This is a genomic window from Litorimonas taeanensis (assembly GCF_003634015.1).
GTDB lineage: Bacteria > Pseudomonadota > Alphaproteobacteria > Caulobacterales > Maricaulaceae > Litorimonas > Litorimonas taeanensis.
In genome coordinates this window covers 692058-1153430 of sequence record NZ_RBII01000001.1, presented here as the reverse complement: position 1 = coordinate 1153430, position 461373 = coordinate 692058, and the positions used below count along the sequence as shown (strand labels likewise).

Genomic DNA, 461373 nt, shown 5'->3' with positions numbered 1-461373 from the left:
AACATCGTTGATAATCTGACCTTCGATTACTTGGGGCAATATAATAAAAATACTATTTCAGAGCCTTATTCATATTGGGAATGGCGTTCTGGAACGGACTTTGGTCCAAATAGTTTTGAAATTAATGCCGATGGTGTTGTTTCTATCACGCCAGATGCAGGTACACCTGACCGCCAGGATGCTTCACTATTACCTTTCCGCCGGGCTCGTTTTCAAGATTCAGATATGACTGAGGATGGCCTTATGGGGCAGTTTGATGTGTCATGGGAGAAGGGTGCCGATACAATTATAAAGGCTGGGGTAAAGGCACGTCAAACGGATCGAGATTGGGATTACCAACTTACACGTTATGACGGAGGTGCATTAGATTTAAATCTCGCGACCTCTTCAGATTTCACAAGTGGAGCCTTTCAAAATTGTTCGGCGCAAGGCTGCCCACCCAATATCTTTATGAATATTGACGCGATGGATGCTTTCTTGGCAGAGCCATCAAATTCTGATTACTTTGTACTGAACACCAGTGAAAACTTTATCGCTAATTTTGCCTCTGATTACAGAATTAAAGAAACTGTTCTCGCAGGTTACGTCATGGGTACGAAAACTTATGGGCCAGCCCAAATTATTACAGGCGTAAGAATTGAAGCTACAGACGTCAATTCATCTGGCTTTTTGCTGGAAGGGGAGGATGCTGTAGAGGTGGAAGATGGCGGTGACTACATCAATGTGCTGCCTGCGCTTTTAATCAATTATGATGTGTCTGAAACGCTAAAAGCTCGAGGCGCAATAACGCGGGCCTTAGGACGTCCAGACTTTACAGACATCGCCCCGCGTTCGTCTTTCTCTGAAGAGTTGACGATTGGTGATTTGTCTATTGGTAATCCTGATCTGAAACCGCGCTTGTCTTGGAACTTTGATGCAAGTTTGGAATGGTATGCAAACTCACTGACACTTTTATCGGCCTCAGTGTTTTATAAAGACATCTCTGATGACCTAGTTGGATTATCAGAACGGTATACGACACAAGCCGACATCGAAGCTCAATTAGAGGCTCGCGGCCTTAATGGTGCGATTGATGCATCAGATTTGACAGAGCTTAACATTGATACAACTGTGAACAGTGGAAGCTCGACTTTGAAAGGTCTGGAGCTTGTCGCGCAAACTCAGCTTGATCCATTCCTTCCTGAAGCTTTGTCAGGTATCGGTGTTTCGGCAACGGCGACATTCCTAGATGGAGAAACAGAGGTCAATGGCGTGACTCTGCCACTCTTGAATCAAGCGGAGATGACTTACGCTCTAACGCTATTCTATCAAAACCACGGCTTTGATGCGTCTGTAAGCTATGCTTATAATGACGACTTCCTAACGGGCGTGAATTTGGACAACCCTGGATTAAATCTCAGCCAAGGTAAATTTGGTCGGTTCGATGCAAAAGTAAGTTATGATGTTATGGATCAGCTGAAAGTATTTGCCGAAGCCGTGAATATTAATGATGAGCCAACAACTGAATTCCAAGGTGGCATTGAAACGCAAAACACCGAACATGAATATGTAGGCCGTACTATTTATGTAGGATTTTCTTATGGGTTTTAAATCTCATAGTCTTTTTGCAATATGCTGTGTGCAGGCTCTATTATTAGGGGCCTGCAACCAGAGCTCTGCTGCGAAACCGAATGTTGAACCAGAAACTCCTGCTTTGCAAAATACAGGCCCTTTAACGGTACCTGATTATACTCCACCTCAGGTCTCGCGGTACAAAGCCAAGACACTTCGCAGCTATACCGCCCCTGAAGCCGATCAGGGGGCGGCCATAGATGAGGCGCATCTCTATGCGGTGGATAATACGGTTATTGCCAAATACAGGCGCAGTGATGGGGCCTTCTTGGGGCGTTTTATCGGGCCAAAGAACGGCCTGATACGTCACATGAATTCCTGTTATGCGAAGAATGAAAAGCTTTGGTGCGCCAATTCAAACTATTCCCAAGTCCCTATGGCGTCATCGATAGAAATCTTTGATACGCAGACACTTCAGCACATAGAGAGTCATAGCCTTGGCCTCAGAGATGAAGGGTCATTGACATGGTTTGATGAAGTCGATGGCGGATATATCGCTGGTTTTGCTCATTATGATAATAAAGGCAGCGCAGGTTTCAAAGACAGCCGATATGCAAGCGTGGTCGCTTTTGATGCGGCGTGGCGCCGTACAGGCGGTTGGTTGTTTCCAGGCAGCGCCATAGAGCGGATGAAACCTTATGCGGCCTCAGGCGGCGCCTTAGGGCCCGATGGGCTGCTTTATATTTTGGGGCACGATAGACCTGAAATGTATGTTTTGGCAAAACCTGTAATGGGGCCGACTCTCATCCACATCGCGACAATAGATCTTGAGGTCGAAGGTCAAGCCTTTAGCTGGGGCGTGAATGGCTCTCGTAATATAGTGGCTGTCGAGCGGCGAGATGGGTTGATTCGAGAAATCGAAATCCCTGCCATCACATTTGATGAGCCAACGGCGCGCCGTTTCAGATAAAATGTAGCTTCACTTATACTTTGCCCCATTTTGTTGGGGCAGGCTCTATTGGGGCAGGGTCTAAATGTGCATAAAAAAACCGCCCAAAAGAGCGGCTTTTCAATAAATAAAGTCAGGAAAGATTACTTAATCTTGCCTTCTTTGAAATCCACATGCTTACGCACAACAGGGTCATATTTACGTTTGACCATTTTTTCTGTCATTGTACGTGAGTTTTTCTTTGTCACGTAGAAGTAACCAGTGTCAGCTGTCGAGTTAAGACGGATTTTAATAGTTGTTGGCTTCGCCATGACGCACGCGCCTTTCTTCTGTAATTCGAAGCGCGGCAATTAAGCGGGATTCGCCCTAATGTCAACTCCGAGATTGCAGAGATTTGGGCGGCAAGGCTTTAATTTATCTCTGGAAACCGCGAGGCCCGCATTTCGCCGCGTATGGCCTTTGATTGGAATATATCTTTGGGCGGGCGATTATGGGACAGATAGTCTTTTAAAACGCCGAGCATCATCGTTGTGGCGCGTTGCCGTTCTAAATTCTCTATATCATCAAAAGTGAACCAGCCCACATTGAGAAGTTCCGCGCTGTCTTCAATTTTGGGCGGTTGAATGTCGCCCAGATGTTTATGAAAAAACCACGCGTCAAAGCGTTTATGACGGTGAGGCGGAGTAATAGCGCGGCCAAAGACCTCTATGCCTGAAATATCCGGGTGTAGGCCAGCCTTTCGAAAGGCGTCATAGCTTGGATGATTCAGATTACGAACACCCTCATTTACAGACTTCCCAAGTAGCAAGCGCGTTTCTTCCCAAGTCTCACGTACAGCGGCGAGAACAATGGCGCGAGATTTACGGGGCGTATAGGCAGCTTCTAATATGCGTTCAGTGCGGGGGCTAAGATCCCCGGCGTATTTGGCGTAGCTATCGGCGCGGTCCACACGGCCGCCAGGAAACACGTAAACACTGGGCATGAAATCATGTCGTTTAGAGCGCTGTCCCATCAAAATTTTGGGGTTTGTTTTGTCCCCAATAGTCAAGACGATGGTCGAAGCGATTCGAGGGCGCGGCGCGCGGGATAATTGCGCGCGGCGATCGACCTCTTGTTCAGTCATTTTTATCTTTCCCAGAGGGAAATTTTGCTCGCTATCGCGTTTCATCGTCTACGTCTTTGATGTTTTCTGCCGCGTGAAGCGTTGCCGCGGTCTCTTGAGTTTCGTCTTGGGGCTTTACCGGCTTCGCCTTTACTCAGCATCTCAAAGACGAGGCCGCCAGTGACTGGTGTGGCTTCTTGGAGGCGCACGCGAACTTGGCGACCAAATTTATAGGTGTTCCCACTTTCAACGCCGGTTAGTGCCTTTTTCTTTTCATCGAAAGCGTAATATTCTTGGCCAAGACTGCGCGCGGGAATAAGGCCGTCTGCGCCGGTTTCATCAAGGGTGATAAACAGACCAAACTTGGTCACACCGGTAATGCGGGCATCAAATTCTGCTCCAATATGTTTTTCCAGATAGGCCGCAATATAGCGGTCCTTGGCGTCGCGCTCTGCAACCATAGCGCGGCGCTCTGTTGAAGAAATATATTCCGCGATTTCTTTCAGGCGAGAGGCTTCTTCTTTGCTTGTACCGTCCTCCCCAAGGTCAAAGGTTTTAATGAGCGCTCGGTGGACAACCAAATCTGCATATCGCCGAATAGGGGATGTGAAATGTGCATAATGATAAAGGTTTAATCCAAAATGCCCTGAACCATCGGCTGAATATACGGCTTGCGATTGCGAGCGCAAAACTGCCATGCCAACTGTTTCGGCGAGGTCTTTGTCTTCGGCTTGTTTCAAGAGACGATTGAACCGTTTTGGCGTCACGCGTTCTGATAATGTGAATTTAAGGTCGAGCGCTGGCAGGAAATCCATAAGGCCTTGAAGCTTGGTTCTGTCTGGCGCTTCGTGCAGTCGGATGATGGTTTGGACGTTTTTCTTTGAAAGCGCCTCAGCGGCGGCAACATTGGCCTGTACCATAAATTCTTCGATGAGCTTATGAGCATCAAAGCGCTCTCGAACCGTCACCCCCGTCACTTCGCCTTTGTCATTTACGTGAACGCGGCGTTCTGGGAGGTCTATGGCCAAGGGTTCACGCTCAGCCCGGGCCTGTTTTAATACGCCATAGGCCGCATAGAGGTTTTGTAGGACATCTAGGACAGGTTCTGCTTCTTTTTCTGGGCTCCCTAAAAAGCCATTTTGGGCCTGTTCATAGGTTAATCGAGCATGAGACTTCATCAGGCCGCGATGGAACTTATGGGATATTTTATGACCCTTTTTATCAAATACCATCCGCACCGCCATACAGGCGCGGTCTTCATTTGGGCGCAGCGAGCAAAGGTCCGAAGACAGCTCGTGAGGTAGCATCGGTTCAACGCGATCAGGCAGGTATACTGAATTTCCTTTGTCTCGTGCGGCTTTATCGAGTTCTGACCCAGGTGTCACAAATGCGGCGACATCCGCAATCGCAACCCAAATAATCCAGCCCCCTTTGTTTTTTGAGTTTTCGTCGGGGTGCGCCAAGACGGCGTCATCGAAATCTTTCGCATCAACAGGGTCAATTGTGATGAGGGGGAGGTGGCGTAAATCTTCCCTTGGGCCGTCGATTTTGGGAAGTTTAAGAGATTTAGCTTCTTTGATAACTGCGTCGCTAAATCCTTGTGGAATTTCGTTTTCATAGAGAGAGATTAGCGAAGCAGACTTGCCTCCATCAGCGGAGCCGATTGTACGCGTAATCTCTGCTAGGCGTAGGTCGCCCTTATTACGACGTGTAGAGCGAAAAAAGACAAGATCGTTATTCTGCGCGCCTTCTGGCAGGCGAACAGGCTTATATTCGTCGCGTGCTTTTTTACTCACGGGTTTAATACGCCAGCCGCGCCCACCCTCATATAATACACCTAAATGTTCAGATGGCCCTGTCCCAAGTTTTTTCATGACTTGGGCAATGATTGTGCCGTCATCGCGTTTTTTGATACGGCAGAGCGCTCGGCCCCCCACGCTCATTTCAGCAGATTTATGCCCTTTAGACTTCTTCGAGATCGGGCCTTCGCGTATGATGACTTGGGGGGCGTTACCTTCGCCCTTAAAGCTCTCTGGGACGCCAATCATATCGCCATGTTCGTCAATCTTCATGACTTGGATAACCATCACGCCGGGGAGGGCATCAGCTTCGCGAAATGTCTTTTTAGAGGACTTTAAGATAAGGCCATCTTCTTCTAATTCACGCAAAATTGCCCGAAGGTCACGGCGCGCATCACCTTTGACACTCAGCTTTCGTGCAAGCCCTTTATTGTCAAACCGATCTGGCTCCGCCGCAATGGTTTCTAAAACAGATTTACGGGATAGTGTCATTGCAGCGGATATAGCAGGGACAAATGCGGATGTCATTGACGGATTGTAATGTCTAACACCTCATGAGTGTATGCTGTTTTGGCGAGCCCAGAGCATGAGAGCCGTGACATAGGGCGCAAAATTAACACCCTATATCAAAAGAGGTTATGTTTCTGTAGCTGGTTTTTTAGCCGTAGTTTTCTTTGCTGTGGTTTTCTTTGCCGCTGGTTTTTTCGCGGCTGGTTTCTTTTTAGCTGCAGGCTTCTTTTTGGCTGTCGTTTTTTTCTTTGCAGGTGCCTTTCGCTTCTTGGCTGGGGCTTTGGCTTCTTTCTCCGCGATATATTGCAAGGCCATTTCCATAGTCACCTCTTGGGGGTCTTGCCCTTTAGGTATGGTGGCGTTGACTTTTTCAAACTTCACATAGGGGCCATAACGGCCTTCCATAATGTGAACAGGGCTCTCAGAGCTTGGGTGTTTGCCTAAATCTTTTACAACTTTACCCCCGCGGCCACGCCCAGGGTTTGCGCGTTTTTCGGCAATCATTTCCACAGCGTGGTTCATGCCAATCTCGAACATGTCTTCGGGATCTTTAAGGCTGGCATAGGTTGTATTGTGTTTAATATAGGGCCCGAACCGACCGAGGGCGGCAATAATTTGATTTCCGTCTTCAGGATGTGAGCCGATTTTGCGCGGAAGGTTTATTAAGCGGAGGCCTTTTTCAAGGTCCATGGTGTCATAATCCCATGTCTTTGGCAGACTGGTCCGTTTTGGTTTTTTCTCAGTTTCCATTTCGACATAAGGGCCAAAACGTCCTGTTTTCAAGACGATGTCTTTGTCTGTTTCTGGGTGCTTACCAAGGACTTTATCCTCGGTTTGTTCGTTCATACCTGCGCTTTGCCCAAAGGGCCGTGTCATTTTACAATCTGGATAATTCGAACAGCCCACAAAGGCGCCAAACTTGCCGAGTTTAAGAGAGAGTTGCCCGTCGTCACAGCTTGGGCATTTACGTGGATCTGTGCCGTCTTCATTGTCTGGGAAAACAAGTGGGCGTAGAGCGTCGTTAAGGGCATCCAGAACATGCGTTACGCGCAGGCTTTTTGTTTCGTCGATACTGGCTGAGAACTCATTCCAAAAATTGCTAAGCAACTCTTTATAATTAAGCTCGCCTGCAGACACGAGGTCGAGTCGTTCTTCTAGGTCAGCCGTGTAATTATACTGCACATATTTGCCAAAAAAGTTTTCGAGGAAAGACGTCAATAAACGGCCTTTATCAGCCGGGGTGAAGCGCCGCTTTTCTAGCTCGACATAACCGCGGTCTTGCAGAACTTTTAATATGGACGCATAGGTCGAAGGGCGCCCAATGCCCATTTCTTCCATCTTTTTGACCAATGAGGCTTCGGAATATCGCGGAGGCGGTTGTGTAAAGTGCTGGTCAGCTGTGATAGCAGAAGCGGCCGCATCATCACCGGCTTTTACGGGTGGCAAGGTTGCATCAGCATCGTCACCATCGTCACTTTTTGGTTTTGTTTCTTCATACAGCTTTAGAAAGCCGTCAAAGCGGATAACTTGGCCTGTGGCGCGTAGCTCGACTGTTTTTTGATCTGAAATCGTTACGGTCGTACGTTCTAATTTGGCCGATGACATTTGACTGGCCATGGCGCGTTTCCAAATCAGCTCATATAGGCGCTTTTGATCCCCTTGAAGGTTGAGCGATTCTGGCGTCCGTGTGAAGCTGGTGGGGCGGATGGCTTCATGGGCCTCTTGGGCGTTTTTCGCTTTTGATTTATACTCACGATGTTGCCCGGGTAAGTAATCATCACCATAGTTTGATGCGATAGTCGCGCGGCAGTCACTGATCGCTTCGCCAATCATCGAGACGCCATCTGTTCGCATATAGGTAATCAGACCCGTCGTTTCGCCGCCAATGTCTATGCCTTCATAAAGGCGCTGGGCGGTTTGCATGGTCTGACTTGCGGAAAACCCTAATTTGCGAGACGCTTCTTGCTGTAGGGTAGAGGTGGTAAACGGCGCTTGCGGGTTTCGCGTGACGGGCTTGGCCTCTACTTTTTCAATCGATAATTTTGCGGCTTCCACAGCGGCCTTGGCTTTCAGCGCAAGCGTTTCATTACTTAGGCTAAACTTATCAAGTTTTTCTCCGTCTAAAGCGACGAGACGGGCAGGGAATTCACCACTATTGGCTTTAATTTGCCCTTCAACGCTCCAATATTCACGGGCATCAAAATTTTCAATTTCAGTTTCGCGCTCACAAATTATACGAAGAGCAACGGATTGCACACGGCCCGCTGACCGAGAGCCGGGAAGTTTGCGCCACAATACAGGAGAGAGCGTGAAACCCACTAAATAATCTAGGGCACGTCGGGCAAGGTAAGCCTCTACCAATTCCATGTCGAGTTTGCGCGGCTTAGCAATCGCTTCTGTGACAGACTTTTTAGTGATGGCGTTAAACGCTACGCGCTCGACCTCTTTTCCCTTGAAAGCTTTTTTCTTGGAAAGAACTTCGAGTAAATGCCAAGAAATGGCCTCGCCCTCTCTATCCGGGTCGGTTGCGAGAATGAGTTTGTCAGCTTTTTCAAGCGCGTTCTCAATATCTTTGACGCGTTTTTTTGCGCGCGTATCAATAGCCCATGACATAGAAAAATCATCTTCTGGGTCTACTGAGCCATTTTTAGACGGTAGGTCGCGAATATGTCCAAAGCTAGCTAGAACTTTGTAATCTTTACCTAAATACTTCTCGATTGTCTTAGCTTTGGCAGGAGACTCAACGATAACAAGATTCATTTTATGCGTACCTTTTTATCTATCACCCCGAAAATCAGGGGCCATAGCGGCGCTCATTTGGTCTGCAGTACATATAATGTCAACTCGCAGTTCTGCGGAAAATATAAACTACACGCTTAGGTATAGTTATTAATAAAACACGCTTGAGTTTATATTTGGTTTTGTGTCATATAGGGGTTGTCGTTAAAAAAGTGGTGGAAAAAGACATAATGTCAAAGATCGTAGAAACGCCAAAATCCAACCAAGGCCCGCTTTCTATCAAACAATTGCGGCTGATGGAGTATATTGAAGATATCATTATAGAGTTAGAGGATTTATCCTCTGCTTGCGACTTAGGAGAAATAAGCACCGCATTGGGCGAGGTTAAATCCTATGTTACAGGACGATTAGAGATTTAATACACAGCGGCTATTTTGCCATCTGACTCCACAGAGATTTCTGCGTTCAGTTCCAGCTCTAAGAGGGCTGCATTTATAATGGGGGTTGGTATATCCGTCGCCCTAATAATATCATCCCGTAGAGTCGGCGTCGGCGAGAGAAGTGAAAGAAGTTCAGACTTTGCTTTCTCAATCGCTGAACTGGCTCCTTCCCAGTCAAAAACGGGGGGCTGGAATGGATTTTCTGTCTCTAGTAAATGCGTCTGTAAATCGGGGCCGGATAGGCTCTCTAGGCATTCTATGACGTCTTGGGCATTCTCAATCAGGGCGGCGCCTTGACGTATAAGTCGATTGCAGCCTTTAGTGCGAGGGTCGAGCGGAGACCCTGGCGCGGCCATAACTTCGCGTCCTTGTTCGGCGGCGTATCGCGCAGTAATGAGCGTGCCCGATCGTTCGGCAGCCTCTATAACGACGACGCCACGGCTGAGCCCAGAGATGATGCGGTTACGGCGAGGAAAGTCACGAGCCGAGGCCCGATACCCTAGTGGGCTTTCACTGATTAGTGCGCCTTCCTGTCTCATTTTAAGGTGTAGCTCTTCGTTTTGGCGAGGGTAGATATGGTCAACTCCGCCGCCAAGGACCCCGATAGTGCCTGTTTGTAAAGCGGCGTGATGCGCGCAAGTATCTATGCCGCGCGCGAGACCTGAAACAATAACGAACCCTGCCTCGCCTAACTCCGCGGCCATATTGGCCGCAAACCTTTGACCATTGGCAGAGGCGTTCCGAGAGCCGATAATGGCCACACAATTTTGAGATAACAGATCAACCTTGCCCCAAACGCTGATAATGGGAGGCGGCGGATTTATAGCGCGTAAATAGGCGGGGTAGTCAGGTTCACACGCGGCGATAAGACGTATGCCGAGCGATTCACTTGCCTCGAGTTCGGCTTCAACTTGTTCCAGAGAAGGGGGTTTTATATCTTTTTTTCGGATAAGAGAGGGTAGGGCTTCGAGTGCTTTCCCAGCGCTGCCGTAACGAAGTAATAAATCACGAAAGGCAACGGGGCCAACTGTCTGAGTCCGAGTGAGGCGCAACCAATCTCGTTTTTCCGTAAAACTTAAACGGTGTGAAAGATGAGAGTTTAGGTTCACTTTCCTTTTTGTCCGATCTTACTTTCTTCGCCTTTCATAAGCCGCGCTATATTTTCGCGGTGACGAATAAGAATGATAAAGGCCATGAAAGCCACCATTACAGCGCCGCTGAAAGGAGAGATAAACCATGCTAATACAGAAGAAGCCACGCAGGCCAATAAAGCGCCAAGGGATGAAAGCCGTGTGATAAAGGCTGTCGAGAGCCAGACTATGGCGGCAAATATACCAATAGGCCAAGCCAGAGCAAAAAGCCCGCCAAAGAATGTTGCAACCCCTTTGCCGCCTTTAAAGCCAAGCCAAATAGGATAGCAATGCCCCACTAAGGCTGCGGCTGCTGCCATATAGCCAAAGGGTTGGCCGAAGAAATGAAGAATGACGAGCCCTGCGCCGCCGGCCTTGGCCGCATCCAAAATAAGCGTCAATGCGGCAATATCTTTGCGGCCTGTTCTCAACACATTGGTAGCTCCAATATTCCCTGAGCCAATATTGCGAATGTCTCCTTGCCCTGTCGCTTTCGCAAGTAAGAGCCCAAAAGGTATAGAGCCTAAAAGATAGCCCGTTATGAGGGCTGTAAGTGTCGGTATAATATCCATAGCTAAATCGTGCCCAAAGCCGCCAGACGTGTAAAGTAAAAACGCATATCGACTTGTTACGTCAGTCGATGACATAGACTTGGTTCGGACAGCTTTCAGCGCCTTATGTCTTGTGACTAAGGGCTGTCAGTAAAACTGTGCTGAAAGCGCTCCGATGGAGCAAAGGTTGGAGGTACCACCCGGAATCGAACCGGGGTACACGGATTTGCAATCCGGTGCGTCACCACTCCGCCATGGTACCGCCGTGGTGGACGCCCTCTTAACGAGAGGGAATGCATCTCGCAAGTAAGATTTGTCATAGATTGCATCAAAATGCTTTTGACTGGAACTTATACGGAAATCCGCCATTGCGCGGAGTAAGTGCTACGGTCTATAGCGTGAAAGCGAAATGACAGCGCCGAGTTGGCTGTCTAATTTATGAGGATATTATGTTCGACTTCGCCAAAGCGCGTGACCATATGGTTGAAAGCCAAATTCGGACCAGTGATGTCACTGAACCTGCCATTTTAAAGGCCTTTCGGACAACTTCCCGTGAACGATTTATGCCAAAATCTCAGATGGCGCTGGCTTATGGGGATGCACATGTCGCCATAGATCAAGATCGTGTTATGTTACGCCCACGTGATTTTGCTAAATTGGTCGATGCGGCTGATATTCGTCCTTCTGATATTGTTCTCGATATAGCCTGTGGTCGGGGCTATTCTACGGCGATTATGGCCCGTCTTGCCGATACGGTTGTCGGTTTGGAGACATCCGACGAAGCTGTTGATAAAGCGACAGACCTTTTAGTGAAAGAAGGCATTAACAATGCCGCTGTCGTTAAAGGCGATTTGAAAGTTGGCGCATCTGAACACGGCCCTTTCAATGTTATATTTGTAAATGGCGCTGTCAGCGAAGTCCCTAAAACTTGGTTGTCTCAACTGGCGAATAAAGGCCGTTTGGTTTGCATTATTCAAAATGGGCCAATCGGGCAGGCTACGGTTTATACAAAATCTGGCAACGCCGTTGGTGAACGCGTCGTTTTTGATTCGAGTGCTCCAATTTTAGCCGGATTTACCCCTGAACCCAGTTTCGTGTTTTAGAGACGGCAGTCTTGTAAAGGCTTCGTCATTGAACGCTAACAAGAAAGAGCTGATATAGATTTGACCCGTTCGTTTCCAACATTTCTTATGACTGTGTTTGCCAGCAGTCTTTGCGGGCTCGGGTTTTCGTCTTTGGCACAGGCTGAAACGCTCTCTGAAACGCTGGCGTCGGTTTATAATAAGAATCCGCAACTCTTAGCGGCCCGCGCGCAATTACGTGAAGTGGACGAATCCTATATTCAAGCGAGAGCCCAAGGCCGTTTTACCATAGATGCCAGCGGGCAATATAGCCGTACAGTTTTAGATGGCCCTGACACAGGTTCGGCTCAAAGTGTTGGCTTGACTCCGCCCTCTCCAGCCACTGCGGATAACCGATTTTATTATGCCCCGTCACAGGGACAAGTTCAGATTATCCAACCAATTTATCAGGGCGGACGGGTGAAAGCGCTAAAGGCGCAGGCAAAATCGGGTATTCTTGCGCAACGTGAGATTTTGCGCGCAACAGAAAATCAGCTTTTTCTCGCGGCGGCGAATGCTTATTTAGATGTCCAACTAGCAGATGAGACAGCTCGAATTCGGCGTAATAATATTCGCGTTCTGGATCGCCAATTATCTGCAGCAAATGAACGTTTCGATGTGGGGCAGGGAACCCGCACAGATATAGCGCAATCTGAGTCGCGATTAGCCGCAGCTGAAGCCGGATTGGCGCAGGCCGATGCAGACCTTCAGATTGCGAGAGCGGCCTATAAGCGTCTTGTGGGACGAATGCCGATAGATTTACAGCCAGCCCCTGTTTTCAAAACGCCGGCGACTGTTGATGAGGCTATGCGATTGGCTCGAGAGAATAACCCTGAGCTTTTTGCGGCCTATTTTAATGAAGAGGCTGGAGAGTCAGCTATTGACGCCGCAAAAGCGGCTGGCCGCCCGACAGTTTCACTAAATGGCAGTGTCGCCGCACAACGCGGTCAGTTGTTAGGTTTTGAGGAAGCAGAAACGGCGTCTTTAACCGCGAATATTACGATACCGATATTTTCAGGCGGTTTGAATAGTTCTCGTGTGAGGCAGGCTAAACATGCCAAAACGAGATTATCCTTTGAGGCGCGAGATAGAGAACGCGAAATTGATGAGCGGGTTATGCAGGCTTGGGCCCGCCGCCAAGCCGCAGAGGCTAGCTTATTGGCCTCAGAAAAACAGGTCAGCTCTGCTGAGATAGCGTTTCAGGGTGTGAGCCTTGAACAAGAGGTTGGCACCCGCACACAATTAGATGTCTTGGACGCTGAACAAGAGCTTTTAAATGCAAAACTGGCTTTGATAAACGCGGAACGTAATCTGAATAGCGCGCAATTTTTGCTTCTGGCCACAATAGGGGTTTTTGATGCTGATGGTATTCAATTGGCTGTTGATAATCTTTATGATCCCAAGGCAAATTTCGAAACTATACGCGATGATGGTTTGTCGCGATTTGTTGATAAGGCTATCGTTAAACCCGTAACCTCATGGGCTCAGGATGTTGATGACGTCATTTCTGTGAGCCCAAAAAGCGATGAAGCTGAGGCTTCGGGGCTTGGTTCTGACGCTATGGATGAAAGCGCTCTGGATAAATAAGGCGAGATGACAGCAAATTGAGCGTTAAATTTTCTTCGTTTCAAACGATTAATTGTATAAGAAAAAAACTTCCCCCCAGAATTGATTGAACCTCTGGCTAGACAACCATTACGGCTTGTCTTAACCCTATTTTAAAGAAGTGCATCTGGGGAGATCACTTTATAGCACTTTGTAAAAAGTGGGCGTTGAACAATTAGGGATACTATGTCTGAGCCGACAGCAGAATCAGAACAAGTACAGCAGGGCGATGAACCGAGCATGGAAGACATATTGGCTTCCATCCGTAAAATCATCGCGGACGATGAGCAAGTGATGGACATTGCGCCTCCACAGCCATTGGGTGAGGCTAGCACCGTAAATGAGGACGCAGGGTTTTCCCTTTCCCAGAACCTTGAAGGTGAGTTAACGGCAAATACGGGAGTGGACTCAAATCTCCAATCTCGAAATCTGGATGAAGACAGTGTTTTCAAAGGGTTACTAGATGGTGATGATGCGGAATTGTCAGGGGATGCCCTATCAAGTTCTGAGGCGAGTGTTGTCGATTTAGATATTGATGCCCTATTGGGCGGCGCCGATTTCCAACCCTCTTCTGTTGATATTCCTATGCTGAGTGAAGACGATTTTGTCTCGGACAGCCTGTCAGGTGGCCTTGAAATAGACGCCTTAGAAATGCCTGAAATGGATGAAAATGCTGATTTATCTGTCTCTGAGGAAAACGAAGCGGCTATATCAAGTTTCTTGAATGATGATGCCGCATTTCAGCCTCTAAACGCTGAAACAGAGACCGTGAAAGCGAATGAAACTCTCTCAAGAGACAGTCAAAACGATTCTATTTTTAACGAATCAAATATAGAAATTGAATCAAATTTCGCGGCTGAGGATGAAAGTGAGGATAGTTTATTCGCCGAACTTGAATCCATAATTTCGAACGAAGCCTTAGAAATGCCTGATATGGATGCGGCTCCGCAGTCTGTAGAAAGCGATTTAACCGATCATTTGATAGAGCCGGTCACGGACCGTACGGCTAAGAAAGGTTTCTTGGCGGCAGGGCTTGCGGGTTTAGGAATCGGCAAAGCAAAGTCAGCCACGAAAGAGGTCACTGAATCTGTTCAAAGTGACATCAAAGAAAACTTGGTCTTAAACGGGCAGGCTGACAATACGCCTGAGCGAGAGGTTTCAGATTTTGAATCCATGTTGAATCGTTTGATTGACGATAAGGGTGATTCCGTAGAGCCAACTATTATCGAGACAAAAGTTGAGAGCGACACAGAAGCGCTAATCGACTCTTCTGAGTTTGACGACATTGATCTCAATTTGGCTGGCCCCGGATTAAACACAGATGATGAAGATATGGATTTGGTAAAGTCGCTGATGGCGGACTTAACAGAGCCGGAAGTTACATCTGAAAATGTGGTGAGTGATATTGCGCCAGAGACCGTTCAACTGACTGAATTAGACTCAGTTGAGGCTCTCTCTAGCGGCTCTGAAGTCGTGGCATCTGATTTAGGCGATTCAGAGACTGATAATCAAAATGCCGATAGCACAGAGGCCGATATAAATATCATGGACGAAATCCTTGATATGAGCCTAGAGGATGAAATCATTGATCACCCTGCTGATACCATTGACGGTGATGCAGATGTGACCGGTGATTTAGAAGACATTGAGGCGATGTTGGAAATTCCCACGCCCGAACAAACTATACCAGATTTCACAGCAGAAGACATTGCTGCCCATGAGCTGGAAAATATCAAAGAGAATGCGAGCGAACCAAACGCTCTTACTTTGTCTGAGATTGCAGCATCTGCCGAGAGTGACGCCGAAGCGCTTGAATCTAACTCTCAGGAAATTGGTGATGTTGATGGCGTTTTAGGCATAGTGAGCTTGGGCGCGGCTGCCGCAGGGGCGGGGGCCGTGATGTCTACACTTCAGGCGCAGGAAGCTGATATTGAGGCGCTAGAAGAAATTTCAGAAGAAGAAACCATCGATTTAGAGGTTCCGCTTGAATCAGAGAGTGCGACCAAGATAGATAATAAAAAGGAGACTGCAGATATGGCTAGAGCCGCAGCAAAATCAGACGCAATTTTAGATGATGTAACGGAAACAGCCACGGCTGATGCATTTGCATCACTCAATCAACTTGTCGAGGAGCAAGCGATAACGGCGGAACGCGGCGATCGTATCGGTGATTTGGTTATGGAGGCCTTGCGTCCAATGCTGAAAGAATGGCTCGATTCAAATCTGAAAGGCATCGTTGAACGTGCCGTAACAAAAGAAGTGAAAAGAATTGCTTCAGGTAAGTAATTGAATTTCGCTTGGGTCTATTCAGACCTCTGGAATTATAAACCCTGCGCTTTTTAAGTGTGGGGTTTTTTTATCTCTGTTATTCGCGCTTTATTGAAGGTTTTCTTTTGCTTCTGAATAGGCGATACCGCCCCCAATACGGACTTTTGTTAAAAGCACCAGATACAGAGAATAAGAATGCTCGAGAGTAAATTTGATCCAAAAGAAGCCGAAAAACGGCTTTACAAAATGTGGGAAGACAGCGGAGCGTTTAAACCGCGTGCGGCTAAAGAGACAGATACAAAAGACGATAATTTTTCTATCGTGATCCCGCCGCCCAATGTGACGGGCAGCCTGCATATGGGCCATGCGGTCAATAATACCATTCAGGATATTCTTGTTCGATATAATCGAATGAAAGGGAAGGCTGTATTATGGCAGCCGGGTACAGACCATGCAGGCATCGCCACGCAAATGGTCGTCGAGCGTAAACTCGCCGCAGAAGGCAAGGCGCGCAAAGATATGACCCGTGAAGAGTTTCTGGGGCATGTTTGGAATTGGAAGGCAGAAAGCGGCGGCAACATCAATCAACAGTTACGCCGATTAGGGTCTTCTTGTGATTGGTCGCGTGAAAAATTCACGCTCGGCAATCCTGATGATGAGACTGACAAGATGGCTGAAGCCGTGACCAAAGCCTTTGTCGAAATGTATGAGGCAGGATTAATTTACCGCGATAAGCGTCTGGTAAACTGGGACCCACATTTCCAGACTGCGATTTCTGATTTAGAAGTCGAGAACATCGAAAAAGACGGCCATTTTTGGCATTTCAAATATCCGCTCGAAGGCGGCGAAACCTATACCTATGTTGAAAAAGACGAAGACGGAAATATCACGCTGACCGAAGAACGTGACTATATTTCCATCGCGACGACACGCCCAGAAACCATGCTTGGCGATGGAGCCGTGGCGGTTCACCCTGATGATGAACGCTATGCCCCGATTGTCGGGAAAATGGTGCGCTTACCGCTGGCGAACCGATTAATCCCAATTATTACGGATGAATATCCTGATATGGATTTTGGGTCTGGCGCCGTGAAAATTACGGGCGCGCATGATTTTAATGATTACGAAGTCGCCAAGCGCAATGACATCCCGATGTACAGTCTGATGGACGAGAAAGGCGCGATGTGCGCCTCTGAAATCATGCCCGAAAAATATGTCGGCATGGATAGATTCAAAGCGCGCAAAGCCGTCGTTGCCGATATTGATGCCGAAGGTCTACTTATTAAAATCGAAGATAAGAAAATCATGCAGCCCTATGGCGATCGCTCTGGCGTTGTGATTGAACCGATGTTGACGGATCAATGGTTCGTCGCGGCGGATAAATTGGCCGAGCAAGCCATGGCAAAAGTGGACGATGGTTCCACAAAGTTCATCCCTGAAAACTGGAAGAAAACCTATGACCATTGGATGAAAGAAATACAGCCTTGGTGTATTTCGCGGCAATTATGGTGGGGACATCAAATTCCTGCTTGGTATATTCCTTCTTATGGGAATGTGGTTCATCAGGGCGAAGTTCATAATCTGCCGAGCAATATAATTGTAGCTTCAAATAAAAAAGATGCGGTCAAAGCTGCTCTCAACCATTTTTCAATTCTTGGAGACATCCAAGAAAATATAGATCCAGTTAATTACGATGAAAATTCGAATGATTACGGTTCAGAAGATTTCTTAATAGAGATTATTAGAGATGGTCAAGTTTCTGCAAGCATAGAAGTAAAGAGGGACCCAGACGTTCTCGACACATGGTTCTCTTCTGGGCTTTGGCCGTTTTCGACTCTCGGCTGGCCTGAAAACACCGAAGAATTAGAGCGGTTTTATCCTACCTCTGTCCTCGTCACCGCCTTTGATATTATCTTTTTCTGGGTGGCGCGCATGATGATGCAGGGTTTGCATTTCATGAAAGACGAAGACGGAAACGGCGTCGTTCCATTCAATGATGTTTATATCCACGCGCTTGTTTTGGACGAGCAAGGGAAGAAGATGTCGAAATCTATCGGCAATACGCTAGACCCGCTTGATTTGATTGACGGGGTGAGCGCCGATGATTTGGTTGAAAAACGCACTCGCGGATTGAAAAACCCTGAAAAGGCCCCGCAAATTGCCAAGGCTACACGCAAGCAATATCCGGATGGGTTTGAGGCTTATGGCGCGGATGCGCTACGTTTTACTCTGGCTTCGATGGCTGGGCAGGGGCGTAATATTCGTCTGTCTGTGGATCGTATCGCAGGATATCGAAATTTTGGTACCAAGCTCTGGTCTGCGGCCAATTTTGGGCAAATGAATCAATGTCGCCCAAATAATGATTATGACGTGACCAAAGCCATTATCCCAATCAACCAATGGATTGTTTCGGAAACGGCAAAAACTGCGCAAGAGGTCTCGCGTTGTATTGAGGCTTACCGTTTTAATGACGCTGCTGATGCGGTTTATAAATTTGCGTGGGATACGTTCTGTTCTTGGTATTTAGAGCTGACCAAGCCGCTCTTATCTGGAGCAGAAGGCACGGCAAAAGAGGAAACTCAGGCTGTTTTCGCCTGGGTTTTGGATCAGATATTGAAACTCTTGCATCCTTTTATGCCATTTATCACCGAAGAGATTTGGTTGAAAATCGATACAAGCCGCGACGATAATTTGATTGTGACGGCATGGCCTGAATTGGATGACACCTATATCAAACCACAGTCCATAGAAGAGATTGAGTGGCTGCAAACTCTTATCACGAATATTCGTTCGGTTCGGGCTGACATGAATATCCCGCCCGCAAAGAAAGCCGCGCTTCTTATGCTTGCTAAAGATTTGGATCCACGTCTTGCTTATTATGCGCCGCAGCTCTCGCCTATGGCACGAGTTGATAAGGTCGAAACGGCCGAGGCAGCGCCGCAAGGGGCATTGCAAACCGTCGTTGACGGCGTGACTTATGCGATACCGCTAGAGGGCCTTATCGATTTGGAGGCCGAACGCAAACGCTTGTCCAAAGAGATTGAAAAGGCCCAAGCGGAAATTGACAAAATCGATAAGAAGCTAAGCAATCCTGCCTTTACGGATAAAGCGCCTGAAAAAGTGGTGCAGCTCCAGAAAGACCGCCGGGCTGATTACGCGTCTGAGATTGAAAAACTACAAGAAGCTATAAGCGGGCTTGGGTAATGCAGCCCTCAGATTTCAATATCGGCCATCCCGAATTGAAAGGATTTGAGGCGCATTACGACAAAGAGGTTTTGCCGTATTTGCAAGCTCAAGAAGCTGTTCGTCTGGACGCTATCTTGAAAACAAAAATACTCAGCGCCATCATTGTGGTGCTGAGCATTCTCGCGACGTTTCTAGTTTTCAGATTAAGCTCTAACCCAAAATTCAATATTCTTCCGATGTTTCTTGGAGCTGCCGCAATAATGGCGGTCTATGCATATTTAACAGCGAGTGTTCGCTCCGCTACGAAAGAGAAAATCGTCGGAGCAATTTGCGGTTATGTAGGATGGACATTTGTATCTAAGGTTAAAATTCCGCCCGATTTGACGATATGGTCTACGTTGAGACTACTGCCAAAGGTGGATTCGTTCCTAAGTAATCGCCGCGCCTCTTTTGAGGATCATATTTTTGGTGCGGCCCATGGGACAGAATTTGAATCGATAGAGTTTCATATAGAGGAGCGGTCAGATAAAAAGTGGCGTACGTTGATGCGGGGGCAAATGATGTCACTTACATTCCCGCAGCGGTTTTTAGGCACAACCGTTGTATTGCGGGATAAAAAAATATTTCAGTCAAAAACAATTGCAAATATGAAACGGGTTGGCCTCGTTGACCCTGTATTTGAAGATATTTTTGAGGCCTATGGTACGGACCAAGTTGAGGCGCGATATCTATTGACGCCCACTTTTATGCAAAGGCTTGTAGATTTGGAAAAGTCAGTATCTGGGAAAAATATCCGCTTTGGGTTTTGCGAAGGTCGTCTCTTAATTATCGTCGAAACGCCAAATCAATTTGAAGCAGGATCTATGTTTTCAACGCTTTTGTCGACAGAGCGGACTCAAAAAATCTTGGATGAAATTGCGGCTGTTTTCCATCTCGTGGACGGAGTCATGAAACCGCTACCCCGCCATCAATAAGGCTTTAAAGATTACATGTTAAACCGCTTTATGACGGTTTTTTCAACGCGCAACCCCCAAGACTTACAATCACTTCGTATGAAGAGTTATAATCTGTTGGGCTGGCGATATCGTGCTAAATCTATGCCGCCGCCTGTATTACCGCTACTCAGCGCGACGGGTATGCTCCGCAGTTCGAGCGGTTATTTTCAATGTAATGGGCATATTATAGGGAAGGGTTTTCGCGATCTCCCCTTTGAGATGCTTGAAATAGCAGCGCGTGAAACTAGCGAAAGCTATAAACACTCTGGCTTTGTTGGAATATTGATAAGTGTAGATCACTTTACAGGTTTTATGGGCCGTACGGTTGTCTTGCGTGATGCAGGCGTTTTAAATCCGAAAACCCTCCAAGATATGTCACGCTTACGTCTGGTGGATTCTGGCTTTGAACGCCTATTTGAGGTCTATGCCGATGACCAAGTCGAAGGCCGCAGTTTGATGACGCCAGATTTCATGGAACGCTTGATCAGTTTTAATACGTTGGCGGTGTTTGAGGGATTGCAAATCGTCTTTTTGGGAAACCGAATGCATGCGCTCTTGCCGCTTGGTAAAAATGTGCAATTTGGTTCTGATCGTCACGAGATAAGTGCGCAGGATGCAAAAAAGTCGATTACGCGGGAAATGAAATTGGTCTTTGGTTTACTGGCCGATATTGATGGTCTTCATGCCTGCGCCCGTGCCAAACCAGAGCGGGAAATAGAGGGTGAACGCAGAGCCTTTTACGAGGCCCGGTTAAGCTTAGTCGAAAAGGCCATTGATACCGCCATAGAATCTGGCGCTATGAAAACGGAGCCCAAACCAGACTTTATGACGGAGACAGGACACGAAATGGTCGATCCTGCCCTGTGGGGTTTATTGCGTCCCCGGATATAGCCTTATAGGTCAAATTCGCCGACGACAGGGACATGGTCAGAGGGCTTTTGCCCCTCACGGACATGTTTATGGATTTCAATACCCTTGGCGCGGTCAGCAGCCTGCGGGGAAAGTAATAAATGATCAATCCGAATGCCCAGATTATTTTGCCACGCACCACCTTGATAATCCCAGAATGTAAATTCTCCGCCGCGATTATCAAATTGCTCGAACATTTCAGTTAATCCAATATATTTCAGGGCGTGAAAAGCATCTAATGTTTCTTGTCTAAATAAGGCATCGCCCCACCACCCTTTGGGATCATGTGTGTCCACACTGCGCGGGATAACATTATAATCACCAGCCAGAATAAGCGGCTCTTCATTTTTCAAGAGGGCTTCTGCGTGGGTCTTAAGCCGCGCCATCCAGTCGAGTTTATATGTATATTTTGGGCTCTTAAGGGGGTCTTCACGGACAGGATTGCCATTCGGAAGGTAAATAGACGCTATACGAACAGGGCCAGTTTTAGCGCTTACCACAACCTCTAAATACCGTGCCTGCTCATCGCTCTCATCACCGGGGAGCCTGGGGTTTACGTCTTCAAAAGGGAGCTTTGAAAGAACGGCCACACCATTATAGCTCTTTTGGCCGTGGGTCACGATGTTGTAACCTAGGGCCTCGATTTCCAGACGAGGGAAGCTGTCATCAACCGTTTTTATCTCTTGTAGACAAGCCACATCGGGATTGGCTGTTTCTAGCCACGCCGTGACCGCGTGCATGCGGGCTTTGATTGAGTTTACATTCCAAGTCGCGATTTTCATAATTGCGTGGTCGGGCAGGGGCGCGTCAGAGTCAAGACAGCTTGCGAGATAAGGCGGGAATAACGCCTCTGGTTTAGGCCGTTTTTAACTGATGCATTCCAGAATAGTTTTTCAGACGTGCCCTAATGCTGTGAATAACAAAGCTTATCGTTAGAGTTAACGCCGTTGAATAGCCAATGAATGGCAAAATGCTCCACTCGTCACGGAACTGCAAAATAACCTGACAAATAGGCCAGTTAACGAGGAGAATGATAAGGGTAAGGTCAGGGCATTTTTCTACCATCTGAAGAAAAGGTGATGTCTTAATTTTTAAGAAAAGTGCAATAAAACAAAGGCTTATCCATGCCATTGTAAGGCTTACCTCTATGATTGAAGTCCAAGGTAATAAATAATTCACCGCCGCAATGCCAACAAATAGAGGGGGCAATATCCATAGTTTGGCCCCAAAACTTGATAGTTCAGTACGATAAAGCCATGCTGACATACCGATAAGGAAGGCATAGCAGAGACGTAAGCCTGTTAGTGGGGTGGCAAGGGCGTTCAAACTTTTCACGCTTATAACATAGGATGCCATCAGATAAGCCAACACGGCCATGATTGTGATTATAAGAACGAATTTTTTACGGCGCATAATTTCAAATCGTCCTGCAAGGCTTACCCCGATATGAAGGATGACCCCATAACGTAATGTCCAGAGTCCACCTTGCACCAGACACATGTAACGCGCGTCATCAAACAATCCCTCTAGGGGGACACCAGGATCAACACAGGACACCGTAAGGGCAAGATATTTTGCCAATGCGGACATGACTTGTGTGGCGCTGCCGTCGAAGGTCCCGAATAGTGGGATGAGGATGACAAGGGTCAGAATAGTTATAACGGCTAATAATGGGATGTTTCGCCAAAAACGCGATGATAGATAAGCAAGACCGGTTCGGCCATTCTCTACACTCCGCATGGCCAAAAGCCCTGAGATGAAAAATAAGAGCTGAATTCCGAACCAACTGGGGTCATATCCAAAGACATTGAATATCTCCGCATAGCTTGGGCCCTGTGGCATTGTAGAGGCATACCCCACCGTAATGAGAAGCACGACAAAAAGGCGAACAGCATTTAGCCGGCTAAGTAAATTCAGCGCGCTTTTGTCCGATTTTATATCCGACTGCATAGTCATTCCTCTAAATTCCAGTTTGTGTCTAAACCAAAAACGAAAAAATATTGTTACTAAACAACACGGTGGTGCCCTTACGGCGTGAAATGAGGGCCTATGCATTGAAATGAACATAATGTTGTGTATATACAACATTATGATTTATAATCGTATCAAAACATTGCGAACTGAAAGGCAGCTCTCAAGAAAAGAGCTTGCAGAGGCTGTGGGAGTCAACTTTCAGACCATCGGTTATTTAGAACGTGGAGATTATAACGCGTCTTTGGAGCTAGCTTTTAAGCTCGCGGAGTTTTTTGAAGTTCCGATTGATATGGCTTTCAGCCCACGTCCGTTCAAAACAATGGCAGAGCAATTAGCTGCCCAAAGACAAAATCGTTAGGAGAAGATGATGGCAGGTTTAATTCGAAAAAATTGCGCCCCAAATGACTATGCATTGACCCCCAAGGCGCTGAATCGATTGCGGCTCTTTACGGCTATTGCCTTGATAGGCTTTCCTTCCTTTTGCATCATTGAAATGTTGGGCCTCTTAGATAGCACTCCAAAGGCGATTCACTTATTCATCACCACACTTCTATTGATGTCGGCTATACCTTTATCCAGCGATCGCATTTTCTATAGGCTTTCACATCTGCATTGCAGATTGGATGAACGCGAAAGAGGGACAGTCATCAAGGCCAAGGCATTTTCTTATAAAATCATCCTCATAGGTTTTGCTCTGACGGCCGCGTTGAGTGTTTTAGCACTGTGGGTAAGCGGGGCCGAGGCAAGGGCGCCTCTCGTTAATCCTGCCACGGCTATTTTGCTGGTCATGAATGTAATGTTTTTTATGGTCTTCTTGCCCATTACGCATATTGCTTGGACCCAAAAGCCGATTTTGGATGAATAATTACCATTTGCCACGGGCGAGAAACAGAAAGACTGTCCACAAGCGCTTGCATTTTTGCACGCGCCAACGCATATCGCGCATCAAGTAATTCACCTGATAATAAGAGCGTAACATGGCCCGCCAATTCTGCTATCATATGCAAGGTCTGACGAAGAAATTCGGCAATAAGACCATCCTCGATAATGTACATCTGTCTTTTTACCCCGATGCCAAAATTGGACTCATCGGTGTGAACGGTGCGGGTAAATCGACATTGATGAAAGTCATGGCAGGCGTGGATACCGAAGTGACGGGCGAACATTGGGCGGCCGAAGGTGTGAAAGTGGGGTATCTTCCTCAAGAGCCGCGCCTCGATACCGATAAAACTGTCTGGGGCAATGTGATTGAAGGTTGCGAAGATAAGAAAATCTTTGATGACTATAATGCGGCGGCGATGAAGATGGCCGAAGAATATACCGATGAGCTCATGGAAGAAATGACAGCTTTGCAAGAGCTTGTTGATGGGCGTGATGCTTGGGATATTGATAGTAAAATTGAAATGGCGATGCAGGCGCTGCGTTGCCCGCCCAAAGACTCGCCTGTCGATAACCTTTCAGGGGGTGAAGCGCGCCGTGTAGCCTTGTGTCAACTGCTATTGTCAAAGCCTGACTTGCTTCTACTCGATGAACCAACCAACCATCTGGATGCTGAGACAGTGGCATGGCTTGAAAATTACCTCGTTAATTATAGCGGGGCCATCATCCTCATTACCCATGATCGCTACTTTCTTGATAATATCACGAATTGGACGCTCGAAGTCGATCGTGGTCGTACCTATCCACATGAAGGGAATTACTCTTCTTGGTTGGATGCCAAGGCTAAACGTATGGATCAAGAGGGCCGCGAGGCGGATTCTAAGACCAAGGCGCTCAAAAAAGAACTTGAATGGATTCGGTCAAATCCAAAGGCGCGCCAAACAAAATCAAAAGCGCGTATTAGCGCGTATGAAAACTTACGGGACGAAGCCGAAAACGAAGTTGTGTCTCATGCGGATATTCGTATCCCAATGGGCGAACGCTTGGGTAATGTGGTTGTTGAAGCGAAGAATGTTTCCAAGGGATTTGGCGACAAGCTTTTAATCAAAGACTTGTCCTTTAAACTTCCGCGCGGCGGTATTGTCGGTGTTATCGGGCCAAACGGTGCGGGTAAAACGACTTTATTCAAAATGATTACGGGTCAAGAAACGCCTGATGAAGGTGAGTTCAAAGTGGGCGAAACGGTTGAGCTTGGCTATGTCGACCAAAACCGGGATGCGCTTGATAACTCTAAAAATATCTGGGAAGCGATTTCAGATGGTTTGGATATCATCCATATGGGTAAACGCGAAGTCCCATCACGGGCCTATGTTGGGGCGTTTAATTTTAAAGGAACAGATCAGCAAAAGAATGTGGGGCAGCTTTCAGGCGGGGAAAGAAACCGCGTAAACCTCGCTAAAATGCTAACGAAACCTGCGAACTTACTCCTCCTCGATGAACCGACCAATGATTTGGATCGTGAAACACTCGCGTCACTTGAGGTGGCTCTGGAAAAATTCCCGGGTTGTGCCGTTGTAATTTCTCATGATCGCTTCTTCCTTGACCGTGTGGCAACACACATTCTGGCTTATGAAGGCGATAGCCATGTTGAATGGTTTGAAGGAAACTTTGCTGATTATATAGAAGATAAGAAACGCCGCCTCGGCCCTGATGCGGATATGCCTAAGAAGCTGAAATTCGTAAAATTTGATCGATAAAGAGAGCCCGCTTTTAAGCGGGCTTTTTCTTTGAAATATAGCCTGCAAGCAGGGCAGGTGTAGACTGTACCCAAAGGCGCTCACCTTGGGCGTAGCTTACGCAATTGACAAATTTCGGGTATATTCATCCCCGCTCTATATAGTTGTGATAAGGTGGCGTTGATTAAGGTTTAAGCGTTAAGGTAAGGTCATGTACCGAGTTTTATATATTGTATTCCTGATAATGGTTTTAGTCTTGTCAGGCTGTTCAACGCCTCAAGCTTTTGCGGAAACTCCGCCGCCGATATTAGTCGACCAATTTGGTTATTTGCCTGATTTAGAAAAAAAAGCGATCATAAAAGATCCGAAAATTGGCTTTGATGCCGCCAACAGCTTCACGCCGGGCGCCCGTTATGCTGTCATTAACACTCGTACCAAAAGAGTTGTTTTTGAAGGTCAGCCTAGGCTTTGGAATAAGGGTGCAACCGATAAAGGTTCCGGTGATAAAGTTTGGTGGTTTGATTTTTCTCCCGTCACACAGCCGGGATCCTATGTGGTTCGAGACCTTGAGAAAGGCGTGCAGAGCTATCCTTTTGAAATATCGAACACGGTCTATGCGCCAGTTTTAAAGGCGGCTTTTAAGACCTTTTTCCTACAAAGGGCTGGGTTTGAGAAACGCGCTAAATATGCCTCTGCAGCCTATGCTGATAAAGCGAGTCATTTGGGAAAAGGTCAGGATACGCAAGCACGTTTGTATAATCGCAAAGACGACCCGCGAACAGTAAGAGATTTGCGCGGCGGTTGGTTCGATGCAGGGGATTATAATAAATATACAAATTGGACAGCTGAATATATCACCGTGTTACTTTCTACTTATGTGGAAAACCCTGTCATTTGGACAGACGATTTTGGCATCCCTGAATCTGGGAATGGTGTGCCCGATATCTTGGACGAGGTTAAATGGGGCCTTGATTGGCTCGAGCGCATGCAAAATGAAAATGGTTCTGTGCTATCAATTATGGCGCTTGATAGCGCCTCTCCGCCATCAATGGCAAAAGGGGCTAGCTTTTACGGCCCAGAAAACACATCCGCCACGATAGCCAGTGCCGGAGCCTTTGCCTTTGCCGCAAAAGTTTTCAATAACCATGCAAAATATAGAGCTGACAGTTCCCGTTATGCTGATCGCGCCATAAGGGCATGGAAATGGGCCGAGGAAAACCCACGGGTTCAGTTTTTTAATAATGACCCAAATTACGGAACAGAAGGTCTCGCGGCAGGGCAGCAAGAGGTTGGACCCGAACGCCTTGCGAATAAATCGATTATTGCGGCTATTCACCTTTATGCTCTCACTCAGGACGAGTATTTTCATAAGGTTGTTGAAGGGCTTTATAATAAAATTGACCCTATGGATGCGGGTACGTTGAACGGGTTTGAAGGACAAATGGTTTTTGACCTGCTGTATTTTGCTCGGCTACCGGGCGTTAATCGTGGATTTTCGTCAAAGATTAAGCGTGATTATGACCGCAATATTCTTCAGGGTTATAATGGTTGGCCCGCTATTGATAATCGGGAAGACGCTTATGGAGCCTTTGTTGATGGTTATTGGTGGGGCAGTAACAACATAAAAGCCCGTAGAGGTTCACTCTATACCCAAGCCGTTTTAAGTGGTGTTGGACAGCGCTCTGCGAGAGATAATTTAAATGCAGCGCTAGGCTATGTGCATTATCTTCATGGGGTTAATCCGCTCGGTAAAACCTATTTGTCGAACATGTCGGCCTTAGGCGCAGAAAACTCGGTAAATAGTTTTTATCATGCTTGGTTCTCAGAGGGGTCAAAATTTGACGATGTACGCACCTCACAATACGGGCCTGCACCTGGGTTCTTAGTTGGCGGCCCAAATGCGGGTTACGAACGTGCCGCGTGTTGCCAGAGCGGTACATGTGGTGGCTATGGCAAAGCTATGTGTGAGTTGCCTGTTGCGCGTCCGCCAGTCGGCCAGCCAGGGGCTAAGTCATACGCGGATTTCAATGAAGGATGGCCCATCAATAGTTGGTCAGTGACAGAGAATAGCAATGGATATCAGGTCTCTTATCTTAGATTGCTCTCAAAATTCGTGAGGTAAATACACCATATAAAGATTTTCTTATATGAATTTAAATCGAGCTATGGTAAGTTGTTCCAATGGAGCATTTTGCAAGCATATTAAAAACGATGGGCCATACAGGTCGGTTGCGTATTTTGGCCTTGTTAGAGCGCGGCGAGCTGACGGTGACGGAGTTGGTGCAAATATTGAATCTCTCCCAACCCCGCGTCACCCAATATATAAATTCATTGGAATCTGTCGGTATCATTGAACGCTTAAGAGAAGGCAGTTGGGTGTTCTCACGGTTAAAACGCGGGAACTCTGACGGAGCGAGGCTTGTCGATGTGATCTTAAAGAATATCCCTCGCCATGATGATGTGTTCAAATCCGATTTGATAGAACTGCAAAAGGTTCGAGATGCAAGGAGCAAAGTCGCTGAGGAGTTTTTCGCAAAAGTCGCGCTTGACGATAAGCAGCTTGGTAATGAGTATTTACCTCAAAGGGATATAGAAATTGCATTGCTAGAACGCATCGCTGAGCAATCTTTTGAATTCATGATTGATATGGGAACGGGCACGGGCCGCATGTTAGAGTTATTTGCGTCGCAAATTCAACATGGCGCCGGGATAGATTTAAGTCCTGAAATGTTGAAAGTGGCGCGGCATAAATTGGCGGGCGATGAATTTGCTCATATTTCTGTTCAGCAAGGCAAATTGCAATCCACACCATTCAAAGACGGAACGGCTGATCTCATTACACTGCACCAAGTTCTACATTTCTTAGATGACCCATCTGAAGCCATTGCCGAGGCTGCGCGGGTTATGCGCCATAAAGCAACGCTCCTCATCATTGATTTTGAAGCCCATAGCGTTGAATCCTTTCGAGACGAATATGCGCATCGCCGCCTAGGGTTTTCGGATGCAGAAATCATAGAGTGGAGCGAGAGTGTCGGATTAAAAATTCAAAATACACAGCGCGTGATAAATACAAACAACCCGGCAGTGGTTATTTGGGAAGCGCAAAAGCTCTCATAAAATTTAATTGGATGATGATGACATGAATACAATTCTTCCTAAGCGCGATCCAAATGCGGCGATAGGCGCTATTGCGCGTGCTGCGACGAGTTCCGCCAAAGCCGCCCCAACGGGCGACATCCGGGTTAGTTATGAATTTTTTCCGCCTAAATCGGATAAGATGGAAGCGCGGCTTTGGGATGCGATAAAGAAGCTGGAACCTCTCAACCCTGATTTTGTCTCTGTGACATATGGTGCAGGGGGCTCAACGCGGGAAAGAACACATAATGCCGTTAGCCGCATGGTCAAAGAAACCACTTTTGAGCCCGCCGCACACCTAACCTGTGTGGGGTCAAGCCGTGATGAAATTGATGAAATTGTCATGGATTACTGGGATGCTGGAGTACGCCATATTGTGGCGCTAAGGGGGGACCCACAAGACGGAATTGACGCGAAATATAAACCTACTGAAAATGGGTATGCTTATTCTTGTGACCTTGTTGCGGGTATTAAATCTATTGCAGATTTCGATGTAACAGTGGGGGCGTATCCTGAACTCCATCCAGAAAGTGGAGACTGGAGAGAGGAAATTGATAATTTAAAGCGAAAAGTGGATGCCGGTGCGACGCGGGCGATAACACAATTTTTCTTCTCTCCTGATGTGTTTTGGCGTTTTCAGGACCGCGTTTTGGATGCAGGTATAGACATTCCAATTATTCCTGGTTTGATGTTACAGCCAAACTTCAAGGGTTTGGCTCGCATGTCTAAACTATGTGGTGTCTCAGTGCCTGAATGGTATGCTGAGCTGTTTGAAGGTTTAGAGAATGATACGCAGGCGAGGGAGCTCTTGACGGCCTCATTGGCTGCTGAGCTTACGGCTGAATTACATGATAGAGGCGTAAGAGATTTTCACCTTTATACGTTAAATAGAGCAGAGATGGCTGTCGCCGTGTCTCGGATATTAGGGTTGCATCACCGCAAAGGGGGTAGAACTCCAAATAGACATTCTGCGTAATGGGTTCACAGGAAAGTGTTTGAGAAAAAGCTGTAATGGTTGAATTTCTTGTACAGCAGGACTAACGCCAGAGCCGTGAGTATTTGGCAGTCCATATTTAGCGGAGCCGCTCAAATTTTTGGGCCGCCAGCAACGGTGTGCCAAGAAGGCAGAGCGGGACCTATTGATCAAACAGGGCTAGTTGTGGCTTTGGTCGCCCTAGGCGCCAAAATGGCCAAGGCCGATGGGCAAGTACGCATTGAAGACATTCATGCTTTTCAACAAGTTTTCCAACCTCAGCCCTCTTCAGAAACGCAAGTTGCCAAGTTTTTTGATTTAGCGCGCCAAACGACTTTAGGGTTTGAGCGTTATGCTAAAATTGTCGCGAAATACTTTCGGGCAAAGCCAGCCGCTTTAGAAGATGTTATGGACGGCTTATTCCATATCGCTCTAGCCGATGGAATTGTGACGGAAGAGGAACATGCCTATTTAGAACGGGTTGGTGAGATATTTGGTTTTTCTGACCGGGAGTATGACCGGATTCGTTCGTCCAATTTAGGTGTGTCGCCTAAAAACCCTTATCTTATACTTGGGGTAGATGAAGATATTTCTGATAAAGATTTAAAGCGCGCTTATCGAAGAATGGCTGCGGCAAATCATCCTGATCGTTTAATTGCGCGCGGTGCGCCCAGAGAGCTAATGGGGCTAGCAAACCATAAAATGGCCGTTATTAACCGCGCTTATGCAGACATTATGGCTCTGAGAGCTGGAAAGCCGCTAAAAGGCCGAGGCTTACCCCGAGCTAGTTAGAAAGCATGTAAAAGACTAATCGCCCGCTTTCCTTACGGAAATGATAAGCTCTACATCTTGACGAAACTCCCTTTTGCCCCGAAATAAAGAGTGAGGTAATATTATGACGAACACATATAGCTTGAATGGTCCGACATCTTGGTTTGGATCTGTCACACGCATTCTCTTTTTAGGCTGCGCAGCCGTCGCAGGTTTATTTATGCTCGCTGTATCAGCGGCGTTTGCTTTTTTTGTTGTGGCTGGAATCGCCATTGTCGGTTTGTTGGCTTTTGTCTTCTTTTGGGGACGGGCCAAAATATTAGGTAAGCCGTTTGGCCCTCGGGCTCAGTTTGAAGCCCAAGCCAAAAAAATGCAGGCTGAGTTTGGCGCGCCTTTTGCTGACAAGCAGGCTTCAGAAGGCCCAATTATTGATGCGAAACACACACCAGATGGGTGGAGTGTCGACGATTAATATTTGACCTGTCAGACGGCCTTGGTAAGGCCGTAATATGAGACCTCTAGATTTTTGGATTATGATGCTTTGTTGCCTCGGCTGGGGCGGCAATTTTGTCATTAGCTCTTGGGCCCTGAGCTCAACGCCATTGCCACCATTTATGTTGGGGGCAATACGCGCGGTTTTTGTTATCATTCTCATGGGGGTGTATCTCTTTAGGCCTTTGCCAAAGAAATTTTGGCTCTTACTCTGCGTGAGCGTAGCTGTGGGATTTGCGCATTTAGGGTTTCTATATACTGGTTTGCAGACGGCGCCTGCGTCAGGAGCTTCTGTGGTTGCGCAGATGGTAATTCCTATGGCGACGCTCCTGTCTGTTGTTTTTTTAAAAGAAAAAATCGGTTGGGTCCGCGGCATAGCCATTATAGCGGCGTTTCTAGGCGTTTGTTTTATGGTGTATGAACCCGGGGCACTAAGCTTGGATTGGGGTTTGTTTTTCATTTTCATGGCTTATGCCTCTCTAGCAATTGGCAGTGTTTTAATGAAATGCGTGGGCGATATTGATTGGAAAGTTTATGTGGCCTGGACAGCGGTTGTTTTATTGTTCGGCAGTTCAATTACATCAATTGTAATGGAAACGGGCCAAGTAGATGTGATTAGCAATAGCCCAATGCCTGTATTCATTGCGGCGATTTATGCGGCGGTGATTGTCAGTATATTTTCTCATGGGCAATATTTTCGCCTTTTGCAGACATATGATGTGTCTGTTGTTGTGCCACTGACGTTAATGATGACAGTATTTGCGACCATTTTAGGCGTCGTACTTTTGAACGAAACCTTAAATGCGCGATACATTATCGGGGCCGTTATAATTCTGCCGGCAGTATATGTGATTGCACGCCGGCAAAGTTCTAGTAAAACGGTAATAGATATGGCGGAGCCATAAACATAGGCAAATGGGGGCCATTTATGACCAATAAAACGATTGAAACCGATGCTTCGGTTGAAGCGTATCTGAGCGCTATATCCCCGGATCAGAAACAAACGGATTGCCGCGTCATTGCGGATATGATGCAAAATCTGACGGGGCACTCCCCTAAAATGTGGGGGCCTTCAATTGTGGGGTTTGGTCGTTACCATTATAAATATGAGAGCGGCCGCGAAGGTGACGCGCTGCGCACGGGATTTGCGGCGCGCGCTCAAAATATCTCTATTTATATCATGCCGGGCTATCAGGATTTCGAAGATGAGCTGTCGCGTTTGGGTAAACATAAAATAGGCAAATCATGCCTTTATATTAAGCGCCTTTCCGATGTAGATGTTAGCGTTTTGGAAGAGATGATTGCTAAGGGGCTGAGGCTCTTGGCAAAGAAATATCCGGAATAAGGCAAAATTCGCATGCTAATCGATACGCACCAGACCAGCCCCAATTACGACGAGCGGACTTTGCCTCTGTCTATGCTTGTCTTGCATTATACGGGTATGGAGAGCGGGGAGGCGGCCCTTCAGCGTTTGTGCGATGCGCAGGCCAAAGTCAGCGCGCATTATTTGGTGCATGAGGATGGCCGCGTGCAACAATTGGTGGATGAAGCGCACCGGGCTTGGCATGCGGGAATTGGGTCTTGGCGCGGCATACGCGATGTCAATTCGGCGTCGATTGGTATAGAGATTGTGAATGGGGGGCATAATTTTCCCGATGTGAATGGCGCGCCGCCAGCTTATCCCGATGTACAAATCAATGCCGTTATTGCGCTGTGTCATGAGGTTATTAAACGCCATAATATCCGCCCGTGGAACGTAATTGGTCATAGCGATCTGGCCCCCGGCCGTAAGGAAGACCCCGGCGAGCATTTCCCGTGGGCGGGGCTGGCGGCAGCGGGCATCGGCCTATGGTTTCAAGAGGAAACAGCCGAAGAGACCGAGTCTGATAAACGGGTCTTGTTTGAACTGGGCGACCGAGACCGAGGCGTGTCAGTCGTCCAGCAAGGACTGGCCCAGCTGGGCTATGATGTGGCCATAACGGGCCAATTTGACGAGACGACATCAAAGGCGATGCGGGCCTTTCAACGGCGCTGGCGCCCCGATGATATCTCTGGCTTTGTCGATATGGACTGTTTGCAACGCATTGGCGCGCTCGTTTGGCAGTTGCCATAATTCACCTTTCGGCCTAAAGGCCATTTCGCCAGAGGGTTGGGCAATCGCGGGTTTTTAAATCCGAGGAAAGTCCGGGCTCCACTGCAATAGGATGCCGGTTAATGGCCGGCGGGGGCGACCCCAGGGAAAGTGCCACAGAGAGAAGACTACTTGTGCAATTTTCATTTATGAAAAATGCACGAGAAAAGCTGAAAGGGTGCGGTAAGAGCGCACCGTGGGCGTGGCAACACGCTTTGCAAGGTAAACCCCATCCGGAGCAAAACCAAATAGGAACGGATATACCGTGTTGCAGCGGCCGTTCGGGTTGGTTGCACGAGGCGTTCAGTAATGAACGTCCTAGATGAATGATTGCACATTGCGGCGTCAAACCCGCAAGGACAAAACCCGGCTTATAGACCCTCTGGCCCTTACCATCCGAACGCGGCCTCGCGAAGCGAGCTAGTGAGGATGCTACCGCTCGAACGCGGCGCGCAAAGCGCGTTAGTAAGAGTGCACCGCTATATCGCGGTCTCTCGATATTTAAGCACCACTCCATCAACTGCCTTCCCCTGCCAATTGCGCCTAACTCACCTAACTCATGACCTCACAACAAACACTGGATCCCGTTTTTCAACGGGATGAGCGGAAAATAGGGGGGGATGCACGAGAGAGTGAAACGCCCCCCCTCATGGCCGCTTGCCCTTAATAACAACGTCGACAATATTCGCCTCGTGATAGGCTTGTACGGCTTCGCTTTGTGCCTCTTTGCCTTTAAAAATGGCCGCGATAAAATCTTCACACAAAACGCCGCCTTCAAAGAGGGAATAGCCATTTTCCGTCAACCCCTCCCAAAAGGGTATGGTTTCGCGTTTGTCCTGCGCCGTGCCGATAGGCTGACCGCGCATCCCATTATTCATAGCATGCCAATGATTGACGGCGTCTTCAATTTCGGCGGCCACGCTTTCGCCCTCTGTCCTGCGCGCCAAATGGGTGAACCGATTGCAAAGGTCTATTTTATCTTCGGGGTGCAGAGGCGGTAAATCCACATAACGGATATATTCAGGCTCAACCGAGGGGAGGTCGGCCTCTAGCTTAGATAATTTGGCTTGCTCGATTTTGAATTTAAGATGGCTAAGAGAGCGTTGGCTGAGGGTCTTTTCAGAGCGCGGCATATAAATATCCCTGTATTAAATCATGTTCTATATTTAGGCGAGTTTTTCATTCTGCTCGCCATCAAGGGCCGAGCCAATCAGCGAATTTCCTTTAAAAGGACGTGTCCGCGTGGTGGTCTCTACGATGGAGACCAGATGAGTTTTGTTTTACGCAGTTTCCACCACGCGGCAGCGGTTTGTACCAAGACGGCCTGATTACTACCCTGCAGTCATGACCTGCGAGTCCGTTGATTGCATGAGCCATCAACAAACCTAGGCCACGTCAGTCAGGCCCCATCTCAGAAGACCCGGCACAGTCCAGCCCCGTCAGGCCAGATGCTCAATCCCGCTGTCAACTCACCAACAAACCACGATCGCCTGCCTGTCCGTGTGAGCCGAACAAGGGGAGTGTAACAAAGGGTGAAGGGGCGTGGATGCGATTTATTCTTATTATTGAAAACAATTGTTTATAGCAAAACGAACATGGAAGCGTTTGATTGCCAGAGGGGTTATTTTTTAAAGCTGATTTGTAAGTTTAAATCAAAAAACCATTGGTTTTCTTCTTTGAAAATTGTTGCGAATTTATTTCTTCTAGTAGAACCAGTATCAAAGCGAGTGTTGTGGTATAAATATTCGCCTAATTCAGCGGTGTTGTAGATATGAAAGCAAACAATATCGCCTGTTTCTTTAACAATGATATAGCCGCCATCAGCCTTTAAAAATCCATTCCATTCTTTACTAGGAACTAGACCTAACGCTACGTTGAGAAGGAGTTGTTTCAGCTTGTATTTTAAATCTTCCTCAGAGATTGGAAACAAAACAACTTCTTTTATTCTAGGGGAACTTGCAACATGACTAGTTAAGACTTCCAATGAATTTCCGTACCCAAGAAAATAAAATCGTAGGTACTCAGAAATAAATAGTGGCATCAAACTGTCTAGTTTAATCAAGTTTTTAGCGAAATTTTTGTTTAACATGCTGCTAAAACGAATTTCATCACTAGTCTCTAGGACTTTAAGGAATCTAGCTTGTACTTTTGACGATCTAGGGTTTAAGTTATTTATGTCTTCTTTGTTGCCACGAAATCCATTAACTGCGTATCTAAAACGCGTAGACCCAGACGCATTCAATAAAGTTGGGGCAGCTCCAGCATACGATTTAATGCTAAAGTCTACAGTGTTGTTTTGTTGTGTAATACTATCATGGATTACAAGGGTGATATCGCCTTTTTTTGATGAGTTTGCTTTGATATCTCCGCATTTTAAATGCGAGACAATTTCTTCAGAGCCTCTTATTTTAAAAGCCCTTCCTTTGGATTCTGTTATGTTTTTGAAAATGTATTGAACGCTTTCCTTTAAAAACTTTGGTTCAATTAAGAGTTCTTGGGAAATTAAATTTTCCTCAATTGTCAACTTTACTTGCCCCGTATCAAGAAGTTCATATCGGCGTTTTACATCCTTTGAGTCACGCAGGACTTGTAAGACGGGATAATAAGTGTCTCTAATTGGTTCCAGATTTGCGTGAGCGGCTACCAACTTTCTGTCTCTCAATATTTTCAGAAAAGCATAAAATTCGCTCCACTCCCCTTTGTTTTTGGTCTCGCTCACTTGGTAGAAACTTTGTTGATGTAGTCAAAAATGTTTCGAGCAGTTGCTTTCACAGCGGGTACCGCTACCGAATTTCCTAGCTGCTTCATGGCTTGTGTCTCTGAAACAGGGAAGTGAAAGTCAGATGGCAAGCCCATCATTTTGATCCCCTCTTTACTTGACAGGCGGATTACGTCTCCGCCTACGGCATAAGTGTCCCAATTCCGTCTATCCATCAGGCCTGAGCCTCTACCGCCCACTCGTAAAGTGTAACCTATAGATTTATTGCAGGGTTTCCCAAATATGTCGCTCATGGTCATCTGAAGCGGTTCTGCTTCTGGAAATTCAAATGTTGAATCTTTTGTAGTCTCTCCTTTGAACCCCACCATGAATATGCGGGGTCTATGTTGAGGTAAGCCATGATCGGAGGCTTTCACCATCTTGTATTTGAAAGAGTACCCTAGTTTTTCCAGCTGCAACTGGATTTCCGCAAACGTTTTTCCTTCGTCATGGTTTTTAATATGACGAACATTTTCTAAAAAATAAGCCTGCGGTTTTTTTTCTTTAATAATATTTATTATATCAAAAAATAAATTGCCACGGTTGTCTTGAATATCTTGAAAGCCGCGTTTGTAACCCGCTTGGGAAAAAGGCTGGCAAGGAAACCCGCCACATAAAATATCAAACTCAGGGATATTAATCGGCTCGACTTCTTTTATGTCGCTCGCAAACAGGCCTTTTCTAAATAAATCGGGTGATCGTTTTTTATGGTTGTATTCGTAAGTTTTTCTGGCGTAGGGGTTTATTTCAGCAGCAAAAACACATTTTGCACCTAAATCATCTAAAGCTATATGAAACCCTCCAATCCCTGCAAAAAGATCAATGAATTTGATTTTTTTTACTTCGTTACTATTTGAAGATACGAAATTATCAGTTTGATTTGAGATATTCAGACCACCTAACCCTTTAAGAGCTAATACATTAGGAAGAGGGGGGGGGCGTACACCATCTTCATAGGCTGTTGCATCTTCTTCGGATATTTGAAGAAAGTCTGCAGCATCACTCAGGCTTAGCTTCGCGGCTTTGCGCAATGATTGAAAAGAATCGGACATAACTCCCTTTAACAATTTTATCCTTACAAATACTAATTGTTAGAATAGAACAAATTAAGAACTTATTGCAAGGGTAGAAATGGTGTAAGGAATACTCATCCTGAAATAGTTTCCGTTTAAACAAGCCCTTTGCCCGTAGTCTAGATAGGAACAAATGCCATTAGGATGCACTTTTATGCTAATGGCTTTAAATATTGGCATGGTTACGTAACTAGGGCGGGAAGTGATTAACTTTTCCATCTTTATATGTTGAAGGGCAGGTGTCTAGTATTTGCAAAGCGTGGCGGGTTTAGCCGCCAACGCGGCCTTGTGCGCTGAAGGTTGCGGCTTTTTTGGGGGTGTGAAAGACCATAAATCATAGGGGGGCAAAGCTGAACCCTCTCAAGATAGCCGTCCAATCGCTTACGGCTTTGTAATGCAGTTTCTTCTCTGTTTTTGGAACGCTTGGCTTACACTCTGCGTATGTCCCTTAATAACAACAAGGAGGATGTTATGTCCAAAATCATTATGACTATTACGGCCGCCAGTGTTTTGGCGCTGGGTGCGTGTACAACAACGGGTAATACGGAACGCGGTGCGGCGATTGGCGCAGCAGGCGGTGCGATTGCTGGCGCGATCATCGGTAACAATGTCGGTAGTGGTGATGCGAAGACAGGCGCAGCCATCGGCGCGGTTGTCGGCGGTGCAGGCGGTGCCTATGCCGGTAGCGAAAAAGACAAGCGCATGGATAATGCCCGTCGCGGCCCGAATGGTGAAAAGCTATATTACGACAATAATACGGGACGTTACTACTTCTTTGATAGCCGTTCAGGGAATAGCTATTACGAAAATGGTCAATTCCGCGGCTAAAGCCGGAAACATAGATTTAAGAAGGGCGGCCTATGGGCCGCTTTTTTTGTGGGAATTGCGGGGCGGCAGATAGGCGGCTAGCGGGGCGGTTTGGGCTTTGCTTTTGGTTTGGGGTGCGGGGTTTAGGCCGAGGGGGCACCACAGAGGGCGGGTGAGGGGGCCGTATTAACCCTTCTTCAATTCTTTCTTAATCCCTTGTTATTATTGTTTAAAAAAGACTTACCCACAGAATGATTAACAGTGTGGAAAAGGTAAACTATGGCTAATATTTCCCTAAATTGGCATTGTTTCCCATAATATCCCATGCTATCCCAGATTTGAGCTTATCGGGAGCTCTCAAAGGGAATGTCGATGTTTTTGTCGAGCGTGACAAACAAGGTGGATGCCAAAGGGCGGGTCTCTGTGCCTGCGGATTTCCGCAATGTGGTCGCGGGAAGCGGCTTTGACGGGATTGTCGTTTGGCCCAGTTTTGATGGCCAATATCTCGAAGGCGGCGGCATGGCTTTGATGGAAGAATATCAGCGCTCTTTGGACGCTTTGGATTATTATGATGAAGGCCGTATTGCGATGCAGCGCGCTATTTTTGCGGCGTCTCGGCCCTTGCAATTTGATACGGGTGGGCGGATTTCGCTCCCGAAAGATCTGCATGATTATGCGGGGCTGAACGGTCATGTGACCTTTGTGGGTTTGGGTCGACGTTTTGAAATATGGTCGCCCGCCGCGCATGAGGCCAAGGCCGAGCAAATGCGTAAATTGGCGCGAGAACACCGTCACCGTCTTCGCCCTGCGGGGGCGGCGTCTGTGTCAGGCGGCGAGGGGGCGTGATGAAACATTATCCTGTGATGCTCCCCGAAGTTTTAGACGCGCTCGATATTCGTGCGGGCGAGACTTATGTCGATGGTACATTTGGCAATGGCGGCTATAGCGAGGCGTTTTTACGCGGCGGAGATTGCCATGTGGTTGGCCTCGACCGCGATCCGAATGTTGCGCCGCGTGCGGCGGCATTATCTGCGCAATATGCGGGGCGGTTCCGCCTGATAGAAACCCCGTTTTCAAAGCTGGATTCTGTAGGGCTCCCGCCTGTGGAAGCCGTGGTTCTGGATATTGGTGTCTCCTCTATGCAATTGGATGAGGGCGAGCGCGGATTTTCGTTTATGCGCGATGGGCCGCTCGATATGCGGATGAGCCAAAACGGGCCGAGCGCCGCCGATGCGGTACGTCTTTTATCTCAGGTCGAGTTAGAGCAGATTTTCCGTGTTTACGGCGAAGAGGCGCGGGCGCGCCATGCCGCCAAAATGATAATCGAAGCCCGAGAGGTCAGCCCCATTACAACAACGGCGCAGCTCGCTGACATTCTCGAAAAAGCCCTTGGGCGGCGCGGCAAGACCCATCCGGCAACCAAAGTGTTTCAGGCGCTTCGTATCTATATCAATGACGAGCTAGGCGAGCTGTGTCAGGCTTTGGTCGCTGCAGAGCACCAGCTTGCGCCGCAGGGCCGTTTGATCATTGTGACGTTTCACTCGCTCGAAGATAAAATCGTGAAAGCCTTTTTCAGAGAAAGAGCCGGAGAGGTTGAGGGCGGGTCTCGCTATGCCCCTGTGGTGGAGCGCACAGGGCCAGAGGCGAGCTTTGCCTTACCTAAACGCTCTGTGACCAAGCCCTCAAAAGCAGAGGTCGCGGAAAATGCGCGGTCACGCTCGGCAAAAATGCGAGTGGCTATTCGTACGGCAGCTCCGGCTTGGCCCGAGAGCGCTAGGCGTGCCCTGCGCGTGCCGAGCCTGTCAGATTTGGAGGCGCGGCTATGAGTGCTTATGCCCACGATCCTTCTGCGAGCAAACGCCTCTCGGCTTTTGTCTTATTTGTTATTGGCGTCTCGCTGACAATTGCTCTGTTTTATGTGAAAACACGCGCGCAGACGGCACATAAAAATGTTGTTAAAATTGAACGCGCCATAGAGAAAGAAAAGGCTGCTATTGCTGTTTTAGAGGCAGAGATTGCCTATAGCCAAAGCCCAGAGCGTTTGGCGGCTCTCTCTAAAGCGCAGCTTGGCACCGCCCCGATTAAAGCCAGCAACACTATCACGCTCGACCAAATTGCTGAGCGCTTCCCCCTAAGAGAAGGGGCAAGTGATGAGTAAGTATTCTATGCTGAAAACGCGCACCATGCAGGTCGAGGATGATGAGTTCATCGCGGTTTCCGAAGGCCGTATTCGTATCCGTATTGGTGTGGTGGCTTATTTATTTGTCGTTTCTCTTGTTATTGTGAGGCTTGCAGAAGTTTCGCTTTTTGCTCCAGCTTCTGAGGCGCGAATAGCGCCAGAAGCCGTGACCGCATTTCGCGCGGATATTCTGGATAGGCGAGGCGAGCTCTTGGCGACGACCCTGAATGTGGACTCCCTTTATGTGGTGCCAAGCGAGGTGTGGAATCCAAAAGAATCCGCGAAAAAGCTCGCGGCTATCCGCCCTGAATTGGATGTCGATGTTCTCGAAGAAAGAATGAGCCGTAAAAGTAAGCAATATATTCGGCTAGATAGGGGTTTGACGCCTAAGGAAAAGCAAGATGTATTTGAGCTGGGTTTACCAGGGTTGAAGTTCCAAAAAGAATCCAAACGGGTTTATCCGCGCGGGGACTTAGGTGCCCATTTAGTTGGGTTTACCTATGCGAGCCTTGACGGTGCGTCAGGCGTAGAAAAAGCGCTAAACGATCGGTTGACCCCCGAAGGCGCGCCGCCCGTGGCGCTGTCTTTGGATATGCGGGCGCAATATGCCATGGCGGATGTCATGGAGTCGCAAATTCAGCATTTCAAAGCCTTATCTGGCGCCGCGACGCTATTGGATATGAAAACTGGCGAGATTATCGCGCTGGTGTCTTTGCCTGATTTCGATCCAAACACGCCCAGCGCAATTACGCCGAAAAATGGTTATAATCATGCCGCAATGTCGACCTATGAAATGGGATCTGTCTTTAAGCCTTTAACGATGGCGATGGCGCTCGAAGACGGTGTCGCCGATCAGAAAGAATATTTCCCTGTGCAAAAACCATATAATGTTTTGGGTAAGTGGATTCGAGACGACCATCCGTCTGATGTGCCATTGCAAATGCGCGGAGTCCTTGGCGAGAGTTCAAATCGCGGCACGGCTATGATCGCCCAAAGAATTGGCGCGGAGCGTCAACAGTTTCACCTTAGAAATTTAGGGCTTTTGGATCGCGTGCCCTATGAGCTGGCCGAGAGCGCCCATCCGCAAACCCAAGATAATTGGGGCGAAATGGCGACGGTTACGATTTCTTATGGTCATGGTATTTCGGTAACGCCGCTAGCTTTGGCTGTGGCAACGGGCGCGATGCTAAATGACGGTATCTATGTTACGCCGACTGTTCTGAAACGCAGCGCCGCCAATCCCGAAATGACCCGGCGCGTATTTCGATCTGATGTATCAGAGGATATGCGCCATATGATGCGCGCGGTTGTAACCGAAGGCACAGGGCGAAAAGCTGACATTGCGGGCTTTGGCGTGATGGGGAAAACGGGTACAGCTGAAAAACCGTCTAACGGTGGGTATGATCAAAAGCGTTTGGTCACGAGCTTTGTTGCGGCTTTCCCGCATTCTGACCCGCGATATGTTTTGACGGTGACTTTTGACGAACCACAGGGTTTACCCGAAACCTATAATTACGCGACAGCGGGCTGGAATGCTGCGCCGACTGCGGGGGCAATTATTGAGCGCATCGGCCCTATGTTGGAGGGGGCGAGAGACATTCCGCAAACTGCGCTGGCCACGCAGGAGGCCTTACGATGAAACCTGCAAAACGTGATGTTGATCTCATTAAACGCTTAGGCGCGACAGGTTTGACCTGTGACAGCCGCGCCGTTCAGCCGGGTATGATATTTGCCGCCTTGCCGGGCACCATAGCCGATGGACGGGACTATATACCCCAAGCCATAGAGAAGGGCGCAGTCGCTATATTGACTTTGCCCGATACGGAAACGGGTGATACGGCGCTTATTGCGGATGAAAACCCTCGCTTACGTTATGGTCAATTGGCGCGCGCCTTTTATCCAAAACAGCCTCAGACTCTGGTCGCTATGACGGGAACGAATGGCAAGAGCTCAACGGTTGAGTTTCTACGCCAGATATGGGCCAATGCCGGATATAACGCGGCCTGTTTTGGTACGCTCGGCGTTATGTCGGATAAGGGCTATGCGCCCATGACACACACTACGCCTGATGCCGTCGCTTTGCACAAAACGCTTCACAATTTGGCCGAGCAAGGGGTAACCCATGTGGCGATGGAAGCCTCTTCGCATGGCTTGGTGCAATACCGCCTCGACGCTGTTGATATTGCGGCCTCAGGTTTTTCGAATTTGACCCAAGACCATTTTGATTACCACACGGATGAAGCTGATTATTTCGAAGCGAAAGCCCGTTTGTTCACAGAGCTTACGCCTCAACAGGCGCCTGTGGTTTTAACGGTTGATGATGAGTATGGGCGCGAGCTTGTGACCCGAGCGGAAAAGCGTGGCCAAGCCGTGACAAGCATTGGCTGGGCTGGGGCTGATATTCGTATTGATGAGCTGATGCCGCATGCTGCGTCTCAGGATATGACACTTGTCATAGATGGGAAACGGCATCAGGTGAATTTACCTTTGGCGGGTGAATTTCAATCCTTAAACGCTGTGGCAGCCTTGGGCCTCGCCTTGCAAACGGGTGTGAGTTTAGATGATGGTTTAAAAGGGTTAGAGGCGTTGACGGGCGTTGCGGGCCGATTGGAACGCGCGGGACAAACGCAGCACGGCGCGCCTGTCTTTATTGACTTCGCCCATACCGAAGATGGTTTGAATAAATTACTGCGCTCTGTCCGTCCGCATACACGTGGCAAAATCGTGATTGTCTTTGGTTGTGGCGGTGACCGCGATCCGGATAAGCGCCCTAAAATGGGGGCTGTTGCCGCAAAATATGCCGATCATGTTATCGTGACGGATGATAACCCGCGTACTGAAGATGCCGAAGCTATTCGCCGCGCTGTAATGGTTGGGTGCCCGAAAGCTGAAAACATCGGGGATCGCGAAACCGCTATCCGTGCAGGGATTGAAAAATTGAGCGCAGATGATTGCCTTGTTATTGCGGGGAAAGGGCATGAAAGCGGACAGATTATTGGGACGAGAGTTATTCCTTTTTCAGATGTCGAAGTGGCGCGTGAGATCTTAGCAGAGGTTTCAAAATGAGCCTCTGGACAGCGAAAGAAATAGCGGAGGCCACGGGCGGAGAGGCAAGCACCGACTTTGCCGTGGACAGTCTGTCTATTGATACGCGGTCATTGCAGCCAGGCGCATTATTTGTGCCGCTGAAAGATGTACGCGATGGTCATGATTTTATTCCCCAAGCCATGAAGGCAGGCGCGGCGGGATCGTTGAGCGATAGAGCGCTAGAGAGCACCCCCCATATTCATGTTCAAGAGACATTGGGGGCGTTGGAGGCCCTCGCAAAGGCGGCAGCGTCTCGCTCCGATGCGCGCCGTATCGCTGTGACGGGCAGCGTCGGTAAGACGAGTGTAAAAGATGCCTTGGCGGTTATGTTTGCTGCATTTGGTGATGTGCATTGGTCGCAAAGGTCTTTCAATAACCATTGGGGCGTGCCGCTGACTTTGGCCGCTATGCCAAAGCAGACTGAGTTCGGCGTTTTTGAAATGGGAATGAACAATGCCGGCGAAATTAGCGCGTTGTCACAATTAGTGCGGCCGCATATCGGCCTTATTACGACCGTCGCGCCTGCGCATTTAGCGCATTTTAAAAACGTCGAAGCGATTGCGGATGCGAAAGCTGAAATGATTGACGGTTTGGGCGAGACAGGAATTTTAATATTGAATGGGGACAACCCCTATACGCGGCGCATTCAGGCCAAGGCAGGCGATTTGGATGTTATGACATTTGGTCATGACGAGTCGAATGATGTTGTGATTTTAGACTCAAGATTAGGCGAAGCCGAGATAGAGGTAAAACTTGATATACTAGATGAGATTGTCACGGTAACGCTGCCTGTAGCAGGGGCGCATTGGGTCTCTAATGCGGCGGCGTGTATGGCGGTAGCTATGGCGTGCGGGCTGGATTTAAACAAAGCGGCCAAGGCTTTAGGCGGTATTTCGGCTTCTCCGGGGCGGGGAGACGTGACGCGCTTACAGATTGAAGGCAAGGCCATAACTTTGGTTGATGAGAGCTATAACGCCAATCCAACCTCTATGCGCGCGGCATTATCTGCCTTGTCGCATCGTTCAGGGCGTCGTTTGGCTGTTTTGGGTGATATGTATGAATTAGGCGCGGATGAGATTTCACTTCATGCCGAATTGTCAGAACCAATTGCCGCCGCAGGCGTATCGCGCGTTATTGTAACGGGCGAGTGTATGCGGGCTTTACGAGGGGCTTTACCTCGGCCTTTGCGGGGTGCATGGGTGCACAACGCCGACGAAGCCTATGACGCTTTGTTGTCAGAGATAGAAGACGGCGATGTCGTCATGATCAAAGGATCAAATGCCACTGGGTTAGGGGCACTAACGCGCCGGCTAAAGCAGGAGTTCGCCCATGTTATATGAGATATTTGGCCCGATGGCTGAAGACTTTCAGCTCTTCAACCTCTTTAACTATATCACCTTTCGTGTGGGCGGTGCGTTGATGACGTCGCTGATTATTTGTTTTGTTTTTGGCCGCCGCATGATTGATGCGCTGCGGGCCCGTCAAGGTAAAGGGCAGCCAATCCGCGAGGATGGCCCAGAAAGCCACATCGTCGCTAAGGCCGGTACGCCGACCATGGGCGGGCTGATGATTTTGCTCTCTGTTGTGGTCTCCACTTTGCTTTGGGGTGATTTACATAGCCCGTTTTTATGGACGGTCTTTTTTGTCACTGTGGGTTTTGGCGCGATTGGATTTTATGATGACTATCTGAAAGTGTCGCGCCAATCGCATAAAGGGTTCTCTAGCAAAATCAGACTGGGGCTTGAGTTCTTAATCGCGGCTATTGCGGTATGGTACCTGACGACTGTTTTTCCTCAAGACGGTAATTTTGAAACAGGCCTAGCTATTCCGCTCCTTAAGAATTTCACAATTAATTTGGGACTGTTTTTCATCCCCTTTGGTTGTCTCGTGATTGTCGGGTCTGCAAATTCTGTCAATTTGACGGATGGGCTAGACGGTTTGGCGATTGTGCCTGTTATGATTGCTTGTATGAGCTTGGCCTTTATCGCTTATCTTGTTGGTAATGCGATTTTCTCTGGATATTTGGGCGTGCCCTATGTTCCGGGGAGTGCGGAAATAACTATTTTCCTTGGCGCTATCATTGGGGCCTCCTTAGGGTTTCTATGGTTTAATGCCCCGCCAGCCATGGTCTTTATGGGGGATACTGGTTCCTTGGCGCTTGGCGGCGCATTGGGAACAACCGCGGTGGCTGTAAAACATGAAATTGTTTTGGCCATTATTGGCGGATTGTTTGTTTTAGAGGCTGTTTCAGTCATCGTTCAGGTGGCGAGTTTCAAGCTGACGGGCAAGCGGGTCTTCCGCATGGCGCCAATCCATCACCATTTTGAGAAAAAAGGCTGGGCAGAGCCGACGATTGTTATCCGGTTTTGGATTATCGCGATAATTCTGGCCTTAATCGGGCTTTCGACACTGAAACTTAGATAAGGGACTGATAGAGCGGTCATGATTAAAGCAGCACAATTTGCGGGACAAACCCTCGCGGTCTTCGGCCTTGGCCGGAGCGGGATTACGGCTGCTTTATCCTTGCAAGCTGGCGGAGCGACTGTGCTGGCGTGGGATGACCGTGAGGAAGCGCGGCAGAGCGCTGAGTCTCAAGGTGTTGATATCGCCGATATTAGCCAATCTGATTGGAGCCAAATTGACGCGCTCGTCCTTAGCCCCGGCGTGCCGCATATCTTGCCAGAACCGCATTGGTCAGCGGCGCTCGCAACGCAGGCCGATGTGCCTATCATTTGTGATATTGAGATTTTCGCGCGTGAGGTTGCCGCAGTTCCTGAAGAGAACCGTCCAAAAATCATTGCGATAACGGGGACGAATGGAAAATCTACAACGACGGCTCTGATAGGGCATATCTTAAATAGCTGCGGAAAAGACGCACAGATTGGAGGCAATATTGGGCGCGGGGTTTTAGACCTCGACCGGATGCACTCAGGCTCTTATTTTGTCGTAGAGCTTTCCTCTTATCAACTTGAACGGACTTATTCGCTTCGCGCGAATGCTGCGGTTTATCTTAATCTCAGTCCAGACCATTTGGATCGCCACGGCGATATGGAAGGCTATGCACAAGCCAAGAACCGCGTGTTTCTTAATCAGCTAAAAGAAGACGCTGCCATTATCGGTACAGATGATGAAAATGGTCAAGACCTGCTTTGCGAAATGAAGGCCGAGAAAAAAGCGGTGACGATACCGATATCGGCCAAACGTTCTATTGGTTCGGGCGTTTTTGTATTGGGAGGAAAGCTCTTTTCTACGCTGGGTAAGCGCGTCGAAGAGGTTTGCAACCTCAGTAAAGCCAAAGCGTTAGAGGGGCAGCATAATTGGCAAAATGCTGCAGCGGCTTTTGCGGCGGTTCAATCATTGGGATTAAACCCCCGAGACATTGGCAAGGCGATATTATCCTTTCCGGGATTATCGCATCGTATGGAAACCATTGGCAAAGCCGGAAAGGTTCGTTTTGTTAATGACAGTAAGGCGACGAATGCCGATGCTGCGAAACAAGCGCTGAATAGCTATGATGAAATCTATTGGATTGCGGGCGGCGTTGCGAAAGAGGGCGGGATAGAACCACTCAAGCCTTTGTTTAAAAATATACAAAAAGCCTATTTGATTGGCGAAGCGGCAAAGCCTTTTGCGCGCACTTTATCAAAATCTGATACACCTTATAAATTGTCAGGCGAGTTGAGAATGGCTGTTCTATGTGCAACACGCGACGCGCTTGAATCTGGCGCGCATAATCCGATTGTTTTACTCTCGCCAGCCTGTGCTAGTTTTGACCAATTTGCGAATTTCGAAATTCGCGGTGATGCTTTTCGTGACTGTGCGCAAAAAGTTATCGATCTGTTTGACTCAGAGATGAAGGCGAAACGGCGCGCCGCCAAAAACGCGATTGCGTCATGAATGCTTTGCTGAAACCGGGATATCTGGCTTCACGTTCACGCCGCACATTAGTGGGGGAGTGGTGGCGTAGCGTCGACCAAACTCAGCTTGTTTTATTAATTGTCCTTATTGGCGCGGGGCTGATTTTATCTATGGCCGCATCCCCTGCTGCGGCCGCGCGCCTTGGATATGCCAACCCGTTTTTCTTTCTCTATAAACATTTGATTTTTGCGATAGTCGGTTTGAGCGGCGCAATTTTTGTGTCTTTCCTTGGCCCGTTATGGGCCAGACGCCTCGGAGTGGTCAGCCTGTTTGGCTCAATCCTTTTAATGATGTCTCTTCCGTATTTTGGATATGAGGTGAAAGGCGCGCAGCGCTGGTTCCGCATTCTGGGGTTTTCTCTACAGCCCTCTGAATTCGCCAAACCCGCATTCGTCGTCTTTGCTGCATGGATGTTTTCCGTTCGCAAAAAAGACCCTAATGTCCCCGCGATTGTTATCGTACTTATTGTCTATGCCTTGCTTATTGCTTTGCTGATTACACAGCCTGACTTCGGACAATCCTTTCTTTTGACCCTTGGATTTGCTGCTGTTTTCTTTTTCGCTGGGCTGTCTTTGGCTTGGGTGTTGTTTTTCATCGGCGGTATATTGCTGAGTTCAGCTATCGCTTATATGGCGCTGCCGCATGTGCGAGCGCGTGTGGAAACCTTTATGTCCCCAGATTCTAGTGATAGCTTTCAAACAGATAAAGCGCTTGAGGCGATTGGTAATGGTGGATGGTTTGGGCGCGGCCCTGGCGAAGGCGCTGTGAAATATAGCCTGCCAGATGGACACACAGATTTCATCTTTGCTGTGACTGTGGAAGAGTTTGGATTTTTAATCTCGGTTGTTCTTATCCTTTTATTGACGAGCTTCGTTATTCGCGCCTACCGAAACGCGCTGCGCTTAACGGATTATTTTTCGCAACTGGCTGTCGCAGGGTTGGCGACTTTAATAGGCATGCAAATGGTCATTAATTTATTTGTAAATTTGAATATGGCCCCCTCCAAAGGAATGACATTACCTTTTATTTCTTCGGGGGGCTCTTCGCTTCTGTCTCTTTGTTTTACAGCAGGTTTGATATTAGCGTTCACTGCCAAGCGCCCCGGCGCTTATGGATATGGAGATTAAGCTGTGCCAAAGCTCCTCTTGGCGGCAGGCGGAACCGGCGGGCATATGTTTCCCGCACAAGCCCTTGCCGAAATTTTAAAGGCCAAAGGTTGGGACATCGCGATGATGACCGATGCGCGTGGCCGTAAACATACAGGCAAAATCCCTGCTGACCCGATTTTAGATGTCGAGGCTGCCAGCCTGTCAATTCGTAAACCTATCGCCGCCATAAGAGGCGTATTTAAACTTCGTAAGGGTATAGGGCAGGCTAAGGCCTTTATTCAATCTTGGCAGCCTGATGTTGTTGTTGGTTTCGGTGGCTATCCTGCTTTCCCAGCCATAAAGGCCGCGCAGTCGCTTGGTGTACCAACTGTTCTTCATGAACAAAATGCCGTCCTTGGTCGAGTGAACCGTGTTTTCGCGAAACAGGCCAAATGTGTGGCCTCTGGATTTAAAACGCTTGAACGTCTGCCTGATGGGGCAAGCCATGAGGTCATAGGTAATCCGCTTCGAGAGCAGATTATGACGTCTGTTCCAGAACATTACACGCCGCCATTGGATAAGATAAATATCCTTGTTATTGGCGGCAGCCTTGGCGCGCGGATTGTCAGCGAAGTTGTGCCCCAAGCCATTGCGGTATTGCGAGAAGACATCAGAGAACGTCTCCAAGTGGTTCAACAAACTCGGCCTGAATATCAAGAGAGCGCAAAACGGCTTTATGCCGCCGCCGGCGTTTCCGCAATTTGCGAGCCTTTCTTCTCGGATATAGAGAAGCATTTATCCGCTGCGCATTATGTGATTGGCCGAGCCGGGGCCTCTTCTGTGTCTGAAATTGCCGCGATGGGAAAGCCAAGCTTATTAGTGCCGCTTGCCATTGCGATGGACGATCATCAAACCGTCAATGCACGGTCATTGGAACGCCTTATGGCCGCCGATATTTTGCCTGAATCCGAGTTTACGAGGGAGGCCGTAAAAACTATTTTGGAGAAACGCCTCAGTGATTCGAACTGGCTTCAAACCGCAGCAGACGCCGCCCGCACAGCCGGTCGCCCGCATGCCGCAACCGATCTCGCGGCGTTGGTCTCTGCCATCGCCCTTAAATCAGCCGTCAAATGACAGGCTTAAGAATAATAAAGATAAAAATATAATGGCTAGACCTGACCTTAAAAACCAAGCGCTTGCGACCAAAGTTCCGTTTGATACGGGGCCCATTCATTTTGTCGGTATTGGCGGCATTGGTATGAGCGGCATTGCCGAGGTTTTGCTTAATCTTGGCTATCAAGTCCAAGGATCTGATATGCGTGAGAGCGCGAATACAGAGCGGCTGTTAAAGCTCGGTGCAAAAATATTTATTGGCCAGAAAGAAGGCCAAGTGGATGGCGCCGGAGCGATTGTTTTGTCTTCGGCCATCAAGGCAGACAATCCCGAATTAGTTGAGGCAAGGTCTAAATCTATTCCTGTTGTGCGCCGCGCTGAAATGCTCGCCGAGCTCATGCGTTTGAAATGGACAATTGCTGTGGGCGGAACGCATGGTAAAACCACAACAACCACGATGATTGCGGCCTTACTAGAAGGCGGCGATATTGATCCGACTGTGATTAATGGCGGTATCATCAATGCTTATGGTTCTAATGCCAAATTGGGTCTGGGCGATTGGATGGTTGTCGAAGCTGATGAGAGCGATGGCTCCTTTTTGAAACTGCTTCCGACAGTTGCCATTGTAACAAATATCGACCCTGAGCATATGGAACATTACGGTGAGTTTGACGTGCTTCGCGCGGCCTTTCACAGCTTTGTTGAAACGCTTCCTTTTTATGGGTTCTCCGTTTTGTGTATTGATCACCCCGAAGTACAGGCTTTGGTCAGTAAGGTGACGGACCGCCGCGTGATAACGTATGGTTTCAACCCTCAAGCGGATGTGCGTGCTGAGAACTTAGAATTAGAACCGACGGGTTCACGGTTTGATGTTGTCTTTTCAGACGAAGAAAGTTGGAAGGGTTTGTTCCTCCCTATGGCGGGTAAACATAATACCCAAAACATGCTCTCAGCGATTGCGGTCTCGCGTGAGCTAGGCCTTAGCGAAGCTCAGGTTCGCAAAGGCTTAGAGAGCTTTGGCGGTGTGAAACGCCGTTTCACCAAAGTGGGTGAATGGAATGGCGTGACAATTATCGATGATTATGGACATCACCCTGTTGAAATTTCAGCGGTGCTTCAGGCCGCACGGCAAGTCGCCAAGGGCAAGGTTCATGCCGTCGTGCAGCCCCATCGTTATTCACGACTTTCCCATCATTTTGAAGAATTTTCGACCTGTTTTAATGATGCTGATAATGTCTATGTCGCCGATGTCTATGCCGCAGGGGAAGAGCCATTAGAGGGCATAAGCGGGCCATCTTTGGCAAAAAGCCTGATGTCGCATGGCCATAAAAATGTCGAACTGACCAGTAAGCAGACTCTTGCAAAAGATTTGAAACCCAATCTAGAAGAAGGCGACTTGATTGTCTGTCTTGGTGCAGGGGATATAACTTATTGGGCGGCGGATTTAGCCAATAATTTGGGCGTGGCTTAAATTGGCGTTGATTGATCGTCTTCCTGCTGTTCGAGGTTCGCTTAAAGCCAACGTCCCGCTAGCGCCTTATAGTTGGCTACGTGTTGGCGGGCCTGCTGAGGTGTTTTTCATGCCCAAAGACGAGGCTGACCTTGCGCATTTTTTGTCCTCTACTCCAGATGATATTCCTGTGCAGGTTTTGGGTGTGGCGTCCAATACGCTTATTCGCGATGGCGGGGTGAGGGGCGTCGTTATCCGCCTTGGGCCTAATTTTGCTAAGACCGAAATAGAAGGTCTGCGCCTAACAGCTGGTACGGCTGCGCTGGATAATAAGGTTGCCAAAGATGCCGCGAAGGCCGGTATTGCAGGGCTAGAGTTTTACGCGGGTATTCCCGGGACAATTGGCGGCGCATTGCGCATGAATGCGGGATGCTATGGCGCAGAAACGAAAGACGTTCTTATCGAAGCCGTGGCTATTGACAGGCGCGGTCGCCGAGAGGTGCTTACTCATGCAGATTTTAACTTCCGTTACCGCGGCAGTGATGCAGCCAAGGATTTAATTTTTACCCAAGCGGTTTTTGAGGGCCAAGCGGATAGCCCTGCCGCTGTAACAGAACGCATGGCCGCCATTACGGCGAAGCGCGAGGAGAGCCAACCTATTCGAGAAAAAACAGGGGGCTCGACCTTTAAAAATCCAGACCCTGAAGTTTCGGGTGGGCGCGGTGCCTGGCAAGTCATAGACGCCGCTGGCGGACGTGGTTTCCGTGTCGGCGGCGCGCAAATGAGTGAAAAACATTGTAATTTCATGATTAATACAGGCACGGCTACGGCTTCTGACTTAGAGACTTTGGGCGAGACTATTCGAGAGAAAGTCTTGGCCAGTGAAGGTGTCCAATTAGAATGGGAAGTCAAACGCATTGGAGAGGCCCTATGCGCGTAGCGGTTTTAAAAGGCGGGATATCGTCTGAACGCGAAGTCTCTTTGGTGTCTGGGGCGGCCTGTGCCAAGGCGTTACGGGCCAGCGGATATGACGTCGTTGAGATAGATGTGACGCGTGACCTTTGGAACCAGCTTGTCCAAGCTAGCCCTGATGTTATCTTTAATGCCTTGCATGGGGATTGGGGAGAAGATGGCCGCGTCCAAGGCGTGCTGGATATGTATGGTAAGCCCTATACCCATTCAGGCGTTATGGCGTCTGCCCTAGCTATGGATAAGCACCGCGCGAAACATGTCCTTCGGGCCGTAGGCATTACTGTGGCCGATGGTGGATTATTTGACCGTGTTGAAACCGCGAAATCACATCCTATTCCCGTGCCCTATGTTGTTAAACCTAACGGGCAGGGGTCTTCTAAATCTGTTTATATTATTCATGATGAAAAGACGAACCTGTCGAGTGCAATCGCCGAAGATAAGGAAATGGGCGAGTCTGTAATTGTTGAAGCCTATATTCCGGGGCGGGAGCTGACCGTGGCCGTGATGGATGACCGCGCCCTCGCTGTGACGGAAATTATTCCGCAAACCGATTGGTATGATTACGAAGCCAAATATAGCGATGGAGGCTCGGTACATGTCGTGCCTGCAGATATTCCCGCAGAGGTAGAGGCCTTGTGTAAAAAATGGGCTGTGGAGGCGCATAAAGCGCTTGGGTGCCGCGGTCTTTCGCGCGCCGATTTCAGATTTAATGAAAAAAATACAGATTTAACAGATATAGCTAATAAAATCGTAATGCTTGAAGTGAATACTCAACCTGGAATGACTCCGATGTCGCTAGCCCCAGAACAGGCTGCGTATGTCGGCATTGATTTTGAACAGCTTTGCCGCTGGCTGGTTGAGGACGCTACATGGCCCAGATGAAGAATAAAGGGAATTACAAAACAGGATCCGTACAAAGGGTGTCTTCCCTTAAACCTGGTTTGCGCGGCGCCAGAGCTTGGTCGGCGTCTAAGGTCCGTGCCGCTGGCCATTCCCGTAAAAGCTTTTTGCAATTCTCAGGTGGTGTGGCCTCTGTCTTTGTTGTGCTGACTATTCTGGCGCTTTGGCTTGGCGGGTTCTGGCCGACTATTTTGCAAAACGCTAAATTATTTAAGCAAAATCGTTTGATGGATATGGGCTTTGTCGTCGCGCAAGTTGATGTCATGGGCGAGGGCCGTTTGGATGAGGCCGAAGTTCGCCGCGCCGTGAATATCCGTCCCGGCGATTACTTTTTCGGTGTGGATCTAGAAGAGGCGCAAAGACGAACTGAAAGCTTGCCTTGGGTTGACCGCGCTGTGGTGCGCCGTCTCTGGCCTGACCGCATTGTCGTGCAATTGATTGAAAATCAACCTTATGCGCTCTGGCAAAATGAGGGAGCTTTGTCACTGGTCAGTGCAGAAGGCAAAGTCATCGCGCCAGTTCATGAAACAAGTCATGTACCGCAGGGCGTCTTACATATTGTCGGGAAAGGGGCGGCTGAAAATGCCCAATCGCTCGAGGCGACGCTTAAGGCTTGGCCGGGTCTAAGACAGCGTGTTTCATCCGCTGTATACGTTTCAGAGCAACGCTGGGATTTGATATTGGATAAGCAGGTGAAAGTGAAATTACCCGCTTTGAACTATGAAAAGGCTGTTGCACAATTGGCGCTATTACAGTCCAAGACGCAACTTTTGGACAGGCAAATAAGCGAAATTGATTTGCGGTTATCCGACCGTATCAGTTTGCGCCCTGCGCCCACGACACAGGCCTAAAGACCAAGCATGTTTAAGCGTTCTATTCAAAAGACGCCGGAAACGGTCGCTGTATTGGACATTGGGTCCAGTAAAGTCGTGTGCCTCATTGGCCGCGAAGAGCCGGGTATGGGCGTGCGCCTTATCGGGACAGGTTTCGGTGTCAGTGCCGGTGTTAAAAATGGCGCCGTTATTGACCTAGAGGCCGCAGAAGCGGGTATACGCTCCGCGGTAGAAAAGGCTGAGCGCTCGGCTGGCGTTACTGTGCAAGGGGTGAATGTAAACGTCGCATTGCGATCTTTGCGTTCTCAACATATGCGCGTGCAGACAGAATTTGCGAGTGGCGGCGTGGCTGATCGCGATTTAAAGCGTGTTCTGAATTCTGGATTATCAGAATTGTCCGAGCCTGATTATGCCATTCTGCACGCCATTCCTGTGACTTGGAGCGTTGACGGCGAAACGGGTATTGATGACCCGCGCGGCATGTTTGGTAAGACTTTGGGCGTGGATATGCATTTCGTGTTGGGCGGTGTTGGGCCTCTGCGAAACTTGGCGCATTGTATAGAACGATGCCATTTACAAATTCGTTCAGTCACGGCTTCGCCCTATGCGTCGGCGATGTCCGTCTTAACCGAAGACGAGCGAGACCTTGGTGTGACGGTTGTCGATATGGGGGCGGGTGTCACCTCGGTCGCTGTTTTCCGCGACAAAGTCCTTATGCATGTCGATGCCATTGGCATGGGCGGGCAAAGCGTGACGAATGATATTGCGCGCGGTATGTCTACCCCGCCCGAAGCCGCAGAACGGATTAAGACCATATATGGAACGGCGCTTCACGGCGCGAATGATGATTATACTATGGTGCCTTGCCCGCCAGTGGGCGCGCAAGATACGTTACAGCATCATCCAAAATCTCTGACCGTACAAATCATTCGCTCACGTATTGAAGAGACGTTTGAGCTGATTAGTGACCGCTTGCACCATTCGGGTATGGATGAAATTTCTGGTCGGCAAATTGTTCTGACGGGGGGCGGTGCGCAATTAAACGGCGTGCGTGAACTTGCTGAGCTGAAATTTAATAAACGGGTTCGTATTGGTCAGCCGCATGGTATTTTCAATCTTAATGACACGCTCTTATCGTCTGATTTCGCAGTAGCGACGGGGCTTTTAAAACAAGCCTTTGAGCCAAATGGTGAAGCCATATACGGCCCGCCAGATTTATCTGGTCGTCGTTTCCGAGAGCGCCGTTATTCTGGTCATGCCCTTGGTCGGTCATTCCAGTGGCTGCGTGAGAATTTTTAAAAGCTTGCCATTATTAGCCCGATTCATCTTAGGGTCAAAGCCTGACTGATTTTGGCGAAAACAGCACCGATAACAGTAAAATTAACGAAATGACTATTTTCTTAATAGCCCTTTAACCGTTTCAGCCCATCAATGCCTTTAACCAATCATTGACTATAATCGGGAACTGTCATGACATTAAATCTCTCCCTGCCAAAAGCTGTTGAACTTAAACCACGGATCGTCGTTATCGGTGTTGGCGGGGCTGGCGGGAATGCTGTTAATAATATGATTAGCGCAGGCTTAGACGGCGTTGACTTTGTTGTCGCGAATACGGATGCGCAGGCTTTGGCATTATCCCGAGCGGATCGCCGCGTACAAATGGGCGGCGGTGTTACGCAAGGCTTGGGTGCTGGCATGCGTCCTGAGGTTGGCGAAGAAGCTGCCGAAGATAGCCTTGATGAAATCATGGAACATCTTGATGGGGCTCATATGTTGTTTGTGGCCGCGGGTATGGGCGGCGGAACGGGAACAGGCGCAGCGCCTGTTATTGCCCGCGCAGCGCGCGAGCGTAATATTCTGACGGTTGGTATTGTCACAAAGCCTTTCATGTTCGAAGGCTCTCGCCGTATGAAATTGGCCGAGCAGGGGATTGAAAATCTCTATGCTTCTGTCGATACAATGATCACAATTCCAAACCAAAATCTCTTCCGTGTGGCGACTGAAAACACCACAATGTCAGATGCTTTCGCTATGGCAGATGAAGTGCTCCACAGCGGTGTTCGCGGCGTCACAGATTTGATGGTTGTTCCAGGGCTTATCAATCTTGACTTTAACGATGTTCGCACAATCATGGCAGAGATGGGCAAAGCGATGATGGGGACAGGCGAAGCCACAGGCGATCGCCGCGCTGTCGAAGCGGCTGAATCTGCTATTAATAACCCGCTTCTTGACGATGTTTCGTTGAAAGGCGCTCGCGGCGTATTGATTAACATTACGGGCGGTAATGATTTGACGCTATACGAAGTCGATGAAGCGGCTTCGCTTATTCGCGGCCAAGTGGATGAAGATGCCAATATTATTGTCGGTTCTGCTTTGGATAATGATTTGGACGGAATTATTCGCGTTTCTGTTGTTGCGACAGGCGTGGATACGGATGCGCGCGCTGAAACGCCGCCAGCACCGTTTAAACAAAAGCCTTCGCAAGAGTCACGCCTTCAACCTCTAACAGCCGAAGGCGCGGCCGCAGTTGCCAAAGAACAAGGCAATGTCTTCAACCCTGTTGCCGATATGCAAAAGGAAGTTGAGCAAAAATTCATTCAAGAAACAGCGGAAGAGACTCCAACGCCGCCGCCTTATGTGGCGCCGCGTCCGTACCCGCCGCAAATTGATTCAACGGCTCAGGCTCCGATTGAAACAATTGCACCACAGCCAAGCGTTCAACAAGCGCCGCCAGCTCCTCGCCCGTCTATCCCTGAACCTGCACAGCGTTCAGCTTTTGGATTGTTTGGGGGCTTCCGTAAAAAAGCACCGCAAGCGCCTATTAAAACGCAAACAACAGCCGCTCCGATGGGAGATCTGTTCGGTGATGACATGGAAGATGAACTCGAAATTCCAAGCTTTTTAAGACGTCAAAGCCGTTAAGGACGTCTCTGAAGTCTTACAAATGCGTTAGAAAACCTCGAAAACCCAGCGTTAGTGCTGGGTTTTTGTGTTTTTGTAACACGCTGTAACACGAGGTTTCTTGTTGAAAGTAGAGACGCAACCCTAATTTATGACCATGTTAAATGTAAGACGACAATCGACCTTAAAGGCGCCTGCCGTTTGTGCTGGGATTGAACTGCATGGCGGTAATCATACGCGTCTTGTTATGCGTCCAGCGCCAATAGGCACAGGCTTAGTATTTATTCGTACCGATATTAAAGACCGAGATAACCGCATTAAAGTCATTCCAGAATCTGTCTGTAATGTCCGTAATTGCACAACTATCGCGAATGCAGCGGGTGTGACGGTGTCTACTATCGAACATTTACTCGCGGCCTTAGCGGCGGCAGGGATTGATAATCTCTATTTAGAATTAGATGGCAAAGAACTTCCCGCATTGGATGGCTCTGCCGAGCCTTTCTTAAAGCTTATCGAACAAGTGGGCGTCTTACGACAAGAAGCTGCAAGACGCTATGTTGAGGTTTTAAAACCGATAGAAGTGAAACGCGGTGACGCTTACGCCCGTATTTTGCCTGCTTCGAAACTATCTTTGAGCGTTTCTATTGATTTTGAAGATGAAGCCATTGGCCAACAAAAGGTCGAAATTGTTCCGAATGTTCGTGCTTTTCGCGAACGTATTGCGGCGGCGCGTACTTTCGCCAGACTTCACGAAGTCGCAGCTCTACAAGCGGCCGGTTTGTCAAAGGGGGGATCCTTTGACAATGCGATTATAGTGGATGGTGATAAGGTCTTAAACCCAGAAGGATTGCGATTTGCGGACGAGTTTGTTCGGCATAAAGCTCTGGATCTATTGGGAGACTTATATCTAGGCGGCCCTATATTGGGGCGTGTCGAAACGCATGCTTCGGGGCATGGTTTGAATCACGATTTGCTTATGACGCTATTTGCGCATGCAGATGCGTGGCGTTTTGTGTCATTGATGGAAAAATCAGGTAAAACAAGCCCAGAAACACTCTCAAGCGCGCCTGACTTACTGCAAAGCATGAGTGCATAAACATTTTCTCACTTTCCGCCGCGCAGTCCATCCTTTAAGAGACCTTCTAAGATAATATGGGGTCTGTCAGAATCAGGCCTTTTTTGCGGATAGGCTTTATGGCTTTTAAGACACAGTATAAACAAACAGCTCGATTAGCGATGATCGGACTTTTGACCATAATGGTCTCTGGCTGTTCCGTTTTTGGCGGTAAGGATAAAAAGGAAAGACTGGCCTATATCGAGCGTCCAGCGGAACTTATTTATAATGAGGCCTTTGATCGTGTTGAGAAAAACGACTGGAGCCGCGCAAAGCTATACTTCCAAGAAGTCGAACGTCAGCACCCTTTCTCAAAATGGGCGCGCCGCGCTATGTTGATGAATGCTTATGCTTCTTACCGGACGACCGATTATGAAGAGAGTATTGCCACCGCGCAGCGATTCATCAGTCTGCATCCAGGTAATGAAAGCACTCCCTATGCTTATTACCTTATTGCCATTAATTATTATGACCAAATTTATGATGTTGGACGGGACCAAGCGACAACCGTAAGTGCTGAGGCTGCTCTTCAACAAGTGGTTCGCCGTTACCCTGATAGTGACTATGCCCGCGATGCGCGCCTAAAGCTCGAACTTACTCAAGACCATTTGGCAGGTAAGGAAATGGCAATTGGCCGTTATTATCTGCGTGAAAATCAGCAATTGGCCGCGATTGGGCGTTTCAAAAATGTTGTAAAAAATTACGAAACAACATCTCAGACAGAAGAGGCGTTGCACCGTCTCGTCGAATCCTATGTTTCACTCGGTATTATTAGCGAAGCAAAGCTAGTGGGTTCTGTGCTAGGGTATAACTACCCCAATAGCGAATGGTATGCCGATAGCTATGAGCTTCTCCAAGGCTATGGTGTTGACCTAGAGGCCGAGCGGAAAAAGAACCGCCGTGATGGTTATTGGCAGCGTTTGAAAGAGCGCTTATTCTAAAGAGCGATTTATGCTGACCGGTCTTTCTGTCCGCAATGTTGTTTTGATCGAGCAGTTAAACCTAGAGTTTGACGGAGGATTAAGCGCACTTACAGGCGAGACAGGGGCGGGTAAATCCATCATCCTGGACTCGCTGGGTATGGCAACGGGCGCGCGTTCTGACCGCGGCCTTATCCGTTCTGGTGCAGACCGCGCCGAAAGTATAGCGGCTTTTACCCTCGCGTCTTCTCATCCTGTTTATGCCCTCTTAGAGCAAAATGACATCGAGAGCCTAGAGGGCGAAGATTTGACTTTGCGCCGCGTGATACGGGCGGATGGGCGCAGTAAAGCCTATATCAATGATGCGCCGGTAAGCGTGAAGCTATTAGCCGAAGTGGGCAGTATTCTCCTTGAGGTTCATGGTCAACATGATGGGCGCGGGCTTTTGGATCCACTCAATCATATTACCATGCTTGATTTATTTGGTAGTTATCAAGCTGAACTTGATGCCGTGGCGTCTGTTTACACGGAACATAAAGCGGCGGAAAAAGCTTTGCAGTCTCTTTTGGCGCTTCAAGCCAAGGCAGGGGATGAACAAGATTTTCTAGAACATGCAATCGCAGAGCTTGACCGGTTGGACGCTCAGCAAGGTGAAGATGTTACTCTTGCCGAGGAGCGGCGTTTCTTACAAGGCGCTGAAGGGGCTTTGGCCGAGCTTGCTGCGGCCCAAGACGCACTGGGTGAAGATGGCGCTTTTGAAGAACGTCTATCTATGGCGCTAGCCGGAATAGAGCGCCTAAATTCAAAATTCGGCGAGAGTGAGCTTCCCGCGGCAAAGTCGCTTGAACTTGCGGGGCAGGCCTTAGAACGCGCTTTGCTAGAGACCCAAGAAGCTCGGAATGCCGTGACCGAGGCGGCCGAGAATTTTGATGTAGAGCCGGGCCGTTTAGACGCCGTTGAAAAACGCCTCTTTGCTCTACGCGCTGCGGCGCGGAAATATGGATGTGATTTGTCAGGTCTTATTGATGTACGGGCAAAGTTTGCGGCAGATCTATCGGCCATAGAGAGCGTCACTCATGATATTGGCAAAACACGAAAACGCGCAGAGGCGGCTAAGCTCGCTTATGACAAAGCCGCGCGTGCTTTGACTCAAGCCAGGAAGGACGCCGCCAAGATTTTGGATCAAGCTGTGCTGACTGAACTTCCGCCCCTGAAAATGGAACGCGCCATATTTGAAACGCATTTCGAAGAAGCGGTTGAGACGGCCCAAGGCCGCGATAGCGTCAGGTTCCGCGTCTCAACCAACCCGGGGACTGCATTAGGGCCGCTTGATAAAATTGCTTCAGGTGGAGAGATGGCTCGGTTTGCCTTGGCCATTAAAGTGGCTCTCGCGGGAAAAAATGAAGCCGTTATGGTGTTTGATGAAGTTGACCAAGGGGTGGGCGGCGCAGTGGCCAATGCAGTGGGGAAACGACTGTCTAAGCTCGCTCAGAATGCTCAAGTGTTTGTCGTGACTCACAGCCCCCAAGTGGCGGCTGCGGCAGATCATCAGTTTCGTATTGAGAAATCCTCTACGGGCACAACCACGACAACCCATGTGCAGGCCGTCGCCGATGAGGCTCGTGAAGAAGAAATTGCGCGAATGTTGGCAGGGGAAACAATTACACAAGAAGCCCGCGCGGCAGCGCGCCAGCTTATGTCATCATGAGCGATATTAACTTAACGGAAAGCCAAGCGAAAAAACGCATGGCGGCTCTTAGTATGGAAATCCGGGCCGCGGATGAGCAATATTACAATGAGGATGCGCCGAGTCTCTCTGATGCGGATTATGACGCCTTACGCAAAGATCTCATTACACTAGAAACCGCTTTTCCGCATTTGATTGCCAAGAACAGTCCGACGCAAAAAGTCGGGGTGAAACCTTCTGGGCGTTTTGGCAAAATTCAACATAGCGTGCCAATGTTGTCGCTTGATAACGCTTTTAATGACGAAGATGTTTTAGATTTCACCAAACGGGTGAAGCGGTTTCTGAGCCTCGCATCTGATGCAAAACTTACCTTTACGGCAGAGCCTAAAATTGATGGTCTCTCTGCGGCTTTGCGCTATGAAAACGGACAGCTGGTCACGGGAGCAACCCGTGGGGATGGACAAACAGGCGAAGATGTCACCCGTAACTTAATGACGCTAAGACAAGATATTCCGCATAGGCTTGATGGCTCTGGCTGGCCCGAAGTTTTAGAAGTGCGCGGCGAAGTCTATATTGAACATGCGGCCTTTGACGCAATGAACGCGGCGCAAGTCGAGGCCGGAAAACCTGCTTATAAAAACCCACGCAATGCGGCGGCAGGTTCACTTCGCCAAATTGACCCCAGCATCACCGCGTCTCGGCCCTTACGCTTTTTCGCTTATGCGTGGGGTGAGGTTAGCGCGCCTTTATCCGACACCCAATTTGGCGCCGTTGAAAATCTAGCGCGGTGGGGTTTTTCTACAAACCCTGATATGCGGCGGCATGATAGCGCAAAATCCATGATAGCACATTATCACGAAATCGAAGAGAAACGCGCTGCGCTTGGCTATGACATTGATGGCGTTGTATATAAGGTCAATGATTTAGCGCTTCAGGAACGGCTCGGCTTTGTTTCGCGCGCGCCGCGATGGGCGATTGCGCATAAATTTCCTGCTGAAAAAGCCGTGACGGTAATTGATACAATTGATGTCCAAGTGGGCCGAACAGGGGCATTGACCCCAGTGGCGCGGTTAACCCCTATCACAGTGGGCGGTGTGGTTGTGTCTAATGCGACCCTACATAATGAAGACGAAATTACTCGCCTTGGCGTGAAGCCGGGCGATACAGTAGAAATACAGCGCGCTGGCGACGTTATCCCGCAAGTGCTCAGAGTGGTGAAGTCGGGTGAGGGCGAGGCTTTCACCCTGCCGAAACAGTGCCCTGTTTGCGGCGCCGAAGCGGTACGCGATATAGATGAGAAAACAGGTCGCCAAGATGTTGTACGGCGCTGTACGAATGGTCTGGCGTGTCCGGCCCAAGCGATTGAAGGCCTAAAGCATTTTGTCTCTCGGCGCGCTTTTGACATAGACGGGCTGGGCGAAAAGCAAATAGCGCTGTTTTTTGAGTTAGGTCTTATCAAAGAGCCTTCTGATATCTTTGAGTTGCCAGAGAAGCGCGAAGCGCTTGAAAAGCTCGAAGGTTTTGGAAAGACGAGTATTGATAATCTTTTCTCTGCGATTGAAGCGCGTAAAACTATCAGCTTTCAACGCTTTCTTTATGCGCTGGGTATTCGTCATATCGGGCAGGGCAATGCAGGGCTTTTCGCGCGGCATTTCCAAACGCAAGAAAACCTTGTCGCGCAATTTGAGGCGCTAGGCGTGCGCACCAGTACGGCTTATTTATCCCTTCTTGGTATTGACGGCGTAGGTGAGGCGGCGGCCACATCGTTTAGTCAATTTATTTCCGAACCCGAAAACCACCGGGTAATACAACATTTACTGGATGTTGTGACAATTGAACCTGTCGAGGCGATTACCTCAGATAGTGTGGTATCTGGTAAGACCGTGGTCTTTACGGGCAAGCTCGAAAAATTCTCTCGCGACGAAGCGAAAGCCCAAGCGCAAAAACTTGGGGCTAAGGTTAGCGGGTCTATATCAGGTAAGACAGATTATTTGGTTGCAGGCCCAGGAGCAGGGTCGAAACTCACCAAAGCCCAAGGGCTTGGCGTGACAATACTAACCGAAGATGAGTGGCTTCAGCTCGTGGAATGACCAAGTCTTTACCCCTTGATTTAGCCGCGATATTCATGTTTGTCGGCGCGGTGTTTCACATTGCTTGCCTGTTTGGCGGAGCGGATTGGCTTTTATTTGCCGGCGCGCCCGCCGCTTTCGCAGAGGCCTATCGCCAAGGGGCAGTCAGCCCAATTTATTGGACAGTTGGAATTGCCGTGATGTTGGTGGTCTGGGGGCTTTATGCTCTGTCTGCCGCTCAGCGTATTCGGCCTTTGCCTGTCTTGAAAATTGGCGTGGCTTTGATTGGGACGCTTATGTTCTTGCGGGGGATTATTGGGCTAGGGGCGCTAGTTTTAACGGATTGGCCATGGGATACGGCAAAGGGGCAATTTCATGCGATTGCCTCTTTTATGATATTTGGTGTTGGCCTCTTTTATTATGCTGGATTGATAGCTTTAGTTAGAGCCAAGAAAGAGTCGTAATTTCAGGCGTTGCACATAAAGGGGCTGTGAAGCCTTCTGCATAAAGCGCAAGGCCCAAAAGCGTTATTCCATGATTTCGAGAGGCGTTTCTCTTAGGTCATTTAAATCAGAAGGTTCACCGATAAGGGCGACTTCATCACTTTCTAAAAGCTTCGTTTCGGGGGTCGCCACTATTATCCGCCCGTCTCGCTCTATCATTGCAATCAGGCAAGACGCAGGCAGAGTAATATCCGCGATTTTTTTACCTGTTTGTTTCAACAGATTTGGAAACTGCTTAACGGGCCCATGTAGGAAGTGATCATCCCGCATAAGAACTTCATTCATTTCTTTATCGGACCGTGAATCCAACCACCGTGTTTCGAAATGTTCGCTTTGCACGACTTCGGCCAAATGACCGGCGAGGCGTAAATCAAGGCCAACAGGCTTGGTCGGGACCAATAAGAACATCAGCGTATGCGCATTTTGTGCTGAGGCAATTTCAATTCTCGCTTGAGGGCCAAAGCGAAGAACAAACAGTTCCGGCTGGGTTAAGTCTGGATGTGTTTTATAGGCGATGTGGACATGTGCGCTCACGGGGTGAAGATGTAAGCTGCTCTCATCCAGTGACTGAGTGATGATATCTGGATCAAAGTTAAAGCGCGTTTGTGCTTGTTCTCTCATGATGTCACCAACATGTTTAATATCATAAATGCCGTAACGGAAATCCATCATGACAGAACGCGCAATGAGGGCCTCATAGGATAGGTTCTCGGCCTGAGTTCTGTCGTGGATAATGGTCATCAATTCACGCTCCAAGCCTTCATAACGCTGTTGCCCCAGACGTTGATGAATGTGGAATATGGCGCCGCGTCTTTCGAGGTTTCCTGACGCATAAAAATGGTACCAGAGTACACAGCCGATAGTGACCATACCTGTAAAGGCAATCGCAAGTATGCCCATTTCAATAATGAGCCAAAAGGAAATCAAAATGCCGATGATTTGCAGCCATGGGTAAAATGGCGCCTTATATCCCGGTTTATAGGTTGGAATTTTTGACTCTCGCATCACGATAACTGCAACGCACACGAGGCCGAAAAGTAAGAGCTGAAAGGCACTTGCCAGTTTTGCCACAGAGGCAACATCAAAAAGTAATAAGACAGCAATCATGGCGGCCACAGTCACCATAATGGCCGTTGTCGGCGTTCCATATTTTCCTATTTGGCTAAGACGGTTTGGCACTAGCCGGTCTTTGGCCATAGCATAGGGGTAACGCGAGGCCGACATAATGCCGGCATTACCTGTCGATGCGAAAGCGGCAATAGCCGCGACAACGATGAGGATGACGCCCAAATCAAAGGGCGCCCAACCCAGAAATTCACGCCCCGCATCGGCTATGGGGGTTAGGCTGCTGTAAAGCGCTTCTGGCTCTAATATTTTAATGAGAATGAGGGTGCCAAGCGTATAAATTACGGTGGCTGTGATAAGTGACAATGTCATCCCTAGCGGTATATTCCGATCAGGATTTTGCACTTCCTCGGCCACACTCGCAACTTTGGTCAGACCTGCATAAGACACAAAGACCAGACCAATCGTCGAAACAAAGCCGACGAGGCCAGATTTGAAAAAATCACCATGACCTGCTTCTGGTGTGAAAGCCTTTATAAGGCCCGTTTCACGAAGCCCCAAAATGACAAAGGCAATGAGTATTACCACAAGGGTTGTGACTAATACGCGTTGTAGGAAGGTTGTTTCTTTGGCCCCAAAAACATTAATTAAGCCAAAAGCAATTGTTAATAATATGGCTGTGATTGTGAAGGGGAGGTTCAAATATATTCCAAGATAAGCGCCCATGCCGACGAGGGCAAAGGCACTTTTGAAGACGACGGCAATCCAAGACCCCAACCCGCCAATTGTACCCATTAATGGGCCCATGGCGCGATCGAGGAAATAATAAGTGCCGCCAGCTTTTGGCATGGCCGTTGATAATTCGGCCATGCAATACATAGCGGGTAGGATAAGAAAGCCCGCTAGAAAATAAGCGAGCCAGACTGAGTTCCCTGAATAGGACGCGGCAATACCAGGGAGTAGAAATAAACCAGAGCTAAACATGGCCCCTGTTGACATCGCGTAGACATCAAACAGGGTCAAATTCCTCTTAAGTGATTTCACCTTTGGCATTTTCAGTCTCCCTAAGACTTTTCATCCCATACCGGCTATCCAATTATATGAATTGGCTTTCACCAATTCATATGGCCTTAGGCTGTAATAGGTTCAGCTTTATGATCAGCACTGACCAGTTGGGTTGCCGATTTGAGCGCATCAATTCGCGTCTCATATTGCTTTACCAAATCCGTATTGTCACAATTACAGAATTTGTTGATGAGGTTTGAAACCTTCTCATTCATCCCGCTCAAAAATACAGTTTTCTTTGAGTCTTCTGCGTCTTCGAGAATGGTTTCAACAGCTGTTGCTGCTGAAACGTCGAGGAAAGGAACACGAGAGAAGTCCAATATGAGGATCTCTGCGCCATGACCTGTTTGGCCTCTGACGTGATGTCCTAAGTCTGCGGCCGCGCCAAAGCTAAGAGGGCCGCCAAAATCGAACAACATGACTTTGCCGTCTGATTGTTCCAATAGTTCGACTTCTTCTTCGCTAGAGTGACGGGGTAAACGTTGTAGCAGGGCTGCTAACTGATCATCCGCTAATGTCTTAACAAAGCCAAGAGCCGCAAGAATGACACCAACTGCCACGGCAGTAATCAGGTCAACGAATACAGTCAGGAACAAGACGAGTGCCATAAGGGCAAGGTCCCAACGTGGTCCTTTATGGGCTCTTTTCAGATAAGATAAGTCAAGCGTGTCATAGCCAACCTTTACGAGAATACCGGCCAAAACGGCATGTGGTATTTGAGACGCAAACGGCCCAAGGCTAACGATAATGGCTAATAGTACGAGCGCATGTATCATACCCGATATACGTGTGCTACCGCCCGAACGTATGTTGATGACAGTCCGCATGGTTGCACCCGCGCCTGGGATAGCACCGAAGAAACCAGCGATAGAGTTACCGATACCCTGACCAATCAATTCTCTGTTAGATTGATGGCGTGTGCGGGTCATATTATCAGCGACAAGAGATGTCAGAAGGCTGTCGATAGAGCCTAGAACCGCCAGAATAAAGGCGGCTTCAATAACGACTAGAGCGGAATCTAGTTCTACAGTCGGCACTACAAAAGACGGGAAGCCTGTTGGAATGTCCCCTAAGATGGGGGCGCCGGGTAAGAACACACTTGCCAAAGTACCTATGAACAAAGCGGCCAAAGGACCAGGAATAAAAGAGGCTAATCGCTTGGGCCAAGTGAAGACAATAACCAAGGTTAAAGCTGCGATGGCCACTGCAATCAGGTTCGGGTTCATGACGGCTTCTGGAACCGCTGTGAAGGCAGGTATTGTACCGCCGCCATCAGGTTCATGCCCAAATAGACGCGCGAGCTGTAACGCAATGATAATCACGCCAATACCGCTCATAAAGCCAGAAATTACAGGATAGGGTACCAATTTTACATATTGACCGAACCGAGTGATACCGAGCAAGATTTGCATAAAGCCCGCAAGGATAACGGCCGCGAATACTAATGATGGGTTCCCACCAAGAGCGGCGTAAAGTCCTGCGAAGACAACAACCATTGGCCCTGTTGGGCCTGATACCTGAGAGCCTGTACCGCCAAATAGCGCGGCAAAGAAACCCACGAAAATGGCGCCCCAAAGTCCAGCTATCGGGCCTGCCCCAGAGGCCTCGCCAAAAGCGAGAGCAAGGGGAAGGGCGACGATACCTGCCGTAAGGCCACCAAAGACGTCGCCTTTGATGTTAGACATGTCGAAATAGCGGCTCTTTTCGAGCGGCTTACCTGAATTGTTCACAATAAATCCTCTATGATATCAAATTATGCGGCGCATCCGCCAGCAGCGGAAAGAGCAGCAATTTCTGACTTATATTTTGCATCGACATGGATGAACTTACCGACTTCTTCATCATAGGCGTCTACCCCGCCATGTTTGATGTCATAAACCCAACCATGAAGTTGAAGATCACCGCGGGCCAGACGTCTGGCAACGCTTGGGTGCGTGCGAAGATGCTGCAATTGAAGAAGCACATTTTGCTCGATAAGCATTTTCATGCGTTCTTCATCGCTTGCCCCTGCGCCAATTTCGTCAACAATGTCGACAGCGGCCTGAGAATAACCCAGCCATTTTGCGACATGTGGTAAGCTTGCGAGACCTTCTGGGTTCATAGCGCCATTCATCGCGCCGCATTCTGTATGGCCACAGACAACGATATGAGGCACTTGTAGAACGGCAACAGCATATTCAATAGAGGCGGTTGTGGCACCCGTTTGCGCTGTATGCGGAGGAACAATGTTTCCTGCATTACGAGAGATGAATAACTGACCTGGTTCCGTTTGGGTGATCATCGCAAGTTCAATGCGAGAATCTGAACAGGTAATAAACAGAGCTTCAGGAGATTGGCCTTTGCTCAGTTCTTCAAATAGGTTTTTCTTATCTGGGTAAATCGCGTCCTGAAACTTTAGAACACCTGCAGCAAATTTAGGCATATTTGGCTCCTCTTGAGTAATTGATTTCGCATTTTGGAAATGCGGATAGATTGTTTTCGGGGCTAAGGAGTAGCGTTTGATTTGACCAATCGAAAGAAGCTAGCGTCTTGATAGTTTTTGACTATCAAAGGGCGGGTTTATAATGTTATTCCTGTATCTAGGCAAAGTTCACTGGCGGCTCGCATTGAGGCGCTAAAAATCTGAGAGTTGGTTTTAAAATGCGTCCTACACTTCGGCAGCTCCAATATATTATTGCTGTCTCTGAAACAGGCCGTTTTCACGAAGCGGCACGTATGATGAATGTCAGCCAGCCGAGCCTTTCGGCGCAGATTGCCGAGGCCGAATTGCACCTTGGGGTTCAGTTAATTGAACGCAATAGATCTGGCGCCATATTGACGCCAGTCGGAGAAGAAGTCGTTCGGCGCGCGCGCATAGTTCTGTTGGGCGTTGAAGATATAAAAACGGTGGCGCGAGGCTCGATTAAAAAGTTATCAGGGCGTTTCAGGTTAGGAACGCTCCCTACGATTGGTCCCTATCTTTTGCCAAGCGCTGCAAAGGAATTACACCGCCGCTTTCCAAATTTGCTTTTGAGCGTAAGGGAAGAGGGCTCTGTCTCTCTTGATGAGAAACTGAAAGATGGTCGTCTTGATATGCTTATTTCCACCGCGAATGACCATGTTAATTCTGCGTCGATGCATTTGTTTGATGAAAAACTATTCGTCTGCGCCGCCAATGAACATGTGCTTTCCTCTCAAACAGGCCCTGTGGGATTAGATGAGTTACGAGGCCATGAAATCCTAAGTCTTGGGAATGGTTATAGACTGTCTGGGATCGTGCAAGACCTCGCTCGTATAGCGGAGGCCCATATTAGTACGGAATATGAAGGCACGTCTCTTGATGCTGTCAGGCAAATGGCCGTTATGGGGGCTGGGGTGGCTGTCTTGCCTAGCTTATATGCTTTGGTGGAGGCGAGGCGAGACCCCTCTCAAGTGGTACGGCCTATCGGATATAATGATGCAAAACGCGAAGTGAGTTTGATATGGCGCCGCGATTCTCCGCTTGCCACAAATATGGAAACCATTGGCGGTGTGTTACAAGAGGTAGCCTCTAAAATTCTATCCGGAGAGGACGGTCTCTCTCAAAAGAGAGTAAGCTAAAAGACTGTGGTTTAGCTATCTTTTGCCTTCGCTGAATTCACTGTAAACATAGAACCTGTCGTTGCGCTAATTTTAAGGCAGCTATGGTTTATTTAAAACCCCGGAATGAGTTTTCTTAATTCGTTTAGCGTCTTGCGCGACTTTGGGTTTAGTGAAGTTATAGCAGCGTTTATGTAAAGGTCAAAAAACAGCTGAATCAGCAGATGTATTCGTTACTGTGTGCTCAACATTAAGCCCCGCCTTATCAGGCGGGGAGAGATTGGTTGTGGGGTCCTGACAGGCAATTAAAGTTAGGCAAACGGGGATAGTTAATAATTTTAAATTGCTCGTCATAATTGTTGGTATCATTGAAAATTAGTAATGCCAATGATTAATGGTATGCTTTGCAAGGCGAATACTAAAACTTTACCCTCACGCCGCCATTCACAATAAAGCCGTCATTGCGAGACCAAATGCTCGTCGTCCATTGGCCGTCTGGCGCACGCATTGGCAAAACAAGTGGGTCATCTTTGGTTTGACGTATGTCCAACAAGTTTTCAGCGTTGATAAACCAGCTGGTCGCGCCGAGGGTGATTTCTCCTAAAAGGCCTAAATGCCAATAAGGATTACTTTCATTGCGGTAAGGATTGCCGCTAAGGCTTTGTTGTCCAGTGTAGTAGGCTTCAAAACCAAGGCGCCCACGACCATGTTGCTCCCACATCGCTACAAACCCGGCTGAATGTTGAGGCGTTAAATCTATTTCGCGGCGCCCACCAAGGGGGTCTTGTTCTGTTGCATCAAGATAGAGATAACTTCCTGTTAGTTTTAAATCTTTCCAATAATAGCGAAGTAAGAATTCTCCGCCTTTAATGTTCGTTTCTCCCTCGGCATTTACGAGTCTGACACGGTCTAAAGGGCCGCTGATTGTCGAAGCGAAAGCCTCAAGTTCTGTCACCTGTTTAACTTGGGAAGAAAATAGACTTATATTCGTTTCAATGGCTCCACGTTTATAACCTATATCAAAAGAGGCAGTGTGAGCCGTTTCTTCTTCAAGGCTGGAGAGCGGTTCAAGTCGTGATAAACCTGCGGCCTCTATGTCCTCTACAAATGGCGTGGGGGCAAAATATCCCTGGCCGTATGACCCGCGAATTGTCCAATCCCCCGGTTTATAAAGCACAGAGGCGCGCGGGCTAAATTGTGTCCCAAATTCACTATGTTCATCTAACCGCCCACTCAAGGACACCGAAACAGTATCATTTAGATCTTGGTCTAATTGGACAAAAACTCCTGGGACATCATAACTATAATCAAACGCTGGAAATGTGTCTGAGACATATTTTTCAGATTGAATAGCCGCCCCCAAAACCCAATTGGTTTTTCCTTTATCGCCGGAAAGCGATACCTCCGCCAAATAGCTATCATGACTATCGTCTTCGAATAAGCTACCGAATTGATGGGTGTGATCTTGTAGCATGGCTGACCCTCTGACATTCAAGGCCAAGCTGTCATTTACAGCTATGTCAGCAATGAAGCCTCCATCGAGGCGCGTGGTATCTTGGTTCTGAGTGAAAGATGTGCCGTCCGGTACGACAGCGCCGTGCAGAGTGCCGCCGTCTCGCTGTTCAGTCATGAAGCCAAATGTGGCATAAATATTGGTGCCGTTTGAACCGTTCCAAAATAACCGAGGCCGCGCCGTAAAGCGCTCATACCCTGCCATATCAATCCAGCCGTCGTCATCAAAGTCTTGAACGCTTTGACGGTGGGCACCTGCGGTTAACGAGGCCGAGAAGTTATTCGATAAAGGTGTTTCATAATAGCCTGTCAGGTCTTGCCCGTTTTCGGAGGTGAAATTTAAAAGGACTTCGCCATTGGGATCGTCGTGAGGGCGTCTGGAGATTAAATTGATTACACCGCCCAAGGCAGAACCACCATAGAACGAAGAGGCTGACCCCTTGATAACTTCGACTTGAGCCAAGTCGGTTGGCGGGATTTGAAGCAAGCCAATTGAGGCGGCCTGTCCGCCATAGAGCGGTAATCCATCACTGAGTAATTGCGTGTAACGTCCGTATAAACCTTGCAAGCGGATATTGGCTGATCCCAATGCTGGCGAGGTCGTTTGTACGCGAACGCCACCAATCTCAGCGACAAGCATTGAAATGTTACCGGGCCTCATGGCCGCTTTTTCAGCAATTTCTTCTTGGTTGATGATTTCGACGCGGATGGGTTCATCGTTTAATGTGCGACCTGAACGCGTTGCCTGAACGACGACTTCATCCATAACATCATCATGGTGGTCATCATGATGATCATCGTCATGTTCGTTATAAGGTTTAGTATCGTCGGGTGCAGAAGTGTTTAAGGGTGGCTGTGCATTTGCATAGCCATGGTGAAAGGTGACCGCAGTTAAAGCGATTAGGATTGCCGAATGGCGTAAGAGAGAAGACATAATAAGCGTCCTTAGAAAGTCGTAAAACAAGGTGGTTCATCGCGTGAAAACGCGGTTGCGACGTGTTTTAAGCTCTCGGAGGACGTAAAAGGCTAATCGGTGGCGCGCGCTCAATATCTGAAACCAAGCTGGCCGAGAGCCTCATAGGTGAATAAATACGTTTATCGGATAGGATATTCTGGGAAATAACCTGAACATGACAACCGAAGCAATTATGCGTAAATTGCTCTATTTCTTGAGTTGGTAGATCCTCAGCTGGATATTGTTTTGTTTCTGGGTTTTTGTGAGGCTCAACGTCAGTGAGCGCCTTCGTTGAAATACAAGGGTCTTCTGTCAGGCCGCATGTATTGGCGCACATTGCAGGTGCCAAGATAAAGGCGAAGCTGACGATGAAAGTCATCATCACAACAGAGAGTATTTTCGGAAACCGAAGAATCATATTCAATTTCTGTAAACGATGAAATTCGATTAGGACAGAAATTTGGAATTAAAAATGATGATTGAATAAAACCATCATTAATGAAGTCACGATGAATAGAGGGGGTGAGGACTCTCTATTTCGTTTTAACTGGCAATAGCGCGCAGTGCTCTATTGCCAGTATATGCGGTTTAAAGCGGCGCGCAGGCCTTCTCTAGCCATGTGAAAATTTCACCATCGAGTTTCGGGCCAATCTCGCGAAGGACGAGTGCGTGATATTCATTGACGTAATGAATTTCTTCACGGGTCAAGAGGTCAGTGTCGATTAGCGCTTTATGTATCGGGGCCAGAGTGAGCGTTTCAAATCCCATCATTGGGCGTTCGCCCCCCGCAATATCTTGGGGCTCTGTCACGAATTGTAGGTTTTCAATACGAATACCATATTCGCCAGCCTTATAAAAACCCGGCTCATTTGAGACTATCATACCGGGTTCAAGAGCGACAGAATTAGGCGCTTTGGAAATGCGCTGTGGGCCTTCGTGAACGCCGAGGAATACACCCACGCCGTGACCTGTGCCGTGGTCATAATCTAAACCGACAGCCCAAAGCGGCGCGCGTGCAAAGGCATCAAGTGCGGGGCCCGTTGTCCCTTTGGGGAAACGAATAGTCGCCAGTGCAATATGGCCTTTTAAAACGCGGGTGAAACGATCGCGCATCTCATCTGTGGGAGTGCCGATAGGTACAGTTCGGGTCACATCTGTTGTGCCGTCCTGATATTGCCCGCCGCTATCAACGAGGAATAAAGAGTCTTTCTCTAGCTTTAATGTCGTGGCGACAGAGACACGATAATGACAAAGCGCGCCATTGGCGCCAGCGCCTGAGATAGTTTCAAAACTCAGGTCTTTTAAGCCACCATTTCTGTGGCGTAGGGTTTCGAGCTTTGTTGCAGCATCAATCTCGTCATATTCACCGGATTGAGCGTCTGTATCAAGCCAATGCAGAAATTGAATGAGGGGTACAGCATCACGGCGATGCGCTGCGGCAGAGCCATTTAACTCGGCAGAGTTCTTTTTCGCTTTGGGTAAGGCTACAGGGTCCATGGCGCGTTTCACTTTGGCCCCCGCGTTTTCCGCGGTGCCAAAATGCCAAGCCGAAGCTGTATCAGGATCCATAATAATGGTTTTTCCAGATAATGACTTAAGCGCGTCTTCAAGGTCTTCTTCTTTATGGATAGCGACTTCATTACCAAGGTGCTGACTGATTTCTGATGAAACCTTTTTGGCATTTACAAAGAAATCAACATGACCATCTTTGCGAATGATCGCCGTTGATAGTGGTAGGGGCGTACATTGCACATCTCCGCCTCGAATATTGAGGAGCCATGCAATCGAAGGCGGCGCTGTGATAAGCGCGCAATCTGCATTTTGATAAGCAATCGCTTCGGCAATTTCTGCGCGTTTTTCGCCATGGCTTTTCCCCGCTAACGCTACGGGTTGGATTTGAATGGGTGTCAATGGCGCAGGCGGGCGGTCTGTCCATGCTACATCGATAGGATTTGGCGAAAGAGCGATGGCTTTCCCGCCGGCATTTTCAATGGCCGAGACAAGGCGAGACAAGGCAGCGGGGCTGTGCAGTCTTGGGTCAAACCCGATCGTTTGACCTTTTTTTACATTCGCACGAAGCCACGCCGCAACGCCGCCACCTTCAAGGTTTTCATAGGCAAAAAGCGTATTGTCGACTTGTTGCTGAACTTGGATTGTGTAGCGGCCATCAGTGAAAATAGCAGCGCTATCTTGCATGACCACACCAGCTCCGGCCGAGCCTGTAAAACCGCTGACCCATTGCAAGCGGTCAGTCGAGGCCGGTAGATATTCATTTTGATATTCATCCTCATGCGGGACAATAAACCCGTCCAACCCCTTAGCCTTTAACGCGGCTTGCAATATAGGCAAGTTTTTGCGGCCGAGTTCAGGTCCGCCTTTTACGTCGAAATTCTGGAAGAGGGTGATGTCGTTCATGCGGCTTACTTTCAATTTTGGTCAGGCAAAGATGCCTCAGATATCTAACTCATACTTAGGAAGGATGAAGGGGTAAGTGAAGGGGAGCGATGGGGTTAATCAAAGGTTTTCACAAGCCTTGCATTTTTGCATAGCTACTTAAGCAGCACTGACTGTTCTCAAACTTGGAAAGGGCGACTACATCCACCGCGTCGTCAAGAAGGCGACTTATTTGTAAGTAATGGTTTAAGACAATGACTACCGAATTTAACGGAACAGATTTCACAACACTCGACAACCGGACTTTCCGTCCAACATTTGAAGGCGCTCAAGCCCGTCGTCCTCAGGCTGATTTCTTGACAGGCAGCTTGATTGGTCGCCGTAATGCACGTCGTGATCGCCGCGCCAACCGCGCTCTTTAAGGCTTGAAGGCTAAAAGTGACGTCCATCCTTCGAGGGTAATTTTAGGCGTCACTTGAAAGCCTGCTTTTGAAAAGGTCGTGGCAACTGTCTCGGCCTGTTCGGCTAAAATGCCGGATAAAATAACTCTACCCTTGGGCTTGGTGGCTTGGAATATTTCTGGTGCTAGGCCCATAAGGGGACCCGCAAGTATATTAGCAAAGATTAAATCAAAACTTTGCCCTTTCAAATTGGCGCTAGAAAAACCGTCGGCTTGAAATGCACTTATGCTATCTCCCACAGCGTTAATCTTCGCATTGGCTTCTGTCACCTCTATGGCGTCAGGGTCAATGTCGCTTGCATAGATATCAATGTTGGGCAGGGCTTTCGCTGCGGCTATGGCTAATATGCCCGCGCCGCAACCTAAATCTAGGACAGAACTAGGCGCATTTCCGTCTAGCAATAAATTATCAAAGATCACCAAACAACCTTTTGTCGTGCCGTGATGCCCTGTGCCAAAGGCCATGCCCGCGTCAATCAATATAGGATACTCGGTGCCGCTGGGTATAGTGTCTTTATCGTGTGATCCGTGAACAAAGAAGCGCCCCGCCGCAACAGGGGGGAGGCCAGACTGTGTTAGCGTGACCCAGTCTTGGTCTTCGACAGCGCTAATGATGCCGGGTATAATTGCTTGCGCTGTTTTAGCTTCGGCTTCGGTTTCATAAAGCGCTTCAAGTACAAAGTTTAGCGCAGCCGTTTTCACCTCTTTTTCAAAGACTGTGATAGCAAGCGCTTCACTGTCATCAAGAAACCCGAGGGTCTCTGCGGCTTCATAAATATCGGTTTCTTCTCCGTCTAGGGAGAGCTTCCAAACTTGTGTCATTATATATCGGTTCGTTATTTTTGTTTTTGATTGGTAAAGATGACGCCGCAGCCATCAATCTTTACGTCGCGACCTCGTGCCCCGCAAAGGATGTATTCCATAATACGCGGTTGTTGAACATGGCCATTATGCGCAAATAGCGGATCAACGAAACTTTTGACGAATGGAATAAGGGGCGGCGCAAATTCGACCCGCATATCAATAACATTAAAGCCCAATTTCTCGACGAGTCTGCGCCTATCAAATCCGTCTTCGGCCATACCTACAAGAGTAGGGTCTATCGACGAGTTTCTATAAAGTTGTTCATAGAATGGGACGAGTTCATACGTCAAAAAATCATTGATCTCTGAAAAGGCAATAAAGGTCGGGCGTTCACTGGCACTATAATCAGACGGTTGGAAAGGCTCGCCCATGGATATATCTGACAAGCCTAATAACGGTATCTGATTAGCCAGCATAAAGACTTGCGTGTTTTTGATCATATCATCATGCACGGTTTCTGTGCCGTCAGTCATTACTTCTCGGATTAGGTCTAGCGCTATTTTTGATCCGAGAGATTCCGTGACAAATGCGAAAGGGTCTGTTTGAATTGAGGTTCTATTCGCTGTGTCGCATATTGTTTTGTAATCACCTTCATGACCTAGTCTGCTGAAGTCGACACCGGCTGCATCAAGGGCCGCCGCACACATGGCGCCGCGAATGGCTGAACGAATTTCATTGCCCGCGGGCCCAAGATACATGACGGCATCAGAAAACCCAAAATTGACGAGCTTGTCTTTCAAGCTTCTATTGACGCCTTTACGAAGGGCCGCGAAATTACTGCTATCTCCATTTGCATCATCTTGGCCAACATGGGCGAATTGCAAACTCTCCCACATTAGTTCATCCCAAAATACTCGGTAGATTACAAATTCAAGGTCGTTACCAACAGGAAGGACTTGTTTGTCCATGCAAACGAGCGTGTCTATTTCAAGGTTTCGCCCCGGAATAGAGGTGCGGTATAGTTTCGGGGTTGCTTCTTTAATGTGTATGTAATTTTTACGAGGGCTCTGTTCGTCTTCTTTATCGCGTCCACATAAAGAGCTGACGGTCTTTTCGGGTGTTTCTAAATTATAGGCCTTTGCGACACCTTGGATAAAGCTATTGGCGAGAGGCTTATCTTCTGGGTTTTCAACCCAACCAATACCGTGCAGAAATATAATATTAATGCGTTGCGTTTGTGTGATAGGGGCGCGCCGCGCGAGGTATTCAAGGCCTTCAAACTCGCCAATACCGCTTTTTTCGGCGGATAAAGAGTTGATTTCCAAGACGCTGAATTTTGTACTGGCACAGGCGCTTAGGAGGCAAGACAGTAAAACTAAACACAAAATCCGCATGATTTTCAGGCCCTATCTACAAATCCATCAAGTACGTTTTTATCACCAGCTTTTTCAAAAGCGACGCCTAATTTATTTCCATCAGCTGATGTTACACGTCCATATCCGAATTTTTGATGAAAGACACGATCCCCGACTTTAAATTCGCTAACGGCTTTTTTTGCAGGTCTACGAATGGCGTGACCTTCTATCTCTTTTGGCCCTCTACCGTATTTTTTACCTTTATTGGCTTCATAGCGTTGCCAGCCCGGAGAACTGGCTCTTTGGCTGCGGGCGGTTTCAAAGCTAGATGTAAAGTCTCGGGCGACGTCTTGGGCAATGCGGTTTGAGGCAGGCTGGCCTGTTCCCGTTTCAACGTCAACATGTTGAATGGGCAATTCGTCAATAAAGCGCGAGGGAACGCTTGATTGCCAAGAGCCATAAACTTGGCGGTTCGCCGCGAAGTAAATTTTTGCCTTTTCACGCGCGCGCGTAATACCAACATAGGCGAGGCGGCGTTCTTCTTCTAATCCTGCGAGGCCATTTTCATCCATGCTCTTTTGGCTTGGGAAGACGCCTTCTTCCCATCCTGGTAAAAAGACAAGCGGGAACTCTAGGCCTTTGGCAGAGTGAAGCGTCATCAAAGAAACTTCATCCTCTTGGGGGCCTTTTTCGACGTCCAAGACGAGGCTTACATGTTCAAGATAGGCGTCGAGAGTGTCAAATTCTCCCATCGCTTGAATAAGCTCTTTGAGGTTTTCTAGGCGGCCTGCGGATTTCGCGTCTTTATTGTCGCGCCACATTTGTGTGTAGCCACTTTCATCTAATATGCGTTCGGCGATTTCGGTATGACGAATATCTTTGGCCTCTGCTCGCCACCGATCAATATCAAGAATGAACGCCCGTAGCGCCGTGCGCGCTTTGCCGCGAATTTCATCGGTTTTCGTAAGTTCTCGTGTCGCGGCCTCAAGGCTGATATGCATTGCCCGCGCCGCTTGTTGTAGCTTTTGAATGGTTGTGGCGCCAATGCCTCGTTTGGGCGTGTTGACAATCCGTTCGAACGCCAAGTCATCAGTATCTGATTTCAAGACGCGCAAATAGGCGTGAGCATCACGAATTTCGAGCCTTTCGAAGAAACGTGGCCCTCCAATAACGCGGTAAGGTAAGCCAAGCTGAATAAAGCGCTCTTCAAAGCTTCGCATTTGCCGAGAGGCGCGAACCAAGATCGCTACATCATTATATTTTCGGCCCTTATAGTGCCAGCTCTCAATCTCATCTGAGACGATACGCGCTTCGGCAGGGGCATCCCAAACGCCCGTAACTGTGACTTTGTGCCCGCCTGTGTCTTCGGTCCAAAGGGTTTTGCCGAGTCGATCTTGATTAGAGGCGATAAGTCCAGAGGCCGCGCCAAGAATATGTTCTGTCGAGCGGTAATTTCGCTCAAGCTTGACCACTTTTGCGCCCGGAAAGTCTTTTTCGAAACGAAGGATGTTATCAACCTCTGCCCCGCGCCATCCGTAAATGGATTGGTCATCATCGCCAACAACGCAGATGTTTTGCGAGCCTTGGGCCAAGAGGCGGAGCCAGAGATATTGGCAGACATTTGTATCTTGATACTCGTCCACGAGGAGATATTTGAATTTCTGATGGTACTTTTTCAAGACATCAGGGTTTTCCATAAATAATGTCAAATTGTGAAGTAGGAGATCACCAAAGTCACAGGCGTTTAAAACCTTCAGCCTGTCTTGGTAGGTTTTGTAAAGTGCTGCGCCTTTGCCTTCTGCAAATTTATAGGATTCTTTAGAGCTGAGTTTTTCAGGGGTTAGCCCTTTATTTTTCCAACTATCAATCAGGGCGGCCAAATAACGACCTGTCCAGCGTTTCTCATCAATATCGGCGGCTTTGATAACTTGTTTCAAAAGACGGATCTGATCATCCGTATCGAGTATTGTGAAGCTGGATTTCAGGCCGACGAGTTCGGCATGGATGCGTAGAATTTTCGCCGCAATAGAATGAAATGTTCCAAGCCAAGGCAAGCCTTCGACTTGTTGACCGATAAGTCCGCCAACACGTTCGCGCATTTCGCGCGCGGCTTTGTTTGTAAAGGTTACAGAAAGAATCTGGCTGGGATAAGCGCGGCCCGTGTTCAAGATATGTGCAAGGCGGCAGGTCAGGACGCGCGTCTTACCCGTGCCAGCGCCAGCCAGAACGAGAAGAGGTCCGTCAATAGTCAGCACAGCATCAGATTGCTCGGCGTTTAATCCTTCTAAATAATCAGCATTAGCCGCGCCTTCATAGCTTCGCACAGGCATAGCCCGTTCGGAAATAGACCGTCTATCGGGCGGCGGTGGGGCCGGTTGAAAAGAATCAGCGGAAGACATGGGAAAAACATAGGGGCAAGGACGCGCCTTGGCTATGGCTGAACTGTTTCGATTTTACGGGCTTGTTCAAGTGGAGAGGTTACACCAGTGACGTTTCACGTTTCATAGATTGGAGCTCTAGGGATTTAGACTTATATTTGCCGTGTCGGATGGGGCGCCCTTCATCATCTACGTTCACAAAAACAATTTCATCTATCGATATAATTTCTTGTTGGTTCTTTTTGGTGCGCACATGACAACTGACAGAAATTGTACAATGTCCAACAGCAACAGTTTCCACTCCGATTTCAACGACATCTCCCTGACGGGCTGGCGCTAAAAAATTAATGGCTGTCATGGATTTTGTGACTAGGGTTTCCGTGTTCATTTGACAGGCGGCATATACACCGCATTCCTCGTCTATCCATTCTAGTAGTCGCCCTCCGAAAAGAGTGTTTCGGGAGTTTAGGTCTCCCGGCTTAACGACTTTTCGTGTTCGAAAGATCATAGACATATGATGATGTAGAAGAAGTGCTTGGGTTTATGCAAGGGCTTTAAAATGGATAATGCCTCAAAGTCATGTGTTGGTGCTTTTCTGTGCAGGCCTACCGCGTCTCTATAATGTGTTTAAGCACCCAAACCCGTAAATAAGAGGCGAGATTTTGATCCGAATTTTTCGCAAGGCGAATGTCATCTTGGTCACGAATGAATTTAGCAAAGCTTTCGCCAGAACTTTCAACATAAGCATCGATGATGTCCCAAAATTCAGGCTCTAAAGCCAGAGAGGTTTGGTGCCCATAGAGCGAAACAGAGCGTTTCTTAAAGACCATGTTTAAGTCTCATTTTCAGGGGTGTTACCTTTGGGTGTTTCGTCTTTGTTTTTTTCAATTTTATGCGCGTCTAGCTTGCTTTGAAGCTTTTCAGTCAGTTTAGCTTTTAAATCTTTATGCGCTTTTTTTTGGCCGAAACGGGCGCGGTTTTCTGCCGCTTTGGCATCTTTCCTAGCCCGTTTCACGGCTTTCGCCGCTTTGCCAAATTTTATGACGTTATCGCTCATTAACGCGGCTTGATCATCAGCTCAGGACGGACGACTTTGTCGAATTCCTTTTCTGTGACAAAGCCAAGTTTGACCGCTTCTTCGCGTAGGGTCGTGCCGTTTTTATGCGCTGTTTTTGCGACAGTCGTGGCATTGTCATAGCCAATCGTTGGCGCGAGAGCGGTTACAAGCATAAGCGAGCGGCCCATAAGGTCCGCAATGCGGTCTTCATTCGCTTTGATACCCACAACGCATTTATCGGCGAAGCTGGTAGAGGCGTCTGTCAGCAATTTGATTGATTGGAGCATATTATAGGCCATGACAGGCTTATACACATTCAACTCAAAATGACCTTGGCTGCCAGCCACAGTCATTGTTGTGTGGTTCCCCATGACTTGTGCGCAGACCATTGTCAGGGCTTCGCACTGTGTTGGGTTCACCTTGCCGGGCATAATAGACGAGCCAGGTTCGTTAGCAGGTAAAGCAAGTTCGCCAAGACCAGAGCGCGGGCCAGAACCAAGGAAGCGAATATCATTAGCGATTTTAAACAAGGATGCTGCGACTGTATTCAGAGCGCCATGGGCGGAAACAAACGCATCATGTGCTGCTAGGGCTTCGAATTTGTTTGGGGCTGTTTTGAAGGGCAGACGCGTGTAATTGGCGACTTCTTCGGCAAACATTTTTGCAAATTTTGGTTTCGCATTCAGCCCTGTGCCAACGGCTGTGCCGCCTTGGGCCAGAGGGTAGAGCTCTTTTAACCCGCTCTCGACACGTTTGATTCCTAAATCGAGTTGAGCGACATATCCAGAGAACTCTTGCCCGAGGGTGATGGGGGTCGCATCTTGAGTGTGAGTGCGGCCGATTTTGATGATTTTCTTAAATTCTTGGGCCTTATCGTTTAGTGCATTGCGTAGATATTGCAGAGCAGGGAGGAGACTGTGGTGAATTTCTTCGGCTGAGGCAATATGCATTGCCGTTGGGAAGGTATCATTTGACGATTGGCTGCGATTGACGTGGTCATTTGGATGGATGGGGGTTTTTGATCCGATTTCGCCGCCCACTATTTCAATGGCGCGATTAGAAACGACTTCATTGGCGTTCATGTTGGATTGTGTACCTGAGCCTGTCTGCCAGACAGAGAGCGGGAAGTTGTCGTCTAGCTTGCCTTCGGCGACTTCTGATGCGGCCTTTACAATGGCGTTGGCCGTGCTGTCATCTAGGTTATCGAGGGCCTGGTTCGTAATCGCGGCAGAGCGTTTAATAATGCCAAGTGCCCGAATGATAGAGGGCGGCATAGTTTCAATGCCGATAGGAAAGTTGATTAGGGACCGCGCCGTTTGCGCGCCATAATATTTATCGGCTGGCACCTTTAATTCGCCGAAACTGTCTGATTCAGTACGTGTCTTTGTCATAGTCGTTTAATCTTTTTGAAAGCTAGAGGTAACTGTATAATTGGAGTGTGGGTAATGGTTGAAGGCGCGCAAAAGGTCAGGTCAGCGAAACTGTATATTGAAGTCATTGGTTCAAACGCGACCTGATTGTATCGTCTGGGCATTGTTATTTTTTACGAAAAGCGTCCAAGCTGACGACATTTGCCGTTTCATCTGAAGCATCGCCTTCGGATGCTTTATCCGATTTCGCTTTTTTCTTACCACTCTTTTTAGTCTCGGCTTTATCAGTCGCCGTAGTTTCAGTTTGAGCGGCAATGGCAGGTGACGGTCTATCCGTGTCTTTGACCGCGCGAAGTTCAGCGGCGCCGCTCGCAATAGGGTCCATTTCTGATGGTGGATCAAATTGTAGGGCGAAACCAACGCTTGGGTCATGGAAGCGCGATATGGCGAGATAGGGGACTTTCAGATATTTTGGAATGCCGCCAAATTTCAACGTGACTTCGAATTCATCGGCATAGGCATTGAGATCCCAAAACTGATGTTCCAAAACTATTGTAATTTCTTCGGGGTATTTCTTCGCCAGCGTTTCATCAATTTCGACGCCAGGATAACGCGTAAGAAAGGTAATATAGAAATGATGCGCGCCAGGTAAACCGTCTTCGCGAATAACGCGGCGGATGGCATCGCGGACAACCCCGCGCAAAGCGAGTTGGGTCATCTGATCGTAATTCATCAGGTCTTGGCTCATGTGAATACCCTAAACCCCTTATTCTAAATATCAACTAGCGTTTCTGGCTCAAACGCCATTTTATTTGGAATAATAAAAATCAGTATAATTATAACTGTGAGGGATAAAAGTGGTGGGTTTCTGTTGCCAGCTACCCACCGAAGCCCGCCTAGCCGTCTGAAGGGCTAGGAGTTAAAGTCGGAATGTCCGAACTGCTTACGCAGCTAGGGCAAATTCCTCAGAATAATTGTCATTTGCAATTATAAAGAACGGGCATTTAACGGTACCCATACGGAAGAAAGCTAACCCTTTTGAACGTCTGTCGATCCTATTTCGGCCCCATCAAAAGCGCTCAGCTAGTCTGAGCGTTTTTGGTGGAGCCGCCGGGTACCGCCCCCGGGTCCAGTCCGTCTATTATGAGCGCGTTTATCCTCATAGTCAGCAAGCTGACTTCTATAACGTAAGCAAGATTGTAGGAAATGAAAGGCTTTCTATGATAAATAGGTGATAAAAATCGTGAAAATAGCGAGAAAGATGAACACGAAATGAACACAATTGGGAACCAAAGCCTGAATCGTCCGTTTTGAGGATAAGACATTTGATTTTTATTAATTAGCCTTTTAAGAGCACTCAAAATAGGTGTTCATTAGGCAGCTATTCCTGGAGGAAAAAATGAAAAACTTAGCTATCTTGTTATCCACGCTGAGCGCGACGGCAATGATCGCCGCTGCTCCATCAGCGGCCGCGCAAGACATGTCGATTTGTTCACAAAGCAATATCACACAACTTGTCTATTATGAATTTGGTAAGGCACAATCTGCTGAAACTATGTCTCAGATTGAATCTATTCAGAATATTTCTGCGCTTTGTGATGTTCGCTCTATCGAGCTTATTGGACACACAGACACAGTCGGTTCGACATCGACTAACCAAGCCTTGTCAGTGCGCCGCGCTAACAATGTTAAAAATGCTCTCGTAAAAATGGGCCTCCCTGCCAGCGGTATCACAACATCTGGCCGCGGCGAATCAGAGCCATTCATCCCAACTGCGGATGGTGTTCAAGAACAGCTTAACCGCCGTGTTGAAGTGCGTATGACGCTAAACCCACTGGTTGTCGAAGAGCCAACTTATGTTGAGCCAGAGCCTGTTTTTGTTGAGCCAGAGCCCGTTTATGTAGAGCCAGAGCCCGTTTTTGTTGAGCCAGAGCCTGTTGTAGAAGCATCACCGGTTGTTGAACCTGCGCCTGTTGCATCGCAAACACCTCCGCCTCCACCACAGCCAGTTGCAACTGGTCCGGCTATTGGTAATTCAGCCTTGATTTTGGCTGGCGCCGCCGCCGCCGCTGCAGGTTTGTACCTAATCTTGGATGATGACGACGAGCCATCATCACCATAGTATCCATTGGATATAGGAATAAGAAAAGCCCAGCCCTTGTGCTGGGTTTTTTTATATTTTCGGCTCGCCTAGTTGCCCGCATAAAAAAACCGCCTCAACAAAAGAGACGGTTTATTGATGATAGTTAAAATGGGAGCTTAGAGATCGCCAAGTTTTCCAGCATTCTTTGAAAGAATATAAAGGAAGGTTACGCGTTGCTTGTTGCGGTCTTCTTTCATTGTTGCGCAAACAGCGTCAACAGCGGCGCCAGCTTCGTCTTGTTCCATGCCTAGTTTCTTTTTACAAAATCCATCACGCACGCGATTTTTCTCAGTTTCATCTGAGCAAGAGACCAAGGATGAATCTCTGTTCTGCAGGGCAATACCGCAATAATTGACAATCTTTTGTACGTGAGCTTCTGTGGCGGCAGGGTCGTACCGCTGTACATCTTCAATATAATCAGCTGCTTTGGCCATTTTTAGTCCTCCGATATAATGGTGATTCCGATTAACCAAATTTCTATCACGCCTTCAAGTTGAATTTTTTATATTTCCTGTCACATTTCTAGCCTTTTAAAGCGAATATAAGACTGTTTGATTGCCATATTTATGCCGTTAACGCATGGTAGAGTTGACAGAGAATATTAACGAAGGATTCGGACATACTTCCACGCTTGAATACGTCTTTAGAAACCACTCTGGGGTTTTTAGAAGCTCTTATACGCTTTGATACACGAAACGGTACTGGCGACGAACCCGCTTGCGTTGACTGGCTCGCTGAACGTCTAGGAACCTTTAATCCTGATAAGTTGATTGTAGACAGGGTTAGTCGTTCACGCGGTAAGTCTGATAGTGCTTATGTTTTGGCAATATGGGGACAGCCAGATTTAATCCTAAATGTCCATATTGATACAGTGCCAAGCGGTGAGGGTTGGCTTGCGGATCCTCTAATAATGCGCCGGGGCGATGACCGGGTTACGGGGCTAGGGGCCTGCGATATCAAAGGGGCCGCAGCCTGTATTTTATCGGCTTTGTCTCGCGGCGAAGCAAAAAATTTAGCCGTTTTATTTTCGGGTGATGAAGAACAAGGCAGTGAAATAATGCCCGCCATTATTTCGGCAGGACATTTAAACGCTGTAAAGGCCGCCATCGTTTGTGAACCTACTGGCGGCAAAGTTGGTAAACGGCATAGAGGTATGCTTGCTGTTCAGGCTGATTTTCATGGGCCGGGAGGGCATAGTTCTTTGGCAGATGAAATAGACGCGCCCTTATTAAAAGCGGCGCGATTGGCATCTAAGATCGGCGAATATGGCGAAGCTAATCGGACCGTTGGCGTAGATCCTTTTAAGGGACTTTGTACAAATATTGGCGATATAAAGAGCGACGGGGCTTATAATGTTATTCCTACATCGGCCTCTCTTTGGGTGTCTATGCGTCCCCCGCCAGGTGTTAAGGTTCAAACCATTGAAAGCGCTATTTACGATATGGCGCAGGGGATGGACGCAGAGTTAGATACATTAGTCGCGTTTGAAGCCTTTGAGACACTTGATGTCGACTACTTTAAGGGATTTTTCCAAGGTATTGATTTCATTGACTTGCCTTACTGGACTGAAGCGGCGATGATGTCGGAGTTCGGTATTAATACAGTTGTTTTTGGTCCCGGTTACATTGAGCAAGCACATAAACCAGAGGAATGGGTTAGCCTTGAGCAATTAGAAAAAGCCACGCAATTTTTTGAAACCGTGATAGGGTCCGAACGCGAACAGCGGAGGGCTTTATGATTGCGAAACCCGTAAGGCAGACCGTTCTAACGAGCCTTGCGGCTATCGGTGCCAAACGCGAAGCGAAATTTTATGCCGAGCTTTTTGCGCGCCAAGAAGCCGAACGCTTTGCGCTTATCGTTATCGATCCGCGCTGTTTGAAAAACCCTTTATTGGAATCTCTTATCAGTAGTATGAAGCTTCTCTTTGATTTGGGGCTGTCGCCAATCTTGCTGGTTGGAGCCATGGATGAAGACCGTACGGCAGTAAAGTTTCAGTCACAACGGCTCTCTAGAGAATTAGATCAAGCCTCGGTAAGGTCAACGAAACTAAACACGCGTACTTATGGCTTAATCCCTGATGTACGAGCCAAAGCGCGGTCTGGCCGTTTGCCTATACTGGAAATGACAGAGAAGGGCGGGGCTATGAATCTCGTCGCTTTGGTTCGGGAGCTCGATCCAAATAAAGTTATATTCCTTCAACCTTCGGGTGGTTTGGTGCGCAATGGAGAACGTATTCGAAATTTGGACACGGAAAGCTTGGGCCATTGGCAAGAGTCTGATGGCGTTCTGTCCGACGGGCAAAAACGATTTCTAAGCTTTGTGGCCGATATTGATGCTGAAGACCCGGGTTATAGGTCTTATATTATTGCTTCGCCTTTGAACCTTTTGCCTGAACTCTTTACGACAAAGGGCTCGGGAACACTTATCCGGCGTAAGGCCAATATTATTTCGCATTTAGATTATAGCAATTTAGATGAGAAAAAATTGCGATGCTCTATCGAAGATGCATTTGGAAAAACGCTTTCCACTTCATATTTCAATTCAGACATTACATCAGCCTATATTGAGAAGGACTATAGAGGCGGTGCCATTTTCGCAAAGGCTGGAGAATTGACTTATTTGTCTAAGTTCTGGGTTGTTGAAAATGCACGTGGTGAGGGTCTTGCAAAGGATATATGGGATAAAATGACTGGAAACACTAAGAGTTTCTATTGGCGTTCAAAGCTGACTAACCCTTTCAATGACTGGTATATGAGGAAATGTGAGGGAATGCAGATTGTGGGAGAGTGGAGAGTGTTTTGGCTGGGCCTGAAATATGATCAAGTTTCAATCGCAATAACGCAGGCTACGGCCGAAGCCGAAGATTTTTCTGTCGTTTAAACTGTGGCTTAAGGCTTACTTTACCGTCATTAACTGATAGCGCTGTTTCAAACAGGGACATGTCCCTGATAACTTAATTTATGGAATACCAATGACTCTTTCGATTAACAGCGCTTTTGATGGCGGTAATATAGAGGTCCTCAATGCAGAGGACCCCCGTGATATCCGTCTCAATATTCGCAAAGATAATGCCTCTGATTTTTATCAGTGGTTTTACTACCGTCTGACTGGCGGCAAGGATACGGCTTGCCGTATGGTGATGGAAAATGCCAAAGATGCAGCCTTTGCAGGTGGCTGGGAAGGTTATCACGCTTGTGCCAGTTATGACCGCAAGCATTGGTTTCGTGTGAAAAGCACGGCCTATGAAAATGGTCAGCTCATTATTGAGCATACGCCAGAACAAGATAGCGTCTATTACGCCTATTTCGCGCCTTATAGCGCTGAACGTCATCATGACCGTATTGCACATTATGCGGGGTTAGAGGGTGTCTCATTGAGCGTTATTGGTCATTCCGTTGAAGGGCAGACATTAGATTGCCTGTCTGTCGGTACTGGTGATGTCAATATCTGGGTTATCGCCCGTCAACATCCGGGTGAAACGATGGCCGAATGGTGGATGGATGGGTTCATCTCTCATCTTATCCAAGGGCAAGATGAAGCGGCCCAAACATTACGGCAAAAGGCAAAGTTCTTCATCGTTCCAAATATGAACCCTGATGGGAGCCGTGCGGGCAATCTGCGGACCAATATTATGGGAGCAAATTTAAATCGTGAATGGGGCGTTGCGACAGTGGAAAATTGTCCAGAGGTCTTGCACACGATTTCAGCGATGGATGAGAATCCGCCGCGTCTTTGTCTTGATGTTCATGGCGATGAAGCCTTGCCCTATAATTTTATAGCGGGGGCCGAAGGCATACCTGGATATACTGAAAAACAAGCGACAAACCTCGCTGATTTCTTAGAGGCTTATAAAAAATCCTCTCCTGATTTCCAGACGGAGAAGGGGTATCCGACTTCTGCTCCTGGGACAGGAAATTTGACCATGTGTACGAATTTCACGGCGCATCGTTATGATTGCCTGGCCATGACTCTTGAAATGCCGTTCAAAGACAATGCTAACCGTCCTGACGAAGCCGTTGGGTGGTCACCAGAGCGCTCTGCCGAATTAGGTGAGGCTGTCATTCAGGCCATGGCCGACGTTTTAGAGCAACTTTAGCCTCTAAAAATTATTTTCAGCCCATCCTTTATTTAGGGTGGGCGACTATGAAGTCATAAATATCGTGAATTTTTTCCATATTGACTGTTCGTGTCCGTTTACCAATTAAAAAGCAATCTATCAGTACCCATAGGCCTCCACCGCCAAGGGTGATGAGCTTAAGCACGCCTGCAAGAATGTCCCCAACAATAAATCGGTCTATGCCAAGAAAACCGAGCCAAACATTCCAGCCATAGAGAGCAACGGGATTGAGGGTTTCATTTTGAATGATATTCATAAACTTGAATCGATCCGCTTCGTTTAGCGAGGCCGCCATTTCAATGATTTCTCTTTCATATTTATATCTGTTCATAATTTCTCTCCTTTATCGTTAATCGATATGGTGATGATGACTTCATTACGCAAGGGTAATGTTGATGTTTTTTCTAAATGAAAGAATGTGGACAAATACCGTCAGGCTATAACCGAATCACTTAAAGGCCTTATAAGAAGCTATGCAGCAATATCTTGATCTTCTTTCTCACGTCATGGAAAACGGTACAGACCGTATGGACAGAACAGGGACGGGAACACGAGGTGTCTTTGGTCATCAAATGCGTTTTGTTCTGTCGGAAGGATTTCCGATGGTCACGACGAAGAAACTTCATAAGAAATCTATTGTGCACGAGCTAATATGGTTCCTCGCTGGGGATACCAATATTGGTTATCTGCAAGAGAATGGAGTCAAAATTTGGGATGAGTGGGCCGATGAAAATGGCGATCTTGGACCTGTTTATGGCAAGCAATGGCGTCGATGGGAGGGACCCGAAGGCCGCGTGATTGATCAGGTGAAATCCGTTGTCGAGGCGATTAAAAATAACCCATATTCCCGTCGGCACATAGTGAGCGCATGGAACCCCGCTGATGTTGACGATATGGCTTTGCCACCCTGTCATTGTTTGTTTCAATTCTTTGTCGCACCCCAAGAAAACGGCAAAGATAAACTTAGCTGTCAACTCTATCAGCGTAGTGCGGATATTTTCTTAGGTGTGCCTTTTAATATAGCAAGCTATGCTTTGTTGACGCATATGATGGCGCAGATTTGCGATTTGGACGTTGGGGATTTCGTTCACACATTTGGTGATGCCCATATTTATTCTAACCATTTTGAGCAAGTGAGAGAGCAATTGACGCGCGCGCCAAAGCCGCTTCCGCGTTTGAAATTAAATCCAGATGTGACTGAAATTGATGGTTTCACATATGCAGATGTGAAAATTTTAGGGTATGAAGCGCACCCGCATATTGCAGGTAAAGTTGCGGTCTAATTGGCGCTGTTTTGTCTGTGATATATAGGTTTGTAGAGACTAATGAGTTTTTTGACATAGTAAATTATAATTAAAACAGGGGTTTATAATGAAAACTTTATTTACGAGCATTTTTGCGATTACGGCAATGCTAAACGCACCAAGCGTTATGGCGAATGATTTATCCGATTCAGTTAATGCTGATTACCCTTATGTTCTTGACCTCTATAAACACTTCCACGCTAATCCTGAGCTTTCTTTTAAAGAAGAACAATCTGCTGCACGCGTTGCGAAGGAATTAAAAGCTCTTGGTTTTGATGTGACCGAACGGGTTGGCGATAAATGGGTGAAAAAGAAAGTCAAAAAAGAGGTCGGTGAAGTCCTGCCAGGCGTAGGAGGATACGGCGTTGTAGCCGTCATGAAAAATGGAGAAGGCCCTACGGTGATGCTCCGCGCGGATATGGATGCGCTCCCCCTTGAGGAAAAAACAGGACTAAGTTTTACGTCCAAAGTTATCGCAACAGATTACTACGGCAAAGAAGCTCCCGTTATGCATGCCTGCGCCCATGACAGTCATATGGCGATTATGATTGGTGCGGCACGCCAATTGGCAGAGAGCAAGGATAAATGGTCAGGCACGCTCGTTCTTGTTGGACAACCAGCCGAAGAAATTGGCCTTGGTGCATTAGCTATGCTCGAAGACGGTTTGATGAAAAAATTCCCGAAACCTGATTACGTTTTGGCGACTCATACATCAGGATGGGACGCGGCAGGTATGGTTACCTATACCTCGGGCTATGCGCTCGCCAATGTTGATTCCGTTGATATAAAAATTAAAGGTGTTGGCGCTCATGGATCCGCCCCGCATATGGGTAAAGACCCAATTGTAATTGGCGCTCAGATTGTGAATGCGCTTCAAACTTTGGTGTCACGCGAAACTAATCCATTAGAAGCAGGCGTCGTGACCGTTGGTTCTTTCCGGGCTGGATTTAAACATAATATCATTCCGGACGAAGCTGTTCTCCAAATTACTGTGCGCTCTTATGATGATACTGTTCGCCAGAATTTATTGGATGGCATTAAGCGTATCGCTAAGGCGCAAGCGCAATCAGCGGGGCTTTCCGATGATTTGATGCCAGAGGTGAAGATTGAAAGTGATTATACGCCGTCCACGTATAACGACCCAGAAATGACAGAGCGCGTAATGGGCGCTATTGCCGAGTCGATAGGCCAAGAGAATGTGGGAACTCGGCCACCGAGCATGGGCGGTGAAGACTTTTCGCAATTCCACCGTTTTGATAAAGATATCCCTACCTTGATTTTCTGGACGGGCGGCGCTGATCCCAAAGCGTTCAATGCGGCAGTAAAGAATGGTACAAGCCTTCCGCCAGCCAATCATTCGCCGTTTTTCGCACCGGTGGCAGAGCCAGCCTTGAAATTAGGGGTTCAGTCTATGACGGCGGGCGCGCTCGAGCTGTTTTCAGAGTAAACCGCTTTAGCGCGTTTGGCGTTCCATGCGCTGTCTTATCAGCCACCAAATTACAACGGCTCCAAGCATCTTACCGGCGACGCTCATGATGATGTTTGGAGCTGTTAACTGATCTTCACGAATAAAGCTGGCTCCATACAAAAAGGCCGTCGTGTCTATTGGTGCAGCGATAGCAGAGGATAGCAATACGCGCGTCGAGAGCTTATATTTGGTAAAGGTGAACATCGCATAATCGACAAGTTCTGAGAGCAGAAAAGCTACGCCGCTGGCTAAGGCGAGGGCACCGCCACTCGTCACAAAGGTAAGGCCAAGAGCCAAAGCCATTGCGAATAGAACTTCATGTCCGATTTCACGCTGAGAAAAGTCTCTCACCACTAATACAAGCCCTGTTACAATCGTCACAGGGTTAAAGGCCCAAGCGGCGAGACCTGGAAGGTTGACCATAGGCGCCCAGGTGAAGCTCCAATTAATGAAAGGAATCAGAAGGATATAGAGGAGCGAGTATTTGACGAATTTTAGACTCGTTGTAGCTTTTTTATCTTCTGTCGATGTCATGTGGCGGACTCATTTAGGCTTTGTCGTGGCAAAGACTATACGGCACGGCGTCGCTCGTGTAACCCCTTGGCCATGACGGCGAATCCTAAACTCTCTCTCATTGTCGCGCGGGCCCAAAACGGCGTTATAGGGCGTGAAGGAGATCTACCGTGGCGGCTGCCATCTGACTTGAAGCTTTTTAAAAAAACAACGGTTGGAAAACCTGTTTTAATGGGCAGAAAAACATGGGAAAGCTTGCCTTTCCCTCTGCCGGGACGGCCAAATTTGGTTTTAACACGAGACCCAAATTATAAAGCTGACAAAGCTGAAGTGTTTAATGATTTAGAGGCGATGGTCGGTCGAGGTTATGAACTGGCGGGTGAATTGGGCGTTGAAGAGGTTATGGTGATTGGCGGGGCGCAGCTCTACCGCGCGCTTATGCCATTCATCGACCGGCAATATATCACTCAGGTTTTGGTTGTCGTTGAAGGGGACGCGCATTTTACCGCGCCATCACCCGATGAATGGGTGATGAGCGATAGACAATCGGGACTAAAGACAGCTAAAGACGAATTTGATTTTGCGGTAGAGATATGGGATCGAAAATAGCAAAAACCTAACGGAAAACCGCATAAAGGCGCCTTGAATTTTGGCGTTTGAAGACCAAATAAGAAGAAACACCTTTCGGAGACATTTGTGGCAGACGATAAGAATAATAGTCCGTGGGGGAAACCCAAAGGCCAGTCAGGCAATGGAAATAATCCATGGGGGCAGGGTAAACCTGATCGCAATCGCCCGAAACCGGGCGAGGGGTCAGCTGACCTTGATAACGTCATTCAAGGTTTCAAGTCACGCGTGCAGCGAGGTGGCTCTGGCGGCGGCGGACGCGGCGGTTTCTCTGGCGGTGGCTCTGGTGGAGATGTGAAATTTCCAAAATGGATATTTGCTGTAGGCGCATTGGGTGTCCTTGCTTTCTCTTCGATTTTCACCGTTCAAGGTAACGAACAGGCTGTTGTCTTGCGTTTTGGTGATTATGTACGGACAGCAGGTCCGGGCCTTCATTTTAAATTACCCGCTCCATTTGAAACCAAAACAATCAGAAATGTTACGCAACAAAGAGAGACGCGCGTCGGTGTGAACCGCGCAGCGGAGTCTTTGATGCTGACAGGCGATGAAAACATCGTCGATATTAACTTCACTGTGCTGTGGGTTATCAAAGACCTTGAATCCTATTTATTTAAAGTCGATCAACCCGATGACTTGGTGAAATCAGCGGCCGAATCTGTCGTGCGGGAAGTTATTGGTAAAAATGAACTCGACGCGATTATCACAACGGGTCGTCAAGAATTACGCGGCGCTGTCACGGAACAGCTTCAAGCGCTCTTGGATGAATATGAAGCCGGAGTTTTGGTGAATGATGTGCAGTTCCAAAAGACTGACCCGCCTGCCGAAGTTGAAGATGATTTTCTTGATGTTGTGAACGCTCAACAAGAAGCTGAAACGGCTGTCAACGAAGCGCGGGCTTATCGCAATACGCAAGTTCTCGAAGCCGAAGGTACTGCGGCGCGTTTATTACAAGAGGCAGAAGGTTATAAGGATTCTGTGATTGCCGATGCCGAAGGTGAAGCCGAACGCTTCCGACTGATTTATGAAGAATATCGCCGCGCCCCGCGCGTTACGCGGCAACGTATGTATCTTGAAACTATTGAAGACATATATGGTGATGCGGATAAGATTATTCTCGATAGTGACGCGGGGTCTGGTGTTGTGCCCTATCTCCCCCTTGACAAATTAGCCCGACCTGGAGCGCAATAATGAATAATAATCGTCTTATGGGCTTGGGTATTGTCCTCGCCATTTTCGCTTTTATTGCTTCGCAGTGTTTTTACACGGTTCGCGAAGATAAACAGGCTCTTGTCCTGCGTTTTGGTGAACCTGTTCGTACAGAAAATGCTTATGGCATCGAAGAAGATGCAGGCTTGAAGTTCAAAGTGCCCGTTATGGAAAGCGTACGCTTTTATGATCGTAAAAACCTTGTACTAGATCTAGAAGGCCAACCTATTTTAGCCTCAGATCAAGAGCGTTTGGTTGTCGATGCTTTCATTCGCTACCGCATTACAGATGTTCGTCAGTTCTATGAGGCCTTTAACACACGCGTAGCCGCAGAAATTCAAATGAAGAACATTTTGGATTCCCTTATTCGAGATACTTTGGGTAGCGTTGAAAGCCCCGAGATTATTTCAGGGCAACGGGTAAACCTTATGAACGCCATTGAAGATCGTGCTAATGCGCGTGCGGAAACAGGTCGTTTTGGTCTACGTATCGAAGATGTGCGAATTAAGCGTGCCGACTTGCCAAATGAAAATGCGAGCCGCGTTTTCAACCGGATGTCAGCTGACCGTCAGGAGCAATCTGCTGAAAAACGTGGTGAAGGTGAACGCTCGAAGAGAACTATTATCGCTGAAGCTGATAAAGATGTTCAAATCTTGATTGCGAATGCCAGAAAGCAATCAGAGATCATCAAAGGTGAGGGCGATAAACAGCGTAACCGAATTTACGCTGATGCCTATAATCTTGATCCTGAATTTTTTGCTTTTTATCGCTCAATGGAGGCGTATAAAAAAGGACTAGGCAAAAAATCAACATATGTCCTGTCACCAGATAGTGACTTCCTCGGATATCTTGATGACCAAGGCGGGCGTTAAGAGAGGGTAAGCTCAATGAATATTGGGGCCATTACGCTCATTGCCCTTGGCGGGGCTTTGGCAATTGAAGGCGCCGCTTGGGCAATTTTCCCGGGCGGCCTTCGTCGGTTATATCTGGATATGGTTTCCGAGATGGGAGAGCGCGATTTGCATGTCTCTGGATTGATATCTGTGTTCATCGGGATGGTTTTGCTGTTTCTGGGTGTGAATTTACTTTCTTAAAGTAAATGTAAGGCAATTTATCGTGATGCGCGGTCACGACCTCTTGGCAAATCTATTCTGAAGGCTAAAGTCGACCCATGTTACGCACGCTCATTTTATCTTTTGCTTTAATTGCTATAGCCCCGTTTTCGGCCCTTGCTCGGCCTGTTCCCGAAGGATTTACCGAGCTGACGAAAAGGCTCACCCCATCTGTGGTGAATATTTCAACGGCACAAACTATTGAAATAGATACGGATGAAGCCCCTACATTCCCTAAAGGATCACCGCTAGAGCGGTTTAATGACTTCTTTGGACAGGGAAATGACCGTGATGGACGCGTGTCAAAGTCACTCGGTTCAGGTTTCGTCATCGATAGGGAAGGGCATATCGTCACGAATAATCATGTTATCGAAGATGCAGATTTAATCGAAGTGACGTTTTCAAATGGCGACACTTATGAAGCTGAGCTTATTGGACGAGACCCTGCAACAGATATTGCTGTTTTGAAAATTGATACGGGCAAAGATATGCCTTTTGTGAGTTTCGGTGATTCAGATAAAGCCGAAGTTGGGGAATGGGTTATCGCGATTGGTAACCCTTTCGGTTATTCAGGATCTGTTGCTGCCGGTATTATTTCAGCGCGAAACCGTAATATTTCTCATGGTAGTTATGATGATTTCATCCAAACCGATGTCGCGATTAACCGCGGTAATTCTGGTGGGCCGTTATTTAACATGCAAGGCGAAGTTATTGGCGTGAACACAGCTATCCTTTCTCCGACGGGCTATAGCGTAGGGATTAGCTTTTCTGTTCCAGCGGAACTTGCAGAATCCGTTGTAGAGCAACTTGTTGAATATGGCGAAACGCGACGTGGATATTTGGGTGTTAGACCCCAAAAAGTCAGTCCAACTTTGGCGAAGTCTTATGGGCTTGAAGAAACATTTGGCGCGCTTGTTACGGCTGTTATTGCCGATTCACCAGCAGATAAGGCTGGCCTTCAAAAAGGCGATCTTATTACAGAAATTGGTGGTGAATTGCTCGAAAGCTCGCGTTTGCTGTCCCGTAAAATAGCCGACGCCCCCATCAATAAACCCCTTGAAATTAAATATATTCGTAAACGCAAAGAACGTACAGCCTCCGTCCTTATCGAGAGGCTGAAAGAGGAGGTTACCGAAGAAGAAAAAGCCCGCAGAGAGCAAGAAGAAAGCGAGGCCGATCGTTCAGTAAACGGCATCTATGTTGAGGCGCTTTCGGATGAAGTTCGCGCCAAATACCGTATTGATTCTGTGGTGAAGGGGGTACGTGTCGTGAGGGTTGATAAACATGCAGAGGCTAGCGGGAAAATCTTGGTTGGTGATATCATAGAAGAGGTTGGCTTTGAAGCCATCGATACGCCAAAAGCATTTGAAGAGGGCGTTGAGGCATCAAAACAGTTTGATTCACCTGTTACATTTCTGATTAATCGCGGCGGAAACTATATATTTTACGCCCTAAATGTCACGTCTTAGGCTCTGTTTTCTGTCGCAAAACCTTAACCACGCTCTATGAAGTCACTCTCTTTATAACCTTGGAAATATAAGGCAGTACGAAGGTCAGTGTGATTAATGGCGCAATGGGCTGCTGCAGCTACAGCTGGCTTAGCATAATAGGCGATGCCTAATCCCGACGCCGTAATCATCGCTAAATCATTGGCGCCGTCGCCAATGGCGATAGCGTGGTCCGTCCCTCCATAAGGCGCTGAATATTCTTGCAGTCTTTCAAGTTTCGCTTCGCGGCCTAAAATAGGCATTTGCACTTTGCCGGTTAAGGCTGTTTCGTTTTCCAATAAGACATTGGCGTGATGATGCTCAAAACCGATGGTCTCGGCGACACGGGAGGAAAAGAAAGTGAAGCCGCCTGAGACGATAACGGTATTGGCCCCATTCGCTTTCATCGTTGCGCAAAGAGTTCTCGCGCCTTCGTTGACTTTAATACGTTCGTCAAAACAGCGCTGTAGGTCTTCCAATGGAAGGCCTTCCAAAAGGGCCACGCGATCTTTCAAGGCTCCGTCAAAACCAATTTCACCGCGCATGGCGCGTTCGGTAATGGCGCTGACACGGTCTTTGAAGCCTGCAAAGTCGGCCAATTCATCGATACATTCTTGGCCGATCAGAGTTGAGTCCATGTCGCAAATCAAAAGCTGTTTTTGCCGGCCCAAATGGGGCTGTAAGGCATAATCGGCTATGAGGCTTTCAGCTTCCAAAACAGCGTCTATTTGTGTCTTTGAAAGTGTGCAGGGAGCAATGCCTTCTGCGGCGCGCCCCTCTGATAAGATGGTAATGTCTTGTAATTCAAAGGCCGATAATAAGGTGCGGAGCTGGGTTTCATCCGTTTTCTGTAGGACAAGCGTAAGGATTTGGTCTATCGCGTCAGCCATGTTTATATCGCTTCAATATGCTGTTATTAACTCTGGGGGCTCATGGTGAATCCCGTTTTATGTATTGCAGGGCCAACCGCTAGCGGCAAGAGTTCATCCGCTATCGCGCTAGCGAAATCTGTTGGTGGCGAGATTATCAACGCTGATGCTCTGCAAATCTATTCGGATATTAGAGTGCTTTCTGCGCGCCCGTCTGATGAAGATATGCGGGTTGTCCCGCACCACCTCTATGGCTTTGTATCAGGAGATGTTCACTTTTCCGGCGGTCATTATGTGCGCGCCGTTATGCCTGTAATTTTCGATGTTTTGGCGCGAGGTAGAACCCCGATTTTAGTCGGAGGTACGGGACTGTACTTCAAATCTCTTTTTGAAGGTTTAGCGTCTGTGCCAGCTATTGATCCGTCGCTGATATCTGAAATCGATAGGCAAATATCCATCAATGGAATTCAATCCGTAATAACCGAAGCCAAGTCCCTTGACCCCATTGGGGTGTCCAGGCTTTTGGGTGAAGATCCACAAAGGCTCACGCGGTTATTAAGTGTAGTGAAGCAAACAGGACGTCCCCTTCATGAATGGCAGGCACAAACACGCCCCGAAATTCCTGAATCTCAAGCTATGCGGTTTGTAATGATGCCGCCGCGCGAAATCTTGTATGAAAAAATCAACTCTCGATTTGAGCAGATGGTAGAACAAGGTGGAATGACGGAGGCTATGGCCGTGCAGAAACGCTATGGTGATCGGACGAATCTTCCGATGCTTAAAGCCATTGGGCTATCTCATATTTTGCGGCACCTTCGGGGTGAGCTAGAGTATGCGAGAGCTATTGAACTCGCCAAGCGCGATACGCGCCGTTTTGCGAAACGGCAAATGACATGGTTTCGCAATCAATGCGCCGCGTGGGAAACCCAACCTGCCTTAGATATTGCTGCGATAAGCACATCAGTCAGAGCGTGGGGGGCAAAGTGAAACTTAGCCCTTCGCTCATATTTACGCTTATCGTTTCGCTCATCCTTTTATTTGTCTTGATAGGTGGATTAACGGGCGGGGCCATCGATTTCAAAGCCCTTGAAAGCTTGATGGCGAATTTAAGAGATTCAAATCAGGCTGTTTTCATCGTCATAGCCATTTTTGTAATGGCGTCTTTTTTAGGCGCGCCGCAATGGGCCTTGATTACGGCCTGCGTCGTTGGGTTTGGCCCTGTTATGGGGGGCATCTATGCGTGGGTCGCAACGCTGTTTTCTGCGACAAGTAATTATGGCGTAGCGCGGCTTATTGGCCGTAACCGATTAACCAAAATCACGGGGCCGCGCATAAATAAAGTTCTGGAGCGGGTAGAGCGAAATGGCGTGTTGTGGAGTTTTGTGGTGCGCCTTGTGCCCACGGGGCCGTTTATTTTGGTAAATTTGGCTGCCGGCATTTCATCAATAAAATATCGCAGTTTTCTTTTGGGGACGGCGCTTGGGATTATCCCCAAAATATTAGTTATGGCTTTAATCGCTAAGGGGATATTTGCAGGATTGGACAAGAATGTTATTTCTTTGGCATTCATCGCCCTAGCCCTCATTGCCATTGGTCTGACATTCTGGATGCAAAGCCGAATACGCAATAGAGATAAGGTGGTCTAACCTTAGAGGGGTTAGCGGTTTTTAAGCCGCATCCAGTCTTTCTTTGGTCGCCCATAAAGTTGATCTAAAAACTCTAGCTGTAAACCTATGGGTTGATGGTGTGGACTGTTCCACATCATGGCAATGCCACTTCGCTCTTCTGGATCGAATAGAATCAGTGCGCGATACCCTTCTACGCCGCCGCGGTGGCCAACAACTTTGTGGCCATAATAATCATACACGCGAAAGCCCATGCCATAATGCGCATTTTTTAATCCGCCAAAACGTCTGTTCATGTAGCGCTGCTCTCTCGGGGTAGAAACACGAGGCGTTTGAAGGACTTGTTGGACCGCCTCTTCTTTGGAGAGGTTGGCGTTATTTCCATCAGGCATTTGTCCAATCATCCATTTTGCAAGGTCGACGACGGATGAATTCACGCCAGCGGAGGCAGGGACGCGGTAATAGGTCGGCTTCACAGTTTTAATGCGTTTACCTCTCTTATTATGAGGACGTGCCCAACTTTTGGATTGTAAGAGACCTTGACGGCTGACGCTGGCTGTAGCCATACCAAATTTGTCAAACACATCGGTTTGCGCCACAGATTTATAGGGTAATCCTGTCAGTGTTTCGATGATTTCAGACGCAGAGTCATAAGCCACATTTTGATAAGTATGACAGGTTGCTGGGGCGCAGCTATATTTTAAATCGCCAAGTTTTTTCCGTGTTTCTTTTGCGCTTCGCCCGTCTTCTATATGTCCGTCATACGCATTTCTGACGATGCCTACCTGATGGGCGAGCAGGTGTGAAACCGACACTTCGACGTCATCGGGGGGCAAGGTTAAAGAGGCCGCAAAATCTTCAACTGGCGCGTCGAGTGAAATTTTATCGTCGGCAGCCATAGAGACTAATATGTGTGCGGCCATACCTTTTGATACAGAGGCCCAGCGGAAAACTGTGTCTTCTGTTACTTTTTGTCCGGAGCCTTTGACAGTTTCACCATAGCCTTGGGCGAAAGATATTTTTCCGTCTTCGACAATAGAGATTGCAAGTCCCGTCATTTTAAGGCTGCGCATAAGGTCTTTAGCGCGCTTATCAATTTGAATTTTATCAACTCTAGGCGAAGCAGTCTGTTCACTAGTCTTGGTATTTTGTGCCGCAGCAACAGGAGCCAAAGACAAGCTTGGCACAGAAAAGTACAGAATTGCCCCTAAGAGGAAGTGTCGAGTATGTTTCAAAGCGTTTTAACGCCAATTATAACTGATACTCTTGATGAACTTAGTCTCATGCTGCCCCGCTTACTCTTATTTTGGTTAGGTAAGCATAATCCATGCCAATAAAGCGCCCCCTAGGGCAAGTCTGTAAAGCATAAAAGGTAACATGCCGATGCGGCTAATCCACTTCATAAAGACTGAGATGCAAGCAAAAGCAGCAATAAAAGAAAGAAAGGCCACCCACAATCCATCTGCAAGACTTGCGCCCGCTAGTTCTGCAGGTTCTGCGCTGCTCAGGCTATAAAGGGCAAATAGGCCGCCTACGCCAATGATAGGTAGGCTCATCAACATCGAGAACCTTGCGGCCTCGGTTCGTGTGAATCCCATTGAGCGTGCAGCCGTCATGGTGATTCCAGAACGCGATGTGCCGGGGATAAGGGCAATAGCTTGAGCAAGGCCAAGGCCAAACGCGCCTCTCCATGTCAGGTCTTCAGTTGTGCGAGTTTGTTTGCCCCAAATGTCAGAGAGCCATAGCAGAATACCAAACACAATCGTTGTACAGGCGATGATAAAGGGAGATCGAATGAGCTCATCCCATCCGCTAAAGCGCAAAGCAGCCCCTAGTAACAAGGCGGGCGGCGTCGCGATGATTAAGTTGAGCGCAAGGGTAGAGTTTACGTTCAGCTTGCCTTTTATCAAATCCAATAAACCAATGAAAATTGCCCCGACATCTTTGCGGAAATAAGCAATGACTGCAAAGAGTGAACCAAAATGCGCCATAACGTCGATAAGAGGGCCTTGATCTTGCCATCCGAAAATTTTGGCGGGCAGGATTAAATGCGCAGAACTAGAAACAGGTAGAAATTCAGTGAGTCCTTGAATGAGCGCTAAAAGGGTGAGGTGGAGCCAAGACATAATCGTAATTTACCCTTTGGTCGTTGCTTCTTGTGAGGCGTTATCATGGCGATAAAGCAGCGTAGTCAAAACCGCAATGAAAATGGGTCGGCCGCCATAAGTTGGCCGATATGGTTGTGATGTTTTGGACTGTTTATGTGAGTCTCTCCCCAATTGGAATGGGCGGTAAGAATGACAGGTTTCTAGGTGGATTTATTGTTTGTGATCTAAATTTATTATTTCATCCCCAAATGGATGTTTAAAAGACGAGTAACAATTGTGCTGTTAAAACAGTAACTTACCAACATTGAAAGTTTTGTTTTATATCAGAAATTGACAAATTGTCGCATCTTGCAAGTGACATATTTTTGTTCTAAGTGGGCGAGACTATCGAGAGAGCGACCCATGGCTAACAAAAATAAAATGTTACAATTCGTCCAAAAAGAGCGCGAAATGCCTGCAAAGCGTGAGGCTGAGGCGCGGCGTGAGGATTTTTTAGAAATTTACGGGGATTATGTTGAAGCCAAAGCTGAAGAGCAGGCTTCGCGGTGTTCGCAATGCGGCGTGCCGTTTTGTCAAAATCACTGTCCTCTCGACAATAATATCCCAGATTGGTTGAAACTTACGGCGGAAGGGCGTGTTAAGGAAGCGTGGGAGGTCTCAAGCGCAACCAATAATATGCCTGAGATTTGTGGCCGTATATGTCCCCAAGACCGTCTTTGTGAAGGTTCTTGCGTGATTGAGCAATCGGGGCACGGTACGGTGACGATTGGATCAGTAGAGCGTTACTTGACTGATACAGCATGGGAAGAAAACTGGATTGAACCGATTAAACCGCGCCGTGAACGTGCCGGAAGTGTCGGTATCATTGGGGCGGGTCCTGCAGGTCTTGCAGCAGCAGAGCAGCTTCGTGAACAGGGGTGGCAAGTCACAGTTTATGACCGTCATGACCGCGCGGGAGGTTTGTTGATTTATGGTATCCCGAACTTCAAGCTTGAAAAGTCTATCGTTCAACGCCGTACAAAGCGCCTTGAAGATAGCGGTATAGAATTTGTGCTGAATTGCGATGTCGGTGTGGACATAACATTCGATAAATTGCGTGAAAAGCATCAAGCGGTGTTAATCGCGGCGGGCGTTTACAAAGCGCGCGATTTAGATTGTGACGGCAGCGATTCAGATGGGGTAAGGCCAGCGCTCCCATTTTTGATTGAATCCAATAAACGCGGTCTTGGGGATACTCTCTCTGCAGAAACGGCTGAAGGTAAAAATGTGGTCGTTGTCGGCGGCGGTGATACGGCAATGGATTGTGTACGAACAGCCATACGTCAGGGCGCAGAATCTGTTACCTGCCTCTATCGGCGAGACCATGCGAATATGCCGGGTTCTCGGCGTGAAACAGCCAATGCACAAGAAGAGGGTGTCACGTTTGAATGGCTAGCCGCCCCAAGAACATTAGAAGGCGATAGCGGTAAAGTAACGACTGTAAAGGCTGACCGTATGCGTCTGGGCCCAAAGGATGCGTCTGGTCGTCAAAGCCCTGTTGTTCTGGAAGGGGCTGAATTTGACGTGAAGGCCGATCTAGTCATTAAGGCTCTTGGCTTTTCACCCGAAGATATGAATGTCCTTAGCGAAGAGTTGACTGTTACGCGATGGGGAACTCTACGCGTGAACCCTGTTACATTTGAAACTAATCTGCCGGGTGTTTATGCGGCAGGTGATATTGTACGCGGCGCGTCTCTCGTCGTTTGGGCAATCAGAGAAGGCCGCGATGCGGCCGCGCATATGCACAGTTATTTGCGGACGCTTGAAAAGGCTGAGGCAAAAGTTGCCGCGGAGTAGAGCTGTGACGGAAGCTATAACAGCCTTGAAAGGGAAGTGCCTGTGTGGGCAGGTTGAGTTTACAACTCCTACGCCTCAGCAAATCGATGTGTGTCATTGCGAGACCTGTCAAACGTGGGTGGGCGGCCCTTTTATAGGCGTCGATTTTTTAGAAGGTGGTGTCACCATCACCAAAGAAGATGGATTGGCATGGTATGCGAGCTCAGAATGGGCGAAGCGCGGGTTTTGTAAAACCTGCGGAACCAGCTTGTTCTATCGATTGAATGAAAACCCTGGTTTTTGGGCTATCACAGCTGGCTCTTTGAATTTGCCGCGCGGCCAGAAGATTTCTCGAGAAATCTTCATTGATAGCAAACCTGATTATTATGCCTTGGCGGGACAACACACTCGCTTAACTGGTGAAGAATTTTTCGCCTCTTTGCAGGATGTATAAAGATGACTGATTGGCTTACAGATTACGAAACAAAACGCGACGCGTTAATTGCAGCAAATGCCTATGACCCTGAACATGAACGTGCCAATTGTGGCGTTGGTCTGGTGGCGTCAATTGACGGAACGCCGCGGCGAGATGTTGTTGAAAAGTCGATACAGGCTCTGAAGAATGTCTGGCATCGCGGTGCTGTTGATGCCGATGGAAAAACTGGTGATGGGGCAGGTATTCGCCTTGATATCCCGCAAGAATTTTTCCGCGCTCAAGTTGAAGAAACAGGGCATAAGGCTAGTTCTGCCAAAATCGCTGTTGGTATGATTTTCTTGCCCCGTACGGATTTTAATGCGCAAGAGGCCGCCCGTACTATTGTTGAATCTGAACTTTTGAAAGAAGGTTTTTACATTTACGGATGGCGGCAAGTTCCTATAAATATTGACATAATTGGAGAAAAGGCAAAGGCGACTCGTCCTGCGATTGAGCAGGTGTTGTTCCGAGACCCCAAGGGACGCAAAGGCAATGCATTGGAGCGTGAGCTTTATATCGTTCGTCGCCGAATTGAAAAGCGCGTCATAGATGAAGCCATTCCAAGTTTTTATGTATGCTCTCTTTCGGTTCAAACCTTGATCTATAAGGGCATGTTCCTGGCTCAGGACATTGATAATTTTTATACGGATTTAAAAGACGAGCGCTTTATTTCTCGCGCGGCTATTTATCATCAGCGTTATTCAACAAATACTTTCCCACAATGGTGGCTAGCCCAGCCTTTTCGAATGTTGGCGCATAATGGCGAAATTAATACGTTAAAAGCCAACCGAAATTTAATGAAAAGCCATGAAATAAAAATGGCCAATAGCGTCTTTGCGGAACGCGCCGCGGATGTGAAACCTATCATCCAAAAAGGCAGTTCTGACTCGGCCGCTCTTGACGCTGTTTTCGAGCTGCTTGTGCGTGCAGGGCGATCAGCTCCGATGGCTAAAACACTACTTGTTCCTGAAGCCTATTCTAAGCGTGGCGATTTAATGCCTGAGAGCTGGCGTGCGCTCTACGAATATTGCAATGCTGTGATGGAACCCTGGGATGGGCCAGCGGCATTGGCGGCATATGATGGACGTTGGGTGATGGCTGGGCTTGACCGAAATGGTTTGCGCCCATTGCGATATTCAATCACGTCGAGCGGCATTCTGGCTGTGGGTTCAGAAGCGGGGATGTGTCCTTTAGATGAGCGTGACATCATTAAGAAAGGGGCGCTTCGCCCGGGCCGTATGATTGCTGTCGATTTAGAGGAAGGTAAATTTTACACCTCTACTGAGATTATGAATGAGCTGGCAGAGAAGCGGCCTTATAAAAAATGGTTAAAGAAAGTTGTTAATTTGGATGACACATTGGCAGGTCCCGAGCCTGCGCCAAGCCTATCAGGTGAAGGGCTTGTCCGTCGTCAAATGTCCTGTGGTCAGACATTAGAAGACCAAGAGCTGATCCTTTCACCTATGGGCGAGACAGGGAAAGAGTCTATTGGCTCTATGGGAGATGATACACCACTGGCTGTGTTGTCAGATATTTATCGGCCATTATCGCATTATTTTCGCCAGAATTTCTCACAAGTGACGAACCCGCCTATTGACCCATTGCGCGAAACACGAGTGATGGGGCTGAAAACACGATTCCGTAATTTGCGTAATATCTTGGCGGAAACAGGTAGTCAGACTCGTGAAATGTATGTTCTTGACAGTCCTGTTCTTACAAATGGCATGTTTGAACGCTTTGCCGAAATGGTCGGGTCAAAGAAGATTGCGATGCTGGATTGTACATTCCCTGTTGCAGACACAGAAGACTCATCGGGTAGGGCCTTACGCGATACCTTGCGCCGCATCAGAGAAGAGGCGGTTGCGGCCGTTAAAAAGGGTGTTGAGAACATCGTTTTAACAGATGAAAACACAAATGAAGACCGCGCTGCTGCGCCAATCATTCTGTGTACGGGCGCTGTCCAAACAGCCTTGGTGAATGAGGGCCTGCGCGCGTCTTGTTCAATTCTTGTGCGGTCTGCCGAATGTATGGATACTCATTATTTTGCTGTTCTTATTGGGGCAGGGGCCACTGCGGTTAACGCTTATATGGCACAAGATTCACTGGTTGAACGTGTCAATCGTGGCTTGCTGGATATGAACTCTGACGAAGCTGTGGCACAATATAAGGCGGCCATTGAAGGCGGCTTGTTGAAGATTATCTCTAAAATGGGAATTTCCGTTATTTCCTCATATCGGGGTGGTAATAATTTTGAAGCGATTGGTCTTTCTCGTGCCTTGGTCGGTGCCAATTTCCCTGGTATGGCAAGCCGTATTTCTGGGATTGGTCTTGCGGGTCTTGAAGCTAAAATTCTAGAAATGCATGAACGCGCTTATGACCCCGCCGTGGTCAGATTGCCTATTGGCGGTTTATACCGCGTGCGGGCCAAAGGCGAGCGTCACGCCTATCAAGCAGATATGATCCACATGCTACAAGAGGCTGTCAGTCGTGAGGATTATGAGCTTTATAAAAACTACGCCAAAGTCGTAAATACCGCAAAGCCCATACAAATCAGAGACTTGTTAGCTTTGAAACCTTCGGCAAAGCCTATTCCATTACATCGCGTTCAAAGCGTGAATGAAATTCGCAGGCGTTTTTGTACCCCTGGCATGTCGCTTGGTGCATTATCGCCAGAAGCGCATGGAACTTTGAATATAGCGATGAACCGCATTGGGGCGAAGTCAGTATCAGGCGAGGGCGGTGAAGATAGAGCGCGGTATAAACCTTTACCCAATGGAGATAACCCTAACTCTGCTGTGAAACAAATCGCTTCAGGCCGCTTTGGTGTGAATGCCGAGTATTTGAATAAATGCCGGGAAATCGAAATCAAAGTCGCCCAAGGGGCTAAACCAGGTGAAGGCGGGCAATTGCCTGGCTTTAAAGTCACGGAAATGATCGCGAAATTCCGGAATGCGACTCCAGGCGTCACATTAATTTCGCCGCCGCCGCATCATGACATTTACTCTATCGAAGACTTGGCGCAGCTGATTTACGATTTAAAGCAGATTAACCCAACAGCCCGTGTCGCCGTTAAGTTGGTCGCCTCTTCAGGTGTTGGTACGATTGCTGCGGGTGTCGCCAAGGCAAAAGCGGATACAATCTTAATTGCGGGTCATAATGGCGGGACTGGGGCTTCACCCAATACGTCATTAAAATATGCAGGCCTGCCATGGGAATTAGGGCTTTCAGAAGCACATCAAGTTTTGACGCTAAATAATCTACGCGGCGCGGTCACATTACGGACCGATGGTGGTCTGAAAACGGGGCGTGATATCGTTATTGCTGCGCTTTTAGGCGCAGAGGAATACGGCATCGGAACCCTGTCATTAGTGGCTATGGGCTGTATAATGGTGCGCCAATGCCACTCAAATACATGCCCTGTTGGGGTTTGTGTTCAAGATCCAGCTCTGCGGGAGAAATTCACAGGGTCGCCAGAGAAAGTCATTAACTTGATGACGTTCATTGCCGAGGAAGTTCGTGAAATTCTAGCCGAGCTTGGCGTTGAGACTTTGGATGAAATTATCGGCCGAACTGATTTATTGACTCAAGTCTCTCGCGGTGCGGAGAACCTAGATGATCTGGATTTAAACCCCATCTTGGCGAAAATTGATAATGATCGTGTCAAAGATACGCGTAACACAAGAATTGAAGTGCCCGACACGCTGGATGTTCAAATTGTTGCTGATGCGCAGCCCTTCTTTGAGAGCGGAGAAAAAACCTATCTGACATATGGTGTGCAAAACACGCACCGGGCGGTAGGAACACGCACAAGCTCGCATATCTATAACACTTTCGGTATCGAAGGGGCCGCCGATGGCCAATTAACGGTTCGGCTCCGTGGGTCTGCGGGACAGTCATTAGGGGCTTTCGGTATGAAGGGCCTTAGGATTTGCGTGGATGGCGATGCTAATGACTATGTCGGTAAAGGTTTGTCTGGGGCAGAAATTATTGTTGCGCCTCAAGGCCATACAAAGATTGACACACATAATAGCGCCATCATCGGTAATACTTGCCTTTATGGGGCGACCAAAGGCATGCTTCTGGCCGCTGGCCGTGCAGGCGAGCGCTTCTGCGTGCGTAACTCTGGTGCTGTAACAGTGGTCGAGGGCTGCGGCTCCAATGGTTGTGAGTATATGACAGGCGGTATTGCTGTTATTCTCGGGCCAGTCGGCGATAATTTCGGCGCGGGTATGACGGGCGGCATGGCTTATATTTATGATGTAGGTGCGCAATTCGAAAAAGCTATCAACCCAGATAATGTTATCTGCCAGCGGTTTAGTTCCGAGTATTATGAAGAAGAGTGTAAAGACCTCATCCGTAAACACGCCGAGATGACAGGTTCAGAATTCTCCAAAAAGCTCTTGGATGAATGGGAGTTAGAACGCGGACATTTCTGGCAGGTTGTGCCAAAGGAAATGCTAACGCGTCTGGCTGTGCCTTTGGTGGACGCGGCTGAGTAAGACTGCACCCTACCATTGAAGTATCAAGAAGATATGGGCCTAGCGCCCATATTTTTTTAGAAAATCTGAAAGGTCGTCATAGAGCCCATCTTTATTAGCGTGCTGGGCATAAGCCGAAGCTTGAGATAACCACTCACCCGTACTGGGGCGAACTTCTTGGAGTGCTTCTTTGAAGTGAGTTGCCGAAAGAGGCGCGATAGACCCTGTCTCGTCGCTTTCTTCAATAGCGTAATCAAGTGCTGTATCTACAAGGCCAATGAGGTCGGCCCCTGAAAAGCCCGAGCTTTTTGCTATAACAAAAGATAAATCCAAGTTTTCCTCAACAGGGCGGTCTTCCAGCTGGTTTTGCAAGATAAATCGACGTGCCAACTTGTCTGGCGGTGGAACAAAGATAGTTCTGTCAAAACGCCCGGGCCGGCGAAAGGCCGTATCAAGCGACCAAGGCACATTCGTGGCGCCAAGCATAAGTACGCCTTCATTGTCAGATTCAAACCCATCCATTTCTGTCAATAACGCTGAAACAGTTGTGTTCACGTGATGGCTATCGCCAAACTCGCGTTTTTGCGCAAGAGCCTCTACTTCATCAAAAAAAATGACTACTGGTTTATTGTTGCGGGCGCGAGCGAACATTTCGACAATGTTTTTCTCAGAACTGCCAATCCAGCGATCTAAGATATCTGCGGCTTTGATATTCATGAAGTTGGCATTGCACTCATGGGCCAAGGCCTTTGCCAGCATGGTTTTACCGCAACCGGGAGGGCCATACATCAAAACACCGCCACCAGATCGCTTTTTAAACTTTGCGAAAAGCTCTTTCTTTAAAAAGGGGTTTATAATGCGGCGGCGCATTTGCTGTTTTACTTTTTCTAGGCCGCCAATATCGTCAAAACATAATGAATTTTGACCCGGCCTCGTATTTTCGAGTTTTGGAGCGCTAATATCATTACTGGCACTGGCCAGACTGATAACATTGGAGGGGAGGTCATCATTAGACGTGTTTTCCCAAAGGGCGGCCATGTCATTATCGCCAGCTTCTTTTAATAATTCTGAGATACGTTCACGTAGACGCGTATCTGAGTAATCCTTCGGGTTCACATCCTTTAATCCCTCGATGATAAGGGCGCTGTCTGGTGCGTTATCAAGTAGAGCCACTAAGCCAGACAGTAGCCCCGCTTGCCCGGGAGTGCTGATAACGACGGCTCGCATTTGTTGTATGGCCGTTTTGGAGTCTATATGGCTCGTCATCGATTAGTAATCCCTGTTCAAGCTAATATTATTTTTCTTTTTGGCGCGCCTAAGGCCGACATGCTGAAAGCCAAATAGCAAATATAGTGTAAAGCCGATATTTCCAAAGAGAATAAGAGCGTTAAGGGCCGGAACATTAATATTGAGGGCATCCATCGTAAGAGGAATAGCCATTGCGATAATTATTCCTATTGCCATAAATAGATAGTTGAAAGGGATACGAACCAGATAGGGTAGACGGGTTACAAAGCTCGCATTAAGCACCAAAAAAGACATCGCTCCCCAGAAAAGAGGTATAAGACCCATCGTCGCCACAATGATGACTTCATTATAAGCGGGGGCCATTGGAGGGTTGATTTCTTTAGCGCGTTTCGCTTGCTTAATGGCCGATGGCAGGTGCCCAGTAAGAACATTTGTCACAGACATATCATATAATAAGTCTGCATCCATTGGACTTTCTTTCAAAGCTTGTGACAACATTTTCCGAGAGGTGAAGATATGCCCTGAATCTGCGTGCATATCGCTCTCTAGGGCGTCCAGCCATTTCGAATCAAAACGACCGCTCTCTCTTGCTATGGCGATTAGTTTTCGGGTCTCCTTGGGGCGTTTAAAGGCATAAGCATATAGTAGTTCTGCGCGTTGAAGTTCAAAGGGGTGATTGCCAAGCCGGGTTTGTAGCAATTTAAAGGTCTTGGTTGCTTCTTGCTTTCTTTTCAAAAGGCAGAGGGCATGAAGGTGGGAGACATTAGCGTAAGGGCAATTTGGGAGGCGCTCAAGACGCCATAAAGCGAGCGCAAGAGCTCTATCAAATTCTGCGTCTATAGTGCGGATTTCATAGAGGACTTCAAAGGCTTCTAAGTGGTCATCTTGTTTTTTTAAAACTTCTTGGGAAAGTTCTTTGGCCCGAGCGTAATTTCCTGCTCTTAACATAGCTTCAGCTGTGACGATTTTTGCGTCTAAATCTTCGGCCACAGCCTGCTCCCTCGAACGACGATTCGTAAAAATAAACTAATGGCACGTCAAGCGCGTTATCAAATATATGAGGCGTGGCTATCTTGCTCTCATATGGGAAAGGCTATCTATTTTCATTTTTTGTTGCCGTCATGAGGTGAAGGGAAGGGCGCGGTAAGGACACGTCTATAGGTGAGGTAAAGCCTCTCATGTTAAATATTTCGTAGAGTGCCAAATATATGGCCGCCACTGCTGGCAGCAAACTATGAAGCAATTTTAAGTTAAGCGTCGAAGACAGAGCCATTCAGGCCTGCGAAATAGGCTGTTTAAGGGGTAGAACTAACGCCAAGTGGGCTCTAATTAAAACTGCGACTTATTCGCAATTAATCAAGGGGTTATCGGGGTGGAAAACTTGCAAAATTCCCCGTAAACGAAGGTTGCAATCGTGTTTGGCTGTCTCTAGGTTCCGACCGATTATGAACAGAGAGTAAGATGTGAGTCTTTTTATGGATTCGACTGCATCTGCCTAAGCCGTAAGAGTTTTCATGAACGATTTTTTGCTGGAATATCTCCCGGTTATTATCCTTTTCGGTATTGCTACGGCGCTTAGTCTGTTGTTTTTGATAGCCGCAAAGATATTTGCGCCTGCGAGCCCTGACAGTGAAAAGGTGTCCACTTATGAATGTGGGTTTAATGCCTTTGATGATTCCCGCATGAAGTTCGATGTGCGGTTTTACCTCGTAGCCATTCTGTTTATTATTTTTGATATCGAAGTTGCCTTCCTCTTTCCATATGCCGTGACGTTGGATCAAGTTGGTTTTTGGTCTTGGGCGGTCGTGATGATTTTCTTGGCTGAATTGGCGGCGGGATTGGCTTATGCATGGCAGCGCGGCGCGTTGGATTGGGAATAGGGCGGAGATTTAAGATGACAATTATTACGCCTGATAGTCCTTCATTTGGAATGGCGGCTCGCGACATGGGTACGCCAGCCTATGACCCTAAAAAGCATGACCCGTTCTTTGATGGATTGTCTGACCAACTCGCTGATAAAGGCTTTATTACAGCGGCTTCAGATGATCTTGTTACTTGGGCGCGGACTGGCTCTCTTATGTGGATGACCTTTGGGTTGGCTTGCTGCGCCGTAGAGATGATGCAGGCGTCAATGCCACGTTATGATGTCGAGCGTTTTGGATTTGCCCCGCGTGCGTCCCCTCGCCAATCTGATGTAATGATTGTTGCGGGCACACTTACAAATAAAATGGCACCTGCGCTTCGCAAGGTTTATGACCAAATGCCAAACCCTCGATATGTGATTTCTATGGGGTCATGTGCGAATGGTGGTGGGTATTATCATTATTCATATGCTGTTGTGCGCGGTTGTGACCGTATTGTTCCTGTTGACGTTTATGTGCCGGGTTGTCCTCCGACGGCTGAGGCTCTCGTTTACGGAATTTTGCAGTTGCAAAAGAAAATTCGCCGTGAAGGGAATATTGAGCGTTAGTCATGGAAGATCTCAAGGACCATATTGTTGACTTGCTAGGGGATGCGGTCAATTCAGCTGAAATTCAATTTGGCGAGCTGCTCATCAATGCGCGCCGTGCCGAAATCGTCAAAGTTATTACGTTTTTACGCGATGACCCAATTTGTAAATTTGCCTCTTTGATTGATATTTGCGGTGTTGATTACCCTGCGCGTGAACGTCGCTTTGATGTGGTTTATCACATGCTGTCTATGGCACATAATGTACGTATTCGCGTGAAGGTCACGACGGATGAAGAGCATCCTGTTCATTCCATTTCAGCGGTGTTTCCGAATGCGGATTGGTATGAGCGCGAAGCTTTTGACATGTATGGTATCGTCTTTGACCAGCATCCTGATTTGCGCCGGATTCTTACGGATTATGGGTTCGAGGGGTATCCATTACGCAAGGACTTCCCGCTCTCTGGTTTTGTGGAAGTGCGATATGATGAAGAGCGTAAGGCTGTGATTTATGAGCCTGTAAACTTGCCGCAAGAATATCGAAGCTTTGACTTTATGTCACCATGGGAGGGTGCGAAATATATCCTGCCCGGAGATGAGAAAGTGGAGAAGGCGTAATGGCGACTCAAGAAGCCTCTCTCGAAGGTGATGATCGTAACTTCACCATTAACTTTGGGCCACAGCATCCTGCGGCGCATGGTGTGCTCCGTCTTGTCCTTGAACTCGAGGGCGAAATTGTCGAGCGCGTTGACCCGCATATTGGACTCCTCCACCGCGGGACAGAAAAGCTAATCGAACATAAGACATATCTGCAGGCTATCCCGTATTTTGACCGCTTGGATTATGTTGCTCCGATGAACCAAGAGCATGCGTTTTGTTTGGCGATTGAAAAGCTGGCCGATATTGGTGTGCCACGCCGCGCGCAATTTATCCGGGTTTTGTATTCGGAAATCGGCCGTATTCTCTCGCATATGCTCAATGTCACGACGCAAGCGATGGATGTTGGTGCTCTGACGCCGCCTGTTTGGGGGTTTGAAGAGCGTGAAAAACTGATGGTGTTTTACGAACGCGCATGTGGCTCGCGTATGCACGCCAATTACTTCCGCCCCGGCGGTGTTCATCAGGATCTTCCGCCTGCGCTTATTGATGACTTGCTCGTGTGGTGTGATGAGTTCCCGCAAAAGCTCAAAGATATCGAGACGCTTTTAACGGAAAACCGTATTTTCAAGCAGCGCAATGTTGATATTGGTGTGGTCTCAAAGCAAGATTGTTATGACTGGGGGTTCTCTGGTGTGCTTGTTCGTGGTTCGGGTATTCCTTGGGATCTCCGTCGTTCACAGCCTTATGAAGTTTACTCTGAGCTCGATTTCAAAATCCCTCTCGGTAAAAATGGCGATTGCTATGACCGTTACCTCTGCCGTGTTGAGGAAATGTATGAATCTGTTAAAATCATGCGTCAGTGTCTAGAGATGATGCCGGAAGGCCCCGTTATGACGGCGGATAACAAGTTTACGCCGCCGCGCCGTGCAGAGATGAAGCAGAGCATGGAAGCTCTTATTCATCACTTTAAGCTCTATACAGAAGGTTTTCATGTGCCAGCTGGCGAGGTTTACACTTTTGTTGAAGCGCCAAAAGGTGAGTTTGGAGTGTATCTTGTTTCGGACGGTACGAATAAGCCGTATCGCTGCAAAATTCGCGCGCCAGGATTTCCGCATTTGGCCGCTATGGATTATTTGAATAAAGGGCATATGCTCGCTGATGTTTCGGCCATTCTGGGCTCGCTTGACATCGTGTTCGGAGAAATTGACCGATGAGTGCTCGCCGCCTAGCTATACGTCAGCCTGAGGAATTTAAAATTTCTGCTAAGGCGACCAAGGAAATTAAAAAGTGGATTGAAAAATATCCGGAGGGACGTCAGCGTTCTGCCCTAATTCCTGCGCTTTGGATTGTTCAAAAAGATGCCGATGGATGGTTACCTGAAAAGGCACTTCGGGCTGTCGGCGATATGCTGGGCATGGCCTATATCCGTGTTTACGAAGTGGCGACGTTCTATACTATGTTCAATCTAGAGCCTGTCGGGACGCATTTTGTGCAAATGTGTGGAACGACGCCTTGTTGGCTTCGCGGCTCTGATGAGCTGAAGGCGATGCTTGAGCGAAAAATTGGCCCTCAAAAAACATTGTCCAAAGACGGTAAGCTCTCATGGCTCGAAGTTGAGTGTTTGGGGGCATGTGCAAATGCACCTATGGTTCAGATTTCGAATGATGATGGGGATCATTATTATGAGGATTTGACCGCAGAGGGGCTTGAAGCTGTACTTGATGCTTTTGTGGCGGGGGAGACGCCGAAGGCAGGACCGCAAAATGGCCGTCATACGTCAGAGCCAGAGGGCGGCGCCATGGCGCTTACGACAGAAAACTTGTCTAAGGCTCGTCGTAAGCTTGTTAAGTTGCCAAATGCTGAAACAAAAGCTGCAATAAATTATTACGAATGGGACCCGAAAGAACGCCGTGCTACAAAGGGTGGGTGGGTTGACCCAGCATCCAAGGCAAGTCGGGACCCGAAAAAACGTCCTGCTAATCATGGGAAAGATTTGTCCGCAGGTCTTGTTGAACAATCACATTTTGCAGGCCGTCCAAAGCGAGCGTCAAAGCCTGTCGCGGAAAAACCACAAGTTATATATAAAGATGGCCCAACAGATGGTGCGCCTGATGACCTCAAAAAAATTAAAGGTATAGGGCCAAAATTTGAAGCTGAGTTAAACGCCAAGGGTATCTATTATTACCGCCAAATTGGTGCGTGGAAAGTCGCTGACATTAAGGTTATTGAAGAGGATGCTATGGCGCGCTTCCCGGGCCGTATTAAGCGCGATGAGTGGGTGAAGCAGGGTAAAACCTTGGCGAAAGCGGCGGCCAAACCAGCGGCTACAAAGGCATCAACAAAGAAGGCTAAATCATAATGGCTGAATTGTTACAGGATAAGGACCGGATTTTTCAAAACCTTTATGGTTTGAAAGATTGGCGGTTGGATGCGGCTCGTGATCGCGGTGCATGGTATGGCACTTCAGCTATGCTTGAGCAGGGCAAAGATTGGCTTATTAATCAAGTTAAAGCCTCGGGCCTTCGCGGGCGCGGCGGCGCGGGTTTCCCGACAGGTCTTAAGTGGTCTTTCATGCCGAAAGAAGTCGGAAAACGTCCACATTATCTTGTGGTTAATGCTGATGAGTCTGAGCCCGGGTCTTGTAAAGACCGCGATATTCTTCGTCATGATCCGCACTTGTTGATTGAGGGTTGCCTAGTTGCGTCATTCGCCATGCAAGCCAAAGCCTGTTACATCTATTTGCGCGGTGAGTATATTCTTGAGCGCAACCGCTTACAGGCTGCGATTGATGAGGCCTATGCTGCGGGGCTAGTTGGCAAAAACGCTTGTGGCACAGGTTATGATTTTGACATTTATATGCATCATGGGGCGGGGGCTTATATTTGCGGTGAGGAGACGGCTCTGCTCGAATCTCTTGAGGGCAAAAAAGGACAACCTCGATTAAAGCCACCATTCCCAGCGGGGGCTGGCCTTTACGGTTGTCCGACTACTGTGAATAATGTTGAGTCTATTGCTGTCGTGCCAACAATCTTACGTCGCGGCGTCGATTGGTGGACTCAATTTGGCCGTGATAACAATAAAGGTACCAAGGTCTTTTCTATCTCTGGTCATGTTAGCAAGCCTTGTAATATTGAAGAAGCTCTTTCAATTCCTATGAAGACACTTCTTGAAGAATATGCAGGCGGTGTTCGTGGTGGATGGGATAATTTGAAGTGCGTTATTCCAGGTGGTTCCTCTGTTCCGCTACTGCCAAAGGAAATCTGCGATACGGTGTTAATGGATTTTGATGCATTGCGTGAGCAACAATCAGGATTGGGCACAGCCGCTGTCATCGTCATGGATAAGTCCACGGATGTGATTAAAGCGATTGCGCGGTTAAGCTATTTCTACAAGCATGAGAGCTGTGGTCAGTGTACACCTTGCCGTGAGGGTACGGGTTGGATGTGGCGCGTTATGGAACGTATGGTCGCGGGTAATGCTGAAACCTCTGAAATTGATATGCTTCTCGATGTGACTAAGCAAGTCGAGGGTCACACAATTTGCGCACTTGGTGACGCGGCGGCATGGCCTATTCAGGGCTTAATCCGTCACTTCCGTCATGAGATTGAAGAACGCATAGATTTATATCGTGCGAATAAACCCGTATTCGTGCAGGCGGCGGAGTAGATATGTCTGAGCTACGCAAAATCATGATTGATGGTGTCGAGCACGATGTGCCCGGCGAATATACATTAATGCAAGCCTGCGAAGAATTTGGCGGCGCAGAAATTCCGCGCTTCTGTTACCACGAACGTCTGTCTGTCGCTGGTAACTGCCGTATGTGCCTTGTTGAGTGGGTCGGTGCACCAAAGCCGCAAGCTTCATGCGCGCTAACCGTCAATGACCTTCGCCCGAACCGCGACGGTACGCCTGCGCATATTCGTACGAATTCTGAAACGGTGAAAAAAGCCCGTGAAGGCGTGATGGAATTCCTGCTTATCAATCACCCATTGGATTGCCCAATTTGTGACCAAGGCGGCGAATGTGACCTTCAGGACCAAGCGATGGCTTATGGCCGCGACAGTTCGCGTTTCGAAGAAAATAAACGCGCCGTAGATGATAAAAATATGGGGCCACTCGTTAATACGATTATGACCCGCTGTATTCAGTGTACGCGCTGTGTACGTTTCGTAACTGAGGTTGCAGGGGTTCAGGAAATTGGTCTTGCTTCACGCGGAGAAGATGCTGAGATTACAACATATCTTGAGCAATCATTGACGTCTGAGCTTTCTGGTAATGTTATCGATCTTTGTCCAGTCGGCGCGCTGACATCCAAGCCTTACGCCTTTAATGCTCGGCCTTGGGAACTTGAAAAGATGGAATCCGTCGATGTAATGGATGCGGTGGGGTCTAATATTCGTATTGATAGTCGCCGCGGAGCTGTTCTACGTATTTTGCCTGTCGTCAATGATGATGTGAACGAAGAGTGGATTTCTGATAAAACACGTTTCGTTTGGGATGGTCTTGCACGTCAACGCCTTGACCGCCCGTTTATCCGCGAAAATGGTAAATTGCGTCCAGCCAGTTGGGACGAAGCCTTAGCTGTTGTCGCGACTAAAATGTCTGGAGATGTTGAAAAAATTGGCGTTATCGCAGGGGATATGTGTGATGCGGAGAGTTTGAAAGCGCTCAAAGACTTATCAAATGGATTGGGGATTCAGAATTTAGACTGTCGACAAGATGGATCCATTTTAGGGGGCGGGGCGCGTCAATCTTATTTATTCAACACGACGATTGCGGGTGTTGAAGAGGCGGACGCAATTTTGCTCATTGGCACGAACCCGCGTCATGAGGCGCCGCTTGTGAATACACGTATTCGTAAAGCTTGGCTTTCAGGTGGGACAGAAATCGGCGTGATTGGTGAAGCGGCTGATTTGACTTACGAATATGAACATATTGGCTCCTCTGCGGCAGATTTGGACAAGTTCACAAAGGCACGCAAAGGGTTTGCAAAAACATTTAAGGCGGCAAAGAACCCAGTCATCATTGTAGGAGCAAATGCGCTCCGTGGTGAAGCTGGCAAAGCGCTATTGAATGCTATTGGTCAAGTGGCGTCCAAAGTTGTGCGTGCTGATTGGAATGGCTTTAATGTGCTTCACACAGCGGCCTCTCGTGTTGCTGGTTTAGACATGGGTTTCATTCCGGGTGAGGGGGGCAAGTCAACTGATGAGATTCTAGATGGCGCTGTGTCAGGTGATATTGAGACCGTCTATCTCTTAGCGGCTGATGAAATCGATACATCAAAGCTTAAGAATGCTTTTGTTGTTTATCAGGGGCATCATGGCGACAATGGTGCGCATGTTGCTGACGTGATTTTACCGGGTGCAGCTTACACGGAAAAAGACGGGATATATGTGAATATGGAAGGCCGCGTACAGCTCGGCTCTCGCGCCGTTGCACCGAAAGGTGAAGCCAAAGAAGATTGGGCGATTATTCGCGCACTTTCAGGTCATATGAACCGTACTCTGCCTTATGATAATTTAAACGCATTGCGGGAAGTTCTCTTTGCCGATCACCCAAGCTTTATGAGCCTTGATAAGGCGGCAGGTATTGAAGGTGTAGACTCCTTTGATCCGAAAGCCATGGGCGTTGCAGGCGACTTGTCTGATGCGGCTCTTTTAAATCCAGTTACAGATTTTTATATGACAAACCCCATTGCGCGGGCTTCGACTGTGATGGCCGAGTGCTCCGCTGTGATATCGGGCGATGATGTGAAAGAGGCGGCGGAATAATGGCTGATCTTTTAACAATAATGACTGCTGTTCAGGCTCCGATTTCTGCGACAGGAGCGTTCTGGGGGGAATTAGACCCACTACTTTGGTTTGGGTTGAAGTTCTTGCAAGTTCTTGGTTTTGTTTTGGTTTTGGCGCTGCTTGTTGCGGCGCTCGTCCTTGCTGACCGGAAAATATGGGCTGCTGTTCATATGCGCCGAGGCCCCAATGTGGTGGGGGCGTTTGGTCTCTTGCAAACAATTGCAGATGCCTTGAAGTTTTTCTTCAAAGAGATTGTTGTCCCTGCTGGATCCGATAAGTTTCTCTTTATCCTAGCGCCTGTGTTGACCCTCGTTATGGCATTTTTGGCTTGGGCGGTTATTCCTGTGGCTCCTGGTTGGGTCATTTCTGATATTAATATTGGTGTTTTATACGTTCTCGCGATCAGCTCGCTTGGTGTTTATGGCATTATTATCGGGGGCTGGGCATCCAATTCGAAGTATCCTTTTATGGGCGCGCTACGGTCTGCTGCGCAAATGGTCTCTTATGAGGTATCGATTGGCTTCATCATTCTGACGGTGATTTTCTTGGCTGGGTCTATGAACCTAACTGATATTGTTAATCAGCAATCAGGTGGTTTGTTTAACTGGAATATGTTCCGCTTAAACCCTGTCGGCGAATATGGTCTTTGGAACCTACTTTTATTTCCTGTTATGTTTTATATGGGTGTGCTGTTCTTTATCTCAGCACTGGCGGAATCGAACCGTCCACCATTTGATTTGCCCGAAGCGGAATCTGAATTGGTTGCTGGGTATCAGGTTGAGTATTCTTCAACACCTTTCTTGATGTACTTCTTTGGCGAATATGTGAACATCATGCTGCTTTGCTCTATGATGACAATTTTATTCTTGGGGGGCTGGCACGCGCCTGTTGAATTTGGTTTCCAAATTTTCCCGCCTTTCTTTTGGTTCTTTTTGAAAACCTCTTTCTTGTTTTTCTTATTTGCTATGGTGAAGGCGATTGTACCGCGTTACCGCTATGACCAATTGATGCGTTTAGGGTGGAAAGTATTCTTACCTACGTCCTTATTGGCGGTCGTGTTCGTCTCCACATTCGTTGTTTTTCTTAGCGACAAGATTTAGGGGACTGTGATGAATATAGCCCGAATTAAACAAGCGGCTCGAGGCGCTTTGCTCCTTGATTTTATTGGCGCTTTTGTGTTGGCGATGAAATATTTCTTCCGTCCAAAGGTAACCATTAATTACCCTTTTGAGAAAGGCCCGATTTCTCCACGTTTTCGCGGAGAGCATGCGCTTCGACGTTATGCGAGTGGTGAAGAACGTTGTATCGCTTGTAAGCTTTGCGAAGCAATCTGTCCGGCTCAGGCCATTATGATTGAAGCAGAACCTCGTCCAGATGGATCACGCCGCACAACGCGCTATGATATCGATATGGTCAAATGTATTTACTGCGGACTTTGCCAAGAAGCGTGCCCCGTAGACGCTATTGTTGAGGGACCTAATTATGAATTTGCGACTGAAACCCGCGAAGAACTTTATTATGACAAGGACAAGCTGCTTGCGAATGGAGATCGCTGGGAGCGTGAAATTGCTAAAAATCTGGCCTTAGATGCCCCATATCGTTAAAGCCGCCACAAAGGATTATCAGCTGAATCAAAATCAGCAAAAGGACCTGAAATCGTGATTATTGCTCTCTCATTTTATTTGCTCGCGGCCGTTGCCGTTGCGGCTGCCTTTATGGTGGTTGCTGCGCGTAACCCCGTGCATTCTGTTATGTATTTGATCCTAACTTTCTTTTCTGCGGCAGGATTGTTCATCCTAATGGGGGCAGAGTTTTTAGCTTTGCTTTTAGTGATGGTGTATGTTGGGGCTGTCGCTGTGTTATTCTTGTTTGTCGTTATGATGCTCGACGTTGATTTCGTTGAGTTGAAACAAGGCTTTTTGTCATATTTGCCAATGGGCGCGTTAGTGGCTGCAATATTGCTCTTGGAGATGATTTTGGTCGGCGGCGCCTATGTAGCCGGCGAGACTCAAACGGTTGTTGTGCGTGAATTAGATGAATCCAACCTCGAACGTTTCGGAGAGGTCCTTTATACTCAATATGCTGGTATGTTTGAGGCGGCAGGGATTGTGCTGTTGGTCGCCATGATTGGTGCAATCGTATTGACTCTTCGTGAGCGCGAAGGGGTTAGAAAACAAAATGCCATGGATCAAATGGCACGAACGCGCGAGGACGGTGTTGAGCTTATCGATATCGAACCTGGCCAAGGCCTCGGATAGGAGCAGATCATGGTTATTGGGCTGTCACATTATCTGGTCGTTGCGGCGATCTTATTTACAATCGGGGTTTTCGGCATTTTCGTAAACCGTAAAAACGTCATTATTATTTTGATGTGCGTTGAACTCATTCTTTTGGCTGTGAATATTAACTTCGTTGCGTTTTCAACCCATATGGCTGAGGTCGGTACGAATGACCCTATGGCCGGGCAAATCTTTGCCTTGTTTATTCTAACCGTCGCTGCCGCTGAGGCTGCTGTTGGTTTGGCTATTCTGGTGGTGTATTTCCGAAATCGCGGTAACATCGCGGTCGAAAACATCGACCTGATGAAGGGCTAAGGGCATGTTGTATCAAATTATCGTCTTTGCTCCGCTTCTCGGCGCGATTATTGCTGGATTATTAGGCACACGTTTTGGCAAACAGTTCCTGAATGAAAAATTTTCTATGAGCCTAACCACGGGCCTCTTATTTGTATCAGCACTTTTGTCATGGGTCGCTTTGTTTAAGGTCGGCTTTGGGCACAATGAAGCGCAAGTAGATGTGCTGAGATGGATGGATGTTGGTGATATGAAGGCGAATTGGGCCTTCAAAATTGATACACTAACAGCCGTGATGTTGGTGGTCGTGAACTCTGTTTCGGCGCTCGTTCATCTTTATAGCTGGGGCTATATGGAGGATGATAATTATAAGCCACGATTCTTCGCTTACTTGTCTCTCTTTACATTTGCCATGTTAATGTTGGTCACGTCCGATAACTTCATTCAGTTGTTCTTTGGTTGGGAAGGTGTTGGTCTCGCGTCATATCTTTTGATTGGTTATTACTATAAAAAACCGTCTGCTAATGCGGCTGCCATAAAAGCCTTTGTTACCAACCGTGTGGGTGACGTTGGATTGGCGTTAGGCGTTATGACTATCTTCCTCGTCTTTGGTTCTGTTGAGTTTGATACGGTCTTTAGCGCCATCGCAGATAATGCTGACAGGCGCCTACCTTTCCTTGGAATGGAATTTAACGCCATGGAATTGATCGCGGCGCTTCTGTTTATTGGAGCAATGGGTAAGTCAGCTCAATTTGTTCTGCATGTGTGGTTGCCTGACGCGATGGAAGGCCCAACACCTGTGTCAGCCCTTATCCATGCGGCGACTATGGTGACTGCTGGTGTTTTCCTCGTTTGTCGTGCGCATCCAATTTATGAAGTTGCGCCAATAACATCTGGTTTCATTACCGCTATGGGAGCCTTTACGGCGTTATTCGCGGCGACAGTGGCTTTGGTACAGAATGATATTAAGCGGGTCATTGCCTATTCGACCTGTTCACAGCTTGGCTATATGTTCTTCGCTGCAGGGGTAGGGGCCTATAATGCCGCTATGTTCCATCTGTTCACGCACGCTTTCTTTAAGGCGCTATTATTCCTATGTGCAGGCTCTGTTATTCATGCGCTGCATCATGAACAAGATATGCGCCAAATGGGTGGTATTCGTAAAAAAGTACCATGGACATATGCGGCTATGATTATCGGAACCCTCGCCATTACGGGTATTGGTATTCCGGGTACGTCTATCGGTTTTGCAGGGTTTTTCTCTAAAGATGCCATTATTGAAGCGGCCTATTCGGGAGCGGCTGAGAGTAATGCGGCAGCTTTTGCCTTCTGGATTGGTCTTGTCGCGGCACTTATGACGAGTTTCTATAGTTGGCGTTTAATCTTTATGACGTTCCACGGTAATTTTCGCGGTGATCATCATACGCTTGACCATGCCCATGAAAGCCCTTGGGTAATGCGATTGCCTCTCGTTCTTTTAAGCCTTGGTGCCGTGTTTGCAGGCGCTATTTTCTATAAATATTTTATGGGAAATACGGGTGACTTCTGGCACGGGGCTTTACCAATTGCCGCAGGGGACCACCATGCTGCGCTAGCTCCAGAATATATGGTTGCGGCGGCAGAAACTCATGCTAGCGATGGCCATCATGCGGAACCACATCCTGGAGGTTTGTTTGGGTGGCTCTTTGCTAAAGTTCATGGATATCCGTTTTGGGTGCTGCTCTTACCTCTTGTTATGTCTGTAACAGGCTTTGTTATTGCATGGTTCATGTATATCCGGGGCAGCGTTGAGGATAAGATTGCCACTATCGAAGAAACAGGCGGCGGCGTTATGTATCGCTTCCTTTTGAATAAGTGGTATATTGACGAATTATATGATGCCACAATTGTGAAGTTCACGAAATTCTTGGGCGATAAGTTCTGGAAAATTGGTGATGAGAAAATCATTGATGGCTATGGCCCTAATGGTTTTGCCAAACTTGCCGCAAATACATCTAAACGTCTTTCAAAGATTCAATCGGGCTATCTCTATCATTATGCCTTTATCATGTTGCTTGGGGTCGCTGTGCTCATTGTCGTTGCCTTTCGCGGAATAGGGGGCTGATATGTTTAATGATGTTCCTGTTCTATCCTTTCTTACATTCACGCCGCTCGTGGTCGGTGTCTTGCTCCTATTTTGGTCACGCATAGCGAAACCTGAAGCGCAAGAACAATTAGAGAAAAACTCTGTCATGGTGGCGTTGTTCGTCTCCTCAGTCGTTTTCTTTATTTCACTTCTTTTGGTGATAGATTTTGATCCGACCAATGCGGGTTTCCAATTTGAAGAAGACTCCCCTTGGCTTGGCGGTGGCATTGAATATCGACTTGGCGTTGATGGTATTTCTATTCTTTTCGTCTTGTTGACGACCTTCCTGACACCGCTCTGTATTTTTGCAAGCCAGACTTCGATTAAAGAACGCCTGCTCGAATATATGGCAGCATTTCTTATTCTGGAAAGTCTTGTCATTGGCGTGTTCTGTGCCTTGGATATGGTTTTATTCTATCTGTTCTTTGAGGCAGTGCTTATCCCAATGTTCATTATCATTGGGGTTTGGGGCGGTAAGAACCGAGTCTATGCGTCTTATAAATTCTTTCTATATACGCTCCTTGGTTCAGTTTTGATGCTTGCTGCCATTATTTACCTTTATAATCTTAGTGGACAGCAATTTGGCGAACCGACAACAGATATGCGGGTTTTGATTAACGAGCTTAAGGTTCCCCTTGGGGCACAGACTTGGCTCTGGTTGGCTTTCTTTGCATCCTTTGCTGTGAAGATGCCAATGTGGCCCGTCCACACTTGGTTGCCGGATGCTCACGTTCAAGCGCCAACGGCAGGCTCTGTGATTTTGGCCGGTATTTTGTTGAAACTTGGCGGATATGGATTTTTACGCTTCTCTTTAACATTATTCCCGAATGCTAGCTTAGAGCTCGCTCCAATAATTTATTGGATGAGTGTTATCGCGATTATTTATACCTCACTTGTTGCTTACCGACAGACAGACATGAAAAAGCTGATTGCCTATTCTTCGGTGGCGCATATGGGCTTTGTAACTCTCGGTATATTTGCTTTTAACTTACAAGGTATACAGGGCGGTATCTTCCAGATGCTATCACATGGTGTTATTTCTGGCGCGCTCTTCTTCTTGGTTGGCGTAATTTATGACAGAATGCATACTCGGGAGATCGCTTTTTACGGTGGTCTTGTTAGCAAGATGCCTGTCTATGCCGCTTTCTTCTTACTCTTCACTATGGCGAATGTGGGCCTACCGGGCACATCAGGTTTCGTCGGTGAAATTCTGACCATGGTCGGGGCTTATCAGGTTAACCCATGGCTTGCTTTCGGTGCCGCCTTTGGGATGATTTTGTCTGCGGTTTACGCACTATATCTCTACCGTGAAGTTGTGTTTGGAGAGACTGTAAACGAGAAACTCGAAGGCATTGCGGATTTAACCCGACGTGAATGGGCAATTCTTACGCCGCTCGCGATTATGACATTGGTTTTAGGTGTATATCCCTCTTTGATAACGGATATTACTGCGGCCTCTGTTGAGAACCTGATTACCAATTTTAATGCTGCCACAACCGTGGTGGAGGTGAACTAGCCATGTTGCAAACACTGTCACTTTTCGCACCAGAACTCTGGTTGGCAATTTCAGCTTCGCTCTTATTAGGCTTCGGCTATTGGGGCGGTAAAGACCGGTCTGATTTTGCGCGTTATTATGCTATTATCATTCTCATTGTTTTTGCATTGATGAGCTATGTTCTAGGAGAACCTGAAGGGTTCGCTTTCAACGAAGCTTTGATCGTCGATAGTTTTAGCCAATTTGCAAAACTGATTATTGGATTTGCGGCCGCGGCAGCGCTTTTATTTTCAAAGTCATATTTTAAGACAGAACGACTAGAGCGTTATGAATATTCTGTTCTCACGCTTTATTCTGTGTTGGGCATGTCGATAATGGCATCGTCTAATAATCTGCTTTCACTTTATATCGGTATCGAAATGCAGTCTTTGGCACTTTACGTTATGGCTGCCTTTAACCGCGATAGCCTCCGCGCTTCAGAAGCAGGGTTGAAATATTTTGTCCTTGGGGCGTTATCATCCGGATTGCTTCTATATGGTGCGTCTTTGGTTTATGGTTTTACAGGGTCTTTGGATTTTGGCACCATTGGCGCCGTCGTCAGCGACTCTGGAACAACTCCAGGTATCATCGCAGGGATGGTCTTTTTACTCTGCGGTTTGGCGTTTAAAATCTCTGCCGCACCATTCCACATGTGGACGCCAGATGTTTACGAGGGATCACCGACGCCTGTAACTGGTTTCTTTGCCTCTGCACCAAAGTTTGCGGCGATGGTTCTCATTGCCCGCGTCTTGGTCGGGCCTTTTGAAGGGATTGTTTCAAGCTGGCAGCAAGTCATTGTCGTGATTTCAGTGTTATCCATGGTTGTAGGCGTGTTTGGGGCTTTGCAGCAGACGAATATAAAGCGCCTCATGGCTTACTCTTCAATTTCCAATATGGGGTATGCTCTTGTGCCTTTAGCGGCAGGTACTGTGGCTGGTGTTCAAGGCATGCTGACCTTTATGAGTATTTATGTGATTACAACAATTGGTGTTTTTGCCCTCATATTACAAATGCGTATTCGTGATGGAATGGTCGAGCAAATTTCTGACCTTGGCGGTTTGTCAAAGTCTAATCGCGGCATGGCGATTTTGATGACGCTATTCATGTTCTCACTTATGGGAATTCCTCCAATGCTCGGCTTCTTTGGTAAACTGTTTGCCTTTTTACCAGCGGCTGACGCAGGTTTGATGCCGTTAGTCGTGATTGCCTTAGTGGCCTCGGTTATTGGTGCTTTCTATTATCTCCGTGTCGTGAAAACGATGTGGTTTGAAGATACGCGTCATGAGTTTGTAGAAGCCCCGCGTAACTTACGCTTCCTCAGCTTAGTCAGTGGCTTGTTGATTTTACCGGTTCTTTTGTTGCCATTAATCTCAACCGATGCTCGAGGTTTAATTGCCAAAGCCGCAGCTAGCCTGTTTTAGAGGCTAGACGGGATAACTCGTTTTGAAATTAGAATATTTTGAAACACTGGGGTCGACGCAGGACTATATTAAAGATTTAGCCGCCAAGGGTGAATTTGGCCCGCGTTGGGTGAGGGCTGGACTGCAAAATTCAGGCCGTGGCCGGCGAGGCCGTCCTTGGATTTCAAAGCCCGGCAATCTTTTTGCAAGTGGTATTTATCCATGGTCGGGACCGCTTATATCAAAACCATTAGCTAGCTTCGTCGTCGCTTTGGCCGTTACCGAGGTTTTGTCGACCTATATAGATCCTGCTAAAATTACACTAAAATGGCCAAATGACGTTTTGGTCGAAGGCGCGAAAATTTCAGGAATTCTCCTAGAGGGCGGTGAAGGCTGGCTTGTTATAGGCGTGGGGATGAATTTGGAGCACAACCCTGATGACTTACCTTATCCCACGACTCACCTTCTAGAGCATATGTCTGAAAACGACTTGAATGATGCTGAGCCATTATATGCAGGCGCTGACCCTATATTGGCGCAGCTCACGCAAATAATTGGGACGAAATTATCTGTATTACAGACTGAAGGTTTTGGACCGTTTCATAAAGAGTGGTTGAATAAAGCCGCCAATTTGGGTCAGGTAATAAAAGTGAATTTGGACGGCGATATTGTTGCGGGGACGTTTGAGACGCTTTCGGACAATGGGGCATTGCGGCTCCGCCTCTCGGATGGCACGATCAGAGAAATTGTGGCCGGCGATGTCCTGCTATAAACGATTAATGGAGAGAGTATGTTATTAGTCATCGATACAGGCAATACGAACACACTCTTTGCCATTCATGATGGTGATAATTGGGCCGTTGAATGGCGCATTGCTACAGACCCAACGCGAACAGCAGATGAGTATGCGGTTTGGTTCCATCAGTTGTTACAAATGCAAAACCTTAGTTTTGACTCGATTTCAGATTGCGTCATTTCCACAGTGGTACCGCAGTCACTTTTCAATATGCGTAATTTAGTACGCCGGCATTTAAAGGTTGACCCTATCATTGTCGGAGAAAGTGATGTGAAGCTTGGAATAGGCGTTCGTATTGATAATCCTGAACAAGTCGGCGCAGACAGATTGGTTACCACATTAGGGGCCGTAACGCGGTATGATGGGCCTTTGATAATTATTGATAGTGGTACGGCGACGACTTTTGATGTTGTCTCTGCTGATCGATGTTTCGAAGGTGGTATTATTGCGCCTGGAATTAATCTATCCGTCAAGGCCTTGCACGAAGCTGCGGCTCAGCTGCCTCGTATCGAAATTCGTAAACCTGAACGTATAGTTGGTAAAAATACAGTCGAAGCCATGCAGGCTGGTATATTTTGGGGTTATATAGGCCTGATTGATGGCTTAGTCGAAAAGATCAAAGAAGAGGACGGTCGTGACTTTACAGTGATTGGCACGGGCGGCGTAGCGTCGCTATTTGAAGGTGCTTCTGCGACAATTCAGCATTATGACTCGCAACTGACTATAGACGGCCTATATGAGATTTGGCGTTTGAATAAATAATTAGCCTTCACTCTATTTAGGTCAGTGCAAAAGAAAATATATGACGCAATCCAAAAAAACATTTGATGACGAATTTGTCTTTCTACCTTTGGGAGGAAGCGGCGAAATTGGCATGAATTTGAATGTTTTCGGTTTTGGTCCCGCAAATAACCGACAATGGGTGATTGTTGATATTGGCGTTACTTTTGGCGGGCCCGACACGCCAGGCGTTGAAATAATCATGCCAGATATTTCTTTTCTAGAGGAACAACGCGGAAATATTCTTGGGATAGTACTGACGCATGCACATGAAGACCATATGGGGGCCTTAGCGCGTCTCTGGCCCCGCCTGCGCTGTCCAGTCTACGCGACGCCTTTCACGATGTATTTGGTCAAAGACCGTCTGAGTGAGTTCGGACTTTTGGATAGCGTTGAGCTACGAGACGTACCGCTTAAAGGGTCGTTTAGCTTGGGCCCCTTTGACTTTGATTTGATAACGCTGACGCATTCTATTCCTGAACCTAATGCGCTTGCGATCAAAACGCCATTAGGCACCGTCTTACATACTGGTGATTGGAAAATTGATCCCGCGCCACAAATTGGTGAACCCGTTGATGAGGCTGCACTTCGCGCGTTAGGTAAAGACGGCGTTACAGCTATGATTTGCGATTCTACCAATGTTTTTTCACCCGGTGAGGCGGGCTCTGAAGAGGGCGTGCGTGAGGAAATTACAAAAGTCATCGCTGAATTTGACGGCCGTGGTGTAGCCGTTGCGGCTTTTGCATCTAATGTCGCTCGACTTGAATCTGTAATGCTGGCTGCGAAAGATAATGACCGTTCTGTGTGCCTTGTTGGCCGCTCTATGCGGCGAATGGTCGGCGCCGCCAAATCTATAGGATTACTTGAAAAGACAGGCGAACTAATCAGCGAAGAAGAGGCGAGAGCCATGCCTTCGGCCCATGTGCTTTATTTGTGTACTGGCAGCCAAGGTGAGCCGAGAGCCGCTTTATCCCGGATTGCTTCAGGCCAGCATAAAAATGTTAAATTTCATGAGGGTGATGCTGTTATCTTCTCCTCTAAAATTATTCCGGGGAATGATAAAAATATATTCGCTCTACAAAATGCGCTTGCTGATGATGGTGTGCACATAGTGACTGAAAAAGACCGACCGATTCATGTTTCAGGGCACCCCTGCCGGGACGAGTTATCGCGTATGTATGAGTGGGTGAAACCTGAAATCGCTATTCCTGTGCATGGAGAAAGACGGCATTTATTAGAACATGCTCGGCTAGCAAAGTCGCTAGGCATTCAGAAAGCTTATGCTCCCCGAAATGGTGAATTGATTAGGATAGCGCCTAAGGGGCCAGAGGTCGTAGATATTACGCCGTCGGGCCGCCTTCACCAAGACGGCCATGCAATTGTCTCATCTCTTGATCAAGGTTTGCGACTTCGTAAGAAAATGGCTTATGCAGGGCATATTTCAGTCAGTCTAGTTGTGGATCAAAAAGGCAAAATTATTAGTGGCCCAGAACCACGAATTAGTGGCTTTCCCGAAGGAAAAGAGGGCGAAATACTGGATATTCTTTTGGATGTTGTCGAAGATACGGCCCTTGAAGCCTATGACACGCTTTCGATTAAGGCGCGGAAAGAAGAAGACTTGATAGAAGATAGGCTAGCCGCGAGAATTAAACGTCGGGTACGTGAAATGACGGATAAACGCGCTATTGTTGAAGTGATTGTTCATAAGGTGAAAGCATGATTGGCTCATTAAACCATGTTGGTATTGCAGTACCGGATATTAACCAGGCTCTTGCGTTTTATCGGGATGTTCTGGGGGCAAAGGATTGCACTGAGCCAAAGGTGTTAGCGCCGCAAGGTGTGAAATATGCTTTCGTCAATTTGCCAAGTGGACAGGTAGAGCTGATTGAGCCCTATGGGGAGACATCACCAATTATTCGGTTTTTGGAGAAAAACCCGAAAGGTGGTCAGCATCACATTTGCTTTGAAGTTGAAGATATCAACGCAGCAAAAGCTTTGATGGAGACACGTGGTATGCGGGTTTTAGGAGAGCCGCGTATTGGAGCGCATGGTACACTTGTTGTTTTCTTACATCCAGGAGATGCGGGAGGTGTTTTGATAGAGTTAATGGAAAGTCACAAGACACATCAGGACAGCGATAAGGCCTGCTAATGAATCCGTTTTCTCTATTTGTTGTTTTTTTGATAATTTGGTGGACGGTTCTTTTCACGGTTCTGCCTCGCAATATTAAAGGGCAAGCCGAGAGTAATGACGTTGTAAAAGGCACTGAACCCGGCGCGCCCGTCGACAGTAATATAAAAGATAAATTCATATTAACGACAAAGATTGCGGCTGTTATATGGGTTCTCGTTTGCGGATTGATTTGGTCGGATTTAGTAAGCTGGGATATGTTTGGGGACTGGTTCCGGCGCCGCTAATCTTTCCTATTATTTTTGTCACTTAATACGGCTAAGTCTTGTTGCGCCCGACAGTTCAGGGTAAGCGAGAGATTGACTTTTATCGGATTTATTCATGCGCCTTTCTCAATATTTTCTTCCCGTTTTGAAGGAGACACCTGCTGACGCCACAATCGCGTCACATCAACTGATGTTGCGAGCAGGGATGATTAAGCAAAATAGTGCGGGTATTTATTCTTGGCTGCCGCTTGGCCTAAAAGTTCTCCGTAAAATAGAGACTATAGTTCGTGAAGAGCAGAATAGAGCCGGCGCGGTTGAAATGTTGATGCCAACCATACAAAGCGCTGATCTTTGGAAAGAGACTGGGCGTTATGATGCCTATGGCCCCGAAATGCTCCGAATTATGGATCGGCATGATCGTGAAATGCTATTTGGCCCAACGAACGAAGATATGATTACGGATATCTTCCGCAGCTATGTACGGTCATACAAAGACTTACCTAAACTTCTTTATCATATTCAATGGAAGTTCCGCGACGAACGCCGCCCACGTTTCGGCGTCATGCGGGGCCGTGAGTTTTTAATGAAGGACACTTATAGCTTCGATATTGATGAGGCGAGTGCGCGTCTTTCCTATTATAAAATGTTCGTAGCTTATTTGAACACTTTCGCGCGCTTAGGTATTAAGGCTATTCCAGTGAAAGCCGATCCGGGCCCCATTGGTGGTGACTTGACGCATGAATTCGTTATTCTTGCTGAAACGGGTGAGAGCGAAGTGTTCTGCCACAAAGACCTACTGGAAATGGCGCCTCCTGGAGAAGTCGATTTTTCAGGCGACCTGTCAGAACATGTTGATAAACGCCGAGCCCTTTACGCTGCTACGGATGAAACGCATGATGAGGAAGAGTTCAAGGCTATTCCTGCGGATAAGCAAATGACAGCCCGCGGTATTGAGGTTGGCCATATTTTCTATTTTGGAGATAAGTACACGGCTCCTATGGGAGCAAAAGTCATGGGGCCTGATGGTAAGGAACATGTTGTCCAAGGGGGCTCTTATGGCATTGGTGTGTCTCGCTTAGTCGGAGCTATTATTGAAGCCAGCCATGATGAAAATGGTTGTATTTGGCCGAAATCTGTCGCGCCATTCGGTGTGGGTATCATCAATTTAAAATCTGGAGATGAAGAAGCCGATGCTGCCTGTGAATCTCTGTACAGTGCATTAGAGGCAGCTGGGTGCGACCCGCTTTATGATGACACTAAAGATCGCGGGGGTGTGAAGTTTGGACGGATGGATCTTATCGGTCTGCCTTACCAAGTCACAGTTGGACCTCGTGGATTGAAGAATGGTGTGGTTGAAGTCAAAATCAGAGCGACAGGCATGAAGAAAGAGTTGTCTCCAAATGCTGCCATTGTTTTCTTACAAACAGAATTTGCTGAGGTTTAGCGCCTATGAATGAGGCGTTAAACATTAAACAAAATCGAGCGTTTGGCGCTATAGAACGCCGTATCGCTATGCGTTATCTACGCGCAAAGAAAACACAAGGCGGTGTAGGCCTTATCGCCGCTATTTCATTCATCTGTATCATGCTCGCGATTGCGGCGATGATTATAATAATGTCGATTATGAATGGATTTCGCGATGATATGATCCGGCTCACAATTGGCAGTGAAGGCCATATGTATGTGGCGAGTTCTGCTCCGCAGCCGACAGCCGAGAGTATGATGGCGATGGAAAACCGTTTGGCCGCCGTGCCCGGCGTTGATGAGGCCTTTCAATTTTCAGAGAATCAAACCGGCTTATCCGCAAACAACCAATTTGGTTTTGGTCAGGTCATAGGTATTCGTCCAGAAAACCTTCGTAGTTTCGAGATGATTTCGCAATCCATTATAGAGGGCAGTCTTGATAATTTTGGAGTAGGGGCAGGGTCTGACCACAATATTGCTATGGGCCGTCGTTTGGCGATGTCATTGGGTTTGTCTCAAGGCGATAAAGTCACAATTTATTCCCCGCGAACACGCACGACAGCCTTTGGCCCGCCGCAGCCCATTCGAAAAAACTATACCGTTGGTGCGATTTTTGAGGTCGGCTTATTAATCCCAGATTCGACATATATTTATATGGATTTGGATCAGGCGGGGCTTTTATTCAATGATGGGAAAGTTACAGGCGAAATTCAGTTGCGTCTCGATAATGTCGATTTGATTGATAAGTTGCGTCAACCTGTAGGAAATGCCGCTGGGGAACCTGTCTTCATAAACACATGGAAAGACCGTCCGCGAAACGCAGCGACAGCGACGGCCCTTAGGACAGAGCAAATTGCCATGCGTTTTATCTTTATGATTGTGGTAATAATCGCGGCTTTCCCTGTGCTTGCGTCTATGATTATGCTCGTGAAAAATAAATCAAAAGATATTGCGATTTTACGAACAATAGGCGCGACGCGTGGTGCCGTTTTGCGCATATTCCTCATGTCTGGGGCAATGATTGGTATCTTAGGGACGCTCGCAGGTTTAATTTTTGGTGTTTTGTTTTGTTTAAATATTGGCGCAGTTCAAACTACTATAGAGTTCGTGTGTAACTGTGAACTTTTCCCTGCGGAGGTCTATCAGCTTTCAAATGGTATTCCAGCTAAGATTGTCTGGAGCGAAGTGTTCGGTGTTGCTTTTTGGGGTTTCCTGATCTCAGCGGCAGCCACATTCCTCCCAGCGATGAATGCCTCTAAAGTCGATCCTGTCGATGCACTTAGGTATGAGTAGAGGCGAGTTATGCAAAGCGTAAGACCTATTCTATCTGTACGAAACCTTCACCGTTCTTATCAATCTGGGCCCAAGACTTTGACCGTATTAGCGGGCGCGGATATTGATATTTTCCCAGGCGAAATGGTAGGGCTTATCGGCCCGTCGGGGTCGGGTAAGTCAACGCTGCTTCACGCAGCAGGGTTGTTAGAAAAGCCCAATGCGGGGGAGGTCTACATAAATGGCCGAGAATGTTTGAAACTATCAGACGACAAGCGTACGGCAATACGACGAGAAACGATTGGTGTTGTCTATCAATTTCACCATTTGCAAAAAGAGTTTACGGCAGAAGAAAATGTCGTCATCCCGCAAATGATATCTGGGAAATCCGAAAAACAATCCCTTATCGAAGCGCAGCGCCTATTGACTGTTATGGGGCTGGAGCCACGTATGCACCATAAGCCTTCAGAGATGTCAGGCGGCGAGCAGCAAAGGGTTGCAATAGCACGGGCACTCGCCAATAAACCTCAAATTTTGTTGGCGGATGAACCGACTGGAAACCTTGACCCCGCGACGTCTTCCTCAGTCTTCAAAAGTCTGTTTGACCTAACTCGTATGGAGGGAGTTTCGGCGTTAGTGGCGACCCATAATATGGATCTAACACAATATATGGACCGAGTTTTCACAGTGCGTGACGGTCTCGTTGTGCCGTTAAAGGTACCCCCTCGCGTTTAACAAACGGCAGAAAAGCTTTTGGTTTCTAATTAGCTTATTTGATATCTTAAAATATAGGTGACTAGCTGCGACTTCTGCTGAGCCAAGAAGCTGCCATGCCGGATATCATATTGCGATAGGGCAAATGGGATTCAGCGACTTATCCACATTGATATGGCTTCATTCCCAGAAAGGGTTTGACTTTTCCGCGAAATGAATTAGAACAAAATAAGAACATCAACCGTTTTATTGGGGATAAACATGGCAAAACAGCTCGTAATGGATGTGCTTTCTGGCGCAGTTCTGGCAGGGTTCGTTGGCGTGATGACGCTGTGGATGATGGTACTAGGCGGCTAAGTTTTGGTCTAAATATTCAGCCAAAAGGAGAGGCTATGTCAGTTCGACGACTTGATTACGTTCCTCTTCGAACGCGTTCCCCATACTCAATGTTAGAGGGCGCGCTTAAAATGAAGCCCCTTGCTGCACGTTGTGCGGACTGGCGTTTTCCAGCAGTAGCACTCACTGATACTAACAATATGTGCGGTGCTTTGGAATTTTCAGACACGTTTGCCGGATTTGGCCTACAGCCTATTATCGGCGTAACGCTCTCAATGGATATTGGCCTCCCGTTACAGCCCGGGCAAATAAGGCGCGATCCTGATGGTACATTAGTTCTGCTGGCCCAAACTGAGAAAGGTTATGAGAATCTCATGGCGCTTTCTTCCTCGGCTTTTTTAGACGTGGAACCAACGGATGTACCACATGTGAAAGCCTCTGCGCTGGCAGGACGTACCGAAGGTGTAATTGCATTGACTGGTGGGCCTGATGGTGTTTTGAATCGTTTCATTGTGGATGACCGAAAGGCTGAGGCTGAGAAATGGTTAGATAACCTTAGAGCGCTTTTTCCTAATCGTCTCTATGTTGAAATCCAACGCCATCATACTGAGGCCGAGGAAAAGGCGGAACCTGTACTCATTGATTTTGCCTATGAGAAGGGTTTGCCTTTGGTCGCCACGAATGAACCCTATTATCTTGATCCAGAAATGCATAAGGCGCATGACGCGCTATTAGCGATTTCTGAAGGTTCTTACGTTTTAGAGAAAAATCGTCGTAAAGTGACGGGACATCATTACCTGAAATCACCAGAGCAAATGATAGAGTTGTTCGCAGATTTACCTGAGGCGATTGAAAACACACTTATTATTGCCCAGCGTTGTGCGTATCGATCTGAGAAGCGCAAGCCCATCTTGCCTAATTTTGGCGATGGCTCTTTATCTGAAGCAGATATTCTTGCGCAAAAAGCCAAAGACGGACTCCGGCAGCGTTTATTAGAAGTAGAAAACGCGGCGACGGAAGAGGCGTATTTCGAACGGTTAGACTTCGAATTAGGTATTATCGCGAATATGGGTTTTCCGGGCTATTTTTTGATTGTTGCGGATTTTATTCAATGGGCAAAAGAGCAGGGAATTCCTGTCGGGCCCGGCCGTGGGTCTGGTGCGGGTTCTGTTGTGGCTTGGGCACTTACCATCACGGATTTGGATCCACTTCGATATGGGCTTCTTTTTGAGCGATTTTTGAATCCCGAGCGAGTCTCCATGCCCGATTTCGATATCGATTTCTGCCAAGAAAGGCGGGGTGAAGTGATTGATTATGTCCGCCGAAAATATGGGGACGGGCAGGTTGCGCAAATTATCACATTTGGAACGCTCCAAGCCCGCGCTGTGGTGAGAGATGTTGGGCGTGTCATGCAAATGCCTTTGGGGCAGGTAGACCGCCTTGCTAAGCTTGTACCCTCAAACCCGGCCAACCCAGTTACTTTGGCGCAGGCCATTAATATGGAACCCGCGCTCCAAGAGGCGCGTAAAGCCGAGCCAGCTGTACGTAATTTGCTTGATACAGCCTTGCAGCTCGAAGGGTTATACCGAAATGCTTCAACCCATGCGGCTGGTGTCGTGATTGGGGACCGCCCCTTGCAACAGCTTGTCCCGCTCTATCGCGACCCTCGTTCTGATGTACCCGCAACCCAATTTACGATGAAATGGGCTGAGAAAGCAGGGCTCGTAAAGTTTGATTTTCTTGGGCTAAAAACACTTACGGTCATTGACCGTTGTATGAAATATTTGGCGAAGCAAGGTAAGTCTTTTGACCTTTCAAAGGTTAGTACGAATACAAAGGAAGCCTATGCGCCATTATCAGAAGCTTTGTCAGCTGGAGTGTTCCAGCTGGAAAGCTCTGGAATGCGTGATGTTTTACGCAAAATGGCTCCAAGCTCGATCGAAGAGTTAACCGCCTTGATTTCGCTTTATCGACCAGGTCCGATGAAAAATATTCCGGACTATGTTGACCGAAAATTTGGCCGGCAAGAGATTACCTACCCTCATCCAAAGCTCGAACCTATTTTAAAAGAGACTTACGGGATTATTATTTACCAAGAGCAGGTGATGGAAATCGCCAAAGTTCTGTCTGGGTTCACTCTAGGCGATGCTGATTTACTTCGTCGTGCCATGGGTAAAAAAGATCAGGCGGAAATGGACCGTCAAAAATCAAAATTTATTGATGGTGCAGTTCAACGCGATGTCGACGGGCGCCTCGCGGGTGAAATATTTGAATTGGTCAATGAATTTGCGGGCTATGGATTTAACAAATCCCATGCGGCGGCTTATGCGATGATTTCATTTCAGACAGCCTATTTGAAGGCGCTGTATCCTGTTGAATTTATCGCTGCGATTATGTCGCTCGATATTGCTAATGTTGAAAAACTCGCGCAATTTTATCAAGAAGGCAATCGCATGGGCATTGAAATCGTCTCGCCTTGCGTCAATCAATCAATGGCTGATTTTGACGTTGCAGACGGTAAGGTGCTTTATGCTTTAGGCGCTCTGAAAAATGTTGGCGTGGATGCTATGCGCCATGTGGTGAGTGTGAGAGAGCAGGGCGGGCCATTCAAAGACCTTTATGATTTTGCACACCGGGTTGATATGCGGCTTGTGAACAAGCGGGCGATTGAAAACCTCGCGCGCTCTGGCGCCTTTGATTGTCTAGAACCAAACCGAGCCACTGTGATGGCTTCTGCGAGTATTTTGCAAGACATCGGCACATTGGCGGCGCGTGAACGTGCTAGCTCTCAGGTGAGCCTATTTGGTGATAGTGTAAAAATGGAAGACCCAGATTTGTGTTATGCGCCAAGTTGGGGGTCAATAGAGCAATTAAACAATGAACTATCAGCTGTAGGTTTTTATCTTGGCGGTCATCCTTTGGATGAGCACGCAAAGAAAGGTGCTTTGGATAAATGTACCCAAGCCATAGATATTGATGAAAAATACGCGCGCAGCGGTAAAGAATGTAAAATGAATTTAGCCGGCGTGGTTTTGCGTAAGCAGGAACGCCTATCAAAACGCGGAAAGAAATTTGCTTTCGTTGCCTTATCAGACCCTACGGGGGAGTATGAGGTTTTGTTTACGGAAAAAGTACTCATGCCTAATCGTGATTATCTTACGCCCGGCAACCTTATTCAAATAAAAGCAAAAGCTGAGGGCGGTGATGGCGAGGTGCGCTTGTTTGCTGAAGGGATAACACCTTTTAATGCAAAACCACCGGAAACCAAAATTGTGGGATTAGATATCCGTCTTCGAAATGCGAGTATAGAAACGCTTGATGCGCTAGAAAAGTTATTGGACCAACTCAAAAACGCGCCTTATCAAAATTCAGGATATATACAGATAACTGCACCATTAGATGATAAACGAGAAGCAAGCTGGAAATTACACGGCGCATGGGGGGTTGACCCCAAAATTCAGAAGGCCATAAAAGCCAATCAATCTGTTGAAATAATTAAAGAGATTGCGGCCTAAACTGACACGCCCTTTATAAGGGTTTCACATATTGACTGTAACCTTCTCATCATGACATCTGCAATTCCTACCGAAGATATAAATGACATAGTCATAGACATTATCGCGCAATCGGTTGGCTCTGTTTCGGAAAGCCAATTAGCCCTTACAGGGGATAAACGCTTTCTATTTTCTGAAAGTAAACGCTCATTTATAATGTACGGCGTAAAAGGGCGTAATTGGATCGCCCTTGGTGCGCCTATAGGGCAAAAAAGCGAATCCGAAGAATTGATAGCGCAATTTCTAAGCTTGGCGCGCGCGTCAAAATATTCACCTGCCTTTTATGCTGTAAGAGAACGGCATTTAGAGCGGTTTTCTCAGACTAAATTAAAATCTCAGAAGATTGGCGAAATGGCCTTAGTCGCGCTTGAGAGTTTTAGCTTGGAAGGCAAAGACAATGCAAAACATCGCCACGCTCGCAATAAAGCCGTAAGAGAAGGTGTCTCATTTAAAATAATAAGAACTGAAGTGGATTCTCCCGAAATGGATAAATTGGAGAGCATTTCAAAGGATTGGCTTGCTCATCAATCAGGCCGCGAAAAAGGTTTTTCCCTTGGGCGGTTTGATCGCAAAGTACTATCAAACAAAGCTATAGCTATCGCGATGAAGGCCGATGAGATTATAGCCTTTTCCAATCTTTGGTCATCGGCGGATGGAAGCGAGCTGTCTTTGGATTTAATGCGCTACCTAGAAAACTCTATGGCTGGGGTCATCGATTTCCTTTTAGTAGAGACTATGCTCTGGGGCCGTGAAAATGGGTATAAGACATTTAGCCTTGGTATGGCCCCGCTTGCAGGTCTTGATAAAGAAGACCACCGCTCCGTTATGTCTTCGCTTTGCCGTTTTGCTTTCAAGCACGGGGATAAGCTTTACAGTTTTCAGGGGATAAGGCGATTTAAGAAAAAATATAATCCCGATTGGGAGGCCGTATATTTGATGGCTCCAAGCCAACTTCATATGCCGCGTGCTCTAAAAAACTTGGCGCTTTTATCTGCGGGAAGCCTAAAGGGGATTTTTCGGCGTCCTTAACTTCTCTTGAATTTGGACTATGGACTGATGTTTTATCCAAGATGTTATCAAGTGAACTGGCGAAACGCAGTTTTTTCCTTGCAAAATTTATAAACCACGCTAAACGGCGCGCATTAATTCGCGTATAGGGGCGGGTGTCTGGCATATAGCCTTCCATCCATTCCGGTGAGCGCTTCGATGGTCGAAGAACTTCACACCCTATACTTGGTCAACCGGAACAAGGAGATATCCATGGCCCTACCTGAATTTTCAATGCGTCAGCTACTCGAAGCTGGTGTTCACTTTGGTCACCAGACACATCGCTGGAACCCAAAAATGGCACCTTATATTTTTGGTGCCCGTTCAAACATTCATATTCTAGATCTGTCACAAACTGTGCCTTTGCTTCACCAAGCGCTTAAAGAGACGCGCGACGTTGCTGCAAAAGGTGGTCGTGTTCTATTCGTTGGTACAAAACGTGCAGCTTCTGACCCAGTGGCACAAGCCGCAAAACGTTGTGCTCAGTATTATGTCAATCACCGTTGGCTCGGCGGCATGCTTACAAACTGGCAAACAGTGACTAAATCTATCGCACGTTTGAAAGAGCTTGAAGCTCTATTAGGTGACGAAGGTGCGGATGCTGAAACAGGTTTGACAAAGAAAGAAAACCTAAAGCTCGCTCGTGAGATGGAAAAATTAGAAAAAGCGCTCGGCGGAATTAAAGATATGGGCGGCAAGCCTGACCTAATGTTTGTTATCGATACAAACAAAGAAGGTATCGCAATTTTAGAAGCTCGCCGCTTAGGTATCCCTGTTATTGCTGTTCTTGATTCAAACTCTGATCCAGCATCTGCTGATATGCCGATTCCTGGTAATGATGATGCCGCACGTGCAATTCAGCTTTACTGTGAGCTAATGGCTGATGCCGTTCTTGATGGTATGACTACAGCGGCTGCCGCTATTGGTGCCGACCTAGGTGCTTCTGAAAATCCAGAAGAACTCGCACTTCAGATGGCTCCTGAAGCTGTCGAAGCACCTGCTGCTGAAGCAACATCTGCCGCGCCTGCAACGCCAGAGCAAGAAGCTGACGTTCCGACATCTCCAGAAGCAAAAGCTGAAGAGATTGCCGCGAAAGATGCGTCTTAATCGCAATCTAACCTTTAAATAGTCTCTGCGCCTCTTATGTAGGCGCGAGACTTAGGCCTTAATTACGGAAAATAGGAGACCGAGATGGCTCAAATTACTGCTGCTATGGTGAAAAGCCTGCGCGATCAAACATCCGCGGGGATGATGGATTGCAAAAAAGCATTGAACGAAACAAATGGTGATATGGAAGCGGCAATCGATTGGTTGCGGACGAAAGGTATTGCTAAAGCTGATAAGAAAGCTGGCCGTGTTGCGGCTGAAGGTCTTGTTGCTGTTGCGCTTGCGCCTAAAACAGGTGCTGTTGTCGAAGTTAACTCTGAAACAGACTTTGTGGCACGCAATGAAGGCTTCCAAACGGCTGTGAAAGAAGTCGCAGGTTTGGCTGTTACTGTGAACAGTTCGGAAGAATTGGCGGAAACAAAAACGTCTACAGGCGAAACTGTAACGGAGTATTTCGCAACACTCGTTGGTAAAATTGGCGAGAACATGACTTTCCGTCGTATGCAGCGCCTAAGCGTTGAGAACGGCGTCGTTGCTGGATACATCCACAATGCAGCGGCTGAAAACATGGGTAAAATCGGTGTGCTTGTTGCGCTTGAATCAACTGGCGATGTCGCAAAGCTTGAAGAGCTGGGTAAAAAGATTGCAATGCATATTGCTGCGACTAACCCACTTTCTTTGACTGTTGATGATTTGGACCAGGATTTGGTAGCAAAAGAACGCGCGGCTTTGAAAGCCGAAGCGCTTGAGTCTGGTAAGCCTGAAGCTATCGTTGATAAAATGGTTGAAGGACGCATGGTCAAATTCTTCAAAGAGTCTGTTTTGATGACACAAATCTTTGTTATGGATGGTGAGCGTTCAATCGAGCAAGTTATTGCTGACGAAGCAAAAGCGCTTGGTACAGATATCAAAATGACATCTTACGTGCGTATGGGCGTTGGCGATGGCATTGAGAAAAAAGACGAAGATTTTGCCGCGGAAGTCGCAGCCGCAGTTGCTGGCTCTTAAGCACTTCATTTTACGATAGTAATTTCTGGTATCGTAAAAGTTAGACGCTATAACCCTGTCAGACCGAGTCATTTTGACTGAGGGCTGGCAGGGTTTTTTTATGTCTGAATATAAGTATGATCGCGTTTTATTAAAAATATCAGGCGAAGCCCTGATGGGTGACCAAGAGTACGGCATCGATACCAAGATGACGGCACGTATTGCCAAAGAAGTCGCCGAAGCGCATGCAAAAGGTTTGCAAATTGCTCTTGTCATAGGGGCGGGCAATATTTTCCGAGGTCTTAGTGCCGCAGCTGGGGGTATTGAACGCGCCACAGCGGATTATATGGGTATGTTAGCGACTGTAATGAACGCCTTGGCTATGCAAAGTGCGCTTGAGCAGCAAGGGGTTGATACTCGCGTACAGTCCGCCATTCCCATGCAAACAGTTTGTGAACCTTATATTCGTCGCCGGGCTGTTCGCCATATGGAAAAAGGTCGGGTCGTGATTTTTGCGGCTGGCACGGGGAGCCCCTATTTTACAACAGACACAACAGCGGCCCTGCGTGCTGCAGAAATGGAATGTGGAGCCTTATTGAAAGGCACTCAGGTTGATGGTGTTTATGATAGCGATCCAAACAAAAACCCGAACGCTAAGCGTTATGACACTCTAAATTACCAAAAAGTTCTTACAGATGATTTGAAAGTCATGGATGCGGCGGCTGTTACCTTGATGAGAGAGAATAACATCCCCATTATAGTGTTTTCATTGCATGAGACGGGTGGTTTTGACAAAGTTATGTCAGGAAAAGGGACTTGCACCACAATTCAAACCTAATTTAGTCTTGAATTGGGTTTAAGCGTAAAGAAATTGGAGTAGCCATATGGCGGATTTTAACATTGCGGACTTTCGCAAAAGAATGGACGGGGCCGTTACAGCGCTTCGTACGGAATTTGGTGGTTTACGGACGGGGCGCGCTAATGCGGCATTGCTCGATAATGTAACTGTCAATGCCTATGGTTCTGAGATGCCATTAAATCAAATCGGTTCAGTCAGCGTCCCTGAATCCCGTATGTTGTTAGTTAGCGTATGGGACAAGACAATGGTAGCGGCTGTTGAAAAGGCGTTGCGTCAAAGTTCTCTTGGCATAAACCCTGTTACGGATGGTCAAACTTTGCGCATTCCTATGCCACCATTAACTGAGGAACGTCGCCGTGATCTTGCAAAAGTAGCGGGCCAATATGCTGAGAATGCTAAAATTGCCGTTCGTAATGTGCGCCGTGATGCTATGGACACATTAAAGAAATTAGAAAAGGCGTCTGAAATTTCAGAAGACGAAGAAAAGGCCCATAGTACAGATGTGCAAAAGGCGACAGATAGCGTGATTGCAGAAATAGACCGTATTTTGGGTCTGAAGTCTGAAGAGATTATGCAGGTTTAACGTTTGTCATTATCGACTTCATATTCTGAGCGTTTTCCTGCGCATATTGCCATTATCATGGATGGAAATGGGCGTTGGGCGCAGGCACGACACCGGCCCCGTGTTTTTGGACACAGGGCCGGCGTGAAAACTGTGCGTCGTGTCGTAGAGGATGCGTCGAATATGGGCGTTAAATGTTTAACCCTATACAGTTTTTCAACCGAAAATTGGTCGCGCCCAAAGGCTGAAATCGCTGCGTTATTTACACTCTTAAGAGAGTATGTTGAGCAGGATTTGGAGACATTACATGGCCGGGGTGTGTGCATTCGGATTTTAGGCTCTCGTGAGGGTTTAAAGCCAGATCTGATTGAACTCATTGACCGCGTTGAAACAACGACGCGAGCCAATACAAAATTCAGCTTAAATATTGCCTTTAATTATGGCGGCCGAGATGAGCTTTTAAGAGCAACAAAAAAAGCCCTCGCAGCTGGGCATTCTCCAGATTCATTATCTGAAGCGGTTATCAACCAATATTTGGATACGGCTGGTCTCCCTGAACCAGATCTTGTTATTCGCACAAGCGGTGAAAAACGGATTAGTAACTTTTTACTATGGCAAGCGGCATATTCAGAATTCGTCTTCACTGATGTTCTCTGGCCGGATTTTAATCGTGAAGACTTGCAAAGCTCTATTGAGGAGTTTCAAAAGCGAGACCGTCGGTTCGGCCGTTTAACCTCGTCAGAAGTCGCTTAAGTCATGGACGCTGAAACCACTCCAGCTCCGCGAAAGCCTTGGAAGAATTTAGGTGTAAGATTCGCGTCTGCTCTTATTTTGTTTTTAATATGCGTCGCGCCATTTTATTTCGGCGGCTGGCTTTGGGCCGCTTTCGTCGTCTTATTTTCAGCGCGAATGAGCTATGAGTGGGTCAGAATGTCGGATAAAAACCCGACGCGTATTGCTTATTTATTCCCTGTATTAGCTATGGCGATAGGCGGCATTTACGCCGTCCAAGGTTTATGGGTGTATGCGGGATTAACCGTTATCATTGCAGCCATTTTGGGATTGGCAGATCGGATGCGCCGCGGTGGTGGCCTTTGGGCCGGGCTAGGGCTTTTGTATATTTTAATTCCTGGGCTTACAATTATTGGGCTTCGGGGCAACGCTGTTGGGTTTGACACGGCTGGTTTTCAAACTCTTCTATATATTATTCTTATCGTCGTTGCGGCTGATGTAGGCGCCTATTTCGGGGGAAGCTATTTTCAAGGCCCTAAATTATCTCCAAAACTGTCGCCAAACAAAACCTGGTCAGGCTTTTTTAGTGGATTAATATTTGCTATTATTATTGGCGGCATAGTGACTAATTTTGAATTTTCTTCTTTCTGGCATGGTGTGCTTATGGGTATTCCTGTTGTATTGCTTAGCGTTGCCGGCGATTTGCTTGAGAGTGGATTGAAACGCAAGTTGCAAGTCAAGGATACGGGGGATTTGATTCCTGGTCATGGCGGATTGCTTGATAGATTCGACAGTTTAATGATGGCTGCGGTTGGCTTTACGCTGATAATTTGGCTTTTCCCTGCCGCTTGGCCTTTATAAGCACGCTACGATGACAAAACGAATTTCTGTGTTGGGCTCAACGGGGTCGATTGGAGAGAATACACTCGATATAATTTCTCGTGCGCCTGAGGGTACATATAAAGTTGCCGCATTAACGGCGAATACGAGCGCTAAGAAGCTGGCAGAGCAGGCTATTGCTTTTGATGCAGAATATGTTGCCTTGGCCGATAGTTCCCAATCCCAAATATTGAAGGCGGCTTTGGCTGGGACAAGAATAGATATTGGCATAGGGCCTGAAGCGCTGGTCGACGCCGCATCGGTTCAGGCAGACTTTACAATGGCGGCGATAATGGGGGCTGCAGGATTAGAGCCGACTTTGGCCGCAGTTAGGCAAGGCAATCATGTAGGCCTCGCCAATAAAGAATGCCTTGTCTGTGCGGGCGATCATTTTATGGCTGAAGTGAAGCGGCACGGAACTGTTTTATTGCCTGTTGATAGCGAACATAACGCGATTTTTCAGGTGTTAGAAGAAGACCCGAAGGGCATACGACGTTTGATTTTAACAGCAAGCGGTGGACCCTTTAGAGAGAAGACAGCTGAATGCTTAAAAGCTGTGACACGGAAGGACGCTTTGGCTCATCCAATATGGGAAATGGGCGAGAAAATCAGCATTGATTCTGCGACTTTAATGAATAAAGGGCTGGAATTGATTGAGGCGAGTTATTTATTCAATCGTCCATCTGCCGATATTGATGTGATTGTACACCCCCAATCTATCATACATTCTATGGTAGAGTATATTGATGGGTCAGTTCTTGCACAGCTGGGCTCCCCTGATATGCGGACGCCTATCGCATATGCTATGGGGTGGCCCGCCCGAGTTGAAGCGCCTGTTGAACGCTTAAATTTCACAAAATTAAGCGAGCTGACATTTTTTGAACCCGACTTGGTCTGTTTTCCTGCCTTACGATTAGCTCGTGAAGCATTGGAAGCAGGGGGGAGAGCTCCAAACATATTGAATGCAGCGAATGAAATCGCTGTTGAGGCCTTTCTCTCTGAAAAGGTTGAGTTTATTCAGATATCGCAAATTGTAGAACAAGTGCTCAATACATTAAGTCGAAGCGAAGGCTTTGCTCAGGCGGATATGTCAATAGACGCAATTCTCGCGACAGATGCATTAGCCAGACAGACTGCACATGAGCATATTGTAAACTTGTTATAGCGGAAAAAAACGGGCAAACCCTTTAGAACAAGCCTGCGCACACGCAGGGCAAGATTCGAATAAGAGGGATAGAGTCGCAAAGCCATGATTTCAGGTCTTATTGATATCTTGATTTTTGCGAGCAGTTTTCTGCTTGTTTTGTCTTTCCTCGTATTTTTTCACGAATTGGGTCACTATAGTGTTGGCCGTTTTTTCGGGATTTCAGTCGATAGGTTTTCGATTGGGTTTGGTAAGCCAATTGCGAAATGGAAAGCGAAAAGTGGCACTGAATGGATGATTGCCCAAATACCGCTTGGTGGATATGTCAAATTTACAGGAGACGCGACCGGGGCGAGCAATCCTGATGCCCAAGCTCTTGCCGAACTGAAAGCCAAAGTCGAACAGGAAGGCGGTGAGGGGGTAGAGAATATCTTTCATTTCCGTCCTGTGTGGCAGAGGGCGCTTGTGGTCTTGGCTGGACCTGTCGCCAATTTCGTATTGGCTATATTAATTTTCGCCGGATTAGCATTCGCGATGGGGTCTTATGACCGCACATCTGTAATTAGTAGTGTGGAGCAAAATAGCGCCGCCGCTGAGGCTGGTATATTGCCCGGCGATAAAATTCTGACAATGGATGGGCATGATGTCTCGCGTTTCACCGCGTTAAAAAGCTATGTGGTGTTGAAAAGTGATACTGACATCAAAACTCAAGTCGAACGTAATGGCGAAATCTTAGAATTGGTTGTTGCACCAAAACGGGTTGAAGAACGTGACTTTGTTGGCGGTAAAGCTTCAGCCGGTCGGCTAGGTGTTGGATTGGATTCGCAAAGCGAACTTATCCATATTGAATATAACCCCATAGAAGCTTTGGGGTACGGGGTTGGTCGTCTTGGGTCTACTCTGGCGATGACAGGTACTTATGTCGGACGAATCTTTCAGGGTAAAGAAAACGGCCAACAATTAGGTAGTGTTGTTAAAATAGCTACGATTACAGGGAAGTCTGCGGTGGATGCCGCAAATGCCGATGCTCCCTTTGTTAAACGGATGCAAGAGATGGCACTGCGTCTTATTCAGCTTGCTGCTGCGATATCTATTGGCTTGGGTGTCGCAAATTTAATGCCTATTCCCGTCTTGGACGGTGGACATTTGGTCTACTACGCTTATGAAGCCGTAGCGGGTCGTCCGCTAAGTCAAGAAAAACAGGAGTTTGGGTTCAAAATTGGGTTTGCTTTACTGCTAACTTTATTTGTCGCCCTCACGATTAATGATATTGGCTACGTTAGTAGCATTTTTTCCTAAATGGACGTATTCATGCACGCTTCCGCGAGACATTCCCGTATTGAACTAAATTGGACAACCCGATCCGTATTGGCGGCTATTGCCCTGATTTTTTCTAGTATATTATTTTCTTTTCATGCCTTAGCGCAGGAAAGTACGGAGGCTCCAGCTGCTGTAGCGCCCACCATTATACGGTCTATTCAAGTTCAAGGTAATCAGCGCGTGGAAGCGAATACGGTCGCTTCTTATTTGCTTATCGCTCCTGGTGATCCATATAGCGAAACGCGTATCGATACATCGATTAAGACCCTCTATGCGACAGGGTTATTTGCCGATGTTGCTATAGATCCTCGTGATGGCAATGTACTTATCCAAGTTATCGAAAACCCAATTATTAACCGCGTTATTTTTGAAGGTAATAAATCACTAAAGACCGATAAAATTACGGATGAGGTTGAGGCCGAACCCCGTTCAATCTTTACGCGTTCTAGTGTTCAAGAAGATGTTCAGCGTATTATTGAGCTATATCGCCAGTCAGGACGTTTTGCAGCTACGGTATCTCCAAAAGTCGTACAGCAGCCTCAAAATCGTGTAGATTTGATTTTTGAAATTACTGAGGGCCCTGTGACGGGCGTTCAGCGAATTAACTTCATTGGGAATGCTGAGTACCCGGACCGTCGTCTTCGCAAGGAAATTGTTACGGCAGAATCAGTCTGGTACAAATTCTTTAGTTCAAATGATAATTATGACCCAGGTCGTCTAGAGTATGACCGTGAGCAATTGCGTACATTTTACACGAACCGCGGTTTTGCTGACTTCAGAGTGGTCTCTGCGGTTGCCGAACTAACGCCTGACCAAGAAGACTTTTATATCACATTCACCTTGGACGAAGGCGAGGAGTATAAGTGGGGTGAGGTTTCAGTTGAAACAGAGCTTGATGAACTGGATGCGGGCTTCCTAGAGCGAATCCTTAGGATACGAGAGGGAACAATCTATAATGCGAGCCAAGTTGAGGATGCTATTGACACTCTGAACTTTGCGGCGGGTACGACAGGCTATGCTTTCGTAGACATTCAACCCGATATTAAGAGGAACCGTGAAACGAAAACTGTCGATTTGGTTTTTAATGTTGTTGAAGGGCCTCGTGTTTATATTGAACGCATTGATATTGTCGGAAATACGACAACGCTTGATTATGTCATTCGCCGTGAGTTAGAGCTTGTTGAAGGGGATGCCTTTAACCGGATCCTGTTGGATCGTTCAAGAAACCGCGTGAGAGCACTTCGTTTCTTTGAGGATGTTGAAATCACAGAAACACAAGGGTCAACACCTGACCGCGCTGTTGTTGAAGTCAAAGTTAAAGAGCAACCAACGGGAGAGCTTAGCTTTTCAGCTGGCTTCTCTTCTGCTGATGCCTTCCTTGTTGATTTGTCTATCACGCAACGAAATCTTCGTGGGCGCGGGCAATTATTGCGTTTTGTAATCCGAGCGTCATCAAATCGCCGTGAAATCGATTTGCGGTTCACTGAGCCTCGATTCTTAGGGCGAAATTTAGCTGCGGGTGTAGAGCTTTTTGACGTCACAATTGATTATCTTGATGAAGCGGGTTTCCGTCAGTCAAGAACAGGTGGTCAGGTCACTTTGGCCTTCCCTTTGACCGAGTACACATCATTGACGACGCGATATTCACTTCGACAAGAGGATATTGAGTTCCCGGAGCAAGGGCAGTGTGCGGCTCTGGAGGCGTCATTAGCGCAAGGTTCTACGACTAATGATACCAACCTTTTGTCACTCTGTGAGCAGGCTGGCGGTCGTTTATCTTCAATTGTGGGTTACACCTTTGGATGGGATCGCCGAAATGACCCAATCACACCGACAGGCGGTTTTGATTTTCGTTTTTCACAGGATGTTGCCGGTGTTGGCGGCGACGTAAAGTATCTTCGTACTGATGTGAGGGCGAACGTCTATAAAGGCCTCTTCAAAAATGTTATTGCCAGTGCAACACTGGCTGGTGGTTATATCCGCGGTTGGGGCGGTGATCCCGTCACAATTAATGACCGTTATTTTAAAGGGAACTTTGATTTCCGTGGTTATGATAATGCTGGTATCGGCCCACGAAATGTATTTGTGAACGGTGAAACAGGTGAGGTGGCGACCTCTGCCGAATTGATTGCGTCGGGTCTAGGTGATCGAAGCGCTCGCCTTAATGCTTTGGGTGGTAATGCGTTTGGTCTTGCTTCAACTGAGGTGAGTTTTCCTCTTGGAGTACCTAGTTTATTAGGTAGTCTATTTATCGAAGCTGGTACTGTTGGGCTTTTGGATGACGACTTTAAAGTTGACCTCATACAAACTCAAAATGTGACTGGCTTAGAAAACGGAGAAAGCTGTAGCAATGTTGTTGATGATGGGAATCCTGATACCCTTGTTATCTGTCAGCGTAGCATTGATAACTTGGACATACGGGCCATGCTTGGTGCCAGTGTGTTCTGGGAGAGTCCATTCGGCCCTATTCGCTTCGATTTCACGAAACCACTCCGACAGTATGACTATGACCGTCGTGAGTCCTTCCAATTCACAACCCGTACAAGGTTCTAATTATGTTTAATAAAGTAACGCGTCTTATCGCGCTCGGTTTTGCTGCTGCACTCTGTCTATCAAGTGCCGCAATGGCGCAAACAGTCCTCGTCGTTGATTCACAAAAAGTGATCAGTGATTCTAAAGTTGGCAAGTATGTTGGTCAACAAATCGCGTCGATTGAAAAAACGGCTTCTTCTGAAGTTCAAACGAAGCTCACTTCTGTTCAAAACAAGCGTAAAAACCTACAGACACAGTATGGTACACAAACACAGCAACAATTAATGCAGAACGCTGCCTTCAAAAGCCAGTTAGAGCAATTGCTTAAGGATGAGCAGAAGTTCAAAGAAGAGTACGCTAAAATCAGCCAAGAAATGCAAATTACACGTCAAAAAGCTATTGTGCCTGTAATGAAGAAATTTTCAGAAATTGTGAAAGCTGTTAGAGCGGAACGTAACGCTTCTGTTATTCTTGATCGTGGACAGGTCTTAGACCTTTCAGCGGCTTCTGATGTAACGCAAACCGTGCTTAGTCGTCTAAATCAACAGATGACTACAACGCCTGTTGTAAGAGAGCGTTTGCCCGCTAAATAACTTTGCCCGCTATTTGGTAAAGCATAACTATATATATGAGAGGGTGATTTAGAGAATTCTATGATTGACCCTCGCTTTTATACACTTAACGAGCCGATGTCGCTATCGGCTCTTATACAAGGCCTAAATGTTGATTTAGATCCTCATTTTTACGATGTAATTATAAATCGACCCAACACTCTCGCTGAAGCTATTTCGGGTGATATTGTGTTTTTAGAGAACAAGCGTCTCGTAGGGCAAATAGATTGTTCAAAAGCCACAGCTTGTATTGTTACTAAATCCTTAGCGCCGAAGGTTAGTCAGCAGGGTATACTCCCAATAATCAGTCATACTCCTCGCGCACATTTTGCTCGGCTGTGTGAGACTTTAGTTCTACAGACATCTTTTAATGCGCAATCTGATATCTCTGAAGAGACTGAAATTCACCCAAGCGCCATAATCGGAGCAGGAGCTAAGATTGGGAAGGGTACAAAAATAGGGCCCTATACAGTTATTGGTGATGGTGTGGAAATCGGTGCGGGAACTGTCATTGGCGCCCATGTTTCACTGTCATTCTGTATTGTGGGCCAAAACTGCCGAATAAAACCGAATGCCGTCATTGGTGGGGCTGGGTTTGGTGTCGCGAAGGATGAGCAAGGGTATGTTGATTTACCACATTTAGGGCGCGTCATCATTGGAGATAGGGTAAGCATAGGGTCGCAAAGCTGTATAGACCGCGGGCAACTCGGCGATACAATTTTGGGAGATGATGTTAAAATCGACAATTTAGTGCAGATTGCTCATAATGTACGTATCGGTAAGGGCACTATGATGGCTGGGAGAGTCGGTATATCTGGAAGTTGCGTCATTGGTGATAATGTACAAATGGGCGGGTCTGTAGGTTTAGCTGACCACATTAAGGTGGGTGATGGGGCTCGTATTGCAGCTGGTTCTGGTGTTATGAATGATATTCCCAAAGGCGAAGTGTGGGGCGGTATGCCTGCATTGCCTATGAGAGAGTATATGCGCATGGTAAGCGCTACTCGAAAAATGGGAAAACGGCCGGAACGGAATAGTAAATGACGTTGAAATACCCTCTTGATAAATACACAATCGAGCGTTTTCTTCCGCATCGTGACCCAATGTTATTTATTGATCGTGTCATTTATGCTGATGAAACTTCAATTGTTGCGGAATCTGATATCAAAGCCGAGGCGGCTTATTTTAAGGGGCATTTCCCAGACCTGCCGATATTGCCAGGCGTTATGATAATTGAAACAGTAGCCCAAGCAGGTGCGTTGATTGTCTCTTTGTCTAAGGGATTAGAGGCTGGCAGCTTTATCGCTTTCTCTGGGGTGGAGCAGGCCAAATTTAGAAAGCCCGTATATCCTGGGGAAACGCTGTTGATTAAAGCTAAAATAGAACGTAGCCGCCGAGGGTTTTATAAATTCTCAGGGGAGGCTTTTGTGGGAGAATCCCTTGCCGCTCAGCTTCAATTTTCTGCAACTCAAATGACCTTTAATGCCGAGGCCTAAGGGGGAGTAATGTCTGAAATTCATGAAACGGCTATTGTTCATCCCGAGGCACAGCTCGGCCAGAATGTTTCTATTGGTCCTTTTTGTATTGTCGGTGAACAGGTTACGCTAAAAGATAATGTTACTCTCGTTAGTCACGTTAGCTTGTCGGGTAAAACGACGATTGGTAAGGATTGTATTCTCTACCCATTTGTATCCATGGGACACCCGCCTCAAGATTTCAAACATAAGGGCGGAGATGTTTGGATCACGATAGGTGAGCGGTGTGTTTTCCGTGAAAATGTAAACATTCACCCTGGAACAGACACAGGTAAGCCAGAAACCCGAATTGGCAATGACTGTTATTTTATGGTTGGCACTCACCTCGCGCATGAAGGTCAAATGGGAAACCATGTTGTTGTATCTAATGGGGCGCAAATTGGCGGTAACGTAACAATTGGTGATTATGTTGTTTTGGGCGGTTTGTGCGCTATCCATCAACATACACGAATTGGAAATTATGCTTTTATCGGCGGTATGGCGACAGTCACGCGGGATGTTATTCCTTATGGGTTTGTAATGGGTAATGTGGCGCATATGGCGGGATTAAATGTCGTTGGATTACGTCGCCGAGGGTTTACAAAAGAGCAAATTCGGCAGTTAAGGTCCGCGTACCGATTGATGTTCGCTGCGGAAGGGACATTTGTGGAGCGTCTGGACGACGCACAAGCGATTTATAGAGACCATGTTCTGGTGCAAGAAATTATTGAATTTATCCGCACACAAAAAGATCGTGCAATTTGTTTGCCGCAATAAGGAATGATGATGAAGCTCGCTGTTATTGCTGGACGGGGCGATCTCCCCAAACATGTTGTTGCGGCAGCACGAGAAAATTCGCAGTTAAAATCAATAATTGCCTTAGAAGGGTTTGCTAACCTCTCGGATTACCCAAATGCTAAATCCTATCGCGTGGGAGAGTTTGGACGTATTGTGAAATACTTAAAGAAGGAGGAGGTAACACATGTTTGTTTTTGCGGGAATGTCGATCGGCCAGACTTCTCAAAAATTAAACCAGACCTTAAAGCCATGTTCTATTTGCCGGGTACTATCAAAGCCGCGAGCAAAGGCGATGACGCTTTGCTTCGTCACTTATTAGGTCTTTTCGAAAAAGAAGGCTTTCAATATGTTTCTCCTCAAGACGTGTGTGCGCCTTTACTTATGCCTGAGGGCACACTTGGTGATATAAGTCTCAATGACATTCATAGAGCGGATGCTCTTTCGGCCTGCCACATAGCGCAATCAATTGGCGCGCTGGATATTGGGCAAGGGGCCGTTGTTGCGCGGGGAGTGACATTGGCCGTAGAGGCACAAGAAGGCACGGATGCAATGCTTCTAAGGGTGGCGACGTTACCTCAAGCCTTGCGAGGCTCTGCGGCGAACAGAGTTGGTGTTTTGGCGAAAATGGTGAAGCCCACCCAAGACACCCGCATAGATTTACCTGTAATCGGTTTAAAGACACTTCAACACGCAGCAAATGCAGGACTCGCGGGAGTTGTTGCCGAAGCAGGAGGAGCCTTTTTTCTTGATAAGGCTGCGACGATTGATTTTGCTAATGCAAATGGCCTTTTTATACTTGGGCTACCTGCCAAACTTGAGAGCTAATGGTGTCTATTTTCATAGTTGCCGCAGAAGCCTCTGGTGATGAGCTAGGAGCGAAACTAGTAAGATCACTGACTGAGGCACGCCCGAAAATGAAAATCCTTGGCATTGGTGGCCAGGCTATGCAGCGCGAAGGCATTCCATCCTTGATGGATATATCCGGGCTTTCCATTTTAGGCTTCGTTGAAGGGTTGAAACATTACCCTATGATTATGCAAAGAGTGACAGCCTGCGCCAATGAAATTATGAAGAGCGGCGCAGAAGCGGTGGTTTTGATCGATAGTTGGGGCTTTATGGTGCGCGTTGCAAAACGTCTCAGAGCTCAGGGGTATGAAGGCAAAATCATTAAATTTGTTGCACCTCAAGTTTGGGCGATGCGGGCAGGGCGTGCGAAAATATTAGCAAAGCACGTTGATTTACTCCTCAGCATACAGCCCATGGATGCGCCGTATTTCGAGGCGGAGGGGTTGGAAACTCACTATGTCGGGAATCCTATTTTTGATATGGATTATTCCGTTGGAAGTTCTGAGATATTTCGGACGAAGCATAATCTAGATGATCGACCCATTGTTTCTATCTGGTTCGGTAGCCGCCTATCGGAGGCTGAACAACTTACCTCTATATTTTGTGCGACTGTAACGGCTTTGCGCTTTGAATATCCAGAATTGGCTTTTGTCGCGCCGCTTTCAAAATCTATAGCCCAAGACGTGAAAAGCCGAGTAGAGGCCTTTGGCAATAGCCACGATTTTATTTTTGTCAGTGAAAGTGATAAGCTAGGGGCAATGGCAGCTTCTACTGCGGCCTTGGCATGTTCAGGGACAGTCACTTCTCAGCTTGCCAGTGTTGGAGTTCCGACAGTCGTGGCGTATCGCTTAAATGCCTTGACGCATTGGGTGGCCAAACGTCTGTTTAAACCTGACTATATTTCAATTGTGAATATAGTCGCTGGGCAACCGCTTATGCCTGAATATATACAAAGCGAGGCGAATGGCTCCAACCTCTCAACAGCCTTGATTCAATATTTGCAAGATGAAGACGCGCAAAAAAGAGCGTCAGAAGCTCTAATTGATCAGACCAGAAAAATGGGGGCGGTGAGTGGTCAGAAAGCCAGTGAAAAAGCCGCCAGAATAATTCTGACGGCTTTGAAATTATATTAGATAAAATACGCTATATGGCGATTTTATATTCTATCGTTTGTTCATAGGTACATATTCACGGGCAGTTGCACCAGAATAAAGCTGTCTTGGGCGGCCAATGCGTTGGCTTGGATCTTCTAGCATTTCATTCCACTGTGAAATCCAACCTACTGTACGGGCCAAAGAGAAGAGAACTGTGAACATTGAAGTTGGGAAGCCAAGAGCCGATAGAACGATCCCTGAGTAGAAGTCGACATTTGGATAGAGTTTCTTCGCAACAAAATACTCATCCTCTAGCGCGATTTTTTCGAGTTCTTTAGCAACGTCCAAAATTGGATTCTTAAGGTCGAGTTCTTCGAGAACTTCATGAGCAACCTTTTGCATGACACGAGAGCGAGGGTCGAAGTTTTTATAAACTCGATGGCCAAAGCCCATCAGACGGAATGGATCTGATTTGTCTTTTGCGCGAGCAATGAACTCAGGGATACGATCCACAGTGCCAATTTCTTGAAGCATGTTTAAGCACGCTTCGTTCGCTCCGCCATGTGAGGGTCCCCAGAGACAGGCAATACCCGCTGCGATACAGGCATAAGGGTTTGCACCCGAAGAACCAGCAAGGCGAACTGTGGACGTTGACGCATTCTGTTCGTGATCTGCGTGTAAGATAAAAATCTTATCCATCGCGCGTGCTATGGTAGGGCTGATTTTATATTTTTCTGCAGGAACAGAAAAACACATATTTAAGAAGTTTTCAGCGTAATTTAGAGAGTTGTCAGGATAAACGTGTGGTTGGCCGATGGAGTATTTATAAGCACGGGCTGCAATTGTAGGGATTTTCGCGATCAAGCGATGCATCGCCATGTTACGAGCATCGTCAACGGTTGTGTGTGAATCATCATGATAAAAACCAGAAAGCGCCCCGACCGTACCACACATCATTGCCATAGGGTGAGCATCGCGGCGGAAGCCGTGGAAGAAGCTCTCAATCTGATCATGCAACATTGTATGTTGAGTAATCGTGTTTGTAAATTTCGCGTTTTCAGCTTTATTAGGCAATTCACCGTTAATTAGAAGGTAAGCGACCTCCAAGAACGTTGAGTTTTCAGCCAGTGATTCGATATCATATCCGCGATATAGTAACTGCCCTTTACCACCATCGATGAAAGTAATTTGGCTTTCTGTTGAACAAGTGGATGTGTAGCCAGGGTCAAACGTGAAATGTCCTGACATTTTGTGAAGTGCGCGCACGTCGATACCAGGTGCGCCCATGGAACCCTTCATAACGGGGAGTTCAAAGGATTGGCCGTCCACGGTTATTGTGGCTGTACCGCTCTGAGTAATCTTATTTTCCATGCTTCTCTCGCTTTTTAGTTATCTGAAAGAACATCAAGGCAGTCAGTCAGTCTGCCCAGACATTCGTCTTTCCCAAGGAGCGCCAAAACCTCTGATAAATCAGGGGATGGGCGTCCACCTGTCAGCGCTGCGCGAACAGGTTGTCCAATCCGGCCAAACCCGATGTCGTTTTCAGCCGCAAAATCTGTTAGAAGGCGCTGGATTGTCTCCGCGCTCCATGCTCCGCTTTCTAAGGCTTTAAGCTGTAAAGTCAAAGCCGTTAGTAGTTCAATTACGCCGTCTCGACGTAAAGGTTTGGCTGTTTTTCCTTCTAGGGTTAAAGGGCGGTCAACCAAAAGGTAGTCAGCTTGTTCAACCATTTCTTTGAGGGTTTTTGAACGAGGTTTTAGTGTTGCCATAGCGGCTGATAAACGCTTCAACTTTTGTTCGCTTATCTCATTAGGCGATAAATAGTCGAGAAGACGACCAAGGATAACCTTATCATCCGTATGCACGATATGTTGTCCATTAATGAAATCCATCTTGTCAAAATCAAGACGGGCAGGAGAGGCGTTTATCCCATCCAATTCAAAAACGTCACTTATGGCCTGATCGTCAAAGAACAGCTCATCATCTCCGTGGGCCCACCCCAATTTTACAAGATAGTTTCTAAGACCTGATGGAAGGTAACCCATATCACGATAAGCTTCGACACCGAGGGCGCCGTGTCTTTTTGAAAGTTTTTTTCCATCTGGGCCGTGAATAAGGGGCACATGTGCCCACTGAGGAATATTCCAACCTAATGCGGCATATATTTGTTGCTGACGAGCGGCATTGATTAAATGATCGTCTCCACGAATAACATGGGTAACGCCCATATCATGGTCGTCTACTACAACGGCGAGCATATAGGTGGGCGTCCCATCCGCTCTTAAAAGCACAAGGTCGTCCAGCTCGGTATTTTCCCATGTGATATTACCTTGGACATGGTCTGTAAGAGAGGTCTGCCCCTCAGGTACACGAAAACGGATAGCGCCAGTGCTATGATTTTGGTCGCGATATGACGATCTGAAGGCTTGTCCGGCTTCACGGCATTTCTCTCGTTCAGCATCTAAGGCGTCACCTTCTAAGGGACAGCGATATGCGAGCCCAGCATCCAATAGAGCATTAGCCGCAGCGATATGGGCATCGGCACGTTGACTCTGGAAGATGATTTCGCCGTCATAAGTAAGGCCAAGCCATGCAAGGCCATCAATGATAGCTTGCGTTGCAGCCTCAGTTGAACGGGCTTTATCAGTATCCTCAATGCGAAGGTGAAACTCTCCACCCACATGTTTTGCAAAGTAATAATTGAAAAGCGCTGTTCTAGCCCCTCCAATATGAAGGTACCCCGTTGGAGATGGTGCAAATCGTGTGATTATTTTTTGGGTCGTCATAATACATTCCACCCCGTAAACTATTCGGGTTGTGCGCGGTCTATTTCATAACATACAGGCTTTCAATAGCCCTGGAGAGAGTTTTGATGTCCGAGTGGCATTCAAAACCCTTATCGCCGCTCCACGACTAAATTTTGATAATTTTGTTGTTAGCATTGGCGTTGGAATTGCCCTGTATTTCGGGTTAGGATTCGAACCGGATTGGCGTGTGGTTGTCGCTGTACTCGCTGTTATATCAGCACTAGTTTATTGGGGGCGAGATAAAGACACTACTTTCTGGGCATGGATGTTTATCATTTTTGCTATAGCTTTGGGGTTCGGGCGAGCAGTTTGGCATAGTCATGCGGTTAAAACGCCGCGTCTTCCATTTTATGAGCATGCGTATGATGTAAGGGGTTGGGTTGAGTCCATTCAAGCCTCTGGTTCAGGTGTTAGTTGGCATTTACGCGTTAAAGACATAGAGCAATTAGAACCAAATCAAACTCCGCACAAAGTCAGAATAAGGCTTGGGCAAAAACACTTAGAAGCCGCTACAGCCAGCGATTTCATTGAAATTCGTGCGATTTTATCTGAACCGCCAGGCCCCGCAGTTTATAACGGTTATAACCCATCAAGAAGAGCCTATTATGATAAGATAGGCGGGTTTGGATTTGCTATCTCAGTCCCTAAAGTGGAACGCTCTGATGAAACGTCACTAAAACAAAAAATTTCTAAATTACGCTTCGGACTAGCAAAAAGAATATCAGAGACTGGGCCGTCTGAAACAGCAGGGTTGCAAGCCGCACTGCTTACGGGTGTTAGACGCTACATTCCGCCTGACCAAACGGATGCATTACGCGCGGCTGGCCTTGCGCATATATTAGCCATCTCTGGATTGCATATGGGGTTACTTGCGGGTTCGGCTTATTATGTATTTACCTTCTTATTGGCTTGTATTGCACCCTTATCTCGGCGTTATGACGTGAGAAAATTTGCAGCCATTCTCGCGATTGTGGCGGCGGCCAGTTATTTGGTGTTGTCCGGCGCCTCTGTTGCGACGCAGCGTGCTTTTATTATGGCGGTGATAATTTTTACGGCTGTAATACTTGATAGGCAGGCGATTTCTATCCGATCTGTATCTGTCGCTGCTTTTATCACATTGATTCTGCATCCAGAGAGCTTGGTCTCTGTGGGCTTTCAAATGTCATTCGCTGCGGTGCTTGCCTTGGTAGTTGTCTATAGGCATTGGCAAGACCGGCGGCATTACCCATTCGAGAGTAAATGGGCCGCAATTATCCGCCGTAACTTCATCTCTCTTAGCGTTACAAGTTTTGTTGCAGGTTTAGCGACTGCAGGCTTTGCTCTGTTCCATTTCGGGCGGATTGCGCGATACGGATTGCTAGGAAACTTGTTCGCTATGCCGATTTTCACCTTTGCTGTGATGCCGCTTGGGATCATTTCGCTTATAGCATTTCCATTTAGCCTTGAGAGATTTCCCCTCTGGTTGATGGGGCAATCCCTTTTGCCTATTCTTGAAATATCAAAATGGGTGGCGTCATTAGAAGGAGCGATGACTTATATTCGTCAGGCGCCGAATTGGATGATTGCGGTTTATGGACTGGCATTTATTTGGATGTTGGTTGGCAAATTAAGAGCTAGAATTCTGGCTATGTGTTTAATTGTAATCTGTGCCCTAGGGTGGTGGACAGTAATTCCCCCTGATATCAGAATTTCTGAAGACGGACGCGTTTCTTTTTGGGAAACCGAGGAATATCAGAGGCTTATAGTCACGAGTGAACGTGCTGACAGATATGGGCGGGAACAATTCGCAGAGAAGGCTGGGCAGAGCGATTTCGATGTGGCCAATATGCACGCTGTAGAAGCCCCGTGTGATGAGCTAGCCTGTCGCTTTGTGGTACAAAACAAAGTCTTATCTATCTTAAATCACCCGTCTGAGGCGAGGCTTGAGTGCGAACAGTCTGATATCGTTATTCTTACACAGCGAGATGTTGGCCCTGAGGTCAGGCGTCATTGTCGAGCGGAACTTATTGATGGCCGTGTCTTGCGCGAGGGAGGTGCTCAGGAAATTTATTTGTCAAAGGGCACAGTTAAACGTGTAGGTATAAAAAAGCCGACGTCACAACGCCGACTTTGGGAGTAATAATTACATAAAAAGCCTCAATATTGGCGTAATAACCCAACAAGAACGCCTTGGATTTCAACGCGGTCGGGGCCATATATTTGTGTTTCAAAGTCAGGGTTTTCTGCAATGAGTTCAACAGTTTGCCCGGATTTATATAACCGCTTTAAGGTTGCCTCATCTTGGTCGACGAGAGCGACAACAATTTGATTGTTTCGGGCTGTGTTGGCTTTTTTCACGACAACAATATCGCCATCTAAAATGCCAGCATCTTTCATCGATTCCCCTTCAATTTCGAGGGCGTAATGATCACCATTGCCGGCCATATGAGGCGGTACCACCATAGTATTATAACTATCCTCAATTGCCATAATGGGCAGACCTGCGGCGATTTTACCAACAAAGGGGATTGCTGTTCCGTCATTGGCGGGTTGGGGCGCTGACTTTTCCTTAGTAAAGGACACGACTTTGTCTTGCATGTCTTCGGGCAGCTTTAATACTTCTAAGGCACGTGCTTTATTAGGGAGACGACGAATGAACCCACGTTCTTCGAGCGCTGATATCAATCGATGAATACCTGATTTGCTGGCTAACCCTAAAGAGTCTTTCATTTCGTCATATGAGGGAGGGACACCGACGGCTTTCACTCGTGCATCAATCAATATTAACAAGTCTTTTTGCTTTTGCGTTAGCATTTACCACCTCGAACAAATCAGAAACATTCACCTTGTGTTCTAGTGTTGTTCTCGTGGTTGTCAAGACCTTCGTAAGGCCTTCAAGGCTGCTGCAACATCATCTTGCCGCATAAAGCTCTCACCAATTAGATACGCTTGGGCACCTTGCTTTTGTAGTCTTGCTACGTCTTCAGATGTGAAGATACCGCTCTCGGCGACTAATAATGCGTCTTTAGGGGCCTTGGGAGCGAGACGTTCAAACGTCTTCAGTGATGTATCAAATGTCCGTAAGTCACGGTTATTTATTCCTATTAGCTCTGCTCCCAGCTCTATCGCTCTTTCGAGTTCAGCTTCATCATGAGTCTCTATAAGTGCATCCATTCCGAGAGCTTTAGCTTCATCAAATAAAGCTTGCGCGGCTTTGTCGTCAATCATTGCCATGATAATTAGAATGCAATCCGCGCCCATAGCACGGCTCTCTACGACTTGAATCGGGTCAAGCATAAAATCTTTGCGAAGTAGGGGGAGACTGGATACCTTTCTGACCTGCGCAAATATTTCAGGGCTACCTTGGAAACCCGGACCGTCGGTAAGCACGGAGAGACAGGCTGCGCCTCCATCTTCATAGGCTCTCGCAATGGCGACAGGATCGAAATCAGCGCGAATAAGACCTTTTGAGGGGCTCGCTTTTTTTACCTCTGCTATAATGGCAGGGGAGGTTCCGCACAGTAATGCCGCCGAGAAACCGAGAGCAGGCTGTTGGTCTCTTGCAATGACTCGCAGATCTTCAATGGAAATGTCTTCGTAAAGATTTGCGACTTCTTCGGCCTTGTAAGCCGCTATTTTCAATAAAACGTCAGGCGCGTCCATGAGAGCTTTGGGAGAGTTATCCATGACTAACTTCAATTAGTTTCCGAAGGGCTTGATGTGCCAAACCACTATCAATAGCGCTTATAGCTTTATCCAAACCTTGAGGGATATCAGAGGCGAGTCCCGCAATCATTAAAGCGGCAGCGCTATTAAGGAGTACTATATCACGATAATCGCTATGTTCCCCGTCTAAAAGCGATAATAAGGCTTGAGCATTTTCAGCGGGATGACCCCCGCGTAGACTTTCAATTGTAGAAAGTGAAATGCCATAACTCTGAGGGGATAGGTTCAATTCCTTGACCGTTCCATTTTTCACTTCACTAACCGCGGTTGGACCTGTTGTTGTGATTTCATCGAGGCCATCTGAGCCGTGAACAATCCAGACATGATCCATGGATAGGCCAGCAAATGCCTCAGCCATAAGATGCCGCCAATCATTGTTATTGACCCCAACGAGCATTCTTTTTGCGCCCGCTGGATTGCTCATTGGCCCCAACAAATTGAACAAAGTACGTATCCCAAGAGCCTTTCTAGCAGGTCCGACATGGCGCATAGCGGGATGATGATTTGGTGCGAAAAGAAATCCGACCCCCGCCTTATCTACGCATTCTGCTGCTTTTTCGGGGCTAATAGCTAGGTTCACTCCCAGTTCTGATAATGTGTCTGCTGTACCCGTTAGGCTGCTTGCAGCACGATTTCCGTGTTTAGCAACCTTCGCGCCGGCGCCGGCGCAAACCAAGGCACTTGCTGTAGAGATAGAGAGTGTGTGCAGACCAGTTCCTCCCGTTCCCACAATATCAATTATGTCGGCCTCTATATGAACGGGAGTCATATGGGCGCGCATAGTCTCGACCCCAACACGAATGATGTCGGATGATAAACCAACCATCTCTAGACCCAGTAAAAGCGCACTCACTTCCATATCTGAGGCTTCGCCGCGTAAGATTGTGTTGAGCGCTATGCCAAAGGTTTCAGCATTAGGTCGTTCGCCTGCGGCGAAGGATTTAAATATGTCTGTGTTAAAACTCATTTCGTAAGCTTTAAAAAGTTTTGAATGAGGTCATGCCCATATTCTGAAGCTATAGATTCAGGATGGAATTGCAGGCCATGAATCGGGCGGCTGACATGTCGAAGTCCCATTATTTCTCCATCATCCGTCCATGCATTTGCAATCAAGACATCTGGAAGCGTTTCCCGTTCAACGGCAAGGCTGTGATATCGCGTTGCTTTGAAGGATTTGGGTAAGCCTTCAAAAAGACCTGATCCATCATTTTCTACATCTGATATTTTCCCGTGCATGATGGTTTTTGAACGAATGACGTTCCCGCCAAAGACCTGTCCCATGCTCTGTTGACCCAAGCAAATTCCAAGAATTGGGAGGGTGTCAGGGGCTTGACGAAGAATGTCGAGGCAGATTCCGGCTTCGTTGGGGGTTTTCGGCCCAGGAGAGAGGAGGATAGCTTCAGCCCCGAGTTCGAGGGCTTCTTGCGCACTCATATCGTCGTTTCGGATGACATGGGTCTCGGCACCGAGTTCTTGTGCGTAATGAACAAGGTTATAAGTAAAGCTGTCGTAATTATCGATGACGAGGAGCATAACTTAATTCCTCTCAAAATTCACAGATTGCTCGGCAGCGCGAAACAAGGCAGCGGCTTTGTGAAGTGTTTCTTCAAATTCTAATTGCGGAACAGAATCCATTACGATGCCTGCGCCAGCGCGTACGTGAAGTGTGTTGTTTTTTACGATGCCGGTGCGAAGGGCGATGGCAGTATCCATATCCCCATTAGAGCTAATATAACCAACCGCACCCGCATAAATTCCGCGTTTTTCTTCTTCAAGTTCGTCAATAATTTCCATGGCACGAACTTTTGGCGCACCTGAAACTGTGCCAGCGGGAAACCCAGCGAATAGAGCGGAAACTGCGTCCATGTCATCTTGGATTTCTCCTTCGACATTGGAAACAATGTGCATGACATGACTGTAGCGTTCAATTGTGAAGCGCTCTGTCACGCGAACTGTTCCGGGTTTTGCAACGCGGCCGACATCATTACGTCCTAAGTCAAGGAGCATGAGATGTTCCGCGAGCTCTTTGGGGTCTGCAAGAAGCTCTGCTTCCAATGCTTTGTCTTGAGCGGCAGTCTTCCCGCGGGGGCGGGTCCCTGCGATTGGACGGACTGTCACGATGCCATCGCGAAGTCGTACAAGGATTTCGGGGCTTGAACCAATAATTTGGTGGTCTTCAAAATCTAAAAAATAAAGAAATGGAGAAGGGTTCATTCGCCGTAGAGAGCGGTATAGTGAAAATGGTGAGGCGGGTAGAGGGGCTGAAAGGCGCTGACCCAGCACAACTTGGAAGATATCGCCTGCTAAAATATAGTCCTTTGCCGCTTTTACCCGGGTTGCAAATTTTTTAGCGGTCGTTCCCAGACGGGGTTCAATTGCGGGCGTTGGAATCGGTTCGAATCCTCTTGCTGAAACGGGGCGAGTCAAATCCTCTACGACGGCTTCGATACATTCATAAGCAGCGTTGGGTGAATGGTCAGGATATACAGTTGAGGCAATAATTATTTCTTGAGCGATTTGGTCAAATATGCAGACAATTTTGGGGCGGACCATGATGGCATCAGGGGTCCCGATAGGGTCGATATTACTTGCTGGTATATCTTCGACCTGACGTATCATATCATAGCCAAGGTAGCCAAATAGACCCGCTGCCATAGGAGGGATGCCTTCAGGAAGCTTGAAATGTGATTCGCCCTGCAGTTTTCGTAAGGAATCGAGGGGTTTACCGCTGAGGTTTACAAAAGATTGTCCCCCATCCCTAGATACTTCACTTTTTTCGCCAAAACCTCTCCAGACCAAATCTGGGTCAAAGCCAAAGAAGCTATAACGTCCGCGTTGCTCCCCGCCTTGAACGGATTCAAAGAGGAAAGCATAAGGTTTTCCAAGGGCCGCCTTTAGAAACGCCGAAACGGGCGTGTCCATATCATTGATAATCCGCGTGTAGACGAGTTGCGGTATCGCTGAGGCTTGGAAATCCTCAGAACGGGGATGGAATTCAAGCGCCATTTGTTTTGCTATTCAGCTTGGTTCAACCCTAATGTTGTGCGTATTTTTTCAGGGTAAGGCACGACAGGGTTGGCTTCTAATACTGCAGCTTGGTAAGCAGATTGAATGTCATTGCTAATAGCAGCGGTCATTTGGCTTTGTATTACTTCTAAGTAGGTACCAGCTAATCCATCTTGGCTCGCTATGATGCGGTCTAAAATAGCAATTTGTTCCGTCAGTGGGGCAGGGCCCGCACCGCGAACAACCTCTGCTTCTTTAGCGTCAAACAATCCAACCGTGACTTGTGGGCCGAGGCTTTGTGGAGGGTTTGTTCGTACTAAGCCAACTTCTGAGATTGTGGCCCCCATATCGAATTCAGCCGCAATCTCTGCAAGACTTTCGCCGTCCTTCGCCCGCTTTGTTAGTGAAAGGGCTAGCTCGCGTAAGGCGTCAGCGCGGCGTTCGTTCAAGTAAGCTAATGTCGCTGCGTCTTTAATGTCATCAAATTCACGCATTTTGGAGTCAATGATGTCATCAACGCGTATTGTGGCGTAACCACCATTTGAAGTTTCGAAAAGGTCGGTTTGATAGCCTAAATCAGATGTGAAGAGGGTGCGGAGAATTTCATCGTCAGACGCAACACCGGGGATAAGAGAAAATCCGTCCATGCTGACATTGTAGGGCGTCGAACCACTTCGGTCGATAAAGTCATAAGCGGAGAGGGGGATGCTTAGTTTTTCTGAAATTTCTTCTAGCGTCATTCCATCCACCATGGCGTCTTCAATTTCGGCAGAAATGTCATAAATGGCTTCAAGAGCATGCGCTTCCATCAACTCATTTTCGATATCAGCTTTTGCGTCTTCAAAATTGGGCACGACCGCAGGGGTGACGCCAGCAGCATAAACGGCAACCCAGCTCCCCAAACCGCTTAGAACGGCGCGGGCATCGCCTTCTTCAAGAGCAAATGCAGCCTCGGAGCTCTCGGCGTCAATAATGCCATTTTTCCGAACTGCATCATAGATCTCAGGTGTGCCGATACCAAATTCATTGGCCACAAGAGTGGCCTCGGCACCCGCTTTAAGGGCGTCTACGGCTTTATTTGCCATCTCTTCATCAATGGCGGTGATGAGGACAATATTCCGTGTTTCCGGGGAGCCCATAACACCTGTTTCAACTTTATAATCGAAGTTTTCCTTAACTTGGACAGGGTCGATTTTTAGGTCAGGGGTAAAGTCAAAAGGTTCCAGGCGGATCATGACGAATTTCCGATATTCTGGAGCCATGTAACGTGCACTATTCGCGTCGATGTAGCTTTGTAGCTCTGTGTCGCTTGGGGTCTCTGGCGTTGCGATGGCGCTGGCCTCTAAAGTCAGTACACTAGCGCGGCGTTGTTCTGTTAGAAACTTATATTGCAGAGCTGCAAATTCAGACGGAGCTACAAGGCCGCCAGTAATAGCAGGAACGGTTTGTCGTGAACGAAGGCTTTGCAGCGTATCGGCTTCAAATTCTTGCCGCGTAATACGGGCGCGAGACAGGGCTGATAAGAGCTGATTTTCATCGAATTTACCGGTCAAATCATTTTGGAATGCGGGAATGCTTTCAATTTCACGGCGTGCGATAGATCGATTTACACCCACTCCCAAATCTTCAGCGTCAATCGCGATAACTTGATTAGTAATCATACCTTGAAGGATTTGGTTGTGTAAGCCTCGGTCATAAGCCTGCTGGTTGGTTAGGCCTTGTCCTTGCTCTTGGTTAAGTCTTTGAAGCTCTCTTGAGAATTGAGAGTCAAAAGCGGTGGTGGTGATTTCTTTTTTTCCAACAGTTGCGACAGCATTTTGAGCACCTGGAGAGAACATATCGTTCACGCCCCAAACCGCAAAAGCGAGTACAAGCATACCGATAAGAATACCAACTAAGGCATTGCGAATTTTTCCGCCGATTGATTCTGCCATGAAAGCTCTCTACTGCATTGACTAATTAAGCGTGCAGGTCTTACCAGACCACAGCCCATGCACAAGTATTTTGCTGTAAACAAAAGGTGAAACTATGACGTTAAAGCCCCTAATAGCTGCTAACTGGAAAATGCACGGCGATATGTCGTGGTGTGATAAGCCTTATGATTTCGCAGATATCTACCCTCCAACCGAAAGAGAGCATTTGGACGTGTTAATTTGTCCTCCTGCTGTTTTAATATTCCCAATGATGGAGAAATGCGGGGGGACAGATATTTGGTTAGGTGCGCAAACTTGCCACAAAGAGAAAAAAGGCGCCCATACTGGAGAAATGAGTGCCGAAATGCTCGCTTCAGCAGGGGCAGACTATGTGATTTTAGGCCATTCCGAGCGCCGAGCTATGGGAGAAAGCTCTGCAGACATACGTGTGCGCGTAGAAAGGGCCAAGGAAGCTGACCTAATTCCTATAATTTGCGTTGGTGAAAGTTTGAAAGAACGCGAATCAGGAGATGCTGAAGCCGTAGTCGGGACGCAGCTAAAGGCTTCATTACCAGAAGGTCTAACAGATTATGTGATAGCCTATGAACCGATATGGGCCATTGGGACAGGCATGACGGCTACTCCAGATGATGTGGACGCCATGCATCGTTTTATACGTGGCGAAGTTGGACCTAATGTTCGTATTTTATACGGGGGATCTGTGAAACCTGCGAATGCAAAGGCGTTATTATCAATCCCCGATGTCAATGGCGCCCTCATTGGTGGTGCAGGACTGGAAATGGAGAGCCTCGCCGAGATTGCGCGATTAGCATAAGAGGCATTGTGCGATGCGAAGCAAGTGAGGATTAACAAACACAGTTAACGAAGTGCTAACGCCTTTTTACGAAGATAGGATAGAATCGAATCTGAGGTATTCTATGCGTGCGTTTTTATCTGGTCTCTCCCTTGCTTTTGTCACAACGACATCAGCAATTGCTGTGGATCTAGGGCAGTATCGCCCAGGGACCCCCTATCAAAGCGTAATAGCCGCAGGCGCCGATATTTGTGAAAGTCATTGTAGCGGAGATGCGCAATGTCGAAGTTGGAATTATGTGAAAGCCAATCCCAAGGCGTCAGGTGTTTGTGAGTTTAATGCGGAAGTATCAGCGCCCGTTGCCAGTGCAATTTCCATTAGCGGCGTAAATTTGCAAGGCGCAACCCGCCGAGGTATCGTTACTGGCGACACCAATACAATACGAGTTGGCACTCAAACGATTTCGCCTCGGAGCAGCAATAGCTCATCTAGTGTTACGCAAAACACACCTATGCGCCGTATTATCAGAGAAGCCACACCTCAGCGGGCTTACCCACAAACAGCCGTGTCCCAACATACTCCTACGGTGATACCAAGACAGCGAATTCAACAGCATGAAGCCCTGCGAGGAGGTAACGCATATCAAGTAGGCCCTACGAATAGGTCTGCAACTCAACCGTATCCGCAAGGCACTGCGGTTCCGCATCAATTTACATATGATTTAGGTGGTCGAGCTATGCCTATGCAACGACAAATGCCTCTTCAGCATTCTACGCCTAATCAATTGCCTTCAGGGCACTATACTCAAACTCAACAGCCACCTGAGGGACAAAGGGTTATGGCTTATGCACCGAACACAGTGCCCCAGAGTTCTGCCCCGCAACAGCCTATTTCTCAAATGGGTGTTCAATCGCGAGATCGTCGACGCCAGCAGGGGCCACGCCAAGAAAATTTGAATGATGTAATAGGGCAGAGCCAATTGTCAGGCCGCATGTCGGCTGGGCAGGCTTATCCGCCGACGGCTTATATGAAGTCTTCCAACCCTCAACAACAAGCATATTTACCAAATCAGCCCTCGGTTGGGGGGGCGGCTAATACTATAGCTGTCCAACAAAACTATGCTATGGCTAGGCGGTCGGCTAATCAGCCTGTTACATATCGTCAACCTGAACCGAGCAATGAGGGCGCGTCGAGGCAGGTGTTACCTGCTAAAGCTTTAGCGCGAGGTCTGAGTACTGAGCAAGCGCAGCAGAGTCTTTATGGAAAACTTAATGATGACATCCAAGTGCCTAATTCGGGAGCGACGGTTCCAAGTAATCCTGATGCGCCTATTCCAACTATGACTATGCGCCCAGCAGTGCCTGTTGAGAGAGCGTCATTAGATGATTTGGCAGGGGCGCCAGGGCGTTAAATTTTTACCATTGGGGCTAAATATTAATTGGGGCTATGTGTTTGGGCGGCGATGAAACGCCTTTTTTACCCCGAACCAGAGAGCCGATGAAGAAAGTCTGAACCAAGCAAAAACAACAAAGAATATAAAGCTTAAGACAAAGCCGCTCAAAACTGATTCTGAGACGGCATCCGCATTATACCCCAAAAGCATTAGCGTGTTTTGTGCGCCAGAGACAGATGTAATCATGCCTAGAAATATCCAACATCCAACCCAATAAAAATTCAATAATTTGTTTTTTCTTTGTAGCATAGCCGGCGCAAAAAAGAGTGCGACGAAAGCAACTGTAATAAAAAACATAATTGATGCGGGCATAAGGTTCTGTAGCACGAGTGGACGACCTCTTTGGGGTGAAGTATTATCTTCATCAAAGCAAGTCTCGCGCCAGTATTTGGTTTACGAGGAATTAAACCTAAGATAATTCGTATTAACGACGTTCTTTTGTTGTCATAAAGCGTATGTCTGGGTTTTTATCTTGAGCATATCCAACATCCCATGCCGATTTAGCCAGAAATACAGGCGCGCCGTCGATGTCTTCACCCATATTTGCAGTGTTTTTATCGACAAAAGCTTTTAGTATTTCAGGGTTGTCAGACGTCACCCAGCGGGCCGTTTGATAGAGAGGCGATTCAAAGGTAACCTCAAGTCCATATTCTGTTTTGATCCGCTCTCGCATGACATCAATTTGAAGAGACCCTACAGCGCCAACTATCATATCGGCGCCTAAAGATGGTTTGAAAAGTTGGGTAACGCCTTCTTCGGCCAGTGATTCTAGAGCTTTACGTAAATGTTTGGCCTTAAGTGGATCAGCAAGGCGGGCCCGACGGAGTATCTCGGGGGCAAAATTAGGAATACCTGCGAATTTTATTTTCCCTGTTTCAGAAAGTGAATCGCCGACCCGTAATGCGCCATGATTGGGAATGCCAATCACATCTCCCGCATAAGCATTCTCAGCGAGTTCACGGTCTTGTGCAAAAAACAAAATAGGGTTGTGAACGGATATAGTTTTATTTTCTGCTGTTTTCAGCTTCATGCCGCGTTTGAATTCGCCCGAACATAAACGCAAAAAAGCGACACGGTCACGATGGTTCAAATCCATATTGGCTTGTACTTTGAAAACAAAACCAGCGACATCTTTAGATGTCGGCAAAATTTCAACATCTTGCCCAGCTTTTACAGCTTTCTCAGCTTGTGGCGGAGGCGCAAATTCAGCCAGCGCATCAATTAGCTCGCGAACGCCGAATTTTCGAAGCGCCGAACCAAAATATACAGGTGTCATATGACCTTCGCGGAAGGATTGTGCGTTAAACTCTCCGTATTCTTTCGCGAGTTCTTGTTCTTCTAAGAATTCTTCTAGGAGATCATCGTCGTCAAAATGGTCAACGATGTCAGTTCCGTCGACGGGTGTAAGCGAATGCTCGCCGTCATCATCAGGTTTCACGAACCTCAGGAACTGACCTGTTCTAAGGTCTGAAATGCCCTTGAAGCGTCGACCCGAAGCCGCTGGCCACTGCATTGGTATTACGTCCAATGCAAGCTTGTCTTGAATTTCAGAGATGAGTTCAAACGGGTCATGACCTTCACGGTCAAGTTTGTTAATAAATGTAATAATCGGAATGTCGCGAAGCCGGCAAACCTCAAAAAGTTTAAGCGTTTGTGGCTCGATACCTTTGGCGACATCCAACACCATCACGGCGCAATCTGCGGCCGTCAAGGTACGATAGGTGTCTTCTGAAAAGTCTTCATGGCCTGGTGTGTCGAGTAGATTGAAAATAAGGTCTGCGTGTTCGAAAGTCATTACAGAGGACGATACAGAGATACCACGTTCCTGCTCAATTTTCATCCAATCCGATTGTGTCCGCCTAGCTTCGCCTCGGGCAGCAACTTGGCCCGCTGCATGGATTGCCCCAGATGCGAGCAGCATGTTCTCGGTCAATGTCGTCTTACCGGCATCGGGGTGAGAAATAATAGCAAAGACGCGGCGTTTGCCGGGTTCTGTTTGTAAGGCATTAGACATGAAAGGGGGCATAGTCACAGGGCGAGCCAAGCGCAAGATGTGAGTGTAAATATGAGGCTTTGCTTTACAAAAGGATTTTGCTTTGTCACGTAGATGTCATGGAAAAATTGTCGCCCAAACTCTATGCTCAGGCTGTAAAAGCGTCTGATTTACTGAATGATGCAGCGGCGTCCAAAAACGTGTTAAAGTCTGTGGAATGGAGCCCGCGTTTTAAGAACGACTTTTTGCTCCATGGAAAAATGCCAAAGCCGCAATACTCTAAAATGGATATCTCAGATTCACGTGAGAAAATTAGAGAGGCTAGAGCCCTTTGTGAGGCTGACCATGTGGTGTTTCAATGGCTCAATCGATTATGCGATGTCATGGAGAATACGGCAGGGCTTATACAAACGCGAGGTACGCCGGAGTTTTTCCAATTCTCAACGGCTCTATTTGGACAGCCCACGCGTTTAATGCTAGATAAACAAACCCGAGTCTTAGACTTGGCGCGTCATCTAGATAGCGCGCTCGATGATTTAAATTTTTCTAACTTAGTTATTGAAGGGTATGACGAGAGCTTAAATGCTCAAGCCTTTTCTAAAGCTCTTCGTAGACGGTTGAAAAAGCATTTTGGAGCTGATGCGCCTAAAGTGGCGATTTCAAAATCCGTTTCAGCAAAGGCCGCCGCAAGCTCAAGTCGTATTCGCGTGCGTGCAGATGCTAGCTTCACTGAGCGCGACGTCGACCAATTGCTACATCACGAAGCGCTCGTTCATGTGGCGACAGGTAAAAATGGTCAATTGCAAGAAGATTTTAAAATCTTAGGTCGATCACATTCTGGTACGACTGAAGTTCAAGAAGGCCTTGCGGTATTTGCTGAAATTGTAACGGGGTCTATGGACCCCAAAAGATTTGCTCGTCTTTCCGGGCGCGTTTTAGCAATTGAAATGGCAATACAAGGGGCTGATTTCAAAGAGGTTTTTGATTTTTTCGTTCAACGTAATGATGACCCGTCTCAGTCATTTGAAAATACGCGCCGGGTGTTTAGAGGGGGGGTGATTTCAGGGGGCGCACCATTCACAAAAGACATGGTTTATTTAAACGGCCTTCTTCGGGTTCATAACTTTATGAGAAGTGTAGTGAAACTGAACCGTGCTGATCTGATACGGGTCTTATTTTGTGGGAAGATGGATATAGAGGATGTACCCGCTTTGGCGCATTTGGTGAGCTATGATCGACTTGAGCCCCCAAAGTTTATGCCGCCTTGGGTTAAGGATTTGAGATTCTTGGTGAGTTATATGGCATATTCGTCTTTTTTGAACCAAGTGAAAATGCCCGGGTTTCAGGCTTATTATGCCCAGGAATTGGATCAAGTTCCTGTTATCTGGAGTTTTGCAGATGGAGAAAGTGGATAACTCGAGATTGTTAAACCAATAAGGCTTCTGTGACAGCATTTAACACAAAACGACCTTTTTGGGTCGCAATGAGACGATCTTTTTCAAGTTTTAGAAAACCCCCTTCTAATAAAGGCGCGTAACGCCGCTCAGATAATACTTCCCCGCGAATATTTTTGAAGCGGGTGAGGGAGATGCCTTCATTAATCCTTAGCCCCATTAATAAATATTCTTCGGCCCAGTCTTCTGGGCTGAGGTCTTCTCTCTCTTTTATTCCAACACCTGTGTCCATGACGCGTTTAATATAGCCTTCAGGGGTTGCTTCACAAATAGTCGCAGAGCGTTGTCCCTCTTGTGTTATTCGACCATGTGCTCCTGGGCCGACCCCAACATAATCATAGCCCCGCCAATAGGCGAGATTATGCTCTGATTGGTGATGAGGTTTTGCGAAGTTCGAAATTTCATAATGATCAAAACCATTATCTGCAAAGTTCTGCAAAATCATTTCAAAAAAATCTGCGCTTTGATCTTCATTGACTGCGCGGCTTAGTCCTCGGGCTTCAGCCTTGGCAAAAGCTGTGTTGTCTTCGATCGTTAATTGGTAGGTTGAAATATGATTGAGGTTAAGCTGAAGTAGAGTGTCCAAATCAGAGGTAAGGTCTGTCTTCGTTTGACCTGCCCAGCCAAATATCAAATCGGCTGAAACAGATTGAAAGGTATCCGTTGCCTCGGAGAGCGCCCTTACAGCTTGCTCGCTATTGTGGTCTCGGCCCAAGAGCTTCAATGCCGTGTTATTAAAGCTCTGCACGCCAAGAGAAATGCGATTAATTCCAGCGCTATTGTAGTCTTTCCATTTTGCGGCATTGGCATCATTCGGATTGGCTTCTAATGCGATTTCTGTGTGTGAGGAAAGACCCCAAATTGAATCTATGTTACTGATAAACATTGATATTTCTTTGGCTTCTAAAAGAGAGGGGGTTCCGCCGCCAAAGTGAATTGAGGTGACAGATCTTGGCCCGGTTAAAGCTCTCCAAGCGCGAAGGTCATCAATGATTGACTCGCAAAGGGCTGAGTTGCGTCCTTTGGATTTATAGACGTTAAAATCGCAATATGGACAAATTCGTGCGCAATAAGGCCAATGGATATAAATTGCGAGGGGGCTCAAAGCACTATGGCTTAAGAGACGGATTGCGGAAATTGGTCTGCCATAAATTTGGCAAAAGCGTCGGCACGATGGCTTTTGGCCTGTTTAATAGCGGGGTCAATTTCAGCAAAGGTTTTCGTATCGCCTTCGGCTATAAAGATTGGGTCATAGCCAAAGCCTTTATTTCCTTTCGGCGGCCAAGAGATTTTTCCTTCGACTGTGCCTTCATATATGCGGTTTTCACCGTTGGGCATGGCTAAGCAAAGTGCACATATAAAGCGTGCCGTTCGGTCAAGGCTATCGCCTAGTTGGTCGTTAACATGCCACATTGCCATATTAAAATCGCGTCCACCACCTTCTACGCGGGGTAACTCTGCCCATCTGGCAGCATAAATACCCGGACGTCCGTCTAAGGCTGTAACATCTAACCCACTATCATCGGATAAAGCCGGAAGCCCTGTTGCTTGTGCTGAAGCACGGGCTTTTAACCGGGCGTTTCCGGCAAAGGTCTTCTCTGTTTCTTCAGGCTCTGGAAGTTCAAGGTCCGCGGCGCTAAGAACTGACAGTCCAAAAGGTTTCAAAAGGGCACTTATTTCTCGAATCTTGCCTTGGTTATGAGAGGCAACAACTATTTTCGTATGACCTGCGAGGTCGCGATGAGGAATATTATTCATGGGCCGCCTATAAACCGCATTGGCCTAAAATGCCAAGCCTATGGTCATTCATATAAGAATGAGTTTCTTGTGTTTGAGAAGGCTTGTAAAATCGTCATTATTGATTATCAATAAAGACATGACAGAGAATCTCTCATCGGCAAATGATATGTCTGATTATGATTTTAATCTAGATGATCAATCTGGCAACCGAATGGCTCGGATCCTTCAATTGGGGACTCTAATAGGCCGTATCGTATTAGGGCTAGCGGTTTTCGTAACTTTAGTAGCGGCGCTTTGGATGGCGCTATCGACAGGGTTTCAAGATGAGCTGTTTAAGACAGTCGGCATGGAAAACACCCCTAGTCATCTACTTTTACCAGCTACATGTCTTGTCTTAGCGGTAATTGCCGCGGCGTGGTTTTGGGTTTTACATATTCTGAGTAAAATTGTTGATACGCTTATATCGGGTGATCCATTCGTACCTATGAACATAGGTCGATTGCGGCGGATGTGGATTATCATCGCTCTGACTGAAGTTTTCCGTATGGTGGTCGTAAATATGACCGGTGCATTCTTTCCAAATTCAGACGATAGTCTTAAAATTCGGATTGGTGTTTGGTTTCTCGTTTTCGTGATTGCAACTTTATCGGAAGCTTTTCGTTATGGTGCTATTATGCGCCGTGACCAAGAGCTGACAATCTAATGACTATTCGTGTAAATCTCGACCGCGTTTTGCTTGAAAGACGTATGAGCTTAACTGAATTGGCTGAGCGTGTAGGTATTACACTAGCCAATTTATCAATTCTGAAAACTGGCAAGGCCAGAGCTGTTCGGTTTTCAACTCTATCGGCCTTGTGCCGAGAGCTTGACTGTCAACCTGCCGATATTCTGGTTTATGAACCAGAACAGGATGAGGGAAAGATGGCCGCCGAATAGGCGGCCTTTTCATTTATAATAAATAGAGCTTACCCTAGGCCGCGACTTTGTCGTCTTCACCTTGGGTCCATTGTCCGAGCGAGGCTAGCCCGTTCATATGCGCGCGATGATTAAAGGCTGTTTGGGCAGCATCGTAATTTTCAGCCTTGCCTTGCCAAGCAAATAGCGCAGATTGTTGCAAGGCGCGTCCATATGAGTATGTTAGCTTCCAAGGGAAACCACCAATTTTATTCATCATGTCCAAATTGCGAGTAGCTTCTTCATTGTCTTGGCCACCTGATAGGAAGGCAATGCCAGGGACGGCGGCAGGAACAGTGTCTTTCAAAACTTTGATAGTGCGCTCAGCGATTTCTTCGCGAGAAGGCTGGTCTGGGCATTTTTTCCCTGCGACGACCATATTGGGTTTAAGGATTGTGCCTTCAAGTGCCACACCTTGCTCATAGAGCTCCGTGAAGAGAGAGTTGAGGACTTTCTCAGTGACTTCGTGGCAGCGCTCTACAGAATGATGTCCGCCCATAAGGATTTCAGGTTCAACGATAGGGACTATATTCGCTTCTTGGCATAAAGCGGCATACCGGCCTAGAGCATGGTTGTTTGCTTTAATTCCACCGCGTGTTGGTGTGGCGCCGACATATTGATCGGGATGAGATATTTCGATTACAGCACGCCACTTCGCGAAACGTGCGCCTAGCTCATAATATTCTGCAAGACGTTCTCGTAATCCGTCTAGGCCTTGGGTGATGTTTTCACCAGGTCGTCCAGCGAGTGGAGTAATGCCTTTATCGACTTTAATGCCGGGAATGGAACCGTGTGATTTAATAAGATCCACAAATTTTGTGCCATCTTTGGCACTTTGACGGAGTGTCTCGTCGAAGAGAATAACGCCAGAAACATGGTTTTTCATGGCGTTCTCGGTACGGAACAACATTTCGCGCCAATCTCGGCGGTTTTCTTCTGTGTTTTCTGTGCTGATTGAATCAAAGCGTTTGCCAATTGTGCCGTGGCTTTCATCGGCGGCCAAGAGACCTTTTCCGGGTTCCACCATTGCTATAGCAACTTTATTTAGTGCTTCTAAATCCATTATGCGCTCCTGTTTTCCTGTGTGATAGCCCTAGTTAGAGACTATTTTCTTAATATTTCTACGCCGGGGAGAATTTTACCTTCCATCCATTCGAGGAAAGCGCCGCCAGCTGTGCTGATAAAGGTGAAGTCATCAGAAACACCGGCCTGATTGAGGGCTGATACAGTATCTCCGCCTCCAGCCACAGCAATAATCTTGCCTGATTTACATAGTTTTGCGGCATATTTAGCAGATTCAACAGTGCTTGTGTCGAAAGGGGGGAGCTCAAAAGCGCCGAGCGGACCATTCCAAATCAAGGTTTGGCTAGCCTCCATAGCATCCACAATTTTATCTACAGTCGCTGGCCCAGCATCGAGAATCATCTCATCTGATTTTACATCGTCTAACCCACAAACGCGGCTTTCTGGATTAGCTTTGAATTCTTTTGCAACTACAACATCAGTCGGCAAGATGATTTCGCAATTGGCCTTTTTGGCATTTTTCATGATGTCTAGCGCGGTTTCTTTTAAATCTTTCTCACACAGCGAAGCCCCTACATCATAACCTTGGGCAAAAAGAAACGTATTCGCCATTCCACCGCCAATAACAAGGCGGTCCAGACGTGAAACTAGGTTCTTTAAAAGATCAATTTTTGTCGATACTTTCGCGCCGCCAACAATCGCCATAACTGGTTTTTTGGGGATGTCGAGCGCCCGACTAATGTGGTCCAGCTCTCGTTCCATAGCCAGACCAGCATAGGCAGGAAGAAACTCAGCAATTCCTGCTGATGACGCATGGTCACGGTGAGCTGCTGAAAAAGCATCCATGACAAATATGTCGCCAAGTGCTGCCATATCTTTGGCAAGAGCGACATTGCCTTTCGTTTCTCCCGCATGAAAACGCGTGTTTTCAAGCAACACAACATCTCCATCATTCATAACTTGAACGACATTAGGGTTTAGGTCAGAGGCGAAGACGACAGGCGTGCCAAGTGCTTCGGCTAGAGGGGAGACGATAAACTTGAGGGAGAGGGCTTTGTCAATTTCACCTTTTGGGCGACCAAAATGGCTTAACAGTACAATTTTAGCCCCTTTGTCCTGCAGGGCTTTAATTGTTGGAAGCGCAGCTTTCAGCCGTGTGTCGTCAGTGATTTTTCCATCCTTATCGCGGGGAACGTTAAAGTCTACACGAACGAGGGCTGTGCTACCCTTAAGCTTGGCGTCTTCGAGGCGACGAAAATCCATTAAACAACTCCAGTTTAAGCTTCTTTTTGCGTGTTACCCATAACGCGCGCAACATCAATCATTCTATTCGCAAAACCCCATTCATTATCATACCAAGCAATAACCTTGACCAAGTTACCGTCCAGGGCCTTTGTCAAGAGTGACGCATAAGTCGCCGAATTCGGATCGTGGTTTAAATCTGAACTCACCAGTGGATTTTCAGAGTAGCAAATTACACCTTTCATTGGCCCTTGAGCCGCGGTTTTCATAACCTCGTTAAGCTCTTCAGCTGTTGTATGCATTTCAGGTTGGAAAGCGAGGTCAACCATAGAGACGTTCGCCGTTGGTACGCGAACAGCTGTGCCTGAAAGCTTTCCTTTAAGTTCAGGAATTACCAATCCAACAGCTTTGGCAGCACCCGTGCTGGTTGGTATCATATTTAAGCCTGCTGCGCGTGCACGATATAGGTCTTTATGACTGTTATCCAAAATTCGCTGATCTTGAGTGTAACTATGCACAGTCGTCATGAAACCTCTTCTAATGCCGACAGACTCCATAATAACTTTCGCTACTGGAGCGAGACAGTTGGTAGTACAAGAAGCGCAAGAAACGACACGGTCATCAGCTCCGATATCTTGGTGGTTAACACCATAAACGATAGTCTTGTCGACATTGTCACCAGGGGCGGAAATTAGAACAGCTTTGGCTCCAGCTTCAAAATGCGGTTGAACACGTTCTTTACTTCGGAAAATGCCTGTGCATTCCATAACAATGTCAACATCAAGCGCGCCCCAATTAATTTCAGCTGGATCGCGGTGATGAGTCATGCGAATCCGTCCGCGCCCATAATCCATCCAAGAAATACCGGCCTCTTCGCCAGTTTCTACAGTTACGCCGAAACGGCCATGAACACTATCATATCGTAAGAGATGGGAGGAGACTTCGATTGAACCAGGGGAATTAATTGCGACCAGCTCTATGTCTTCAATATTATATTCTTCGATGGCACGCGCGACGAGTCGTCCAATACGTCCAAAACCATTAATACCTATTCGGATAGTCATTTCGAAGATGCTCCGTTATTATATAAAGTCAGCAGGCCTATAAAGCGACCCGCTTTTGATGATGCCATACAGTCAAGTCAATAAATTATCCTTGTTGATACGCAATTCTTAGGCCATTCTCTGCAAATTATTGATGCGATATGGATTATCTTATGAATGACAGCGTTGACATGCAAAGTGCCGCTCAAAAACTCCAATCTGCCCTGAAGACTCTAGAAGAAGCTATGGACCCACTTTTGACCCAATTTGGTCAATTAAAGGCCAAAACAGCCGAATCGGAAAGTTTTTCTCAGGACCGTTCGCGGTTGGCTTCTGATCTCGATAATGCGAAAGCCGAGCAAGAAAATATGGCTGCGCGATTACAGTCCCGAGAAAAAGAGTTCGAGGCTTTGGCTCAAGAAACCAATCAAGAACTGGATCGTGTTATTCGTCATGTCCAAGTTGCATTAGAAAGTTTGCCGTCATGATGGGACGTGTCAGCCTTAATATAAATGGCCGAAAATATGGGCTGGGTTGTGAACCTGGCGAAGAAGAGCGTTTGATGCGCCTAGGGCAGAAGCTTGATGACCGTGTAAACGCGATGGCAAACCAGTTTGGCCAAATTGGTGATTTGCGATTGCTTGTTATGGCGGGCATAACATTACTAGACGAATTAGAAGATATTTCTGATGCTGTAGAACAAAAAGTCGATGAACGTATTGGTGATGTTAGAAAAGAAAGTGAGAAAGTTTTAGCTCATGCTGGTGAGGCTGAAGCAAAAGCTGCAGAAGGGCTTTTAAAGGCCGCCGCGCAAATTGAGAAAATAGCGGCTAAGATTGAATCGATTGTCGACTGATTTAATGAGCTTAAGACTTTACTGATCTGAAGAGAGTAAGCTCTCACTTGAATCGGATTTAAAGAAAACTCTCATAATGAGTAATAAATCACATATTTGCGCTTGCTAAATCATATGACCGAGCCCACATTCTAACTGACGGTCACTGCGGGTTGCGTGAGAAGCACTAATCCACCGGACCTTAATCTATCCTTCGGGAGTTGGCTCTGTGTAGATCGTGGTCTGCATAATTCCGACACCCACTTGAACTCTTGGTTCACGAGGATTCTTAAACTTCCACGGACTTTTGTGGGGCCGTCACATTTTTTATTGTGCATTAAAGCACAATCTTTACTTCGTTAAATTCAGTGGTTCGCCGTCCTCTTTGCGAAAATTCTCAGGAGGATGATTATCAATCATGTTTAAGACAGCTTCGCTCGGGCGGCACAGCTTAACACCATTTGGGCTACAGACGAGGGGGCGGTTGACTAAAACGGGGTGTTCTAACATCTGTTTGAAAATTTCGTCTTCACTAACGCTATCTTCTAGCAAACCCAGCTCTTTTGCGGGCGATTTAGTGGTTCGCAGCGCCTCTCTTGGGGTTAAATTTGCGGCGGCTAGGAGGCCTAGGAGTTGAGGGCGAGTCCAGCCCTCTGTGATGTAATCAATTATTTCAGGCTCGTATCCAGCTGCTCTGAGTATCGCCACGACATTTCGAGACGTGCCGCAATTTGGGTTATGATGGACAACAATCATTGATGCGCTCTCAAACTAAGAGGAAAATTACTAAGAGGAAGGTGGCCTCTAATTTTGAAAATGATTGCGGGTGCGATTTGCAAATCCCACAAGCGACAACATGACGGGAACCTCTACCAATACGCCAACGACGGTAGCGAGTGCGGCACCTGAGTTCAAGCCGAAGAGGCTGATAGCAACGGCAACGGCGAGTTCAAAGAAATTTGATGTGCCTATCATGGCGCAGGGTGCGGCCACGTTATGAGGTACTTTCCAGAGCCATGCCGTCCCATAGGCCAAGGCGAAAATGGCGTATGATTGGATAAGTATAGGAATTGCTATCAGGAGTATGATTAGCGGGCGATTGATGATGACAGAGCCTTGAAACCCAAAAAGCAAGACTACAGTACCTAAAAGAGCGGCTATGGAGGCTGGTTTTACCTGTTCGGTGAACTGATCCACTGCTCTCACTCCCCCCCGTTTTAACAGAATTTTACGTGTCGCAATTCCTACAGCTAAGGGAACGATGACATAGAGAACTACTGAGGTAATCAAGGTTTCCCAAGGCACGATTATATCTGTTACGCCAAGGAGTAGGGCTACGATCGGCGCAAAGGCAAAGACCATGATGGCGTCATTTACACTGACTTGGGCGAGTGTGTAATTAGGGTCGCCTTTGGTCAGTTGAGACCAAACAAAGACCATAGCTGTACAAGGCGCAGCGCCTAATAAAATCAGTCCTGCTAAATAGCCTTCAGCGTCTTCTGGCGGAATGAGTCCTGCGAAGATATACTTAAAGAATAGAACGCCAAGTGCAGCCATAGTAAACGGCTTGATTAACCAGTTAATAATAAGAGTTATAATGAGGCCTTTGGGTTTTTCTCCGACGCTTCTCAGGCTCGAAATGTCTACGCCTATCATCATGGGCCAAATCATAGCCCAAATAAGTAAAGCGACAGGCAGGTTGACTTTGGCGTATTCTAAGGCTGCAAGAGCGCTAAATAGAGCTGGAAAAACCTGTCCAAGTAAGATGCCGCCGATAATCGCAAGTGTAACCCATAGGGTCAGGTAGCGTTCAAAAATGCCCATGATTGTATTATCCTAACAACAATTGATGCGTTTTGTAGCGTGTTCAAGAGGTTCACACACATCAGCGTGACCTTGGCAGCAATCCTCAACTAAATAGACGACGAGCTCAGCCATATGATCAAATTGCGCCGTGTAAATTATTGAACGGCCCTCGCGTATGCTTGTGACCAGTCTTGCGGACGACAAAATGTTGAGCTGAGCTGATAGCGTATTAGCGGGTACGTTAAGAGCTTTGGCAATCTCGCCAGCGGAGAGGCCTTCTTTTCCAGCTTTTACTAAAAGCCGAAAAACAGAGAGGCGTCCAGTCTGCGCTAGGGCTGAAAGTCGTTGTACGGCAAGTTTTGATTCCATATTTCCACGATAATGGAATTAAAGATTAGGTCAACAGAAAACATACAACAGAGGCGCGTCAAACAGAGGCGCGTCAATATTAGGGTGATTTGAGATTAGAGTGATTTGACGGCGCCTCTATATGGACAGCTTATTGCCATAGGGGTAGAGAATGCCGATGGTTAATCCTCCAAAATCAATTGCAAGGAAAGCGGCGAGACGCCAACGCATGCAATGCCAAGACACCTCGGCTGGTGTAGAGCTCATAAGACACTTTCCGGCTGTTCAGTTTCGGGGGGCAAGTATAGGGGGCTATTGGCCTCTTTCGGGTGAGATTAATATATGCCCTCTTATGCAAGCCTTGCAGAATGGCGGCCACTGTATCGGGTTGCCTCGCATTCTTGGCCCTGAATTACCGCTCGAATTTAGGCTGTGGACGCAAGGTGGTGAGCTTTATCCGGGCCCATTTAAAACATTGCAGCCGGCCTCGACAAAGCCCGTTATTATACCTGAGCTTGTGTTAGTGCCGCTATTGGCTTTCACTGCTGATGGCGCACGTTTAGGGTATGGCGGTGGTTATTATGATAGGACGATTGAATGCTTACGAAGAAATCACAATGTTTTTGCTTGCGGAGTTGCCTATGCTGGGCAAGAGACTGCCAACTTACCGACAGAGGCGCATGATGTGTCTCTGGACGCGATTTTAACTCAGGACTATTTCAAGGCCTTTTCATGAAATTAGCATTTTTCGGAGATGTGGTAGGACGCGCTGGTCGTGAAGCCGTGACGCGGTACTTGCCGCGTGTGAAGGGCGAATTGGGCTTGGATGCCGTTGTGATAAACGCCGAAAATGCGGCGGGTGGCTTCGGTATTACGCGCTCTACAGCCGATGAGCTGTTCGAAGCTGGCGCCAATGTTTTAACGCTAGGAAATCATAGTTTCGACCAAGCGCAGGGAATATCAGTTATTGAGAATGAAGACCGCCTTTTGAGACCTTGTAACTATCCAGCAGGACAAGTGCCGGGCAGAGGCGCAGGCTTATATAATGTAAATGGCTATAACCTCTTGGTTATAAATGTGCATGGCCGAGTTTTTATGGATGCTCTAGATGACCCTTTTATCGCTGTTGAACGAGAATTGAATGCTGCTCCTCTTGGAGAAGTCGCAGATGCAGTTATCGTTGATATGCATGCAGAGGCGACATCAGAAAAAAATGGTATGGGGTATTTTTGTGACGGCCGGGCTTCACTTGTGGTTGGCACGCATCAACATGTTCCAACAGCTGACGCCCGTATATTACCACAAGGAACGGCTTATCAGACGGATGCTGGTATGTGTGGAGACTATAACTCTATTATTGGGATGGAGGTGGATGAGCCGCTTCGTCGTTTCACAACACGTATGCGGGGAGGGCGGTTCAACCCTGCCTCTGGACCAGGGACATTGTGTGGAGTTTATGTTGAGACAAACAGTAAGGGGCTGGCTACTCAGGTGAGTCCTATTCGTATGGGTGGACAGTTGTTTGAAATTATGCCGCGCAATTCCTAGAGTTCTTATAGAATGAGGTCTGGCTATCAATTTACATAACTATTCTTAAAACAGCATTCTTAAATGCCTCTTTTAATAGTTGGATGCTTTGGTATAACCTTATTTATGAAATCTTCCCCTGCACACCGAACCGCTCTTTATCCTGGTACATTTGACCCCATGACCTTAGGGCATTTAGATATTTTGAAGCGAGCAAGTCGCTTGTGCGATAAGCTTGTCGTTGCTGTTGCTATTAACCGTTCGAAGAACCCGCTTTTTGCACTGAGTGAGCGTGTGGAAATGGTGGAGAACGTAGTGGCGCCTTTCCGTGAACGAATTGATGTCGAAGTCTTACCTTTCGAAGGTTTACTGATACATTTCGTTGAAAGCGTCGGCGCGAATATGATAGTGCGCGGCTTGAGGGCTGTTTCGGACTTTGAATATGAATTCCAAATGGCAGGTATGAATGATCGACTAAACCCGGATATCGAAACTGTGTTTCTTATGGCAGACCCGCAATATCAAACCATTGCGTCACGCCTTGTGAAAGAAATTGCACGCCTTGGCGGGGATGTGTCTCAGTTTGTAACACCCGAAGTCGAAATACGATTAAAGGATAAATATACATGATGCACCGTTTTTTATTGAGTGCTGTTTTGGGGTCTACCCTCCTAGCGACAGGCTGCTCTGCACAAGAGAGCGTCTCTGATAAAATTGCAAATGTTTCTGAATCTGAAGTTTCTGCGCCAGCAGAAGCTTGGCGTAGTGTGGATCCTGAAAACCTTATCATCATTGATACCGCTTATGGCGTCATTGGTGTTGAGTTGTATCCTGAAATAGCGCCTATGCATGTGGAACAAATCAAGAGCTTGGTACGATCTAAGTTTTACGACAACGTGAAATTTCATCGCGTAATAGACGGGTTTATGAATCAGACTGGTGATGGCACAAATGGTGACGGCACTGGGGATTCTGATTTGCCGGATATTGCGGCTGAATTCACGTTCCGCAGAGATACATCTATGCCTGTGACTTTGGTTGGTGTGCGAGAGAATGGGGCGCAAAAAGTGGATGTGGGGTTCTATAAGTCACTTCCTGTCGCTACCCAGCCTACCGCTCAAGCTATGCTGACTGCAGATGGTAAAGTTGCAGCGTCAGGCCTTCATTGTAAGGGGGTGACATCTATGGCGCGTACAAACGATCCAAATTCTGCCAATAGTCAGTTTTTTCTAATGCGAGACAGAGCGTCTCATCTGGATAGGCAATATTCCATCTGGGGTAATACAGTGATGGGTCGTGATTTGCTAACGCGTTTCAAAGTCGGGACTGTCGGTGAGGCAGGGTTTGTGCCTGATAAAATGAATACGGTTCGAATTGCTGCTGATCTTCCTGAAAATGAACGCCCAAACATAGATGTAATGAAGACAAGCCATCCAGCCTTTACAACTTTTTTGAATAGTCAGAAAAAACCTGACGGAACATTCCCTGATATTTGCGACATCGCTGTCCCCACTAAAGCGGGCTAAGAAACCCTAAGACTTATTGCATGAAGAGGTCTCTCTTTATGTGTTTATTTTTTATATATTGGAAAAAACATGACTGAAAAACTTATTATGACTGTGGATGCCCATGATGGGAACCCTGGCGACGTAACAATACTTTTGCGTCCAGATTTAGCGCCAAAGCATGTCGCGCAAATCACAAAGTTAGCTAAAGAGGGTTTTTACGACGGGTTGACCTTTCACCGCGTGATTGATGGGTTTATGGCGCAAGGTGGTTGTCCAAATGGTACAGGTATGGGCGGCGCCAAAGAGAATATTCCGGCCGAGTTTAATAAGCATTCACATATTGAAGGTGTGTGCTCAATGGCTCGTTCTCAAAACCCTAATTCGGCTTCTAGCCAATTCTTCATCTGTCTTGACGATGCATCATTCCTTGATGGTCAGTATACAGTTTGGGGTGAGGTTGAAAGCGGTATGGAGCTCGTTCACGCACTTCCAAAAGGTGAGCCTCCGCGTATGGCGGGTAAAATTGTCAAAATGACTGTCGTCGAGGCATAAGCCTCTCAAGGCCGTCCGTTATGGACGTCTCTCTATTCGACTTTACGCTTCCAGAGGCCGCAATTGCTTTGCGGCCATCGGTTCCGCGCGACTCCGCAAAGTTGTTGCATGTCTCTGCTGCCGGTGAGTTTTCAGATCATCGAGTTTCTGACTTGGCGACGCTCTTAAATGCGGGCGATGTGCTGGTCCTGAACGAGACTAAGGTTTTTTCAGCCGCACTGAAGGGGGTGCGACCTGCGCGTTCTCATGGCGGCGGGGGGGCTGTGACAGTAGATGTAAATCTACACACTCCAGAAACCGACATGACTTGGCGCGCTTTTGTTCGCCCCGCTAAACGCGTTAGGGAAGGGGATGTTTTAACATTCTCTGATGAGTTAAAGGGTGTCATTAGCGATAAGCGTGAGGGCGGCGATGTCGCAATTACATTTGAGTGCGAAGGTGATTTGATGGCGTCTATAGATGCCGCAGGAGAGCCGCCTCTTCCGCCATATATTGCCCGTAAACGTAAACCTGATGCACAGGACGTGGAAGACTATCAGACTGTCTATGCGCAAGAGGCGGGATCCGTTGCTGCGCCAACGGCTGGCCTGCACTTCACTCCAGAAGTGTTTCAAAGTTTGAGTGATAAGGGGGTAGAGCTTGCTCGGCTCATCCTTCATGTTGGAGCGGGTACTTTTTTGCCGGTAAAGTCTGAAGACACATCCGCGCATAAAATGCATTCAGAACGCTATACAATTTCTGATTCTACTGCGGCGCAAATTAATAAGGCGAAGGCAGAGGGGCGCCGGATTGTAGCCGTTGGTACGACATCGCTGCGAGCCTTGGAGAGTTCGGTGGATGAGGTCGGGAAAGTACAGAGTGGGTCTGCGGAAACCGAAATTTTCTTGACACCAGGGTCTGATTTTAAGGTGATTGATGGGTTGATGACAAATTTTCATTTGCCTAAGTCAACATTATTTATGCTTGTGAGTGCTATTGCTGGCTTGGATCGTATGCAGTCGGCTTACGCTTATGCAATTGAAAATAATTACCGTTTTTACTCCTATGGTGACAGTAGTTTGATATGGAAGGCCGATTAAATGGCTGTATTCCCATTTGATATTCATGCCCGTGAAGGCAAGGCTCGCACAGGTGTGTTACGCACCCCGCGCGGAGATATCAGGACGCCTGCATTTATGCCTGTTGGCACAGCCGGCACTGTAAAAGGTGTCTATATGGACCAAGTGAAAGGGACAGGGGCTGATATTATCTTGGGAAACACCTATCACCTAATGCTCCGTCCAGGGGCTGAGCGTGTAAAAAAACTTGGTGGGCTTCACAAATTTGGCGGTTGGAGCGGTCCGATTTTAACAGATTCGGGTGGTTTCCAAGTTTGGTCTTTGTCTAAGCTTAGAAAAATGAGTGAAGCTGGTGTAGAATTTCAGAGCCATCTGGATGGTAGTCGGCATATGCTGTCACCCGAACGTTCCATAGAAATACAAGCCGATCTTCTAGGGGCCGATATTTCAATGCAACTAGATGAATGCACGGCATTCCCGTCAACACATGAGCAGGCGAAAAGCTCTATGGAGTTATCCTTGCGATGGGGCAGGCGTTCCCTAGAGGCCTTTGGGGAGCGCGAATCGCAAACGCTCTTTGCTATTGTTCAAGGTTCGACCTTTCCAGATTTACGAGAGAAGTCAGCGATATCAAGCCGAACAGAGGGCGCGGCAGGTGGGTATGGTGGATACGCTATTGGCGGTTTGGCAGTAGGCGAAGGGCATGAAATGATGTGTGAGGTATTAGATTTCACAACTTTGCATCTTCCCGAAGACCGTCCGCGCTATTTAATGGGGGTCGGAAAGCCGATAGATTTGGTTGAGGCTGTCGCTAGGGGGGTAGATATGTTTGATTGTGTTATCCCTACGCGTTCAGGTCGTCACGGACAGGTGTGGACTGATACAGGGCCGTATAATATCAAACGCGCCGAATTTTCTGAGGATGAAAGCCCTTTGGACGAGACAATATCCTGTGAGGCTTCCAATGCTTATTCTAAGGCTTATGTCCATCATCTAGTGCGCTCAAAAGAAATGTTGGGTGGGATGATATTGAGTTGGCACAATATTGCATATTTTGAAGACCTTATGGCGCGTATACGATCCGCAATATTCGAGCAACGTTTTGAAGCTTTTGTAGAAGAGTTCAGAAAAAATTGGCGTGGATAAAAGGAAAAATACGGGGTAGGTGAAAAAACCCTGAAATTGTACGGTTTTTCGTCTCCTTTTAGGCTTGACTGTCTAGTTCGCGCCTAATAGGTAACGCCACGCTTTGAAAAGCGCCCGTAGCTCAGTTGGTAGAGCGCCTCACTTTTAATGAGGATGTCCACGGTTCGAGTCCGTGCGGGCGTACCATTCCCAATTTTATCTCTAGAATAATAGGTTGCTAGAATCGATCGCTGGGATGTTCCTCACATGCCGTAGCTTGGTGAGTGCTTGAATATTCAATCAAAATAGTGATGTATTTTAGCAACTTTTCGTAAAAAACCTTTTAAAATTGGTGGAATAGGGCTATTGCAGTGTGGTCTTATGGAACTAATCCATGGTAAGAGTGTTCAGAATACACTTACTGACCAGTAAGCGTTCGAACTATTAACTAATATGGCTATGCCATTGACGGAGGAAATAACCATGAAGCAGAAGCTTCTTTTTGCTGCGGCCACAGCCGCCCTGATGGCGGCGCCATCACTCGCATCCGCTCAAGAGAGTGGTTGGTATCTTCGCGGTAACGCGGGTTATGGTACACATACAGACGGCTCATTTAGCGAAGGTATGGTTGGTGATGTTGAGAGCGAAGGTGATTTCGCATATTCACTTGGTCTTGGTTATCAGTTCCCAAGCGGCTGGCGTTTGGAATTAGACGGAACAGATTTGAAGACTGACTTGGGTTCAATCTCATCTCTTCCAAATAGTGATGCACAATTGCGCACTAGAAACCTTATGTTGAACGCTATTTATGATTTCAATGATTTCGGTGACTGGACACCTTATGTTGGTGCAGGTCTTGGTATTTCTCATGGTAGAATGCTAGCAACAGCTGGTGACTATGTAGATTCAACCAATACTTTCCAACAGTCTTCAGCTTGCCCAGGTGCTACGAATGGAACAATCCCGTCATATTGTGATGCAATTGATTCAGACACGAATTTTGGTTGGCAAGTTCTAGCGGGTCTAGGTTATGCTATCTCTGATAATCTAACTTGGGATACTCAGTACAAATATGCTGATGCTGGTGAAGTCAGACTAGATGGCCGCCGTGTTGGTGCTGTTCCTGCATCTAACTTTACAACAGTTTATGAAGATGCTGCGTCACACACTTTATTGACTGGTTTCCGTTACCGCTTTGGTGCTCCGGCTCCAGTACCTGCGCCTCTTCCAGTGGCTAATGTAGAGTGTTGGGATGGATCAATGGTCTTTAACACTAATCAGTGTCCTGCTGAGCCTCAGCCAACAGTACGTTGCTGGGATGGTTCAATGGTCTTTGATTCAGGTGAGTGTCCAGTTCAGCCACAAACATATACATGTTGGGATGGTTCATTGGTTTATGATCTTGCGACATGTCCAGTTGAGACTCGCTCACGCGAAACAATCGCTTCTCTTTGTGGTGAGCAATATCGTCAAGAAATCATCTATTATGAATTCGATAAAGGTCAATCTGCTGAAACACGCAATACAATCAACCGTATCCTAGATATCGGTCAATATTGTAACGTCGACAACATTCGTGTTGTTGGTCATACAGATTCATCAGGTTCTGCTGCTTACAACCTAGCGCTTTCTAAGCGTCGTGCCAAAGATGCGCGTGACGAGTTGGTTCGCCAAGGTGTTCGTGATGAAATCATCACGTCAGAAGGTAAGGGCGAAACTGAATTGTTCGTTCAAACTGGCGATGGCGTTAAGGAAGATCTTAACCGTCGTACAGAAGTTTTGATCTCACTTAGTGAAACTGGTGGTATCATCAACTAAGTCTTTGAACTTATTTTGACGAATTTAAGCCCGGCTTTTGCCGGGCTTTTTTTTATGAGCGGTGTTTGTTTGTCAGCTGATGATGGAGAGATTATCGCGGGCAAATAATTTGTATTCACACTCTGTCGCGCTTGCACGCGCCATAAGCACTGCGCAAAGTTTCCATGACCAGTTAGCACAAGCAATCACCATAGATGCCTATGTTTGAGGTAAGTAAGAGGCTTTAGGCGTGAGGAATCGCGTCAGGCTCAGGCAAGATGGAAACATTATCACGGCCGTAAGAGAGGTCGCCTCTTTGAATTATAGAGTCTTCTTGAGCTAAGCATTGCGGAGTAAAAACCGTGTCGTTCTCTATCAGATTTTTATAAATGGGCTCGAAATCTTGCTGAGTTGCCGCGAAAAGTTCTTCGAATGAATCAATGATAAAGTAACAGTCTTGGAAGTCATCAATCTTATATTCTGTTTGCATAACGCGTTTAAGGTCAAAACCGATATGATGTGGTGAGCGGCTTTCTAGGCTATATTGTGCTTCTCCATAAGAGGAAACAATGCCGGCCCCGTAATGGCGAAGGCCAGCAGGGGTGTTAATGAGTCCAAACTCCACAGTGTACCAATAAAGTCGTGCTAAGTATTTCAGAGCATCATATTCGAGAGAGCGAAGTCCGCCCTGACCATAAGCTTGCATGTAATCAGCGAAAACAGGCTGTGTTAAGAGGGGAACGTGGCCAAATATATCATGGAAAACATCTGGCTCTTGTAAGTAATCCAGTTGGTTGCGTTTACGTATAAATCGTCCTGCGGGGAAGCGGCGGTTTGCCAGATGTTCAAAGAACACATTATCTGGTACAAGGTGGGGTACCATGACGACAGTCCAGCCTGTCAGAGCCTGTAGCTTTGGGTTTAGCGTAGAAAGATCAGGGATTCCCCCGTCACTTAGAGACAGTTTTTCTAATCCTTCTAGAAACTCTGGCGTTGTTCGGTCTTTCAGAAGGTCTGATTGACGTTGGTAAAGTAAATCCCAAACTGCGTGCTCTTCATCCGTATAAGCTTCCCAAACTTGATTTATTGTGAAGTCCGGGGCGGGTGTTTGCGCGGCAATTATTGGATCTTCAATCATACAAGGCCTTTATGAATTTATGTCTCAGTAAGGCCTAATGTATGTAAAGTCATACCTCGTATACTTTAAAACGGAGGTAAAAATTCCTTTTATCTATGAGAATGTAGAGTTAGATTAAATCAATCTGCCCTGTCAATCACTCAAGCATATTGGCAATGATTATCAGTCACCAAAGAGTGAACCAAAGGCTTTCTTTAAATCGTCCTCTTGCTTCTTCTTAGCTGCTTCTTTGTTTTTCTCTTCTTCAGTCTTATCAGAAACTGTTTCATCATTGTCTGATGTTTCTGTCGTTTTATTACTCCCAAAAAGTCCGCCTAATGCATTCGTTATGGCTTCCTCTTTTGTGGAGGTTTGACTCTGTGATGAAGAAGATGACGTACCTTGTGTTTGCTCATCAGTTGTCGTTGATGAGGTTGAATTTCCGCCAATGATCCCGCCCAATATTGACCCAACAGGGCCTTTTACCTCATTTTGCAATCTCGAAACGGCCTCTGCTTTGGCTTTCTCTGCCACTATTTTACTTAAAAAGTCAGTGTCTAGGCTTGCTTTCGCCGTCCCAAAATCACCTGTGAAACGTAATGGAATACCAAAGGCTGCTAAATTGCTGGCATTTTCCCCCGTTAGACGTGGTCTGAAGCTAAAGTCCATTGACTGTCCGCCAATATCAAGTGTCCCGCCTCCTGAAGCAGATACACCTAATGCTTCGAAATCAAAGTCGTTGATTTTGACCACTCCATTTTCGATCTTGAAAAGGGCTTGGATGTCCTCAAAAGAAGTGGATTTTGAGGCACCAAGGCCAGAAGGTAAAGATCGCGTGGTAAAGGCTTGATCCAGTCCTGTAAGAAATTCAGCGGCATCTATGCCTTTGATGGATCCGTTGGCTAAGGCAAATAAACCTTGCCCGTTAAGGCCTTGCATTAATTCAGCTTGAGAGCGGCCCTGAGACGTCAGTGTAATATCAGTTTTGGCTCCACCAGAAGCCTTGTCAAATCCAGCCACGGCGTTGAGAAAGCTATTACTTTCTAGTCCATTGAAGTTCAGTGTCATTTCCAGTTTTGGTACGGCTTCATTTGTGTCAAATGAAGCCACCACATCTCCACTTCCGCCGTAAAGGGAGAGGTTAGGGAGGTTGGCATCTATTCGACCATTTTTGAGTGTGGCGTCGATATTGGTCTGACCTAAACGAAGTCTGTCCATGATAACGTTAGGTGTCGTGAAAACAAAATCGCCATCCATGCTTTGGAAGGGTGCCACATTCATGGGCGCTTCATTCCATGGCAAGATTTCACCTGTTGGGTTTTGAGTGCTATAACTGGCCATATAAGGGCGTAAGTCTAAGCCTTCTAAATTCAGATTTGCATCAATGAAGGGCTTCACGCTTGATAGGTCTACATTGAACTCCCCGGTGCCTTTAATTTGGTCAAACTCAACTACAGCATTTTTAAAACTAATAGCATTTAAAGTGCCAGACATATCACCTGAAACCGCAAGCGTGTCGAATATCGAGCCAACTTCTGTATCTGGAAGTAAATTAACATCACCCAGGGCAGCGATGGCTCTTATATCCGAGATATCAGCTGCTAGAGAACCTGTGAGTGAAAGTGACTCTTTTGAATTCGGTTTATAAGACGCGTTTCCATTAAAGTTTCCGTTTAAAAGGCCATTGTTCAAATTCGCCATAACGTTAGAAAGAGTGTAATTCTCGCCTTGTGTAATTATGCTGCCTTCCGACGTTACCGTTTTGATAGCTTCTGCGTAGGGGATCGGTTCAGGTAGTACCTTGGCAACATTCGACAAATCTTCAATCGAAAGGGTATAGGTGCCGTTTAAGGAAGGGGCTTTATCCAGAGTCACCGTGCCTGTGTAGCTGCCGTTTAAGTCACCATTTTCGGCAATTACAGATAGATCTGAGAGTGTTGTCACCTTATTTTGATAGGTGACTTTTCCGTTAGACTGTAAAGTTCCGACCAAAACGGCGTAAGGCGTTTCAATCTTGGCAAGATTGATGAGCTGTTCAATATTTTCGGTGTTGGCTTGGTATTGGCCTGATGCAGTTATGTCTGAGCCTGACATTGAGGCTTCACCCGTGTAATCGGCTGAAAAGCTATTGCCCTTGACTGCGACGTTAATGTCTTTGGCAATAAACCCAGTATTGGTGCCACTCAGGACTGCATTCCCATTTATGGACTGTAAGATGTCAAGAGGAGGGACATTATCTGGAAGGTAAGGGGTAAATTTTGAAAACTCGTTTAGAGCAACCTTTATAGAGCCGTCCAATACAGGTGTATCAGATAAGGTGGCAGTACCTTTATATTGAGCATTAAGACCATCACCGATGACCTCTATATCGGCGTTTGAAGCCGATAAAACGTTGTTGCGAAGGGTGAAGTCGCCATTGGCTGTCAAGGTTTCAAATAGCTCAATATAAGGCAAAGTTTCTGGAGTGAGGCTTTGTATTGCTTTTACGTCTGAGATGTTGGATGAAATCTTTGCCGTGAAGTCTAAATCCTCTGACGCAAGGAATTCTCCATCTATTGAAATTTCGGCAAAACTTGTTGAGATATCGGCTCTTACAGGTGCGGTGCGGCCATCTAGGAATGCCCGTATCGAATTAATGTCAGCCTCAATTGTTGCGCGCTCGCCCTGATAATCAAGTGCGATGTCAAATTTGAAGGGCTTATCTAAGCCTGGAAAAGTCAAAGAGCCATCAATATCTGAGAGCGCGTAAGATGTGTTTGTCTGTGTGTCGATGTAACTTATTTGCCCATCGGTGAGTGTAAAGGACTCGATTTGAGGATCTAGAGAATTGAACCCACCTGTACGTTTAAAGGACTCTTTTTCCACTTTAGGTGATTGTGTTTCAGATGAGGCTGTGACCCAGTTTGACTGACCTTGGGCATTGGTTTCAAGCCATATTTTAGGTTCCACGAGTTCAAAGCCTGATATCTCAACTCGCTTTGATAATAACGGTAATAGTTTAATTCTAGCTTCGAGCTTTTCGACAGATAAGAACGGAGTCTCGCTAAAGCCTTCTGGGTTTTGAATAGTCACACCGCCAGTTTTAGCGCGAATAAAAGGAAAGGTTTGGAGCTTTACGTCTCCAGAAATGGTGACATCACGCCCTAGCTCTGTTGATAGCTGCTCTTCTATTCGGCTTTTATAAACATCAGAAGGGATCAGGCCGGGTACGAACATTATGGCGCCGATGATAAGAATAACCAGAGCTGCAAATCCAATGATAAACTTTTTCATGTCTGTTCCTCTATGCCGCTACCTAGTCAATAGGGGCCAACGGCTGCTTATTAAGCCTTACTCATAGTTACTACGCAATAATAACAGAATTGTTCTCATAACGGGGCTAAAATGAATGTAATCTGCACAAAAACCCTGCTCCCCTTGCGAGCTCACCTTTTAGCTATAAATCGCCTTGCGTTTGCGCTAGCTATTATGGGTGTTAAGCAAAGATGTCATAGGAGGACAGGCCCATGTGTTTTAATCACACTCATAATTCGACCCCTAAGCCGGTTGTAACGGAAATTAGCGAAACTTCATCCACGAGTCGGCGAGCTTTCGTTAGGAAAATAGCCGCAGGCAGTGCTGTTGTAGCGACGGGGGCGGGGTTGACGTCTTGCGCAACCAACCCTGAAACGGGTCGTAAGCAATTTGTGGGGTTAGCGCCTGGCGGAGAATCGCTAAGCAGTATGGCCGCGGCATCATGGGCAGAGATGAAGCAACAAACGCCAACTTCTAATGATCCTCGCTATACACGACGTCTGGCGAATATTGGTAGTCGCATATCGCGCGGGGCTGGCCGGGCGAACCAAACTTGGGATTATGCTGTTTTCGACACTGATACAAAAAATGCTTTTGTACTCCCAGGTAACCGTGTGGGTTTCTATAAAGGTATGATGGATTTTACCGATAATGATGATCAAATTGCTGGTATTATGGGGCATGAGGTAGGGCACGTTGCAGGAAAGCACGCCCAAGAACGTATGTCTTTGCAAATGGCGTCACAAGTGGCCGTGGTTGGTGGTTCAGTTTTAGGGAGCACACAGTTTTCTAAAAAATGTAACTCTTTAGCAGGTAGTCAGCGCGAGAGTTGTATGAATAGTGCCAACCGCAACGCTCAAATGCTTGTTCAAGCCTTAGGTCTTGGAACTCAAATTGGCTTGGTCCTCCCATATTCACGAAAGCATGAAAGCGAGTCTGACTTATTAGGTGTGAATTATATGTATAAAGCCGGTTATGATCCGTATCAGGCTGTTAAACTCTGGGAGAAAATGGCCGCTGATAATCCAAATCGCCAACCTGAGTTTATGTCTACCCACCCCGATCCTGCGAATCGGGCTCAAACTATTGATGCTTACATTCGCCGTCAGGACAAAATGGGTTCCCAAGGCTTTAAAGATATCAGAACATAAGGCTTTCATGAAACTATGTGTTTTTAACGCAAAAATTGCGATAAAACGACTTGTGTGGCGAGAGACCTTGAGCTAGGTCTCCCGCTACATTTTCAGCCGCCTTAGCTCAGTTGGTTAGAGCGCCGGTTTGTGGAACCGGAGGTCCTTGGTTCGAGACCAAGAGGCGGTACCATTTCCTCTTACAAATATCAGTACAGCCTTTTGGGCTAATGTTAGCTAGCCCCTAATAACGGCTGGTTAACCCTGTTTGGTTAGTAAGGATGCATGAATGATAGCTGCCCTAAAATATCAGGCAAAGACGCAAAAATAGCGCTTAGAGATGCCGACCCTGAAAAACGGGCCTATGCTACAATGCGTTTGGCGCAAGATATCAACCAAGCTGATTTAAGTGCTGCAGATCGAGCTTATGCCAATCGATTGCTGGATGTAATAAGTAAAGATGTTTCAGAGCTTGTTCGCCGGGCTTTGGCAGTGACCTTGAAAAACTCAACTTTTTTGCCACGAGCGGTGCTGTCTCGACTAATTACTGATATCGAATCAATTGCAGTGCCCTTAATTGAGCATTCTCCAATATTGACGGATAATGACCTACGTCTCGTTCTAAAGTCCGGTTTGGCGGGTAAAGTGCGAGCTGTGGCGGCACGGCAAAACCTATCGAATAAAATAATATTGACTCTTATTAATGCCGGTGATGCAGTTGCAGTACGCCATATTGCAGCGAATGATACCGTATTGCTCTCCGAAGATGCCGCTCAGGCTATGGTAGAGATGTATAATGAGGATGACATTATTCGCGCGGCGTTAATGCGGCGGGCGGCCTTGCCATTTTCTGTAGTTGAAAAACTTGTCTCTACATCGTCAGACCATATCGCAGAGAGACTTGAAACGGGTTACGCGTTAAGCGTTGAACACAGTCAGGCCATCGGAGATCAAACCTATGATAGGACTATGGCTAGCCTCCCGACGGAGCATTTCAGTGAGAAGAATCTAAAGGATTTCATTGTCTCTATGCATACCCAAGGACGTTTGCGGCCTGAAATTATTATGCGGGCTATGGGACTTGGACAAATTGCTTTAGTTCACTATGGGCTTGCTACATTGGCTGGCTTAAGCGTACGGAAAGTTGTCTTAATGCTACATGACACAGGGCCGTTTGCCTTGCGTGGTGTCTGCTCAAGGGCAGGTTTCGATACTGAACAAACGACATTTATGCAGTCCGCAATAAATATTTATACTGATTTAGAACGGCTCGGAGAAAAACTCACGGAAGCTGAGTTCCAATGCCGTATGATTGAGCGTATTTTAACTTTGCCCAATGGTTTTGATGTGCGTGAAACTGACTATTTCTTGAACATATTAGATGGTTTAAGTGACGAGGGCTACTAAGTCGAAAATTGTTCACGGAGAATTTTTTCATCTAAGCCGTGATCCGCATCAAACAATAAGCTTAGCTTTTTTGATCGTTCTTCAACGACTGTAACATAGGATACATCTCTGATCTCTTGATTGTCTGCGGATACCGACACAGGACGACGAACGGGGTCCAGAACCGAGAACTCTACTTTCGCGTTCGCATTTAATAACGCGCCGCGCCAGCGACGGGGGCGAAAGGCGCTGATGGGTGTTAGAGCCAAGATACGTGAACCCAGAGGGACAACGGGGCCGTGAGCTGACAAGTTGTAAGCCGTTGACCCTGCGGGTGTTGCCACCAAAATGCCGTCGGCTATCAACTTTTCAAGCCGCTGATGCCCGTCAACCGTTACGGATATGTGCGCGGCCTGTTGAGTTTGGCGGAAAAGAGATATTTCATTGAATGCTAAATCTTCAAAATGTCCGCCTTTGGCTTCGGCGCTCATTTTGAGCGGACGCACCGTTGTTTTTTGAGCTTTAGAAAGACGTTCAAGCAAGTCATCTTCACCATAGGCATTCATCAAAAAACCTACAGTCCCGCGATTCATTCCATAAACAGGTAATCCTCTTTGTACGAGAGTAGTATAACGCCTCAGAGTTTGAAGCATGAAACCGTCTCCGCCGAGAGCAATCAAGACATCTGCATTTGCGGCATCTTGATTTCCATATTTACGGGTCAGAATTTTAAGCGCTTCTTGTGCGTCAGGCTTTTGAGAGGCAACAAAGGCGAGTTTTTCATAAGTGTTTAAAGCCATATGGCGCGGGGTCTCTCTAAAAAATCTATGTCCTCTTATCATTTGACCTAACGGTCTGGCAAAGCCTAAAAGGTATTAAAACTTTATGTTGAGTTCTATGTATAGCTATTGCTTAAGGTTATGTTTTTTAGTTGGGTTCTATATTTCAGCTCTTGCTGAGGTGAGCGCGGGTGCATGGAATTTACCTGCTTTGGAACCTCAGATTATCATTACCTCTGCCGTAACAAAAGCTGACACAATTTTTGATAACAGTAGGGATGGTATATCGATTGATAGTTTTTCAAAGCAGGAAACACGACTCTACTCAGAAATAGGCCTTACAAACTCACTTATGTTTGTGGGACAGGCGGGCTATCAGTCAATCGACTTTGTGGCAGATGGTAAGTCTGTTTATTTTAAGGACTGGGATGAAACGAAGCTTGGGCTTCAATATCAAGTCCTGCGCAAAGAAGGTTTAGCAGCGTCTCTACAGGGGAGTGTAATTTTTGATGGCGGATTAGATGACACCCGTTTGAACCTTGGTGGTGCAAATAACGAGATTGAACTGAGAGCGTTATATGGCAGGAGTAAAAAGTTAAGCGGGGAAGAGCCTGAGGGCTGGGTCTGGTTTTATGACATTCAAGGCGCTAGTCGGTTTGATTTGAAATTGAATACTATAAGTCGGTGGCAGGTAGATCTTACCGCAGGGGTTAAACCTTCAGAAAAATGGATGGGGCTTGCGCAAATATATCTGTCGAAAACTGAATCGCAAAACACGCAAGGTACGGGGCACGCCGTGTTTTTCACGCCGTCCACTGAGCAGGCCAAAGCTGAACTTTCATTTGCTTATCAATTTAAGCCCAAACGGTACGCGCAAATAGGTTTTGTGCGGACGGTGGCAGGGCGAAACATAGTGCAAGAAACAGGTGCATTTTTTTCGTTATGGCAAAAATTTTAGTTGTGCAGGTTTAGGCTTTATAAGTAGAGGCTAGGGGGATTCAGGATCTTCAACTGAACTTATAGAGCCTGTTTTTAGCTTAATAAATTCTATTACTGCGGCACGGTCTTCTTCTGATTTTAATCCTATGAAACTCATCCGATTGCCAGGCATGAAATCACGGGGACGCGTCAGAAAAGCGTCAAGGGTGTCGTCTGTCCACACAACCTCTGAGGCTGTCATGACCTTTGAGTAAGGAAAACCCTCTTTTGTACCCGCTTTACGCCCCATTATCCCAAATAAATTTGGACCAACTTTGTTCTTTTGACCGTCTTCCAATGTATGACACGCACGGCAACGCGTATATATCCGTTCGCCACGTTGAAGCGGGGTAAGTTCGACCGATTGCTTCACTTTCGTTGTTGGGGATGTGTTCGTATTCGCATCGTTGCCACCACAGGCTGACAATAAAAGTGGAAAGCTGATTAAAATAAATCCTGCTCTGATTTTTGTCATAACTAAATAATCCTAACAGAGTTAAGGCGTGTCTATAATGGTTTTTGTTGTAAGCTATAATTGTGAATGGAGGAAGTGTGTCATTTAGCCCCTTATCGTGCTTATGTCTTTGTGGCATGAACGCTAAACGTTTGCGCGATAGGCAATTTTCTGCATACCGCTACAATCTAAATTGATAATAAAAGACTTAAAGAGACAATTATGAGTTTCAACGCCCCTGTCAAATCTATGGAATATTTGCTGAAATACAGCGTTGATATGGAGGCGCTTCGCTCTCTCCCTGTATTTGAAGAGATTAGCGAAGAGCTTGTGAGTGACATTTTGACAGGAGCGGCCAGTTTTGCACGCGATGTTATTGCGCCTACAAATTGGGGGGGAGACCAAAACCCCGCACAATTAAACGGAGATGACGTCATAGCTTCACCTGGTTTTAAGCAGGCCTATGATTCTTATGTCGAAGGTGGTTGGCAATCCATGTCTACACCGGCGGACCTTGGCGGTATGGGACTTCCAAATGTCGTCAGCGTAGCGACAGCGGAAATGATATATGGGGCAAATATGGCCTTTGGTCTTTGCCCAATGTTAACGTCAAGTGCTATGAAAGCGATTGCAGCTCATGCAGATCCAGCTTTGCAGGAAACCTATCTCCCGAAAATGATAACCGGTGAGTGGAGTGGGGCGATGTGCTTGACTGAACCACAAGCAGGTTCAGACCTAGGTCCAGTCCGTACCAAGGCAATTGATAACGGGGACGGTACCTACGCTATCTCTGGGCAGAAAATATTCATTACTTGGGGCGATCATGATTGCGCTGAAAACATTATCCATTTGGTTCTCGCGCGATTACCTGACGCACCTGAAGGGTCCCGAGGTATCTCTTTGTTTCTTTGCCCTAAATACTTCGTCAATGCAGATGGTTCACTAGGAAATAGAAATAATTTCAAAGCTATAGGGTTGGAACATAAACTTGGCATTCATGGTTCCCCGACTTGTACTATGGAGTTTGATGGTGCGACAGGCTGGCTTGTGGGTGATATAAATCGTGGATTAGCCTGTATGTTCACTATGATGAATGAGGCACGATTATATGTTGGCGTACAAGGTGTCGCGATTGGTGAGCGGGCCTATCAAGGCGCATTGAAATTTTCTCATGAACGTGTGCAGGGCAAACCAATCGATGGAGGCAGCGATGATCCTATTGTCGGTCACCCAGATGTACGCCGAATGCTGATTGACATGAAGACCCGTTTAATGGGAGCGCGTGCCATTGGCATGGCGACAGCCCATGCGGTAGATGTAGCAGAAGCAATTGCAGATAGTGACGAGGCTAAAACTGCCCATGCTCGAAATGCATTGTTAACGCCAATCGCAAAGTCATACGGCTCAGATACGGGAGTTGATGTTTCTTCTATTGGTGTGCAGATTCATGGGGGTATGGGATTTGTTGAAGAAACAGGGGCCGCACAACATTACCGTGATTCACGCATTGCCCCGATTTACGAAGGTACAAACGGCATCCAAGCAATCGACCTTGTTGGCCGTAAAATTCGTCGCGATGGCGGCGAAGCCATGCGGTTGCTGATTTCAGATCTGAAAGGCATCGTAACTTTGGCTGAACAGGCGGGTCTTGATGTTTGCATTGGCGCTTTGAAGTCTGGACTGGAAACGCTAACGACTGCCACGGATCTAATTTTAAGTGCTGAAGAAAAGGATGCATTGAGCGTCGCGACACCGTTCCTTAATTTGGCGGCACAAGTGATTTCAGGTGCTTTTTTGATTAAAGCAGCTGCTAACGGACTGAACGCAAAAGACTCTCTAGCCCCAAATATGGCAACGCTTGCTCGTTATCATGCCTTGTCTATCATGCCGCAAGCCAACGCTGCGCTTGAGCAGATTAAAGCTGGTGCAGCCATTGTTTTTGATTTCCCAGAAGGGCAATTAGCGGATTTGTAGAGGCGCAATAAAATCCGTTTGTCCGTAGAAGGACTCACCTGTAGCTTTCGATTTAATTTAGTTCGTACGAGCGTGTATTAAAACAGACATTTGTGGCTTAAGTTTTGTCCGTAAAGCGTCATTCTGATTGTTCTGGCTGATTACTGTTAGGCGCTTCTTCATATGGTCTTTTATGAAGTCAAAAAAACTTCTTACCCAAGTACATTTGGCCAACCAAACACACTTGCTGTTTATGGTGCCTAGCCTCTATAGTTGCGGTTCAAGATTAAGGGACACTTTCAATGTCAGCACAGAATTACGTCAAGCGATTAACCGCGCCAGATATTACGGCCCGTAAGGGCGGTGACCCTATTGTTTGCCTTACAGCATATGATGCCCCAACGGCCACGATTTTAGATGAGCTTTGCGATTTAATCTTGGTTGGAGATAGTGTTGCTATGGTCGTACATGGCTTGACTTCCACTGTCGGCGTGACGCTTGAGATGATGATTATGCATGGCCAAGCAGTGATGCGGGGCTCTCAAAAAGCGCTAGTTGTCGTGGATCTTCCATTTGGTTCCTATGAAACTAGCCCTGAAGAGGCATTTAAAAGTGCTGCCCGTGTCATGATGGAAACAGGTTGTCAGGCTGTCAAAATTGAGAGCGGATCTTACGCAGCTGAGACGGTTAAGTATCTAGTAGAGCGCGGAATTCCAGTCATGAGTCACGTTGGCCTCCGACCTCAAAGCATGCATGTTTTGGGTGGTTTTCGTGCGCGTGGTCGCCGTCAATCTGTGGCCGATGAGATAATTGAGAATGCTAAAGCCGCGGCGGACGCTGGATCATTTGCCGTTGTCGTAGAGGGAGTGTCCGAAGAAATCGCAGACCGCGTCACAAAAGAAGTTTCCATTCCAACGATTGGAATTGGGGGGTCGGCCAAATGTGACGGGCAAATTTTGGTCACGCCAGATATGTTAGGTATGTTCGACCGCGTGCCAAAGTTCGTACATAAATTTGGCGCACAAAAGACCATGACGGCTGAAGCCGTCGCTGAATATGCCAAACGTGTAAAGGCGCGGGAGTTTCCTGGCCCAGACAATGTTTATCACTTTAAGAAATAGCTATTTAGTAGAAGATTAGCTTACACGGTGTTAATGCCCTTTGCGGTTGCGGGGAAGGCAGCAAAGCGATAGGTTCCGCCGGAATTTGAAGACGCGCTGCGCCTGACTCGTGATAAAAACGAGTTTTTCGCGTAAGCCCCATAAGAGAACAGTTCGCCGTGGTCGATTTTATCAATGAAGTTGAAGAAGAACTTCGCAAGGATGATTATAATAAGCTGTTGAAACGCTATGGTCCCGCTCTTGGCGTGATTATCTTTTTGATTATTGCTGGGACGGCTGTTTTTGAGTGGAAAAAATCGAGCGATGACCGGGTCGCCCGCGCCGCTTCGGCCAGTTATATAAGTGCCGCAGAACTCGCACAGAACGGTGAAGTAGACCGTGCTGTGGACTCCTTTTTAGCTTTGGCCGATAAAGCGCCTGCGGGCTATTCAGGTCTTTCATTGATGCGGGCCGCTACGCTTGAACTTGAGCAGGGAAGCCGTGCAAAGGCTGTTGCGCTTTTCGACGAAGCTGCCGCTCAGTTTAAATTACCGCGCCATGCCCATTTAGCCAAGTTGAAGGCCGCCTATATCTTGGCTGATAATGGTGCTTATGCTGATGTTTCTATGCGTCTCGATAGTCTGGCGGCCAAAGATGCACCTTATGAATATTTAGCTAGAGAACTTGCTGGTTTTGTGGCGTTTCAATCGGGTGACATGACTACGGCGAGGCAAGAGTTCACTTATTTGAAAAGCATACCCGGCGTACCTTCGTCGATCGCTCAACGTGCAACGCAATATCTATCGCTTGTACCTGCGGAGCTAGAAGCAGAAACTGTTGCGCCTGAACCATTAACGACCGAGCCTGTTGAAGCAGAGCTTGAAACTACTTTGCCCGATACAAATTCTAACACTATCAATGATAGTGAAAATGAAGCGGAGACCCCTCGTGAATAAGACTAATTTCCGCCAAGCCTTGGCTGTTAGCGGCCTTGCATTAGTATTGACAGGTTGCTCAACGATTTCCAGTGTAACAGACGCGATTAACCCGTTTGACAAAACAGATGCTGAAAGACGTGCAGAGCAGGGTAGTGTCGCGGGTGATAGTGATCGTATTTCTATCTTAGAATTATCAGAGACACTCGAAGTCAAAGATGACGCTGATGCTGTCGTTTTGCCTCCTGCTTATGTCAACGTGGACTGGCCTCAGGTAGGTGGAAATACAACTCATGTTGTCCAACATACAGGCGCAAGCGGCCCATTAGAAGTAAGTTGGTCTAAGGATATTGGTAAAGGGTCCGGACGGAAAACACGCGTGCTTTCGCCGCCTGTTATAGCTGGCGGTGTTATCTATACAATGGATGGTGGAAATCGAGTGTCCGCCTTTAGTGAAGCTGAAGGTTCAAAGCTCTGGGAATTCAATGTCTCTGTCGCAGAGCGTGAAAAGACCCGGGTTGGCAAAGTTGGTATTATCGAACGTATACGCGACCCATTATCTTTCACAGATGGATCTGGCCGTGATAAAGAAGGTGTTGGCGGTGGTGTCGCCTATGAGAATGGAACGCTTTTTATCTCTTCCGGCCTGGGGGCCTTGATTGCTCTTGATGCGGAAACAGGTTCTGAAAAATGGCGTTATGAAGGACGTGTGCCCATGCATTCCGCGCCCGTTATTTCTGATGGACGGGTGTTTGTCATCACCGATGATAATGAGCTTTACGCCTTTAATACGAATACCGGAGAGGTACTTTGGACCTATCAGAGTATTGTTGAAATGGCTCGTATGCTGACCTTGCCCGCGCCGGCGATCATTGATGATGTTATCATCGCGCCGTTTAGTTCGGGCGAAATCGTTGCCTTACGTGTTCAAAACGGCGGTGTTTTATGGCAAGATTCGTTAAGCTCTTCATCACTATTAACACCGCTAGCTTCGCTGAATGATATTGCAGCTGGGCCTGCTGTCGCAGATGGTTATGTCATTGCATCAGCTCAGAGTGGCGTAATGAGCGCCTTTGACCTAAGAACAGGGCAACGGATTTGGCGCCAACCTGCGGGAACAATTGGTATCCCGTTGATAGCTGGCGATTATGTGTTTTCTGTTACGACCGAAGGTCAATTAGTCTGTATGTCTAAAATTGATGGCTCAGTTATCTGGTTGCAGCAGCTCGAAAGCTTTAAAAACGCTAAAAAACGAAAAAAACGTATCGTATGGGCTGGGCCGATCTTAGCGGGTAACCGCTTATTCCTAGTGTCCTCCAAAGGCCGAACAGTCGTTGTTTCACCAACAACAGGCGAGATAATATCAGAAGGTAAAGTTGGTAAAGACGTTTATGTTCCTCCAATCATTGCCAATGAGACTATCTATATTGTGACCGATGAGGCTCGTCTCATCGCGATCCGTTAGTCGCGTTATGGTGCGCCGCGCCAAAGACGATTTGTTAGATGAACAAGGCGAGGGCGTTGGAGAACAACGCCCTGCGCGTATTGCTATTGTTGGACGCCCCAATGTCGGTAAGTCGACCTTGTTTAACCGTCTGGCAGGGAAACAACTGGCTATTGTAAATGATCAGCCTGGAGTTACCCGTGATGTAAGAGAAACCAAGTCCAAAATGCGGGGACATGCCTTGACGTTGATGGATACGGCTGGTTTTGAGAATGCTAAAGGTGACAAGATAGAAAGTCGTATGCGAGCTCAGACTGAAGCGGCTGTTATGGATGCTGATATTTGTCTATTCGTATATGATGCCCGTGAAGGTGTAACTCCGCTCGACCGAATTTTTGCTGAATTTGTCCGCAAATCGGGCAAACCTGTTGTTCTAGTGGCCAATAAGTGTGAAAGCCGTGCGGGTGATGTCGGTGCGACAGAGGGTTATTCTTTGGGGATGGGAGACCCTATCGAAGTCGCTGCCGAACATAATATCGGCATTGTCGATTTGGATGATGCGATAGAAATGGCTCTTCGTGATGTTGTATTAGAAACCCCAGAAGAGATTATAGATACGTCTGAAGCGCCCGTCCGTATTGCTATTGTGGGCCGACCAAATGCTGGCAAATCAACGCTTATAAACACTTTAATCGGTGAGGACCGCTTGCTGACAGGCCCAGAAGCTGGCGTGACGCGTGACTCAATAACTATTGATTTTGTGTGGCAGGGCCGGCGAGTGCAGTTTCATGACACAGCAGGCATGCGAAAAAAGGCTAAAGTGCAGGAAACTCTTGAACGCCTCTCTGTGCAAGATAGCCTGCGTGCAATCAAATTTGCGCAAGTGGTTGTGCTTCTTATGGATGCGACTAAGCCTTTTGATAAGCAAGACTTGCAAATTGCTGATTTGTGCGAGCGTGAAGGCCGTGCTTTGGTCATCGGTGTGACTAAATGGGATTTAGTCGAGAATAAATCTGAAAGTGCTAAGTGGTTGAGAGATGAGGCCGCGCGGCTATTACCTCAACTCCGAGGCTTGCCGGTTATTATGTTCTCAGGTTTAACAGGCAAAAGTGTCGATCGATTGCTGCCTGCGATTGAACGTGTGCAAATTGATTGGTCTGCTAAGGTCAAAACTTCAGAACTAAATGACTGGCTTTCGGAGAAAGTTCAGCGTCATCCGCCCCCTGCCGTGCAGGGACGCAGGGTGAAGCCAAAATATATTAGTCAAACCAAAACTAGGCCGCCGACATTCGTGTTGAAATGTTCTCGCGCAACTAAACTCCCTGAAAGCTATAAACGCTATCTAATAAATGGTTTGCGGGAAGATTTTGATCTCGTGGGTATTCCTATTCGCCTTTATGTCAAAGCTGATGAAAACCCATATGATAATACGGTCCGGAAGCAAGGTATGGAACCTCTTAAGGACAACCCCCGTAGAAACAGATAAGCCTTATGTTCGGCGTTCAGTCTTAGTCAGCTGAACGCCAAAAAATTTAAATACTAACTTAAAGCTTGATAATGCCTTTACCATTAACGGCATCATCGTAAGTTTTTACCATATCCTCACAGACTTTTCCTGGTTTGTAGTGAATACCGTCGATTTCACGTACAGGTGTAACCTCTGCGGCGGTTCCGACAACAAAGCATTCTTCAAAGTCGCTCATTTCATTTGGCATAATGTCTTGTTTATTGACTTTATAGCCTTTGGCTTCTGCGAGTTTGATGATGCTATCGTGAGTGATACCTTCAAGTAGGATGTCATTCGTTGGCGTATATAATTCTCCGTCTTTTACGAAAAATATATGCGCTCCAGTACATTCAGCCACGCGGCCTTTGTAATCAAACATAAGAGCATCATCCCAGCCAGTCGCTGCGGCTTTGTCCTTAGCCAGCGTACAAATCATATACAGCCCCGCAGCTTTAGACTTGCAGGGGCTTGTATCTGGAGCAGGGCGTCTCCAATCTGATATACACAGGCGGATCCCTTTCATCTTATCAGAGAAATAGCTTCCCCAGTGCCAACAGGCTATTGCTAAATGAATCTGATTGTTTTTAGAGGCAACGCCCATCATGTCAGAACCACGCCACGCGAAGGGCCGAACATATGCATCTTTCAGACCTGAGTTCGCTAATGTATCAATACACGCCTGATCAATTTCCTCTTGGGTGTAAGGTATTTCGTAGCCAAGAATATTGGCTGAATTTCTAAGCCGTTTAGAATGGTCTGAAAGCCGGAATATTTCTCCGCCATAAGCGCGATTGCCCTCAAATACAGCTGAGCCATAATGAAGAGAATGTGTCAAAACATGGACTTTCGTGTCTCGCCAATCTAAAAATTGACCATCCATCCAAATATGACCATCGCGATCATGATAGGCTTTTTCAATCATTGCTTCGACCTTTATAAAGGGAAAGGCCGCAAGGCATCTTGCGGCCATACGTATATCTCTTCATTCTTGCGTAGATAGAGGGTAAGTCAATATATTATACGGCCAATTTTGGGAATAAATTTGATGACTTTCACGCCTATGACAGAATTAGAAAGGCAGAATACGCATATTTTGATTGTCGATGATGATAACCGTATTCGATTGCTATTACAAAAATACCTTAATCGTGAGGGGTTTCGGACCTCAGTTGCTGAGGATGCAGCCAAAGCTAGATTGAAAATGCAAGGTTTGGCTTTTGACCTTCTGATTCTTGATGTCATGATGCCAGGTGAAGATGGCTTGAGCCTGGCTAAGAGTTTGCGTCAGGGTAGCGATGTTCCCATTATTTTACTCACGGCGAAGGGGCAACCGTCTGACAGAATTTCAGGACTTAGGGCTGGTGCAGATGATTATCTAAGTAAGCCGTTTGAACCTGAGGAATTACTCTTGCGAATAGACAATATATTTCGACGAGGTGGACAAGCCCCAGTATCGCAAAACGTCGTATTTGGGGATTATTCATATGACGTCTCATCCCGCCTTCTTTTAAAGAATGGAGAACGGATACGCCTTACGACCGGTGAAGATGTTTTGCTAAATATATTGGCCAAGCAAGGGGGAGGGACTGTTTCACGGTTCCAACTTTCCCAGAACATCAACGCGACATCAGATCGAGCCGTGGATGTTCAGATTACACGGTTGCGCCGCAAAATTGAAGACAACCCTGCTGAGCCAAACTTCATTCTAACTGTGAGAGGGCAGGGTTATCGCCTAATCTGCCAAGCTGGCGGCTAAATGAAAATTGGTATGAAAGGGTTCAAGCGTTATCTTCCCAAAAGCTTATTTGGTCGCGCGCTTTTGATCATCATATTACCTATTGCGGTGATGCAAATTGCTGTTGCGTATTTCTTTTTCAATGCGCATTGGGCGCGTGTAACTGCAAATTTATCTGATAGTGTGGCCGCTGACATAGCTGTGGCCACTACATTATTTAAGCAAACTCCAACGATAGAGCGCGCCCAAGATTTAGATAGCCTCCTTCGCCCAGATATGCAGCTCTCTGTTGTCTTTCGCGAAGGTGAAACTTTACCCGTTAGTCAAAGACGGCAAATGTTCTTTTCAAATTTAGATAAAACCTTGCGGCGTTCATTGAATGAAAGTCTGACCGATTCTTTTTGGTTTGATACGACCCGTTATCCAAATCACATTGATGTACGCGTGGAGGTCGATGGGGGGTATTTACGCTTTATTGCAGCGCGTGAACGCGTCTTTGCCCCTACTGGATTTGTATTCATTTTTTGGCTGATTACCGCAACTGTTTTACTGACGTTAGTCTCAGTTATCTTTATTAGAAATCAAGCACGCCCCATTCGTGAACTGGCCGATGCAGCAGAGGCCTATGGTAAAGGGAAGACACTCGGAACCTATAAACCTTCTGGCGCCTCAGAGGTGCGTCTAGCCGGACATTCATTTTTGAAAATGCGTAGCCGTATCCAGCGGCATATGGAGCAAAGAACGATGATGCTAGCGGGCGTATCGCATGACCTTCGTACGCCTTTGACGCGGCTAAAGCTGCAGCTAGCGATGCAAGAAAATACAGAAGAAGTAAGGGCCGCAAAAGCGGATATCGTAGAAATGGAGAATATGCTCAATGGCTATCTCGATTTCGCGCGAGGGTTAGAGCAAGAGTCACCAGAACGCGTGCACTTTCTGTCTTATCTTAAAGGTGTTTCAGAAGGGAAGGCGGTAGACTTAAACCAAGACTCTATACCCGATAATCTAGAGATAGAGATTCGACCGGCTTCCTTCCAAAGGGCGTTAGATAACTTAATTACGAATAGCATTAAGTACGCTAACGGTGCATCAATATCGCTGGCTTTGACCTCAACGCATGTTGAGGTGTTTATTGATGATTCAGGGCCGGGTATTCCGAAAAACCTTAGGAAAGAAGCCTTTCGAGCTTTCAGCCGTTTAGATAGTGCCCGTAGTCAAAACGTCGAAGGTGTTGGCTTGGGTCTCGCAATTGCCCGTGACATTGCGCAGCTTCATGGCGGTACATTAAAGTTGACGGACAGCCCAATGGGAGGGTTGAGAGCCGTTATTTCTTTGCCTCGGTAAGGTTTATGGAAACCCTGCGAGGTCCATTAAGGCAGAGCTAAGCGCATCTTCAGGAGATTTCCCTGCCCAAACGACATACTGACACGCAGGGTAACCACGTTCAGCCGCGTCTAATGCAGAAGCAATCAAATCCATTGCCTGTTCAGTTTTCAGCTTTGCGCCACCGCGGAGGCTTAGACTATTGCGATAAATAAGTGTCTTGAATTGAGATGAATAATCGAAATGACCAGCATCAAGATTTTCGTTTATAAGAGACATTAAACGGCAAATATCGTCTGTTCGTCCCCCAGGCGTTTTACTGTCAAACATTAGGAAGCATTGTATTTTTTCAGAAGACGCGTTCCAAATAAGGCTTATCATATGATCACGCCATAACCCTGAAATGGATATCTCAATTTCATTTTCTGAGATGCGTTCTAAATCATAACCTTCAGCAATAGACAGACGTTCGAAGACTGAAATGGGGTTGCCGCGTAAGGCATTCATTCCCGTCAATGACGGGCTAGGGCGTATGCAATGATGGTCAGCGAATGACATAAATGCCTGTCCTAAGAATAACGAATCTACAATTAAAGATTATGAACCTTTATGATTCTAACAAGCATGAATTCACGGACAGCGTGTTGATAACTAATTTTGCTTGTGGGGAAGTCTTATTTTTCGCGTCAGTGGTGTTATTCTTCAGGAGTCTCAACCCAGAGAGGGTGTTTGACCATAATGGTTTGGAATAGAGGTGATTCTATTAAGCCTGTTAGCCATAATGCTACGTTGGGCAATGGTTTGCTTTGCCACCATTCTGGTTCAGTCGCCGCAAACTGACGGATAAAAGGAAATGTAGCGATATCCGCTATGCTCTGGGCGTCATCAATGAGATATTTAGTCTCTGCGAGGGCAGTTTCCCATTTCTGTAAGCATTTGACGGCCTCAGCGCGATGCAGTAGATTTACTGACCCTCTTTGCGCGTTTGCTTCATATCTGCTGGCATATTTATAACGGTCAAGGTGATGTTTAAATGTCTCATCCATCGAACGAATGAAGTCTTGTGTTTTGCCAGTTGTGTCCCGCATCCAATTTTTAGGGTCATTATATGTCAGTGCCATATGCATGATTGCGAGGCTTTCATCTATAACCTTGTCATCCTCTGTCACAAAAACAGGGACGGTTCCTTTGGGTGAAGCCTCAAGCATAGCTTGAGGTTTGTTTCTTAACGCAACTTCACGGTGCTCATATTCCATTTCTGACACAGATAATGCCATTCTTGCTCTCATGGCATATGGGCACCGCCTAAAAGAGTAGAGTATGGCTTCTGTCATAGCTTTGAAATTAGTCCAAATTTGGGAGGGGGTGGTCTATGTTATCTTTACGCCCGATGTGCGTTTCCCCTCTTGATTTAGCGAGTTCTATTTGCCTTTGACGTTCAGCGAAGCGTGCTTTTTGTTCTTCGCTCATGTCTGCGTGACAACGATGGCATGAGACCCCTTTTATATAGAGAGGGGATGATTTGTCGGCTTCGGTTATTGGGTGACGACACGCATAACATTGGTCATACTGGCCTTGTTCAAGGTCGTGTTTTACCGCGACGCGCTGATCGAAGACGAAACACTCACCGTTCCATAGGCTTTCGTCTTTGGGCTGAGTTTCTAGGTATTTTAGTATCCCACCTTTAAGGTGGTAGACATTATCAAACCCATTTTGCTTCATGTAGGCGCTCGCTTTTTCGCAGCGAATGCCTCCGGTACAGAACATAGCCACTTTAGGTTTTTCTAAGTCTTTGCGATTATCTTCTACCCATTGCGGAAATTCACGGAATGTTTTCGTGTTAGGGTTTATCGCGCCCTCAAATGTACCAATTTCGACCTCGTAATCATTTCTGGTGTCAATCAATACCGTATTGGGGTCTGAGATTAAGGCGTTCCAGTCATCAGGATCGACATAGGTGCCTACGATGTTATTGGGGTCTATATCTTCAATCCCCATCGTAACAATTTCTTTTTTCAAGCGAACCTTCATTCGATAAAATGGGGCTTCATTTGCTTCTGAAAACTTTGCATCTAAAGTGTGTAAGCGAGGGTCAGCTCTCAAATACTGTAATATTTTATCAATTGCTTTGTCTGACCCTGCGATAGTTCCATTAATCCCCTCATGGGCTAATAAGATTGTGCCTTTGATTTCAAGCAGTTCGCACATTTTCAAAAGCCAAGGCTGTAAGGCCTTGTAATCTGGTAGGGCGGTAAAGTGATAGAGCGCGGCGATGCGATAAGTCATAGACGAGCCTCTATTATTAACAGCTAAGGGGGTCAATATGACCACTGATGTTTCTTGCTATGTCGAGTTGCCTTGAGACGGAGAATTGATATTGAGCTGAATGTCATTCAGATTCTCGTCAATGATACTCTGGTATAAATTGGTGTTTTCGATGAAGTTTAAAAGTTTTTCTGGCACGCCTTGAGATTCAAAAACGTTACGAACTGATTTTGTTAAAATTTCAGGGTCATTGCAGGTTCTGGCCAAAAACTTTATGTCCGAAATACCTTGTCCATCTGTCAGTTCCTTTTCAAGTTTTTCAAGAGAGGACGAGAGACGCATCATGGTAAAGACGCTGGGTTGTTTTCCTTGAGAATAGGCTTCGCCAGCTTTTCTAAGTGAATTCATGGCAGAATTGGTCTTCTTCTCAATTTTCTTGACCGCTTTTTCTGCTCTCGGCGCTATCCACTCAGTAGTGCAAATTTCTTCGGGATCAGGCGTGGTTGTGCAAGCTGTAAAAGAAAGGCTTATTAAAGCCAGTATGAAGGGGCTTAACGTTTGAGATTTTTTCATAGTAATTGTGTAAGCTATGGATAACAGAATGCAATAGTAGCCTTTCACACCGCTTAGGTTGGACGTTCTGGCTTTTCATAGGTTACTGCAAAAACTTACCCTTTTCATGTAAAATGTCAGTAATCACTGTTGTTAAAAAACATTTGCGAGGGTAACGACAGAACCGCTTCAAAATCAGCTGCGGCCAAAACAAACCAAGCATCATCGTATTGCGCAAATTAGTCAGGTGACCTGTATGGGGTCTGTTGCAAGAGCATTCCAACCAGAAGCACAAACTTTCAGTGATGAGGTGTCTGAGGCTGTGTGCGCACAGCTCGAGCGCGTGTTGAGGGACGACATATTTAGTGAAACAACACGTATGAAGAGGTTTCTTCGTTATGTCGTATACGAAACACTTCATGGTAGGTCTGAACAATTAAAGGGATATACTATTGGGGTTGAGGTTTTTGACCGCCCTGATGATTTTGACCCTCAAGCAGATACAATTGTAAGAGTACAAGCGGGTCAATTAAGGCGACGTCTTGACCTATATTATGCCGATGCTGGTTTAGAAGATCCGGTTCGCTTTATAATTCCAAAGGGGCAATATGCTCCAGTTTTTGAAATGCAACGAAAGGGATCAGAAAGTACTAACAAGTCCGATACTTCTATGGTGGTTACCCAATCGCAGGTTTCAAAAACCTTAAAGGACGAACTTCAAACTCGCCCAGGTATTGCCGTACTCGCTTTTCAAGATTTGAGTGAGGGAGCTGAGAATCACTTTTTTTCAGAGGGACTCACCACGGAAATCATCAATGCCCTTATACAGTTTCGTTATCTACGAATTATATCATGTTCGCCGACTATTGAGCGTAGGGGGCAGGTTGCAGATATTAAGGCTGTAGCGAAAGAATATGACGTTCAATTTGTATTGAGTGGGAGTATTAGACGCGTTGGAGATGTCTGCCGCGTGTGGGTAGATTTGTTACACGCGGAGACAGGGGAGCACGTTTTCTCAAGGTCGATTGATAAAAAATTTATACCGTCTCAAATATTTGACCTCCAAGAAGAAATTGCCTCCTATACGGCAGCAAAAGTCGCAGCGCCTTACGGCGTAGTCAATCGTTATAGTCGTAGAAATAGTCTTGCCCAGCTTGAATCAATGCCAGCTTATGATGTTGTTCTGCGATATTATAATATGAAGAACTCTCCTGCCATTTCTGAGTTACTAAGTTTGCAGGAGCGTGTTGATGCTGTTAAGGAAAAACATCCCAAGTTTTCACCTATTTTGGCAATTTGGTCATATTTAAGAACTTACCAAGTGACCCAAACGCTCTCTAATCTTGATGCCCAATTAGGATTGGATGAAGCATTAGAGGCGGCGAAGAAAGCCGTTTCATTAGATCCTGAAAATTCGATTGGTTATATGGCTCTTTATCAAGCTCACTTCCATAAAGGGAATTATGCCGAGTCTGAACGGGTCGCCCGAAGATCGATTGCTTTAAACCCAAATGATTACTCAATGTTAGCTTACTACTCTTGTACGAATGCTTATCAAAATTACCCTGAAAGGGCTCTCGCTTATCACGAGGCTTCATTGCAATTGATTGATGGGCCGCCTTCTTGGTTTTACTTCTGTAAAATTATTCTCGCATTTAGAGACAATGATTTTAAGCTTGTTTTGTCCTTACTGCCACATGACATCACACTTGCTAGCCCCTTGGGGGCGCAACGATTCGCGCTTTCTGCGATGGGGCACCTAGGAGACGCCGAACGTCCGAGAGCGATTTTGGCGGGTTTTAGAAAGGCAGATGCTGATTATGATCATAAATTAGTTAGCACGCTTAATCTCTGGCATGCGGAATCCACACTTCACAATGCAATCATTGAGGGGTTAAAGCTTGCTGGAGTTGATACAGGCACATAATCATAATTGAGACCAGTAATGCGCTACCTTTGGAAAGCGGCTCTCAGTTTCTTTATAAATTACTCATTCGCGAACTTTAGAGCGTTTATGCAATTTCGGTTAGTGGTCAAATCAGAACAATCGCCCTATGCATTTACTTAGAAATGAAACGCGTGCCTTTAATTAATACTGCGCGTGCTTGGGGAGAAGCATTAATGCCTGATTTAGAAACTTTCAAACAAGAAGCCCGTGAGTGGCTTGCAGAAAACTGCCCCGCAGAAATGCGAGAGCCTATGAAGTCCGATGATGATGCTTGTTGGGGTGGACGCAATTGGACATTCCAGAATGAAGCTCAAAAAATCTGGCTAGAGCGTATGGCCACAAAAGGTTGGACAGTTCCAACGTGGCCCAAAGAATATGGTGGAGCGGGATTGTCACGAGCTGAAGAAGTCATCCTCTTAAAGGAAATGGCGCGCATAAACGCTCGTTCCCCTCTCTCTAGCTTTGGTATTTGGATGCTAGGGCCGGCGCTATTAAAATTTGGGAATGAAGAACAGAAAAAAGAACATCTTCCTAAAATAGCGCGCGGGGAAATTCGTTGGTGTCAGGGGTATTCTGAGCCAAATGCAGGTTCAGACCTTGCCGCTTTGGCAACCAAGGCTGAAGACAAAGGTGATCATTATTTAGTCAACGGCCAAAAGGTCTGGACATCTTATGCCGATAAAGCGGATTGGATTTTCTGTCTCGTTAGGACTGATAATACAGGCCGTAAGCATGATGGTATATCTTTCCTCCTTTTCGATATGGAAAGCGAGGGCGTAGAAGCTCGGCCCATTACTTTGATTTCAGGTAAATCGCCTTTCTGCGAAACTTTCCTTAGTGATGTTAAGGTCCCCAAAGAGAACCTCATGGGCGAAGAAGGTAAAGGCTGGACGATTGCGAAGTACCTTTTGACTCATGAGCGTGAAATGATTGGCGGGCAGGGCGAAGGGACAACGCGACCAATGCACGAAATTGCCGCTGGATCCGTTGGTCTTGAAAACGGTGTCCTGTCAGATCCTATGCTTCGGTATAAAATTGCTGAAGCCGAAATCGATGAGTGGGCGTTCAAACTCACAATGGAACGAAAATTAGCTGAAGCAAAAGCAGGAGCCTCGTTGGGGGCAGATAGTTCTATGCTAAAGTATTATGGTACCGAGTTAAACAAGCGTCGTTACGAGTTGATGATGGATGCTGCAGGGCATGACGGGTTGGAGTGGGAAGGTGAGCGTTCTACCGAGGGTAAACTCCCACGAGAATGGCTGCGAACAAAGGCTAACTCAATTGAAGGCGGTACTTCAGAAGTGCAGCTGAATATAATTTCCAAACATATCCTTCAGCTTCCAGGAGCTTAATTAATGTCTCTTTTATTAAACGACGATGAGAAGATGCTTTCAGAAACCGCCGAAGGTTTCTTCAAGGATAAAGCACCTGTAAGCGCACTTCGTAAGTTGCGTGATGAGCGTGATGAAAATGGCTACTCAAAATCGCTGTGGTCGGAAATGGCTGAAATGGGATTCGCGGGCGTATTAGTGCCTGAGGAGCAGGGCGGCGTTGATATGGGTGTGAAAGCGGCGGGCCTGTTGGCCGAGCATATGGGGCGTAATCTGAGCGCCACACCATTCTTTTCAAGCTCTGTGTTATCAGCAACGGCCTTAAAAAATAGTGGCGGAGACTTAGCGAAGTCTTGGTTGGAAAAAATTGCCAGTGGCGAAGCGGTTGTAGCGCTAGGCTTGGATGAGGGGCCTAAACACAACCCGCTCGCTACGCAGACAAGGGCCACGCGCTCGGGTAACGGATTTAAGATTTCTGGCCATAAAACAATGGTGATTGATGCTCATATTGCTGATGCACTTATAATCGTAGCGAGAACAAGCGGCGAAGAAGGGGATCAAAATGGTTTAAGTCTGTTTTTAGTCGAGAAAGATGCCAATAATTTAGATGTTGAGCGAACGATAATGGTGGATAGCCGTAACGCTGGCCGACTGGTTTTGAATGATGTCGAAGTAACCGCAGATGCGTTGCTCGGTGAGGTTGATAACGGAATAGAAATCTTAAAACATGTATTGGGTGCTGGCCGTGCGGTCTTGTCCGCTGAGTTGCTTGGTGCTGGGTCTAGAGCCTTTGATGATACAGTGGCTTATATAAAAGAACGAAAGCAGTTTGGTAAAATTATTGGAGAGTTCCAAGCATTGCAGCATCGTGTGTCGCATCTGTATTCTGAGTTGGAGCTATGTCGCTCGGCCGTCTTTGGCGCTTTATCTGCTATCGATGCCGGAGACGAAAGCGCTCTACAATACGCAGGAATGGCTAAGTCTAAACTTGGGCAAGTGGCTAAACTTGCAGCTCTCGAAGGTGTCCAAATGCATGGTGGTGTAGGGATGACAGACGAATATGATATTGGTCTTTTCCTAAAACGTATTCGAGTTTTACAGGAGTTACTGGGTGACGGAAACTATCACCTAAATGATTTCGCTGTGAATCAAGGATATTAACTTTCGGGTTGTTGAAAGCGGGTGTGCTAGTTCACACCCGTTGCAAAGCTTTGCTCCTCCATTGGGCTTGCGACCAACATAGCCCAATAGGTTGAATATGTCGTTTTAGGTTCATAGACGAGCGCTATTCCGAAATCGATGACATCATCACGTAATAAGTTTTCATTGTGACCCGGACTATCTTTCCAAGCTTGAAAGACTTTTTTCCAGCTTTTTTGGCCTGTTGCTACGTTTTCTCCGGCTATCATGAAATAATAGCCCTGTCGTTGAACGCGATCTCCGTGGCCTGAACCATCAGTGCCTGTGTGAGAAATTATGCCGGCCTTTGCTAAGTCTTCAGCATGTACTTTTGAGGCTTTATTGAGCTTTGTGTTTAATTTTAATGCGCCTAAACCAAACTCAGCGCGGTATGCGTTAAGGTCAGCAATAGCGACTTTGAGGTCTAAAGGCTCAGGTGGAATGGAAGGGAACACAGCGTTCTTGCCAAACCCATTATTTAAGCGGCAAACCATTTCTGGTTTGGTGACATCAGCTTGGTAAGTCACGGCGCCGCGACATTTCTTATCACTTTTACAAAGCTCTGAACATTCTTCCTGCGATCTCACATCTTTAATGGCATATGTGCCATCATCTTCTTTAAAATCGCTTATATTTTCCTCTGCAGACATTGCTGAGGTTGAAGACAGGAGCAGGGCTCCGATGGAAAGGACAAACTGATTAATGCGCATGATAGAATAAGGCATAATTCATCTCCGACATTTGAAAAGTTAGGATGTCAGTGAAAACCTTATTAAAAGTTATTTTTCTGATTAAGATTTCGTTAGAAAGCCTTAAAGTATATGAGGAACTAATTATCTACCGGCTGTAGACGGGCCAGATGGCGGGGTTCTGGCCCCGCTGGCCATGTCACGCTCAGTTTGGAATGCCGACGCCAGTGACTGGTAAAAGGCCATTTGCTTTCGAGTCTCTTCGTTAGTTATCGTAATGTTTGGGGCCTTAAGAGGCCGTGCTTTCAATCCTTTATGGGCCTCTTCCATATAATCCTTCCAAATGTCGGCAGGTAACAATCCTCCAGTGACTTTTTTCATGGCGGAGTTGTCATCGTTACCCATCCATACCCCCGTTGTGTATTGGCTTGTGAAGCCAATAAACCATGCATCACGGTGATCTTGCGAAGTACCTGTTTTGCCGGCGGCTTCATGCGATTTAAGTTTTGCTCCGTATCCCGTTCCCGTGTCTATTACGTCACGTAAAACCGAAGTCATTTGTCGGGCATAGGGTACAGGATATGCACGATTCGGCTGCCTTATGCGTCGTTTATAGAGTTGCCTTTTTGCAGTGTTTGTAATCTCAGATATAAGATAAGAATTGTTCAGAAGGCCTTCATTCGCAAACACGCTATAGGCCGTTGTAAGTTCGAGTAGATTGACTTCCGATGCGCCTAGAGCAATAGAATATTCGGCCTTTAGAGGCGTTCTAATACCGAATCGTTTGCCAATCTCCACAACACGAGAAGGGCCAATTTCTGCTCCAATTTGTGCGGCTATCGTATTGATAGAGAGTTTGAGGGCCTCACGTAAAGTCATAGGACCGCGATATCTGCGTGTGTAGTTTTCTGGTTCCCATCCTGCAATTTCTGTCGGTTGATCAATACGAATCGTACCAGGGGTGAAACCGTCCTCTATAGCCGCTGCGTAAACAAATGACTTGAAACTAGAGCCAGGCTGCCTTTGGGCTTGGCTTGCGCGATTGAACTTTGATGTTTTGTAATCGCGTCCACCAATCATCACTCTGATTGCACCGTCATTGTTATCAATACTGACAAGAGCAGCCTCCGATACATCTTTTGATTCTGCGTGCTCTTCTAAAACTTTGTGGACAGCTTGGTGGGCGATCAACTGTCGTTCTGTATCAATCGTTGTTCTGATAATTAAGTCTCGGGATTTGCTGCCGACAAGTTCTGCCGCGCGTTCCGTGATATAATCAAAGGCATATCCAATATTTCCTTCTTCCAAGAGAGGGTTAGAGTCTTCAATTATTTCAGGGGGGGAGTTTCTGGCCGCAATCTCTTCTTCAGGCGTAATATAGCCCAATTGGGTCATACGATTAAGGACTAAATAAGAGCGTTCAAGCGCGCCTTTTAGGTTTCTTGTGGGGTCATAGCGGCTTGGAGCTTTAGGTAAAGCTGCTAAAAGCGCAGCCTGAGAGATTGAAAGTTGACGGGCACTATGCCCAAAATATTTTTGGGAGGCAGCTTCAACGCCATATACCTGCAGGCCTAGATTTATTCGGTTTAGATAAAGTTCTAAAATTTCGGGCTTGCTTAGACGAGCCTCCATGTCACGCGCCAAAAGCATTTCTTGCACTTTTCGGCGGTAAGTTTTTTCTGGCGATAACACCATGTTTTTAACAAGCTGTTGTGTGAGAGTCGAAGCGCCTTGTGACTTTTCTCCCGTGGCTGTGTTATTTAACAACGCTCGCATTATAGCTTTGTTGTCGATACCTGCATGATTATAAAAGCGTTCATCTTCTATCGCCAAAAAGGCTTCAGCGATGTGATTGGGCATTTGGTCGAGCTTTAATGGCTCGCCAATGTATGGGCCGCGGTGGCCAATAACCCGCCCGTCTTTATCGAGAATTGTGATGTTCGGTTTTAAGTTCATTTCCCACATGGTGGCTTTGTCTGGTAGGGAAGGCAGGCCATCAAGTAAGTAGTAACGAGCTTGAAAGTAGCCAAGCGCCAGCAAAACGCTAAAAACCGCCAAGATGGAAATCCATATTGCACGTTTTCTGCGGTGGTCATTGTCATTCGCAACGTCTATGTCAGCGCGATAGGTTGGCATAATTTCCATATAGTGTAAGGGGCCTTTATGATTGCTAAATCAAAATTACCCTTTTGGAAAACCAAAAATATGGCGGAATTTAGTCCGCAAGAGTGGGAGAGCCTCTGTGATGGCTGTGGAAAGTGTTGTTGTATACGTTTAGAAGACGAAGATGACGGCTCGATTTATATAACTGATGTAGCCTGCAAACTCTTTAACCCTGAAACATGCGCTTGCGGAGATTACGCTAACCGTAGTGAACGTGTGTCAGATTGTGTGACGCTTACACCTGACAATGTCGACCAATTACATTGGATGCCTCAAACTTGTGCTTACAGATTAGTGTCTGAGGGCAAAGATTTGCCTAATTATCATCATCTAGTGTCAGGGTCGCGGGATACAATTCATGCGTCTGGTATGAGTGTTCAGGACGCGGTTGTAAGCGAAGAGCTTGTTGATGAGGATGAAATTCACCACCGGATTGTTATCTGGCCCGGGGAACCCGATATCAACAAGTAATAATGCACTATTGATTCTCACCTTTAATTGTTCATCTTTTTCTTTTGCAGGCTTGGGTTTATATTCAGCCTTATTTACGACACATTTTGTAACAAACCGTGTAAACGTCACGTTTTTCCGTGTGTTAGGTAAGTGTTTACGTCAAAGCATGATGGGCTTAATGACAGTTTTTTAACGGTGTGAGACGAAAGTGTCTCATAGTCAAAAGTTTATAGACGGAAAACTCTATGACCAGTTCCAAAAGTTCAGAAATTGCTGCGAATGATATGTCGCCAACCCCAACCCTTCGAGGGCAAAGGTTGCGTCTCAGTGATTTTGATACGCTTTGTGAAGGACTAGATTACGCGGCCACAAGTCAGGCTGGTTTCAACTATTTCGATGGAAAAGGGGGGCTTAAGACAGCTCTTCCTTATTCGGAACTTCGAGAGCGTGCAATCGAAGTCGCGTACAGCTTGGTGAAATTTGCGCCTAAGAACTCTCGTATTGGTTTGGCCGCAGTATCCACGCCAGAGTTTGCCGTCCTTTTCTTTGCTTGCCAATATGCAGGTCTGATTCCTGCGCCGCTTCCGCTTCCTGTAACTTTGGGCGGGCGCGGTAGCTATGAGCGCCAATTAGAGCGTATGGCTGATACTGGTGACTTCTACGCCCTGTTCGCTCCAGAATCTATGGAAGCGATTATGAGCTCGGCGTTAAATGATCAGGCGATTCCTGTGATTACGTTTGAAGCCGTGAATGATTTGCCAAAGGGCGATAAGTTACGTCCATTTGAAAAAGATGACTTGTGTTATATTCAATACAGCTCAGGAAGTTCTAGCTCACCAAAGGGCATTATAGGGACGCAAGGCTCGGTTACGGCTAACTGTCTGGCTATCACTGAATATGGCATGAAAGTGGGAGAAAATGATCGGTGTACGAGTTGGCTACCACTCTATCATGATATGGGCCTGATTGGCTTTCTAATCGCACCAATGATGAGTCAAATGACCGTCGACTATATAGACCCGAATGATTTTACACGTCGCCCAATTACATGGTTGCAGTTGATTAGTGACCACAAAGGGACGTTGTCATACAGTCCGACATTTGGCTATGAATTGTGTGTCCGTCGTTGGCGTGAAGACAGAGAACTTGATTTATCGAGCTGGCGCGCAGCTGGTATCGGTGGCGATATGGTAAGGCCTGAACCATTGACTGAGTTTCAAGAGCTGTTTGAAGAGATGGGCTTTTCTAAAGGAGCTTTTACACCGAGTTATGGCTTGGCTGAAACAACATTGGCTGCCAGTTTCGCACCTTTAGGCCAAGGGTTAAAGAAACATACGATTGATATGGATCGTTATGAGCGTACATCTGAGGCGGTTACAGCCTCTGAACTTACTCCATCTTCGGCCAGACGTACATTTGTTGCCTGTGGCCCCGTGCTTCCAGATCACGAAATGGAAGTAAGAGACTTTGATAATAATGTTCTTCAGCCGGGTAAGGTGGGTAGAATTTGCTTGAAGGGGCCGAGCGTCTCTCCTGGTTATTTCCGAAACTCTCAGGCAACAGAAGCTGCATTTACGGCTGATGGCTGGCTAGATACAGGGGATTTAGGCTACTGGCTTGATGAACAAATCGTTGTGACAGGACGGTCAAAAGACCTCATTCTTTGGCATGGCCGTAATATTTGGCCCCAAGATATTGAATGGGCCGCACAAGCCGCTGCACCTCACCGCTGCGGCAGAGCCTGTGCGTTCTCAATCGGAGGGGCAGGCGATGAAAAGCAAATTATGCTTCTTTTGGAGTGCCGGACACGTGATGAGGCCTTGTTAGAAGAGATATTTAAGGCTGTGACAGCCGCTATACGCCTCGAAGTGGGCGTACCTGTAAGGCTTCAGCTTGTACCGAAGTCTACCATGATTGTAACAAGTTCTGGGAAATTGTCGCGTGCACGCGTAAAAGAAAAATTCTTATCAGGTGCTATTATTGATTTGCAAAACTCGGAAACGCTTCGAGTCGTCGAGAATAAGGCTTAGTTGACGTGCCTCAACTTATTGCGCTGACTGGCGCAACAGGTTTTTTGGGGCGTCATTTACTTCACCGGCTTCTTGCTGATGGTCATAAGGTAAGAGCGCTCGCCCGCAATCCATCAGCCCTGGCAGAGTTTTGTTCACCCAACCTTGAAGTCATTAAAGGTGATTTAACGAGCGACCTTTCATGTTGGGGGCAGAGCGCAGATTGTGTGATTCATTTAGCCGGTCTCGTTAAGGCAAGGAATTGGGATGAATTTGAGACGGTAAACATTGACGGCGCTAGGGCTGTTGCTGTTGCGGCTGAAAAACTCTCAGTACCACGTGTTATTCTGATGTCTTCGATGACAGCCAGAGCGCCCCAGTTGAGCTTGTATGCTAAGTCAAAATCTCTGGGAGAGAAGGCCGTAACAGAGGTTTACTCTCAAGAGCTTGCGATAATTCGGGCACCAGCTGTTTTCGGCCCTGGAGACTCAGCGACGAAACCCATATTTGACCTTATGGGGAAAGGGCTTTTGCCAACCGTTGGAGGAAAGGGCTGGCGACACCGTTCCGTCGCAATGGTGTATGTTTCGGACCTTGTTGATGATATAGTGTTGCGAGCGTTAAGAGGCGACTATGATGGGACAATCGTTTCGCCCTCTACCATAGGAGCCGTGAGTATGCCTGAGTTCGCTGAGTTTGGTCGACAGGCCACAGGGAAATCGATACGAGCTTTTCCTATACCTTTGTTCTTAATCTTTCCGATTGCAGCCGTAACAACGATTACATTACGTCTGTGTGGATGGGGACACTTGAGCCTAGGAAAGCTGGCCGAGTTCCGTTATGAACGCTGGCAAAGCAATGACCGAGTAACGAATCCTACTCCTATGCAGAACGCAATAGGCGAAACGATGCGAAGCTATGACCTACTGGATACAATATGAGCACCTCTCCCTCACGTGATGAGATTTTTGATAAAATTTGCGAACTTCTCAAACCCTATAATCCACAAAATCGTGAAATTCTGAAAGAGAGCGGCATCATGTCGGACCTCGAAGTCGATTCTGTGGCTGTATTTGACCTCGTCATGGGGCTGGAAGATCACTATGATATTTCGATTCCTATGGAAATGGTGTCCGACATCAAAACAGTCGGAGAGTTGGTCAATGCTGTCAAAGAATTGACGTCGGAGTAAAATATCTATGTCGTCAATATTTGATAAATACAGTCCCCTAAAATCACGTGTGGATATGATGATGAAGATCGGGCGTGATGCGCTCGGTGTTCAATTTGATGATATTATTAATGCTACGCGAGGTCGAATTGGGAATCGCGAAATTTTATTAGCTGGAACCAATAACTATCTTGGTTTGACCTTTGATGAGGATTGTGTCGCCGCTGCAAAGCAAGCTATTGATAACCACGGGACAGGAACAACGGGCAGCCGTGTCGCCAATGGCAGTTATGCAGAACATGTCGATCTGGAAAAAGCTTTAGCAGACCATTTTGGCATGCCATCTTGCGTGGTTTTCACAACGGGTTATCAAACTAACTTATCCGCGATTTCAGCCCTAGCAGGTGATAAGGATGTCATCTTTATGGATGCTGATGCACATGCCTGTATCATCGATGGAACTCGTCTTACGGGGGCCTCTACATTCCGTTTCCGTCATAATTCACCTGAAGACTTAGATAAGCGGTTAAGTCGTCACGGGGATATTCAAGATGGGCATGCACTTGTTGTGATTGAGGGTATGTATTCCATGTTTGGAGATATTGCACCCGTCGATGAATTCGTTGACGTTACCCATCGCCATGGCGGTTACCTCTTTATCGATGAGGCCCACTCTTATGGAATATTTGGTGAAACAGGTTGCGGCATAGCAGAAGAACAAGGCGTACTGGACCAAGTTGATTTTATTTCTGGTACGTTTTCAAAAAGCTTAGCCTCTGTGGGCGGGTTTTGTGCTTCTAAACATCCAGAATTTGAGATTACCCGCAAAGTTATGCGGCCTTATATGTTTACAGCCTCTGCTACTCCATCCAATATTTCTGCGGCGCGAGCGGCAGTAGAAAAAGTAAAGACAGGTGATCATCTAAGAAAAAACCTAAAGGAACGGGCTCAACAACTTCATGCGGGTTTATCCGAGTTAGGGTATGACTTATGTGCAGATCCAAGCCCCGTGATTGCTGCGCGACGTCCTAATGAGGCCGTAGCAGCTCTGGAATGGAACTGGCTTCTTGAAAATGGTGTTTATGTCAATTTAGCCGTACCACCAGGAACCCCCCAAAGCTCAAGTCTTTTGCGTATTAGTTTGTCTGCGGCGCATACCGAGCAAGATGTCAATAAGATCGTCGAAACATTCGGTGCTATGAAAAATGCACAGGGCGAAATGATGAACGATATGGCTTCAAAATTAGCCGCTGAGTAGCAATACTGTTATATTATCTAAACGCGCCCATTTTCCATAATTTCCACCCCATGATTGGGGCCGTTAGAAAAGGGTGTTTTCTTTGAAACGGTGTCGGTTTGTAATCGACACCTGAATGATTTTTAAGTTTGCGCATGACGTAATCTACTCCGCCATCAAAGGTGAGGGCGCCGTGCGCAACTCTTAAAATGGAGCGAGGTTTGCCTCTAACGCGTCTCCAAAACCATTTGCGCGACAAAGATTTCGCGCCATCTGTGGAGATATTAAAACACCCTTTAGAATCGACTTCTCCGAATATGGCGCGTGAGATTGTTTCATATCGTTCATTAAAACGTTCAACAATTTCTGTGGAACGCCCGACTGAACTTTCGGGACGTAATTCTGTTCTATAACTTTCATAAAAGCCACGTCCCCATATCTCTGCTGCAGTGGCAGACGGGGCGACTAATGGGGCGGATTGGCTAGCCATATATTTTACAGCTTTTGTACGAGCTTTATACACTCTTTCCGCTATGGACTCGTTCTGTGCCCGCATGAGAACACAAGGCTGAGAGAATCGGCCCCAAATCTGAGAGTGAAACGCATCTTTTCCTGAGCGTTTTTCAAATTCCTTCAAAGTCATAAGGGAGTATTTGCAGGTCGAAACAACTCCATCCTGTTCTAATTCTAAATAGTAAACAGCAGGAGGAATTGTGAGATTTAACCAAGCTCGTAAAATGGATTTATGAGCCTTTCGATAGCTGTCTATAAGAACATAGAAATCTAGCATTTTGTCAGGATTTTCGATTTCCCGTAATGAAGATCCATAATAGACGAAAGCGAGAACTCTGTCTGGATGCCTCTCTTCAATTTTGTCTAAGACTGCATTGACCCTTGCTGGGGGTTCCAACTTTTCAGACCTAATGATATCTAGTACTTTATCGCTCATTTGGACTGCCAAAACCGAACCGGGCGGGACGCTGAAACACGAATTTTTGCTCCTGAAATATCTATAAAGTCTCCATCCAAAACAGCGGGAGCCAGGGTGCGTAAAACTAGGCGATCAATATTGTGACTGTGAAACCCGTCTTGGCCTCTATCTTGTTTTCGCCCCATCCAAAGTCCCGCAACATTTCGCCCTAAGTGGCGGCTATCGGCCTCAGCCCATGTTAAACGTAAGGGAGCGGCTTCATGTCCCCAAAATGGATCAAGGCCCATCATCAGCGTAGGTAGAGTGGTCATCATTGTTCCAAGAGCTTTGCCTTTATGTTTAAAAATGGTTTGTTCACCAATCCGGGCGCGCATCTTATGTTTTTCCGGAGGCATTAAAGTTTCTTTATTGCCAGTCATTACCTTCAAAAAGGCGCCGACTACTGCTGTGCCACCACCAACGCCATTCTTGTTGAACTTCTCTTGTGCAAATTTACTGACATGTGGCAAAGCTCCTGTTGAGAAGAGAAAACCAAAATAAGGGGGAGCGCTCTCTTTACCGGCGCCAACTATTTCTATTTTTACAAGAGGAACACTTGTTTCAGAAACATCCCCTTTCACAATTGTGCGCATGTCAGAAAAGTTTTTTAAGCCGACGTTTCTTGCTATTTGATTTGTTGTTCCACTTGGGAGGATTGAGACGGCTGGTAAAGGGGAAGTGTCTTCATATGAGTTCAAAAGCGCCGTCATCACCATACGGACAGTACCATCACCGCCTTCAATCAGGATGTGTGCTATTTTGTCGTTCTTTGCTTGCTCAAGCAGTTTGCCAAGGTCTGATTTATCCCGACTTATATGATGTTTGCTGCCCCTCGGCAGCGCTGAGAGCTGAATTTTAGAGCCTTTTTGAGAGACTGACCGTGCCTTTGCGTTCGAAATGGCTAGAACGGGTTTAAGATTATGTATTTGAGGCGCTTGGAGCACAATTCAATCTCTTATCCGTTGCATGGTAGGCCTATTTATAGACTTTCAGTGCGAACGAGTAAAAAGGCACCAAATAGACCGAATATGGCAAGAGGGAACGCTATGGCGGTCATAACTTCTATACCGCCCGATGTAGCAAATGTCGCCATAGCACCATCTATAATCAAGAAAATGAACCCCATAGTAATGCCGAGTATTAAAGCTTTGTCGCCAGTATCTTCACGTCCGGTGCGCTGCATTAGGGGGACGCAACAGACGAGCAAAATTAACGCGGCTAAAGGTCTACTTAATCTGTGTGCATGCCAAAAACTGTAAGCAAACCGTGGCTTGGAGCCAGAATTTCCACGCACACTAAACGTCTTCATTTCACCTAATGAAAGATCTCTCGGTTCAGCGGCTAATCTTGCGATAGATCTTGGTGTTTGGTTGGTTTCCCATGCACGGGGCGTGGTATCTCTTAAAGCGCTTCGTTTTTCTCCGTCAGAACCCTTTAACGTTAGAATCTTGACGCCATTAAGGGCCCAGTTTGACGCCTTAAATGTAGCAGTTTCCGCCCAAATAACAGAATTTACAGCGCCAGTTTCATCCCGTTCAAAAATTTGAATGTCGCCTAAGGTTTCGAAGCTAACGCGCTGCGTCGCGCGAATGATATCCTGTCCATCTTCAAGCCATAATGGGTTTTCAGAGGTGATGTTTTTAACTTTATACTCCCCAATACCCCAAGCTTGCAAAGAACGTACTGCGGGCGGCATTGCAAAGTCGATAAAACCGATAGAGGTAACACTCGCCGCGAGTACAATAGGGCTAAGTAGTAAAATCTGTTTTGGAGCAGAGATACCAAACCCTAAAAGCGCAACCAATTCGTGCTGTCTTATCAATTTAACAAAAACAAGCAGAATAGCTACGACCAGTGTGAACATGAAAATTCGGTCGAAAATAACTGGGGCTCGCAAGAGCATATATTTAAACGTGCCGTGAAAGCCCTGGCCACTCGCCACAATATCACCGCCATTGGCAAGGCTGTCCAATAGTCCAATCAGGACTAAAAACCCAAATACAGTTGTAAGCCACGTGAGCAGAAAAGTTTTCGTTAGATACAAGCCAAACTTAAACACGTTCGACTCCAGCAAGCTTTAATCGAATGTTGGAGAGTTTCTTGACTACTTTGCCTTGGTAATGCGAGATTTGCTGTGCGAAGGCTGTTAATGGAGGTTGTCCCATTTTGAAGGCACTTTTCCAAAAGATATATGCAGCAAATATTGCGACAATTGCAATGATTGACCAAATACCTAGCCATGGCGGTATTTTACCAGAGGCCCCTAGGCTTTGACCAAATTCGAGCGCTTTTTGCAGTGAAACTAAAAAAACAACACCTATAAAAATACCCGCAGATGAAGGGTTGCGGCCATAGTTTAGTCCAAAAGGTACCGCAATAAACGGGAGTATGAGCAAAAGTACGGCGCGACCTGCTCGCAAATGTAGCGCCGCGTTATTAGTCTCAACGCTCAAGGTGTCGTAAACGGTGCCGTGTCTGTTTTTGAAAAGTTCCATTGACGTTAGTTCGCGTTCATCATCTCCTCTCTCTCGAAATTTAGTGTCAGAGGCTGCACCCGTTATAGAAGCGCTACCGAACCCAAGGTCGCCGTCAATTTGCGTGCCGTTGTCGACCTGATTAGCGCGGCCTGATGAAAGTTGGAGAACAGGTTCGTTGGTGTCTTCGCGCACAACGAGTCGTCCTTCGCTCGCCGTTGTAATTCGAAAACCAGTTTGATTGTTCAAATCATCTTCGGAAGACTCATAAATGAAAATTGGGCCTATCGCGGCGCCAGGCAAATCAGTGCCAGCAAAGAACGTCCGAGTGCCAACCGTTGTAAATGTACCTTCACGTAGCGCTGCGGTGAAGCTCTGTTGTTTCACCACATTGACAAGTTGCCGATAGTTGTATCGGCCCACAGGTTGCATGTAACCTTCAATGAACAAGGTTAAGAAGGCTAAGAAACTCGCTAACAATAAGAATGGCTTCGTCATATGAAATAGGGAAATGCCAGCACCTAGAGCGGCTGTAAGTTCGCTTGAGCGAGAAAACCGATCAATCGTGATGATTGTTCCCAATAGGAGCGCCATGGGCACGGCCATACCTAAATAATGAGGTAGCAAATTGTAAATCATTCGGGTTGCGTCGGCGGCCGGATCTGCGGAATTCGACACGATTTCAAATATCCTTAGGAGCCGTTCTAATAAGAGAACGCAACAAGCAAAAACGACGAGGCCGCCAATACTCACGGCGGCTCGTTTCATCAAATATTGGTTTAGCCGACCTAGCATATATCTGAGGTTATTCCTTTACACTTATCATCCTATCCCCATATTCAGTCTTGGTTCAGACCGAATACACTAGATGACTTTGAAATAGGCTTAATAAGGGTAGACCGTGAAAGCAAACTTAGTTCACAGATTTTTACGCGAATTTTTAGCAATATTTGCTGTTTTCGGGTTTTTCTTTGCCTTGCCAGCTATGGCGCAATCAGATGACGCAGAAGAAGGTGAGCAAGACATCGTTTCAGACATTGCCAGACAGACAGGTTTGAATCTGTTTGAGCGGGATAAATCTGACTACTGCGTTGAAAATGGACTACAAATTCGCGTCACAGTTAATGGTGTCACAGCCGAGGGAATCTTAAAGTTAGAACTTTTTGGTGAGGCTAACTTCCTAAAGAAAAAAGGGAAATTGAGAAAGATTCGTGTCCCGGCTGAAGAAGGGTCGCAAAAGCTTTGTATAAATGTTCCTCTTCCAGGGTCTTATGCGGTTGTAGGCTATCATGATCGGGATGGAGATAGGAAGCTGAAGAAAGCTTGGAATTTTAAACCTTTGGAGCCATATGGGCTTTCAAATAACCCAGAAATCAAAGCTTTGAGGCTTCCGAAATATTCTGAAACCTCATTTGATGTTCCTCTCACAGGCGTCGATATAGTCATAAATTTAGTTGACCTAGGGGCTGATGATTAGCAAAGGCTCTCGGCTTAAGAGGCGTTCGCTTTGAATCCCTCCTTAGAGGATAAAGTATATACATGACTTTTGTGGTTAAATCTGTTGAGACTAAAGCCGAGCTAAAAGTCTTTCTTGATTTACCATATAGCCTTTACAGAGCAGATTCAAACTGGCGAGCCCCACTAAGATTTGAGCGATCAGAACAGTTTTCAGTAAAAAAGAATCCTGGGGCGCCCACAGAACGAGCATTGTTTCTGGCTTATCATGGGGCGAAATGCGTTGGCCGAATAGCGGCATTTATCAATGAATATCATGATGAACACTGCAATGATAATGCTGGCTTTTTTGGTTATTTAGACTGTGCTGTAACTGAGGGACTTACAGAGACATTGCTCAAATCAGCTGAAGATTGGTTGATATCGAAAGGCCGTCAACAAATGATTGGCCCGGCTCAATGGAGTGTAAATGAAGAATGTGGATTGTTAATCGAAGGTTTCGATACACCTCCTGTTGTTATGATGCCTTATGGGAGACCGGATTACAAAACCGCGTATGAATCTTTTGGTTTGTTAAAAGCCACCGATATGTTTGCGTTTCAAGCTGATCTTTCAGCGGGATATCCTCGTTCAAAGTTCTTACAATCACTTCTTAATTACGCTGATAAAAATAAATCTATCACCTGGCGTAGTTTGGATATGTCCAAGTTTCGGCAAGAGGTCGATTTAATTATGGATATATTCAATGATGCTTGGTCCGAAAATTGGGGTTTTGTTCCATTTTCAGACGAACAAATATCGCATATGGCAAAAGAGATACGTCCTCTGATTTTTAAAGAGGGGCTATGGATTGGATATATCGATGGAGAACCTGCTGCCTTCATATGCATGATTCCGGATTTGAATGAGTTAACAAAAGGCCTAAATGGAAAATTGTTACCTTTCGGTTGGGCTAAGTTAGTTTGGAGGCTTAAGGTCTCAGGGGCGAAACAATCGCGTATTCCACTAATGGGGCTTAGAAAGAAGCATCAAAATACTCGAAAAGGTCTGTCCCTTGTTGCACAGCTTTGCGAAACAGTTTTCGCAGCAGGCAGAGTTAAAGGTTTCACGCATTGCGAGCTGTCTTGGATATTAGAAGATAATGAAGGCATGATTGGAATTTGTGAGCAGGCCGCTGCCCAAGCCTATAAAACTTATCGCATGTACAAAAAAGATCTGGTCGTTTCATGAATAACTCTCCGCAAGTGCTTGTTCTCGCTGGGCAAAGAGCAGGCGTGGCTGATCCGCTGTGCGAAGCTTTCAATGTGACCTACAAAGTAGAAACTCAGTTGATAGGTAAGCCCATGATTAAGTGGGTCGCGGAAGCTCTGGATGCAGCAGAATTAAAACGTCCCTTTATCGTCTCGGGGTATCCCGCTCTTTCTGAAGGCTGGAGTATCGCGGCCTCAGGTGATGGCCCTGCTGATAGCGCTTTGCTTGCGCTGAAAGATGCAAGCTTTCCTTGTTTGATGACGACTGGTGACCATCCCTTGCTGACCGCCGATATCTTGCGTTTCTTCATAGAAGCATCACAGAAGACTGGCGCCGACTTTTGCGTTGGGCTTGCTGATGAACAAACTATTCAGTCTGCCTATCCAGAAACAAAACGAACTTATTTGCGGTTTTCTGATACGGCGGTCTCAGGGTGCAATCTCTTTTATATCGCAAATTCACAAGGATTGGCCGCTTTAGAGTTTTGGCGTGAGGCGCAACACTTGCGTAAGAAACCCTTACAATTGGCGCGAAAGGTCGGGATTGGGCTTGGGATACGATATGCAGCAGGACGATTGTCGATTTCGCAAGCTTTTGATGAGGCTGGAAAAAAAATAGGGATTAAGGCTTCTCCAGTTTTATTGCCCTATGCTGAGGCGGCTATTGATGTCGATAAGGTCTCAGATCACGATGTCGTGGAAAAGATACTGCTCTCTCGGTTCAATTCTTAATCAAGATAGACTATATCATATCTGTGAACAAAACTTCCCAAACACCAATTCTGGATATCACTTGTGATAAATCCTCAGGGCATCGTGTGGCCGCTAATGCTGGATGGTTAATGGGGGCCAAAACTATTGGTATGCTTATGGGGCTGGCGACTCTGATTATCACAGAACGAGCACTAGATAATCAAGTCAGTTTTGGAATAATAATATTTCTCCATGCTTATATGCTTTTCTTTGCGGAAGTCGCAACTTTCCAAACTTGGCAGTCAATTATTCGGTTTGGCTCTGTCGATCAAAGTGAGAAAAACGCAGAAAAATTAGGGGGATTGATTAAATTTAGCGCGAAGATTGACGTGTTTTCAGCTTTGTTTGCTTATGGCAGTGCTGTGCTATTGTTTGGGGCCTATGTTGCGTTGGTGAAAGCTTTTCCCGGCCTAGCTCCGAAAGCAGATGGGTTTAATATTGAGGAGCTAAAACCGCTTGTCTTCATGTATTCTACAGTCGTTCTATTCCAACTTACAGGGACGCCCATTGGGGTGTTACGTCTATTTGATAAGTTTCAATGGTTGGCTTTTGCTGCACTCGTAATGCCATTTTTGCGCCTTGGCGGAGCAATACTCGCTATGACAATGGGGTGGGGCGTCATAGGGTTTTTGTGTGTATGGTGGTTTGCTTCCGTTTTTGCTTATTTATTCAAAATTGGGTTGGGTCTTTATGAAGTTTGTTGGCGTAACCTATTCAAACTTATATGGCATTCAGATGAAAAATTTCTGTCACCGCGTAAAGGCCTGTGGAGTTTCGTTTGGAAATCTAACGTGGATTCGACCCTAGCTGCTGGCGTGTCTCATTTGCCAGCACTTTTAGTTATGGCTGTGTTTGGGCCTGCTTTCGTTGCTATTTATAGAATTGCAGAAGAAATTGCGAAGCTTCTTTCGGAGGGTGTTAAGCTTATTGACCAAGCAATCTATCCTGAGCTTGCCCGTATAATCAGTAACAAGCGTGGGGGGCAGATTTTAAAGCTCGTGACAAAGGCTAGCGTTATTTCTTTGAGTGTAGGGTTGTTGCTTTCTTTTGTTATTTTCATAACGGGGCCGTTTATTATGGCGTCCACCCTAGGGGAGGAATATAAAGCCTCGGTTCTGCTTGCTGTAATTCTTGTTTTTGGAGCCGCGCTTTATGCCGCGGTTGCGCCGCTTTTCCCTGTGTTTTATGCGGCAAATAAGCCGGAACGTGCCATTTATGCTCGGCTTGCGGGGCTTGTAGCTTACATTGCTGGCTTCTTTTTCTTGACGCGCCTCGTGGGAGAATATGGAGCTGCAATCGCTGTCGTCGTGGGGTATTTTGTTAGCATGATGGTCGTTGGTATATTGATTAAACACACCATCAACGGATTAAACAAGGAGGCCCGATTGGCGATAGTAAATGATACAAAGTCAAAAGGAGCCTGTGGTGACTGAGAAACCTGTCGTCGCTATATTCGATCTGGATTATACTTTAACGAAGCGCGGGACATGGGGGCGGTTTGTTTGGCGTTCTGTTCAGAATAAACCTCACCTTTGGTTGCCTTTGTTGTTCAGTACTCTTTCCTTTCAAATTCAATATAAATTTGGAAAAATTCCAAGAGGTGCTGTTAAAAAAACGATGATGCGTTGGAGCCTAATGCGTCTGCCGCGAGAGCGCTTAGAGCAAATGGCTGAGGCTTTTGCGAGAGAGACAGTGAAAACAGGATTGCGTCCAGGAGGTATCGCAGCATTGGAGTATCACAGAGATAAAGGGCATCAAATTTTAATTGCGAGCGCGGCAGTTGATTTGGTCGTAGCGCCCATTTGTAAGTATTTAAATATACACGACTTTGTAGCAACTGAAATGGCTTGGGACGAGAGCGGGGCCTTGAAAGAAAATTTTGCGTCCCCAAATTGTTACGGCGAAGCAAAAAGGGATCGAACCTTAAGCTTTCTCAAACAGAGCAAAAAGGAAACATCAACACTTTATTTTTATACTGATAGCAAGGCTGATTTACCGTTACTGAAGGTCGTGGATTGTCCCATTGTGGTTGATCCATCTCCAAAGTTCAAAGAGATCGCTGAAGCCTGTAATATGCGAGTGCAAAATTGGATGGCGTCAAAAGAGGGGTTTGAGGCCGTTTAAGCATTTTGGCATTTTTATCGACTTGAAATGAAACGATATTTTATTTCATGCGTATTGATGAAATGGTTATATAAAGTTTTTGTAAAAGAAAGATGACATGCATACCCCTAGGCAATTAAAAATCGGATTTATTTATAACCATGAAGTGCCGCACCAAGTGGCACATACGGCACCGATTTTAAAAGAAATGTTGGTTCGCCATCCGCATTTAAATATTGATGTCTTGACCTCTACTGAGGATCAAAAGGAACTCGTTTGTTCAGGTTTGGGGCCTGAGTTAAGTCGGAGAACTAACTTTGTTGATCTGGATGTGAGTAAGATTGACAAAGGTATTGTGAGGGCAGCAAATGCTGTCGCGCCAGCACGCCGTGTCTTAGTCTTAAAACACAACCTTGAACTTCTGTCTTCTTATGATGTTTTTGTAGTGCCTGAATCTACGAGTTTGTTATTAAAAACCCAATTTGGCCTAAATCATTTGAAATTTGTACTAACGCATCATGGGGCAGGGGATCGCGCTGTGGCGCAAAAGTCTTCCATACGTGACTTTGATTTCGTCCTTGTTGCTGGCGAGAAAGACGAAAAAAGGCATAAAGAGCACGGCCTAATTCGAGATGGGCATTATGCTATTGCGGGTTACCCTAAATTTGATTTCGTCCCCCATGTTCCAGCTAATCTTGATATGTTTGAAAACGATAATCCAGTTGTGTTGTACAACCCGCACTTTGATCCGCATTTATCTTCTTGGTACGACATGGGCGTTGATGTTTTAGATGCTTTTGCAAAGACGCCTGACATTAACCTAATTTTTGCGCCTCATATCATGTTGTTTGAACGGAAAATGCACACATCGGTTGAACACAAGCGTGTGCGACTTAGGAAAAATTTACCGAAACGCTTCGAAAATTTACCTAACATCCATATAGATTTAGGCTCTGCAAGAAGTGTTGATATGACTTACACGCGGCGTGCCGACATATACATTGGCGATGTGAGTTCACAAATATACGAGTTTTTAGAAAAGCGTAGACCTACGATTTTTCTAAACTCTCATAATGCTGATTGGGCTGGTAACCCGTTCTATACAAATTGGACAACAGGTCCGGTATTGGACAGTGTTGAAAATCTAATTGAAATGGTCCGTCAAGCGAAGGAAACTCACGAAGAGTATTTGCCGGCTCAAAATCAAGCCTTCGAAGATACTTTTGAGTTTTCAGGGGGCAAATCCTCTGTGAAGGCAGCAGATGCTATAGCCGAATTTTTAAATCAGGAGGCGCATTCAGAGCCTTTCGTGGAGGCAGCGCAATAAGCGATAGCCTTCAGGCTCAAGTTAAGGCTGATATCAGTCCTTTAATGTGGCTGAATTTAACAAATATACAGGATAGACGAAAAGCGCATTTCGCGCTAACGGGCGCTCACTATGGTTGATACAGTTGAAAAACCCCAGCACCTTAAGAACCCGAGACGTGCTTTCATTAAAAAGACGGGAAAGAAACTTGTTAGAAAAATAGCGAAGTTTCAATCGGGTCAATCTATTGTGCCGGATACGCCTAAAATTGATAATTCTTATTTTCCGTTTCTGAGTGAATTCACAGACAATTGGAAGACAATACAAGCTGAAGCCTTAGAGGTGTTGAAATACCGTGAGGCTATTCCAGGGTTTCAAGAAATTTCACCGGATCAATACCGTCTTGCAAAAGAGCAAAATTGGAAAACCTTTGTTCTTTTTGGCTTTGGGCAGCGTTTAGAAAAAAATGCGTCCTTAGCCCCCAAAACGGCGCAAATTCTAGAAACTGTGCCTAATCTCCAAACGGCTATGTTCTCAATATTGGCGCCAGGTTACCATATTCCGGCGCATAAAGGTGTCACCAAAGGCATCCTGCGATCCCATATTGGTTTGATAATTCCAAAAGACAGGGAGAAATGCCGTATACGAGTGGAAGATACAATTACGGCTTGGGAAGAGGGTGAGATTTTTGTTTTCGATGACACGTATGAGCATGAAGTCTGGAACGACACGGATGAAGAGCGCGTCATTCTTTTGTTCGATTTTGATAGGCCTATGAAGTTCTGGGGACGTTTTCTAAATAAGTCTTTCTTGCAAGTGATGAAGTTAACAGCATTTTATCAAGATCCAAAAAAGAATCTTCAAACCGCGGAAGACCGTCTTGAGGCTGCAATTCGTCAAGCAGACGCAAATATGGAAGCGATGTCTGAACCTGCCGCTAAGCCGTAATTCAACCTGTTTACTTCAGTTCTATTTTAATGGGACACTACTGAGTATATCAGTCGAGCAAGTGGCAACAGGTTTGAGCCTTCTATTGTTGCGGCATCAGAAATTATTAATTCTTTATGATCTTGCGCAAGAAAGCGAGTGTTCGCGGCAATTTTGGCCGTGCGGTCGAATACTAATAATGTGCCTTCGCCATATTCACTATTTTTAGGAGCTATGATGCCAAATACATCGTCGGACTCCGTCGCTACACTCGCATAGCGTATGGGGAGAGCTGTTGAGAAATTTCGGGCGTTTTTAAACCAATTATATATTGGAACATGGCGTATGGGCGTGTTCAAATATTGAAATGCAGGGGACTGATTGACGGGCATTTCGCCTGAAATTAGCCAAACTGAATCTACACCGAGATTTTCAGCGATTCGTTTTAAAGCTTCTTGTCTTGGAATGTGTCCTCCGCGCTCCCAGTTCGCTACGGTTGGCTGACTTACGCCGCATTTTTCAGCTAAATCGCTTTGTGAAAGCCCTAGACGCTTTCTGTTTTGCTTTATACGAGAATGAAGGTTGGGCATAAATATTTGAATACTGATGTGTGTTTTCAGATTTATAAGTTTAATTTATTTTCAGCTCAAGCGGGTTGTGCACTTAAAGTGCGCTAAAGATAATAAAATATTTCATATATAGGAGGCATTTAGGTGGAATATTCTGAATTTCAGCTAATATGAACACAGCCTGAATTTTCCGAAAAAACAAGATGACAAATATTTTATAAGAAAAACCTATGAGTATTCTTGCAAGATAGCTGCATATGCTTATTTAGAGTTCACGGATGACGACAACAGAAAATTCGGTTATGTGCGCTCCCCCGCATTTATCGAATATTGAACTGAAATTGAAAGAGGATGTTATGAAAGGTGACTATTGCACGCGCGAAGGCGCCGAAAAGTTAAAAGAACAAATTGAAGCTTATTGGGCTGAACGGGGGCATGATGTACGCATCAATCTTGTTCAGGGCGGTTTTTTAGCCTCTATGCGTTCTGCACGTACAGATGTACGATCAAATATGGTTAACGGAGTGCCCGTTAAATCAACAGAGAACTTTGCTTAATATACAAGCGATAGATTTTTATTAAGAGCCGCTTCTGAAACGAAGCGGCTTTTTTTGTATCTGCTCTAGGGCCAAAGGTATATCTCTGAAACGATCAAGGGCGATTGTTGGTCTGAGTTTATGGTGTTTAACTGCAGTGTACCCATATCGCATTAAGATAGTTGGAACGCCGGCATTATGTCCCGCCCTAATGTCTGGATAGCTATCACCGACCATGATTATGTCTTTGGTTCTATTCTGAAGGCCTGCTGCCATATATATATGGCTAGCATGTGGTTTGGATCGCGGTGCCTCGTCACCGCCGACTATGTTCTCAAAAAGCCACGTCATACGGAGGTGTTCCAGTAATGGTCGCGCCAAATAGCCTGGTTTATTTGTGCAAACGACCAATGTTGCCCCGCCGCGACGTAATTGTTTAAGTGTGTCCATGACGCCATGAAAAGGTTGACTATGGTCCGCTATTGTTTCTGCATAACGCGTTAAGAATTGTTTTTGTAGATCTTCCAGTTGCTCTGTCGTCAGGTCAAAACCTGCGCGAGTACAAGCATTGGCGATTAAAGCCCGAGAACCATATCCAACCTCTTGCCGGGCTTTTGCGTAGTGAGTTTTGCCTAGGCCTAATTTTGCAATCATTTCATTCGTCACTCTTACAAGGTCGGGAGCCGTGTCGATTAAGGTGCCATCCAGATCAAAGCATAAAACAAAGTTGGAGTAAGGTTTGTGCCTGTGAAGAGGGTGGGGCATTGGGGTGGTGGCGCGCATAGAGTGAAGAAGCCTATTTCTCTTAAATTATGGGGTGCAGTGTGGCATAACATTCGCTATGCCCAATACCAAATAAACTTAAGGGAATTCATATTATTATGACCTCGTCCAAAAAACGTGCAGCGGTAATTTTAGCGGCTGGTAAGAGTACGCGCATGCGGTCCGTTAAATCAAAGGTTCTGCATCCTGTTGGCCATAGACCGCTTATTGAGTGGGTCGGGGCCTTAGCCGCGAGCGCGAATGTCGAGCGCACAGTTTGCGTTGTTGGAGAAGCTAATCAAGACGTGCGCTCCGCAGCCGAAGCAATGGCTTTTGATATTGCTATACAAGAGCCACAATTAGGTACGGCGCACGCTGTGAATTGCGCAAGAGAGGCTCTTGGTGATTTTGATGGCCAAGTGGTTGTGTTGTATGCTGATACGCCGCTTATACGTGCTGAGACACTTCAAAAAGTGTTTGAAAGATTGGATGATACCGCTGATTTAGTTGTGATGGGGTTCAATGCCGAGGACCCAGCAGCCTATGGGCGGCTGGTTATGCGTGCTGACGATAGTCTTGAGGCAATCGTGGAGGCGCGAGAGTGTTCAGCGGAGCAACTTGAAATCGGTTTGTGTAATAGCGGTGTGATGGCGGGGGACTGTCAATCAATGTTAAAGGCTATTGCTCTGGTCGATGACAACAATGCGAAGGGGGAATTCTATTTAACCGACATTGTCGAAATCATGAACAATGACGGCAAACGATCTGAGGTCGTTATTGCAGAAGAGGCGGAGGTGTTAGGCGTGAATAACCGTCGAGACCTTGCTAACGCAGAAGCTGCTTTTCAAGATGTCATGCGAGAAAGAGCGCTTGAGAACGGGGTTAGCTTAAAACATCCTGAGAGTGTCTATTTTGCCTATGACACGATTATAGAGTCTGACGTCACCGTCGACGCAAATGTCGTTTTTGGGCCTGGGGCTATTGTTCGTTCACATGCTGTCATTCATAGTTTTTGTCATATTGAAGGAGCTGAAATCGGTAATGGCGCCCAGATTGGTCCTTTTGCACGTTTACGCCCAGGTACTATTTTGGGTGAAGAAACAAAGGTCGGTAACTTTGTTGAAACAAAAAAGACAAGGTTAGGTAAAGGCAGTAAAATCAATCATTTGTCGTATATTGGTGATGCAGATTTAGGGGCAGGCGTTAATGTCGGTGCAGGGACTATAACCTGTAACTATGATGGCTTCGATAAGCATAAGACCACTATAAAAGATGGCGCCTTTATTGGAACCAATTCTTCTTTGGTGGCGCCAGTCACAATCGGTGAGGGGGCTTATTTGGGGTCAGGTGGTGTCATTACAAATGATGTCCCAGACAATGCTCTTGCTGTTGCTCGTGCTAAGCAAAGTATAAAAGAGGGGTGGGCTGAACGATATAGAGCGGCAAAAGCCAAGCGCAAAGCTACCTCTCAAAACGCTTCGAAGGGCTAGTCATGAACGTAGCAAAAGAAAATGCAGCCATTGCAGCTTTGGAATTTGTCCGAGATGGTATGATATTAGGGTTGGGATCAGGTTCTACGGCCGAGATTTTTATCGACCAACTTGGCGAACGCGTTGCAGGCGGGTTGAAAATCCAAGGTATTCCTACTTCAGCACGTACAGCTGAATGTGCGATTGAAGCAGGTATCCCATTAGTGGACGCTGACAAGGTTGAGAAGATTGATTTGACGGTCGATGGAGCAGATGAAGTTGACCCTGCGTTTTCACTTATTAAAGGTGGGGGTGCCTGCTTGTTACGTGAAAAAATAATTGCTCACGCGTCTTCGAAAATGGTTGTCATTGTAGATAACGCAAAACTGGTTGATACGCTTGGCGCCTTTCCTTTGCCGATTGAAGTTGATCCTTTTGCAATGGCGCTTACGGCAGAGAAAATTTATCAAGCCTTAAAGGACACGGGGTGCCGGGAGGCACAAACTGTATTGCGTCAAGCCAAGGATAAAAGTGGTCCTCTTGTAACGGATGGTGGTCATTGGATTTTAGATAGTAAATGTGAATTGATCCCATCCCCCGTTGAAACAGCGCGAGCGCTCTCTCAGATTCCGGGCGTTATGGAGCATGGTCTATTTATTGATTTGGCAGACGTCATCATTGTCGGTGAGGTGGATCACGCTAAGGTGATGGAGCTATCTCGCGATTAAATTATGCAGCCCCTGTTTTTTGGCAGTGTGTCACTTATATAATGGGCCAATTTTGAATGTTTTATAAGGTTTGATCATGAGCGATTACGATTTCGATTTATTTGTTATTGGTGCCGGTTCTGGCGGAGTAAGATCTGGCAGACTTGCGGCACAATTGGGTAAAAAAGTCGGCGTTGCGGAAGAGAGCCTGCCAGGTGGAACTTGTGTAGTCCGTGGGTGCGTACCCAAAAAGTTCTTAGTATATGGTGCTGACTTTGGCGGCGCGATTAAAGACGCCCAGAAATATGGGTGGACTGTCGGGGAAACTCGGTTTGATTGGCCTGTTCTACGAGATTCTATTCAAAAAGAAGTGGCTCGTTTGTCTGGTATATATTCTACGATTTTAGAAAAAAACGGCGCCGAAGTCTTTCGCGAAAGAGCTGAATTTGTTGATGAACATACAGTACGTTTGGCGACAAGCGGGAAAACAGTAACTGCGGAAACGATTTTAATCGCAGTGGGTGGTCGACCTTGGGCTCCTGAAATACCTGGTATTGAGCATGCTATTGTTTCAGATGATGCGTTTACGCTTGAAACACTCCCTGAGCGTGTTCTTGTTATTGGTGGGGGTTATATTGCGTGTGAGTTTGCAGGAATTTACGCTGGATTAGGCTGTAAAACAACTCAGGTATATCGTGGAGGCAGACTCTTAAACGGTTTTGACGCAGAGGTGCGCGACGAAGCTGGGGTCGTTCAAGAGCAAAACGGAGTGAGCGTTAAGTTTAATTTGTCGCCTACTGAAATCAAGAAAACATCTGGTGGCTATATTGTGACGTTTGATGACGGTTCTAAAATTGGTACGGATGTCGTCTTTATGGCTACAGGGCGAAAGCCGCACACTAAGGGATTGGGGCTTGAAAATGCGGGAGTGGATGTTGATGAGCACGGCGCCGTAAAGGTCGATAAATACTCTAAAACATCTCAGGATAATATCTATGCTGTTGGTGACGTGACAAACCGCGTGAATTTAACACCAGTTGCAATTCGCGAAGGTATGGCCTTTATCGAAACTGTCTTTAAAGACAATGCGACGGCTTATGATCACACTCAGATTGCTAGCGCGGTCTTCACACGGCCACCTATTGGTGTCGTTGGGGTGACAGAGAGTGAAGCACGTAAAATGCATGGTGATGATATCACCGTCTATACGACTCATTTTCGGCCAATGAAGAATGTCCTCGCAGAGAAACCTCAAAAAGTATTTATGAAGCTAATTACGCAAGGAAAGCAAGAAACTGTGATTGGTATCCATATTGTAGGTGATGACAGTGCGGAAATGATTCAGCCTTTAGGAATTTGCGTCAAAGCAGGACTGACGAAAGCAGATTTTGATGCCACATGTGCCGTGCACCCTACTATTTCAGAGGAAATTGTCACATTGAAGCCGCGCGAAATTAATAAAACGACCGTTGTCACTTAAAGGTCTTAAACGAATTTATTAGCCTTAATGAAAGTTTAAGCCCCTGTTTTTTAAAATAGGGGCTTAAAAGCTATTTGTGGCTGTTATACAGGGCTGACACAGGGGCGATTCGTTTATAGCAAGGTAAAAACCACAGGGGTTGCTGTGTATTCAGTGTGAGTCTGGCTTTAAACTGACGGAAGGTACCGATTAATGACGGCGAATAATGATCAATTTTCACCTGATATGGTTGCAGATGACGAGCCATTAACTCCATTTGATGTCCGCGACAGTTCGGGGCGACAAGGATTATTGAAGCTTGCAATCGGTATGATGATCTTACTGGCGATTGCTTTTGCGATATTGAAAATTTATCATCCAGAAGGTAGCCGTGATAGAAATGAAGCACCTCGCATAACGGCCGAGAATACACCGTTCAAGGTAGTACCCGATGATCGCGAAGGCCTCCAAGTGCCAGACCAAGATCGTAAGGTGTTTGATGTCATGGATGGAAGTGCGCCTGACACAGATGTGTCTAATATTACCTCGCCAGAAGAGCCTGTAACAATTCCCCAGCGTGATCCGAATGCCGCCAACATCCAAGTTGATCCTCCGGTGACTCCTTCTAGGGATACATTTCGCTCTGAACCCGTTCCAGATGTTAGCCGCCCAAATCCCGTACCTGCGGTAACTCAACCCACAAGACCTGCAATAGCGACAGGTGGCAGCGAGTATGTGGTGCAGGTGGCGTCAGTTAGGTCTCAGGCGGATGCAAATGCTGTGTGGGCTAAGTTAGAGTCCCAGTTCTCTGACGTTTTGGGAACAGGGCTTTATGCCGATATCAAACGTGTCGACCTTGCCGAAAAAGGGATTTATTATCGAACTCGCGTGGCGGGATTAGCAGATAAGTCGTCTGCAAATATTTTATGTCAAACTTTTAAGGCCTCCAATCAAGCCTGTTACGTGACAAAGCGTTAAGTGGCAGAGTTAGCCGTTATTTTAGGGCTTTCAGGCCCTGTTTTGACCGAAAGTGAGCGTGCGTTTTTTCGCGATGCCAATCCATGGGCATTTATTCTTTTTGCGCGAAACATCGAAACGCCAAAGCAGGTAAAGAAGCTCTGTGAGGATATTCGTGGCTGCGTTGGAAGAGACTGCCTAATCTTTGTGGATCAGGAAGGTGGTCGGGTACAAAGGTTAAAAACCCCGCACTGGCCGCTTTATCCTGCAGCCTCGAAATTTGGGGAGCTATATACCATTTCTCCGCATTTGGGACGACGGGCGAGCTATCTTGCCTACAGATTGATTGCTGATGATTTACGAGCTGTAGGTATTACAGCAGATTGCGCACCAGTTTTGGATTTGCCTCAAGCTGATGCCGATCCCATTATCTCAGATAGAGCTTTTTCTCAAGAAATTGACCCTGCCATTGATATGGCAAATTCTTGTATGGCGGGTTTGATGAATGGCGGCATTGCTCCAGTTATAAAACATATACCAGGGCATGGCCGTGCTACAGTAGATAGTCATAAAGCATTACCAGTAATTTCTACGTCTCGTGAACTGCTAGAAAAGACGGATTTTAAGACCTTTCAGGCTCTCAAAGATGCACCAATGGCTATGACTGCACATGCAGTCTATACATCACATTCGTCTACAGCTGTTACAGTCTCTAAATCAGCTTTAAAGTCGTTGATTCGAGACGCTATTGGTTTTGATGGTTTAGTGATGAGTGATGATCTGGACATGAAAGCTTTGAAGGGGACGTTAACCCGTAAGACGGAACGTGCATTAGCCGCGGGCTGTGATGTTGCTCTACAGTGTTCGGGTGTACTGCCTGATATGGTAGAAGTTGTCAAAGGTGCAAAAAATCTTGAGGGTAAGGCTAAATCTCGCGCTGCTATTGCTGACTATTGCGCTGGAATGCCCCTATTGTTTGAACGTGACGAAGCTGAGCGTGAATTCAGTCTTTTGATGAAGCAGGTTCTGTAGTGGCTGAGGACTTTCAAGAAGACCTTGCTTTTGAAGCGGCTAATGAAGCCTCTGATGAGGGGGAAGCGCTCATTCTCGACATTGATGGCTATGAGGGGCCACTCCATTTGCTATTGGAGCTTGCTCGTAAGCAAAAAGTTGATCTAGCCCGCTTGTCTATTTTGGAATTGGCAGAGCAATATATTGCTTTCATTAAATCTGCACAGGACCTACGAATTGAGTTGGCTGCAGATTATTTGGTAATGGCCGCATGGTTGGCTTATTTAAAGTCGAAATTAATTTTACCAAAAGATGACCAAGGGGAGGTGCCTCTAGAAGTCGAAGAACTTGCTGCGCATTTTGCTTTTAGATTGGAGAGGCTGGCGGCGATGCGTTCAGCGGCGGAAGGCTTGTTTCGATTGCCTGTTATTGGTCAAGCTGTCCATAAACGCGGCATGCCCGAGGGATTGAGGTCTCGAACATCGCCTCTCTATGAAGCAGAAGTTTTCGATTTACTCTCAGCTTACGGCAAATCCCGCTCTCGCTCCGCCTTTAAAAATCATAAGTTGCCAAAACCAAAGGTTCTGAGCTTAGAAGACGCTCGTGCTAGGTTAAGGCGTGCTTTGCAAAATGCCGGTGGTGATATTGATGAATGGACTGCCCTTGAGGGCTTGCTTCCGCAAACTACCGAGCTTGGAACCGATGTGCCTTCAGCTTCTATAAAAGCTAGTTCTCTACTAGCCAGTTTAGAACTGGCCAAAGAAGGGGATATTGAACTTAGACAGAGCGGTGTTTTTACTCCGATTTTCGTCCGTAGCCGAAAGGAAAAGGCCTGATGTCCAATACTTCTAACCGTGTAGATCAGGCTAATGCTGCGATTGAGAAAGATGTGGTGCGTTTGTCTGACCGTCTGAAAACTCCGCCAGAAGCGGAAGCTATTGATAAAGATTTACGCTTGCTCGAGGCTCTTTTATTTGCTGCGATGGAGCCAATTGATACGCAAACATTACGAGAGCGAATGCCTGAGGACGCGGATGTCGGCGCTCTGCTTGCCCGGTTGACGCGCGATTATGCAGGGCGAGGGGTTAATCTGGTCCGTGTTGCTGATAAATGGCGGTTTCAAACCGCACCTGATTTGGAGCAAAGTCTAACCGATGTAAAAGAGGCCCCTAGAAAGCTTTCAAACGCAGCATTAGAAACTCTTGCTATCATAGCTTATCACCAGCCGGTTACGCGGGCGGAAATTGAAGATGTTAGAGGTGTTGCTGTTAGTAAGGGGACAATTGACGTTTTGATGGAGTTGTCTTGGGTTCGATTGAGAGGGCGTCGTCGTACCCCTGGTCGCCCAGTAACATATGGGACAACAGATGGGTTTTTGGCACATTTCAACTTAGAGACAATTGCTGACCTACCAGGACGAGATGACCTGAAGGCGGCTGGACTTCTTGACCCGAGACTGCCGAAAGATTTTGAAATGCCAGAGCCAATGATGATGGACGAGTTGGCAAATGATGAAGACCCCATGGAAATGGAAACAGAAGATCCGAATTTCTTTGAAGATTTTTTGGATGAAGGTGAAACAGACTAACTGACTATATTTAAGACGTGTATTGCCTCTAGGCTAACATCGTCTTAGGTAGATTTAGGATTTAAGGAAGAGACTATGGCTATTGGACCTTGGCAAATTGCTATTATACTTGTTCTTGCTGTGCTTGTTTTTGGTGGGCGTGGTAAAATTAGCTCTATCATGGGGGACATGGGTAAGGGAATTACAAGTTTCAAAAGGGGCTTAAAAGATGGTGCTGATGATGTATCAGACGCTGTTGATGACGCTATAGACGTAACGCCCAAAAAAGAAAAAGCGACTAAAAAATAAGGCCTTAAGCCTGAAAGTTTTAGTGGTCGTTTAAAGGGAATCTCATGCTCCCGCAGCTTGGTTTTGCAGAAATCATTGTCTTATCTTTGTTGGCAATCATCGTTGTCGGGCCAAAAGACTTGCCTAAGTTAATGAGAAAAATTGGCCAGTTTATGCATAAGATTAGGTCTATGGGCCAAGAGTTTAAAGATGCATTTGATGAAATGGGTGCCGAAGATGAAATCGCTGAGATGCGTAAAGAAATTGCCGAGCTTCGTAAAATGGGATCAATAGAACATTTGGCCGGTGATATAAAATCTGAAATGCAAGACCTTAATCGAGACCTCAGAGGCGCAGTTGGGGAAGGGACTTCAGAAAGTAACACTCAATCTTCATCTGACAGTGGTGACGGTGTTGATGAACCTAAACGCAAGGAGCCCTCTAGTGGCGGGGCTTAACGCTATAGAGAGTAAAGCGAGCACTCGTGAGGATGATGTGGACGAGAGCCGCGCGCCGCTTATGGATCATCTTATTGAACTCCGTTCGCGTTTAATCAAGTGCGTGTTAGGATTAGTTCTAGGCTGTTTAGTATGCATTCCTTTTTTGGATCAAATTCAACAGCTTTTAATGTATCCATTTTACACAGGATTGGACCGATATAATAAGGACTTGATGGCAGCGGGTGAGGCGGCTTTGGATTCAGGTTTGATTGCGACGCAGCCGCTAGAGACTTTCTTTGTACGTATCAAGATATGTATATTTGGCGGTATTGTTTTGAGTTTTCCGATCCTTGCCTATCAACTTTACCGATTTGTGGCGCCTGGTTTGTACAAAAATGAAAAACGGGCTTTTTTACCCTATCTCTTTGCGTCTCCTGTTTTGTTTATGGTTGGTGCTTCATTAGTCTTCTTTTTCGTGTTCCCCTATGTGATGGAATTTGCCTTCAATCAGCAGGCCATTGGTGATACGGATAAGGTTGAACTTCTCACTAAAATTAGCGATTACTTGAAACTCGCAACAACACTGTTTTTAGCGTTTGGTTTATCCTTTCAATTGCCAGTTATTTTATCCTTACTGGGGCGTGCAGGAATAGTCAGCGCTTCGGCTTTGAAATCGGCACGGAAATACGCCTTATTTGGAATTGCTGTCTTCGCGGCTTTTGTTACGCCTCCAGACCCAATTACCCAGCTAGTCTTAGGGGCTGCTATATATTTGTTGTACGAGATTTCGATATTTTCTGTTGGAATATTAGAGAAATCCCCTGCTGATGCAGATGCGTAATGCACTAAGAGATAGGTCTGCAACACTTTTTTAACCCTGTTCGGTGATAATAGCTCAGTTTTATAAATGGGGCTTGCAATGCGTAAATTAGTTTTACCAATCGTGACGATAACTTTAGCTTTATCTGGAGTTAGCGCTTTAGCTCAGGTGTCCAGTAGTGATGATGATAGATTTAAACCTCGTGTTTATGGGAGCTTGTCAGTAAATGGCGGAAATGTAGCCGTTGTCCACGCACAGCATGCTCCTGTCCAACAGGGAACAGCCATCAGTAATGAGCAACAAAGCGTTATTGATGAAGCAAGGCGTGTCCAAACGTATCAAAGCTATACGCGTGGTGATGTCCAATATTCGCATTCTGATACACCTGTACCAACGACAGCGACATCGATCGTAGATACTACGGTTATCCACAATGTCGTAAAGGGTGACACGCTCTATAATATCTCAAAACGATACAATATCAGCATTCAGGATATACAAGAGGCAAATGGCATACAGGGGAGCGCCATCGCTTTAGGACAGTCTTTAATTCTGCCAACGCAAGTGAAGGTTTCATCAACATATCTATCACCTACTCAGCCAGTTATATCTAACACGCCATATGCTAATGGCTCGGTCATGCGTGTTGTACAGCCTGTAGGTGTTCAAACATCGTCTATTTATGCCGTACTGCCTAAGGATACGCTTTATGGTATTGCGCGTAGAACCTGCACAAGTGTTGACGATATCGTTTCGACAAACGGAATTGGTGACAAAGATAATTTGAAACCCGGGCAAAAACTCCTTTTACCTCAAGGACATTGTTTAACGCGTTAGCTCTACACATAGATTGACTGAGTTTTGGGGCTGCAATCACAAAATTGCGGCCCCTTTTCGTTGCAATCATTCATATCCTGCCTATATAGGCCGTTATGTAAACGCGTCACAAATGACGTCTAGGATATTGGGGAGCGTATATGTTCGCTTTGATTATGCAGTCTGCAACTCCTGTTGGCGCGGGTGGCCTCGCAATGCAGATTATGCCGTTTCTTTTAATCGGCCTTATTTTTTATTTTCTTATCATAAGACCGCAAAACCAACGGGTGAAAGCCCACCGTCAACTTCTCTCTGAAATTATGCGCGGTGATACCGTTGTCACAAATGGCGGTTTAATTGGTAAGGTTAAAAAGGTTGCTGATGAAGAACTTACAGTAACATTTGGTGATACTGATATCAAAGTTGTTCGAACAATGATTGCAGATGTTCGCAACCGAAGCGTTGCAGCAAATGACGCTTCAACAAAAAAGAAATAACTCTTATTACGCCGTCAAATAATTGACGGTGTTTTTGTCTTAGGCTTAAACATGCTATTTTTCTCCCGCTGGAAAATTACCTTTATTTTAGGGGCCGTTTTATTCGGTCTTTTATTTGCTCTTCCAAACGCTGTGCCTGCTGATGTGAGGGCTAAATTACCGTCGCCTATGCAAAGGACGTTGAATTTAGGGCTCGATTTGCAGGGCGGGGCACATATGCTCCTTGAGGTCGACTTAACGAGTGTGTTGGAACAAGCTCTTGACAATGAACGAGAAAATGTCCGTCAGGGATTTTCTGATGCGGGGCGCATTCGTACAGAATTTATTCGAGTTGAGAACAATGCAGTAGTGGGCAGATTGCGCGACGCTGCTGATATGACAAAAGCGTTAGAAGTTCTGCGAAGCCAGTCTCAATTGGTTGATCCGGGCGGTTTAAGCCAAGATCGTACGACGCTGGTTGAACAAAATGGCGATAAAGGTTTTCGCGTCTCAATTACTCAGGCTAATATTGAGGAAATCCAACGGCGGACTATTGCGCAATCTATTGAAGTTTTGCGTAAACGGATTGACCCGACTGGCACGACAGAAATGACGTTAGCGAGAGAAGGTGATAGCCGAATTTTACTTCAAGTGCCGGGGGCGAAAAATATTGATGAAATTAAGAGCCGTATTAATAAAACAGCTAATCTCTCATTCCACCTTGTTCGCAAAGACTCTGAGAATGCTGCGGCACTACGCGCGGCCATTGACGGCCGTTTGCCACCAGGTGCGGCGTATTTCCCAATGGAAGATGGTAGTACGGGCCTTATTGTCGATAAACGTACACGTATTACAGGTGAATGTTTGAAATCTTCCTCAGAAGGTCTTCATCCAACAGGCAATTACCCAATAGTGAATTTTAGTTTCAATATTCGGTGTGCAACATTGTTCGGTGATCTGACGTTAAAGAATATTGGTCAGCGTTTTGCTGTTGTCTTGGATAATGAGATAATTACTGCACCAAATATTCAGAGTGCTATTCCGTCCGGTAATGGTTTTATCGAAGGTAGCTTTACAATCGATAGCGCGCGCGAATTGTCTCTCTTATTGAATGCGGGTGCATTACCGGCCAAGCTGATAATTGTAGAGGAGCGGACTGTAGGGCCAGGATTGGGGCAAGACTCTATCAATGCAGGTAAAATTGCTTCATTTATCGGTCTGGCTGGCGTGGCTGTGTTTATGTGGCTATCTTATGGTTTAAGGTTTGGAACAATTGCTAACATTGCCTTGACGGTGAATATCATTCTGATTGCTGCGGCTTTGTCATTGTTTGGTTCAACGCTGACACTACCAGGTATTGCTGGAATTATTTTGACGATTGGTATGGCGGTTGATGCGAATGTATTGATATTTGAACGCATTCGAGAGGAAAGCTATATTGGACGTCCACCAGTTAATGCAATTGAAACAGGTTATCGTCGTTCAGTTGCCCCAATTTTGGACGCGAACATCACGACCTTAATTGCCGCTGTAACACTTTATTTTGTCGGTTCAGGACCAATTCGCGGCTTTGCGGTTACATTGGCAATTGGGATTATCATGAGCGTCTTTACGGCGGTCGTCTTCGCACGTTTGTTAACGGCGACGTGGCTTCGACGCTCACGTCCTAAAACACTACCGATTTAAGAGGGAACTGGACAATGAAAGATATTTCTCTCGTTCGATTTTTGCCAAAGGAACCAAAGGTTCCTTTCATCAACCTGCGTATGATTGCAGGTGCTTTGAGTGTATTAGCGATTATAGCTTCCATATTCCTCTTTACGACACGAGGGCTTAATTACGGTATTGATTTCACAGGCGGCACCGTCATTGAAATTGATACTGGAGGCGAGCCTGACCTTGCGGAAATTCGCTCTGTAATGGCAGATGCGGGTTTCCCTGGTGCCACTGTACAAGGGATTGCGCCGTCAACAACAGCCATTAAGCCGCACGACCTTGTTCGTATTGGTATTCCGCTTCAGCCCGAAAGTGATGAAACCGGAGCCACCGCACAACAAGAGGCTATGCAAAAAGCGCAAGCGGCCCTTGTTGAAAACATAGAGGGCTTTGTTGTGCCTGATGGCATTCGCAGTCAAGAATCTGTGGGGTCGCAAGTGTCCGGAGAACTGAGGACAAAGGGGGCTTTGGCTGTTGGTCTCGCCTTATTCATGGTGTTGGCTTATATCTGGTTTCGATTTGAATGGCAGTTCGGACTTGGCGCTGTTCTGGCTCTATTTCATGATGTGATATTAACCATTGGGATTTTCAGCCTTACTCAAATTGAGTTTAACCTTTCGATTATCGCAGCAATTTTGACGATTGTTGGTTATTCTCTTAACGACACAGTTATCGTTTACGACCGTGTTCGAGAGAATCTGAGAAAATATAAGAAAATGCCAATGCCAGATGTATTGAACTTGTCCATCAATGATACGTTAAGCCGTACGATTTTGACATCATTTACAACATTACTAGCCCTATTCGCTCTATACTTCTTAGGGGGAGACGGATTGCGTGGCTTCTCATTTGCTATGATTTGGGGCGTTTTTGTTGGGACGTACTCATCAATCTTTGTTGCGTCGCCTTTGTTGATTTTACTAAATTTGAAACGCGGTGTGAATACTGGGAACGCGCAAGAGGCTTGAAGATAAGTAAGGCGATTAAAGCCGCTTTATTCCTTTTGGAGTAATAGCTAGAATAGCTCGTCCTCGTAACATTTCTTGTTGGACGGGCCCTATTTTAAGAGAGCTAGTGGAGATTGGGTTGTCACCTTTGAACCAGAGTTCACTCTCGCCGATTGTTTCTAGCCTTTTCACTATACATCCGAGACGAGGGTGATTTATAACAAAAATAAGCCCCGCTCTTATAGAGCGGGGCTTTATTATTACAATATAGTCGCCATTGCAGAGCGTGGGAGACATACTATCTCCCTCAACCTTAATGGCGGAAAGCATAATAACTTACAGATCAGGTTCGACCACTTCGACATTCGGCGCATATGGCGTTGTTACCTTCTTAGTTTTCACGCCTTTCATGTCCCAGAACATTTCTGCAAATTCGTTGCAAAGCTCAACAAGTTTAAGTCCATCTTCACGATGCAAGTCTTGCTTACAGGCTGATCCAGCCATCATAATTTTATGGGCAAGTTCGTGAGCGCCGGGGTGTTTGACCAAGTGGTCACCCTTCATGAAGTCACCCCAAATAATGCGCGTTTGATGTTTTGTGTTTTCAGCCATTTCTTCTTTTTTGGCTGTATTACGAGCAGCTTGCATTGCAAAAGCTGTCTCCGAGAGACCCTTGTCTTTTAAGCTAAGAAGAATGTCCATCTGGCGAAGTGTTGAAACTGCGTAATACGTGACAATACGGGCATCGTAAATACCGCAGGGGATATCACAATGGGCCGAAGCTGAATCGATATGGTTGTCAAATTTGGAAAGTAAAGTGTGTAACATTATTGGGTCTCCTTAAGACTTTTTCCGAAGCATTTTAACGGCAACAAATCCAGCAGTTGCAATAATGGCAAGGGTGATCAGCCCATGTGTTGGACTGGATAGGAAGTGAACAATCGATTCCATTGTGGTCATATGCACATGACCGCCATCTGCGAGGGCAGGTGTTGCGATTGCCGCTAAAGCGGATGAAACTGTGATAGTTTTAAGTTTCTGTTTCATGAAAATATCTCTCTTTTTAAAGGCGCAATATTTGCTGTTAATATTTAGTCCCTTGTGGAGACTATGCTGATTAGATTTTGACCACAAGGGGCAGACAGTTTACTTACGCGTTAAACATAAAGAGGTTGGATAAATTTTTGCTTTTCTCTCTACATCAAGACGTGATTGCTCGATTGGAACAGGCTGATCCCGATAGATACAGATCGTCTTTATTCGCTGAACCTGGTGTTCGAGAGCGATTGATTCTTCTTTATGCCTTTCATTTGGAACTTGCGAGAATTCCAGAATTAGTCAGCGAACCTATGATAGGGCAAATACGTTATCAGTGGTGGCGCGACGTAATTACGGAAATCTACGAGACTGAGACGGTCAGAAAACATGAGATTACTACACCGCTGCGGGCCTTGTTTTTAGAATTTGATATTCCTCGATATTGGGTGGATCAGTTAATAGATGGTCGTGAACGTGACATAGACCCACGGCCATTCAGCAGTTTATCTGATGCGCAAGATTACTGCGCGAAAACATCTGGTGTTCTTATGAAAATAGCGGTGAAGCTGTGCGGTGTTGATCCGCAAGCAGCCGTAGAGACAATGGGGACCGCTTGGGGCTTAACAGGGCTCGCCAGAGGGTATGGGTTTTATCACGAAACTATGTTGCGTGAAGTGACTTATGAGAGACTGTGTGCGCAAGCCGAGAAGACCTATAAACAGGGGCGGTCTGAATTAAAGACGTTAGAAGCGATAGCTTTCCCTGCCATAGCTTATGCGTCTTTGATTGGCCCATATATAGCAAAACTTACCCATGAGAAATATGATCCTAAAACCCAATCTATATCCTATCTGGCTTTTACAAAACAAATTCGCTTGCTTAAGGCTGTGCTTAGCGGCAGAGTTTGAGTGTGCAGACGGCCCATGACAAAATAGAGAGTTTATCAAGAAACCAATTTTTGACGTTAGTGAACTGCGGAATGGACGTAAAAAGTTCTTTTTTGTCGTCATTGGATTTGTTTCGAGATGATTCTGAGTGGAATGGGTGGGCTTTGAAAGCGCTTTTTGCCCTAGCTATTGGCCATATCCTCTCAGGCGTTATATTCTTCTTTGCCCATAATTGGTTCGATCTCGCCGATATGTATAAATTCTCAATTGTTGGTGTCGGGTTTATATTAAGTCTAACCGCATGGTTGCACTTTAATCTTGATGGTAAAATTCCTCAAGCTCTAGGTATTGTTTCAACCGTTTTGGTAGGGGTTTTCCTCGCAATATTTGGGCAAGTTTATCAGACACCAGCCTTAATTTACACGCCGTTTGCTCTTTGGGCGACTTTTACACTGCCGTTTGCAGCCCTGTCTCGAAATTTAGCCCATTGGACCGTATGGCTAGTTATAGCATTAACTGCGATTTTTTCATATGCAGAAACTGGGTTAAGGCTTGTAGGGCAAGAAACTAAAGCAGAGCTGTTTATCGCCACTATCGCATTTCTAGTTTTTGTTATGCGTGTTGTTTTCGATAAGTTTTTACGGCCAGGGCGTGATTGGGCAAGTGCCCTTTGGTTCCGGGTTTTATACACCGCGGTTTTTGGAGCCGTAGTGATTTATGGATTTACTACAACATTTTGGGGGCAATCCACTTTTGTATCAACTATTCTATCTTTATCTTACTTATCTCTCGTTTGTTTCAAGTTAATCTACCTTTATGGGACTAGATCTAGCCTCGCCGAGTTGTGTCTCTCCACCTTCATTGGTTTTGTAATTTTTGTTCAAATATTCTTCCGAGTTCTATTGGAATTTGATTTATTTGGAGGGGTTATTGGAATATTTCTTATGTTTCTTGGAACGGTAGGCCTCGTTATAGGCATGGCTATACTATTTAAGCATTTCGCTTCTGTGTTGAAAGCGTCGTATCCAACCCATCATAAGATATCTGGAAATAGATTAGAGAAAAACGTGTCTTGGAATCATATAAGCCCCTTCTTATCAAATGAAGGTATTGCTAACCTACAATACGCGTTGCACACCAAAGAGGATGAGGCGCCGTGGTATGTAGAGCTTTTTTTGGCGATTGCAGGTGTTGTGGCTGCCCTATTTGGTATAGTGTTCTTAGGTGTATTCTTAGCCTTAGTTTTTAGCAGGATAAGGCCTGAAGGTGGCCCTCTCTTATTATGTGGCGGAAACATTTTCTTGCTCGCTCTCTTTATGAGGCGAAAGATAAAGAGTCCTTTCACAAGACACTTTTTTAATACTCTTCTTGTTGTTGGTTTTTCTGCTATCCTTTTCGGTATAGGGTTTTTAACGCATAATACAGACGTGGTTTTGTGGACGGCAATGGCACTCAGTGGACTTGCCTTATTGTCTATAAAAGATCGTATAATTGAGTTTTTTACCGCTGGAATTTTTATCGGATGCGTGGGGTTCGAATTATTCCATCATTTTGATAACCGGCTAGCAGAAATAGCATTTCTTACTGTATCGAGTTTAGCAGGTACTTTTTTACTAACTCGCCCCTTGTTCGGCCGTTATTTTGCTTCTGCCGGCACAGCCTTTTTGATAGCCCCTGCATTATTAGGGGTCGCACTTATTCACACTAATAGAATCGAAACCTTGGTTGGTGAGGATGTTTTTTCTGACATTGGATGGGACATAAAAGGTGTAAGTCTGATTTTAATCGCTTTCATCATGTTTTGGTTAAACAAAGATAAGGGTAATATAAGTAAATGGCGACCACCGCTATTGGTGTTGGGGCCTTTAATTTTCGCAATGGCATTATTACCATTTGGCGGCGCTTCTGCACTTCTATTGGTGCTTTTAGGATACATTGTGGGGTCTCGCACTCTTGCAATAATTGGTGTGCTGGGACAAATTTATTTTCTTTATATGTTGTATTACGACCTTAGTTTGAGCTTAGGTGTTAAGTCCTATCTGTTGTTGGGGGTGGGCTTTACATTCCTCATGATATATCTTTTCGCTGATAAGATATCTGCTCGTGAGCGCTATTTATGACGTGGCTGCGCTATCTCATTATCGCATTTACGGGTGTAATTATCGTAGCATTGTTAAGCTCACAAATTTACTCGTTAGAGCAGCTGCGAGCCAATGGTAGGATAGTCTTGTTGGAGTTACGCCCTGTTGACCCAAGAGCCTTGATGATGGGTGATTATATGGCACTGCAATATGCTCAAGACCGCTCAGAAAACATCCCTCAAGATAAATTAGAACCTCAAGGCACACTAATCTTTACTGATAAAGAAGGAGTCGGTGAATTTCTAAGGGTAGGGGATGTTACGACTTCTGACGAGGAGTATAAAATCGCCTATATTAAAGAGCGGTTTGGTATCAATATTGGCAGCCCAAGATTTTATTTTGAAAATGGAACGGCGCAAGATTATGTCTCTGCACGATACGGTGTCTTCAAGGTTGATGAAACGGGGCGAGCGATATTAGTTGGTTTGGCCGATGAGAATAAGAATATAATAAACCCCAAACGATAAGGCCTTAGCTTGCAAGGCCATCTTTCACCCATACATTTATATCTCTGAGAGCTCGCTTAGCCATTAAGCCTTTACGGTGACGTGTTTTATCTTTGCCGCGCAAGCGCTTACCATCAGGAGATTTGTAAATAATTTCTTCTTCCATGGGGGGGAACAAACCAAAGTTTACATTCATTGGTTGAAATTTAGCTTTTGGACCGTCCATGAAACCGCCTGTTACATGTTCCATTAAAGCGCCTAATGCGGTGGTTCGGGGTGGTTTTATATCTGTTTGACCCAATGCTTGTGCGGCGGCAAGGCGGCCCGCGATAAGTCCTAAAGCGGACGATTCCACATAGCCTTCAACGCCCATAATTTGACCGGCGAAACGTAGGTCAGGTCTGACTTTCAGTTGGAGCTGATCGTTGAGTAATTTCGGAGAGTTGATGAAGGTGTTTCTATGAATTCCGCCTAATCGGGCAAATACAGCTTTCTCTAACCCGGGGATGGTTTTTAAGATTTCAGTTTGTGCCCCATACTTCATTTTCGTTTGGAAACCAACCATATTGTAAAGTGTGCCAAGGGCATTATCTTGCCTTAGCTGAACAATGGCATGAGCTTTTACTGTTGGATTATGAGGATTTGTTAGACCGACAGGCTTCATTGGTCCCCAGCGCAAAGTTTCTGCTCCACGAGACGCCATGACTTCTATAGGGAGGCAACTCTCGAAATAAGGTGTGTCTTTTTCAAAGTCTTTAAATTCAGTTTGTTCAGAAGAGACAAGGGCTTCGATAAAGGTTTCATATTGCTCTTTATCAAGCGGACAATTGATATAGTCGGCTCCGTCTCCACCAGGGCCTTTTTTGTCATATCGGGACTGCATCCAAGCAATATCAAAATTGATGCTGTCTTTATAAACGATTGGGGCTATCGCATCAAAAAAGGCTAAACTGTCCTCTCCTGTTGTTTGTAAAATATCTTGAGCCAATGCGGGTGCTGTAAGAGGCCCTGTAGCAATAATTGTATTACCCCATTCTTTAGGCGGTAGGCCTTTGACTTCCCCATACTCAATCGTAACAAGTGGGTGTTGTTGCAATATTGTTGTGATAGCTTCTGAAAAAGCCTCTCTATCTACTGCGAGGGCTCCACCCGCAGGAAGCTTTGTCATATCACCCATGCCCATGACCAGGCTACCAGCACGCCGCATTTCCTCATGGAGAAGGCCAACAGCATTTCCTAGTGCGTCATCCGAACGAAATGAATTTGAACAGACGAGTTCCGCGAAACCAGAGCCTTGATGTGCTTCGGTCATTCTGTCTGGGCGCATCTCATGCAATATGACGGGTACGCCGCGCGAGACGCACTGCCAAGTGGCCTCTGATCCTGCTAATCCCGCGCCGATGATATGTACTGCCTTGACCATGGACGAGCCAATAGGGCAGGAAGCTCTAACAATCAATCCGCCAAAGACTCGGAATGCAGATATCACTAGGTTGTGAGGGTATATAATGAACGTCGAAGTTAGAGATCCACAAGCCAAGTATGATTTCGGACAGGCCACTACGGCTTGGTTCAACACATCGGGAGGGAAGGACTATGCTTTACGCCTTTGGTTTTGGCATAGTGCTGTGATCTTTGTAGTCTTCTTAGTCACCGTACCATTTTTAATGCCTGTTATGGCAGAGTTCTCTGAAGCGAGTTGGATTTATAATAGGGCAGTCTTGTCCAATGATACGGAGGCACCAATTGCATACTTATCTTCTGTTGGAAACGCTCTGCCTATATATGGCTTATTTATGTTAGGGATATGGATTTCTAGCGCATTAGGCGAAGCCGCCTTTTATCGGAAGTACCTAACGGGAGAGGAGCCCGCACGTCTACCTATACGGTTTAATGCCTTCACCATGCGAAACATGCTAGTACAGCTAGGGTTTTATGTTCTCATGTTTTTCGTCACAGTTTTACTGAGTATGCTTGCGGGCATAATAGGGGGCGTGTTTGGCTTTTTATCGCCGGTCTTAGGTGCGGCTGTCGTTGTTTTTGCCGTAATCGCCGTGATAATTTTTGCGTTAGTTGTTTTTCCAGTTCGGGTGGCTTGCGCAGCAGCTTTAACTGCGCTGACAAAAAAAGTGCACATTCTATCGGCTAAGAACATTACAAAGCGCAGGTTCTGGCCTCTTTTTGGGGCTTATCTCGTGACTTATGTAGGTGGGTATATTGCTTATTATATCGTTTACATGATTGTTTTGATCGCCGTTTCGGGAAACCCTGACTTCATCACGGCAATTTCGGGTTTGGGAACAGACAATCCATCTATCGTTTTTCAGGCTATGTTTGAGAGGCTTTCCAACCCATTGATTATGTTTGTCGCTGTTCTAGGTATGGCGGCCTTGGCGGCCGCTTGGTCTGGCTGGATGCTTTGGATTGCCGGCGTTTCTGCTTATGCCGTAAAGTTGTGGCTCCAAGATGATCCAACAGCAGCCTTCGAGTGAGAGTAGACCCTAAAAATAAGTCTAGGCTCACTTAGAATGCGATAAACCAATTATAGGGTCTTGAGATATTTCTGGGGCACTCTGTAATTGCGACACAATTGGAGCTGGTCACATAATCCGTCACGACTTCCGGGCTTTATCACGATGCAGTAACGGCCCTAAATAGCGGCCAGTCCAACTGGCTTCGACTTTTGCAACTTCTTCTGGCGTGCCTTTTGCGACAATTTCGCCGCCTCCGTCTCCGCCTTCAGGGCCTATATCAATTATCCAGTCAGCAGTTTTTACAACATCCAAATTGTGTTCAATAACAATCATTGTGTTACCAGTTCCAACAAGTTCGTTTAGAACTGTCAAAAGCTTATTCACGTCTTCAAAGTGTAGACCTGTTGTGGGTTCATCTAAGATGTAGAGCGTTCTGCCTGTCGCGCGTTTTGCAAGCTCTTTGGCGAGTTTAACGCGTTGGGCTTCGCCGCCCGATAAAGTTGTCGCTTGTTGACCGACCTTTATGTAACCTAAGCCTACGCGCTGTAATGTTACAAGTTTGTCTCTGATGGTTGGGACAGCTTTAAAAAAGTCTGCTCCTTCATCGATACTCATATCTAAGACATCAGCTATTGATTTTCCTTTGAATTTTATCTCAAGGGTTTCGCGATTATACCGTTTGCCGTCGCAAACATCACACGTCACGTAGACATCTGGCAGAAAGTGCATTTCAATTTTAATTACGCCACCCCCTTGGCAGGCTTCGCAACGTCCCCCCTTAACATTAAAGGAAAACCGGCCAGGTTTGTAGCCACGTGTTTTCGCTTCTGGAAGATTGGAAAACCACTCACGAATAGGGGTGAAGGCACCTGTATAAGTAGCGGGATTAGAGCGTGGCGTGCGGCCAATGGGGGATTGGTCAATATCAATGACTTTATCCAAATGTTCTAGGCCCTCAATGGATTTATGGGGCATTGGCTGGACAGAGGATTTGTTTAATTTGCGGGCAACGGCTTTATAGAGTGTTTCTATCGTCAGCGTCGATTTACCGCCTCCTGAAACGCCTGTTACGCAAGTCATTAAACCGAGAGGAAAGTCTACATCGACGTTCTTTAGGTTGTTACCAGTAGCCCCTTTAATTGAGAGCACCTTATGTTCTTGGGGCTCACGTCTCTTAGCCGGAATTTCTATTTCTTTTTTTCCCGTCAAATATTGTCCCGTGAGAGACTTTTTAGATTTCTTGATTTGATTTGGCGTACCTGAAGCCACGACCTCGCCGCCATGAATGCCAGCGCGAGGGCCCATATCGACCACATAATCTGCAGTAAGAATAGCATCCTCGTCATGCTCTACGACCAGAACGGTATTCCCAAGGTCACGAAGGTTTTGCAATGTCTCTAATAAGCGTTCATTGTCGCGTTGGTGAAGGCCAATTGAAGGCTCATCCAAGACGTACAATACGCCTGTAAGTCCAGAGCCGATTTGACTGGCTAAACGAATACGCTGACTTTCTCCGCCTGATAGAGAACCCGAGCCGCGCCCTAAAGTAAGGTAATCAAGCCCAACTGCGTTTAAGAATTCAAGACGATCTCTAATCTCTTTTAAAATACGTTCTGCAATTTCTAAATCAGTGCCTGATAATTCTGTGCCAAGCTCTTTGAAGCGTGCATATGCGTCTCGGATAGACATTTCGCCAGGTTCAGAAATGTCCATACCGGCGACCTTAACGCTGAGTGCTTCTGGTCTTAGTCGTTTTGAACCGCAGGCTTCACAGGGAGCGTTGGACATGTATTTTCCGAGCTCATCGCGTATCCATGAGGATTCAGTTTCACGGTATCGGCGTTGTAAATTGGGAATCACGCCTTCAAATGGTTTACTTGTTTTGTAAGAACGCTTACCGTCTTTGTAATGGAAATTAACGCTCGCTCCATTTGTGCCATAGAGTACGACATTTTGCGCGCCTTCTGATAGTTTTTCAAAAGGGGTGTCGACTTTGAAGCCGTAATGCTTAGCCAAGGCTTCAAGCGTTTGCATATAAAGCCCGTCTGCTTTTTTCGACCATGGCAAGATAGCACCACCTGCTAGAGACTTTCTTTCGTCCGGAACGACAAGGCCTTTATCGAACTTCATCTCTTTGCCAAGGCCATCACAAGTTGGGCAGGCCCCAAAAGGGTTGTTGAATGAAAATAATCGGGGCTCGATCTCTGAAATGGTAAAGCCAGATACAGGGCATGCAAATTTTTCTGAAAACAATATCCGTTTGTCTGGTTCGTCTGCATATTCGGCGGCCGCGAGGCCGTCTGCAATTCGAAGGCTTGCTTCTAAACTGTCCGCTAAGCGTGTTTCTAAACCCTCGCGAACGACGATGCGGTCAACGACAATGTCTATATTATGCTTATATTTCTTATCGAGTGCTTCCGCTTCCTCTATTCGTACAATCTGTCCATTGATTTTCGCACGTTGATACCCTTGCTTCATAAACTCAGCGAGTTCTTTGCGAAATTCACCTTTTCGGCCTCGCACAAAAGGCGCCATGATATAAAGCTTCGTCCCCTCAGGTAGAGCCATAATAATATCGACCATTTGTGAGACCGTTTGGCTTTCAATTGGAAGGCCTGTCGCTGGAGAGTAGGGGACGCCAACACGCGCCCAGAGAAGCCGCATGTAGTCATAAATTTCAGTGACTGTACCAACTGTTGAACGCGGGTTTTTTGAGGTTGTTTTTTGTTCAATCGAGATCGCAGGAGAAAGGCCCTCTATGGAGTCAACATCCGGCTTGCCTTGAAGCTCTAGAAATTGCCGTGCATAGGCTGACAGGCTCTCAACATAGCGTCTTTGCCCCTCGGCATAGATTGTATCAAAGGCGAGGGAGGATTTGCCCGATCCTGACAGCCCCGTAATCACAATCAGTTTGTCGCGGGGAAGGTCAATATCAACCCCCTTGAGGTTGTGCTCGCGTGCGCCGCGCACTTGTATGGATTTCAGCATTGCCATGAAACGGTCCAATAATCGGAAGAGTTAACAGGTTTTATTCTCTATAGCGTGGACTTAGTTTGCCATTGGTCGCAAAACAAGTCCGATGCTGACGGCTCTTGCAGAGTCGCTCTATAAGCAATAGAACATATAAAGAACAAAAACGTCAAGAGGTGAATTATGGCGGGCTCAGTCAATAAAGTTATTCTGATCGGCAACGTCGGAAAAGACCCTGAAATCAGAACTTTCGGAAATGGTGGGAAGGTTGCGAACTTCTCAATTGCGACATCAGAGCAATGGAAAGATAAGCAAGGCCAACGTCAGGAAAAGACAGAGTGGCATAATATTGCTGTATTTAACGAAGGTCTTGTCGGCGTTATTGAGCGTTATGTTAAAAAAGGTTCTAAGCTTTATATTGAAGGTAAGCTCCAGACTCGTAAATGGACGGACCGTGACGGTAATGACAAATACACAACAGAAGTTGTGTTGCAGGGCTTTAATGGGTCCCTGACGATGCTAGATAGCCGTGATAGTGGCGGTGGCCGTTCTTCTGGCGGGGGCGGGTATAACCAAGACCGCGGCGGTTACGGTAATATGGATCAAGGTGGTGGTTCGCGCTCAGCCTCTGCGATGGAAGGACCGAAAGAGGATTTCGCAATTGATGACGATATTCCGTTTTAAGGTGCCAGCTTAACATTAGGTAGCTGTTTGCGTTGGAAAATTTCACCCCTATATCCGCGAGCGTTGGTGGAGCCTTGATCGGGCTCTCTGCTGTCTTTCTCATGTGGTCCGTTGGTCGTATTGCCGGCATTAGTGGTATTTTGGGTGGATTATTTACGGCGACGAAAAATGACAGGCTTTGGCGTGTATCTTTTTTAATAGGGTTAATCTTAGGGCCTACTCTTGTTTCTTTCTGGAACGAGGAGCTTTTGGACGTTACATTTCCAGTACAAGGGTCTTTTTTAATTCTAGCGGGCGTCTTAGTGGGACTGGGAACGCAGCTTGGCAGTGGATGTACAAGTGGACACGGCGTTTGTGGTAATGCGCGCCTGTCTATGCGATCTTTAATAGCGACTGCGACGTTTATGATAACCGGTATAGTGACCGTATTCATCCTTAAACATTTTGTTGGTGGGTGATTTGAAGAGCGCTATTTCGACTTTTTTCGCGGGACTATTGTTTGGCGTGGGGCTTACAATCTCTCAAATGGTCAACCCCGCTAAGGTCATTGCCTTTTTAGATATATCTGGAGATTGGGACCCTAGCCTTGCAATAGTTATGGTCAGCGCTCTGGCCAACACTTTCTTTGGCTATCGATATATATTTAGAACATCCAAACCATTATTTAGTTCAGAGTTCAGATTGCCAAAGCGCCAAGACATTGATGCGCGTTTGATATTAGGGGCGGTCTTGTTTGGCATAGGGTGGGGGTTAGTAGGTCTTTGTCCTGGGCCTGCCATTTCGGGCCTGACTTTTGCAGGTTTGAACGTCATATTATTTTTATCGTCTATGCTTATTACCATTGTTGGATTTAGAGTTATAACTCGTAAATAATCGTGTCTCAGAGAGATTTTCGACCTCAGTTAATTCATGCGGTTATGACCAATTTGTCATGTAATGAACTGTCCATGCGCCCTTGTTTCGCCATAATTAGCGGCGTTATTAAATTGTATATATTAAATGGGGTCAGCATTGAGCAAAACACAATGGATAATAGTGCGGGATTGGCTATCCACTGACCCACGACACTACCAAATTGCCGTTTTGTCTACTCTTATTCTTCTTGGGGTATTTCATTTTGGATTTGAATTGCCTTGGTGGCACGTGGTTGGGTGTGTTGGTTCAACTTTAACCACGCAAGCTTTAGCGGATAAAGTCTTAGGGCGCCCCTTTGATCTTCGGAGTCCGCTGATTTCTGCGCTATCACTTACCATATTACTTCGGACCGGGTCGGTAACTCTATCTATCGCGGCAGGTGTATTAGCGATTTCTTCAAAATACATATTGCGCTGGAATGGTAAGCATATTTTCAATCCAGCCAATTTTGGTTTAGTTGTTCTGTCAACTCTATTCAGCGCGGCTTGGATTTCACCAGGGCAGTGGGGGCAGGCGCCGTTTTTTGCCTTATTACTTTTAAGCTTGGGTGGGGTTGTGACAGGGAAAGCCAAGCGCTGGGATGTAAGTTTGGCTTTATTAGGAAGTTATGCCGTTTTGGTTTTTGCTCGAGCTTTATGGCTTGGAGACCCAATGACGATACCTGTTCACCAAATGCAAAGTGGGGCCCTATTAATTTTTGCGTTTTTTATGATTTCTGACCCAAAAACGACGCCTGACGCGAGGGGTGGACGGCTTATATATGCGCCTATCGTGGCAATCATCGGTTTCACAATTCAATTCGGCTTTTATAATTCAGCAGGGATAATCCTTGGGCTTATTCTAACGGCTCCATTCGTACCGCTTATCGATAGGGTTTTTAAAAACCATCAATATGTTTGGCCCCGCCACAAGTCATCTGAAACAAATCCAGCTTCAAACATCAATAAGGAGACTAATCATGCGTCTTTCATACCTGCTGAGTAGTGTATTTGCCCTTTCAACTCTTGGATTGGCCCCGGCGGCCAATGCTTTTTGTGGGTTCTATGTTGCAAAGGCTGAAACAGATTTGTTCAATTCCAGTTCTAAGGTCGCGTTGGTTCGGGATGGGGATCGCACAGTGATTACAATGGCGAATGATTATCAGGGCGACCCGACAGAGTTTGCTATGGTTATTCCTGTGCCAACAGTGATAACTAAAGAGCAAGTCCATGTCTCAGATCCTGCTTTGCTTGAACACCTTGATGCCTATACCGCCCCCCGTTTGGTTGAATATTTTGATGATAACCCCTGTGATGAACGAAAATACCGTGTCTTTTCTAGTGCCCCGATGATGGACGGTGCTGTGCTTGAGAAGGAAAGCTCGTCGGAAGCTTTAGGCGTGACAATCGAAGAAAAGTTCTCGGTCGGTGAATACGATATTCTCGTTTTATCAGCGTCCCAAAGCGATGGTCTACAAATCTGGCTAGACAACAATGGGTATAAAGTGCCTGAGAAAGCGAAATCAACGCTCGGAAGTTACATCAAACAAGACATGAAGTTCTTTGTCGCGAAAGTGAATTTAGAAGCAAAGGCTAAAGCAGGTGGCGAAATGCTCCGCCCGATTGCCGTGGCCTATGAAAGTCCTAAGTTTATGCTGCCCATCCGACTTGGCACAGTGAATGCCAAAGGTGACCAAGATTTATTTGTCTATGCCTTAACCCGGAAAGGTAAAGTGGAGACTACGAATTATCGGACTATAAAAATTCCCTCTGACAAAGAATTACCCATTTTTATAAAAGACGATTTTGGGCGTTTTTATAAAGATATGTATGCCACGGCGGCTGAACGAGAAGGGGGGCACGGTGTCTTTATGGAATATGCTTGGGATATGAACTGGTGTGACCCTTGTGCAGCCGATCCTCTCTCCCGCGATGAACTGCAAGAACTTGGAGTATTTTGGATTAATGATTCGTCTGATGCAGATGTTTTACAAAGAGGGCGGCCAATGCCACAGGCACAGGATGTATATGTAACGCGCCTGCATGTACGATATGACGCCGAAAGCTTTCCGGAGGACTTAAAATTCAAAACCACGGGGGATCGCCAAAATTTTCAAGGGCGCTATATTCTTCGCCATGCTTTTGAAGGTGAAATGCAATGTGAGGCCGCCAAAGAATACAAGATAGGCGTCAACAAGCGCAAAGATGAAGAAGTAAAAACGCTGGCTAATTTAACAGGCTGGCAAAGAGAGGATATCTTTGACAAAATTAAGGAAAGTGGAATGGGGCAAAAATTTGATGTCTCTAAACCCGTTAAAGACACCAAATGGTGGAACAAAATTTGGCCCGGGGATGAATAAGGGCTAATGATTAAGGTTTAATGAGGGCACATCCAATCCTAGCGCCAGCGGCGCCGCTAGGTTGGCTTTCATAATCATCCGCTTTTTCATGTAATATTAGCGCCGTTCCGTCCGCATCGAATAGGGCGGGTAAATCATGATCCCCATGAATTGACACACGCTCATTAACGATCATGAATTCACCTTTCTGGTCCGCACCCACGTTAATATTCATCATATCTCCGACGTGAGGGCCGTCGGCAACTTTTTTGCCATGTGCACGTCCATCGGGGTTGTAATGCCCGCCCGAAGATTTGAAGTCTGGACCTTCACACTTTCCAACTTCGTGAAAGTGCATAGCGTGTTGTCCTTCTGAAATACCAGACACTGAAATCATAACTGAGGTGCCGCCCATCCCGAGGTCTTTTAATGAGACAGACCCTAACACATCACCTGTGGGAGAAATAATTTCATGAATATAGGCCGTATTATTTTTGTTATTGGTAGGTTCACTATTCCCTGAACATGCCGTGAGGACTATGAGTGCAGAAAGTGGTAATAACTTATGTATGGCCATCTTGTTCTCCGAAGCAAATATCTAACAATAGAATGGTTTATACCATATAAAGTTCCCAAACGACATGCTTCATTAAAAGCTTCATAAATTAAAAGGTTTTATAAGATGATTATTGCCTAATAATTTGCGGTAACTCTGCGTAAATGCTACAAAAATAGTCGATAGCCGCACGATTCGAGCGGCTCGTTTTTTTAGGGGAGATCATAAAATGAGCGATGAAAATGATATCCCGGAAAATGATGAGGAAAACAGTGCTGCGCCACTGCCTGAAGGTGTTTCTCTCATAACAATTGAAGAGGAGATGAAACGCTCCTATCTTGATTATGCTATGAGCGTGATTGTCTCTCGTGCTATCCCAGATGTGCGTGATGGCTTGAAGCCCGTGCATAGACGTATTCTATATTCAATGCATGAAAATGGCTTTACTCGTGAAAAGCCTTACAAGAAATCTGCGCGCGTCGTTGGCGATGTGATTGGTAAATATCACCCTCATGGGGATTCGGCCGTTTATGATGCGCTAGTGCGAATGGCACAAGATTTCTCAATGCGCCTGCCATTATTAGATGGCCAAGGTAACTTTGGTTCTGTTGATGGTGATCCACCTGCAGCTATGCGTTATACTGAGGTCCGCATGGATCGACCTGCTGCGTCGCTCTTAGCTGACATTGAAAAGCAAACTGTAAATTTCCAGGATAACTATGACGCCTCAGAATCTGAGCCTGTTGTTTTGCCTGCGCGCTTTCCCAATATATTAGTCAATGGAGCTGGTGGTATCGCTGTTGGTATGGCGACCAATATAGCGCCGCATAACCTTGGCGAAGTCATTGATGCGACTTTGGCTTTAATGGATGATGCTAATCTACCCGACACTGAACTCCTCGAAATTATTCCTGGGCCAGATTTTCCTACTGGTGCCTTTATCATGGGCCGTGGCGGCGCAAAGCAGGGGGTATTAACCGGACGTGGATCCGTTGTAATGCGGGCCAAAACTGAAATAGAGGAAATACGCAAAGACCGTATGGCAATTGTTGTCACGGAAATTCCTTTTCAAGTAAATAAAGCGTCGATGATTAAGAAAATTGCGGCGCTCGTAAATGAAAAACGAATCGAAGGAATCTCTGCCGTACGTGACGAATCTGACCGCGTTGGTATGCGTGTCGTTATCGAACTTAAACGAGATGCTGTTCCAGATGTAGTTTTAAATCAGTTATTCCGTTTCTCGCAATTGCAGCAGAATTTTAGTTCAAATATGTTGGCGCTTAATAGCGGTAAACCAGAACAAATGAATGTGCGTCAAATGCTGATTGCCTTTTTAGAGTTCCGTGAAGAAGTCATCGCGCGCCGGACAAAATTTGACTTAGGGAAAGCCCGAGACCGAGCTCATATCTTGGTGGGGCTTGCAACTGCCGTTGCCAATATTGATGAAATTATAAAAATCATTCGTGGTTCAGCGAATCCTAAAGAAGCTCGCCGCAATCTGTTGAACCGTACTTGGCCGGCCCATAGTATGGGAGCGCTAATCAAGCTTATTGCAGATCCGCGGTCTAAGCTACTCGATGATGGCACAATACAGCTCACTGAAGAGCAAGCTAAAGCTATTCTTGATTTGCGTCTTTTGAAGTTAACAGCTTTGGGGATGGATGAAATTACAGATGAGGCCGAGAAGTTAGCCGCGCTTATTACTGATTTGCTGGATATTCTTCGTAGCCGCGAGCGGGTTCAAACTATTATTCGTGACGAACTTTCTGAAATTAAAGAGAAATATGCGACACCGCGCCGTTCTATCTTTATGGAAGGCGACCTCGATTTTGATGATGAAGACTTAATTGCCGTAGAAGATATGGTCGTTACTGTTACGTCTGCAGGCTATGTAAAACGGACGCCACTTGATACATACCGCGCACAGCGCAGGGGTGGACGTGGCCGTTCAGGGATGTCGACCAAAGATGAAGACGTTGTTACGACAGTATTTGTGGCGAGTACGCATACACCAGTACTATTCTTCTCTTCTACTGGAATGGCATACAAGCTTAAAGTCTGGAAACTACCTCTTGGCGGTCCTGCCACCCGCGGTAAGGCGCTCGTGAATCTTTTGCCACTAGATCAGAATGAAACTATTAACTCGATTATGGCTCTGCCAGAGAACGAGGAAGAGTGGGCTGATATGGATATTATGTTTGCCTCGCGTTCTGGCGGTGTAAGACGTAATTCTCTTTCGGATTTCACACGGGTTAATCGCAACGGTAAGATTGCTATGAAGCCTGATGAAGGCGACGGAATTGTTGATGTTCGCCTCTGTAACGAAGAAGATGATATCCTTCTTACTTCCGCTCAAGGTAAGTCCATTCGCTTCCGGGCGACTGATGTTCGCCGTTTTGTTGGTCGTACCTCTTCTGGCGTTCGTGGTATTCGTTTGTCGGAAGGGGATGAAGTTATCTCAATGGCGGTTCTGCGGCATGTGGATATAGAAACTGATGAAGCGCGCGCCTATATGAAACACGCAAATGCGATGCGTCGTGCTTTAGGTGACGAAACTGACGATGAAGAAGATGTTGATATTGAAACTTCTCTTGATGAAGAACGTCTCGGTTTTCTTCAAGCTAACGAGCAGTTCCTCTTAACTCTCGCTAATGATGGATTTGGTAAGCGGAGTTCGTCATATGACTACCGGTGTATGAACCGAGGTGGCCAAGGCGTAACTGCACAAGAGCTTGGCCGTAAAGGCGAGCCTGACGCAGCATTAGTCAGGTCTTTCTCAATCGATGAGCAAGACCAAATTATGATTGTTACTGATGGTGGTTTATTAATACGCTGTCCCGTACGCAACATTCGTATTGTATCTAGAAGCTCACGCGGCGTTACTGTCATTAAACCAAGAGATGGTGAGAAAGTCGTCTCCGTTGAACGCATTCTTGAGAGTGACGATGAGAGCGATGATGCCTCTGCTGAAGAACACCCATCAGAATAAGTTGGTATCGATATAATTGAACTACTCAGTCAAACGGGGCATCAATGCTTCGGCTGGGTTTCGTAAACCAAACGGGTCCTTGTTTATCCATATAGAAATGGTCCTCTAGCCGCACTCCAAACTCACCATAGAGGCAGATCATGGGTTCGTTTGAAAAACACATTCCTTCTTCTAATATCGTGTTATCGCCCCAGTTCAAATAAGGCCATTCATGAATGTCGAGACCGATTCCGTGACCTGTACGGTGGGGAAGACCTGGGGTTTTGTAGCCTGGCCCAAAGCCTCTTTTTTCAAGCTCCTTTCTGGCTGCTAAATCGACATCCCCGCACCTTTTTCCAATTTGTGCCGCTTCGAAAGCTTTAGCCTGCGCGGCCTTCTCTGCTTCCCACACTTGTCTTTGCTTGGCTGTTGGCGTGCCAAATACATATGTTCGTGTAATGTCAGATATGTAATCGTGAAGTTGGCAGCCCGTGTCTATGAGTACCATATCTCCGGCCTCTAATGACTTGGGAGATTTAACGCCGTGTGGGAAAGATGTGTCCTGCCCAAAGAGAACAATCTTGAAGTAAGATCCTTTAGGTGCGCCGACTTTACGGTGGGCTGCATCAATAAAATCGCCGACTTCCTCCGTTGAGATACCTAAGCGCAGCATAGAGGCTGTGGCCTTGTGAACAGCAAGTGTCATTTCTTTTGCCCGTTTCATTAGGGCCAATTCAGCGGGCGATTTTATCATTCTGCATGAGGCAGTAACTGAGGCACCATTTGTGAAAGAAAAAGCCTGACTAGCCTTTGCAATGCCGTCAGAAACGAAGAAAGGAGTTGCTTCATCTATGCCTATTACGCCTTTATTGATGCCCATAGTCGCAAGATGCTGGCTTATCAATGTGTAAGGGCTTTCATGCTCATCCCATGTCAAAACTTCGCCTTTAATAGTCATGAATTGATTCAAGGTGCCTTCTTCAAATGCAGGGGCAATGTAAATAGGAGGGCCTTGTTGGAGTAAAATAGCCCCGACCATCCGTTCTGAGCCGTGCCAATGTGTGCCGGTGAAGTAATAGAGGGAGGTTCCTGCGTGGAGGTATAATGCCTCTAGCCCTTGCTCGTTCATTAAACGCTGTGCTTTGACAATGCGGGCGGCATATTCATCATAAGAAATGGAGGTGACGCCCTCAGTCATGTCTGAAAGCGTTGCTAGGGCCTGTTCAGCTGTTTTTCCGCCTACACCTAAGGTCATATGGGGCTCCGCTCTAATATTATCGTCAGTATAGCACATTTTTTCGTTTGCTATGCAAATCGCTGTATATTTCTGTACGATTCTTCTGCTAGGCAAATCTTTGCAAGACTGTTATGTAAAACGACTGAATTTAGTAAAAAAAGCCTCATTATGACTCAGAAACGTTGGTCCCCTTCAAGTTGGCGCGGAATGCCAGCCTTACACATTCCAGATGACTATCCGGATGTTCAGGCTTTGGCAGATGCTGAAACAGAGCTTAAAGGGTACCCGCCGCTCGTTTTTGCAGGGGAAGCGCAAAAACTAAAACAGCGCTTGGGTGAAGTCGCCATGGGCAAAGCCTTTTTGCTACAAGGCGGAGATTGCGCGGAGAGTTTTAAAGAGTTCCATCCTGATAATTTGAGAGACATGTTCCGCGTTAAAATGCAAATGGCGGTCGTACTTACCTATGGGGCTGGACAACCTGTTGTTAAAGTTGGCCGAATTGCTGGGCAATTTGGTAAACCAAGAAGTTCTCCAGTTGAAGTTCGTGATGGCATCACACTGCCGAGTTACCGTGGTGACAATATTAATGGAATGGAGTTCTCTCCGGAGAGCCGCGTGCCTGATCCAAACCGTCTTATTAAGGCCTATGGTCAAAGTGCTTCGACGCTAAACCTGCTTAGAGCCTTTTCTATGGGGGGGTATGCTAATTTGCGGAATATTCATCAGTGGAATTTAGGCTTTGTAGAAGGTTCAGAAACTAATGAGAAGTATAAGGTCATGGCTGAAAAGATTTCAGACGCCATGGACTTCATGGATGCTTGTGGTGTCACGCCGGATACAACACCACAAATGGCGCAAACGGATTATTATACCTCTCACGAGGGGCTATTGCTCGGGTATGAAGAGGCAATGACGCGTATCGATAGTACGTCAGGACGTTGGTATGATACATCGGCACATATGCTTTGGATTGGAAATCGCACACGCCAATTAGACCATGCGCATGTGGAGTTTTTCCGTGGAATTGATAACCCAATCGCAATGAAGGTGGGTGAGGGGTTGGAGCCCGATGAACTCATGCAGCTATTGGATGTCTTGAACCCACATAATGAGGCTGGTCGAATCACGCTTATTGCGCGGTATGGGCATGATAAAGTGGCAAAAGGCTTGCCGTCTCTGGCGCGTGCAGTGAAGCGCGAAGGACGTCATGTTGTTTGGTCATGCGACCCGATGCACGGTAATACAATCAAAACTGGAACGGGTTATAAAACGCGTCCATTTGACAATATTCTGAGTGAAGTCAAAGGCTTCATGCAAGTTCTTCATTCTGAAAACTGCTGGCCTGGCGGCGTGCATTTTGAAATGACGGGACAAAATGTGACAGAATGCGTAGGTGGGTCCGCTCAGGTTGTACGGGAAGAAGATTTGTCTTCACGCTATCATACCCACTGTGATCCGCGCTTAAATGCCACTCAAGCTTTGGAATTGGCTTTCCAAATTGCAGAAGAGCTTAAAAGTTACCGCAAGGATGAGGGCGTAAGATTAGCTAGCTAGGAGGGCGACTTCTCGACTATCACACCTCTGAAGCAGGCATAAAAATACCGATAAGGCGATGCCTTATCGGTAGAGTATTCTAACTTTTAATGTGGGTTAGAGGTCTTTAAGGCCAGCAGATGCCTTGAACTGAGCCGATGTTTTGGCCTTGCTCATCATCATTTTACCTGTTGCGGGATTACGCATTTCACGACTTGCGCGATGCTTGGCCACAAACTGACCGAAACCTGGAATCGCAACTGTTGATCCATCGCCTTTTTTCATTTCAGATACAACAACTTCGCAGAAGGCGTTAAGAAATTCGCCAGCGGCTGATTGTGTTGAATCTGTGTGTGCAGCAATTGCGCTGACAAGTTCTTTTTTATTCATGATGGGTCTCCCTATTATCATGGGTCCATTCGATGTGATGGAGCCTTGGATAGCAAAGTAAGGGTTTTACTTAATGAGTCATTAAAAACCCTGTTTTACTGGGTTTTTTGGTCAGTTTTTTATGTAAAAGCTGAGAAATACCCACATTCCCAACGTAAAAAAACTGAAATTTCAAATAATAGCGACGAATCATTTAAAGTGATTCTCTGCTGACATTCTAAGTTTTAACCTCCAAAGAGAGAGTATGACTCAAAAACGATTAAAAGTAGGGCTTCTAGGTGCAGGTGTCTTTGGAGGCTATCATGCTGGGAAGCTTGCGAGCCACCCAAAGGTGACGTTTGTTGGCGTATATGATCCCAATCCAGAAAAACGCCAAGAATTAGCAGAGAAATATGGCACAATCGATTTTAAAACTGAGGAAGCGCTATTTTCCGTATGTGATGCCATTATCCTAGCAAACCCAGCTGTTAATCACGGCCCTTCGGCCATTAATGCATTAAAGTCAGATTGCCATGTTCTTATCGAAAAGCCTATGGCGACCTCGATTAAAGACGCCGAAGAAATATTATCTTTATCAAAGGGGCGTAACCGTGTTGTACAAGTTGGGCATCAGGAACGTTACGTCATTCGGGCAATAGGTCTAGATAAGGTCGATGAGACACCACAAAAGATAGTTGGCATTAGGAAATCAACATTCTCTCGTCGTGGCGGTGATACCTCTGTTACGCTAGATTTAATGACACATGATATTGATTTATGCTGCATGCTGATGCGTGATATTCCTCACAGCATAAGTGGGACGTCTGAAACTGTTAATACCCCAAGACCCGATCGTGCAAGAGCGGAATTAACGTATAAATCAGGTAGCGCTATATTAACGGCCTCTCGCGTTGCTGATGAAGTTGGGCGACAAATGACTATTCAATACCCTTCTGGCACAGTCCTTATCGACTTCGGTAAGAAGACCTTACAGCATAATACACCTTTTAAGCTTGATACTAATTTTGGTGATAATCCTTCGGCAAAAGACAGTTTGGGGGCCGCTACTGAACAATTTATCTCTGCTGTATTAGAAGGCTCACCAGTCAGTGTCACAGCGAAAGATGGGTATGAGGCCGCACGAATAGCTATAAATATCGATGGGAGAGAGTTTGAGTGAGAACAGTTTTAAAAATTATTTCGGTCATTGTTCTTATATTAGGTGTGTTGATTGCTCTGAATATCACGAAAATTAAACGATTGATGACTGTTAACAGTCTGTTTGACCAAGATAAGATTGTTCAAAACTTTTCCCATATGGATGCAGCATTCCTACATCATGACTTGATGGTTGGGCCGTCAAAGACTTGGCCTGAATCCATTAAGAGCCTGCCTCAGACTGTTGAAATTGCAGGGGAAGAGCGAAAGCTACTTGATGTACTAGACGAACTAGAAACGACGAGCCTTGTAATTATTAAAGATGGTAAGCTTATTCATGAAAGTTATTATAAAGGGACTACCAGAGATGACTTGCGGATTAGCTGGTCCGTGGCGAAATCATTTATGTCGGGACTTTACGGTAATGCGATTGCTAATGGTCAAATTGAGAGCCTGAATGACCCTGTTGAAAAATATGTACCGTCGCTAATTGGCTCTGCCTATGAAGGGGTAAGTCTTGCCAATGTCTTGAACATGTCTAGTGGAGTTAGGTTCAATGAAGACTATATGGACCCAAAATCCGATATTAACGATATGGGCCGTGTCCTAGGGCTTGGTGGTTCTATGGATAAATATGCAGCAAGTTTAAGTGAGCGTGATTATGAAGCTGGCACGGGCTGGCAATATGTATCTATTGATACGCATGTCGCTGCGATGGCACTTCGTGCGGCTACAGGAAAAAGCCTTCATAAACTATTCGAAGAGACCTATGGTGAGAAACTTGGTTTCGGCAAGGCACCATATTATTTGACTGATGGTAAAGACGTAGCTTTTGCTCTTGGTGGATTAAACTTACGAACACGTGACTACGCAAAATTTGGTCAATTGTTTTTACAAAATGGTGAATGGGAAGGTGAACAGATCATCCCCGCCGAATGGGTAGGTGAGTCTACAACCAACCATTCTCCTATATTTCACCCCGACCGCGGTACTGGTTATGGTTATCAATGGTGGGTGCCAATGCCTCAAAAAGGGCCGAATGCTGGCGATTATTTCGCCGTGGGGATTTATGGGCAATATATTTATGTAAACCCTCAAGCTAACCTTGTGATTGCCAAAAATGCTGCTCACCGCACGTTTGAAAAGAACGGAAAGAGCGGTCAGACATCAATTAACGATAATATTGACATGTTTCGGAGTTTGGCGGCCTTTTATACTTCGAAACCTGATTATGATGCAGAATTGGCGGCAGAGTTAGGGGCGGACGAATACGGGATGAAGCCATATGTAATGGCGGTTCTTCTAACGGGAGAGGCTGTTATTTCTGATGAAAAGGAACGTAGCGAAATTTTCCGAGGTCATTTTGCAAATATGAAACGCCTTGCTGATGAGAAAAAGCTCGTTTTATCAGGTCCTTTTATTGAAGGCGGGAATAAGCGAGGCCTATATATTTTTAACGTAGAGACTATAGAAGAGGCAAAGGCTTTAGTACAAACTGACCCAGCGGTTGCTGCGGGAATATTTACCCCTGAGTTCACGAAATATTATGGCTCAGCCGCTCTGATGCAGGTAGGTGAAACGCATTTGAAAATACAAAAGAGCATTGTGGAATAACGATGTATTTCGGGTTTGTTGAAAGCTTTATTGACTAGCAGTAGAGCGCGTCTCGCCTGCCTAATTTATTTTGTTAACTTATGGGGGCAATCTTCTTGCCGCATACTCTTCCCCCCGCTAAACCCGCTCTATGACGAAACGCCTTAAAATTGCTTCGGCTCAACTAAACCCCACAGTGGGGGCACTTGAGGCCAATATTGAACTCGCAAAAACTGCCTATGAGCGGGCAAAAAATGACGGGGCAGATATCCTCGTTTTACCCGAGCAGTTTATAATAGGTTATCCCGCTGAAGACCTTGTTCTAAAACCTGCGGCGGTTGAAGACTGTAAAAAATTAGCGGAAAACTTTGCTGGTATGACTAAAAACGGTCCGGCTGTGGTATTTAACTTGCCTTGGCTTGAGGATTCAAAGCTATATAACGCTGCCTTGTTTATGCGTGATGGCGAGATCACAGATGTCCGTAAAAAACACCATTTGCCGAATTATGGAGTGTTTGATGAGGCTCGTATTTTTACACGAGGGCCTTTGCCTCAACCCATTGAATTTAAAGGTGTGAAGATTGGGCTTCCGATTTGTGAGGACCTCTGGCAAGAGGGCGTCGCAAGCCATCTAGCGGACCAAGGGGCAGAGATTTTAATATCACCTAACGGGTCCCCTTGGCGGCGCACTGCTTTATCTGAGCGAAGCGCGGCTCTTGGCGCCAAAGTTTTTAACGAAGGACTACCGCTTATCTATGTCAATCAAGTTGGTGGTCAGGATGAGCTTGTTTTTGACGGCTCAAGTTTTTCAATGAGCGCAGCAGGCGCTATTGTCCAATCGCTGAAAAGTTTTGTCCCAGATTATGATGTGTCTACGTGGGAAAAAGAGGCGCATAAGTGGGTGTGTAAACAAGCAAAAGTCGAACAACAATTAACAGGCTATGAGGCAGATTGGCGAGCAGTTTGTTTAGGGTTAGGGGATTACGTCAATAAGAACGGATTTAAACAAGTCATATTGGGCATGTCCGGCGGAATAGATAGCGCTATGGCGGCTACTTTTGCTGTAGATGCTTTGGGGGCAGACCGCGTTTGGTGTGTGATGATGCCGACAAAATATACCAGTTCTGAAAGTGTCGAAGACGCTAAAGCTTGTGCTGAGCGATTGGGCTGCCGATATGATGTCATCCCTATAAAACCAGCCATTGATGCTTTTAATGATATGCTGGAGCCATTTTTTAAGGGCCTGGAACCCTCTACGGCTGAGGAGAACATTCAATCTCGATCTCGTGCGCTTGTGCTAATGGCGCTATCTAACAAGTTTGGCCCAATGCTTGTGACGACGGGGAATAAATCTGAAATGGCTGTAGGTTACGCAACGCTTTATGGTGATATGTGTGGCGGTTATAACCCTCTGAAAGATTTATATAAAACAGAAGTCTTTGCCTTAGCTGATTGGCGGAACTTGCATAATCCAGATGATTTACTAGGCCCTGAAAACCCTATTCCTCAACGAATAATCACAAAACCTCCTTCGGCGGAACTGCGTGATGACCAAAAAGACAGTGATAGCCTACCTGAGTATGATGTCCTGGATGATATTCTTCGTGGCTTAATCGATGAAGAATGTGCAGTCGAAACGTTACTCGAAAGAGGGCACTCCACCAAAGATGTCTCTCGTATTCAGCATTTGCTATATATAGCTGAATATAAACGTCGACAGGCTCCACCTGGTGTGAAAATAGGCACAAAAAATTTCGGACGCGATCGACGCTATCCGATAACTAACCGATATCGGGATGCCGTCCCGACTGACAAAAAATTATAAAAAGAGACTTGATATGACAGTCCGAGTTAGATTTGCTCCATCCCCAACAGGTAAGCTCCATGTTGGCAATGTACGCACTGCCCTAATGAATTGGCTTTTCGCTAAAAAAGAAGGCGGGACGTTTATATTGCGTATTGATGATACGGATTTGGAGCGCAGCACAAATGCCTATGAAGATGGTATACGCGAGGACCTGACTTGGCTAGGTTTTGAGTGGCAGGAAACCTTTAATCAATCTCACCGATTTCCAGAATATGAAGCCGCAGCGAAAAAGTTAAAAGCTGAAGGTTTTTTGTATCCCTGTTATGAAACATCAGAAGAGCTAGATCGTCAGCGAAAATTACAGCGAGTCCAAGGAAAACCCCCTGTTTATAACCGCGGCGCTTTAGAGCTAACTGATGCAGATATTGCTAAGCTTGAGGCAGAAGGCCGAAAGCCCCATTGGCGTTTTAAACTTTCAGGCAATCCAGTGACTTGGACGGATATAGTTAGAGGTGAGCAAACCATCGATACATCATCTATTTCCGATCCTGTTCTAATCCGGGCTGATGGTTCATTCCTCTATACCTTACCGAGTGTAGTCGATGACATTGAAGCTAAAATCACCCATGTTATCCGGGGTGAAGACCATGTAACCAACTCTGGCGCACAGATTGAAATTTTTAAGTCATTATCAGATCATCTTCCTTCTTTCGCGCATACACCGCTATTGGTTGGCAAGGATGGAAAGGGGCTCTCAAAGCGTCTTGGTTCTCTTTCAATGGGGGAGTTAAGAGAGCAATATATAGAGCCACTCGCTATTTGTTCTTTGCTTGGAAAAATTGGGACGTCTGATCCAATCGAGGCGCGTCCATCATTGGACGTATTAGTTGAAGAGTTTAGTTTTGAAAAAATTGGTCGTGCGCCCGCGCGTTTTGATGAGGATGAGTTGTTGCTAATCAATGGGCGCTTATTACACGAAACTCCGTTTGAAGACGTTGAAGAGCGATTGGAAGCGCTTGGTGTTGCAGGTGGATCCGCGCTTTGGTTTGCTATTCGAGGAAATGTTGAAAAACTATCTGATGCTGTTTTATGGTCGACGACTTTGTTTGCTCCTATGCCAGGACGCATAGAAGAAGAAGACAAAGAATTTTGCGCACAAGCTGCAGGATTGTTACCTGAGACTGTCGATCAAGGCAGCTGGGGGCCTTGGTTAAGTGCAGTTAAAGCTGAAACAGGTCGTAAAGGGAAGGGGCTGTTTATGCCTCTTCGACGTGCCTTAACAGGGCAAGATCATGGCCCAGAGATGGAGCCACTGCTAGCTTTGATGGGGGCAGAGAAAGCGCGGCTAAGATTAGAGGGCAAAATTGGATAAGTAACGGAAGTGTGTCTTGGATGTTAACATGCAGTTGATTAAAGGCCTTCCAACTTAAATTGGAGGGCGATATGCCAAAATCTTTAAAACCTGCACTTTTACTCACACGTCTTTCTATATTTGCCTTTTTACTTCCTTGGCAATTAATGCGCTTCACATCACCCGATTCTGCAAAAGGAATTGCTAAAAAGTATTATAGCGTTTCCGACATGCCCGAATGGTTGGGGCTCGCAATTGGTGTTTTTTGGATGACGTTACTTATTTCTTTTGTTTTAGGGCTTAAGAAATCAGTGAGTTATGCTCTTGTTTTCATTTTACATGCTGGTGCTATCTTGGTGACCATCAAGCATTATATTCCAGGGCAAGAAAGCTATAATCAGCTCTTTTTGGCGGCTATTCCGGCCGCTGCTGCAATGGGCTTACTTTATGTTCTACGCCGTGAAGACACTCTCCTTAGTCTTGGTGGTAAATGGGGCTAAGTTTTAACGCCTGATTATAATTCGCCAAAGCGGATCAAAAACTATCATAGCCATAACAACAAGGGCGCCCCAGCCCCAATGGGCGCCCTTTATCCATAAATATATAAACAGGGTTAGCATGAGTGGGTAATACAGAAATGCCCAATATACTTTAATTATGGAGAACACAATTTTCATTAGTGTTGATTAGGCAAGGGGTCTGGGGAGTAAAAGGTCTACGAACTTCCAGTGATGAGGTCTAAACCAATTTGTCACAGGCAATGCTTTGGCTTCAAATACTGCGCAGGCCGCTGTAGGAAAGTCATGATCATACTCTGAGAAATGCGTGAATAATTCTCCCCACCCTGGATTATGCCCTAGGAGCATTAAGTTCTGTGTGGGGGCGGGCAATCCGTCACAGACCGAAAAAACATCTTGTGGGCTCGCATGATAAAACAGTGGATTGTATAAGACCTGCTGAGCGCCAGGTATGACCCGTATGAGTTTCATCGCCGTTTCACGTGTTCGCTTGGCATCTGAACACCAGATTACATCTGGGGCATATCCCCTGACGCTGAGAACGCCTCCGATCAACTCAGCAGCGGCTCGGCCTCGGTCATTAAGTGGCCGTTGGTGGTCTGTTAAGGAGGCGTCTGACCAAGAAGATTTCGCGTGGCGCATTAGGCAAAGGTAAATTGGGCGTGACGTCATTTAGCTATTATAGAGGCTAAACAGTATTTCACCTACTTCATTGTGTAGACAACACCTAAACGACTGATTGTATCTGTTTTTTCTCGGCCATCGGGAACTTCGCTGTGATTTTCGACCCGGAACGATGCGAGAAGACTAATGTTCTCCCAGAGTTTAGATTTGATTCCAGACTCATTCGTAATGAAGGTATCGGAATTAGAATATAAAAGTTCCGTATCATTCCGAAATGAAACCTTTTCGTTAAAAGCATAGTCAAAATCAGATACGAATCGGCTTGCAAGTTCAGTTTTTGTTGTAGAGGCAACACCTAACGGATTGCCTGCTTGGAGGCGGGATTTCTGAGATCGATAACCGAGGCCAGCTTCGAGTCTGAGTCGAGCCGGGTCTTCTTCTAAAGCCTGATACCCTAACCCTGCACCAAGATAATGACCCTGTTTGAAGGCTCCGAAGTCATGGCTGAAATAATCAGCATTGCCAAAGAAGTACATGCGATCATTTACGTCACGGTCTAATTGGTACCCTAAATCATATCGAGACTTATTTGTGCTTCCGTTCGCACGTCCATATTGAGCTGAGGATTTGAATGAGTGTCGCCATTGCTCTGTGGCTGTAGCAAGTTTGATTCGAAACCCTAAATTTGTAGTTTCCGTGTTACCGGTTGTAACGGCCCCGTCTGCGGCAACTTCACCTGTAAAGCCTTCAATGAATTGTGCGTCTGCAGAAGATGCATACAGTGCAACAATAAGGGGTATAATAAAGGCTGATTTGTTCATGATGAATCCTACGTATTGTCAGGCAGGATAAAATAACATCTTGGTAAATATCGTGTAAACGAAAGAAATAAAAGCCGCGAAAACAATCGCTTGGTATGGCTTCTCATGGCGCTAAATAGGGAAGCCATACCAGTGTTTTAATTGTCAAATATGTTTTGTTTACTTCATAGTGTAAACAATTCCGACACGTGTGATTGTATCTGTTTTCTCGATGCCGACAGGAACATCTGTGTGATGATCTACGCGGAAGGACACACGTGCGGCGAGGTTGCCAGCAATTTGCGATGTGATACCGGTTTCATTCCAAATATTTGTATCGCTTTGGGCATAAGTCAGCTCGGTGTCATTGTAGAGAGAGACATTGTCGTTAAAAACCCAATCAAAATCAGACGTATATCGTGCGGCCAATTCGTCTTCACGGACGCCAAGTACTCCTTGTTCCTTTTGTGAACGGAAGCCAAGACCAGCTTCTAAATCCCATGTTACAGGTGAATCGACTAGTACGCTATAACCATAACCACCGCCGAGGAAGTAACCTTCCTGATATGACCCAAAGTCATCGCTGAAATAATCTGCATTACCATAGACATAGCTACGGTCCGTTAGTTGACGGTCTATTTGGTACCCAAGGGCATAACGTTTTTTATTGGTTACATCATTTGATTCACCAAAGTCAGCTGAAGCTTTGACTTTATGTGTCCAATTTTCGCCTGCTTTTTCAAGCTTGAGAGCTAAGCCTGCATCAGTTGTATCCGTGTTACCTGTTGTTTTTGAGCCTGTAAGGGCAGCTTCGCCAGAGAAACCTTCGAAGAACTGAGCTTGTGCCGTTGTAGTTCCTAAAGCGAATGTGAAGGCTGTCGCCAAAACTATGTTTTTCATCATATTTCCTTTTGAATGAAATCAAGAATGAGGCGCTTTAGTGGAACAAGCTGAACTGTAAATGAATAAGTATAGAAATTGCTACTTTGTAAGCTGTGATTCATTTGACATAGAAAAGCCGGAAAAGGGCAAAAGAGTTTACGGGCCAAAAGGGCTTCGTTATAGCGTGCGAAACAACACTTTGGCGGCGAGACCATGCACGATATTAAAGCGATACGAGAAAATGCAGAGCAGTATGATGCTCTTTGGGCAAAACGCGGATTAGAGCCGCAATCGAAGAAAATCATCGATCAAGACAAGTTAATCAGAAAGGCTCAACAAGTCGTTCAAGAGGCTGAAGCTGCGCGAAACAAGAGTTCAAAGCTGATTGGTCAAGCTATGGCCAAGGGCGACAAGGAAGAGGCTGAACGTCTTAAGACAGAGGTTGCCGGAGCAAAAAATGTTATTGCGGCCATGGGTGCTCAGGTAGATAGCGAAAAAGCACAATTAGAAATGCTCTTAGCTAGCCTACCTAATGTGCCATTTGATGATGTTCCAGAAGGCGAGAATGAAGACGACAATGTAGAGATTGCAAAATGGGGGCAGCCTAGGGCTTTTGAATTTACACCAAAAGCGCATGATGACCTTGGCGCCGATTTAAAAATGATGGATTTTGAAACTGCAGCAAAAATGAGCGGCAGCCGTTTCGTTGTCCTTAGTGGCGCCTTGTCTCGCTTAGACCGCGCTTTAGCGGCTTTGATGCTTGATATGCAATCAGCTGAGGGATTTGAAGAGACTACCCCGCCGTTTCTTGTTTGGGATAAGGCTTTATTCGGCACCGGACAATTACCGAAGTTCGAAGAGGATCTTTATAAAACGACGGGCGATCATTATCTTATTCCAACAGCAGAGGTGTCGCTGACAAATACGGTGCGTGAGAGCATTCTGGATGTGGAGAGTCTTCCGAAACGTATGACTGCACACACGCCCTGCTTCCGTTCAGAAGCGGGTAGTGCAGGTCGTGATACAAAAGGCATGATTCGGCAGCATCAATTCAATAAGGTAGAGTTGGTCTCTATTTGTCATCCAAACGAATCTGAGTCCGAGCACAAAAATATGCTTCGATGCGCTGAGGCAGTTTTGCAAAAACTTGAGCTGCCTTACCGTGTGGTGGAACTTTGCACAGGAGATCTAGGTTTTGGAGCCAGACGCACATTTGACTTAGAGGTGTGGTTGCCAAGTCAAGAAACCTATCGCGAGATTAGCTCAATCTCAAACTGTGGCGACTTTCAAGCTCGACGTATGCAGGCTCGGTATAAACATGCTGAGAAAGATAACCGTTTTGTCCATACATTGAATGGTTCTGGATTGGCGGTCGGCAGAACACTTGTGGCTGTGCTAGAGAACTATCAGAATGAAGATGGGACAATTACTGTGCCTGAGGCTTTAGTACCTTATATGGGCGGACTTGAAGTCATTAGTTAGATGCTTTCTTGAATAAGCTTACGCTGGGAGACCAATACGCCGTCTGTATCCGCGTAAACCCAATTTGATTGTTTAAAAGTTACGCCTCCAAATTTAACGGAGGCGCCAACTATGCCTTCATTGCGTTTTATACTTTTTACAGGACATGTGCCCAAAGCCATTACGCCAACATTCATTTCATTGATAACTGCACTATCGCGTATCACGCCATTGATGACGATGCCTGCCCACCCCTTTTCTTTCATGGATGTTGCAATCATATCGCCCAAAATAGCGATACGTGTTGATGCGCCGCCATCAACGACCAAGACGCGCCCTTTACCTGGCTTTTGAAGCTCAGCTTTAAGAAGACCGTTATCTTCAAAGCATTTGACTGTCTGAATGGGGCCGTAAAATGCTTTTTTGCGGCCAAATTGACGGAAGGGTTTGTCGCAAAAAGAGACCTCATTATAGAAATCGTCTACTATATCAGCTGTTTTCATAGAATTTCTCGTGTGATTAAAACAGAGTTTTCTCATACCTAGTTAGCTGCTTACATAGAGTAAATCATCATATATGTTTGAACAGGAGTAGTGATGAGAAACGGTTCCTTTTAAAAAGAATCGCGTATAGGAAGAGGTATGAAAATTCTTCTGACAAATGATGATGGTGTTCGTGCCGAAGGTATGAAAGTGTTACGCCGTGTGGCGGCTCAATTATCTGACGATGTTTGGGTATGTGCGCCAGATACTGAACAATCTGCGGCTTCGCGAGGTGTCTCATTACACAATCCTGTCCGCCTAAGAAAAATTGAAGACCGTGTTTATTCAGTAACAGGAACCCCAACGGATAGTGTTATTTTAGCGCTGAAAGACCTTTTATGTGACGAACCACCAGACCTTATTTTGTCGGGAGTGAATCGCGGGCAAAATTTGGCCGAAGACGTGACTTTTTCGGGTACGGTCGCTGGTGCGCTCCAAGGTATGCAAATGGGAATCCCATCAATCGCTATTTCACTCGCACGTGGTTTTCAAGGCGCCACAAGTCTCCCATGGGAAACAGCTGAGGCGCTATGTCCCGACGTAATAAAAAAATTACTGAAAGCTAGTTGGCCAAAACATGTTGTACCCAATGTAAACATACCAGATTTGCCTGCGGAAGAGGTGAAAGGCATACAAATCACACGCCAAGGTCACCGAGATTACCAAATGTCAGGGGTTGATAAGCGAGATCACCCAAGGGGTGGCAATTATTTTTGGCTAACATATGGCGCCAAAAAATCAAACCCTCCGGCAGGCACAGATTTGCGAGCGATTTATGATGGCTATGTCTCAGTCACGCCGCTTCACACTGATTTAACGCATTTTGAGACTTTAGATGATATGTCTCATGCAATTGATGAATAGCGCATTCATATAAATGGCGTTTGATCCTGGTCTTATCGATATGGTTATGCGCCTTCGAGGGAAGGGCATTTCAGACAATAAAGTTCTTCGAGCGATAGAACTAGCCCCTCGTAAGGCTTTCGTGCCCGCCGAATATTTTGATAAAGCCTATGCGGAGCAATCCTTACCAATAGATTGTGGTCAAACCATAACGGCGCCTTGGATTGTATCTTTAATGCTTCAATTCCTTCGAGTAGAAAAAGGCCATAAAGTTTTAGAAATAGGTGTGGGGAGTGGGTATCAAACGGCTGTTCTGTCTCATTTATGCAAGCGAGTTTACGCGGTTGAACGGTATAAAAAATTGATAGCAGATGCAGAGGGGCGACTTTCTAATTTGCAGGTTATGAATACAGTCATACGTCATGGAGATGGTCGTTATGGTTGGGCAGGACAAGCGCCATTTCACCGAATTATCATGGGGTGCGCGTCGCGTGCCGCACCGCCCATGTTACTTGAGCAATTAGCGACGGGTGGAGAGATGATAGCGGTGGTGGATGAACAGCTTATGCGATATTCAAAGGCGCGCTCTAAAGTATCAGAAGAAACCCTCATGCCGCTTAATCTTGATATGATAGAGCCCGGAAAATCACGTAGTTTGTAAGCGATATAATGACTGACATTCAACATCACAGTTTGAACTATATTGAACTACCTTCAGTGAATAATGATGTAATGAAGACCTTCTATGGGAAGGTTTTTGGTTGGTCATTCATTGACTATGGGGAGACTTACACGGCTATTCAAGGCGCTGGTTTGGATGGCGGTTTTGATATGGATAGTGATCGAAAGCCGTCAGAGCAGGGCGCTCTGATAGTTCTATACTCCAATGACCTTGAAGTATCAGAGGCATCTATTCGCGCAGAAGGCGGCATTGTGACAAAAAGTATTTTCAGCTTCCCTGGCGGTCGCCGTTTTCATTTTAATGATCCCAGTGGTAATAATTTAGCCGTTTGGACTCAAGCCTAGCCAAGTAAGGCTTAATAGCCATCATCAGGGTGTTCTGGCTCCGCTTCGCCCCATAAGTGCGAAGATAGAGGCTTGCCTGTTTCCAACACTGTTTTTAAATTTGATAAGACTGCCTGCCATCCTTGCGTTACGCCGTTATGCATAACGGAGTCTTTGTTCAGCAGGCTATGAGTAACAGTAAGTCTGGTATCTGGGCCTAAGGCAAGCATTTCATATGTCACAAGTGAAGGGGCTGGTTCATGAGTCGTACTTGTCTCTAGAGCATTCCATGTCACAACCAGTTTTTTAGGCGGGATGCATTCAATTACTTGTCCATGAATATCGACGGCATTCGAACCGTCTGTACGTATATGTTCCCATATCGACCCTTGTTTCCAGTCGGATCTATTTTCTCGGCCCCAATATTTCTGAGTGATTTCTTTCTCAATGAGACTACTCCATACAGTCTCAATAGAAGCTGCAATCTAAAGAGTATAAACGAAATCTGGGGCATCGCCTTGGGGAATGTCGTTATAGGGCATGACGTTTGTCTTGATTAAATTGTAAAGTCGGCTAGGTCCGCGAGTGTGCAGCTATGTCTGGATATATTCAAGTATAACCATAACTGACCGAAAATTTGGTAATTTAAGAGATATAACTCCCTGCGAATTTCGCACATTTTAATCAATCATCGCCTATGAAAGCGGCTTTGTTGTTTGCACTCCGCGTATATATTGGGTTGTAGTTTCGTCTTGATAAGCCTGCGAAACAGAAAATCCTTGAGATAGTTACGGCAGTGGTCAAGATGTTGGAATGTTAAAAGCTATACTAATAAGCATCTCTTCTCTAATACTGCTCTCTTGTGTTGACGAGAGTAGCTTTGAAGTAGGTGAAAGGGATGAAGAAGCATCATCTGAGTGGAAGCCAATAGAAATTGGTAAGAGCTATACAGTTACATCAAATGTATTTGGAACAACTCGCAATATTTCGATCCGGCTGCCCCAACAATATTTTGCGGAACCTGAAAAAGACTTTCCAGTACTCTATCTCATCGATGGTGGCGCTGAGCAGGACTTCCCCCACATTGCCGGTATACTCCAGTCAATTGATATTAATTGGACAGTTGAGCCAATGATTTTAGTCGGTGTTGAGACAGTGAATAGAGCCGCTGAATTAACGCCTCCGTCTGATAATCCACGCTATAATGATGTTTTTCCTGAAAGGGGCGGTGCGGATGAGTTTAGGGCATTTTTGGAGGGTGATGTTATTCCATGGGTAGAAGCGAAGTACCGCACTGATAAGCGTAGGATTTTATTGGGCGAGTCTCTTGCTGGACTATTTGTTACAGAAACCTATTTGAATGCGCCAAGTTTGTTCACCCATTTTGCTGCGGTCAGTCCAAGCCTTTGGTGGGATGAATTGGCAGTGCCCTTAACTGCGTCTGAGATTTTAAATGAAAGTGATAAGAAAACCCCATCGCTATACCTGACAATGGGCAATGAAGGCGGTGAAATGCAGCGTGGTTTAGATGTACTTATTAAAGCATTACAAGATAATGAGGTTCCTAATTGGACTTATGTTGATCGACGTAATCACGAAGACCATGGTACCATTTATCACCCTGCGGCACTTGATATGGTTCGGACCAATTTTTCTACGCCATATAGAGTGGGGACGAATAGTGAATCATTTTGGATGTTTAAAGATGGCATGGTGCCTCCGTTATCGGACAAAGCCAAAGATAACATCGAAAAGCCGTGTGATTCACTCAACGCTCAAGTAATTACTTTTGAGGCGTATAATGAAGACCCAGAAACGTGGCGAGGCATGTGTGTCATTATGAAGGCGGGTCAAAAACCTACTCTTCAGGCAAAATAAAACCCACCATAAGAGGTGGGTTTTAAATTTGTTTCTTTAGGTTGTGGGTTTATGTCATTTTTCGTTCGAAGTTCTCAGCAATTGCTTCGAGATAACCTTCTGTTGTAAGCCAGCCTTGCTGATCACCCACAAGTAAGGCCAAGTCTTTTGTCATTTGGCCGCCTTCAACGGTTTCGATTACTGTTTTCTCTAGACCCGTTGCAAATTTGATTAGCTCTTCATTATCGTCAATTTTACCGCGGTGTGCGAGGCCACGTGTCCAAGCAAAGATAGACGCTGTTGAGTTAGTGGAGGTTGCTTCACCTTTTTGATGGTTACGGTAGTGACGTGTCACTGTACCGTGTGCTGCTTCTGCTTCCATAGTTTTCCCGTCTGGTGTCAAAAGGAAAGAAGTCATCAACCCAAGTGAGCCAAAACCTTGTGCGACAGTGTCAGATTGTACATCCCCATCGTAGTTTTTACAGGCCCAAATGTATCCGCCAGACCATTTCATTGCCGCTGCGACCATGTCATCAATTAGACGGTGCTGATACTCACCGCCAAATTCAGCGAATTTATCTGCAAATTCAGCATCAAAAATCTCTTGGAAAATATCTTTAAAGCGGCCGTCATACTTTTTAAGAATTGTATTCTTAGTCGACATGTAAACAGGCCATTTGCGTTGTACACCATAATTGAAGCAAGCGCGTGCAAAGTCACGAATAGAGGCGTCAAGGTTATACATACCCATGGCCACGCCGGCTTCTGGGAAGTCAAAGACTTCACGTTCAATTTTGTCGCCGTTTTCGCCTTCCCAAGTCATCATAAGCTTACCTTTGCCTGGGACTAGGAAGTCTGTCGCTTTGTATTGGTCACCGAAAGCGTGACGTCCAATAACGATAGGTTGGGTCCACCCAGGAACTAGGCGAGGGACGTTGTTACAAATAATCGGTTCACGGAATACAACACCACCCAAGATATTGCGAATAGTCCCGTTTGGAGACCGCCACATTTTCTTTAGGTCGAATTCTTCAACGCGTTGTTCGTCAGGTGTGATTGTCGCGCACTTGATGCCGACATTATACTTTTTGATGGCATTGGCAGCATCAACAGTAATTTGATCGTCTGTAGCATCACGACTCTGAATGGATAGATCGTAGTCCAAAAGTTCAATGTCGAGGTAAGGATGAATGAGACGTTCTTTAATCATGTCCCAGATGATGCGCGTCATCTCGTCGCCATTCATATCAACGACGGGATTATTTACCTTGATTTTAGCCATATTTACCTCTGTAAGCGGTTTGGATTAAGTTTGCGCCGCCTTTAACACCAGTGGCACAAAAACTAAAGACTAAAGAACGCTACATTATTAGTGCATGGGTTCTGGTTACGCATTTAGGTGAAAGAAATGGGAAAAACGACGAAAGACCAATTAGGGCGCATTGTTGCGCAAGAGACTGACTCTCCTGTGCCAGCCGTGATTCTAGTGCGTCCACAACTTGGCGAAAATATTGGTGCCGCGTGTCGTTGCATGTTGAATTTTGGTCTAACGGATCTGCGGCTCGTGGCGCCTCGTGACGGGTGGCCAAATCCTGCGGCGGAACCTATGGCGGCGGGAGCTGTAGATGTTCTAAATACAGCGAGAGTCTTTGATACAGTTGAAGAGGCTGTATCTGATTTGCAATATGTTTTGGCCGCGACGGCGCGTCGTAGAGAGTTAGAAATTCCTGTTGTTGGAACTGATGACATTGGACCTAAGCTTAAGGGGCTTAGTGCATCTGGCTTACCGACAGGGATATTGTTTGGACCTGAAAAAGCAGGGTTAACAAATGCTGATGTTGTATTAGCAGATGCAATTTTAACATATCCCGTGAATCAAGCTTTTCAGTCTCTTAACTTAGCTCAAGCGGTAAACATTTTTGCCTATATCTGGGCTAACGCCTCCTTACCCAATATACCTGATGTGTTTAATCCGGAGATTAGTGACGCTGCCGAGCGCAAGGATTTAACAGGACTTTTTGAACATTTAGAACAAGAGCTCGACAATGCGGGGTTTTTCTTTCCTGAATCAAAACGGGCGTTGATGTCGCAAAACATAAGAGCGCCTTTGACACGTGCAAAAATGACAGTACAGGAAGTCAGAACCTTTCGCGGTATTGTGAAAGCGCTGGCCGAGGGGCGCGGTAAAGCGCGTATAAAATAAAGAAGGTCGTGACGATGAAGTATCTTGGGTATTGTTTGATTGTTGTAGCGATAGTGGCAGGGTTCTTGGCATGGCCTGGTAGTGTCGTTTTATTACTTGCTTTTCTCTCAACACTGATTTTTGCCACTGCAAGGCATAAAAATGTTAAAAGCACTCCGTTGTCTTTGCCCAAAAACATGGTTTTAGATGGCGTGTTTTTATTTGCAGCTCAGACCCTCATTATGTTTACGGCATATTTAATAGGAATTTTTGCGGTGTCTCCCGGTGGGCATGAATTTATGAATTTCTTATCGGGGCAACGTTAAACGGAAGCCAGATTAATGAAGCGAGATTAAAGTCAGACTTGACTAACCAATTGGTTTCATCAGACGTTTCACTTTTTTGTTTTTTTGCCAAGCATCATAGCTGAATATAGCCACACCAATCCAAATCGAGCCAAAGCAAACTGCATGTGCTAGGGTAAAGGTCTCTCCAAAATATAGACCACATAAGAATTGCAAAGTAGGTCCAATGAACTGTAAGAATCCCAAGGTTGAGAGTTTTAGCCGTCTTGCTGCGAAAGCAAATGCGAGCAGAGGGAGTACAGTGATCGGACCTGCTAACAGGATAAGGATGTCCATCTTTGTTCCAAGATGAGTGAACTGTAACGTGCCTTGTTGAGCAACCCATAACAAATATACTATAGCTGGAAGTAACAGTAATAAGGTCTCAATAAAAAGACCTGGCATAGCGCCAATCTCTACTTTCTTTCGTATAACGCCATAGGTTGTGAAGGTAATCGCTAGAAAAAGAGCGATTCCTGGAAATACGCCGCCATAGATCGTTAAGACAGCAACACCGAAAAAGGCGAGGGCAGTCGCTATGCCTTGGGCTTTTGACAAAGTTTCACCCATAAATACGACACCCACGAGGACATATATAATTGGGTTTATGTAATAGCCTAAACTGCCTTGGAAAATTTGATTTTGCTGGATTGCCCATATGTACATACCCCAGTTCAAAGCAAGGGCGACTGCTGCGAGGAAGAGTAAAGCAATTGTTTTTGGCTTTTTTAATGCCGAGATTACTTCACCGATTTGATGGCGGAAAATGATGATAAGCAACCCAAATGGGACTGACCAGATAACTCGGTGGGAGACCAGTTCTACAGCGCTAATACTCGCCGTCGCTTTGAAATAAAACGGAAATAGCCCCCATATAAAATAGGCGGCAACACCTGCCCATAAACCATGTCTGGTTAAGTCGGTCTGAGAGGTCAGAGGGGTAATCGTTTTCATCTCTCGCGATTGTCACAGAGACACGTTTAAAACAACTCAAATATTATGACAGTAATCAGCGGTTCAGTATTTTAGCCCTCTACATTGCAGAGTTGACTTACAGGCAAAGACCGCTAAAAGGCGCGCTTTATTACGGGAAGGTGTGGTGCCGCCGTTGTAATCGCTATCCAAATAGGTTGGATGAGCCGGGCCACGTCGATTGAAAGAGTACAAACGCATGTCTAAGCGTAATTCAGCAAAATATAAAATTGATCGCCGTATGGGCGAGAATATTTGGGGCCGCCCGAAATCTCCAGTTAACAAACGCCCTTATGGCCCTGGTCAGCATGGCCAAGGTCGTAAATCAAAGCTATCTGATTTTGGTACACAGCTTCGCGCCAAGCAGAAGCTTAAAGGCTATTACGGCAACATCATGGAAAAACAATTCCGCAAAACATATGACCAAGCCACACGGATGAAGGGGGATGCTTCTGAAAACCTTATTGGTTTGCTAGAGCGCCGTTTGGACGCGATTGTCTATCGTGCTAAATTCGTTCCAACTGTTTTCGCTGCACGTCAGTTCGTGAACCACGGTCATGTTCTTGTGAACGGTAAAAAAGTAAACATTCCTTCTTATCGTTGTAACGTTGGTGATGTCATTGAAGTTCGTGAGAAGTCGCGCACAATGGCATTGGTTCTTGAGGCTCTAGAAAGTGCTGAACGTGAATTACCAGATTATATCAGCGTTGATCCAAAAGGTATGCAAGCTACTTTCGCACGTGTTCCTAGTTTTGACGAAGTGCCATACCCAGTTGTTATGGAACCAAACTTGGTTGTGGAATTTTACTCTCGCTAGAGAGAACTCCAGACAAACAAAAAGAAAACCCGCCAATTTGGCGGGTTTTTTTGCATAAACCATCTGAAAAGAGAGGTTACACTCGGCTCCAGACTACGCGGAAGTCTTTGGAGTTCGTTTGACCTGAAACCCGCTCTTCCAACATATAAAATCCCTTATCCTCAAAAATGAAGCGCTGTGTCCCATTTTGCCCTTCGGTGATTTGCACGACTTTTTCTCCTACGACCTCACACTTAAAGACTTCAATGAGAAATACGGACCGGCATCGTTTAATACGCAATTCGATGTTGCTGTTATCAGGGCGCAAATATTGAACGCGAAGCGCCTGTCCCTGACGGAGGTAAGTTTTTTTGACACTCGTGACATCTAGATAATGGCCAACTAAGGCGCCGCTCTCATTTGTGTCTAATCTCTTTGAAGACACATACTGCTTATTAGCATTCAAATATTTGGATGGGTTAAAATAAGCGGGTATATAGTGGAGGCTAATATATCCCATCATAACTACAGCCCCTAAAAGACTGAAGCGAACTAGGCCATTTAACAATTGTGATGGAGCTTTAGATTTACGACGGATTTTGTAAGGTTCCGAATCCCTTTTTTCGGCTTCGACCCGAACGGCTTGGATTTGTAATTCCAGTTCCGATTGTGGAGTGTTCTCATCCATTGCCAATATATTCCTGAAGTATCTGTGCCCGCGATAATTCATCGCTGACACAGTATTACTACAAGAGGCTTTATAGACGTTTAAATTGCCATTAAGTGGGCGTTAGCTATAAACAAAAGCACTAAGCTGTTGTTTCAACGCCTTTTTCAGTGAGCATTGTGCGTAGTTCACCGCTTTCAAACATTTCGCGCACAATATCACACCCGCCAATAAATTCACCTTTAACAAAGACTTGGGGAATGGTTGGCCAATTATTGTAATCTTTTATACCTTGACGGATTTCCATGTCTTCTAGGACATTGACGCTCTCGTAATTCACGCCAAGATAGTCGAAAACCTGTACAACTGTTGATGAAAACCCGCACTGAGGAAAGACGGGTGTACCTTTCATAAAGAGTACGACGTCATTGTCAGATACTGTTTTTGAAATTCGCTCTTTAACGTCCATGAGGTGTTCTTTTCCTATAATTTTCAGACATAAAACTATGAATAATACTTTAGCCCTATAATTGGGCATCATTTTCGTGGTTTCAAGAGGGGGCTTTGGTCTCAAGTGCGAGGGCATGGAGTTCGCCATTTGCACCGTCCATTTTCCCTTTTAAAGCCGCATAGACAAGCTGGTGCTGACGTACGCGATTAAGCCCTGAAAAAGCCTTGCTGACGATAACGGCTTTCCAGTGATTATTATCACCAGCCAAATCAATCATTTCCACCTGCGCGTCAGGCAAAGCCTCTTGAATCATGGCCGCTATATCTTCACCCTTCATTGCCATTAATCAGTGCTTTTCATTAAATTTGGCAACCAAGACTCATGTTTCTCCCGAAGGCCTTGAACAGAAACATCAAATGCGCCGTCAGCTTTAATGCGGTCACCGCCAACAGTTCCCACGATTTGTGCGGATATTCCTTTACTATGCGCCGTAGAGATTACTGGGTTAACGGAATTTTTCTCTACTGCTAGCAGGTATCTTCCTTGGTCCTCGCCGAAAAGCCAACCATGAAGTGTACCTTCAGTAGGTTCTGATAAATGTAAACCCATATTAGAGGCAAAAGCCATTTCACAGGCAGTAATGGCGAGACCGCCATCGGAACAGTCATGAACAGCATTCACGCGTCTATTGCGAATGAGCTTACGGACATAATCTCCATTTAGCTTCTCAGTTTTCAAGTCTACAGGTGGAGGAGCACCATCTTCTCTTGATAAAATTTCGGCTAAGTACAGGGATGAACCAAGCCAGCCCTTAGTCTCACCAATTAAAATAAGCGTATCACCTTCTTTAGCACCGCTAAGTGTGGTGAAGAAATCTAAATTGGGAATAAGCCCGACGCCTCCTACAGCGGGAGTGGGCGGTATGGCCTCTCCATTTGTTTCATTGTAGAGTGAAACATTGCCTGAAACGACTGGATATTCAAAGGCATGACAGGCTTCGTTCATACCCTCGATAGCGCCAACAAATTGCCCCATAATCTCTGGGCGTTCTGGATTCCCAAAGTTCAAGCAATCGGTAATCGCAATAGGATCAGCCCCTACACATGTTAGGTTGCGCCAAGTTTCGGCAACGCATTGCTTTCCACCTTCATAAGGGTCCGCATAAACATAGCGCGGAGTACAGTCCGTAGAGATAGCTACGGCTTTGTTCTTGCCATGGATCCGAACGATAGCTGCATCACCACCTGATTGGCTAGAGTCAATCGTATCGCCCATAACATGACGGTCATATTGCTCCCAAATCCAACGCTTGGAAGCGATATTTGGGGATTGGATAAGCTTTATGAGTGCATCATTATAATCTTGAGTTTCATGTATGTCATTGGCATCTAGAACAGGGCGCGGCTCTGTCGGCACATGTGGGCGATCGTAGTTCGGCGCATCATCAGCAAGTGGCGCAATAGGGATATCGCAAACCTTCTTACGTTTGTGCTTCAGAACTAAGCGCCCCGTATCAGTGGTCTTGCCAATTAAGGCGACATCAAGTTCCCATTTTTCAAAAATATCATAGGCGAGTTGCTCTTTGCCAGGTTGAATGACCATAAGCATACGCTCTTGGCTCTCCGACAACATCATTTCATAAGGTGTCATGTCGGTTTCACGTTGAGGCACTTTGTCAAGATTTAGCTGAATGCCTACGCCGCCCTTATCAGCCATTTCAATCGATGAAGACGTAAGGCCCGCGGCTCCCATATCTTGAATGGCGATAATGGCGTCTGTTGCCATCAACTCCAAGCAGGCTTCTATGAGAAGTTTTTCAGTAAACGGATCGCCCACTTGAACCGTAGGGCGTTTTTCATCGCTGTCGTCGTCAAACTCAGCCGAAGCCATTGTTGCCCCATGAATACCATCTCGGCCCGTTTTAGAACCAACGTAAAAGATAGGATTTCCAACACCTTTAGCGGCTGAATAGAAAACATTATCAGCCTGCGCGAGACCAACGCACATCGCATTGACGAGAATATTTCCGTTATATCCTTTGTGAAAATTAGTTTCTCCGCCCACAGTAGGAACGCCGACACAGTTGCCGTAACCACCAATTCCAGCAACAACGCCGTTTACAAGTGTCTTGGTTTTGGGGTGAGAGGGTTCTCCGAAACGAAGGGCGTTTAACAACGCGATAGGACGAGCTCCCATGGTGAAGACATCACGCATGATGCCGCCAACGCCTGTAGCTGCACCTTGATAAGGTTCGATATAGGAAGGGTGATTGTGACTTTCCATTTTGAAAATAATGGCGTCGCCATCATCAATATCAATGACGCCTGCATTTTCACCTGGGCCTTGTATTACCCTGTCACCTGTTGTCAGGAACTTACCAAGATGTCGGCGCGATGATTTATAAGAGCAATGCTCCGACCACATAACGGAAAAAATTCCCAACTCGTTCAAATTAGGTTCTCGACCTAAACGGTCAAGAATAATTTGGTATTCGCTTTCAGATAGGCCGTGTTCAGCGACAATTTCGGGGGTGATTTCAGAAATTTTTGCCATCAGATCGACTCAATAATAGATTTAAATAGGTCTAGGCCATCTGTTCCGCCATGTTGCGGGTCTATGGCGCGCTCTGGATGTGGCATCATCCCAAAGACGTTGCCGGCTTCATTGACTATACCTGCAATATCTTGCGCCGAGCCATTTGGATTGTCAGCGTAACGGAAAACAATGCGGCCTTCTTTTTCCAATTTATTAAGAGTTGCATCGTCGGCAAAGTAATTGCCATCGTGATGAGCCACAGGGAAGGTCACTTCTGAATTATCAGCATAACGTGAGGTAAACCGCGTATTTGCATTGTTTATTTTCAACTTTTCAGGTCGGCAAACAAATTTTAAGCCTTTATTACGCATTAAAGCCCCAGGGAGCATGCCAGCTTCAGTTAACACTTGGAAACCATTGCAAAATCCTGCGACGGCGAGACCTTTCTCAGCTTTATTCTTTAGGTCTGACACAATAGGCGACCGCGCCGCCATAGCGCCAGAGCGTAAATAATCGCCGTAAGAAAACCCTCCGGGGATAACAACGAAACTTACATCACTGGGGATTTCAGTATCACGATGCCAAATCATTTTTGGAACGCGCCCAGTAACTTTTTCTAAGGCAACCGCGGCGTCGCGGTCACAGTTTGAAGCTGGAAAAACAATGACTGCGGTTTGCATGTCTAGTCTCTCAACTCAATGCGATAACTCTCAATGACAGTATTCGCGAGAAGCTTCTCACACATTTGCTCAACGCGCTGCTTTGCCTCAGTTTTCTCTTCGGACGAGAGATCAAGCTCGATGATTTTACCCTGCAATGCTGAGTTTACTTCTGCAAATCCGAGATCGTTTAGAGAGCGGGCAATGGCGCGGCCTTGTGGGTCTAGGACACCTGGTTTTAGGCCAATATAGACTATTGCTTTCATAACATGTCCTAATCGTCATTCGATACGACAGATAAAATCGTCGCGTTATGTTGGTTTTGTTCTTTTATTATTCCGAGGCGCGTAGCCACCTCAGTATAGGCTTCAGTGACTTCACCTAGATCACGGCGGAACCGGTCTTTATCCAGTTTTTTATTGGTTTCACGATCCCAAAGGCGGCAACTATCTGGACTAATCTCGTCAGCTAAGACGACTTGGTGCCCAACAACGCCATCTTCATTTGATATTGGCAGGCGACCAAATTCAATCTTGAAATCAATCAGTTTAATGCCAATACCTGCAAACATACCCTGCAAATAATCATTGATGCGCAGTGTCATGGCAATCATTTCATCCAATTCAGAGCTGCTGGCCCAGCCGAAAGCGTGAATATGTTCCTCTGCGATGAGCGGGTCGCCCAAATCATCACGTTTCAAACAAAATTCAACAACGGAACGTGGTAGTTTCTCACCTTCTTCAATGCCGAGGCGCTTCGCCATCGTGCCTGCGGCTACATTTCGGCAAATTACTTCTAGAGGAATGATTTCCACTTTTTTTATTAATTGCTCACGCATATTGAGGCGTTTGATGAAATGTGTAGGGATACCTATCTCAGCTAGATGCGTCATGACAAATTCACTGATGCGATTATTCAAGACACCTTTGCCATCCAAAATAGCTTTCTTCTGAGCGTTGAAGGCGGTTGCATCGTCTTTGAAATATTGAACGAGCGTTCCAGGTTCAGGCCCCTCATAGAGGATTTTGGCTTTGCCTTCATAAATCTGCTTGCGGCGGCTCATGGCGCTCTCCAGATGGCACGGTTAGTCAAGAGTGTTGACTCGTATCGCTTAAAGCCGCGTCATAGACGTAAGACGGGCAAACCGCAATGAGTAGCGTGTTATAAAATGGGGATTTTGCGACTTGAAGTCGGTATCGCCTCGCCATAAATGGTGTGTAGAAACAACAAAGGATTCTGACATGTCTAGCTTTGACGAACGTAAAAATGCTCTAGAAACAAAATTTGTGTTGGACGCTGCGAAGGAATTCAAAGTTGCAGCTAAGCGAAATAAGGCTCTAGGTCTCTGGGTCGCCGATATTATTGGTCATACTGACCCTGATAAATACGCTTTGGAGGTTATTGCTTCAGACATGGAAGAAGCGGGCGATGATGACGTTTTCCGTAAGGTTAAATCTGACCTTGCGACGGCAGGCGCTGACATCTCTGACGAAGCTATTCGTGAGAAAATGGCGGCGTTATTGTCTGAAGCTCGTACCTCAGTTTACGAATCAGAGTAATTAATCGCTGTATGGGGAGATCTTATTTAAGGGGCTCCCCATTTTAAGGCTTAGTTATTTGCCTCGGGACAAGTGAAATCAGTATTCGCCTGATTGTTTTTTGCCATTTTTTGTAGCGTCTTAATGTGCATTTCCATTGCGTCCGCATTATAGGCTTGGGTTACACAGCCTAAGGTTTTTTTGCTGTCCGCATCAATAATCGCGGCAAAACCTGTGACGCCTAACCATTTGTTGTATTGAGGAACGATTTGACGATCAAAAACGGCATTGGCATTCCAATCACCGTTATTAGCTGAAAAATCGAGTTCTAGGAATTCAATTTTAGGGTCGCGGATTGAGGCCAACACTTGTTGTAGTCTAGGCTCAACTACCTTGCAGGGAGCACACCAGTCCGCACGAAACATTACCACATAAATATCTGCTTGTGGTTTAGTTTGGTAGGCGAGGGCGGATGTCCCTAATCCGCAAAGAAGTATGACACTAAAAAATGCTCTATAGAATTTTGATAACATAATAAGACCTTTCTCGGTCTCATATCGTGAAAAAGAGCTGAACCAGAGATGAAAATACAGCACCGGAGTGATAAGGGCGTTCAACTTTATGTGAGAATTCGCGTAAGAAAAGAAAAAGCCCGAGCGTTTAACGCGCCCGGGCTTTGTTCTGATAATATTGTAAAATTTATAAGTTGGCAGGGTCAACATTATGCGCAGCAGGGCATTGCGTCGTTTGCGCATTTGTAGAGGCGTTAGAAATATAAGCATTTCCAGTGGCGCGAGCTGCCATCTTTTTTAACTCTCTAGCAATTTCTGTTGTATCGAGCTGAGAGCTAACGCAGCCAATGACGCGTTTTGTTTTTGCATCAACAACCGCAGCAAACCCTGGTAATCCGACCCACTTGTTGAAAATCGGCACGATATCGCGGTCAAAAGCTTCATGCGCGCCTTTCTCCCATTTAGCCGCTGTAGATGTGTCAATGTTGACTTGCTCAGCGTTAACACCTGCGATGGCTACAGCAGACGGTAGGGCTGAATCTAATGCTTGGCTTTTAACATCCGTGTCATTGCGGAAGTTTACCACATAGACGTCTGGGTTAGCCGCATAAGCTGTTGCACCGAATGCCGTTTTTAAAAGGGCGGCACCCAATAAAGAAGTTAAGGTTTTCATCGTCAGTCCTTTTTCACACTTTAAGTTCTCACGTGCTCATTCCCGAGAGCCGTTGTGATTGTGAAAATTTATAAGACATATTGGTAAATGAACCGCAAACTATGCGTTAGCTCTGTATTTACAATGATTACCAAACGTCTTTTGTTAAGGCCTAAGTGTTTGAAAAACATAAGGAAAAAAAAATCAAAAAAAATGGTTTTTTTTAAGATTAAAAGCAGCGTTGCTGGGGTCGTGTAAATACAACCTAACTGTGAAGGTTAAACTTTACTAAATGTAAGGGTATATGAACGGGCATCGGTCGTTCAGACATGATAATACCCGTGCAGTTGTAATTTAAAAGACTCGTGCAAAAATCGTATCGACATGCTTTAGGTGGTACTCGTCGTCAAACATTGCCCGTACCTGATCTTCAGATAAAAGAGCCATGACATCTTGATCTGAGAGAATAAGGTTAAGAAATGCGCCTTCACCCGCATTACCTTGCGTTCGGAACATTTCCCAAACTTTCATGGCATTGCGTTGCACGAGTCGATAAGCACTTTCGCGCTGTTCTCCAGCTTGAGTGAGGGCTAAAAGAAAGCGTTGGCTGTTATGTAAACCGCCGAGACGGTCCATATTGGATTTCATTTTTTCGGGATAGACGACAAGGTTCTCTATCACACCGGCCAGTCGGTGAAGAGCAAAATCTAAGTGCACTGTAGAGTCAGGTCCAATTCCGCGTTCGACTGAACTGTGTGAAATATCGCGCTCATGCCAAAGCGCAACATTTTCCATAGCAGGGACAACTGCCATGCGGACGAGACGGGCGAGTCCGCTTAGATTCTCAGTCAATACTGGGTTGCGCTTGTGGGGCATCGCTGACGAGCCTTTTTGCCCCTTTGAGAAGAACTCCTCCGCTTCAAGGACTTCTGTACGTTGCAGGTGACGAATTTCAACGGCTACGTTTTCAATTGATGAAGCGATCACGCCTAGGGCTGCGAAAAATGCAGCGTGACGGTCCCGAGGGATAATTTGAGAGGAGACAGGCTCAATCGCTAAACCCATTTTTTCCGCGACATGCTCTTCAACTTTTGGATCAATATTTGCGAATGTTCCGATAGCACCTGAAATAGCGCATACAGCAATTTCTTCACGGGCTTGCACAAGACGGGCGCGGCCACGAGCGAATTCAGCGTGGAACCGCGCGAGTTTGACGCCAAATGTTGTTGGTTCTGCGTGAATGCCGTGTGAGCGGCCAATAGTTATAGTGTGTTTATGTTCTTTTGCGCGCTTTTCAAGCGCCGTTAAAACTCTGTCCATGCCTACAAGTAAGAGGTCAGTTGCTCGTGCTAACTGCACGGACAGAGTCGTGTCCAAAATGTCAGAGGAAGTGAAACCTTGATGTACAAAACGCGCATCCTCACCAATGAACTCTGCGAGGTGAGTCAGGAAGGCAATAACATCGTGTTTTACTTCGCGTTCAATCTCATCGATTTTTGCAACATCAAACTCAGCTGAGCCGCCTTTGTCCCATATGTTTTTGGCTGCTGATTTTGGTATGACCCCTAATTCAGCCAATGCATCACAGCCATGCGCTTCGATTTCAAACCAAATTCTATACTTAGTTGCGGCAGACCAAATCTCGGTCATTTCCTTGCGGGCGTAGCGTTCAATCATGGGAGACTCACAATTTAATAATTTGCACGCCCCTTAGCTTTCATTACGCGCTTCTGCAATGGCCCAATCTTTAGGAAGGGACTTGCTGACCATCATAAAGAAGATGAATGCAACGAAAAGTATTCCGCATATGAGTATCATTGCATACCGTGTGGCTTCGAGTTCATTATATGAACCCTTAAACACATCAATCAGTATGCCTGCTGCAGTTGGGCCACCGCCCAAGGCAATCATATTCAAAATGAAGAAAAATAAGGCGGTAGACATCGCGCGAACATGAACTGGTGCCAGAGTTTGCGCAATTGCAAAGCTGGGCCCTAGATATACGCCGATGCAAAGTTGAAATATCGCGGTTAAAGCTAAGTGAATATAAAGGTTAGGTGCTAAAAAACACGCAATGCCAATGGGAAGAGCAATTAGTGTCGCAATCCCTGGGATGTATCCATAGGCTCTTACATCAGTCTTGGCTTTCCAATCGACTAGCTTTGCACCGAAATAAGTACCAGCCACATAAAAAGTGCCGTAAATGAAACCGAGTATTATAATGACTTTTCTGAAATCAAATTCGGGGTCTAACAGGCGAATGAATTTAGTTTGAAACCCTGAAAAAGCGTAAGCTGCAAAGGACGCGAAGGCGATCCCAAAGGCCATAAACCACCACGATTTTATTTTTAACAACGCCGGCACAGCTTCGGAAAATGGTATCTTTTTAATGGTGCCGGTTTTGTTTTTTTCCATAGCTCCACGTTCTGGTTCTTTCACAAGAATTCGAACAATTACGGCCAATAATATTCCTGAGACCCCTAGGATAATAAAGATTCGTCTCCAGTCGACTGTTGAGGGATCTGCACCAAGTAAGGCTGCCGTGATGAAGTAAGCACTCATAATACCTAGAGGAATTCCTAGAGAATATAGGCCTAATGCTCCCGCTCTTTCCTCTTTTGGGTACATATCTGAGATAATCGCGTGTGATGGAGGGCTTCCGCCCGCTTCGCCAATACCAACGCCCATTCGTGCAAGACCAATTTGCCAAAAATTCTGTGCAAACCCCGTTAAAGCCGTGAAGCCGCTCCACACAGCTAGGGCCACACTTAACAATCCTACGCGGTTGACCCGATCAGCAAGGAAGGCGATAGGGATCCCCATAATTGTGTAAAAAGCTGCAAAAACAAATCCGATAAGTAGGCCCAACTGAGTATTTGATAACCCGAGGTCTGCTTGAATGAAAGGCGCTAAAATGCCGACAATCTGGCGGTCAATAAAGTTAAACCCATATACTAAAGTAAGTAGAATTATAACAAAGGTTCTATAGCCCTTGCTGGGCGGATTCATAGTCTTGATTGAGTCGCTCATATTTTTCCCGTTTTTTCTTTTACCAGAACCTATCCTATTAAAGGCGTCAAGATAGAAGATTGCATGGGAGTTACTTAATCACTGCATGGGCAATGATTTTTCTGTCATATTACATCAGGCCTAAGGTTTTAAAGCTGGCGATATTTTCTCGGCCGATGATTAAGTGGTCATGCACCACAACATTCATGGCTTTTGCAGCGGCAACCACTTCTTTGGTCATAACTATATCAGAATGACTTGGTGTTGGGTCGCCGCTAGGGTGATTGTGAGCGAGAATTATAGCCGTAGATTCGAGGGCGAGGGCGCGTTTAATGATTTCTCTCGGATAAACAGGCGCGCGGTCTATGGTGCCTCTGCCTAATACTTCATCAGCGATGAGCCGGTTTTTTCGATCCAAAAATAATACACGAAACTGCTCGACTGGTTCGAATTGCATGGCTGAGCGACAATAATCAAGTAAAGCTGTCCATGATGATAATACGGGGCGTCCCAGAAGACTTTCCCGGCCCATGCGCACGGAGGCAGCATGTAGGAGCTTTAAATCAATTGCCGTTTTCTCACCGATGCCTTTAATCTCAATCAAGCGATGTAATGGTGCGGCGCAAACTTCAGCGAGATTACCAAAGTGGACAAGGAGATCTTTGGCAATGGGTTTCACATCGCGTCGAGGAATTGAATTAAACAAAAAAAGCTCTAGCAGTTCATAATCGGCCATAGGGTCAGCCCCATGTTCCGCAAATTTTGCGCGCTGACGGTCCCTGTGCTGGAGATAGTGTGGCTTTGGCTTTGTTTCGGCCAAAATCAGAGCCTTTTAAGCGTAAGGTGGGCGATTGAGGCCCTTGGGCGACAAAGTGAAAATTTCACAGCCATCTTTCGTCACGCCTATAGAGTGCTCAAATTGCGCTGTAAGTTTTCTATCCCGAGTAACAGCTGTCCACCCATCAGAAAGTACTTTTACATCAGGACGTCCTAAATTTATCATCGGCTCGATTGTAAAAAACATCCCTTCGCGCAGCACTTCACCTTCGCCTGGGCGACCAAAGTGTAAGATATTGGGTGAGTCATGAAAGAGACGTCCGACACCGTGACCACAAAAGTCCGTGACGACTGAACAACGTTCGCCTTCGGCAAATTTTTGAATGGCGTGACCGATATCACCTGTCGTGTTTCCTGGTTTTACAGCAGCAATACCGAGCATCAAGCTGTCATATGTGATGTTTATTAAGCGTTCCGTTTTTCTATCGACATTACCAACCGTGTACATTCTGGATGTATCGCCATGCCAGCCATCTACAATAGACGTAACGTCAATATTTAAACTGTCACCATTCTTTAAGGGCTTATCATTTGGTATGCCGTGGCAGACAACATGATTGATAGAGGTGCATAATGAATGTTTATAGCCTCGATATCCAACCGTAGCTGGTAGTCCTCCATTGTCGGTGATGAATTCGAAAGCGGCTTTATCGAGAGCTGCTGTTGTAACGCCAGGTTTGACCATATCGGCAAGCATATCAAGGCATTCAGCGGAGAGGCGACCTGCCTTACGCATGCCTACAAAGCCTTCTTCACCGTGGAGTTTAATTGCGCCGTCACGTAAATCATCGGCGTTTGCTGCATCTACATAATTCATGCTGCCCTATAACAGCCTAGCTTATAGTTCGCTAGTGCTTATAACCGTCCGCCTAGTCTTGCTTGAATTTATAGCAAAAACGCCCCGATAAAGCGCGGCGTTTTCATTAAAGTTGCAGTAATAAGGTTAGTGATGTGTGTGGCACTCATACTTACCATGATAATGTTTAGTGCTTCGGGTTTGTACAACATGTCTATTCTGCGACGTCACATATGTTGAGCGGTGGTAATTGTTTTGATGATTGGTTGTAGGGTAGCTTCGTACTCTGTGTGGCTGAGATTGAGCCGTATGATATGAAGCGTTTTGATTCTGTGTAGTGCTATAACCAGGATTCGAATAAACAGGATGACTACTCACTCTTGTGGTCACAGGATATCGCTTTGTTGATGTGTGGCGCGCTGGCACAGTTTGATAGGTTGATGGCTGTGATGGATAATATACAGGCTGTGGCTGTGTAGAATAAACTGGATCGCAATCAATTCGTTTGTCTGCGATTCCCGCGCCAGCAAGGCCGCCTATCACGGCTCCGATAGCAGATCCTTCGGTTCTAGCGCCTCGCCCAGAGACCTGTGACCCCAATACTGCTCCAGCTACAGCGCCAATTCCACCACCCAAAAGTTTTTGTTTGTTCTCATTTGTTTTGCAGGCTTCGTGTGCGTTATAACTACTGTTGTAATGATTGTAGTTTTGAGCGAATGCATTGCCAGAGAGAGCCAATGTAGAAAGCGAAATCGCGGTCAGAGTAAGAATGCGCATGTTAGTCTCCTAAAAGTTGTTCGCCTCTATTTCCTTGACTGGTTATGGCGGTATGAACACTCTTTAGGTGACAGGGTCTGAATGTTATCTGAGCCTTATTGTTGGCTTTTATTCATCTATATTAATTTTATGGGTGGTTTTCAAAGGGACTGAATATGACAAAAATCGTCACGGCGGGCGTGATTCTTATTGGAGACGAGCTTCTCTCAGGTCGTACTCAGGACACTAACCTTTCATCAATCGCAAAGTTTTTGACGCCTTTAGGAGTGACGATAGGCGAAGCTCGCATTATCGCAGATAATGCAAATATCATTAGTCAAACCGTTAAAGACTTCTCTGATCGCTTCGATTATGTTTTCACGACTGGCGGGATTGGGCCTACTCATGATGATATCACGGCAGATTCAATTGCATCGGCGTTTGGTATTGGCATATCTGAGCGCGAAGACGCGTTAAACGTACTTCGTAAGCGTTACAGTGATGAAGAACTAAATGCCGCCAGACGTCGAATGGCTAGAGTTCCAGACGGAGCCGTTCTCATTGACAACCCCGTTAGCCAAGCCCCCGGGTTTCAAACGAAAAATGTCTTTACTATGGCGGGTGTTCCTCAAATCATGAAGGGCATGCTAGCTGATGTCGCTCATAGAATAGAGGGCGGCGCAAAGACGTTTTCTATCAGCGTTACGGCTTCTGGAATAGGCGAGGGCGATGCCGCGGCACCATTAGCGGCTATTGAGTCTCAATATTCTGGCGTTAGCTTGGGTAGCTACCCTTTTTTTAACGATGATTTGCGCGGGGTTAATTTTGTAGCCCGTGGTAGAGATATGGTGATTTTAGATGAGGTCAAAGAGAAGCTTGAGAAGCTCGTCTTCGAATTGTCAGCTAATGAGTGAAGTGGTGCGGGCGGCCGGAATCGAACCGGCACTCCTATAAAGGAACAAGATTTTAAGTCTTGCGTGTCTACCAATTCCACCACGCCCGCTGACTTTCCGCTGACTTAAGGCGATGGAAACAGACGAGCAAGCATTTTTATGCGCTGGAATGAGGAAAATTATCATTTATACCCCTGCAACGACGTCTAAGTCTTTCTAGCGAAGCTAAATATTGGATTTAGGGGCGGTTTGAGGCTCACATATATAAGGCAAGATAACGAATGGCTGACTTTGATGTATTTAACGGTGATGCTGATGGCATTATCTCACTTGTTCAGTTGCGCCTTGCTGACCCACGTGATTCGAAACTTATAACAGGACGAAAACGTGATATCGCTCTACTTGACCGAGTCGAAGCCAAAAGTGGTGATCGCGTAACAGTTCTTGATATTTCACTCTCTAAGAACCGTATTCCCCTGCAACGAATTTTAGAAGCTGGGGCCGGAGTATATTACTTCGATCATCACCACGCAGATCCAATACCAAAGCATCCAAATCTTGAGACTTTTATTGATACCTCACCTGAAATATGCACAGCTTTATTAGTCGATGATTACCTTGGTGAGGCATACCGCGCATGGGCGGTAACTGCGGCTTTTGGTGATAATTTTCCTGCATTGGCCAAGAAAAAGGGGCGTAGGCTGAGAATTCCATTAGAGGGACTAGAGCGTTTAGGGGTGTTGATTAATTATAATGGATATGGCGCAGACCTAGACGACTTACACTTTCATCCTGCTGATCTTTACAATGAACTCGTTCAATATGAAACGCCAATGGCGTTTTTGGAGGCGAACACGACAGTCTATCAAGCCCTTGAGGAGGGCTATCAGGCCGATCGCAAGGTAATGTCAGACGGTGAAGCCATAATTGAGACGGACACACATTATGCTTTAGTTTTGCCAAACGTAGCCGCATCCAGACGTATGTCAGGAGTCCATGGCAATAGCTTAGCGCAGAATCATCCAGATAGAGCTCATGCCATTCTTACACTAAAAGAGGGTGGGTACCTTGTAAGCATTCGTTCGCCTTTAACTCGCCGTAAGGGTGCCGACGAATTGGCTATGCAGTTCGATACTGGGGGAGGACGATCCGCAGCGGCAGGGATTAATCATTTGGCAGAAGCTGATCTGAATAATTTTTTAAAACGTTTTCAGCAGTCATTTTTATAGAAACTTCTTCTGTTTCTTTATGAAGCTGATTAAGTTCGTCTCATGGAAACTGAAAAAGTTGAATTTATTGGAGCCTTAGGCGATATAATATCGGCTAAAATTGACCGACCTGATAAGGGTGATGTCATTGGGTGGGTTTTGTTTGCCCATGGTTTTTCAATCGGTAAAGACCTGAAACCTATTCGGACTATTTCCAAAGCTCTCGTGGAGGAGGGTTACGGGATGTTGCGGTTCGACTTCACTGGTTTAGGTGCTTCTGGTGGAGATTTCTCTGATACGAATTTCTCAACAAACGTCGCCGATATCAAAGCCGCTGCAAATTTTTTGACAGAAAACTGCCGAGCCCCATGCATATTAATTGGGCATAGTTTTGGCGGCACAGCGATGCTGAAAGTTGCAGACGATATTCCGGAATGTAAGGCTGTCGCAACAATTGGGTCTCCTTGTGACACAACTCACATTATTCATCAGTTCGCTGATAAAATAGAAGAGATTGAGGAAGAGGGGCAAGCCAAAGTTTTACTGGGAGGGCGTCCTTTTATTATTAAGGAGCAATTCCTGAGTGATATAGAAAATTATGATATTGCTAGTGAAATTGGTAATTTATCAAAAGCTCTATTGATCTTTCATTCTCCACAAGACGCCGTTGTGGGCATTGAAAACGCCTCTCACATATATATGATGGCCAAGCACCCCAAAAGTTTTGTAAGCTTGGATGGGGCTGACCATCTACTTCTAAGAAACGCTGCTGATGCAGATTATGTTGGGCGTGTTCTGGCCGCATGGGCGACCCGATATGTTCAATAAAAGCCCAAACTATAAGACTATGGGCTTTTATTTTTGATACGATGTTTTATCGCTTTAGCTTTTCGGCTGCATCTTTGGCATCGCCGATCGAGTTTTGAACTTTGCCTTTAAGTTGTTGAGCTTTCCCTTTCGCTTCAAGGGACGTATCATCTGTTAACTCTCCAAACTTCTCTTTTGCTTTACCGACAAGTTCGTTAGCTTTACCTTTAATATGTTCTTTTTCCATTTTTCACTCCTAAAGTTGAATGAGTTATCAATGTTTCAAAATGCATTTGTGTTCCAAGATTATATGCGGCTGTGTTGTGATATGACTGTTCAAGGATATCGTCAGGGCTTGAGTTAGGTTTGTTATTCGGCTACCCGCCGCTCACTTAGAATGGATAGTGTAATGACCGATCGTTATGATGAATTAAACCAACTTGGCCAAATGAAGGGGCTTCCAAAATCCCCAGAGGAGGCTGTTTTAGAACGGGTAAAAAATCCGTGTTCTGAGCCTTATATGATACGCCTTGTTGCACCAGAGTTTACATCAATTTGTCCGGTCACGGGACAGCCTGATTTTGCGCATTTGGTCGTCGATTATTGCCCTGATAAATGGATCGTTGAAAGTAAAGCCTTCAAATTATATTTGGGCAGTTTCAGAAATCATGGTGACTTTCATGAGGCTTGCACGACTGGAATCGGTCAACGCCTTGTGAAGGAATTGAGCCCTAAATGGCTTCGTATTGGTGGGTATTGGTATCCTCGTGGAGGTATACCGATTGATGTGTTCTATCAGTTCGGAGAAGCTCCCAAGGGGCTCTGGATACCAGAACAAGGTGTCCCGCCTTATCGTGGGCGAGGTTAGAAACAGTAGCTTCTTTATCCTCTTTTGAGAAAATGTTTGGCTTTTTCATGTTGCCTCCCTATCTTGAAAGCGAATTACGTCTTACGTCTCTGACGTTGTAAGGGACCGACGAAAGGCATTCGATATGGCGAATTTAAATATTGCGACAGATAAAAACTCTGATCAATCGGTTTGGAGCCTTTTGAAGCAGGAAGCTGCAGCTTATGCCGTGAAAGAAACATCTCTATCGTCATTTTTGCATGCGACCATTCTGGATCAATCCAGCTTAGGTAGTGCGATCGTGAACCATCTGGCGGAAAAACATGCTACAGCAGACTTATCAGCCCTAAAGTTACGCCAAGTCCTTTCAGAAGCAATAGAACTTGATGAGACGATTGTTGAGTTTGCTGCGAAAGACCTGTTGGCCGTTAAGGAACGTGATCCAGCTTGCCGTTCTTATTTACAGGCGTTCTTATATTTTAAAGGCTATATGGCCATCCAAACTCATCGTTGCGCGCATTCTTTATTTAAATCTGGTCGTGATTTAGTGGCATTTCATTTGCAAAATAGAAGTTCAGAGCTTTTCGGCGTCGATATAAACCCGGCAGCTGTTATAGGTCATGGCATTATGTTGGACCATGCTACAGGCTTTGTTATGGGCGAAACTGCACGTGTCGGGAATGATTGTTCAATTCTACAGGGCGTCACTCTGGGGGGGACAGGAAAGTCCCATGAAGACCGTCATCCCAAAATAGGAGACCGTGTTTTATTAGGCGCGGGTGCAAGTATTTTAGGGAATATAAAAATTGGTGATGGCGCCAAAGTTGCCGCTGGTTCGGTCGTTCTTAAGGCCGTTACAGAAAACTGTACTGTGGCAGGGGTTCCTGCCAAACCTGTGGGCGGCCCTTGTTGTGGCAACCCTGCAGGCTCTATGGATCAAACATTAGGAGAGGCGCTATGAGCCCAGAACAAATCACTTCAGTAAAAAACTACCTTTGTAAGCGCTTTGCAACAGAGGGTATAACGATCAAGCCTCGTAAAGTTACAGACAGCGTGGAAGTGTATCTGAATAATGAAATACTCGGCTTGTTGTATATCGATGATGAAGACAAAGATGACATCTCATATGATTTGAACATTTCCATCCTGCAACAAGACTTAGACGCTTAATGACTGTTTATGCACTCGGAGATGTAATTCCCCAACTTGATGAAACAGCTTGGGTTGCTGATTCGGCGACAGTCGTTGGTAATGTTATGATGGCTGTAGGAGCTTCTGTTTGGTTTGGAGCTGTTGTCAGAGGAGATAATGACCCGATACAAATCGGGTCAAGAACAAATATTCAAGACAATTCTGTTCTACACTCTGATGCGGGTTCACCGTTGACGATTGGCACAGGGGTGACGGTTGGTCATCAAGCCATGCTTCATGGATGTACTATTGGGGATAATACGCTCATTGGAATTGGTGCGACTATTTTAAACGGAGTCGTTATCGGGAAGAATTGCCTCATTGGTGCGCATGCATTGATAACGGAAAACAAAGTGATTCCTGATAATTCAGTTGTCATGGGTGCTCCTGGCCGCGTTGTTAAGGCAGTGCCAGTGGCCCAAGAAGCAATGCTAAAAGCCAGTGCTGACTATTACGTCAAAAACGCCAAGAGATTTAAAGCTGAATCGAAACCCGTCTAAGAGTTTCTATGAGACTTCCGAGCTTGTGCCGTATTAATCCATAAATTTCTAATGTTGTCGCCTAAGGCTTCGCCAAGGTTGAACCAACCAGCGCGGTTAGAAAAACTATCATGTATAAAAAGGTGATCCTCGAGTGTAAGGGTTTCACTTAAATTCTGCCTAATAATTTCAATTTTATAGGCGGTGCCTAATATCCACGCAGTATCGCTTATTTGATAAACTTGCCCCATGCTTTTTAGAGTGTTGATAAAGCCCGGCTGTGCTGGTGGTGAAATTTTCGCAATAATGAAGAACACACTTGGAATAGTTGCCGTCTCAGATTGTTTTTGAGGGGTTGTGGTCTGTTGAGTTGGGTTTGTTTCCGCAGCAGAGGAAGCAGTTGGGGCTATATTGGTCTCAAAACGGCCTTTAGACCACAGCCTGAATTCGGGCCATTCTATTGCGGGTTTGAAAATACCTTCAGAGCGATTGGATATTAACGATTGAGGGCCAAGCCGTCCCTCGTCACAATATTGCTCCATTAAACTCGCACTATACGGTCCGTAAAGCTGTCCACCGACTTGCATGAAGTAGGTAGGTACAGAATTTTCTCCGCGAGTTATACTATTAGAGCTATGAATGATGTTGGGTGGATAAGTCACAGCTTCCTATGAGTTCAATTCGCGTAAACAACAAATGGTTTTTCTGAGTCTGCCATTCGTTTGTTCATTGAAAGTCAAAGTCGTGGGCATCATATGTAGTTTTATAGAGTAGATACAAGATTACTCACTATAGGAACATCATGAATACATCTCAACAACGGACTAATGAGCCTTTTTTCAATTTCAGCGAGCCGATGCCGGCCTTTGTTGCGGGTGGCTTAATTGTTTCATTCATAGCGTTGCGGTATTTGCCTTTTGTTTGGGAAACACTTGCCCCTTTGGTTGTTCTTCGCCCCTATGGGTTTTTAGGAACCAGTCTTCCAGAACAATTGTTTAGTCTTGTAGGGCATGGTTTGGCCCATGGTGGATGGTCACATGTTTTAATGAATGCAGGAATGATAGCTGTGCTTGGTGTTGCGACTGTAAAAGGAGCAAGATTATTTTCGGTAGAACAAGGCCGCAGACGTTCTCCAAGTCTGGTTTTTTTAACAATATTGATTTTCGGGATTGTCTTAGGTGGAGTGTCTGAATGGCTTTGGTGGATCGCTACGAATGCTCCGCTTGGTGTAAATGCGCCGGCTGCCGTTGGTGCTTCTGGTGGAGCATCGGCATTACTGGCGACAGCAGGTTGGGCTTTAGGTGGTCGAGCTAAGATGTTTCAATTTGCGTTGGGGTGGGTACTCATTAATCTGGCAATGGTGGTGGCAGGACCATTCATAGGGCTCAATATAGCTTGGGCTGCACATCTTGGCGGCTTTCTGGGGGGGATGGTATTGGCGCCCGTAATGATTAAGGCAAATAGTGCTAGTCTAGGTATTTGAAATTCTTCCGCGTTTGTTTCTCACAGTGAGAGCGTAAAAACTTCCTGATGCGACGAGCGTTGCTGTAAGGATTACCAAGCTATCGACATTTAAGAGCTGAGGACGATAAAGCATGACAATTTGCGCACCCAGAGCGGAGAGGCCTAAAAGGCTGTAACCGACACGATTTAATCGCATGCCTTTTAAAACTTGCCCCCCAAATACTACCAATCCGCATCCTCCTAAAACAAGGCCAATAGTCGGAGTGAAGGGAAGCCCAGGGATTTTTGATAAATATGGCATTATAAGATCTGGCCTGAAAACAAGGAATGGCACAGCGCCTAGCGCCACAGTTGTAAGGAAGATTGAAAGTGCAGTTTGCCGAGAGTGGGCATGACGGCTCATTCCAGCGACTAATACACAAGCTAGGGCGCAGGCTACGCCAATGATCCAAGTCATTGACGAAGCGGGGCGATCGCCGACAGACATTAAACGACTGTAGTCGCTATCTAAATATCCAGCTTGTAACCATAAGAAGCCAATTACACCTAGGAACCAGCCGACAGTGATAAAAGCGAGTGAGGCGAAGGCATTTTCGTCCAGTCCGGCTTCTCCGAGTTTATATTGCGCCGCCCCAATTATAAAGATGAAAGCCGCGACTGCTTGCTGAGATAAATCAGACTTTAACAGCCAAATCGCACCCCAAATAAAAAGCGCAAATAGAGCAAGAGCCATTACAGCACGAGAGGACTTCTGACTTGCTACGCCGAGTAACGCAAAAATCAGTCCTGTTAGAATAGAACCCTCAAATGCAGAAATTGAAATGGTATCAGGCTGAAATGGTGCTGCAGAATAAGCAAGCCCTAACAAGCTACTACCCGCTACAAATAAAGGTATTTTTGCCCTTCCGATAAAACCAATTCCAATGCCTAGAATGGCGGCAGGTATTGAAAGGCTCACCAAAGAAAAATTGAGAACCCCATAACTGAAAATAAGAGGAACAGCCAAAAGAGTAAAAGCCATCCATTCCCTCAAAATCACGGGAAGTTTCAGAACTGCAATTGAAAGAATTCCAAGTGCGACGACGGATGCTGTAAAATAAATTTGGGATTCAACACTCGCTGCTACATTAAAACTAGCGATTAATCCTGCGAAGCTCCCTAAAAAGCCAGTTAATAGTATTGCCTCTATCCAAAACAATAGAGTTGAATAGGTTTTGCTGCGTTTAACTTTGGGGTGTCTAGGTGTGTATTTGTTAGTCTCGATAGAGTTGGACGTATGGCTTGGTCTCCAAGACATCTGTCCGGGTTTTAAGTCTGAAATATCCATTTGAATGGTATTCGCCGTTGAGCCTGCTTGAAGTGTCACACCTTCATTGCGACGTTGAAATTCACCCATCCTATCGATTGGGGAATTATCATTAGCAACGTATGAGTTTGAGCCAAATTCCATGTGGTTTTGATAAGTGAAAATGAACCAAAGTCATCGCTAATCCCTTATTAGGGGTATGTAGGCAAAAACTCATAGCTCGCTACGTGAAAATTTGAAGTTAAAGGCAAATAATACGCAAGTTATTGCGGTTTTACTGTACCTGAAGGGATATTACCTAATACATCCATAACGGACTTTATTAAGGGTATTTCGTGCTGCATCGCTCTATATCCGCGTTCAATCAGCTCTTCTGCGCGAGTAAACTCCATCATTCCAATGTGGCCGATTCGTGGGGCGATAAATACATCTGGGGGGTCCCCTGCAAGGCGGGAACGAGAGATCCTGTCCATGACTATATTTAAAGTTCCCATCATGACAGAACCCATTTTAGGGCTTTTCCCGGGGCGTACATCTCCTATCATTGACTTTAACAGCAACCTATCGGGCCGTAACTTGTTTAAAGATTGTGACGCTAATTCCAGCGGGTCACCAAAATTGACGTCATCGTCTTCATCATCAAAATGGATCTCATGGCTCGTTCCGATAGGGCCAAAGGCATCACCATTCAGGCTAACAGCTATTACCATATGTGCGCCTAGTGCACGACAAGTAGACACGGGCACGGGATTGACCAGAGCCCCATCAATCATAAAACGACCATCGACCTTTACGGGTTCAAAGGCTCCGGGCAGGGCATATGAGGCCCTTATTGCGGGAATTAGAGCTCCATTTTGGAGCCAAACTTCATACCCAGTCCGAAGGTCACACGTTACGGCGGCGAATTTTCGATCAAAATCTTCAATCTTCATATCCTTAAAATAATGGCGCATGACCCGTGCTAATCGCTCGCCGCGCATTAAGCCCGAGCCACCCCAGCGGACATCCATATAGCCCATAACTTTTCTTCGGTTCAGCGATCTAGCCCATTCTTCAAGAGCATCAAGGTTGCCTGCTAAATAAGCGGCTCCAACAACGGCCCCAATTGATGTACCAGCGATAATATCGGGCTTTATTCCAGCTTCAATTAAAGCCCGTATTGCCCCGATATGAGCCCATCCACGTGCGACGCCGCCGCCCAAAGCAAGACCGAGGGGAGGGCGCTTGCCTGAGGGCAAAGGAGAAGTATCTAACCGCATAACGAAGCCAAGCTATTCTTTTGTATCGGAGTCTTTGTCAGCCAATTTAATATCGCTTTATTGATAAAGTTTGGATTGTCCCACATGGCCCAATGTCCGCAATCAGGCACTGTTTGACGCGTCAGGTTCTTCATTATCGCCGGCATGTGGTCAGTCGTTTGTGGCGGTAATATAAGATCGTTTTCTGGGCTTAGCATAAGACTGGGTATATCAATCTTTTCGGGTAGTCCTCTTGCTAGTTCCCAATTTTGTGTCGTGTTTCTGTATAATGACATACCCCCGTGAAAACCACTTTTCTCGTAAGCTCTTGTGTACTCAGTTCTGTCTTTTTCGCTCATAACGGCGCCAAGAAGTTTGGGTTCGCCAGCTAGTAGATAGTCTAAAAAATTTTTTGGAATATGCGTGAAATTATCTTCCATTTTTTGACCAGGACGCGTTGTGCGGAACATTAGTCTGAAAAAAGCGTCAGGGTTAGAAGCAAAGAGGGCGGCGATTTCCTCTGGGCGGTCTCTAAATTCTAAAAAATAGTGGTCTTTGCCGTAGCGTTTGCGAAAGATTTTCAACGGGTCAACTGGCGCATGCTTCACATGTGGTGTGCAAATTGAAATTAAACGCTCAATACGATGGGCAAGCATCAAGCCTGCTTGCCACATTATGATACCGCCCCAATCATGACCGATTAAGGTGGCTGTGCGTCGGCCCTGTGCTTCGATAACTTTGTCAAGATCAGCGACCATTTGTGTGATAGCGTAATGCTCAATTCCATGAGGAGCGTCAGATCTACCAAAACCTCGTAAATCATAGGTTATCACACGGTATCCGGCTCCAGTTAATGCGGGTACAGTCGTCTTCCAACTATAAGCTATTTCAGGCCAACCATGAATAAGAATCAACAGAGGGCCGTCTTCAGGGCCGTCCCTATAGGTAGCAATGTTGTAGCCATCTGACTTAATGAAATCGGGTTTGGAAAAGTTCATTTTATGAGTTTGGCCCAAATTTAAATCAAAAACACCTGTTTTTACTCGATTTTTACGAGAAAACTCTGTCAATTTAGCTTGAATGTTTCTGAACATGTCGTTACTAAGCGCCAAGATTTAGCGAGCCTCGCATCTTTTGCGGGGCTTTTAATATTTAGAACAGAAATGAGTTGACCTGATATGGTTGAAATCTACGTCCGTCAAAACAATGTGGACCAAGCCCTCCGCGCGTTGAAAAAGAAATTGCAAAACGAAGGTATTCTTCGTGAAATGAAAGCGCGTAAGCATTACGAAAAGCCTTCTGAGAAACGTGTACGCGAGCAGGCTGAGGCTGTTCGTCGCGCTCGTAAATTGGCTCGTAAACGTGCTCAAATCGAAGGTCTTATTCCTATGAAGAAGAAGCCTTCACGTCGCTAGGTAACACTCTAGTAGAATTTTTAAAAAGCCGTCCTTGTAAGGGCGGCTTTTTTTATGTCTTTATAATTTTCGAACGAGAAGATTCTTGAGAGTAAATAATGTGGACACTCGTCCAATGCGCTATTTGAGTGGCAGTTGATATCACAATAGTAAAAATAGAAGGCAGCCATGATTATATAGCGGTTGCGATATGAGCTTTGGGAGCGCATAGCGAAATTATGTCTGAAATGAAATCTCCGAAACGCGATCAAATGAATCTTCCCATACCTCAATGGGAATTCGTGTTGATGATGGCAGCAATTTTTGGTCTTCAGGCTCTAGGCATTGATATTATGTTGCCTGCTCTTGAGGTGATTGGTCATAGTTTTGCAATTTCAAACGAAAACTCTCAGCAATTTGTTGTTTTTGCTTTTGTACTTGGATTTGGATTTCCACAGCTCGTCTTTGGGCCGATATCTGACCGCTTTGGTCGGAAGATTTTGTTGCAACTCAGCTTAGTAGGATATATTGTTTTCTCTTTCCTTTGTATGTTTGCGCATAGTTTTGAATTACTATTATTCTATCGCTTTATGCAGGGAATTACTTGTGCCGGAACGCGAGTTTCAGCGGGCGCTATCATTCGAGATTTGTCTGCTGGTCGAGCCATGGCGAGTATCTTATCGTTAGTGTACACAGTTTTCATGATTGTCCCGATTATTGCGCCTGCTTTAGGTACGCTTATAATGCTTAAATTACCTTGGGTTTGGACATTTGGAGTATTGGGCATTTTTGCCTCAATAATATTAGTTTGGATTTCTTTTAGAATACCTGTGACACTGGCTAAAGAAGACCAACGCCCTCTTAGTTTTGCGGCCATTTCAGAATCATTTAAAGCTGTCCTTACTCACCGTACGAGCTTTGGCTACATGGTCGCGAGCGGCGTAATGTTTGGCTGTCTTTTTGCATTTATCGGATCATCTGAACAAGTCTTCGATGAAGTATTTGGTCGTGGCGACCGATTCTGGCTTTGGTTTGCGGGTATTGCGAGCGTTTTAGCCGTGATGAACTACTCTAACAGCCGAGTAGTAGAGCGTTTTGGTATGCGCCGCATTAGCCACTCAGTTGTTGTTGGCTTTATCATCTTCTCGCTTACGAATTGGCTTTATATGCATTTTGTAGGGCAAAATTTCTGGGTATTTTATATTCTGTTTGCATTGTCTTTTGGTTGTTTTGGGATGATTGGCGCTAATTTTGCTTCTCTCGCAATGGAGCCTATGGAAAAGATGGCTGGAACAGCGAATGCTGTTTACGGGTTTTTCACGACGTCTGTCTCCAGTTTGTTCGGTATTTTTATAGCGCAACTCTTTGATGGAACGGTAAGGCCATTGTTGTTGGCATATATTGTCCTCGGTATGATCAGCTTGTCTATTGTTCTGATTACAGAAAAGGGCAAGTTATTCGGAATAGGTGAAGGTAAAACTTAGCCAATACATAAGAGAAAACCCGCCTTTCGTTGTCGAAAAGGCGGGCCCTAATGTTTTTTAATAGCCGTTATAGGCTCATTTTACATAGTGATCTTTGTAAATTGTTTTCAACTCACGTTTGAGGATTTTCCCGGTCGCACCTAATGGCAACTCATCTTGGAAAACGATTTCATCGGGCAACCACCATTTCGCACATTTTTTGGCAATACAGGCTTTAATTTCCTCTTTATCTGGAGATTTTCCAGGAACGGGTTGGACAATTAGGAAGGGGCGTTCCTGCCACTTTTCATGTGTGATACCAATACAGGCAGCCATGGCGACTTCTGGGTGGTCAGAAGCGGCATTTTCAACTTCGATTGAACTTACCCATTCTCCGCCAGACTTAATAACATCTTTCGATCTGTCAGTGATCTCAAGGTAGCCTGTTGGGTGTAGAACAGCAACGTCACCTGTCCGGAACCAGCCGTCATTTGTAAAGCTGTCTTCTCCTGCGCCTTTGAAATAACCTGACGAAATCCAAGGGCCTCGAACATGTAGATGCCCTTCAGCCTTACCGTCTTGAGGTAGAATGTTATCTTCATCATCAACGATACGCATGTCGACACCGAATATGCGTCGTCCAGCAAGTAATTTAGTAGATACAGAGTCTTCAAAACTGTTGTTCTCTGTTCCAGGGTAGGGCGAATAGGTAACACCTAAAGGCGATGTTTCGGTCATGCCCCAGCCTTGTTGCATCGGAATGCCTAAATCGAGTTCATAAGCACGGAGTAAAGATTCTGGTAAAGCGGACCCGCCGACAAGGGCTTTTTTAACTGTCGTGAGTTCAATGCCATTTGCTTTGGCATGGTTATAAATACCGAGCCAAACGGTTGGTACTCCGGCCATCAGTGTCACTTCTTCTTGTGTAATCATCTTACACATATTTGGGCCATCTAAGCCTGGACCAGGCAGGACCAGTTTTGCACCTACCATTGCGGCTGAGTAAACTAAGCCCCAAGCACTAACATGGAACATTGGTACTACAGCGAGGACTGAGTCGCATGCGCCGCCGCCAATCACATCATGCATACTGCCGGCCATAGCATGCAGGATTGTGGAGCGGTGAGAATACAGCACCCCCTTTGGGTCGCCTGTTGTCCCTGAGGTATAACATAGAGTGCAGGCCGTATTTTCGTCAAATCTCTCCCAGTTGATAGTTTCAGAGCCTTCGGCGATAAAACTCTCATAATCCTGAACATCAGTTTTGTACTCAGGCATGCCATTATTGTCTGTCAGGCACACCCATTTTTTTACCGTTGGGCAAAGAGCAGAGACGCCGTCAATGATGGGGCCAAATGTTGTGTCAAACATCAACATTGTGTCTTCAGCGTGATTAATCATCCAAGCAATTTGCTGAGGTTTTAGGCGAGGGTTAATTGTGTGAACTATGGCGCCAATAGAGGATACCGCATAATAAATTTCAACGTGGCGATAATTGTTCCAAGCAATTGTTGCTATGCGATCGCCTTTTTTGACACCTGCGGCCAGCAGAGCATTTGCGAGTTTACGGACACGAATGGCACATTCATTCCAAGTATATCTATGTTCAGTTAAATCTGTGTTGAGAGTATAGATCTCACGATCCTTATGTACCGTGGCTGCATGTTCGATTAGATCACTAATCATCAACTCATGCTTCATCATTAAACCTTGCATAGGTCGTCCCCCATTAAATATTTCTTTGGACTTTCATTTCCACGTGGTGGGGCTAGGGTCAATGGGGAACGGTCTAGATAGAGGACTAAATGCATGCATGCCGCACCTAATTTTTTGTCTGTAATGGAAGCCGCTCAAAGCTTAGAGGGATATGCTATCAAAACCCCGCTAATTCGGGCGGAAATGTTAGATAGTCTATGTGGTTGTAAACTCTACATAAAAGCAGAAACTATGCAAAAGGGCGGCGCTTTTAAATATCGCGGCGCTAGAAATCGACTCTCTCAATTATCTCCAGCAGAGTCAAAGAAAGGGGTGGTTGCTTTTTCGTCTGGTAATCACGCGATAGGCGTTGCGGTCTCTGCAAATGAACTCGGGTTATCTGCCTTGATAGTCATGCCAGAAGACGCTCCGAAAGTAAAAGTTGAGAAGGTTTTGTCATATGGAGCAGAGATAGAATTTTATGATAGAGACACTCAAAGCCGCGAGGCCATAGCTGCAGATATTTCAGCCCGTACGGGCAGAACTTTGGTGCCTTCATTTGATGATGTCCATATAATCTCTGGGCAGGGCACAGTGGGTGTCGAAATCGCTGCGCAATGTCCTGATGTGAAGGCCGTTGTTACGGGGCTCGGCGGGGGCGGATTATGTGCCGGTACCAGCCTTGCCCTCAATCAGCTACGTCCTGATTGCAGAATCTATGGTGCTGAACCCGAAACTTATAATGATCATCAACAATCACTCAGACATGGTTATCGAGTGGCTTTAAAAGCAAAGCCGCCTTCTTTATGTGATGCTTTACTGACCCCGCAACCGGGAGAACTTACTTGGCCTATTAATTCTAAGTCATTGTCTGGAGTTTTCACGGCTTCAGATGAGAACTGCTTAAAAGTCATGGCAATAGTGAAGCGCGAACTGGGTTTAATTGTAGAGCCAGGAGGTGCAGTCGCTATTGCTTCTATAATGCGCCATAAGCCTTTCGAAGAGAATGAATTTGTTGTGGCTATAGCGTCTGGAGGAAATGTTGACGCTGATATCCTTCAGCAAGCATTGAATTTGTATTAGCTATTGCTGTCCGAATCTTAAATCTCGTTCAATATAGAGTGGGTGAGAGTCCCCGTTACGGCGTGCTCTATAAACTTGCATGTTTTCCATCACACGCTGAACATAATTTCGAGTTTCCGAAAATGGGGTCGACTCAATCCAGTCAATTGGATCTATATCGCCTTTTCGTGGGTCACCATAAGTCTTAATCCACTGTTTAGCCCGATGAGGCCCCGCATTATATGAGACGGCCGCAAGGATATAGGAACCATCCCATTGTTCTAAGAGGTCATTCAAGTGATGAGCTCCTAAAGTCGCGGCGTAATCAGAATCGCTCAGGAGTCTTGATTGACTGTAAGGTATACGGTGTTTCCTTGCCGTATACTTCGCCGTAGAATTGATCATTTGCATTAGCCCATAGGCGCGCGCCGAGCTGACAGCATTCGTTTCAAATTCTGTTTCCTGCCGCGCAATGGCGTAAACGAACGCTTTCTCAAAATCATTTGGCATATTCTCAATGACTTGAATTATAGGGTAACCTGAATTCGTAAGCATTGTTTGAAAACGGGAGGCTTGCTTTGCTGCGCGAAGTGATGGGCGCATGTATCCGTAATCTTTGGATATTTTAGATAAAGCAGAAAGCTCCTCAATAGATTCCACTACATCATCAAGGTGGAAGGAAAATTGAGAGTAAAGCTGTTCATCCCCAATCTCGGCTAAAAGCTTCATCGCTCTAACTCGGGGGTCGGCATTAAGTTGTGCTTCTGAAAAGCTGAAGTCATTCTCTGGGGGAAGATTGAGGGTAGGCGTGGCGTCGCTCATCTCAGTAAGAGCAAGGTGCCCATAGAACGTGTTTTGGTATTGTGCGGCTTGTTGAAAGGCTATGGCTCTTTCGGCGCCAATTGAGGCTCGCCCAAGCCAATAATATCCTCTTGCAAGGGAGACCGGCGTTGTTACCGTCTCCGCTAAATTTTTGAAATGTTGTTGCGCAACTGGTCGGTTATTCAATTTTTGCAATGCAAGCCATCCAGAAAGAAATTCGGCTTCAGCAAACTCGGTTCCGCGTTCAAATCCATGATTTATCGCGAGTTGGTAGGCTTCTTTGTATCGCTTTTCACTGATGAGCCAGTAAGCCATCAGTTTTTCTTCGCGCCATAGAGCTTTCCGACCCTGTATATTTGTGGGAGCTGTCTTTACACTTTTATAGACGGGCAGGGCGTAATCTTTGGTCTTTCTTTTTCTACGCCATTTTGCACGTTCATATAAAAGCCCAGCATCATTTTTATATTTGACAGGAACGGCATTGATGGCGGCATCCATTCCAGATTTATTCGTGGCCACGCGTATTCTAGCATCCATAAGCTTTCGTTCATTACTGGCCATATGTGGTAATAGGGCCTGCGCTTTTGTTAGATGATATCTTCCATTCCATATCAAATGGTCTGCTCTGATGGCATGATCGTCAGGTTTAAGCTTCGTTTTAAACTCACCGAACACAGTCTTTTGACGGTCGCGGGTTAGTTTTGAGTCCCTCCAAGCAGAGCGAAGCCACATGTCACCAACTTCATTATTACCTATGGCGAAATTGGCGCGGGCAAGGGCCATGCGCCCCTCACCAGAAACTGGGTCTTCGCCCTTAAACCATTCAATCGTAGCTCTGGGGGGAATAGGACGGTCAAATAAGTTGGCTTCAGCTTTTGCTCTAATTGTCGTTTGACGCGGCCAGTCGGAGAGTCTTTGTGCTGCTATGTTAAGTGTTTCTTGAGGCGCATTGGGGTCACGAGTCGCTCTTACCCAAGTTAATAGGTCGCGTGCTAATGGGTCTCTTACTTTATTATGAAGGTTGATATATTCGGACCAACTTCCTCGTTTCGCAGCAGCTACAGCTTTTCTTAGGTTACGCGCGTCATTGTCATTTAAATATTGAGAGAGAGCAGGCGGTGCAGGCTTTAGGCGCGGTGACGGAACGTTTGACGCAAAAACAGTTTGAGGTAAACCAAAACTTAGAAGCGCCCCGATAAGGACACAGTTTGCAGATAAGGACTGGATAGCTTTAACGAATGTGGTAAAAGCAATGCTTGCCTGATGTCGTAGTAGACAGCTATGAGGCATTCGTAATATCTGCATTAAATCCTACACCTGTCGCTTAGAGTGATTTGAGTGGCTACATGAAAGTATAAGATGATTAAAGGGTCTATAACAGCCTTAGTAACGCCTTTTAAAAATGGGCAAATTGATGAGGGTTCATTCCAAGAATTTGTCAATTGGCAAATTGATAACGGTACACATGGTCTGGTCCCTTGTGGAACGACGGGAGAATCAGCGACACTGTCCGATGAGGAACATCGCCGCGTTATTGCGCTTTGTGTAGAAGCGGCGGACGGGCGCGTCCCAGTAATTGCTGGGGCTGGGTCCAATGAGACGAGTGTCTCAGTGGCTTATGCACGACACGCAAAAGAAGAGGGCGCTGACGCGGCCCTTGTGGTGACGCCATATTATAACAAACCTAATCAAGAAGGTATCTTTCAGCACTTCAAAGCAATTTCAGAGGCAGTCGACATTCCCATTGTTGTCTATAACATTCCTGGGCGAAGTGTGGTTGATATTACAAATGATACGATGGGGAGATTATCTAAACTTCCAACCGTAATAGGATGTAAAGATGCCACAGGAGAAGTTGACCGTGTTCAAGGTTTGATTGATCGTTGCGGAGAAGACTTTATTCAGCTCTCGGGTGATGATGGAACCTCATTGGGGCATTCCGTTCACGGAGGCAAAGGCGCGATTTCTGTTGGATCTAATATCGCGCCGCGCCTGTATTCTGACTTTCATGAAGCTATGCTAGAGGGGGACTATACGAAAGCGAAAGCCCTAAATGCTAAACTTGATCGTTTGCACAAGGATTTATTCCTTTGCCCAAGTCCTTCACCTGCTAAATATGCACTTTCTTTGATGGGGAAAATGGAACCGTCTGTTCGGTTGCCGATTGTACCTTGTTCAGAAGCCACGAAACAAGCTGTTGAAGCGGCTATGAAGCGTGCAGAATTAAGCTGGTAAGGATGTAAGCAAACGAATGGCTAAAGCCAAAGAGAATAAACCTAAAACGCAAATAGCTGACAATCGTAGAGCACGTTTCAATTATGCTATTGAGGATAATTTAGAGGCTGGAATACAACTTGTCGGCACTGAGGTTAAGTCACTGCGCGAGGGAAAGGCTAATATTGCTGAGGCCTATGTCAGCGTCGAGGGCAATGAGGCTTGGCTGATTAATGCTAATATACCAATTTATGCGCCCGCAAGCCAATTTAATCACTCACCCACTCGGCCGCGTAAATTGTTGCTCAAACGACGAGAAATCAATGCTTTGTTAGGTGAAACGCAACGAAAGGGTCGAACCGTTGTACCCTTAAAGCTTTACTTCAACAAAGAGGGACGGGCTAAAATATTAATTGGTGTAGGGGCTGGTAAGCAAAATTACGATAAGCGGCAAACTCAGAAAAATAGAGATTGGCAAAAACAAAAAGCTCGCCTCATGCGTGAAAAAGGCTAACAGCGCTTATTCATCAATATGGCTTTTAATGGCCCTAAATACATCATGAAACATTTTTTCAGTTAGGCGTTTCGTATTCGTATTATATCGCGAGCAGTGATAACTTGAAAATAACGTGACCCCGCCCTCTAAATCATAGGCAACATTATGCGCAAATGGGTGATCCTTTAGTTTCAGTCCAAGGCTTCTTATCGTGCTATCGTGACTTATTTTTCCAAGGCAAAGTAAGGCTTTTAGATGAGGAAGCGCTTTCATTTGTGAAATAAGATAATCGCGGCAAGTATTTATTTCTTCACCTATGGGTTTGTTTTGAGGGGGGACGCAACGCACTGCATTTGTAATCATTGCGCGTTTAAGGGCTAGCCCGTCATTAGCGGACCCTTCATACATACCGTTAGACAAGTCAAACTCAGCCAATGTTTCGTAGAGTAAATCTCCAGCATAATCCCCAGTGAAGGGCCTGCCTGTGGCATTTGCGCCTTTGAGTCCTGGGGCGAGACCTATAATGAGGAGCTCTGCATCAGCATCTCCAAAGCTAGGAACTGGGCCGTTGAAAAAACTTGGGTATTTCAAACGGTTGTCTAAAATGAATTGACGCAAGCGAGGGCAACGTTCGCATTCATAAGGAGGTTCTGTGACGAAGGGGGTGTCTAAATTCACTTATATGCTCTCGTCATCGCTAGAACCTGAGTGGCTATAATCACGTTTAGGACGGCCGATCATTGCTCCCAAATCGGCAAGGTCTATTACATCATTAGCCTGTCGCCTTAGCTCGTCCCCAAGCATAGGAGGGTTTGATTTCAGTGTTGATAAAACTGTTACCCTTACCCCTTTTTTTTGGACAGCATCGACGACCGCAGCAAAATCTCCATCACCAGAGACTAAAAGCAGATGATCTATGTGAGGGGCAATATCCATCATGTCTACGGTAATCTCGATGTCCATATTGCCTTTAACGCGGCTACGACCATCACGATCTGTGTAGGTTTTTGCGGGCTTTGTGATGACCTGAAAACCATTATAGTCTAGCCAGTCAACTAAAGGGCGGATAGGCGAGTAATCGTCATGCTCCAATAAGGCAGTATAATATTTTGCAAGAACGAGCCGGCCTTTATTTTTAAAAAGTTCTAACAGCTTTTTATAATCAATATCATAATCCAGTGTTTTTCCCGTAGAATGTAAATTTGCACCATCTATAAAGAGAGCAATGCGTTCGTCGGGATAAAAGGCCATAAAATTATTAAAGTTAACCGCAAAATATTAAAGTTAAGTGATGGGGGCATCTATATCGCTTTGGGGGCTAATTTGTCCAACCCCAAAGCAAATTTCATTGAAGCATTGAATGTCTTACATGATAGGGCTGTCGTCGTGCGGGCCATTTCCTCACTCTGGCATAGCCCTGCTTGGCCTGCAGGAAAGGGATCTCCAGATTATATAAACGCGGTCGCCGAAGTTTCGACGAAACTCTCATCTGAAATGCTGTTGGAATGCTTGCATGAGGTAGAGGCAATATTTGGCAGGACACGGAAAGTCATTAATGCACCCCGTCCAATGGATTTGGATGTAATTGACTATAGGGGAGAGGTGAAATCAGGAACGATAAATTTACCTCACCCTCGATTAATGGGGCGTCCTTTCGTTTTATTGCCTCTATTGGAGGTCGCTCCTAGTTGGACGCATCCCGTAACGAAACTTTCGGCAGCGAATGGGTTAGCTCAATTGGACTCAAAAGATGTATTGGCTCACTATGTTATAGAGCGAAATTGGCTGAAATCTCTGGCTTGCGTTTAAACCCGTCTCGCGATATAGGACGCGCTTATTTGCTGATAATGGCCAAACACTGACTAACAGGATGCTCCATGGCGCGCGTTACCGTTGAAGATTGTATTGAAAAAGTTCCGAATCGCTTTGATTTGGTTCTATTGGCAGCGCATCGCTCGCGCAATATTGCCGCGGGTTCAGCGCTTACAGTTGACCGTGACAACGATAAAACTCCAGTTGTTGCTTTGCGGGAACTTGCTGACGAGACATTAGATATGGACGAGCTTCGTGAGAGCCTCGTCGTAGGATTGCAGAGAGTTATCTTTGATGATGATTTGCCGGACGAGGAAGAAGACGCACCTGTATTGGCTATTGGTCATGGAGAGGCAGCGCCACAAGCTGAGATGAGCGAAGCCGACCTCTTACGCGCTCTTCAAGGCGACCGAGATAACGACAGCTCTTCCCGGTTCTAAGCTTACAAAATTACAAAAATATAGCCGCCTAACAGGCGGCTTTTTTGTTGCTGAAAATACAGTAATTTGCGATTGCCGATTATGGATAGGCTGTTAAGGTTAAGCTGTGAATAAGCCGATTGATATCTCCGCAGACACAAAGTCTAAATCAACCGCGAAAAAGCCAGCGACTTATCTACGTCAATATGAATTAGTCGAGCGCGTCCGGGCCTATGACCCTTCTGTAGATGAGGCGTTGTTAAACAAAGCGTATGTGTTCTCAGTGAAAGCACATGGCGAGCAAACCCGCCACTCAGGCGATCCATATTATGCTCATCCTATCGAAGTTGCAGGCATACTTGCTGATCTACATTTGGATGTTGCGACGGTTTGTACGGCATTACTGCATGATGTTCTGGAGGATACTGATACGACGTTTGAGGAATTAGCTACCGAATTCACTCAAGAGATCGCTGAGCTTGTCGATGGAGTTACTAAGCTTGGGCAGGTAACAATGCCTGATGCTACTAAAGAGCAGGCTCAGGCCGAGAATTTTCAAAAATTCGTACTAGCGATGAGTAAAGACGTAAGGGTGTTATTGGTAAAGCTCTGCGATCGTTTGCATAATATGCGCACACTACACTTTCACCCAAAGCCAGAGTCTCGCCAACGTATTGCTCGTGAAACGATGGAAATTTATGCCCCTCTAGCTAGACGCGTTGGAATGGACAGAATTTGCACCGAGCTAGAAGATTGGTCTTTCCGTTATATAAATCCCAATGCATTTGAAACGATGGAGCGTCGTTTAAATGATTGGCGTGCTAGCCAAGGGGAGGCGATTTCAGAAATTTCGACCTCTTTACGCAATTATTTTGATGAATATGGCTTGAAAGCCAGAATTTACGGACGAGAGAAGCGGGCATATGCCATTTGGAGAAAACTCCAGCGCCAAAATATTAGTTTTGATGAAGTCGCAGATATCTACGCATTTCGAATTATCGTTGAAAAACGCAAAGACTGTTATGATGCGTTATATGTGCTTCACGATGCCTACCGAGCCGTTCCGAGCCGGTTCCGAGATTTCATATCGGTACCAAAACCAAATGGATATCAATCCTTACACACTACAGTACGAACCGCTGACAATCGCCGTGTAGAAATTCAAATTCGTACAGAACGTATGGAAGATATTGCCGAACGCGGGGTAGCGGCCCACTGGACTTACAAAGACCAAAGCTATGGTTTTGACCCTGAGAGCGCTAAAGCAGTCGGTAGCGACCCTTTAAAGCGTATTCGTCCGCTTGTCGAAATGATGGAGCAGAGCGGGGATGCAGGTGAATTCCTAGAGCATGCGAAACTTGAAATGTTTACGGATCAAGTTTTCACATTTACTCCAAAAGGAGACCTCATTGCATTGCCGCGCGGGGCTATGCCTCTTGATTTTGCTTATGCCGTGCATACTAAAATTGGCGATACCTGCATCGGAGCGCTCGTTAATGGGAAGAAACACCCATTACGTCGACCGCTAAGCAATGGGGATGTAGTGAAAATCATTCGAGGGGGTGAGGAGGAAGCGGCTGAGGGTTGGGAAAACCTTGTAGTCACGGGTAAAGCCCGGTCCGCTTTACGCCGTTTGACACGAACAGGAGAAGCCGAAGAATTTACCCGTATTGGGGAGTTGCTCGCTAAACATGCTTTTGCAAGAGAGAAACTAGGTTTTTCGGATGCTCTAATGCGTGATGCAGTGAAGCGCGAAAACATGCAAGATGCAGATGAAATGTTTGAAGCTTTAGGGCGAGGGAAACTCTCATTAACGCAGTTTATGGAAATAGTTTTTCCTGCCCGAAAGGAAACACCAGTCCCGTTTAAGGATAGACAGCGTGATATTATCGAGGATTCTACAGCCCCTCTTTATGTTAAGGGCGATGGTCTCAGACCCGGGGTTAGCCTGCATTTTTCGAGTTGTTGTTCTCCAATTCCAGGAGACCGAATTTTAGGCTTGCAGAATACGGTAGATAATAAAGGCGGTATTCATATTCATACCATTGATTGTGACGTGCTTTCCTCGACAGACATAGATCCAGAACAGTGGTTAGATTTAGGCTGGCGACGTAGTGCCGAGCAATCCTCTGCTGTCGGTCGAATAACAATGACAGTCGAACATGTACCTGGTGCTTTGGCCGATTTAACCCGAATCATTGGTGATGCAGGGGGTAACATGGTCAATATTAAGACTGTAAAACGAAGCCCTGTTTTCTTTGATATGGTTATGGATGTTGAAGTCAGAGATAATCGACATTTAATACAAATTATTGCAGCCTTGCGAGCGAGTGCTTATGTGATAGCGGCAGAACGTGCTCACGGCGAGATTATCGCTTCAACTTAATGGGAATTGCTATGAATACTGATGATGTCTTGGATGTATTCCGAGAAGCTGGCGCTTTACTGGAAGGGCACTTTATTTTGTCTTCTGGACGGCGGAGTCCTGTCTTTTTGCAAAAAGCTTTGATTTTCAAAAACCCAGTTTTGACCGAAAAACTTTGTAAAGCTTTGGCAGAAAAAGTTAAGACTGAGTTGACGATACAGCCTGACATCATTGTGGCTCCGGCTATGGGCGGCGTAATTCCTGGTTATGAAACCGCTCGTCATATGGAGCTTGAATCCATATTCACAGAACGAGAAAATGGTGAGTTCGCTCTAAGGCGTGGGTTTTCGCTTACTCCAGGCCAAGAAGTGTTAATGGTCGAAGATATCGTAACAACGGGTCTGTCTTCACGTGAATGTATCAAAAGCATTGAGGCGACTGGCGCCCACGTTATAGGGGGGGCTTGTTTGTTTGACCGTTCTGGTGGGACTGTTGATATCGGTGTGCCCTTGGTAAGTCTCGCATCACGTAAGTTTCCAGATTATGATCCAGATGAGTTACCTGCGAAGTTAAAATCTCTTCCGCCTGTAAAGCCCGGGAGCCGCGGCCTACAATAAGCGTGTATTTAACATGAGTCGCCACACTATATCTACCAAGCCACTTCCACGTATCGGCGTTAATATTGACCATATTGCGACTGTTCGTAATGCACGTGGAGGAAGTCACCCTGACCCTGTCGCTGGGGCTTGGGCGGCGATTCAAGGTGGTGCAGATGGTATTACGGCCCATTTGCGTGAAGATAGACGTCACATGCGGGATAACGATATGGAGCGTTTGCAAGCACTTTGTGATAGTGCAAATGTTCCGCTAAATATGGAAATGGCTGCAACAAATGAAATGCTTGAAATAGCATTGTCGTTAAGGCCACATGCTGTCTGCATTGTACCTGAAAAAAGAGAAGAGCGGACGACAGAAGGCGGGCTAGACGTCGTAGGGCTTAATAACACACTGACACCTTTAATCACTAAGTTAAGAGATAACGGGTCACGAGTATCTTTGTTTATTGAGGCTGACCGTAGGCAAATTGAAGCCGCAGCTCGAACCTCTGCACAGGTAGTTGAGTTTCATACTGGGGCTTATGCCCATTCACTCGATGCTGGCGATAAAGAAAAGTCTATGGCGCTACTTGATGATTTCAAAAAAGGTGCCGTGCTTGCGCAGTCACTAGGATTAGAGGTGCACTTTGGGCATGGGCTGACTTATGAAAATGTGGGACCCATTGCCGCAATACCCGAATGTATGGAATTGAATATCGGGCACTTCATCATTGGGGAGGCCATTTTCCTGGGGTTGAGTGAGGCCATCAAACAAATGCGTGAAATCGTGGAAGAGGCAAGGCAGCGCAAATGATTATTGGCATAGGCACAGACATTTGCGATATAAACCGTATTGCGCGAATACTTGGAAAGTTTGGGCAAAGATTCAAAGATAAAACATTTACTGAAAACGAGCAAAATTACTGTGAAAGTAAAGCTGTACCAGAAAATGCTTATGCTAAGAGGTTTGCGGCAAAAGAAGCTGTCGCAAAAGCGCTAGCGGGGGAAGCGACTGGGGCGTTAAATTGGCTTGATGTTGAAGTCATCAACCAGAGCTCTGGCCGGCCAGATATACTCTTACACGGTACAGCCAAAGCACGCTTATCTAATAGACTGCCAGACGGTTATTCAGGAAGCATACATTTAAGTTTAACTGATGAGCCTCCATATGCGCAAGCATTTGCGATTGTGGAAGCGCACAAGTCTGCGTAAAGACTGATATGGCTGAAAAACAACGCTCAGAAATTTTGGAAACTTTATCGACTGTAATGTGGGCTATAGGCATTGCCTTAGTCCTGCGTACTTTTTTGTTTCAACCCTTTCACATACCGTCAGGATCTATGCTGCCTGGGCTTATGAAAGGCGATTATATTATCACCTCAAAGTATTCTGTAGGCTACGGGCGATTTGCAGCTGCGCCAATTCCATTTCCTGTAAAAGAAGGCCGTTTCTTAGAGCGTGGTCCAAAGCGTGGTGACGTTGTTGTATTTCGTCCAGAGGGTATTTCAGACAATTATATCAAACGTTTGATTGGGTTGCCTGGTGATGAAGTTCAGATGATTGATGGTAAAGTGTATATCAATGGAGTGGCCGTTGAACAGACTGCAGAGCCTGCTACCCCATTTAGATATTTTGATACCTCAAATATCGAACGCAATATCAATGTACATAAGAACGTAGAAACACAAGCCAATGGTAAGTCCTATGTGGTTTTTGATTCAGTCTCTAATAACCGGTTAGATAACACCCCTGTCATTAGGGTGCCTGAAGGGCATTATTTCATGCTGGGGGACAATCGAGATGGGTCAAATGATAGTCGTGTTAAAGTCCGCAATGGCGGAGCGGGACTGGTGCCTTCGACTAACATAATTGGCAAAGCTGAGATTGTTTTGCTCTCGGTTGACAATGATTTTGCTTTGTTCAAACCTTGGACGTGGTTCAATATGCGTGGCAACCGCTTCTTTAAAAGAATTAAGTGAGCGACTTTTAAGTGAGCCCCAAAGATTTCACAGCTGGCACGCCGAAACGTCTTGAGGCGCTCTTTGAGCGTATCGGTTATCAGTTTAAGGATGTTGAACTGGTTCAAAGAGCACTCACTCATGCATCTTATGGAGATGGGCGGCGTAATACTGTCGATAATGAACGATTAGAATTTCTTGGTGACCGGGTTCTGGGGCTTTTAACGGCCAAACTACTTTTTGATCAAACAAAAACCAAAGAAGGTATCATGGCGACACGGCTAAATGCGCTTGTTCGCAAAGAGACATGCGCTCGTGTTGCTCAAAGGCTTGATATCGGCTCTGCTCTATTGATGTCTAATAGCGAAGATAAACAAGGCGGTCGTGGTAAGACTTCAATATTGGGTGATGCCTGCGAGGCTTTAATGGCCGCTCTCTATATTGATGGGGGTTACTCAGTTGTTGAAAAGTTCTACAATGAACATTGGCGTGAAGAATTAGATAATGTTTTAAATCAATCGGAAAAAGACCCGAAAACTCAATTGCAAGAATTTGCGCTGTCGAAAAAACTCGCAGTTCCTTATTATTACGTTAAAGAGCGCAGTGGACCAGATCACAAACCTAATTTTATCATTGGGGTAAAGGTTGAGGGCATAGGCGAAGCTTTTGCTACAGGAACTTCAAAAAAGCTTGCGGAACGCCGTGCGGCTAAATCATTGTTAGAGCAGATAGAAGAGACATAATGAGTCAAACATATGCAGGATTTGCGGCGATAGTAGGTGCGCCAAATGCCGGAAAGTCTACTTTGACCAATGCATTAGTTGGTGAGAAGATCTCTATAGTTACCCATAAAGTTCAAACAACACGATTTCAAATTCGCGGCATTGCGATGTTGGAGACGTCTAAAGGCGCTGAGGCTCAAGCCGTCATGATTGACACACCGGGCATATTTGAAGCGAAAGAAAGCGACAGACTGTCTAAATCCATGGTGCATGCGGCTTGGACCGGAATGAATGATGCGGATATTATTGTTCACGTAATTGATGCTCCTGCGTGGCTAAGGCATCAAAATGGTGAGGGGAGTGGGCAGGACCGTCTATCCCGAGAAGATAGCGAGCGGGTCATCAAGGGCTTAAAGAAACGTGAAATAAAGAATGCAATTTTGGCGTTGAATAAAATTGATGAAATAGCACATGATGAAATATTACCCCTCATTCAACATTTTTCAGAGCAGGGTGTCTATAGTGATATTCTACCTGTTTCGGCGTTGAATTTTGACGGAGTAAAAAGATTAGGGCTTCTTATAGCAGACGCTATGCCATCCGGACCATTTCTTTATTCACCAGATCAAGCTGCAGATATCCCAATGCGTTTAATGGCAGCGGAAATTACGCGCGAGAAACTTTTTTTACGTTTACATGATGAGTTGCCATATGCTTCAACTGTGGAAACCGAAGCTTGGAAAGAATTGAAAAGTGGAGATGTTCGCGTTGAGCAAGTTATATATGTTAAGCGGGATAGCCAAAAACCTATTGTCTTAGGTAAAAACGGGCGAACTATTAAAGACATTGGAGCTTCTGCACGGAAGGAAATGTCTGATTGGTTAGGCCGAAAAGTTCACCTGTTTATCTTTGTTAAAGTTAGAGATAATTGGCAAAATGATCGCGCTCGTTACTCTGAAAGTGGGCTCGAATTTGATGTTTAAAGCCGATAAGGTTTAACATGGATTGGGTTGATACGGGCTATATTTTATCTACGCAGAAACATGGTGAGACCTCTGCGATAATTGATGTTTTCACCCAAGATCATGGACGCCATAAGGGTTTGGTGCGCGGTGGTATAAGCCGGAAGATGCGCCCAGTGTTACAGCCAGGGAATTATGTCAACGTTGAGTGGCGAGGGCGTCTTTCAGAGCAGCTTGGATATTATGTCGTTGAAGCGATTGATTCACGTGCGGCTGAACTGATGGATGATAGACTCTCCCTGACAGGCCTAAACGCAATGACGGCAATGTGCAGAGAAATGTTGCCTGAAAGAGAGCGCCATTTTGATATTTACAATGTATTTCAGATCGTTCTATCGAATTTGCACGAAGTTTCTATTTGGCCCGCATTATACATTCGCTGGGAAGCAGGACTGTTATCTGCTCTAGGGTATGGGCTGGACTTCACGAGATGTGCCGCAACAGGCAGGAATGACAACTTAACACATATTTCCCCACGTTCAGGACGTGCCGTTAGTGCCAGTGCTGCAGAGCCCTATCTTGACAAATTACTGCGTTTGCCCCCTTTCATGCGAGGAGAAAACACTTCAACACCAGAGGATATCTTAGATGGTTTGAAACTTACTGGATATTTCCTTGAAACGCGTGTGCAGTGGGAACTTAATCGAACTTTGCCTGAAGCCAGGCAGCAATTGGTTGAGCGATTGATGGCGGCCGAAATTGCAGTGCAAAGGGTAGGCTAACTATTGCGAATGTTGTCCACTGGACTTTGGTTTTGAATACAGAATTGAGATAGCAAAGATGAGAACAGGCGTTAGTCTGAAGTTGATTCGAACATAATGAGAGACAATGGCTAAAAAACCAACAGATATGAGCGATACATTATCAGAAAACGCAATTATCAGTGAACATATAGATGACGCCTTATCTTCACGATATTTAGCATATGCTCTCTCAACAATTACTCAGAGGGCTTTGCCTGATGTACGTGATGGGATGAAGCCTGTTCATCGCAGAATTCTTTATGCTATGCGTCAACTCAAGCTAAACCCTGAAAGCGCACATAAAAAATGTGCTCGCATTGTTGGTGATGTAATGGGGCAATATCACCCTCATGGGGATGCTTCTATTTATGATGCACTTGTAAAGCTCTCTCAATCATTTTCTGCACGATACCCTCTTGTTAATGGGCAGGGGAATTTCGGAAACATCGATGGTGATAGTCCGGCTGCTATGCGGTACACCGAAGCTAAAATGACTGCTGCGGGGCTCGCACTTTTACAGGGCATTGATGAAGACGCGGTAGATTTTATACCAACTTATAATGAAGAGGACATGGAGCCTCAAGTTTTGCCTGCCGGCTTTCCGAACCTATTAGCCAATGGGTCTCAAGGCATTGCTGTGGGGATGGCAACGTCAATACCTCCTCATAATGTTGCCGAAATTTGTTCTGCTGCCTTACATTTAATCAAAACTCCCAATGCGCGCATCGAAACTTTAATGAGCCACATTTTAGGTCCAGACCTTCCGACTGGCGGCATTATTGTAGAGCCTAAAGCGTCTATGTTAGAGGCTTACGAGACAGGCAAAGGCAGTTTTAAAGTTCGTTCGCGTTGGAGTGTAGAAGACACAGGGCGAGGGACCTACCAAATAATTGTAACTGAAATACCTTATCAAGTTCAGAAGTCACGATTAATTGAAAAACTTGCCGAGGTTATTGAAACAAAAAAGGCACCAGGGTTAGCCGATGTTCGGGACGAAAGCGCGGAAGATGTGCGTATTGTTTTAGAACCACGTAGCAAAAATATAGACCCTGCGCTGTTGATGGAAAGCTTGTTTAAAATCTCTGAGCTTGAGAGCCGGGTGAGTTTAAATATGAATGTGCTGGATGCTACGCGTACGCCGCGTGTGATGAATTTGCGAGAGGTCATTCAGGCCTGGCTTGACCATCGCCGCGAAGTCTTACAGCGGCGTTCAAGACAACGCTTAGGGAAGATCGATCTTAGAATGGAAGTCCTAGATGGGTTCATGATTGCCTTTTTAAATCTGGATGAAGTTATTCGAATCATTCGTTTCGAAGACAAGCCCAAAGAGGAGTTGATAAAGGCGTTTAAACTGACGGAACGCCAAGCAGATGCTATCTTGAATATGCGTTTGCGCTCATTGAACAAACTGCAAGAAATTGAAATCAAATCTGAGTATGACACGTTAGCCGCTGAGAAGGCAGAAATTGAAGCCTTGTTGGGGTCCGAACAGAAGCAATGGGGTGTAATTTCAGAACAAATCAAAGAGCTGAAAAGCACTTACGGGATCAAGACAGAGATTGGTGCCCGACGTACGCATTTTGAAGATCAACCAGATATTGATGTAGATCTCGCGACCGCCTTTATAACCAAAGAACCTATTACAGTTGTGCTCTCTGAAATGGGGTGGATACGTGCTATGAAAGGGCATGTTGCTGACCTCGCGGGCTTAAAGTTCAAAGATGGAGATAAGCTTGCATTTGCCGTAAATGCACAGACAACAGATAAAATTATTGTTTTTGCTTCGAATGGTAAATTCTACACGCTTGGTGCAGACAAATTACCAGGGGGGCGTGGAAACGGTGAACCTATTCGGTTGATGGTCGATTTAGAAAATGATCACCTTCCTGTTGGAATGTTTGTTCATGATGAAAAGCGGGAGTTATTGATTGCAAGTACAGCAGGTTATGGTTTCCGTGTTTCTGAGAGCGACATTATTGCGTCAACACGTGGTGGACGGAAAACTTTAAATGTTAAAGGGGCCGTCGAGGCATTACGTTGTATCCAAGTACAAGGTGATAAAGTTGCTATAATTGGTGAGAATAGAAAAATTCTTATATATGATGTTGATGAATTACCATTAATGACGCGCGGTAAAGGGGTTCGATTGCAGGCCTTTAAAGATGGGGGGCTAGCCGATATGACGACCTTTAAAGCTGAAGAAGGCTTATCATTTTATGATAGCGCTGGTCGTAGGCAGGAGGTTTCAGACTGGTCATTACTCGAAGGTAAGCGTGCTCAAGCGGGACGTATGGCTCCAAGAGGTTTCTCGCGTAAAGGTGTTTTTGATCCTAATAGAGGCCTGTAGCCATCAAATTTGGCTGCATGGCTCTAATTAATCTGTTGCGTGTTTAATCATGAGTTAAAACCCTTAAGTGCTTTTAGTGACGCTGAAGCGTGTGACATTGGGGGCGACGTGCAATTCAATGTCCATTATTTAACAAAAGATCGTATTCGATAAAGTCGACTCTACCAGACGAAGTTTAGAATAGAGTCCCTTGAATTATAGGATGCAAGGTAACTGTCATTAAGACACAAAAAAGCCCCGAGCAATCGGGGCTTTTTCATGTTTCAAACAGTTATTAGAATTTATTTGATGGGGTTGCCGTCGGCATCAATCTCGACAACTTTATAGCCTAGAGCAACGACATCATCGTAGACTTCAGCTTTGTCGCCAACAACCACCATAATCATCTCTCCGAGTTGAAGGTGCTTAGCGGCTAATTCGTCGATTTCTGATTTCGTCATATTCGCAAGGATGTCGGCTTGCTCATCAATATAGCTAGGCTTCAAATCATAGGTCGCCATCCGAGAGAGGAAACCAAGCTTCTGACTAGGGGTTTCGTAGGCGCGAGCATCACGTTGACCAATGGCTGATTTTGTGAACTTTAATTCGTCTTCGGTGATACCGCTTTGTTGATAAAGTTGTATTTCTTTTGCAAATTCAACAATAGAAGCTGCTGTAGAGTCCGCTCTTACACCAGCACTCGCACGGAACCATCCAGATTTTTCATCACCGTTGAAGAAAGATCTTGCACCGTAAGTATACCCTTTATCTTCACGTAGGTTCAGATTGATACGACTATTAAATGCTCCACCCAGAGGGTAGTTCATTAATCCGCTACGGTAATATTCTCCAGTAGCGTCATAAGGCAAAGCTCGCTTCCCAACACGGATTTCACTCTGTGCTGCGTTTGGTTTGTCTACGAAATAGAGTGTTCCAGTGTCTAATTGCGGGAAGTCCTTGATTTCAGATGAGGCCACATCTGGGCCCTTCCAATCAGAAAGGGGAGAAAGAGCCTTTTCCATAGCGGTTTTGTCTAAGTCGCTAACTGCTATTACAGAAGCAATCTTAGGGGAGTAATGCGCCGCATAGAAAGCTTTTACATCTTCTAAAGTAATAGCTTCTACTGAGGCTTCCGTGCCGTCATTAGAATATGCTGTTGGGTTGTCAGTCCCATACATCATAATATTGAATAAGTTACTGGCTGTTTGGCTTGCTTCCTTTTTACCCGCTTTAATATTTTGAATTTGATTCGCTTTATCTCGAGCAAAGTCCTCTGGATCAAATTTAGGCTTTAACAATTTTTCCATAGCAATTGCTATCGTATCATCAAGGTTTTCAGTCAGCGTACGTATTCTCATGGTAGTAAAGGTGTCACCAGCAGAAAATGATACTGAAGAACCAAGCTTATCGAGTTCGTTAGAAAGCTCTTCAGCTGTACGTTCAGTCGTGGCCTCACTCATGAGGCCCGCTGTCAAACTTGCAAGACCGAGTTTGTCTAATGTCTCATGACTTTGACCCGCTTTTATGCGTAGACTGATAGTTGTTGTTGGAACTTCAGTGTTTCTAGCACCTAACACTTCAATGTCATCACCGACTGAGAACGTATAAGTATCGGGGACTTTAATCGTTGGGTTTGGGCCAGAGGCTGGTACAATGCTTCTATCTAATCCTTCAGGGTCTTCTGGGCGTGACCATGTTTGTTCCGCTTCGCCCGAAAAATCCGGTATTGTGCGCTCATAGCGCTGCCATGTATCGGCATTGGCAATCATCTCAGGCTTTCCTTTTGGGACAATGCTCATGATAACGGCAGGATTATTTTTAATATACTTATCGTATACCCGCGTAACATCTTCTTTTGTTACGCCTTCATATCGAGCAATATCATCGCCGATACCATTGGGGTTATCGCGAAATGTTTCATAAGCCGCGAGTTGCGAAACTTTGCCAGAGACGCTTTCAAGTCCATAAATTAAGCCAGAGACAATACTGGCCTTTACACGTGTTAAGTCATCATCAAGCACGCCGCGACCTTCAAATTCTACGAGTGATTCCCGAATTGTGGATTCTAGGTCTGAAAGCTTTTGAACACGGCCAGGATTTGCCAAAGCAAGCATTGTAAAACTACAGCTTATTTCTCGGCAGCTATGACCTGCTGAAGCTTGCACAGCAAGTCCTGGCTTTTGCAAGTTTTTATAGAGAAGTGAGGTTTGTCCTTGCCCCATAATGTTTGCAAGAACATCAAGAGGGGCCTCATCAGGGTGATTGGCGTGTACAGTCGGCCATGCCATATAGAGGAGGGGTAACTGCACATTGTCTTCAAGAGAAATATAGCGGTCTGCGTCTAATGTTATTTCTTCATAGACCGGGGCATCATGTTCTGGGCCTGCTGGAATAGTACCAAAATAGGTTTTTACCCATTCAAGTGTTTGTACCGTGTTAAAATCTCCACCAATCGTAATAACCGCATTATTCGGTCCGTACCAATTCATGAAAAATTTCTTCAAGTCGTTTAAATCGGCGCGATCTAGATCCTCTAGATAACCAATTGTTGACCAGCTATATGGGTGTCCTTCGGGATAGAGAGCCTCCCCGACGCGTTCCCATAAAAGACCATACGGACGGTTGTCATAGCTTTGCCCTCTTTCATTTTTTACTGTTTCACGCTGAACTTCAAATTTTTCCTGAGTGACAGCATCAAGGAAAAAGCCCATCCGATCCGCTTCCAGCCATAACATTTTTTCAAGTTGGTTACTTGGAACGGTTTCAAAATAATTTGTTCGGTCTGAATTGGTCGTGCCGTTTAAAGTACCACCTGCTTCGGTAATAATTTTAAAGTGCTCTTCATCGGCAACGTTTTCTGAACCTTGGAATTGCATATGCTCAAAAAAGTGTGCAAAACCTGACCGCCCAGGTTCCTCACGGCCTGAACCAACATGATATGTAACATCAACATGGACTAGTGGGTCAGACTTATCTTGGTGAAGGACGACTGTAAGCCCGTTATCAAGTCTGAACTTTGAATAAGGAATTACTACCTCTCCAGAGTCACTTCCTTGGACAGTTTCAATCAAAGTAACGCCTGCGGGTAAATCCATATTTGCTATGGATTCCGTATTCGTGACGCCAGTGTCTGATTTGTTTTCAGCGGCCTGGCAAGCTGTGAGTGCGAGTGCCATCGCGGCGCTAGCGAGCAGTGGTTTAGTATTGAAAAATGTCACTTTTAAATGTCTCCCGAAATGTATCTAAGCCGTGTTATCATTGGTGCGGGAGGAAATCTACGGGTTACGTTTCCACGGATTCGTAACTTTTTGTGATGATTTTTCTCTTTTCAAAGCTGAACGAGAGAAGTTTTCCGCATTACTGGGGGTAGGTCGGCTTTTCGTTCCAATATGGCCGCCCGCAAATTTGACGATTGCTTCGATTCGTTTTTCAATCGGAGGATGGGTCGCGAAGGCCCCCGCTAGTCCTACCCGTGGGTTGTGTAGGGCCATTTCTCTTATTTCATCGGGTACGTTACGAAGCTCTGCATTTCCTGAAAGTTTCTGCAAAACACGGATCATGGCATCTGGATTTTTTGTGAGCTCTATAGCGCCTGCATCTGCTAAAAATTCACGCTTCCTTGAAAGGGAAAACCGTATCAATATGGCTATAAGGTAGGTCACAGCAATAATAGCCAGTGCGAAAAGAATTAAGGCTCCGGCATTCCCACCGCCACTACGCCGGTGATTGCTAGAGCGAGGTAGATTTGTACGAAATACTCCGCGAACGACACTCTCACCTACGAATGCAAAAATTCCTACGAATATAACGGCTATAATCATCATACGAACATCTTTGTTCCTAATGTGAGAAAGTTCATGCGCAATAACAGCTTCTAGTTCTTCATCATCAAGTGTGTTTAAGAGCCCACGTGTCAAAGTGACTGTGTAATTTTTTTCTCTAATGCCGCTTGCATAAGCATTTAGTACTGGAGTCTCTATAACCTTCAATTTGGGCATAGTTTCGCCGCGGGAAATTGAGAGGTTTTCTAGTAAACGGTAGGCCCGCGGTTCTTCATTTATACTGAGTGAACGTGCCTTAGTTGCCATATCTATCAAAGCTTGATGAGAGAAAAAGGCTACGCAAAACCATGCGCCTGAGACAGCAAGCGTGATTGGCGCCATCGTGGGGATGGTTTCTAATGCAAATGATAGTCCCTCTGAAATGCCATGGTTTGAGGTAAAGCCTATCCAAAGTAGGAGTAGAGCATAGGCAAGGCAAAGTAATAGGATTGGGAAAAACATGAGCAACAAAATGCTGCGCATGTTATTATTCCAAATATGTGTTTTTAAGCCGTAGGCTCGAAGCACAGAAACTCTGCCTAGCTGAAATCAACAACGGGAGGTGTTTGAAGTGCTACGCGTCCTTCTGGTGACTCAAAGAAGTCACGCTCTTTAAACCCGAATGGGCCAGCTATCAGAACAGCAGGAAATTGTTCACGCCCTGTATTATATTCTTGGACTGCATTGTTATAGAAACGGCGTGAAGCTGCAATTTTGTTTTCAACGTCAGAGAGTTGATCTTGTAGTTGTAAGAAATTTGTATTGGCTTTGAGCTCGGGGTAAGCCTCCGCAAGTGCAAATAATTTACCTAGTGCAGCGCTTAACATGCCTTCGGCTTGCGCTTGTCCTTTGACAGAATTTGCGTTAACCGCCGCACTGCGGGCCTGCACAACTTCCTCAAAAGTCTCTTTTTCATGAGACGCATAACCTTTTACTGTGCTTACAAGTTGAGGGACAAGATCTTGACGTTGCTTAAGCTGAACTTCGATATCAGACCAAGCTTGGTTTGTTGTTTGTCTCAATGCGACCAATCGGTTGTATATACCAACAATAATGGCGCCGATGACGACGATGATACCAATAATAACGAAAAGAGTAGTCATGTCATTTCCCAATAAATGTGGCCGATTAGAAATCAAACCTAAAATCCCTATAAGTCTGAATGTGCCGATAAATTATGTCTGTGGCAAGAGGGGAATTAGTATCATTGACGTTCAGTTCCCATAAAAATAATGGGGTAGGGCCGTCACAATCTTTGGGAAACTAAGGACCAGTAGGATAACGCAAATTTGGATGGCAATAAATGGTAAAACGCCTCTATAGATTTCAGTTGTTTTAACTGCAGATGGGGCCACACCGCGTAAATAAAATAGAGCAAATCCAAAAGGCGGCGTAAGAAAGCTAGTTTGTAAATTTAAGGCCATCACGACCCCTAGCCAAATCGGGTCAATACCTGCTGCTAGTAATGGCGGCGCTACGAGGGGGACAACAACAAATGTTATCTCTATAAAATCTAGGAAAAAACCCAACAAAAACATTACTAGCATTACAAGTGCAAAAGCGCCCCAAACACCTCCAGGTGCGTTTGAGAGCCAATGAGCAACCATCTCATCACCGCCAAACCCTCGAAATACGAGGCTAAATATGGTCGCGCAAATAAGTATTAAAAACACCATGCATGTAATGTGAAGGGTTGACAGAGACACGGTTGAAAGGTGTTTTTTCCCCTGAAGCGTTGAAAAAGCCGTTAGCATTCCGATGAAACCTAGGGTGGCTAATACAAATGAAAGATAAAGGGCTAATTCTAAAATTGAACTTCGATTAAATATGTTAAGTCTTAAGTCCAGTCCAAATAAGTCCATCCCGATGAGCAATAAAAGGGCGACGCTTCCAATTACTATGACGCGCTTTATAAATAGTCTGTCAGTGGTTTTATAAGCCGCTAATAAAACGGCCCCAATTGCTCCTAGGGCTGCCCCCCTGGTTGGCGTGGCATATCCTGATAAAATAGATCCTAAGACAGCAAAAATAAGTCCAATTGGTGGAATCATAGATTTTATAGAACGAAGAAAGGCCTGCTTTAAATCGATGCTTTCAGTCCTATATGCTGGCGCGCGAGTTGGTGATTTAATTGCAATGTACACTATGTATAGGGCATATAAAGCCACAAGGATTAGGCCGGGAAGTAAAGCTCCAGCAAATAAATCTCCAACTGAAACGACACCTGTCGCTTCGAGGCCATGGCTACGCTGCGCTTCTTGGTAAGCATTAGAAATTTGATCCCCTAAAATGACGAGAACTATTGATGGGGGAATAATTTGTCCCAGTGTTCCAGATGCGGCTATGGCTCCAGAGGCAAGGGCAGGGTCATAGCCTCGGCGTAATAAGGTCGGGAGGGATATCAGCCCCATTGTTACAACCGTTGCTCCTACTATACCTGTTGAGGCAGCTAGGAGGGCACCAACGGCAATCACAGATACACCCATGCCGCCACGTAACGGCCCGAGTAATTCACCCATGCTTTCAAGTAAGTCTTCGGCAATTTTAGATTTCTCAAGCATGACTCCCATAAATACAAAGAGGGGAACCGCTAATAAAATTTCACGGGTTAATATCGGAAATATACGTCCGGGTAGAGAAAGTAAGAAAACAATGTCAAATTGCCCGATCACTATACCTATTGCGGAGAAAATGAGTGAGGTACCAGCCAATGTAAACGCGACACTATAGCCTGCCATTAAAGCGCCGCACGCAAACACAAACATGAGTAGAGCTAGTAATTCTGGCAGGCTCATAGAGTTTGCTCCGCCTTCTTATTATTTTCAAAACGCTCCATAAATGATTTTTGAGCCTGCGGAGACGCAGTTGCAGGGTTATGACTGATTAAAATAAGTGTTGCACGAAGTGCAGATGATAACCCTTGCGCTAAGAGTAGAATAAACATGGCTGATAAGGCGGATTTTAATACGAAGATGCCTTGTATACCATTTCCGTTGGTTGAGCCCTCAAAGCTTTGCCAGGCAAAACTGATAAAACTCTGGGAACGCCATATCACAGCTAAAGAAACAGGCATTAGAAGTAGGTAAAAACCACAAAACTCAACAAGCGCTCGCGATTTTTGGTTGAGGCGTTCATAGACAATATCGACTTTTACGTGCTGTCCTGCGAGATAGGTTGGTGCAACACCAATGCAAATTCCTAATGCATGTAAATAGATGGCTAATTCATCCCACCAGATCGACGAGATGCCGTAAATTGAAAGAGCAAATACAGATAAGGCGACCGTTATAACCATAGACGGCATAACCCACTTTATGGCTTCTCCTAGAGAGGTCATAAACAATTCAATTAATTGCACTAAAAGACAGGAGAACGTCGTCAGTTTTTTAAATAAAAGTACAAAAAAAGGTAAGAAGAGTAACGGTATAAACGCCCAGCCTATAAATTGAATGGCGCGACCAATTATGTCTAAAACAGCATTGTCCATATCAGAAAATATAGCCAAGCATCATTTTGTGCCCTGTGCTAGAGTTCGGGCGCGAATAAAGGCCCCATCCCCAAGTTCTGTCCAAGCCCTTTGCAGTTTCAGATTTTTGACAAAGCTTTGATAGATATTGGCAGTCTTGCGATCGGCTTGAGCCAATCCTGATAATACATCTTCACTGGCAGCCCCAATGGTGGCTAAGACATTGTCTGGCAGTATTCGAGGTTCTATCCCGTGTTCACTTTTTAAAGTTTCAAGCGCAACTGCGTTCCGAAAATTATATTCACCTAAACTGATGTCATTCACACTGCGACAGGCATATCGTATTATGGCTTGGTCAGAAGGGGTAAAACTGTTCCAAACATCTTTGTTAATACCTAGAGATAAAGAGGCGCCGGGTTCGTGAAACCCAGGCGCGTAGTAATAGGGCGCTTCTCGGTAAAACCCGAATGCAAGGTCATTCCATGGTCCGACCCATTCTGTCGCGTCTATGGCGCCAGATTGTAAGGCTTGATATATTTCGCCGCCTGGCAGGTTTACAGCAGCGCCACCAAGTTCTCGTATAATGTCACCGCCCAATCCGGGCATACGAATTTTCAAGCCTTTGAAATCTTCAATTGACTGTATCTCTTTTTTAAACCAACCACCTGTTTGGTGGCCTGAATTCCCAGCTTGGAAAGCTTGAATGTTGAACTGCCCAGATAGGTCATCCCAAAGCTCTTGTCCTCCACCGTGGTCAATCCATCCCATAATTTCAGTTGCCGTCATTCCCATGGGAACTGCTGTGAAGAAATTAAATCCCTTAGACTTACCCTGCCAGTAATATTCAGCAGCGTGGTACATATCAGCCGCCCCAGTAGAGGTCGCTCCGAAACATTCTAGAGCACCTACTAATTCCCCCGCAGCATAGACTTTTATATCTAATCGGCCGTCCGTCATGTCGTAAACGGCTTTGGCTAGGTTTACAGGCATTATGCCTAGACCAGGAAAATCTTTAGGCCATGATGTTGCGAGTCTAAGCTGTCTACGGTTCTTAGAAAGAGAAGGAGAGGCAAGGGCGGACTTATTTGAAGATGATTCCGGTTTAGGTGACGTTGTTTTCGTCAGGGCCCCTAATGTTCCGGCGCCGATTGCAACGGCTCCAGAGCCGAGAAGTATATCTCTGCGTTTCATTACTAGACGTTCCCCGTCAAGACTTGTTTTAAAGCCGTTTTATTATTTAGTCTCTTCTTGTTTGTTAGTACCCCGTTTTGTCAAGGGGTATCCACCCTCTGTGACTTAACACTTCACAAGGTTGAAAATCTGATTTGTAATCCATCTTTGTACTGCCCGGTACCCAGTAGCCCAAATAGAGATAGGGGAAGTTAAGGGTCTTACAGCGTTCAATTTGATCTAATATCATTAACAGCCCTAAAGAGCGCTTAGATTCTTGAGTGTCAAAAAAGCTGTAAACGAGAGAATGACCATCCATTAAACGGTCAATAAGAATTGCCGCAACTAGGTGTCCATCTGTCAATCTATATTCTACAATCTCCGTCTCTGATGCACAGTCCTCCACCATCATTTCGTAACGCGCAAAGTCCATATCGGCCATGCCGCCATGTATGTGGCGTGTCGTTAGATATTGTTTCAGCAAGTTGAATTGTTCTTTGGTCGCGATTGGACCTTTGATTTCACGTGACAGGTCATTGTTTCTATTTTTGATTCTGCGGAAACGTTTGCGTGTTTCAAATCCGATAACATCAACTCTAAGAGATCGACACTCACGACAACTCTCGCATGCTGGGCGATATATTACATTTTGAGAACGCCGAAAGCCTGCATGTGTCAGGTAATTGTTTAGATGAGGTCCGTCGAGAGGGTCCAGTTGAGTAAAAATTTTTCTCTCAATACGACCTGGTAAGTAAGGGCACGGCCCAGGTATTGTTAGGTAAAATTGTAATCGATTTGGGTCAAAAACGTGGCTCATAATTTATTTTAGGAAGCTGGGTTTATTTTACAATTCAAAAAACACTGGCGATAATAAACTAAAGCTGATCCAAAGAATAAGAATAAGTGGCGCGCCGAATCTTGCAAAGTCTGAGAATTTGTAATGACCGGGCCCCATAACGAGTAGGTTAGTTTGGTAGGCTATCGGTGTAGCGAAGCAGCAATTTGCTGCGAAGATTACCGTCAACACCATTGCTATTGGGTCGATTCCAGTTTGAGCACTTACGGACAAAGCGATAGGGGAGAATAACAGGGCCGTCGCACTATTACTTATAACGTTTGTCAGTAAAGCGACTATAAGGAAAATAGCTGATATGAGAATTTGATTTCCATAAGGCATAAACGTTGCAACGACGCCTTGAGCTATGAAATTTGCGCCGCCTGTTGCTTCAAGGGCTAAACCCATAGCAAAAGCTGCGCCAATTAATAAAAATATTCGCATGTCTAAGGCGCGAATGGCCTGCCTGATGTTCAAACAGCCCGTTAGTATCATTGCTAATGCACCTGTTAATGCAGAGGTTTCGATAGGAAGAATGCCAAAAGCAGCAAGGGCAATTGTTGCGAAAAATATGCACCGCGCGGTTATAGACTTTCTGATATCTGGGAGCTCAGTTCTGGACCAATCCAACAGAAGAACATCACGGTTATTACGTAGCCCGCGCACATCTTTATCATAGCCAAAAACGAGTAAGACATCACCAGCTTCTAGCCTGATATCCAGCATCCTTGTACGAATCATACGGGAGCGTCTTTGTATACCTAAGACCAGACATTTAGTTTGCCGCCTAAAACCAATTTGTTCAATATTGCGGCCTATCATACGAGAGCCAGGCGCAATTACGGCCTCACTTATCACAATCGATTCTTGGCTATCTGTTTCTCTTTCGCCATCATCAAACCCTGTGATGTTTAACATTCCCCGTAAATATTCTGGTTGCGAAGACAGTAATTTTGAAAGTGATTGACGAGTAGCCGCAACGATAAGAACGTCGCCTGCTTGCAATGTCTCATCAAAGGGGGGTAAATAGGATTGCTCTCCCCGCTGTATCATACGTACTGTCACATTTTTCAGCTTCGTATAAAGGCCCGCAACGGGCGATACCCCCACAAGAGGGTGCTCCGGTGTGACTTGGATTTGAGCAATATATTGCCGGCCCGTATCGGTGAGTTCATTTTCCATGTTTTTTCGTTCAGGGAGTAAGAAAGGCGCTGCAAGAATAATATACAACGCACCAATTCCAGCGAGAACTAGTCCCGGCACAAGTTGAGTGAAAAAGGAAAGTGAGAAGTCGGTTGTCCGTTGCAGGACGTCATTAACAAGGAGGTTGGTAGAAGACCCTATCAATGTCGTCATGCCTGCTAAGATACACAAGAAGGAAAGCGGCATCATATAACGGGACGTGGACGTCTTTACACGAGAGGCCATCGCCGCCAATATTGGAATGAACATGACGACTACAGGCGTGTTATTCATGAACATAGAGACCGAAAAAGCGCCAATAAATACAATTAACAGTGTTTTGCGAGGGTCAGTTGTCAGGGCTTTATTAATGGTATTAATGGGGCCTTCTAAAGCGCCTGTCTGAAACAAGCCTTGTCCTACCACTAATAATGCCATGATTGCGATAAGGGCCGGTGCCGCGAACCCTGATAAGAGTTCTGAATTTCCAAGAGGGAGTACTAAGTTAAGGTTTGGTATTGAAAAGAATAAGAGTAGCGTGACAATGACCCCTACGGATACAACTTCAATTGAGTAAGTCTCACGTACATAGAGAAACACTGCAATCGAAACGATCACAAATGTAGCGATCATGGGCATCATTGGCGATGATAAAAGACTAAACGCAGTCATGAGGAAACAATATTTTTCTATGAGGTGTCACGGCTTTACATGAAAAGACTAGCCCTTAGAAAGCAAGGATAAAATATAAAGATAATCAAATAAAACATATTTTTCATCTTGATATATTAGGAAAGTTAACCATGGCAAAATGTGCGTTTCTAGGTTTAGGAGTTATGGGACACCCTATGGCAGGGCATTTGGTGGCGGCGGGTCATGAAGTTAGAGTCTGGAACCGTACAAAACTCAAGGCTTTGAATTGGTCAGAAACGTATAAGGGAAAGGCTTTTGATTCAATTGATGGTTGTGTCGATGGTGCTGATTTTGTGTTCTTATGTGTTGGGCAGGATAAAGATGTCTTTGATGTCATGGAATTCGTTTTAGTCGCTGCCAAGCCAGACGCTATAATTATCGATCATACCACCGCGTCTTCTAAATGCGCTCAGGAATGCTATGCGAAAGCGGCAGAGCGTAAACTGGAGTTTATTGACGCGCCGATATCTGGGGGGGAGGCTGGCGCGGTTAATGGACAGCTCAGTATTATGTGCGGAGGGAATAAAGACGCCTTTGAAAAAGCGATGCCAGTTATGAGTGCTTATGCCAAGGCGATGACGTTGATTGGGCCAAGCGGTTCGGGGCAAATGGCTAAAATGATAAATCAAATTTGTATCGCTGGTGTTCTGCAAGGTCTGTCAGAAGGCGTTCATTTTGCGACTGAAATGGGTTTGGATATGGAAACAGTTTTGAAGGCCATAGGAAAGGGTGCTGCGCAAAGCTGGCAAATGGATAATCGGGCCATTACTATGTCGCGTGATGAGTTTGATTTTGGATTTGCCGTTGATTGGATGCGAAAAGACCTTGGCATTGTTCTAGAGACTGCGAGTGAGAACAATATAGACTTACCTTTAGTTCAAGATGTTCAATCACGATATAAAGTCGTTCAAGAGATGGGTGGGGGACGATGGGATACGTCGTCTCTGATAAAGGCTCTTAAAGATTAAGAGCCTTTATGAAGCGATTTAGCTATATCTCTAGCAAAATATGTCAGGACACCATCACAGCCAGCACGCTTAAAGCTGCCCAAGGTTTCCATCATAACTTTGTGCTCATCAATCCAGCCATTGGCCCCAGCGGCTTTAATCATGGCATATTCACCGCTGACCTGAAATGCAAAGGTCGGCATAGAAAACTCATTTTTTATGTCGCGAATGATATCTAAATAGGGAAGGCCAGGTTTAACCATGACCATATCTGCACCTTCAGTTATGTCGAGCGCAACCTCGTGCAGAGCCTCGTCACGATTCAACGGGTCCATTTGATAGGTTCTTTTATCACCTTTTAGTGCAGCATTCGTGCCTATCGCGTTACGATACGGGCCGTAAAATCCTGAAGCATATTTTGCGGCGTATGACATTATTGGAACATTGCTGATACCACTTGAATTTAATGCCTTACGTACAGCGCCAATTCGGCCATCCATCATGTCTGATGGCGCAACAATATCTGCACCAGCTTTTGCAAGTATAGATGCTGTTTCAGCGAGGACCTCTAACGTACTATCATTTTCAATTATTTCACCCTGCATCAAACCATCGTGCCCGTGATCAGTATACGGGTCTAAAGCAACGTCTACTATGACGCCTAAATTTGGAACTTCAGCTTTTATGGCGGCCACGGCTCGTGGTACAAGGCCGTCAACATTCAAGCTTTCCTTGGCCGTAGGGTCTTTGAGTTTGGGGTCGATATGAGGAAATAAGGCTATGGCCGGTATGCCAAGGTCTGCAGCCTCTTTGGCATGTTCAATCAAAGCATCAATATTGAGGCGCGAAACATTAGGAAGACTTGGGACTGGTGTTTGGAGCTCATGAGAGTCCGTAATAACCATAGTCCATATTAAATCATTCACACTTGGTTGATTCTCACGAACTAATCGTCTTATCCAATCATGTTGTCTCGTGCGGCGTAATCGCGCATTTGGGAATTGTCTCATGTGAAAACCCTTGTTTTTCGAAACTTTAGCAATTGATACCTTATTAGGCCTGCGACATAACAGTCTGCTTTAATTATAGCAATTCGTGTAATTATTCCGTAAAAGATGTCGAAACGGAGACAGGACTATGTCCAAGGACTACAAACAGTATTTCGCAGATGCTGTACAAAATGTACGTGATGAAGGAAGATATCGTATCTTTCGAGATATTCGCCGTAAAAAGGGTGAGTTCCCAAAGGCGACTTGGTTTCGCGAAGGACTTGAAGAAAAAGAAATAACTGTTTGGTGCTCCAATGATTACCTAGGCATGGGTCAGATGGAGTGTATCGTTGAGGCTGTGAAGTCTGCTGTAGATACAGCTGGGACTGGCTCAGGCGGCACACGAAATATATCTGGCACGACACGTTATCATGTTCAGCTTGAGTCAGAGTTGGCTCAATTACACAAGAAACAAAAAGCTCTGGTCTTGACGTCTGGTTACGTGGCCAATGAAGCTACACTAGGTGTGATGAGCAAAATTTTACCTAACCTTGTTATTTTCTCAGACGAAAAAAATCACGCGTCTATGATTTCGGGAATTCAACGTGCACGATGCCAAAAGGTAATCTTTGCACATAATAATCTAGCGGACCTCGAAGCGAAGCTTAAATCGGTTCCTCTTGACCAACCTAAGATGATTGCCTTTGAGAGCGTTTATTCAATGGATGCTGATATCGCGCCGATTGAAGAAATTTGTGATCTAGCGGACAAGTATAACGCTCTGACATATATTGATGAGGTTCATGCTGTTGGTATGTATGGCGAGACTGGTGGGGGGGTAACTGAGGAGAGAAACCTCGCCCATCGTGTTGATATCATTCAGGGAACACTGGCTAAGGCATACGGAATGATTGGCGGGTATGTGGCTGCGGATGAAATTATCATTGACGCTATTCGCTCTATGGCCTCTGGCTTTATCTTTACCACCTCTATTCCGCCGAGCACAGCTGCCGGCGCTCTTCGTAGTGTCAAAGTTTTAAAATTGACCCCTGAAAAGCGTGAAAGCCTGCATGAACGAGCGAAAATGTTGAAAGCCAGACTTCGTCAGGCTGGATATGATTTTGTTGATGGGCCAACACATATTGTGCCATTGATGGTTGGAGATCCTGTGAAATGCCAAGCAATCTCAGATAAGTTAATCGAAGAATTCGGTATTTACGCCCAGCCTATTAATTACCCAACCGTACCTCGTGGTGAAGAGCGCCTTAGATTTACACCGGGACCACTCCACACTGATGAGATGATGGATGAGTTAATGAGCGCTTTAGAGGTCGTATGGGAAGAATTCGAACTTAAGCGTGAAAAAGTCGCTTAGCTGTTACAATCGGCGCGACTTTTCCTTTGGGACAATATGGTAAGCAAGCCGTTCTAACAGCTCTATCATAACAGCTGTGGCTGTGAAACTTAAGCCGTAAGCTAGTTCTTTCGCTAAAACCATAATGTAGGGCTTAAGGCCTTGGTGGCCTAATTCGGAGGCGAATCTGATGAAGTCGGAGATAGATGCTATACAGTAGGCAAAGCCACATAAGAGTATACCAATTTTAACCGCGAATATTAATTTGCGTGAAAACAACATATTTGGCCTTTAATCCCTAAAAAATTCTACCAAAGCGTTGCGCAACTTAAGTGTCAAAGCTAAGAGCGGTCAATCATTTTGGAGACCGAGAATGTCAAACGTCACGAACGACCAAGCTTCAGCCCATCTTTCCAATTATTTCTCGGAAAGCTTAAAGGACCGTGACCCTGACTTGTATAAAAGCATGCAAGACGAGTTAGAGCGTCAACAGCATGAAATTGAACTGATTGCGTCCGAAAACATAGTTTCAAAAGCTGTGTTAGAAGCTCAAGGCTCTGTCCTGACGAACAAATATGCAGAAGGTTATCCGGGTAAACGCTATTATGGCGGATGTCAGTACGTAGATGTGGCTGAACAACTCGCGATTGATAGGGCTTGTGAGCTTTTTGGATGTGATTTCGCTAATGTACAGCCAAATTCTGGATCACAAGCGAATCAAGGGGTTTTCTTGGCGCTTCTAAAGCCTGGTGATACTATATTGGGTATGGATTTAGCGTCTGGTGGGCATCTAACTCATGGCGCGCCTCCAAACATGTCGGGTAAGTGGTTTAATGCGGTTACTTATGGCGTTCGTGAAGACACACACTTGATTGATTATGACCAAGTTGAGGCCCTTGCCCTAGAGCATAAACCGCAACTCATAATTTGTGGTGGTTCAGCCTATTCACGCCAAGTGGATTTCGTACGTTTTCGTGAGATCGCAGATAAGGTCGGGGCTTACCTTCATGTCGATATGGCCCATTTTGCTGGGTTAGTCGCAGGCGGAACACATCCGTCGCCCTTTCCGCACGCTCATGTAGCAACGACAACAACACATAAGACTCTTCGTGGCCCTCGTGGTGGCATGATACTTACGAATGATGAGAAATTGGCCAAAAAGTTTAACTCGGCTATTTTTCCTGGCTTGCAAGGTGGGCCTTTAATGCATGTAATCGCTGGCAAAGCGGTCGCTTTCGGCGATGCTTTAAGGCCGGAGTTTAAAGCTTATAGCCAAGCTGTAATCGATAATTGTCGGGCAATGGCATCAGCGCTTGTGGAAAGCGGATATGCGGTCATTACAGGCGGAACTGACACTCATTTGGCATTAATCGATTTGTCGCCAAAAGGCGTTAAGGGTAATGCTGCTGAAAAAGCATTGGGGCGGGCTTATATCACTTGCAACAAAAATGGCATTCCGTTTGACAAGGAGAAGTTTACGATCACTTCAGGTATTCGCGTTGGTTCGCCAGCAGGAACTACACGTGGTTTTGGTGTTGCGGAGTTCCGTGAAATCGGTTTGTTGATGGCCGAGGTTTTAGATGCATTAGCTGAAAACCCGAAAGGCAATGCAGAGGTTGAAGCTTCTGTTCGTGAGAGAGTAAAGGCTTTGACGGCGCGCTTTCCAATCTATGGCTAGGATGAGTGCGTAACTCTAGGTTTAAAGTTACAGACTTTTTGAGTCATTTCTCTCTTGTGACTGCCTATACGGGCTTATTTACTCTTATGAGAAGGCAGTCAGTTTCACAATTCGTTCAGAGATGCGTAATAATGTGCTCTGTGGCTAAACTTAGTGTTCTCTCTGACGTAGTTTTGGTAAAACATATGTAACCGTAGCGCGGCTAGCAATTTTATTGCTGCTGCCACCTCGGATTAACACTGAAATGACAGCGAGGCTCCGCCCCAATTTAATGATTTCGGCTTCAGCGATCAGTTTTTTTCCAATGCAGGGGCGTAAGAAATCTATATTTAGGTTTGATGTCATGGCCATAGGCACAGATCCAACTTTTGTAAAAATAGCCGCATAGGCGGCCTGATCAGCAACGGCCATTTGTGTTGGGCCATTGATGAACCCGCCTTGTCTAAGTTGGGCGGGACCTGCTTCCATTTCCATTATGGCAAAGCCTTCTTTGACTTCGGTGAAGACGGGCCAAGGTTTAGGCCTGACAGCAAAGTTCTCTGAAAAGAAATTATTTAGTTCATCAATTGTCAATTGGCTCATATAGTTTTCATCTTTTTCTTACATTTGAACGAATTGTCTGCAATTTTACAGTGTTTCAGTTGTCATGGAACTGTGTTAATCCGCATGCATGCGATGCCCATTTTGTTCCTCTGAAGAGACCCAAGTCAAAGATAGTCGACAAGCTGAAGATAATTCTGCTGTTAGGCGTCGCCGTCTCTGCGCACAATGTGGAGGTCGTTTCACCACGTTTGAAAGAGTTCAATTACGAGCACTGACAGTGATTAAGAAATCTGGTCGGCGTACACCTTTTGACCGGGATAAATTAGCGCGATCTGTTATGATTGCTTTGCAAAAGCGTCCCGTTGAAGCCGAACGTGTTGAGCAGATGATTAGCGGTGTTGTACGGCGCCTCGAAAGTATGGGGCAAGCTGATGTTACATCAGACGAGATCGGGCAGCTTGTGATGGAGGGACTATCTACGCTCGATAGTGTTGCCTATGTGCGATATGCTTCTGTTTACAAAGACTTCCGAGCGACTCAAGACTTTGAAAGCTTTATTGAAAAAGAAAACCTTCAGATTGCGAGCGGTGCTACGCAGATATCAAACATCGAGGACGAATAAGGTTTGAAACGCCCTTTAGTTACACTCAAGTTAGCGACGTCTCTTGATGGTAAGATTGCGCTTGCGAATGGGCAGTCTGAATGGATTACGGGCGAGGCGGCTCGCCGACAAGGACGCTTATTAAGAGCAGAGCATGATGCCATTGCTGTGGGGTCTAACACTGCAGTATTAGACAACCCTCAACTTACCACGCGCCTCGAAGGACGAAAAAATCCACACCGCGTTATTTTTGACAGCCAAGTACGGCTGTCTCCTGAGTCAAATTTAGCCCAAACAGCCCGCACGAATCCAGTCACAGTCTTTTGCAGTGAAGGGGCGGAAACAACTGTCTCTGCAATGGCGTTAAAATCGTTACATGTGCAAGTTCTACCTGTAGCGAAATCTGAAGCAGGGCTCGATGTGAAGTTAGCGCTGAGTTTGTTGAAAAATTTAGGTTTACAGACTGTATTGCTGGAGGGAGGAGGGACTTTAGCGGCGAGTTTTATTCGGCACAACCTCGTCGATACGATTGAGTGGTTCCGGGCCCCCGTTGTGCTGGGAGCCGAAGGTCGTCCTGCTATTGGAAACTTAGCTTTAGAGCACATCAGTAATATTTACCGCTTTGACAGAATTGACGTTCAAGAGATTGGTGTCGATATATGGGAAAGATACCAAGTAAAACCAAATATATAACAATGGTTTAAGGCATTATGTTCACAGGAATTATAACAGGAATTGGTACTCTGGTACGAGTGGATCGAGATCAGACAGGAGAGCGATCTGAATGGGGTGATACGCGTATGGTTGTAGAAAGCCAGTATGACTGTGAAAGCATTTTAATTGGAGCTTCTATTGCCCATTCAGGGGCGTGCATGACTGTTGTTGAGAAAGAGCAAACAGCTGAAGGGTGCCGCTATGCCTTTGATGTTTCGGATGAAAGTTTGGACAAGACAACGCTCAGTGATTGGAAGGTCGGGCATAAAATCAATCTTGAGCGCGCTATGACGGCTGCTGATGAGCTTGGTGGGCATCTCGTAAGTGGTCATGTTGATCAAGTTGGAGAACTCATAAGTAGAGAGGCGTTGGCTGGGTCATTAAAACTCACTTTCCAGGCCCCAGCGGACCTTATGGCAACCATTGCTCCGAAAGGCTCAATTACTATTGATGGTGTTTCACTGACAGTGAATATGGTTGAAGATGCTCAATTCAGCGTAAATATCATTCCTCATACGGCCGAAGTTACAACTTTGGGACAATTACAGCCTGGGGACAAAGTAAATCTGGAAATTGACTTAATAGCCCGCTATGTGGCGCGTTACCTGTCACAAATGAGAGACAAATCGTGAGCGAAGTAAATACTGCGACATTTCAAGACGTATATAATCTCGCAACCCCAGAAGAGATTATTGAGGATGCGCGAAATGGTCGTATGTATATTTTGGTGGATGCTGAGGATCGCGAAAATGAAGGCGATCTCATTATACCGGCCCAATTCGCAACGCCTGATGCTGTGAATTTTATGGCGAAATATGGTCGTGGGTTGATTTGCTTGTCATTGGAGGAAGAGCGGGCCGCTCAGCTTGGTTTGGAACCGCAAAATAAAAATAATGGCTCGCGTTTTGAAACGGCTTTTACGCAATCCATCGAGGCACGCGAAGGTGTTACAACAGGCATAAGTGCAGGAGACCGTTCTCGGACAATTCAAGTCGCCATAGACCCAGATAGCCGGACTGATGATATAGTCACGCCAGGTCACATGTTTCCATTAATCGCCAAAGATGGTGGCGTATTAGTCCGAACAGGACATACTGAGGCATCCGTTGATATTTCCCGTATGGCTGGTTTAAACCCTTCAGCTGTAATCTGCGAAATTATGAATGATGACGGCACTATGGCCCGTCTTGATGATCTCGTAAAATTTGCGCAATTTCATGGTTTAAAAATAGGCACTATCGAAGACTTGGTCGCTTATCGGATGCGTAAAGATCATTTCGTAAAACATATTGCGACCTCTGAGTTTACCTCTCAAAATAATGACAAGTTTAATATTCATGTATATCGTAACTTTTTGGACGGGTTAGAGCATGTTGCGCTGAGCCGCGGTGAACCTGATGCAAATAAAGAGACCTTAGTACGTGTGCATAAGGTCGATTTCGCTGGCGATATCCTGTACGAAGACAGTCCGCGTTCTGGGTTGATTTGGCATGCAATGAAAGATTTGGCAGCCTATGATGGACATGCAGTCTTGGTTCTCATTCGAGAGGGCTCGATTAACACTCTGCTAGAGCGCTTAGGAGCACATAAATCCTCTATTGATCGAAAAGAGCAAAATATAAGGGAATATGGTGTGGGTGCACAAATCCTCGCAGATTTAGGCGTGCATAAAATGCGCGTGATTACAGATAGAATGCCTAAGTTAATAGGGCTTGAAGCGTATGACCTTGAACTGGTTGGCATTCAGCCTCTTAGTGGCGGAAAAGGTCGTTAAATGAATATTCTAATCATTGAAGCTCGGTATTACGAAGATATTTCGGATTCTCTGCTTGAGGGAGCTGTAGCGGCCTTACAAAAGGTAGGTGCAAAAATCACGAAATTAACAGTGCCTGGAGCCTTGGAAATTCCTCACGCCATTGCATATGCAGAGGCAGGTGAAAGAGATTACGATGGTTATGTAGGGCTAGGCTGCGTCATTCGGGGGGAAACCACCCATTATGATTATGTCTGCGGTGAGTCAGCCCGTGCACTTATGGATCTTGCTATCGATAAATGTCTCGTAATTGGCAATGGAATTATCACTGTTGAGAATGAAGAACAGGCTTGGGCAAGGGCGAAAGTTGACCAAAAGGATAAGGGTGGTTTTGCTGCAAATGCAGTCATAAAAATGATAAACGTTCGCAAAGCTTTGGCAGAAAAACCCGCGGAAAAGAAAACATAATGAGCGGCGCCAACCCGAAATTCCGCCGTGCGGCGCGTATTGCGATAGTTCAGGCGTTATATCAGATGGATGTAGCAAATGCGCCATTTAAAACGGTGGTGCGTGAATTTAGAAACCACCGTTTTGGTTACAATGATGAGTCTGATGTTGTCCAAGTCGACGAAAACTTTTTTGAAGAAGTCATTGAGGGAGTAGTTGGTTCTCAAAATGCCATTGATACGAAAATTAGTACTCTATTGCCTGAGAAATGGCCACTACGTCGACTAGATTTGACCTTGCGTAGTTTACTTCGAGCGAGCGCCTTTGAGATTATGCGCCGTCCAGACGTACCCGCCTTAGTTATTATCAATGAATATGTATCAATCGCGGCCGACTTCTTTGACGGTAAAGAGCCTGGAATGGTCAATTCAATTTTAGACAAGATTGCCAAGGAGGTAAGAGCCTCTGAATTTGGCTTGGTCGGAGCTGCGCCTATTGCTGATACTTCTAATGAGTCAGGCTCGTCTTGAAAGAATTTGATTGGATTAAAAGCTTCCTTGCCCCTTTAGTCGGCAAAGAAGGTTTGAATTTAGAAGATGATGCTGCTCTTTATACGCCTCCAGCGGGACAAGATTTGATTCTTACCAAAGATACACTCGTTGAGGGGGTTCATTTTTTAGAAGGTGAGTACGGAGCTGACACGGCTCAGAGATTGCTCGCCGTTAATCTCTCAGACCTAGCGGCAAAAGGCGCTCGTCCTGTAGGCTACCTATTATCCACGGCGTGGCCGAAACATCTGAACGCATCGAGCTTAACGGATTGCATGCGCGATTTTGCCCAAGGCCTCGCGAATATACAATCTGCTTATAACTTCAAATTATTCGGAGGCGACACAGTTAGGATTGATGGCCCTATGACAATTTCAGCAACACTCTTGGGGGGCGTTCCTTCTGGGGCAATGGTGCGGCGTTCTGGTGCAGAACTTGGTGATATTGTTTGGGCGAGTGGGAATATTGGGGATGCTCACTTAGGATTAATGGTGGCATTACAAAATGACGACTTGAAGGCCTATATGCCTTCCTCTGAAGAGGCTCATTATTGGGAGGAATCTTTTCGCTTTCCAGTCCCACGTTTGAGTTTCGTAGATAGTTTGCGCCTTTATGCGAATGCATGCGCAGATATCTCTGATGGCGTGTTTTCTGAAGCCTTACACATCGCGAATGCGAGTAACCTTCGAATTGAACTCTTTCTTTCGTGCGTGCCTCTAAGTGAGGCTAGCCAAAAATGGTGTTTAGCTGGGGATGAAGAAGAAAGACGCATGAGGCTTAGTAGTGCAGGGGATGACTATGAGCTTTTATTTACGGCTCCGTCAAAACATTCGCACGCTATTCAAGATGCAGCAAAGGCTATTGGCCTTAGAGTCACAAAGATCGGCCGCGTGACAGAAGGTAGTGGGTTAAACTGTGTAGGAATGAATGGTCAGCCTGTGGCTATTACGAAGCACGGCTATAGTCACTAACCTCCTGGGCCACCTGCTCCGCCAGGAATGTCTTGATTGCCGCCAATTCTGTCCGTGGGTAGACGCCCAATTGTACCAAAAATTTGTTCAAGCACTGAAAGCTCTCGGCCACGGGTAGGTGTCTCGCGGTTGACGTAATTCACATATTGACCGTCTTCAATACCATATTCAGCGACTTCTGTGACTTGGCCATCTTCATCAAACGTGATCGCAGTGATGGAGCGTTCTTCAATTTGAGGTCGTAGATAGGCATAACGCTGACGTACAGAGTTCATATAGAACCAAGTGTCTTCTGCAATATCTTCATCAAAGGTAGATTTTACTGAAGGGTTTCCTAATCGTGCGAGAACGCTAGCCTTCGTGTCTGTCTCTGGGTTGACAGCCTGAGGCTTGTCTTCTGTTGGAACATACCCATGTGTTCGTAGGATAGGGTTACATGCCATGAGTGTGATGGCTGCTAAGCCGAAACAAACTGGTTTTAAAATGGTAGAGGTCATAAAGCCACTTTTACTTCTATTAGAACGCGCTAAGACCTAGCTAAACTACAACAAAGTAGCAAGACAGATACTGTGTTAAACATAGGTTAGAATTATGAGTTTCCTCTCCAGAATATTTAGTCGAAGAGATCCCGTGAAACGGGATGCAGAAACTATCTATACTCGCTTAATGGAGCAATCTAGGCTTCCTGTTTTTTTTGGAGAGGGCCGTTTCCCAGATAACTATGATGGCCGTATAGATGTTTTGACTCTACACATGGCTTTCGTTTTAGAAACTCTAAGGCGTTTTGATTCTAATGGGGCGCATCTATCTCAAGCCTTATTTGACTATATGAAGGATGACTTTGAAATTGCTTTAAGAGAGCAAGGATTATCAGACACCGGTGTCAAAAAACGCATCAAACCTATGATTAGCCTGTTCTACACTCGTGTGAAGGCTTACTCTGAAGGGTTTGAAAACAATACATTTTCAAATGTTGCAAGCGCTTTTCATGCTTCAAAACCTAATGACAATGAATCTGCTAAGTCGCTAACCCTGTTTGATTCTGAATTTTGCCGAACGCTTGATCAGTATGTAACTGAATCGAGGGAGGCATTTTCTTCATACTCCTTAGGTGAAATAGCTTTGGGCAAGTTTATTTTTCCATCTTTGTAAGGTGAAGTGGTAGTGAACTTTAGCTATCTCTAATAATGATTAGAAATATGCTTTTCTCTCCGCTATACGCCGAGACCAAGACATAAAGGAACACGATGCTGGATGGTTTAGTGGTTTCTGTGGATGCGATGGGTGGCGATGATGCGCCAGACGTCGTTATACACGGAATAGAATATTTTTTAAAACATGAGGGAAAGGGGCGGCGCGCCCGCTTTTTGCTTCATGGTGACCAACCGCGAATCGACGCTTTATTAAAAAAAGCGCCGCTTACACGTGAACGGTCAGAAGTTTGTCATACAGAATTGTCAGTCTCTATGGATGAAAAACCCTCTCAGGCAATGAGGAAGGGTAAGGGCAGTAGTCTTTGGAATAGTATTTTGGCTGTAAAAGAAAAGCGGGCGAATATTGTGTTGTCAGCTGGAAATACTGGGGCATTAATGGCGATGTCCATTGTCATCCTTAAGCGAATGCCAGGTATTCAGCGTCCTGCGCTGATTGCGACTTGGCCAAGGGTGGGGAGTAATTGCGTTGTTTTGGATGTAGGAGCAAATGTAGAAGCAAGCGCATCACAATTATCAGAATTTGCTGTCCTCGGTGACGCGTTTTATCGAGCGCTATACAATGTTCAGTCCCCGACCATTGGCCTTTTGAATGTAGGGGTGGAGGAGCAAAAAGGAAATGCGCAGGTTAAAGCTGCGCATGAACGATTAACTCAGAGCGATATTGGTTTGAATTATATTGGTTTTGTGGAAGGCAATGATATTTCACTCGGTGAAGCCGATGTAATTGTCACGGATGGGTTTACAGGTAATATCACAATTAAAGCTGCTGAGGGCACAGCGAAGTTCATAGAAAAAATCTTAAAAGAGGCCTTAGCGGGGTCTATTTGGTCAAAATTTACGTCAGCACTTAATGCTATGGCTTTGCTGAAGGCCAAGAAGAGAATGGATCCCCGCAAGGTGAACGGTGGTGTTCTTTTGGGCGTTAACGGAGCGGTTATAAAAAGCCATGGGGGAACCGACAAGGTTGGCTACGCAAACGCGCTTAATATCGCCATTGGTCTTGCTGAGAGTAACTTCCTTGAAGAAATAGAGCGCGAAGTCGAGGCGCTCCATGATGAAGATGACAATATTGGATTTGTTGGATGATGAAACGGGCTGTGATTAAAGGCATTGGTGGTTACCTTCCAGAGCATATACTCAAGAATGAGGACTTAGATGCGTCTTTAAACACCAGTGATGAATGGATTAAAGAGCGGACCGGAATTCACCAACGTCACATTGCTGCTGAAGGGCAGGTGACCTCCGACCTTGGATATGAAGCTGCATGTAGAGCATTAGATAACGCAGGTATGACAGCAAAAGACGTTGACCTGATAGTCGTGGCAACCTCAACACCTGACTACACATTCCCATCGACTGCAACAATTATACAAGAGCGTCTTGGTATGCGTCACGGTGCGGCCTTTGACCTTCAAGCTGTCTGTAGCGGATTTCTTTATGGCGTGAATGTGGTGTCATCAATGATACAGTCGGGTGCCGCTAAGACGGTGTTATTGATTGGAGCAGAAACATTTTCTCGTATACTTGATTGGGAAGATCGATCTACTTGTGTTCTGTTTGGTGACGGGGCAGGGGCGATTATATTTCAAGCTGAGGATACTGATAATAATGGGGTTTTAGAGTGTTTTATGCGATCTGATGGCCGCTATCGTGAAATGCTCTTTGTGGATGGAGGGCCGTCTAAAACACAAACGGTTGGCAAACTTCGTATGCTTGGCAATCAGGTGTTTAAACATGCCGTTACAGAAATAGCTGATGCGATGCAAAGCTGTGCTGATAAAGCTGGTATTGCGGTCTCAGAAATTGATTGGTTTGTTCCTCACCAAGCCAACCAACGTATTTTAAACGGAGTGGCGCGGCGATTGAAAATTGAGCGGGAGCAAGTTGTCTCAACAGTGGCTCTACATGCTAATACTTCCGCGGCTTCTGTACCGTTGGCGATGTTAAGTGCGGTAGAAGACGGCCGGATAAAGCGCGGAGACCTCGTGATGTTAGAGGCTTTCGGAGGAGGATTTACTTGGGGTGCAGCTTTATTGAGATATTAATTGCCCTTTTCCGATGGATTTGAGTGCAAATTTTATAAAATTCTGGACTTCTATTAAGAATTCTCTTGCGCGGTAAGGTAGTTATTTGCTCTAAAGAACTATGGTGGAGAACATGCAAAATCCCGGGACTGTAACCCGAGCAGATTTAGCGGAAGCGGTCTATCGCGAAATCGGGCTTTCACGTACAGAAAGCTCGGAACTCGTTGAATCTGTTATAGATTATATCTGTGAGGCCCTTTTGAAGGGAGAAAACGTCAAACTTGCGGGGTTTGGAACATTTTCTCTGCGCGATAAGAAAGAGCGAATAGGTCGCAACCCAAAAACTGGTGAAGAAGTACCTATCACATCTCGTCGCGTTCTCGTCTTTAAGCCGTCTCAAGTCTTAAGAGAGCGTGTCGATTCGGCATTATCACCAAAAAAGTGATATAGTCTGATTCGTTAAGTCATAGAATCGGCCAAAGCCATGCAAGCGAAGACGACACGCGCCTTTAGAACAATCAGTGAAGCTGGTGAAGAACTGGATCTGCAACCGCATGTCTTGCGGTTTTGGGAGTCAAAATTTCCTCAAATAAAGCCTATTAAGCGAGGCGGAGGACGGCGGTTTTACCGTCCCGAAGATATTGAGCTTTTAAGAGGCATTAAAATTCTTCTTCATGATGAAGGGCATCCTATCAAGGATGTTCAAAAACTGATGCGGTTGAAGGGGGCGGCTAGGATAATTGAATTAGGCCAATCAGTTGAAAAGGCCGCTAAAGAGAGCAAAGTTCAAGACACAATCTTAGTCCCTGAGCGGATTAAAAAGCAGACTCCGAGAAAAGAAAACGCAACACAACTGCACAAGAATTTGGAAAAGGATGCATCCTCTTTGAGTGTGCCACCTGAGACAAAGCCGGAGGCTAAAACTGTTGAACGTGACTCTGAACAGATTTCATTAGAGAAACCATCAATATCGGCTCCAGAAGCGCCTGTTTCCCAGCCACTTGAACAAGCGCCAAGTGCGGAAGCCCTTCAGCATAAACAAGACCTTGAAGAAGCTCTAGAGCGGTTAAGAACACTCAAATCACGGTGGGGGCAATTCAGTGCAAAATCTTAAAAGACATATTCCGCTGTTGCGTTGCACTCCGGCTCGCATTATAGGCCGTCGCACTGAAAGTGTCGGAGTATAGCGCAGTCCGGTAGCGCACTAAGCTGGGGGCTTAGGGGTCGCAGGTTCGAATCCTGCTACTCCGACCATTTTCAACTGACAGTCCTTTTCTTTTCTCTGAAAAAATGTCACAGCGAATTCCTCGGAAAAGGGATTATATCCATCTTATGATAGATTTTGATAAACCCAATAAAAGTGTTTCTGTGTGGCTTTTAGTCGTCATGTTGTTAGTCATGGCAATCATCGTCGTCGGCGGTGGGACCCGATTAACGAATTCGGGGCTATCTATTACTGAATGGGCACCCATTCGTGGTTCTCTTCCGCCGTTATCACATGAGGCATGGCTCGCTGAATTTGAAAAATATAAATTGATCCCCGAATTCGAGGCTGAACATCCTGATATGGATTTGGCAGGTTTTAAGGCCATTTATTTTTGGGAGTGGGCACATAGGCAGTTAGGGCGTATTATTGGCCTCGCATATCTTTTACCGTTTATTTATTTCACCGTTAGGCGAAAGCTCCCTAAACGCAATTTTAGACCCTTTCTTTTACCTCTTGTCTTGATTGGCCTTCAAGGCGCGATCGGCTGGTGGATGGTTCACAGCGGCCTGCAAGAGGGCATGGTAGATGTTAGTCACTATAGATTAGCTACACATCTCGGCATGGCTTTTATCATCTTAGGTGTACTTTATTGGCTTAGGAAAAGTCATAATAATGGTTTTCGACCGACTAAAATACATGCTGAGTATAAAAAGCGAACGGCTCTGTTGGGCGTTATGGTTTTTATCCAAATAATTGCAGGAGCCTTTGTTGCGGGAACGAAGTCTGGCCGTAGTTATAATGAATGGCCTCTTATGGATGGTGATTTTATCCCTGCAGGATATGGGGCTATGTCTCCCCTATGGCTAAATGCTTTTGAAAACACGGCAGCAATTCAGTTTAACCATAGATTTTTAGCTTATATCTTGTTCGGTTTTGCACTCTGGGTGTGTTTCAGTATGAGAAAGTCTCAGTACATGCGCTCTATCTCAGTTATGTTGCTTGGTATCTTGTTCTGGCAGGTGGGCTTAGGCATTATGACGTTGTTGTCAGGCGACAATTTTGACCCCGCTCACATCAAGCTGGCTTTACTACATCAGTTTTCTGCTGTGTTTGTCTTTATCGTGGCGCTTGCTATGGCTTGGAAAAGCCGACATTTCGTACGGTAATATAATACCTTTTATTCAAGGTGTTGATTTTGTTGTAATATTTCCAGTAGGTGCCTGAATTATTGAATTGACGATATACCCTTCTTCCTCTATTGAGCCGCGCTTAAGCAATGGGATGTGTCCTGTTGAGAACAGAGGATATTATGAAAACGACAAAGTTTTTGAAAACCGCTGAAGTTGAGAAGAAATGGATTCTCGTCGATGCGGAAGATGTCGTCACAGGTCGTTTGGCAACGTTTATCGCCATGCGCCTTCGCGGCAAACATTTACCAACATACACGCCGCATATTGATTGTGGTGATAATGTTATTGTTATCAACGCTGAAAAAGTTGCCTTCACAGGTAACAAGCGTAATGACAAAGTTTATTACTGGCACACTGGTCACCCAGGTGGTTTGAAAGAGCGTACAGCGGATAAGATCCTTGATGGTCGCTTCCCTGATCGCGTACTTCGCAAAGCCGTACAGCGCATGTTGCCAAAAGAGAGCCCGCTTGCTCGCAAACAACTCTCTAACCTTCGTGTCTACGCTGGTGCAGAACATCCACATGAAGCTCAGAACCCTGAAGTCATCGACTTTAAATCTATGAGCCCAAAAAACGTGAAGAGAGGCTAGAATCATGGCTGAAACTCAAACACTTGCAGACCTTAAAGATGTCATGGACGGTAAGACAGCCGAAGCTGGCGCAGTTGATGTCACCGCATTGCCAGAGCCTAAGATTGATGAGCTTGGCCGTGCCTATGCAACAGGTAAGCGTAAAAACTCTATTGCGCGCGTCTGGATCAAGCCTGGTAATGGTAAAGTAACGGTCAACGGTCGTGACCAAGAAGTTTACTTTGCTCGTCCAGTTCTTCGTTTGATCATTCGTCAGGCTTTCGAAGTTTCTGATCGTGTTGATTCCTACGATGTTGTTGCCACTGTAAAGGGCGGCGGGTTATCAGGACAAGCTGGGGCGGTTCGCCACGGCATTACAAAAGCCCTGACATATTACGAACCTGCATTGCGTCGTCCGTTGAAGGCCGCAGGCTTTATTACTCGTGACTCACGCGTTGTTGAGCGTAAGAAGTATGGTAAGGCGAAAGCCCGTAAGAGCTTCCAGTTCTCTAAGCGTTAAGAATATACCAAGCACAATATTGCTATGTATCGAGCGCTTCAGGAAACTGGAGCGCTTTTTTTCTGCATTGAATTATTTGAGAGTCAGCTATGTCGACATCTAAAAAAGCGGCGGTTCTTGGAGCGTCAGGATATACGGGGGTTGAGGTTATTCGATTAATACAAAACCACCCAAAAATAGAAGTGGCTGCATTAACGGGGCATAGCCGCGCCGGAGAGCGCGCAGGGGATGTTTTCGCTAATATTTCTCATTTAAATTTGCCAGATTTACAAGATTGGAATGATGTAGACTGGTCTAATATTGATGTGGCTTTTGCTTGCTTGCCTCATGGGGCTAGCCAAGAGACCATTGCGCAAATTTTACCAAAGGTTGAAACTGTTATAGATCTTTCAGCGGACTTCCGCCTACGTGATCCTGAACTTTATGCGGCAACATATGGTCGGCCCCATAATTTTACGTCGTTGTTAGATGAGGCTGTTTATGGGCTCAGTGAGTGGGCGATAGAGGACTTAAAAGGGGCTGAGTTAGTTGCTTGTCCTGGATGCTTCCCGACTTGTTCGCTTTTACCATTATTGCCCCTCCTTGAAAAAGATCTTATTGATGCAAAGTCACTTCCGATTTCTGCCATTACTGGGGTCACTGGGGCGGGTCGCAAAGCGACTTTGGGGCTGTCCTTTACAGAGTTGGCGGAAGGTGCGCAGGCCTATGGGGTAGGGGCTCACCGTCATGCACCCGAAATAGATCAAATTATTAAGCGTATTTCCGGTCAAGATAGCTGCGTAACCATGACACCACACCTGGTGCCTTTGAACCGAGGTATGATTACTACAACTGTCGTGACGCTAAGGGCAGGCAAGACTGTTGCTGATTTACGCAATGCGATGCTTGCACGTTATACTAATTCGAGTTTCATTTCCGTGTTGGATGAAGGTGAAGTTCCCCAAACGCGTCATGTTCGCGGTTCGAATCGTTGCCATATGAATGTGTTTGATAACCGTACCCCGAATACAGCCATCGTTGTTGCTGTAATTGATAACTTAACAAAAGGGTCCTCTGGACAAGCTTTGCAAAATTATAACCTTTCTCAAGGGTGGGACGAAACTTTGGGGCTGACAGGGTTAGCGTTGTTCCCTTAGTGTGAAGTTATGGTTTTCTTCCTGTGTGAGTCTAAATTTAGGTGACCTTGGCCTTAATAACCATCATATCTGAATTTAACTTAGAACTACCGAATCGAGGTTGATGTGTTGGCATTGCGAAAATTACGTTTATCAAGTTTTGGTTTATGCCTAGTTTTAGGCCTGTCTGCGTGTTCCTCTATTAATCTTCCTGATATTGACTTCATGGGTAGCTCTGAATTCGAAGAAGAGGCGCGTAACATCGACCAAACTATTCCATCAGTAGAAGAGGCCCCTGAAATACCAATGGATACGCGGCCCGCCTCGGATTGGGATGATGCCGCCGACTCGATGCTAGTCATTAAGCAGGGGTTTAAGGTGCCTAAAACGGACCAGCCCATGACCGCCGAAGAATTAGAACAGCAATATCAATCTTTAAAAGCACAGGCGCAAGCCTACAAAGCTGATGATCCACAATAGGGGGCGGTCGTGATTGAGTCAGAAGAATTTTATAGAATCAAACGATTGCCGCCTTATGTTTTTGCGGAAGTTAATAAACTAAAAGCCGAACTCCGTGCTGGTGGAATGGACATTATTGATTTCGGATTTGGCAACCCAGATTTACCTACGCCGCAGCATGTCATCGATAAGCTTATTGAAACGGTGCAAAAACCAAAGACAACTGGATATTCTGCATCCCGCGGAATTAAAGGGCTTCGGCAGGCTTGCTCCCGTTATTATAAACGTCGATTCGATGTTGATTTAGATGCAGATTCTGAAGTCATCGCGACGATAGGTTCAAAAGAAGGGTTTGCTAACCTAGCGCAAGCAATCACAGCGCCGGGTGATGTTATATATGCACCTGACCCGTCTTATCCTCTCCATGCTTATGGATTTATTATAGCCGGCGCAGTTATCCAAGGAATCCCAGCAATCACTGCGGATGAATACCTAGCAGGCGTAAAGGCTGCTCTAGCTGAGGCGGAAAAGCCACCAATGGCCATTGTGGTCTGTTTTCCATCAAACCCTACAGGACAAATTGCTGACCTAAGTTTTTATGAGGAAATTGTCGCGATTGCTAAAGAGCATGATATTATAATTTTATCAGACTTGGCATATTCAGAAATTTATTTTGATACGCCTCCTCCTTCGATTTTCCAGGTTAAAGGAGCTAAAGAAGATATTCTTGCAATCGAGACGACATCATTATCAAAAACCTACTCTATGGCGGGGTGGCGTATGGGATTTGCTGTCGGTTCCAAGCGCCTAATCGGGGCTTTAGCACGGGTTAAGTCCTATTTGGACTATGGGGCATTTACACCAATTCAAGTCGCGGCCTGCGCGGCGCTTGATGGTCCGCAAGATGTTGTTGAAGATGCGCGTGAAATTTATAAGCGACGCCGAGATGTCGTCGTGGAAAGTTTCAAAAGGGCAGGGTGGGATGTTCCGTCCCCAGATGCCTCTATGTTTACATGGGCGCCATTGCCGCCTAAATTCGCCCATCTGGGGTCTGTTGAGTTTTGTAAGCTCTTAATGAAAGAAGCTGGCGTTGCGGTATCGCCCGGAAATGGTTTCGGCCCTAATGGTGAGGGCTATGTACGTATTGCCTTAGTAGAAAATGAGCAAAGAATTCGTCAAGCCGCTCGGAATATTAAACAGTTCCTTTCGTCAGATATTGAAAATTTGGTTGAATAGAATTCATCACGCTTATCAAGAAATAGGTTCAACTAATTGAATCGGTTCTTCTAGTAATATTTCACGCCTGTGAGGATGTTTGATGGCAATAAGGTTAAATGTAGTCTCATTGATGATTAATGGTATTCTTTGATGGACAATACGAACCTTAGTAAAACGGCATTATTGGGCGTTTCTCAGTCAGTTCGAAAGCAGTCTTGGGTCTATCGGGCCGAAGAAGCAGAGGTTGAAACCCTCTTAAAATCAACTGACATCCCTGCCTTAACCGCGCGTCTATTAGCAGGTAGAGGTATAGGGCCTGAAGAGGTCGCCAAATTTCTTAGTCCTCGACTGCGTGATGCAATGCCAGACCCCTCTACGCTCAAAGATATGGATGAAACCGTTCAGATAATCTTTAGGGCTATAACCGAGAAGCGTAATGTATGCGTTTTTGCAGATTATGACGTCGATGGTGGAACGTCTGCCTCACAGCTGTTGAGATGGGCAAAAGGGATGGACCAAACTTGGTCGCTCTACGTCCCTGATAGATTGCTAGAGGGCTATGGTCCTTCTGTGGCGGCTTTTGATAAATTAAAGCTTAGTGGCATTGAGTTAGTGATTACAGTCGATTGCGGCGCAGCTGCACATGAAGCGCTTTCGCATGCTACAGACATAGGCTTAGAGGTCGTGGTCATTGATCATCATTTAATGGACGAATCACGCCCAAGGGCAAAAGCTATAGTAAACCCAAACCGACATGATGATGAATCTGGTCTGGGTAACTTAGCCGCGGCAGGCGTTTGTTTCATGACGGTTGTAGCACTTAACCGTGAGGCGAGGCGTCGAGGATTAAGGGTTCCTGTAAAGGCTCTTGATTTATTAGGTTTAGCTGCACTTGGGACCGTTTGTGATGTTGTTCCTTTGGTAGGGTTAAACAGGGCGATTGTTTCTCAAGGTTTAAAGGTTTTGTCTCAACAAAATATGGCGGGAATCGAAGCTTTAGCCGATATTGCTGGTTTGACCCCGCCCTTTACCACCCGTGATGCTGGTTTTGGTTTTGGTCCGCGTATTAATGCTGGTGGGCGAATCGGAGTTTCTCATATGGGGGCCGAGTTACTTTCCACTGAGAATGCTCAACTCGCCTATTCACATGCTGCGGAATTGGACCAGGTTAATAAAGAACGCAGGGCAATACAGAATCAAATCCAAACCGAAGCCATGCAGGAAGCTGAAAAAGTAGACATTGATAATTCTATTATAATAGTATCAATGGAAAATTGGCATCCTGGAATTATTGGCATAGTGGCGGGCCGTATCAAAGACCGGTTTAATAAGCCATGCCTTGTTATAGGTGTGGACAAAGACGGAGTTGGGAAGGGGTCTGGCCGCTCTATTAAGGGCGTTAATTTGGGGGCAGCATTGTCCAAAGCAAAATCTGCTGGCTTGTTACTGTCAGGAGGCGGGCATGAAATGGCGGGCGGCCTTACTGTCAGTGAGTCAAAAATTGTCCCATTTACTAAGTTTATGCAAGCAGAACTAGCCGAGGCTGTAAGAGAAGCCCAAAAACACCAAAGATTAAAGGTAGATGCGATTATTCACCCCAAGGCTGTGAATCTAGATAGCCTTTCTATATTGAATGAAGTGGCACCATTTGGCGCAGGAAATCCGTCACCAGTTTTCGTTCTCTCAGATGTTATCATTGATTATGCCGAACGTATCAAAGGTGGCCCACATATTCGTCTGCAAATCAAAAGTCGTGATGGGTCTAGTCTTCGGGCAATGGCCTTTGGTGCAGATGATAGCGGTCTTTCGGAAAGTCTTTTAACCGGAGGGAATCAGCCTGTTCACATCGCGGGGCAAATTAAACGCAATGAATGGAATGGCCGAGTCTCTGCCGATTTCCATATTTTAGATATTGCGAGGGCTGAACCGTAGAGTTTTTGCTTAATCTGATAGGTAATTTGAAAAAAAATCAAATTCGCTGTGATTTTTGGAAAATAGGACTTGCGCACTCTGAAACAGAATTATATATCGCGCGGACTGATACGCGGTCCCTTCGTCTATCGGTTAGGACGCCAGGTTTTCAACCTGGAAAGAGGGGTTCGATTCCCCTAGGGACTGCCAATCAGTTTTCCTGAACAGAGCTGTTATTATGTGCTTTTCGTTGGCGATTTAATTCGCTATGTGACGGCATGAAAAAAATTATTGTAAGCTTTGTTTTAGCGGCCCTTCTTGGTGCAACTGCATCTGCTCAGACGAGTCGGAATGATGTCGTTGACTTTGGCGCTCCCCAGCCTCTCACAATCACCTCTCAATCTGGGGAACACACCTTTATGGTTGAAGAGGCTAAAACGCTGGATCAGCAAGCCAGAGGCATGATGTTCCGAGAAGAAATGGACGAAAACTCAGGCATGATTTTCGAATTCTCTGAGCCAAAAGTTGCCACTATTTGGATGAAAAACACCGCCATTCCTCTTGATATTTTATTTGTACGCTCAAATGGTAAGATTTTAAAAATCGAACATATGGCTCAACCTTATAAATTAAGAAGCGCTTCTTCAGAGGCTGTGGTCGCTGCTGTGCTGGAATTAAAAGGCGGGCGCTCTTTGGAATTAGGAATTCAGCCTGGAGATACAATAAAACACACTTTTTTTGGTAATTCTGCACCATAAGCGCTTGAATTTTTTTTTAGCGGCTTTAATAGGCTCGTTCACCATGTTCGGGGCGTAGCGCAGTCTGGTAGCGCACCTGTTTTGGGAACAGGGGGTCGCAAGTTCGAATCTTGCCGCCCCGACCATGGTCTCTTCATTTTGTCTAAGGATTAAATCAAGCTCCTCTTAGTTAAGGGCTGTTTTCTAACTTCACTCATAGAAGTTTTAGTTTTTCCAATTTATTGAAATATATTGATGATTTTTATCCTTATTGGATAGAATGACCAATTCACGGCTTTTTAGTAAACCTTTAATAAACGCTATCTTGTTATCAGTGTTGACAAATACTGATTTGAGAAGGGTGTGACATATGTCACCTAGTTTTAGCGCTGGTAAAATAACGGCTAAACGTGCGGAGTATAAGCCCGTAGAGCTTGGCCGTGTTTTAACCGTAGGGTCAGCTGCTGCCGTTATATCAATTAACAAGTCAGTGATTCGAAACAACCTTTTGCATCACACACAGATTGGTACGGTTCTTAAGATTCTGACGACTAATTCTATTGTTGTCGCCATGGTGTCTTCCTTAAAAATCGGGGCTGTAGATGAAGATGGCCTTAATGACGGCTGCCTAGCAACTCTGAACATTCTTGGTGAAATTTCGACAAATCCCGTCACAAAAGAGACTAAATTCTTTAGAGGGGTACGGACGTTTCCCGTTTTGAACGAAGCCGTTTACAACATGTCTCCGAAAGATTTGGAGCTCATTTTCAACCGCGAAAACGCATCATGTATTGATATCGGGCACTTGCAACAGGATGAATCGATTACCGCTAAAGTACGTACGAATGACCTGTTGTCCAAACATTTTGCGATCATCGGGTCTACGGGATCAGGTAAATCTTGTACGGTAGCGCTCGTTTTGCAGGCTATTCTTAATGAGAGTCCTCAAGGTCATGTTGTCCTCTTTGACCCTCATAATGAGTATTCTAAAAGTTTTGGAAATCGCGCGGAGGTGATTAATTCTGAATCACTAGACTTACCTCTATGGATGTTCGACTTTGTGGAAACTGTTGAGCTTTTAACCAGCGATATCCCTAATCATGCCACTGAAGAGGAAGATGTTCTTCATGAAGTGATTCTAAAGGCGAAGCGTTTATTTGATAGAGCTCAGCGTAATAATGATATCTCTTCGCAGGTGAAGCTTGATGACATAGAGGCAGAGCTACAGCGCGCGACTCACATTTCGCTTGATTCGCCTGTCCCCTATCGAATTCGGGACGTTCTAAAGATAATCGATAATGAAATGGGGAAATTAGAGAATTCCTCTAATTTAGGCCCCTATAAACGCCTAAAACGCCGTATCATGAGTATCATGTCGGAGCCGCGATATAAGTTTATTTTTAAAAACCAAGCATCTCCGCGCTCTATAGAGGATATACTGGGGCGAATTTTCCGACTGCCAGTGCGTGGAAAACCTATTTCAATCTTAGACTTCTCAAGCATTCCTTCTGAAGCCCTAAATATTGTTGTTAGCGTAGTGAGCCGCCTAGCCTTTGAACTTGCCACATGGTCAGAGCGAAAAATCCCCATCTTGTTGGTTTGTGAAGAGGCCCATCGATATATTCCAAGAGATGCGACTCAAGGATTTGCGTCTACACGCCGTATTATTTCTCGAATTGCGAAAGAGGGACGGAAATATGGGGTTTCGCTCGCTATTGTTTCGCAGAGACCTTCAGAGCTAGAGCCTTCAACACTGTCGCAGTGCTCAACTATATTTTCCATGCGTTTGTCAAATGAGGTCGATCAAAACTTCGTTAAAGCTGCTGTGCCTGATGGCGCCGCGGAACTACTGTCATTCTTGCCATCATTGGGAACGGCTGAGGCTATGGTCTTTGGTGAAGCCGTGAATTTGCCGATGCGTGTTTTGCTAAACCGATTACCGGAAGCCTATTTGCCGCATAGCTCTAGTGCTGTATTTACAGACCTGTGGAAGCGCGACACAACTACGCCTGCCTTTATGCAAACGGTTTTTGAAAGGTGGAGAAACCGAAGTCTAGAAACTCGCAAAACAAATGTCGTGGGTTTTGAAAATGTGTCGCCACAGAGCAATTCACCAGCACAGAATCAGAGCCATTCACCTGCCAAAGGTATCACGCCAATTATGCGGCAACGAATATTAGAACGCTCAGCACCGAAATCTCAAACATTGGGTGACGTAAAATCTATGATTAACTCTGCCTTTAATCGGGATATATGATTTACAGAGTGTTCTAATCTGATATGACGTTGCTATTCGATATATAGGCTTATCTGATGTTTGCTAAAATCTATCAACCCAATCCGTCTGCTATGACCTCTGGTCGAGCCAAAACGCATTTTTGGGTGCTAGAATTTGTAACGAAGTCACCTTCAATTATCGACCCTTTGACAGGGAACACACGTTCTGTTGACCCCCGTTCACAAGTTGAACTTAAGTTTGATACACAGGAAGATGCAATATCATACGCGAAAGCTAATAATATTCCACATCGAGTGATTGATAAACGTGAGACAAAGCGTATTCGTCGGTCTTACGCTGATAACTTCAGTTATGACCGTAAATTGCCTTGGACGCACTAAGGTTCGTAAGCGTTAAGAGGGTCCATAGCTCAACTGGATAGAGCAGCCGCCTTCTAAGCGGCAGGTTGTAGGTTCGAGTCCTACTGGGCCTGCCACTCTCTTAACTCTAACAAATTTTATGATTTATATTTACTCATTGGGGTGAAATAGAACCACCGAAGTGGGCATCTAAAAAATCTAGAAAAGCTGGCCAATCCTCTTTGACAACACCATGCGTACCAGGACGCATCCAAAACGCTATATCATCTTCGGGTATGAAGTGATCTAACCTTTTAGCAGTGAGACCTGATAATCCAACTTTTCTCCAAACGGGTGTTGCAGCAATAGCCGCATCGAATGCGCCTTCAGGATCAGACCAAACATCCCGGCGCGCATTGCCTAGTAGAATAGGTTTTGGGGCAATAAGCGATAAGAGGTTGTGCGCGTCTATAGGAAGAGTGTTCTCCTTACCCGCGAAAGAAGAAAATTTTGGAGTAAACCAATGGGCATAACTCGCCATGACATCTTTTATGCTTTCTCCTGTCCTATCTCTTAATATAGAGGCTCCTCCTGTGCCTGATTGATGAGCAATCACACCGTCTATATACGGGCTAGTGGCGGCAGAGAGTAGGGCGGTTTTCCCAAAACGAGAGTGACCATAGCTAATAACAGGTCTTCGCGAATTAGCCGTCTTAAGCTCCTCTGCGAGCCAATTAGATAGGCTTGCCCATATTGCAATATTAGCGGGTTTTGATTCAGAGTGCTTGAAAAGTTTTGATGTTACTGCGGGTGCGTCAGATTGCGAATCTGGAACAAATTCAGAGGGATAGAACAGAGCTATATTATAACCGCGATCTAATATCATTTTATAAGGGGATACGGTTATATATCGACCGAAAAAATATCCAAAGATTGAGCCAATCATACCACCTTGTGAGCAATCAAAATGAGCATTATTAGGTGCCGTAATGCCATCAATGGGAACTGTTGCTGTGTTTGGGCAAAAGTTTTGCGCTATTATATATGGTGAGTTTTCAGTCTCTTCTTTAGAGATTAACACAATATGGAAAACTCGTTTTTCTGAACCGTAACCTGCAACAACTTTCCACTGCCAAACTGTATCGTTTTCTGTAAATGCTTCTCTAGCAATCTGTTTTTTTTCAACAATCACCACGTCAGAGAGTATGGGTATTGGACCATAAACATTCTGTTCGAACAGGCGTAAAGTCTCTTGATAAGGCATTAGAGCGGGTAGGGGTTCTTTAATTGGGTTGGGTTTATTGGACGCCTGTTGCATAAGAATGCGCGTACCAGAGCACGATGCCAAGGCCCCAAAAAGGAGCAGTGTTACAACACCTAGCCAAAACCGTTTCAATTTAAGTAAGTGCCACAAGAGCTTGTTCTATATCGCCTTTGAGATCGTCAACATTTTCTAGGCCACATGCGAAACGTACAAGAGGGCCTGATAATGGTTGAGCGGTTTCTCGCCTTAATTGTGGATCACATTGTATCGCTAGGCTCTCAAACCCGCCATAAGAGTAGCCTATACCAAAAATCTTCAGTGCATTTATGAAGGCTTCTATTTTTTTACTGCTAACCTTTTGCATCACAACGCTGAATATACAGCCTGAACCTGTAAAGTCTCTTTTCCAAATTGAATGGTCGGGATGACTTTCTAAGGCCGGATGTAAAACTGATTGAATTTCTTCACGCGTATCAAGCCACTTTGCTAAAGCCAAGGCACTTGATTCTTGGTGCTTGAATCGGTGCATAACGGTTCGAAAGCCTCGCAAAATTTGATAAGCATCATCAGGAGAGCTAGCATTCCCAAAATTTTTGGCTGTTTGCGCAATCGTTTTAGCCGTTTGTTTGTCTGCTGCAATTGCAGCGCCGTACATCACGTCGCTATGACCGCCAAAATATTTGGTCGCTGCATGGCAAGATATATCTACGCCAAGAGCTAAAGGTGAGAGTACGAGGCCCGCAGACCAAGTATTGTCAATTAAGGTGGTGACACCCATTGTTTTTGCTACTGCCGTGATGGCAGGAATGTCTTGAATTTCAAATGTAAGAGAGCCAGGACTTTCAAGTATGATAAGTTTAGTATTAGGTTTTACGAGGCTTTGAATTTTTGCCCCTATACGCGGGTCATAGCAATCCACTTCAATGCCCATATTTTTGAGACTAGTAAAACAAAAATTTCGCGTCGGCCCGTAAGAGGAGTCTGTTAGTAGAACGTGGTCACCTGTTTTAACTTGTGACAAAATTGGAAGTGTGCAGGCCATCAAGCCTGATGGGAAAAGCGTGGTTCCAGCGCCGCCTTCAAGATGTGTGAACATCTCGGCCAATGCGTCATGAACTTCTGCTCCGTGACGCCCGTATCCCCTAACATCAGATCTATAAAGATCTTTAGCGTCATTAAAAAGTAAAGTTGATGCCCGAGTAACTGAAGGGTTTACAGCCGTACCTAGTCCTGCTTTGGGGCGCCCTAAATGGGTAAATTGTGTTTCACGTTTCATTCTGTTTCCACTGGATTATCGGTAGCGCCATATTCTGACCAAGACCCGCTATAGACTGCAACATCCATCTTTCCGACCGAATGAAAAAGTAACGCAAGCGCTGCTGCAGTGACACCAGAGCCGCATGTCGTAATAATTGGGCGTGACATATCTATTCCAGCAGAAATAAAGACTGAGACCAATTGCTTGCCAGTGAGCACATCTCCGAACTCATCTTGTAAGGACTTAAGGGGAAGCGAGATTGAGTTCGGAATATGGCCAGATTTTAAATTTGGACGTGGTTCTTTTACGCGTCCGAAAAACCTATCAGCGGAACGAGCATCGACAATTTGAATGTTTTGTTCACCTGCGGTCAAAACAGATTGAAGAGTTGCTCCCGCGACCAATGACGGAGACGCTGTGTAGCGAGACTGGGGTTTTGGCAGAGCGTGGGTTTTCATGGTGTCGTGTCCCGCGGATATCCATGCAGGAAGACCGCCTTGTAATACTGCGACACGCTCATGACCCAGTGACTTCAAAACCCACCAAATACGAGGGGCAGAAAAAAAGCCGTGACGATCATAAATTACGACACTATCTGATTCTGTAATGCCTAAGGATTGTATCATAGTGAGGAGAATGTCACTGGGGGGATAGGCCTCCCCAAGTGGACTTTCTGCTTTTAAATGACATAAATCAAATTTTAGCGCCGTCGGTATTATGCCTGCAGGTAAGCCTTCATCTCCCTGAGTTACAGACCATGTTCCGTCAAGTATAATGAGCTCTGGATTTCCAAGCTCGGAAGAAAGCCAGTCGACATTGACTAATCCAGATGTCCAGACAGATTGTGTGTTCTCGGTCATACCTTGATTTTGTCCTTTGTGACTTAGCACAACCAATTGGGTACTGGGAGGTTCTTAGATCTTAAAAAATCAGGATTATAGATTTTTGATTGATACCTTTGACCATAATCACATAGAACCGTGACAATCGTGTGGCCCGGCCCCAAATCTCTTGCCATGTGAATAGCGCCGGCAACATTAATTCCTGATGATCCTCCAAGGCAGATGCCTTCAAGTTGATTGAGTTCAAATATTATTTGTAGAGCTTCAACATCATCAATTTGATAGGCTCTATCTACGACTGCCCCTGATAAATTTGCAGTAATTCTGCCTTGCCCTATACCTTCGGTGACTGAGTCACCATGGCTCTCTAATTCACCGTTTTTATAGTAAGAATACATCTTTGAACCTAATGGGTCGGCTACGCCAATTTGAATGTCTGGGTTTCGTGATTTTAGCGCCATAGACACCCCTGCGAGTGTACCGCCTGAGCCAATTGCACATATAAAGCCATCGACTTTACCATCTGTTTGCTCATAAATCTCTGGCCCCGTGGAGTCTATATGGGCTTGGCGGTTGGCAACATTGTCAAATTGATTGGCCCATAAAGCACCGTTAGGTTCTGTTTCAGCCAATTCTTCGGCCAATCTCTGCGATGTATGGATGTAATTTCCTGGATTAGAATAAGGTAAAGCGTCTACTTCGATTAATTCCGCCCCCAAGAGCTTGATTGAATCCTTTTTCTCTTGGCTTTGTGTACGGGGCATTACGATTTTGCAGCGATATCCCAAGGCAGCACAAACCATAGCTAGGCCGATTCCCGTATTACCAGCTGTCCCTTCGACAACGACGCCGCCAGGGCGCAATGCACCCGACTTTTCGGCATGGCGAATGATGGATAGGGCTGCTCTATCTTTGACAGATTGACCTGGGTTGAGGAATTCCGCTTTTCCAAGAATTTCACAGCCTGTCATCTCTGACGCATCTTTAAGCCGAATGAGAGGGGTGTTTCCAATTAAGTCCAATACGGATTTGGCAATCATAGTTGGCTCCTTCGCCATATTTTATTCGTCAGAATTGCCTGAAAACATCAGGAAAATCTATAGTATTTCAAATGAAAGTGAGACTTTCCATGAAAATAGAGAAATAGAATCAGTTCTCCTGAGGTTTAACATCAACGATTTCACTAACTGGGCTGTCTATAACATCTATCACTTCGAATCCGTCTAGTAACTTTGCTCTTCGAGGCAGGCTTCCGTCCTGTAAAAGTGTCTCAACTCGAATTTTGGCGTTTTGCCGTAGGTCTTCATAAAATAGATTTGACGGTAAGGTGCGAAACTTACCACCCACTTTTAATGGGCGACGCAAAGAGCGGGAACGGGGCTTGTCAATTAACAAGAGTCCATCTTGGCATTGCGTACCAACTTGCCTTGGTAAGGCTGCGGGGCGCATATCCGGATCTAATCCCTCCGCTGCGACGCCGCCTTTGTGTAAACGGGCAGGCGCATAATCTTCGCTTTGTGTCCAAAGTAGTGGGTTTACGCAAATCAATGCTTCACCCTCTACGGATTCATATTGTTGACCATTATGGGCAAGCAAGCGCGTTCCAAATCGTTCAGCTATAGCACCTTCATTAGGAGCAAAAGCGCCAAATGCCACAATGCAATTTGTTTCCACCTCTGTTTTACAGACAGGGATTTCTGAAAGCGGTCCCTCAAGAATACTTCGCGTTAATGGGTAGTCAATGACATAAGCAACGGCCAACCGTTTGAGGTTTTCAGTATTGTCATTGCCTGCAAAAAAATCAGCCAAAAGACGCTGTACATGACTGGCGCCTTGATTATGACCAACCAAGACAATCGGACGTTCTGGTGGCGAGTTTTCCATAAAAACTTCAAAAGCGCGTTTTACGTCCTGATAAGCAAGGTTCTGGGCCATTCTCGCATCTTCGCGATGGGTCATATAGGCGTATAATGATGCTTGGCGATAAAAGGGAGCAAATAAACGCCCCGCATCAGCATAGGGCGTCACGTAATTAGGGCGAACAATATACTCTAACTTGTTCTTTCTTTTCAGATCATTACTCGGTAAATTCCAATGCTTACCGCCGCGGTACACGCTTGGTACCACAACAAAAACATCCCCTTTTGCTGAGGCCTCAAAACTATCAATAGATAAGTCTGGCAAAGTCAACCAAGCCTCAACTTTGTCATAATTCGGAGCTATTGGTCTTTTATACGTTTGAAAGGGTTGTCCTGGGTCTTGAATATGTTGAAATATATCATCACGGTAAAACCAGACGAGTGCGGCGATGACGGCAAAGATAGCCGCTATTACCGTAAAAACCGTCTTCCACCGCATGTTATTTCCCTTTCGTAAAAAATCACTATAGCGTAACCTTACGCTTCATTGAAACCTTATACCCAAAGATTACCAACTTATAAGTCTGGGACTGAATTATGGCTGATAAGCCGAATGCAAAACAAAAAACGAACCTTCGCCAACAGGGTGAGAGAGTAAAGTTCAAGTTTCTTAAATTTATTCGAAACCGTTTCTTAACTGGCGTTATTGTGGCTTTACCCATTATCGCTACCGTTTGGGCTATTCGAACTTTTATCAAATTTATTGACACATCTGTGTGGACTGTATTCCCAGCCGTTATAAACCCAAAAACATATTTAGGATTTGATGTTTGGGGGCTTGGACTCGTCGTATCTTTGTTATCTCTGTTTTTATTAGGAACGCTTGCCTCAAATATTGTTGGGACATCCATATTAAAAGCGAGTGAGCGATTATTGGCAAGAGTGCCCATCGTTCGCGGGGTATATTCGTTCGTAAAACAAATTGTTGTAATCGTGGCACAACAAAGAGAGCAGGCCTTTCAAGAGGTGTGCTTGATTGAATATCCGCGCAAAGGACTCTGGGCAATCGGTTTCGTTACTACAGACTTGCAAGGGGCACCGGCAGTCGCTTTAGAGCCTGGTCATGTTTGTGTTTTTGTTCCCACAACACCTAACCCGACATCAGGGTTTTTATTGTTTGCCAAACGTGACGAAATAAAAATTCTGGACATGACACCTGAAGAAGGTGCCAAAATGATTATCAGCGGAGGCATGGTTTCGTCAAATGAAGAAGATGACACCTTAAAGCCGAAGCGCAAAAAGGAAAAAATACCACCAACTGATGAATTATTGCTGTAAAATTAGCCTGCTCGCATAAGAGCAATACCGTAATCTTGTTCGAATAAGTATAACATTTGACGCGCGGCTTTTCCACGCGGAGTTTCTAGGGCAGGGTCACTTTGCACGAGCAACCGTGCGTCTTGAACAGCTGTCTCAAGCAAGGATTTATGCTTGTCCAGATTTGCAAATTTATAATCGGGCAAACCGCTTTGTTTTGCCCCAAGTAAATCACCGCTGCCACGTAATTCCCAGTCCTTCTCAGCAATAAGAAAGCCGTCTTCACTTTCGCGCATTATCTCGAGGCGGGCTTTCCCGTTGACTGATAGAGGGCCTTTGTAAAGTAAAAGGCAGCTCGATTGTTTATCTGATCGACCAACACGCCCTCGTAACTGATGTAATTGAGCTAGTCCGAAACGCTCTGCATGTTCAATGACGATTATCGTTGCATTAGGGGCGTCCACACCAACTTCAATAACTGTTGTGGCCACCAAAACACGATAACGGCCATTTTTAAAGTCGAGCGCCATTTGTTCTTTTTCTTGCCCCGTTAAGCGGCCGTGAAGCAATCCAACACAGTCACCATAAATCGCTGTCAGTTGACGATGGCGGTCCTCAACAGATGTGAGATCTATGACCTCGCTATCTTCTACAAGCGGGCACACCCAATAAACCTGATTGCCCTGCTTTATCTGACGACCAATGCCATCAATTACATCATCAAGTCTTTGTAACGGTATGATCCGCGTCTCAATTGGTTTGCGTCCTGCGGGTTTTTCATCAAGCTTGACAACATCCAAGTCGCCATAACTCGTTAAAGCAAGTGTGCGCGGTATCGGGGTTGCCGTCATAACTAGCAAATCGGGAGCTGCGCCTTTTTCCGCTAGCCTCAACCTATCTCGGACTCCAAATCGATGTTGCTCATCGATAATTACAAGCCCTAAATCTTTGAACTCCATTGTTTCTTGGAATAGAGCATGCGTTCCTACAACAACGTCTATATACCCAGCACTCAGTCCAGCATTTAGGGCTTCACGAGGTTTACCTTTGTCTCGGCCAGTAATGGCTTGGACAGTTAATCCTGCTGGCTCCAGCATTTTTGAAAGTGTATCTGCGTGTTGACGTGCTAGAATTTCAGTGGGCGCCATTATTGCCGTTTGAACTCTGGCTTCAGCGGCATAGGCCGCAGCTAAGGCTGCCACGAAGGTTTTTCCAGCCCCGACATCTCCCTGTAGTAACCGCGCCATACGGAAAGGGGAGCGCATATCCTCTTTTATAGCTTCAAAGGCACGGCTTTGTGCGGTTGTTGGTTTAAATGGAGCAGAGTTCAGTACATCTTGAACATATTGCCCTTCATGTTCTAGTTTTCGTCCCTTGGATCGACGTGTGCTTTCTCTGACGAGTGCAATGGCAAGTTGCTTGGCGAATAGCTCATCATAAGCCAATCGTTTTCTTAAGGGACTTTCTGCTCGAATATCGACGGCGTGTTCTGGGAAATGTAAACGATGTAAGGCTTTATCAAAACCCTCCCAGTTTTGTTGAGCGAGAAAAGCAGGGTCAAGCCATTCCTGAAGTTCAGTTGTTTTAGAAAATACTGACATTGCAGCCCGCACAGCTTTGCCCGCCGCTTTTTGAGATAAGCCGGCCGTCAGCGGATATAGCGGTTCTATATTGGGCATAGTGTCCACCTTATCCAGAGGAAGGACATAATCCGGGTGTGTCATCTGAATTTGTGCGTTAAAGACTTCTATTTTACCCGAAATTAATCGTTTTTCTCCTTCTGGAAACTGTTGCTCCATATAGGATGAACGCGCTTTGAAATAGGTAACTTCCATTTCACCCGAATTGTCATAAACCCGTATTCTATAAGGGCGATTTCTGTTTTTTGGGACAGAATGTGAACCAATTGTAACGACAAAGGTTGCAGTTTCACCTGCGACCGCATTGGCTATAGTGGGCCTGTTTGAGCGATCTATTACTCCTGTGGGAGGTGTAAATATCAAGTCTTTAATACGACCACCCATAGCCCGCTCAAATAACTGAGCAGTTTTTGGCCCAACGCCAGGAAGCTTCACTATTTCCGCAAATAAAGGGAATAGGTTTTGTGGCCTTCCTTGGGTTTTCACATCTGAGATATTTTGATCCATCTTCTCTATTTGACCTGTCAAACTTACCTGTGCAAGGCCGCAAACGCTCGTGACAGACCTAACTTAATCCGCTAAGGCCGCGCCATGCTTGATCCCCGTAAAAAACGTCTAGTCTATCGTGCCAATTATCGAGGTTTCAAAGAAGCTGATTTGATATTGGGTGGGTATGCCAAGGCTAATATTGATTCTATGTCGGAATCCGAAGTTCTGATGTTTGAAGAGCTCTTAGAAGCTAAGGATCATGATATTTACGCCTGGATTACAGGTAGTCAGCCTGTGCCAGACGTCTATGACACGCCATTATTGGCACGTTTGAAAGCCTTTAAGCCGACAGTTTAATACATGCAAATTCAACTGAATCGATATAAGAGCGCAGAGAAGTCTTTAACGGCTGCAGGGTTGCCCGAAGGCGCAGATGCATTAGTTTTTTGTAAGGCCATAAAGCAACGCGGCGGAAGAGGGGTCTTTATCGCACGCGATGATACGCGTGCTTCTGCTTTTGTCGCGGCGTGTCGATATTTCGCTCCAGACATAGTCGTATTGAATGTCCCATCATGGGACTGTTTACCCTATGACCGGATTTCCCCAAGCCGCGCCTTAGCAGCCAAAAGGGCAGCGTCTCTTTTCACACTAGCATCCTTAGCTCCAGACACGCCAATGATTGTTGTGACCACTGCGAGTGCCTCCATGCAAAAAGTGCCCCCTCGACATGTTATGGCATCTTCTGGGTTTATGGCGGCTTCAGGGCAAGCTGTACCAAGAGAGCAATTACAATCCTATCTGACACATAATGGTTATAGTCGTGCCTCCACAGTGATGGAGGCGGGAGATTATGCTATACGGGGTGGTATAGTTGACGTTTTCCCCCCCGCATTTGACGATCCTATACGGTTAGATTTTTTCGGTGATGAGCTCGAATCTATTCGATCGTTTGATGTCCACACTCAGCGTACCACAGATAAATTGTCCTCTGTCCAACTTGCGCCTGTAAGTGAGGTGTTCTTAACTGATGACTCAATAAGCCGATTCAGGCGGAAATACGTGGCGGCATTTGGTGGTGGTGTCAGTCATGACCCAACTTATGCGGCTGTAAGTGATGGCATAAGAACCCAAGGTTTAGAGCATTACTTGCCACTGTTTCATGAAACCACCGAGACTCTTTTTGATTATATCGGCGCAGGGGCCTTATTTGCTTTTGATGGCTTGCTCAGTGAAGCACGGGCTGAACGCTGGGACGTTATCGAAGACTTTTATTCATCAAGGCAAGAGCATGCACAGTCTCGTGATACAGGCTCCGGTGATCCTTCGAAAACGGGTGGATTATATCGCCCACTACAGCCCACAGAACTATACATAAATGATGTTGGGTGGAACGAGATCACGTCCCCTCTAACCTGCCGATATCATTCCGTCTTCCGTCCTGATAATGCAGTTGAAATAATAGACTTTGGCGGAATACTTGCGCGTAGTTTTTCTGTTGAACGGCGTACTGAAGGTGTCAATGTTTTCAATGCTGTGAAGGATTATATTCAAGCCCAAAAAACAGCAATGAAGCGAGTTTTAGTCGCGGCTTGGTCCGAAGGGTCTTTAGACCGTCTTGGCAATGTTTTTGAAGACCATAATTTAAACATACCTAAAATTGCTCATGGACCTGATATTTTCGAGAAAAAGAAAGGCTCAGTTTGGCGGACTGTATTGCCTGTGGAACAAGGTTTCGAAATTGATGGTCTAAGTGTCATATCCGAACAAGATATTTTGGGAGACCGACTTGTAAATCGAGGACGTAAACGTAAGGCGAAAAACTTTATATCTGACGCTGGGGCGATGCAACCCGGAGATCTTATTGTTCATATAGATCATGGCTTAGGGCGTTACCTTGGCCTCAAAACTTTACAGGTACAAACTGCCCCCCATGATTGTGTGGAGCTAGAATATCATGGCGGTGCAAAATTATTCTTACCTGTAGAAAATATTGAGCTTCTTTCCCGCTATGGATCAGCGTCCGAAGGCGCTGTTTTGGACAAATTAGGCGGTGTTGCATGGCAAGCTCGCAAGTCTAAAGCCAAGCAACGTTTGAAGGAAATGGCCGCGGAACTGATTAAAATTGCGGCTAAACGTGCGCTAAGGACGGCTGACCCACTAGAAATCGATCAAGGGACATATAATGAGTTTGCCGCTCGCTTTCCGTATGTTGAAACGGATGATCAGTTAAGTGCCATTCAGGATGTATTTAGCGACCTAGAGAGCGGTCGTCCTATGGATCGACTTATTTGTGGTGATGTTGGATTCGGTAAAACAGAAGTCGCCCTTCGCGCCGCTTTTGCCGTGGCAATGAGTGGCCGACAAGTTGCTATTATCGCGCCGACAACGATTTTATCGCGTCAACATTTCAAAACCTTTTCAGCGAGATTCAAAGGTTGGCCTGTTCGTGTGCGTCAACTCTCTCGCCTAGTGACGGCCAAGGAGGCGAGAGAAACCAAAGAGGCGTTATCGCAAGGTCAATGTGATATTGTTATTGGTACTCATGCTTTACTTGCAAAAGCGATTAAGTTCTCTGATCTTGGCCTCGTAATTGTGGATGAGGAACAACGCTTTGGCGTGCAGCACAAAGAGCGGCTTAAGAAACTGCGTGCAGACGTTCATATGCTAACTTTAACGGCGACACCAATTCCTAGAACATTGCAAATGGCTCTGTCGGGTATTCGTGATTTATCACTGATTGCCACGCCGCCTGTTGACCGTTTAGCGGTACGTACTTTTGTTATGCCTTTTGACGAAATATCAATCCGTAAAGCGTTGTTGAGGGAACGCTATCGTGGTGGGCAGTCCTATTTCGTTGCGCCGCGAATCGCCGACATTCCGCGTATTGAAGAGTTCATGCAGAATTCTGTACCCGAGGTGAAATACGTTATTGCTCATGGGCAAATGTCTGCAAGTGCGCTCGAAGATATTATGAATGCCTTTTATGATGGCGAGTATGACGTTTTGATTTCCACTTCTATTATTGAGAGTGGCATTGATATACCGTCAGCAAATACAATGGTGGTTTATCGTGCTGACAGGTTTGGCCTTGCTCAACTTTACCAAATGAGGGGCCGTGTTGGGCGCTCTAAGATTAGAGCCTATGCTTATTTGACCATGCCTGATGCGCATGTCGCTACGAAAGAAGCTATTCAAAGACTTAAGGTCTTACAATCTCTTGATACGCTTGGGGCAGGGTTTGCGTTAGCAAGCCATGATTTAGATATGCGGGGGGGAGGGAATCCTTTAGGAGAAGAACAGTCTGGTCATATGAAAGAGCTTGGTGTTGAGCTTTATCAACATATGCTTGAAGAAGCTGTGGCGGAATTAAAGGATGATGAAACAGCCATTGATCAGAGTTGGACACCTCAGGTTAATGTAGGTGTAGCCATACTCATCCCTGAAACGTATATTTCAGATCTAAATCTTAGGCTGTCTACTTATCGCCGTATTTCTGATGTAGATGATGATGAAAGCGGCAATGCGCTCATGGCTGAATTAATCGATCGGTTCGGCCCGCTCCCAGATGAAGTCCGATCACTCTTTGAAGTTATGCAAATCAAACGCTTATGCAGAAAAGCACATGTAGAAAAAGTTGATGCAGGCCCGCGTGGAATTGTTCTTTCCATGCGTCACTCAGATATCAAAGACCCATCCGTAATTATGCACGCTATTACTCAGAATAGCGGTTGGCGTTTGAGACCTGATCAAACTATTTTGGTGAAGGGTAATTTTGAGCAAGCTAAGCCACGTGTTCGTGGTACAAAACGGGCAGTGGAGGCCCTGATAAAGACGCCAAATTAAGCGATAATCTGTCTTTCATGCGTGTAAGGCATATTGTTAAGTTGATTGAAGAGTCTTCCAATCGCTAAAAAGCTAGTTTCATGAGGTTCAACCTCAACATATGAGGCTTCAATTGAAAAGCTTAAGGCTGTATTTGGGATTCCACTTTCATAAGCTGTGCAATCAACCAGAGCTTTCATGCGTTCTAGTACAATAGATGCTTCATAAGCATTTGTATTGGGTAATGACATCAAATATGTATCAGCATGATAATGAGAAACCGTATCTTGCATGCGAACAAGGTTTTTTAGCATTTGTCCAATATCTGCAATTGCAGATATAACATTATCAGCTAGCGGAGGCTCGGAGCAATCCGGCAAGAGTTTCAGGGCCATAAATGCGACGGGCTGATGGGCATTGTGACAGCTCCGAACAACGCGTTCTGAATGTCTGTCCATGAAATTATGATTATAACATTGGCTATGCGGCGTTATGCAGACATGTCCGCCAAGACTTTCAAAGCCTTGCTTTAATTCACTATGTAAACGGTGATAATTGGCTAGTTCGATGATGCGCCCGCTTATTTCTTCAGTCTCAGCATGTATGTCAATTATATCGCGGGCACCGCTTTCATACGCTTTGTCTGCATAATCAAAACTGGTTTCATCGACTAAAAACAAAGTGGGCACGTGATAGAGACGGGCATTTCTTCGCATAGTTTGGGATATGGAGAGCGCAGGCTCAGCTTGCTCCAATGCATTCATCACCACTGCGTCGAAGTCGGAGTCATGTAAATAATCAAATGCACTGAATGATGTGAACGCCGCAACGACTTCAACATTTTTCATCTGAAGGGCATTAATTACAACCATAAAGGCAGCGGTGGCTTTCCCTATAAATAACACGCGAAATGGAGAGCGATCGCCTGTATCTTGTAAAAATCCAGGTTGACCAAAGTCTTTTTGTAAAGTTTCAAACCGTAGCGTTATTTCTGTTTCCATTGCACTCAATCGAATGAAAGAATTGACTCGATTAGCAATTTGAGAAGCATGAGACGGCCCAATTACGACACTATCAAAGTTAGAAGTTTCCTTTTGTCTGACTTTATCTAGGACGCCTATCATTGGTATCGGCTGCGAAGCATAATGTTGTTTCAAAACAGTGCAAATATCTTCTGAACGCTCGTTAAAGCTTGTTAGGTTGACGATAATTGCAACAGGAGGCTTTTTAGGTGTCGAAGATAATTTCGTACCATTGTAAAATGCAATTTGAACATCATAATTCAAACGCTTTAAATGAGTTCTAAGAGGAATGATTTCTGAAGCATTGTCGGTTACGATAAGAATTCGAGGTGCACGAAATTCCCCAATATTCGCCGCGATGTCAGAATTCGGCTGTATCAGCGAATCAAATGGAGTGGGGGTGAATTCAGACATGGGTAAAAGTTAAACCCTAAATCTTTCTTCTCTGTTAACTATGGGAAGCATACCACTCCCCATAGTCAGCTTAAGCTTTAGGCAAACACTAGGCTTACCAACCGCATGTGCGATCTTTGTTTTGCTCCTCAAGATATGCCTGAAGAGGTGCGAAATATTCTAAAATTGCAGAACCGTCCATTTCACGTGTCCCCGTGAAGGCTTCTAAGGCGTCAGGCCAGGGCTTAGATTGCCCCATTTCGAGCATGTCATTAAACTTCTCTCCAACAACTTTGTTTCCGTAAACTGAACATCTGTGAAGAGGGCCTTCAAAACCGGCTGCATCACAAGCGGCTTTATGGAATTGGAATTGTAAGATGTGGGCTAAGAAATACCGCATATAAGGTGTATTGCCAGGAATGTGATATTTTGCACCGGGGTCAAAAGCGTCCGCGGAGCGTTCGCTAGGGGCTTTCAGTCCTTGATACTTATCACGCAGCTCCCACCATCCTTCATTATATTGAGCGGGCGTGTAGTCCCCAGAGAAAACTTTCCAGCGCCACTGGTCAACCATGAGACCAAACGGCAAGAAAGCCACTTTGTCCATAGCTTGACGCATTAACAGGGCTAAATCGGCATCTTCGCCCGGCACATCAGCTTTATCTAGCAAGCCTATTTTTACAAGATATTCAGGTGTAATCGACAACGCAATCATATCGCCGATAGCTTCATGGAAGCCATCATTGGCGCCGCCTTGATAGAAAACAGGTTGGTTTTTATAGGCGCGTTGATAAAAATTGTGTCCCAGTTCGTGATGAACCGTTGAGAAATCTTCTGCATTGACTTTGGTGCACATCTTGATGCGTATGTCATCTTTAGAGTCAATATTCCAAGCTGAAGCGTGACAGACGACTTCGCGATCTTCCGGCTTTGTAATCAAAGAGCGCTCATAAAATGTTTCAGGAAGGGGGTCAAAACCCATTGAAGTAAAAAACTTTTCTGCCGTCTTTACCATTTTCAATGCGTCGTATTCTTTTTCCTTTAATAGCTTTGTTGTATCTACACCTGGTGCTGCGCCTTCTGGCTTAACAACGTCGTAAATATTGCCCCAGCTTTGTCCCCACATATTGCCAAGGAGATCCGCGCGTATAGGTTCATCCAAAGGCACAACTTCATCGCCGTATTTTTCATTCAAACCTGCACGTACAGCGCAGTGCAACTGATCATAAAGTGGTTTGACTTGTCCCCAAATTCGGTCTGTTTCAGCGACAAAGTCGTCAGCGTCCATATCGTAACCGCTACGCCATAAAGCGCCTGCATCGGCATAGCCTAATTCGGAAGCGCCTTCATTGATGATTTTAACCATGTCAGCGTAGTCACCTTTCATGGCTGGTGAGACTGTTCTCCAGCCCTCCCAAACGGCACGAAGTTCCTCAGGGTCGTCAGATGTGGCAATGATGTCACTCGCTTGACCAAGGTTCAAAGTGTCGCCGTTATAATCAAATTTTCCTGTACCGTACCGAGAATCAAGACGTGTCATTATCTCGGCTAACTCTTTGGCAGCGCCCTTACGTTCTGGGGCAGGGAAGTTAGAGCCGCGTTTTAGGCCGTCCATCTTACGACGCATATCTTCTGGTAGTTGTAGTCCATTAAAGCGTTTCGCTTGATTTGCGAGACGTGTAGAGAGGAGAGCAACATCTTCACCAACTTTAGATTCAAGCCAGTTCGTATCCTGAGTGATAAAGTTAGCCTTAACCCAAGCAACACGAGCCGCGTATTCCCCTAATGTTTCAATTTCCACTGCGGCAGCTTCTAAAAACTCTTTTGCTTCTTGTTGCGTCGGCGCGGCTGAGGTGTCCGGTGTTGCAGCCTCAACCATTTTCGATACATTTTCTGAATGCGACTCTGGAGCCTGTTGACAGGCAACAAAAGATAAAGTCAGAAGGCTCACAGCAGATGATAATAAGTGTTTCATTTGTCCTCACATGTTTTGTTTGATTTTACTCAAATCTTAACGATTATTGTTTGATGCTATTCGTAACCACAAAGGCAGTCAGGTCAATGGCCTGCAATCGCTACTAACGCGTATTTGAATGAGATTACATCCATTCTTTCAATGTTTAAGAGAGCTCTATGTCCTCAAAGATAGGTTTGTTACTTGTCAACCTTGGTTCGCCAGACGCACCAACACCTGCTGCTACGCGCAGATATCTTGCTGAATTTTTACACGATCGCCGCGTGATTGATACATCTCGCTGGATATGGTGCCCAATTCTACATGGTATTATCTTAAGAACACGTCCTGCTAAGTCAGCGAAGGCTTATGAGAAAGTTTGGAATGAACCCGAGTTTTCTAATCAGGCCGTGCCTGTTAAGCTTGCCCCACTTGTACGCATTACAGGAGCGCAAGCGCAAGCACTTCAAGAGGCGTTCGGGGAAGATGTGCAAGTAGAATATGCTATGCGTTATGGCAATCCATCCATTGAAGCGGCGCTAGATGCACTTATGGAAAAGGGATGCATGCGTGTAGGGGTTTTACCGCTCTATCCGCAATTTGCTGGTGCTACAACGGCGTCTGTTTTTGACGGCATATCGAAGGCTATTAAGGCGCGTATGGACTTGCCTGAGATTCGCTTTCTTCGACATTATTATGATGAGCCGCAATATATTAAAGCCTTGTCTGATAGTTTAACGGATCATTTTGCAACGCTAGACTGGAAACCAGAGGCTATTATGGCGTCTTATCATGGATTGCCACAAAGCTATGTTGACAAGGGTGACCCTTATCAGGCGGAATGCTTGCGAACGACAGAATTGTTGCGTCAAGAAATGAATGTGTCTGAAGACTATCTCTTTACCACGTTTCAATCACGCTTTGGGCCCAAGGCTTGGCTCCAGCCCTATACGGATAAGACTTTGGAACAAATGCCTAAAAAAGGGGTGAAGAAAATTGCGGTAGTTATGCCGGGGTTTTCTGCGGACTGTCTTGAGACCCTTGAAGAAATTAAACTTGAAGCCAGTGAAACATTTCTAGCAAATGGAGGTGAAAAATTCACAGCCGTGCCTTGTTTAAATACGCGTCCTGATCATCTTAATTTTCTTAAAGCATTAAGCGAGCAACGACTGTTAAATGGCTGGCTTTAAGAAATCAAATATATCGCTGACCTGGTTTTTAGCATCCAATATAAATTCACTTGGCAGAGTGATGTCAGCTAAGTCTTCATATGTCCTAGCTCTGGCCGTTAACAACTTCGGAAAAGAGGTTAGAATCGCCTCTTCATTGGATTGGTGTGATGCTTTTTGATAATGCTCCCTCCAAATTAAGGGTTTCGGGTTTGCAAAATATTGTTTTTTTAACCCCTCAACTCTTTCATCACTCGCAGATATATAAACAATGTAATGCGTGGATTGTAATGCCTTCAGTGTTTTCTCTCCTGTATAAATAACACTCCCAGGCGTATCCAATATAATATTACTTCCTTCAGCATTCATAGCTTTTTCAAGTGCGCGAGTTTCGAGAGCTGTAGATTCCATTTCTCTCTTGGCATACCCCTCACTGTAAGGCTGTCCCTGCCATTGGGCAAATGCTTCCATGTCGCTATGCCCCATTTCGTCTTGAATGAGTTGGTCAATTTCTATGAGTTCAAAGTTATAACTTTTAGCTAGGCGTGAGGCGGTATAGCTCTTTCCGATATTGGACATGCCTATGAAGGCGAGACGTAATGTTCCCGCACTAAAATGAGCTTCGAAATCAGTACGACTAAGCTTCACAATGTATCAAGGTAATCTGACAATGCGCTTAGGTTAGGCTCTAACTTTGTAACACGTTTTTCTTTTTGCATGGCCTTGGACAAGGCTTCTGGAAGTGGAACTTCTTGGCCAATTATGCGCTCAACGCTATCAGCAAATTTTGCAGGGTGAGCGGTGGCGACTGTCACTTTGATAAATGGACGCTCAACATCTTTAGAGAATTCATTCATTGCTAAGTGCCCAACGGCCGTATGAGGGCACATTATATAACCCGTTTCAGCAAATACACGGCGCAAATGCCTTTCAGTTTCTTGATCTGAAAATGAGGCACCCCAACAAAGTGAAGAAACCGCTTCAAAGTCTTTGTCCATTAAGTCCAGAATACGTGGAAAATTATTCGGTCTTCCGATATCCATAGCGTTTGAGAGTGTGGGAACAGACGCTCGAGGAATGTATTCGCCATCTTTTAAGTAATCAACGAAAGGGTCGTTTACGTTATTACCTACGACGAATCGATCAATTGGTGCCCCCATTTTTTTAGCTATTACTCCGCCTGTTAGATTGCCTAAGTTACCAGAGGGAATGCTATAAACAATAGGAACCCCAGGATGGGCCGCCTTGATTTGCAGAGATGTCCAAAAATAATAAAAACTTTGAGGAATAACCCGTCCGACGTTTATAGAATTAGCGGACATGAGGTTGTGTTTCTTTGCTAATTCTTGATTGGCAAAGGCATCTTTGACCAATTGCTGACAGTCATCAAAAGACCCTTGCAAGCTCACAGCGCTCACATTGGAATTTACATCGCCTATAGTGCAGAGTTGCTGTTCTTGAACCTTACTAACGCCGCCTTCCGGATAAAGAATTACAACCTTAATTCCATCTTGACCCAAGAAGGCATCTCCAACAGCGCCGCCTGTGTCTCCTGATGTGGCGACCAGAATTGTACGTGTTTGCCCTGATGATTTCATAAGTTCAGAAGCTGAACGCCCCATGAAACGGGCGGCGAAATCTTTAAAGGCTAAAGTGGGGCCGTGAAATAACTCTAATATATATTCATCGTTGGATTCAGCCATTGCTACATCCAAGTTTGCACCCTTTAATGTTTTGAGAGGGACATCGAAATTATATGCATCCTTACAGAGCGCACGAAGTTTATCTTTTTCGATAGCATTATCTGTAAAATGCTCTGCTAGCTCAGCCGCGCACTCCCAGAAATTCATTGCCGCAAGTTCGGCGGTTTGCATTGGCGTGTAAAAGGGCAAACTGTCAGGCATCCAAAGTCCGCCATCTGGCGCTAAAGAAGCCAGTAGCGCGTCGCCAAAATCGGCCGATATAGTTTTGTCTAGATGCGAGTGATACGTCATAAAGGCTCAATAGCGGAGTTTAAAGAATTCGCAAGACACACAGGGAGCAGAATAGACGTGAATACGACTAAAATACTGGCTTCGTAATAAAAAAATTAGTTTCGTACTAATTGTGCTAAAATGTTCACCATTGTTGCATGAGCAGGCGTCGTTCCTGTGTTCGTTAATTTATGTTCTCTGTCTGCTTTGTATCGAATTGTCTCACCAGACTTAACACACCATGATTGCCCTGCGACCTCAACGGTGATTTCGCCCGTAAGCACTGATAGGTTTTCTATTGAACCATCTGGGTGGGCAGAGCTTTCTAAAACTCCGCCTACTTCTGCCTTGAAATCATACCACTGTAGCCATTGTACGGTGTCGATTGAGCCAATAATCCGTAGCTCACAAAGACCGTCCTCACTTTTTAGTAAAGGAATGTCTTTGATAAACAGTTTTTCGACTAGGGCATCAGGGCCATCGTCGTTAGAAACCATAGCCTCTACGCTCGTTCCTAACGCAAGGCTGAGACGAGATAGTGTGGCGAGTGATGGGTTCGTTTCATTTTTTTCTATTTGACTAATCATGGATTTAGCGACGCCAGACATATCTGATAAATCACCCAGTGATAATTTGTCTGCTGTACGCAATCGTAGGATTGTCTGGCCAAGTTTTTCGGCTAAAGCGTCTGCTTCGGGGCAAAATTGGCGTTTTTGTCGGGCCATAATCTCTATTTAACGCTTTTTCTTATTGTATTTAAGAATTCCCCGACATTATTTCTGTCGTGGACTAGATTTCGCTCAAATCGTTCTATATATAGAACAGGCGATTTTGACAAGGCTTTAAAGTAACGGAATGAAACATGCGCTATCTCCCGATACATGTTGATACGAAAGATACCGTTATCCGCGTTATTGGCGGCGGCAAGGCTGCTGAGGCAAAGCTACGCACTTTGGTGAAAACAGAGGCGAGGCTTGAGGTTATCTCAAGTCTAATATCTCCAGAAATTAAACGCTGGCATAATGATAATCGCGTTATTTGGATAGAACGTGAATTTACGGCCAGCGATATAAATGGCGCAAAACTAATCTACGCTGCGACTGATGATGTTTCAGTGAATTCTGAAATTGCTAAACTATGCTCTACGCAGGGGGTTCTCGTAAATGCCGCTGATCAAAAAGATGCGTGTGCTTTCATAACGCCAGCATTGGTTGATCGCTCTCCAGTCGTCATATCAATAGGAACGGAAGGTACCAGCCCTGGACTTGGTCGTGCACTAAAGGCCGATTTGGAAAAACGGTTGCCGAGTACATTAGGTGCATTAGCGAAAGTGACGCAGGAGTTAAGGAAAAAGGTTAAACGCATTTTACCAAATTTATCAGATCGTCAGAGCTTTTGGGCAAATGTGTTTCAAGGGAATGCCCTGGAGTCACAAATACGTCTAGATACTGTGACATTTGCCAAAAGGGTTGAACATGCTTTGGAGGCATCCCCATTAGAAAAAATAGGGCACGTTGTTCTTGTTGGCGCAGGGCCAGGGAACCCAGACCTTATGACAATTGCAGGTCAGCAAGCTCTACATTGTGCTGATGTCGTAATATATGACCGCCTCGTTAGCGAAGCCGTATTAGAACTTGGTCGTCGTGAAGCTGAATATATATATGTTGGTAAGACACCTCATGGCCCCTCTGTGTCGCAAGAGGCTATTAATGATTTAATTGTTCATCATGCAAAACAAGGGAAGCATGTCGTACGTCTGAAGAGCGGCGACCCACTTATTTTTGGACGTGCAGATGAAGAGATTCAAGCTCTTCGAGCGTCAGATATTCCGTTCAAAATAGTTCCAGGCATTACGGCTGCTGCTGGTGCAGCGGCAGAGATCACTGCATCTTTGACATCACGGGGTAAAAACTCTGCAATCACATTCCTTACGGGCCATGACATGAAGGGGTTCGCAGAACAAGATTGGCGCGCTTTATCCCAGAAAGGGGCTCGCGCCGTTGTCTATATGGGAGTTGGTGCCTCCCGATTTATTCAGGGTCGTCTGCATCTTCATGGCGCTGCCGCCGATATGCCCGTGACAGTTGTTGAAAATGCGACAAGATCAAATCAAGTTATTATTTCTTCGTCTTTATCTCAATTCGTTGATGATATGGCGAGCGCCTCCATTAACGGGCCTGCTGTCCTAATGATCGGATATGAAGCCCACGATGCCCTAGCAACCCCTGCGACTTTGAAAGAAGCCTCATGAGTACATTAAAACACAAAGGGAAGGGGCCACAGGCTCTGACCGCAAATACGTTACGAGACGGCCTCAATGTCTGGTTAACGCCCGAATTCGAATGGTCGATGAATTACGCAGAGGCGCTTATCACTGAAGATACGGCTCTGATTGATAAAATGAATACGTGTGGTGAGCGTGATGAAGTTAATAACCTTGTTGTAGGTGTTTATTTCATTGATGTGGAACCTGATACAGGTCTGCCTGCGCGTTATCGTGAAAAATTTCGCGTAAAGGGCCCCACCTATGACACGGCTACACTTGTGCCACTTGAGATACAAAAGGTTTAATCATGTATCGTTACGATGAATTTGATGCCGAAATGGTGTCGTCCCGCGTTGATCAATTTCGTTCGCAAGTTAATCGCCGGTTGAGCGGTGAGCTTACTGAGGCTGAATTTAGACCTCTGCGCTTGATGAATGGACTGTATCTGCAACTCCACGCTTATATGTTAAGAGTTGCTGTACCTTATGGCACATTAAACTCTACGCAGATGCGTAAGCTCGCAGATTTGGCTGACAAGTATGATAAGGGCTATGGCCATATTACAACGCGTCAAAACGTACAATTCAACTGGCCGCAACTGACGGATGTTCCTGATATGCTTGAAGAGCTTGCTAGCGTTGAAATGCATGCCATACAAACATCAGGCAATTGCATCCGTAATGTCACGTCTGACCCTTATGCTGGTGCTATTGCTGATGAGATCGAGGATCCGCGTCCCACATGCGAAATTTTACGCCAGTGGTCGACTCTACACCCTGAATTCACTTTCTTGCCTCGGAAGTTCAAAATTGCGGTTATTGCGACAGAGAAAGACAGGGCATTAGTACGAGCCCACGACATCGGGATTGAAATAATTAAAAATGCGGAAGGCGAAACTGGATACCGAATTATTGTTGGGGGCGGTTTAGGACGGACCCCTATCATCGGGCAGGTCTTACGTGAATTCCTACCGCGGATCGAGCTGCTACCTTATCTTGAGGCAACGCTACGCGTTTATAATCGTTATGGCCGCCGCGATAATAAATACAAAGCTCGTATCAAAATTCTCGTTCAAGAAACAGGGATAGAGACCTTCAGAGAGCAAGTTGAGGCTGAATATTCAGAGCTTGTACCGCTTGATATTGCGGTTTCGCCAGAAGAAGTTTCTCGGATTACTGATTATTTTGCACCACCTGCATTTAAAAAATTAGAGGCTTGTGAAATCAAAACTAAGGATAGCGCTCTTGCCCGTTGGATGAAGCATAATGTTTTACCCCACAAGGTAGATGGCTATGCGATTGTGAACATTTCGCTAAAACCAATTGAGCGTGCGCCTGGTGATGTGACCTCTGAACAAATGAGAGTCGTCGCCGATCTAGCAGAAAAATATAGTTTTTCAGAACTCAGAACAACACATCAACAGAACCTTGTTTTACCGCATGTCGAGATATCTGAGCTCGAAAATGTGTATAAGGCCTTACAGGCCGCTAAAATGGGCGATGCCAATATCGGCTTGATATCAGATATAATTTGCTGTCCTGGTATGGACTTTTGTGCCCTAGCAACAGCGCGCTCAATCCCAGTTTCACAAGCAATAGCTGAGCGTTTCCAGGACCTTGAGCATCAATCAGTTATTGGGGATATGCAGATTAAAATTTCAGGCTGCATCAACGCCTGTGGTCACCATCACGTGGGGCACATAGGAATTTTAGGGCTCGAAAAAGCGGGTGTAGAATTTTACCAAGTCAAAATTGGTGGTGACCCCTCAGAAAATACGGCTTTAGGCCAAGTCACAGGGCCAGGCTTTTCACAAGAAGAGTTGATCGACGGTATAGAGCGTATGGTCGATCATTACATTGAAATTCGCGAAGCAAAAGAACGGTTCATTGACACTGTTAGACGTGTTGGTGTGGAGCCGTTTAAGGAAGTTTTATATGTCTGATACAGATATTCTCATTAGCGGTGGGCAGCCTCTTGCACCGCCAGAAGATAGTAACATTATCTCTTTAGAAGATTTTGCAGGGCATAATAGCGCTGAGGTTTTACGTGTTGACGGCGATACTGAGTTAGCAGAAATCGTGCCGCATTTAGAAAAGGCTAAGACAATCATTGTGAAATTCCCCGCTTTTACGGATGGGCGCGGGTTCTCACTAGGACGTATCCTTCGGCAACGTGCTGGGTTTAAGGGCGAATTGATTGCAGAAGGCCCACTGATACCCGATCAGTATGCCTATGCCATACAATGTGGATATAGCGCTGTGAAGCTAGATAGCATATTGTATGAAAGACATTCAGAGAGCCATTGGTTTAAGGCCTTATCCGCTTTTGGACTAACTTATCAACGTGGATATGCGGTACATTCTGGACCAGCGACAAGTATTCTTGATGCGCGTAAAACTGGGTTTCGAGATGCAGAAACTCAGGACGACCCTTTTCACGGATTATCAGCGGAGATGGCGTTAAAAAAAGCCTGTGAGGCCTATGAAGGACAGATTGTTCTCGCATCTTCTTTAGGTGTGGATTCAGTAGTGTTGCTTCATATGGTCTCGAAAATCGACCCTAATTTGCCTGTGATATTCTTAGATACTGGAAAACATTTTCGCGAAACATTAGCTTATCGTGATCTCCTAATTGAAGATCTCGGCCTCACTAATTTTCAGAATATTCGGCCTGACCCGAATGAGTTGCAGTCTGAAGATCCCACAGGTGATTTGCACAAGTCTGCACCTGATTCCTGTTGTGACCTCCGCAAAGTACGTCCACTGGACAAAGTGATACGCACATTTTCAGCCAGAATTACAGGTCGAAAACGTTATCAAACTCCGCAACGTGCAAATATGAAAATGTTGGAAACTGGAGGCGACCAGATTAAAGTCAATCCTCTGGCGTATTGGTCAGCTAAAGACGTAACAGATTATATACGCCGTCACGATTTACCACCACACCCTATGTTGGCGCTTGGCTATCTTTCCATCGGTTGTCAGCCCTGTACGACACGTGTCGCTGCGGGTGAAGATCCGCGGGCAGGGCGATGGCGTCACTCTGATAAGACTGAATGCGGAATTCATTTTATTGATGGAAAATGGGAGCAGGTTCCGACCAAAAAAAGCTACGAGGTTTTTTAAACATCTACTTGTGGCGCGATTGTAATATTTCAATCGCGTCATTCAATGACAAACCTTTCGCTCTTAGCAAGACGATAAGGTGATAAAGTAAATCCGCGCTTTCGCCGAGCAAAGCTGCATTATCTTCTGCAACAGCGGCTAGGGCTGTCTCGACGCCTTCCTCTCCAACTTTCTGTGCAGCTCTTCTAAGGGGACCAGAAAGTAACTTAGCTGTGTAGGAATCTTCTGGCGAAGTACCAACTCGATTCTTTATGAGTGTGTCTAAATATCCCAGAAAACCAACACCATCTGCCCCCCCGTTACCAAAACAAGATGTTGTGCCTTCATGACAAGTTGGCCCGATAGGGTTTGCTTTCACGAGTAATGTGTCATTGTCGCAATCAATCTCTAGGGAAACAAGGTTTAGCGTGTGGCCACTGGTCTCACCCTTGGTCCAGAGTTTTTGACGAGACCGGCTGTAAAAGGTAACTTTCTGAGTATTCAGTGTTTTCTCAACACTGTCCTTTGACATGTAACCAAGCATAAGCACTTGCAGAGTCTTGGCATCTTGAATAATCGCCGGAACGAGACCCAGGCCTTTATCAAAATCAATTTGTTCAAGAATATTGGTCATGGTCTTATCTCAATGCCGGCACTAATTAGATTTGACTTAAGGTTTGGTATTCTGATGATGTCTTTGTGAAAAACGCTTGCGGCCAAGGCGCCATCAACATCAGCTTCATTAAACACATCTTCAAAATGTTGAATTTCACCTGCGCCGCCACTCGCAATTAAGGGCACAGGACAAATAGAGCGCACAGCTTTTAATTGCTTTATATCATATCCTTGGCGAACCCCATCTTGGTTCATACAGTTTAAAACAATTTCCCCTGCACCGCGGTCACACGCTTCTATGACCCAATCTATGGTTTGACGGCCTGTTTCTCTTTGTTTGTCTGGGTCACCAGTATGAGAACGTACACGGTACACGCCGCCATCATCAAAGCTGTCTATTCCAACGACGATACATTGCTTTCCGAAGGCGTGACTGAGCTCAGAAATCAATTCTGGATTCATAAGGGCAGGGGAATTAATGCTAATTTTATCAGCCCCTGCCGCTAATCGTGCACCAGCGGCCTGTACCGATTTAATGCCACCAGCAACGCAAAAAGGGATATCTAGTACTTGTGAGACAGCCTTCACCCAATCCGGGCTAACCGAGCGGTCATCAACAGAAGCGGTTATATCATAAAAAACGAGCTCGTCGGCTCCAGCATCGCGGTATCTTAGGGCGAGGTCGAGTATGCCACCAACATCTTCATGGTTTCGAAATTGCACGCCTTTGACGACGCGGCCATCACGGACATCAAGACAAGGGATAATACGCCGTGCTAGCACGCGACAGCTTCCGTAACTGTAAAACGGTTTTCATAAAGCGCCTTACCAATAATTATTCCGTGTGGCTGCAAGGCCTTTAGTTTCTTCACGTCATTTAGTGACCCGACACCTCCGGACGTGATCAAGTTAAGTGAAGGATATTGTGCACGAACTTCTTTATAAAGCTCAACATTTGCTCCCCCCAACACGCCATCTCGTCCAATATCAGTTATCAAAACTGTATGGAGACCGGACCCATTATAGTCATCTAAAACATGCCAAAGTGATTTTGTACCTGCGTCAACCCAGCCGCGTGTTGCAGGAATTGGAGTCCCGTTATCATCAATGTTTACATCAAGGGCGATGATAACTTTTTCTGGTCCAAATTCGTTGAGCCAAAACTTAACCATTTGAGGGTTTGTTACCGATAGAGACCCAATAACTACGCGTTCTACACCGCCGTCTAAAAGCTTCTTAATTTGCGAAATATCTCTCAGGCCACCACCTGTTTGGACTGACAGACCGCTCTCTTGTGCCAACTCAATTATCAATTCCATTTGTTCAGAGTTAGCGTGTTTAGCACCGTCAAGGTCTACGACATGCATACGGGTCGCACCTTCTTCAGCAAACCGTTTGGCCACATCCAGAGGCGCCTCGTTATAATCTGTTCGCTGGTTGAAGTCGCCCTTGTAAAGTCGAACACAACGACCTTCTATGAGGTCAATGGCGGGAATAATCATACCGTTACATCCAGAAAGTTTTTCAATATTTTTGAGCCTGTGGCGCTACTGCGTTCTGGGTGAAATTGACACCCCCAAAAGTTATTTTGTCTCACTATTGCTGAGAAAGGGGAGCCATATTCACAGGACATAACAGTATAATCACCAATGGGCACCACATAAGAGTGAACAAAATAAGCGAAGTCTGAATCACTTAAGCCTTTAGCTATTGTGTCTTGTTTAACAGGGGAAAGCGTATTCCAGCCCATATGAGGGGATGGAAGAGACTTCGTATCCAATGGGACCACATCTCCGTTTATGACACCGAAACCTTCAGTTTTTTCAGCACCTTCTACGAGTGTGTTGAACAAAAGTTGCATGCCTAAGCAAATTCCTAAAACGGGTTGGTTGAGTTCTTTGACCACAGACAAAAGACCACGATCGATAATTTGCTTCATTGCAAATGGGGCGCTTCCAACGCCAGGCAAAATTACACGTTCAGCTGCATGTATAGTTTCCGCATTGGCTGAAATTTTAGCCTGAACACCCAAGCGTTCGAACGCAAACGCTACAGATGAAAGATTGGCACAGCCAGTATCTATGATAACCAAGCTCATGAAAGAACGCCTTTGGTTGACGGGACTTCAGTGCTCCCTGTTTTAGCAAAGGCAGGTCTAAGAGCACGCCCAACACCCTTGAAACATGCCTCAATAATGTGGTGCGAATTGTCACCTTTAACATCAATATGGATGGCACATTTTAGGCTTTGAGCTAGGCTTTCAAAGAAATGAGGGCACATTTCGACTGCAAATTCACCAACATGGTCCGTGGGAAAGTTACCGTTGAAAACAGCGGCGGGTCGTCCAGACAGATCAATTGCAACTCGCGCTTGGGTTTCATCCATAGGCATAACAAAACCATAACGACCTATGCCAGCTTTATCACCAAGTGCTTGATGTAGCGCCTCTCCAAATGCGAGAGCTGTGTCTTCTATAGTATGATGGCCATCAATCTCTAAGTCCCCGTGACAGGTTAAGCGAAGTCCCATCCCACTATGCTTCGCAATTTGTTCTAGCATGTGGTCAAAAAAACCAATCCCAGTTTCAATCTCAACTTTCGTTGAGTCATCAAGATTGACGCGAACAGCGATATCAGTTTCCTTTGTCTTTCTGAAAACCTCACCAATTCTTTCACTCTTATCCTCAGCTAGGACGCCAAACGCCTGAAGTGCTAACGTATTCTCAGCCGGAGACCCTATTGAAATCCGCATCCGTCCAAAGCTCTTACGGTAGTCGCGAATTTTTATACCACGCTTAGAAAGCTCTCGCATCAGGCCTGTGTCGTCCTCAACATCTAATAATAAGAAGTTCGCGGCAGAGGGGTAAACAGTATTTATATAGGGTGATTTCGAAAGCTCTATAAACATACGTTCTCGCTCAGACAATGTTTCAGTCAGTCGCTCTGCGTGCACTCCCATTGCGGCTGGAGCTAGGGCATTCATTATGGCAACTTCAACTGGGCGAGCAATGGGATAGGGCGGGAGGACTTTTAACATTAACGCAATTACGCGTTTATCCGCGATTGCAACGCCGCCTCGTACGCCAGCCAAAGCATAGGCCTTTGACAATGTACGTAACACTACCAAATTCTTGTGATTTGCTATTTCATCAACAAAACTTTTTGAGTTAGAAAACTCAATATAAGCTTCGTCAATGACGAGGAGTGTATCAGGGAAAGCTGTCGCCAGTTCTATAACGCTGTTGCGAGATATTTCATTGCCGCTTGGGTTGTTCGGGGAGCAAATAAATATAGCTTTTAAACTTGGTGTTTCTGCACCTGTTTTCAGTATAGCCTCAACGTCCCACTCATAGTTGTCATTTAGAGGGACTTCGACAGTGTTTGCCCCCTGAATATCTGCACAGGTTTTATAATACCCAAATGTTGGAGGGCATATTAAGACAGAATCTTGTCCATCTTCACAAAATGTCCGCAAAAGGACCTCAATACCTTCATCGGCACCGCGACCAACCATAAGGTTGTCAGTAGACGTGCCATAAATATCAGCCAATCTTTGACGCAAAGCAGCAGGCTGTTGTTCTGGATAGCGGTTGTAGTCCGTAGCGCCAACTATAGGTGGCGGAGCATATGGATTTTCATTGGCATCTAAATGAAGTGCATTTGTACTGCCACCGCGAGCAGAGTAGCTATGAAAGGCTATTATTGCTTTACGTGTTATAGAGTATGGCCATTCCAGCGAAGGTTTATTGATGCTCATTTTAGAGCCTCCAAGCGTATAGAGACCGCGCGTTTATGAGCGTCTAACTCTTCTAATGATGCGAGACGTTCCACAGTAGGCCCTAAGTTTTTGAGACCTTTTTTGGTTAACTTTTGAATGCTGATATATTTCAAAAAGCTTTCAAGAGTAACGCCAGAATATGCGCGTGCCGCGCCGTAAGTTGGCAAAGTGTGGTTTGTACCACTAGCGTAGTCTCCCACAGATTCGGGTGTCCATGGGCCTAAAAATATTGATCCTGCGTTACGTATAGCTGGAACCAAGGTTTCAGGCTTATCCATTTGGACTATAAGATGTTCAGGCGCATAACGATTTACTATGTCGACAATTTCTGCACGGCTATTTGCAATTATCATTCGAGAGAGTGCCAAGGATTTAGTCGCAATCTCTTTTCGAGGTAAAGAGGCAAGTTGTTCATTAACTGAAGCTTCGATTTGCGACGCAAATTCTGCAGAATTCACAACACACATCACCTGCGCTAATGCATCGTGCTCTGCCTGACTTAATAGGTCAGAGGCAACGAAATCGGGGTTTGCTTTTTCATCAGCTAACACCATGGCTTCTGAAGGACCCGCAGGTAAGTCGATTGCTGGGCCTCCGGCCTCTTGAGCCGCCAATGACTTTGCAGTTGCGACCCAAGCATTACCGGGACCAAATATTTTATCACATTTTGGGATAGACTCGGTGCCGTAGGTCAATGCAGCTATGGCTTGCGCGCCGCCGCATGCATAGACAGCTGAAACTTTACATCGATAAGCAGCCGCTAATATTGCAGGATTTATCTGGCCGTCTTTTCCAGGTGGGGTGACGACGATACGGTTTTGAACGCCGGCAACTTTAGCGGGAACAGCGAGCATCAATACGGTCGATACCAAAGGCGCTGTTCCTCCCGGAACGTAAAGTCCTGCTGTTTCGATGGCCCTCACTTGTCGAGCACAGTGTACGCCTTTGATTGTTTCTATAGAAATGTCTTTAGGAAGTTGGGCTTGGTGAAACTTCTTTATGTTACTGCGCGCCATCTCAATAGCTTGCTTGTCCTCAGAAGGTAAAGCCTGCCAAGCGTTTTCAAGTTTAGATTTCGGAACGCGCAATGTCTCGAGTTTGACACCATCAAATTGATAGGTGAAGTCAAGAACAGCCTTGTCTCCATCTATTCTAACACTGTCCATTATTTGGCGAACAGATTCCGTAAGAGATTTATCGGAAAGTGCGGCTGGACGCGATAATATTTCAGATTGCTCCGTATCGGATAAATCTGCCCAATTAAAACGGCGCATGATTAACTCATCATCTTTTCGATTGGTAGGACGAGGATTGCTCTTGCGCCTAAGGCTTTTAGATCCTCAAGAGTTTCCCAAAAGATATTCTCTGTACAGACGGCTTGTAGAGCGACCAAATCATCACTGCCTGCCAAAGGAATTATTGTGGGCGAATCAGAACCTGGAAGGAGTTCTGTAATGGCCTTAACTTTATCCTTCGGTGCATTGAGCATAATGTATTTTGTTTCAGCAGACTTTATCACACCATCAATACGGCGCATGAGTTTGTCCAGAAGCGCCGCCTTAGCCGCAGATAATTCTCGTCCAGACTGAATAAGAACAGCTTCACTTTCTAAGATTGTTTTGAAAGCGGTTAGTCCATTAGCTTCAAGCGTGGCGCCGGATGATACAAGGTCACAAATGCTTTCGGCAATCCCAATAGAAGGTGCTAGCTCAACCGCTCCCTTCATCTCCACTAACTTCGCCTTTATGTTATTGTCCCTTAGATATTGCCCTAAAACGCCCGGATATGTGGTTGCAATCCGTGTGCCGTTGAGGTCGGTGACGCTTTGAACTTTACCTGTATCTGCGGCAGCTAGGCTTAATTTACAGCGAGAGAAACCAAGACGCATTGTGATGTTTGCATTCAGTTCATCTTGGCTGGTCAACTGCTCTTCCACCAAGACGTTTTCACCTACAATACCAATATCTGCAGCATCATTAGCAACAAAACTTGGAATATCATCATCACGAACGAGGAGTAGGTCAATCGGCATGTTTTTAACACGTGCGAGTAACCCTCCACCGCGGATGGCGAATCGTAGGCCGCACTTTTTAAGTAAAGCAAAACTATCGTCCGCTAGCCGTCCTTTTTTTTGCAGGGCAATTCTGAGTCGGTCCGTCATGATACGTCTTTCGTGATTTTGTTATCCGTTTTAGTTAAGGCGAGGCGATAACCACCATAAGGTTCGTCTTTCAAAAAGCGAGCGACACGGCCAATCGTCGTTGTACTAACTCCTGTTTTGGCATTTATCTCTCGGTAGGAAAGTTCACCTTGAATAAGAAGCTGAGCCACAATCCATCGCTCTGTCAAAGCGCGGCGTTCGGCAGGCGTACAAAGGTCGATTAAAAAGGCTTCCATGGCCTTTTCATCGGTTATGTCTGCTAATGTGTTCTCTAAACTTTGCATGCACCCTCGCTGTACCAGCGTGCTAATACACACGCACAAAAATGATTCAAGTTTTTATTTCATGAAAAGTGACATTTTGGAGTAAATTGAAGGCCAAGAGTTAGTCTAAGTCACCTAAAGACTGTTTATTTAAGAAAAGTATGGGAATTATTCCAATGAGTATAATCAAGAGGGCTGCTGTGGATGCCTCACTCAAGCGTTCATCATTTGCGAGCCAATAAACCCGCGTTGCAAGGGTTTCAAAATTAAAAGGCCTTAAAATCAAAGTGGCCGGTAACTCACGCATAACATCAATGAATACGAGTATCGCTGCGCCAATGACGCTTGATCTTAAAAGTGGTACATGGATTCGCCTCACAAGCCTCATTGGCTTGGCACCTAATGACCTGGCCGCACTATCCATAGCGGGAGGGATTTTATCAAACCCACCTGTTACGCTATTGAATGATACCGTCAGAAAGCGAATAGTTAAAGCGTATACAAGGGCAATTGTTGTACCTGTCAGAATAAGGCCACTATTCCAGCCAAAAGTATCTCTAGCAAATCTCGACAAGCCCTGATCAAAGACACCTAAGGGGGCGAGCAGGCCAACGGCCAATAGGGCCCCAGGTAAAGCATACCCTAGCGTAGCAAGCCTAAGGGTTACGCGTAAGGCAGGATTGCTGTTTGTGCGCCTTGCATAAGCCAGAAATACTGCAAGAGTTACAGCAATCACAGCCACTATAGAAGCAGTTGAAAGGCTGTTGAACATATACCCAATAAAGTCTGCAGAACTATGAGAGTCACCATTTGAAAACGCATATATACAAAGTGTGATGACTGGTATCACAAACCCAAATAGTACGGGCATGAAGCACGTTAATAAAACTGTAAATGACCGCTTGCGTGAGAGTTGTATACGACCAGATTGCCCTGTCGTTTTACCATGTGTCACCGCGCTGCCTCGGCGACTAAAACTTTCCAACATTACTAAGAGAAATACCATTAACAACATCATAGCGGCTAATTTAAGTGCCGCGGATTTATCTCCTAGCGCTAGCCAGTTACGAAATATTCCTGTGCTGAATGTTGGGATCGCAAAGTAATCTGCTACACCAAAGTCCGCGAGAGTTTCCATCAAAACCAACGCCAGACCACCCGCTATAGCAGGTCTTGCGGCAGGTAAGGCCACGCGAATAAAGGCGCGAGTAGGAGAAAGCCCCAAACTCCGCGCGGCATGCCATTGACCACTGCTCTGATATAAAAAAGCAGCTCTCGCCAGTAGATAAACATATGGGTATAACACTAAGCTGAGCATGAGAGAGGCTCCAAAGAGCGTTCGTACAGCAGGAAACCAATAATCACCACCTTGCCAGCCCATAATGCCTCGTAAAGCTGTTTGAACGGGGCCATAAAACTCAAACATATCCGTATAGAGATAGGCTATAATATAAGCTGGTGCTGAAAGCGGCAAAATGAGCAACCAAGACATAGTCCTTCGAAAGGGGAAGTCGAAAGCTGTTACGCACCACGCCGTAAGAGTGCCAACAAAAGCTGTCATGCTTCCGACCAATACCATCAAACAAATTGTATTCATGATGTATTTTGGCAGAGTGGTTTGCCAAAGCCTTGCCCAGCTTTCAAAATCGTTCGTGAGGAGTGCGCTTAAGACAGCAAAGATGGGCACGCAGGCCATAAGCGATATCAAGATGACGCCGATAATACGATAGGGAATAGAGGAGGGTTTGGCGCTTAACATCTGACCGTATCATTATCGATATATTTATTTTGCGGCGTCAACATTTCGGGTGTCTGTTCACTTCCTTAGTGCCGCCCAGTAAAACAGGTAAGCATTATTATCCATTCTTTTCATTTGCCATTTTCATTGCATAGCGCATGAACTTAATCCATATGCGAATAAGACTTAAAGACAATAATGAAATCGATAATATGCTTCTGCGCTCAAAAACATCACAGTAACTATAAAAAATTAAAGACCAAACCCTGAGAACTTACAATTTATGAGCCTTTGCTTCCAAAACATCTCTCATACATATGAAAAAGAGACTGCTTTAATAGATATAAATCTTTCAGCAGAAGAGGGCGAGATACTTTGCTTGTTGGGGCAATCGGGTTGCGGGAAGACAACCTTATTAAACCTCACAGCGGGTATTCTTCCGTTGCAACGAGGCAAAATTTTGCTGAATGGTGACGAATTAGCCTCATCAAACTATCATCCACCACCCGAAAAACGCCCAGTGGGCCTTGTATTTCAGGAGGGGGCACTATTTCCCCACTTAACTGTTGAACAAAATATTGCCTTTGGACTCACTAATAAATCTTCGCGGAAAAGGATTGTTGGAGAGTTGTTGGACCAAATTGGTCTCTCTGGGTATGAAGGTAGGTATCCCCACACACTTTCTGGTGGCCAGCAACAGAGGGTCGCGGTCGCTAGGGCTTTAGCGCCTGAACCCAAAGTCCTTCTGATGGATGAACCTTTCGCAAATATCGACATAATGTTGCGTCGTCACTTACGTGAAGAAATGCGTACATTACTAAAAGCGCGGAACTGCATTACCATTCTGGTGACGCATGATCCTGAAGAGGCGATTGAAACGAGCGATTCGATAGCCATCATGGACAAAGGTGTGATTATTCAGCATGGGCAAGCTGACATTTTATATGAAGCCCCTGTTTCAAGAATTGCCGCAATGTTGATTGGTGATGGTGTGTTACTAAAGGCTCAGCGGGCAAATGGTGTATATGAAACGGCTTTTGGTCATTTTCCAGATAAATGGTTTAAGGCTCATAGTAGCGTATCAGGCTCTCAAAATTGTGAAGTGTTGATCCGTCCAAACCAAATCGCCCTAAGTGAAGATCTCTCTGGGTTGCTCATCACGGATGTTCGCAGGACGGGACAAAGCCAGCTTGCGACAGTGCTTTCGCCAGAAGGGCAATCACTAACACTGCATGTTGAGAAAGATGTTAACTGGCAGGTTGGCCAAAAAGTTAAACTCTCTGCAAATTCTGACAGTTTAATTGCCTTTTAGAGTGAGCCTCTCTTGTAATGTCTCTACACTTAATTTAGTAAATGCGAATTATTCGCAGTTTATAGAAGGTTTACCTCATGGATATTCGGTCCAAACTAAATGTGACATTAACAACTCTCCTGGCTGCTGCTTTAGCCGCATGTTCACCTGCAGATAAGTCTCATGATGGTGAAGGTACGGCCACAGTGGTGAAGTCAGGGGAAGTGAATCTCTATTCATCTCGCCATTACGATACGGACCTGGCACTATATAATGATTTTACCGAGCAAACAGGCATCAAAGTTAATCGTATTGAAGCTTCATCTGACTCTCTGATTGAACGTATTAAAAGTGAGGGTGAATTTAGTCCTGCAGATTTGCTCATAACTGTTGATGCTGGTGTGTTTTGGCGCGCTGAAAACGCTGGCGTGTTATCATCAACGGATTCTGATGTGTTGAATGCAAGGATCCCTGAAAGCCTGCGTCACCCAGATGGACTCTGGTACGGCATCTCCAAACGGGCTCGCGTGATTATTTTCAATAAAGGTAAGGGCAAGCCAGAGGGCCTCGAAAGTTACGAAGATTTAGCCAAACCAGCCTTTAAAGGTCGAGTTTGCATGCGCTCTTCTGGAAACATATATAATATTTCACTCTTGTCATCCATGGTGGCTCATGATGGCTTAGATGCCGCCAAAGCTTGGGCGCAAGGTGTCGTCAATAACTTCCAAAGAAAACCTCAAAGTAATGACTCTGGACAAATCGAGGCTGTTGCGGCTGGAATTTGTGATATTTCAATGGTGAACACCTATTACCTTGCGCGATATGCACGTTCGGATGAGGCGCAAAACCAAGAAATTTTCAACAATATTGGCATCATTTTTCCCAATCAAAACGATCGAGGAACGCACGTAAATATCAGCGGCGCAGGTGTGACGACCCATGCCCCGAATCGAGAAAATGCTATCAAGTTTTTAGAGTATTTAACGAGTGAGTCTGCTCAAGGTTACTTTGCCAATGGTAATAATGAGTATCCTGTTATCACAGATAGTATAACATCCTCTGCGGTTGAAACACTTGGAACCTTTAAGGAGGATACTTTGAATGTATCTCAACTTGGTCAGAATCAAGCTGATGCTGTCCGTATTTATGATGCCGTTGGTTGGCAATAAATCGAATACACGTTTTAGTGTTTGGGCTTAGTTACGGCTGAGCCCAAAGTCTCAATAAATTTGATATAGTTTTATTGAGCGTCATTAACTCAGCACTTTGCGCTGGAAATTGGTGAGACAAACTTGCTCTTAAGTTTATCAAGTCGAATAAGGTTTCGCGTTTATCCTGTTGAGGTATCAGGCTCTCAACCCAGCCCACACAGGCAAGTCTAGTACCACGCGTTACGGGCGTTACTTCATGTATATAACGTGATGGATAAAGGACTAAATCACCCGCTTCTGGCTTGAATGTTTGCGTAAACCCGGGATATTGGACAATCAATTCGCCTCCGTCGTAGCTATTAGGGTCTGACAAAAATAGCGTGAACGACAAATCGGTCCGTAATTTCCCTTTGGCCATATTCATAAGCGCGTTATCTATATGGGCTCCATAAAAACCACCATTTTCAGTTTTACTTATCAGCAAATTGGAGAATGATTTTGGCTGTGCGGCGGCTTGTAACACCGCATTTCCTTGCAACGCGTTTAATATATCACTTTGTAATACTGCGCCAATGCCTTGGCTAAGGTCCGCCTGAAAGTTCTTTTTCACCTGTTTTGCAGTTTTTCCGGCGGTGTTCAGCCCACTTTTCCATTCTAACTTATTTATTCGCTTATGTGCGCTTTCTAATCCGTTTGGTGAAAATATATTTGAAATCGTTATCAGCATGAATTTCTTTGTTATTAATTTACATTCGCAAGTAATGGGCGTATTATTACAATAGAAAACTAGCCAACAGTTATGATGATTAATCGACTGCTCTGGCGAATTACATTGTATAACGCTTATATGAGGCAATCGCCAATGACAACTCAGCTGAAAAAATGGACGGGCTTAGGCTTAGGAGCCGCTATCATCGGGACGGGCCTAATAGCCTGTAGTGAAACAGGACATGAGGACACCTCGCAAAGTCATGCAAACGAAGCTCATCAATCGCATGTGGTCGGAGAAATGGGTGAGGGCGGCGAAGCAGGTGAGGGCGGTGAAGCGGGTCATTCCATGGATAGCTTGCCACGCGAACACCGCTTAGCCTTTATGATGGGGCATGTTAAAACTGGGCTGGCGCTTTATCGAGCCGGTGAACCAGAGATGGCTGCACCACATTTGCTACACCCCGTATCTGAAACTCACGCGTCAGAACGCGCAGGTTTGGATGCTCTTGGGTTTGAAGCCCCTTTATTCGAAGTTGTATCAAAAGCATTAGAAGAAGGACGCCCTGCATCAGAAGTAGAGCCTCAACTCGTTGCTGCTGAAAAGAACCTTTCTATGGTGGCAGAACGAGCAGGGGGTGACACAGCGGGTATTATTCGATTCCTAATGGATACAGTGGTCGAAGAATATTCAATTGCAATAACTGACGGTAAGGTATCAGATCCTGGAGAGTATCAAGACGCCTATGGCTTTTCTATCGTGGCTAAAGAAAGTGCCGACAATTTGGCTGAGCCAACCCGAAGTGAGGTCTTGGCCAAAATTGATGAGTTGCTCAGTTTATGGCCTGCTGCACCAATCCCGCCTGCCTCACCTACGCCAATCGGCCGCGTCGTTGCTCAAGCGTCAGCCGTACAATTAGCACTTCCCGCTGAGTAAACCAAATTACCTTAACGAGCCACTTGTACTTGCGCGTGGCCAATAAGTACCGCGAATGAAAATGGACTCTATTTTGGAGTTCACGCATAACATGACACGAGAGCTTTCAGGCTCTTGTGTTTTTTTATACGTCTGCCTTGGTGATTAACAGTGGCGGGCGGGGAGGGATTCGAACCCCCGATAGACTTTCACCTATGCCGGTTTTCAAGACCGGTGCATTCAACCACTCTGCCACCCGCCCAACGGGTATCAATGAGAGTGAGCGGACGCTTAATGGGTTTTGAAAAACCGTTCAACCCATTTTATGAGAGTTTTTCAAACAATTTCATAAAGACTTTATTTACCGCAATTTTTGAGACCCTGTTACCCTTGTCTTCTAACGCGGATTTAAACCCAATATCGTACAACTCGTCCCAAGATGACAGGAAAAGCGAAAAAAATTCCATCTGTTGTTTTATTTTAAAGCGTCTGGGCGCGATAATGAGAAGGTTGAAAAGATGGTAAAAGTTGAAGTTAGGACCGCGAAGTTAATACGTTTAGGTCTTTGCACCCTAATGGGTTTAGGTATGACAGCCTGCGCCTCAACAAACATTGTTAAAATGACAGAGCCTGCACCTATTACATATAAAATCGGGCAGGGGGCGACACAATATGCGTCACTAACATTGCCTAAAGTGGCGAATAAAAACCACAGACGTCAGTCATCACCAAAATATTCGATGCGGGAGCCAATGCCATATTCTGCATTACCGCAAAAACCAAGCTATTCTGGACCACAGTTCAGTGAACAATCAACAGATAGTGAACTTTACGCGCATCAAAAGCTAGGCAAGCGGTATAAGGTCAACGGCGAGTCTTATTCACCGAAACACGAACCAAACTATGATGAAACGGGTATTGCGTCATGGTATGGTGAGAAATTCCACGGCCGTCCTACAGCCACGGGTGAAACATTTAATATGAATGACTTAACTGCGGCGCATAAAACCCTTCCTTTAAACTCTATGCTTCATGTCGAAAACTTAGAAAATGGTCGCTCTCTTATCGTGCGTTTGAATGACCGAGGCCCCTTTATTGATAATCGTATCATTGATTTATCCAAAGGCGCTGCGGAAGCACTAGGCACAATTAATGGTGGTTTGGCACGTGTACGTGTTCGTTACATAGGGCCTGCCGATCCAAATGCAGCAACTGGCCCTATCATGACACCACCTGTTTATGAGGATATTCCACCTGCATTGTCTGTTGAAGCTCCTACGCCAACACCAAAGGCCGTCCCATATTCAGCTTTGCCATATTCAGGTGTCGATACAATGCCCTTTGAAGCTCCAAAAGACACTTCACCTGCTACACCAAAGGTTTCTCTAGATTATTTTGATGTGCAACGTGGATCAGATTTGGAACCAAACTATAACCCAATAGCTCCTACACGTCCTGTGCCGGCACCAATTGAAGAGCCTGAGATGCCTGAAGATGGCGGGCAAATCACCCTCACAATTAAAGGGCCGATACATATCGCAAAGCATGATAAGACATCTGCTGAACCCAAGTTTATTCCGGCAGTAAATTATCGGGAATATAAGACAAAACGATAACAGACCTTAAGGCTCTCGCGGCCTTGCGATTGCCACAAAGCTATGTGAATAATATAGGCGCCCTTGTCGGCGCCTATATTGATTCTAACTCTGGAAACCGCGCCTCCTATGCGATTTATATCTCCTACAGTACTACCTCTTGGTCTTTTCCTGCTAGCACAACCAGCATACTCTCAAGATGCAAGCCGGTTTCAAACTAATGCGCCCCACGCGGCCATTATCGACTTTAACTCTAATGAAGTTCTTTTCACGAAAGACGCAGAGCGCCCTATGCCGCCTGCATCCATGACCAAAATCATGACGGCATTTATGGTGTTTGAAGCATTGGAATCGGGTCGCATTACAATGGATACGGAGTTCAATGTTAGCGAAGAAGCTTGGCGACGTGGCGGGGCAAAGTCAGGTTCATCAACAATGTTCTTGGATTTGAACTCCACTGCGCGGGTCGAAGATCTCCTTCGCGGCGTAATCGTACAGTCTGGTAATGATGCTTGCATTGTGCTAGCTGAGGGTTTGGCTGGGTCTGAAAGTGCCTTTGCAGAGCTTATGACGCAGCGCGCGCATGAGCTTGGCTTGAAAACCGCAACATTCCTAAACTCTACGGGTTGGCCTGACGCAGGCCATGAAATCAGCGCTCTAGACCTTGCCAAACTTGCAGACATGATGATTCGTCGTTTCCCCCAGTATTACGGGCTCTATAACGAGCGTTCGTTTACGTGGAACGGTATTAAACAAAGTAACCGCAACCCATTATTGGGTCGTTTTACAGGGGCTGACGGTTTGAAAACAGGACATACAGAGATTTCTGGGTATGGCCTTGTTGGTTCTGCTAAGCGAGGAGATGACCGGAGAATTATAGTTATTAATGGAACGGGGAGTTCTTCCGAGCGACGCGATACAGCTATATCTCTTATGAATGCCGCTTTCACACAGTTCAAAGTCTATGATGTTTTCACAGCAAACCAAATTGTTGGTGATGTGGATGTGTATATGGGAAAGGCTGGAACCATTCCGGTCGAAACGATATCCGAGGTTAAAGTTGGTCTACCACGCGTGGATCGGGCTTCACTTCGTTCCGAGCTCCATGCAAAGATGGCGGTTGCTCCAATTGAAAAAGGCGATGTTTTAGGCGAAGTGATTGTCTATCAAGGCGATTCAGTAATTGATCGTGTTGATGTAATTGCCTCTGAATCTATGAAAGAAAAATCGTCTGTTGGTAAGGTTTGGACGTCCTTATTAAAGACCATAAGAGGATAAATCGTGGAAGCTGGACAGTTTATTACCTTTGAAGGCGGTGAAGGCGCAGGCAAAACCACGCAAGCTAAGCTATTATGCGATGCTTTGGAAAATGCGGGCGTCGAGACTTTACTCACACGCGAGCCCGGCGGAACATTCGGCGCTGAAGCGATACGAGACCTAGTGCTTTCTGGGTCGAACGAGCGTTGGTCGGGTATGACAGAGTTATTGTTAATGTACGCAGCGCGGTTAGATCATGTCGAAAAGCTCATTAAACCCGCTCTCGCAAGAGGCGCTTGGGTCATTAGTGATCGCTTTGCAGATTCGAGCTTAGCTTATCAAGGATATGCTCGCGGCCTAGGCGCACAAAAAGTCAAAGAACTGCATGATACTATAATGGATGGATTCGAACCAAATTTAACTGTCTTGTTTGATATTGATCCAATACTCGCCCAAAAACGCGTAGAAATGCGCGGAGAAAATTTGTCACGCTTTGACAAACAAGATATCGATTTTCACAATGTTCTCAGAGACGCATTTCTAGATATTGCACACCAGAATGCAGACCGTTTTGTTACTGTTGATGCTGGAGCGGGGCGAGAGGCTATTCACGCGCGTATAATTCATGTGCTTACTATGCGATATCCATCATTGGCGGGCAAATTAAGCGCCTCTAACGACTAATTATGGCCAAAGGATTCGATACAGAGCCTCTACCTGAATCGGATCGTGCACCAGCTTGTCTTCACCCACGTGAGACTTATGACCTTTTAGGTCATTCGGAGGCAGAGCGTCGATTTATACAAGCTCAACAATCTGGCCGCCTTCATCATGCTTGGTTACTGACAGGTCCGCCGGGTATAGGAAAAGCGACCTTGGCTTATCGTATGTCCAGAGCCTTGCTGGGCGGTCAGTCATTAATGCCTGAGAGCCTCAACATTCCCAAGTCAGATCCTATATCACAACGAATTGAAAGCCGAGGGCATGGAAACTTGTTTGTTGTAAACCGTCCTTGGGATTCTAAAACAAAGAAATTTAAACAGGATATTCCTGTTGATCTCATTCGATCGGTTGGTGAGTTTTTACAAGGAACGGCCGCAGAAGATAAAGAAAGTCGCGTAGTAATTATTGATAGCGCTGATGACTTGAATAGAAATGCTGAAAACGCCCTGTTGAAGATGCTCGAAGAACCGCCTTCTAAAACAGTGATGATTTTATTGTCGTCCTCTCCAGGTCGCTTATTACCGACCATACGTTCACGTTGCATGGCAGTGCCATTAAAAGCCGTGCCGAAGGCTGATATCGTCGATTGGTTGTCTCGGCAGGGTCAAGGCTCTAAGGATATGGTTGAGGCTTGCGCTAATTTAAGTCGTGGCGGACCAGGCAAAGCTATGGCCCTAGCGCAAAACGCATCCGAAGTTTTAATGCCTTTAAAGCGGTTCATGGAGTCATTGGATACAGGGCGTGTAAGCATTGATATAGGGATTGCTAAGTCTCTCGCCACGCAAAATGCAGCCGTTGCGAGAGCGTTATTTTGGGATGTACTTGAGGACAGCATACAAGCCTGCGCCGTTTATTCACAAACGGATTTGTGGGAAGGGGCTTTTGCTCCCCCGAATAATAAACGAAATCCAGAAAAGTGGCTTAAGGCTTGGTCATTGATAAGAGAACAAAAGGCCATTGAAGCCGCCATAAATACAGATAAGACGGCAACACTGTTAAACACACTAAGTGCGGTAAGGGCTGCCTGATGCTTATAGATAGTCACGTAAACCTGCATGGCGAAAAATTTGCAGATGACCTACCAGAGGTAATTACGCGGGCAAAAGCCGCTGGCGTAAAGGGCATGCTGAATATTTGTTGTAATATCAAAGACTATGAGGCTACTGTTAATGTGGCTAAACTGTCTGAAGCAATTTGGGCAAGCGTCGGAACGCATCCTCATGACGCTAAGGAAAATCCAAATATAACAGCCCAGCAACTTGTTGACTTGGCATTACATCCCAAAATTATTGGCATTGGAGAAACGGGACTAGATTTTCATTACGGGTATAGTTCAGAAGCCGAGCAGCGATTCAATTTTCAAGCCCATATAGAGGCTGCACGCGAACTTCAAATTCCACTCATTATTCATACACGTGAAGCCGATGATTTAATGCGAAAAATACTTGATAGAGAAATGAGTAAAGGGACATTTCCAGCGCTTTTACATTGTTACACTTCGGGGCTGGAACTGGCAAAAGATGCTATTGATATGGGGTTGTATTTTTCTGTTTCAGGGATTGTTACTTTCAAAAACGCTCATGATGTTCGTTCTATTATCGAAATCATGCCTGATGAGCGCATTATGATCGAAACGGATTGCCCATATTTAGCCCCCGTGCCTCATAGGGGGCGACGTAATGAACCTGCCTATGTTCATGAGGTATGCCAAGGTCTCGCGGAAGTTAAAGGCTGGACTTACGAAGAGGCGGCACAACATACAACAAATGCCTTTTTCAATCTGTTCCAAAAGGCAGATAGAGGTCTATTGTGGGATTGAGAGCTATTATCTTGGGATGTGGTTCGTCTGGCGGTGTACCGCGAGTAGGCGGTGACTGGGGAGCTTGTAACGCTACAAACCCTAAGAACAAACGCTCTCGATCTTCACTCTATGTTGAATACTGGCAAGGCTCAGTTATGCCGCCTGTGTATGAGCGCACTACTGTTTTGATTGATACTAGCCCGGATCTTCGGGAGCAGTTTTTGCAAGCGGGTATTCAACGACTGGATGCCGTTTTATTCACACATGAACATGCTGACCAAAGCCACGGTATTGATGACCTAAGAGCCATAGCTTATCGTATGAGAACTCAAATTCCGACCTATATGGATGCACACACCAAGTCTCATGTACATTCTCGTTTTCATTATTGTTTTGAAATGCCTGACGGTCGTGTTCACCCGCCGATCTTGAAATTACAGCCCTTAATGAAGGGCGGTGATAGGGTCTCTGTATTGGGGCCTGGGGGAGCATTAGAAATTGATGTTTTGCAACTGAGTCATGGCCCAACCCCTGTATTAGGCTTTATTTTTGATGGAGCGCTCGGGTATGCCCCTGATGTGTGGGAAATACCTGAAAAGGCGCTCGATAATTTGGAAAATATTGACACCTTCATTGTTGATGCTCTTCGCTACAATGATCATCCAACGCACGCGAATGCGGATAAATCATTGTCATGGCTGGCACGTATTTGCGCACGTCGTGGCATATTGACTAATCTTCATATTGATATGGATTATGATACTTTATCAGCTGAATTACCGCCGATTGCATCCCCAGCTTATGACGGGATGGAAATCATTCTTTAGCGGTTTAATGCCATTAACATTGCTTCTGCGCGCTTTAAGTCTTCTGGTGTGTCGATTCCTGAAATTGCCACCTCTGCAGGTTCAACGCCAACACAGCCGATTGATATACCGTTTTCAAGGCATCTAAGCTGCTCCAATCCCTCCAAAGCCTCCCAATGTCCTATGGGCAATGATACGTATTTTTCTAATGTTGATTTTCTGTAAGCATACAGACCTATATGTCGGCGAACTGGAGAAAGTGTGGCGCTTAATCTTAGATCATCTTCTTTACGGATTGCAGGAATTATATTCTTTGAGAACCATAAAGCTTTACCACTGTCATCAGAAACCAGTGTTGTCCCACTAAATGGTGTAGTTTCTTTATGGCGCCTTAATTGATCAAGTGCCGCCCAATCCAATTGAATAAAGGGGGTAGCTACATCGAAGTGCTTATTGGTCCGCAAGCAGTTAACAACAGATTCAACATGAGCGGGAGGCGTGAAGGGGGCATCACCCTGTAAGTTCACGATAGTATCAATCGACATGGACGACTGAGCCTCATAAGCGGTTACAGCGGCGAGAGCGCGATCGCTGCCAGAGGGCAGGTCAGAGTCTGTCATAAGGCAAAGCAAGCCCTCTGCTTTACAGTGTTCCATTATACGAGAATCATCTGTTGCGACCATGGCCACGGCATCACCCAAAGCCGTGGCGGCAAGCTGTGCATTCTTCGCCGTACGCACGACCATGCTTATTCCGCCTAGTTTGGCTAAGGGCTTACCCGGGAAGCGTGTTGAGCCGTAACGTGCAGGTACGATGATTGCAGTTTTCATTGAGTGTTCTCTAATCTATTTTCTAGTCACTGAAGCTCAGGGCTAAAATTTAAGGCGTTGTATTTCTTGCAGTTTAGCCACGTCTTTGGTCCTGTCATACAGCTTAGTTGTCGTTGAATTAGAATGGTTTGCCATAATACGCGCGTCTTCTAGGGAGCCACCGTTATTTAGGTACGTTGTAATGCCTGTCGCTCTAAATGAATGATTGCCAATCTCACGTTGAATTCCGGCCGCTAGAGCGCGTTTGCGTACCATTCTCCATGAAGAGTTGCGATCAAATGGCTTGCCTGTAAGTTTACCATTGCGACCTATACAAGACTGAAAGATCAAGGCGTTAGGGCTTTTTATTACACCTGTTTCTATGAGGTATTCATCCATCATGTTTTCTAAATCTGGGTGAACAGGCATTTCGTGACGCTTTGAACCTTTTTCTTCGCCAACTAGCCATCTCTGATTGCCGCGGAGTTCATAATCACGTACCTTCAACGAAAGAGCCGCCGAAATACGAAAAAATGAATACACCATAAGGCCGATTAAAGCGCGATCGCGCAAGTCGATTTCTCGCATACGGGGAATTGAGTCTAAAATTTGCCGTACCTGATCAGATACGATTACGGGTGTTTTACCCGTGCCTGTGCTTGACCGCGGTAGTTTTACAGCCTTAGCAGGGTTCACACTCAAAACACCTCGGACAACACAGCTATCAAAAAACATTCTGATGGCTGATAAATATTGTCTCAAGCTTGCAGTGCCGTAACCTGCACCCAATATTGTAACATTGAAATCTTGTACGTGAATTGGCTCAATATCAAGCACATCAGAAATGCCTATTTTTTCACAATGTTCAAAAAATAATTTTAATCCGTTGGCATATGCATCATTAGTATTCGCATTGATGTTCAGTGCAAAAAACTCAGAATAAGCAGTGACCATTTTCCGTCCATTTCGTTTGACGAAATCCGGTGGAACGTAAGATGATGGGTCAGAAGAGTGACGGGGTGACAACATAAGAGCCCTAACGATAAACTGCTATACTTTACAGGTTTAATACAACATAATCTGCATTATGTTGTATTAAATATTCGTGTATTTTTGGAATTTATGTGGAGTTATTCTGACTATTTACCGACAAATTTGCTTTATCAAAACAATCTGGGAATTAAGATTGGTGTTTTGGAATGATAATCAATGTATCGTGGATCGTCTCCCCATTTCTTTTTGGCAGACTTCTGCAGTAGCGGAACGCCACTGACACGTAATATTAAAAATGCGACAAAGAATGGTGATATCATAGCTAACCAAGCCCATCCTTCTAAAACCGGAATCGCCATAACAGAGATACCAATCCACAATAATATCTCGCCAAAATAATTTGGGTGCTGTGAACGTGACCACAAGCCAGTCGAAATGAAACGCCCTGCATTTGCTGGGTTTTTACGAAAGGCTGACTTTTGCGCGTCCGCTATGATTTCAAAGCTAATCCCAATGGCCCATAGAATAAGCCCTAAACTTGCAAATATGTCCCATGACGTGGCTTTTGAAGCCGTAATCACAGCTAAAGCACAAGCGCTAGTTAGGACAACCCATGTGGCCTGTAGGGTCCAAGTTAGAAAAAATCTAAGGCCATTTTCTTTTATGTCGTCAAACCGTTTGTCACCCTTGTCACGTCTGATTCTTAGAAAAAGAAAACTGCCCAGCCTTAGTGACCAAAGGCACACTAAGGCCACTATGACGAGTGATCGCAAACTTAAATCATCTGACAAATAGACAGCCAAGCCAATCATGGTGATATAAGTAAAGGCACCGGTTAAGTCGTAGTATTTTTCAGTTTTAAACACTCTAGCAGGGATAAAAGCGACCCAATTTACGAAGTAAGCCCACAAAGCACACAGAAAAAATATGGAGTGATCGTGTGCGACTTTCCCCTCACCTCCCGCGATATACGACACCGTTAAGCCCACAGCCGTGAAAATAAGAATCGCGATAACTAGCTTTATAGACTTTTCCATTCTTTCCCCGCGACATTGAGCACGCTTACTTTAGGCCCTTATTGTCGACCCTACATTATTTTGTACGAAGGTCTATCCCTTGCGGAACAAGCGAATAATGCTCAAACATATTCCCGAGCAATAGTGTGGAACATCTAGAAATTACTTGATTGCAATCTATGTGGGTATATACAATGTTCTTTATATGTTCTCATTCGCGTTTGTGAATATCATTGGGGATAAAACCGTTATAAAGTGTGAGTTGTTTAAGCGTGAAAGCTCAAAATTACATCAAAGCCGAGCAAAGACGCTTTCGACGCGCTGCTAAGGGCCAAGCTTGGTCGGTTAAAGATTTACCCCAATTTTATTATCATAGAAATTTTTGTGACATGCTTACTTATGTTAGTACCCGATATACAGATTTAATGGGACCTGAACACACGCGTTTCATACAGGATTTCGATGCCCTGCCCTTTGAAGCGCAGTGCACCTACGCCCGGATAGCTGGGCGAAAGGGAAAGATTTTCAATATGTACCATCTTCGGTATGTTGAAATCAAAAACATCCCAGAACAGTTTGACACGCTCTTACAAAACAACTTTGTCAAACCTGTTGAGAGCTCTGATTTCAAAGACTTTCTATTGTCGATGACAAAGCCAGATTTAGTTCAATTGATTGAAGAGCGTCTGTGTGAAACATTATACAGGCGGTCTTGGAAGAAATCAAAACTGATAGACATTTGCTTAGAACACATAGATTTTGATGACGTGCTTATTTCCGATAGCTTTGTGGTGCAATCCAGACTTAAGGCTTATCAGTACCTTCTTTTCCTGTACTTTGGACGGATTGAAAACAGTTTGCAGGCCAAAACATTAGGCGTTTTAGGTGTAGTCCGCCCTACCCGCAATGTATCGCCCAAATTAGCCTTTACCAATTACAGTCAAGCTAAATGCGCCTATTTTTATGCCAAAGCTTTATTTAGCTTAGGCGCCAACGATCAAGCTTCGATACAGACCCTAATTGATACAGTGGAGTTATGGCCTAGGCCTGTGGATGAACTAACAAAAATTAAACGCGGTAAGCTTTTACAAAAATTAGGAGGACTATCTGAACGTAAAGGCAATATTGAGGCCGCACTTGGCCTTTACGCCCAGAGTGATAGCGATAATTGCAACGAACGCGTTGTTCGCATTCGATACCGCCGAAATGAAAACGATGATCGGAATTGGGTACAAAAACGTCTTGAGGAGATGATTGAAAATCCGGAAAGCGATGACGAGCATACGTTCGCGAATGACTTTTACGCTCGCAAATTTAAAAAGAAACGCACGAGCGAAGTCACGGATTTATTGCGCGAAAGTCATACTATATTTTTGGATGAAGGATTCCGACATGCGCCAGAGCGCGCCGTGGTAAATTACTACAAGAAAAAAGGCCTCGCAGCATATAGAACAGAAAATCAGTTATGGCTGAGCCTCTTCGGGCTTCTATTTTGGGATGAAATATATGCCGATGAAGCACCAAAAGCTTGGTCTTTACCCTTAAGCCTCAAAAAAAATAGTTTTTATCAACACCATAAGAAGTCAATCGAAAGTAAACTAAGCGATTTGGCTTTAACTGGGTCAACGCTGTTGCCTTTGCTGAAAACAATCACAAAGCATCATAACACCAAAAACGGTGTTTTTAATTGGGATCCCAAGTCGGTGGAGCGTATCAAACTATTGGTGCGGCATGCTCCTAAAGCAGCGCTTGTCTCAATGTTACGGCACATGGCACAGAATTTCATGAGAACGAAAGATGGTTTCCCAGATCTAATGCTGATTGAACACGGAGAAGCTCGATTTGTTGAAGTCAAAGCCAAAGGGGATGTATTGCGCCGTAATCAATTGACACGGTTGCGGCAATTACAGGCCGCTGGATTTACGGCTAATATCATTCGTGTTGAATGGCATATTGATCCTGACCAAGTTTATGTCGTGGTTGATGTAGAAACAACGGGAGGCCGCCCAGGCCTACATCGCGTCACCGAAATTGGGGCCGTTAAACTTCAAAATGGCGAAATTATTGGCGAGTGGTCAAGCCTTATTAATCCTCAACGTTCTATTCCATCAAACATAACACGAATTACCGGCATCGACGAAAATATGGTGGCTGACGCCCCTATCTTTGCCGAAATCGCAGATAGTTTTACGGAATTCATGGGGGACGCAATTTTTGCGGCTCATAATGTAAACTTTGACTACGGCTTCATAAGATCTGAATTTCAGATGATAGATCGTAATTTTAAACACCCCAAAATTTGCACCTGCGCATCAATGAGAAAGCTTTACCCTGGCTATCCTTCCTACAGCCTTAAAAACCTTTGCTTGGAATTTCAGATAGATTTAGAGGCACATCATAGAGCGCTTTGTGACGCCAAGGCAGCCGCCGAATTATTAAACATGGTGAATGATAAGCGTATAGACATTCAAACCGAGTGAGGCTTCGGATCAGTTTTACTGATGAATTAAGAGGCATTATTTTTGATTTTGAATAGTAATTTACCCTTTAAGATGCCAAACAATACTGATGTTATTATGTGTAAACATGGCAATGAGGCAAGCCGCGTGAGCGATACCCAGTCAAATATCCATTCCTTGAATGCTAGCGCCGATGTTGACATTATTCAGGCTGCAATAGAGGCCCGCCTCACCGAATTAGTGCCCTCAGATAAAACTTGGCCAGTGCGCCTCCATGAGGCACAAAGACACGCCCTGCTCTCTCCGGGTAAACGCTTTCGGCCGTTATTATGTGTGCTGATAACTCATGGCGCGTCCAATGATCCAATCTTGCGTAAAGCCTCTATAGATGTAGGTTGCGTGGCCGAAATGGTTCACGCGGCCTCTCTGATACTCGATGATTTACCTTGTATGGACAATGCTGCACTGCGTCGCAACCAGCCGACAACGCATTTAGCTTTTGATGAAAGCACAGCCATTTTAAGCGCAACGGCGCTTTTAAATCGTGCCTTTGGTGTTTTGTCGCGCCTACACAATATAATTCCTGAAACACGCGTCGCATTAGTTGATTTACTGTCTTATTCAGTTGGTTCTACGGGTCTAATCGCAGGTCAAATGGCCGACCTTGCTAATCATAGCCCTGACAATAATCTTCAGGACGTTGAACGTCTTAACTACCTTAAAACCGGGGCCTTGTTTGAATATGCTATCTACAGCGCCGCTATTTTGACTAATTTATCTGTAGGTCAAAAAGAAGAGCTAAAAGATTTTTCATATCATCTGGGTTTAGCCTTTCAGCTCTTAGATGACTTGAAAGATGTTCAGATGAAGGAGGTTGAAGCTGAAAAGTCTGTGGGTCGCGATATTGGCAAAACAACTATATTAGCACTCTTAGGTACAAAAAACTCCAAAAAGACTCTACTTTCTTATCTCGATTCCGCCAAATCTTCTTTACAAAAAGCTGGATTGCAGAATGCGACGGCGCTTGATGCGTTGATTGAGCGACAATTCGCATTTTTAAATCAAGTGTAGTGGTGAATGGACCTTACAGCCCGGCCTTATCTGTTTCAGAATTATCTGTTTCTTATGGGGCCTATCAAGCTGTCAAAAGCTTGTCTTTGGATGTTGAAACTGGTGAACTTATAGGGGTTATCGGCCCCAACGGCGCTGGCAAGACAAGTTTTATCAAAGCTTTATGTGGACACGTTCAATCGCAGGGGCGAATATTAATTGAAGGTCACCCGATAAAGCAAAGACAAGACCGCCGCAATCTTATCGGTCTCGTACCCCAAGACATTGGCCTCTATCCTTACTTAACTGCACAGGAGAATTTAGACGTCCTTGCACGCATGATAGGGGTGAAAAACAGACATCGCAAAGAACGGGTTCAAGAAGCCTTACAAACCGTTGGTTTGACAAATAAGGCGAATAGCCTTGTATCGTCTCTTTCAGGCGGAATGAAACGCAGGTTAAATGTTGCGGCAGCGATAATGCACGATCCATCAATCATTATTTTTGATGAACCTACCGCTGGTATTGATACGCCTGCTAGGGAGTCGGTTTATCATTTAGCATGGAAAATTGCCAAGCAAGGCAAAGTCGTCATTTTAGTGAGCCATGAATTGGAGCTCATCGAATCTTTGTGTGACAAACTATTGATATTGCAACACGGGGAATGCTTTGCCTTTGATAGCCCAAGAAAGATTCTGTTATCTCATTTCGAAGCTAAGCTCAAAGTTAATCTAAAACTGAGTTCTCTACCAAGCCCGTCTGTTAAAAACATCCTGAGAACATTCAAGTTTGTGCCAAGTAATGTTGCTAAGACACAGTGGACTACTGAAACGTCAAGGCAGGAGTCCTTATTTATCAAAGATCTTAATCTTGCACTTGGTGAGCAAAAGGAACATGTCCGAAGTGTTTCCTTTGACAGGCCTGATATAACAGACTTGTTTACCCTTTTAGAGACATCACAATGATTTACGCTGTGATGAAAACTATGGCTTTGCGGTTATGGCGCGATAAAGGCGCGCTCGTCTTGGCTTTTCTACTACCTGGTTTTATTTTTGCAGTTTTCGCGGCTATATTCTCGACCGCATCAGGCGGTGAGTTAGATTTAAGAGTTGGCCTTTTGGTAGATGATAACTCTCAACTCGCATCTCAACTGTCAAAGGCGATACATGAAAGTGCTGCTTTTGAGGTTATCACAAATGACAATTGGGACGCCGAAGATATTAAGAAACAAGTGCGTCTAGGAGATGTGGACATTGGGCTCATCATTCACGAAAATGCCCCCTACCCTCATTTTACTATTTTCGAAGACCCAAACCGTAAGGTCGCCACATCAGTTGTGAAAGGGCAACTTCGTCAAATTTTAAGTGAGGCCAATGAGGTTGAATCTCTGAGCGGAAACTCACAAAACAGTTTGTTTACAACCTTGACGGCGATGCCGGCACGTGAGGGCTCTGATCGTTTAGATAAGTCGGTGACTTATTATGTCGGCGCGACCGCTATTTTGTTTTTGATGTTCGCAGCTATGCAAGGGGCCGCAATATCAATAGAAGAGCGTCGCTCAGGCTTGTCAGAACGCTTGATGGTCGGTTTAAAAGGAAGCCTGTTAATGTTGGCGGGTAAATTATTGTTCTTGACGCTTATAGGGTTTATACAGAGCTTGACGATTATCGCTGTTGCGGCCATTTTTTTTGAATTAGAAGTATTGTCTCTAATTGGCTCGCTAACGCTCATGTCATTCGGTGCGGCACTGCTTTCTTCGGCCTTAGCACTCTTTACGGCTTCACTTTGCAGCACGCAGTCCCAAATGCATTCCGTTTCTACTTTTATCGTTTTGTTGTTTGCTGCAATCGGCGGATCCATGGTCCCTCGTTTCATGATGCCAAGCTGGCTCCAAGATGCAGGAATGATTACGCCAAATTATTGGGTCATAGAGGGGTATTATGGTCTTCTGCAGCGAGGGCAATCGGCCTTAGATATTTTGCCAATTTTTGGTGTTATCTATATTTCGTCTATCGTGCTATTTTTAACGACGAGTATTATTACTTACAAATTAATGAGAAGCTGATTGAGTAAGGCGCATGTCATAAGTCGAAAGCCGTATAATTGGCTCTATGGCCTTGGTTTAGCCTTTATCATTGTCTCTGCTTGGATGTGCGTGCACCTCTACAGCGTCTTCGTCCACGACTTAAACGCGCCATTATGGCAAACTCTTGGCCTGATTACATTACAGTGCTGGCTATATACAGGCGTGTTTATTGTCGCGCATGACACTATGCACGGCTCATTATTTCCGAGACATCCAAAATTCAACAGCGTCGTTGGTCACGTTATTCTGTTCATTTACGCTGGGTTTAACTGGACCACGCTTAAACATGCTCACCTTGACCATCATAGATACTCTGGTTCCTCAAAGGATCCAGACTTTCATTCTAAAAACCCTCATGATTTTTGGCCTTGGTACTTTAAGTTTTTCCGGCAATATTTTGGGTTGCGACAGGTCTTAACACTCATAACCTTTACCTTAATCTATCTCTTTGTCTTGAAGGCTAGCTATTTAAATACGATCGTGATGTGGGCTATCCCCGCATTGTTGTCATCCGTTCAGCTGTTTTATTTCGGCACTTATCTTACGCACAGACAAAGAACGGCGTTTTCTGATCATCATAACGCCCGTAGTAATAACTATCCCCGTTTGCTCTCCCTTTTGACATGTTTTCATTTTGGTTATCATCACGAACATCACCTTTATCCACACGAGCCTTGGTGGAGACTGCCACTTAGAAAAAACCATAAGGCCACAAACACATGAATTGGCTTACCGCTTTATTGATTCTTACTGTGAGCGTAATTGGGATGGAGGCTTTCGCCTGGATAGTTCATAAATTCATCATGCATGGCCGCCTTGGATGGAGGTGGCATGAAAGCCATCACATTGAAACAAAGGGCCCATTTGAAAAAAATGACCTTTATACAATTTGCTTTAGTTTTATTGCTGCAACTTTATTCATAATTGGGTCTATGGGGCACCCCGTTATTTGGATGGTCGCTCTTGGGTTGACTGTTTATGGCGTGCTGTATGGCATTGTGCATGATGGTTTGGTGCATCGAAGGTGGCCCGTATATATCCGCACGCCCAACGGATATCTAAAGCGTCTTGTACAGGCCCATAGACTACATCACGCAGTGCATACGCGTGAGGGTGCTGTGTCTTATGGGTTTTTATATGCGCAAGACATCCGAAAGCTTAAGGCGCAGTTGAAAAAGACACACACGCCAAAAGACTCAATGCAAAACGGCAATCATGACTGAAACTACGCATCTAAACTCAGCCGTCGAAGCTTTGTTGCAGTGTTATAAAGACGGCGTTTTTCCTATGTCAGATTCCCGGGACGACACATCTGTTTTTGTCTTAGACCCAGAACTACGCGGCGTAATCCCTCTAGATGGACTTCATATATCTAAATCGCTTAGAAAGTTTATGCGCAAATCAGATTGGACAGTGCGATATAATGCGGATTTTGCTTCCGTAATCGAACTCTGCGCAGAACTCGCTGAAGATCGAAAAGATACGTGGATTAGCTTCGGTTTGGAGAGTTTATATATTGCTTTGCATGAAAAAGGATATGCCTATTCAGTGGCTGTTTATGAGGATGACAAACTTATAGGGGGCTTATACGGGGTAAGCATTGGGGCGGCCTTTTTTGGAGAGAGTATGGTTTCACGTAGAACCAACGCAAGCAAAGTCGCCCTTGTTGGTTTGGTTAAAGCACTAAATCAGCAGGGCTATCAATTATTAGATACGCAGTTTCTAACGCCCCATCTAGCAAGCCTTGGTGGAATTGAAATACCGCGAAGGATATACCAAAAACATCTAAAACAAGCTCTGCAAAGCGAAGCAAAGTTTCAAACAGGCAATATTGATGTGAGGACCTTAATTTGAACGATTCAGCCGTTCAGCCCTGTTGTATTGTCTCACGACTTGACGTGGAATAATCCATGACTATGTTGCGCGGAATTAAGCGGGACGAACCCGCCGTATTTCGTCGAAAAGTTGACACTGTTTGAGCGCCTCCGAAGATATCACAGAAGTCCCTGCGGACGAAGCCGTTGACGTAACTTTCAAAGCGTTAGGCTTGGCCCCTAAAATTCTCAAAGCCCTTGATGATATGGGCTATGAGAAGCCGACGCCTATTCAGGCGCGCGCTATTCCTGCTGCGTTGCAGCAACGTGACGTTTTGGGCATAGCTCAAACTGGCACAGGGAAAACAGGAGCCTTTACTCTACCGACATTACATAAGCTCTCAAAAGGCCGCGCACGCGCACGCATGCCAAGATGCCTTATCATTTGCCCCACTCGTGAATTAGCGGCACAGGCGGCAGAAAATGTCGAACTTTATGGAAAATATTTAAAACTAGAAATGGCCCTTTTGATAGGCGGCGTTTCTTTTGCAGAGCAAGACAAAAAGTTGATGAAGGGAGTGGACATTCTAATTGCCACCCCTGGTCGACTGTTGGATCAATTTGAACGAGGTAAGATTTTAATGACAGGTGTTCAAACGCTTGTCGTTGATGAAGCAGATCGTATGCTTGATATGGGGTTCATACCTGATATCGAAAAGATATTTAAGTTAACGCCATTTACGCGTCAGGTACTGTTCTTCTCGGCGACTATGCCAAATGAAATTAAACGGCTGGTTGACCAATTTCTTCACCAGCCTGTCACCATCCAAGTGGCGCGCCAGTCAACAACGGCTGAAACAGTACGTCAGCGGATTATCCGCATGCCCTCCTCAGATCCGAAACAAAAGCGGACAGCGTTAAGATGGATAATAGACCAAGAAGATGTCGATAATGGCATTATATTCTGCAACCGCAAAAAAGATGTCGACATCGTCGCCAAATCTCTTTCCGTTCATGGAAAGTCTGCAGCGCCGATTCATGGGGACTTAGCACAATCCTTACGTACAGAGACTTTGGAGTCATTCAAAAATGGTGAAATTAAATTCTTAGTGGCGAGTGATGTGGCTGCGCGTGGCCTTGATGTACCCACGGTTAGTCATGTTTTCAATTATGATGTTCCCAACCATTCTGAAGACTATGTCCATCGTATTGGCCGAACAGGTCGTGCAGGCCGTGAAGGCGATACGGTTATGCTTGTTGCGCGTCTAGATGAGCGTAACTATCAAGATATTCTTGACCTTATTAAGGTGGATTCTATCGAAGAAATTGAAGTCCCGGGTATAGAAGACTTCCCTAAGGACGGCGGACGCCGTCAATCACGGGGACGAAGCGATAAAAAAGGAACTCGAAACAATCGAGGCCGAACTGATCGGGGTAATCGACCTTCTCGTAATAAGTCAGAGGATAGCAAACAAGCTAACAGTCAAGCCTCGAACACGGAAGGCGCAAAAATAGAATCCGTTAAAACGGATACATCAAGCAAACCTAAATCATCGAGACGTAAAGCACCGCGAAAAGTTTCGACAACAGACGACAAAATAGAAGCAAAGAATTCAGAAGAAAAAGATTTAACGCATCTGGATAGCAATAACGGGGCAAAAGAAAAGCCTTCAAACTCACGACGTAACAATAGCGCCAATAAGAAAAAAACGAGTTCAAATCAGTCACGTCAGGACAGAAACAAACAAAAATCACGTGACAGAAATGGTTTGCCAGAGAATAAAGATGCTGGTTTTGGTGGAGTTGTACCTGACTTCTTTAATCTTTAATAAGATGCTCTAAAGGCCTGTAATTATTTGCCTTTAATGCTTTCTGCCAGTGTTTCTATTTCTTGAAATATCGAAAATACAACGGCATTTGATTCTTGGGGTAAACAATGCCCTGTTCCAGGGTAAGTCACAGCTCTACAATGTGGAAGTCGGTCCTGACACGCCATTTGATTTGTGGCATTCGAAACGAAACTATCTATTTCTGCACTCGCTATGTAAATGGGCACACGAATGCTCTCTAAATAACCTTCTTCGCGAATGTAGAGGCTACTCTCAAAAAACTCTGCACCCCACTGGTTTGTCACGTCGCCAACCCGCTCATTAGGCCTATTTGTAAACACTGCGTCACGTAAATATAGGCGTTTGGGATTTGAACTGCAGAGCTCAATACCCGCAACTGTATAGTCTTCGCCAACTGGTTTCCAGTTTCCTCCCCCAAAAACGTAACGTTTTGATTGCCCAATAGAACGCATGAAATTCATTAACTTAAGAGCTTTATTAAACTCCATTTCGCCTGCCTTTGGCTCAATTGCCGGGGCTAAAAGAGCTAATCCATCAACTAGACCTGGATGATCCCCTGCCAGACGCAGAGCAACATGCCCACCAAATGAAATGCCCAAAGGTATAATTGTTTGTTCCTGATTAAAGTTCTGAGATTTTATGAAGTCGGCAACGTCGTCGGAATAGATTGAAAAATCATCGACCCATAGTTTTTCTGGTTGGCTTTTGAAATGTCTGTCAGATCCACCCTGCCCGCGTAAGTCCAAACCAATGACGTGAAATCCTCGTTCGGCTAACAAGTCAATATGCTCCCCATACATGGATAAAGTCGCCGTATAGCCAGGTATAAGAATTAAAGATGTATCAGCGGCCCCTTGATTACCAGTTTCTCCCCATCTCAATTGAGTTCCATCACTGGTATCGAATGTTTTCCATACCCAGTCTTGCGGCATGGACGGTACGCTAAACTTGTCAACTTGGGACTGATAGTCTGCAGTCACCTCAAACGGTTTATAACGTTTTTCAGGCCAAAAAAGGCACGCTAAAATTAGACTTACAACACCAATAACTAGAAGGATAAAAATTTTACGCATCAGGGTAACCGTAGGTGGCCTTATAATGAGGGTCATTGACAAATTTGGCATGCCATTGTGCCAAATTAGGCGCCCGCTCATGCCAGTTAATGTGAGCCGCCCGCCATGAAGCATAATCTAAAGAGGCAATTATGGCGACGTTTCCGAATGTCCAACTATCACCTAGCCATTGTGATATCTTATCCAATGTTTCGATACTCTGTAAAATAGCGGTTTCATGGCGTAAAATCATCGAATTCCAATGCAGCGCCTCAGGTCGTACAGTTTCCTGTTTATAATTATAAACAGCGTCTCCCAACCCATCACCAAGAGCGTGTTGCCACTTATTCAAGAAGTGCAAATGATTATCTCTTGGCAATAAAGGTGTATCGGACAGACTATCTAAATATTCACAAATAACGGGACTATCGAAAAGAAACTGCCCTTTTTGCCATTCTAACGCGGGGATTTTACCTAAGGGATTATCTCCGGCTAGATACCCTTTTTTGCTATCTTTTTTAGGCTCAACTTCCTCTACATCTAAACCGTGTAACCGAGATAGTATCATCGCCTTCCGGGCAAATGGGGATATGGAAAGACAAAATAATTTCACTCGTAAACCCTATCAATTACCCGGGCCGCCAAAAAACGATTATTCTATTCCCACTCAATCGTTCCGGGGGGCTTTGAAGTTACATCATAAACCACTCGGTTCACTCCACGTACTTCATTAATAATGCGTGTGGCGGTCTCCCCTAAAAACTCATGGCTATAGGGATAGTAATCGGCCGTCATTCCATCCGTAGATGTCACAGCCCTAAGCGCCAAAACATAATCATATGTCCGACTGTCTCCCATTACGCCAACAGTTTTTACTGGCAGAATAACCGCGAAGGCCTGCCAAATATCATTATAAAGACCATGTTTCTTTATTTGATCAAGATAGATAGCATCTGCCTCACGCAAGATGTCTAAACGCTCTTTGGTGATTTCACCTGGGCAACGAATTGCGAGTCCGGGCCCAGGGAAAGGGTGACGTTCCACAAAGTCATCGTGCAATCCTAATTCACGACCTAATGCACGCACCTCATCCTTAAATAATTCCCGTAGAGGCTCCACGAGCTCCAAGTCCATACGCTCAGGTAACCCGCCTACATTATGATGAGACTTAATCGTCACGGATGGGCCACCATCAAATGACACGCTCTCAATCACATCAGGATATAGAGTGCCTTGTGCGAGGAATTTTGCGCCGCCAACGGATTTGGCCTCTCGTTCAAAAATATCAATGAAAGTTCCACCGATAATTTTACGTTTTTTCTCTGGGTCACTAACCCCGTCTAATAACCCTAAAAACTCTTTACCTGCATCAACGTGAATAAGGTTGATGTCATAATGATCTCGGAACAGTGAAGTGACTTGCTCGCTCTCACCTTTCCGCATCATGCCTGTATCAACGTAAACACAGGTTAATTGGTCACCGATGGCTTGGTGAATAAGTATGGCCGCAACAGAGCTGTCCACCCCGCCCGATAAGCCGCAAATAACCTTACCTGAGCCAACTTGAGATTGGATTGCTGCGATCATTTCATCTTTAAAGGCCGCCATAGTCCAGTCGCCTTTGAAACCAGCCACCTTGTGAGTGAAGTTGCGAAGCACTTCAGCCCCGTTCTGAGTATGCATAACTTCGGGATGGAACTGCACGCCATAAAACTTTCGGCCCTCATCTGCTATCGCAGCGAAAGGGGCGTTTGGAGATTTTCCAATAATTTCAAACCCTTCTGGTAATTTATTAACGCGGTCACCATGTGACATCCAGACCCGCTCAACTTGCCCAACATCAGCTATACCTTCAAATAAAGGGCTTTTGGCAACGACTTCTAAATCAGCACGACCAAACTCTTGTTCGTCCGAAGTTTCTACAGAACCGCCTAATTGAGCACACATAGTTTGCTGACCGTAGCAAATCCCTAAGACCGGCACACCTAATCGCCAAATGGCTTCATGCGCACGCGGGGTACCTGTCCCTATGACACTGCTTGGTCCGCCTGAAAGAATGACAGCTTTGGGAGAAAACTTTTCAAGCAAGGCCTCATCGACACGATTATAGGGATGAACTTCACTATAGACACCACTTTCTCGTACGCGGCGCGCAATAAGCTTTGTAACTTGTGATCCAAAATCAACTATCAACAATTGCTCGTGCTGATCGACAATTTTTTCATGCGTATCTGTCATTTTTGTCTTTCCATAACGGCAAAAAAGAACCCGTCTGTTTGAGTTGATGCTGGTGTTAGTGTCAAACTACATCCATCGGCAGACCATGGTTTTGGTGCATCTACACCAAATTTTTCTTCCCAAACTTCACCGGCGGATAATAGGGCAAAGTTTTCATGGTTTTCTAAAAACTCATAGACTTGCGCTTCGTTTTCCTCGGCAAGCATAGAGCAGGTCACATAAAATAATAAACCACCTGGCCGTACAAAGCCTTTAGCACTGTTTAAGACTGAACGTTGCTCATTGTTGCGTCTTACAAGAGCGTCTTCAGATAAGCGCCATTTTGCATCCGGTTTACGGCGCCATGTTCCTACGCCAGTACATGGAGCATCAACCAGAACGCGGTCCATTTTCCCAACAAGGTCTTTAAGTGACTCAGAGGGAGGCTGCCGAACATCAATAATAGAGGCTCCCGCTCTTTGCGCTCTTTGATAAAGTGGGGATAAACGCCTTTTATCAATATCAAAACCGAAGACGGAGCCCTTATTTTCCATATCGGCCGCAAGAGCTAATGACTTCCCCCCGCCGCCTGCGCAGTAATCGAGTACCTTTTCACCAGGTTTTGCATCCACCAGAAGGCTAACGATTTGAGAGCCTTCATCCTGAATTTCAATCGCACCAGTCTGGTATTCTTCTTCAATTTGAACATTTGGCAGACGTGCATCAGCCAAAGCGGCTTCTACCCTCAATCCAATCGGAGAAATTTCGGTAGGCTTGATATTTTCAACATTCAGAGATTTCAAGATCTCACTTCGTTTGGCCTTTATCGTATTGACACGTAAATCCAAGGGCGGACGGCTAGTTAAGGCCTTACCTTCGGTTAAGGCCTCTTCATCAAAATTGGTTTCAAAGGCGGGCCATAACCATTCTGGTACATCCGCTTTAATCCAGTCTGGTGCCGCTTCGATATTTATGCTTCCAGAGAGTTTAGCTTGCTCGTCATTGGAAAGCATTGTGGGCGCATGTTCGTCCCCTTCAAATGCGTCCATTAATTCTTGAACGGTTCTTCCGCCCATAAACACAGCCGATGCCAAAGCAAGAGAACGAGGACTGTCGTCATCCATTCGAAACGCGAGAGAGCTTTTACACCGCAAGGCGTCGTGAACATAATTGCCAATTGCAGAACGATCTTTTGACCCTGCAAATCTGTGGGCTTTTCCCCAGTCACGTAACGCCATAGTCGCCGGGGTCTTACGCTCCAGAATGTCTTTCAACACCTCCGCAGCAGCTTGGATACGTCCACCTAATCGCATTATGAAAACACCTGTATAAACGCATGTAATAAAAGAAAAGTCACAGCGAGCGTACTCACTAAGAAACTAAGGAAACGCCAAGGAAAGATTATGTTCTTTGTTAATTGAACGAAGGCGTGAACGATACGCGCCACCACAAACACCCAAGCTGAAACGATGATAGTTTGCGTTATTGTTTCTGTCAGAATGAAAAACAAACATAATACGTAAAACAAAACGGGGAGTTCGAACTGATTTTTATAGTTGTCGCTTGCATTTACAACATGAACAGGAAAACCTGTCTTGCGTATTTCTTTGATACCTTCTTTTGCAACTCGACTTACGCGAGACCACGCCAGCCAAAAGAGAATGGAAACAGAAAGCGTTACCTGAACGAGGATTGGTAAATAAAGGGCGTTGTCTTCCATTTCATACCCCTAGCTTGGCATCGAGTAATTTGGTGCCTCGCGCGCAATATGCACATCATGCACATGGCTTTCTCGGAGTCCTGCATTGGTAATTCTTACAAACTCTGCGTTCTTATGGAGGTCTGGAATTGTTCGAGATCCAGTATAACCCATCGTTGCTCGAATCCCGCCCAAGAGTTGATGTAAAATAGGGCCTACGGGGCCTTTATAGGCTATACGGCCTTCAATCCCTTCTGGAACCAATTTCATAGAGTCATTGACTTCTTTTTGGAAGTATCGATCCGCGGAACCACGTGCCATTGCTGAAACAGACCCCATCCCACGGTAAGATTTGTAAGATCTACCTTGATAAAGGAATACCTCACCAGGAGTTTCTTCCGCGCCAGCCAGAAGAGAGCCGACCATTGCGCACTCTGCTCCAGCCGCCAGAGCCTTAGCCATGTCCCCAGAATACTTAATACCGCCATCGGCTATAACAGGGATACCCGCTTTTTTTGCGGCAGAGCAAGCATCCATAATCGCTGTTAATTGCGGCACGCCTACGCCAGCCACAATGCGTGTCGTGCAAATGGAGCCAGGACCAATGCCAACCTTAATGGCATCGGCGCCAGCTTTAATAAGAGCCTTTGCTGCTGAGGCAGTCGCTATATTGCCTGCAATGACTTGTGCATCAGGATAGTCAGTTTTGAGCCGTTTTACTGTCTCAATTACTTTAGAAGAGTGCCCATGCGCTGTATCGATAATCACAGCATCAGCACCCGCAGCAAACAACGCAACTGCACGCTCATATCCTGCTTCACCTACAGTCGAAGCCGCGGCCACCCGCAATCGCCCTTTTTCATCCTTACAAGCATTAGGGAAGCTCTCTGCTTTATCCATATCTTTGACAGTGATAAGGCCAACACAGTGATAATTGTCATCTACAACTAATAGGCGCTCAATCCGGTGTTTATGTAATAACGCCCTCGCCTCATCTTCTGAAGCTCCAGCTTTGACCGTGACAAGCTCTTTGGTCATTAAGTTGGAAACCAGCTCATGTGGGTCGGTTGTGAAACGGACGTCTCTATTAGTGACTATTCCAACTAGCTTTCCACTCTCTTCCACAACAGGAATACCAGAAATATTATGATGCTTACCAAGCGCAGATAGTTCGGCACGCGTTGCATTGGGACCAATAGTAATCGGGTTTACGACCATCCCTGATTCGTATCTTTTGACCTTCCGGACTTCTTCGGCTTGCTCATCAATTGACAAATTTCTATGGATTACACCAATGCCTCCAACTTGAGCCATTGCAATCGCTAAGTTTGCTTCGGTCACAGTATCCATTGCAGCGCTAACAAGCGGCACATTAATAGAAATGCGTTTTGTGAGGCGTGTCTTCAACACAGCATCTGCGGGTAAGATGTCTGAAGCCTGAGGCTGCAAAAGGACATCATCGAAGGTTAAACCTTCTCGAATCTCCATGGGAGTCTCCTATCTCTTTTGCAAGCGGGGGTTATCAGTAATTTTTAAGACTCGCAAATCTAAAACACAATTTTATAGACTTATTCTAGCTTTATATGCCTTCTAAGTCTGATTTCGGATTTTGAAGATTTAGTGCCACCAAATAGATTTCAGGACTTCCGGCCCGAGAGGATTTTGGCTTTGCGTGCTTCACCGTCTGAAAACGAGATTTCAGCTCACTTAATAATCTTTTTTCAGCGCCGCCTTGGAAAACCTTTGTCGCAAAGTGTCCCCCTGGGCGTAAAGTTCTCATAGCAAAATCAGCTGCCGCTTCTACAAGCGCGACGGTTTTCAAATGGTCAGTATTTTTATGCCCTGTCGTATTGGCCGCAAGATCTGACAAAACCACATCAGGAGCGCGACCTAATAAACTCTTTATCTTGTCAGGCGCATCTTCGGCCATGAAATCATATTCAAGTAGCGTTGCTCCTGCGATAACATCCACTGGCAATAAATCTATACCGATAACTTGCTCAGCGCCGCGCTTCATCGCGATTTGAACCCAACCGCCTGGCGCGCAGCCCAAATCAACAACAAGGCTATCTTTTTTTATAAGACCAAATTTATCATCAAGCTCTTCCAATTTAAATGCCGCCCGAGAACGATACCCTTTTATCTTGGCTTCCTTCACATAAGGGTCATTAATTTGGCGTTCGATCCATAACTTAGAGGAAATTTTACGCCCGCGAGCCGTTTTAACCTTTTTATGCATCATGCGCGTCGCATTATCTTTGTCAGCCTTAGGCGTTTTTCGGCCGCGTTTAGGGGATGTCGGCTTTGATCCGCTCATGCGCTTTGGAGTGTCACCCGTCATGGCTTAGTCCTGTTGTATCTAGCGTCGTTTCAGTATCAGCTTTAACAGACAAGACCGTCTCAGTCTCATTTTTCGCTCTTACCTCAGATGGTAATTGCCTAACACTCTGCTTGAGATTCATTAACCCCATTAGCATGCCTTCTCGAAGTCCTCTGTCTGCGACTCGGATCATTTTGCTGGGCCACTTTTCACAAAGTACATCCGTAATGGCACAACCCGCCACTAACAAACGCGAACGATCAGCCCCAATACATGGCTCCTTCGCTCGCTCAAGGGGGCTACGGCTGGCCATATCACGCGCGACTTTCACAGCGTCAGAAGATCGGAACCAAAGGCCATCGACCTTATCTCTTTGGTAATAAGGAAGTTTAAGGTGAATACTGGCGAGGGACGTAATGGTGCCTGAGGTTCCGATAATGTGACCTTTGCCTTGCTCGAAACTACGCGTGAACCGCGTGCTGCAACCCACCTCATCTATTGTATCTCGTACGAGTTGTTTCATTTCTTCATACCAAGTTTCTCGGTCATCGGTCTCAGGGATACGCTCTGAAAGCGTGACAACCCCCACAGGTAAGGATGCCCAAGCGCTTATTGGCGGTCTATGAATGCGCATTTCATGGTTAGGGTCGCGTAGCTTACGTATGTCCACCCAGCTTAACTCTGTCGACCCCCCGCCAATATCTACAACCAAAGCAACATCTTTTGTGGGGTCCACAAGATTAATGCATCCCATAACCGCTAATCTGGCTTCGACTCGGGGAGAAATAATTTCAAGAGAAATACCCGTTTCCTCTTTAACCCTTTTAAGAAAGGCTTCTCCATTACTCGCACGGCGGCAGGCTTCAGTAGCGATACAGCGCCAGCGTTTCACCTTTTTGGATTTCATTTTCCGCGCGCAAACGCCTAGCGCTTCAACCGCTGCATCCATACTTGTTTGCGATAAAGCTCCACTACTCGCTAAACCCTGACCAAGACGCACAACTTTTGAGTAGCTATCGATTATACGAAAGCTCTCACCATGCTCTTTGGCAATTAGAAGGCGACAATTATTCGTCCCTAAGTCTAAGGCCGCAAATGTAGCAGACGCCTGCCCGTTTTTACGGGCTCGCCTGCGGGACCGTCTCCGCTTGCCTTGGTCAGATACCGTCGGCGTCGCGGAGCCGGACGGTTCCGTGTCCGGCATGGTCTTCTCTCTCTTTGTGGCAGGATCGCGAGATGTCGCGCTTCACCGCCGGTTCCCTACCTTGCTAACGGATTAAAATGTTGTCGTAAATCTGAAAATGCACTTTGTGCAACGGTACGGACTAGGTCCGCCTAATGAATATCAATATGATCGGAAAATTGCGACCAATCAGGCTCAGGCCTTAAGGCCTCCATCGCATCATGTTGCGAAAGAAAAATTTCCCCACTCAATTCATCCAACAAATTTGAACGAAACAAGCGTTCTTTCACGCGGCTTTGCATATCGGAAAAATGTAGGTCGATATTTAGCATTTTCAAGCGCTTATTAATTTCGTGCAAACTAGAGAGTGCACTAGCATCAATTCGGCTAACAGCCGTACACATCAGCACAAGGTCACGCATTTCAGGACTATTAGAAATTAGTTCCGAAACGCGCTCTTCTAGATATCTTGCATTTGCATAATAAAGGCTCTCGTCTATTCGCAGCGTCTTCACTTGCTCGTTTGTCTCAACAATGAAACGCGAAGCATCACGATAGTGCTCAGTACCCGGAAAGCGACCAACTTCAGCTATATGCGGCCGCAAAGTTTGACGAATATGTAGTGCCATTGCCAGAATTACACCTATCAACACACCCCATTGCACACCGAACATTAGCACAGAGAGGAAGGTTGCCATTGCTGTCATGCCATCTGCGCGGCTGTACACCCAAGTCCGCCAAATATTTTTGAAGTCTAATAAAGATAAACAAGCGACAATAATCAATGCCGCTAAGACGGCTAGGGGCAAAGCTTTTAGCAAAGGGGTTAAGTATAATGCCGTTAAAGCCATGAAAAGCGCTGTAAATATATTTACCATCGGCGTCCGTCCGCCAGCCGATACATTGACGGCAGTGCGGGACATGCTCCCATTGATTGGGTAACCTCCTGTCATTCCAGCAACAAAATTCGAAGCTCCAAGCCCCAACAACTCACGATTTGTGTCTAATTTTGTTCGATTACGAGCTGCGAATTCTTGAGCCGTAGATGTGCTATCCACAAAGGCCACAATAGCAATAACAGCGGCTGACATGAGCAACCCTTCCATCGCTCCAAATGAGAGCGTAGGCACAGCAAATGGCGGCAGTCCTCCTGGCACCATCCCAACGATTGATAAGTCGTAATTTTTATATAAACCAAAGCTAGAGCTTATACCGATATAAACAAAAATAACCGCAATCGGTGTAAGTTTAGATATAAGCTTAGCGAGCTTAGCTTTGACACCTGTCTTCACCAAAGCAAAAGCCATATAGCGGTTAACTAAGAACAAAATTACACAGGCCGATATCCCCACTATCATGGCAATGGGTTTTGCATTCGGTAAATTGCTAGAGAAGGAGGTCACTAGTCCTAATGCAGTCGTTCCTGATGCTGAAATTCCAAAAATGTGTTTGATTTGGGAGATGATGATAAGAAGGGCAGCCCCTGTTATATAGGCTGAAACCACAGGGCGAGAAACAAAGTTCATGAGAAACCCCCCTCGTAAAAGCCCTGCAATCATCAACATTATGCCTGTCATAAATGCCAATAGTGCGGCGCTTACCAAGCGTGTTTCTTCTGGCAATGTTGCAATACATGCTGCCGTCATAAGAGAAATGACGGCAGTTGGGCCAACTGATAACTGCCGAGAAGACCCCAGTAGAGCATAAGCAATTAGGGGAAAGATTGATACGTAAATGCCTAGTTGCGGGGGCAGTCCCGCCAGCAAAGCATATGCTAGGCATTGTGGAACAAGCAAGATAGAAACAATAACAGAAGCAATCAAATCATCACTTAAAACAGAGGTCGAATAGCCATCGAGCCATTCAAAATGCTGTTTAAAAGAGTGCTTCACGCTCATTGTAAAGTTTCCGTTTCTGGCGCTTATGCACCACCTTCGTCTTGGGAAAAAGCTCTGAGCGAAGGATAAATCTGCTCTAGATTATACGGGGAATTGTTTAAAGCCTCGATAACGCTGTCTGCTCCCATAGATTTAACATGAGCAAACCCCCAAAGCGCTGCCGAGCGCATCCCACTGGCACAATAAGCCACAATCGGCCGAGGCATTTCACCATACGCCTCTACACTAGCTTCAATAATTTCCAGTGAAAGCCCGCCTGCCATAGGTATGAAATTATAAGGCATATCTATGGCAAGCGCGGCGGATTCGATTTCATCAGATGTGGGCTGATTTAACGCTTCACGTTCGGGTCGATTATTGATGAGTGATTGAACCCCCTTCTCATGGAGGTCAATCAGTTGCTCAGGTAAAAGCTGTCCTGTGACAAAAACTTTTCCAGGCAGTTCGTGCATAATTTAGCCTTTAACCTTAGACTTTGCCATTTCAACTATCGCTTCGACGGTTATGCCGAAATGTTCAAACAGCTGTGCGCCAGGGGCAGAAGCACCAAAACTATCCATACCAATAAATCCACCATCGCGGCCAATTAAGGCATCCCACCCTTGGCGAATGCCTGCCTCAATCGCAATCTTAGGCAGCGCCTTACCCAAGACGGAACGAATATATTTCTCGTCTTGCTCTAAGAAAATATCCATTGAGGGTATAGAGACAATACGGGCTGATATACCTTGCTCTGCTAGCTGTTCATGCGCTTCGACCGCAAGGCTAACTTCGGATCCTGATGCGATTAAAACAATATCATCGGCTCCTGCACCCGGCCTGAGGACATAACCTCCGCGGGCACACATATTGGTTGAAGCATCATCTCGTATGGCGGGTAAGTTTTGACGTGTAAGTGCCATAATCGACGGGCTATCTTTGCGCTGCACGGCCAACTCCCAACATTCTGCAGTTTCAAGCGCATCCGCAGGTCGATAAGTATAGCAATTTGGTATCGCTCTAAGGGACGCCAAATGTTCCACAGGTTGATGTGTTGGGCCATCTTCGCCAACGCCAATAGAGTCATGCGTGGCCACATAAATTGACTGTATACCCATAAGTGCAGCCAAGCGGACGGAAGGACGACAATAATCCATAAATACCATGAATAGGCCAGAATACGGTAAAATACCGCCATGCAACGCCATACCATTCATAGCCGCCGCCATGCCATGCTCACGGATGCCATAATTTATGTAACGCCCCCCGTAATTTCCGGCTTGGATTTCATTCGAAGTTGCAGGCGTTTTTGTTTTATTTGACCCTTCCAGATCTGCTGAACCAGATATCATATCTGTCAGGGCTTCTGTGAGTGGAATCAAAGCCTTACCCGAAGAAGCACGAGTCGCCATGGTCGGCTTTTCTACGGCAATACTGTCTTTGTAGCTTTGGAACTTTTCGAGCCACCCTTCATTTAAGCCACCTGCCATAGACCGCTTAAAGTCGTCGGCCTGTTTTGATGCATTGAGCCGCTCTTCCCAGGCTTTATGGGCCTTACGGCCTTTGCGGCCAGGACGTTTCCAAAGGCTGTATACATCGCTAGGGATCTCAAATGGAGCGTGAGGCCAGCCGCGTGCGTCACGCGTCGCTTGAATTTCATCATCTCCTAATGGTGATCCATGAGCTTTGTTTGTTCCTTCTTTATTAGGGGCACCTTTCCCAATTGCCGTTTTACAGGCAATAAGGGTTGGAACATCAGATTTATGTGCCCGCCGCACAGCATTGGCAATTTGCGTTGGGTTATGACCATCAATTTCAATAACTTTCCAACCACTTGCCTCAAATCGTTTCTTTTGGCTCGTAGAGTCCGACAGAGTAACTGGACCATCAATTGTAATGTTGTTGTCATCCCAGAAGACGATCAATTTGTTTAGCTTCAAGTGGCCAGCCAGAGAGATAGCCTCTTGACTGATCCCTTCCATTAGGCAGCCATCTCCTGCAATGACATAAGTGTAGTGATTAACAAGGTCATCGCTATAGCGCGCATTCAAATGACGTTCAGCCAAAGCAAAACCAACAGCATTGGAAATCCCCTGCCCCAATGGACCCGTTGTTGTTTCCACACCAGGTACATGGCCATATTCCGGATGGCCCGCTGTAATTGAGCCTAATTGACGGAAGTTTTTAATCTGATCCATCGTCACAGCTTTATATCCTGTCAGGTGCAACAAGCTATAAATCAACATTGAACCATGTCCGGCCGACAGAATAAACCGATCTCGGTCAGCCCAATTTGGTGCTTTTGGGTCAAACTTTAAAAACTTAGAAAACAGAACTGTAGCAACATCTGCCATTCCCATTGGCATGCCTGGATGGCCAGAGTTCGCCTTTTGAACGGCATCCATAGACAAGGCGGCAATGGCATTTGCCATGTCTCTATGTTCACGTTGAGATTTAGAAAGTTCAGTCATTTCGCACCTGGAAAAATAAAAAGAGATTCGTTTAGGTAAATACCCTGCGTCAATGTCACAGTCTGTTATAAATTACCAACTTCGGTTTGTGTTTTTTCAATCTTATAAATAGTTAGCGCTAACATAACTAGAAATAAAGGAGATTCATGGGTGAAATCATGTTTTCTTGCTGAAAAAGCCTTATGTGAAAATATAAAGAAATAACACAAAATTGGGCATGGACAGAGGAAAACCCATTCCCTATAAGGCGCTTCGATTTGAAAGTGAGACATTCATTTTCATTCAATGCCCGAATAGCTCAGTTGGTAGAGCAACGGATTGAAAATCCGTGTGTCCCTGGTTCAAATCCAGGTTCGGGCACCATTTCCTCTCCTTTCATATTACTTTAGCTTTTACTATATTGATCGCTTTTGCCCTCACTTGCGGCGCATTAACTTGAGTATTTAGTTAGCTCTAATTTTTATTCTAAATTTATGCGGTTCCTGTATAAAATTTGGTGGCACTAAAGTTACACACAGGAACAAAGCCTTTTTGTTCTTGCAATGTTCCCGGCCCTTGCAATAGGAAAGTTTTCCTATGAGAAGTGTTGCTAACATTGAAAGCCTCTATCTGGACTTTGACGGGTTCTTTGCGTCGGTCGAACAGCAATGCAATTCGCTATTGCGCGGACGCCCTGTAGGGGTTGTCGCTTTTGAAGGGGCCACAAAGCCAGACCATCGCGGTATTTACCCAGGCGCAATGATTGCGTGCTCTAAAGAGGCCAAGGCTGCAGGCCTTACCAATGTCATGAAATCCCAAGAAGCGAAAGAGCGTTGTCCCGAACTCATTCTCGTTGCCCAAAAGCCAGACCTTTACCGCCGTGCCCAAGACGCGCTCTTGAATGAAATTGAGAGAGTCATACCCATTGATAAGCGAAAATCAATTGATGAGATTACCTGCATCGTTGATGCGGGCGGGCAGCGTGACCCTGAAAGCTTAGCACAAGCTATCAAAACTCGCATAAGGCAGGCCATAGGCGAACAAATTACCTGCTCTATTGGTATGAGTGCCAATCGTATGTTGTCCAAAATTGCCTGTAAGCTCGACAAACCCAACGGACTAACGATCTTACATCCTCATGACTTGCCAGGGCCCTTACTCTCTCTGTCTTTTGATGACATTCCTGGCATTGGCCCAGGCAATATACGCCGGCTGTATTCAGCAGGAATCGTGAATATGACACGGCTCTGGGAGAGCGAGCCCAAGCAAATCAGAAAACTCTGGGGTAATGTGAATGGTGAGCGGCTTTGGTATGCTCTTCACGGTTATGATGTCAAAGCCCAACCTTCTAAGCGCGGTATGTTTGGGCATTCCCGTATTCTCCCTCCTGATGAGCGGGCCGTACCTGATGTGAGAGCTTTTAGCCGTATCTTACTCACCAAAGCCGCCAGGCGGATGCGCAGAGATGGGTTTAGGGCGGCTGGACTTTATTTTACAGCTGCCCTTTATAATCGCACCTATCGGGATAGCCTCTCCTTACCCCATGTCTCAGACGACCAAGCTATATTAGGAGCCTTAATGAAATTATGGGAGCGCGCAGCATCCGTCATCAATGAATGTGATCGTATTTATCAAATCGGAGTTGTGCTTGTTGACCTCTACGATGTTCAAGAACGACAGCTCGATCTCTTACATTATGACGACAGCACTCGGCAAAGATGGGAAGTGCTAACCCGTACAACGGACGACTTAAACAGACGGTTTGGAAGAACAGCCATATCCCTTGGTCCATGGCCCATGAAAGCCGGCTCTCTAGCAGGCGGTAAAATCTCTTTCACACGCATACCAGCAGCGGAGGACTTCTTTTGACACTCTCTTGGCAAAGTGAAACTCAATTACAAGATATGGAACCGCATGAGCGGCTGCATATCACCTGCCTAAAATGTTCCTATCAATGGTATCATGATGTGGATGAATGGGTGGGACACCCCTGTCACAAATACCTCTTCGTTGATGAGATAGCTAAACTCATCATCTGTCCGCAATTTGGATGCGGCTGTCGCAAGTTTAGAGTCGCTAAGCCTTTCCTAGGCGACACGGAGGCCTTTGTTGGGGGTATGCCTTAGTAAAACCGCTAACAAAGCAAACAATCGCGAGCCCCGCGGCAAAAACAGAGTTTTTGAACACCTCATTTTCACGGCCATGTGATTGGTGTTTGAGATATATTTGTGGGAATAGAAAATCATGAAAATTACATCTATTATCACAGCCGCTATTTTTAGCGTTTCTATTCTTTCAGCAGGAACTGCCGTGGCGCAAATAAACGCCAATACCGTTCAATCATCACAACATAAATTTGAAAAAAAACGATATAAAATTGACGGCACAGCCATGCTTTCTAAAAGCGAAAACGGGTATGAAATTCAATTTTCGGATGATTTTAAAACTAAAGGCGGCCCTGATTTGAAAGTCTATCTTTCAAAAAAGCCTGTATCAGAACTCGAAGGCGAGACTGTTGATCAAACCAGTGTTAAAATCGGCGTGTTAAAGTCTAAAAAAGGACAGCAAAGTTACATTATCCCAGACACAATAGACTTATCTGACTATGAAAGTGTCGTGATTCATTGCGAAGCCTTTTCTGTGCTTTGGGGTGGATTCGACATCCGTTAAACTCATATCCCTTTGAAGTTTCGCCTCGAACTGTTATGCCATATTCATGGTTGAATTTAGCGCACTCATTTCACATCGGTTTAGAGGCTTTACAGATAAGGAAAACACGATTGACGGGTTAAACGCAGCATTAGAGTTTGGCGTCAAACAAGTTGAATTTGACATTCGGGTCACACGTTGTGGCACCCCCCTAATTTACCATGATGAACATGCCAAAGACGCTCAAGGAAAAACGCATCACATTTGTGATTTGATGGCGGATGGAATAAATGCGTTAGGCGGAGACTTCTCTCAGATGCCAACAGCAGAGGCTCTCTTCAAAGCAATAGCAGACCATGCCAATAAAAATTGCACACTTCTTATAGACATCAAAGATGCTGGATTTGAAGAGGCAATATACGCCTTAGTCATGGCCTATAAGCTGGAAAACAGAGTGGTTTGGGTTAGCTGGCTACCCGAAGTTTTATATGCGCTCAACGATATCAAACCTGACCAACAATTATGCCTCAGCCATTGGTGCAGAAGACCGGGACGTAACACTCGCGCTATCCATCATGTTTTCTTTGCTCAAAAAGGTCATATCCCTCGTCCAGACAGAAAAGTAGTTGTCGGAGAGCGCTCTGGGTGGTTTGTGGATGGCCCGCTTCGTGGGGACTTAAGGCGTATTTTGACTCATGTTTGCGTGCCAGCTGGTCAAGTTTGGCCTGAACTCGTTCGGCAATATCAACGGGATAATATAAAAGTCAGCGCCTTCTCTTACACAGACGCGAATATATTGGAATCAGAAAGCAAGAAATTAAAACTAAACGACTATTTCAGCGACAATAAAGACTTATTTGATTATCTCATTGAACGGTAGGAGCTAGGCATCATTAATAGGATCAGGTGGCCGCTCATCGCTTGGTATTGAGTACCCACCTTTCAACCAACGACCAAGATCAACATCTGCGCAACGTTTAGAGCAAAAAGGTTTATACGCCTCTGAAACGGGTTTAGTTTTGCAAATCGTACACTTTGTTTCAGGCATATTATCGATCCGCTTGTACAGAAAAACCTTTAGTATCCACTACATTAATTTTATAGCGCGCGCCGATGCGCGCATGAAGCGCGTCATTCCAATCAATCACATTACTCTCAAGCCAAGACGAAATGCCGGAGTCGACGGATAAGGTTAGATTCGCTCCCCGATTGGCTAACGCCTCTCTTTCCAATTGCCTTAGCGCTCTAATGGCACGGGTCTCCGCCGTCGCCTCTCCAAAACGAGTGTTCATCAAACTATCCAGTGAAGGGTAGTCTTTGGAACGCGTCATCTCTAAACACCCAAATCGGGATAATGTGGCAAGTTTTACAATAGCAGGGTCATTTTCAAAAGCGCGCTCCGCGGCCTTCAAAAGTTGATTTCTATGTTTTGCTTGGCGTAAATTTGGAAAATCGATAACGATTAATCCTCCTAAACCTCTTAATCTCAGCTGCGCAGCAATAAGGTCTAATGCAGTTAGACAAACCTCTAAAGCGCTACCACCTTGGGCTTTATCAACATCAATAGCGAGGAGAGCCTCTGTTTGGTCAAATGTGACCGTTCCCCCTCCCTTTAGCGAAATTTTTCGTTCTGTCGCTTCATCTATTACAGAAACTGACGCCTCATCGAATGAGATAGCTTCAAAACGAGATGATAGTCTCTCCTTCAGTGTCGTTTTTTTCACCACCCCAACATCGCCTGATGTGATGACTTGAGAGAACCGAACACGACAGGCTTTCCCCTCACCAGCGGCTTGAGCAACTACGCCCTCAATCAACTGTCCTTCAACAAGCTTAGGCATTCCACGATTATTCGCGAAACTTACGAACCCACTTAAATTCGCGCCCAGTTTCAAAAAAGCTCCATTCAAGCTAGGTTCTAGCTGTGTGACGCGCCCAACATATATATCACCGGCTTGTGGTAAGCCTGCCTCGGTTTCGCGAGTTAAATGGAGTTCAACGAGGCGGCGGCCTTCATAAACGGCTGCACGTGTTTCCCCTATTGCCTCTTCTATTACGGCCCTACGTTTCATGGAGTTATTACCCCATGCTCTAAAAGGTAATGTCGTGTCTCAGTCAAAGGCAAACCGACCACATTAGAATATGAACCTGAGAGTTTTTGTATAAAGGCTTCAGCATAACCTTGAATGCCATACCCGCCTGCCTTGCCGTGCCATTCTTCGGAGGCAAGATAATATTCAATTTCTTGAGGCGACAACGTTTTGAATTTCAAACGTGTTTCTACAACGCGGCTTTGAAGGCCTTTATTGGGAGAATAGATTGCTATGCCCGTATACACTTGATGCGCACGCCCAGTTAGTCGCTTTAAACATTCGAGGGCTTGTTCAGGGGTTTCGGCTTTGGGCAATATTCTTCTGCCGACCCCGACCACAGTATCGGCAGCAAGCACAACAGAATCGGGTTCACGAGCGGCGATTACCGCGCATTTCTCGCTCGCAAGTCGTAATGCATGAGGACGTGGAACCTCGCCCAGAATAGGGTCTTCATTTATTTCCGCCGGAATTACATCATCTGGCGTAACGTGAATTTGTTTCAGCAGCGACAAACGCCTCGGCGAAGCGCTCGCTAAAATGAAACGCATGGCAATTTACTTAAAGCGGTAAGTGATACGACCTTTAGTCAAGTCGTAGGGTGTCATTTCGACAGTTACACGGTCACCAGCAAGAACACGAATACGGTTTTTGCGCATACGGCCAGCCGTGTGAGCGATAATTTCGTGATCATTGATGAGTTTGACGCGAAATGTCGCGTTAGGCAGAAGTTCTACAACCTCCCCTTCAAACTCAAGTAATTCTTCTTTAGCCAAATCTATTCCTTTATTTGATTCCCAAAATTGGGGGTTCGTGAGGCTATATAGGCATTTTTTACGGATATAACAGGGTTTATTACGCCTAAACGGTGTCTGGAGCCCCAAAATGACGGATTAATCTGGATTTTATGACGTCTCTCATCGCTCTGTAATTATTCATTATAGCCCGAACATCCAATGACCCTTCACCGGGATCTGGTAATGGCCAATAGAGGACTTCAGCTTTTGCACCTTCAAAATAGGCTTTTGCCGCTTCATTAGCAGCAGAAGTAAAGGCAATCACAATATCAAAGTCATTAGGTTCAAACGCGCCTAAGGTCATAGGTTCATGCTGGCTCATATCGACACCAATTTCAGACATAACGGATTGGACAAGCTGGTCGGCTTCGCCCTGGGATAAACCACATGATTTAACCTGATAAGAACTTGAATAATGTTTGCGCATTAGTCCCTCAGCCATTGGAGAGCGCACCATATTCATTTGACAGATAAAGAGAACGGATTGCGGCTTGCTCATATCTAATTCCGTCTGTGTAAAGCGCAAATCAGAGTAAACAGACGGCGCGATGTATTAAAGTCAATTTCTATCATATTCCGCAAACTATCAGTCAGCATCCGTGACCCTTCATTATGGAGCCCTCTACGCCCCATATCGATAGCTTCAATCTGTGCGGAAGTCGCCGTTCGAATAGCATTATGATAGCTTTCGCAAATCATAAAATAGTCTTTGATGACACGTCGGAATGGGACAAGCGAAATTTTAAAGCTCCCCCGCTCTCCACCATTTGTGCGGGTGACGTCTAAATGAAGGCGATTCCCATCCATCAACGACAATTTGACCATATAGGGGCCGCGGGAGCTCTCAAGGGGACGAAACAAATTGTCTTCTAGTAAATCAAATATTGCCACGCGGCGTTCGTGCTGCATTTCTACAGAGCTAACAGGTAAGCTTTCATCATCAATATGAAGCTCTGAGATATAATGCTCTTCCGCCGGGTCGATATGACTATCATCGACCATTATTTAGAGATCATGCTTTGGTGTAGATTTAGCGGGCCACGCCTCACCTTGATCAAGGAGCACCGCATCTAAACATTCAAGCTCTGCCATTAATCTTCCCCCACCTGCAAATTCCAACAGAAGCGTTCCGCCAGGCGCATCCCCTTCAACGAAGTTAAGTGACAACAATACAAGAAACGCATTGTCGTTTGAACGTTCTATGCCAGTGCTTTTCAGTGACAACACGCTGTCAAAGCGTAGACCACTAAAAATACGTGTTTTCCCCTTTGCTTCGCGACGTAGACGTTGCAGCCCTAATGTCAGACTTCGTTTTTGGGCGTCATAAACAATACCTGCCACACGAAGGATAGAGTCTTGTACGGCCCCAGATACAAGGTTTAAGTCTTCAACTGTGTCTGCCTTCAATCGAAGGTGTTGAACTTTAGGCATTGCCATATTTTTATCCATTATCAGGGACACGTTTAATATTCGCGCCGCATTGTCCTAATTTTACTTCTATATGCTCAAACCCTCGGTCCAAGTGATAAACTCGGCCTATATGCGTTTCTCCCTTAGCAGCTAAGGCGCAATTAATAAGTGAAGCAGAAGCCCGTAAATCCGTTGCCATGACAGGCGCTCCTCTCAATTGCTCAACACCGCGAACTACTGCCTCCCGACCGCGTACTGTAATATCTGCTCCCATTCTAGAGAGCTCAGGGCAATGCATAAACCGGTTTTCGAATATATTTTCACGAATGATTGACACACCATCTGCTAAACACATAAGCCCCATAAATTGTGCCTGCAAATCCGTTGGAAAACCCGGATATGCTTGTGTCTCCATATCAACCGCCCTTGGCCGGCCGCCGTCCCTTTCGATTAGTACAGTCGTTTCATCCAAACTAACTTTCGCGCCTGCTTGTGCAATTAAAGGCCATAAAGCGCCAAGGTGATCGGAGCGGATATTTGTAAGTCTCACAGAGCCACCGGCAGTTGCTGCTGCCAAAGCATATGTACCCGCCTCAATTCTGTCAGGAACTACAGAATGCGTAACTCCAGAGAGCTTCGACACACCTTCGATTCTAACTTCAGAGCGGCCCGCCCCAGTAATCTTAGCGCCCATTCCATTCAAACATGCCGCTAAATCAATAATTTCTGGCTCGCGCGCCGCATTGAACAATGTCGTAACCCCTGATGCGAGCACTGCGGACAACATGGCATGTTCTGTCGCGCCAACACTAATGAAAGGGAATGTGATATCTGCGCCTTTCAAACCTCCTTTGGCGGAGGCAACAACGTACCCCTCTTCCAATTCGATAGTTGCGCCTAATTGCTCCAGAGCTTTTAAATGTAGGTCAACAGGTCGCGCTCCAATAGCGCAGCCGCCCGGTAAAGAGACTTTTGCATGCCCTTCTCTGGCTAATAACGGCCCCAAAACATTGAACGTGGCACGCATCTTTCGAACCAAGTCATAAGGCGCCGTGGCACCATTCAGCTTGGCGGCATGAAGCGTCATTTCATTTCCTGCATCATCCTCTACCGCAACCCCTAGATGATTTAGTAGTTGCGCCATAGAGCGCGTGTCACGCAGACGCGGCATATTTGTGAGTGTAACCTTTTGGTCGGTCAGAAGCGACACCGCCATTAACTTGATAGCAGAGTTTTTTGCCCCGCTAATTGCAATCTCTCCAACCAAGGGAGTGCCACCATTAATAACGATTTTATCCATATGCTGTGCCTATTCAGTGAGCGTTTACAGTGCAACCCTCTTGTCACACCAAAGTCATATTTTCTGTAACGACACTTTCAGATTACAAAACATTACGGCATGAGGATGTTTTAAAAGTGACCAAGATAAGTCTCGCTGTGTTTGAAACGGAACTGTAGACTAAGGCCTACGGTCAGTCTAAACGCTTGTATCGTTGGGCTTTGGAGCAGACATTTTACGGGTCGCGGCTTTTCTTCTGCGTAAATTATCCCGCAAAGACTTCGCTAACCGCTCTTCTCTGGTCATTTTTTTACTGTTGGCCTTATCATTCATTTCACTATTCATAATCAGAGCGCATATGAGGTGCAAATAGTCTTTTCAATTTGAATTCACTCGGCTATAGCCACGCCTTCCAAGCCGCGGTAGCTCAGTGGTAGAGCGCATCATTGGTAATGATGAGGTCGGGAGTTCAATTCTCCCTCGCGGCACCAGATTTAACCCCTATCTAGTGTAGTAAAAGAACCCTTTGGTTCAGTGCATCCGCCTTCTCGTCTGCGAATGTGAGGTCGATTTGGCTTGAATGATTCTAATATTAGCCGGCAGTTATAGTGGTCAATCCTCCACAATAATCACAATACCTTAACGATAAGCCCAATTTAACGGGCATTTAACCGTATTGTTAACCACATCTTGTTTATTTGGCGTAATTCTGAAGCTGATTACTTCATGGGGACTTCGATGATTCTGTCAGGGAAAAACATTAAAAATCCATATAGTCAGTTATTAGGTAGTCCTGAAGGACCGAATACAGACAGACGCCAGTCAGCACGGCGAGCAGAAGATTACTTTTGGCTAAAGCGATTGGGTGATATGTCTAATCAAGCCTTGTTGATGTTCGACACAGATCTTAGTTTTGAGTTTGCTAATAAACTGACCCTCACACTTTTCGATTTTGATGAGCAAGAGCTTGCATCGCTTAACAGTTATGACGAATTCATTGAGCACTGCGTAAACCGCGGGGATTTTGGCCAAGGCGCTAAATCCACTCTGAAGTCACTGTCTACAGACTTAAAAGCGAAAGCGCGTTCACAAGAACCAGAAATGCGCGAAACCTATGAGGTCAGCACGCCTTCAGGTCGTAGGTTGAGCTTGAATCAAAGTTTTGGTCAAGACGGTCGAATGCTATTGGCTGTGACAGACATCACAGAAGAATATGAAAGTAAGCGTATGCTAGACCTGGCTATGAAAGTTGGGTCTGCTGGTTATTGGTCATATAATATTGAAGATGGGGAATGGAAAATCTCATCTAAATATCTAGGTAGCCTGTTCGGAAAAGATCGAATCCAATTAGCTAAAACCGAAGGCATTGCTCATTTAATACATGAAGATGACAGGGCGCATTGTTTACTAGCGTGGGAAAACTGCCTCCAAAAAGGTGAAAGTTGGGATTTAAAAGCCCGATTAATCTCTAAGACTGGAGAAACTGTCTGGTACAGAGGATTTGGCATTCCCCGTATAGCAGAAAACGGAAATGTAATCAGTGTTTTCTGTTATTATACAAATGTTTCAGAGCAAATGCTGTTGCAGGCCCAACAAAGACTCGCGACAAAGACGGCTCGCAAAGCATTGACTGCTAAAAATAGCTTTTTGTCACGCCTTAGCCATGAAGTTCGCACTCCTATGAATGCCGTTATCGGCATATCCGACGCTCTTATATTCCATCACTCAGATCCAGAGATCACACCAAAACTAGAGTTGATTCAAAATTCTGCTGAGAAAATTCTTCGTATTGTTGATGAGTCGCTTACTCATAGTAAGTTTGAAGAGGGCATGGTGACTCTTGATCCCAAACCAACAGATCCAAAAAAATGCGTCGAAAACGTCTGTAAGTTATGGGAGCTTCAAGCTAAGAAAAACAACATCACCTTTACATATCGTATTGACCCTAATTTACCGTCTTCAATTCTGATGGATGGTTATCGATATGACCAATGCGTCAACAACCTTTTGTCTAATGCCACAAAATTTTCTGAAAATGGCACAGTACAAGTTGTTCTCACCAAAGTTAGTAGCGGCGCAGGTCATGACAACCTTGTACTTGCGGTCAAGGATGACGGCATTGGCATGACACCTGAACAACAAAAACAAATTTTTGAGCCATATACCCAAGCGGACAAAACAATTGCCAGTCGCTTTGGCGGCACGGGTCTTGGCATGACCATTACAAAGCAAATCACGGAAATGATGGGGGGCACAATCAAAGTGAAATCTGCCCTTGGTCAGGGTGCCATGTTTGTTATTTCCATCCCCATGAAATCAGAACAGTCATTACCTGCCCCAACAACGGAAGTAGTGGCTTCAGAAAACAATCAAACCACACCTGAAGAAGTCGTTTCTGAAACATCGGCCCAAAAAAATAATGCCAGTCCGGAACCAGTATCACACAAACTCCCTGAAGAGGCAGAGGACAAAACGGCCACTACGCCGCCTTCGCCCCAAACAATAAACGAGGAGTCGAGTTCAAAACTCGTCGGTTCATTGCTGGAAACCTCGCAACCGAATAGGACCAAATATTCGGATATTAAGCTCCTCGTCGTTGATGACAACGCAACCAATCATATGGTTGTTGCCTCGTTATTAGACTCCGTTGTCGGCAGTATTGTCACAGCAAATGACGGTATGGAGGCTATAGAGACGCTTAAAACGCAGGAGTTTGATGTGGTATTGATGGATATTCATATGCCAGTGATGGATGGCATTGAAGCTACACTTTCTATCCGCAGTTCAAACGAGTCCTATTCAGATATCCCAATCATCGCCCTGACGGCCGACCCTCAATATCAACAAAAACGTCTCTGTTTAAACATAGGTATGGATGAGGCCCTCGCTAAACCTGTTAAATTGGCTGAAATTTTAGCGGCATTTGATTCAGTACTAGAACATGGAACCCAGAGCCTTCAGAAAGCCTCTAACATAGCCTAGCTAATTTGTAGAAAATCGTTATCTTGCCCATAATTAAGAGGGCATGGCATGCGTACATTATCTGGATTTGGTCTAAGTTTTACAGCGTCTTTATTGATTGGCTGTAGTGATGTCCCATTGACGTCCAAAAATGATAATGACCTGATACAAAAGGCAGCAAATTGGTGCATATCAGGTGGACCGATTTATACAGCTATCGACACCAATCCTACTACAGAAGCGATTGTCGTTACAGATGGAGTTATCGAGTATACAGGGTCATCAGGAGGGGGATGGTGCCCTCACCCCGAAAACCGTCACATCGATTTAAAGGGCGGCACTTTATACCCTGGGTTAACAGATGGCCACGGGCATTTGCTTGGAATTGGCTTAAGGGAAATGACCTTAAACTTAGAAGGCACAGCCTCAATTGAGGATTTACAAGACAAGGTTCGCGCAGAAACTCAGGCTAAACCACAAGATGCAGTAATTTATGGACGGGGTTGGATTGAAACGCATTGGCCTGAAGGCCGCTTCCCAAACAAAGACGATCTTGATGCTATAGCCACAGACCGCCCGATAATTTTGGAACGCTCAGATGGCCATGCCGTTGTGGTTAATTCCAAAGCTTTAGAGTTAGCCAATATTGATGCCAATACTGAGAATCCTTTTGGTGGAGCCATAAATAAGGATTCTAATGGCACCCCCACGGGTATGCTTGTCGACAATGCTGCTAACCTGATTAGTGAGCTTGTCCCAGCTTTAACTGAAGAACGTCGCCGAGAAGCCTATATTCGTGGAGCGGAACTCTATGCGTCTCGTGGATGGACAAGTATTCACTCAATGTCTGTAAACCCTAATGACATCCCTCTCCTGAATAATTTGGCCAAGTCAGGCGAGATTAAAATCCGGGTTTATAATTCGTTGGATATTCCAACCGATAGAACTATGCAAACCATGGGGCTAGATGAAACTTATGAGAACGGTTTGGTCGTTACACGAGCTATTAAGCTTTATGCTGATGGAGCTCTAGGCTCACGAGGGGCTGCTTTATTAGCTCCCTATTCTGACGATCCAGAAAATGAAGGCTTAATGACATTAAGAGAGGTACAAGTTGAAGCCTTTCTCAACACGGCTCTGCGGAACGGCATCCAAGTTAATACGCATGCCATAGGCGATAAAGCCAACCGCTATGTTCTGCAGTGGTATAAAAACGCTTTTGACGCTGTGCCAAAATCAAATTGGAAAGTGAAAGACCCGCGATGGCGGATCGAACATTCTCAAATTATTCATACAGACGACATTCCACTTTTCGCAAAATATGGCATTATCCCCTCTATGCAGCCGAGCCATGCTATTGGTGATTTACACTTTGCTGAGGACCGCCTTGGAAAAGATAGGCTTGCCGGCGGATATGCTTGGCGTAGTTTAATCGATTCCGGAGCCCGCATTATCGGAGGTTCGGACGCTCCTGTAGAGGTTGGAGACCCAAGGATAGAATTTTACGCGGCAACGCAGCGCAAGGATTTAAACGGATATAGCAATGAAAATTGGTTTCCGAGTGAAAAAGTTACGCCTCAAGAGGCTTTGAAAATGCTGACCATTTGGCCAGCATATGGCGCATTCACAGAGCAAACAATTGGAACTATAGCCGTCGGGAAACAGGCAGATTTCAGTGCCTTCAATACCGATATTATGACGGCCTCAGGTCCAGAGATATTAGAGAGTCAGCCTCTCTTCACCATGGTAAATGGTGAAATGGCCTATCAATCAAAAAACAAATAGGCCTAATGTAATTCGGTGTTTAATCTCGGAAGTTCTTGAATTGTACAGGTTGTTCTAATCCAAGGTCTTTAACGAATTGAATTGTCTGCTGTAGGTCATCGCGTTTCTTGCCTACAACACGCAAAGTGTCGCCTTGGATGGAAACTTGAACTTTACTTTTCGACGCTTTGATTTCCTTGACGATTTTCTTCGCCATTTCTTTATCAATCCCATCTTTAACAAGGATAGTCTGGCGGACGGATTGACCCGCAGCAGGTTCAACCTTTTGGTAATCTAGTTGACCAGGTTCAATTCCGCGTTTGTGTAGGTTTCCACGAAGAATTTCGTGCATTTGTTTCAATTTTAAATCATCATCTGCAAAGACCTTGATCTGTCCATCTGTACTTTCGACTGTGGATTTAGAGCCTTTAAAGTCATAACGAACTGTAATCTCGCGCATCACATTTTGAATAGCATTGTCCACTTCAGCCATATCAGCTTCTGAAACGATATCAAAACTTGGCATTTCTCACTCCTATTTAAAGACAGGGGCCATATCGACCTTAGTCATCTTTTTCAATAACTCTATCATAGAACGTAATAAAGCCACCTCTCTTTTGAAAGGTGGCTTTATAAACTCTAATGTTGGCCCAGAGTTAAACTTTGGTGTTCGTATAGGGCTTTAATTCTTTACGAGCGACCTGCATTCTATGCACAGCATCAGGTCCATCAGCAAAGCGTAACGTCCGCATACCAGCATACATATCTGCCAATGGTGTATCCTGACTCACACCTGTTCCGCCAAACATCTGCATAGCCTCATCTATGACTTTCAGAGCCATATTAGGGGCCGCAACTTTAATCTGAGAAATATACGGGGCTGCTGCACGGGCATCACCTTGATCCATCATCCAAGCCGCTTTCAAGCATAGTAGACGCGCTTGTTCGATAGCAATACGGCATTCGGCAATGATGTCATAATTGGCGCCAAGCTTAGCAAGAGGGCGGCCAAAAGCTGTTCTATTTAAAGAACGTTCGCACATCAGTTTCAAGGCGCGTTCAGCCTGTCCAACCGCGCGCATACAATGATGAATACGACCAGGCCCTAGGCGGCCTTGACTAACTTCAAAGCCGCGACCTTCACCAATTAAAAGCGCGTCAGCCGGCACTCGGACATTTGTAAATCGAATATGCATATGCCCATGTGGAGCATCATCATGACCGAACACAGTCATTGGGCGTAAAATTTCCACACCCGGAAGACCCGCTTCAATGGCAAACATTGAATGCTGACTATGCCGCGGAACACCGCTATCTCTTGCGGCTGTACGTGCCATCAAAATGTAGACAGAACAACGCGGATCACCGGCTCCAGAGGACCAGTATTTCTCGCCATTAAAGACCCATTCATCACCGTCTTTTTCGGCTTTAAAATCAAGGTTTGTCGCATCAGAGGAAGCAACATCTGGTTCAGTCATTAAAAATGCTGAACGAATTTTGCCTTCTAATAATGGTTTCAGCCACTTCTTTTTATGCTCTTCAGTGCCATACCGCTCAAGAACTTCCATATTACCTGTGTCAGGTGCTGAGCAGTTAAAGATTTCTGGCCCGAGCACACACCATCCCATTTCCTCTGCCAAATAAGCATATTCAACAGTATTTAAGCCATAGCCACGTTCAGAATCCGTCAACCAAAAGTTCCAAAGCCCTTGCTCCTTTGCCTTGGCTTTTAGACCTTCGCGAATTTCATTTTGGCGATCTGTAAACTTGAATCGGTCTCCTGCTTTGCCAACCTCGGCATGATATTCAGCATCAGCCGCTAGGATTTCATCCTGCATCATACGGCGAACTTTTTCGACGAGTGGTTTCACCCGCTCCGACATTCCTAAATCCATTTGTGACATATTTTACTCTCTCTCTTACAATTCGCCTGTTTTAATCTTTAATCTTGCCAATTGACCTAAGGCTGTTGTCATTTGACCATAATCTTTGAACCTTGGATTGTCATTTTGCCCTCGATAGAAGCGAGCATATATTTGCTGTATAATCACGGCTAACCGCCAAATCCCGTAGACATAATAGAATTGAAAACCAGAGACATTCGCTCCAGTTTTCTCAGCATAAAAGTCTAAAATCTCTTGGCGACGCATCATACCTGGTGCCACCGAAGGTTGGCGTATCATCATTTGCATGAAAGGTGGATCATCAGCATGAATCCAATAGGCCAAGGTGTTCCCAAGATCCATCATAGGGTCGCCTAGCGCCGAAATTTCCCAGTCCAGAATCGCTTCAATTTGTGTGGGATCACCATCTTTCAAGATACAATTATCTATACGGTAATCACCATGAATGATGGCAGCACCGCGTTCTTTTGCTGGCATATTATTTATGAGCCACTCTTGGACATCCTCAAACTTTTCGACGTCATCCGTCCAAGCCGCCTCGAAACGACGGTTCCACCCTGTAATTTGACGATTCACATAGCCCTCTGGCTTGCCGAAGTCTCCCAAACCAACAGCCTTGTAGTCGACGCTGTGCATGTCGACGAGTGTCTGGAAGAAATTTTCACAAAGCGCTCGCCCTTCTTTTTCACCCCAATTCCAATCTCCTGGAATCGTCTTATGAACAAGAGGCCCTTCAGAACGATTCATTACATAGAATTCCGCTCCAATTATCGCCGTGTCATCTGTGTAAAATACAGTTTCGGGTACTGGCACATGCCCCTTAAGCGCAGTCATGACGCGGTATTCCCGATGCATATCATGACCTGATTTAGGCTTGTCACCAAAAGGCGGACGACGCAGAACTAATCGACGGTCTGGGTAGTCTAAAGCATAAGTAAGATTAGAAGCCCCTGACGGGTATTGGGTGACTTTAGCTTCGCCACTTAAATCTGGCAGAACTGTTTTCAAAGCCGCTTCAACGGCTGCGATATTTAACTCTTCGCCTTTACGAACGTCTACGGTTAAGTTTTCAGCGCTCATTAAATTATGGCTCCACCATCAACAACCATTCCCTGCCCTGTGAAGTAGCTCGCTTCATCAGACACCATGTAAAGAACAGCCCCAACCATTTCCTCAGGTTGGGCCATGCGTTTGATTGCAAGGTTCATTTTAACATACATATCCATGACAGGGTTGTCTTTCAGGGCGCTTGCTAATTTTGTATCTGTAAACCCTGGCAGGAGTGCGTTTACTCTTACGCCATGTTGTGAATATTCTTTGGCCAACCCTTGTGTCATTGCGATTAAGGCTGATTTACTCATGCCATAAATAACACGAAACTCTGCAGGTTGGATGCCGTCAATTGAAGCAACATTTACGACAGACCCGCCGCCATCAGCTTTGAGTAATTTAAAAGCTTTGGTCGTTAGAAAATAAGGACCGCGTGTATTGACTTCAATTGTTTTATCAAACGCTGCCTCGCTCGCTTCATGAGCAGGGCCAAAATGCGGACTAGTCGCGCCGTTATTGATTAAAATGTCTAAACGCCCGAATTCCTTTTCAATCATGGCCAGCACAGCGTCATGATCAGACAGTTCTCCCAAGTGAAGTTGTGCAGATATAGCTTTCCCGCCCTTAGCTCGAATAGCTTCGGCAACTTTTTCGCAATCCGCTTGTTTACGACTGGAGCAAATAACTGTCGCACCATGTTCGGCTAATCCGTGAGCTACAGCTTCACCGATTCCGCGACTAGCTCCTGCTACGAGGGCTACTTTTCCTTCAAGATTAAATCGATGCGTCATCAACATTCTCCTCAGCTGTAATCGTTACTATTAAGTGCTTTTCGGCTTACCAAATGGACGCCCAACTTTTTGTTTAAGCTTTCCCATGCCTTGTAAATACTCGTCTGGCGCATGTGCCCGATGCTTGAAATATTCATGTACAATTGGATGAGAAAACACGTAAAACTCATCTTTCTCAATTGAGGCTTTCAATGCATCTGCAACATCTTTTGGTTCTAAGAAACCGTCCTTGCTACTTTCTGCCATTGCCATGCCCTCGGTCAAAGCAGATCTCACATATTGTGGGCAGATACAATTTGCTTTGATGCCATTGGCACCATGTTCTATTTGTATAGACTCAGCAAATGAAACGGCAGCATGTTTCGTACAAGAATATGAAGCACTACCAATTTGATTTAACAATCCCGCTGCAGAGGCTGTAATAACAAAACGTCCTGAACCGCGCTCCACCCATTTTGGCATCAAGTCACGAGCAGCATAAACAGAGCCCATGACGTTAATATCCCATGACCTTTGCCAACCTTCATTACTGCCGCCGCCGACATATCGTCCGTTACCATCGCCAACACCAGCATTAGAAACATAAATATCAATCTCGCCCAGATCAGCTTCAACATCAGAGATAAACTTCTGAACAGAGCTTTCTACGCTAACATCACAAATATACGCGGAAGCACCAATCTCTTTTCCCGTTGTCTCACATGTCTTGTAATCGCTAATAGCGACTTTCGCGCCCTCAGCGAGGAACATTTCGGCAATCCCACGACCAATACCACCTGTAGCCCCCGTAATGGCCACAACTTTTCCCTCAAACATACAGCTTCCTTTTTTATTTATATCTAGAAGTCACGACTGATTTCGTCATGACAACGGTCTGCATTATGATAGAGATATAGTGTAGTAAGCTCAAAGGGGAAACAAATCTGTGAATAGCGGCCCATCAGAAACGATAGAGGTAGAAGGTTTGATTGCCACTAGCGTGTTGGACTCTGATAATATCCCCAATAACAATCAGAGCGAAACATGTTTTTCCTGCCAGTCCAAGATGTTAGGCCTGTACTGTAAAGACTGCGGCCAAAAAAATGATGACTTCAGACGGTCTATATTTTCGCTAGGAATAGAAACCTTTACCTCTATTTTCTCCCTTGAATCGCGAATGTGGCGAAGTTGGTGGACATTATTAAGCCAACCCGGGCGCGTTGCCAGAGAATTTGCTGATGGAAAACGCACGCAATGGAGTAGCCCCATCCGTATATATCTTGCGATGAGCCTGCTCTTGTTTGGTTATATCGCCATAACCCAGACTCAGTTAATCAGCCTTGACATAAATGTTCAAAAGAGAGCGGATTCCGTAACGGCTGAAGAAAACATATCACTTGAAGATCTGAAAATGACTTTCAATTTTAGCCTGTTCGAAACAAAATATGAAATTGACGAACGTAATACAGAAAGAAACTTCGATTATATAAGAATGGTTTTCGAAGACTCAGACCATAATTACGATCTGACTGAAAACGGTGTTTTCTTTGAAAGAAAAAAAGAAGAGGCGTCGGCCGCCCTTAATACTTCACCCTCTCTATTGGATGAAGAAAGTAAGCCACAAACCAGTGAAAACCATATTACTGACACTTCGCCGATTATGGATGAAAGCAATGACGGCAACTATTTAACCCTCAATCGAAAAAGAGTGGACATCAGTAGCAACGGCTTACAAAAAGCGGTTATTGGATTTATGAAAGACCCTTCTGACTTTAACGAAACCTTTTCGAAATATTTACCCAGAATTATGTTTTTAATGATGCCCTTTACGATGTTTATTGGCGCATTATTCATTCGGGGGCGTGGCAATGCCTTTCTATATGACCACCTTGTTCATGCCGCATATGTACATGCGGTCCTATTCTTTCTTATACTTTTAGGGGTAATTTTAGGCCGCCTTTCTTTTATTCCGAACTCATTTATAGTCCTTACAACGATTATTTACATTCTCATTTATCTACCCCTTAGTTTGCGAAGAATGTTCAGGCGAGGTCCAGTTAAAACCGTCTGGACAGCCTATGGCGTGGCCAGCCTATACCTGTTTGTTATGATGACCATTGTGCTCAGCCTGACAATATTTGGCATTCAAGGCTATTTCGACACGGTCTAAAATCACCTCGGTACAGGCTTTGGCGCTCTGTCTCCAAACCACCACAATGTAGCCGCGGTCGCAGCAAATACACTAGCATCAACTATAGCCTTGTCTTGTGTCACCATAAATATGGTGGCTGTTACACCCCATAGGATAAGCGTAATAGCAGGACGAACGAGTCGTAATATGTTGATTACCCATAGGCTGGCTTTGCCCAATGAGGCCTCAGCCTTCAATGAAGCCTCAAGCCCGTTCCATGATCCAGCCTGAGCTGTAAGGGCAAGTTCCAGTTCTGTTTCCTGATGGCGGGCCTGCATGTTAAGCTCATGAAGACGGTATTCATGTCCCCACCTCGCCTGTTCTTGCTCGTGTAATTGACGTCTTTCAAAATATCCGGCCACTCGTCCTAAGGCAGTACCAACTATTCCAAACAAGCCGCCTGCAGCAGCGTCTATCCCAAGATTTAAAATGCTTGCCATATCGCTCTCGCTTTCTCGCCGCCATACCAGTGGCGTGGCCGGCCCATATCTAAGTGAATGAATGTCGTATAAAAACCAAAGCCAGTAAAACCTGCCTGCTTGGCCTGTTCAGCAAGAATGAAACGATTATGACCGTTAAGGTCTACATCTACTGCAAGTCTCAAATGTTCTGATAAAGGCGCTCCGCCGATATAGGCATTATGTAAACTGCACCTGTGGCCTGATAATATATTCAACGGCCTTCCGATTGCGTCACGAAGCGATTGTAGCCCATCCATGAAATCAGGCCAAAAATATATTTCACCGCAATGACGACAGGCCAATTCTTCTCGTGTGAAATTAGGCCACTGAGAATAATCCAAAAACCTGGTCGTTTCATCTTCCATAGGCACATAATAGCCGTAGGGCCAATGACGTGGATGCAATAAAAAAACCCGCCATAAAGGCGGGTTAATATAGATTTTTATGCGCGGATTAAAACCGCACTCTAATCGCCTTAAGCAAAGATGCTCATTTTACGGGCTTTTTTCGCAGCTAAGTAATAGAATGTGACGCGAGACTTAAAGCGATCACTCTTCATTTCTTGGCAGACATCTTTAACGAGCTCCATCTGGCCCGTTGTCTTGCCTAATTTCTTAGTTACAAAACCGTCCGCAACACGCTTAAGTTCGGCTTCATCAGAACAAGCCACAAGCGAGCTGTCACGAGATTTAAGAGCAATACCACAATATTTCACGATATTCTCAACCGATTTACGTTTGGCTTTCGGGTCATATTTTTTGACATTTGTATAGTACTTCTCAAATGCCGCTTCAGCTGCGCTCATTTTAGGCTTAGCTGAGCTTGGCTTAGGCCCAGGCTTCTTACGTGGTGCACCCGTTGCAGTAAGCGCGCCGCGCTTAGTCCCAGGTTTTGGTCCTGGCTTACGCTTGGCTTTTGGTGCAACACCTTTCGTGGCAAAACCTTTGGCTTGCTTAACCCACTCATCCCGTTTGATACGACCCGGAATAGAATCAATTACACCTTCCACCATTTTCACATCAGCAGCTTTCCAAGCGGCGATCTGACGATAATAATAGATGCCCTTACTGTTTAGGTCTTTTTCAAATTTTGGGCCAATACCCTTGATAACTTTCAAGTCATCAGGCGTACCCTCAGTTGGACCATCTGTATAAAGAACCTTTGGTTTAGCCGTCGCCTTAAGGGCAGGTTTCTTTTTAGCAGGAGCTTTTTTAGCCGGCGCCTTTTTCTTTGGCTCAGCTGAATCACCAAGACGGCCCTCTAGATACTTTACACGGGCTGCTAAGTAACGATTACGCCACTCAAGCGCATATGATTCATCATCATTGCTTGCACTTGCAGCAACAGCGCCGCCAGCTGCCGCAGCAGCGCCCGCTAATGCAAGCTTACTTTTCAGATCGCTTACATCTGTTTCGCTTGTTGCAATACGACCGCGAAGGCTTTGATTCTCTGCACGTAGCTGGTCGGCTTCTGCCTTCAATGCGCCTTCACCTTCAATAGAAAGATCACCATCTTGCTTCTTTCCTCTGAAAAGAAGCCAGCCCAAGAACAAACCTAATAACCCCGCTACGAGCAAAGGTAATATTAGGTAGCAAATAATATATGATAGATTCATTTTAATAGTCTCCGTTCAGGAATATGAAAAAGTCCAAAGCCCCTATTGAACTTGTGTTAATGTAAAGGCGGTTCTACGATTTTGAACGCGCCCTTCGGCCGTAGAATTGTCTGCAATAGGAAGCGTCTCCCCATATCCAACAGCACTCATCCGGTCACGGGCAACACCCTGAGCGGAAAGAAAAGCCAGAACAGTGTTCGCGCGGCGTTCTGATAGATCCTGATTGAAATCATCATCACCTAAACTATCCGTATGGCCTTCAATTTTTATACGAAAACTTTCGCATTGGTTTGCCGCCGAAGCAAGCTCACCCAAAAGATCAAAACTAGAGTTCCCTTTAATTTCCGCACGAGCAGATTCAAAGTTAATCTCGCGTCCTGACTTAAGATCGTCAAACAGCGACTGACAAATCGTTTTTGATGTAACATCACCGATCGCATCGGCTGCAAGGTTCTCAACTTGGATGTTCGCAGCACCTGAATATGGCGCAGAAACTTTAGCTGACATTTCATTAATACGGTTACGTACATCAACAGATGACGCTTCACCATTAATCAAAAAGCCAGTGTCTTCCATTTGAAAACGACCCTTTTCCAACAAGTTTAATTCATCCATGCCAGACTGAATAACATTCAACCAATTCGCATCAGGCGCGCCATTCGCAAGTTTGATTTTATTGTCATTGATCGTACCAGAAAATGTTGAGCGCGCCTTCATAAGCAGAGCGTCACGCTCTTCTGTATTTTCGACGAAACCATTTAACGTGATAGAACCGTCTTCATCTTTGATAATGTCGAACGTATAAGGAGTCTGAACCGGAGTAACGACTTTCTTTACTGTCAAATCGCTTAAAACTTTGTGCCAAGGTGACTTAGCCTCGCAATTAGAACATTCGGCTGTTTGAGCTGTCTCAACGGCGCCGCGCATATCATCCATGCTGGCGACTTCACCCTTAAGCGTTGCAACATGTCCGTGCATCTCAACAGAGACATTTTCATATCCATTAGCACTAAGCGCACGTTCAATATCTGAACCCATTATTCCAGAATACTTTGGCCCAACAATAAGTGCGTAGACTAACGCCACAATCGCTAAACAAATAATTCCGAGTAACCATTTACCCATGGCAATCCTCCCTAAACACTGAGCCCAATACGGACTCATCCCGCGCTTGGTTTAGACGATGCCGATTTAGGTTGCAATGCTAATAGAGGTGCAAACAGAGATATTCTCAACCAATTTTGCTGAAAACAACAGAATTAATTGAGACAGTTTAGAATAATTAGAATCAACTCAATTGTTGCGTTTAAACAACAATACGAGATTTTGCTTCTACATATTCTTCTTTTAATTCATCAACGATTTCGGAAACTGATGGTGCTGAAGTTACGCTTCCGACGCCTTGTCCAGCGCCCCATATATCTTTCCAAGCCTTGGCGTCCGTATTTCCGCCTGACCCAAAATTCATAGCGGCCTTAGAAGCGTCAGCAAGATTGTCTGGATCTAGCCCTGCTTTCTCAATTGAACCCCGCAAATAATTTCCGTGAACACCCGTAAACAAGGATGAGTAAACAATGTCCTCACCCGACGAGTTGATAATCTCATCTTTGTAACCCTGCTCTGCATTCGCCTCTTCAGAAGCTATAAAACGCGTTCCCATATAGGCGAGATCAGCCCCCATAGCTTGAGCCGCAGCAATCGACCCACCCGTGGAAATCGAGCCTGACAAAAGGAGCGGGCCATCATGGAATTGACGAATTTCTGGTATCAAAGCGAATGGTGACAATCGACCAGCATGACCACCTGCCCCTGCACAAACTGCGATTAAACCATCAGCGCCCATAGAAAGTGCTTTTTTGGCGTGACGGATATTAATAACGTCATGAAGGATTATTCCGCCATAGCTATGGGTGGCATCGTAAACCATCTTTGAGGCTTGAAGAGATGTAATGATAATGGGAACCTCGTGCTTAACGCAGATTTCCATGTCTTGCTCAAGGCGATTATTTGACCCATGGCAAATTTGGTTGACGGCAAAAGGCGCGACCTTTTTATCCGGGTTCTCTGCTTGATATTGTTCAAGCTCTAACTTGATTCTTACAATCCATTTTTCCAAAAGCTCAGGCGGCCGTGCATTTAGCGCAGGAAACGACCCCACAATACCTGCCTTGCACTGTGCAATAACAAGGTCAGGACCACTAACGATAAACATAGGGGCAGCCACGACAGGTAATTCCAGCCGGCTTAAAATTGGGGGTAGTGACATATTATGAGTCTCCGAAATAAAGGTCGTAAGTTAATTTATCAGTCTTCTAAACGAAAATTTGTCTCTGCATTGCCCGCCAACCAAATCATGGTGGCGAAGGCAGCAACATTTTGCGCCATTTCCTCAGGCTTAATTTTATCAAAAGTATCGTCAGGTGTATGATGTAGGTCGAAGTAATCTGTGCCATCTTGCTGGAACCGCATGGCCGGCACACCTTTATTGAATAATGGGAAAATATCAGGCCCCCCATTTGTCGGGGTTTGGCTCATCGGGAGCCCCATGGCTTTTGCCATGGCTTCAATTACTTCGTTCCCGGCCTTCGCACCTGATTGAACTTCATAAACCAACCCTGCGCCGAAGTCAGATTCTGTTGCTAAAACATGATTAATTAAATCATTTTTGTGATGTTCAGCATAAGCAAAGCCCCCTAACAAACCCACCTCTTCAGCGCCAAAGGCGACAACACGAATTGTACGTTTTGGCTTTAAACCTGATTCAATGAGCACTTGAGCCGCGCCTGCAGAAATCCCAATACCTGCACCATCATCAATCGCACCAGTCCCAAGATCCCAGCTATCTAAGTGACCGCTGATAAGCACTATTTCTTCAGGTCTTTCTGTCCCAACAATCTCTCCAACAACATTCCCTGAGGGTAAATCACCAACCGCTCGCGGCGTCATGGTTAAATGCAAAGACACCGTCTCACCTGAGGTCAACATACGTTCCAACTGGTCGGCATCTGGCGCTGATAGAGCGCCGATAGGAATAGGTTTCACATCAGGAGAATAACGCATTTGCCCTGTATGTGGAAACCTGTGGCTATCCGTACCGACAGAACGAATAACGACGGCTATGGCGCCGCGCCTTCCGGCTTCAGTGGCTCCCGAACGTCGTTTGCGATTGGCAGGACCATAGCCAGCCCCATCCGGCGCCTTTTCCATCTTACCCGATATAAAGACAATTTTACCTTCTAACCCACCTTCGGGGGCGGATTCTAAATCTTCAAATGTTGGGAAATAAGCAATCTCAGCCTTCACGCCCTCATCAGGGGTCGCAACAGACCCGCCCAAAGCCGTAATGTATAGATCTTGAGGATATGGCGAGAGTATAGAGGCTGTCTCAACGCCTCGCACCCAGCCGGGTATTGTAAAGGGTTCAATTCTTACATTTTGAAGGCCAAGCTCTTTAAACTTGTCAACAGCCCAATCCCGCGCTCTCGCCTCAGCGTCTGTTCCTGCCAATCTCGGTCCAACCTCAGTCGTCAGTTCGCGCGTAATATCATACCCATGGGTGCCTTCCATCGCCGTGTCGATCAGTGTCTTTAACTCGGGTGATAAGCTGACATGTTCCTGAACAGCCTTGACAGAATTGACTGTATCATTGTTGACAGCCGCATCTGAACAAGCGTTAAGCGCGAGACAAAATAAAATCGCTGCAGATAAAACAGCCTTTAATTTTATACCCATAATTTTATTTCCTAATTCAAGCATCGCCTGATTACATCTTTTAAAGCGCTCTGGAATGTGGTTGAACACTTTCAACAATATTTCAAGCAAGAGGCGTAAAACAAATTCGTATATCGCCGCGACAGGAGTGTAGAGTGTCACCCATAAAGTTACTAGCAACTGTAAGTCTTACTGCAATGCTTTTTACAGCTTGCAGCTCAGAACCCACAACACCAACCCTTGGGGATACATCAATCTCCGCAGCAGATTTGGGCCGCAGAATTGAACGCCTTGCGTCTGATGAATTTGAAGGTCGCGCGCCTGGGACACCCGGCGGACAAGCCGCTTCTCAATATATTGCTGATGAAATGGCGCTAGCAGGCCTTTCTCCGGCGGGTGACAGTGGGACATATTTCCAAAATGTAGAATTGACCGAAGCCACGGTCAATGCTGGCTCTTTTATGAACATTCATAAGGCCAGTGATGATTCAAATATTCTTGAAGCTGACCTAAAAACGAATGCGGTTTATTGGACGAAACGCTTAGACAAAACTGTCAACGTTACAGAATCAGAACTTGTATTTGTGGGATACGGAATCACGGCCCCTGAATATGGTTGGAATGACTATGAAGGATTAGACGTTAAAGGAAAAACCGTCGTAATCTTGGTCAACGACCCAGGTTTTGCTACAAAAGATGAAGCCTTATTCAAAGGCAATGCCATGACATATTATGGTCGTTGGACATATAAATATGAAGAAGCTGCGCGCCAAGGTGCTGCAGGCGCTATCATAGTACATGAAACAGCTCCAGCGAGTTATGGGTGGGATGTCGTTGCCGGCTCTTGGACAGGGGCGCAATATGATCTTGTACGGCCTGATCGCGGCGCCTCTCGTGCAGCGTTAGAAGGATGGGTTCACCTAGACGCGGCCAAACAACTTTTTGAAGCAGCTGGTCTTGATTATGGGCAGTTGAAAAACCAAGCTGTAACGAAAGACTTTAAACCTGTTCCTATGGGTGAGTTACGCCTCAACGCTAAAATTGAGCAGACTGTTCAAACGACCACATCTCGCAATGTCGCGGGGGAAATTAAGGGGGCTGTCCGCCCAGATGAATATGTTCTCTACATGGCACATTGGGATCATTTAGGGAAAAATGACAACTTAGAAGGCGACGATAAAATTTATAACGGCGCTGTTGATAATGCCACTGGCACGGCTGCAATCATCGAAATTGGTGAGGCTATGGCTCAAGGGGCCAAGCCTGAGCGTTCTGTTATTTTTGTCGCCGTCACAGCAGAAGAATCAGGCCTCCTTGGTTCAGCTTATTATGGTGACGCGCCTCTTGTTCCTCTTAAGAACACAGTCGCAGGTGTAAACATCGACGCCATATTGCCTTTGGGGAAAACCAAAGATGTAAAAGTTATGGGGTTCGGCGCCTCCGAACTTGAAGACCGTTTGAAAACAGTCTTGGACGAACGAGATATGTATATTGTTCCAGATGATAAGCCTGAAGCGGGATATTATTACCGTTCAGACCATATTAGCCTCGCTAAAAAAGGCGTTCCAATGCTTTATGCTGACCTTGGTAACGACCACTTTATGAATGGCCTGACATATGGAGAGGACTTCGCTAATGGTTATACAAAAGAGCGCTATCACAAACCTGGTGACGAATACGACAATAGCTGGGACCTAACGGGGATTAAGCAAGTCACAGAAATTTTCTATGACCTTGGGCTTAACATAGCCAATTCGGAAGATTGGCCAAATTGGTATGAAGGCACTGAATTTAGAAGCCTACGCGACGACATGCTAAAAGATTAGTCTAGAACTAATTCTATATAAGAAAGGAAGGTATGAGTATTCATAACCTTCCTTTTTTTTCGACTTCGTTCCATGGTCTCTCTCTACCGTTGAATTCCCATTCAACTCGGAGGAACATTTTCTTAATCCGCCTTTCAATATAATTTCGGCGAGCTTTTTCACTCCACTCGACTGTTGGTATAAACCCCAACCGACCCAGACCATCTATTAATTTTAAACGGCCATCATTTGCCAAAACTAAGTTATGGGGCAAGATATTCTTAGTCAGCACCCCAGTCTCTCGTAGATAATCAGAGAATTCGAGAAGCTTCTTCTTATAGCTCGCTAATAAATCTGTATTTATCAACAGATGTTCTAATGACGCCGCGGCCTCACCATTCTCATTTTGATAAAAGTCTGAAACCAATCCCAAACCAAGGCTAGTGTTTTGCCAGCCATAACATCGGGGGAGATGCGCCCATAGTCTCTCTTGAGACACTCTTGGGTGCCGAATCGCGCTTTGATGATACGCCTTGAACTCCCCCATATTGTCATCAAAAGCAGATAGAGAACGCGCGCGTTTATAGAGTGGCTTCGCGTCACGCGCTTTCTTCACAGCGCCTGGTTTACTCACCTTGATGCATAGTCGAGCGTCTTGCGGGTGAACAAAACACAATCTGTTTCCTCCCTCAGCAAAAGCACCTGATTCGTTTAAAGAAACGGTTTCATTGAAATCAGGAAGTTTAGGGTTAATCGTCATTAAAGTGACCAAGGGACTTGCAATGGACTAAGAGACATGACGACAGAAAGACCCTCAGCATTAATAATGCGATTATCTATCATAATATACGCCTCCAAAGCATTCTTATCCTACAATGTATGCACACACAGAATGAAAACCCAAAAATTTTTCGCATTATATGAGAATAAGCTAGTGATTTTCTGTTTATAACGCTTATCAAGATTTATTCATATGTAACAGGGTAACAACAATGTCAAAATTAGCGAATGCGCTACGCTTTAGTTTTATTTCAGTGGGTGTTTCTATTGGCCTACTGGTTATCGCTACAGAAGCTTTTGCGGATGGCCCCGCCGGAAGCAAAACTGATCAAGTGTCAAAATTTCGCCAACTGGGTACAGAGTTACCAACACCCAATATATTCCGCAATGCCGCTGGCGCGCCTGGTCCTGCCTATTGGCAACAACAAGCGAATTACGTCATCAACGCTACGCTAGATGAAGACGAACGTAGCATTAGTGCAAAATCCACAATTGACTACATCAACAACTCACCCGACTCATTACGTTACATTTGGGTTGCATTGGATCAAAACCGTTTCAAAGACGGCAGTCTCGCGATCGAAAGTGCAACAGCCGCTTCTGCAGGCTCACGGCGCGGTGATGCCACTAGCGCAAATGACCGCGTAACTTTTTCTAGCCTGCGCTATAGCCAAGCTCAAGAAGACAGAGATTACGGATTTGATTTCAAAGCTGTCACGGACAAAAATGGTCGCAAACTAAATTACACCATTAATGACTCCATGATGCGTATTGATTTGCCAACTCCATTGGCACCAGACGCACGCACGACAATTAACATAAATTGGGACCACAACATCATTGATGAAGTCGCTATTGGTGGCCGTGGTGGATACGAATATTTTGAAGAAGACGGGAATTATATCTTCGGCCTAGCGCAATGGTTTCCTCGCCTTGCGGCATATACAGATTATACGGGTTGGCAAAACAAACAGTTTTTAGGACGTGGTGAGTTCACTCTTGAGTTTGGCGATTATGAGGTCAACCTGACCGTCCCTTCGGATCATATCGTAGCCGCAACAGGCGTTCTTCAGAACCCAAGAGAGGTCTTGACCGCTGAGCAACGCAATCGCTTAGGTAATTTATCGACCAAAGAAACACGCTATATCGTCACGCCAGAAGAGGCAGAAGCGAATGAGAAAAGCAAAGCGCGTGGGAATAAAACTTGGAAATTTAAAGCTGAAAACGTCCGTGATTTTGCTTGGTCTAGCTCCCGTAAATATATTTGGGACGCGATGCTCTTTGAACAAGACGACGAATTCAACCCAACAGTAACGGCAATGAGTTTCTTCCCAAAGGAAGCAGACCCTATTTGGTCACAATATTCAACACAGGCCGTTGTACACACAATGGACGTTTACAACAAATTTGCCTTTAATTACCCCTACCCTGTCGCGCAATCCGTAAACTCTTGGGAACGTGGCGGTATGGAATACCCTATGATTACCTTTAATGGTTATCGTCCAAGTGAGAATGAAAAGACAGGTGATGTCACTTACTCACGTGGGATTAAATATGGTCTAATCGGGGTAATTATTCATGAGATTGGACATATCTATTTCCCCATGACGGTTAACTCTGATGAGCGCCGTTGGACATGGATGGATGAAGGCCTCAATACTTTCCTTGAGTACCAAGCAGAATATGAGTGGGAAGAAAACTTCCCAATCAGCCGTTGGGGGTCAAACAACCCGATGGATGACATATCGCGCTATATGACAAGTGCTAATCAGGTGCCTATCATGACACAGTCAGACTCTGTCCTACAGTTCGGTCCAAACGCCTATTCTAAACCTGCAGCCGCCTTGATGGTATTGCGTGAGACAGTGATGGGGCGTGAGCTTTTTGATTTCGCTTTCCGTGAATACGCTACACGTTGGAGATTTAAGCGACCAACTCCTGCTGATTTCTTCCGCACTATGGAAGACGCCTCTGCTGTTGACCTAGATTGGTTTTGGCGCGGTTGGTTCTATGACACAGAGCATGTGGACATGGCTGTGACAGATGTGCGTCAATATAAGATCTCCTCTCAGGACCCTGAAACAGAGAAGGATAAAGATCGCGATGAGTTCTCAGAACGCACACCTGAAACTATTACTCAAACACGCAATCGCGAGGAAGGCATAGAAACACGCCTTGAGCGTTTCCCAGAACTTAATGATTTCTACAATAAGCATGACCGCTTTACGGTAACAAACAAGGACAGAAACAAGTTCAAATCCTTCTTATCTGGTCTGAATGACTGGGAAAAAGAAGTATATGAACGCGCAATGGAAGACGATAATTTTTATTATTTCGTCGATTTCAAGAACATTGGCGGCTTACTATCTCCTTTACCTTTAACGCTTACCTATGCCGATGGTGACACCGAAGATTTGATGATTCCTGTTGAGATTTGGCGCCGTAATAGCGAAGCCGTGACAAAACTTATTGTCAGAGACCGTAAGATTACGTCGATTACCCTTGATGCCAAACATCAAACAGCCGACGCAAATTATAACAATAATAGCTTTCCACCTGTTATCACAGAAAACAGAATCGAAATGTATAAGTCAAATTATCGGGCCTCTTCAATGATGGCTGATATGATGACAGAACTCAAAGGTGATGAGAAAGAAGCCAAGTCGGATTCCGACAAAGCCGTTCCTCTGACAACGGATGAGACAAGTGGGCAATCGCCACAAAAATCGAATGCCAAAACAACTAAAGAAGATGATAAAAAGAAGTCTTCTTTACGTCGCACATTGGAGAAAATGTTGGGCCGTGATTAAGGCCCTTCATTTACCTCGGTTAGGTTGTTTTGTTTATGCTCAACAGTAACTTTCTACTTACGGCTTGCACACGCAGAACAACACTAACTGGCCTTGCTTCATTAAGCTGTTCATCGCTTGGCATAAAAGCTTTGGCACATAAGCTTACCACAACTGAAACACGTGTTGAAATCACCACAAAAACGGGTTTGGTACAGGTCATTCACACTTTCCACACGCATGATGCAGAGGTGGCGCTCGCTAAAGCCAAAATCATCGATATGCCCGACTTAACCCGTCTGAGAC

At 45.9% G+C, this 461373-nt stretch carries 435 protein-coding genes, 11 tRNA genes and 2 other RNA genes (2 of these 448 running past the window's edge); 272 read left to right on the top strand and 176 right to left on the bottom strand.

The features are described 5' to 3' along the window. Positions 1-1590, top strand: the 3' portion of a protein-coding gene (locus DES40_RS05375; RefSeq protein WP_121100452.1) for a TonB-dependent receptor. Its footprint begins 1029 nt before the window's first position; 1590 of the gene's 2619 nt are visible here — the last part of the coding sequence; its start codon lies beyond the left edge, outside the window; the stop codon is at positions 1588-1590. Next, on the top strand, positions 1580-2521 hold the full coding sequence (locus DES40_RS05370; protein WP_121099499.1) for a hypothetical protein: 942 nt from the start codon (positions 1580-1582) through the stop codon (positions 2519-2521). Before DES40_RS05375 ends, DES40_RS05370 begins: the two co-directional genes overlap by 11 nt. A gap of 122 nt (positions 2522-2643) precedes the next feature. On the opposite strand, the gene rpmG is transcribed toward DES40_RS05370, so the two are convergent. The 4 genes from rpmG to topA all read right to left on the bottom strand — a co-directional run bounded on the left by rpmG (position 2644) and on the right by topA (position 8671). Then, positions 2644-2811: a 50S ribosomal protein L33 gene (gene rpmG, locus DES40_RS05365; RefSeq protein WP_121099498.1), complete on the bottom strand. Its 168-nt coding sequence runs from the start codon at positions 2809-2811 to the stop codon at positions 2644-2646. Between the two features lie 98 nt (positions 2812-2909). Further along, the gene (locus tag DES40_RS05360) at positions 2910-3668 is read right to left on the bottom strand and encodes an NUDIX hydrolase (protein ID WP_121099497.1); all 759 of its coding nucleotides are present in this window, start codon (positions 3666-3668) and stop codon (positions 2910-2912) included. Continuing rightward, positions 3665-5929 (bottom strand): ribonuclease R, encoded by a 2265-nt coding sequence (gene rnr / locus DES40_RS05355; RefSeq protein ID WP_121099496.1) that lies wholly within the window; start codon positions 5927-5929, stop codon positions 3665-3667. The genes DES40_RS05360 and rnr overlap by 4 nt, the downstream gene beginning before the upstream one ends. 108 nt (positions 5930-6037) lie before the next feature. Next, on the bottom strand, positions 6038-8671 hold the full coding sequence (gene topA, locus DES40_RS05350) for a type I DNA topoisomerase (protein ID WP_121099495.1): 2634 nt from the start codon (positions 8669-8671) through the stop codon (positions 6038-6040). Between the two features lie 209 nt (positions 8672-8880). Here topA and DES40_RS05345 point away from each other — a divergent pair, with 209 nt between their 5' ends. Beyond that, complete coding sequence (locus DES40_RS05345) at positions 8881-9069, top strand: hypothetical protein (protein WP_147405856.1); 189 nt, start codon at positions 8881-8883, stop codon at positions 9067-9069. On the opposite strand, the gene dprA is transcribed toward DES40_RS05345, so the two are convergent. From dprA to DES40_RS05330, 3 genes are all read right to left on the bottom strand, one after another. Further along, positions 9066-10199 (bottom strand): DNA-processing protein DprA, encoded by a 1134-nt coding sequence (gene dprA / locus DES40_RS05340; protein WP_121099493.1) that lies wholly within the window; start codon positions 10197-10199, stop codon positions 9066-9068. The genes DES40_RS05345 and dprA overlap by 4 nt on opposite strands. Next, positions 10196-10867, bottom strand: a complete 672-nt coding sequence (gene plsY, locus DES40_RS05335; RefSeq protein WP_233345439.1) for a glycerol-3-phosphate 1-O-acyltransferase PlsY — start codon at positions 10865-10867, stop codon at positions 10196-10198. Before plsY ends, dprA begins: the two co-directional genes overlap by 4 nt. A gap of 92 nt (positions 10868-10959) precedes the next feature. Continuing rightward, positions 10960-11033 (bottom strand) — tRNA-Cys (locus DES40_RS05330). Positions 11034-11220: 187 nt separating this feature from the next. Here DES40_RS05330 and DES40_RS05325 point away from each other — a divergent pair. The 6 genes from DES40_RS05325 (at position 11221) to DES40_RS05300 (ending at position 20837) form a co-directional block, all read left to right on the top strand. Beyond that, the gene (locus DES40_RS05325) at positions 11221-11874 is read left to right on the top strand and encodes a protein-L-isoaspartate O-methyltransferase family protein (RefSeq protein ID WP_121099492.1); all 654 of its coding nucleotides are present in this window, start codon (positions 11221-11223) and stop codon (positions 11872-11874) included. 60 nt (positions 11875-11934) lie between these two features. After that, positions 11935-13479, top strand: coding sequence for a TolC family outer membrane protein (locus DES40_RS05320; protein WP_147405855.1), 1545 nt, complete (start codon positions 11935-11937; stop codon positions 13477-13479). 204 nt (positions 13480-13683) lie between these two features. Next, positions 13684-15783 carry a DUF2497 domain-containing protein gene (locus tag DES40_RS05315; protein WP_121099490.1) on the top strand — a complete coding sequence of 700 codons (2100 nt, stop codon included), beginning with the start codon at positions 13684-13686 and terminating at the stop codon, positions 15781-15783. 177 nt (positions 15784-15960) lie between these two features. Next, on the top strand, positions 15961-18969 hold the full coding sequence (locus DES40_RS05310; protein ID WP_121099489.1) for a valine--tRNA ligase: 3009 nt from the start codon (positions 15961-15963) through the stop codon (positions 18967-18969). Next, entirely contained in the window at positions 18969-19925 is a 957-nt protein-coding gene (locus DES40_RS05305; RefSeq protein WP_121099488.1) for a DUF3137 domain-containing protein, read from the top strand. Before DES40_RS05310 ends, DES40_RS05305 begins: the two co-directional genes overlap by 1 nt. Before the next feature lie 30 nt (positions 19926-19955). Beyond that, entirely contained in the window at positions 19956-20837 is an 882-nt protein-coding gene (locus DES40_RS05300) for a DUF3137 domain-containing protein (protein ID WP_233345437.1), read from the top strand. Between the two features lie 2 nt (positions 20838-20839). Here DES40_RS05300 and xth read toward each other — a convergent pair whose 3' ends face one another. Together xth and DES40_RS05290 are read right to left on the bottom strand one after the other, a co-directional pair. Further along, positions 20840-21637, bottom strand: a complete 798-nt coding sequence (gene xth, locus DES40_RS05295) for an exodeoxyribonuclease III (protein WP_121099486.1) — start codon at positions 21635-21637, stop codon at positions 20840-20842. Positions 21638-21710: 73 nt separating this feature from the next. Next, positions 21711-22805 (bottom strand): acyltransferase family protein, encoded by a 1095-nt coding sequence (locus DES40_RS05290; RefSeq protein WP_170144893.1) that lies wholly within the window; start codon positions 22803-22805, stop codon positions 21711-21713. Between the two features lie 139 nt (positions 22806-22944). Here DES40_RS05290 and DES40_RS05285 point away from each other — a divergent pair, with 139 nt between their 5' ends. The 12 genes from DES40_RS05285 to rnpB all read left to right on the top strand — a co-directional run bounded on the left by DES40_RS05285 (position 22945) and on the right by rnpB (position 33336). Further along, the gene (locus DES40_RS05285; RefSeq protein WP_170144892.1) at positions 22945-23187 is read left to right on the top strand and encodes a helix-turn-helix transcriptional regulator; all 243 of its coding nucleotides are present in this window, start codon (positions 22945-22947) and stop codon (positions 23185-23187) included. 9 nt (positions 23188-23196) lie between these two features. After that, entirely contained in the window at positions 23197-23694 is a 498-nt protein-coding gene (locus tag DES40_RS05280) for a hypothetical protein (RefSeq protein ID WP_121099484.1), read from the top strand. 112 nt (positions 23695-23806) lie between these two features. Next, positions 23807-25465, top strand: coding sequence for an energy-dependent translational throttle protein EttA (gene ettA, locus DES40_RS05275; protein WP_121099483.1), 1659 nt, complete (start codon positions 23807-23809; stop codon positions 25463-25465). A gap of 190 nt (positions 25466-25655) precedes the next feature. Next, on the top strand, positions 25656-27566 hold the full coding sequence (locus DES40_RS05270; RefSeq protein ID WP_121099482.1) for a glycoside hydrolase family 9 protein: 1911 nt from the start codon (positions 25656-25658) through the stop codon (positions 27564-27566). A gap of 59 nt (positions 27567-27625) precedes the next feature. Further along, positions 27626-28561 carry an ArsR/SmtB family transcription factor gene (locus tag DES40_RS05265; protein WP_121099481.1) on the top strand — a complete coding sequence of 312 codons (936 nt, stop codon included), beginning with the start codon at positions 27626-27628 and terminating at the stop codon, positions 28559-28561. A 22-nt stretch (positions 28562-28583) separates the two neighbouring features. Further along, the gene (gene metF, locus DES40_RS05260; RefSeq protein WP_121100446.1) at positions 28584-29555 is read left to right on the top strand and encodes a methylenetetrahydrofolate reductase [NAD(P)H]; all 972 of its coding nucleotides are present in this window, start codon (positions 28584-28586) and stop codon (positions 29553-29555) included. 75 nt (positions 29556-29630) lie between these two features. After that, a complete protein-coding gene (locus tag DES40_RS05255) occupies positions 29631-30344 on the top strand; it encodes a TerB family tellurite resistance protein (RefSeq protein WP_121099480.1) in 714 nt (237 codons plus the stop codon). A gap of 103 nt (positions 30345-30447) precedes the next feature. Then, a complete protein-coding gene (locus DES40_RS05250; protein WP_121099479.1) occupies positions 30448-30795 on the top strand; it encodes a hypothetical protein in 348 nt (115 codons plus the stop codon). A gap of 37 nt (positions 30796-30832) precedes the next feature. Further along, positions 30833-31720, top strand: coding sequence for a DMT family transporter (locus tag DES40_RS05245; protein ID WP_121099478.1), 888 nt, complete (start codon positions 30833-30835; stop codon positions 31718-31720). 23 nt (positions 31721-31743) lie between these two features. Next, on the top strand, positions 31744-32160 hold the full coding sequence (locus DES40_RS05240; RefSeq protein ID WP_121099477.1) for a DUF1801 domain-containing protein: 417 nt from the start codon (positions 31744-31746) through the stop codon (positions 32158-32160). Positions 32161-32172: 12 nt separating this feature from the next. Continuing rightward, complete coding sequence (locus DES40_RS05235; RefSeq protein WP_121099476.1) at positions 32173-32928, top strand: peptidoglycan recognition protein family protein; 756 nt, start codon at positions 32173-32175, stop codon at positions 32926-32928. A 28-nt stretch (positions 32929-32956) separates the two neighbouring features. After that, positions 32957-33336: RNase P RNA component class A (gene rnpB, locus DES40_RS05230), an RNA gene on the top strand. 257 nt (positions 33337-33593) lie between these two features. On the opposite strand, the gene DES40_RS05225 is transcribed toward rnpB, so the two are convergent. The 3 genes from DES40_RS05225 to DES40_RS05215 all read right to left on the bottom strand — a co-directional run bounded on the left by DES40_RS05225 (position 33594) and on the right by DES40_RS05215 (position 36756). After that, positions 33594-34079, bottom strand: a complete 486-nt coding sequence (locus tag DES40_RS05225) for a hypothetical protein (RefSeq protein WP_121099475.1) — start codon at positions 34077-34079, stop codon at positions 33594-33596. Positions 34080-34567: 488 nt separating this feature from the next. Beyond that, positions 34568-35665 (bottom strand): HpaII family restriction endonuclease, encoded by a 1098-nt coding sequence (locus tag DES40_RS05220; protein ID WP_121099474.1) that lies wholly within the window; start codon positions 35663-35665, stop codon positions 34568-34570. Beyond that, positions 35662-36756: a DNA cytosine methyltransferase gene (locus DES40_RS05215; RefSeq protein ID WP_121099473.1), complete on the bottom strand. Its 1095-nt coding sequence runs from the start codon at positions 36754-36756 to the stop codon at positions 35662-35664. The genes DES40_RS05220 and DES40_RS05215 overlap by 4 nt, the downstream gene beginning before the upstream one ends. A 492-nt stretch (positions 36757-37248) precedes the next feature. Between DES40_RS05215 and DES40_RS05210 the strand changes: the two genes are divergently transcribed. The 22 genes from DES40_RS05210 to DES40_RS05105 all read left to right on the top strand — a co-directional run bounded on the left by DES40_RS05210 (position 37249) and on the right by DES40_RS05105 (position 62279). After that, positions 37249-37605, top strand: coding sequence for a glycine zipper domain-containing protein (locus DES40_RS05210; protein WP_121100444.1), 357 nt, complete (start codon positions 37249-37251; stop codon positions 37603-37605). A gap of 351 nt (positions 37606-37956) precedes the next feature. Then, on the top strand, positions 37957-38430 hold the full coding sequence (locus tag DES40_RS05205; RefSeq protein WP_121099472.1) for a division/cell wall cluster transcriptional repressor MraZ: 474 nt from the start codon (positions 37957-37959) through the stop codon (positions 38428-38430). Next, on the top strand, positions 38430-39410 hold the full coding sequence (rsmH, locus tag DES40_RS05200) for a 16S rRNA (cytosine(1402)-N(4))-methyltransferase RsmH (protein ID WP_121099471.1): 981 nt from the start codon (positions 38430-38432) through the stop codon (positions 39408-39410). Before DES40_RS05205 ends, rsmH begins: the two co-directional genes overlap by 1 nt. After that, positions 39407-39742 (top strand): cell division protein FtsL, encoded by a 336-nt coding sequence (ftsL, locus tag DES40_RS05195; protein WP_121099470.1) that lies wholly within the window; start codon positions 39407-39409, stop codon positions 39740-39742. Before rsmH ends, ftsL begins: the two co-directional genes overlap by 4 nt. After that, positions 39735-41402, top strand: coding sequence for a peptidoglycan D,D-transpeptidase FtsI family protein (locus DES40_RS05190; RefSeq protein ID WP_121099469.1), 1668 nt, complete (start codon positions 39735-39737; stop codon positions 41400-41402). Before ftsL ends, DES40_RS05190 begins: the two co-directional genes overlap by 8 nt. Beyond that, positions 41399-42829 (top strand): UDP-N-acetylmuramoyl-L-alanyl-D-glutamate--2,6-diaminopimelate ligase, encoded by a 1431-nt coding sequence (locus DES40_RS05185; RefSeq protein ID WP_121099468.1) that lies wholly within the window; start codon positions 41399-41401, stop codon positions 42827-42829. The genes DES40_RS05190 and DES40_RS05185 overlap by 4 nt, the downstream gene beginning before the upstream one ends. Beyond that, on the top strand, positions 42826-44190 hold the full coding sequence (locus DES40_RS05180) for a UDP-N-acetylmuramoyl-tripeptide--D-alanyl-D-alanine ligase (protein ID WP_121099467.1): 1365 nt from the start codon (positions 42826-42828) through the stop codon (positions 44188-44190). The genes DES40_RS05185 and DES40_RS05180 overlap by 4 nt, the downstream gene beginning before the upstream one ends. Continuing rightward, complete coding sequence (gene mraY / locus DES40_RS05175) at positions 44180-45274, top strand: phospho-N-acetylmuramoyl-pentapeptide-transferase (protein ID WP_121099466.1); 1095 nt, start codon at positions 44180-44182, stop codon at positions 45272-45274. The genes DES40_RS05180 and mraY overlap by 11 nt, the downstream gene beginning before the upstream one ends. A gap of 18 nt (positions 45275-45292) precedes the next feature. After that, positions 45293-46747, top strand: coding sequence for a UDP-N-acetylmuramoyl-L-alanine--D-glutamate ligase (murD, locus tag DES40_RS05170; RefSeq protein WP_121099465.1), 1455 nt, complete (start codon positions 45293-45295; stop codon positions 46745-46747). Beyond that, positions 46744-47895 (top strand): FtsW/RodA/SpoVE family cell cycle protein, encoded by a 1152-nt coding sequence (locus DES40_RS05165; RefSeq protein ID WP_121099464.1) that lies wholly within the window; start codon positions 46744-46746, stop codon positions 47893-47895. Before murD ends, DES40_RS05165 begins: the two co-directional genes overlap by 4 nt. A 3-nt stretch (positions 47896-47898) precedes the next feature. Beyond that, the gene (gene murG / locus DES40_RS05160; RefSeq protein ID WP_233345436.1) at positions 47899-48990 is read left to right on the top strand and encodes an undecaprenyldiphospho-muramoylpentapeptide beta-N-acetylglucosaminyltransferase; all 1092 of its coding nucleotides are present in this window, start codon (positions 47899-47901) and stop codon (positions 48988-48990) included. A 31-nt stretch (positions 48991-49021) separates the two neighbouring features. Further along, entirely contained in the window at positions 49022-50440 is a 1419-nt protein-coding gene (gene murC, locus DES40_RS05155; protein ID WP_121099463.1) for a UDP-N-acetylmuramate--L-alanine ligase, read from the top strand. 1 nt (position 50441) lies between these two features. Further along, positions 50442-51359, top strand: a complete 918-nt coding sequence (murB, locus tag DES40_RS05150; protein WP_121099462.1) for a UDP-N-acetylmuramate dehydrogenase — start codon at positions 50442-50444, stop codon at positions 51357-51359. Then, positions 51350-52273, top strand: a complete 924-nt coding sequence (locus DES40_RS05145) for a D-alanine--D-alanine ligase (RefSeq protein ID WP_233345435.1) — start codon at positions 51350-51352, stop codon at positions 52271-52273. The genes murB and DES40_RS05145 overlap by 10 nt, the downstream gene beginning before the upstream one ends. After that, positions 52261-53142, top strand: a complete 882-nt coding sequence (locus tag DES40_RS05140) for a cell division protein FtsQ/DivIB (RefSeq protein WP_121099460.1) — start codon at positions 52261-52263, stop codon at positions 53140-53142. The genes DES40_RS05145 and DES40_RS05140 overlap by 13 nt, the downstream gene beginning before the upstream one ends. A 9-nt stretch (positions 53143-53151) precedes the next feature. Continuing rightward, positions 53152-54423 (top strand): cell division protein FtsA, encoded by a 1272-nt coding sequence (gene ftsA / locus DES40_RS05135; protein WP_121099459.1) that lies wholly within the window; start codon positions 53152-53154, stop codon positions 54421-54423. A gap of 171 nt (positions 54424-54594) precedes the next feature. Further along, entirely contained in the window at positions 54595-56046 is a 1452-nt protein-coding gene (gene ftsZ, locus DES40_RS05130; RefSeq protein WP_121099458.1) for a cell division protein FtsZ, read from the top strand. Between the two features lie 130 nt (positions 56047-56176). Then, positions 56177-57121: a UDP-3-O-acyl-N-acetylglucosamine deacetylase gene (lpxC, locus tag DES40_RS05125; protein ID WP_121099457.1), complete on the top strand. Its 945-nt coding sequence runs from the start codon at positions 56177-56179 to the stop codon at positions 57119-57121. A gap of 98 nt (positions 57122-57219) precedes the next feature. Next, complete coding sequence (locus tag DES40_RS05120) at positions 57220-58080, top strand: outer membrane protein assembly factor BamD (protein WP_233345434.1); 861 nt, start codon at positions 57220-57222, stop codon at positions 58078-58080. Between the two features lie 10 nt (positions 58081-58090). Beyond that, a complete protein-coding gene (gene recN, locus DES40_RS05115; RefSeq protein ID WP_121099456.1) occupies positions 58091-59767 on the top strand; it encodes a DNA repair protein RecN in 1677 nt (558 codons plus the stop codon). Further along, positions 59764-61836, top strand: a complete 2073-nt coding sequence (ligA, locus tag DES40_RS05110; RefSeq protein ID WP_121099455.1) for an NAD-dependent DNA ligase LigA — start codon at positions 59764-59766, stop codon at positions 61834-61836. Before recN ends, ligA begins: the two co-directional genes overlap by 4 nt. Continuing rightward, positions 61833-62279, top strand: coding sequence for a hypothetical protein (locus DES40_RS05105; protein ID WP_121099454.1), 447 nt, complete (start codon positions 61833-61835; stop codon positions 62277-62279). Before ligA ends, DES40_RS05105 begins: the two co-directional genes overlap by 4 nt. A 63-nt stretch (positions 62280-62342) precedes the next feature. On the opposite strand, the gene DES40_RS05100 is transcribed toward DES40_RS05105, so the two are convergent. The 3 genes from DES40_RS05100 to DES40_RS05090 all read right to left on the bottom strand — a co-directional run bounded on the left by DES40_RS05100 (position 62343) and on the right by DES40_RS05090 (position 66870). Further along, on the bottom strand, positions 62343-64436 hold the full coding sequence (locus DES40_RS05100) for an amino acid permease (protein WP_121099453.1): 2094 nt from the start codon (positions 64434-64436) through the stop codon (positions 62343-62345). Positions 64437-64513: 77 nt separating this feature from the next. Further along, positions 64514-66133, bottom strand: coding sequence for a SulP family inorganic anion transporter (locus DES40_RS05095; protein WP_121100438.1), 1620 nt, complete (start codon positions 66131-66133; stop codon positions 64514-64516). A 68-nt stretch (positions 66134-66201) separates the two neighbouring features. After that, positions 66202-66870, bottom strand: a complete 669-nt coding sequence (locus DES40_RS05090) for a carbonic anhydrase (RefSeq protein ID WP_121099452.1) — start codon at positions 66868-66870, stop codon at positions 66202-66204. A gap of 218 nt (positions 66871-67088) precedes the next feature. On the opposite strand from DES40_RS05090, the gene DES40_RS05085 reads away from it, so the two are divergent. Then, complete coding sequence (locus DES40_RS05085; RefSeq protein WP_121099451.1) at positions 67089-68027, top strand: hydrogen peroxide-inducible genes activator; 939 nt, start codon at positions 67089-67091, stop codon at positions 68025-68027. 397 nt (positions 68028-68424) lie between these two features. Here the strand turns inward: DES40_RS05085 and DES40_RS05080 are convergent, their stop codons facing one another. The 3 genes from DES40_RS05080 to DES40_RS05070 all read right to left on the bottom strand — a co-directional run bounded on the left by DES40_RS05080 (position 68425) and on the right by DES40_RS05070 (position 72888). Continuing rightward, positions 68425-70452 carry a TonB-dependent receptor plug domain-containing protein gene (locus DES40_RS05080; RefSeq protein WP_121099450.1) on the bottom strand — a complete coding sequence of 676 codons (2028 nt, stop codon included), beginning with the start codon at positions 70450-70452 and terminating at the stop codon, positions 68425-68427. Between the two features lie 67 nt (positions 70453-70519). Beyond that, the gene (locus DES40_RS05075) at positions 70520-70891 is read right to left on the bottom strand and encodes a hypothetical protein (RefSeq protein ID WP_121099449.1); all 372 of its coding nucleotides are present in this window, start codon (positions 70889-70891) and stop codon (positions 70520-70522) included. A 170-nt stretch (positions 70892-71061) separates the two neighbouring features. Then, on the bottom strand, positions 71062-72888 hold the full coding sequence (locus DES40_RS05070; protein WP_121099448.1) for an aminopeptidase P family protein: 1827 nt from the start codon (positions 72886-72888) through the stop codon (positions 71062-71064). Between the two features lie 233 nt (positions 72889-73121). Between DES40_RS05070 and DES40_RS13165 the strand changes: the two genes are divergently transcribed. After that, a complete protein-coding gene (locus tag DES40_RS13165) occupies positions 73122-73289 on the top strand; it encodes a hypothetical protein (RefSeq protein WP_170144890.1) in 168 nt (55 codons plus the stop codon). Here DES40_RS13165 and DES40_RS05065 read toward each other — a convergent pair. From DES40_RS05065 to ssrA, 9 genes are all read right to left on the bottom strand, one after another. Beyond that, positions 73286-74149 carry a 50S ribosomal protein L11 methyltransferase gene (locus DES40_RS05065; protein ID WP_121099447.1) on the bottom strand — a complete coding sequence of 288 codons (864 nt, stop codon included), beginning with the start codon at positions 74147-74149 and terminating at the stop codon, positions 73286-73288. The genes DES40_RS13165 and DES40_RS05065 overlap by 4 nt on opposite strands. Positions 74150-74163: 14 nt before the next feature. After that, positions 74164-75525, bottom strand: coding sequence for a hypothetical protein (locus DES40_RS05060; protein ID WP_121099446.1), 1362 nt, complete (start codon positions 75523-75525; stop codon positions 74164-74166). Between the two features lie 5 nt (positions 75526-75530). Next, complete coding sequence (locus tag DES40_RS05055) at positions 75531-77885, bottom strand: ATP-dependent helicase (RefSeq protein WP_121099445.1); 2355 nt, start codon at positions 77883-77885, stop codon at positions 75531-75533. Between the two features lie 79 nt (positions 77886-77964). After that, positions 77965-78372: an acyl-CoA thioesterase gene (locus tag DES40_RS05050; RefSeq protein ID WP_170144929.1), complete on the bottom strand. Its 408-nt coding sequence runs from the start codon at positions 78370-78372 to the stop codon at positions 77965-77967. A gap of 97 nt (positions 78373-78469) precedes the next feature. Further along, a complete protein-coding gene (locus DES40_RS05045; protein WP_121099443.1) occupies positions 78470-78694 on the bottom strand; it encodes a ribbon-helix-helix domain-containing protein in 225 nt (74 codons plus the stop codon). A 2-nt stretch (positions 78695-78696) separates the two neighbouring features. Continuing rightward, positions 78697-78921 carry a DUF4169 family protein gene (locus DES40_RS05040; RefSeq protein ID WP_121099442.1) on the bottom strand — a complete coding sequence of 75 codons (225 nt, stop codon included), beginning with the start codon at positions 78919-78921 and terminating at the stop codon, positions 78697-78699. After that, positions 78921-80312, bottom strand: coding sequence for a class II fumarate hydratase (gene fumC, locus DES40_RS05035; protein WP_121099441.1), 1392 nt, complete (start codon positions 80310-80312; stop codon positions 78921-78923). Before fumC ends, DES40_RS05040 begins: the two co-directional genes overlap by 1 nt. Before the next feature lie 145 nt (positions 80313-80457). Beyond that, positions 80458-81039 (bottom strand): SspB family protein, encoded by a 582-nt coding sequence (locus DES40_RS05030; RefSeq protein WP_121099440.1) that lies wholly within the window; start codon positions 81037-81039, stop codon positions 80458-80460. A gap of 108 nt (positions 81040-81147) precedes the next feature. Beyond that, positions 81148-81507: a transfer-messenger RNA gene (gene ssrA / locus DES40_RS05025) on the bottom strand. A 183-nt stretch (positions 81508-81690) separates the two neighbouring features. Here ssrA and DES40_RS05020 point away from each other — a divergent pair. After that, on the top strand, positions 81691-82413 hold the full coding sequence (locus DES40_RS05020) for an OmpA family protein (RefSeq protein ID WP_121099439.1): 723 nt from the start codon (positions 81691-81693) through the stop codon (positions 82411-82413). Between the two features lie 137 nt (positions 82414-82550). On the opposite strand, the gene DES40_RS05015 is transcribed toward DES40_RS05020, so the two are convergent. Beyond that, entirely contained in the window at positions 82551-82868 is a 318-nt protein-coding gene (locus DES40_RS05015; protein ID WP_121099438.1) for a DUF2853 family protein, read from the bottom strand. A gap of 197 nt (positions 82869-83065) precedes the next feature. On the opposite strand from DES40_RS05015, the gene DES40_RS05010 reads away from it, so the two are divergent. The 3 genes from DES40_RS05010 to DES40_RS05000 all read left to right on the top strand — a co-directional run bounded on the left by DES40_RS05010 (position 83066) and on the right by DES40_RS05000 (position 86530). Continuing rightward, positions 83066-84172, top strand: a complete 1107-nt coding sequence (locus DES40_RS05010) for a M20/M25/M40 family metallo-hydrolase (protein WP_170144889.1) — start codon at positions 83066-83068, stop codon at positions 84170-84172. Next, positions 84169-85314, top strand: coding sequence for a hypothetical protein (locus DES40_RS05005; protein ID WP_121099436.1), 1146 nt, complete (start codon positions 84169-84171; stop codon positions 85312-85314). The genes DES40_RS05010 and DES40_RS05005 overlap by 4 nt, the downstream gene beginning before the upstream one ends. Before the next feature lie 91 nt (positions 85315-85405). Then, positions 85406-86530 (top strand): M14 family metallopeptidase, encoded by a 1125-nt coding sequence (locus DES40_RS05000; RefSeq protein WP_121099435.1) that lies wholly within the window; start codon positions 85406-85408, stop codon positions 86528-86530. Between the two features lie 28 nt (positions 86531-86558). On the opposite strand, the gene DES40_RS04995 is transcribed toward DES40_RS05000, so the two are convergent. Further along, positions 86559-86882: a TM2 domain-containing protein gene (locus DES40_RS04995; protein WP_121099434.1), complete on the bottom strand. Its 324-nt coding sequence runs from the start codon at positions 86880-86882 to the stop codon at positions 86559-86561. Between the two features lie 142 nt (positions 86883-87024). Between DES40_RS04995 and DES40_RS04990 the strand changes: the two genes are divergently transcribed. Next, the gene (locus DES40_RS04990) at positions 87025-87834 is read left to right on the top strand and encodes a thymidylate synthase (RefSeq protein ID WP_121099433.1); all 810 of its coding nucleotides are present in this window, start codon (positions 87025-87027) and stop codon (positions 87832-87834) included. Positions 87835-87922: 88 nt separating this feature from the next. Then, positions 87923-89302: an amidohydrolase gene (locus tag DES40_RS04985; protein ID WP_121099432.1), complete on the top strand. Its 1380-nt coding sequence runs from the start codon at positions 87923-87925 to the stop codon at positions 89300-89302. 6 nt (positions 89303-89308) lie between these two features. On the opposite strand, the gene DES40_RS04980 is transcribed toward DES40_RS04985, so the two are convergent. Continuing rightward, positions 89309-89746, bottom strand: a complete 438-nt coding sequence (locus DES40_RS04980) for a VUT family protein (RefSeq protein WP_233345433.1) — start codon at positions 89744-89746, stop codon at positions 89309-89311. 183 nt (positions 89747-89929) lie between these two features. Here DES40_RS04980 and DES40_RS04975 point away from each other — a divergent pair, with 183 nt between their 5' ends. From DES40_RS04975 to DES40_RS04955, 5 genes are all read left to right on the top strand, one after another. Beyond that, positions 89930-90445, top strand: coding sequence for a dihydrofolate reductase (locus tag DES40_RS04975; RefSeq protein ID WP_121099430.1), 516 nt, complete (start codon positions 89930-89932; stop codon positions 90443-90445). A gap of 87 nt (positions 90446-90532) precedes the next feature. Continuing rightward, positions 90533-91651, top strand: a complete 1119-nt coding sequence (gene hflK / locus DES40_RS04970) for an FtsH protease activity modulator HflK (protein ID WP_121099429.1) — start codon at positions 90533-90535, stop codon at positions 91649-91651. After that, on the top strand, positions 91651-92541 hold the full coding sequence (hflC, locus tag DES40_RS04965; RefSeq protein WP_121099428.1) for a protease modulator HflC: 891 nt from the start codon (positions 91651-91653) through the stop codon (positions 92539-92541). Before hflK ends, hflC begins: the two co-directional genes overlap by 1 nt. A 15-nt stretch (positions 92542-92556) precedes the next feature. Then, on the top strand, positions 92557-92763 hold the full coding sequence (locus DES40_RS04960; protein WP_121099427.1) for a DUF2065 domain-containing protein: 207 nt from the start codon (positions 92557-92559) through the stop codon (positions 92761-92763). A 77-nt stretch (positions 92764-92840) separates the two neighbouring features. Beyond that, positions 92841-94250: a Do family serine endopeptidase gene (locus DES40_RS04955; RefSeq protein ID WP_121099426.1), complete on the top strand. Its 1410-nt coding sequence runs from the start codon at positions 92841-92843 to the stop codon at positions 94248-94250. A gap of 23 nt (positions 94251-94273) precedes the next feature. Here DES40_RS04955 and serB read toward each other — a convergent pair whose 3' ends face one another. Beyond that, the gene (serB, locus tag DES40_RS04950; protein ID WP_121099425.1) at positions 94274-95158 is read right to left on the bottom strand and encodes a phosphoserine phosphatase SerB; all 885 of its coding nucleotides are present in this window, start codon (positions 95156-95158) and stop codon (positions 94274-94276) included. A gap of 42 nt (positions 95159-95200) precedes the next feature. Here serB and miaA point away from each other — a divergent pair, with 42 nt between their 5' ends. Both miaA and DES40_RS04940 read left to right on the top strand, forming a co-directional pair. Then, the gene (gene miaA, locus DES40_RS04945; protein ID WP_121099424.1) at positions 95201-96124 is read left to right on the top strand and encodes a tRNA (adenosine(37)-N6)-dimethylallyltransferase MiaA; all 924 of its coding nucleotides are present in this window, start codon (positions 95201-95203) and stop codon (positions 96122-96124) included. Beyond that, positions 96121-96783 (top strand): TVP38/TMEM64 family protein, encoded by a 663-nt coding sequence (locus tag DES40_RS04940; RefSeq protein WP_170144888.1) that lies wholly within the window; start codon positions 96121-96123, stop codon positions 96781-96783. Before miaA ends, DES40_RS04940 begins: the two co-directional genes overlap by 4 nt. 11 nt (positions 96784-96794) lie before the next feature. Here DES40_RS04940 and DES40_RS04935 read toward each other — a convergent pair whose 3' ends face one another. Both DES40_RS04935 and DES40_RS04930 read right to left on the bottom strand, forming a co-directional pair. Continuing rightward, positions 96795-97997, bottom strand: coding sequence for a serine hydrolase domain-containing protein (locus DES40_RS04935; protein ID WP_147405853.1), 1203 nt, complete (start codon positions 97995-97997; stop codon positions 96795-96797). Positions 97998-98072: 75 nt separating this feature from the next. After that, entirely contained in the window at positions 98073-98888 is an 816-nt protein-coding gene (locus DES40_RS04930) for an undecaprenyl-diphosphate phosphatase (RefSeq protein ID WP_121099421.1), read from the bottom strand. 384 nt (positions 98889-99272) lie between these two features. On the opposite strand from DES40_RS04930, the gene DES40_RS04925 reads away from it, so the two are divergent. From DES40_RS04925 to gltB, 3 genes are read left to right on the top strand one after another with little or no spacing between them, the layout of a single operon-like run. After that, complete coding sequence (locus DES40_RS04925) at positions 99273-100706, top strand: NAD(P)-dependent oxidoreductase (protein ID WP_170144887.1); 1434 nt, start codon at positions 99273-99275, stop codon at positions 100704-100706. A gap of 4 nt (positions 100707-100710) precedes the next feature. Beyond that, positions 100711-101139: a GFA family protein gene (locus DES40_RS04920; RefSeq protein ID WP_170144886.1), complete on the top strand. Its 429-nt coding sequence runs from the start codon at positions 100711-100713 to the stop codon at positions 101137-101139. Positions 101140-101141: 2 nt separating this feature from the next. Continuing rightward, the gene (gene gltB, locus DES40_RS04915) at positions 101142-105659 is read left to right on the top strand and encodes a glutamate synthase large subunit (RefSeq protein ID WP_121099419.1); all 4518 of its coding nucleotides are present in this window, start codon (positions 101142-101144) and stop codon (positions 105657-105659) included. 39 nt (positions 105660-105698) lie between these two features. On the opposite strand, the gene DES40_RS04910 is transcribed toward gltB, so the two are convergent. After that, complete coding sequence (locus DES40_RS04910) at positions 105699-106904, bottom strand: ATP-binding protein (RefSeq protein WP_121099418.1); 1206 nt, start codon at positions 106902-106904, stop codon at positions 105699-105701. A gap of 3 nt (positions 106905-106907) precedes the next feature. Continuing rightward, positions 106908-107876: a tetratricopeptide repeat protein gene (locus DES40_RS04905; RefSeq protein WP_121099417.1), complete on the bottom strand. Its 969-nt coding sequence runs from the start codon at positions 107874-107876 to the stop codon at positions 106908-106910. Positions 107877-108400: 524 nt separating this feature from the next. Between DES40_RS04905 and ndhC the strand changes: the two genes are divergently transcribed. The 39 genes from ndhC (at position 108401) to lpxB (ending at position 150741) form a co-directional block, all read left to right on the top strand. Then, positions 108401-108766 (top strand): NADH-quinone oxidoreductase subunit A, encoded by a 366-nt coding sequence (gene ndhC, locus DES40_RS04900; protein ID WP_121099416.1) that lies wholly within the window; start codon positions 108401-108403, stop codon positions 108764-108766. Between the two features lie 50 nt (positions 108767-108816). Beyond that, positions 108817-109356, top strand: coding sequence for a NuoB/complex I 20 kDa subunit family protein (locus DES40_RS04895; RefSeq protein WP_121100435.1), 540 nt, complete (start codon positions 108817-108819; stop codon positions 109354-109356). A gap of 2 nt (positions 109357-109358) precedes the next feature. Then, positions 109359-109952 carry an NADH-quinone oxidoreductase subunit C gene (locus DES40_RS04890; RefSeq protein WP_121099415.1) on the top strand — a complete coding sequence of 198 codons (594 nt, stop codon included), beginning with the start codon at positions 109359-109361 and terminating at the stop codon, positions 109950-109952. Continuing rightward, a complete protein-coding gene (locus DES40_RS04885; protein ID WP_121099414.1) occupies positions 109952-111148 on the top strand; it encodes an NADH-quinone oxidoreductase subunit D in 1197 nt (398 codons plus the stop codon). Before DES40_RS04890 ends, DES40_RS04885 begins: the two co-directional genes overlap by 1 nt. Next, on the top strand, positions 111145-112293 hold the full coding sequence (gene nuoE / locus DES40_RS04880) for an NADH-quinone oxidoreductase subunit NuoE (RefSeq protein WP_121099413.1): 1149 nt from the start codon (positions 111145-111147) through the stop codon (positions 112291-112293). Before DES40_RS04885 ends, nuoE begins: the two co-directional genes overlap by 4 nt. After that, positions 112293-113600: an NADH-quinone oxidoreductase subunit NuoF gene (gene nuoF, locus DES40_RS04875; protein WP_121099412.1), complete on the top strand. Its 1308-nt coding sequence runs from the start codon at positions 112293-112295 to the stop codon at positions 113598-113600. Before nuoE ends, nuoF begins: the two co-directional genes overlap by 1 nt. A gap of 2 nt (positions 113601-113602) precedes the next feature. Next, positions 113603-115705, top strand: a complete 2103-nt coding sequence (gene nuoG, locus DES40_RS04870) for an NADH-quinone oxidoreductase subunit NuoG (protein ID WP_121099411.1) — start codon at positions 113603-113605, stop codon at positions 115703-115705. A 20-nt stretch (positions 115706-115725) separates the two neighbouring features. Further along, on the top strand, positions 115726-116826 hold the full coding sequence (nuoH, locus tag DES40_RS04865) for an NADH-quinone oxidoreductase subunit NuoH (protein ID WP_121100433.1): 1101 nt from the start codon (positions 115726-115728) through the stop codon (positions 116824-116826). Positions 116827-116835: 9 nt separating this feature from the next. Then, entirely contained in the window at positions 116836-117330 is a 495-nt protein-coding gene (gene nuoI, locus DES40_RS04860; RefSeq protein WP_121099410.1) for an NADH-quinone oxidoreductase subunit NuoI, read from the top strand. A 51-nt stretch (positions 117331-117381) separates the two neighbouring features. Beyond that, positions 117382-117984 carry an NADH-quinone oxidoreductase subunit J gene (locus DES40_RS04855; RefSeq protein ID WP_121099409.1) on the top strand — a complete coding sequence of 201 codons (603 nt, stop codon included), beginning with the start codon at positions 117382-117384 and terminating at the stop codon, positions 117982-117984. A gap of 9 nt (positions 117985-117993) precedes the next feature. Continuing rightward, positions 117994-118320 (top strand): NADH-quinone oxidoreductase subunit NuoK, encoded by a 327-nt coding sequence (gene nuoK, locus DES40_RS04850; protein ID WP_121099408.1) that lies wholly within the window; start codon positions 117994-117996, stop codon positions 118318-118320. A 4-nt stretch (positions 118321-118324) separates the two neighbouring features. Further along, the gene (gene nuoL / locus DES40_RS04845) at positions 118325-120403 is read left to right on the top strand and encodes an NADH-quinone oxidoreductase subunit L (RefSeq protein WP_121099407.1); all 2079 of its coding nucleotides are present in this window, start codon (positions 118325-118327) and stop codon (positions 120401-120403) included. 1 nt (position 120404) lies between these two features. Beyond that, positions 120405-121940 (top strand): NADH-quinone oxidoreductase subunit M, encoded by a 1536-nt coding sequence (locus DES40_RS04840; protein ID WP_121099406.1) that lies wholly within the window; start codon positions 120405-120407, stop codon positions 121938-121940. A gap of 2 nt (positions 121941-121942) precedes the next feature. Beyond that, complete coding sequence (nuoN, locus tag DES40_RS04835) at positions 121943-123379, top strand: NADH-quinone oxidoreductase subunit NuoN (RefSeq protein ID WP_121099405.1); 1437 nt, start codon at positions 121943-121945, stop codon at positions 123377-123379. 22 nt (positions 123380-123401) lie between these two features. Beyond that, a complete protein-coding gene (locus DES40_RS04830) occupies positions 123402-124130 on the top strand; it encodes a biotin--[acetyl-CoA-carboxylase] ligase (protein WP_121099404.1) in 729 nt (242 codons plus the stop codon). A gap of 18 nt (positions 124131-124148) precedes the next feature. Beyond that, positions 124149-124916: a type III pantothenate kinase gene (locus DES40_RS04825; RefSeq protein ID WP_121099403.1), complete on the top strand. Its 768-nt coding sequence runs from the start codon at positions 124149-124151 to the stop codon at positions 124914-124916. A gap of 40 nt (positions 124917-124956) precedes the next feature. Continuing rightward, complete coding sequence (locus DES40_RS04820; RefSeq protein ID WP_233345428.1) at positions 124957-126654, top strand: ribonuclease J; 1698 nt, start codon at positions 124957-124959, stop codon at positions 126652-126654. Then, complete coding sequence (mce, locus tag DES40_RS04815) at positions 126651-127085, top strand: methylmalonyl-CoA epimerase (protein WP_121099402.1); 435 nt, start codon at positions 126651-126653, stop codon at positions 127083-127085. The genes DES40_RS04820 and mce overlap by 4 nt, the downstream gene beginning before the upstream one ends. Beyond that, the gene (locus DES40_RS04810) at positions 127085-127351 is read left to right on the top strand and encodes a DUF1467 family protein (RefSeq protein WP_121099401.1); all 267 of its coding nucleotides are present in this window, start codon (positions 127085-127087) and stop codon (positions 127349-127351) included. The genes mce and DES40_RS04810 overlap by 1 nt, the downstream gene beginning before the upstream one ends. 94 nt (positions 127352-127445) lie before the next feature. Beyond that, entirely contained in the window at positions 127446-128774 is a 1329-nt protein-coding gene (gene proS / locus DES40_RS04805; RefSeq protein ID WP_121099400.1) for a proline--tRNA ligase, read from the top strand. 5 nt (positions 128775-128779) lie between these two features. Beyond that, positions 128780-130087, top strand: coding sequence for an FtsX-like permease family protein (locus DES40_RS04800; RefSeq protein ID WP_121099399.1), 1308 nt, complete (start codon positions 128780-128782; stop codon positions 130085-130087). Between the two features lie 9 nt (positions 130088-130096). Further along, the gene (locus DES40_RS04795) at positions 130097-130801 is read left to right on the top strand and encodes an ABC transporter ATP-binding protein (protein WP_121099398.1); all 705 of its coding nucleotides are present in this window, start codon (positions 130097-130099) and stop codon (positions 130799-130801) included. Positions 130802-131172: 371 nt separating this feature from the next. After that, positions 131173-134631: a DNA polymerase III subunit alpha gene (gene dnaE, locus DES40_RS04790; protein ID WP_121100430.1), complete on the top strand. Its 3459-nt coding sequence runs from the start codon at positions 131173-131175 to the stop codon at positions 134629-134631. 51 nt (positions 134632-134682) lie between these two features. After that, positions 134683-135699, top strand: coding sequence for a bifunctional lysylphosphatidylglycerol flippase/synthetase MprF (locus DES40_RS04785; protein WP_121099397.1), 1017 nt, complete (start codon positions 134683-134685; stop codon positions 135697-135699). Positions 135700-135930: 231 nt separating this feature from the next. Continuing rightward, positions 135931-136824, top strand: coding sequence for a 30S ribosomal protein S2 (rpsB, locus tag DES40_RS04780; protein ID WP_121099396.1), 894 nt, complete (start codon positions 135931-135933; stop codon positions 136822-136824). 84 nt (positions 136825-136908) lie between these two features. After that, entirely contained in the window at positions 136909-137832 is a 924-nt protein-coding gene (gene tsf, locus DES40_RS04775; RefSeq protein ID WP_121099395.1) for a translation elongation factor Ts, read from the top strand. Between the two features lie 100 nt (positions 137833-137932). After that, positions 137933-138649: a UMP kinase gene (pyrH, locus tag DES40_RS04770; RefSeq protein ID WP_121099394.1), complete on the top strand. Its 717-nt coding sequence runs from the start codon at positions 137933-137935 to the stop codon at positions 138647-138649. A 46-nt stretch (positions 138650-138695) separates the two neighbouring features. Beyond that, the gene (gene frr / locus DES40_RS04765; RefSeq protein ID WP_121099393.1) at positions 138696-139253 is read left to right on the top strand and encodes a ribosome recycling factor; all 558 of its coding nucleotides are present in this window, start codon (positions 138696-138698) and stop codon (positions 139251-139253) included. A 3-nt stretch (positions 139254-139256) separates the two neighbouring features. Beyond that, on the top strand, positions 139257-139985 hold the full coding sequence (locus DES40_RS04760; RefSeq protein ID WP_233345427.1) for an isoprenyl transferase: 729 nt from the start codon (positions 139257-139259) through the stop codon (positions 139983-139985). A gap of 3 nt (positions 139986-139988) precedes the next feature. Continuing rightward, positions 139989-140825: a phosphatidate cytidylyltransferase gene (locus DES40_RS04755; RefSeq protein WP_121099392.1), complete on the top strand. Its 837-nt coding sequence runs from the start codon at positions 139989-139991 to the stop codon at positions 140823-140825. Positions 140826-140835: 10 nt separating this feature from the next. Then, positions 140836-142008 (top strand): 1-deoxy-D-xylulose-5-phosphate reductoisomerase, encoded by a 1173-nt coding sequence (locus tag DES40_RS04750; protein ID WP_121099391.1) that lies wholly within the window; start codon positions 140836-140838, stop codon positions 142006-142008. 84 nt (positions 142009-142092) lie between these two features. Then, positions 142093-143286, top strand: coding sequence for a M50 family metallopeptidase (locus DES40_RS04745; RefSeq protein ID WP_121099390.1), 1194 nt, complete (start codon positions 142093-142095; stop codon positions 143284-143286). Between the two features lie 12 nt (positions 143287-143298). Then, positions 143299-145860: an outer membrane protein assembly factor BamA gene (gene bamA, locus DES40_RS04740; protein ID WP_121100426.1), complete on the top strand. Its 2562-nt coding sequence runs from the start codon at positions 143299-143301 to the stop codon at positions 145858-145860. A gap of 2 nt (positions 145861-145862) precedes the next feature. Next, positions 145863-146432: an OmpH family outer membrane protein gene (locus DES40_RS04735; protein WP_121099389.1), complete on the top strand. Its 570-nt coding sequence runs from the start codon at positions 145863-145865 to the stop codon at positions 146430-146432. Positions 146433-146492: 60 nt separating this feature from the next. Continuing rightward, positions 146493-147494 (top strand): UDP-3-O-(3-hydroxymyristoyl)glucosamine N-acyltransferase, encoded by a 1002-nt coding sequence (gene lpxD / locus DES40_RS04730; protein WP_121099388.1) that lies wholly within the window; start codon positions 146493-146495, stop codon positions 147492-147494. After that, a complete protein-coding gene (fabZ, locus tag DES40_RS04725; protein WP_121099387.1) occupies positions 147491-147946 on the top strand; it encodes a 3-hydroxyacyl-ACP dehydratase FabZ in 456 nt (151 codons plus the stop codon). The genes lpxD and fabZ overlap by 4 nt, the downstream gene beginning before the upstream one ends. A 9-nt stretch (positions 147947-147955) precedes the next feature. Beyond that, on the top strand, positions 147956-148741 hold the full coding sequence (gene lpxA, locus DES40_RS04720; protein ID WP_121099386.1) for an acyl-ACP--UDP-N-acetylglucosamine O-acyltransferase: 786 nt from the start codon (positions 147956-147958) through the stop codon (positions 148739-148741). A 3-nt stretch (positions 148742-148744) separates the two neighbouring features. Continuing rightward, positions 148745-149587: an LpxI family protein gene (locus tag DES40_RS04715; protein ID WP_233345425.1), complete on the top strand. Its 843-nt coding sequence runs from the start codon at positions 148745-148747 to the stop codon at positions 149585-149587. Next, the gene (gene lpxB / locus DES40_RS04710; RefSeq protein WP_121099384.1) at positions 149587-150741 is read left to right on the top strand and encodes a lipid-A-disaccharide synthase; all 1155 of its coding nucleotides are present in this window, start codon (positions 149587-149589) and stop codon (positions 150739-150741) included. Before DES40_RS04715 ends, lpxB begins: the two co-directional genes overlap by 1 nt. Positions 150742-150771: 30 nt before the next feature. Here lpxB and DES40_RS04705 read toward each other — a convergent pair whose 3' ends face one another. Next, positions 150772-152073 carry a citrate synthase gene (locus DES40_RS04705; protein ID WP_121099383.1) on the bottom strand — a complete coding sequence of 434 codons (1302 nt, stop codon included), beginning with the start codon at positions 152071-152073 and terminating at the stop codon, positions 150772-150774. Between the two features lie 14 nt (positions 152074-152087). Next, positions 152088-153488, bottom strand: a complete 1401-nt coding sequence (gltX, locus tag DES40_RS04700) for a glutamate--tRNA ligase (RefSeq protein ID WP_121099382.1) — start codon at positions 153486-153488, stop codon at positions 152088-152090. Between the two features lie 94 nt (positions 153489-153582). On the opposite strand from gltX (DES40_RS04700), the gene DES40_RS04695 reads away from it, so the two are divergent. Next, positions 153583-155628 carry a ComEC/Rec2 family competence protein gene (locus DES40_RS04695; protein ID WP_147405852.1) on the top strand — a complete coding sequence of 682 codons (2046 nt, stop codon included), beginning with the start codon at positions 153583-153585 and terminating at the stop codon, positions 155626-155628. A 17-nt stretch (positions 155629-155645) separates the two neighbouring features. On the opposite strand, the gene lexA is transcribed toward DES40_RS04695, so the two are convergent. From lexA to DES40_RS04665, 6 genes are read right to left on the bottom strand one after another with little or no spacing between them, the layout of a single operon-like run. Then, on the bottom strand, positions 155646-156302 hold the full coding sequence (gene lexA / locus DES40_RS04690; protein WP_121099380.1) for a transcriptional repressor LexA: 657 nt from the start codon (positions 156300-156302) through the stop codon (positions 155646-155648). Positions 156303-156362: 60 nt separating this feature from the next. Then, entirely contained in the window at positions 156363-157151 is a 789-nt protein-coding gene (gene trpC / locus DES40_RS04685) for an indole-3-glycerol phosphate synthase TrpC (RefSeq protein ID WP_121100424.1), read from the bottom strand. A 16-nt stretch (positions 157152-157167) separates the two neighbouring features. After that, complete coding sequence (trpD, locus tag DES40_RS04680) at positions 157168-158181, bottom strand: anthranilate phosphoribosyltransferase (protein WP_121099379.1); 1014 nt, start codon at positions 158179-158181, stop codon at positions 157168-157170. Next, positions 158178-158747 carry an anthranilate synthase component II gene (locus DES40_RS04675; protein WP_121099378.1) on the bottom strand — a complete coding sequence of 190 codons (570 nt, stop codon included), beginning with the start codon at positions 158745-158747 and terminating at the stop codon, positions 158178-158180. The genes trpD and DES40_RS04675 overlap by 4 nt, the downstream gene beginning before the upstream one ends. 3 nt (positions 158748-158750) lie before the next feature. Continuing rightward, positions 158751-160220, bottom strand: coding sequence for an anthranilate synthase component I (trpE, locus tag DES40_RS04670; protein WP_121099377.1), 1470 nt, complete (start codon positions 160218-160220; stop codon positions 158751-158753). Positions 160221-160228: 8 nt separating this feature from the next. Continuing rightward, positions 160229-162154 carry a peptidylprolyl isomerase gene (locus DES40_RS04665; RefSeq protein ID WP_121099376.1) on the bottom strand — a complete coding sequence of 642 codons (1926 nt, stop codon included), beginning with the start codon at positions 162152-162154 and terminating at the stop codon, positions 160229-160231. Between the two features lie 94 nt (positions 162155-162248). On the opposite strand from DES40_RS04665, the gene tpiA reads away from it, so the two are divergent. Continuing rightward, positions 162249-162968, top strand: coding sequence for a triose-phosphate isomerase (gene tpiA, locus DES40_RS04660; RefSeq protein WP_121099375.1), 720 nt, complete (start codon positions 162249-162251; stop codon positions 162966-162968). Between the two features lie 103 nt (positions 162969-163071). Beyond that, positions 163072-164358, top strand: coding sequence for a PAN domain-containing protein (locus tag DES40_RS04655; protein ID WP_121099374.1), 1287 nt, complete (start codon positions 163072-163074; stop codon positions 164356-164358). A 33-nt stretch (positions 164359-164391) separates the two neighbouring features. Here the strand turns inward: DES40_RS04655 and DES40_RS04650 are convergent, their stop codons facing one another. Together DES40_RS04650 and DES40_RS04645 are read right to left on the bottom strand one after the other, a co-directional pair. Next, positions 164392-164649: a hypothetical protein gene (locus tag DES40_RS04650; protein WP_233345421.1), complete on the bottom strand. Its 258-nt coding sequence runs from the start codon at positions 164647-164649 to the stop codon at positions 164392-164394. Between the two features lie 175 nt (positions 164650-164824). Further along, on the bottom strand, positions 164825-166426 hold the full coding sequence (locus DES40_RS04645) for a peptide chain release factor 3 (protein ID WP_233345512.1): 1602 nt from the start codon (positions 166424-166426) through the stop codon (positions 164825-164827). 86 nt (positions 166427-166512) lie between these two features. On the opposite strand from DES40_RS04645, the gene DES40_RS04640 reads away from it, so the two are divergent. Then, positions 166513-167808 carry a flavohemoglobin expression-modulating QEGLA motif protein gene (locus DES40_RS04640; RefSeq protein WP_121099371.1) on the top strand — a complete coding sequence of 432 codons (1296 nt, stop codon included), beginning with the start codon at positions 166513-166515 and terminating at the stop codon, positions 167806-167808. Positions 167809-167818: 10 nt separating this feature from the next. Here DES40_RS04640 and hemW read toward each other — a convergent pair whose 3' ends face one another. Beyond that, entirely contained in the window at positions 167819-168952 is a 1134-nt protein-coding gene (gene hemW / locus DES40_RS04635) for a radical SAM family heme chaperone HemW (RefSeq protein ID WP_170144885.1), read from the bottom strand. An 11-nt stretch (positions 168953-168963) separates the two neighbouring features. Further along, positions 168964-169605, bottom strand: coding sequence for an RdgB/HAM1 family non-canonical purine NTP pyrophosphatase (gene rdgB / locus DES40_RS04630; protein WP_121099369.1), 642 nt, complete (start codon positions 169603-169605; stop codon positions 168964-168966). A 118-nt stretch (positions 169606-169723) separates the two neighbouring features. Here rdgB and DES40_RS04625 point away from each other — a divergent pair, with 118 nt between their 5' ends. Both DES40_RS04625 and DES40_RS04620 read left to right on the top strand, forming a co-directional pair. Next, entirely contained in the window at positions 169724-170290 is a 567-nt protein-coding gene (locus tag DES40_RS04625; protein WP_170144884.1) for a DUF2975 domain-containing protein, read from the top strand. Further along, on the top strand, positions 170290-170523 hold the full coding sequence (locus DES40_RS04620) for a helix-turn-helix domain-containing protein (RefSeq protein WP_121099367.1): 234 nt from the start codon (positions 170290-170292) through the stop codon (positions 170521-170523). Before DES40_RS04625 ends, DES40_RS04620 begins: the two co-directional genes overlap by 1 nt. A gap of 34 nt (positions 170524-170557) precedes the next feature. On the opposite strand, the gene DES40_RS04615 is transcribed toward DES40_RS04620, so the two are convergent. From DES40_RS04615 to gap, 3 genes are read right to left on the bottom strand one after another with little or no spacing between them, the layout of a single operon-like run. Beyond that, complete coding sequence (locus DES40_RS04615) at positions 170558-171604, bottom strand: class I fructose-bisphosphate aldolase (protein WP_121099366.1); 1047 nt, start codon at positions 171602-171604, stop codon at positions 170558-170560. Between the two features lie 41 nt (positions 171605-171645). After that, entirely contained in the window at positions 171646-172827 is a 1182-nt protein-coding gene (locus DES40_RS04610) for a phosphoglycerate kinase (RefSeq protein ID WP_121099365.1), read from the bottom strand. A gap of 14 nt (positions 172828-172841) precedes the next feature. Beyond that, positions 172842-173870, bottom strand: a complete 1029-nt coding sequence (gap, locus tag DES40_RS04605; RefSeq protein WP_121099364.1) for a type I glyceraldehyde-3-phosphate dehydrogenase — start codon at positions 173868-173870, stop codon at positions 172842-172844. Positions 173871-174022: 152 nt separating this feature from the next. Here gap and DES40_RS04600 point away from each other — a divergent pair, with 152 nt between their 5' ends. Both DES40_RS04600 and DES40_RS04595 read left to right on the top strand, forming a co-directional pair. Further along, positions 174023-174337: a DUF4164 family protein gene (locus tag DES40_RS04600; RefSeq protein ID WP_170144883.1), complete on the top strand. Its 315-nt coding sequence runs from the start codon at positions 174023-174025 to the stop codon at positions 174335-174337. Next, the gene (locus DES40_RS04595) at positions 174334-174705 is read left to right on the top strand and encodes a cell division protein ZapA (protein ID WP_121099362.1); all 372 of its coding nucleotides are present in this window, start codon (positions 174334-174336) and stop codon (positions 174703-174705) included. The genes DES40_RS04600 and DES40_RS04595 overlap by 4 nt, the downstream gene beginning before the upstream one ends. A 330-nt stretch (positions 174706-175035) precedes the next feature. Here DES40_RS04595 and DES40_RS04590 read toward each other — a convergent pair whose 3' ends face one another. From DES40_RS04590 to DES40_RS04580, 3 genes are read right to left on the bottom strand one after another with little or no spacing between them, the layout of a single operon-like run. Next, on the bottom strand, positions 175036-175440 hold the full coding sequence (locus tag DES40_RS04590) for an arsenate reductase family protein (protein WP_121099361.1): 405 nt from the start codon (positions 175438-175440) through the stop codon (positions 175036-175038). Positions 175441-175488: 48 nt separating this feature from the next. Beyond that, positions 175489-176508, bottom strand: coding sequence for an ACR3 family arsenite efflux transporter (gene arsB, locus DES40_RS04585; protein ID WP_121099360.1), 1020 nt, complete (start codon positions 176506-176508; stop codon positions 175489-175491). 12 nt (positions 176509-176520) lie between these two features. Continuing rightward, on the bottom strand, positions 176521-176859 hold the full coding sequence (locus DES40_RS04580; RefSeq protein WP_121099359.1) for an ArsR/SmtB family transcription factor: 339 nt from the start codon (positions 176857-176859) through the stop codon (positions 176521-176523). A gap of 151 nt (positions 176860-177010) precedes the next feature. Between DES40_RS04580 and DES40_RS04575 the strand changes: the two genes are divergently transcribed. The 9 genes from DES40_RS04575 to DES40_RS04535 all read left to right on the top strand — a co-directional run bounded on the left by DES40_RS04575 (position 177011) and on the right by DES40_RS04535 (position 184426). Beyond that, positions 177011-177574: a 5-formyltetrahydrofolate cyclo-ligase gene (locus DES40_RS04575; protein WP_121099358.1), complete on the top strand. Its 564-nt coding sequence runs from the start codon at positions 177011-177013 to the stop codon at positions 177572-177574. Further along, positions 177571-178386: a TIGR00282 family metallophosphoesterase gene (locus DES40_RS04570; protein WP_121099357.1), complete on the top strand. Its 816-nt coding sequence runs from the start codon at positions 177571-177573 to the stop codon at positions 178384-178386. Before DES40_RS04575 ends, DES40_RS04570 begins: the two co-directional genes overlap by 4 nt. A gap of 105 nt (positions 178387-178491) precedes the next feature. Then, on the top strand, positions 178492-178995 hold the full coding sequence (gene coaD, locus DES40_RS04565; RefSeq protein ID WP_121100422.1) for a pantetheine-phosphate adenylyltransferase: 504 nt from the start codon (positions 178492-178494) through the stop codon (positions 178993-178995). After that, positions 178992-179891 (top strand): peptidylprolyl isomerase, encoded by a 900-nt coding sequence (locus DES40_RS04560; protein WP_121099356.1) that lies wholly within the window; start codon positions 178992-178994, stop codon positions 179889-179891. The genes coaD and DES40_RS04560 overlap by 4 nt, the downstream gene beginning before the upstream one ends. Positions 179892-179960: 69 nt before the next feature. Beyond that, positions 179961-180425 (top strand): peptidylprolyl isomerase, encoded by a 465-nt coding sequence (locus DES40_RS04555; protein ID WP_121099355.1) that lies wholly within the window; start codon positions 179961-179963, stop codon positions 180423-180425. A gap of 20 nt (positions 180426-180445) precedes the next feature. Next, positions 180446-181504, top strand: coding sequence for a tRNA preQ1(34) S-adenosylmethionine ribosyltransferase-isomerase QueA (queA, locus tag DES40_RS04550; protein ID WP_121099354.1), 1059 nt, complete (start codon positions 180446-180448; stop codon positions 181502-181504). Then, a complete protein-coding gene (gene tgt, locus DES40_RS04545; protein WP_121099353.1) occupies positions 181505-182629 on the top strand; it encodes a tRNA guanosine(34) transglycosylase Tgt in 1125 nt (374 codons plus the stop codon). Between the two features lie 110 nt (positions 182630-182739). Further along, positions 182740-182815 (top strand) — tRNA-Lys (locus tag DES40_RS04540). A gap of 276 nt (positions 182816-183091) precedes the next feature. Continuing rightward, complete coding sequence (locus tag DES40_RS04535) at positions 183092-184426, top strand: OmpA family protein (RefSeq protein ID WP_170144882.1); 1335 nt, start codon at positions 183092-183094, stop codon at positions 184424-184426. 223 nt (positions 184427-184649) lie between these two features. On the opposite strand, the gene phhA is transcribed toward DES40_RS04535, so the two are convergent. Then, the gene (phhA, locus tag DES40_RS04525; RefSeq protein ID WP_121099350.1) at positions 184650-185543 is read right to left on the bottom strand and encodes a phenylalanine 4-monooxygenase; all 894 of its coding nucleotides are present in this window, start codon (positions 185541-185543) and stop codon (positions 184650-184652) included. Positions 185544-185705: 162 nt separating this feature from the next. Next, complete coding sequence (locus DES40_RS04520) at positions 185706-188795, bottom strand: AsmA family protein (RefSeq protein WP_121099349.1); 3090 nt, start codon at positions 188793-188795, stop codon at positions 185706-185708. A gap of 233 nt (positions 188796-189028) precedes the next feature. Here DES40_RS04520 and DES40_RS04515 point away from each other — a divergent pair, with 233 nt between their 5' ends. The 3 genes from DES40_RS04515 to DES40_RS04505 all read left to right on the top strand — a co-directional run bounded on the left by DES40_RS04515 (position 189029) and on the right by DES40_RS04505 (position 191353). Then, complete coding sequence (locus DES40_RS04515) at positions 189029-189967, top strand: M48 family metallopeptidase (protein WP_121099348.1); 939 nt, start codon at positions 189029-189031, stop codon at positions 189965-189967. A gap of 95 nt (positions 189968-190062) precedes the next feature. Next, positions 190063-190139 (top strand) — tRNA-His (locus DES40_RS04510). A gap of 92 nt (positions 190140-190231) precedes the next feature. Further along, the gene (locus tag DES40_RS04505) at positions 190232-191353 is read left to right on the top strand and encodes a DUF2336 domain-containing protein (protein WP_121099347.1); all 1122 of its coding nucleotides are present in this window, start codon (positions 190232-190234) and stop codon (positions 191351-191353) included. Here DES40_RS04505 and DES40_RS04500 read toward each other — a convergent pair. Beyond that, entirely contained in the window at positions 191350-192132 is a 783-nt protein-coding gene (locus DES40_RS04500) for an NAD kinase (RefSeq protein WP_121099346.1), read from the bottom strand. The two genes, DES40_RS04505 and DES40_RS04500, sit on opposite strands and share 4 nt — an antisense overlap. 85 nt (positions 192133-192217) lie before the next feature. Here DES40_RS04500 and DES40_RS04495 point away from each other — a divergent pair, with 85 nt between their 5' ends. Then, a complete protein-coding gene (locus tag DES40_RS04495) occupies positions 192218-193069 on the top strand; it encodes a hypothetical protein (protein ID WP_147405850.1) in 852 nt (283 codons plus the stop codon). A gap of 30 nt (positions 193070-193099) precedes the next feature. Here DES40_RS04495 and DES40_RS04490 read toward each other — a convergent pair whose 3' ends face one another. Beyond that, complete coding sequence (locus DES40_RS04490) at positions 193100-193564, bottom strand: c-type cytochrome (protein ID WP_121099344.1); 465 nt, start codon at positions 193562-193564, stop codon at positions 193100-193102. Positions 193565-193765: 201 nt separating this feature from the next. Here DES40_RS04490 and DES40_RS04485 point away from each other — a divergent pair, with 201 nt between their 5' ends. The 5 genes from DES40_RS04485 (at position 193766) to der (ending at position 200461) form a co-directional block, all read left to right on the top strand. Then, positions 193766-195517 carry an acyl-CoA dehydrogenase gene (locus DES40_RS04485; protein ID WP_121099343.1) on the top strand — a complete coding sequence of 584 codons (1752 nt, stop codon included), beginning with the start codon at positions 193766-193768 and terminating at the stop codon, positions 195515-195517. Between the two features lie 281 nt (positions 195518-195798). Next, positions 195799-196617, top strand: coding sequence for a 3-methyl-2-oxobutanoate hydroxymethyltransferase (gene panB / locus DES40_RS04480; RefSeq protein ID WP_121099342.1), 819 nt, complete (start codon positions 195799-195801; stop codon positions 196615-196617). 158 nt (positions 196618-196775) lie between these two features. Next, positions 196776-197552, top strand: a complete 777-nt coding sequence (locus DES40_RS04475; RefSeq protein ID WP_170144881.1) for a tetratricopeptide repeat protein — start codon at positions 196776-196778, stop codon at positions 197550-197552. Continuing rightward, positions 197545-198996 carry a PQQ-like beta-propeller repeat protein gene (locus DES40_RS04470; protein ID WP_170144880.1) on the top strand — a complete coding sequence of 484 codons (1452 nt, stop codon included), beginning with the start codon at positions 197545-197547 and terminating at the stop codon, positions 198994-198996. The genes DES40_RS04475 and DES40_RS04470 overlap by 8 nt, the downstream gene beginning before the upstream one ends. 7 nt (positions 198997-199003) lie before the next feature. Further along, positions 199004-200461 carry a ribosome biogenesis GTPase Der gene (gene der / locus DES40_RS04465; protein WP_121099339.1) on the top strand — a complete coding sequence of 486 codons (1458 nt, stop codon included), beginning with the start codon at positions 199004-199006 and terminating at the stop codon, positions 200459-200461. Between the two features lie 58 nt (positions 200462-200519). Here the strand turns inward: der and DES40_RS04460 are convergent, their stop codons facing one another. Next, positions 200520-201404 carry a branched-chain amino acid aminotransferase gene (locus DES40_RS04460; protein ID WP_121100420.1) on the bottom strand — a complete coding sequence of 295 codons (885 nt, stop codon included), beginning with the start codon at positions 201402-201404 and terminating at the stop codon, positions 200520-200522. Between the two features lie 123 nt (positions 201405-201527). On the opposite strand from DES40_RS04460, the gene DES40_RS04455 reads away from it, so the two are divergent. Together DES40_RS04455 and DES40_RS04450 are read left to right on the top strand one after the other, a co-directional pair. Continuing rightward, positions 201528-202238: a response regulator gene (locus tag DES40_RS04455; protein ID WP_233345417.1), complete on the top strand. Its 711-nt coding sequence runs from the start codon at positions 201528-201530 to the stop codon at positions 202236-202238. Continuing rightward, a complete protein-coding gene (locus DES40_RS04450) occupies positions 202239-203561 on the top strand; it encodes an ATP-binding protein (RefSeq protein WP_233345415.1) in 1323 nt (440 codons plus the stop codon). A 3-nt stretch (positions 203562-203564) separates the two neighbouring features. Here the strand turns inward: DES40_RS04450 and DES40_RS04445 are convergent, their stop codons facing one another. From DES40_RS04445 to DES40_RS04430, 4 genes are all read right to left on the bottom strand, one after another. Continuing rightward, positions 203565-204098 carry a type III secretion system chaperone family protein gene (locus DES40_RS04445; RefSeq protein WP_121099338.1) on the bottom strand — a complete coding sequence of 178 codons (534 nt, stop codon included), beginning with the start codon at positions 204096-204098 and terminating at the stop codon, positions 203565-203567. Positions 204099-204235: 137 nt separating this feature from the next. Next, a complete protein-coding gene (locus tag DES40_RS04440; RefSeq protein ID WP_121099337.1) occupies positions 204236-204874 on the bottom strand; it encodes a glutathione S-transferase in 639 nt (212 codons plus the stop codon). Between the two features lie 10 nt (positions 204875-204884). Continuing rightward, positions 204885-205826, bottom strand: a complete 942-nt coding sequence (gene trhO / locus DES40_RS04435) for an oxygen-dependent tRNA uridine(34) hydroxylase TrhO (RefSeq protein WP_121099336.1) — start codon at positions 205824-205826, stop codon at positions 204885-204887. Between the two features lie 57 nt (positions 205827-205883). Further along, the gene (locus DES40_RS04430) at positions 205884-206426 is read right to left on the bottom strand and encodes a hypothetical protein (protein WP_147405849.1); all 543 of its coding nucleotides are present in this window, start codon (positions 206424-206426) and stop codon (positions 205884-205886) included. Between the two features lie 187 nt (positions 206427-206613). Here DES40_RS04430 and DES40_RS04425 point away from each other — a divergent pair, with 187 nt between their 5' ends. The 3 genes from DES40_RS04425 (at position 206614) to DES40_RS04415 (ending at position 210797) form a co-directional block, all read left to right on the top strand. Further along, positions 206614-208284 carry a tetratricopeptide repeat protein gene (locus DES40_RS04425; protein WP_121099334.1) on the top strand — a complete coding sequence of 557 codons (1671 nt, stop codon included), beginning with the start codon at positions 206614-206616 and terminating at the stop codon, positions 208282-208284. 194 nt (positions 208285-208478) lie between these two features. Beyond that, positions 208479-209657, top strand: a complete 1179-nt coding sequence (locus tag DES40_RS04420; protein WP_121100414.1) for an acyl-CoA dehydrogenase family protein — start codon at positions 208479-208481, stop codon at positions 209655-209657. A gap of 3 nt (positions 209658-209660) precedes the next feature. Further along, complete coding sequence (locus DES40_RS04415; protein WP_121099333.1) at positions 209661-210797, top strand: acyl-CoA dehydrogenase family protein; 1137 nt, start codon at positions 209661-209663, stop codon at positions 210795-210797. Between the two features lie 26 nt (positions 210798-210823). On the opposite strand, the gene DES40_RS04410 is transcribed toward DES40_RS04415, so the two are convergent. After that, on the bottom strand, positions 210824-211540 hold the full coding sequence (locus DES40_RS04410) for a CAP domain-containing protein (RefSeq protein ID WP_121099332.1): 717 nt from the start codon (positions 211538-211540) through the stop codon (positions 210824-210826). A gap of 108 nt (positions 211541-211648) precedes the next feature. After that, positions 211649-213649, bottom strand: a complete 2001-nt coding sequence (locus tag DES40_RS04405) for a transglycosylase domain-containing protein (RefSeq protein WP_121099331.1) — start codon at positions 213647-213649, stop codon at positions 211649-211651. A 21-nt stretch (positions 213650-213670) separates the two neighbouring features. Between DES40_RS04405 and DES40_RS04400 the strand changes: the two genes are divergently transcribed. The 5 genes from DES40_RS04400 to spt all read left to right on the top strand — a co-directional run bounded on the left by DES40_RS04400 (position 213671) and on the right by spt (position 218558). Beyond that, positions 213671-214138 (top strand): YcgN family cysteine cluster protein, encoded by a 468-nt coding sequence (locus tag DES40_RS04400; RefSeq protein WP_407656782.1) that lies wholly within the window; start codon positions 213671-213673, stop codon positions 214136-214138. 227 nt (positions 214139-214365) lie between these two features. Continuing rightward, positions 214366-216150 carry a fatty acyl-AMP ligase gene (locus DES40_RS04395; protein ID WP_121099329.1) on the top strand — a complete coding sequence of 595 codons (1785 nt, stop codon included), beginning with the start codon at positions 214366-214368 and terminating at the stop codon, positions 216148-216150. Positions 216151-216155: 5 nt separating this feature from the next. After that, the gene (locus DES40_RS04390; protein WP_121099328.1) at positions 216156-217070 is read left to right on the top strand and encodes an NAD-dependent epimerase/dehydratase family protein; all 915 of its coding nucleotides are present in this window, start codon (positions 216156-216158) and stop codon (positions 217068-217070) included. Next, positions 217067-217321 (top strand): phosphopantetheine-binding protein, encoded by a 255-nt coding sequence (locus tag DES40_RS04385; RefSeq protein ID WP_121099327.1) that lies wholly within the window; start codon positions 217067-217069, stop codon positions 217319-217321. Before DES40_RS04390 ends, DES40_RS04385 begins: the two co-directional genes overlap by 4 nt. A 7-nt stretch (positions 217322-217328) precedes the next feature. Continuing rightward, entirely contained in the window at positions 217329-218558 is a 1230-nt protein-coding gene (gene spt / locus DES40_RS04380; protein ID WP_121099326.1) for a serine palmitoyltransferase, read from the top strand. Between the two features lie 13 nt (positions 218559-218571). Here spt and DES40_RS04375 read toward each other — a convergent pair whose 3' ends face one another. Genes DES40_RS04375 through DES40_RS04360 form a run of 4 tightly spaced genes read right to left on the bottom strand, consistent with a single transcriptional unit; the run spans position 218572 to position 222776 of the window. After that, entirely contained in the window at positions 218572-219486 is a 915-nt protein-coding gene (locus DES40_RS04375; protein WP_121099325.1) for a hypothetical protein, read from the bottom strand. Next, positions 219483-220451 (bottom strand): diacylglycerol/lipid kinase family protein, encoded by a 969-nt coding sequence (locus DES40_RS04370; RefSeq protein ID WP_170144879.1) that lies wholly within the window; start codon positions 220449-220451, stop codon positions 219483-219485. Before DES40_RS04370 ends, DES40_RS04375 begins: the two co-directional genes overlap by 4 nt. Positions 220452-220486: 35 nt before the next feature. Beyond that, complete coding sequence (locus DES40_RS04365; protein ID WP_170144878.1) at positions 220487-221566, bottom strand: LptF/LptG family permease; 1080 nt, start codon at positions 221564-221566, stop codon at positions 220487-220489. Beyond that, positions 221559-222776, bottom strand: coding sequence for an LptF/LptG family permease (locus tag DES40_RS04360; RefSeq protein WP_121099322.1), 1218 nt, complete (start codon positions 222774-222776; stop codon positions 221559-221561). Before DES40_RS04360 ends, DES40_RS04365 begins: the two co-directional genes overlap by 8 nt. A gap of 106 nt (positions 222777-222882) precedes the next feature. On the opposite strand from DES40_RS04360, the gene DES40_RS04355 reads away from it, so the two are divergent. From DES40_RS04355 to DES40_RS04325, 7 genes are all read left to right on the top strand, one after another. Continuing rightward, the gene (locus DES40_RS04355) at positions 222883-223458 is read left to right on the top strand and encodes a DUF2141 domain-containing protein (protein WP_121099321.1); all 576 of its coding nucleotides are present in this window, start codon (positions 222883-222885) and stop codon (positions 223456-223458) included. Positions 223459-223520: 62 nt separating this feature from the next. Next, the gene (locus DES40_RS04350) at positions 223521-224666 is read left to right on the top strand and encodes a hypothetical protein (protein WP_121099320.1); all 1146 of its coding nucleotides are present in this window, start codon (positions 223521-223523) and stop codon (positions 224664-224666) included. Next, positions 224663-225418, top strand: a complete 756-nt coding sequence (locus DES40_RS04345) for an NTP transferase domain-containing protein (RefSeq protein WP_121099319.1) — start codon at positions 224663-224665, stop codon at positions 225416-225418. The genes DES40_RS04350 and DES40_RS04345 overlap by 4 nt, the downstream gene beginning before the upstream one ends. A 23-nt stretch (positions 225419-225441) precedes the next feature. Continuing rightward, a complete protein-coding gene (locus tag DES40_RS04340) occupies positions 225442-226872 on the top strand; it encodes a lipopolysaccharide biosynthesis protein (RefSeq protein ID WP_121099318.1) in 1431 nt (476 codons plus the stop codon). Continuing rightward, on the top strand, positions 226865-227563 hold the full coding sequence (locus tag DES40_RS04335) for an HAD family hydrolase (protein WP_170144877.1): 699 nt from the start codon (positions 226865-226867) through the stop codon (positions 227561-227563). The genes DES40_RS04340 and DES40_RS04335 overlap by 8 nt, the downstream gene beginning before the upstream one ends. A 97-nt stretch (positions 227564-227660) precedes the next feature. Beyond that, positions 227661-228869 carry a CDP-glycerol glycerophosphotransferase family protein gene (locus tag DES40_RS04330; RefSeq protein ID WP_121099316.1) on the top strand — a complete coding sequence of 403 codons (1209 nt, stop codon included), beginning with the start codon at positions 227661-227663 and terminating at the stop codon, positions 228867-228869. A gap of 111 nt (positions 228870-228980) precedes the next feature. Continuing rightward, complete coding sequence (locus tag DES40_RS04325; protein WP_121099315.1) at positions 228981-229796, top strand: aspartyl/asparaginyl beta-hydroxylase domain-containing protein; 816 nt, start codon at positions 228981-228983, stop codon at positions 229794-229796. Positions 229797-229822: 26 nt separating this feature from the next. Here DES40_RS04325 and DES40_RS04320 read toward each other — a convergent pair whose 3' ends face one another. Next, positions 229823-230365, bottom strand: coding sequence for a helix-turn-helix domain-containing protein (locus tag DES40_RS04320; RefSeq protein ID WP_121099314.1), 543 nt, complete (start codon positions 230363-230365; stop codon positions 229823-229825). A gap of 257 nt (positions 230366-230622) precedes the next feature. Between DES40_RS04320 and DES40_RS04315 the strand changes: the two genes are divergently transcribed. Further along, complete coding sequence (locus DES40_RS04315; protein ID WP_233345412.1) at positions 230623-230901, top strand: phosphoglycolate phosphatase; 279 nt, start codon at positions 230623-230625, stop codon at positions 230899-230901. Between the two features lie 21 nt (positions 230902-230922). Here the strand turns inward: DES40_RS04315 and DES40_RS04310 are convergent, their stop codons facing one another. Then, on the bottom strand, positions 230923-231663 hold the full coding sequence (locus DES40_RS04310) for an HAD hydrolase-like protein (protein WP_121099313.1): 741 nt from the start codon (positions 231661-231663) through the stop codon (positions 230923-230925). 98 nt (positions 231664-231761) lie between these two features. On the opposite strand from DES40_RS04310, the gene glmU reads away from it, so the two are divergent. From glmU to secF, 14 genes are all read left to right on the top strand, one after another. Next, the gene (gene glmU / locus DES40_RS04305; protein ID WP_121099312.1) at positions 231762-233132 is read left to right on the top strand and encodes a bifunctional UDP-N-acetylglucosamine diphosphorylase/glucosamine-1-phosphate N-acetyltransferase GlmU; all 1371 of its coding nucleotides are present in this window, start codon (positions 231762-231764) and stop codon (positions 233130-233132) included. Positions 233133-233134: 2 nt separating this feature from the next. Next, positions 233135-233839 carry a ribose-5-phosphate isomerase RpiA gene (gene rpiA, locus DES40_RS04300; protein ID WP_121099311.1) on the top strand — a complete coding sequence of 235 codons (705 nt, stop codon included), beginning with the start codon at positions 233135-233137 and terminating at the stop codon, positions 233837-233839. Positions 233840-233915: 76 nt separating this feature from the next. Continuing rightward, positions 233916-235298, top strand: a complete 1383-nt coding sequence (gene gor, locus DES40_RS04295; RefSeq protein ID WP_121099310.1) for a glutathione-disulfide reductase — start codon at positions 233916-233918, stop codon at positions 235296-235298. Between the two features lie 192 nt (positions 235299-235490). After that, on the top strand, positions 235491-236255 hold the full coding sequence (locus DES40_RS04290; protein ID WP_121099309.1) for an SPOR domain-containing protein: 765 nt from the start codon (positions 235491-235493) through the stop codon (positions 236253-236255). Beyond that, entirely contained in the window at positions 236256-237266 is a 1011-nt protein-coding gene (nagZ, locus tag DES40_RS04285; RefSeq protein ID WP_121099308.1) for a beta-N-acetylhexosaminidase, read from the top strand. Next, complete coding sequence (locus DES40_RS04280) at positions 237266-238081, top strand: segregation and condensation protein A (protein WP_121099307.1); 816 nt, start codon at positions 237266-237268, stop codon at positions 238079-238081. The genes nagZ and DES40_RS04280 overlap by 1 nt, the downstream gene beginning before the upstream one ends. After that, the gene (gene scpB / locus DES40_RS04275) at positions 238081-238833 is read left to right on the top strand and encodes an SMC-Scp complex subunit ScpB (RefSeq protein ID WP_121099306.1); all 753 of its coding nucleotides are present in this window, start codon (positions 238081-238083) and stop codon (positions 238831-238833) included. The genes DES40_RS04280 and scpB overlap by 1 nt, the downstream gene beginning before the upstream one ends. 75 nt (positions 238834-238908) lie before the next feature. After that, positions 238909-239121 (top strand): twin-arginine translocase TatA/TatE family subunit, encoded by a 213-nt coding sequence (gene tatA, locus DES40_RS04270; RefSeq protein ID WP_121099305.1) that lies wholly within the window; start codon positions 238909-238911, stop codon positions 239119-239121. A gap of 44 nt (positions 239122-239165) precedes the next feature. After that, on the top strand, positions 239166-239558 hold the full coding sequence (gene tatB, locus DES40_RS04265; protein ID WP_121099304.1) for a Sec-independent protein translocase protein TatB: 393 nt from the start codon (positions 239166-239168) through the stop codon (positions 239556-239558). After that, a complete protein-coding gene (gene tatC, locus DES40_RS04260; protein ID WP_233345411.1) occupies positions 239545-240381 on the top strand; it encodes a twin-arginine translocase subunit TatC in 837 nt (278 codons plus the stop codon). The genes tatB and tatC overlap by 14 nt, the downstream gene beginning before the upstream one ends. A 78-nt stretch (positions 240382-240459) precedes the next feature. Then, positions 240460-241197, top strand: coding sequence for a lytic transglycosylase (locus tag DES40_RS04255; protein ID WP_121099302.1), 738 nt, complete (start codon positions 240460-240462; stop codon positions 241195-241197). Positions 241198-241337: 140 nt separating this feature from the next. Continuing rightward, positions 241338-241673 (top strand): preprotein translocase subunit YajC, encoded by a 336-nt coding sequence (gene yajC, locus DES40_RS04250; RefSeq protein WP_233345410.1) that lies wholly within the window; start codon positions 241338-241340, stop codon positions 241671-241673. Between the two features lie 51 nt (positions 241674-241724). Beyond that, a complete protein-coding gene (secD, locus tag DES40_RS04245; RefSeq protein WP_121099301.1) occupies positions 241725-243338 on the top strand; it encodes a protein translocase subunit SecD in 1614 nt (537 codons plus the stop codon). Between the two features lie 14 nt (positions 243339-243352). Beyond that, positions 243353-244336, top strand: coding sequence for a protein translocase subunit SecF (secF, locus tag DES40_RS04240; protein ID WP_121099300.1), 984 nt, complete (start codon positions 243353-243355; stop codon positions 244334-244336). Positions 244337-244351: 15 nt separating this feature from the next. On the opposite strand, the gene DES40_RS13490 is transcribed toward secF, so the two are convergent. The 3 genes from DES40_RS13490 to DES40_RS04225 are packed head-to-tail and all read right to left on the bottom strand — an operon-like array spanning position 244352 to position 245362. Beyond that, the gene (locus tag DES40_RS13490; RefSeq protein ID WP_121099299.1) at positions 244352-244645 is read right to left on the bottom strand and encodes a S24 family peptidase; all 294 of its coding nucleotides are present in this window, start codon (positions 244643-244645) and stop codon (positions 244352-244354) included. 6 nt (positions 244646-244651) lie between these two features. Continuing rightward, positions 244652-245143: a superoxide dismutase, Ni gene (gene sodN, locus DES40_RS04230; RefSeq protein ID WP_121099298.1), complete on the bottom strand. Its 492-nt coding sequence runs from the start codon at positions 245141-245143 to the stop codon at positions 244652-244654. Between the two features lie 12 nt (positions 245144-245155). After that, positions 245156-245362, bottom strand: coding sequence for a hypothetical protein (locus DES40_RS04225; protein WP_121099297.1), 207 nt, complete (start codon positions 245360-245362; stop codon positions 245156-245158). A 137-nt stretch (positions 245363-245499) separates the two neighbouring features. Here DES40_RS04225 and DES40_RS04220 point away from each other — a divergent pair, with 137 nt between their 5' ends. The 3 genes from DES40_RS04220 to DES40_RS04210 are packed head-to-tail and all read left to right on the top strand — an operon-like array spanning position 245500 to position 248848. Continuing rightward, entirely contained in the window at positions 245500-246261 is a 762-nt protein-coding gene (locus tag DES40_RS04220; RefSeq protein WP_170144875.1) for a squalene/phytoene synthase family protein, read from the top strand. Positions 246262-246263: 2 nt separating this feature from the next. Beyond that, complete coding sequence (locus DES40_RS04215) at positions 246264-248360, top strand: DUF2157 domain-containing protein (protein WP_233345511.1); 2097 nt, start codon at positions 246264-246266, stop codon at positions 248358-248360. After that, the gene (locus tag DES40_RS04210; protein ID WP_121099294.1) at positions 248357-248848 is read left to right on the top strand and encodes a GDYXXLXY domain-containing protein; all 492 of its coding nucleotides are present in this window, start codon (positions 248357-248359) and stop codon (positions 248846-248848) included. Before DES40_RS04215 ends, DES40_RS04210 begins: the two co-directional genes overlap by 4 nt. Positions 248849-248852: 4 nt before the next feature. Here DES40_RS04210 and trmFO read toward each other — a convergent pair whose 3' ends face one another. Then, positions 248853-250250 carry a methylenetetrahydrofolate--tRNA-(uracil(54)-C(5))-methyltransferase (FADH(2)-oxidizing) TrmFO gene (trmFO, locus tag DES40_RS04205; protein WP_121099293.1) on the bottom strand — a complete coding sequence of 466 codons (1398 nt, stop codon included), beginning with the start codon at positions 250248-250250 and terminating at the stop codon, positions 248853-248855. An 85-nt stretch (positions 250251-250335) separates the two neighbouring features. Between trmFO and DES40_RS04200 the strand changes: the two genes are divergently transcribed. After that, on the top strand, positions 250336-251319 hold the full coding sequence (locus DES40_RS04200; protein ID WP_121099292.1) for a hypothetical protein: 984 nt from the start codon (positions 250336-250338) through the stop codon (positions 251317-251319). Between the two features lie 120 nt (positions 251320-251439). Here the strand turns inward: DES40_RS04200 and uvrA are convergent, their stop codons facing one another. Then, positions 251440-254295 carry an excinuclease ABC subunit UvrA gene (gene uvrA, locus DES40_RS04195; RefSeq protein ID WP_121099291.1) on the bottom strand — a complete coding sequence of 952 codons (2856 nt, stop codon included), beginning with the start codon at positions 254293-254295 and terminating at the stop codon, positions 251440-251442. Positions 254296-254454: 159 nt separating this feature from the next. On the opposite strand from uvrA, the gene ssb reads away from it, so the two are divergent. The 5 genes from ssb (at position 254455) to DES40_RS04170 (ending at position 258208) form a co-directional block, all read left to right on the top strand. Then, positions 254455-254955, top strand: coding sequence for a single-stranded DNA-binding protein (gene ssb / locus DES40_RS04190; RefSeq protein WP_121099290.1), 501 nt, complete (start codon positions 254455-254457; stop codon positions 254953-254955). A 32-nt stretch (positions 254956-254987) separates the two neighbouring features. Then, positions 254988-255413, top strand: a complete 426-nt coding sequence (locus tag DES40_RS04185) for a YeeE/YedE family protein (RefSeq protein ID WP_121099289.1) — start codon at positions 254988-254990, stop codon at positions 255411-255413. After that, entirely contained in the window at positions 255406-255828 is a 423-nt protein-coding gene (locus DES40_RS04180) for a DUF6691 family protein (protein WP_233345409.1), read from the top strand. The genes DES40_RS04185 and DES40_RS04180 overlap by 8 nt, the downstream gene beginning before the upstream one ends. A 138-nt stretch (positions 255829-255966) precedes the next feature. Further along, on the top strand, positions 255967-256854 hold the full coding sequence (locus DES40_RS04175) for an RnfABCDGE type electron transport complex subunit D (RefSeq protein ID WP_170144874.1): 888 nt from the start codon (positions 255967-255969) through the stop codon (positions 256852-256854). Then, entirely contained in the window at positions 256829-258208 is a 1380-nt protein-coding gene (locus DES40_RS04170) for a DUF2330 domain-containing protein (protein ID WP_121099287.1), read from the top strand. The genes DES40_RS04175 and DES40_RS04170 overlap by 26 nt, the downstream gene beginning before the upstream one ends. Positions 258209-258218: 10 nt before the next feature. On the opposite strand, the gene DES40_RS04165 is transcribed toward DES40_RS04170, so the two are convergent. Then, a complete protein-coding gene (locus DES40_RS04165) occupies positions 258219-258764 on the bottom strand; it encodes a superoxide dismutase family protein (RefSeq protein ID WP_121099286.1) in 546 nt (181 codons plus the stop codon). Positions 258765-258972: 208 nt separating this feature from the next. Between DES40_RS04165 and gyrA the strand changes: the two genes are divergently transcribed. After that, on the top strand, positions 258973-261732 hold the full coding sequence (gene gyrA / locus DES40_RS04160) for a DNA gyrase subunit A (RefSeq protein ID WP_121099285.1): 2760 nt from the start codon (positions 258973-258975) through the stop codon (positions 261730-261732). A gap of 25 nt (positions 261733-261757) precedes the next feature. On the opposite strand, the gene DES40_RS04155 is transcribed toward gyrA, so the two are convergent. Beyond that, entirely contained in the window at positions 261758-262966 is a 1209-nt protein-coding gene (locus DES40_RS04155; protein WP_121099284.1) for a M24 family metallopeptidase, read from the bottom strand. Positions 262967-263116: 150 nt separating this feature from the next. Between DES40_RS04155 and DES40_RS04150 the strand changes: the two genes are divergently transcribed. Continuing rightward, the gene (locus DES40_RS04150) at positions 263117-264502 is read left to right on the top strand and encodes a class II 3-deoxy-7-phosphoheptulonate synthase (protein ID WP_121099283.1); all 1386 of its coding nucleotides are present in this window, start codon (positions 263117-263119) and stop codon (positions 264500-264502) included. Positions 264503-264598: 96 nt separating this feature from the next. Here DES40_RS04150 and DES40_RS04145 read toward each other — a convergent pair whose 3' ends face one another. Beyond that, on the bottom strand, positions 264599-264871 hold the full coding sequence (locus DES40_RS04145) for an HU family DNA-binding protein (protein WP_121099282.1): 273 nt from the start codon (positions 264869-264871) through the stop codon (positions 264599-264601). 244 nt (positions 264872-265115) lie between these two features. On the opposite strand from DES40_RS04145, the gene DES40_RS04140 reads away from it, so the two are divergent. The 5 genes from DES40_RS04140 (at position 265116) to DES40_RS04120 (ending at position 271259) form a co-directional block, all read left to right on the top strand. Beyond that, entirely contained in the window at positions 265116-266030 is a 915-nt protein-coding gene (locus tag DES40_RS04140) for a Gfo/Idh/MocA family protein (RefSeq protein ID WP_121099281.1), read from the top strand. Next, positions 266027-267622 (top strand): serine hydrolase, encoded by a 1596-nt coding sequence (locus DES40_RS04135; protein ID WP_121099280.1) that lies wholly within the window; start codon positions 266027-266029, stop codon positions 267620-267622. Before DES40_RS04140 ends, DES40_RS04135 begins: the two co-directional genes overlap by 4 nt. A gap of 130 nt (positions 267623-267752) precedes the next feature. Continuing rightward, positions 267753-269426 (top strand): NAD+ synthase, encoded by a 1674-nt coding sequence (locus tag DES40_RS04130; protein ID WP_121099279.1) that lies wholly within the window; start codon positions 267753-267755, stop codon positions 269424-269426. A 13-nt stretch (positions 269427-269439) separates the two neighbouring features. Continuing rightward, positions 269440-270780, top strand: a complete 1341-nt coding sequence (gltX, locus tag DES40_RS04125) for a glutamate--tRNA ligase (RefSeq protein WP_121099278.1) — start codon at positions 269440-269442, stop codon at positions 270778-270780. Positions 270781-270851: 71 nt separating this feature from the next. Beyond that, positions 270852-271259, top strand: a complete 408-nt coding sequence (locus DES40_RS04120) for a hypothetical protein (RefSeq protein ID WP_121099277.1) — start codon at positions 270852-270854, stop codon at positions 271257-271259. A gap of 186 nt (positions 271260-271445) precedes the next feature. On the opposite strand, the gene DES40_RS04115 is transcribed toward DES40_RS04120, so the two are convergent. The 3 genes from DES40_RS04115 to DES40_RS04105 form a co-directional block, all read right to left on the bottom strand. Continuing rightward, entirely contained in the window at positions 271446-271949 is a 504-nt protein-coding gene (locus DES40_RS04115) for a SixA phosphatase family protein (protein WP_121099276.1), read from the bottom strand. A 32-nt stretch (positions 271950-271981) separates the two neighbouring features. After that, on the bottom strand, positions 271982-272722 hold the full coding sequence (locus tag DES40_RS04110) for a DUF481 domain-containing protein (protein ID WP_121099275.1): 741 nt from the start codon (positions 272720-272722) through the stop codon (positions 271982-271984). A gap of 159 nt (positions 272723-272881) precedes the next feature. Continuing rightward, positions 272882-273604: a DUF481 domain-containing protein gene (locus DES40_RS04105; protein WP_121099274.1), complete on the bottom strand. Its 723-nt coding sequence runs from the start codon at positions 273602-273604 to the stop codon at positions 272882-272884. Positions 273605-273796: 192 nt separating this feature from the next. Here DES40_RS04105 and serS point away from each other — a divergent pair, with 192 nt between their 5' ends. Continuing rightward, positions 273797-275065 carry a serine--tRNA ligase gene (serS, locus tag DES40_RS04100; protein ID WP_121099273.1) on the top strand — a complete coding sequence of 423 codons (1269 nt, stop codon included), beginning with the start codon at positions 273797-273799 and terminating at the stop codon, positions 275063-275065. Here the strand turns inward: serS and rraA are convergent. Beyond that, the gene (rraA, locus tag DES40_RS04095; protein WP_121099272.1) at positions 275062-275547 is read right to left on the bottom strand and encodes a ribonuclease E activity regulator RraA; all 486 of its coding nucleotides are present in this window, start codon (positions 275545-275547) and stop codon (positions 275062-275064) included. The two genes, serS and rraA, sit on opposite strands and share 4 nt — an antisense overlap. Positions 275548-275685: 138 nt before the next feature. On the opposite strand from rraA, the gene surE reads away from it, so the two are divergent. Genes surE through DES40_RS04080 form a run of 3 tightly spaced genes read left to right on the top strand, consistent with a single transcriptional unit; the run spans position 275686 to position 277455 of the window. After that, a complete protein-coding gene (gene surE, locus DES40_RS04090; RefSeq protein WP_121099271.1) occupies positions 275686-276450 on the top strand; it encodes a 5'/3'-nucleotidase SurE in 765 nt (254 codons plus the stop codon). A gap of 13 nt (positions 276451-276463) precedes the next feature. Then, entirely contained in the window at positions 276464-277090 is a 627-nt protein-coding gene (locus tag DES40_RS04085) for a protein-L-isoaspartate(D-aspartate) O-methyltransferase (RefSeq protein ID WP_121099270.1), read from the top strand. An 8-nt stretch (positions 277091-277098) separates the two neighbouring features. After that, complete coding sequence (locus DES40_RS04080) at positions 277099-277455, top strand: VOC family protein (protein WP_121099269.1); 357 nt, start codon at positions 277099-277101, stop codon at positions 277453-277455. An 11-nt stretch (positions 277456-277466) separates the two neighbouring features. On the opposite strand, the gene DES40_RS04075 is transcribed toward DES40_RS04080, so the two are convergent. Then, on the bottom strand, positions 277467-277907 hold the full coding sequence (locus DES40_RS04075) for an SRPBCC domain-containing protein (RefSeq protein ID WP_267896623.1): 441 nt from the start codon (positions 277905-277907) through the stop codon (positions 277467-277469). Positions 277908-278247: 340 nt separating this feature from the next. On the opposite strand from DES40_RS04075, the gene DES40_RS04070 reads away from it, so the two are divergent. Further along, positions 278248-279312 carry an alpha/beta hydrolase gene (locus DES40_RS04070; protein WP_121099267.1) on the top strand — a complete coding sequence of 355 codons (1065 nt, stop codon included), beginning with the start codon at positions 278248-278250 and terminating at the stop codon, positions 279310-279312. Positions 279313-279361: 49 nt separating this feature from the next. Here the strand turns inward: DES40_RS04070 and DES40_RS04065 are convergent, their stop codons facing one another. Then, entirely contained in the window at positions 279362-280573 is a 1212-nt protein-coding gene (locus tag DES40_RS04065) for an NADP-dependent isocitrate dehydrogenase (RefSeq protein WP_121099266.1), read from the bottom strand. 126 nt (positions 280574-280699) lie between these two features. Between DES40_RS04065 and DES40_RS04060 the strand changes: the two genes are divergently transcribed. Both DES40_RS04060 and DES40_RS04055 read left to right on the top strand, forming a co-directional pair. Then, positions 280700-281494: an RNA methyltransferase gene (locus tag DES40_RS04060; RefSeq protein ID WP_121099265.1), complete on the top strand. Its 795-nt coding sequence runs from the start codon at positions 280700-280702 to the stop codon at positions 281492-281494. 8 nt (positions 281495-281502) lie between these two features. Then, positions 281503-281799, top strand: a complete 297-nt coding sequence (locus DES40_RS04055; RefSeq protein ID WP_147405847.1) for a hypothetical protein — start codon at positions 281503-281505, stop codon at positions 281797-281799. A gap of 42 nt (positions 281800-281841) precedes the next feature. Here the strand turns inward: DES40_RS04055 and rarD are convergent, their stop codons facing one another. Continuing rightward, a complete protein-coding gene (rarD, locus tag DES40_RS04050) occupies positions 281842-282771 on the bottom strand; it encodes an EamA family transporter RarD (RefSeq protein ID WP_121099263.1) in 930 nt (309 codons plus the stop codon). A gap of 217 nt (positions 282772-282988) precedes the next feature. Here rarD and rpsD point away from each other — a divergent pair, with 217 nt between their 5' ends. Next, complete coding sequence (gene rpsD / locus DES40_RS04045) at positions 282989-283606, top strand: 30S ribosomal protein S4 (protein WP_121099262.1); 618 nt, start codon at positions 282989-282991, stop codon at positions 283604-283606. Between the two features lie 76 nt (positions 283607-283682). Here rpsD and DES40_RS04040 read toward each other — a convergent pair whose 3' ends face one another. The 7 genes from DES40_RS04040 to purC form a co-directional block, all read right to left on the bottom strand. After that, a complete protein-coding gene (locus DES40_RS04040; RefSeq protein ID WP_121099261.1) occupies positions 283683-284273 on the bottom strand; it encodes a hypothetical protein in 591 nt (196 codons plus the stop codon). 121 nt (positions 284274-284394) lie between these two features. Continuing rightward, complete coding sequence (gene grxD, locus DES40_RS04035; RefSeq protein WP_121099260.1) at positions 284395-284721, bottom strand: Grx4 family monothiol glutaredoxin; 327 nt, start codon at positions 284719-284721, stop codon at positions 284395-284397. An 82-nt stretch (positions 284722-284803) separates the two neighbouring features. Continuing rightward, the gene (locus tag DES40_RS04030) at positions 284804-285046 is read right to left on the bottom strand and encodes a BolA family protein (RefSeq protein WP_121099259.1); all 243 of its coding nucleotides are present in this window, start codon (positions 285044-285046) and stop codon (positions 284804-284806) included. Continuing rightward, complete coding sequence (purL, locus tag DES40_RS04025; RefSeq protein ID WP_121099258.1) at positions 285046-287256, bottom strand: phosphoribosylformylglycinamidine synthase subunit PurL; 2211 nt, start codon at positions 287254-287256, stop codon at positions 285046-285048. Before purL ends, DES40_RS04030 begins: the two co-directional genes overlap by 1 nt. After that, positions 287256-287918 carry a phosphoribosylformylglycinamidine synthase subunit PurQ gene (gene purQ, locus DES40_RS04020; protein WP_121099257.1) on the bottom strand — a complete coding sequence of 221 codons (663 nt, stop codon included), beginning with the start codon at positions 287916-287918 and terminating at the stop codon, positions 287256-287258. The genes purL and purQ overlap by 1 nt, the downstream gene beginning before the upstream one ends. A 2-nt stretch (positions 287919-287920) precedes the next feature. Then, a complete protein-coding gene (gene purS / locus DES40_RS04015; RefSeq protein WP_121099256.1) occupies positions 287921-288163 on the bottom strand; it encodes a phosphoribosylformylglycinamidine synthase subunit PurS in 243 nt (80 codons plus the stop codon). An 8-nt stretch (positions 288164-288171) separates the two neighbouring features. Next, on the bottom strand, positions 288172-288960 hold the full coding sequence (gene purC / locus DES40_RS04010) for a phosphoribosylaminoimidazolesuccinocarboxamide synthase (RefSeq protein WP_121099255.1): 789 nt from the start codon (positions 288958-288960) through the stop codon (positions 288172-288174). Between the two features lie 178 nt (positions 288961-289138). Here purC and DES40_RS04005 point away from each other — a divergent pair, with 178 nt between their 5' ends. Continuing rightward, on the top strand, positions 289139-289456 hold the full coding sequence (locus DES40_RS04005) for a DUF1476 domain-containing protein (RefSeq protein ID WP_121099254.1): 318 nt from the start codon (positions 289139-289141) through the stop codon (positions 289454-289456). Between the two features lie 50 nt (positions 289457-289506). Here DES40_RS04005 and DES40_RS13160 read toward each other — a convergent pair whose 3' ends face one another. The 7 genes from DES40_RS13160 to DES40_RS03970 form a co-directional block, all read right to left on the bottom strand. Next, entirely contained in the window at positions 289507-289968 is a 462-nt protein-coding gene (locus DES40_RS13160; protein WP_170144873.1) for a thioredoxin family protein, read from the bottom strand. A gap of 166 nt (positions 289969-290134) precedes the next feature. Next, positions 290135-290620, bottom strand: a complete 486-nt coding sequence (locus DES40_RS03995) for a hypothetical protein (protein ID WP_121099252.1) — start codon at positions 290618-290620, stop codon at positions 290135-290137. A gap of 333 nt (positions 290621-290953) precedes the next feature. Continuing rightward, positions 290954-292276: an adenylosuccinate lyase gene (gene purB, locus DES40_RS03990; protein ID WP_121099251.1), complete on the bottom strand. Its 1323-nt coding sequence runs from the start codon at positions 292274-292276 to the stop codon at positions 290954-290956. A 33-nt stretch (positions 292277-292309) separates the two neighbouring features. After that, positions 292310-293629, bottom strand: a complete 1320-nt coding sequence (locus tag DES40_RS03985; protein ID WP_233345407.1) for a spinster family MFS transporter — start codon at positions 293627-293629, stop codon at positions 292310-292312. Between the two features lie 109 nt (positions 293630-293738). After that, on the bottom strand, positions 293739-294428 hold the full coding sequence (gene radC / locus DES40_RS03980) for a RadC family protein (protein WP_233345405.1): 690 nt from the start codon (positions 294426-294428) through the stop codon (positions 293739-293741). A 12-nt stretch (positions 294429-294440) separates the two neighbouring features. Further along, a complete protein-coding gene (map, locus tag DES40_RS03975) occupies positions 294441-295262 on the bottom strand; it encodes a type I methionyl aminopeptidase (RefSeq protein ID WP_121099250.1) in 822 nt (273 codons plus the stop codon). Between the two features lie 126 nt (positions 295263-295388). Then, a complete protein-coding gene (locus DES40_RS03970) occupies positions 295389-296018 on the bottom strand; it encodes a glycine zipper domain-containing protein (protein ID WP_121099249.1) in 630 nt (209 codons plus the stop codon). 155 nt (positions 296019-296173) lie between these two features. On the opposite strand from DES40_RS03970, the gene DES40_RS03965 reads away from it, so the two are divergent. Then, the gene (locus DES40_RS03965) at positions 296174-296911 is read left to right on the top strand and encodes a competence/damage-inducible protein A (RefSeq protein WP_121099248.1); all 738 of its coding nucleotides are present in this window, start codon (positions 296174-296176) and stop codon (positions 296909-296911) included. 2 nt (positions 296912-296913) lie between these two features. Here the strand turns inward: DES40_RS03965 and DES40_RS03960 are convergent. Continuing rightward, a tRNA-Leu gene (locus DES40_RS03960) sits at positions 296914-297000 on the bottom strand. 171 nt (positions 297001-297171) lie between these two features. Here DES40_RS03960 and DES40_RS03955 point away from each other — a divergent pair. Then, positions 297172-298119, top strand: coding sequence for a DHH family phosphoesterase (locus tag DES40_RS03955; protein WP_121099247.1), 948 nt, complete (start codon positions 297172-297174; stop codon positions 298117-298119). A 42-nt stretch (positions 298120-298161) separates the two neighbouring features. After that, a complete protein-coding gene (locus DES40_RS03950; RefSeq protein WP_121099246.1) occupies positions 298162-298926 on the top strand; it encodes an alpha/beta hydrolase family protein in 765 nt (254 codons plus the stop codon). Between the two features lie 46 nt (positions 298927-298972). Here DES40_RS03950 and DES40_RS03945 read toward each other — a convergent pair whose 3' ends face one another. Beyond that, positions 298973-299152 (bottom strand): CsbD family protein, encoded by a 180-nt coding sequence (locus DES40_RS03945; RefSeq protein ID WP_121099245.1) that lies wholly within the window; start codon positions 299150-299152, stop codon positions 298973-298975. A gap of 162 nt (positions 299153-299314) precedes the next feature. Between DES40_RS03945 and queF the strand changes: the two genes are divergently transcribed. The 4 genes from queF (at position 299315) to DES40_RS03925 (ending at position 301443) form a co-directional block, all read left to right on the top strand. Further along, positions 299315-299773, top strand: coding sequence for a preQ(1) synthase (gene queF, locus DES40_RS03940; protein WP_121099244.1), 459 nt, complete (start codon positions 299315-299317; stop codon positions 299771-299773). A 124-nt stretch (positions 299774-299897) separates the two neighbouring features. Further along, positions 299898-300713, top strand: a complete 816-nt coding sequence (gene cysE, locus DES40_RS03935; protein ID WP_121099243.1) for a serine O-acetyltransferase — start codon at positions 299898-299900, stop codon at positions 300711-300713. Further along, on the top strand, positions 300710-300922 hold the full coding sequence (locus DES40_RS03930) for a DUF3126 family protein (protein WP_121099242.1): 213 nt from the start codon (positions 300710-300712) through the stop codon (positions 300920-300922). The genes cysE and DES40_RS03930 overlap by 4 nt, the downstream gene beginning before the upstream one ends. Beyond that, positions 300922-301443, top strand: a complete 522-nt coding sequence (locus DES40_RS03925; protein WP_121099241.1) for a gamma carbonic anhydrase family protein — start codon at positions 300922-300924, stop codon at positions 301441-301443. The genes DES40_RS03930 and DES40_RS03925 overlap by 1 nt, the downstream gene beginning before the upstream one ends. Here the strand turns inward: DES40_RS03925 and DES40_RS03920 are convergent. Continuing rightward, positions 301440-302084, bottom strand: coding sequence for a hypothetical protein (locus DES40_RS03920; RefSeq protein WP_147405846.1), 645 nt, complete (start codon positions 302082-302084; stop codon positions 301440-301442). The genes DES40_RS03925 and DES40_RS03920 overlap by 4 nt on opposite strands. A gap of 140 nt (positions 302085-302224) precedes the next feature. Between DES40_RS03920 and DES40_RS03915 the strand changes: the two genes are divergently transcribed. Then, positions 302225-302905 carry a rhomboid family intramembrane serine protease gene (locus DES40_RS03915; RefSeq protein WP_121099239.1) on the top strand — a complete coding sequence of 227 codons (681 nt, stop codon included), beginning with the start codon at positions 302225-302227 and terminating at the stop codon, positions 302903-302905. Here DES40_RS03915 and DES40_RS03910 read toward each other — a convergent pair. The 3 genes from DES40_RS03910 to DES40_RS03900 all read right to left on the bottom strand — a co-directional run bounded on the left by DES40_RS03910 (position 302894) and on the right by DES40_RS03900 (position 306524). Then, positions 302894-304336, bottom strand: a complete 1443-nt coding sequence (locus DES40_RS03910; RefSeq protein ID WP_121099238.1) for a hypothetical protein — start codon at positions 304334-304336, stop codon at positions 302894-302896. The two genes, DES40_RS03915 and DES40_RS03910, sit on opposite strands and share 12 nt — an antisense overlap. Positions 304337-304455: 119 nt before the next feature. After that, positions 304456-305451, bottom strand: coding sequence for a patatin-like phospholipase family protein (locus tag DES40_RS03905; protein ID WP_121099237.1), 996 nt, complete (start codon positions 305449-305451; stop codon positions 304456-304458). Next, positions 305442-306524, bottom strand: coding sequence for an alpha/beta fold hydrolase (locus tag DES40_RS03900; RefSeq protein ID WP_121099236.1), 1083 nt, complete (start codon positions 306522-306524; stop codon positions 305442-305444). The genes DES40_RS03905 and DES40_RS03900 overlap by 10 nt, the downstream gene beginning before the upstream one ends. A gap of 84 nt (positions 306525-306608) precedes the next feature. Between DES40_RS03900 and rpsU the strand changes: the two genes are divergently transcribed. Together rpsU and DES40_RS03890 are read left to right on the top strand one after the other, a co-directional pair. Continuing rightward, on the top strand, positions 306609-306845 hold the full coding sequence (gene rpsU, locus DES40_RS03895) for a 30S ribosomal protein S21 (RefSeq protein ID WP_121099235.1): 237 nt from the start codon (positions 306609-306611) through the stop codon (positions 306843-306845). A 218-nt stretch (positions 306846-307063) separates the two neighbouring features. After that, entirely contained in the window at positions 307064-308308 is a 1245-nt protein-coding gene (locus DES40_RS03890; protein WP_233345403.1) for a multidrug effflux MFS transporter, read from the top strand. Between the two features lie 75 nt (positions 308309-308383). Here the strand turns inward: DES40_RS03890 and DES40_RS03885 are convergent, their stop codons facing one another. Next, on the bottom strand, positions 308384-310003 hold the full coding sequence (locus DES40_RS03885; protein WP_121099234.1) for a long-chain fatty acid--CoA ligase: 1620 nt from the start codon (positions 310001-310003) through the stop codon (positions 308384-308386). Positions 310004-310096: 93 nt separating this feature from the next. On the opposite strand from DES40_RS03885, the gene DES40_RS03880 reads away from it, so the two are divergent. After that, positions 310097-311065: a threonine ammonia-lyase gene (locus DES40_RS03880; RefSeq protein WP_121099233.1), complete on the top strand. Its 969-nt coding sequence runs from the start codon at positions 310097-310099 to the stop codon at positions 311063-311065. Here the strand turns inward: DES40_RS03880 and DES40_RS03875 are convergent, their stop codons facing one another. Continuing rightward, complete coding sequence (locus DES40_RS03875; RefSeq protein WP_121099232.1) at positions 311066-313171, bottom strand: lytic transglycosylase domain-containing protein; 2106 nt, start codon at positions 313169-313171, stop codon at positions 311066-311068. 54 nt (positions 313172-313225) lie between these two features. On the opposite strand from DES40_RS03875, the gene dapA reads away from it, so the two are divergent. Continuing rightward, positions 313226-314101: a 4-hydroxy-tetrahydrodipicolinate synthase gene (dapA, locus tag DES40_RS03870; RefSeq protein WP_121099231.1), complete on the top strand. Its 876-nt coding sequence runs from the start codon at positions 313226-313228 to the stop codon at positions 314099-314101. Positions 314102-314117: 16 nt separating this feature from the next. Beyond that, a complete protein-coding gene (smpB, locus tag DES40_RS03865) occupies positions 314118-314594 on the top strand; it encodes an SsrA-binding protein SmpB (RefSeq protein WP_121099230.1) in 477 nt (158 codons plus the stop codon). A 6-nt stretch (positions 314595-314600) separates the two neighbouring features. Here the strand turns inward: smpB and DES40_RS03860 are convergent, their stop codons facing one another. Then, positions 314601-315194, bottom strand: coding sequence for a uracil-DNA glycosylase (locus tag DES40_RS03860; RefSeq protein WP_233345401.1), 594 nt, complete (start codon positions 315192-315194; stop codon positions 314601-314603). Positions 315195-315254: 60 nt separating this feature from the next. Beyond that, on the bottom strand, positions 315255-315827 hold the full coding sequence (locus tag DES40_RS03855; protein WP_121099228.1) for a LabA-like NYN domain-containing protein: 573 nt from the start codon (positions 315825-315827) through the stop codon (positions 315255-315257). Between the two features lie 60 nt (positions 315828-315887). On the opposite strand from DES40_RS03855, the gene folK reads away from it, so the two are divergent. From folK to parC, 11 genes are all read left to right on the top strand, one after another. Then, positions 315888-316385, top strand: coding sequence for a 2-amino-4-hydroxy-6-hydroxymethyldihydropteridine diphosphokinase (gene folK / locus DES40_RS03850; protein WP_267896608.1), 498 nt, complete (start codon positions 315888-315890; stop codon positions 316383-316385). 68 nt (positions 316386-316453) lie between these two features. Next, a complete protein-coding gene (rpoZ, locus tag DES40_RS03845) occupies positions 316454-316828 on the top strand; it encodes a DNA-directed RNA polymerase subunit omega (RefSeq protein WP_121099226.1) in 375 nt (124 codons plus the stop codon). Positions 316829-316934: 106 nt separating this feature from the next. After that, positions 316935-319193: a RelA/SpoT family protein gene (locus DES40_RS03840; protein WP_233345399.1), complete on the top strand. Its 2259-nt coding sequence runs from the start codon at positions 316935-316937 to the stop codon at positions 319191-319193. 11 nt (positions 319194-319204) lie between these two features. Continuing rightward, the gene (pyrE, locus tag DES40_RS03835; RefSeq protein ID WP_121099225.1) at positions 319205-319789 is read left to right on the top strand and encodes an orotate phosphoribosyltransferase; all 585 of its coding nucleotides are present in this window, start codon (positions 319205-319207) and stop codon (positions 319787-319789) included. A gap of 13 nt (positions 319790-319802) precedes the next feature. Beyond that, a complete protein-coding gene (locus tag DES40_RS03830) occupies positions 319803-320582 on the top strand; it encodes a pyridoxine 5'-phosphate synthase (protein WP_121099224.1) in 780 nt (259 codons plus the stop codon). After that, positions 320579-320980 carry a holo-ACP synthase gene (gene acpS / locus DES40_RS03825; protein WP_121099223.1) on the top strand — a complete coding sequence of 134 codons (402 nt, stop codon included), beginning with the start codon at positions 320579-320581 and terminating at the stop codon, positions 320978-320980. The genes DES40_RS03830 and acpS overlap by 4 nt, the downstream gene beginning before the upstream one ends. Before the next feature lie 8 nt (positions 320981-320988). After that, the gene (lepB, locus tag DES40_RS03820; protein WP_121099222.1) at positions 320989-321747 is read left to right on the top strand and encodes a signal peptidase I; all 759 of its coding nucleotides are present in this window, start codon (positions 320989-320991) and stop codon (positions 321745-321747) included. A gap of 11 nt (positions 321748-321758) precedes the next feature. After that, entirely contained in the window at positions 321759-322469 is a 711-nt protein-coding gene (rnc, locus tag DES40_RS03815; RefSeq protein ID WP_121099221.1) for a ribonuclease III, read from the top strand. Next, positions 322469-323431 carry a GTPase Era gene (era, locus tag DES40_RS03810; RefSeq protein ID WP_121099220.1) on the top strand — a complete coding sequence of 321 codons (963 nt, stop codon included), beginning with the start codon at positions 322469-322471 and terminating at the stop codon, positions 323429-323431. Before rnc ends, era begins: the two co-directional genes overlap by 1 nt. A gap of 17 nt (positions 323432-323448) precedes the next feature. Further along, complete coding sequence (gene recO / locus DES40_RS03805; protein WP_121099219.1) at positions 323449-324192, top strand: DNA repair protein RecO; 744 nt, start codon at positions 323449-323451, stop codon at positions 324190-324192. A gap of 127 nt (positions 324193-324319) precedes the next feature. Beyond that, positions 324320-326560: a DNA topoisomerase IV subunit A gene (parC, locus tag DES40_RS03800; RefSeq protein WP_121100398.1), complete on the top strand. Its 2241-nt coding sequence runs from the start codon at positions 324320-324322 to the stop codon at positions 326558-326560. Positions 326561-326841: 281 nt separating this feature from the next. On the opposite strand, the gene DES40_RS03795 is transcribed toward parC, so the two are convergent. The 8 genes from DES40_RS03795 to DES40_RS03760 all read right to left on the bottom strand — a co-directional run bounded on the left by DES40_RS03795 (position 326842) and on the right by DES40_RS03760 (position 337685). Beyond that, positions 326842-329715, bottom strand: a complete 2874-nt coding sequence (locus tag DES40_RS03795; RefSeq protein WP_121099218.1) for a M16 family metallopeptidase — start codon at positions 329713-329715, stop codon at positions 326842-326844. Positions 329716-329814: 99 nt separating this feature from the next. Next, a complete protein-coding gene (locus tag DES40_RS03790; protein WP_121099217.1) occupies positions 329815-330843 on the bottom strand; it encodes a M48 family metallopeptidase in 1029 nt (342 codons plus the stop codon). Between the two features lie 56 nt (positions 330844-330899). Next, on the bottom strand, positions 330900-331463 hold the full coding sequence (locus tag DES40_RS03785) for a LemA family protein (protein WP_121099216.1): 564 nt from the start codon (positions 331461-331463) through the stop codon (positions 330900-330902). Positions 331464-331574: 111 nt separating this feature from the next. Then, complete coding sequence (locus DES40_RS03780) at positions 331575-333155, bottom strand: TRAP transporter large permease (protein WP_121099215.1); 1581 nt, start codon at positions 333153-333155, stop codon at positions 331575-331577. Beyond that, positions 333152-333865 carry a TRAP transporter small permease subunit gene (locus tag DES40_RS03775; protein WP_147405845.1) on the bottom strand — a complete coding sequence of 238 codons (714 nt, stop codon included), beginning with the start codon at positions 333863-333865 and terminating at the stop codon, positions 333152-333154. Before DES40_RS03775 ends, DES40_RS03780 begins: the two co-directional genes overlap by 4 nt. A gap of 3 nt (positions 333866-333868) precedes the next feature. Beyond that, positions 333869-335017: a TRAP transporter substrate-binding protein gene (locus tag DES40_RS03770; protein WP_121099213.1), complete on the bottom strand. Its 1149-nt coding sequence runs from the start codon at positions 335015-335017 to the stop codon at positions 333869-333871. A 64-nt stretch (positions 335018-335081) separates the two neighbouring features. Then, positions 335082-335813: an arginyltransferase gene (locus tag DES40_RS03765; RefSeq protein WP_121099212.1), complete on the bottom strand. Its 732-nt coding sequence runs from the start codon at positions 335811-335813 to the stop codon at positions 335082-335084. A gap of 27 nt (positions 335814-335840) precedes the next feature. After that, positions 335841-337685: an SLC13 family permease gene (locus DES40_RS03760; protein ID WP_233345395.1), complete on the bottom strand. Its 1845-nt coding sequence runs from the start codon at positions 337683-337685 to the stop codon at positions 335841-335843. Between the two features lie 113 nt (positions 337686-337798). Between DES40_RS03760 and DES40_RS03755 the strand changes: the two genes are divergently transcribed. Beyond that, entirely contained in the window at positions 337799-338674 is an 876-nt protein-coding gene (locus tag DES40_RS03755; protein WP_121099211.1) for an NAD(P)-dependent oxidoreductase, read from the top strand. On the opposite strand, the gene hemB is transcribed toward DES40_RS03755, so the two are convergent. Then, complete coding sequence (gene hemB / locus DES40_RS03750) at positions 338671-339663, bottom strand: porphobilinogen synthase (protein WP_121099210.1); 993 nt, start codon at positions 339661-339663, stop codon at positions 338671-338673. The genes DES40_RS03755 and hemB overlap by 4 nt on opposite strands. Before the next feature lie 127 nt (positions 339664-339790). On the opposite strand from hemB, the gene hemA reads away from it, so the two are divergent. Both hemA and glyA read left to right on the top strand, forming a co-directional pair. Next, positions 339791-341017: a 5-aminolevulinate synthase gene (gene hemA, locus DES40_RS03745; protein ID WP_121099209.1), complete on the top strand. Its 1227-nt coding sequence runs from the start codon at positions 339791-339793 to the stop codon at positions 341015-341017. A 352-nt stretch (positions 341018-341369) separates the two neighbouring features. After that, positions 341370-342674 (top strand): serine hydroxymethyltransferase, encoded by a 1305-nt coding sequence (gene glyA / locus DES40_RS03735; RefSeq protein WP_121099207.1) that lies wholly within the window; start codon positions 341370-341372, stop codon positions 342672-342674. A 150-nt stretch (positions 342675-342824) separates the two neighbouring features. On the opposite strand, the gene DES40_RS03730 is transcribed toward glyA, so the two are convergent. After that, a complete protein-coding gene (locus tag DES40_RS03730) occupies positions 342825-343256 on the bottom strand; it encodes a PaaI family thioesterase (protein ID WP_121099206.1) in 432 nt (143 codons plus the stop codon). A gap of 88 nt (positions 343257-343344) precedes the next feature. Between DES40_RS03730 and nrdR the strand changes: the two genes are divergently transcribed. The 7 genes from nrdR to thiL are packed head-to-tail and all read left to right on the top strand — an operon-like array spanning position 343345 to position 348251. Next, the gene (gene nrdR, locus DES40_RS03725) at positions 343345-343839 is read left to right on the top strand and encodes a transcriptional regulator NrdR (RefSeq protein ID WP_121099205.1); all 495 of its coding nucleotides are present in this window, start codon (positions 343345-343347) and stop codon (positions 343837-343839) included. A gap of 3 nt (positions 343840-343842) precedes the next feature. Next, positions 343843-344511 (top strand): RibD family protein, encoded by a 669-nt coding sequence (locus DES40_RS03720; protein ID WP_121099204.1) that lies wholly within the window; start codon positions 343843-343845, stop codon positions 344509-344511. 17 nt (positions 344512-344528) lie between these two features. Then, entirely contained in the window at positions 344529-345164 is a 636-nt protein-coding gene (locus tag DES40_RS03715) for a riboflavin synthase (protein ID WP_121099203.1), read from the top strand. After that, positions 345161-346306 carry a 3,4-dihydroxy-2-butanone-4-phosphate synthase gene (ribB, locus tag DES40_RS03710; RefSeq protein WP_121099202.1) on the top strand — a complete coding sequence of 382 codons (1146 nt, stop codon included), beginning with the start codon at positions 345161-345163 and terminating at the stop codon, positions 346304-346306. Before DES40_RS03715 ends, ribB begins: the two co-directional genes overlap by 4 nt. Then, entirely contained in the window at positions 346307-346753 is a 447-nt protein-coding gene (ribH, locus tag DES40_RS03705; protein ID WP_121099201.1) for a 6,7-dimethyl-8-ribityllumazine synthase, read from the top strand. It begins immediately after the preceding gene. Next, positions 346753-347262 (top strand): transcription antitermination factor NusB, encoded by a 510-nt coding sequence (nusB, locus tag DES40_RS03700; RefSeq protein WP_121099200.1) that lies wholly within the window; start codon positions 346753-346755, stop codon positions 347260-347262. The genes ribH and nusB overlap by 1 nt, the downstream gene beginning before the upstream one ends. Then, on the top strand, positions 347259-348251 hold the full coding sequence (thiL, locus tag DES40_RS03695; protein WP_121099199.1) for a thiamine-phosphate kinase: 993 nt from the start codon (positions 347259-347261) through the stop codon (positions 348249-348251). Before nusB ends, thiL begins: the two co-directional genes overlap by 4 nt. Here the strand turns inward: thiL and DES40_RS03690 are convergent. Next, on the bottom strand, positions 348248-348748 hold the full coding sequence (locus DES40_RS03690; protein WP_121099198.1) for an outer membrane protein assembly factor BamE: 501 nt from the start codon (positions 348746-348748) through the stop codon (positions 348248-348250). The two genes, thiL and DES40_RS03690, sit on opposite strands and share 4 nt — an antisense overlap. A gap of 133 nt (positions 348749-348881) precedes the next feature. On the opposite strand from DES40_RS03690, the gene DES40_RS03685 reads away from it, so the two are divergent. The 19 genes from DES40_RS03685 (at position 348882) to DES40_RS03595 (ending at position 363129) form a co-directional block, all read left to right on the top strand. Then, a complete protein-coding gene (locus DES40_RS03685; protein ID WP_170144869.1) occupies positions 348882-349403 on the top strand; it encodes a ubiquinol-cytochrome C chaperone family protein in 522 nt (173 codons plus the stop codon). A 95-nt stretch (positions 349404-349498) separates the two neighbouring features. Beyond that, complete coding sequence (gene plsX / locus DES40_RS03680) at positions 349499-350551, top strand: phosphate acyltransferase PlsX (protein ID WP_121099196.1); 1053 nt, start codon at positions 349499-349501, stop codon at positions 350549-350551. Further along, positions 350551-351510, top strand: a complete 960-nt coding sequence (locus DES40_RS03675; protein ID WP_121100394.1) for a beta-ketoacyl-ACP synthase III — start codon at positions 350551-350553, stop codon at positions 351508-351510. The genes plsX and DES40_RS03675 overlap by 1 nt, the downstream gene beginning before the upstream one ends. Before the next feature lie 100 nt (positions 351511-351610). Beyond that, positions 351611-351934, top strand: coding sequence for an integration host factor subunit alpha (locus DES40_RS03670; protein ID WP_233345390.1), 324 nt, complete (start codon positions 351611-351613; stop codon positions 351932-351934). Positions 351935-351973: 39 nt separating this feature from the next. Then, positions 351974-352603, top strand: a complete 630-nt coding sequence (locus DES40_RS03665; RefSeq protein ID WP_121099194.1) for a MerR family transcriptional regulator — start codon at positions 351974-351976, stop codon at positions 352601-352603. A 63-nt stretch (positions 352604-352666) separates the two neighbouring features. Beyond that, positions 352667-352743 (top strand) — tRNA-Pro (locus DES40_RS03660). 78 nt (positions 352744-352821) lie between these two features. Next, positions 352822-353862, top strand: a complete 1041-nt coding sequence (locus DES40_RS03655; protein WP_170144868.1) for a COX15/CtaA family protein — start codon at positions 352822-352824, stop codon at positions 353860-353862. 143 nt (positions 353863-354005) lie between these two features. Further along, the gene (gene rplM, locus DES40_RS03650; protein WP_121099192.1) at positions 354006-354476 is read left to right on the top strand and encodes a 50S ribosomal protein L13; all 471 of its coding nucleotides are present in this window, start codon (positions 354006-354008) and stop codon (positions 354474-354476) included. A gap of 4 nt (positions 354477-354480) precedes the next feature. Then, on the top strand, positions 354481-354975 hold the full coding sequence (rpsI, locus tag DES40_RS03645) for a 30S ribosomal protein S9 (RefSeq protein WP_121099191.1): 495 nt from the start codon (positions 354481-354483) through the stop codon (positions 354973-354975). A gap of 89 nt (positions 354976-355064) precedes the next feature. Beyond that, a complete protein-coding gene (gene argC, locus DES40_RS03640) occupies positions 355065-356111 on the top strand; it encodes an N-acetyl-gamma-glutamyl-phosphate reductase (RefSeq protein ID WP_121099190.1) in 1047 nt (348 codons plus the stop codon). Between the two features lie 105 nt (positions 356112-356216). Then, positions 356217-356570, top strand: coding sequence for a hypothetical protein (locus DES40_RS03635; RefSeq protein WP_121099189.1), 354 nt, complete (start codon positions 356217-356219; stop codon positions 356568-356570). Between the two features lie 9 nt (positions 356571-356579). Further along, entirely contained in the window at positions 356580-357785 is a 1206-nt protein-coding gene (locus DES40_RS03630) for an LL-diaminopimelate aminotransferase (RefSeq protein ID WP_233345389.1), read from the top strand. 132 nt (positions 357786-357917) lie between these two features. Continuing rightward, positions 357918-359699, top strand: a complete 1782-nt coding sequence (gene recJ, locus DES40_RS03625) for a single-stranded-DNA-specific exonuclease RecJ (RefSeq protein WP_121099188.1) — start codon at positions 357918-357920, stop codon at positions 359697-359699. 114 nt (positions 359700-359813) lie between these two features. Then, positions 359814-359888, top strand: a tRNA-Glu gene (locus DES40_RS03620). A 68-nt stretch (positions 359889-359956) separates the two neighbouring features. Then, positions 359957-360436 carry a DUF192 domain-containing protein gene (locus DES40_RS03615; protein WP_121099187.1) on the top strand — a complete coding sequence of 160 codons (480 nt, stop codon included), beginning with the start codon at positions 359957-359959 and terminating at the stop codon, positions 360434-360436. 48 nt (positions 360437-360484) lie between these two features. Continuing rightward, positions 360485-360561, top strand: a tRNA-Pro gene (locus tag DES40_RS03610). 224 nt (positions 360562-360785) lie between these two features. Further along, positions 360786-362672 carry an ATP-binding protein gene (locus DES40_RS03605; RefSeq protein ID WP_121099186.1) on the top strand — a complete coding sequence of 629 codons (1887 nt, stop codon included), beginning with the start codon at positions 360786-360788 and terminating at the stop codon, positions 362670-362672. Positions 362673-362728: 56 nt separating this feature from the next. Continuing rightward, positions 362729-363034, top strand: coding sequence for an ETC complex I subunit (locus tag DES40_RS03600; RefSeq protein ID WP_121099185.1), 306 nt, complete (start codon positions 362729-362731; stop codon positions 363032-363034). A gap of 18 nt (positions 363035-363052) precedes the next feature. Further along, positions 363053-363129: transfer RNA gene (locus tag DES40_RS03595), tRNA-Arg, on the top strand. Positions 363130-363167: 38 nt separating this feature from the next. Here DES40_RS03595 and DES40_RS03590 read toward each other — a convergent pair. The 5 genes from DES40_RS03590 to DES40_RS03570 all read right to left on the bottom strand — a co-directional run bounded on the left by DES40_RS03590 (position 363168) and on the right by DES40_RS03570 (position 368714). Next, on the bottom strand, positions 363168-364310 hold the full coding sequence (locus DES40_RS03590; RefSeq protein ID WP_147405843.1) for a glucuronyl esterase domain-containing protein: 1143 nt from the start codon (positions 364308-364310) through the stop codon (positions 363168-363170). 79 nt (positions 364311-364389) lie between these two features. Then, a complete protein-coding gene (gene metC / locus DES40_RS03585; RefSeq protein WP_121099183.1) occupies positions 364390-365532 on the bottom strand; it encodes a cystathionine beta-lyase in 1143 nt (380 codons plus the stop codon). Then, entirely contained in the window at positions 365529-366374 is an 846-nt protein-coding gene (locus tag DES40_RS03580; RefSeq protein ID WP_121099182.1) for a sulfurtransferase, read from the bottom strand. The genes metC and DES40_RS03580 overlap by 4 nt, the downstream gene beginning before the upstream one ends. Positions 366375-366397: 23 nt before the next feature. Further along, positions 366398-367396 (bottom strand): cysteine synthase A, encoded by a 999-nt coding sequence (locus DES40_RS03575; RefSeq protein WP_121099181.1) that lies wholly within the window; start codon positions 367394-367396, stop codon positions 366398-366400. A 109-nt stretch (positions 367397-367505) separates the two neighbouring features. Next, complete coding sequence (locus DES40_RS03570; protein ID WP_121099180.1) at positions 367506-368714, bottom strand: DUF3089 domain-containing protein; 1209 nt, start codon at positions 368712-368714, stop codon at positions 367506-367508. Between the two features lie 98 nt (positions 368715-368812). On the opposite strand from DES40_RS03570, the gene DES40_RS03565 reads away from it, so the two are divergent. Beyond that, complete coding sequence (locus tag DES40_RS03565) at positions 368813-369553, top strand: DUF502 domain-containing protein (protein WP_121099179.1); 741 nt, start codon at positions 368813-368815, stop codon at positions 369551-369553. A 2-nt stretch (positions 369554-369555) separates the two neighbouring features. Here the strand turns inward: DES40_RS03565 and recG are convergent, their stop codons facing one another. Beyond that, positions 369556-371679 (bottom strand): ATP-dependent DNA helicase RecG, encoded by a 2124-nt coding sequence (gene recG / locus DES40_RS03560; RefSeq protein WP_121099178.1) that lies wholly within the window; start codon positions 371677-371679, stop codon positions 369556-369558. A gap of 84 nt (positions 371680-371763) precedes the next feature. On the opposite strand from recG, the gene DES40_RS03555 reads away from it, so the two are divergent. Both DES40_RS03555 and mfd read left to right on the top strand, forming a co-directional pair. Continuing rightward, a complete protein-coding gene (locus DES40_RS03555) occupies positions 371764-372018 on the top strand; it encodes an FAD assembly factor SdhE (protein WP_121099177.1) in 255 nt (84 codons plus the stop codon). 3 nt (positions 372019-372021) lie between these two features. Next, positions 372022-375504, top strand: a complete 3483-nt coding sequence (gene mfd, locus DES40_RS03550; RefSeq protein ID WP_121099176.1) for a transcription-repair coupling factor — start codon at positions 372022-372024, stop codon at positions 375502-375504. On the opposite strand, the gene DES40_RS03545 is transcribed toward mfd, so the two are convergent. Both DES40_RS03545 and DES40_RS03540 read right to left on the bottom strand, forming a co-directional pair. After that, the gene (locus DES40_RS03545) at positions 375501-376919 is read right to left on the bottom strand and encodes a PleD family two-component system response regulator (protein ID WP_121099175.1); all 1419 of its coding nucleotides are present in this window, start codon (positions 376917-376919) and stop codon (positions 375501-375503) included. The two genes, mfd and DES40_RS03545, sit on opposite strands and share 4 nt — an antisense overlap. Positions 376920-377013: 94 nt before the next feature. Next, positions 377014-378873, bottom strand: a complete 1860-nt coding sequence (locus DES40_RS03540) for a M2 family metallopeptidase (RefSeq protein ID WP_121099174.1) — start codon at positions 378871-378873, stop codon at positions 377014-377016. Between the two features lie 158 nt (positions 378874-379031). On the opposite strand from DES40_RS03540, the gene hemH reads away from it, so the two are divergent. Next, positions 379032-380042 (top strand): ferrochelatase, encoded by a 1011-nt coding sequence (gene hemH / locus DES40_RS03535; protein ID WP_121099173.1) that lies wholly within the window; start codon positions 379032-379034, stop codon positions 380040-380042. Here the strand turns inward: hemH and DES40_RS03530 are convergent. From DES40_RS03530 to DES40_RS03520, 3 genes are all read right to left on the bottom strand, one after another. Further along, complete coding sequence (locus DES40_RS03530) at positions 380025-380600, bottom strand: shikimate kinase (RefSeq protein WP_147405842.1); 576 nt, start codon at positions 380598-380600, stop codon at positions 380025-380027. The two genes, hemH and DES40_RS03530, sit on opposite strands and share 18 nt — an antisense overlap. A gap of 65 nt (positions 380601-380665) precedes the next feature. Beyond that, the gene (thrC, locus tag DES40_RS03525) at positions 380666-382015 is read right to left on the bottom strand and encodes a threonine synthase (protein WP_121099171.1); all 1350 of its coding nucleotides are present in this window, start codon (positions 382013-382015) and stop codon (positions 380666-380668) included. Between the two features lie 95 nt (positions 382016-382110). Further along, positions 382111-382719, bottom strand: coding sequence for a helix-turn-helix domain-containing protein (locus tag DES40_RS03520; RefSeq protein ID WP_121099170.1), 609 nt, complete (start codon positions 382717-382719; stop codon positions 382111-382113). 137 nt (positions 382720-382856) lie between these two features. Here DES40_RS03520 and cysG point away from each other — a divergent pair, with 137 nt between their 5' ends. Genes cysG through DES40_RS13290 form a run of 4 tightly spaced genes read left to right on the top strand, consistent with a single transcriptional unit; the run spans position 382857 to position 387385 of the window. Continuing rightward, positions 382857-384245, top strand: a complete 1389-nt coding sequence (gene cysG / locus DES40_RS03515; protein WP_121099169.1) for a siroheme synthase CysG — start codon at positions 382857-382859, stop codon at positions 384243-384245. Next, positions 384242-384565, top strand: a complete 324-nt coding sequence (locus tag DES40_RS03510) for a DUF2849 domain-containing protein (protein ID WP_121099168.1) — start codon at positions 384242-384244, stop codon at positions 384563-384565. Before cysG ends, DES40_RS03510 begins: the two co-directional genes overlap by 4 nt. A 2-nt stretch (positions 384566-384567) precedes the next feature. Further along, positions 384568-386202 (top strand): nitrite/sulfite reductase, encoded by a 1635-nt coding sequence (locus DES40_RS03505; protein ID WP_121099167.1) that lies wholly within the window; start codon positions 384568-384570, stop codon positions 386200-386202. Then, the gene (locus tag DES40_RS13290; protein ID WP_121099166.1) at positions 386195-387385 is read left to right on the top strand and encodes a phosphoadenylyl-sulfate reductase; all 1191 of its coding nucleotides are present in this window, start codon (positions 386195-386197) and stop codon (positions 387383-387385) included. Before DES40_RS03505 ends, DES40_RS13290 begins: the two co-directional genes overlap by 8 nt. A gap of 4 nt (positions 387386-387389) precedes the next feature. On the opposite strand, the gene hisIE is transcribed toward DES40_RS13290, so the two are convergent. The 9 genes from hisIE to DES40_RS03455 all read right to left on the bottom strand — a co-directional run bounded on the left by hisIE (position 387390) and on the right by DES40_RS03455 (position 395939). Continuing rightward, positions 387390-387998: a bifunctional phosphoribosyl-AMP cyclohydrolase/phosphoribosyl-ATP diphosphatase HisIE gene (hisIE, locus tag DES40_RS03495; RefSeq protein WP_121099165.1), complete on the bottom strand. Its 609-nt coding sequence runs from the start codon at positions 387996-387998 to the stop codon at positions 387390-387392. Continuing rightward, positions 387995-388762: an imidazole glycerol phosphate synthase subunit HisF gene (gene hisF, locus DES40_RS03490; protein ID WP_121099164.1), complete on the bottom strand. Its 768-nt coding sequence runs from the start codon at positions 388760-388762 to the stop codon at positions 387995-387997. Before hisF ends, hisIE begins: the two co-directional genes overlap by 4 nt. Beyond that, positions 388756-389481, bottom strand: coding sequence for a 1-(5-phosphoribosyl)-5-[(5-phosphoribosylamino)methylideneamino]imidazole-4-carboxamide isomerase (gene hisA, locus DES40_RS03485; protein ID WP_121099163.1), 726 nt, complete (start codon positions 389479-389481; stop codon positions 388756-388758). Before hisA ends, hisF begins: the two co-directional genes overlap by 7 nt. Then, positions 389478-390077 carry an imidazole glycerol phosphate synthase subunit HisH gene (gene hisH, locus DES40_RS03480; protein ID WP_121099162.1) on the bottom strand — a complete coding sequence of 200 codons (600 nt, stop codon included), beginning with the start codon at positions 390075-390077 and terminating at the stop codon, positions 389478-389480. Before hisH ends, hisA begins: the two co-directional genes overlap by 4 nt. After that, the gene (gene hisC, locus DES40_RS03475) at positions 390074-391735 is read right to left on the bottom strand and encodes a histidinol-phosphate transaminase (RefSeq protein WP_121099161.1); all 1662 of its coding nucleotides are present in this window, start codon (positions 391733-391735) and stop codon (positions 390074-390076) included. The genes hisH and hisC overlap by 4 nt, the downstream gene beginning before the upstream one ends. Next, the gene (hisD, locus tag DES40_RS03470; protein ID WP_121099160.1) at positions 391732-393030 is read right to left on the bottom strand and encodes a histidinol dehydrogenase; all 1299 of its coding nucleotides are present in this window, start codon (positions 393028-393030) and stop codon (positions 391732-391734) included. The genes hisC and hisD overlap by 4 nt, the downstream gene beginning before the upstream one ends. A 2-nt stretch (positions 393031-393032) precedes the next feature. Then, entirely contained in the window at positions 393033-393920 is an 888-nt protein-coding gene (hisG, locus tag DES40_RS03465; protein ID WP_199288133.1) for an ATP phosphoribosyltransferase, read from the bottom strand. Beyond that, a complete protein-coding gene (locus DES40_RS03460) occupies positions 393914-394201 on the bottom strand; it encodes a Trp family transcriptional regulator (protein WP_121099158.1) in 288 nt (95 codons plus the stop codon). The genes hisG and DES40_RS03460 overlap by 7 nt, the downstream gene beginning before the upstream one ends. Before the next feature lie 100 nt (positions 394202-394301). Continuing rightward, entirely contained in the window at positions 394302-395939 is a 1638-nt protein-coding gene (locus DES40_RS03455; RefSeq protein WP_121099157.1) for an ABC transporter permease, read from the bottom strand. Positions 395940-396201: 262 nt separating this feature from the next. Here DES40_RS03455 and DES40_RS03450 point away from each other — a divergent pair, with 262 nt between their 5' ends. Continuing rightward, positions 396202-397230 (top strand): ABC transporter ATP-binding protein, encoded by a 1029-nt coding sequence (locus DES40_RS03450; protein ID WP_121099156.1) that lies wholly within the window; start codon positions 396202-396204, stop codon positions 397228-397230. 77 nt (positions 397231-397307) lie between these two features. Then, positions 397308-398378 carry a Fe(3+) ABC transporter substrate-binding protein gene (locus tag DES40_RS03445; RefSeq protein ID WP_121099155.1) on the top strand — a complete coding sequence of 357 codons (1071 nt, stop codon included), beginning with the start codon at positions 397308-397310 and terminating at the stop codon, positions 398376-398378. 31 nt (positions 398379-398409) lie between these two features. On the opposite strand, the gene DES40_RS03440 is transcribed toward DES40_RS03445, so the two are convergent. Then, entirely contained in the window at positions 398410-399087 is a 678-nt protein-coding gene (locus DES40_RS03440) for a Fe2+-dependent dioxygenase (protein ID WP_121099154.1), read from the bottom strand. 135 nt (positions 399088-399222) lie between these two features. Here DES40_RS03440 and DES40_RS03435 point away from each other — a divergent pair, with 135 nt between their 5' ends. Further along, complete coding sequence (locus DES40_RS03435) at positions 399223-400005, top strand: hypothetical protein (protein WP_121099153.1); 783 nt, start codon at positions 399223-399225, stop codon at positions 400003-400005. A 151-nt stretch (positions 400006-400156) separates the two neighbouring features. On the opposite strand, the gene DES40_RS03430 is transcribed toward DES40_RS03435, so the two are convergent. Then, a tRNA-Ser gene (locus DES40_RS03430) sits at positions 400157-400246 on the bottom strand. Positions 400247-400502: 256 nt separating this feature from the next. Between DES40_RS03430 and DES40_RS03425 the strand changes: the two genes are divergently transcribed. The 6 genes from DES40_RS03425 (at position 400503) to DES40_RS03400 (ending at position 406187) form a co-directional block, all read left to right on the top strand. Continuing rightward, complete coding sequence (locus DES40_RS03425; RefSeq protein WP_233345388.1) at positions 400503-401600, top strand: septal ring lytic transglycosylase RlpA family protein; 1098 nt, start codon at positions 400503-400505, stop codon at positions 401598-401600. Between the two features lie 108 nt (positions 401601-401708). Then, positions 401709-402857: a D-alanyl-D-alanine carboxypeptidase family protein gene (locus DES40_RS03420; RefSeq protein ID WP_121099152.1), complete on the top strand. Its 1149-nt coding sequence runs from the start codon at positions 401709-401711 to the stop codon at positions 402855-402857. Positions 402858-402860: 3 nt separating this feature from the next. After that, positions 402861-403520, top strand: a complete 660-nt coding sequence (gene tmk, locus DES40_RS03415) for a dTMP kinase (RefSeq protein ID WP_121099151.1) — start codon at positions 402861-402863, stop codon at positions 403518-403520. 2 nt (positions 403521-403522) lie between these two features. Beyond that, a complete protein-coding gene (locus tag DES40_RS03410; RefSeq protein WP_121099150.1) occupies positions 403523-404587 on the top strand; it encodes a DNA polymerase III subunit delta' in 1065 nt (354 codons plus the stop codon). Then, complete coding sequence (locus tag DES40_RS03405; RefSeq protein ID WP_121099149.1) at positions 404587-405378, top strand: TatD family hydrolase; 792 nt, start codon at positions 404587-404589, stop codon at positions 405376-405378. The genes DES40_RS03410 and DES40_RS03405 overlap by 1 nt, the downstream gene beginning before the upstream one ends. Beyond that, positions 405369-406187, top strand: a complete 819-nt coding sequence (locus tag DES40_RS03400) for an MBL fold metallo-hydrolase (protein WP_121099148.1) — start codon at positions 405369-405371, stop codon at positions 406185-406187. The genes DES40_RS03405 and DES40_RS03400 overlap by 10 nt, the downstream gene beginning before the upstream one ends. Here the strand turns inward: DES40_RS03400 and DES40_RS03395 are convergent. The 3 genes from DES40_RS03395 to DES40_RS03385 form a co-directional block, all read right to left on the bottom strand. Then, positions 406184-406996, bottom strand: coding sequence for a 3-deoxy-manno-octulosonate cytidylyltransferase (locus DES40_RS03395; protein ID WP_121099147.1), 813 nt, complete (start codon positions 406994-406996; stop codon positions 406184-406186). The two genes, DES40_RS03400 and DES40_RS03395, sit on opposite strands and share 4 nt — an antisense overlap. Before the next feature lie 42 nt (positions 406997-407038). Continuing rightward, on the bottom strand, positions 407039-408004 hold the full coding sequence (locus DES40_RS03390) for a tyrosine-type recombinase/integrase (protein WP_121099146.1): 966 nt from the start codon (positions 408002-408004) through the stop codon (positions 407039-407041). A 134-nt stretch (positions 408005-408138) separates the two neighbouring features. Beyond that, positions 408139-409005, bottom strand: coding sequence for a DUF1295 domain-containing protein (locus DES40_RS03385; protein ID WP_121099145.1), 867 nt, complete (start codon positions 409003-409005; stop codon positions 408139-408141). Positions 409006-409256: 251 nt separating this feature from the next. On the opposite strand from DES40_RS03385, the gene DES40_RS03380 reads away from it, so the two are divergent. From DES40_RS03380 to DES40_RS03345, 8 genes are all read left to right on the top strand, one after another. Further along, positions 409257-411464, top strand: coding sequence for an exonuclease domain-containing protein (locus tag DES40_RS03380; protein WP_121099144.1), 2208 nt, complete (start codon positions 409257-409259; stop codon positions 411462-411464). 126 nt (positions 411465-411590) lie between these two features. Further along, entirely contained in the window at positions 411591-412514 is a 924-nt protein-coding gene (locus DES40_RS03375; RefSeq protein WP_170144866.1) for a polyprenyl synthetase family protein, read from the top strand. Between the two features lie 86 nt (positions 412515-412600). Beyond that, a complete protein-coding gene (locus DES40_RS03370; RefSeq protein ID WP_170144865.1) occupies positions 412601-413458 on the top strand; it encodes an ABC transporter ATP-binding protein in 858 nt (285 codons plus the stop codon). Further along, positions 413455-414558 (top strand): ABC transporter permease, encoded by a 1104-nt coding sequence (locus DES40_RS03365; protein ID WP_121099141.1) that lies wholly within the window; start codon positions 413455-413457, stop codon positions 414556-414558. The genes DES40_RS03370 and DES40_RS03365 overlap by 4 nt, the downstream gene beginning before the upstream one ends. An 84-nt stretch (positions 414559-414642) precedes the next feature. After that, entirely contained in the window at positions 414643-415302 is a 660-nt protein-coding gene (locus tag DES40_RS03360) for a fatty acid desaturase (RefSeq protein ID WP_121100388.1), read from the top strand. Continuing rightward, positions 415299-415802, top strand: coding sequence for a sterol desaturase family protein (locus tag DES40_RS03355; protein ID WP_121099140.1), 504 nt, complete (start codon positions 415299-415301; stop codon positions 415800-415802). Before DES40_RS03360 ends, DES40_RS03355 begins: the two co-directional genes overlap by 4 nt. Beyond that, positions 415795-416433 (top strand): leucyl/phenylalanyl-tRNA--protein transferase, encoded by a 639-nt coding sequence (gene aat, locus DES40_RS03350; RefSeq protein ID WP_121099139.1) that lies wholly within the window; start codon positions 415795-415797, stop codon positions 416431-416433. The genes DES40_RS03355 and aat overlap by 8 nt, the downstream gene beginning before the upstream one ends. A gap of 226 nt (positions 416434-416659) precedes the next feature. Next, the gene (locus DES40_RS03345; RefSeq protein ID WP_121100386.1) at positions 416660-418222 is read left to right on the top strand and encodes a DEAD/DEAH box helicase; all 1563 of its coding nucleotides are present in this window, start codon (positions 416660-416662) and stop codon (positions 418220-418222) included. 23 nt (positions 418223-418245) lie between these two features. Here the strand turns inward: DES40_RS03345 and DES40_RS03340 are convergent, their stop codons facing one another. The 11 genes from DES40_RS03340 to tkt form a co-directional block, all read right to left on the bottom strand. Further along, entirely contained in the window at positions 418246-419223 is a 978-nt protein-coding gene (locus DES40_RS03340) for an alpha/beta hydrolase (protein ID WP_170144864.1), read from the bottom strand. An 85-nt stretch (positions 419224-419308) separates the two neighbouring features. After that, positions 419309-419908 carry a glutathione S-transferase N-terminal domain-containing protein gene (locus DES40_RS03335; RefSeq protein WP_121099137.1) on the bottom strand — a complete coding sequence of 200 codons (600 nt, stop codon included), beginning with the start codon at positions 419906-419908 and terminating at the stop codon, positions 419309-419311. 44 nt (positions 419909-419952) lie between these two features. Next, on the bottom strand, positions 419953-421533 hold the full coding sequence (gene guaA, locus DES40_RS03330) for a glutamine-hydrolyzing GMP synthase (protein WP_121099136.1): 1581 nt from the start codon (positions 421531-421533) through the stop codon (positions 419953-419955). Beyond that, entirely contained in the window at positions 421530-422825 is a 1296-nt protein-coding gene (locus tag DES40_RS03325) for an RsmB/NOP family class I SAM-dependent RNA methyltransferase (protein WP_121099135.1), read from the bottom strand. The genes guaA and DES40_RS03325 overlap by 4 nt, the downstream gene beginning before the upstream one ends. Then, complete coding sequence (locus DES40_RS03320; RefSeq protein ID WP_121099134.1) at positions 422825-423232, bottom strand: MAPEG family protein; 408 nt, start codon at positions 423230-423232, stop codon at positions 422825-422827. Before DES40_RS03320 ends, DES40_RS03325 begins: the two co-directional genes overlap by 1 nt. A 9-nt stretch (positions 423233-423241) precedes the next feature. Continuing rightward, complete coding sequence (gene guaB, locus DES40_RS03315) at positions 423242-424699, bottom strand: IMP dehydrogenase (protein WP_121099133.1); 1458 nt, start codon at positions 424697-424699, stop codon at positions 423242-423244. Between the two features lie 91 nt (positions 424700-424790). Then, a complete protein-coding gene (locus tag DES40_RS03310; RefSeq protein WP_233345386.1) occupies positions 424791-425552 on the bottom strand; it encodes an RlmE family RNA methyltransferase in 762 nt (253 codons plus the stop codon). Next, on the bottom strand, positions 425542-426735 hold the full coding sequence (locus DES40_RS03305) for a Ppx/GppA phosphatase family protein (RefSeq protein ID WP_121099132.1): 1194 nt from the start codon (positions 426733-426735) through the stop codon (positions 425542-425544). The genes DES40_RS03310 and DES40_RS03305 overlap by 11 nt, the downstream gene beginning before the upstream one ends. Positions 426736-426866: 131 nt before the next feature. Beyond that, positions 426867-428612 carry a SulP family inorganic anion transporter gene (locus DES40_RS03300; protein ID WP_121099131.1) on the bottom strand — a complete coding sequence of 582 codons (1746 nt, stop codon included), beginning with the start codon at positions 428610-428612 and terminating at the stop codon, positions 426867-426869. Positions 428613-428635: 23 nt separating this feature from the next. Beyond that, a complete protein-coding gene (locus tag DES40_RS03295) occupies positions 428636-429064 on the bottom strand; it encodes a beta-lactamase hydrolase domain-containing protein (RefSeq protein ID WP_121099130.1) in 429 nt (142 codons plus the stop codon). A gap of 3 nt (positions 429065-429067) precedes the next feature. Next, the gene (gene tkt, locus DES40_RS03290; RefSeq protein WP_121099129.1) at positions 429068-431062 is read right to left on the bottom strand and encodes a transketolase; all 1995 of its coding nucleotides are present in this window, start codon (positions 431060-431062) and stop codon (positions 429068-429070) included. A gap of 287 nt (positions 431063-431349) precedes the next feature. On the opposite strand from tkt, the gene DES40_RS03280 reads away from it, so the two are divergent. The 4 genes from DES40_RS03280 to DES40_RS03265 all read left to right on the top strand — a co-directional run bounded on the left by DES40_RS03280 (position 431350) and on the right by DES40_RS03265 (position 434570). After that, positions 431350-431425: transfer RNA gene (locus DES40_RS03280), tRNA-Phe, on the top strand. Positions 431426-431638: 213 nt separating this feature from the next. Beyond that, positions 431639-432910, top strand: a complete 1272-nt coding sequence (locus DES40_RS03275; protein ID WP_121099127.1) for a Y-family DNA polymerase — start codon at positions 431639-431641, stop codon at positions 432908-432910. Between the two features lie 375 nt (positions 432911-433285). Next, positions 433286-433711: a DM13 domain-containing protein gene (locus tag DES40_RS03270; RefSeq protein WP_121099126.1), complete on the top strand. Its 426-nt coding sequence runs from the start codon at positions 433286-433288 to the stop codon at positions 433709-433711. A 46-nt stretch (positions 433712-433757) separates the two neighbouring features. Beyond that, entirely contained in the window at positions 433758-434570 is an 813-nt protein-coding gene (locus tag DES40_RS03265; RefSeq protein WP_121099125.1) for a glycerophosphodiester phosphodiesterase, read from the top strand. A 3-nt stretch (positions 434571-434573) separates the two neighbouring features. On the opposite strand, the gene DES40_RS03260 is transcribed toward DES40_RS03265, so the two are convergent. From DES40_RS03260 to murA, 8 genes are all read right to left on the bottom strand, one after another. Next, entirely contained in the window at positions 434574-434738 is a 165-nt protein-coding gene (locus DES40_RS03260; RefSeq protein WP_121099124.1) for a DNA gyrase inhibitor YacG, read from the bottom strand. Between the two features lies 1 nt (position 434739). Further along, a complete protein-coding gene (locus DES40_RS03255) occupies positions 434740-435762 on the bottom strand; it encodes a ribonuclease E/G (protein WP_121099123.1) in 1023 nt (340 codons plus the stop codon). Beyond that, positions 435759-436331 (bottom strand): Maf family protein, encoded by a 573-nt coding sequence (locus DES40_RS03250; protein ID WP_121099122.1) that lies wholly within the window; start codon positions 436329-436331, stop codon positions 435759-435761. Before DES40_RS03250 ends, DES40_RS03255 begins: the two co-directional genes overlap by 4 nt. Positions 436332-436337: 6 nt before the next feature. After that, complete coding sequence (gene infA, locus DES40_RS03245) at positions 436338-436556, bottom strand: translation initiation factor IF-1 (protein ID WP_121099121.1); 219 nt, start codon at positions 436554-436556, stop codon at positions 436338-436340. Positions 436557-436641: 85 nt separating this feature from the next. Then, positions 436642-437076, bottom strand: coding sequence for an arsenate-mycothiol transferase ArsC (locus tag DES40_RS03240; protein WP_121099120.1), 435 nt, complete (start codon positions 437074-437076; stop codon positions 436642-436644). A gap of 2 nt (positions 437077-437078) precedes the next feature. Further along, complete coding sequence (locus DES40_RS03235; RefSeq protein ID WP_121099119.1) at positions 437079-437579, bottom strand: UPF0262 family protein; 501 nt, start codon at positions 437577-437579, stop codon at positions 437079-437081. Positions 437580-437582: 3 nt separating this feature from the next. Continuing rightward, a complete protein-coding gene (locus tag DES40_RS03230; RefSeq protein ID WP_170144863.1) occupies positions 437583-438014 on the bottom strand; it encodes a DUF2948 family protein in 432 nt (143 codons plus the stop codon). A gap of 4 nt (positions 438015-438018) precedes the next feature. Further along, positions 438019-439287 (bottom strand): UDP-N-acetylglucosamine 1-carboxyvinyltransferase, encoded by a 1269-nt coding sequence (murA, locus tag DES40_RS03225; protein ID WP_121099117.1) that lies wholly within the window; start codon positions 439285-439287, stop codon positions 438019-438021. A 395-nt stretch (positions 439288-439682) separates the two neighbouring features. On the opposite strand from murA, the gene DES40_RS03220 reads away from it, so the two are divergent. The 3 genes from DES40_RS03220 (at position 439683) to DES40_RS03210 (ending at position 444012) form a co-directional block, all read left to right on the top strand. Next, a tRNA-Thr gene (locus DES40_RS03220) sits at positions 439683-439757 on the top strand. A gap of 235 nt (positions 439758-439992) precedes the next feature. Continuing rightward, a complete protein-coding gene (locus tag DES40_RS03215) occupies positions 439993-442248 on the top strand; it encodes a hybrid sensor histidine kinase/response regulator (protein WP_121099116.1) in 2256 nt (751 codons plus the stop codon). Positions 442249-442296: 48 nt separating this feature from the next. Beyond that, complete coding sequence (locus DES40_RS03210; protein WP_121099115.1) at positions 442297-444012, top strand: amidohydrolase; 1716 nt, start codon at positions 442297-442299, stop codon at positions 444010-444012. A 19-nt stretch (positions 444013-444031) separates the two neighbouring features. Here the strand turns inward: DES40_RS03210 and DES40_RS03205 are convergent, their stop codons facing one another. From DES40_RS03205 to DES40_RS03185, 5 genes are all read right to left on the bottom strand, one after another. After that, positions 444032-444517 carry a YajQ family cyclic di-GMP-binding protein gene (locus DES40_RS03205; RefSeq protein WP_121099114.1) on the bottom strand — a complete coding sequence of 162 codons (486 nt, stop codon included), beginning with the start codon at positions 444515-444517 and terminating at the stop codon, positions 444032-444034. Between the two features lie 130 nt (positions 444518-444647). Continuing rightward, positions 444648-445895 (bottom strand): acyl-CoA dehydrogenase family protein, encoded by a 1248-nt coding sequence (locus DES40_RS03200; protein ID WP_121099113.1) that lies wholly within the window; start codon positions 445893-445895, stop codon positions 444648-444650. 15 nt (positions 445896-445910) lie between these two features. Then, entirely contained in the window at positions 445911-446975 is a 1065-nt protein-coding gene (locus tag DES40_RS03195) for a phosphotransferase family protein (RefSeq protein ID WP_121099112.1), read from the bottom strand. Further along, positions 446975-447742, bottom strand: a complete 768-nt coding sequence (locus tag DES40_RS03190) for a glucose 1-dehydrogenase (protein WP_121099111.1) — start codon at positions 447740-447742, stop codon at positions 446975-446977. Before DES40_RS03190 ends, DES40_RS03195 begins: the two co-directional genes overlap by 1 nt. A gap of 24 nt (positions 447743-447766) precedes the next feature. Beyond that, the gene (locus DES40_RS03185) at positions 447767-448552 is read right to left on the bottom strand and encodes an SDR family NAD(P)-dependent oxidoreductase (protein WP_121099110.1); all 786 of its coding nucleotides are present in this window, start codon (positions 448550-448552) and stop codon (positions 447767-447769) included. A 109-nt stretch (positions 448553-448661) separates the two neighbouring features. Here DES40_RS03185 and DES40_RS03180 point away from each other — a divergent pair, with 109 nt between their 5' ends. After that, complete coding sequence (locus DES40_RS03180) at positions 448662-449885, top strand: DUF3667 domain-containing protein (protein WP_121099109.1); 1224 nt, start codon at positions 448662-448664, stop codon at positions 449883-449885. A gap of 2 nt (positions 449886-449887) precedes the next feature. Here the strand turns inward: DES40_RS03180 and DES40_RS03175 are convergent, their stop codons facing one another. The 6 genes from DES40_RS03175 to DES40_RS03150 all read right to left on the bottom strand — a co-directional run bounded on the left by DES40_RS03175 (position 449888) and on the right by DES40_RS03150 (position 455873). Then, positions 449888-450346: a hypothetical protein gene (locus DES40_RS03175; protein ID WP_121099108.1), complete on the bottom strand. Its 459-nt coding sequence runs from the start codon at positions 450344-450346 to the stop codon at positions 449888-449890. Next, complete coding sequence (locus tag DES40_RS03170) at positions 450331-450732, bottom strand: D-Ala-D-Ala carboxypeptidase family metallohydrolase (RefSeq protein ID WP_121099107.1); 402 nt, start codon at positions 450730-450732, stop codon at positions 450331-450333. The genes DES40_RS03175 and DES40_RS03170 overlap by 16 nt, the downstream gene beginning before the upstream one ends. A gap of 110 nt (positions 450733-450842) precedes the next feature. Continuing rightward, positions 450843-451982, bottom strand: coding sequence for a DUF2853 family protein (locus DES40_RS13345; protein WP_233345382.1), 1140 nt, complete (start codon positions 451980-451982; stop codon positions 450843-450845). Between the two features lie 42 nt (positions 451983-452024). After that, a complete protein-coding gene (locus DES40_RS03160; RefSeq protein ID WP_170144861.1) occupies positions 452025-453107 on the bottom strand; it encodes an OmpA family protein in 1083 nt (360 codons plus the stop codon). A gap of 181 nt (positions 453108-453288) precedes the next feature. Further along, complete coding sequence (locus DES40_RS03155; protein WP_121099105.1) at positions 453289-454248, bottom strand: NAD(P)H-dependent flavin oxidoreductase; 960 nt, start codon at positions 454246-454248, stop codon at positions 453289-453291. A 38-nt stretch (positions 454249-454286) separates the two neighbouring features. After that, on the bottom strand, positions 454287-455873 hold the full coding sequence (locus DES40_RS03150; RefSeq protein ID WP_233345380.1) for a M20/M25/M40 family metallo-hydrolase: 1587 nt from the start codon (positions 455871-455873) through the stop codon (positions 454287-454289). On the opposite strand from DES40_RS03150, the gene DES40_RS03145 reads away from it, so the two are divergent. Beyond that, complete coding sequence (locus DES40_RS03145) at positions 455849-457519, top strand: M28 family metallopeptidase (protein ID WP_233345378.1); 1671 nt, start codon at positions 455849-455851, stop codon at positions 457517-457519. The two genes, DES40_RS03150 and DES40_RS03145, sit on opposite strands and share 25 nt — an antisense overlap. A 40-nt stretch (positions 457520-457559) precedes the next feature. On the opposite strand, the gene DES40_RS03140 is transcribed toward DES40_RS03145, so the two are convergent. After that, positions 457560-458258, bottom strand: coding sequence for a YrbL family protein (locus DES40_RS03140; RefSeq protein WP_121099103.1), 699 nt, complete (start codon positions 458256-458258; stop codon positions 457560-457562). Between the two features lie 232 nt (positions 458259-458490). Here DES40_RS03140 and DES40_RS03135 point away from each other — a divergent pair, with 232 nt between their 5' ends. Both DES40_RS03135 and DES40_RS03130 read left to right on the top strand, forming a co-directional pair. Next, positions 458491-461088, top strand: coding sequence for a M1 family metallopeptidase (locus DES40_RS03135; protein WP_170144860.1), 2598 nt, complete (start codon positions 458491-458493; stop codon positions 461086-461088). A 35-nt stretch (positions 461089-461123) separates the two neighbouring features. After that, a protein-coding gene (locus DES40_RS03130; protein WP_121099102.1) for a DUF6702 family protein crosses the window boundary here: on the top strand, positions 461124-461373 show its beginning. The gene runs 281 nt beyond the window's last position; 250 of the gene's 531 nt are visible here — the first part of the coding sequence; it begins with the start codon at positions 461124-461126; its stop codon lies beyond the right edge, outside the window.

Excerpts from the sequence above, each read along its gene's own strand:
- DES40_RS05370 (WP_121099499.1), top strand. The coding sequence starts at position 1,580 with ATGGGTTTTAAATCTCATAGTCTTTTTGCAATATGCTGTGTGCAGGCT.
- rpmG (WP_121099498.1), bottom strand. The coding sequence starts at position 2,811 with ATGGCGAAGCCAACAACTATTAAAATCCGTCTTAACTCGACAGCTGAC.
- DES40_RS05360 (WP_121099497.1), bottom strand. The coding sequence starts at position 3,668 with ATGAAACGCGATAGCGAGCAAAATTTCCCTCTGGGAAAGATAAAAATG.
- rnr (WP_121099496.1), bottom strand. The coding sequence starts at position 5,929 with ATGACATCCGCATTTGTCCCTGCTATATCCGCTGCAATGACACTATCC.
- topA (WP_121099495.1), bottom strand. The coding sequence starts at position 8,671 with ATGAATCTTGTTATCGTTGAGTCTCCTGCCAAAGCTAAGACAATCGAG.
- DES40_RS05345 (WP_147405856.1), top strand. The coding sequence starts at position 8,881 with ATGTCAAAGATCGTAGAAACGCCAAAATCCAACCAAGGCCCGCTTTCT.
- plsY (WP_233345439.1), bottom strand. The coding sequence starts at position 10,867 with ATGTCATCGACTGACGTAACAAGTCGATATGCGTTTTTACTTTACACG.
- DES40_RS05325 (WP_121099492.1), top strand. The coding sequence starts at position 11,221 with ATGTTCGACTTCGCCAAAGCGCGTGACCATATGGTTGAAAGCCAAATT.
- DES40_RS05315 (WP_121099490.1), top strand. The coding sequence starts at position 13,684 with ATGTCTGAGCCGACAGCAGAATCAGAACAAGTACAGCAGGGCGATGAA.
- DES40_RS05310 (WP_121099489.1), top strand. The coding sequence starts at position 15,961 with ATGCTCGAGAGTAAATTTGATCCAAAAGAAGCCGAAAAACGGCTTTAC.
- DES40_RS05305 (WP_121099488.1), top strand. The coding sequence starts at position 18,969 with ATGCAGCCCTCAGATTTCAATATCGGCCATCCCGAATTGAAAGGATTT.
- DES40_RS05300 (WP_233345437.1), top strand. The coding sequence starts at position 19,956 with ATGACGGTTTTTTCAACGCGCAACCCCCAAGACTTACAATCACTTCGT.
- xth (WP_121099486.1), bottom strand. The coding sequence starts at position 21,637 with ATGAAAATCGCGACTTGGAATGTAAACTCAATCAAAGCCCGCATGCAC.
- DES40_RS05290 (WP_170144893.1), bottom strand. The coding sequence starts at position 22,805 with ATGCAGTCGGATATAAAATCGGACAAAAGCGCGCTGAATTTACTTAGC.
- DES40_RS05285 (WP_170144892.1), top strand. The coding sequence starts at position 22,945 with ATGATTTATAATCGTATCAAAACATTGCGAACTGAAAGGCAGCTCTCA.
- DES40_RS05280 (WP_121099484.1), top strand. The coding sequence starts at position 23,197 with ATGGCAGGTTTAATTCGAAAAAATTGCGCCCCAAATGACTATGCATTG.
- ettA (WP_121099483.1), top strand. The coding sequence starts at position 23,807 with ATGGCCCGCCAATTCTGCTATCATATGCAAGGTCTGACGAAGAAATTC.
- DES40_RS05270 (WP_121099482.1), top strand. The coding sequence starts at position 25,656 with ATGTACCGAGTTTTATATATTGTATTCCTGATAATGGTTTTAGTCTTG.
- DES40_RS05265 (WP_121099481.1), top strand. The coding sequence starts at position 27,626 with ATGGAGCATTTTGCAAGCATATTAAAAACGATGGGCCATACAGGTCGG.
- metF (WP_121100446.1), top strand. The coding sequence starts at position 28,584 with ATGAATACAATTCTTCCTAAGCGCGATCCAAATGCGGCGATAGGCGCT.
- DES40_RS05250 (WP_121099479.1), top strand. The coding sequence starts at position 30,448 with ATGACGAACACATATAGCTTGAATGGTCCGACATCTTGGTTTGGATCT.
- DES40_RS05245 (WP_121099478.1), top strand. The coding sequence starts at position 30,833 with ATGAGACCTCTAGATTTTTGGATTATGATGCTTTGTTGCCTCGGCTGG.
- DES40_RS05240 (WP_121099477.1), top strand. The coding sequence starts at position 31,744 with ATGACCAATAAAACGATTGAAACCGATGCTTCGGTTGAAGCGTATCTG.
- DES40_RS05235 (WP_121099476.1), top strand. The coding sequence starts at position 32,173 with ATGCTAATCGATACGCACCAGACCAGCCCCAATTACGACGAGCGGACT.
- DES40_RS05225 (WP_121099475.1), bottom strand. The coding sequence starts at position 34,079 with ATGCCGCGCTCTGAAAAGACCCTCAGCCAACGCTCTCTTAGCCATCTT.
- DES40_RS05215 (WP_121099473.1), bottom strand. The coding sequence starts at position 36,756 with ATGTCCGATTCTTTTCAATCATTGCGCAAAGCCGCGAAGCTAAGCCTG.
- DES40_RS05210 (WP_121100444.1), top strand. The coding sequence starts at position 37,249 with ATGTCCAAAATCATTATGACTATTACGGCCGCCAGTGTTTTGGCGCTG.
- DES40_RS05205 (WP_121099472.1), top strand. The coding sequence starts at position 37,957 with ATGTTTTTGTCGAGCGTGACAAACAAGGTGGATGCCAAAGGGCGGGTC.
- rsmH (WP_121099471.1), top strand. The coding sequence starts at position 38,430 with ATGAAACATTATCCTGTGATGCTCCCCGAAGTTTTAGACGCGCTCGAT.
- ftsL (WP_121099470.1), top strand. The coding sequence starts at position 39,407 with ATGAGTGCTTATGCCCACGATCCTTCTGCGAGCAAACGCCTCTCGGCT.
- DES40_RS05190 (WP_121099469.1), top strand. The coding sequence starts at position 39,735 with ATGAGTAAGTATTCTATGCTGAAAACGCGCACCATGCAGGTCGAGGAT.
- DES40_RS05185 (WP_121099468.1), top strand. The coding sequence starts at position 41,399 with ATGAAACCTGCAAAACGTGATGTTGATCTCATTAAACGCTTAGGCGCG.
- DES40_RS05180 (WP_121099467.1), top strand. The coding sequence starts at position 42,826 with ATGAGCCTCTGGACAGCGAAAGAAATAGCGGAGGCCACGGGCGGAGAG.
- mraY (WP_121099466.1), top strand. The coding sequence starts at position 44,180 with ATGTTATATGAGATATTTGGCCCGATGGCTGAAGACTTTCAGCTCTTC.
- murD (WP_121099465.1), top strand. The coding sequence starts at position 45,293 with ATGATTAAAGCAGCACAATTTGCGGGACAAACCCTCGCGGTCTTCGGC.
- DES40_RS05165 (WP_121099464.1), top strand. The coding sequence starts at position 46,744 with ATGAATGCTTTGCTGAAACCGGGATATCTGGCTTCACGTTCACGCCGC.
- murC (WP_121099463.1), top strand. The coding sequence starts at position 49,022 with ATGGCTAGACCTGACCTTAAAAACCAAGCGCTTGCGACCAAAGTTCCG.
- DES40_RS05145 (WP_233345435.1), top strand. The coding sequence starts at position 51,350 with ATGCGCGTAGCGGTTTTAAAAGGCGGGATATCGTCTGAACGCGAAGTC.
- DES40_RS05140 (WP_121099460.1), top strand. The coding sequence starts at position 52,261 with ATGGCCCAGATGAAGAATAAAGGGAATTACAAAACAGGATCCGTACAA.
- ftsA (WP_121099459.1), top strand. The coding sequence starts at position 53,152 with ATGTTTAAGCGTTCTATTCAAAAGACGCCGGAAACGGTCGCTGTATTG.
- ftsZ (WP_121099458.1), top strand. The coding sequence starts at position 54,595 with ATGACATTAAATCTCTCCCTGCCAAAAGCTGTTGAACTTAAACCACGG.
- lpxC (WP_121099457.1), top strand. The coding sequence starts at position 56,177 with ATGACCATGTTAAATGTAAGACGACAATCGACCTTAAAGGCGCCTGCC.
- DES40_RS05120 (WP_233345434.1), top strand. The coding sequence starts at position 57,220 with ATGGCTTTTAAGACACAGTATAAACAAACAGCTCGATTAGCGATGATC.
- recN (WP_121099456.1), top strand. The coding sequence starts at position 58,091 with ATGCTGACCGGTCTTTCTGTCCGCAATGTTGTTTTGATCGAGCAGTTA.
- ligA (WP_121099455.1), top strand. The coding sequence starts at position 59,764 with ATGAGCGATATTAACTTAACGGAAAGCCAAGCGAAAAAACGCATGGCG.
- DES40_RS05105 (WP_121099454.1), top strand. The coding sequence starts at position 61,833 with ATGACCAAGTCTTTACCCCTTGATTTAGCCGCGATATTCATGTTTGTC.
- DES40_RS05100 (WP_121099453.1), bottom strand. The coding sequence starts at position 64,436 with ATGCCAAAGGTGAAATCACTTAAGAGGAATTTGACCCTGTTTGATGTC.
- DES40_RS05095 (WP_121100438.1), bottom strand. The coding sequence starts at position 66,133 with ATGTCTAACATCAAAGGCGACGTCTTTGGTGGCCTTACGGCAGGTATC.
- DES40_RS05090 (WP_121099452.1), bottom strand. The coding sequence starts at position 66,870 with ATGCCTAAATTTGCTGCAGGTGTTCTAAAGTTTCAGGACGCGATTTAC.
- DES40_RS05085 (WP_121099451.1), top strand. The coding sequence starts at position 67,089 with ATGCGTCCTACACTTCGGCAGCTCCAATATATTATTGCTGTCTCTGAA.
- DES40_RS05080 (WP_121099450.1), bottom strand. The coding sequence starts at position 70,452 with ATGTCTTCTCTCTTACGCCATTCGGCAATCCTAATCGCTTTAACTGCG.
- DES40_RS05075 (WP_121099449.1), bottom strand. The coding sequence starts at position 70,891 with ATGATTCTTCGGTTTCCGAAAATACTCTCTGTTGTGATGATGACTTTC.
- DES40_RS05070 (WP_121099448.1), bottom strand. The coding sequence starts at position 72,888 with ATGAACGACATCACCCTCTTCCAGAATTTCGACGTAAAAGGCGGACCT.
- DES40_RS13165 (WP_170144890.1), top strand. The coding sequence starts at position 73,122 with ATGACTACCGAATTTAACGGAACAGATTTCACAACACTCGACAACCGG.
- DES40_RS05065 (WP_121099447.1), bottom strand. The coding sequence starts at position 74,149 with ATGACACAAGTTTGGAAGCTCTCCCTAGACGGAGAAGAAACCGATATT.
- DES40_RS05060 (WP_121099446.1), bottom strand. The coding sequence starts at position 75,525 with ATGCGGATTTTGTGTTTAGTTTTACTGTCTTGCCTCCTAAGCGCCTGT.
- DES40_RS05055 (WP_121099445.1), bottom strand. The coding sequence starts at position 77,885 with ATGTCTTCCGCTGATTCTTTTCAACCGGCCCCACCGCCGCCCGATAGA.
- DES40_RS05050 (WP_170144929.1), bottom strand. The coding sequence starts at position 78,372 with ATGATCTTTCGAACACGAAAAGTCGTTAAGCCGGGAGACCTAAACTCC.
- DES40_RS05045 (WP_121099443.1), bottom strand. The coding sequence starts at position 78,694 with ATGGTCTTTAAGAAACGCTCTGTTTCGCTCTATGGGCACCAAACCTCT.
- DES40_RS05040 (WP_121099442.1), bottom strand. The coding sequence starts at position 78,921 with ATGAGCGATAACGTCATAAAATTTGGCAAAGCGGCGAAAGCCGTGAAA.
- fumC (WP_121099441.1), bottom strand. The coding sequence starts at position 80,312 with ATGACAAAGACACGTACTGAATCAGACAGTTTCGGCGAATTAAAGGTG.
- DES40_RS05030 (WP_121099440.1), bottom strand. The coding sequence starts at position 81,039 with ATGAGCCAAGACCTGATGAATTACGATCAGATGACCCAACTCGCTTTG.
- DES40_RS05020 (WP_121099439.1), top strand. The coding sequence starts at position 81,691 with ATGAAAAACTTAGCTATCTTGTTATCCACGCTGAGCGCGACGGCAATG.
- DES40_RS05015 (WP_121099438.1), bottom strand. The coding sequence starts at position 82,868 with ATGGCCAAAGCAGCTGATTATATTGAAGATGTACAGCGGTACGACCCT.
- DES40_RS05005 (WP_121099436.1), top strand. The coding sequence starts at position 84,169 with ATGATTGCGAAACCCGTAAGGCAGACCGTTCTAACGAGCCTTGCGGCT.
- DES40_RS05000 (WP_121099435.1), top strand. The coding sequence starts at position 85,406 with ATGACTCTTTCGATTAACAGCGCTTTTGATGGCGGTAATATAGAGGTC.
- DES40_RS04995 (WP_121099434.1), bottom strand. The coding sequence starts at position 86,882 with ATGAACAGATATAAATATGAAAGAGAAATCATTGAAATGGCGGCCTCG.
- DES40_RS04990 (WP_121099433.1), top strand. The coding sequence starts at position 87,025 with ATGCAGCAATATCTTGATCTTCTTTCTCACGTCATGGAAAACGGTACA.
- DES40_RS04985 (WP_121099432.1), top strand. The coding sequence starts at position 87,923 with ATGAAAACTTTATTTACGAGCATTTTTGCGATTACGGCAATGCTAAAC.
- DES40_RS04980 (WP_233345433.1), bottom strand. The coding sequence starts at position 89,746 with ATGGTCAACCTTCCAGGTCTCGCCGCTTGGGCCTTTAACCCTGTGACG.
- DES40_RS04975 (WP_121099430.1), top strand. The coding sequence starts at position 89,930 with ATGACGGCGAATCCTAAACTCTCTCTCATTGTCGCGCGGGCCCAAAAC.
- hflC (WP_121099428.1), top strand. The coding sequence starts at position 91,651 with ATGAATAATAATCGTCTTATGGGCTTGGGTATTGTCCTCGCCATTTTC.
- DES40_RS04960 (WP_121099427.1), top strand. The coding sequence starts at position 92,557 with ATGAATATTGGGGCCATTACGCTCATTGCCCTTGGCGGGGCTTTGGCA.
- DES40_RS04955 (WP_121099426.1), top strand. The coding sequence starts at position 92,841 with ATGTTACGCACGCTCATTTTATCTTTTGCTTTAATTGCTATAGCCCCG.
- serB (WP_121099425.1), bottom strand. The coding sequence starts at position 95,158 with ATGGCTGACGCGATAGACCAAATCCTTACGCTTGTCCTACAGAAAACG.
- miaA (WP_121099424.1), top strand. The coding sequence starts at position 95,201 with ATGGTGAATCCCGTTTTATGTATTGCAGGGCCAACCGCTAGCGGCAAG.
- DES40_RS04930 (WP_121099421.1), bottom strand. The coding sequence starts at position 98,888 with ATGTCTTGGCTCCACCTCACCCTTTTAGCGCTCATTCAAGGACTCACT.
- DES40_RS04925 (WP_170144887.1), top strand. The coding sequence starts at position 99,273 with ATGGCTAACAAAAATAAAATGTTACAATTCGTCCAAAAAGAGCGCGAA.
- gltB (WP_121099419.1), top strand. The coding sequence starts at position 101,142 with ATGACTGATTGGCTTACAGATTACGAAACAAAACGCGACGCGTTAATT.
- DES40_RS04910 (WP_121099418.1), bottom strand. The coding sequence starts at position 106,904 with ATGACGAGCCATATAGACTCCAAAACGGCCATACAACAAATGCGAGCC.
- ndhC (WP_121099416.1), top strand. The coding sequence starts at position 108,401 with ATGAACGATTTTTTGCTGGAATATCTCCCGGTTATTATCCTTTTCGGT.
- DES40_RS04895 (WP_121100435.1), top strand. The coding sequence starts at position 108,817 with ATGGCGGCTCGCGACATGGGTACGCCAGCCTATGACCCTAAAAAGCAT.
- DES40_RS04890 (WP_121099415.1), top strand. The coding sequence starts at position 109,359 with ATGGAAGATCTCAAGGACCATATTGTTGACTTGCTAGGGGATGCGGTC.
- DES40_RS04885 (WP_121099414.1), top strand. The coding sequence starts at position 109,952 with ATGGCGACTCAAGAAGCCTCTCTCGAAGGTGATGATCGTAACTTCACC.
- nuoE (WP_121099413.1), top strand. The coding sequence starts at position 111,145 with ATGAGTGCTCGCCGCCTAGCTATACGTCAGCCTGAGGAATTTAAAATT.
- nuoF (WP_121099412.1), top strand. The coding sequence starts at position 112,293 with ATGGCTGAATTGTTACAGGATAAGGACCGGATTTTTCAAAACCTTTAT.
- nuoG (WP_121099411.1), top strand. The coding sequence starts at position 113,603 with ATGTCTGAGCTACGCAAAATCATGATTGATGGTGTCGAGCACGATGTG.
- nuoH (WP_121100433.1), top strand. The coding sequence starts at position 115,726 with ATGACTGCTGTTCAGGCTCCGATTTCTGCGACAGGAGCGTTCTGGGGG.
- nuoI (WP_121099410.1), top strand. The coding sequence starts at position 116,836 with ATGAATATAGCCCGAATTAAACAAGCGGCTCGAGGCGCTTTGCTCCTT.
- nuoK (WP_121099408.1), top strand. The coding sequence starts at position 117,994 with ATGGTTATTGGGCTGTCACATTATCTGGTCGTTGCGGCGATCTTATTT.
- nuoL (WP_121099407.1), top strand. The coding sequence starts at position 118,325 with ATGTTGTATCAAATTATCGTCTTTGCTCCGCTTCTCGGCGCGATTATT.
- DES40_RS04840 (WP_121099406.1), top strand. The coding sequence starts at position 120,405 with ATGTTTAATGATGTTCCTGTTCTATCCTTTCTTACATTCACGCCGCTC.
- nuoN (WP_121099405.1), top strand. The coding sequence starts at position 121,943 with ATGTTGCAAACACTGTCACTTTTCGCACCAGAACTCTGGTTGGCAATT.
- DES40_RS04825 (WP_121099403.1), top strand. The coding sequence starts at position 124,149 with ATGTTATTAGTCATCGATACAGGCAATACGAACACACTCTTTGCCATT.
- DES40_RS04820 (WP_233345428.1), top strand. The coding sequence starts at position 124,957 with ATGACGCAATCCAAAAAAACATTTGATGACGAATTTGTCTTTCTACCT.
- mce (WP_121099402.1), top strand. The coding sequence starts at position 126,651 with ATGATTGGCTCATTAAACCATGTTGGTATTGCAGTACCGGATATTAAC.
- DES40_RS04810 (WP_121099401.1), top strand. The coding sequence starts at position 127,085 with ATGAATCCGTTTTCTCTATTTGTTGTTTTTTTGATAATTTGGTGGACG.
- proS (WP_121099400.1), top strand. The coding sequence starts at position 127,446 with ATGCGCCTTTCTCAATATTTTCTTCCCGTTTTGAAGGAGACACCTGCT.
- DES40_RS04800 (WP_121099399.1), top strand. The coding sequence starts at position 128,780 with ATGAATGAGGCGTTAAACATTAAACAAAATCGAGCGTTTGGCGCTATA.
- DES40_RS04795 (WP_121099398.1), top strand. The coding sequence starts at position 130,097 with ATGCAAAGCGTAAGACCTATTCTATCTGTACGAAACCTTCACCGTTCT.
- dnaE (WP_121100430.1), top strand. The coding sequence starts at position 131,173 with ATGTCAGTTCGACGACTTGATTACGTTCCTCTTCGAACGCGTTCCCCA.
- DES40_RS04785 (WP_121099397.1), top strand. The coding sequence starts at position 134,683 with ATGACATCTGCAATTCCTACCGAAGATATAAATGACATAGTCATAGAC.
- rpsB (WP_121099396.1), top strand. The coding sequence starts at position 135,931 with ATGGCCCTACCTGAATTTTCAATGCGTCAGCTACTCGAAGCTGGTGTT.
- tsf (WP_121099395.1), top strand. The coding sequence starts at position 136,909 with ATGGCTCAAATTACTGCTGCTATGGTGAAAAGCCTGCGCGATCAAACA.
- pyrH (WP_121099394.1), top strand. The coding sequence starts at position 137,933 with ATGTCTGAATATAAGTATGATCGCGTTTTATTAAAAATATCAGGCGAA.
- frr (WP_121099393.1), top strand. The coding sequence starts at position 138,696 with ATGGCGGATTTTAACATTGCGGACTTTCGCAAAAGAATGGACGGGGCC.
- DES40_RS04755 (WP_121099392.1), top strand. The coding sequence starts at position 139,989 with ATGGACGCTGAAACCACTCCAGCTCCGCGAAAGCCTTGGAAGAATTTA.
- DES40_RS04750 (WP_121099391.1), top strand. The coding sequence starts at position 140,836 with ATGACAAAACGAATTTCTGTGTTGGGCTCAACGGGGTCGATTGGAGAG.
- DES40_RS04745 (WP_121099390.1), top strand. The coding sequence starts at position 142,093 with ATGATTTCAGGTCTTATTGATATCTTGATTTTTGCGAGCAGTTTTCTG.
- bamA (WP_121100426.1), top strand. The coding sequence starts at position 143,299 with ATGCACGCTTCCGCGAGACATTCCCGTATTGAACTAAATTGGACAACC.
- DES40_RS04735 (WP_121099389.1), top strand. The coding sequence starts at position 145,863 with ATGTTTAATAAAGTAACGCGTCTTATCGCGCTCGGTTTTGCTGCTGCA.
- lpxD (WP_121099388.1), top strand. The coding sequence starts at position 146,493 with ATGATTGACCCTCGCTTTTATACACTTAACGAGCCGATGTCGCTATCG.
- fabZ (WP_121099387.1), top strand. The coding sequence starts at position 147,491 with ATGACGTTGAAATACCCTCTTGATAAATACACAATCGAGCGTTTTCTT.
- lpxA (WP_121099386.1), top strand. The coding sequence starts at position 147,956 with ATGTCTGAAATTCATGAAACGGCTATTGTTCATCCCGAGGCACAGCTC.
- DES40_RS04715 (WP_233345425.1), top strand. The coding sequence starts at position 148,745 with ATGATGATGAAGCTCGCTGTTATTGCTGGACGGGGCGATCTCCCCAAA.
- lpxB (WP_121099384.1), top strand. The coding sequence starts at position 149,587 with ATGGTGTCTATTTTCATAGTTGCCGCAGAAGCCTCTGGTGATGAGCTA.
- DES40_RS04705 (WP_121099383.1), bottom strand. The coding sequence starts at position 152,073 with ATGGAAAATAAGATTACTCAGAGCGGTACAGCCACAATAACCGTGGAC.
- gltX (WP_121099382.1), bottom strand. The coding sequence starts at position 153,488 with ATGACGACCCAAAAAATAATCACACGATTTGCACCATCTCCAACGGGG.
- lexA (WP_121099380.1), bottom strand. The coding sequence starts at position 156,302 with ATGCTAACGCAAAAGCAAAAAGACTTGTTAATATTGATTGATGCACGA.
- trpC (WP_121100424.1), bottom strand. The coding sequence starts at position 157,151 with ATGGACGCGCCTGACGTTTTATTGAAAATAGCGGCTTACAAGGCCGAA.
- trpD (WP_121099379.1), bottom strand. The coding sequence starts at position 158,181 with ATGAGTTTTAACACAGACATATTTAAATCCTTCGCCGCAGGCGAACGA.
- DES40_RS04675 (WP_121099378.1), bottom strand. The coding sequence starts at position 158,747 with ATGCTCCTCGTCATCGATAATTACGACAGCTTTACTTATAACCTTGTT.
- trpE (WP_121099377.1), bottom strand. The coding sequence starts at position 160,220 with ATGGCGCTTGAATTCCATCCCCGTTCTGAGGATTTCCAAGCCTCAGCG.
- DES40_RS04665 (WP_121099376.1), bottom strand. The coding sequence starts at position 162,154 with ATGGCAGAATCAATCGGCGGAAAAATTCGCAATGCCTTAGTTGGTATT.
- tpiA (WP_121099375.1), top strand. The coding sequence starts at position 162,249 with ATGACGTTAAAGCCCCTAATAGCTGCTAACTGGAAAATGCACGGCGAT.
- DES40_RS04655 (WP_121099374.1), top strand. The coding sequence starts at position 163,072 with ATGCGTGCGTTTTTATCTGGTCTCTCCCTTGCTTTTGTCACAACGACA.
- DES40_RS04650 (WP_233345421.1), bottom strand. The coding sequence starts at position 164,649 with ATGCTACAAAGAAAAAACAAATTATTGAATTTTTATTGGGTTGGATGT.
- DES40_RS04645 (WP_233345512.1), bottom strand. The coding sequence starts at position 166,426 with ATGCCCCCTTTCATGTCTAATGCCTTACAAACAGAACCCGGCAAACGC.
- DES40_RS04640 (WP_121099371.1), top strand. The coding sequence starts at position 166,513 with ATGGAAAAATTGTCGCCCAAACTCTATGCTCAGGCTGTAAAAGCGTCT.
- rdgB (WP_121099369.1), bottom strand. The coding sequence starts at position 169,605 with ATGAATAATATTCCTCATCGCGACCTCGCAGGTCATACGAAAATAGTT.
- DES40_RS04625 (WP_170144884.1), top strand. The coding sequence starts at position 169,724 with ATGACAGAGAATCTCTCATCGGCAAATGATATGTCTGATTATGATTTT.
- DES40_RS04620 (WP_121099367.1), top strand. The coding sequence starts at position 170,290 with ATGACTATTCGTGTAAATCTCGACCGCGTTTTGCTTGAAAGACGTATG.
- DES40_RS04615 (WP_121099366.1), bottom strand. The coding sequence starts at position 171,604 with ATGGATTTAGAAGCACTAAATAAAGTTGCTATAGCAATGGTGGAACCC.
- DES40_RS04610 (WP_121099365.1), bottom strand. The coding sequence starts at position 172,827 with ATGGATTTTCGTCGCCTCGAAGACGCCAAGCTTAAGGGTAGCACAGCC.
- gap (WP_121099364.1), bottom strand. The coding sequence starts at position 173,870 with ATGACTATCCGAATAGGTATTAATGGTTTTGGACGTATTGGACGACTC.
- DES40_RS04600 (WP_170144883.1), top strand. The coding sequence starts at position 174,023 with ATGAATGACAGCGTTGACATGCAAAGTGCCGCTCAAAAACTCCAATCT.
- DES40_RS04595 (WP_121099362.1), top strand. The coding sequence starts at position 174,334 with ATGATGGGACGTGTCAGCCTTAATATAAATGGCCGAAAATATGGGCTG.
- DES40_RS04590 (WP_121099361.1), bottom strand. The coding sequence starts at position 175,440 with ATGATTGTTGTCCATCATAACCCAAATTGCGGCACGTCTCGAAATGTC.
- arsB (WP_121099360.1), bottom strand. The coding sequence starts at position 176,508 with ATGGGCATTTTTGAACGCTACCTGACCCTATGGGTTACACTTGCGATT.
- DES40_RS04580 (WP_121099359.1), bottom strand. The coding sequence starts at position 176,859 with ATGGAATCAAAACTTGCCGTACAACGACTTTCAGCCCTAGCGCAGACT.
- DES40_RS04575 (WP_121099358.1), top strand. The coding sequence starts at position 177,011 with ATGCCGATGGTTAATCCTCCAAAATCAATTGCAAGGAAAGCGGCGAGA.
- DES40_RS04570 (WP_121099357.1), top strand. The coding sequence starts at position 177,571 with ATGAAATTAGCATTTTTCGGAGATGTGGTAGGACGCGCTGGTCGTGAA.
- coaD (WP_121100422.1), top strand. The coding sequence starts at position 178,492 with ATGAAATCTTCCCCTGCACACCGAACCGCTCTTTATCCTGGTACATTT.
- DES40_RS04560 (WP_121099356.1), top strand. The coding sequence starts at position 178,992 with ATGATGCACCGTTTTTTATTGAGTGCTGTTTTGGGGTCTACCCTCCTA.
- DES40_RS04555 (WP_121099355.1), top strand. The coding sequence starts at position 179,961 with ATGACTGAAAAACTTATTATGACTGTGGATGCCCATGATGGGAACCCT.
- queA (WP_121099354.1), top strand. The coding sequence starts at position 180,446 with ATGGACGTCTCTCTATTCGACTTTACGCTTCCAGAGGCCGCAATTGCT.
- tgt (WP_121099353.1), top strand. The coding sequence starts at position 181,505 with ATGGCTGTATTCCCATTTGATATTCATGCCCGTGAAGGCAAGGCTCGC.
- DES40_RS04535 (WP_170144882.1), top strand. The coding sequence starts at position 183,092 with ATGAAGCAGAAGCTTCTTTTTGCTGCGGCCACAGCCGCCCTGATGGCG.
- phhA (WP_121099350.1), bottom strand. The coding sequence starts at position 185,543 with ATGATTGAAGATCCAATAATTGCCGCGCAAACACCCGCCCCGGACTTC.
- DES40_RS04520 (WP_121099349.1), bottom strand. The coding sequence starts at position 188,795 with ATGAAAAAGTTTATCATTGGATTTGCAGCTCTGGTTATTCTTATCATC.
- DES40_RS04515 (WP_121099348.1), top strand. The coding sequence starts at position 189,029 with ATGTGTTTTAATCACACTCATAATTCGACCCCTAAGCCGGTTGTAACG.
- DES40_RS04505 (WP_121099347.1), top strand. The coding sequence starts at position 190,232 with ATGAATGATAGCTGCCCTAAAATATCAGGCAAAGACGCAAAAATAGCG.
- DES40_RS04500 (WP_121099346.1), bottom strand. The coding sequence starts at position 192,132 with ATGGCTTTAAACACTTATGAAAAACTCGCCTTTGTTGCCTCTCAAAAG.
- DES40_RS04495 (WP_147405850.1), top strand. The coding sequence starts at position 192,218 with ATGTTGAGTTCTATGTATAGCTATTGCTTAAGGTTATGTTTTTTAGTT.
- DES40_RS04490 (WP_121099344.1), bottom strand. The coding sequence starts at position 193,564 with ATGACAAAAATCAGAGCAGGATTTATTTTAATCAGCTTTCCACTTTTA.
- DES40_RS04485 (WP_121099343.1), top strand. The coding sequence starts at position 193,766 with ATGAGTTTCAACGCCCCTGTCAAATCTATGGAATATTTGCTGAAATAC.
- panB (WP_121099342.1), top strand. The coding sequence starts at position 195,799 with ATGTCAGCACAGAATTACGTCAAGCGATTAACCGCGCCAGATATTACG.
- der (WP_121099339.1), top strand. The coding sequence starts at position 199,004 with ATGGTGCGCCGCGCCAAAGACGATTTGTTAGATGAACAAGGCGAGGGC.
- DES40_RS04460 (WP_121100420.1), bottom strand. The coding sequence starts at position 201,404 with ATGATTGAAAAAGCCTATCATGATCGCGATGGTCATATTTGGATGGAT.
- DES40_RS04455 (WP_233345417.1), top strand. The coding sequence starts at position 201,528 with ATGACTTTCACGCCTATGACAGAATTAGAAAGGCAGAATACGCATATT.
- DES40_RS04450 (WP_233345415.1), top strand. The coding sequence starts at position 202,239 with ATGAAAATTGGTATGAAAGGGTTCAAGCGTTATCTTCCCAAAAGCTTA.
- DES40_RS04445 (WP_121099338.1), bottom strand. The coding sequence starts at position 204,098 with ATGTCATTCGCTGACCATCATTGCATACGCCCTAGCCCGTCATTGACG.
- DES40_RS04440 (WP_121099337.1), bottom strand. The coding sequence starts at position 204,874 with ATGACAGAAGCCATACTCTACTCTTTTAGGCGGTGCCCATATGCCATG.
- trhO (WP_121099336.1), bottom strand. The coding sequence starts at position 205,826 with ATGACTTATCGCATCGCCGCGCTCTATCACTTTACCGCCCTACCAGAT.
- DES40_RS04425 (WP_121099334.1), top strand. The coding sequence starts at position 206,614 with ATGGGGTCTGTTGCAAGAGCATTCCAACCAGAAGCACAAACTTTCAGT.
- DES40_RS04420 (WP_121100414.1), top strand. The coding sequence starts at position 208,479 with ATGCCTGATTTAGAAACTTTCAAACAAGAAGCCCGTGAGTGGCTTGCA.
- DES40_RS04415 (WP_121099333.1), top strand. The coding sequence starts at position 209,661 with ATGTCTCTTTTATTAAACGACGATGAGAAGATGCTTTCAGAAACCGCC.
- DES40_RS04410 (WP_121099332.1), bottom strand. The coding sequence starts at position 211,540 with ATGCCTTATTCTATCATGCGCATTAATCAGTTTGTCCTTTCCATCGGA.
- DES40_RS04405 (WP_121099331.1), bottom strand. The coding sequence starts at position 213,649 with ATGGAAATTATGCCAACCTATCGCGCTGACATAGACGTTGCGAATGAC.
- DES40_RS04395 (WP_121099329.1), top strand. The coding sequence starts at position 214,366 with ATGACCAGTTCCAAAAGTTCAGAAATTGCTGCGAATGATATGTCGCCA.
- DES40_RS04385 (WP_121099327.1), top strand. The coding sequence starts at position 217,067 with ATGAGCACCTCTCCCTCACGTGATGAGATTTTTGATAAAATTTGCGAA.
- spt (WP_121099326.1), top strand. The coding sequence starts at position 217,329 with ATGTCGTCAATATTTGATAAATACAGTCCCCTAAAATCACGTGTGGAT.
- DES40_RS04375 (WP_121099325.1), bottom strand. The coding sequence starts at position 219,486 with ATGAGCGATAAAGTACTAGATATCATTAGGTCTGAAAAGTTGGAACCC.
- DES40_RS04360 (WP_121099322.1), bottom strand. The coding sequence starts at position 222,776 with ATGCTAGGTCGGCTAAACCAATATTTGATGAAACGAGCCGCCGTGAGT.
- DES40_RS04350 (WP_121099320.1), top strand. The coding sequence starts at position 223,521 with ATGACTTTTGTGGTTAAATCTGTTGAGACTAAAGCCGAGCTAAAAGTC.
- DES40_RS04345 (WP_121099319.1), top strand. The coding sequence starts at position 224,663 with ATGAATAACTCTCCGCAAGTGCTTGTTCTCGCTGGGCAAAGAGCAGGC.
- DES40_RS04330 (WP_121099316.1), top strand. The coding sequence starts at position 227,661 with ATGCATACCCCTAGGCAATTAAAAATCGGATTTATTTATAACCATGAA.
- DES40_RS04325 (WP_121099315.1), top strand. The coding sequence starts at position 228,981 with ATGGTTGATACAGTTGAAAAACCCCAGCACCTTAAGAACCCGAGACGT.
- DES40_RS04320 (WP_121099314.1), bottom strand. The coding sequence starts at position 230,365 with ATGCCCAACCTTCATTCTCGTATAAAGCAAAACAGAAAGCGTCTAGGG.
- DES40_RS04315 (WP_233345412.1), top strand. The coding sequence starts at position 230,623 with ATGACGACAACAGAAAATTCGGTTATGTGCGCTCCCCCGCATTTATCG.
- DES40_RS04310 (WP_121099313.1), bottom strand. The coding sequence starts at position 231,663 with ATGCGCGCCACCACCCCAATGCCCCACCCTCTTCACAGGCACAAACCT.
- glmU (WP_121099312.1), top strand. The coding sequence starts at position 231,762 with ATGACCTCGTCCAAAAAACGTGCAGCGGTAATTTTAGCGGCTGGTAAG.
- rpiA (WP_121099311.1), top strand. The coding sequence starts at position 233,135 with ATGAACGTAGCAAAAGAAAATGCAGCCATTGCAGCTTTGGAATTTGTC.
- gor (WP_121099310.1), top strand. The coding sequence starts at position 233,916 with ATGAGCGATTACGATTTCGATTTATTTGTTATTGGTGCCGGTTCTGGC.
- DES40_RS04290 (WP_121099309.1), top strand. The coding sequence starts at position 235,491 with ATGACGGCGAATAATGATCAATTTTCACCTGATATGGTTGCAGATGAC.
- scpB (WP_121099306.1), top strand. The coding sequence starts at position 238,081 with ATGTCCAATACTTCTAACCGTGTAGATCAGGCTAATGCTGCGATTGAG.
- tatA (WP_121099305.1), top strand. The coding sequence starts at position 238,909 with ATGGCTATTGGACCTTGGCAAATTGCTATTATACTTGTTCTTGCTGTG.
- tatB (WP_121099304.1), top strand. The coding sequence starts at position 239,166 with ATGCTCCCGCAGCTTGGTTTTGCAGAAATCATTGTCTTATCTTTGTTG.
- DES40_RS04255 (WP_121099302.1), top strand. The coding sequence starts at position 240,460 with ATGCGTAAATTAGTTTTACCAATCGTGACGATAACTTTAGCTTTATCT.
- yajC (WP_233345410.1), top strand. The coding sequence starts at position 241,338 with ATGTTCGCTTTGATTATGCAGTCTGCAACTCCTGTTGGCGCGGGTGGC.
- secD (WP_121099301.1), top strand. The coding sequence starts at position 241,725 with ATGCTATTTTTCTCCCGCTGGAAAATTACCTTTATTTTAGGGGCCGTT.
- secF (WP_121099300.1), top strand. The coding sequence starts at position 243,353 with ATGAAAGATATTTCTCTCGTTCGATTTTTGCCAAAGGAACCAAAGGTT.
- DES40_RS13490 (WP_121099299.1), bottom strand. The coding sequence starts at position 244,645 with ATGCTTTCCGCCATTAAGGTTGAGGGAGATAGTATGTCTCCCACGCTC.
- sodN (WP_121099298.1), bottom strand. The coding sequence starts at position 245,143 with ATGTTACACACTTTACTTTCCAAATTTGACAACCATATCGATTCAGCT.
- DES40_RS04225 (WP_121099297.1), bottom strand. The coding sequence starts at position 245,362 with ATGAAACAGAAACTTAAAACTATCACAGTTTCATCCGCTTTAGCGGCA.
- DES40_RS04210 (WP_121099294.1), top strand. The coding sequence starts at position 248,357 with ATGACGTGGCTGCGCTATCTCATTATCGCATTTACGGGTGTAATTATC.
- trmFO (WP_121099293.1), bottom strand. The coding sequence starts at position 250,250 with ATGGTCAAGGCAGTACATATCATCGGCGCGGGATTAGCAGGATCAGAG.
- DES40_RS04200 (WP_121099292.1), top strand. The coding sequence starts at position 250,336 with ATGAACGTCGAAGTTAGAGATCCACAAGCCAAGTATGATTTCGGACAG.
- uvrA (WP_121099291.1), bottom strand. The coding sequence starts at position 254,295 with ATGGCAATGCTGAAATCCATACAAGTGCGCGGCGCACGCGAGCACAAC.
- ssb (WP_121099290.1), top strand. The coding sequence starts at position 254,455 with ATGGCGGGCTCAGTCAATAAAGTTATTCTGATCGGCAACGTCGGAAAA.
- DES40_RS04170 (WP_121099287.1), top strand. The coding sequence starts at position 256,829 with ATGCGTCTTTCATACCTGCTGAGTAGTGTATTTGCCCTTTCAACTCTT.
- DES40_RS04165 (WP_121099286.1), bottom strand. The coding sequence starts at position 258,764 with ATGGCCATACATAAGTTATTACCACTTTCTGCACTCATAGTCCTCACG.
- gyrA (WP_121099285.1), top strand. The coding sequence starts at position 258,973 with ATGAGCGATGAAAATGATATCCCGGAAAATGATGAGGAAAACAGTGCT.
- DES40_RS04155 (WP_121099284.1), bottom strand. The coding sequence starts at position 262,966 with ATGACCTTAGGTGTAGGCGGAAAAACAGCTGAACAGGCCCTAGCAACG.
- DES40_RS04150 (WP_121099283.1), top strand. The coding sequence starts at position 263,117 with ATGACTCAGAAACGTTGGTCCCCTTCAAGTTGGCGCGGAATGCCAGCC.
- DES40_RS04145 (WP_121099282.1), bottom strand. The coding sequence starts at position 264,871 with ATGAATAAAAAAGAACTTGTCAGCGCAATTGCTGCACACACAGATTCA.
- DES40_RS04140 (WP_121099281.1), top strand. The coding sequence starts at position 265,116 with ATGACTCAAAAACGATTAAAAGTAGGGCTTCTAGGTGCAGGTGTCTTT.
- DES40_RS04130 (WP_121099279.1), top strand. The coding sequence starts at position 267,753 with ATGACGAAACGCCTTAAAATTGCTTCGGCTCAACTAAACCCCACAGTG.
- gltX (WP_121099278.1), top strand. The coding sequence starts at position 269,440 with ATGACAGTCCGAGTTAGATTTGCTCCATCCCCAACAGGTAAGCTCCAT.
- DES40_RS04120 (WP_121099277.1), top strand. The coding sequence starts at position 270,852 with ATGCCAAAATCTTTAAAACCTGCACTTTTACTCACACGTCTTTCTATA.
- DES40_RS04115 (WP_121099276.1), bottom strand. The coding sequence starts at position 271,949 with ATGACGTCACGCCCAATTTACCTTTGCCTAATGCGCCACGCGAAATCT.
- DES40_RS04110 (WP_121099275.1), bottom strand. The coding sequence starts at position 272,722 with ATGAACAAATCAGCCTTTATTATACCCCTTATTGTTGCACTGTATGCA.
- DES40_RS04105 (WP_121099274.1), bottom strand. The coding sequence starts at position 273,604 with ATGATGAAAAACATAGTTTTGGCGACAGCCTTCACATTCGCTTTAGGA.
- serS (WP_121099273.1), top strand. The coding sequence starts at position 273,797 with ATGCACGATATTAAAGCGATACGAGAAAATGCAGAGCAGTATGATGCT.
- rraA (WP_121099272.1), bottom strand. The coding sequence starts at position 275,547 with ATGAAAACAGCTGATATAGTAGACGATTTCTATAATGAGGTCTCTTTT.
- surE (WP_121099271.1), top strand. The coding sequence starts at position 275,686 with ATGAAAATTCTTCTGACAAATGATGATGGTGTTCGTGCCGAAGGTATG.
- DES40_RS04085 (WP_121099270.1), top strand. The coding sequence starts at position 276,464 with ATGGCGTTTGATCCTGGTCTTATCGATATGGTTATGCGCCTTCGAGGG.
- DES40_RS04080 (WP_121099269.1), top strand. The coding sequence starts at position 277,099 with ATGACTGACATTCAACATCACAGTTTGAACTATATTGAACTACCTTCA.
- DES40_RS04070 (WP_121099267.1), top strand. The coding sequence starts at position 278,248 with ATGTTAAAAGCTATACTAATAAGCATCTCTTCTCTAATACTGCTCTCT.
- DES40_RS04065 (WP_121099266.1), bottom strand. The coding sequence starts at position 280,573 with ATGGCTAAAATCAAGGTAAATAATCCCGTCGTTGATATGAATGGCGAC.
- DES40_RS04060 (WP_121099265.1), top strand. The coding sequence starts at position 280,700 with ATGGGAAAAACGACGAAAGACCAATTAGGGCGCATTGTTGCGCAAGAG.
- rarD (WP_121099263.1), bottom strand. The coding sequence starts at position 282,771 with ATGAAAACGATTACCCCTCTGACCTCTCAGACCGACTTAACCAGACAT.
- rpsD (WP_121099262.1), top strand. The coding sequence starts at position 282,989 with ATGTCTAAGCGTAATTCAGCAAAATATAAAATTGATCGCCGTATGGGC.
- DES40_RS04040 (WP_121099261.1), bottom strand. The coding sequence starts at position 284,273 with ATGGATGAGAACACTCCACAATCGGAACTGGAATTACAAATCCAAGCC.
- grxD (WP_121099260.1), bottom strand. The coding sequence starts at position 284,721 with ATGGACGTTAAAGAGCGAATTTCAAAAACAGTATCTGACAATGACGTC.
- DES40_RS04030 (WP_121099259.1), bottom strand. The coding sequence starts at position 285,046 with ATGGCAATGAAGGGTGAAGATATAGCGGCCATGATTCAAGAGGCTTTG.
- purL (WP_121099258.1), bottom strand. The coding sequence starts at position 287,256 with ATGGCAAAAATTTCTGAAATCACCCCCGAAATTGTCGCTGAACACGGC.
- purQ (WP_121099257.1), bottom strand. The coding sequence starts at position 287,918 with ATGCAAACCGCAGTCATTGTTTTTCCAGCTTCAAACTGTGACCGCGAC.
- purS (WP_121099256.1), bottom strand. The coding sequence starts at position 288,163 with ATGAAAGCAATAGTCTATATTGGCCTAAAACCAGGTGTCCTAGACCCA.
- purC (WP_121099255.1), bottom strand. The coding sequence starts at position 288,960 with ATGAGCCGCCGCAAGCAGATTTATGAAGGCAAAGCCAAAATCCTCTAT.
- DES40_RS04005 (WP_121099254.1), top strand. The coding sequence starts at position 289,139 with ATGTCTAGCTTTGACGAACGTAAAAATGCTCTAGAAACAAAATTTGTG.
- DES40_RS13160 (WP_170144873.1), bottom strand. The coding sequence starts at position 289,968 with ATGTTATCAAAATTCTATAGAGCATTTTTTAGTGTCATACTTCTTTGC.
- DES40_RS03995 (WP_121099252.1), bottom strand. The coding sequence starts at position 290,620 with ATGAAAACCTTAACTTCTTTATTGGGTGCCGCCCTTTTAAAAACGGCA.
- purB (WP_121099251.1), bottom strand. The coding sequence starts at position 292,276 with ATGATTGAACGCTACGCCCGCAAGGAAATGACCGAGATTTGGTCTGCC.
- DES40_RS03985 (WP_233345407.1), bottom strand. The coding sequence starts at position 293,629 with ATGAGCGACTCAATCAAGACTATGAATCCGCCCAGCAAGGGCTATAGA.
- map (WP_121099250.1), bottom strand. The coding sequence starts at position 295,262 with ATGAATTATGTAGATGCAGCAAACGCCGATGATTTACGTGACGGCGCA.
- DES40_RS03970 (WP_121099249.1), bottom strand. The coding sequence starts at position 296,018 with ATGCGCATTCTTACTCTGACCGCGATTTCGCTTTCTACATTGGCTCTC.
- DES40_RS03965 (WP_121099248.1), top strand. The coding sequence starts at position 296,174 with ATGACAAAAATCGTCACGGCGGGCGTGATTCTTATTGGAGACGAGCTT.
- DES40_RS03955 (WP_121099247.1), top strand. The coding sequence starts at position 297,172 with ATGGCTGACTTTGATGTATTTAACGGTGATGCTGATGGCATTATCTCA.
- DES40_RS03950 (WP_121099246.1), top strand. The coding sequence starts at position 298,162 with ATGGAAACTGAAAAAGTTGAATTTATTGGAGCCTTAGGCGATATAATA.
- DES40_RS03945 (WP_121099245.1), bottom strand. The coding sequence starts at position 299,152 with ATGGAAAAAGAACATATTAAAGGTAAAGCTAACGAACTTGTCGGTAAA.
- queF (WP_121099244.1), top strand. The coding sequence starts at position 299,315 with ATGACCGATCGTTATGATGAATTAAACCAACTTGGCCAAATGAAGGGG.
- cysE (WP_121099243.1), top strand. The coding sequence starts at position 299,898 with ATGGCGAATTTAAATATTGCGACAGATAAAAACTCTGATCAATCGGTT.
- DES40_RS03930 (WP_121099242.1), top strand. The coding sequence starts at position 300,710 with ATGAGCCCAGAACAAATCACTTCAGTAAAAAACTACCTTTGTAAGCGC.
- DES40_RS03925 (WP_121099241.1), top strand. The coding sequence starts at position 300,922 with ATGACTGTTTATGCACTCGGAGATGTAATTCCCCAACTTGATGAAACA.
- DES40_RS03915 (WP_121099239.1), top strand. The coding sequence starts at position 302,225 with ATGAATACATCTCAACAACGGACTAATGAGCCTTTTTTCAATTTCAGC.
- DES40_RS03910 (WP_121099238.1), bottom strand. The coding sequence starts at position 304,336 with ATGGAATTTGGCTCAAACTCATACGTTGCTAATGATAATTCCCCAATC.
- DES40_RS03905 (WP_121099237.1), bottom strand. The coding sequence starts at position 305,451 with ATGCGGTTAGATACTTCTCCTTTGCCCTCAGGCAAGCGCCCTCCCCTC.
- DES40_RS03900 (WP_121099236.1), bottom strand. The coding sequence starts at position 306,524 with ATGTTCAGAAACATTCAAGCTAAATTGACAGAGTTTTCTCGTAAAAAT.
- rpsU (WP_121099235.1), top strand. The coding sequence starts at position 306,609 with ATGGTTGAAATCTACGTCCGTCAAAACAATGTGGACCAAGCCCTCCGC.
- DES40_RS03890 (WP_233345403.1), top strand. The coding sequence starts at position 307,064 with ATGTCTGAAATGAAATCTCCGAAACGCGATCAAATGAATCTTCCCATA.
- DES40_RS03885 (WP_121099234.1), bottom strand. The coding sequence starts at position 310,003 with ATGCAAGGTTTAATGATGAAGCATGAGTTGATGATTAGTGATCTAATC.
- DES40_RS03880 (WP_121099233.1), top strand. The coding sequence starts at position 310,097 with ATGCATGCCGCACCTAATTTTTTGTCTGTAATGGAAGCCGCTCAAAGC.
- DES40_RS03875 (WP_121099232.1), bottom strand. The coding sequence starts at position 313,171 with ATGCAGATATTACGAATGCCTCATAGCTGTCTACTACGACATCAGGCA.
- dapA (WP_121099231.1), top strand. The coding sequence starts at position 313,226 with ATGATTAAAGGGTCTATAACAGCCTTAGTAACGCCTTTTAAAAATGGG.
- smpB (WP_121099230.1), top strand. The coding sequence starts at position 314,118 with ATGGCTAAAGCCAAAGAGAATAAACCTAAAACGCAAATAGCTGACAAT.
- DES40_RS03855 (WP_121099228.1), bottom strand. The coding sequence starts at position 315,827 with ATGGCCTTTTATCCCGACGAACGCATTGCTCTCTTTATAGATGGTGCA.
- rpoZ (WP_121099226.1), top strand. The coding sequence starts at position 316,454 with ATGGCGCGCGTTACCGTTGAAGATTGTATTGAAAAAGTTCCGAATCGC.
- pyrE (WP_121099225.1), top strand. The coding sequence starts at position 319,205 with ATGAATACTGATGATGTCTTGGATGTATTCCGAGAAGCTGGCGCTTTA.
- DES40_RS03830 (WP_121099224.1), top strand. The coding sequence starts at position 319,803 with ATGAGTCGCCACACTATATCTACCAAGCCACTTCCACGTATCGGCGTT.
- acpS (WP_121099223.1), top strand. The coding sequence starts at position 320,579 with ATGATTATTGGCATAGGCACAGACATTTGCGATATAAACCGTATTGCG.
- lepB (WP_121099222.1), top strand. The coding sequence starts at position 320,989 with ATGGCTGAAAAACAACGCTCAGAAATTTTGGAAACTTTATCGACTGTA.
- era (WP_121099220.1), top strand. The coding sequence starts at position 322,469 with ATGAGTCAAACATATGCAGGATTTGCGGCGATAGTAGGTGCGCCAAAT.
- recO (WP_121099219.1), top strand. The coding sequence starts at position 323,449 with ATGGATTGGGTTGATACGGGCTATATTTTATCTACGCAGAAACATGGT.
- parC (WP_121100398.1), top strand. The coding sequence starts at position 324,320 with ATGAGCGATACATTATCAGAAAACGCAATTATCAGTGAACATATAGAT.
- DES40_RS03795 (WP_121099218.1), bottom strand. The coding sequence starts at position 329,715 with ATGGCACTCGCACTCACAGCTTGCCAGGCCGCTGAAAACAAATCAGAC.
- DES40_RS03790 (WP_121099217.1), bottom strand. The coding sequence starts at position 330,843 with ATGCGCAGCATTTTGTTGCTCATGTTTTTCCCAATCCTATTACTTTGC.
- DES40_RS03785 (WP_121099216.1), bottom strand. The coding sequence starts at position 331,463 with ATGACTACTCTTTTCGTTATTATTGGTATCATCGTCGTCATCGGCGCC.
- DES40_RS03780 (WP_121099215.1), bottom strand. The coding sequence starts at position 333,155 with ATGAGCCTGCCAGAATTACTAGCTCTACTCATGTTTGTGTTTGCGTGC.
- DES40_RS03770 (WP_121099213.1), bottom strand. The coding sequence starts at position 335,017 with ATGAAACGCAGAGATATACTTCTCGGCTCTGGAGCCGTTGCAATCGGC.
- DES40_RS03765 (WP_121099212.1), bottom strand. The coding sequence starts at position 335,813 with ATGAGCCACGTTTTTGACCCAAATCGATTACAATTTTACCTAACAATA.
- DES40_RS03760 (WP_233345395.1), bottom strand. The coding sequence starts at position 337,685 with ATGACTGCGTTTAGTCTTTTATCATCGCCAATGATGCCCATGATCGCT.
- hemB (WP_121099210.1), bottom strand. The coding sequence starts at position 339,663 with ATGAGACAATTCCCAAATGCGCGATTACGCCGCACGAGACAACATGAT.
- hemA (WP_121099209.1), top strand. The coding sequence starts at position 339,791 with ATGTCCAAGGACTACAAACAGTATTTCGCAGATGCTGTACAAAATGTA.
- glyA (WP_121099207.1), top strand. The coding sequence starts at position 341,370 with ATGTCAAACGTCACGAACGACCAAGCTTCAGCCCATCTTTCCAATTAT.
- DES40_RS03730 (WP_121099206.1), bottom strand. The coding sequence starts at position 343,256 with ATGAGCCAATTGACAATTGATGAACTAAATAATTTCTTTTCAGAGAAC.
- nrdR (WP_121099205.1), top strand. The coding sequence starts at position 343,345 with ATGCGATGCCCATTTTGTTCCTCTGAAGAGACCCAAGTCAAAGATAGT.
- DES40_RS03715 (WP_121099203.1), top strand. The coding sequence starts at position 344,529 with ATGTTCACAGGAATTATAACAGGAATTGGTACTCTGGTACGAGTGGAT.
- ribH (WP_121099201.1), top strand. The coding sequence starts at position 346,307 with ATGAATATTCTAATCATTGAAGCTCGGTATTACGAAGATATTTCGGAT.
- nusB (WP_121099200.1), top strand. The coding sequence starts at position 346,753 with ATGAGCGGCGCCAACCCGAAATTCCGCCGTGCGGCGCGTATTGCGATA.
- DES40_RS03690 (WP_121099198.1), bottom strand. The coding sequence starts at position 348,748 with ATGACCTCTACCATTTTAAAACCAGTTTGTTTCGGCTTAGCAGCCATC.
- plsX (WP_121099196.1), top strand. The coding sequence starts at position 349,499 with ATGCTGGATGGTTTAGTGGTTTCTGTGGATGCGATGGGTGGCGATGAT.
- DES40_RS03675 (WP_121100394.1), top strand. The coding sequence starts at position 350,551 with ATGAAACGGGCTGTGATTAAAGGCATTGGTGGTTACCTTCCAGAGCAT.
- DES40_RS03670 (WP_233345390.1), top strand. The coding sequence starts at position 351,611 with ATGGTGGAGAACATGCAAAATCCCGGGACTGTAACCCGAGCAGATTTA.
- DES40_RS03665 (WP_121099194.1), top strand. The coding sequence starts at position 351,974 with ATGCAAGCGAAGACGACACGCGCCTTTAGAACAATCAGTGAAGCTGGT.
- DES40_RS03655 (WP_170144868.1), top strand. The coding sequence starts at position 352,822 with ATGATAGATTTTGATAAACCCAATAAAAGTGTTTCTGTGTGGCTTTTA.
- rplM (WP_121099192.1), top strand. The coding sequence starts at position 354,006 with ATGAAAACGACAAAGTTTTTGAAAACCGCTGAAGTTGAGAAGAAATGG.
- rpsI (WP_121099191.1), top strand. The coding sequence starts at position 354,481 with ATGGCTGAAACTCAAACACTTGCAGACCTTAAAGATGTCATGGACGGT.
- argC (WP_121099190.1), top strand. The coding sequence starts at position 355,065 with ATGTCGACATCTAAAAAAGCGGCGGTTCTTGGAGCGTCAGGATATACG.
- recJ (WP_121099188.1), top strand. The coding sequence starts at position 357,918 with ATGGACAATACGAACCTTAGTAAAACGGCATTATTGGGCGTTTCTCAG.
- DES40_RS03615 (WP_121099187.1), top strand. The coding sequence starts at position 359,957 with ATGAAAAAAATTATTGTAAGCTTTGTTTTAGCGGCCCTTCTTGGTGCA.
- DES40_RS03605 (WP_121099186.1), top strand. The coding sequence starts at position 360,786 with ATGTCACCTAGTTTTAGCGCTGGTAAAATAACGGCTAAACGTGCGGAG.
- DES40_RS03600 (WP_121099185.1), top strand. The coding sequence starts at position 362,729 with ATGTTTGCTAAAATCTATCAACCCAATCCGTCTGCTATGACCTCTGGT.
- DES40_RS03590 (WP_147405843.1), bottom strand. The coding sequence starts at position 364,310 with ATGCAACAGGCGTCCAATAAACCCAACCCAATTAAAGAACCCCTACCC.
- metC (WP_121099183.1), bottom strand. The coding sequence starts at position 365,532 with ATGAAACGTGAAACACAATTTACCCATTTAGGGCGCCCCAAAGCAGGA.
- DES40_RS03580 (WP_121099182.1), bottom strand. The coding sequence starts at position 366,374 with ATGACCGAGAACACACAATCTGTCTGGACATCTGGATTAGTCAATGTC.
- DES40_RS03575 (WP_121099181.1), bottom strand. The coding sequence starts at position 367,396 with ATGATTGCCAAATCCGTATTGGACTTAATTGGAAACACCCCTCTCATT.
- DES40_RS03570 (WP_121099180.1), bottom strand. The coding sequence starts at position 368,714 with ATGCGGTGGAAGACGGTTTTTACGGTAATAGCGGCTATCTTTGCCGTC.
- DES40_RS03565 (WP_121099179.1), top strand. The coding sequence starts at position 368,813 with ATGGCTGATAAGCCGAATGCAAAACAAAAAACGAACCTTCGCCAACAG.
- recG (WP_121099178.1), bottom strand. The coding sequence starts at position 371,679 with ATGGATCAAAATATCTCAGATGTGAAAACCCAAGGAAGGCCACAAAAC.
- DES40_RS03555 (WP_121099177.1), top strand. The coding sequence starts at position 371,764 with ATGCTTGATCCCCGTAAAAAACGTCTAGTCTATCGTGCCAATTATCGA.
- mfd (WP_121099176.1), top strand. The coding sequence starts at position 372,022 with ATGCAAATTCAACTGAATCGATATAAGAGCGCAGAGAAGTCTTTAACG.
- DES40_RS03545 (WP_121099175.1), bottom strand. The coding sequence starts at position 376,919 with ATGTCTGAATTCACCCCCACTCCATTTGATTCGCTGATACAGCCGAAT.
- DES40_RS03540 (WP_121099174.1), bottom strand. The coding sequence starts at position 378,873 with ATGAAACACTTATTATCATCTGCTGTGAGCCTTCTGACTTTATCTTTT.
- hemH (WP_121099173.1), top strand. The coding sequence starts at position 379,032 with ATGTCCTCAAAGATAGGTTTGTTACTTGTCAACCTTGGTTCGCCAGAC.
- DES40_RS03530 (WP_147405842.1), bottom strand. The coding sequence starts at position 380,600 with ATGTCCAATATCGGAAAGAGCTATACCGCCTCACGCCTAGCTAAAAGT.
- thrC (WP_121099171.1), bottom strand. The coding sequence starts at position 382,015 with ATGACGTATCACTCGCATCTAGACAAAACTATATCGGCCGATTTTGGC.
- DES40_RS03520 (WP_121099170.1), bottom strand. The coding sequence starts at position 382,719 with ATGGCCCGACAAAAACGCCAATTTTGCCCCGAAGCAGACGCTTTAGCC.
- cysG (WP_121099169.1), top strand. The coding sequence starts at position 382,857 with ATGCGCTATCTCCCGATACATGTTGATACGAAAGATACCGTTATCCGC.
- DES40_RS03510 (WP_121099168.1), top strand. The coding sequence starts at position 384,242 with ATGAGTACATTAAAACACAAAGGGAAGGGGCCACAGGCTCTGACCGCA.
- DES40_RS03505 (WP_121099167.1), top strand. The coding sequence starts at position 384,568 with ATGTATCGTTACGATGAATTTGATGCCGAAATGGTGTCGTCCCGCGTT.
- DES40_RS13290 (WP_121099166.1), top strand. The coding sequence starts at position 386,195 with ATGTCTGATACAGATATTCTCATTAGCGGTGGGCAGCCTCTTGCACCG.
- hisIE (WP_121099165.1), bottom strand. The coding sequence starts at position 387,998 with ATGACCAATATTCTTGAACAAATTGATTTTGATAAAGGCCTGGGTCTC.
- hisA (WP_121099163.1), bottom strand. The coding sequence starts at position 389,481 with ATGATTATTCCCGCCATTGACCTCATAGAAGGTCGTTGTGTTCGACTT.
- hisH (WP_121099162.1), bottom strand. The coding sequence starts at position 390,077 with ATGAGCTTGGTTATCATAGATACTGGCTGTGCCAATCTTTCATCTGTA.
- hisC (WP_121099161.1), bottom strand. The coding sequence starts at position 391,735 with ATGAGCATCAATAAACCTTCGCTGGAATGGCCATACTCTATAACACGT.
- hisD (WP_121099160.1), bottom strand. The coding sequence starts at position 393,030 with ATGCGCCGTTTTAATTGGGCAGATTTATCCGATACGGAGCAATCTGAA.
- DES40_RS03460 (WP_121099158.1), bottom strand. The coding sequence starts at position 394,201 with ATGCAAAGTTTAGAGAACACATTAGCAGACATAACCGATGAAAAGGCC.
- DES40_RS03455 (WP_121099157.1), bottom strand. The coding sequence starts at position 395,939 with ATGTTAAGCGCCAAACCCTCCTCTATTCCCTATCGTATTATCGGCGTC.
- DES40_RS03450 (WP_121099156.1), top strand. The coding sequence starts at position 396,202 with ATGAGCCTTTGCTTCCAAAACATCTCTCATACATATGAAAAAGAGACT.
- DES40_RS03445 (WP_121099155.1), top strand. The coding sequence starts at position 397,308 with ATGGATATTCGGTCCAAACTAAATGTGACATTAACAACTCTCCTGGCT.
- DES40_RS03440 (WP_121099154.1), bottom strand. The coding sequence starts at position 399,087 with ATGCTGATAACGATTTCAAATATATTTTCACCAAACGGATTAGAAAGC.
- DES40_RS03435 (WP_121099153.1), top strand. The coding sequence starts at position 399,223 with ATGACAACTCAGCTGAAAAAATGGACGGGCTTAGGCTTAGGAGCCGCT.
- DES40_RS03425 (WP_233345388.1), top strand. The coding sequence starts at position 400,503 with ATGGTAAAAGTTGAAGTTAGGACCGCGAAGTTAATACGTTTAGGTCTT.
- DES40_RS03420 (WP_121099152.1), top strand. The coding sequence starts at position 401,709 with ATGCGATTTATATCTCCTACAGTACTACCTCTTGGTCTTTTCCTGCTA.
- DES40_RS03410 (WP_121099150.1), top strand. The coding sequence starts at position 403,523 with ATGGCCAAAGGATTCGATACAGAGCCTCTACCTGAATCGGATCGTGCA.
- DES40_RS03405 (WP_121099149.1), top strand. The coding sequence starts at position 404,587 with ATGCTTATAGATAGTCACGTAAACCTGCATGGCGAAAAATTTGCAGAT.
- DES40_RS03395 (WP_121099147.1), bottom strand. The coding sequence starts at position 406,996 with ATGAAAACTGCAATCATCGTACCTGCACGTTACGGCTCAACACGCTTC.
- DES40_RS03390 (WP_121099146.1), bottom strand. The coding sequence starts at position 408,004 with ATGTTGTCACCCCGTCACTCTTCTGACCCATCATCTTACGTTCCACCG.
- DES40_RS03385 (WP_121099145.1), bottom strand. The coding sequence starts at position 409,005 with ATGGAAAAGTCTATAAAGCTAGTTATCGCGATTCTTATTTTCACGGCT.
- DES40_RS03365 (WP_121099141.1), top strand. The coding sequence starts at position 413,455 with ATGATTTACGCTGTGATGAAAACTATGGCTTTGCGGTTATGGCGCGAT.
- DES40_RS03360 (WP_121100388.1), top strand. The coding sequence starts at position 414,643 with ATGTGCGTGCACCTCTACAGCGTCTTCGTCCACGACTTAAACGCGCCA.
- DES40_RS03355 (WP_121099140.1), top strand. The coding sequence starts at position 415,299 with ATGAATTGGCTTACCGCTTTATTGATTCTTACTGTGAGCGTAATTGGG.
- aat (WP_121099139.1), top strand. The coding sequence starts at position 415,795 with ATGACTGAAACTACGCATCTAAACTCAGCCGTCGAAGCTTTGTTGCAG.
- DES40_RS03345 (WP_121100386.1), top strand. The coding sequence starts at position 416,660 with ATGGGCTATGAGAAGCCGACGCCTATTCAGGCGCGCGCTATTCCTGCT.
- guaA (WP_121099136.1), bottom strand. The coding sequence starts at position 421,533 with ATGACAGATACGCATGAAAAAATTGTCGATCAGCACGAGCAATTGTTG.
- DES40_RS03325 (WP_121099135.1), bottom strand. The coding sequence starts at position 422,825 with ATGCGATTAGGTGGACGTATCCAAGCTGCTGCGGAGGTGTTGAAAGAC.
- DES40_RS03320 (WP_121099134.1), bottom strand. The coding sequence starts at position 423,232 with ATGGAAGACAACGCCCTTTATTTACCAATCCTCGTTCAGGTAACGCTT.
- guaB (WP_121099133.1), bottom strand. The coding sequence starts at position 424,699 with ATGGAGATTCGAGAAGGTTTAACCTTCGATGATGTCCTTTTGCAGCCT.
- DES40_RS03310 (WP_233345386.1), bottom strand. The coding sequence starts at position 425,552 with ATGACGGGTGACACTCCAAAGCGCATGAGCGGATCAAAGCCGACATCC.
- DES40_RS03305 (WP_121099132.1), bottom strand. The coding sequence starts at position 426,735 with ATGCCGGACACGGAACCGTCCGGCTCCGCGACGCCGACGGTATCTGAC.
- DES40_RS03300 (WP_121099131.1), bottom strand. The coding sequence starts at position 428,612 with ATGAGCGTGAAGCACTCTTTTAAACAGCATTTTGAATGGCTCGATGGC.
- DES40_RS03295 (WP_121099130.1), bottom strand. The coding sequence starts at position 429,064 with ATGCACGAACTGCCTGGAAAAGTTTTTGTCACAGGACAGCTTTTACCT.
- tkt (WP_121099129.1), bottom strand. The coding sequence starts at position 431,062 with ATGACTGAACTTTCTAAATCTCAACGTGAACATAGAGACATGGCAAAT.
- DES40_RS03275 (WP_121099127.1), top strand. The coding sequence starts at position 431,639 with ATGAGAAGTGTTGCTAACATTGAAAGCCTCTATCTGGACTTTGACGGG.
- DES40_RS03270 (WP_121099126.1), top strand. The coding sequence starts at position 433,286 with ATGAAAATTACATCTATTATCACAGCCGCTATTTTTAGCGTTTCTATT.
- DES40_RS03265 (WP_121099125.1), top strand. The coding sequence starts at position 433,758 with ATGGTTGAATTTAGCGCACTCATTTCACATCGGTTTAGAGGCTTTACA.
- DES40_RS03260 (WP_121099124.1), bottom strand. The coding sequence starts at position 434,738 with ATGCCTGAAACAAAGTGTACGATTTGCAAAACTAAACCCGTTTCAGAG.
- DES40_RS03255 (WP_121099123.1), bottom strand. The coding sequence starts at position 435,762 with ATGAAACGTAGGGCCGTAATAGAAGAGGCAATAGGGGAAACACGTGCA.
- DES40_RS03250 (WP_121099122.1), bottom strand. The coding sequence starts at position 436,331 with ATGCGTTTCATTTTAGCGAGCGCTTCGCCGAGGCGTTTGTCGCTGCTG.
- DES40_RS03240 (WP_121099120.1), bottom strand. The coding sequence starts at position 437,076 with ATGAGCAAGCCGCAATCCGTTCTCTTTATCTGTCAAATGAATATGGTG.
- DES40_RS03235 (WP_121099119.1), bottom strand. The coding sequence starts at position 437,579 with ATGGTCGATGATAGTCATATCGACCCGGCGGAAGAGCATTATATCTCA.
- DES40_RS03230 (WP_170144863.1), bottom strand. The coding sequence starts at position 438,014 with ATGGCAATGCCTAAAGTTCAACACCTTCGATTGAAGGCAGACACAGTT.
- murA (WP_121099117.1), bottom strand. The coding sequence starts at position 439,287 with ATGGATAAAATCGTTATTAATGGTGGCACTCCCTTGGTTGGAGAGATT.
- DES40_RS03215 (WP_121099116.1), top strand. The coding sequence starts at position 439,993 with ATGGGGACTTCGATGATTCTGTCAGGGAAAAACATTAAAAATCCATAT.
- DES40_RS03210 (WP_121099115.1), top strand. The coding sequence starts at position 442,297 with ATGCGTACATTATCTGGATTTGGTCTAAGTTTTACAGCGTCTTTATTG.
- DES40_RS03205 (WP_121099114.1), bottom strand. The coding sequence starts at position 444,517 with ATGCCAAGTTTTGATATCGTTTCAGAAGCTGATATGGCTGAAGTGGAC.
- DES40_RS03200 (WP_121099113.1), bottom strand. The coding sequence starts at position 445,895 with ATGTCACAAATGGATTTAGGAATGTCGGAGCGGGTGAAACCACTCGTC.
- DES40_RS03195 (WP_121099112.1), bottom strand. The coding sequence starts at position 446,975 with ATGAGCGCTGAAAACTTAACCGTAGACGTTCGTAAAGGCGAAGAGTTA.
- DES40_RS03190 (WP_121099111.1), bottom strand. The coding sequence starts at position 447,742 with ATGTTGATGACGCATCGATTTAATCTTGAAGGAAAAGTAGCCCTCGTA.
- DES40_RS03185 (WP_121099110.1), bottom strand. The coding sequence starts at position 448,552 with ATGTTTGAGGGAAAAGTTGTGGCCATTACGGGGGCTACAGGTGGTATT.
- DES40_RS03175 (WP_121099108.1), bottom strand. The coding sequence starts at position 450,346 with ATGGCAAGCATTTTAAATCTTGGGATAGACGCTGCTGCAGGCGGCTTG.
- DES40_RS03170 (WP_121099107.1), bottom strand. The coding sequence starts at position 450,732 with ATGGAAGATGAAACGACCAGGTTTTTGGATTATTCTCAGTGGCCTAAT.
- DES40_RS13345 (WP_233345382.1), bottom strand. The coding sequence starts at position 451,982 with ATGAATCTATCATATATTATTTGCTACCTAATATTACCTTTGCTCGTA.
- DES40_RS03160 (WP_170144861.1), bottom strand. The coding sequence starts at position 453,107 with ATGGGTAAATGGTTACTCGGAATTATTTGTTTAGCGATTGTGGCGTTA.
- DES40_RS03155 (WP_121099105.1), bottom strand. The coding sequence starts at position 454,248 with ATGTCACTACCCCCAATTTTAAGCCGGCTGGAATTACCTGTCGTGGCT.
- DES40_RS03140 (WP_121099103.1), bottom strand. The coding sequence starts at position 458,258 with ATGACGATTAACCCTAAACTTCCTGATTTCAATGAAACCGTTTCTTTA.
- DES40_RS03135 (WP_170144860.1), top strand. The coding sequence starts at position 458,491 with ATGTCAAAATTAGCGAATGCGCTACGCTTTAGTTTTATTTCAGTGGGT.